418 protein-coding genes, 8 tRNA genes, 1 pseudogene and 1 riboswitch (2 of these 428 running past the window's edge) are annotated in these 453,793 nt (G+C 63.5%); of the genes and pseudogenes, 162 read left to right on the forward strand and 265 right to left on the reverse strand.

What is annotated here, in order from left to right:
* A protein-coding gene (locus N5A92_RS10705; protein WP_260902548.1) for an MFS transporter crosses the window boundary here: on the reverse strand, window positions 1-24 show its start. 1,221 nt of this gene lie to the left of the window's left edge; the window shows 24 of its 1,245 coding nt (coding positions 1-24); it begins with the start codon at window positions 22-24; the stop codon falls past the left edge of the window.
* 197 nt (window positions 25-221) lie between these two features.
* Between N5A92_RS10705 and N5A92_RS10710 the strand changes: the two genes are divergently transcribed.
* The 3 genes from N5A92_RS10710 to N5A92_RS10720 are packed head-to-tail and all read left to right on the forward strand — an operon-like array spanning window position 222 to window position 1,589.
* Window positions 222-536, forward strand: coding sequence for an ArsR/SmtB family transcription factor (locus N5A92_RS10710; protein WP_260902549.1), 315 nt, complete (start codon window positions 222-224; stop codon window positions 534-536).
* Entirely contained in the window at window positions 533-919 is a 387-nt protein-coding gene (locus N5A92_RS10715; RefSeq protein WP_260902551.1) for an SRPBCC family protein, read from the forward strand. The genes N5A92_RS10710 and N5A92_RS10715 overlap by 4 nt, the downstream gene beginning before the upstream one ends.
* Window positions 920-965: 46 nt before the next feature.
* Window positions 966-1,589, forward strand: a complete 624-nt coding sequence (locus tag N5A92_RS10720) for an ATP-dependent Clp protease proteolytic subunit (protein WP_313958403.1) — start codon at window positions 966-968, stop codon at window positions 1,587-1,589.
* A gap of 14 nt (window positions 1,590-1,603) precedes the next feature.
* Here N5A92_RS10720 and N5A92_RS10725 read toward each other — a convergent pair whose 3' ends face one another.
* The 8 genes from N5A92_RS10725 to rpiA all read right to left on the reverse strand — a co-directional run bounded on the left by N5A92_RS10725 (window position 1,604) and on the right by rpiA (window position 9,225).
* The gene (locus N5A92_RS10725; protein WP_260902552.1) at window positions 1,604-2,038 is read right to left on the reverse strand and encodes a GNAT family N-acetyltransferase; all 435 of its coding nucleotides are present in this window, start codon (window positions 2,036-2,038) and stop codon (window positions 1,604-1,606) included.
* 3 nt (window positions 2,039-2,041) lie between these two features.
* Window positions 2,042-3,718, reverse strand: a complete 1,677-nt coding sequence (locus N5A92_RS10730) for an NAD+ synthase (RefSeq protein WP_260902553.1) — start codon at window positions 3,716-3,718, stop codon at window positions 2,042-2,044.
* A 51-nt stretch (window positions 3,719-3,769) separates the two neighbouring features.
* Entirely contained in the window at window positions 3,770-4,357 is a 588-nt protein-coding gene (locus N5A92_RS10735) for a hemerythrin domain-containing protein (protein WP_260902554.1), read from the reverse strand.
* Between the two features lie 6 nt (window positions 4,358-4,363).
* On the reverse strand, window positions 4,364-4,801 hold the full coding sequence (locus tag N5A92_RS10740; protein ID WP_260902555.1) for a GFA family protein: 438 nt from the start codon (window positions 4,799-4,801) through the stop codon (window positions 4,364-4,366).
* Window positions 4,802-4,909: 108 nt separating this feature from the next.
* Entirely contained in the window at window positions 4,910-6,286 is a 1,377-nt protein-coding gene (locus tag N5A92_RS10745) for a class II 3-deoxy-7-phosphoheptulonate synthase (protein WP_260903562.1), read from the reverse strand.
* 157 nt (window positions 6,287-6,443) lie between these two features.
* A complete protein-coding gene (gene gor, locus N5A92_RS10750) occupies window positions 6,444-7,826 on the reverse strand; it encodes a glutathione-disulfide reductase (RefSeq protein ID WP_260902556.1) in 1,383 nt (460 codons plus the stop codon).
* Window positions 7,827-7,949: 123 nt separating this feature from the next.
* Window positions 7,950-8,489: a DUF2059 domain-containing protein gene (locus N5A92_RS10755; protein ID WP_260902557.1), complete on the reverse strand. Its 540-nt coding sequence runs from the start codon at window positions 8,487-8,489 to the stop codon at window positions 7,950-7,952.
* Between the two features lie 31 nt (window positions 8,490-8,520).
* Window positions 8,521-9,225: a ribose-5-phosphate isomerase RpiA gene (gene rpiA / locus N5A92_RS10760; protein WP_260902558.1), complete on the reverse strand. Its 705-nt coding sequence runs from the start codon at window positions 9,223-9,225 to the stop codon at window positions 8,521-8,523.
* A 132-nt stretch (window positions 9,226-9,357) separates the two neighbouring features.
* Here rpiA and N5A92_RS10765 point away from each other — a divergent pair, with 132 nt between their 5' ends.
* The 3 genes from N5A92_RS10765 to N5A92_RS10775 all read left to right on the forward strand — a co-directional run bounded on the left by N5A92_RS10765 (window position 9,358) and on the right by N5A92_RS10775 (window position 11,737).
* Complete coding sequence (locus N5A92_RS10765; RefSeq protein ID WP_260902559.1) at window positions 9,358-10,053, forward strand: HAD family hydrolase; 696 nt, start codon at window positions 9,358-9,360, stop codon at window positions 10,051-10,053.
* Window positions 10,054-10,108: 55 nt separating this feature from the next.
* Window positions 10,109-10,183 (forward strand) — tRNA-Val (locus N5A92_RS10770).
* Between the two features lie 99 nt (window positions 10,184-10,282).
* Complete coding sequence (locus N5A92_RS10775) at window positions 10,283-11,737, forward strand: TrkH family potassium uptake protein (protein WP_260902561.1); 1,455 nt, start codon at window positions 10,283-10,285, stop codon at window positions 11,735-11,737.
* Window position 11,738: 1 nt separating this feature from the next.
* On the opposite strand, the gene N5A92_RS10780 is transcribed toward N5A92_RS10775, so the two are convergent.
* Both N5A92_RS10780 and N5A92_RS10785 read right to left on the reverse strand, forming a co-directional pair.
* Window positions 11,739-13,601, reverse strand: a complete 1,863-nt coding sequence (locus tag N5A92_RS10780) for a L,D-transpeptidase family protein (protein WP_260902563.1) — start codon at window positions 13,599-13,601, stop codon at window positions 11,739-11,741.
* A gap of 195 nt (window positions 13,602-13,796) precedes the next feature.
* The gene (locus tag N5A92_RS10785; protein ID WP_260902564.1) at window positions 13,797-14,741 is read right to left on the reverse strand and encodes an alpha/beta hydrolase; all 945 of its coding nucleotides are present in this window, start codon (window positions 14,739-14,741) and stop codon (window positions 13,797-13,799) included.
* 12 nt (window positions 14,742-14,753) lie between these two features.
* On the opposite strand from N5A92_RS10785, the gene N5A92_RS10790 reads away from it, so the two are divergent.
* A complete protein-coding gene (locus N5A92_RS10790) occupies window positions 14,754-15,206 on the forward strand; it encodes a MarR family winged helix-turn-helix transcriptional regulator (RefSeq protein WP_260902565.1) in 453 nt (150 codons plus the stop codon).
* Between the two features lie 49 nt (window positions 15,207-15,255).
* On the opposite strand, the gene N5A92_RS10795 is transcribed toward N5A92_RS10790, so the two are convergent.
* From N5A92_RS10795 to N5A92_RS10810, 4 genes are all read right to left on the reverse strand, one after another.
* Window positions 15,256-15,897 carry a bleomycin resistance protein gene (locus tag N5A92_RS10795; protein WP_260902566.1) on the reverse strand — a complete coding sequence of 214 codons (642 nt, stop codon included), beginning with the start codon at window positions 15,895-15,897 and terminating at the stop codon, window positions 15,256-15,258.
* Between the two features lie 192 nt (window positions 15,898-16,089).
* Window positions 16,090-16,707, reverse strand: a complete 618-nt coding sequence (locus N5A92_RS10800) for a pyridoxamine 5'-phosphate oxidase family protein (protein ID WP_260903564.1) — start codon at window positions 16,705-16,707, stop codon at window positions 16,090-16,092.
* 4 nt (window positions 16,708-16,711) lie between these two features.
* On the reverse strand, window positions 16,712-17,065 hold the full coding sequence (locus tag N5A92_RS10805; RefSeq protein WP_260902567.1) for a gamma-butyrobetaine hydroxylase family protein: 354 nt from the start codon (window positions 17,063-17,065) through the stop codon (window positions 16,712-16,714).
* 154 nt (window positions 17,066-17,219) lie between these two features.
* Window positions 17,220-18,245 (reverse strand): hypothetical protein, encoded by a 1,026-nt coding sequence (locus tag N5A92_RS10810; protein WP_260902568.1) that lies wholly within the window; start codon window positions 18,243-18,245, stop codon window positions 17,220-17,222.
* Window positions 18,246-18,439: 194 nt separating this feature from the next.
* Between N5A92_RS10810 and moaA the strand changes: the two genes are divergently transcribed.
* From moaA to N5A92_RS10855, 9 genes are all read left to right on the forward strand, one after another.
* Complete coding sequence (gene moaA / locus N5A92_RS10815; protein ID WP_260902569.1) at window positions 18,440-19,447, forward strand: GTP 3',8-cyclase MoaA; 1,008 nt, start codon at window positions 18,440-18,442, stop codon at window positions 19,445-19,447.
* An 85-nt stretch (window positions 19,448-19,532) separates the two neighbouring features.
* A complete protein-coding gene (locus N5A92_RS10820) occupies window positions 19,533-20,453 on the forward strand; it encodes a DMT family transporter (protein WP_260902570.1) in 921 nt (306 codons plus the stop codon).
* 68 nt (window positions 20,454-20,521) lie between these two features.
* A complete protein-coding gene (locus N5A92_RS10825) occupies window positions 20,522-21,730 on the forward strand; it encodes a multidrug effflux MFS transporter (RefSeq protein ID WP_260902571.1) in 1,209 nt (402 codons plus the stop codon).
* 15 nt (window positions 21,731-21,745) lie between these two features.
* Complete coding sequence (gene mobB / locus N5A92_RS10830) at window positions 21,746-22,252, forward strand: molybdopterin-guanine dinucleotide biosynthesis protein B (RefSeq protein ID WP_260902572.1); 507 nt, start codon at window positions 21,746-21,748, stop codon at window positions 22,250-22,252.
* 128 nt (window positions 22,253-22,380) lie between these two features.
* Entirely contained in the window at window positions 22,381-23,139 is a 759-nt protein-coding gene (locus tag N5A92_RS10835) for an ABC transporter substrate-binding protein (protein WP_260902573.1), read from the forward strand.
* A gap of 99 nt (window positions 23,140-23,238) precedes the next feature.
* Entirely contained in the window at window positions 23,239-23,949 is a 711-nt protein-coding gene (locus N5A92_RS10840) for an ABC transporter permease (RefSeq protein ID WP_260902574.1), read from the forward strand.
* On the forward strand, window positions 23,946-24,806 hold the full coding sequence (locus N5A92_RS10845; RefSeq protein WP_260902575.1) for an ABC transporter permease: 861 nt from the start codon (window positions 23,946-23,948) through the stop codon (window positions 24,804-24,806). The genes N5A92_RS10840 and N5A92_RS10845 overlap by 4 nt, the downstream gene beginning before the upstream one ends.
* A 50-nt stretch (window positions 24,807-24,856) precedes the next feature.
* Window positions 24,857-25,726: an NAD(P)-dependent oxidoreductase gene (locus N5A92_RS10850; protein WP_260902576.1), complete on the forward strand. Its 870-nt coding sequence runs from the start codon at window positions 24,857-24,859 to the stop codon at window positions 25,724-25,726.
* An 847-nt stretch (window positions 25,727-26,573) separates the two neighbouring features.
* Window positions 26,574-27,128: a DUF3299 domain-containing protein gene (locus N5A92_RS10855; RefSeq protein ID WP_260902577.1), complete on the forward strand. Its 555-nt coding sequence runs from the start codon at window positions 26,574-26,576 to the stop codon at window positions 27,126-27,128.
* Window positions 27,129-27,136: 8 nt separating this feature from the next.
* Here the strand turns inward: N5A92_RS10855 and N5A92_RS10860 are convergent, their stop codons facing one another.
* From N5A92_RS10860 to N5A92_RS10875, 4 genes are all read right to left on the reverse strand, one after another.
* Complete coding sequence (locus tag N5A92_RS10860; protein WP_159587918.1) at window positions 27,137-27,628, reverse strand: Lrp/AsnC family transcriptional regulator; 492 nt, start codon at window positions 27,626-27,628, stop codon at window positions 27,137-27,139.
* A gap of 111 nt (window positions 27,629-27,739) precedes the next feature.
* The gene (locus N5A92_RS10865; protein ID WP_260902579.1) at window positions 27,740-28,354 is read right to left on the reverse strand and encodes a uracil-DNA glycosylase family protein; all 615 of its coding nucleotides are present in this window, start codon (window positions 28,352-28,354) and stop codon (window positions 27,740-27,742) included.
* A gap of 35 nt (window positions 28,355-28,389) precedes the next feature.
* The gene (locus tag N5A92_RS10870) at window positions 28,390-29,001 is read right to left on the reverse strand and encodes a glutathione S-transferase (protein ID WP_260902580.1); all 612 of its coding nucleotides are present in this window, start codon (window positions 28,999-29,001) and stop codon (window positions 28,390-28,392) included.
* A 24-nt stretch (window positions 29,002-29,025) separates the two neighbouring features.
* The gene (locus N5A92_RS10875) at window positions 29,026-29,640 is read right to left on the reverse strand and encodes a thermonuclease family protein (protein WP_260902581.1); all 615 of its coding nucleotides are present in this window, start codon (window positions 29,638-29,640) and stop codon (window positions 29,026-29,028) included.
* 67 nt (window positions 29,641-29,707) lie between these two features.
* Here N5A92_RS10875 and N5A92_RS10880 point away from each other — a divergent pair, with 67 nt between their 5' ends.
* The gene (locus tag N5A92_RS10880) at window positions 29,708-31,234 is read left to right on the forward strand and encodes a sensor histidine kinase (RefSeq protein ID WP_260902582.1); all 1,527 of its coding nucleotides are present in this window, start codon (window positions 29,708-29,710) and stop codon (window positions 31,232-31,234) included.
* Window positions 31,235-31,240: 6 nt separating this feature from the next.
* On the opposite strand, the gene N5A92_RS10885 is transcribed toward N5A92_RS10880, so the two are convergent.
* The gene (locus N5A92_RS10885) at window positions 31,241-32,218 is read right to left on the reverse strand and encodes a nicotinate-nucleotide--dimethylbenzimidazole phosphoribosyltransferase (RefSeq protein ID WP_260902583.1); all 978 of its coding nucleotides are present in this window, start codon (window positions 32,216-32,218) and stop codon (window positions 31,241-31,243) included.
* 134 nt (window positions 32,219-32,352) lie between these two features.
* Between N5A92_RS10885 and N5A92_RS10890 the strand changes: the two genes are divergently transcribed.
* Both N5A92_RS10890 and N5A92_RS10895 read left to right on the forward strand, forming a co-directional pair.
* On the forward strand, window positions 32,353-32,580 hold the full coding sequence (locus N5A92_RS10890; protein ID WP_260903567.1) for a DUF1289 domain-containing protein: 228 nt from the start codon (window positions 32,353-32,355) through the stop codon (window positions 32,578-32,580).
* 5 nt (window positions 32,581-32,585) lie between these two features.
* The gene (locus N5A92_RS10895; protein WP_260902584.1) at window positions 32,586-33,284 is read left to right on the forward strand and encodes a TIGR02281 family clan AA aspartic protease; all 699 of its coding nucleotides are present in this window, start codon (window positions 32,586-32,588) and stop codon (window positions 33,282-33,284) included.
* Window positions 33,285-33,376: 92 nt separating this feature from the next.
* Here the strand turns inward: N5A92_RS10895 and N5A92_RS10900 are convergent, their stop codons facing one another.
* Both N5A92_RS10900 and dusA read right to left on the reverse strand, forming a co-directional pair.
* Window positions 33,377-34,198, reverse strand: coding sequence for a sulfite exporter TauE/SafE family protein (locus tag N5A92_RS10900; RefSeq protein WP_260902585.1), 822 nt, complete (start codon window positions 34,196-34,198; stop codon window positions 33,377-33,379).
* 93 nt (window positions 34,199-34,291) lie between these two features.
* Window positions 34,292-35,296 carry a tRNA dihydrouridine(20/20a) synthase DusA gene (gene dusA / locus N5A92_RS10905; protein WP_260902586.1) on the reverse strand — a complete coding sequence of 335 codons (1,005 nt, stop codon included), beginning with the start codon at window positions 35,294-35,296 and terminating at the stop codon, window positions 34,292-34,294.
* 495 nt (window positions 35,297-35,791) lie between these two features.
* On the opposite strand from dusA, the gene N5A92_RS10910 reads away from it, so the two are divergent.
* Window positions 35,792-36,325 carry a hypothetical protein gene (locus tag N5A92_RS10910; protein ID WP_260902587.1) on the forward strand — a complete coding sequence of 178 codons (534 nt, stop codon included), beginning with the start codon at window positions 35,792-35,794 and terminating at the stop codon, window positions 36,323-36,325.
* A gap of 183 nt (window positions 36,326-36,508) precedes the next feature.
* Here N5A92_RS10910 and N5A92_RS10915 read toward each other — a convergent pair whose 3' ends face one another.
* From N5A92_RS10915 to N5A92_RS10925, 3 genes are read right to left on the reverse strand one after another with little or no spacing between them, the layout of a single operon-like run.
* Window positions 36,509-36,763 (reverse strand): hypothetical protein, encoded by a 255-nt coding sequence (locus N5A92_RS10915; RefSeq protein WP_260902589.1) that lies wholly within the window; start codon window positions 36,761-36,763, stop codon window positions 36,509-36,511.
* Between the two features lie 57 nt (window positions 36,764-36,820).
* The gene (gene nhaA / locus N5A92_RS10920; RefSeq protein WP_260902590.1) at window positions 36,821-38,140 is read right to left on the reverse strand and encodes a Na+/H+ antiporter NhaA; all 1,320 of its coding nucleotides are present in this window, start codon (window positions 38,138-38,140) and stop codon (window positions 36,821-36,823) included.
* Window positions 38,137-38,679, reverse strand: coding sequence for a putative zinc-binding metallopeptidase (locus N5A92_RS10925; RefSeq protein WP_260902591.1), 543 nt, complete (start codon window positions 38,677-38,679; stop codon window positions 38,137-38,139). Before N5A92_RS10925 ends, nhaA begins: the two co-directional genes overlap by 4 nt.
* 261 nt (window positions 38,680-38,940) lie before the next feature.
* On the opposite strand from N5A92_RS10925, the gene N5A92_RS10930 reads away from it, so the two are divergent.
* Window positions 38,941-40,800: an SLC13 family permease gene (locus tag N5A92_RS10930; protein WP_260902592.1), complete on the forward strand. Its 1,860-nt coding sequence runs from the start codon at window positions 38,941-38,943 to the stop codon at window positions 40,798-40,800.
* A gap of 176 nt (window positions 40,801-40,976) precedes the next feature.
* Here N5A92_RS10930 and N5A92_RS10935 read toward each other — a convergent pair whose 3' ends face one another.
* The 3 genes from N5A92_RS10935 to N5A92_RS10945 form a co-directional block, all read right to left on the reverse strand.
* Window positions 40,977-42,005 (reverse strand): fatty acid desaturase, encoded by a 1,029-nt coding sequence (locus tag N5A92_RS10935; protein WP_260902593.1) that lies wholly within the window; start codon window positions 42,003-42,005, stop codon window positions 40,977-40,979.
* Complete coding sequence (locus N5A92_RS10940; protein ID WP_260902594.1) at window positions 42,002-42,247, reverse strand: hypothetical protein; 246 nt, start codon at window positions 42,245-42,247, stop codon at window positions 42,002-42,004. The genes N5A92_RS10935 and N5A92_RS10940 overlap by 4 nt, the downstream gene beginning before the upstream one ends.
* Before the next feature lie 118 nt (window positions 42,248-42,365).
* Window positions 42,366-42,575 carry a cold-shock protein gene (locus N5A92_RS10945; protein ID WP_260902595.1) on the reverse strand — a complete coding sequence of 70 codons (210 nt, stop codon included), beginning with the start codon at window positions 42,573-42,575 and terminating at the stop codon, window positions 42,366-42,368.
* A 325-nt stretch (window positions 42,576-42,900) separates the two neighbouring features.
* On the opposite strand from N5A92_RS10945, the gene N5A92_RS10950 reads away from it, so the two are divergent.
* The 11 genes from N5A92_RS10950 to N5A92_RS11000 all read left to right on the forward strand — a co-directional run bounded on the left by N5A92_RS10950 (window position 42,901) and on the right by N5A92_RS11000 (window position 55,051).
* Window positions 42,901-43,203 carry a hypothetical protein gene (locus N5A92_RS10950; RefSeq protein ID WP_260902596.1) on the forward strand — a complete coding sequence of 101 codons (303 nt, stop codon included), beginning with the start codon at window positions 42,901-42,903 and terminating at the stop codon, window positions 43,201-43,203.
* Window positions 43,204-43,232: 29 nt separating this feature from the next.
* On the forward strand, window positions 43,233-43,625 hold the full coding sequence (locus tag N5A92_RS10955; protein ID WP_260902597.1) for a hypothetical protein: 393 nt from the start codon (window positions 43,233-43,235) through the stop codon (window positions 43,623-43,625).
* A gap of 130 nt (window positions 43,626-43,755) precedes the next feature.
* Window positions 43,756-43,959: a hypothetical protein gene (locus N5A92_RS10960; RefSeq protein WP_313958405.1), complete on the forward strand. Its 204-nt coding sequence runs from the start codon at window positions 43,756-43,758 to the stop codon at window positions 43,957-43,959.
* 2 nt (window positions 43,960-43,961) lie between these two features.
* Window positions 43,962-44,108: a hypothetical protein gene (locus N5A92_RS10965; protein ID WP_260902598.1), complete on the forward strand. Its 147-nt coding sequence runs from the start codon at window positions 43,962-43,964 to the stop codon at window positions 44,106-44,108.
* A gap of 32 nt (window positions 44,109-44,140) precedes the next feature.
* Window positions 44,141-44,518 (forward strand): hypothetical protein, encoded by a 378-nt coding sequence (locus N5A92_RS10970; RefSeq protein WP_260902600.1) that lies wholly within the window; start codon window positions 44,141-44,143, stop codon window positions 44,516-44,518.
* Window positions 44,496-44,750 (forward strand): DUF1488 family protein, encoded by a 255-nt coding sequence (locus tag N5A92_RS10975; protein ID WP_260902601.1) that lies wholly within the window; start codon window positions 44,496-44,498, stop codon window positions 44,748-44,750. The genes N5A92_RS10970 and N5A92_RS10975 overlap by 23 nt, the downstream gene beginning before the upstream one ends.
* 51 nt (window positions 44,751-44,801) lie before the next feature.
* Window positions 44,802-45,080 (forward strand): hypothetical protein, encoded by a 279-nt coding sequence (locus tag N5A92_RS10980; protein ID WP_260902602.1) that lies wholly within the window; start codon window positions 44,802-44,804, stop codon window positions 45,078-45,080.
* A 6-nt stretch (window positions 45,081-45,086) separates the two neighbouring features.
* The gene (locus N5A92_RS10985) at window positions 45,087-45,392 is read left to right on the forward strand and encodes a hypothetical protein (protein WP_260902603.1); all 306 of its coding nucleotides are present in this window, start codon (window positions 45,087-45,089) and stop codon (window positions 45,390-45,392) included.
* Window positions 45,393-45,536: 144 nt separating this feature from the next.
* Complete coding sequence (locus N5A92_RS10990) at window positions 45,537-54,038, forward strand: GH36-type glycosyl hydrolase domain-containing protein (RefSeq protein WP_260902604.1); 8,502 nt, start codon at window positions 45,537-45,539, stop codon at window positions 54,036-54,038.
* A gap of 117 nt (window positions 54,039-54,155) precedes the next feature.
* On the forward strand, window positions 54,156-54,548 hold the full coding sequence (locus N5A92_RS10995) for a hypothetical protein (protein ID WP_260902605.1): 393 nt from the start codon (window positions 54,156-54,158) through the stop codon (window positions 54,546-54,548).
* Between the two features lie 308 nt (window positions 54,549-54,856).
* Window positions 54,857-55,051, forward strand: coding sequence for a hypothetical protein (locus tag N5A92_RS11000; protein WP_260902606.1), 195 nt, complete (start codon window positions 54,857-54,859; stop codon window positions 55,049-55,051).
* Window positions 55,052-55,186: 135 nt separating this feature from the next.
* Here N5A92_RS11000 and N5A92_RS11005 read toward each other — a convergent pair whose 3' ends face one another.
* From N5A92_RS11005 to N5A92_RS11015, 3 genes are all read right to left on the reverse strand, one after another.
* Window positions 55,187-57,376: a type I secretion system permease/ATPase gene (locus N5A92_RS11005; RefSeq protein WP_260902607.1), complete on the reverse strand. Its 2,190-nt coding sequence runs from the start codon at window positions 57,374-57,376 to the stop codon at window positions 55,187-55,189.
* Window positions 57,377-58,678: an HlyD family type I secretion periplasmic adaptor subunit gene (locus tag N5A92_RS11010; protein ID WP_260902608.1), complete on the reverse strand. Its 1,302-nt coding sequence runs from the start codon at window positions 58,676-58,678 to the stop codon at window positions 57,377-57,379. It abuts the gene before it with no gap.
* Between the two features lie 89 nt (window positions 58,679-58,767).
* Window positions 58,768-60,957 carry a type I secretion system permease/ATPase gene (locus N5A92_RS11015; RefSeq protein ID WP_260902609.1) on the reverse strand — a complete coding sequence of 730 codons (2,190 nt, stop codon included), beginning with the start codon at window positions 60,955-60,957 and terminating at the stop codon, window positions 58,768-58,770.
* Window positions 60,958-61,900: 943 nt separating this feature from the next.
* Between N5A92_RS11015 and N5A92_RS11020 the strand changes: the two genes are divergently transcribed.
* Window positions 61,901-62,578: a Crp/Fnr family transcriptional regulator gene (locus N5A92_RS11020; protein ID WP_260902610.1), complete on the forward strand. Its 678-nt coding sequence runs from the start codon at window positions 61,901-61,903 to the stop codon at window positions 62,576-62,578.
* Between the two features lie 28 nt (window positions 62,579-62,606).
* Here N5A92_RS11020 and N5A92_RS11025 read toward each other — a convergent pair whose 3' ends face one another.
* Together N5A92_RS11025 and N5A92_RS11030 are read right to left on the reverse strand one after the other, a co-directional pair.
* The gene (locus tag N5A92_RS11025; RefSeq protein WP_260902612.1) at window positions 62,607-66,764 is read right to left on the reverse strand and encodes a cytochrome P450; all 4,158 of its coding nucleotides are present in this window, start codon (window positions 66,762-66,764) and stop codon (window positions 62,607-62,609) included.
* An 80-nt stretch (window positions 66,765-66,844) separates the two neighbouring features.
* Window positions 66,845-68,596 (reverse strand): adenylate/guanylate cyclase domain-containing protein, encoded by a 1,752-nt coding sequence (locus N5A92_RS11030; protein WP_260902613.1) that lies wholly within the window; start codon window positions 68,594-68,596, stop codon window positions 66,845-66,847.
* A gap of 265 nt (window positions 68,597-68,861) precedes the next feature.
* Between N5A92_RS11030 and N5A92_RS11035 the strand changes: the two genes are divergently transcribed.
* Complete coding sequence (locus N5A92_RS11035) at window positions 68,862-69,656, forward strand: LuxR C-terminal-related transcriptional regulator (RefSeq protein ID WP_260902614.1); 795 nt, start codon at window positions 68,862-68,864, stop codon at window positions 69,654-69,656.
* A gap of 129 nt (window positions 69,657-69,785) precedes the next feature.
* Here the strand turns inward: N5A92_RS11035 and N5A92_RS11040 are convergent, their stop codons facing one another.
* The 4 genes from N5A92_RS11040 to N5A92_RS11055 all read right to left on the reverse strand — a co-directional run bounded on the left by N5A92_RS11040 (window position 69,786) and on the right by N5A92_RS11055 (window position 74,483).
* Window positions 69,786-70,481, reverse strand: a complete 696-nt coding sequence (locus N5A92_RS11040; protein WP_260902615.1) for a response regulator transcription factor — start codon at window positions 70,479-70,481, stop codon at window positions 69,786-69,788.
* A 392-nt stretch (window positions 70,482-70,873) separates the two neighbouring features.
* On the reverse strand, window positions 70,874-71,608 hold the full coding sequence (locus N5A92_RS11045) for a Crp/Fnr family transcriptional regulator (protein WP_260902616.1): 735 nt from the start codon (window positions 71,606-71,608) through the stop codon (window positions 70,874-70,876).
* A 95-nt stretch (window positions 71,609-71,703) separates the two neighbouring features.
* Window positions 71,704-73,029, reverse strand: coding sequence for a polysaccharide pyruvyl transferase family protein (locus N5A92_RS11050; RefSeq protein WP_260902617.1), 1,326 nt, complete (start codon window positions 73,027-73,029; stop codon window positions 71,704-71,706).
* Window positions 73,026-74,483, reverse strand: coding sequence for a hypothetical protein (locus N5A92_RS11055; protein WP_260902618.1), 1,458 nt, complete (start codon window positions 74,481-74,483; stop codon window positions 73,026-73,028). Before N5A92_RS11055 ends, N5A92_RS11050 begins: the two co-directional genes overlap by 4 nt.
* Window positions 74,484-74,656: 173 nt before the next feature.
* On the opposite strand from N5A92_RS11055, the gene N5A92_RS11060 reads away from it, so the two are divergent.
* From N5A92_RS11060 to N5A92_RS11080, 5 genes are all read left to right on the forward strand, one after another.
* Window positions 74,657-75,496, forward strand: coding sequence for a glycoside hydrolase family 16 protein (locus N5A92_RS11060; protein WP_260902620.1), 840 nt, complete (start codon window positions 74,657-74,659; stop codon window positions 75,494-75,496).
* Between the two features lie 287 nt (window positions 75,497-75,783).
* Window positions 75,784-77,727 carry a non-ribosomal peptide synthetase gene (locus N5A92_RS11065; protein ID WP_260902622.1) on the forward strand — a complete coding sequence of 648 codons (1,944 nt, stop codon included), beginning with the start codon at window positions 75,784-75,786 and terminating at the stop codon, window positions 77,725-77,727.
* Window positions 77,724-85,733, forward strand: a complete 8,010-nt coding sequence (locus N5A92_RS11070) for a non-ribosomal peptide synthetase/type I polyketide synthase (protein ID WP_260902623.1) — start codon at window positions 77,724-77,726, stop codon at window positions 85,731-85,733. The genes N5A92_RS11065 and N5A92_RS11070 overlap by 4 nt, the downstream gene beginning before the upstream one ends.
* Window positions 85,730-88,519: a condensation domain-containing protein gene (locus tag N5A92_RS11075; protein WP_260902624.1), complete on the forward strand. Its 2,790-nt coding sequence runs from the start codon at window positions 85,730-85,732 to the stop codon at window positions 88,517-88,519. Before N5A92_RS11070 ends, N5A92_RS11075 begins: the two co-directional genes overlap by 4 nt.
* A 1-nt stretch (window position 88,520) precedes the next feature.
* Window positions 88,521-90,167 carry a glucosamine inositolphosphorylceramide transferase family protein gene (locus N5A92_RS11080; RefSeq protein WP_260902625.1) on the forward strand — a complete coding sequence of 549 codons (1,647 nt, stop codon included), beginning with the start codon at window positions 88,521-88,523 and terminating at the stop codon, window positions 90,165-90,167.
* Here the strand turns inward: N5A92_RS11080 and N5A92_RS11085 are convergent.
* Both N5A92_RS11085 and N5A92_RS11090 read right to left on the reverse strand, forming a co-directional pair.
* Window positions 90,137-90,943, reverse strand: a complete 807-nt coding sequence (locus tag N5A92_RS11085; protein WP_260902626.1) for a 4'-phosphopantetheinyl transferase family protein — start codon at window positions 90,941-90,943, stop codon at window positions 90,137-90,139. The genes N5A92_RS11080 and N5A92_RS11085 overlap by 31 nt on opposite strands.
* Window positions 90,933-92,111, reverse strand: coding sequence for a DegT/DnrJ/EryC1/StrS family aminotransferase (locus N5A92_RS11090; protein ID WP_260902627.1), 1,179 nt, complete (start codon window positions 92,109-92,111; stop codon window positions 90,933-90,935). The genes N5A92_RS11085 and N5A92_RS11090 overlap by 11 nt, the downstream gene beginning before the upstream one ends.
* 286 nt (window positions 92,112-92,397) lie before the next feature.
* Between N5A92_RS11090 and N5A92_RS11095 the strand changes: the two genes are divergently transcribed.
* Window positions 92,398-94,083 (forward strand): GMC oxidoreductase, encoded by a 1,686-nt coding sequence (locus N5A92_RS11095; protein WP_260902628.1) that lies wholly within the window; start codon window positions 92,398-92,400, stop codon window positions 94,081-94,083.
* Here the strand turns inward: N5A92_RS11095 and N5A92_RS11100 are convergent.
* The 8 genes from N5A92_RS11100 to N5A92_RS11135 form a co-directional block, all read right to left on the reverse strand.
* Complete coding sequence (locus N5A92_RS11100; RefSeq protein ID WP_313958406.1) at window positions 94,070-94,888, reverse strand: methyltransferase, TIGR04325 family; 819 nt, start codon at window positions 94,886-94,888, stop codon at window positions 94,070-94,072. The genes N5A92_RS11095 and N5A92_RS11100 overlap by 14 nt on opposite strands.
* 56 nt (window positions 94,889-94,944) lie before the next feature.
* A complete protein-coding gene (locus N5A92_RS11105) occupies window positions 94,945-95,760 on the reverse strand; it encodes a methyltransferase, TIGR04325 family (protein WP_260902629.1) in 816 nt (271 codons plus the stop codon).
* Window positions 95,757-97,337 (reverse strand): oligosaccharide flippase family protein, encoded by a 1,581-nt coding sequence (locus N5A92_RS11110; protein WP_260902630.1) that lies wholly within the window; start codon window positions 97,335-97,337, stop codon window positions 95,757-95,759. The genes N5A92_RS11105 and N5A92_RS11110 overlap by 4 nt, the downstream gene beginning before the upstream one ends.
* A 389-nt stretch (window positions 97,338-97,726) precedes the next feature.
* Window positions 97,727-98,440 carry a sugar transferase gene (locus tag N5A92_RS11115; protein ID WP_260902632.1) on the reverse strand — a complete coding sequence of 238 codons (714 nt, stop codon included), beginning with the start codon at window positions 98,438-98,440 and terminating at the stop codon, window positions 97,727-97,729.
* 183 nt (window positions 98,441-98,623) lie between these two features.
* Window positions 98,624-99,916, reverse strand: a complete 1,293-nt coding sequence (locus N5A92_RS11120; RefSeq protein ID WP_260902633.1) for a glycosyltransferase family 4 protein — start codon at window positions 99,914-99,916, stop codon at window positions 98,624-98,626.
* Between the two features lie 2 nt (window positions 99,917-99,918).
* A complete protein-coding gene (locus N5A92_RS11125; protein ID WP_260902634.1) occupies window positions 99,919-100,824 on the reverse strand; it encodes a glycosyltransferase family 2 protein in 906 nt (301 codons plus the stop codon).
* On the reverse strand, window positions 100,811-103,180 hold the full coding sequence (locus N5A92_RS11130) for a GumC family protein (RefSeq protein ID WP_260902635.1): 2,370 nt from the start codon (window positions 103,178-103,180) through the stop codon (window positions 100,811-100,813). Before N5A92_RS11130 ends, N5A92_RS11125 begins: the two co-directional genes overlap by 14 nt.
* 36 nt (window positions 103,181-103,216) lie before the next feature.
* A complete protein-coding gene (locus N5A92_RS11135) occupies window positions 103,217-104,563 on the reverse strand; it encodes a polysaccharide biosynthesis/export family protein (RefSeq protein ID WP_260902636.1) in 1,347 nt (448 codons plus the stop codon).
* A gap of 329 nt (window positions 104,564-104,892) precedes the next feature.
* Here N5A92_RS11135 and N5A92_RS11140 point away from each other — a divergent pair, with 329 nt between their 5' ends.
* From N5A92_RS11140 to N5A92_RS11165, 6 genes are all read left to right on the forward strand, one after another.
* Complete coding sequence (locus N5A92_RS11140; RefSeq protein ID WP_260903571.1) at window positions 104,893-106,023, forward strand: glycosyltransferase; 1,131 nt, start codon at window positions 104,893-104,895, stop codon at window positions 106,021-106,023.
* 31 nt (window positions 106,024-106,054) lie between these two features.
* Window positions 106,055-106,393: a hypothetical protein gene (locus N5A92_RS11145; protein ID WP_260902637.1), complete on the forward strand. Its 339-nt coding sequence runs from the start codon at window positions 106,055-106,057 to the stop codon at window positions 106,391-106,393.
* Between the two features lie 385 nt (window positions 106,394-106,778).
* The gene (locus tag N5A92_RS11150; protein WP_260902638.1) at window positions 106,779-107,771 is read left to right on the forward strand and encodes a hypothetical protein; all 993 of its coding nucleotides are present in this window, start codon (window positions 106,779-106,781) and stop codon (window positions 107,769-107,771) included.
* Between the two features lie 63 nt (window positions 107,772-107,834).
* A complete protein-coding gene (locus N5A92_RS11155; RefSeq protein WP_260902639.1) occupies window positions 107,835-108,233 on the forward strand; it encodes a hypothetical protein in 399 nt (132 codons plus the stop codon).
* A 104-nt stretch (window positions 108,234-108,337) separates the two neighbouring features.
* Window positions 108,338-109,798 (forward strand): multicopper oxidase family protein, encoded by a 1,461-nt coding sequence (locus N5A92_RS11160; protein WP_260902640.1) that lies wholly within the window; start codon window positions 108,338-108,340, stop codon window positions 109,796-109,798.
* A gap of 45 nt (window positions 109,799-109,843) precedes the next feature.
* Complete coding sequence (locus N5A92_RS11165) at window positions 109,844-110,296, forward strand: DUF411 domain-containing protein (protein ID WP_260902641.1); 453 nt, start codon at window positions 109,844-109,846, stop codon at window positions 110,294-110,296.
* Window positions 110,297-110,318: 22 nt separating this feature from the next.
* Here the strand turns inward: N5A92_RS11165 and N5A92_RS11170 are convergent, their stop codons facing one another.
* The 5 genes from N5A92_RS11170 to dksA all read right to left on the reverse strand — a co-directional run bounded on the left by N5A92_RS11170 (window position 110,319) and on the right by dksA (window position 116,008).
* The gene (locus N5A92_RS11170; RefSeq protein WP_260902643.1) at window positions 110,319-112,430 is read right to left on the reverse strand and encodes a DUF294 nucleotidyltransferase-like domain-containing protein; all 2,112 of its coding nucleotides are present in this window, start codon (window positions 112,428-112,430) and stop codon (window positions 110,319-110,321) included.
* A gap of 71 nt (window positions 112,431-112,501) precedes the next feature.
* Complete coding sequence (locus N5A92_RS11175; protein ID WP_260902644.1) at window positions 112,502-113,299, reverse strand: ABC transporter ATP-binding protein; 798 nt, start codon at window positions 113,297-113,299, stop codon at window positions 112,502-112,504.
* Entirely contained in the window at window positions 113,296-114,180 is an 885-nt protein-coding gene (locus N5A92_RS11180; RefSeq protein WP_260902645.1) for an ABC transporter permease, read from the reverse strand. The genes N5A92_RS11175 and N5A92_RS11180 overlap by 4 nt, the downstream gene beginning before the upstream one ends.
* A 198-nt stretch (window positions 114,181-114,378) precedes the next feature.
* A complete protein-coding gene (locus tag N5A92_RS11185; protein ID WP_260902646.1) occupies window positions 114,379-115,332 on the reverse strand; it encodes an ABC transporter substrate-binding protein in 954 nt (317 codons plus the stop codon).
* A 259-nt stretch (window positions 115,333-115,591) separates the two neighbouring features.
* On the reverse strand, window positions 115,592-116,008 hold the full coding sequence (dksA, locus tag N5A92_RS11190) for an RNA polymerase-binding protein DksA (RefSeq protein ID WP_260902647.1): 417 nt from the start codon (window positions 116,006-116,008) through the stop codon (window positions 115,592-115,594).
* A 228-nt stretch (window positions 116,009-116,236) separates the two neighbouring features.
* Here dksA and N5A92_RS11195 point away from each other — a divergent pair, with 228 nt between their 5' ends.
* The 3 genes from N5A92_RS11195 to N5A92_RS11205 all read left to right on the forward strand — a co-directional run bounded on the left by N5A92_RS11195 (window position 116,237) and on the right by N5A92_RS11205 (window position 119,476).
* The gene (locus N5A92_RS11195; protein WP_260902648.1) at window positions 116,237-117,709 is read left to right on the forward strand and encodes a YcjX family GTP-binding protein; all 1,473 of its coding nucleotides are present in this window, start codon (window positions 116,237-116,239) and stop codon (window positions 117,707-117,709) included.
* Window positions 117,706-118,776, forward strand: a complete 1,071-nt coding sequence (locus N5A92_RS11200; protein WP_260902649.1) for a YcjF family protein — start codon at window positions 117,706-117,708, stop codon at window positions 118,774-118,776. Before N5A92_RS11195 ends, N5A92_RS11200 begins: the two co-directional genes overlap by 4 nt.
* Before the next feature lie 154 nt (window positions 118,777-118,930).
* Window positions 118,931-119,476 carry a hypothetical protein gene (locus N5A92_RS11205; RefSeq protein WP_260902650.1) on the forward strand — a complete coding sequence of 182 codons (546 nt, stop codon included), beginning with the start codon at window positions 118,931-118,933 and terminating at the stop codon, window positions 119,474-119,476.
* Here the strand turns inward: N5A92_RS11205 and folK are convergent.
* The 3 genes from folK to folP are packed head-to-tail and all read right to left on the reverse strand — an operon-like array spanning window position 119,473 to window position 121,187.
* Entirely contained in the window at window positions 119,473-119,994 is a 522-nt protein-coding gene (gene folK / locus N5A92_RS11210) for a 2-amino-4-hydroxy-6-hydroxymethyldihydropteridine diphosphokinase (RefSeq protein WP_260902651.1), read from the reverse strand. The genes N5A92_RS11205 and folK overlap by 4 nt on opposite strands.
* Window positions 119,978-120,337: a dihydroneopterin aldolase gene (gene folB, locus N5A92_RS11215; protein WP_260902652.1), complete on the reverse strand. Its 360-nt coding sequence runs from the start codon at window positions 120,335-120,337 to the stop codon at window positions 119,978-119,980. The genes folK and folB overlap by 17 nt, the downstream gene beginning before the upstream one ends.
* A 13-nt stretch (window positions 120,338-120,350) precedes the next feature.
* Entirely contained in the window at window positions 120,351-121,187 is an 837-nt protein-coding gene (gene folP, locus N5A92_RS11220) for a dihydropteroate synthase (RefSeq protein ID WP_425248566.1), read from the reverse strand.
* Between the two features lie 164 nt (window positions 121,188-121,351).
* Here folP and N5A92_RS11225 point away from each other — a divergent pair, with 164 nt between their 5' ends.
* Window positions 121,352-121,966 carry a DUF922 domain-containing Zn-dependent protease gene (locus N5A92_RS11225; protein WP_260902653.1) on the forward strand — a complete coding sequence of 205 codons (615 nt, stop codon included), beginning with the start codon at window positions 121,352-121,354 and terminating at the stop codon, window positions 121,964-121,966.
* 53 nt (window positions 121,967-122,019) lie between these two features.
* Here N5A92_RS11225 and N5A92_RS11230 read toward each other — a convergent pair whose 3' ends face one another.
* From N5A92_RS11230 to N5A92_RS11240, 3 genes are all read right to left on the reverse strand, one after another.
* Window positions 122,020-123,048 carry an NAD(P)/FAD-dependent oxidoreductase gene (locus tag N5A92_RS11230; RefSeq protein WP_260902655.1) on the reverse strand — a complete coding sequence of 343 codons (1,029 nt, stop codon included), beginning with the start codon at window positions 123,046-123,048 and terminating at the stop codon, window positions 122,020-122,022.
* A 60-nt stretch (window positions 123,049-123,108) separates the two neighbouring features.
* Window positions 123,109-123,429 carry a (2Fe-2S)-binding protein gene (locus N5A92_RS11235; RefSeq protein ID WP_260902656.1) on the reverse strand — a complete coding sequence of 107 codons (321 nt, stop codon included), beginning with the start codon at window positions 123,427-123,429 and terminating at the stop codon, window positions 123,109-123,111.
* A 110-nt stretch (window positions 123,430-123,539) separates the two neighbouring features.
* The gene (locus N5A92_RS11240; protein ID WP_260902658.1) at window positions 123,540-123,875 is read right to left on the reverse strand and encodes an Hpt domain-containing protein; all 336 of its coding nucleotides are present in this window, start codon (window positions 123,873-123,875) and stop codon (window positions 123,540-123,542) included.
* 283 nt (window positions 123,876-124,158) lie between these two features.
* Between N5A92_RS11240 and N5A92_RS11245 the strand changes: the two genes are divergently transcribed.
* Both N5A92_RS11245 and N5A92_RS11250 read left to right on the forward strand, forming a co-directional pair.
* On the forward strand, window positions 124,159-129,129 hold the full coding sequence (locus tag N5A92_RS11245; RefSeq protein WP_260902660.1) for an apolipoprotein A-IV repeat region-like domain-containing protein: 4,971 nt from the start codon (window positions 124,159-124,161) through the stop codon (window positions 129,127-129,129).
* A 242-nt stretch (window positions 129,130-129,371) separates the two neighbouring features.
* Complete coding sequence (locus tag N5A92_RS11250; protein WP_260903577.1) at window positions 129,372-130,028, forward strand: helix-turn-helix transcriptional regulator; 657 nt, start codon at window positions 129,372-129,374, stop codon at window positions 130,026-130,028.
* On the opposite strand, the gene glpK is transcribed toward N5A92_RS11250, so the two are convergent.
* The 19 genes and pseudogenes from glpK to N5A92_RS11345 form a co-directional block, all read right to left on the reverse strand.
* Window positions 130,018-131,520 carry a glycerol kinase GlpK gene (gene glpK, locus N5A92_RS11255; protein WP_260902661.1) on the reverse strand — a complete coding sequence of 501 codons (1,503 nt, stop codon included), beginning with the start codon at window positions 131,518-131,520 and terminating at the stop codon, window positions 130,018-130,020. The genes N5A92_RS11250 and glpK overlap by 11 nt on opposite strands.
* A gap of 80 nt (window positions 131,521-131,600) precedes the next feature.
* A pseudogene (locus N5A92_RS11260) lies at window positions 131,601-133,327 on the reverse strand (ABC transporter substrate-binding protein).
* Between the two features lie 75 nt (window positions 133,328-133,402).
* Window positions 133,403-133,684, reverse strand: coding sequence for a DUF2160 domain-containing protein (locus N5A92_RS11265; RefSeq protein ID WP_260902663.1), 282 nt, complete (start codon window positions 133,682-133,684; stop codon window positions 133,403-133,405).
* A 15-nt stretch (window positions 133,685-133,699) separates the two neighbouring features.
* Window positions 133,700-134,518 (reverse strand): carbohydrate ABC transporter permease, encoded by an 819-nt coding sequence (locus tag N5A92_RS11270; RefSeq protein ID WP_260903578.1) that lies wholly within the window; start codon window positions 134,516-134,518, stop codon window positions 133,700-133,702.
* A gap of 110 nt (window positions 134,519-134,628) precedes the next feature.
* On the reverse strand, window positions 134,629-135,498 hold the full coding sequence (locus N5A92_RS11275) for a carbohydrate ABC transporter permease (protein ID WP_260902665.1): 870 nt from the start codon (window positions 135,496-135,498) through the stop codon (window positions 134,629-134,631).
* A complete protein-coding gene (locus N5A92_RS11280) occupies window positions 135,495-136,571 on the reverse strand; it encodes an ABC transporter ATP-binding protein (protein ID WP_260902667.1) in 1,077 nt (358 codons plus the stop codon). The genes N5A92_RS11275 and N5A92_RS11280 overlap by 4 nt, the downstream gene beginning before the upstream one ends.
* An 11-nt stretch (window positions 136,572-136,582) precedes the next feature.
* Window positions 136,583-137,665: an ABC transporter ATP-binding protein gene (locus tag N5A92_RS11285; RefSeq protein WP_260902668.1), complete on the reverse strand. Its 1,083-nt coding sequence runs from the start codon at window positions 137,663-137,665 to the stop codon at window positions 136,583-136,585.
* Window positions 137,649-139,211 carry a glycerol-3-phosphate dehydrogenase gene (gene glpD / locus N5A92_RS11290; protein WP_260902669.1) on the reverse strand — a complete coding sequence of 521 codons (1,563 nt, stop codon included), beginning with the start codon at window positions 139,209-139,211 and terminating at the stop codon, window positions 137,649-137,651. The genes N5A92_RS11285 and glpD overlap by 17 nt, the downstream gene beginning before the upstream one ends.
* Window positions 139,212-139,309: 98 nt before the next feature.
* Window positions 139,310-140,074 carry a DeoR/GlpR family DNA-binding transcription regulator gene (locus N5A92_RS11295; protein ID WP_260902670.1) on the reverse strand — a complete coding sequence of 255 codons (765 nt, stop codon included), beginning with the start codon at window positions 140,072-140,074 and terminating at the stop codon, window positions 139,310-139,312.
* Window positions 140,075-140,274: 200 nt separating this feature from the next.
* Entirely contained in the window at window positions 140,275-141,003 is a 729-nt protein-coding gene (locus N5A92_RS11300; protein ID WP_260902671.1) for a proteasome-type protease, read from the reverse strand.
* 36 nt (window positions 141,004-141,039) lie between these two features.
* Entirely contained in the window at window positions 141,040-141,834 is a 795-nt protein-coding gene (locus N5A92_RS11305; protein ID WP_260902672.1) for a transglutaminase family protein, read from the reverse strand.
* 24 nt (window positions 141,835-141,858) lie between these two features.
* Window positions 141,859-142,797 (reverse strand): alpha-E domain-containing protein, encoded by a 939-nt coding sequence (locus N5A92_RS11310; protein WP_260902673.1) that lies wholly within the window; start codon window positions 142,795-142,797, stop codon window positions 141,859-141,861.
* Window positions 142,798-143,004: 207 nt separating this feature from the next.
* Entirely contained in the window at window positions 143,005-144,414 is a 1,410-nt protein-coding gene (locus N5A92_RS11315; protein WP_425248567.1) for a circularly permuted type 2 ATP-grasp protein, read from the reverse strand.
* 180 nt (window positions 144,415-144,594) lie between these two features.
* Window positions 144,595-145,725, reverse strand: coding sequence for a tRNA guanosine(34) transglycosylase Tgt (tgt, locus tag N5A92_RS11320; protein WP_260902674.1), 1,131 nt, complete (start codon window positions 145,723-145,725; stop codon window positions 144,595-144,597).
* Entirely contained in the window at window positions 145,722-146,792 is a 1,071-nt protein-coding gene (queA, locus tag N5A92_RS11325) for a tRNA preQ1(34) S-adenosylmethionine ribosyltransferase-isomerase QueA (RefSeq protein WP_260902675.1), read from the reverse strand. Before queA ends, tgt begins: the two co-directional genes overlap by 4 nt.
* 64 nt (window positions 146,793-146,856) lie before the next feature.
* Window positions 146,857-147,336, reverse strand: coding sequence for a peptidylprolyl isomerase (locus N5A92_RS11330; protein WP_260902676.1), 480 nt, complete (start codon window positions 147,334-147,336; stop codon window positions 146,857-146,859).
* Between the two features lie 20 nt (window positions 147,337-147,356).
* Window positions 147,357-147,938, reverse strand: coding sequence for a peptidylprolyl isomerase (locus N5A92_RS11335; protein WP_260902678.1), 582 nt, complete (start codon window positions 147,936-147,938; stop codon window positions 147,357-147,359).
* 26 nt (window positions 147,939-147,964) lie between these two features.
* Entirely contained in the window at window positions 147,965-148,465 is a 501-nt protein-coding gene (coaD, locus tag N5A92_RS11340) for a pantetheine-phosphate adenylyltransferase (RefSeq protein WP_260902680.1), read from the reverse strand.
* Between the two features lie 51 nt (window positions 148,466-148,516).
* Window positions 148,517-149,131, reverse strand: a complete 615-nt coding sequence (locus N5A92_RS11345; RefSeq protein ID WP_260902681.1) for a LysE family translocator — start codon at window positions 149,129-149,131, stop codon at window positions 148,517-148,519.
* Window positions 149,132-149,370: 239 nt separating this feature from the next.
* Between N5A92_RS11345 and N5A92_RS11350 the strand changes: the two genes are divergently transcribed.
* Complete coding sequence (locus N5A92_RS11350; protein ID WP_260902682.1) at window positions 149,371-149,505, forward strand: hypothetical protein; 135 nt, start codon at window positions 149,371-149,373, stop codon at window positions 149,503-149,505.
* Window positions 149,506-149,660: 155 nt separating this feature from the next.
* Here N5A92_RS11350 and gyrA read toward each other — a convergent pair whose 3' ends face one another.
* Window positions 149,661-152,456: a DNA gyrase subunit A gene (gyrA, locus tag N5A92_RS11355; protein ID WP_260902683.1), complete on the reverse strand. Its 2,796-nt coding sequence runs from the start codon at window positions 152,454-152,456 to the stop codon at window positions 149,661-149,663.
* A gap of 310 nt (window positions 152,457-152,766) precedes the next feature.
* Here gyrA and N5A92_RS11360 point away from each other — a divergent pair, with 310 nt between their 5' ends.
* Window positions 152,767-153,399 (forward strand): MarC family protein, encoded by a 633-nt coding sequence (locus tag N5A92_RS11360; RefSeq protein ID WP_260902684.1) that lies wholly within the window; start codon window positions 152,767-152,769, stop codon window positions 153,397-153,399.
* Window positions 153,400-153,449: 50 nt separating this feature from the next.
* Here the strand turns inward: N5A92_RS11360 and N5A92_RS11365 are convergent, their stop codons facing one another.
* From N5A92_RS11365 to N5A92_RS11380, 4 genes are all read right to left on the reverse strand, one after another.
* Window positions 153,450-153,845: a DUF4168 domain-containing protein gene (locus N5A92_RS11365; protein ID WP_260902685.1), complete on the reverse strand. Its 396-nt coding sequence runs from the start codon at window positions 153,843-153,845 to the stop codon at window positions 153,450-153,452.
* A 305-nt stretch (window positions 153,846-154,150) separates the two neighbouring features.
* The gene (locus N5A92_RS11370) at window positions 154,151-154,645 is read right to left on the reverse strand and encodes a GyrI-like domain-containing protein (protein WP_260902686.1); all 495 of its coding nucleotides are present in this window, start codon (window positions 154,643-154,645) and stop codon (window positions 154,151-154,153) included.
* A gap of 49 nt (window positions 154,646-154,694) precedes the next feature.
* On the reverse strand, window positions 154,695-155,090 hold the full coding sequence (locus N5A92_RS11375) for a hypothetical protein (RefSeq protein ID WP_260902687.1): 396 nt from the start codon (window positions 155,088-155,090) through the stop codon (window positions 154,695-154,697).
* A gap of 71 nt (window positions 155,091-155,161) precedes the next feature.
* Entirely contained in the window at window positions 155,162-155,647 is a 486-nt protein-coding gene (locus N5A92_RS11380) for a single-stranded DNA-binding protein (RefSeq protein WP_260902688.1), read from the reverse strand.
* Window positions 155,648-156,605: 958 nt separating this feature from the next.
* Here N5A92_RS11380 and uvrA point away from each other — a divergent pair.
* Window positions 156,606-159,527 (forward strand): excinuclease ABC subunit UvrA, encoded by a 2,922-nt coding sequence (gene uvrA / locus N5A92_RS11385; protein ID WP_260902689.1) that lies wholly within the window; start codon window positions 156,606-156,608, stop codon window positions 159,525-159,527.
* Window positions 159,528-159,592: 65 nt separating this feature from the next.
* Window positions 159,593-160,393, forward strand: coding sequence for a DUF72 domain-containing protein (locus N5A92_RS11390; RefSeq protein ID WP_260902690.1), 801 nt, complete (start codon window positions 159,593-159,595; stop codon window positions 160,391-160,393).
* Here the strand turns inward: N5A92_RS11390 and N5A92_RS11395 are convergent.
* The 15 genes from N5A92_RS11395 to N5A92_RS11465 form a co-directional block, all read right to left on the reverse strand.
* Entirely contained in the window at window positions 160,377-161,249 is an 873-nt protein-coding gene (locus N5A92_RS11395) for a glycosyltransferase family 32 protein (RefSeq protein WP_260902692.1), read from the reverse strand. The two genes, N5A92_RS11390 and N5A92_RS11395, sit on opposite strands and share 17 nt — an antisense overlap.
* 3 nt (window positions 161,250-161,252) lie before the next feature.
* A complete protein-coding gene (locus tag N5A92_RS11400) occupies window positions 161,253-162,434 on the reverse strand; it encodes a lipid-A-disaccharide synthase (protein WP_260902693.1) in 1,182 nt (393 codons plus the stop codon).
* On the reverse strand, window positions 162,431-163,327 hold the full coding sequence (locus N5A92_RS11405; RefSeq protein ID WP_260902694.1) for an LpxI family protein: 897 nt from the start codon (window positions 163,325-163,327) through the stop codon (window positions 162,431-162,433). The genes N5A92_RS11400 and N5A92_RS11405 overlap by 4 nt, the downstream gene beginning before the upstream one ends.
* Window positions 163,308-164,141: an acyl-ACP--UDP-N-acetylglucosamine O-acyltransferase gene (gene lpxA / locus N5A92_RS11410; protein ID WP_260902695.1), complete on the reverse strand. Its 834-nt coding sequence runs from the start codon at window positions 164,139-164,141 to the stop codon at window positions 163,308-163,310. The genes N5A92_RS11405 and lpxA overlap by 20 nt, the downstream gene beginning before the upstream one ends.
* A gap of 8 nt (window positions 164,142-164,149) precedes the next feature.
* The gene (fabZ, locus tag N5A92_RS11415; RefSeq protein ID WP_260902696.1) at window positions 164,150-164,620 is read right to left on the reverse strand and encodes a 3-hydroxyacyl-ACP dehydratase FabZ; all 471 of its coding nucleotides are present in this window, start codon (window positions 164,618-164,620) and stop codon (window positions 164,150-164,152) included.
* Complete coding sequence (gene lpxD, locus N5A92_RS11420) at window positions 164,613-165,671, reverse strand: UDP-3-O-(3-hydroxymyristoyl)glucosamine N-acyltransferase (RefSeq protein WP_260902697.1); 1,059 nt, start codon at window positions 165,669-165,671, stop codon at window positions 164,613-164,615. The genes fabZ and lpxD overlap by 8 nt, the downstream gene beginning before the upstream one ends.
* A 55-nt stretch (window positions 165,672-165,726) precedes the next feature.
* Window positions 165,727-168,096 carry an outer membrane protein assembly factor BamA gene (bamA, locus tag N5A92_RS11425; protein ID WP_260902698.1) on the reverse strand — a complete coding sequence of 790 codons (2,370 nt, stop codon included), beginning with the start codon at window positions 168,094-168,096 and terminating at the stop codon, window positions 165,727-165,729.
* Window positions 168,097-168,338: 242 nt separating this feature from the next.
* Window positions 168,339-169,478, reverse strand: a complete 1,140-nt coding sequence (rseP, locus tag N5A92_RS11430) for an RIP metalloprotease RseP (protein ID WP_260902699.1) — start codon at window positions 169,476-169,478, stop codon at window positions 168,339-168,341.
* 94 nt (window positions 169,479-169,572) lie between these two features.
* Window positions 169,573-170,424, reverse strand: coding sequence for a phosphatidate cytidylyltransferase (locus N5A92_RS11435; RefSeq protein ID WP_260902700.1), 852 nt, complete (start codon window positions 170,422-170,424; stop codon window positions 169,573-169,575).
* Window positions 170,421-171,110, reverse strand: coding sequence for an isoprenyl transferase (locus N5A92_RS11440; RefSeq protein WP_425248574.1), 690 nt, complete (start codon window positions 171,108-171,110; stop codon window positions 170,421-170,423). Before N5A92_RS11440 ends, N5A92_RS11435 begins: the two co-directional genes overlap by 4 nt.
* A 71-nt stretch (window positions 171,111-171,181) precedes the next feature.
* Complete coding sequence (gene frr / locus N5A92_RS11445; protein WP_260902702.1) at window positions 171,182-171,742, reverse strand: ribosome recycling factor; 561 nt, start codon at window positions 171,740-171,742, stop codon at window positions 171,182-171,184.
* Between the two features lie 11 nt (window positions 171,743-171,753).
* Window positions 171,754-172,503, reverse strand: coding sequence for a UMP kinase (gene pyrH, locus N5A92_RS11450; RefSeq protein WP_260902704.1), 750 nt, complete (start codon window positions 172,501-172,503; stop codon window positions 171,754-171,756).
* 117 nt (window positions 172,504-172,620) lie between these two features.
* Entirely contained in the window at window positions 172,621-173,541 is a 921-nt protein-coding gene (gene tsf, locus N5A92_RS11455; RefSeq protein WP_260902705.1) for a translation elongation factor Ts, read from the reverse strand.
* A gap of 121 nt (window positions 173,542-173,662) precedes the next feature.
* Window positions 173,663-174,547 (reverse strand): 30S ribosomal protein S2, encoded by an 885-nt coding sequence (gene rpsB / locus N5A92_RS11460; RefSeq protein ID WP_260902707.1) that lies wholly within the window; start codon window positions 174,545-174,547, stop codon window positions 173,663-173,665.
* 1,029 nt (window positions 174,548-175,576) lie between these two features.
* Window positions 175,577-176,410 (reverse strand): cell envelope integrity EipB family protein, encoded by an 834-nt coding sequence (locus N5A92_RS11465; protein WP_260902709.1) that lies wholly within the window; start codon window positions 176,408-176,410, stop codon window positions 175,577-175,579.
* Window positions 176,411-176,526: 116 nt separating this feature from the next.
* Between N5A92_RS11465 and N5A92_RS11470 the strand changes: the two genes are divergently transcribed.
* The 5 genes from N5A92_RS11470 (at window position 176,527) to N5A92_RS11490 (ending at window position 180,836) form a co-directional block, all read left to right on the forward strand.
* Entirely contained in the window at window positions 176,527-176,991 is a 465-nt protein-coding gene (locus N5A92_RS11470) for a RidA family protein (protein ID WP_260902711.1), read from the forward strand.
* Between the two features lie 11 nt (window positions 176,992-177,002).
* Window positions 177,003-177,713, forward strand: coding sequence for a glycerophosphodiester phosphodiesterase (locus N5A92_RS11475; RefSeq protein ID WP_260902714.1), 711 nt, complete (start codon window positions 177,003-177,005; stop codon window positions 177,711-177,713).
* 41 nt (window positions 177,714-177,754) lie between these two features.
* A complete protein-coding gene (locus N5A92_RS11480; protein ID WP_260902716.1) occupies window positions 177,755-178,939 on the forward strand; it encodes a GNAT family N-acetyltransferase in 1,185 nt (394 codons plus the stop codon).
* A 74-nt stretch (window positions 178,940-179,013) separates the two neighbouring features.
* Window positions 179,014-179,454 carry an HIT family protein gene (locus tag N5A92_RS11485; RefSeq protein ID WP_260902717.1) on the forward strand — a complete coding sequence of 147 codons (441 nt, stop codon included), beginning with the start codon at window positions 179,014-179,016 and terminating at the stop codon, window positions 179,452-179,454.
* The gene (locus tag N5A92_RS11490; RefSeq protein WP_260902718.1) at window positions 179,451-180,836 is read left to right on the forward strand and encodes an O-antigen ligase family protein; all 1,386 of its coding nucleotides are present in this window, start codon (window positions 179,451-179,453) and stop codon (window positions 180,834-180,836) included. Before N5A92_RS11485 ends, N5A92_RS11490 begins: the two co-directional genes overlap by 4 nt.
* Here the strand turns inward: N5A92_RS11490 and N5A92_RS11495 are convergent.
* From N5A92_RS11495 to clpS, 4 genes are all read right to left on the reverse strand, one after another.
* Entirely contained in the window at window positions 180,752-181,102 is a 351-nt protein-coding gene (locus tag N5A92_RS11495; protein ID WP_260902719.1) for an AzlD domain-containing protein, read from the reverse strand. The genes N5A92_RS11490 and N5A92_RS11495 overlap by 85 nt on opposite strands.
* Complete coding sequence (locus N5A92_RS11500) at window positions 181,099-181,845, reverse strand: AzlC family ABC transporter permease (RefSeq protein ID WP_260902720.1); 747 nt, start codon at window positions 181,843-181,845, stop codon at window positions 181,099-181,101. Before N5A92_RS11500 ends, N5A92_RS11495 begins: the two co-directional genes overlap by 4 nt.
* 152 nt (window positions 181,846-181,997) lie before the next feature.
* The gene (gene clpA, locus N5A92_RS11505; protein ID WP_260902721.1) at window positions 181,998-184,439 is read right to left on the reverse strand and encodes an ATP-dependent Clp protease ATP-binding subunit ClpA; all 2,442 of its coding nucleotides are present in this window, start codon (window positions 184,437-184,439) and stop codon (window positions 181,998-182,000) included.
* A gap of 8 nt (window positions 184,440-184,447) precedes the next feature.
* Complete coding sequence (gene clpS, locus N5A92_RS11510; RefSeq protein ID WP_159586472.1) at window positions 184,448-184,792, reverse strand: ATP-dependent Clp protease adapter ClpS; 345 nt, start codon at window positions 184,790-184,792, stop codon at window positions 184,448-184,450.
* Window positions 184,793-185,134: 342 nt separating this feature from the next.
* On the opposite strand from clpS, the gene N5A92_RS11515 reads away from it, so the two are divergent.
* The gene (locus N5A92_RS11515) at window positions 185,135-186,463 is read left to right on the forward strand and encodes a D-alanyl-D-alanine carboxypeptidase (protein ID WP_260902722.1); all 1,329 of its coding nucleotides are present in this window, start codon (window positions 185,135-185,137) and stop codon (window positions 186,461-186,463) included.
* A 35-nt stretch (window positions 186,464-186,498) separates the two neighbouring features.
* Here the strand turns inward: N5A92_RS11515 and N5A92_RS11520 are convergent, their stop codons facing one another.
* From N5A92_RS11520 to N5A92_RS11570, 11 genes are all read right to left on the reverse strand, one after another.
* Entirely contained in the window at window positions 186,499-187,194 is a 696-nt protein-coding gene (locus N5A92_RS11520) for a DnaJ domain-containing protein (RefSeq protein ID WP_260902723.1), read from the reverse strand.
* Window positions 187,191-187,922, reverse strand: coding sequence for a VWA domain-containing protein (locus N5A92_RS11525; protein ID WP_260902724.1), 732 nt, complete (start codon window positions 187,920-187,922; stop codon window positions 187,191-187,193). Before N5A92_RS11525 ends, N5A92_RS11520 begins: the two co-directional genes overlap by 4 nt.
* A gap of 48 nt (window positions 187,923-187,970) precedes the next feature.
* Window positions 187,971-188,405, reverse strand: a complete 435-nt coding sequence (locus tag N5A92_RS11530) for a DUF1489 family protein (RefSeq protein ID WP_260902725.1) — start codon at window positions 188,403-188,405, stop codon at window positions 187,971-187,973.
* A 73-nt stretch (window positions 188,406-188,478) separates the two neighbouring features.
* Window positions 188,479-189,048 carry a GFA family protein gene (locus N5A92_RS11535; protein WP_313958407.1) on the reverse strand — a complete coding sequence of 190 codons (570 nt, stop codon included), beginning with the start codon at window positions 189,046-189,048 and terminating at the stop codon, window positions 188,479-188,481.
* The gene (locus N5A92_RS11540) at window positions 189,032-190,432 is read right to left on the reverse strand and encodes an L-serine ammonia-lyase (protein WP_260902728.1); all 1,401 of its coding nucleotides are present in this window, start codon (window positions 190,430-190,432) and stop codon (window positions 189,032-189,034) included. Before N5A92_RS11540 ends, N5A92_RS11535 begins: the two co-directional genes overlap by 17 nt.
* Window positions 190,433-190,586: 154 nt before the next feature.
* Entirely contained in the window at window positions 190,587-190,715 is a 129-nt protein-coding gene (locus N5A92_RS11545; protein WP_260902729.1) for a hypothetical protein, read from the reverse strand.
* Between the two features lie 251 nt (window positions 190,716-190,966).
* Complete coding sequence (locus tag N5A92_RS11550; RefSeq protein ID WP_260902730.1) at window positions 190,967-191,764, reverse strand: YdcF family protein; 798 nt, start codon at window positions 191,762-191,764, stop codon at window positions 190,967-190,969.
* A 44-nt stretch (window positions 191,765-191,808) separates the two neighbouring features.
* Entirely contained in the window at window positions 191,809-193,296 is a 1,488-nt protein-coding gene (gatA, locus tag N5A92_RS11555; protein WP_260902731.1) for an Asp-tRNA(Asn)/Glu-tRNA(Gln) amidotransferase subunit GatA, read from the reverse strand.
* Window positions 193,296-193,778 carry a GNAT family N-acetyltransferase gene (locus N5A92_RS11560; protein WP_260902732.1) on the reverse strand — a complete coding sequence of 161 codons (483 nt, stop codon included), beginning with the start codon at window positions 193,776-193,778 and terminating at the stop codon, window positions 193,296-193,298. The genes gatA and N5A92_RS11560 overlap by 1 nt, the downstream gene beginning before the upstream one ends.
* A 5-nt stretch (window positions 193,779-193,783) precedes the next feature.
* The gene (gene gatC / locus N5A92_RS11565) at window positions 193,784-194,071 is read right to left on the reverse strand and encodes an Asp-tRNA(Asn)/Glu-tRNA(Gln) amidotransferase subunit GatC (protein ID WP_260902733.1); all 288 of its coding nucleotides are present in this window, start codon (window positions 194,069-194,071) and stop codon (window positions 193,784-193,786) included.
* Window positions 194,072-194,173: 102 nt separating this feature from the next.
* The gene (locus N5A92_RS11570; protein ID WP_260902734.1) at window positions 194,174-194,881 is read right to left on the reverse strand and encodes a metal-dependent hydrolase; all 708 of its coding nucleotides are present in this window, start codon (window positions 194,879-194,881) and stop codon (window positions 194,174-194,176) included.
* 73 nt (window positions 194,882-194,954) lie between these two features.
* On the opposite strand from N5A92_RS11570, the gene ruvX reads away from it, so the two are divergent.
* A complete protein-coding gene (gene ruvX / locus N5A92_RS11575) occupies window positions 194,955-195,440 on the forward strand; it encodes a Holliday junction resolvase RuvX (protein WP_260902735.1) in 486 nt (161 codons plus the stop codon).
* Here the strand turns inward: ruvX and N5A92_RS11580 are convergent.
* Both N5A92_RS11580 and N5A92_RS11585 read right to left on the reverse strand, forming a co-directional pair.
* Window positions 195,379-195,723 (reverse strand): DUF6105 family protein, encoded by a 345-nt coding sequence (locus N5A92_RS11580; protein WP_260902737.1) that lies wholly within the window; start codon window positions 195,721-195,723, stop codon window positions 195,379-195,381. The genes ruvX and N5A92_RS11580 overlap by 62 nt on opposite strands.
* Window positions 195,724-195,843: 120 nt before the next feature.
* On the reverse strand, window positions 195,844-197,472 hold the full coding sequence (locus N5A92_RS11585) for an acyl-CoA dehydrogenase family protein (protein ID WP_260902738.1): 1,629 nt from the start codon (window positions 197,470-197,472) through the stop codon (window positions 195,844-195,846).
* Window positions 197,473-197,633: 161 nt separating this feature from the next.
* On the opposite strand from N5A92_RS11585, the gene N5A92_RS11590 reads away from it, so the two are divergent.
* From N5A92_RS11590 to dprA, 4 genes are read left to right on the forward strand one after another with little or no spacing between them, the layout of a single operon-like run.
* A complete protein-coding gene (locus tag N5A92_RS11590) occupies window positions 197,634-198,596 on the forward strand; it encodes an aspartate carbamoyltransferase catalytic subunit (protein WP_260902740.1) in 963 nt (320 codons plus the stop codon).
* Window positions 198,593-199,879, forward strand: a complete 1,287-nt coding sequence (locus tag N5A92_RS11595) for a dihydroorotase (protein ID WP_260902741.1) — start codon at window positions 198,593-198,595, stop codon at window positions 199,877-199,879. The genes N5A92_RS11590 and N5A92_RS11595 overlap by 4 nt, the downstream gene beginning before the upstream one ends.
* A 21-nt stretch (window positions 199,880-199,900) precedes the next feature.
* A complete protein-coding gene (gene plsY / locus N5A92_RS11600; protein ID WP_260902743.1) occupies window positions 199,901-200,515 on the forward strand; it encodes a glycerol-3-phosphate 1-O-acyltransferase PlsY in 615 nt (204 codons plus the stop codon).
* Complete coding sequence (dprA, locus tag N5A92_RS11605; RefSeq protein ID WP_260902745.1) at window positions 200,512-201,636, forward strand: DNA-processing protein DprA; 1,125 nt, start codon at window positions 200,512-200,514, stop codon at window positions 201,634-201,636. The genes plsY and dprA overlap by 4 nt, the downstream gene beginning before the upstream one ends.
* Here dprA and N5A92_RS11610 read toward each other — a convergent pair.
* Entirely contained in the window at window positions 201,598-201,828 is a 231-nt protein-coding gene (locus N5A92_RS11610; protein ID WP_260902747.1) for a hypothetical protein, read from the reverse strand. The genes dprA and N5A92_RS11610 overlap by 39 nt on opposite strands.
* Window positions 201,829-202,132: 304 nt before the next feature.
* Between N5A92_RS11610 and topA the strand changes: the two genes are divergently transcribed.
* From topA to rpmG, 5 genes are all read left to right on the forward strand, one after another.
* Window positions 202,133-204,679, forward strand: coding sequence for a type I DNA topoisomerase (gene topA / locus N5A92_RS11615; protein ID WP_260902749.1), 2,547 nt, complete (start codon window positions 202,133-202,135; stop codon window positions 204,677-204,679).
* Window positions 204,680-204,683: 4 nt separating this feature from the next.
* Window positions 204,684-206,990 (forward strand): ribonuclease R, encoded by a 2,307-nt coding sequence (gene rnr, locus N5A92_RS11620; RefSeq protein WP_260902750.1) that lies wholly within the window; start codon window positions 204,684-204,686, stop codon window positions 206,988-206,990.
* Window positions 206,990-207,421 carry a DUF983 domain-containing protein gene (locus N5A92_RS11625; protein WP_260902752.1) on the forward strand — a complete coding sequence of 144 codons (432 nt, stop codon included), beginning with the start codon at window positions 206,990-206,992 and terminating at the stop codon, window positions 207,419-207,421. Before rnr ends, N5A92_RS11625 begins: the two co-directional genes overlap by 1 nt.
* 22 nt (window positions 207,422-207,443) lie before the next feature.
* Window positions 207,444-208,184: an NUDIX hydrolase gene (locus tag N5A92_RS11630; protein WP_260903584.1), complete on the forward strand. Its 741-nt coding sequence runs from the start codon at window positions 207,444-207,446 to the stop codon at window positions 208,182-208,184.
* A gap of 131 nt (window positions 208,185-208,315) precedes the next feature.
* On the forward strand, window positions 208,316-208,483 hold the full coding sequence (rpmG, locus tag N5A92_RS11635; protein WP_159586426.1) for a 50S ribosomal protein L33: 168 nt from the start codon (window positions 208,316-208,318) through the stop codon (window positions 208,481-208,483).
* Between the two features lie 388 nt (window positions 208,484-208,871).
* Here rpmG and N5A92_RS11640 read toward each other — a convergent pair whose 3' ends face one another.
* A complete protein-coding gene (locus N5A92_RS11640) occupies window positions 208,872-210,245 on the reverse strand; it encodes a PleD family two-component system response regulator (protein ID WP_260902756.1) in 1,374 nt (457 codons plus the stop codon).
* A gap of 34 nt (window positions 210,246-210,279) precedes the next feature.
* On the reverse strand, window positions 210,280-210,651 hold the full coding sequence (locus tag N5A92_RS11645) for a response regulator (RefSeq protein WP_260902760.1): 372 nt from the start codon (window positions 210,649-210,651) through the stop codon (window positions 210,280-210,282).
* Window positions 210,652-210,877: 226 nt separating this feature from the next.
* Here N5A92_RS11645 and N5A92_RS11650 point away from each other — a divergent pair, with 226 nt between their 5' ends.
* A complete protein-coding gene (locus tag N5A92_RS11650) occupies window positions 210,878-211,162 on the forward strand; it encodes a DUF3572 domain-containing protein (protein ID WP_260902762.1) in 285 nt (94 codons plus the stop codon).
* A 25-nt stretch (window positions 211,163-211,187) separates the two neighbouring features.
* Here N5A92_RS11650 and N5A92_RS11655 read toward each other — a convergent pair whose 3' ends face one another.
* Window positions 211,188-211,763 carry a GNAT family N-acetyltransferase gene (locus tag N5A92_RS11655; RefSeq protein WP_260902765.1) on the reverse strand — a complete coding sequence of 192 codons (576 nt, stop codon included), beginning with the start codon at window positions 211,761-211,763 and terminating at the stop codon, window positions 211,188-211,190.
* Window positions 211,764-211,838: 75 nt separating this feature from the next.
* Between N5A92_RS11655 and N5A92_RS11660 the strand changes: the two genes are divergently transcribed.
* The gene (locus tag N5A92_RS11660) at window positions 211,839-213,146 is read left to right on the forward strand and encodes a DNA polymerase IV (protein ID WP_260902773.1); all 1,308 of its coding nucleotides are present in this window, start codon (window positions 211,839-211,841) and stop codon (window positions 213,144-213,146) included.
* A gap of 502 nt (window positions 213,147-213,648) precedes the next feature.
* Here N5A92_RS11660 and N5A92_RS11665 read toward each other — a convergent pair.
* The 5 genes from N5A92_RS11665 to N5A92_RS11685 all read right to left on the reverse strand — a co-directional run bounded on the left by N5A92_RS11665 (window position 213,649) and on the right by N5A92_RS11685 (window position 221,366).
* On the reverse strand, window positions 213,649-214,032 hold the full coding sequence (locus N5A92_RS11665) for a VOC family protein (RefSeq protein WP_260902775.1): 384 nt from the start codon (window positions 214,030-214,032) through the stop codon (window positions 213,649-213,651).
* Between the two features lie 103 nt (window positions 214,033-214,135).
* Window positions 214,136-214,981, reverse strand: coding sequence for an AraC family transcriptional regulator (locus tag N5A92_RS11670; protein WP_260902776.1), 846 nt, complete (start codon window positions 214,979-214,981; stop codon window positions 214,136-214,138).
* Window positions 214,982-215,057: 76 nt separating this feature from the next.
* Window positions 215,058-218,576, reverse strand: a complete 3,519-nt coding sequence (gene dnaE / locus N5A92_RS11675) for a DNA polymerase III subunit alpha (protein ID WP_260902785.1) — start codon at window positions 218,574-218,576, stop codon at window positions 215,058-215,060.
* Between the two features lie 89 nt (window positions 218,577-218,665).
* The gene (locus tag N5A92_RS11680; RefSeq protein WP_260902788.1) at window positions 218,666-219,349 is read right to left on the reverse strand and encodes an HAD hydrolase-like protein; all 684 of its coding nucleotides are present in this window, start codon (window positions 219,347-219,349) and stop codon (window positions 218,666-218,668) included.
* Between the two features lies 1 nt (window position 219,350).
* Window positions 219,351-221,366: an acetyl-CoA carboxylase biotin carboxylase subunit gene (locus tag N5A92_RS11685; protein ID WP_260902793.1), complete on the reverse strand. Its 2,016-nt coding sequence runs from the start codon at window positions 221,364-221,366 to the stop codon at window positions 219,351-219,353.
* A 159-nt stretch (window positions 221,367-221,525) separates the two neighbouring features.
* On the opposite strand from N5A92_RS11685, the gene N5A92_RS11690 reads away from it, so the two are divergent.
* The 6 genes from N5A92_RS11690 to gcvP all read left to right on the forward strand — a co-directional run bounded on the left by N5A92_RS11690 (window position 221,526) and on the right by gcvP (window position 228,702).
* Window positions 221,526-221,975, forward strand: a complete 450-nt coding sequence (locus N5A92_RS11690; RefSeq protein WP_260902794.1) for a YaiI/YqxD family protein — start codon at window positions 221,526-221,528, stop codon at window positions 221,973-221,975.
* Window positions 221,976-222,166: 191 nt separating this feature from the next.
* The gene (locus N5A92_RS11695) at window positions 222,167-222,547 is read left to right on the forward strand and encodes a helix-turn-helix domain-containing protein (protein WP_260902796.1); all 381 of its coding nucleotides are present in this window, start codon (window positions 222,167-222,169) and stop codon (window positions 222,545-222,547) included.
* A 94-nt stretch (window positions 222,548-222,641) separates the two neighbouring features.
* Entirely contained in the window at window positions 222,642-224,072 is a 1,431-nt protein-coding gene (locus tag N5A92_RS11700) for an alginate lyase family protein (protein WP_260902803.1), read from the forward strand.
* A 107-nt stretch (window positions 224,073-224,179) separates the two neighbouring features.
* Window positions 224,180-224,266, forward strand: a riboswitch (glycine riboswitch).
* Between the two features lie 146 nt (window positions 224,267-224,412).
* Window positions 224,413-225,516, forward strand: coding sequence for a glycine cleavage system aminomethyltransferase GcvT (gene gcvT / locus N5A92_RS11705; RefSeq protein ID WP_260902804.1), 1,104 nt, complete (start codon window positions 224,413-224,415; stop codon window positions 225,514-225,516).
* 6 nt (window positions 225,517-225,522) lie between these two features.
* On the forward strand, window positions 225,523-225,891 hold the full coding sequence (gene gcvH, locus N5A92_RS11710) for a glycine cleavage system protein GcvH (RefSeq protein WP_260902807.1): 369 nt from the start codon (window positions 225,523-225,525) through the stop codon (window positions 225,889-225,891).
* A gap of 9 nt (window positions 225,892-225,900) precedes the next feature.
* Window positions 225,901-228,702: an aminomethyl-transferring glycine dehydrogenase gene (gcvP, locus tag N5A92_RS11715; protein ID WP_260902808.1), complete on the forward strand. Its 2,802-nt coding sequence runs from the start codon at window positions 225,901-225,903 to the stop codon at window positions 228,700-228,702.
* A 198-nt stretch (window positions 228,703-228,900) separates the two neighbouring features.
* On the opposite strand, the gene N5A92_RS11720 is transcribed toward gcvP, so the two are convergent.
* Complete coding sequence (locus N5A92_RS11720; RefSeq protein ID WP_260902809.1) at window positions 228,901-229,281, reverse strand: winged helix-turn-helix transcriptional regulator; 381 nt, start codon at window positions 229,279-229,281, stop codon at window positions 228,901-228,903.
* 102 nt (window positions 229,282-229,383) lie between these two features.
* Between N5A92_RS11720 and N5A92_RS11725 the strand changes: the two genes are divergently transcribed.
* The 4 genes from N5A92_RS11725 (at window position 229,384) to parE (ending at window position 233,087) form a co-directional block, all read left to right on the forward strand.
* Window positions 229,384-229,863 carry a GFA family protein gene (locus tag N5A92_RS11725; RefSeq protein WP_260902810.1) on the forward strand — a complete coding sequence of 160 codons (480 nt, stop codon included), beginning with the start codon at window positions 229,384-229,386 and terminating at the stop codon, window positions 229,861-229,863.
* Window positions 229,853-230,194: a TfoX/Sxy family protein gene (locus tag N5A92_RS11730; RefSeq protein ID WP_260902813.1), complete on the forward strand. Its 342-nt coding sequence runs from the start codon at window positions 229,853-229,855 to the stop codon at window positions 230,192-230,194. Before N5A92_RS11725 ends, N5A92_RS11730 begins: the two co-directional genes overlap by 11 nt.
* Before the next feature lie 6 nt (window positions 230,195-230,200).
* Window positions 230,201-230,866, forward strand: a complete 666-nt coding sequence (locus N5A92_RS11735) for a DUF2461 domain-containing protein (RefSeq protein WP_260902814.1) — start codon at window positions 230,201-230,203, stop codon at window positions 230,864-230,866.
* A 172-nt stretch (window positions 230,867-231,038) separates the two neighbouring features.
* Window positions 231,039-233,087 (forward strand): DNA topoisomerase IV subunit B, encoded by a 2,049-nt coding sequence (parE, locus tag N5A92_RS11740; RefSeq protein ID WP_260902816.1) that lies wholly within the window; start codon window positions 231,039-231,041, stop codon window positions 233,085-233,087.
* A 322-nt stretch (window positions 233,088-233,409) separates the two neighbouring features.
* Here the strand turns inward: parE and N5A92_RS11745 are convergent, their stop codons facing one another.
* A complete protein-coding gene (locus N5A92_RS11745) occupies window positions 233,410-234,549 on the reverse strand; it encodes a DUF2336 domain-containing protein (RefSeq protein WP_260902819.1) in 1,140 nt (379 codons plus the stop codon).
* A gap of 126 nt (window positions 234,550-234,675) precedes the next feature.
* Between N5A92_RS11745 and N5A92_RS11750 the strand changes: the two genes are divergently transcribed.
* The 3 genes from N5A92_RS11750 to N5A92_RS11760 all read left to right on the forward strand — a co-directional run bounded on the left by N5A92_RS11750 (window position 234,676) and on the right by N5A92_RS11760 (window position 237,221).
* Window positions 234,676-235,128 carry a MaoC family dehydratase gene (locus tag N5A92_RS11750; RefSeq protein WP_260902821.1) on the forward strand — a complete coding sequence of 151 codons (453 nt, stop codon included), beginning with the start codon at window positions 234,676-234,678 and terminating at the stop codon, window positions 235,126-235,128.
* Window positions 235,128-236,003 carry an HpcH/HpaI aldolase/citrate lyase family protein gene (locus N5A92_RS11755; RefSeq protein WP_260902826.1) on the forward strand — a complete coding sequence of 292 codons (876 nt, stop codon included), beginning with the start codon at window positions 235,128-235,130 and terminating at the stop codon, window positions 236,001-236,003. Before N5A92_RS11750 ends, N5A92_RS11755 begins: the two co-directional genes overlap by 1 nt.
* Window positions 236,004-236,159: 156 nt before the next feature.
* Window positions 236,160-237,221 carry an endonuclease/exonuclease/phosphatase family protein gene (locus N5A92_RS11760; protein WP_260902827.1) on the forward strand — a complete coding sequence of 354 codons (1,062 nt, stop codon included), beginning with the start codon at window positions 236,160-236,162 and terminating at the stop codon, window positions 237,219-237,221.
* A 112-nt stretch (window positions 237,222-237,333) separates the two neighbouring features.
* Here N5A92_RS11760 and N5A92_RS11765 read toward each other — a convergent pair whose 3' ends face one another.
* Entirely contained in the window at window positions 237,334-237,942 is a 609-nt protein-coding gene (locus N5A92_RS11765) for a flavin reductase family protein (RefSeq protein ID WP_260903585.1), read from the reverse strand.
* Window positions 237,943-237,947: 5 nt separating this feature from the next.
* Window positions 237,948-238,532, reverse strand: coding sequence for a nitroreductase family protein (locus N5A92_RS11770; RefSeq protein ID WP_260902831.1), 585 nt, complete (start codon window positions 238,530-238,532; stop codon window positions 237,948-237,950).
* A gap of 100 nt (window positions 238,533-238,632) precedes the next feature.
* On the opposite strand from N5A92_RS11770, the gene N5A92_RS11775 reads away from it, so the two are divergent.
* The gene (locus tag N5A92_RS11775) at window positions 238,633-239,592 is read left to right on the forward strand and encodes a hypothetical protein (RefSeq protein ID WP_425248568.1); all 960 of its coding nucleotides are present in this window, start codon (window positions 238,633-238,635) and stop codon (window positions 239,590-239,592) included.
* A 33-nt stretch (window positions 239,593-239,625) separates the two neighbouring features.
* Here the strand turns inward: N5A92_RS11775 and thrS are convergent, their stop codons facing one another.
* The 4 genes from thrS to N5A92_RS11795 all read right to left on the reverse strand — a co-directional run bounded on the left by thrS (window position 239,626) and on the right by N5A92_RS11795 (window position 242,851).
* Window positions 239,626-241,596 carry a threonine--tRNA ligase gene (thrS, locus tag N5A92_RS11780; RefSeq protein WP_260902833.1) on the reverse strand — a complete coding sequence of 657 codons (1,971 nt, stop codon included), beginning with the start codon at window positions 241,594-241,596 and terminating at the stop codon, window positions 239,626-239,628.
* 191 nt (window positions 241,597-241,787) lie between these two features.
* A complete protein-coding gene (locus N5A92_RS11785; RefSeq protein WP_260902835.1) occupies window positions 241,788-241,964 on the reverse strand; it encodes a YegP family protein in 177 nt (58 codons plus the stop codon).
* A gap of 93 nt (window positions 241,965-242,057) precedes the next feature.
* Window positions 242,058-242,402: a membrane protein insertion efficiency factor YidD gene (yidD, locus tag N5A92_RS11790; protein ID WP_260902838.1), complete on the reverse strand. Its 345-nt coding sequence runs from the start codon at window positions 242,400-242,402 to the stop codon at window positions 242,058-242,060.
* A 2-nt stretch (window positions 242,403-242,404) separates the two neighbouring features.
* A complete protein-coding gene (locus N5A92_RS11795) occupies window positions 242,405-242,851 on the reverse strand; it encodes an iron-sulfur cluster assembly scaffold protein (RefSeq protein WP_260902840.1) in 447 nt (148 codons plus the stop codon).
* A gap of 241 nt (window positions 242,852-243,092) precedes the next feature.
* On the opposite strand from N5A92_RS11795, the gene folE reads away from it, so the two are divergent.
* The 3 genes from folE (at window position 243,093) to N5A92_RS11810 (ending at window position 245,265) form a co-directional block, all read left to right on the forward strand.
* Window positions 243,093-243,758 (forward strand): GTP cyclohydrolase I FolE, encoded by a 666-nt coding sequence (folE, locus tag N5A92_RS11800; protein WP_260902842.1) that lies wholly within the window; start codon window positions 243,093-243,095, stop codon window positions 243,756-243,758.
* A gap of 3 nt (window positions 243,759-243,761) precedes the next feature.
* On the forward strand, window positions 243,762-244,175 hold the full coding sequence (hisI, locus tag N5A92_RS11805; protein WP_260902844.1) for a phosphoribosyl-AMP cyclohydrolase: 414 nt from the start codon (window positions 243,762-243,764) through the stop codon (window positions 244,173-244,175).
* Window positions 244,176-244,281: 106 nt separating this feature from the next.
* A complete protein-coding gene (locus tag N5A92_RS11810; RefSeq protein WP_260902845.1) occupies window positions 244,282-245,265 on the forward strand; it encodes a patatin-like phospholipase family protein in 984 nt (327 codons plus the stop codon).
* Between the two features lie 2 nt (window positions 245,266-245,267).
* Here the strand turns inward: N5A92_RS11810 and recJ are convergent, their stop codons facing one another.
* The 5 genes from recJ to N5A92_RS11835 all read right to left on the reverse strand — a co-directional run bounded on the left by recJ (window position 245,268) and on the right by N5A92_RS11835 (window position 251,337).
* Window positions 245,268-247,049 (reverse strand): single-stranded-DNA-specific exonuclease RecJ, encoded by a 1,782-nt coding sequence (gene recJ / locus N5A92_RS11815; protein WP_260902846.1) that lies wholly within the window; start codon window positions 247,047-247,049, stop codon window positions 245,268-245,270.
* A gap of 59 nt (window positions 247,050-247,108) precedes the next feature.
* Entirely contained in the window at window positions 247,109-248,086 is a 978-nt protein-coding gene (gene glpX / locus N5A92_RS11820; RefSeq protein WP_425248575.1) for a class II fructose-bisphosphatase, read from the reverse strand.
* Window positions 248,087-248,267: 181 nt separating this feature from the next.
* A complete protein-coding gene (locus N5A92_RS11825) occupies window positions 248,268-249,578 on the reverse strand; it encodes a homoserine dehydrogenase (RefSeq protein ID WP_260902850.1) in 1,311 nt (436 codons plus the stop codon).
* A 45-nt stretch (window positions 249,579-249,623) separates the two neighbouring features.
* The gene (locus tag N5A92_RS11830; protein ID WP_260902852.1) at window positions 249,624-250,841 is read right to left on the reverse strand and encodes an LL-diaminopimelate aminotransferase; all 1,218 of its coding nucleotides are present in this window, start codon (window positions 250,839-250,841) and stop codon (window positions 249,624-249,626) included.
* A gap of 103 nt (window positions 250,842-250,944) precedes the next feature.
* Window positions 250,945-251,337 (reverse strand): hypothetical protein, encoded by a 393-nt coding sequence (locus tag N5A92_RS11835; RefSeq protein ID WP_260902853.1) that lies wholly within the window; start codon window positions 251,335-251,337, stop codon window positions 250,945-250,947.
* A gap of 75 nt (window positions 251,338-251,412) precedes the next feature.
* On the opposite strand from N5A92_RS11835, the gene N5A92_RS11840 reads away from it, so the two are divergent.
* From N5A92_RS11840 to N5A92_RS11850, 3 genes are all read left to right on the forward strand, one after another.
* Window positions 251,413-253,245, forward strand: a complete 1,833-nt coding sequence (locus N5A92_RS11840) for a PHA/PHB synthase family protein (RefSeq protein WP_260902856.1) — start codon at window positions 251,413-251,415, stop codon at window positions 253,243-253,245.
* Window positions 253,246-253,594: 349 nt separating this feature from the next.
* Window positions 253,595-254,572, forward strand: coding sequence for a YcbK family protein (locus N5A92_RS11845; RefSeq protein WP_260902857.1), 978 nt, complete (start codon window positions 253,595-253,597; stop codon window positions 254,570-254,572).
* Window positions 254,573-254,667: 95 nt separating this feature from the next.
* A tRNA-Glu gene (locus N5A92_RS11850) sits at window positions 254,668-254,743 on the forward strand.
* Between the two features lie 499 nt (window positions 254,744-255,242).
* On the opposite strand, the gene N5A92_RS11855 is transcribed toward N5A92_RS11850, so the two are convergent.
* The 16 genes from N5A92_RS11855 to N5A92_RS11930 form a co-directional block, all read right to left on the reverse strand.
* Window positions 255,243-255,578: a hypothetical protein gene (locus tag N5A92_RS11855; protein WP_260902858.1), complete on the reverse strand. Its 336-nt coding sequence runs from the start codon at window positions 255,576-255,578 to the stop codon at window positions 255,243-255,245.
* Window positions 255,575-255,829 carry a hypothetical protein gene (locus tag N5A92_RS11860; RefSeq protein ID WP_260902859.1) on the reverse strand — a complete coding sequence of 85 codons (255 nt, stop codon included), beginning with the start codon at window positions 255,827-255,829 and terminating at the stop codon, window positions 255,575-255,577. The genes N5A92_RS11855 and N5A92_RS11860 overlap by 4 nt, the downstream gene beginning before the upstream one ends.
* Before the next feature lie 594 nt (window positions 255,830-256,423).
* A complete protein-coding gene (locus N5A92_RS11865) occupies window positions 256,424-258,010 on the reverse strand; it encodes an alginate lyase family protein (protein WP_260902860.1) in 1,587 nt (528 codons plus the stop codon).
* A 44-nt stretch (window positions 258,011-258,054) separates the two neighbouring features.
* Complete coding sequence (locus tag N5A92_RS11870) at window positions 258,055-259,611, reverse strand: hypothetical protein (protein ID WP_260902862.1); 1,557 nt, start codon at window positions 259,609-259,611, stop codon at window positions 258,055-258,057.
* 321 nt (window positions 259,612-259,932) lie between these two features.
* Window positions 259,933-260,361, reverse strand: a complete 429-nt coding sequence (locus N5A92_RS11875) for a hypothetical protein (RefSeq protein WP_260902863.1) — start codon at window positions 260,359-260,361, stop codon at window positions 259,933-259,935.
* Window positions 260,361-260,960 carry a hypothetical protein gene (locus tag N5A92_RS11880; protein WP_260902864.1) on the reverse strand — a complete coding sequence of 200 codons (600 nt, stop codon included), beginning with the start codon at window positions 260,958-260,960 and terminating at the stop codon, window positions 260,361-260,363. Before N5A92_RS11880 ends, N5A92_RS11875 begins: the two co-directional genes overlap by 1 nt.
* A complete protein-coding gene (locus tag N5A92_RS11885; RefSeq protein ID WP_260902866.1) occupies window positions 260,957-261,607 on the reverse strand; it encodes a hypothetical protein in 651 nt (216 codons plus the stop codon). Before N5A92_RS11885 ends, N5A92_RS11880 begins: the two co-directional genes overlap by 4 nt.
* Window positions 261,604-262,068 (reverse strand): hypothetical protein, encoded by a 465-nt coding sequence (locus N5A92_RS11890; protein WP_260902867.1) that lies wholly within the window; start codon window positions 262,066-262,068, stop codon window positions 261,604-261,606. The genes N5A92_RS11885 and N5A92_RS11890 overlap by 4 nt, the downstream gene beginning before the upstream one ends.
* Before the next feature lie 183 nt (window positions 262,069-262,251).
* Window positions 262,252-263,832 (reverse strand): terminase, encoded by a 1,581-nt coding sequence (locus N5A92_RS11895; protein ID WP_260902868.1) that lies wholly within the window; start codon window positions 263,830-263,832, stop codon window positions 262,252-262,254.
* Complete coding sequence (locus N5A92_RS11900) at window positions 263,829-264,236, reverse strand: hypothetical protein (protein WP_260902869.1); 408 nt, start codon at window positions 264,234-264,236, stop codon at window positions 263,829-263,831. Before N5A92_RS11900 ends, N5A92_RS11895 begins: the two co-directional genes overlap by 4 nt.
* A 282-nt stretch (window positions 264,237-264,518) precedes the next feature.
* On the reverse strand, window positions 264,519-265,511 hold the full coding sequence (locus N5A92_RS11905) for a phage/plasmid primase, P4 family (RefSeq protein WP_260903587.1): 993 nt from the start codon (window positions 265,509-265,511) through the stop codon (window positions 264,519-264,521).
* Between the two features lie 2 nt (window positions 265,512-265,513).
* Entirely contained in the window at window positions 265,514-265,891 is a 378-nt protein-coding gene (locus tag N5A92_RS11910) for a hypothetical protein (protein ID WP_260902870.1), read from the reverse strand.
* On the reverse strand, window positions 265,888-266,196 hold the full coding sequence (locus N5A92_RS11915; RefSeq protein ID WP_260902872.1) for a hypothetical protein: 309 nt from the start codon (window positions 266,194-266,196) through the stop codon (window positions 265,888-265,890). Before N5A92_RS11915 ends, N5A92_RS11910 begins: the two co-directional genes overlap by 4 nt.
* Entirely contained in the window at window positions 266,193-266,393 is a 201-nt protein-coding gene (locus tag N5A92_RS11920; protein WP_260902873.1) for a hypothetical protein, read from the reverse strand. The genes N5A92_RS11915 and N5A92_RS11920 overlap by 4 nt, the downstream gene beginning before the upstream one ends.
* Window positions 266,377-266,571, reverse strand: a complete 195-nt coding sequence (locus N5A92_RS11925) for a hypothetical protein (protein ID WP_260902876.1) — start codon at window positions 266,569-266,571, stop codon at window positions 266,377-266,379. Before N5A92_RS11925 ends, N5A92_RS11920 begins: the two co-directional genes overlap by 17 nt.
* A 768-nt stretch (window positions 266,572-267,339) precedes the next feature.
* Window positions 267,340-268,632 carry a tyrosine-type recombinase/integrase gene (locus tag N5A92_RS11930; protein WP_260902877.1) on the reverse strand — a complete coding sequence of 431 codons (1,293 nt, stop codon included), beginning with the start codon at window positions 268,630-268,632 and terminating at the stop codon, window positions 267,340-267,342.
* Window positions 268,633-269,682: 1,050 nt separating this feature from the next.
* Here N5A92_RS11930 and sfsA point away from each other — a divergent pair.
* Window positions 269,683-270,399 carry a DNA/RNA nuclease SfsA gene (sfsA, locus tag N5A92_RS11935; RefSeq protein WP_260902878.1) on the forward strand — a complete coding sequence of 239 codons (717 nt, stop codon included), beginning with the start codon at window positions 269,683-269,685 and terminating at the stop codon, window positions 270,397-270,399.
* Window positions 270,400-270,409: 10 nt separating this feature from the next.
* Here the strand turns inward: sfsA and N5A92_RS11940 are convergent, their stop codons facing one another.
* Window positions 270,410-271,300, reverse strand: coding sequence for a lipid kinase (locus tag N5A92_RS11940; protein WP_260902879.1), 891 nt, complete (start codon window positions 271,298-271,300; stop codon window positions 270,410-270,412).
* A 217-nt stretch (window positions 271,301-271,517) separates the two neighbouring features.
* Between N5A92_RS11940 and map the strand changes: the two genes are divergently transcribed.
* Window positions 271,518-272,345 carry a type I methionyl aminopeptidase gene (gene map, locus N5A92_RS11945; RefSeq protein ID WP_260902881.1) on the forward strand — a complete coding sequence of 276 codons (828 nt, stop codon included), beginning with the start codon at window positions 271,518-271,520 and terminating at the stop codon, window positions 272,343-272,345.
* A 37-nt stretch (window positions 272,346-272,382) separates the two neighbouring features.
* Window positions 272,383-273,138 carry a RadC family protein gene (gene radC / locus N5A92_RS11950; protein ID WP_260902882.1) on the forward strand — a complete coding sequence of 252 codons (756 nt, stop codon included), beginning with the start codon at window positions 272,383-272,385 and terminating at the stop codon, window positions 273,136-273,138.
* A 73-nt stretch (window positions 273,139-273,211) separates the two neighbouring features.
* On the opposite strand, the gene N5A92_RS11955 is transcribed toward radC, so the two are convergent.
* The 11 genes from N5A92_RS11955 to N5A92_RS12005 all read right to left on the reverse strand — a co-directional run bounded on the left by N5A92_RS11955 (window position 273,212) and on the right by N5A92_RS12005 (window position 289,267).
* Window positions 273,212-276,064, reverse strand: coding sequence for a nitrate reductase (locus tag N5A92_RS11955; RefSeq protein WP_260902883.1), 2,853 nt, complete (start codon window positions 276,062-276,064; stop codon window positions 273,212-273,214).
* Between the two features lie 9 nt (window positions 276,065-276,073).
* Complete coding sequence (locus N5A92_RS11960; protein WP_260902885.1) at window positions 276,074-276,919, reverse strand: formate/nitrite transporter family protein; 846 nt, start codon at window positions 276,917-276,919, stop codon at window positions 276,074-276,076.
* 46 nt (window positions 276,920-276,965) lie between these two features.
* On the reverse strand, window positions 276,966-277,301 hold the full coding sequence (gene nirD, locus N5A92_RS11965; RefSeq protein WP_260902886.1) for a nitrite reductase small subunit NirD: 336 nt from the start codon (window positions 277,299-277,301) through the stop codon (window positions 276,966-276,968).
* A 4-nt stretch (window positions 277,302-277,305) separates the two neighbouring features.
* Window positions 277,306-279,753 carry a nitrite reductase large subunit NirB gene (nirB, locus tag N5A92_RS11970; RefSeq protein WP_260902887.1) on the reverse strand — a complete coding sequence of 816 codons (2,448 nt, stop codon included), beginning with the start codon at window positions 279,751-279,753 and terminating at the stop codon, window positions 277,306-277,308.
* Window positions 279,754-279,781: 28 nt separating this feature from the next.
* Entirely contained in the window at window positions 279,782-281,059 is a 1,278-nt protein-coding gene (locus N5A92_RS11975; protein ID WP_260902888.1) for an MFS transporter, read from the reverse strand.
* 540 nt (window positions 281,060-281,599) lie between these two features.
* On the reverse strand, window positions 281,600-282,832 hold the full coding sequence (locus N5A92_RS11980) for a CmpA/NrtA family ABC transporter substrate-binding protein (RefSeq protein WP_260902889.1): 1,233 nt from the start codon (window positions 282,830-282,832) through the stop codon (window positions 281,600-281,602).
* Window positions 282,833-282,840: 8 nt separating this feature from the next.
* The gene (locus N5A92_RS11985) at window positions 282,841-283,431 is read right to left on the reverse strand and encodes an ANTAR domain-containing response regulator (RefSeq protein ID WP_260902890.1); all 591 of its coding nucleotides are present in this window, start codon (window positions 283,429-283,431) and stop codon (window positions 282,841-282,843) included.
* 208 nt (window positions 283,432-283,639) lie between these two features.
* A complete protein-coding gene (locus N5A92_RS11990; protein WP_260902892.1) occupies window positions 283,640-286,111 on the reverse strand; it encodes a heavy metal translocating P-type ATPase in 2,472 nt (823 codons plus the stop codon).
* A gap of 67 nt (window positions 286,112-286,178) precedes the next feature.
* The gene (locus tag N5A92_RS11995; RefSeq protein ID WP_260902894.1) at window positions 286,179-286,910 is read right to left on the reverse strand and encodes a GntR family transcriptional regulator; all 732 of its coding nucleotides are present in this window, start codon (window positions 286,908-286,910) and stop codon (window positions 286,179-286,181) included.
* A 7-nt stretch (window positions 286,911-286,917) separates the two neighbouring features.
* Window positions 286,918-288,075, reverse strand: a complete 1,158-nt coding sequence (argE, locus tag N5A92_RS12000; protein ID WP_260902897.1) for an acetylornithine deacetylase — start codon at window positions 288,073-288,075, stop codon at window positions 286,918-286,920.
* 7 nt (window positions 288,076-288,082) lie between these two features.
* Window positions 288,083-289,267 carry a M24 family metallopeptidase gene (locus N5A92_RS12005; protein ID WP_260902902.1) on the reverse strand — a complete coding sequence of 395 codons (1,185 nt, stop codon included), beginning with the start codon at window positions 289,265-289,267 and terminating at the stop codon, window positions 288,083-288,085.
* Window positions 289,268-289,492: 225 nt separating this feature from the next.
* Between N5A92_RS12005 and ehuB the strand changes: the two genes are divergently transcribed.
* The 10 genes from ehuB (at window position 289,493) to N5A92_RS12055 (ending at window position 299,432) form a co-directional block, all read left to right on the forward strand.
* Entirely contained in the window at window positions 289,493-290,350 is an 858-nt protein-coding gene (gene ehuB / locus N5A92_RS12010; protein WP_260902904.1) for an ectoine/hydroxyectoine ABC transporter substrate-binding protein EhuB, read from the forward strand.
* 149 nt (window positions 290,351-290,499) lie between these two features.
* Complete coding sequence (ehuC, locus tag N5A92_RS12015; protein WP_260902914.1) at window positions 290,500-291,222, forward strand: ectoine/hydroxyectoine ABC transporter permease subunit EhuC; 723 nt, start codon at window positions 290,500-290,502, stop codon at window positions 291,220-291,222.
* 3 nt (window positions 291,223-291,225) lie between these two features.
* Window positions 291,226-291,903, forward strand: coding sequence for an ectoine/hydroxyectoine ABC transporter permease subunit EhuD (ehuD, locus tag N5A92_RS12020; RefSeq protein ID WP_260902924.1), 678 nt, complete (start codon window positions 291,226-291,228; stop codon window positions 291,901-291,903).
* Window positions 291,900-292,676 carry an ectoine/hydroxyectoine ABC transporter ATP-binding protein EhuA gene (gene ehuA / locus N5A92_RS12025; RefSeq protein WP_313958410.1) on the forward strand — a complete coding sequence of 259 codons (777 nt, stop codon included), beginning with the start codon at window positions 291,900-291,902 and terminating at the stop codon, window positions 292,674-292,676. The genes ehuD and ehuA overlap by 4 nt, the downstream gene beginning before the upstream one ends.
* On the forward strand, window positions 292,676-293,692 hold the full coding sequence (gene eutB / locus N5A92_RS12030) for a hydroxyectoine utilization dehydratase EutB (RefSeq protein ID WP_260902927.1): 1,017 nt from the start codon (window positions 292,676-292,678) through the stop codon (window positions 293,690-293,692). Before ehuA ends, eutB begins: the two co-directional genes overlap by 1 nt.
* Entirely contained in the window at window positions 293,682-294,671 is a 990-nt protein-coding gene (locus tag N5A92_RS12035) for a cyclodeaminase (RefSeq protein WP_260902929.1), read from the forward strand. The genes eutB and N5A92_RS12035 overlap by 11 nt, the downstream gene beginning before the upstream one ends.
* Window positions 294,672-294,721: 50 nt before the next feature.
* Window positions 294,722-295,222, forward strand: coding sequence for an Lrp/AsnC family transcriptional regulator (locus N5A92_RS12040; protein WP_260902934.1), 501 nt, complete (start codon window positions 294,722-294,724; stop codon window positions 295,220-295,222).
* A 118-nt stretch (window positions 295,223-295,340) separates the two neighbouring features.
* Entirely contained in the window at window positions 295,341-296,825 is a 1,485-nt protein-coding gene (locus N5A92_RS12045; RefSeq protein ID WP_260902937.1) for an NAD-dependent succinate-semialdehyde dehydrogenase, read from the forward strand.
* Window positions 296,826-296,837: 12 nt separating this feature from the next.
* Entirely contained in the window at window positions 296,838-298,052 is a 1,215-nt protein-coding gene (locus tag N5A92_RS12050) for a M24 family metallopeptidase (protein ID WP_260902939.1), read from the forward strand.
* 12 nt (window positions 298,053-298,064) lie between these two features.
* Window positions 298,065-299,432, forward strand: a complete 1,368-nt coding sequence (locus tag N5A92_RS12055) for an aspartate aminotransferase family protein (RefSeq protein ID WP_260903589.1) — start codon at window positions 298,065-298,067, stop codon at window positions 299,430-299,432.
* A 187-nt stretch (window positions 299,433-299,619) separates the two neighbouring features.
* Here N5A92_RS12055 and N5A92_RS12060 read toward each other — a convergent pair whose 3' ends face one another.
* Entirely contained in the window at window positions 299,620-300,180 is a 561-nt protein-coding gene (locus N5A92_RS12060; protein WP_260902941.1) for a GNAT family N-acetyltransferase, read from the reverse strand.
* A 233-nt stretch (window positions 300,181-300,413) separates the two neighbouring features.
* Here N5A92_RS12060 and rirA point away from each other — a divergent pair, with 233 nt between their 5' ends.
* Entirely contained in the window at window positions 300,414-300,875 is a 462-nt protein-coding gene (gene rirA, locus N5A92_RS12065) for an iron-responsive transcriptional regulator RirA (protein WP_260902960.1), read from the forward strand.
* Window positions 300,876-300,902: 27 nt separating this feature from the next.
* On the opposite strand, the gene N5A92_RS12070 is transcribed toward rirA, so the two are convergent.
* The 3 genes from N5A92_RS12070 to ade are packed head-to-tail and all read right to left on the reverse strand — an operon-like array spanning window position 300,903 to window position 304,553.
* Entirely contained in the window at window positions 300,903-301,445 is a 543-nt protein-coding gene (locus N5A92_RS12070; RefSeq protein ID WP_260902963.1) for a DUF1697 domain-containing protein, read from the reverse strand.
* Window positions 301,442-302,695, reverse strand: coding sequence for a threonine ammonia-lyase IlvA (gene ilvA, locus N5A92_RS12075; RefSeq protein ID WP_260902965.1), 1,254 nt, complete (start codon window positions 302,693-302,695; stop codon window positions 301,442-301,444). Before ilvA ends, N5A92_RS12070 begins: the two co-directional genes overlap by 4 nt.
* 37 nt (window positions 302,696-302,732) lie before the next feature.
* Window positions 302,733-304,553 carry an adenine deaminase gene (gene ade, locus N5A92_RS12080; RefSeq protein ID WP_260902967.1) on the reverse strand — a complete coding sequence of 607 codons (1,821 nt, stop codon included), beginning with the start codon at window positions 304,551-304,553 and terminating at the stop codon, window positions 302,733-302,735.
* Window positions 304,554-304,734: 181 nt separating this feature from the next.
* Between ade and N5A92_RS12085 the strand changes: the two genes are divergently transcribed.
* Window positions 304,735-305,550 carry an arylamine N-acetyltransferase family protein gene (locus N5A92_RS12085; RefSeq protein WP_260902973.1) on the forward strand — a complete coding sequence of 272 codons (816 nt, stop codon included), beginning with the start codon at window positions 304,735-304,737 and terminating at the stop codon, window positions 305,548-305,550.
* 31 nt (window positions 305,551-305,581) lie between these two features.
* Here N5A92_RS12085 and N5A92_RS12090 read toward each other — a convergent pair whose 3' ends face one another.
* Entirely contained in the window at window positions 305,582-306,412 is an 831-nt protein-coding gene (locus tag N5A92_RS12090; protein ID WP_260902975.1) for an aldo/keto reductase, read from the reverse strand.
* Window positions 306,413-306,540: 128 nt separating this feature from the next.
* Here N5A92_RS12090 and N5A92_RS12095 point away from each other — a divergent pair, with 128 nt between their 5' ends.
* A complete protein-coding gene (locus tag N5A92_RS12095) occupies window positions 306,541-307,497 on the forward strand; it encodes a heparan-alpha-glucosaminide N-acetyltransferase (RefSeq protein WP_260902977.1) in 957 nt (318 codons plus the stop codon).
* A gap of 56 nt (window positions 307,498-307,553) precedes the next feature.
* Complete coding sequence (locus N5A92_RS12100) at window positions 307,554-308,033, forward strand: methyltransferase family protein (RefSeq protein WP_260902986.1); 480 nt, start codon at window positions 307,554-307,556, stop codon at window positions 308,031-308,033.
* 88 nt (window positions 308,034-308,121) lie between these two features.
* Here N5A92_RS12100 and N5A92_RS12105 read toward each other — a convergent pair whose 3' ends face one another.
* Window positions 308,122-308,508, reverse strand: a complete 387-nt coding sequence (locus N5A92_RS12105; protein ID WP_260902988.1) for a MerR family transcriptional regulator — start codon at window positions 308,506-308,508, stop codon at window positions 308,122-308,124.
* A 170-nt stretch (window positions 308,509-308,678) separates the two neighbouring features.
* On the opposite strand from N5A92_RS12105, the gene N5A92_RS12110 reads away from it, so the two are divergent.
* Window positions 308,679-309,920, forward strand: coding sequence for an MFS transporter (locus tag N5A92_RS12110; protein ID WP_260902989.1), 1,242 nt, complete (start codon window positions 308,679-308,681; stop codon window positions 309,918-309,920).
* A gap of 1 nt (window position 309,921) precedes the next feature.
* Here N5A92_RS12110 and N5A92_RS12115 read toward each other — a convergent pair whose 3' ends face one another.
* The 4 genes from N5A92_RS12115 to N5A92_RS12130 all read right to left on the reverse strand — a co-directional run bounded on the left by N5A92_RS12115 (window position 309,922) and on the right by N5A92_RS12130 (window position 312,749).
* Window positions 309,922-310,371, reverse strand: a complete 450-nt coding sequence (locus N5A92_RS12115) for an FAD-dependent oxidoreductase (protein WP_313958415.1) — start codon at window positions 310,369-310,371, stop codon at window positions 309,922-309,924.
* Window positions 310,372-310,386: 15 nt separating this feature from the next.
* Window positions 310,387-311,805 (reverse strand): magnesium transporter, encoded by a 1,419-nt coding sequence (gene mgtE / locus N5A92_RS12120; protein ID WP_260902997.1) that lies wholly within the window; start codon window positions 311,803-311,805, stop codon window positions 310,387-310,389.
* 272 nt (window positions 311,806-312,077) lie between these two features.
* Entirely contained in the window at window positions 312,078-312,308 is a 231-nt protein-coding gene (locus N5A92_RS12125) for a hypothetical protein (RefSeq protein ID WP_260902999.1), read from the reverse strand.
* Window positions 312,309-312,664: 356 nt separating this feature from the next.
* Window positions 312,665-312,749: transfer RNA gene (locus N5A92_RS12130), tRNA-Leu, on the reverse strand.
* A 167-nt stretch (window positions 312,750-312,916) separates the two neighbouring features.
* Here N5A92_RS12130 and lipB point away from each other — a divergent pair.
* Both lipB and ggt read left to right on the forward strand, forming a co-directional pair.
* Entirely contained in the window at window positions 312,917-313,666 is a 750-nt protein-coding gene (gene lipB, locus N5A92_RS12135; protein ID WP_425248569.1) for a lipoyl(octanoyl) transferase LipB, read from the forward strand.
* Between the two features lies 1 nt (window position 313,667).
* A complete protein-coding gene (ggt, locus tag N5A92_RS12140) occupies window positions 313,668-315,431 on the forward strand; it encodes a gamma-glutamyltransferase (RefSeq protein ID WP_260903005.1) in 1,764 nt (587 codons plus the stop codon).
* Window positions 315,432-315,495: 64 nt separating this feature from the next.
* Here the strand turns inward: ggt and N5A92_RS12145 are convergent, their stop codons facing one another.
* Entirely contained in the window at window positions 315,496-315,654 is a 159-nt protein-coding gene (locus N5A92_RS12145; protein ID WP_260903007.1) for a hypothetical protein, read from the reverse strand.
* A gap of 162 nt (window positions 315,655-315,816) precedes the next feature.
* On the opposite strand from N5A92_RS12145, the gene N5A92_RS12150 reads away from it, so the two are divergent.
* Window positions 315,817-316,167, forward strand: a complete 351-nt coding sequence (locus tag N5A92_RS12150; protein WP_260903009.1) for a VOC family protein — start codon at window positions 315,817-315,819, stop codon at window positions 316,165-316,167.
* Window positions 316,168-316,298: 131 nt separating this feature from the next.
* Here N5A92_RS12150 and N5A92_RS12155 read toward each other — a convergent pair whose 3' ends face one another.
* From N5A92_RS12155 to N5A92_RS12265, 23 genes are all read right to left on the reverse strand, one after another.
* Complete coding sequence (locus tag N5A92_RS12155) at window positions 316,299-316,985, reverse strand: ABC transporter ATP-binding protein (protein WP_260903011.1); 687 nt, start codon at window positions 316,983-316,985, stop codon at window positions 316,299-316,301.
* A 16-nt stretch (window positions 316,986-317,001) separates the two neighbouring features.
* Window positions 317,002-318,285 carry a lipoprotein-releasing ABC transporter permease subunit gene (locus N5A92_RS12160; protein ID WP_260903012.1) on the reverse strand — a complete coding sequence of 428 codons (1,284 nt, stop codon included), beginning with the start codon at window positions 318,283-318,285 and terminating at the stop codon, window positions 317,002-317,004.
* Window positions 318,282-319,610 carry a proline--tRNA ligase gene (gene proS / locus N5A92_RS12165; RefSeq protein WP_260903593.1) on the reverse strand — a complete coding sequence of 443 codons (1,329 nt, stop codon included), beginning with the start codon at window positions 319,608-319,610 and terminating at the stop codon, window positions 318,282-318,284. Before proS ends, N5A92_RS12160 begins: the two co-directional genes overlap by 4 nt.
* A 398-nt stretch (window positions 319,611-320,008) precedes the next feature.
* Entirely contained in the window at window positions 320,009-320,275 is a 267-nt protein-coding gene (locus N5A92_RS12170) for a DUF1467 family protein (protein WP_260903013.1), read from the reverse strand.
* Between the two features lie 120 nt (window positions 320,276-320,395).
* Window positions 320,396-320,800, reverse strand: coding sequence for a methylmalonyl-CoA epimerase (gene mce / locus N5A92_RS12175; protein WP_260903014.1), 405 nt, complete (start codon window positions 320,798-320,800; stop codon window positions 320,396-320,398).
* Window positions 320,801-320,812: 12 nt separating this feature from the next.
* Window positions 320,813-322,420, reverse strand: a complete 1,608-nt coding sequence (locus N5A92_RS12180; protein ID WP_260903596.1) for a ribonuclease J — start codon at window positions 322,418-322,420, stop codon at window positions 320,813-320,815.
* A gap of 81 nt (window positions 322,421-322,501) precedes the next feature.
* The gene (locus tag N5A92_RS12185; protein WP_260903015.1) at window positions 322,502-323,320 is read right to left on the reverse strand and encodes a biotin--[acetyl-CoA-carboxylase] ligase; all 819 of its coding nucleotides are present in this window, start codon (window positions 323,318-323,320) and stop codon (window positions 322,502-322,504) included.
* 3 nt (window positions 323,321-323,323) lie between these two features.
* A complete protein-coding gene (gene nuoN, locus N5A92_RS12190) occupies window positions 323,324-324,760 on the reverse strand; it encodes an NADH-quinone oxidoreductase subunit NuoN (protein WP_260903016.1) in 1,437 nt (478 codons plus the stop codon).
* Between the two features lie 15 nt (window positions 324,761-324,775).
* Window positions 324,776-326,284 (reverse strand): NADH-quinone oxidoreductase subunit M, encoded by a 1,509-nt coding sequence (locus N5A92_RS12195; RefSeq protein WP_260903017.1) that lies wholly within the window; start codon window positions 326,282-326,284, stop codon window positions 324,776-324,778.
* On the reverse strand, window positions 326,285-328,267 hold the full coding sequence (gene nuoL, locus N5A92_RS12200; protein WP_260903020.1) for an NADH-quinone oxidoreductase subunit L: 1,983 nt from the start codon (window positions 328,265-328,267) through the stop codon (window positions 326,285-326,287). It lies immediately after the preceding gene.
* Window positions 328,268-328,280: 13 nt separating this feature from the next.
* Window positions 328,281-328,589 (reverse strand): NADH-quinone oxidoreductase subunit NuoK, encoded by a 309-nt coding sequence (gene nuoK / locus N5A92_RS12205; protein ID WP_159586338.1) that lies wholly within the window; start codon window positions 328,587-328,589, stop codon window positions 328,281-328,283.
* Window positions 328,590-328,591: 2 nt separating this feature from the next.
* Window positions 328,592-329,212 carry an NADH-quinone oxidoreductase subunit J gene (locus N5A92_RS12210; RefSeq protein WP_260903021.1) on the reverse strand — a complete coding sequence of 207 codons (621 nt, stop codon included), beginning with the start codon at window positions 329,210-329,212 and terminating at the stop codon, window positions 328,592-328,594.
* A 221-nt stretch (window positions 329,213-329,433) separates the two neighbouring features.
* Window positions 329,434-329,925 (reverse strand): NADH-quinone oxidoreductase subunit NuoI, encoded by a 492-nt coding sequence (gene nuoI, locus N5A92_RS12215; protein WP_260903022.1) that lies wholly within the window; start codon window positions 329,923-329,925, stop codon window positions 329,434-329,436.
* A 43-nt stretch (window positions 329,926-329,968) separates the two neighbouring features.
* A complete protein-coding gene (gene nuoH / locus N5A92_RS12220) occupies window positions 329,969-331,012 on the reverse strand; it encodes an NADH-quinone oxidoreductase subunit NuoH (RefSeq protein ID WP_260903024.1) in 1,044 nt (347 codons plus the stop codon).
* A 10-nt stretch (window positions 331,013-331,022) separates the two neighbouring features.
* Window positions 331,023-333,104: an NADH-quinone oxidoreductase subunit NuoG gene (nuoG, locus tag N5A92_RS12225; protein WP_260903025.1), complete on the reverse strand. Its 2,082-nt coding sequence runs from the start codon at window positions 333,102-333,104 to the stop codon at window positions 331,023-331,025.
* The gene (locus N5A92_RS12230; protein ID WP_260903027.1) at window positions 333,104-333,415 is read right to left on the reverse strand and encodes a pentapeptide repeat-containing protein; all 312 of its coding nucleotides are present in this window, start codon (window positions 333,413-333,415) and stop codon (window positions 333,104-333,106) included. The genes nuoG and N5A92_RS12230 overlap by 1 nt, the downstream gene beginning before the upstream one ends.
* An 8-nt stretch (window positions 333,416-333,423) precedes the next feature.
* Entirely contained in the window at window positions 333,424-334,728 is a 1,305-nt protein-coding gene (gene nuoF, locus N5A92_RS12235) for an NADH-quinone oxidoreductase subunit NuoF (RefSeq protein ID WP_260903029.1), read from the reverse strand.
* Between the two features lie 10 nt (window positions 334,729-334,738).
* Window positions 334,739-336,007: an NADH-quinone oxidoreductase subunit E gene (locus N5A92_RS12240; RefSeq protein ID WP_260903030.1), complete on the reverse strand. Its 1,269-nt coding sequence runs from the start codon at window positions 336,005-336,007 to the stop codon at window positions 334,739-334,741.
* Window positions 336,007-337,197 carry an NADH-quinone oxidoreductase subunit D gene (locus N5A92_RS12245; protein WP_260903032.1) on the reverse strand — a complete coding sequence of 397 codons (1,191 nt, stop codon included), beginning with the start codon at window positions 337,195-337,197 and terminating at the stop codon, window positions 336,007-336,009. The genes N5A92_RS12240 and N5A92_RS12245 overlap by 1 nt, the downstream gene beginning before the upstream one ends.
* 3 nt (window positions 337,198-337,200) lie before the next feature.
* Window positions 337,201-337,395, reverse strand: coding sequence for a hypothetical protein (locus tag N5A92_RS12250; protein WP_260903033.1), 195 nt, complete (start codon window positions 337,393-337,395; stop codon window positions 337,201-337,203).
* A gap of 10 nt (window positions 337,396-337,405) precedes the next feature.
* Window positions 337,406-338,008 (reverse strand): NADH-quinone oxidoreductase subunit C, encoded by a 603-nt coding sequence (locus N5A92_RS12255; protein WP_260903034.1) that lies wholly within the window; start codon window positions 338,006-338,008, stop codon window positions 337,406-337,408.
* A 9-nt stretch (window positions 338,009-338,017) separates the two neighbouring features.
* Complete coding sequence (locus tag N5A92_RS12260) at window positions 338,018-338,590, reverse strand: NuoB/complex I 20 kDa subunit family protein (protein ID WP_260903036.1); 573 nt, start codon at window positions 338,588-338,590, stop codon at window positions 338,018-338,020.
* Entirely contained in the window at window positions 338,581-338,946 is a 366-nt protein-coding gene (locus N5A92_RS12265; protein ID WP_260903037.1) for an NADH-quinone oxidoreductase subunit A, read from the reverse strand. The genes N5A92_RS12260 and N5A92_RS12265 overlap by 10 nt, the downstream gene beginning before the upstream one ends.
* Window positions 338,947-339,328: 382 nt before the next feature.
* Between N5A92_RS12265 and N5A92_RS12270 the strand changes: the two genes are divergently transcribed.
* Window positions 339,329-340,534, forward strand: a complete 1,206-nt coding sequence (locus N5A92_RS12270) for a winged helix-turn-helix domain-containing protein (RefSeq protein ID WP_260903039.1) — start codon at window positions 339,329-339,331, stop codon at window positions 340,532-340,534.
* A gap of 24 nt (window positions 340,535-340,558) precedes the next feature.
* Here N5A92_RS12270 and N5A92_RS12275 read toward each other — a convergent pair whose 3' ends face one another.
* Complete coding sequence (locus tag N5A92_RS12275; RefSeq protein ID WP_260903040.1) at window positions 340,559-341,536, reverse strand: OmpA family protein; 978 nt, start codon at window positions 341,534-341,536, stop codon at window positions 340,559-340,561.
* A 178-nt stretch (window positions 341,537-341,714) separates the two neighbouring features.
* Here N5A92_RS12275 and N5A92_RS12280 point away from each other — a divergent pair, with 178 nt between their 5' ends.
* Window positions 341,715-342,092 carry a hypothetical protein gene (locus N5A92_RS12280; RefSeq protein WP_260903041.1) on the forward strand — a complete coding sequence of 126 codons (378 nt, stop codon included), beginning with the start codon at window positions 341,715-341,717 and terminating at the stop codon, window positions 342,090-342,092.
* Between the two features lie 107 nt (window positions 342,093-342,199).
* Here N5A92_RS12280 and N5A92_RS12285 read toward each other — a convergent pair.
* Window positions 342,200-342,276 (reverse strand) — tRNA-Asp (locus N5A92_RS12285).
* 211 nt (window positions 342,277-342,487) lie between these two features.
* Here N5A92_RS12285 and N5A92_RS12290 point away from each other — a divergent pair.
* A tRNA-Val gene (locus N5A92_RS12290) sits at window positions 342,488-342,563 on the forward strand.
* A 146-nt stretch (window positions 342,564-342,709) separates the two neighbouring features.
* On the opposite strand, the gene N5A92_RS12295 is transcribed toward N5A92_RS12290, so the two are convergent.
* The 8 genes from N5A92_RS12295 to clpP all read right to left on the reverse strand — a co-directional run bounded on the left by N5A92_RS12295 (window position 342,710) and on the right by clpP (window position 353,049).
* Window positions 342,710-343,849, reverse strand: a complete 1,140-nt coding sequence (locus N5A92_RS12295) for a helix-turn-helix transcriptional regulator (RefSeq protein WP_260903042.1) — start codon at window positions 343,847-343,849, stop codon at window positions 342,710-342,712.
* A 33-nt stretch (window positions 343,850-343,882) separates the two neighbouring features.
* Window positions 343,883-344,875 carry a helix-turn-helix transcriptional regulator gene (locus N5A92_RS12300; RefSeq protein WP_260903044.1) on the reverse strand — a complete coding sequence of 331 codons (993 nt, stop codon included), beginning with the start codon at window positions 344,873-344,875 and terminating at the stop codon, window positions 343,883-343,885.
* Between the two features lie 252 nt (window positions 344,876-345,127).
* The gene (locus N5A92_RS12305) at window positions 345,128-346,441 is read right to left on the reverse strand and encodes a surface lipoprotein assembly modifier (RefSeq protein WP_260903046.1); all 1,314 of its coding nucleotides are present in this window, start codon (window positions 346,439-346,441) and stop codon (window positions 345,128-345,130) included.
* 65 nt (window positions 346,442-346,506) lie between these two features.
* Window positions 346,507-347,424, reverse strand: coding sequence for a transferrin-binding protein-like solute binding protein (locus N5A92_RS12310; protein WP_260903050.1), 918 nt, complete (start codon window positions 347,422-347,424; stop codon window positions 346,507-346,509).
* A gap of 275 nt (window positions 347,425-347,699) precedes the next feature.
* The gene (gene hupB, locus N5A92_RS12315; protein WP_159586325.1) at window positions 347,700-347,972 is read right to left on the reverse strand and encodes a DNA-binding protein HupB; all 273 of its coding nucleotides are present in this window, start codon (window positions 347,970-347,972) and stop codon (window positions 347,700-347,702) included.
* Between the two features lie 204 nt (window positions 347,973-348,176).
* On the reverse strand, window positions 348,177-350,609 hold the full coding sequence (gene lon / locus N5A92_RS12320) for an endopeptidase La (RefSeq protein WP_260903051.1): 2,433 nt from the start codon (window positions 350,607-350,609) through the stop codon (window positions 348,177-348,179).
* A 254-nt stretch (window positions 350,610-350,863) separates the two neighbouring features.
* Window positions 350,864-352,144: an ATP-dependent Clp protease ATP-binding subunit ClpX gene (gene clpX / locus N5A92_RS12325; RefSeq protein WP_260903052.1), complete on the reverse strand. Its 1,281-nt coding sequence runs from the start codon at window positions 352,142-352,144 to the stop codon at window positions 350,864-350,866.
* A 272-nt stretch (window positions 352,145-352,416) separates the two neighbouring features.
* The gene (gene clpP, locus N5A92_RS12330; RefSeq protein ID WP_260903054.1) at window positions 352,417-353,049 is read right to left on the reverse strand and encodes an ATP-dependent Clp endopeptidase proteolytic subunit ClpP; all 633 of its coding nucleotides are present in this window, start codon (window positions 353,047-353,049) and stop codon (window positions 352,417-352,419) included.
* 176 nt (window positions 353,050-353,225) lie between these two features.
* Here clpP and N5A92_RS12335 point away from each other — a divergent pair, with 176 nt between their 5' ends.
* A complete protein-coding gene (locus N5A92_RS12335; RefSeq protein ID WP_260903055.1) occupies window positions 353,226-354,461 on the forward strand; it encodes a cytochrome P450 in 1,236 nt (411 codons plus the stop codon).
* 595 nt (window positions 354,462-355,056) lie between these two features.
* Here N5A92_RS12335 and N5A92_RS12340 read toward each other — a convergent pair.
* From N5A92_RS12340 to N5A92_RS12355, 4 genes are all read right to left on the reverse strand, one after another.
* Window positions 355,057-356,340: an O-acetylhomoserine aminocarboxypropyltransferase gene (locus tag N5A92_RS12340; protein ID WP_260903057.1), complete on the reverse strand. Its 1,284-nt coding sequence runs from the start codon at window positions 356,338-356,340 to the stop codon at window positions 355,057-355,059.
* Between the two features lie 96 nt (window positions 356,341-356,436).
* Window positions 356,437-356,958, reverse strand: coding sequence for a CoA-binding protein (locus tag N5A92_RS12345; protein WP_260903058.1), 522 nt, complete (start codon window positions 356,956-356,958; stop codon window positions 356,437-356,439).
* Window positions 356,955-357,380 (reverse strand): VOC family protein, encoded by a 426-nt coding sequence (locus N5A92_RS12350; protein ID WP_260903060.1) that lies wholly within the window; start codon window positions 357,378-357,380, stop codon window positions 356,955-356,957. Before N5A92_RS12350 ends, N5A92_RS12345 begins: the two co-directional genes overlap by 4 nt.
* The gene (locus N5A92_RS12355) at window positions 357,380-358,201 is read right to left on the reverse strand and encodes an enoyl-CoA hydratase (protein ID WP_260903061.1); all 822 of its coding nucleotides are present in this window, start codon (window positions 358,199-358,201) and stop codon (window positions 357,380-357,382) included. Before N5A92_RS12355 ends, N5A92_RS12350 begins: the two co-directional genes overlap by 1 nt.
* 118 nt (window positions 358,202-358,319) lie before the next feature.
* Here N5A92_RS12355 and N5A92_RS12360 point away from each other — a divergent pair, with 118 nt between their 5' ends.
* The 7 genes from N5A92_RS12360 (at window position 358,320) to N5A92_RS12390 (ending at window position 363,346) form a co-directional block, all read left to right on the forward strand.
* Window positions 358,320-358,784, forward strand: coding sequence for a PaaI family thioesterase (locus tag N5A92_RS12360; RefSeq protein WP_260903062.1), 465 nt, complete (start codon window positions 358,320-358,322; stop codon window positions 358,782-358,784).
* A 206-nt stretch (window positions 358,785-358,990) separates the two neighbouring features.
* Window positions 358,991-359,464: a 50S ribosomal protein L13 gene (gene rplM / locus N5A92_RS12365; protein WP_260903063.1), complete on the forward strand. Its 474-nt coding sequence runs from the start codon at window positions 358,991-358,993 to the stop codon at window positions 359,462-359,464.
* Window positions 359,457-359,939: a 30S ribosomal protein S9 gene (gene rpsI, locus N5A92_RS12370; protein WP_260903065.1), complete on the forward strand. Its 483-nt coding sequence runs from the start codon at window positions 359,457-359,459 to the stop codon at window positions 359,937-359,939. The genes rplM and rpsI overlap by 8 nt, the downstream gene beginning before the upstream one ends.
* Window positions 359,940-360,047: 108 nt before the next feature.
* Window positions 360,048-360,998, forward strand: a complete 951-nt coding sequence (gene speB, locus N5A92_RS12375; protein ID WP_260903066.1) for an agmatinase — start codon at window positions 360,048-360,050, stop codon at window positions 360,996-360,998.
* Window positions 360,999-361,087: 89 nt separating this feature from the next.
* Window positions 361,088-362,020: an N-acetyl-gamma-glutamyl-phosphate reductase gene (gene argC / locus N5A92_RS12380; RefSeq protein ID WP_260903067.1), complete on the forward strand. Its 933-nt coding sequence runs from the start codon at window positions 361,088-361,090 to the stop codon at window positions 362,018-362,020.
* The gene (locus tag N5A92_RS12385; RefSeq protein ID WP_313958413.1) at window positions 362,020-362,871 is read left to right on the forward strand and encodes an aminoglycoside phosphotransferase family protein; all 852 of its coding nucleotides are present in this window, start codon (window positions 362,020-362,022) and stop codon (window positions 362,869-362,871) included. The genes argC and N5A92_RS12385 overlap by 1 nt, the downstream gene beginning before the upstream one ends.
* 55 nt (window positions 362,872-362,926) lie before the next feature.
* Window positions 362,927-363,346, forward strand: coding sequence for a GNAT family N-acetyltransferase (locus tag N5A92_RS12390; protein ID WP_260903070.1), 420 nt, complete (start codon window positions 362,927-362,929; stop codon window positions 363,344-363,346).
* Between the two features lie 39 nt (window positions 363,347-363,385).
* On the opposite strand, the gene N5A92_RS12395 is transcribed toward N5A92_RS12390, so the two are convergent.
* Window positions 363,386-364,480, reverse strand: a complete 1,095-nt coding sequence (locus N5A92_RS12395) for a COX15/CtaA family protein (RefSeq protein WP_260903072.1) — start codon at window positions 364,478-364,480, stop codon at window positions 363,386-363,388.
* 153 nt (window positions 364,481-364,633) lie between these two features.
* On the opposite strand from N5A92_RS12395, the gene N5A92_RS12400 reads away from it, so the two are divergent.
* A complete protein-coding gene (locus tag N5A92_RS12400) occupies window positions 364,634-364,852 on the forward strand; it encodes a DUF2842 domain-containing protein (protein ID WP_260903073.1) in 219 nt (72 codons plus the stop codon).
* Between the two features lie 73 nt (window positions 364,853-364,925).
* Window positions 364,926-366,116, forward strand: a complete 1,191-nt coding sequence (locus tag N5A92_RS12405; RefSeq protein WP_260903074.1) for a GNAT family N-acetyltransferase — start codon at window positions 364,926-364,928, stop codon at window positions 366,114-366,116.
* 41 nt (window positions 366,117-366,157) lie between these two features.
* Here N5A92_RS12405 and N5A92_RS12410 read toward each other — a convergent pair whose 3' ends face one another.
* Both N5A92_RS12410 and N5A92_RS12415 read right to left on the reverse strand, forming a co-directional pair.
* Entirely contained in the window at window positions 366,158-366,469 is a 312-nt protein-coding gene (locus N5A92_RS12410) for a putative quinol monooxygenase (protein ID WP_260903075.1), read from the reverse strand.
* A gap of 79 nt (window positions 366,470-366,548) precedes the next feature.
* Window positions 366,549-368,624: a GumC family protein gene (locus N5A92_RS12415; RefSeq protein ID WP_260903076.1), complete on the reverse strand. Its 2,076-nt coding sequence runs from the start codon at window positions 368,622-368,624 to the stop codon at window positions 366,549-366,551.
* A gap of 191 nt (window positions 368,625-368,815) precedes the next feature.
* Between N5A92_RS12415 and N5A92_RS12420 the strand changes: the two genes are divergently transcribed.
* The 4 genes from N5A92_RS12420 (at window position 368,816) to N5A92_RS12435 (ending at window position 373,452) form a co-directional block, all read left to right on the forward strand.
* A complete protein-coding gene (locus N5A92_RS12420) occupies window positions 368,816-369,379 on the forward strand; it encodes a polysaccharide biosynthesis/export family protein (RefSeq protein WP_260903077.1) in 564 nt (187 codons plus the stop codon).
* A gap of 22 nt (window positions 369,380-369,401) precedes the next feature.
* A complete protein-coding gene (locus N5A92_RS12425) occupies window positions 369,402-370,532 on the forward strand; it encodes a glycosyltransferase family 4 protein (RefSeq protein ID WP_260903078.1) in 1,131 nt (376 codons plus the stop codon).
* 116 nt (window positions 370,533-370,648) lie between these two features.
* Window positions 370,649-372,181, forward strand: coding sequence for an undecaprenyl-phosphate glucose phosphotransferase (locus N5A92_RS12430; RefSeq protein WP_260903079.1), 1,533 nt, complete (start codon window positions 370,649-370,651; stop codon window positions 372,179-372,181).
* A complete protein-coding gene (locus N5A92_RS12435) occupies window positions 372,178-373,452 on the forward strand; it encodes an O-antigen ligase family protein (protein ID WP_260903080.1) in 1,275 nt (424 codons plus the stop codon). The genes N5A92_RS12430 and N5A92_RS12435 overlap by 4 nt, the downstream gene beginning before the upstream one ends.
* Here N5A92_RS12435 and N5A92_RS12440 read toward each other — a convergent pair.
* Together N5A92_RS12440 and N5A92_RS12445 are read right to left on the reverse strand one after the other, a co-directional pair.
* Window positions 373,427-374,158, reverse strand: a complete 732-nt coding sequence (locus tag N5A92_RS12440) for a class I SAM-dependent methyltransferase (RefSeq protein ID WP_260903081.1) — start codon at window positions 374,156-374,158, stop codon at window positions 373,427-373,429. The genes N5A92_RS12435 and N5A92_RS12440 overlap by 26 nt on opposite strands.
* A gap of 119 nt (window positions 374,159-374,277) precedes the next feature.
* A tRNA-Pro gene (locus tag N5A92_RS12445) sits at window positions 374,278-374,354 on the reverse strand.
* Between the two features lie 519 nt (window positions 374,355-374,873).
* Between N5A92_RS12445 and N5A92_RS12450 the strand changes: the two genes are divergently transcribed.
* Window positions 374,874-375,023: a hypothetical protein gene (locus N5A92_RS12450; protein ID WP_260903084.1), complete on the forward strand. Its 150-nt coding sequence runs from the start codon at window positions 374,874-374,876 to the stop codon at window positions 375,021-375,023.
* Window positions 375,024-375,121: 98 nt separating this feature from the next.
* Here the strand turns inward: N5A92_RS12450 and N5A92_RS12455 are convergent, their stop codons facing one another.
* The 7 genes from N5A92_RS12455 to N5A92_RS12485 form a co-directional block, all read right to left on the reverse strand.
* Window positions 375,122-375,640: a MerR family transcriptional regulator gene (locus N5A92_RS12455; protein ID WP_260903087.1), complete on the reverse strand. Its 519-nt coding sequence runs from the start codon at window positions 375,638-375,640 to the stop codon at window positions 375,122-375,124.
* Window positions 375,641-375,734: 94 nt separating this feature from the next.
* Entirely contained in the window at window positions 375,735-376,085 is a 351-nt protein-coding gene (locus tag N5A92_RS12460) for a VOC family protein (protein WP_260903089.1), read from the reverse strand.
* A gap of 90 nt (window positions 376,086-376,175) precedes the next feature.
* Window positions 376,176-376,499 (reverse strand): integration host factor subunit alpha, encoded by a 324-nt coding sequence (locus N5A92_RS12465; protein WP_260903091.1) that lies wholly within the window; start codon window positions 376,497-376,499, stop codon window positions 376,176-376,178.
* A gap of 112 nt (window positions 376,500-376,611) precedes the next feature.
* Entirely contained in the window at window positions 376,612-377,583 is a 972-nt protein-coding gene (locus tag N5A92_RS12470; RefSeq protein ID WP_260903093.1) for a beta-ketoacyl-ACP synthase III, read from the reverse strand.
* Between the two features lie 9 nt (window positions 377,584-377,592).
* Window positions 377,593-378,648, reverse strand: a complete 1,056-nt coding sequence (gene plsX / locus N5A92_RS12475; RefSeq protein ID WP_260903095.1) for a phosphate acyltransferase PlsX — start codon at window positions 378,646-378,648, stop codon at window positions 377,593-377,595.
* A gap of 107 nt (window positions 378,649-378,755) precedes the next feature.
* Entirely contained in the window at window positions 378,756-379,313 is a 558-nt protein-coding gene (locus N5A92_RS12480; RefSeq protein WP_260903098.1) for a YceD family protein, read from the reverse strand.
* Window positions 379,306-379,863 (reverse strand): ubiquinol-cytochrome C chaperone family protein, encoded by a 558-nt coding sequence (locus N5A92_RS12485; RefSeq protein ID WP_260903101.1) that lies wholly within the window; start codon window positions 379,861-379,863, stop codon window positions 379,306-379,308. The genes N5A92_RS12480 and N5A92_RS12485 overlap by 8 nt, the downstream gene beginning before the upstream one ends.
* 152 nt (window positions 379,864-380,015) lie before the next feature.
* On the opposite strand from N5A92_RS12485, the gene N5A92_RS12490 reads away from it, so the two are divergent.
* Window positions 380,016-380,528 (forward strand): outer membrane protein assembly factor BamE, encoded by a 513-nt coding sequence (locus N5A92_RS12490; protein WP_260903104.1) that lies wholly within the window; start codon window positions 380,016-380,018, stop codon window positions 380,526-380,528.
* 88 nt (window positions 380,529-380,616) lie between these two features.
* Here N5A92_RS12490 and N5A92_RS12495 read toward each other — a convergent pair whose 3' ends face one another.
* The 12 genes from N5A92_RS12495 to N5A92_RS12550 form a co-directional block, all read right to left on the reverse strand.
* A complete protein-coding gene (locus N5A92_RS12495) occupies window positions 380,617-382,752 on the reverse strand; it encodes a sodium-translocating pyrophosphatase (protein ID WP_260903107.1) in 2,136 nt (711 codons plus the stop codon).
* Between the two features lie 169 nt (window positions 382,753-382,921).
* Window positions 382,922-384,136 (reverse strand): MFS transporter, encoded by a 1,215-nt coding sequence (locus N5A92_RS12500; protein ID WP_260903109.1) that lies wholly within the window; start codon window positions 384,134-384,136, stop codon window positions 382,922-382,924.
* Window positions 384,133-384,636, reverse strand: a complete 504-nt coding sequence (gene nusB, locus N5A92_RS12505) for a transcription antitermination factor NusB (RefSeq protein WP_260903111.1) — start codon at window positions 384,634-384,636, stop codon at window positions 384,133-384,135. The genes N5A92_RS12500 and nusB overlap by 4 nt, the downstream gene beginning before the upstream one ends.
* Before the next feature lies 1 nt (window position 384,637).
* Window positions 384,638-385,105, reverse strand: a complete 468-nt coding sequence (gene ribH / locus N5A92_RS12510; RefSeq protein WP_260903112.1) for a 6,7-dimethyl-8-ribityllumazine synthase — start codon at window positions 385,103-385,105, stop codon at window positions 384,638-384,640.
* 36 nt (window positions 385,106-385,141) lie between these two features.
* The gene (locus N5A92_RS12515) at window positions 385,142-385,756 is read right to left on the reverse strand and encodes a riboflavin synthase (RefSeq protein WP_260903114.1); all 615 of its coding nucleotides are present in this window, start codon (window positions 385,754-385,756) and stop codon (window positions 385,142-385,144) included.
* Window positions 385,756-386,880 carry a bifunctional diaminohydroxyphosphoribosylaminopyrimidine deaminase/5-amino-6-(5-phosphoribosylamino)uracil reductase RibD gene (gene ribD / locus N5A92_RS12520; RefSeq protein WP_260903115.1) on the reverse strand — a complete coding sequence of 375 codons (1,125 nt, stop codon included), beginning with the start codon at window positions 386,878-386,880 and terminating at the stop codon, window positions 385,756-385,758. The genes N5A92_RS12515 and ribD overlap by 1 nt, the downstream gene beginning before the upstream one ends.
* A gap of 3 nt (window positions 386,881-386,883) precedes the next feature.
* Complete coding sequence (gene nrdR / locus N5A92_RS12525) at window positions 386,884-387,348, reverse strand: transcriptional regulator NrdR (RefSeq protein ID WP_260903116.1); 465 nt, start codon at window positions 387,346-387,348, stop codon at window positions 386,884-386,886.
* Between the two features lie 39 nt (window positions 387,349-387,387).
* On the reverse strand, window positions 387,388-388,698 hold the full coding sequence (glyA, locus tag N5A92_RS12530; protein ID WP_260903117.1) for a serine hydroxymethyltransferase: 1,311 nt from the start codon (window positions 388,696-388,698) through the stop codon (window positions 387,388-387,390).
* Between the two features lie 207 nt (window positions 388,699-388,905).
* Window positions 388,906-390,165, reverse strand: a complete 1,260-nt coding sequence (locus tag N5A92_RS12535; protein ID WP_260903118.1) for a L,D-transpeptidase family protein — start codon at window positions 390,163-390,165, stop codon at window positions 388,906-388,908.
* A 299-nt stretch (window positions 390,166-390,464) separates the two neighbouring features.
* The gene (ldtR, locus tag N5A92_RS12540) at window positions 390,465-390,980 is read right to left on the reverse strand and encodes a transcriptional regulator LdtR (RefSeq protein ID WP_260903121.1); all 516 of its coding nucleotides are present in this window, start codon (window positions 390,978-390,980) and stop codon (window positions 390,465-390,467) included.
* A 154-nt stretch (window positions 390,981-391,134) separates the two neighbouring features.
* A complete protein-coding gene (locus tag N5A92_RS12545; RefSeq protein WP_425248576.1) occupies window positions 391,135-391,533 on the reverse strand; it encodes a DUF6163 family protein in 399 nt (132 codons plus the stop codon).
* A gap of 20 nt (window positions 391,534-391,553) precedes the next feature.
* Window positions 391,554-392,606, reverse strand: coding sequence for an enoyl-CoA hydratase/isomerase family protein (locus N5A92_RS12550; RefSeq protein ID WP_260903126.1), 1,053 nt, complete (start codon window positions 392,604-392,606; stop codon window positions 391,554-391,556).
* Window positions 392,607-392,785: 179 nt separating this feature from the next.
* Here N5A92_RS12550 and hemB point away from each other — a divergent pair, with 179 nt between their 5' ends.
* Window positions 392,786-393,820: a porphobilinogen synthase gene (hemB, locus tag N5A92_RS12555; RefSeq protein ID WP_260903129.1), complete on the forward strand. Its 1,035-nt coding sequence runs from the start codon at window positions 392,786-392,788 to the stop codon at window positions 393,818-393,820.
* A 147-nt stretch (window positions 393,821-393,967) separates the two neighbouring features.
* Here hemB and N5A92_RS12560 read toward each other — a convergent pair whose 3' ends face one another.
* Both N5A92_RS12560 and N5A92_RS12565 read right to left on the reverse strand, forming a co-directional pair.
* Window positions 393,968-394,462 (reverse strand): hypothetical protein, encoded by a 495-nt coding sequence (locus tag N5A92_RS12560; RefSeq protein WP_425248570.1) that lies wholly within the window; start codon window positions 394,460-394,462, stop codon window positions 393,968-393,970.
* A 71-nt stretch (window positions 394,463-394,533) separates the two neighbouring features.
* Window positions 394,534-394,902, reverse strand: coding sequence for an antibiotic biosynthesis monooxygenase family protein (locus tag N5A92_RS12565; RefSeq protein WP_260903131.1), 369 nt, complete (start codon window positions 394,900-394,902; stop codon window positions 394,534-394,536).
* Window positions 394,903-394,999: 97 nt separating this feature from the next.
* Here N5A92_RS12565 and N5A92_RS12570 point away from each other — a divergent pair, with 97 nt between their 5' ends.
* The 5 genes from N5A92_RS12570 to N5A92_RS12590 all read left to right on the forward strand — a co-directional run bounded on the left by N5A92_RS12570 (window position 395,000) and on the right by N5A92_RS12590 (window position 399,770).
* Entirely contained in the window at window positions 395,000-395,476 is a 477-nt protein-coding gene (locus tag N5A92_RS12570) for a MarR family winged helix-turn-helix transcriptional regulator (RefSeq protein WP_260903132.1), read from the forward strand.
* Between the two features lie 103 nt (window positions 395,477-395,579).
* Window positions 395,580-396,062: an RDD family protein gene (locus N5A92_RS12575; RefSeq protein ID WP_260903133.1), complete on the forward strand. Its 483-nt coding sequence runs from the start codon at window positions 395,580-395,582 to the stop codon at window positions 396,060-396,062.
* 159 nt (window positions 396,063-396,221) lie between these two features.
* Window positions 396,222-398,054, forward strand: a complete 1,833-nt coding sequence (locus N5A92_RS12580) for an SLC13 family permease (RefSeq protein ID WP_260903134.1) — start codon at window positions 396,222-396,224, stop codon at window positions 398,052-398,054.
* 23 nt (window positions 398,055-398,077) lie between these two features.
* Window positions 398,078-398,824: an arginyltransferase gene (locus tag N5A92_RS12585; RefSeq protein ID WP_260903135.1), complete on the forward strand. Its 747-nt coding sequence runs from the start codon at window positions 398,078-398,080 to the stop codon at window positions 398,822-398,824.
* 43 nt (window positions 398,825-398,867) lie between these two features.
* A complete protein-coding gene (locus N5A92_RS12590; RefSeq protein ID WP_482155901.1) occupies window positions 398,868-399,770 on the forward strand; it encodes a DMT family transporter in 903 nt (300 codons plus the stop codon).
* A 9-nt stretch (window positions 399,771-399,779) separates the two neighbouring features.
* Here N5A92_RS12590 and N5A92_RS12595 read toward each other — a convergent pair whose 3' ends face one another.
* From N5A92_RS12595 to N5A92_RS12610, 4 genes are all read right to left on the reverse strand, one after another.
* A complete protein-coding gene (locus N5A92_RS12595; RefSeq protein ID WP_260903136.1) occupies window positions 399,780-400,262 on the reverse strand; it encodes an SRPBCC family protein in 483 nt (160 codons plus the stop codon).
* A 98-nt stretch (window positions 400,263-400,360) separates the two neighbouring features.
* Window positions 400,361-402,616: a DNA topoisomerase IV subunit A gene (gene parC / locus N5A92_RS12600; RefSeq protein WP_260903137.1), complete on the reverse strand. Its 2,256-nt coding sequence runs from the start codon at window positions 402,614-402,616 to the stop codon at window positions 400,361-400,363.
* 69 nt (window positions 402,617-402,685) lie between these two features.
* Window positions 402,686-402,976, reverse strand: a complete 291-nt coding sequence (locus N5A92_RS12605; protein WP_260903138.1) for a hypothetical protein — start codon at window positions 402,974-402,976, stop codon at window positions 402,686-402,688.
* Window positions 402,977-403,661: 685 nt separating this feature from the next.
* Window positions 403,662-404,546, reverse strand: coding sequence for an alpha/beta hydrolase (locus N5A92_RS12610; RefSeq protein WP_260903139.1), 885 nt, complete (start codon window positions 404,544-404,546; stop codon window positions 403,662-403,664).
* 139 nt (window positions 404,547-404,685) lie between these two features.
* On the opposite strand from N5A92_RS12610, the gene N5A92_RS12615 reads away from it, so the two are divergent.
* Complete coding sequence (locus N5A92_RS12615) at window positions 404,686-405,882, forward strand: hypothetical protein (RefSeq protein ID WP_260903146.1); 1,197 nt, start codon at window positions 404,686-404,688, stop codon at window positions 405,880-405,882.
* Between the two features lie 10 nt (window positions 405,883-405,892).
* Here N5A92_RS12615 and aspS read toward each other — a convergent pair whose 3' ends face one another.
* Window positions 405,893-407,680, reverse strand: a complete 1,788-nt coding sequence (gene aspS / locus N5A92_RS12620; protein ID WP_260903148.1) for an aspartate--tRNA ligase — start codon at window positions 407,678-407,680, stop codon at window positions 405,893-405,895.
* Window positions 407,681-407,850: 170 nt separating this feature from the next.
* Between aspS and rnd the strand changes: the two genes are divergently transcribed.
* Window positions 407,851-409,029, forward strand: a complete 1,179-nt coding sequence (gene rnd, locus N5A92_RS12625) for a ribonuclease D (protein ID WP_260903150.1) — start codon at window positions 407,851-407,853, stop codon at window positions 409,027-409,029.
* A 45-nt stretch (window positions 409,030-409,074) separates the two neighbouring features.
* Here rnd and N5A92_RS12630 read toward each other — a convergent pair whose 3' ends face one another.
* The 3 genes from N5A92_RS12630 to N5A92_RS12640 all read right to left on the reverse strand — a co-directional run bounded on the left by N5A92_RS12630 (window position 409,075) and on the right by N5A92_RS12640 (window position 413,257).
* Window positions 409,075-409,464, reverse strand: a complete 390-nt coding sequence (locus N5A92_RS12630) for a cupin domain-containing protein (RefSeq protein WP_260903151.1) — start codon at window positions 409,462-409,464, stop codon at window positions 409,075-409,077.
* A gap of 68 nt (window positions 409,465-409,532) precedes the next feature.
* Window positions 409,533-411,050: an exopolyphosphatase gene (gene ppx, locus N5A92_RS12635; protein ID WP_260903154.1), complete on the reverse strand. Its 1,518-nt coding sequence runs from the start codon at window positions 411,048-411,050 to the stop codon at window positions 409,533-409,535.
* A 5-nt stretch (window positions 411,051-411,055) separates the two neighbouring features.
* Complete coding sequence (locus N5A92_RS12640) at window positions 411,056-413,257, reverse strand: RNA degradosome polyphosphate kinase (protein WP_260903155.1); 2,202 nt, start codon at window positions 413,255-413,257, stop codon at window positions 411,056-411,058.
* A gap of 154 nt (window positions 413,258-413,411) precedes the next feature.
* On the opposite strand from N5A92_RS12640, the gene N5A92_RS12645 reads away from it, so the two are divergent.
* Window positions 413,412-413,657 (forward strand): zinc-finger domain-containing protein, encoded by a 246-nt coding sequence (locus N5A92_RS12645; protein ID WP_260903156.1) that lies wholly within the window; start codon window positions 413,412-413,414, stop codon window positions 413,655-413,657.
* 83 nt (window positions 413,658-413,740) lie between these two features.
* A complete protein-coding gene (locus tag N5A92_RS12650) occupies window positions 413,741-414,940 on the forward strand; it encodes an FAD-dependent monooxygenase (protein WP_260903157.1) in 1,200 nt (399 codons plus the stop codon).
* Between the two features lie 18 nt (window positions 414,941-414,958).
* Here N5A92_RS12650 and N5A92_RS12655 read toward each other — a convergent pair whose 3' ends face one another.
* The 4 genes from N5A92_RS12655 to N5A92_RS12670 form a co-directional block, all read right to left on the reverse strand.
* Complete coding sequence (locus N5A92_RS12655; protein WP_425248577.1) at window positions 414,959-415,666, reverse strand: amino acid ABC transporter ATP-binding protein; 708 nt, start codon at window positions 415,664-415,666, stop codon at window positions 414,959-414,961.
* 134 nt (window positions 415,667-415,800) lie between these two features.
* The gene (locus N5A92_RS12660; RefSeq protein WP_260903161.1) at window positions 415,801-417,297 is read right to left on the reverse strand and encodes an amino acid ABC transporter permease; all 1,497 of its coding nucleotides are present in this window, start codon (window positions 417,295-417,297) and stop codon (window positions 415,801-415,803) included.
* Between the two features lie 8 nt (window positions 417,298-417,305).
* Window positions 417,306-418,490, reverse strand: coding sequence for an amino acid ABC transporter permease (locus N5A92_RS12665; protein ID WP_260903162.1), 1,185 nt, complete (start codon window positions 418,488-418,490; stop codon window positions 417,306-417,308).
* A gap of 108 nt (window positions 418,491-418,598) precedes the next feature.
* Entirely contained in the window at window positions 418,599-419,618 is a 1,020-nt protein-coding gene (locus tag N5A92_RS12670) for an amino acid ABC transporter substrate-binding protein (RefSeq protein WP_260903163.1), read from the reverse strand.
* Window positions 419,619-419,883: 265 nt separating this feature from the next.
* On the opposite strand from N5A92_RS12670, the gene N5A92_RS12675 reads away from it, so the two are divergent.
* On the forward strand, window positions 419,884-421,053 hold the full coding sequence (locus N5A92_RS12675) for a cystathionine beta-lyase (protein WP_260903165.1): 1,170 nt from the start codon (window positions 419,884-419,886) through the stop codon (window positions 421,051-421,053).
* Window positions 421,054-421,098: 45 nt separating this feature from the next.
* On the opposite strand, the gene N5A92_RS12680 is transcribed toward N5A92_RS12675, so the two are convergent.
* From N5A92_RS12680 to N5A92_RS12695, 4 genes are all read right to left on the reverse strand, one after another.
* Window positions 421,099-421,175, reverse strand: a tRNA-Arg gene (locus N5A92_RS12680).
* A 20-nt stretch (window positions 421,176-421,195) separates the two neighbouring features.
* Window positions 421,196-421,501, reverse strand: coding sequence for an ETC complex I subunit (locus N5A92_RS12685; RefSeq protein ID WP_260903602.1), 306 nt, complete (start codon window positions 421,499-421,501; stop codon window positions 421,196-421,198).
* 60 nt (window positions 421,502-421,561) lie between these two features.
* Window positions 421,562-421,638 (reverse strand) — tRNA-Pro (locus N5A92_RS12690).
* A gap of 480 nt (window positions 421,639-422,118) precedes the next feature.
* The gene (locus N5A92_RS12695) at window positions 422,119-422,376 is read right to left on the reverse strand and encodes a helix-turn-helix transcriptional regulator (protein ID WP_313958414.1); all 258 of its coding nucleotides are present in this window, start codon (window positions 422,374-422,376) and stop codon (window positions 422,119-422,121) included.
* 229 nt (window positions 422,377-422,605) lie between these two features.
* Between N5A92_RS12695 and N5A92_RS12700 the strand changes: the two genes are divergently transcribed.
* From N5A92_RS12700 to N5A92_RS12710, 3 genes are all read left to right on the forward strand, one after another.
* The gene (locus N5A92_RS12700; protein ID WP_260903166.1) at window positions 422,606-422,965 is read left to right on the forward strand and encodes a DUF6634 family protein; all 360 of its coding nucleotides are present in this window, start codon (window positions 422,606-422,608) and stop codon (window positions 422,963-422,965) included.
* Window positions 422,966-423,239: 274 nt separating this feature from the next.
* Window positions 423,240-425,699, forward strand: coding sequence for an AAA family ATPase (locus N5A92_RS12705; RefSeq protein ID WP_260903169.1), 2,460 nt, complete (start codon window positions 423,240-423,242; stop codon window positions 425,697-425,699).
* Between the two features lie 162 nt (window positions 425,700-425,861).
* Complete coding sequence (locus N5A92_RS12710) at window positions 425,862-426,296, forward strand: antitoxin Xre/MbcA/ParS toxin-binding domain-containing protein (protein ID WP_260903170.1); 435 nt, start codon at window positions 425,862-425,864, stop codon at window positions 426,294-426,296.
* A 233-nt stretch (window positions 426,297-426,529) separates the two neighbouring features.
* Here N5A92_RS12710 and N5A92_RS12715 read toward each other — a convergent pair whose 3' ends face one another.
* Entirely contained in the window at window positions 426,530-431,725 is a 5,196-nt protein-coding gene (locus N5A92_RS12715; protein ID WP_260903171.1) for a phosphorylase family protein, read from the reverse strand.
* A gap of 265 nt (window positions 431,726-431,990) precedes the next feature.
* Window positions 431,991-432,467, reverse strand: coding sequence for a P-loop NTPase family protein (locus N5A92_RS12720; protein ID WP_260903605.1), 477 nt, complete (start codon window positions 432,465-432,467; stop codon window positions 431,991-431,993).
* A 977-nt stretch (window positions 432,468-433,444) separates the two neighbouring features.
* On the opposite strand from N5A92_RS12720, the gene N5A92_RS12725 reads away from it, so the two are divergent.
* Complete coding sequence (locus tag N5A92_RS12725; RefSeq protein WP_252409641.1) at window positions 433,445-433,642, forward strand: hypothetical protein; 198 nt, start codon at window positions 433,445-433,447, stop codon at window positions 433,640-433,642.
* Window positions 433,643-433,795: 153 nt separating this feature from the next.
* Here the strand turns inward: N5A92_RS12725 and N5A92_RS12730 are convergent, their stop codons facing one another.
* Window positions 433,796-435,385, reverse strand: a complete 1,590-nt coding sequence (locus N5A92_RS12730) for an RNA-directed DNA polymerase (RefSeq protein WP_260903175.1) — start codon at window positions 435,383-435,385, stop codon at window positions 433,796-433,798.
* A gap of 349 nt (window positions 435,386-435,734) precedes the next feature.
* Here N5A92_RS12730 and N5A92_RS12735 point away from each other — a divergent pair, with 349 nt between their 5' ends.
* The 5 genes from N5A92_RS12735 to N5A92_RS12755 all read left to right on the forward strand — a co-directional run bounded on the left by N5A92_RS12735 (window position 435,735) and on the right by N5A92_RS12755 (window position 439,393).
* Window positions 435,735-436,256: a hypothetical protein gene (locus N5A92_RS12735; RefSeq protein ID WP_260903180.1), complete on the forward strand. Its 522-nt coding sequence runs from the start codon at window positions 435,735-435,737 to the stop codon at window positions 436,254-436,256.
* Entirely contained in the window at window positions 436,253-436,849 is a 597-nt protein-coding gene (locus N5A92_RS12740; protein WP_260903182.1) for a hypothetical protein, read from the forward strand. The genes N5A92_RS12735 and N5A92_RS12740 overlap by 4 nt, the downstream gene beginning before the upstream one ends.
* Window positions 436,850-436,930: 81 nt before the next feature.
* Window positions 436,931-437,206 (forward strand): PIN domain-containing protein, encoded by a 276-nt coding sequence (locus N5A92_RS12745; RefSeq protein WP_260903184.1) that lies wholly within the window; start codon window positions 436,931-436,933, stop codon window positions 437,204-437,206.
* Window positions 437,207-437,958: 752 nt separating this feature from the next.
* The gene (locus N5A92_RS12750; RefSeq protein ID WP_260903188.1) at window positions 437,959-438,447 is read left to right on the forward strand and encodes a helix-turn-helix domain-containing protein; all 489 of its coding nucleotides are present in this window, start codon (window positions 437,959-437,961) and stop codon (window positions 438,445-438,447) included.
* A gap of 85 nt (window positions 438,448-438,532) precedes the next feature.
* The gene (locus N5A92_RS12755; RefSeq protein ID WP_260903191.1) at window positions 438,533-439,393 is read left to right on the forward strand and encodes a tyrosine-type recombinase/integrase; all 861 of its coding nucleotides are present in this window, start codon (window positions 438,533-438,535) and stop codon (window positions 439,391-439,393) included.
* A 71-nt stretch (window positions 439,394-439,464) separates the two neighbouring features.
* On the opposite strand, the gene N5A92_RS12760 is transcribed toward N5A92_RS12755, so the two are convergent.
* From N5A92_RS12760 to N5A92_RS12775, 4 genes are all read right to left on the reverse strand, one after another.
* A complete protein-coding gene (locus tag N5A92_RS12760; RefSeq protein WP_260903193.1) occupies window positions 439,465-439,998 on the reverse strand; it encodes a hypothetical protein in 534 nt (177 codons plus the stop codon).
* Window positions 439,999-440,184: 186 nt separating this feature from the next.
* Window positions 440,185-440,871 (reverse strand): DnaA regulatory inactivator HdaA, encoded by a 687-nt coding sequence (gene hdaA, locus N5A92_RS12765; protein WP_260903195.1) that lies wholly within the window; start codon window positions 440,869-440,871, stop codon window positions 440,185-440,187.
* Window positions 440,868-442,013 carry an AI-2E family transporter gene (locus N5A92_RS12770; RefSeq protein WP_260903198.1) on the reverse strand — a complete coding sequence of 382 codons (1,146 nt, stop codon included), beginning with the start codon at window positions 442,011-442,013 and terminating at the stop codon, window positions 440,868-440,870. The genes hdaA and N5A92_RS12770 overlap by 4 nt, the downstream gene beginning before the upstream one ends.
* The gene (locus N5A92_RS12775) at window positions 441,979-442,542 is read right to left on the reverse strand and encodes a CDP-alcohol phosphatidyltransferase family protein (RefSeq protein WP_260903204.1); all 564 of its coding nucleotides are present in this window, start codon (window positions 442,540-442,542) and stop codon (window positions 441,979-441,981) included. Before N5A92_RS12775 ends, N5A92_RS12770 begins: the two co-directional genes overlap by 35 nt.
* Before the next feature lie 208 nt (window positions 442,543-442,750).
* Between N5A92_RS12775 and purM the strand changes: the two genes are divergently transcribed.
* The 3 genes from purM to N5A92_RS12790 are packed head-to-tail and all read left to right on the forward strand — an operon-like array spanning window position 442,751 to window position 445,051.
* On the forward strand, window positions 442,751-443,815 hold the full coding sequence (gene purM / locus N5A92_RS12780) for a phosphoribosylformylglycinamidine cyclo-ligase (protein WP_260903206.1): 1,065 nt from the start codon (window positions 442,751-442,753) through the stop codon (window positions 443,813-443,815).
* A complete protein-coding gene (gene purN, locus N5A92_RS12785) occupies window positions 443,812-444,519 on the forward strand; it encodes a phosphoribosylglycinamide formyltransferase (protein ID WP_260903210.1) in 708 nt (235 codons plus the stop codon). The genes purM and purN overlap by 4 nt, the downstream gene beginning before the upstream one ends.
* A 28-nt stretch (window positions 444,520-444,547) precedes the next feature.
* Window positions 444,548-445,051 carry a DUF1801 domain-containing protein gene (locus tag N5A92_RS12790; protein ID WP_260903212.1) on the forward strand — a complete coding sequence of 168 codons (504 nt, stop codon included), beginning with the start codon at window positions 444,548-444,550 and terminating at the stop codon, window positions 445,049-445,051.
* A gap of 63 nt (window positions 445,052-445,114) precedes the next feature.
* On the opposite strand, the gene N5A92_RS12795 is transcribed toward N5A92_RS12790, so the two are convergent.
* Entirely contained in the window at window positions 445,115-445,378 is a 264-nt protein-coding gene (locus N5A92_RS12795; RefSeq protein ID WP_260903214.1) for a hypothetical protein, read from the reverse strand.
* A gap of 192 nt (window positions 445,379-445,570) precedes the next feature.
* On the opposite strand from N5A92_RS12795, the gene N5A92_RS12800 reads away from it, so the two are divergent.
* A complete protein-coding gene (locus N5A92_RS12800; protein WP_260903215.1) occupies window positions 445,571-446,641 on the forward strand; it encodes a LacI family DNA-binding transcriptional regulator in 1,071 nt (356 codons plus the stop codon).
* Window positions 446,642-446,673: 32 nt separating this feature from the next.
* Here N5A92_RS12800 and N5A92_RS12805 read toward each other — a convergent pair whose 3' ends face one another.
* A complete protein-coding gene (locus tag N5A92_RS12805) occupies window positions 446,674-448,782 on the reverse strand; it encodes a molybdopterin-containing oxidoreductase family protein (RefSeq protein WP_260903217.1) in 2,109 nt (702 codons plus the stop codon).
* Between the two features lie 187 nt (window positions 448,783-448,969).
* On the opposite strand from N5A92_RS12805, the gene N5A92_RS12810 reads away from it, so the two are divergent.
* Window positions 448,970-449,407, forward strand: a complete 438-nt coding sequence (locus tag N5A92_RS12810) for a hypothetical protein (RefSeq protein WP_260903218.1) — start codon at window positions 448,970-448,972, stop codon at window positions 449,405-449,407.
* Between the two features lie 16 nt (window positions 449,408-449,423).
* Complete coding sequence (locus N5A92_RS12815; protein WP_260903219.1) at window positions 449,424-450,086, forward strand: ribonuclease T2 family protein; 663 nt, start codon at window positions 449,424-449,426, stop codon at window positions 450,084-450,086.
* A 61-nt stretch (window positions 450,087-450,147) separates the two neighbouring features.
* Here N5A92_RS12815 and N5A92_RS12820 read toward each other — a convergent pair whose 3' ends face one another.
* Complete coding sequence (locus tag N5A92_RS12820) at window positions 450,148-450,816, reverse strand: outer membrane protein (protein ID WP_260903220.1); 669 nt, start codon at window positions 450,814-450,816, stop codon at window positions 450,148-450,150.
* A 279-nt stretch (window positions 450,817-451,095) separates the two neighbouring features.
* Window positions 451,096-451,758 (reverse strand): outer membrane protein, encoded by a 663-nt coding sequence (locus N5A92_RS12825; RefSeq protein WP_260903221.1) that lies wholly within the window; start codon window positions 451,756-451,758, stop codon window positions 451,096-451,098.
* Window positions 451,759-451,998: 240 nt separating this feature from the next.
* Here N5A92_RS12825 and N5A92_RS12830 point away from each other — a divergent pair, with 240 nt between their 5' ends.
* Both N5A92_RS12830 and uvrC read left to right on the forward strand, forming a co-directional pair.
* A complete protein-coding gene (locus N5A92_RS12830) occupies window positions 451,999-452,763 on the forward strand; it encodes an SDR family oxidoreductase (protein ID WP_260903223.1) in 765 nt (254 codons plus the stop codon).
* A protein-coding gene (uvrC, locus tag N5A92_RS12835; RefSeq protein ID WP_260903226.1) for an excinuclease ABC subunit UvrC crosses the window boundary here: on the forward strand, window positions 452,760-453,793 show its 5' portion. The gene runs 928 nt beyond the window's last position; 1,034 of the gene's 1,962 nt are visible here — the first part of the coding sequence; it begins with the start codon at window positions 452,760-452,762; its stop codon lies off the right edge, out of view. Before N5A92_RS12830 ends, uvrC begins: the two co-directional genes overlap by 4 nt.

Genomic DNA, 453,793 nt, shown 5'->3' on the forward strand with positions numbered 1-453,793 from the left:
GCGGAGAAAAAGCAAAAAGGACATCAGAATCTCTGCTGAGGGCGCGCCGCGCTCCAACCCGCTTCGCGCATTGCCGGATTCGGCAGGAATGGACCCATCGTAAAAGCTTGTGCCTGCGATGCAAGTCTCAGCCGCCCCTGCCACATCGGCTTTTGGCCGCTGGTGCAACAAAATCTCGGCATGGTCTTGCTCCACAGATAAGTATCTGCTTATCTATAACCATGAACGAGTCGGATGTCTTTCGTGCCCTGGCCGATCCGAACCGGCGCGCCGTGCTGGAGCGCCTTTTGGACGGCGAGAAGAATGCGACCGAACTGCGCGAGCGCTTGCGCATTTCGCAGCCGGCGGTGTCTCAGCATGTGGCGGTGCTGCGTGGCGCTGGGCTGATCGCAGAGAAGAAAGAGGGTCGCCACGTGCGCTACAGCCTGGCGCCGGAAGGGCTGACGCCGGTGCTCGACTGGCTGACCCGCTACCGTGCCTTCTGGCCCGCACGGGTCGAGCGGCTGAAGGCGCTTTTGAAGGAGATGGACCAATGACACCCACCGACGAGGCTGAAACGAAGCCAGAGGAAGTCGTCGTGGAATGCGAGATGGAGGCTTCGCCCCAAACGCTCTGGCGCGCCCTGACGGAGGAAGAGCTTCTCGCCGATTGGCTTGGCGCCCGCCCGGCCGCAGCGGAGGGAGAAGATGCCGTGGAAGGACCGAGTTATCGCATCGTCGAAGCTGAGCCCTACGATCGGCTCCGCTATGCCTGGCACGACCCCTCCTGCCCCGATGCGCCACCCATGGTGACCGTTGAGCTTGAGCCGATTAGTGGCGGGCGCACGTGGTTCCGCCTGACCCATGGGCAGGTGGTGGCGAACGCACCGGCCATTCGCGCCGCCAATTCGAACTGCCCGCCGCTGGCGCGGGCCGCCTGACAGACACACGCGAACTCCAAGACCGGGCAATACAGGAGGTTGCGCCATGCGCGACACAATGAATCTCGTCCCTATGGTGGTTGAACAGTCGGCGCGCGGCGAGCGTTCGTTCGACATCTTCTCGCGGCTCCTGCGCGAGCGCATCGTCTTCCTCAACGGCCAGGTGGACGACAATTCAGCGGCCTTGATCTGCGCCCAGATGCTGCATCTGGAGGCGGAGAACCCGAACAAGGAGATTTCCTTCTACATCAACTCGCCGGGCGGCGTGGTCTCCAGCGGCTTCGCCATCTACGACACCATGCAGTTCATCAAATGCCCGGTCGCCACGCTGTGCTTTGGCACCGCGGCCTCTATGGGTTCGTTCCTCCTGATGGCAGGCGCCAAGGGACGTCGCGTCGCGCTCCCCAATGCGCGGATCATCCTGCACCAGCCCTTAGGCGGGTTTCAGGGACAGGCCTCGGACATAGAGCGGCACGCCGCGGACATCCTGAAACTGAAGCGGCACATGATCAAGCTCTACGCCGAGCATTGCGGGCGCCCCAAGGACGAAGTGGAACGCACACTCGACCGCGACTTCTTCATGACAGCCGAGGAGGCGCGAGAGTGGGGGCTGGTGGACCATGTCTACCACCGGCGGGAAATGCTGGAGGGGCCGGCCTTTTCGCCATGACGGCCGGTTATGTCCTATCCCCGAACCTGTTGGTGATCGTGCAGTACTGGTCGATCGAGTCGCATCTCGTTGCCATCGGTCGCTGGCTTGAAACCGAAATGTGCGTAGAAACTATGCGCATCAGACGTGTTCAGCATCCACGTCGACACCGAAGCCAGCTCCGGATGATCAAGCAGCGCCTGCACCAGTGCCTTGCCGACGCCCTGGCCGCGGTGCTCTGGCCAGACGATTACGTCGGAGATGCGCGCGAACACGGCGCGGTCGCCGGAGGCGCGGGCGAAGCCTACCTGCCGTCCGTCGATAAGTGCGATGGCGCAAACTGAATTCTCGAAGGCGCGTCGGTGGATTTCGTCTGTACGAAGGCCGCCCCAATAGGACTGCCGGATCAGCGCAGACGTTCCTTCGAAGTCGATGCGCGAAAGATCAAAGCTGATTTCAAGCCAAGCCACGCTTCAGCTCCGATCGCGGAACTTGTTCGTGATCGGATAACGCCGGTCGCGGCCAAAGTTCTTCTTGGTGATCTTCACGCCCGGTGCCGCCTGCCGGCGCTTGTACTCAGCAATATAGAGCAGGTGCTCGATACGGTGGACGGTTTCGCGGCTGTGGCCGCGCGCGACGATGTCGTCGACGGCCATGTCATTTTCCACCAGGCATTCGAGGATGTCGTCGAGGACGGGATAGGGCGGCAGGGAATCCTGATCCGTCTGGTTCTCGCGCAATTCCGCCGAGGGTGCCTTGTCGATGATCGACGCCGGGATCACCTCGCCGGAAGGACCCAGCGCACCGGGTGGCACGTGGTCGTTGCGCCAGCGGCAGAGCGCGTAGACCTGCAGCTTGTAGAGGTCCTTGATCGGATTGAAGCCGCCGTTCATGTCTCCGTAGAGAGTGGCGTAGCCGACGGACATCTCGGACTTGTTGCCGGTGGTGACCACCATTGAGCCGAACTTATTGGAAATCGCCATAAGGAGCGTACCGCGGGTGCGGCTTTGCAGGTTTTCCTCCGTCACCCCCTCCTGCGTGCCCTCGAAAAGCTGGGTGAGCGCATGGTTGAAACCTTCGACGGGCTCGAAGATCGGCACGATGTCGTAGCGGCAGCCGAGTGCGCGGGCGCAGTCTTCGGCATCCTTCAGCGATTCCGGCGATGTGTAGCGGTAGGGCATCATGACCGCCCTCACCCGCTCCTCGCCGAGCGCGTCAACGGCAAGTGCCGCGCAAAGGGCTGAGTCGACACCGCCGGAGAGGCCGAGGACGACGTTCTTGAAGCCGTTCTTGTTCACATAATCGCGCAGGCCCAGCATGCAGGCGCGATAGTCGGCCTCCTCCATCTCGGGGATAAGGGACATGGGCCCATCCGCGCAGACCCAGCCGTCAGCCTCGCGCCGCCAGGTGGTGACGGCGACAGCCTCCTCGAACTGGCTCATCTGGAACGCCAGCGACTTGTCGGCCTGGATGGCGAAGGAGGCGCCGTCGAAGACGAGCTCGTCCTGGCCGCCCAGCATGTTGGCGTATAGAAGCGGCAGATCGCTGTCGATGACCTGGACGATCGCCACCTGCTGTCGCACCTCCACCTTGCCGCGATAGTAGGGCGAGCCGTTGGGGACCAGCAGGATCTCGGCGCCCGATTCGGCCAGGCTCTCGCACACGTCGAGCTTGCCCCAAATGTCCTCGCAAATGGGAATGCCGAGCCGCACGCCGCGGAAATTGACGGGGCCGGGCATGCTCGGGCCCGGCTGAAAGACGCGCTTTTCGTCGAACTCGCCGTAGTTCGGTAGGTCGAGCTTGTGACGCTCGGCGACCGGCGTGCCGCCGTCGAGCACCATCACGGAATTATGGACGCCGCTTTCACGCGCAAGCGGCGTACCCATGATGACGCCCGGACCGCCGTCAGCCGTATCTCCGGCAAGTTCGGCAACCGCCTTTTCGCACGCCTCCACGAAAGCCGGTTTCATCACCAGGTCCTCCGGCGGATAGCCGGCGATGAAGAGCTCGGTAAAGAGCACGAGGTCGGCGCCCTGGCGGGCGGCGTCGGCGCGCGCCTCGCGCGCCTTGGCAAGGTTGCCGGCGATGTCGCCCACAGTTGGATTGAGCTGGGCGACGGCGATGCGGAGGATGTCGGGAGCAGCGTTCATGGGCAGTCCTCTAGCCTGCGGCCCGAAGGCTTGCAACAAGTGGGAGGCCGATCAGCCGGTGAAGCTGCCCTCGCCACGGTCCAGCATGAGCGGGATGATCAGGTCTTCCTCGTCGTGGAGGTGGCGGGTGAGCATACCGATCAGGCGCTCGTTTTCATCGGCATAGGCGTCTGCGGCGAAAAGCTGACGGTCGGCATTCTCCTGCAGGGCCAGAAGGAGCTCTCGCGCCTTCTCGCCATTGCGTTCCAGCGCGTCGTGGATGATGTGGTGGTCGCTGTCGAGGATGTCGAAGCCGCGTTGAAGCTGCCGCTCGGCCCTGGCGAAAGCGGGAAAGTAGTGCAGGTCCTCCACCTGGTGGTGGCCATGAAGCTGCTGCAGGAAGAAGCGCAGGCGCGGAGCAAAAAATTGCGCGAAGGCGGCAGGCGGGAGGTGGCCTTCGCGATAGTCAGTGACGCTCTTCTGCAGCATGCCGCCCAGTTCGCGGAACATGTCGTGCCGCTGCAGCCAGAACTGCGCCATCTCGCCCAGATTGGCGTGACCGGCCCAAGTCTCGCGCGGGTATTTTTCCACGAGGAACCGCAGGTCCTCGGGCAGTTCCTTGCGGTTCTCGATGCGCAGGCCGCTCGGCAGGTCGGTCATGTACGGCTATTTCCGCGCTTTTTGCGGCTCGTCGGCCACCAGGATCGAGTCGCTTGAACGCGCGTATTGCGGCAGGCCGTCGGCGATTTCGTAGTAATCGCCCTTGTCGGCAACGAAGATATGCGCTTCCGCCTTCAGCCCGCTCGGCTGCTCGAAACTGCCGGCCATGATCGACGTCACGTCAGCCCCATTGCGCTTCCAGAAAAGAACCGAGCCGCAGGTGCGGCAGAAACCGCGCCTGGCGAAATCGGAAGCAGCGTACCAGGTGAGGTTGTCGCCGCCCGATATTTCGAGGCGGGCGTCGTCCACATCGGTTGCGGCGTAGACGTGCCCACTCTGCTTGCGGCATTGCGAGCAGTGGCAATAGACGACGCCGCGCATGCTGCCGTGTGTGCGAAAGCGGACGGCGCCGCACAAGCACGCGCCTTCTCTTGTCTGCGACATGAATTACCTCCAACGAAAACCCCCGCCACTATGCCATGGCGAGGGTGTCGGCTGTATCGCAAAGCGTTGAACGCTGTGGTCAATGGAAGCGCACCGTGGTGCGCCTCTTCACAGCGCCGCGACCTTCTTCTGCGGATGCGCGGCCGCGTCCTTCTTGAGCAGTTCGGCCACCAGAAAAGCAAGCTCCAGCGCCTGGTCGGCATTGAGGCGCGGGTCGCAGTGAGTGTGGTAGCGGTCGTGCAGATCGTCGGCCGAGATAGCGCGAGCGCCGCCCGTGCATTCGGTGACGTTCTTGCCTGTCATCTCGATATGAATGCCGCCGGGATGCGTGCCTTCCGCGCGATGCACCGCGAAGAAGCCCTCCACCTCCTGCAAGATGCGGTCGAAGGGGCGCGTCTTGTAGCCGTTGAGCGAGATGGTGTTGCCGTGCATGGGGTCGCACGACCAGACCACTTTGCGGCCTTCCTTCTCGACGGCGCGGATCAGCTTCGGCAGGTTGTCCTCCACCATGTCGGCGCCGAAACGGGCGATCAGCGTCAGCCGGCCTGCCTCGTTCTCAGGGTTGAGCGCATCGATCAACCGGAGGAGCCCATCGGGCTCCAGCGAGGGCCCGCATTTAAGGCCGAGCGGGTTCTTCACGCCGCGGCAGTATTCCACATGCGCATGGTCGGGCTGGCGCGTGCGGTCGCCGATCCAGATCATATGGCCGGAGGTGGCGTACCACTCGCCGGACGTGGAATCGACGCGCGTCAGCGCCTCCTCGTAGCCGAGAAGCAGCGCCTCGTGGCTGGTGTAGAAGTCGGTCTCGCGGAGCGAGGGGTGGCTCTCCGCATTGATACCGATGGCACGCATGAAATCCATCGTCTCGGAGATGCGGTCGGCTAGGGCCTGATAGCGCTCGCCCTGCGGGCTGTCGGCGATGAAGCCGACCATCCACTTGTGCACGTTCTCCAGATTGGCGAAGCCGCCCTGTGCGAAGGCGCGCAGCAGGTTCAGCGTCGCCGCCGACTGGCGGTAGGCCATGTCCTGGCGCGCCGGATCCGGCGTGCGCGAGCCTTCCGTGAAGTCGATGCCGTTGATGATGTCGCCGCGGTAGGAGGGCAGCGACACCTCGCCCTTCGCCTCGATGTCGGAGGAGCGCGGCTTGGCGAACTGGCCGGCGATGCGGCCGACCTTCACCACCGGCTGGGCGCCGCCGAATGTCAGCACCACCGCCATCTGCAGGAAGACGCGGAAGAAATCGCGGATATTGTCGGCGCCGTGCTCGGCGAAGCTTTCGGCGCAATCGCCACCCTGCAGGAGAAAGCCTTCGCCGTCGGCGACGGTCGCCAGCTGTCTCTTCAGCTTGCGCGCCTCACCTGCAAAAACCAGCGGTGGATAGGTCGCCATCCGCGCTTCGACCTCGGCCAGCGCGGCCTGGTCCGGATAGGCCGGAACCTGCTCGATTGGCTTGTTTCTCCACGAATTCGGCGACCATTTCGTCATGTCTACACCCATAGGCTCTACCTCCGGCCGGCGTCTGCCAGCCGGAAAGCGGCTATTTAGCGGAAGCTTTAACCGGATACTACCCCGCATTTGCCCGCAACGCGACGCAAAAGAGCCCTGCGAATGTCATCCGGAACGTGAGAAGATGCGACAGTGCCTAAACCCGCTCTCCGTTCCGCACCCGGTAAGTCGGCTGATACATCGTCACCAGCTCTTCCGCCGCCGTGGGATGGACGGCCATCGTGCGGTCGAAGGCGTCCTTCGTCAGCCCCGCCTTGATGGGAATGGCCAGCAACTGCGCCATCTCGCCGGCGTCCGGTCCCAGGATGTGAGCACCGACGACGCGGCACGAGCCAGCGTCGACGACCAGTTTCATAATCATCTTTTCCTGGCGCCCTGAAAGCGTGTGACGCATGGGCCGGAAGCTGGCGCGGTAGATTTCCAGCGTATCGTAGCGCCTGGCCGCGGCCTCCTCGCTCAGGCCGACGGTGCCGATCTCCGGCTGCGAGAAAACGGCGGTGGCGATGTCCTCGTGGTCGACCTGCGTTGGATTGTCCTTGAAGACGGTCTCGATGAAGCACATGGCCTCGTGGATGGCGACGGGGGTGAGCTGCACGCGATCGGTAACGTCGCCGATCGCCCAGATGTTGTCGACGTTGGTGCGCGAATAGTCGTCGACCAGTATCTCGCCCTTAACACCCGTTTCCACGCCGGCTGCATCCAGGCCAAGGCCTTCGGTGTTGGGAAGGCGGCCGATGGCCAGCATCACCATGTCGAAGGTCATCTTGCCGCCCGACTTCATCTGCGTGTCGAGCCGACCGTCGGCGCGCTTCTCGACCGCCTCAAAGATATCCTGGCACAGGATGCGGATCCCCTTGGCCTCCATGGCCTCATGTAAGCCGCGGCGGACGTCGCTGTCGAACCGGCCGAGAATCTCCTTGCCGCGGTAGATGAGTGTCGTCTCGACGCCCAGCCCATGAAAGATATTGGCGAATTCCACCGCGATATAGCCGCCGCCCTCGATGGCAATGGAACGCGGCAGCTTTTCGAGGTGGAACGCTTCGTTGGAGAAGATGCAGTGCTCATGGCCGGGCAGCGCCTCATGCGGGTTCGGGCGGCCGCCGGTGGCGATGAGGATATTCTCCGCAGTCAGCGTCTCGCTTCCAACGCGCACCGTGTGCCGGTCGAGGAGGACTGCTCTTTCATCGAAGATGCGCGCATCAGCGTTTTCAAGGCCTTTTCGGTAGAGCCTCTCGAGCCGGGCGATCTCGCGATCCTTGTTAGCGACGAGCGTCGGCCAGTCAAAGCGGGCTTCGCCCAGCGTCCAGCCGTAGCCGACCGAATCCGCGAAATGCTCTGGAAACTGCGATGCATAGACGAACAGCTTCTTCGGCACGCAGCCGCGGATGACGCAGGTGCCGCCGAAACGGTATTCCTCGGCTATGGCGACGCGCTTTCCCATGGCTGCGGCCAGACGCCCTGCCCTGACACCGCCCGAGCCGCCGCCGATAACAAAAAGGTCGAGATCGAAGTCCGCCATATGCTGCCTGTGTCCTATGCTCGCGCTTTCGTGCCTTCTTCAGCTATGCTGCGGGCGCTGAAAATAAAAGCCCGGCGTTAAAGCCGGGCTTTGAATTCTATTCACTAATCCGTTTTCAGGTGTTTATTGGCCGCTCTCGGCCTCGTTCCCGGAGGGCGCCTGGGCATTGGTGGCAGCCTCGAGCTGTTCGGTCACGCTGTTGGACAGGTCGCGCTCGATGCCGCGGCGCCAGACACTGGCGGCCCTGAGCACCTCGCGGGTGACGATCGGGCCGTCGGCCAGAAGCTTCTGCCCCGTGGGCGAGTTGTAGAACTCGGTGATGTTGTTGAGGTCCTCCTCGCTGAACACGCGCGCATAGGCATGCGCCGCCTCGTTTTCCAGGTCAGCGCGGCGGCTCGCCAGGTCCAGCGCCTTCTCGTCTACGGTGGCATTGATGAGGTCCACCATGTTCGGGCTCTGCTGGATGAGTTCGGCCTTCAGCGTCTGCGCTGCCAGCGGTAGATAATTGTCGAAATCGTCGGTGGCGGCGATCGCATCGATCGCGGCGCGCGCTGCCTTCAGGTGCGACTCCGAGATCTCCTGGGCGCTGGCCGGCAGCGAAAACGCTGCAAAGGTCATAGCGGCGGTGAGCGCAAAAAGGCGGGCGCGTTTAGCCAATGTCATTTTCAGTCCTACTCCGTTTCTGGGGTCCGTATCAGCTGTGCGCATCGATCGTTCTAATGCCGTTCTTGCCGGCAAGTATCGCCAGGCTGGCAAGGCCGATGAACAAGCCATGCTCCACGACACCGGGTATCGCGTTCAACTCGTCAGCAAATGCTCTTGTCGCGGGAATACGGCCAAATGATGCATCAACGATAACATGGCCGCCGTCGGTGAGGAAAGGCCTGGCTTCCGTCCCGCGTATGGCGATTTCCCCCGTCAGGCCGAAGCGCCGGCCGGCCGCTCCGATGGCGAGCATCGTTGCGCGCAGTCCGAAAGTATTCACTTCGATGGGCAGGGGAAAGCGGCCGAGGGTTTCGACCAGCTTGCTCTCGTCGGCGATGACGATCATGCGCTCCGACGCTGCGGCAACAATCTTCTCGCGCAACAGCGCGCCGCCCCCGCCCTTGATGAGGGCGAGGCCGGGGCCGACTTCATCGGCGCCGTCCACGGTGAGGTCGAGCTCGGGCGTCTCGTCCAGGGTTGTAAGCGGCACCGAGAGTTCCCGACACAGCGCCTCCGTGCGCTCTGACGTCGGCACGCCCACGACATCGAGCCCTTCCGCCACCCCTGCGGCAAGCAGCCGCACGAACTCCTCGGCGGTCGAGCCCGTGCCGATGCCGAGTTTCATACCGCTCTCGACGTGCCCAAGTGCCGCCCGCGCGGCCTCTTTTTTCAATGTCTTGGCGTCCGCTGCCATTTCACCCCCAAACAGTTTGGGATGCTTCCTAACTTTTTTCGCCACGCCCGGCAAATACCTTCGTACTGCGTCGACTTCCTTGCAGACCGCACCATGGCGCGGTATCCGCCCTTGGTACGAAGGGGAATATCAATGACCAAGCCTATCATCGTATTCGACTTGGACGGAACGCTCGTCGACACCGCGCCGGACCTGCTCGACAGCCTCAACCACTGCCTGCGCGGCGTCGGCCTGCCTCCGGTCGACGAAGTGCAGATCCGCCGTTTCATAGGAGCCGGCAGCCGCACCATGATCGAGCGCGCTTTCGCCGCCGATGGACGGCGGCTTGCGAACGGCCAGCTCGACGCGCTGCAGGACCTTTTCATTGAGCACTATACGGCGGGAATGCCTGGCCGCTCGCAGCCCTTCCCGGGCGCACTTGATGCCGTGGCGCGCTTTCGGCAGGCGGGCTTCGTCACCGCCGTCTGCACCAACAAGCTCGAACACCTGTCGCGGCATCTTTTGGAGGCTCTGGAGATCGCCGGACTGTTCGAAGCAATCTGCGGCGGCGATAGCTTCAGCCACAAAAAGCCTGACCCGCGCCACCTGTTCGATACGATTGCGCGTGCCGGCGGCGATCCGGAGCGCGCCGTCATGATCGGTGATTCGCGTACTGATATCGATACCGCCAAGGCGGCAGACATCCCGGTGGTGGCCGTCGATTTCGGCTATACGGACCAGCCGGTGCATATGTTCGAGCCCAGTCGCGTCATCTCACATTTCGATGCGTTGACGTTGGAACTCGCCGAAAAGCTCATGGCCGCCGCTGCCGATCAGCCGGCGTCTTGACTTCACAGCCGGCCACCCCTTATATCCCCGCGCGCTCGGCATTGACCGGTCGGGCGGGCGCGTAGCTCAGCGGGAGAGCACACCCTTCACACGGGTGGGGTCGTAGGTTCAATCCCTACCGCGCCCACCATCCCGATAGAAAGGAGCGCAGCGGACGAGCCTTTGTTCCACGGGTCCAAGCTGCTGTTTCGCGAGCCATTGTCGATGCAATCCTGAGAGCGATCCCAACGTGCACGCTTCCATCGTCAGGGCGGCCGCCTTCGTGGCTTCCATCTTTGCGCTCTACATCGCCGCAGCGATGCTCGTGCCGGCGGCGGTCGATCTGTATTACGGTCACAGGGACTGGCAGGTCTTCGCCATCTGCGCCTTCACGACCGCCGCGGTGGCGCTGACGGTTGCTGCTGCCACGCGAGACCACGCGCCCATCCGCTCGACGCGGCTTGCGTTCTTCATCGTCATGGTGCTGTGGCTGACGGTCGGCCTCATCGGCGCATTTCCACTCTATACGGCTTCGCTGAAACTCGATTTCGCCAGCGCCGTATTCGAATCAGTCTCGGCGGTCACCACCACCGGCTCCACCGTCATTTCGGGGCTCGACGGCCTGCCGCCCGGCATCCTCCTGTGGCGTTCGCTTCTGCAGTGGATCGGCGGCCTCGGCGTCATTGCGCTCGGCCTGTTCTTCCTACCGCTTCTGAACGTCGGCGGCTTTTCCTATTTCCGCATCGAATCGTCGGATATCGAGGATCGGCCCTTCGAGCGCCTGTCCAGCTTCCTTCAAGCTCTCGTCGGCATCTATGTGGTGCTCACGGCGCTCTGCGCCATCTCCTACGCTGCGGTCGGGATGACCACCTTCGATGCGGTCAACCATGCCATGACGACGCTCGCCACCGGCGGCTTCTCCACCCACGACGCCTCCTTCGGCTATTTCGAGAGCACCGCGGTGTTGTGGGTCAGCACGGTCTTCATGATTCTCGGCGCCCTGCCCTTCTCGATCCTCATCCTGCTTGTCGTACGCGGCCGGCTGGACGCTTTGCGAGACCCGCAGATCCGGCTTTTCCTGGCCTACGTGGTCAGCATCGTCCTGGCGCTCGCCATCCATAGGCGCATCGTCAGCGATACGACCTTTGGCGAAGCCTTGACGAGTTCGACCTTCAACCTCGTCTCGATCATCACCACGACAGGCTATGCGAGCGAGGACTACTCGTTATGGAGCCCGTTCGCCGTTACGGTGTTCTTCTTCGCCACCTTTCTCGGCGGCTGTTCGGGCTCGACGTCCGGTGGCGTGAAATCCTACCGGTTCCTCATCCTCGCGCGCATGCTGCAGAACGGCTTGCGCACCCTGGTCTATGGACGCTCGGTGCAGCCGCTGCGCTACGGCAACCGCACCGTGGACGAGGAGATGCAGCGCTCCATAACGCTTTTCGTGGTCGGCTTCATCGTCGTGTGGGTGAGCGGGACGCTGGCGCTCTCAGCGGGCAACGTCGACCTCGTCACCTCGATGACGGCCACACTGACCGCGGTGACGAATGTCGGCCCGGGCCTCGGGCCGATTGTCGGTCCGGCAGGCAATTTCGCTTCGCTCAGCGACTATGCGAAGTGGATATTGGCCGCGACCATGCTGCTCGGTCGCCTGGAAATCCTGGCCGTCCTCGTGATCCTGACACCGACCTTCTGGCGAGCCTGATTCAGCTGCCCGGCGCGCGGGTTTCCTCCACTTTGGCCAGTGCCTTCCTCAGGTTGTCGTCGCGGCCATAAATGTCGGCGTGATAGGTGACCTCGCCCGCCGCCTCCGGCCAGGCGGTGAAGTAGCCGACATAGACCGGGATCTTCTGCGGGGCGTCGCGCCTTGCGTTGCGCCCCTTGCCGACCTCCCGGCCGATCTCGTCCACCGATGTGCCAAGCACTGCGGCGGCCATGGCGCGCGGGTCCTGCAGGCGCACACAGCCATGGCTGTAGGCGCGGGTATCGCGGCTGAACAGGTCCTTCGCCGGGGTATCGTGCATGTAGATGCTATGCTTGTTGGGAAACATGATCTTCAGTTCGCCCAGCGCGTTCTTCGGTCCGGGCGGTTGGCGCACGCTGAAAGGAATGTTGGTGCCGTAGCGGTTCCAATTGACGGAGGCGGAGGAGACACGCCGGCCGCGCGAATCCGTCACCTCATAGCCGGCCCGATCAAGATAGCCCGGATCGCGCCTCAGCTTCGGCAGCTTCTCGTTGACGAGAATGGAACGCGGCACGCCCCAATAGGGGTTGAATTCCACATACTCGATCTCGTCGTGGAAAAAGCTCGTCTGGTTGGACGGCTTGCCCACCACGACGCGCATGGAAAGCGTTTCCCTGTCGCCCTCCAGATATGTAGCGGTGAAGGAGGCGGCGTTGATCATCACCCGCCTGCTGCCGAGATGGGAGGGATGCCAGCGCAGGCGCTCGAGCGCCAGAAGCACCTTCTCAATGCGGGCCTGCTTCGATTCACCGGCCAATGCGCCCACCGTGCGGCGGCCGATGATGCCGTCGGGGTTGAGGTCGTGCAGCTTCTGGGCCGCCTTGACGACCGGCACCAGCTCCTGCGCATAGGTTTCGCTGCCGGCATGGGCGACCAGCACCTCGCCGTGCTCGGCACGGAAGGCCGGGTTGGCGTCACGCTCGATAATCTGCAGGATCTTGGGGAATTCCGGATGGCTGGAACCGGGCCGGACAAAGGTGTCGGTGTCGACGACGATCTCCTTCTCCGCGCTCGCCCTCAGCGCTTTCAATTCTTTGCGAAGGGCGGCGTAGAGCGTGTTCTGCGGGTGCAGCGATTCGAGGTAGTCCGCAGGCTTCTTCGCACCCGCCAGCACCTCGAGCACGGCCGCCTCCACCAGCGGCTTCTTCGGAAAATCGTGGTAGCCCGACAGCTTGTTGGGGTCGACGCGGCCCAGGCGGGCGTCGCGTGCATAGCGCAGCGCGCGCGCCGAAAGCGCCATCTCCAAGCGGATGAGCGCCTGCCGCCGCCCCGCGGGCGTATCGAGGACGGCTGACGCGGCGAGCGGCACGTTGACAGCGTAGTCTGTCTCCGAAAGCCCAAAAGCGGCGGCATCATTGAGGACGCGCAGCACCGCATCGGCCTTGCCGTTCGGCCCCGTCCCTTCGACCCAGATGAAAGCGGGGTTGCGCTCGTAATGCGTGACAAGCGCCTCGGCGATTTCCTTCTCCGCGAGCAACTCGAACCCGGCAAGGCCGTCAAGCGCCTCGACGAAAGGCGACGACGCGGCGCGCTTTTCCCCGTCCTCCTGTTCCAAGGCGACCGTGAGAGCCGCGAAATCCACCTTTACAGGCGCCTCCGGCCGGTAGTTGTAGAAGGAGGGTGCGGAGATCTTCGGCGCTGCCACCCGCGGCGCGGGTGCGGTGGCCTGGCGGGGTGGCTCCTGGACGCGCTGCCTGGTGGCGCGATTGCCGAACAGTATGTCGAACAGGTTTTGCTCGGCGCTGGCCGACGACGCTGTCCCGGTGAGCGCGACCGCAAGCGCCAGGATTGAAAGGCCGCCGCGTTTCGCAAGCTTCATCGTCATCAAATCACCCCGCAATTATCCTGCGTCTTTTTTACAACGCTTTTCAGCAACGGATCGTTCGCCACCCGGCTCCACAAGCCGACTGAAAGAGAATCTCTTCGACCGCGAAACTTATAGCCGTTTGGTGAACCAAGCGTAACCGCAGCCATCTCGACCCCGGATTCGCGCATCTTCACGAGATCGTGACCGAACGTCCTACTGCGCGGCGGCGAGGAAGAAAGGCCGCGCCATGAATTCGCCCACCTGCATGACGGCACGCCGGTCGGACAGGATGCGCCGGTGCCCGGCACCCTCCACCCAGATGCGCTCCACATGCGGGCCAGCACGGCAAAGCGCTTCCGCATCCGCCGCCGACACCTCGCGATCATCCGGCGCGTGCAGGACGAGCACCGGCACGGACAGGCGCGTCAGTTGCGCTGCGCCTTCGAAGGCGCGAAGCGGTCGCCCCGTAACACGCTCGACCTCAGCATAGAAGGCGTCGCGCGTGCTACGCCCGAGGCCGCAATGACGCGCAAAGCTGTCGAACACATTCTGCATCGCATTGGGCGCGGAGATCGTTACCAGCCGTTGCGCGGCAACGGGCGCGATGCCTTCGATCGAGCCGACGGCTGCGTTGACGACCACCGCCCCACCGAGTGAATGGCCGACCATGATGGAGAATGGACCGAGCCAAAGCTCCGCCGTCTTCACCGCCGCGACGGCCATCGCCATGTTCAGCCGCCGCCCCGTGGAGGCGCCGTGGCCAGGCAGGTCCAGCGCCACCACACGCATCCCCTTCCCGCGCAGTTCCTCGATGATGGCGCGCATGTGCTCGCCGCGCGAGCCCCATCCATGCACCACGAGCGCAGTCGCCCACCCCCTGCCGCCGGCCGGCGGGCGGAACTCGTGGCACACGAAATGCCCGTAGTCGCTAGTCAGCCAGTGCCGGCGCGCCTCCATCATGAAGGGCTCCGCTGCCCGCAATGCCTCCCGCGCCCTCGGCGAGACACGCCGCGGGTTCGGCGTGCGGCAGAAGAGAGCGAACGCTGCGCGGCCGGCCAGACGTGGCGCCGCGTGCTCGGCTATGGCAAAAAGGCTGCGAACGAGCTGCAACGGGAAGGAAACCATCTTGCGCGCCTTATTCTGTTCAATCCTGAACATTATAGTTCAATCATGAACAAGCGGCAACCGCTCCCCTGGGACAATCCCCGCTTTCGCAACTGGATCGCCGTGGTGCGGGCGGAGAAGGCCGTGGTGCGTGCCCTGTCCCAGGCGCTCGCTCCCCTCGGCCTGAAGATCGCCCAGCTCGACGTCCTGATGAACCTCTACCGCCATCCCGGCACGTCCCAGCACGAGCTGGCGCGCCGCCTGCTCGTCGGCCGCTCGAACATCACCATGCTTCTGCCGCAGCTCGAACAGCAGAACCTCCTGCGCCGCGAAGGCGACCCCAGGGACAAGCGCATCATGCGCCTCTACCTCACCGACGAGGGCGAGGCACTGCTGATGAAGGCGCTGGAGGTCTACACGGCTCTCATCGACCGCGTCATGGCACAGTCGAGCCCGGAACTCTGCGACGCCATGGGCGACCAGATGCGCCGGATCGCCGAGGAGTTGGAGGGAGAGTAGAGGCAGACTGAAGTCGGGCGGGGGCGTCTGGGTCGGGTGGAAAGGCGACCTACGTCGCATCTCCTGCGAAGCAAAGCAGGTTCCCATCTGGGTCTTGCACTATGAAGGTGCGAGACCCCCAAGGCTCCGTCTTCAAAGGCTGATGGAACGTGACGCCCGCTTGCTGAAACTCCAGGAACAGCGGCTTGACATGATCAATGGTGAGCGTTGCAGAAAGGGCATCTCGTTCCCTCATCCGAAAGCCGCTATCGAACACTGGGCCACTGACCTTTCGCAGGTTTAAGCGACCGCCGTCGCGAACGACCTGAGCATAGAATGGCGGTTTTCCGTAGGAGAAGTCGATCTTGAAGCCGAGCTGGTTCACGTAGAACTGGCAGGAGGCCTCAATGTCGAAGACGAAAAGCTGCGGCTCCGCAGCGATGATCAGAGGTGCGCCGATGCTGGATGCTGTTGATGCTGTCATCGTTTCGATGCCTTTGATTAGCGCCGACCAACTCTCAAAACCATGTTTTCTGGCGACAAGCTCCTGTGCATCGCTGAGCCTGAAGTCTGTGTCCAAGACTTCCCTGTCGGGCAAGTCTCGGAATCGCGCTAGCAAGCATCTGATCTGCGCTGCGACGGGGAAATATCGTTCACGGTGCCATCGCACGTATAGCTTGGCTTGTTTTCGGAGGTTTTCGATATTCGGCATGGGCGCGCATTGTTGTGGACCTTGTTGTAGGCGGGCAATGCCCCTCCGGCTCGAAAGCCGACGCGCCCTACAGCAGCACCCTCAAATTATGCCGACGGAGTATTTGCGTCAAGGAAGGGCGTTCAGGACGTCGGCTTCAGGTCGAAACCAGCACCCTTCTTCACCGCCGCGGCTCCCGAACCGGCGGCTCTCCTACCACATCGTCTTCGCCGCGCGCCCCGGCCATTCGGCATCGTAACTCTTCCCATCGATGTCGCCCTGGCTCAGTTCACCCAGAATATCGCCCGGCGTCGGCAGCGAACCCGCACCCACCTGCGCCTCCTTCTCCCACAGCTTCGACCGACGGATCGCCCGTGCGCACTGGAAGTAGACACTTTCGACGCGGATGACGATAACCGAGCGCGGCGCCTTTTCCTCAACGGCGAAGGAGGCGCAAAGCTCGGGATCGGCGGAGAGATGCGCCCGGCCGTTGACGCGCAATGTGGTGCCGGAACCGGGCACCAGGAACAGGAGGCCGACGCGGCCGTCGCGGACGATGTTTTTCAGGGAATCGATGCGATTGTTGCCGCGCCGGTCCGGCATCATCAGGGTGCGCGGGTCGTGGATACGCACGAAGCCGGGGCGGTCGCCGCGTGGCGAGCAGTCGAGCCCCTCCGGGCCGGCGGTGGCCAGTGCTACGAAGGGCGAGGCTTGAATGAAGGCGGCATAGGCGGGAATGATGCGGTCGATCTCCTTGACCAGCGAAGCCTGGCCGGGCTTCCCGTAAAGCGTCTCCAGTTCCTCGACCGTCTCGATCGCCCCCGCCTCCATCGTCTCAGTGCTCACGGCTCAGCCCCTTTTCTTCCAGTTCATTGAGATAGTCCTGCCAGCGCTGCTCACGCTCGCTGCCGAGCGTAGCGAGATAGCTCCAGCTGTATAGCCCGGTGTCGTGGCCGTCGTCGAAGATGATGCGCACGGCGTAGTTGCCCACCGGCTCCACGCGCGAGATTGCCACGTCCTTCTTGCCGCCGACCGTCACCCGCTGCTCCGGGGAATGGCCCTGCACCTCGGCCGAAGGCGAGAGAACCCGCAGCATCTCGGCGCTGAGCGACATCGGCTCTGTGTCCGGAAAGCTCACGGTCAGGAGCTTCCGGTCCTTCGAGACGCATAGTTCTTTCGGTGGTTTCATCGCCAGCCTCCTGCCTTCATCCGCTTATACACTGTTGGGATGGAAGGCACCGGCGATGCAAGGGCCAATTTTGCCGCCCCTTTCCCCGAAAAGGGGCCGGAAGAAACGCACTGCTCCCTCCGGCCCCGAGAGGCTAAAATTGATAGAGCTTCACTCAGGCGAGGAAGGGAAGGCCTTCGTCGAGATCTAACGGATCGAGATCGCTTGGGCTCAGTACGTCAAACTCGAACCCGGGCGCGAAATCGGTATCCTCCACCGTGTCGGAAAACAGATCGTCATGAGTGATCTCCTCGGAGAGCTCCGGCGCCTGTTCAGAAGAATCCGGTACCTGATCGGCATCGGCATTCGAGGGCTGGCTTTCCCGGATGGCTTCGAGCGCCTGCCACTGTTCCTCAATGAGTTCGCTGACTTTCTCGGGAGATTGCGTCAGTTCCTGCATGGCTTCGTCGCCCATCAGGATCGATATCTTTTCGCCATCGAGCTCGAAGTCGATCTGGTAGAAGTAGTCCGGCTGCTCGGACAACCACCACTTGTTGGGATGCTCCTGCACGGTAACGTCGCTCAGATCGGTGACGGTCTCCGGCTCTAAAAACTCCAGGTCCGCATCCGGGCCGTATTTCACACCGAGCGAGACCCGGAATTCGGTCACCTCGGGTGCGGGAGACTGGTCCGCATCCGGGCCGTACGGGACCCGGACCTGGGGAGCATACGGGGGGCAGACCGCGACTTGGGGTGGGAGAGGAATGTCGGCATTGTCGGCAGCGCCCAGCGCTTCCTCTCCGACGACCGTCGCGTGACCGCTCACTGAGGAGGTACCGTCGTTGGTCGTTTCAGCATTGACGCCCGACATCTCGGACCCCAACGGCGTCAGTTCACCGAGATTGGAAGAAACGTTCCAGTCAAGCGAGCCTTCCGAAGAAGTCGTAGCGCTCACCTGCAGGCCAAGCCTATCCTCCTCGGAGCCAGTCGTACCGTTTGAATCAGGCGTAGAGACAGCGAAATCAATATTCACATCTCCGCGCTTTGCACCATTCAGCCCCGACGAATACCCTTCGTCGCTCTTTTCGGTGTCATTTGAGTTTCCCCCAACACCTCCCGCAGCTTCAACGGCAGAATTCCCAAATTCAACGGGATCGAAAATTGTAGTATTCTTGACAGAAACGGAATTATTATTCGCCATAACAATATAGCCCTACTTAAATATACTCCATACACCCATTACTACACGACGTTGGGCCTGTCTAGAGTACATGGCTTTCTTACAAAACACCCGCATTGCCGGAAACCGACGCGGGATGCTAGGTTAATCGGGATGGCTTGAAACTGCTGCTATCGTGGCCACATCAGAGACAGGCAAACAGGCGACAAAACCGCATGAACCATGCTGGCGACATGATCGACCCCTTCGGCCGCGCGATCACCTATCTGCGCGTATCGGTGACGGACCGCTGCGACTTTCGTTGTGTCTACTGCATGGCCGAGGACATGCATTTCCTGCCCAAAAGGGACCTTCTGAGCCTCGAAGAGCTGGAGCGGTTGTGCGCCGTCTTCATCGAAAAGGGCGTGCGCCGCCTGCGGCTTACCGGCGGCGAGCCGCTGGTGCGCAAGAACATCATGTACCTGGTGCGCCAGCTTTCGCGGCACCTGGAAACGGGCGCGCTGGACGAACTGACGCTGACCACCAACGGCTCTCAGCTTGCCCGCTTCGCCACCGAGCTTGCCGATTGTGGCGTCAAGCGCATCAACGTCTCGCTCGACACGCTCGACCCTGAAAAGTTCCGCGCCATCACCCGCTGGGGCGTGTTCGACAAGGTGATGCACGGCATCGAGGCGGCGCAAACTGCGGGGCTGAAGATCAAGATCAACACCGTCGCGCTCAAGGGCTTCAACGAGGACGAGATCCCGGAAATGCTGCGCTGGGCGCACGGCCGCGGCATGGATATGACCGTGATCGAGACCATGCCCATGGGCGAGATCGACGCCGACCGCACGGACCAGTATCTGCCCCTGTCGGAATTGCGCGCGCGGCTTGAGCAGCGGTTCACACTGACCGACATTCCCTACAAGACCGGCGGCCCCGCCCGCTATGTCGAGGTGACGGAGACCGGCGGCCGGCTCGGCTTCATCACACCGCTGACGCACAATTTCTGCGAAAGCTGCAACCGCGTACGGCTCACCTGCACGGGCACGCTCTATATGTGTCTCGGTCAGGAGGATGCAGCCGACCTGCGTGCGCCGCTGCGCTCTTCGGAAGGCAATGAACTCGTCTCCAACGCCATCGACGAGGCGATCGGCCGCAAGCCCAAGGGCCACGATTTCGTCATCGACCGCACGACGAAACGCCCCGCCGTCTCCCGCCATATGAGCGTCACCGGCGGCTGACATCATCTTTTCCGAAGCTGGCCCGATTGCGTTGCCGACGCCGGGATCGTAAGGCAAGCTTACGAAATCCAACTTTGGAGCCGAGGTGGCCTTTTCCCCCATTTTGCGTGGTCCGCTTTTCATGTCGATCGCCATGGCCGGCTTCACGATCAACGATGCGCTGGTGAAACTCGTATCCGTATCCATGAATATGGGCCAAGCGATGCTTTTGCGCGGCATTTTCGCCACCGCGCTTCTCGTTCTTCTGATGTTCCGCAACGGCACGTTCGGACAGCCCGCCCTGCTTAAGCAGAAAAGCGTGGTGATCCGTGTCGTGTGCGAGGTCGGCGCCACGATCACTTTTCTCCTGGCGCTCTTCAACCTGCCGATCGCCAATGTGCACGCCGTCCTCCAGGCGCTGCCGCTCGGCGTGACGATGGGTGCTGCGCTGGTCTTCTCCGAGCCCGTCGGCTGGCGCCGCTGGAGCGCGATCTTCGCCGGCTTCCTCGGCGTGCTCATTATCGTGCGCCCCGGCTTCGCGGGCTTCAGTATGTGGTCGCTCCTGGCGGTTGCGACAGTGGGCTTCTGCATCGTGCGTGATCTGGCGACGCGGCGCATTCCGGCCAACACGCCGACGGCGCTCGTCTCCGCCGCCACCTCTTTCGCCGTCATGGCCTGCGGCGGCATTCTCGTCCTGCCGCTCGGCGGCTGGGCGCCGCTCACCCTATCGTCCACGGCGAGCCTCTTTGCTGCCGCCGTCGCGCTCGTCGTTGCCTACCAGTTCATCATCACGGCCTTGCGCACGGGCGACATCTCTTTCCTGGCGCCGTTCCGCTATACAGGGCTTTTGTGGGCGATTGCGCTCGGCTTCTTCGTCTTCGGCGACGTGCCCGACGGCATGATGCTTCTGGGTGCTGCAATCGTGGTGGCGTCGGGCCTCTACGCGCTCTACCGCGAGCAGGTCGTGGGTCGGAGGAAGCTGATCGCCGAGAGCACCGGGCCCGGCATGGCACCCGAGGGAACATGAGGTGAAGAAGGAGCGCTGGGCGGCGACCGCCGGCGCGCAGTGACATTGCCGAAGAAGTGATTGCAGAGATGACAACCGTGCGACCGTTCGACAGCACCACACCGCCCCATATCCTGACGCTCGTCACGGCGGCGGGCACGGCAGCGATCGCGATGAACCTCTTCCTGCCATCGCTGCCCGGCATGGCCACCTATTTCCAGGCGGACTACGGCATCGTCCAGCTTGCCGTATCGCTCTACCTGGCAGCCACCGCTATCTTGCAATTGGGCATCGGCCCGGCCTCGGACCGTTTCGGCCGCCGCCCGGTGATGCTGTTCTCCTTCGCCGTTTTCATCCTCAGCACGTTCGCGGCCATATATGCGCCCACCATCGAATTGTTGCTGCTGTGCCGCCTCTTCCAGGCCTTCGCCGCCGCCGGCATGGTGCTGGCGCGCGCCATCGTGCGCGATACGGTCGGCACCGACGAGGCGGCCAGCCGCATCGGCTACATCACCATGGGCATGACGGTGGCGCCGATGGTCGGGCCGGTCATCGGTGGCATCCTCGATGAGCTTTACGGCTGGCAAGCCACCTTCCAGCTCATGCTCGCCTGCGGCATCGTGGCCTTCATCGTCGTCTATCTCGACCTCGGTGAGACCAACACCCACCGCTCCGCCAGCATGACGGGTCAGATCAGGACCTATCCCGAGCTCTTCCGCTCGCGCCGCTTCTGGGGCTATTCGTCCGCCGCCGCCTTCACCTCCGGCGCCTTCTTCGCCTTTCTCGGCGGCGGGCCCTTCGTGGCGACAAGGCTTCTCGGCCTGTCGCCCTCCTCCTACGGCCTGTATTTCGCCGTCATCACAGTCGGCTATGCGCTCGGCAACTTCCTGTCCGGGCGCTATTCGCGCGCCATCGGCGTCAACCGCATGATGCTCACCGGAAATCTCATCGCCGTCGCCGGCACGGCTCTTTCCATCCTTCTCTTCTGGCTCGGCTATTTTCATCCGCTATCGCTCTTCGGCCCCACCTTCTTCGTCGGCATGGGCAACGGCATCTCGCTGCCCAGCGCCAATGCCGGCGTCGTCAGCGTGCGGCCACATCTGGCGGGTTCGGCCTCGGGGCTCGGCGGAGCCTTACAGATCGGCGGCGGGGCGGCTCTCTCCGTGTTGGCCGGCGCTTTCCTGACGATGCAGTCCGGCCCCTACCCGCTGCTCTTCGTCATGTTCCTTTCTTCCCTTTGCGCGGTCGTCTCCACTTTCTATGTCATCTATGTCGCCCGCCAGGCCGGCGAATTGTGACATAATGTGTGCGATATGACAGAGCGCGTCTTCGGCATCACCGGCTGGAAGAATTCCGGCAAGACGACACTGACCGTGCGGCTTACCGCCGCCTTGGCCGAACGCGGGCTGAAGGTCGCCACGGTGAAGCACGCGCATCACAGCTTCGAGGTCGACCAGCCAGGCACCGATTCCTTCCGCCACCGCGAGGCCGGCGCGACGGAAACCGCCATCGTCTCCGGCCGTCGCTGGGCGCTCATGCATGAGTTGCGCGGCGAGGACGAACCGTCGCTCACTGACATCCTCGACCGGCTTTCGCCCTCCGACGTGGTGTTGGTCGAGGGTTACAAGCGCGAACCGCATCCGAAGATAGAGTGCCGCCGCCTTGATGCCCTTGACCGGACGCCGCTTGCCGGCGCGGTGCCGGGGGTCGTCGCCGTCGCCAGCGACAGCCCAGAAGAGGGAGTAAGCCTACCGCTTTTCGCCCTCGACGACATCGAAGGAATCGCCGACTTCATCGTCCGGCATCTCGGCATTATCTAGGAATGAATCCCTGCCGATTACACGGTTTTGTCGCTTGCAATTTTATTGCAAAGGATGGGAGTATCGGCCCAAGCCCTGTTCTTTACAAAGGAAAATACGGGGCAAGAACGCGACAGAGAGGAACACTTATGCGTATCACAAGGCATATTGCACTTGGTCTTTCGGCAGCCGCACTGGCGCTGACGATCGGCGGAGCCACGGCACAGGAGAAGCTCCGGATCGGCACCGAAGGCGCCTATCCGCCCTTCAATAATCTCACCGCCAGCGGCGAGCTCGAAGGCTTCGACATCGACATCGCGCGTGCGCTGTGCGAGGAGATGGGTGCCGAGTGCGAGTTCGTCACCCAGGATTGGGACGGCATCATCCCGGCGCTGCAGGCCGGCAAGTTCGACGCCATCATTGCCTCGATGTCGATCACGCCGGAGCGCGACGAGCAGGTCGATTTCACCAAGCCCTACTACACGAACTCGCTGGTGTTCGTGGCGCCGAAGGAGGCCGAGTTCGACCCGAGCAACGTCGAGGGCAAGGCTGTCGGCGTACAGTCCGGCACCATCGCCGCCGAATTTGTCGAAGAGAACTATCCGAATGCCGAGCTCAGGGCCTATCCCTCGCAGATCGAGGCCTGGGCGGATCTGAGCAATGGGCGTGTCGAGGCCGTGCTCGCCGATTTCGGCGTCCAGTACGAATGGGTCAACAGCGAGGACGGTTCCTGCTGCGAATTCAAGGGCGAGACGGTCAGCAGTGATGACGTGATCGGCATCGCCGTCCGCGAGGGCGAGACGGAGCTCGTCGAGAGGTTCAACGCGGCGATCGACGCCATCCGCAAGAACGGGACCTACGCGGAAATCAACGAGAAGTACTTCCCGTTCGACATCTACGGCGAGTAAGCGCGCCGGCTGGATGCGGGACCGTCTCCCGCATCCAGCTTCGCACCGCAGCGCCGTTCCGGCCTCTATTGAGCCGCCGTCCGGACGCAGGTTGAGGTCGTGGACTATACCGCGCTACTCAGTTTCGGCCCTGAAGGCTGGGGAGACGACATCGCTTCCGGCGTTGCGGTGACGGTGAGCCTTGCGCTGGCAACCCTGCCGCTCGGCCTTGCGCTGGGCTTCGTCGTGGCGCTCGGAAAACGCTCCGCCGAGCCGACATTGCGCCTGTCGGCCAACATTTTCACCACGATCTTTCGCGGCCTGCCCGAGCTTCTGACGCTGTTCCTGGTCTATTACGGCGCACAGATCGCCATTCAGCAGGTCGTAAAGGCGGCAGGTGGGGAGACCTATATCGAGATCAACGCCTTCGCGGCCGGCATGGTGGCCCTCGGCGCGGTGTTCTCCGCCTATGCCAGCGAGGTATTCGCGGCGGCCTTCAACGCCATTCCGCACGGCCAGTACGAGGGCGCCCATGCGCTCGGCCTGTCGCGCCGGCGCACCATGCGGCTCGTGATCCTGCCGCAGCTCATCCGCATCGCCCTGCCCGGCCTTTCCAATCTTTGGCTGATCCTCCTCAAGGAAACCGCGCTCGTCTCCATCATCGGCCTTTCCGACATTCTGCGCCAGACCGGCATCGCCTCCCGCACCACGGGCGAAGCCTTTCTCTTCTATGGGACGGCATGCCTGCTCTACCTCGTTCTCGCGCTCATCTCTTCGGTGGCGCTTTCGGCCGTGGAACGGCGGGTTTCCGCTAGCGGGGCTGCGCGATGAGCGAGCCTCCTTCCGCCATCGGCGCTCCTGGCCTGCCGGCGCGCGGCGGAGCCGAGGTGCTGCCGCCTCCCCCGCCTGCAAGAGGCCTGACCCGGGCACGCGTGACGGGCATCGTCCTGCTCGGGGTGTGGGCGCTCGTCGGCATCGGCACCGTGCTCTTCCTTCTCGCTTCCTGGAATGTCGAGCTCTTCACCCGCTATGCTCCGCGCTATCTGTCCGGTCTGCTGGTGACGGTCGAGCTCGTCGCCATCTCGGTGCTGGCGGGCGCGGTGCTGTCCGTGCCCATCGCCCTCGGCCGCCGCTCGAAAAGCCGCATCATCGGGGTCCTCGCCTATACCTACGTCTATTTCTTCCGCGGCACGCCGCTGCTCGCGCAAACCTTCCTCGTCTATTACGGCCTCGGCTCCCTCCGGCCGGAGTTGGAGTCGGTCGGCCTGTGGTGGTTCTTCCGCGAGGCCTGGTACTGCGCCATCTTCACCTTCTCGCTCAACACCGCCGCCTATCAGGCGGAAATCCTGCGCGGCGCCATCGAAAGCGTCGGCCGCGGCCAATGGGAGGCGGCGTCAGCACTCGGCCTCTCGCGCCTGCAGACCGTCTACAAGATCATCATTCCCCAGGCCGCCCTCGTGGCGCTGCGCCCCTACGGCAACGAGATCATCCTGATGATCAAGGGCTCGGCCATCGTCGCCATCATCACCGTCTACGATCTGATGGGCGAGACGCGGCGGGCCTATTCACGCACCTTCGACTTCCAGACCTATATCTGGGCAGCACTGATCTATCTGGGCATAGTGGAAATGCTGCGCATGACGATCGACCGCATCGAGCGGCGGTTGACACGGCATCTTCGCCGGTAAACCCTGAGACTATCCAATACCACCCCGGAACAAGCGGAGGAACGAGCCGAATGGCGAATGTTGCATTCATCGGACTTGGTGTGATGGGCTATCCCATGGCCGCGCATCTGAAGGAGCGCGGAGGCCACGAGGTGACCGTCTACAACCGCACGATTGCCAAGGCGGAGAAATGGGTGGCCGAACATGGCGGGGCTATGGCCCAGACGCCGGCCGAGGCCGCCCGCGACAAGGACTTTGTCTTCTCCTGCGTCGGCAACGACGACGACCTGCGCGCCGTCGCGCTGGGCGGGGACGGCGCCTTCCAGGCCATGAAGGCAGGCGCCATCTTCATCGACAACACGACGGCCTCGGCTCTCGTTGCGCGCGAGCTGGCGGCGGAAGCGGAAAGCCGCGGTTTCGGCTTCATCGACGCGCCGGTCTCCGGCGGCCAGGCCGGCGCGGAAAACGGCGTTCTGACGGTGATGTGCGGCGGCGAGCAAGGCACCTTCGACAAGGCCAAGCCGGTGATCGACGCCTATGCGCGCATGGTCGGGCTGATGGGGCCCGCGGGTGCCGGGCAGCTCACCAAGATGGTCAACCAGATCTGCATCGCCGGCCTCGTGCAGGGGCTGTCTGAAGGCATTCACTTCGGCAAGAAGGCCGGCCTCGACATCGAGAAGGTGATCGAGGTGATCTCCAAGGGGGCGGCCGGCTCCTGGCAGATGGAGAACCGCTACAAGACCATGAACGCCGGCGAATACGGCTTCGGCTTCGCCGTCGATTGGATGCGCAAGGACCTGGGCATCTGTCTTGCCGAGGCCAACGACAACGGCGCCAAGCTGCCGGTGACGGCGCTGGTCGACCAGTTCTACAAGGAAGTGCAGGAGATGGGCGGCAAACGCTGGGATACCTCCTCGCTGCTGGCGCGGCTGGAGAAGTAGGCATTGGGAGGGTTCGCGCTTTGCTCCCTTGGCCGGGATGACGCATGTTTGGAGGAACTCCACAGCCCTTCCGGCCAAAGGCGCGGCTACTGGACAAGCGGGGGATAAATTTCGACCCGATTACCCGCCAACCCATTGATCTCCTAGAATCTGCAAACTTTTTTCGCACGAAAATACGCCCCCTGCCCAGGCCGCCCCTATCATGGTCCCGTCCCTCCCGCGGGAACGCGGATCGCGACGGCGGTCTCGTGGGGAGGGGTCGGCGCCTCCGGCGGGCCGCTAACGTGGCGGCCGGCCCGGGGAGGCTCCGCCCAAGGGTTCCCCTGCCGCCACTACGGGCGGCGCGTGCCGGACGGTGCACTTTAAAGGGGAGCGGAGGAATGACGGGCAACGTGGCAGCCCCGAGCGGGTCGAAGGGCCACCCCCGTCGCGGAAGGCAAAAACCTTCCACAATCCACTCCCTGGAAGCGGAACGGGCGGAGACGGAAATCGCCGGACGGGCGGCCGAGAGGTCGCTGAAAAAAATTTAGACTGGCGACATTTTGGCCGCCCGTCTTCCCACCACCTCAAGGGAGCCTTCCCGAAGGTGGGTTCTTTGAAATGGCCAGACGCGAGCAGCGGGCGTGGCAATGATGGCGCACGCCTGTCCTCACCCTGAGCTTGTCGAAGGGGGAGCCTGTCGAAGGATCGAAGGATGAGCTTGCCGAAGCATCGAAGAACCGAAGGAAAAGCCCCGATCACCACAGATCCGCGCCAGCGCCCAACCATCTTCAGAACGGCCTTGCCTTGACCAGTCGAAGCGCCCAGAGTTTATTTTCTCGGTGGCTCACTGAAAGCGGCGGTGACAATGCGGGTCGGGGTTCTTTTCACGGTTGCGGTGGGCAGTCTTCTCCTGCCCGCAACCACTGCTGCGGAAAGCCTGAAGATCGGCTGGCGGGACCTGCTCCCCGAGGGCCATGCGCCTCTCGCCCCGCAAAAAATCCGCCCCACGCCCTCCGCAAAGCCCCGGGAGATCGCCCTTTCCACCGCACTCGACGGCAAGACGGTGGAGCTTTCCGGCTATCTCCTTCCCGCCGACCGGGAGGGCGAGCTGGTCTACGCCTTCATGCTGGTGCAACGGAGCGGCGCCTGCAGCCATATGGTCCAGCCGCCGCCGTCCCAGGTGGTTCGTGTCGTGCCCGAGGAGCCGTACCGGCTCAGCATGAACTACGAGCCTGTCTCGGTGACCGGCACTCTGACGGCGGGCCTGGAGAAGACCCAGCTTTTCATCCTCGACGGCGTGGCCGTGATCGAATCCGGCTACCGTATGAGCATGGCTCAGGTGGCCAATGCGGACTTCGTAGAGGAATCCCGCCCGCCGACCCCGTGGAGCTTTCTTGGGAACCGCGAGCAGGGCAAATAAGCAGGCGCTCACGCCGCCGCGTGCGCAGCCTCCTTATCGAGCACCAGATAATCGAGCGGCAGCTCGGTCGTGTACTTGATCTGCTCCATGGCGAAGGAGGAGGAGACGTCGCGGATCTCGATCTTGGAGATGAGCTTTTTGTAGAAGGCGTCATAGGCGGCGATATCGGGCACCACGACGCGCAGGAGATAATCGACCTCGCCGCTCATGCGGTAGAACTCGACCACCTCCGGAAACTCCTTGATGACCTCGGCAAAGCGGCGCAGCCACTCGTGGCTGTGGGCGTTGGTGCGGATCGACACGAAGACCGTGACGCGGGCGTTGACCTTGACCGGGTCGAGGATGGCCACCCGGCGGCGGATGACGCCCTCTTCCTCCAGCTTCTGGATGCGCCGCCAGCACGGCGTCGTCGACAGGCCCACCTTCTTGGCGATGTCGGCCACGGCAAGGGTGGAGTTCTCCTGCAGGAGGCGCAGGATCTTGCGGTCGAGACGGTCCATGATGGAATCTCCAAGTGGAAATTTTTTCCAATCGTGGGGGAATCTGCGGGCGGATTCAAGAAAAATTTTCTCAACCTTGATTGCAATCCCCTTCACAAAGAAGGGATACGGTCACGTCTTCGCCTTCACTTCCTCCTTAAGAACAGGCAGCAACTCCTGCTCAAACCACGGATTTTTCTTCAGCCAAGCGGTATTGCGCCAGGACGGATGTGGCAGCGGCAGGAGGCGTGGATGCTCCCAAGCGGCGAAAATCGTCTTCCAATCGCCCACCGTCTCCGTCACGCCCTTGCGGTGTAGGTCGCCCAGATGCCACGCCTGTGCATACTGGCCGATGGCCAGGACCAATTCGATCTGCGGCATGGTGGCCATCAGGCGGGCGCGCCAGGCCGGCGCGCATTCGCGGCGCGGCGACAGGTCGCTGCCTTTCGCGTCGTAGCCGGGAAAGCAGAAGCCCATGGGTGCAATGGCGAAGCGCTGCGGGTCGTAGAACTCTTCCCGGTTCACACCCAGCCAGTCGCGCAGGCGGTCGCCGGAGCGGTCGTCGAAGGGCAGGCCGGAGGCATGCACGCGCGTCCCCGGCGCCTGGCCGGCGATCAGAATGCGGGCGGTGCGCGAGCCGGTCACTACCGGGCGTGGCTCGTGGGGCAACGGCGTGCCGTGGGGGCTCTCCCGGCACAGCCGGCAGGCGCGAATCTCCTGCAACAGGGCTTGCAGCGTATCGGTCATGAGGATGCCGTTCCGAGGCCGCCCTTAGGCGGCCGCTATGCCGCCGCGCTGGGCCTCGCGGCGACGTCGTCGTACCAGCGTCTCAGGTGGTGGAGGTCCGCCGGCATTTCAATGCGGGCCGGCTTCATGAACTGGATGGCGACGAGGCCGGTGATGTCGGCGACAGAGAACTCGTCGCCGGCAATAAAAGGACGGGTCGCCAACTCGCCGTCGAGGAAACGCATGAACTCGACCGCCTTGGGTTTGTTCGCTTCACCCCATTCGGGCACCTGCGGAACCTCCCACTCTTTCATCGCCGGATGCAGGTGGCGGAAAGCCGCAGCGACGCTCATGAAAAGACCAAGCTCGACGCGGCGCTGCCACATCTCTACCAGAGCCCGGCCGAGCGCATCTTTTCCGAAAAGTGCCGGCTCGGGATGCAACTCCTCGAAGTAGCGGCAGATGGCGACGGATTCGGTCAGCACCGTACCGTCGTCGAGCTCGAGCACGGGCAGGCGCCTCAGCGGGTTGAGGCGGGCAACGGTCTCGTCACGATGCTCCATGGCGCCCATGTCCACCGGCACCAGCGGCACCTCGATGCTCTTCTCGGCCAGGAATATCCGCACCCGCCGCGGGTTGGGCGCCCTGCCCCCGTCGAAAAGCCTCATCGCTGCTTCCTCCTTCACACAGATTCACGCGACATCCTGCCCCCAGAGGAGCTGCCGCAGAAAGTTCAGGGCCTGGCCGATCCAGTCGTGCGGCACCTCGTCGATGCTCCGCCGGTCGGCACGCCAGTCGTGCGGCGTCCGAAAGGTGCCGGCCCACAAGCCCCGGCCGGCGCCGCGCGCCTCCGCCTCGGCTCCGCGATAGTCACCGTAGGAGATCGCCCAGCCCAATTCCACCATCGCCTGGCCGAGATCGCGTCCGCCTGCCGCGCAGCGCGCCAGAAGTCGGCCGTAGCGGTCGCGCTCCCAGCCTTCGCAGCTGACGGCCAGACCGTCGGTCAGCTCCGCCAGCGCCTGCCGCGCGCGCCGCCCGCAGGGATAGGCACGGCCGTCGCGGCTGCATTCCTGGGACAGTTCCGGCGCATCGATACCGCGCAAGCGGACAGGCTCGCCGGCGAGCCACAGGCTATCGCCGTCGGAAAGCGTCACGGCACCGGCCACCTGCCGTGTCGCCACCCGGTCGAGCCGTGCTGCCGTGAGCGTTAGGAGAGCCAGGACCGCCAGCGCGAGCGCCCAATCCCCATAGCGGCGCGCACGGCTTGTCCGCCCCCAGCCGCGTCTACGGCGTCGCCATACACTCATGCGTTGAAGGGTCTCTTAATCATTCGGACATAGGTTTGGTTCGTAAACGGCGGGAACGAAGCACGCGATGGCGCGCGACAGAAGCTATACGGTGGACAAGTTCATTGTCGACCGCAGAAAGCCACACCGCAACAGCGATGTGGCTCGCGCTGTACGTCGCACGCGCGAGCGCCTGTCGCAAACGGTAGGCAATCCCGCCTTCGACCGCGAAATGCTGAAAATTCACGCAGCGGCGATCATCAGCTGCACGCCGGCGGTGCTTCTTCTCGTCTTCGTCGTCGGGCTGATGGGTTTTGCCGCGGGCATGGAGCGCGAGATATTCATTTGGATTCTCGTCACGGCCGCCGGCTATGCCGCGCTTTATCTTTTTGCACGGCGGGTGGACGCGCTGCCCCTGGCCGAGATGGACGAGAAGGCCCTTGCCCGGCAGTTCCTGCTTCTACACTTCGCAAGCGGTATAAGCTGGGCTTATTTCGTTTCCCTCGAGTGCGCGGCGTGCGGGCTCGACCACATCCCCGTCGTCATGGCCATCATTCTCCTGATGACGATCGCCGCCACCGCCCTCGTCGCCGCCTCCCTACGCGGTGCTCTGCTTTCGACCTTTGCCCTGCCCGTGGCGTTCTACGCGGTGCTCTATGTACGAATGCCGCTTGATGTAGAGCCGATCATGGCGGCGCTTCTGATCCTCTCCCTGCCCTTCTTTTCCTACGTCGCCCATCTGCGGAACCGGGCCTCGGTGCAGCTCTTGTCCTTCCGCAGCGAGAAGGATGCGCTGATTGCCGAACTGGAGACCGCCAAGGCCATGTCAGACGAGGCGCGCCGGCGCGCCGAAGAAGCCAACTTGGCAAAGTCCCGCTTCCTCGCCTCCATGAGCCACGAACTGCGCACGCCGCTCAACGCCATTCTCGGTTTCTCGGAGGTGATGGCCAAGGAAGTGTTGGGGCGGATCGAAAACGACACCTACCGCGAATATGCAAAGGACGTGCACGAATCAGGCCAGCACCTACTCGATCTCATCAACGAAATTCTCGATCTTTCGCGCATCGAGGCAGGTCGCTATCAGTTGAACGAGGAGCCGCTGGAGCTCGTAGATGTGGTGCAGGAATGCTGCCGCATGATGGAGCTGAGAGCGCGCGCCAAGGACATTCGAATTGAACAGCAGGCCGAGCCGACATTGCCGCTGCTTCTGGCGGATGAGCGCGCAGTGCGCCAGATCACCCTTAATCTCCTGTCCAATGCCGTCAAGTTCACCCCTTCTGGCGGCGAAATCCGTGTGCGGGTCGGCTGGACGGCGGGCGGCGGGCAGTATGTGGCCGTGCGGGACAACGGACCGGGCATTCCCGAGGACGAACTGCCGGTGGTGCTGGCAGCCTTCGGCCAAGGTTCCATCGCCATCAAGAGCGCCGAGCAAGGCACCGGCCTTGGCCTGCCCATCGTGCAGGGCCTGGCGAAGCTGCATGGCGGCATGCTGGAATTGAAGTCAACGCTGCGCAAGGGAACGGAGGCGATCGTTGCCTTCCCGCCGGGACGCGTGATGGAGGAATTGCCGGCCATCCCCACACTGCAGGCGATGCGCAAGCGCGCGAGCGCCTGATACACGTCATCCCGTGCGCGCCTTTACCTCCGCCATGCCGGCGCCGAGTTCCCCCGCCGCCTTCACCAGCCCCGCGGCGAGCACGGCACCGATGCCGTCATGCCCATTGGTGCCGAGGTCCAGGAGCGGCCGCAGGCCGCTTCTTTCCGCCGCCTTGCGGTGCTGCTCGCTTCGCGTGTCTGCAAGCAGGCAATGGTCGAGCGCAGTCGGATTGAGCGTATGGAGCACGGCCGCTGCGGCCGTTGCCGCAAGCCCATCGAGGATGACCGCCACCTTCTGCGTGCGCGCCGCCAGGATGGCACCGGCAAGCGCGGCGATCTCGCGCCCACCGAGCCGGCGCACCACCTCTAGTGGATCTCCGAGATGCCCCTCATGGGTGCGCAGCGCCTTGCCAAGTAGCACCGCAGCCTCCTCCCCCGCCTCCGTCCATTCCTCCGCTCCGCCCTTCTGAAGCGCGCTCAGTACGGCCATGGCCGAAAGATCGGCAGCGCCGCCCACCGCACCCAGGCATAGGAGATCGGCGCCGAGGGCCACCGCCTCCATTCCGAAAGCCATAGTGGCGGCTGCCGCGCGCTCGTCGAGCGCGGGCGCCTCGGTGATATCGCCCACCGGCAGGTCGAGCGCGAGATCGAAGACGTTGAGACCGAGATCCCCGGCCGCGCAGAGGTGGCTGACGGGAGCAGCACCAGAGGCGATGGCCTCCACCCTGCCCCGCGCCTCCGCCACCGGGTCGCCGGTGCCCAGATGGCGCGCGATACCGTGAGAGGCAGCGAAGAGCGCAACTGCTGGCCTCGCCACCCGTGCCGGCGCACGGCCCGTCACCGCGGCCAACCACGCCGCCAGCGTCTCCAGCCGGCCGAGCGCGCGCTCCCCGCCCTCTCCCGACAAATGCCCGCGCACATACCCTGCCGCCGCCTCGTTCAGGCCGGGCAATTGGCTGGCAAGGTTGCGGATGTCGTCGAAGGGAAGTCCGCTTGTCGTCATAGTCGCTTTCTCCTGCAGTCGGCCGTGGCATAGAGCGCAGGGCGGTCGCTGGCAATGGCGGTCCGGGACAGGCTTGCGTTCGCCGCCGGACACCCCCATGTGGAACCAACGACAGGAAGGCGGTGATGGACGCAATCGAATCCCCCTGTATTCTCGTCTGCTCGGTCGACGAGGCGACCGGCTATTGCTTCGGCTGCGGGCGGACGCGCGCCGAGATCGGCGCTTGGCTTTCCATGACGCCGGCCGAGCGGCGCGCGGTCATGCAGGCATTGCCGGCGCGGCTGGACACTATTGAGCGTAAGCCTCGGCGCGAGACGCGGCGGGCACGGTTGGCGCGTGAGCGCGCCGGAAAGGCGGGATAGGTCGTATGCGGCTCTTCTGGATCATCATCGCCGTCATGGCCGCAGGCCTCGTTCTGCTTATCGCCAACCACGAGAACGGCCAGGTCTTCGGCATCGAAAACAACGCCTTTGCCTCGGTGCTCTATCTCGGGCTTTGGGTGGCCGTCCTCACCGTCGGCATCGTCGGCTCTGGGATGCGCTTTTCCGCCGTGGCGCGCGATCTCGCCTACTGGCTTCTTATTCTTTTGGTCCTGACGACGGGTTACCAGTACCGCTACGAGCTGCAGGACGTGGCAAGCCGACTGACAGCAGGCCTCGTCCCCGGCAGCCCGATGACGGTCGCCGGTTCCGAAGGGCATGCAGTGATGCTGGACAAGTCTTCCAACGGCCATTTCGAGGTGCGCATGCAGGTGAACGGCACCACCGTTCGGGCGCTGGTCGATACCGGCGCCTCGGCAACGGTGCTGACGGCGGCGGACGCCGAGCGGGTCGGCATCGCGGCGGAAGATCTTCATTTCACCACTCCCGTCATGACGGCCAATGGCCGCGCACTTGCCGCAAGCGCCAGCCTGGATGAGCTACGCATCGGCCCCATCGAACGCTCGAACATGCCGGTTCTGGTGGCTGAGCCAGGCCGGCTGGAACAGAGCCTGCTCGGCATGCAGTTTCTGAGCAGCCTGTCTGGCTTCGAAATGCGCGGCGACCGCCTGATCCTGCGCGACTAGATCGGATCATCGTTCCGATCTAACCCATTGTTTTGTCGCAGTCGCAATTCCGGACGGAAAACCGGTTTCCACTTTTCCTGGAATTGCTCCAGCTAAAGAAGGCTCCAGGCGAAGCGGGCCGACACGAACAGTGCGAAGAGACCGAACGCGATCTCGAGGTGCCGCTTGTTGAGGGCGTGGGCAATGCGCACGCCGAGCGGGGCAACGAGGAGCGTGACGGGGATGACGAGTATAACGGCGATCCAGTTGACATAGCCGGTCGAGGCAACAGGCAATTGCGGCAGGCCCCAACCGGCCCAGATGTAACCCAGGAAGCCGGGAACAGAGATCAGAACACCGACGCCTGAGGAGGTGGCCACCGCCTGGTGTATGGGCCGGCCGAAGAGCGTCATGAACGTGTTGTTGAGAATGCCGCCGCCAATGCCCATCAACGTCGACAGATAGCCGATGAAAAAGCCGACGAGCGAGCGTACGGGATTGCCGGGAATGGTATCGCCGATACGCCAGCCCCGTCGGTTGAACAGGAGCTTGAGGCCGACCAGGAACAGGATCACGGCAAAGACGGCGCGCAAGCCCGCGCTGGAGATGAAGGCGGCTGTCAGCGAGGCGGCAACAACGCCAGCCGGCACAGCAACGACAAAGCTGCGCAACAGCTTCATGTCCACCGCACCGCGCAGGACATGAGCGCGGCAGGAGCGCAGCGACGTGGGCACGATGATGGCGAGCGAGGAGCCGACGGAGAGGTGCATGCGCACAAGGTCGTCGACGCCTAAGAGCCCGAACACCTGATAGAAGACAGGCACGAGGATGGCGCCGCCGCCAATGCCGAAAATGCCGGCCATAAGTCCCGCCACCGCGCCGGAAGCCGTAACGGCCAGCGCAAAGGCCGCAACTTCACCAGCCGGCAATTCCATCCCGCCCTCGCTCCTGTTGCCTGCGCCGGACCGTTGTGGAGGCACTGGCTAGCCCGTGCGACGGGGGAAAGTAAATTGCCGAGGACGGCGCCTTTACGCCGCCTCGGCGGGTGCGGAGCAGTCGACTGCGGCGAAGGCTTTCAGAAGCACCTCGGGACCGGCATCGGCCTTAGTGGCGTCGGTGGAAAGGATCTGCCGATAACGCCGAGCCCCCGGCAGCCCGTGGAACAGGCCCACCATGTGGCGCGTGACGTGGGCCAGACGGCCGCCTGTGGCGATGTGGCGCGCGGCATGGGCCGCCATCGCCTCGACGACTGACGCAAGGTCGACCGGTTCTTCCGCCTCGCCATAAATACGGCCATCGACGGCGGCGAGGATGGCAGGCGTATGATAGGCGGCGCGACCAACCATCGCCCCGTCGGCCCGCTCCATGTGCGCCACCGCTTCATCAAGTGACTGAATACCACCGTTCACACCGATGAATTCCTTCAGATATTTTTCCTTCAGCCGATAGACGCGGTCATAATCGAGCGGCGGGATATCGCGGTTCTCGCGCGGGCTCAGGCCTTCGAGCCAGGCCTTGCGCGCATGCACCCAAAGCGCGTCGGCGCCGGCCGCGAAAACATGCTCCGCCAGCCGGTCGAGCGCTTCTTCCGGATCCTGATCGTCGACGCCTATGCGGCACTTTACAGTGATCGGCACGGATACCCTGCCCTTCATCGCCGCCACGCATTCGCCCACCAATTCCGGCACCTTCATGAGGCAGGCGCCGAAGGTGCCCGATTGCACCCGGTCTGACGGGCAACCGACATTGAGATTGATTTCGTCGTAGCCGAAATCGGCGCCGATGAGCGCCGCCTCCGCCAGCTTCCCCGGCTCGCTGCCGCCAAGCTGCAAGGCTACTGGATGTTCCGCGGCGTCAAAGCCGATCAGCCGGTCGCGATCGCCATGGATCACCGCGTCGGCGACAACCATCTCGGTATAAAGCAGCGCCCGCCGCGTAAGCTGGCGGTGGAAGAAACGGCAATGACGATCCGTCCAGTCCATCATCGGCGCGATGGCCAATCGCGGCCCCGAGCAACTCACTTCCGCGCGCATATCGTCCTTATCTCACTTCTTCCCGGGTGCAGGGTTCAGGTGACCATGCTAGAAATAGCAGTCACCCCCCTCCCCCGCCAGTCTGTTGATACCAACGTGATCCAAGCGAACAAGAAGCTTATCAGAACCGGTCCGGCTATCGCCCCGAAGCGGCAGTACGGACGCCTTCTTTCAGGACCGCTTTGCGCCATATCTACCAGGAAGTGCGGACCACATTCGTCTTTGCGCTCAAGGCCGACGGTAGGCTGCCTGGCTCGCCGGCGCTTTGCGCCTCATGCACGATCCCGCTTCGCGGGATGGTAACCGCGCGTGTATCCCCACCGGCCTGGCCGGGTTTGAAGCCGCCCGTGCGAGTGGACGCAACCCGGACGTGAGCCTGAATCACTTTGCAGTGAATGCAGAAAGAGCGTACGGTGAAGAGTTGGCGGCTTCTTACACGGGCGCCGTCGATTGAGGGTGGCCGTCGCGCCCTGGCCCTGACCAAAGGAGGACATCATGTCTTCCACCCATCTTACTTCCGACGACCTGATGATGATTGAATGCCTGCTCGCCGAGGTCCGGGCAGCCGGGCCTGAAGGCAGGTTCGACATCGAGACCGCACAAGCACGTCTACTCATCTATGCATTTGCGGACGGAATCTCGGTCGAGGCTGACTTGCGCAGCCTTTTGGCCAAGCACACTGCATTAAATAGCAGTCTTGACTGTTCGTCTCGCCGGTGGAGGGCTGAAGGAGTCGCACCCAATCACAGGCAAGAGCACATGCTCCCGTCGCCCGAAGAGGAATTCAACGCGGCCAAGACCATCCATCCGATGACCGCCGCACCTCATGATGGCAAGCCACTGGTTGGCCGAAACGCCGCTGGCGAGACTGCAATGATCTCCTGGATGCCTGACCGCGGCGCGGCAAACAGCGGGTGTTGGGTGCGTCTGGATGACGGCAAGCATTTCGAGGCAGTCCACTGGGTGCAAACGACATGGACTGCGATCGAGGTGCTGGAACATTCGAGCGTGTCGGGATCCTCAAGATGATCCCGATTCACCTCGACGAGCGCGCGCTCGAGGCTGGACTGGCAGCCTACCGACAGCCGTGGGTTCCTACGCTCCGCACAGATTAGACTTGCGCATCGCAAATTCCGAACAATTGGCCGACGGAGTGCGGGGTTTGCATAAGGGCATATCTCGCCACCTTCCGACGGCCACCTGATCGACCAGCTAAGACGACATGCCGACGCGGAAATCCACAACCCACTCCGCTATGTCGTCGGTACCGATCATCTCATGCGCCGGGCGGCTGATCGGATTTCGATGCTTGAGGCGGAACTTGCTGATATGAGCGCGACCGCTGGCGGTCGCCCGCTTGACCCGGATGATATCGAAGAACGCGAAATCCGCAAAAGGATTGAAAAACTCGCCCGCCGCCGAACGCTCGGTAAAGCTGGCTTCGCAAAGAGCCGTAGTCAGCCCCACTGATGACTACGTGCAGGAGGGGCGGTCACGAGCGGATGCTTACGCGAACTGGCCGCATCAGGTCGCTCGTTCCCGCGAGGTCAACCAGACCAGCATCGCAACGCCCGCCACGGCTGAAAAGACGGAACCGGCAAGAATACCAAGCTTAGCGGCATCGAGTATTGTTGGGGCAAATGCAAGGCCGGCGATGAACAGCGACATGGTGAAGCCGATACCGGTCAGGAAGGCGCCGGCTGCCAGGAAGGACCAGCTTAGACCGGATGCGCGGGCAGCTAGGCCGAAACGCACGGCGAGCCAGCTGAAACCGAAGACGCCAATCGGCTTACCCAGAACCAGACCTGCAAAAATCGCCAGAGAGACCGGTTGGCTGATATCCGCGACAGTGATTGCCACTCCAGCATTGGCCAGGGCGAAAATCGGCATGACCGCAAACCCAACCCAAGGGTGTAGCATCGTTTCCAGCCGCTCCACCGGGGAAAGCGATTCCGTGACCGCCCTGCTCGCCTGTCGGAGGTCGCGGCGGTTCGCGGTGTCGCCGCTCCAACGCTCGCCTCCCCGATAGGCGAGTACACGCCCGAGGATCGCACGCAGACGCTGGTCGCTTACCCATACGCGCGTCGGCGTCATCAAGCCGAGAACAACACCGGCGATCGTCGCATGGACGCCGGATGCGTCGAAGCACAGCCATATTATGCCTCCCAGCAGAAAATAGACAGGAACGCTTCTGACCCCGAGACCGGCAACAGCTGCGACTGCGCCAAGCCCAAGCATGCCGAGGCCGAGCGCGAGCCAATTCAACGCTTCACCGTAGCCGACAGCCACCACCAGTATCGCCCCGACATCGTCGAAAATCGCCAGAGACAACAGAAACAGGCGCAGAGCTGGCGGGATACGGGAGCCGAACAGCGCGAGACAACCGATCACGAACGCCGTGTCGGTGGCCATGACGGTCCCCCATCCGTGCATTCCCGGTTGGCCGCCCATCAACGCTAAATAGACGGCCACCGGAACGATCATGCCACCCAGGGCGGCTGCGAAAGGAAGCGCTGCCGTTCGTAGATTCCGCAATTCACCGAGGACAATCTCTCGCTTGAGCTCCAGGGAAATCACGAAGAAGAAGAACGTCATCAGCCCGTCGTTGATCCAGTGCCGCAATGAACGGCTGAAATCCAGCGAACCAAAATGAAGGCCGATCGGCGTTTCCCACAACGCGAGGAACTGCGCTGACCATGGTGAGTTTGCCAGGAGCAACGCGATAAGCACTGCAAGGAGCAGCAGTCCTCCTGCTGCCGCCTCGATCTTCAGAAATCGCGCGAACGGCTTGGTAACGCGGTCGGCTATCGCATGCGGCAGGTCCGTGCTGCTTCGATCGGTCATGACAGTTCTTCACTCGCCCCGTTCCCGGGGATCAACCCATGGACGAAGCGCAGCTTTCCCATAACCGCCGGCGTCAGCACGAAGGGGTAGAGGTCGGGCTGTCCCATGCTGTGGTTGAGACTGTTGACCGCATAGGTCAAAGGTAACCATGCCGCTATCAGCGCGTTGACGGCACACTGCTCACAGGGGTCGAAGTCGACATCCATGTCGGTTGCGGGATGCCGACTCACTGGAGGATGGACGCGGAGGCCGAATGCAGCCGCGGTCTCCAAAGTATCCACAATGTGCAGATAATGCGCCCAGGTCTCGGCGAAGTCCTCCCAGGGATGGGACCCGGCATAGCTGCTGACGTAACGTTCCTTCCAATCGGGCAGCGGGCCGTTCGCATAGTGCGCGGCCAAGGCCGCGGAATAGTCGCGGCGCTCATCGCCGAACATCTCCCGGAAGGCTTCGTGCCAAACCCCGTTCCGGACAAGGCGCTCCCACCAGGTGCCGATCACCTCGGGAAGAGGTGGTGCCGATTTCTGAGACAGGGGCATAAGGTGGATCGCATTTCTCGGGTTTCCATGTCCTGCTCTTCGTTAGCCTGATCTTGGCTCCCGCCAGGACCACATTGGCGTTCGGTCAAGCATAACAGCCAACCACATGTCGGTCAGTCCTTATCGCCTTGGGCGACAAGTTCTGTAGAGGGGTAGCAGGCGCTCGAAAGACGTCCGATATAACGAGTTTGATCGACCGCACCTCGCAACAGAAGATGGTGTCGACTAGACGCCTATCGACGCAATCAGACAGGGCGGAGCATGACCGAAGCGCTTGGAGGTACATTTCACATATGGGCGACGTATGTGCTGGTGGTGGTCGCGATTGCGGGCTTCGCGTGGGAGCGTATCCAAGTGGAAGTCGTTTCCCTCTTGGTGTTGGTGGCACTGCTCCTGCTGTTCGAGCTTTTCCCCCTCGCCGATGCCGATGGGGAAAACCCTCTGGACTCGCGTCGCCTTTTGGCCGGTTTCGCGAATCCGGCCCTGATCGCGGTGCTGGCGCTCCTTGTCCTGGGCAATGGTTTGTGGCGCTCCGGCGCCCTGGACTGGGCGCTCAGGCGGTTTCTCCAGCGCGTCGGCAAACGTCGCCATCTCGCGTTCGGCATCTGCTTCGCCACGGTGTTCGTCGCCAGCCCCTTTGTCAATAATACGCCCGTAGTGGTGATCTTCATTCCTATCCTCGAAACTATCGTGAGAAACTTCTCGATGCCCCCGAGCAGGGTGATGATTCCGCTGTCGTTCACGGCCATCCTCGCCGGCATGACGACACTGATCGGGTCATCGACCAACCTGCTGGTATCCGGAGCCCTGAGCCAGTTGGGTGAAGAGCCGCTAGGTTTCTTCGATTTCACCGTTCCCGGCCTCGTGCTGGCGAGCGTCGGTTTGACCTACGTTGTGCTTGTCGTACCGCGCCTGCTACGCCCGCGACATTCTCCGATGCAACGTCACCTTACGGGCAAGAATCGCCGCTTCATCACTCAATTAACTGTGGGGAAAGAATCGAAGCTGATCGGAAAGATTGCGCGTTTTGACCTCCTTGGCATCCGAGGATCCCGTCTCCTCCTCGTGCAGCGCGGCGAGTATGGCCATGTGTCCCCGTTCGGGAACCTGAAGCTGCGCGAGGATGACGTTCTGGTTGTCATGGCGACGTATGACGCGCTAGCCGAAGCCCAGACCAAATTTCCGCGTCTCATGTTCAGCGCCTCGGGAACACAGGATCTCCCGGCGAACGAAGGGGAACGCGAAGCCAGGCTCTCGCGCGGCCAAATAGTTGCCGAAGTGATGATCACGCCAGGGTCCCGCCTTGCCGGCTACTCACTGGATGAAGTTGGTTTTCGAGCCCACTACAATTGTTTGGTACTCGGTGTCGAGCGACAGTCCCGGGTGATCCGGCGCCGTCTCACCGACACCGTGCTGCGAGAGGGTGACGTACTGGTGATACAGGGCGACCAAGAAGCGCTGGACCGGATGCGTGAGCATCGGGGCGTCGTCGTGCTCGACGGCACCACACAGCCACTGCCCGCCGCGAGAACCGCGAAGAAAGCCGGTGCCATCTTCGCCGGGACCGTGCTTGTCGCTGCGGTCGGCATCCTGCCAATTGCGGCGGCCGCGGTTGCTGGTGTCGCACTGATGTTGACTACCGGCGTTTTGACCCTGAACCAGGCAACATCCGCGCTGGACCGGAGGATTTTTCTAATGGTAGGCGCCTCGCTCGCGCTCGGCGCGGCCATGTTGGAAACGGGCGCCGCCGCGTATCTCGCGCAGGGCGTGATCGGGCTGGCCGGAGGCGCGGGTTCGGCGGTTGTTCTCTCGGCACTGTTCCTGCTGGTAGCCCTGCTGACCAACGTCTTGTCCAACAATGCCACAGCGATACTGTTCACGCCGATCGCGCTCGGCCTGGCAAGTGGGCTGGACAGCGACCCCATGCCGTTCGCGCTGGCTGTTCTGTTCGGCGCCAACTGTTCATTTGCAACGCCCGTCGCGTACCAGACCAATCTGCTCGTGATGGGCCCCGGCTACTATCGCTTCACGGATTTCCTTCGGACCGGCGGACCGCTGGTCGCATTGCTGTGGATCGCCTTCAGCCTGTTCGTACCCTGGTACTACGGTCTGCTGAATTAGCGACTGTCATCTTCTGTATCATTCTGAACAGTTGACGACATGTGAAATCGTCCAGGCGTGATCATAGTCCGCGCGACAAACGGAGCGGACTGTGGAACCGATGCGCCGATTAGAATACGGACCACGGTGGTTCGTCGCGCCGCCAGGAGACGTCCCTTCGCGCCGGACGCTGGAGATCAGGTGGCCACCTGAGCCTCTCGAAACGATACGAGACGCTTCGCTTTTTCGTCCCACAACACGAGTTTGGGGCAGCTGAGGCTCTGAAGAAGCGTGATGCGGCCGACGTGGTGCAGATCGGGGTGATCCCGCAGCACCTCGGGCAGACGGTAGAACGGCACCTTCGCAGCCAGATGGTGGACATGGTGGATTCCAATATTCCCCGTAATCCAGCGCAGCGGGAACGGAAGATCATAGTGCGAGCTACCGTGCAGCGCGGCATCCTGGAACTTCCAGTCCTCGCCGTCCGACCAATGCGTCTGCTCGAACTGGTGCTGGATGTAGAAAAGCCACACACCCGTGGTTGCAGCCATCAAGGTGATCGGCAACTGCACCATGAGAAAGGGGCCGATCCCCATCAGCCACATCAGACCGGCCACCGGAAGCGCCGCGCCGATGTTGGTGGCGATCGTCGACGTCCAGGGCTGGATACCGGCACGCATGAGGCCGAGCGGCAATCTGTACTGGCAGATGAACAGCCAGGCCGGACCGAGACCGAACATCACCGCAGGGTGGCGATAGAGCCGATAGCGAACGCGTCCCCACCGGGACAGCGCGCGATATTCCCTAACCGTAAGCGTATTGACGTCTCCGATCCCGCGCTTGTCTAGATTGCCCGCCGTGGCGTGATGGACCGCATGGGTGCGGCGCCAGTAGTCGTAAGGGGTGAGCGTGAAGACGCCGATCACGCGGCCCGTCCAATCGTTGACGCCGCGACTTGCGAAGAGGGCGCCGTGGCCGCAATCGTGCTGCAGGATGAAGAGGCGGACCAGAAAGCCGGCCGCAGGGACCGTCAGCAGGAGGCCCCACCAATAGCCATTCGCAACAGCCACCGCCGTCAACGTCCACAACGCGACAAAGGGAAACGCTGTTGTGGCTATCTCGACCGTACTGCGGATCGCGCTGGGTTTACGATACTGCGCGAGAACCGCAGTCCAGGAGCTGCCCTTCGGTTCCACGGCCGCACCGCCGTCAAGGTTGCTTTTCACGAGATTTCCAGGTTGCGTATGCGTCCGGCCGCCTTTTTGCCGCGACCTTTGGCCGGTGCAGGCTTCGGTTGCCGCGCTTCCATTTGCAGGCGGGCCTGCCGCAGCCTTTGGGTTTTGGCTTCGCGGCTGTCGGCTTCCGCCTGGATAATTGCGCGCGCTGTGCTGTCTGTCAGCTCCGCCTTGCTCCGCGGCGTCGTTGGAGCAGGCCGAAACAGATTGTCTTTGGTGATGGCTTCAGCCATGTCGTCGGTCTCCTTCCGACCGGGTTGAAAGCAAAAAGGCCGGGCAGAAGCCCGACCTCTCCTCTCGTCTCGACGATCCGTGCCAGTACATCCGTGGTCACGTTTCGAAGACGAACGCTTATGCAGCGTGCAGGTTGTCCGCGGCACTCTTGCCCGAACGGCTGTCCTTGACAACCTCGAAGTTCAGCTTCTGGCCTTCCACGATGGTGCGCATGCCGGCGCGTTCGACGGCGGAGATATGGACAAAAACATCCGAAGCGCCATCGTCAGGTTGGATGAAGCCGAAGCCTTTGGTCGCGTTGAAGAATTTTACGGTTCCGATGGTCATGACGATTTCCTTTCAATCGGCCGTTGTGAATGTGCTGGCCGCGCATGACGCGGCAAACGGTTAAGGTCGAATCTGAGAGGGAAGATCGTCAGAGCGCCTCTGGCGCATAACAAAGTTCATCAAACAAGATCGATCCATTTTTATATAGGCATGTCCGGCGTCCGAACAAGGCCGCAGCCAAGAAACTTGGTCTCCGATATCGCTGGACCGTCATAAGAAGAGCCTCGTTCTTGAACGAATAGTTTTTGGCACTCCTGTTATTCGATTGCCAAAGAGCCTATATAAAAGTGTGGCCCCATACACCCGGCCGCAGAAAGAACACCCTATGAAAATCCGGCCCCTTCACGACCGCGTCGTCATTCGACGCGTCGAAGGCAATGGCACATCCAAGGCCGTAGAAGGCTCAATCGTCGTCGGCCGGCTGATGGACGCGAAGGATTCCGATACGGGCTTCAACGCGCAGACCGGGCGCCATGTCGACATGATCGAGGTCGTCCGCGCCCCGCAGGATGCCGGTTCGCCGATATTCCGCATGAGGGATGCGCCAGCCATGGCCGGCGCAAACGGCATGGGCGGAATGAATACTAAGCAGTGCCTGAAGGGCCTTGTCGGAGACGACCGGGCATAGCCGGAACAACAATCGAAAAGGAGGGTTCCATGGCAACGCAGAACAACGGCAAGACATCCATCGCCCAGCGTTGGAACAACTATGAGCCATCGAAATCGACGCTCGTTTGGGCATGCGCCATGACGGCCGTTGCCACGATGGTCGTCGGGTTCAGTTGGGGCGGTTGGGTCACGGGCGGCACGTCGCGCACGCTCGCATCGACCGCCGGAGATGTCTCACGTGGAGAACTGGCCGCGCTCATATGCGTGGAGAGGTTCAACGCCGCAGCCGATTCGAGGGCTCGCCTCGTCGAGCTCAAGGCGCTTGACGGCACCTACAGGCAGCGACAGTTCATCGAGGCCGGCGGTTGGGCGACGATGCCCGGCGACACGTCCGCCACTCGCCGTGCGGCCGAGGGCTGCGCGGTCGCGCTTGCAGCCTGACCGACGTGCCGCGACCCGCAAAAGCTGTGCTGCACACAACCGTGCATCACGGCCAGGCGGCTAAAGGAGCAGAGCAGAACAGATGAAGAACATGCCATCCCCCCGTTTCGCTATTGGACAAGCCGTCCGCATGAACAACAGGTTCGGCCTTTCGCCCTCGACGGCGGAGACCTACCGCATTACAGCGATCCTGCCAGCCAGAGAGGATAATTCACCTCAGTACCGCATCCGCAACGACGATGAACGTCACGAGCGCGTGACGACGGAAGACAGCCTCGAAGAGCTAACAGCGCCGTCCGCCCCGGGCGATGCTGCACCCGAAGAAGGAGCCTGACAATGGCTAAAGGGCAGAAGCGCAGCAATCGCGAAACAAGAAAGCCGAAGCAAGAAAAGGCGCCTGCGAAAGTGGAGGCGCCACTCGGCTCTCAGGTCAAGCAGGCCACCAACAGCATTACGCGCGGCAAGGCAAAGAACCGAATGTAGGCGCGGATTGCATTTTGCCAGCAGGTGTCTGGATGAAAGTTGTCATTGAGTTCAACAGGATCCGCGCAAGCGACGGCGCACACGCAACGGTTGGCCGTGTCACCCGCGACGTGATCGGCGCCGAAGCGGCGGTCGAGTTAGCCGCATCACTGTTGTGCTCGCTCGCCATGCCGCAGGAGCCTGACGTCGTCAGGATTTTGGACGATCGGGGTAACCCGTTCTATTGCGCAGCAGTCGGGTCCGACCATGACACCAGGGCGGATGATGACGCTCCCGAGATCAGTCTTTGGGAGAACGAGGGCGGCGCCGTAGCATCGCGCCATGTACAGAGCCGAGCCCGTGACGAGAACTTCTCATCCTTTTCCAACAGCAATGAGGTATCCGATCATGACACTCAGTTTTCCCAATAGAAGCCGCAGCTATGACGAAGCCGGGCAGCGCGTCCGTTTCACCGGTCATGACGGCATGTTCGAGGTGCCGTTCTTCGTCGAGACCAATGCGCTCCGCCCGGCAGCGGCCAGCGAAGCGCATTATCTGGCCGCGTTCGATGCAGCGCGCGCCACGATCCACGATGTCGCACGTGAAATCTACGGGAACACCCGCAGGTCCGTGTACGTGTTGACGGCGGCTGATTTCCGGTAAGCCGGGTGGTTCGCCGGACCGCCCTCGATGGGAATATGAAGAAGAACCGCCATGACCATTCGCACCACCGATACGGAGATCACGTTCAGGCGACCGTTCATGCTGAGCGCCCTCGAGGCCCGGCAGCCTGCAGGAACCTATCGCCTGGTTGTCGACGAGGAGGAGATATTCGGTCTTTCCTTTCTTGCCTACCGGCGCACGGCCACGATGCTGCACATTCCGGCGGTGTCTGTCCAAACCGGCCGGCATCAGGTGGTTGAAGTCGACCCGGAGGAACTGGGGGCAGCTCTGGACGCGGATGCGCGCGCAAGCCGGTCTAACGAGGACTAGTCATTCATGCAGCACCTTGGTCGAATTCACGGGACTGGCGTCCTGAAATGTGCCGGCAAGACACTTTTCCGCATAGACTACGATTTTGACGGTTTCCTGAGGAAGCCGGCGGAAGTGACCGGCAGCGGCGAGATCCGGATGTCTCCCGACACGCTGCGGCAGGTATTCGGTCGCGAGGATCTTCATCTCCTGACGGACGACGGACGACTTCTGAGCCTTCGCTTCTCAGAGAGACATTTACCGGAGGCCAGCGACGCCGCTCACGTCGACGTTGCCGGGGACCTGCCGTCACGGTTGGAGTGGCGTCACTGACGGTGCAAATCTCGGCTGCCCTGATCCTCCGTCGACTCACATAGAGACGCGGGTTCCGCTCCCCGCCCGAAACCCCACGGGAGCCACGGCTTCAACAAATCGGCCCATTCGGCGCCACTCACGCTCGGGCTGGAAAGGCACTCATTGAAATCCATCCTTCGCCTCCTGGGGCTTCGCTCCTCGTCACCGCCATGGAATGATGGGGCGCCGGTGAGGGAGGAGCTCTTCAGCGTCGAGCGGCTGGAGCAGCACGCGGAAAGCCTTGCTGCCGCACAGCCGGTAACCGACCGGCCTCCCGCCGTCCTGCCCCTGCACACGAGGCTCAACGACAATGCCGCCGTTTTGCTTGCCGCTTATCGGGCGAGTGCCGCGGAATTGGAAAGCGGCAGGGGCGTGGTCCCCGCCGCGGAATGGCTGCTGGACAATTATCACCTGGTCGAGGAGCAGATCCGCGAGATCAGGGACGATCTGCCTCCCGGCTATTATCGCCAATTGCCGAAACTGAGCGAAGGACCGTTTGCGGGCTACCCGAGGGTACTCGGGGTTGCCTGGGCGTTCGTTGCGCATACCGACAGCCTCTTCGACCGCGAGAAGCTGCGGCGGTTTCTCGTGGCCTATCAGCGGGTTCAGCCCCTGACGATCGGCGAGCTGTGGGCAGTGGCGATCACCCTGCGCATTGTCCTCATCGAGAACCTCCGCCGGCTGGCCGATCAGATGACTGTGGGCCGCGCGGCGCGCGCGGATGCGGCGGCACTGGCCGAGCGGCTTCTTGCATCCGACTGCGGCAGGACCGCGCTTGAAACGGATATCGCCTCCCGCTCACCGGAACCGTTGTCGGAAGACTTCGCCGCGCAATTGGCCAAACTGTTGAGGAACCAGGACCCCGAAACGACGCCCGCGCTCGGATGGCTGGAGGAGCGTCTTGCGCTGCAAGACGTGTCTGTGGACGCTGTGGTGCAGCATGCCCAGCAAAGGCAGGGCGCATCCAATGTCACCGTGCGCAACATCGTCACCAGCATGCGGCTGATCTCCGATATCGACTGGGCCGAGCTGTTCGAAAGCGTAAGCCTGGTTGACGAGCGGTTGCGGGCGGGAAGCGCCTTTGCCGGCATGGATTTCCCAACCCGCGACCTTTACAGGAACGCGATCGAGCAATTGGCCCGCGGCTCGTCGTTCTCGGAACTCGAGATTGTGGACCGCGTGCTCGAAGCTGCACGGGGAGCGGCGGCTGAAGCGGACGGTACAGCCGGCGCGAAGCGCGCCGGGGATCCCGGCTACCATCTGATCGCCCAGGGCCGCGCGGCACTTGAGCGGGCGATCCGGTTCCGGCCACCCCCACGGCTGCGGATCAGCCGCTTCAACACGCGCCTCGGCATTGGCGGCTATATCGGGTCGATCCTGCTTGTCACGGTGATGTTGCTGGCCATCGCGCTGTGGGCGCTTTCGCGTCCCGGCCTCGACACCGGCTGGCTCGTGCTGTTCGCTTTGATCTCATTTTTCCCCGCGACCGAGGTTGCGACCGCTCTCGTCAACCGTGCGATGACCTGGAGTTTCGGCGCGACGATCCTGCCCGGTCTCGCGCTCAAGCAAGGCGTTCCGGAATCCATGCGGACGCTCGTTGCGGTGCCGACGCTTCTTACCAGTGAAGCCGACCTTCTGGAGCAGGTGGAACGACTTGAGGTTCATCACCTTTCCGGCGTCGGCGGAGACCTCGTCTTCGCTCTTCTTACGGACGGGACTGATGCCGATCAGGAGTTCACGGAGGAGGATGCTCGGCTGCTCAACATAGCCGCCGAGGCGATCGCGCGATTGAACCGGCGCCACAAACCAGTCGCCGGCGGAAGCCGCTTCCTCCTCTTGCATCGGCGCCGGATCTTCAACGCGGGCGAAGGCAAATGGATGGGGTGGGAACGAAAGCGCGGAAAACTGCACGAACTCAACCGGCTTCTGCGCGGCGTCGAGGACACCACCTTCATGCCCATAGGCGGGAGGCCGCCGCAGGTGCCGGCCGATGTGCGCTACGTCATCACGCTGGATGCTGACACGCGGCTGCCACGCGATGCCGCGCACCGTCTGATCGGCAAGATGGCGCATCCGCTCAATCGACCGCGCTTCAGCGCTGCCGAGCAGCGTGTCGTCGACGGCTACGGCATTCTCCAGCCGCGCGTCACGCCCTCGCTTCCGGTCGGCCGCGAAGGATCCTTTTACCAGCGCGTTTTCTCCGCCCCCGGCGGCATCGATCCCTATGCGGCTGCCGCCTCGGACGTATATCAGGACCTCTTCGGCGAAGGCACCTATACCGGCAAGGGCATCTACGATGTGGACGCCTTCGAGGCGTCTCTGGCTGGCCGCGTGCCCGAGAACACCATGCTCAGCCACGATCTCTTCGAAGGAGTGTTCGCCCGCGCCGGCCTCGCGTCCGATGTCGAGGTGATCGAGGAATTTCCGTCCCGATACGACGTCTCTGCCAAGCGTCAGCATCGCTGGACGCGTGGCGACTGGCAGCTCCTTCCCTGGGTTACCGGACTACGCAGCGGACACCTTGCGGTTCCCTCCATCGGCCGCGGAAAGATGCTGGACAATCTGAGGCGCTCTCTGTTGGCGCCGTTCACGCTCCTCGCTCTGGGGCTCACATGGCTGATGCCGCTTCCGGCCGCGATAACGGGAACCGCGCTTCTTCTTGCCGCCGTCGCGATCCCGGCATTCCTGCCGATTTTGTTCACCCTGGTGCCGCACCGCGCCGGCATTCGCTTGCGCAATCATGTCGCCACGCTTGCCGCAGACCTGCGCCTTGCAGCCGTCCAGAGCGTCCTTTCCATCGTTTTCCTGCCCGACCAAGCGTGGCGAATGGGCGACGCGATCCTCAGGACGCTGGTGCGGCTCTTCGGGTCCCGCCGCCATCTGCTGGAATGGACCACGGCCGCGCAATCGAAGGGAAGCCCGCGTCTGAACTTCGCCGGTTTCTATCGCCGCATGGCTTCCGGCACGCTGCTTGGGCTTGTCATGGCCGTGGGCGCCGTTGCGCTGTCGCCTTCCTCCTGGCCGCTCGTTCTGCCCTTCGCACTGTTGTGGCTGACCGCGCCGGCGCTCGCCTTGTGGGCAAGCCGGTCGCCGAAGGCCGGACCGCGCCTTGCGGTTTCCGATCCGGATGCGACCGAACTGCGCCTCATCGCACGTCGTACGTGGTGCTTCTTCGAAACCTTCGTGACGCCCGAAGACAACATGCTGCCCCCGGACAATTTCCAGGAGGATCCGAAGCCTGTCGTCGCGCACAGGACGTCGCCCACGAATATCGGGCTCTATCTCATCTCCACGGTTGCCGCCCGCGACTTCGGCTGGGCCGGTACGGTCCAAACGGTGGAGCGGCTGGAAGCCACGTTGCAGACCATGCGTGGGCTCGCACGGCACGAAGGCCACTTCTTCAACTGGTATGCGACGCAGGACCTGCGTGTTCTCGAACCCGCCTACATCTCGTCGGTCGACAGCGGCAACCTTGCCGGGCATCTGATCGTGCTCGCCAATGCGTGCGAGGCGTGGATCAACGATGGCATTGCGCCAAGTGCCCGGCTCGGCATGACGGACAGCATCCAACTTGCACGTCAAGCGCTCGATGCCGTGTCCGGGAACCACCGCGAAGCCCAACTCTCCCTGATGCTTGACGACATCGAATCCCTGTTGAACGGTCCGCAGACGCTCGACGCGTTGTCCCCCGTGCTGACGCGCCTGGCTGACAAGGCTGCCGCCACAGCGCGCGATCTAGTTCCGACGGATATCGAAGACAGCGCCCCGGATCTCGTCTTCTGGATCGAGTCCCTCAAGAAGACCGTGGCCGAACATGCACGTGACCGATCCGGGAACCCCGTTCTGAAAAACCGACTGCAGGCGCTTGCCGCGGATGCGCGCGAGATGGCGCTGGCGATGGACTTCGCCTTCCTTCTCGATCCCGAACGCAAGCTGTTGTCGATCGGCTATTCCCTCGCAGACGATAGCCTCGACCCAAGCTGTTACGATCTGCTCGCTTCGGAAGCCCGGCTTGCAAGCCTCTTCGCCATCGCCAAGGGTGATGTCGAGACACGGCACTGGTTCCGCCTGGGACGCGCCGCGACACCTCTGGGGAGCGGGTCGGCGCTGATCTCCTGGTCCGGCTCGATGTTCGAATATCTGATGCCGTCGCTCGTCATGCGCGCTCCCGCCGGCAGTCTGCTCGAACAGACCAATCGGCTGGTGGTCGAGCGCCAGCAGGCTTACGCACGGTCGCTCGGCATTCCCTGGGGGATCTCCGAGTCCGCCTACAACGCCCGCGATATGGAGCTGACCTATCAGTACTCCAACTTCGGCGTTCCAGGTCTCGGTCTGAAGCGCGGTCTCTCCGAAAACGCGGTTGTCGCACCCTACGCGACGGGGCTTGCGGCCATGATAGACCCGCACGGCGCGTGTGAGAACTACGCTCGCCTCGCACAAATGGGCGCTGGGGGCCGCTGTGGCTTCTTCGAAGCGCTGGATTTCACACGATCGCGCCTTCCTGAAAAGGAGAATTTCGCCGTCGTCCGCACGTCTATGGCTCATCATCAGGGAATGACCATCGTCGCCATCGCCAACACGCTGCACGATGGCGAGATGCGTGCCCGTTTCCATCGTGAGCCGATGATCCAGGCGTGCGAACTCCTGTTGCAGGAACGCATGCCCCGCAATGTCGTGACCGGCCATCCGAAGGCCGAAGAGGTGAAGGTTTCCCCGGCGACGGCGGATGCGGGAATCCCGACTTCACGCCGCCTTACCGCCACCACGGCGGGGCCGCCGGTCACCCAGTTGCTGTCGAACGGCCGCTACGCGGTGATGCTCACTGCCGCAGGTGCAGGCTACAGCCGCTGGCGCGACATCGCCGTCACACGCTGGCGCGAGGACGCCACCCGCGACGACTGGGGCTCCTTCATCTTCCTGCGCGATACCCAAAGCGGAGACGTCTGGTCCGCCGGCGCCCAGCCGCTCGGCATCGAAGGAGAGCATCGCGAAGTCATCTTCGATGAGGATCGCGCCCAGTTCATCCGCCGCGATGGCAATCTGACGACCACAATGGATGTTCTGGTCTCCGGCGAAGACGACTGCGAGGTGCGCCGCGTGTCCTTGAGCAATGGAGGGCGGCGGCCGCGCGAGATCGAGATCACATCCTACGCCGAAATCGTTCTGGCTCCGCCGGCCGCCGACATGGCGCATCCGGCGTTCTCCAAGATGTTCGTCCAGACCGAGCATGCCGCCGAATTCGGCGCGCTCGTTGCAACGCGCCGCCTGCGCTCGCACGCTGAACCGCAGGTATGGGCTGCCCATCTCGCCGTCGTCGAAGGCGAGATCGTCTCCGATCCGCAGTACGAGACCGATCGGGCCCGGTTTGTCGGGCGCGGCCGCTCGATGGGCACCGCAGCAGCAGTGGCGGAAGATGGGCCGCTCTCGAATACCGTTGGGACGGTACTCGATCCCATTTTCTCGCTGCGCCAGCGCGTGAGGATCGCGCCCGGAAAGGTCGCGCGTATCGCCTACTGGACCGTCGTCGCATCGTCGCGCGCCGAGCTCATGGACATGATCGACAAACACCACGACCGCAGCGCATTCGAACGCGCCAGGACGCTAGCGTGGACCCAAGGGCAGGTCCAGCTTCGCCATCTTGATGTCGATGCCGGAGAGGCGGCGGACTTTCAGCGCCTGGCCGCCCCCATCCTCTACGCCGACCCTCGCTACAGGGCGCCGTCCGAGGAGATTGTCCGCGGTGCCGGTTCGCAATCCGGCCTCTGGCATCTCGCCATTTCCGGCGACCTGCCGATCGTCTTCTTGGGTATAGACGATCCCGAAGACATGGCCCAGGTCCGCCAGCTGCTGCGCGCTCACGAATATTGGCGCATGAAAAGCCTCGCCGTTGACCTGGTGATCGTCAACGAGCGCGCATCCTCCTATACGCAGGACCTGCAAGTCGCCATCGAGACCGCCGTGCGCAGTAGTCAATCGCGGCCGCGCTTCGGGGCGGAACTCGCGCAAGGCTCTGTCTACGCGCTTCGCGCGGATCTAATGAGCGCGGAGGCGCGCGACCGGCTCCGTTCGATTGCCCGTGTCATATGCTCGGCACGCCTTGGATCGATAGCCGAACAACTCGATCGTTTGCCAACTCCATCCGTCGATGACCCCACGATCTCCCTCCTGCAAGAGCCCGTGCGGCAGAACTCCGAGCCGCCTGCGCCGCACGCGCCGCCGCTCGAGTTCTTCAACGGGCTTGGTGGTTTCGACAAGGACGGACGGGAATATGTGACGATCCTCGACCGCGGCGCCGTCACGCCCGCGCCATGGATCAATGTGATCGCCAACCCCGATTTCGGCTTTCAGGTCTCGGCGGAGGGAAGCGGCTACACCTGGGCAGAAAACAGCCGGGAGAACCAGCTTACGCCATGGTCGAATGATCCAGTGGTCGATCCGAGCGGCGAGATGATTTACATCCGCGACGAAGAGACTCTCGATCTGTGGAGCCCGTCCGCGCAGCCGATCCGCGGCAGCGGCACCTATGTTTCGCGCCACGGTTTCGGCTACAGTCGCTTCGAGCACGAGGCGAACGGCATCGCGCTCGATCTCCTGCAATACGTCCCTCTCGGCGACCCCATCAAGATCTCGCGCCTGACCCTTCGAAACGTTTCCGGTCGTCCCCGCCGCGTGTCGGTCACGAGCTATGCTGAATTGGTGCTCGGCACCTCGCGCAGCGCCACGGCGCCCTTCCTGGTGACGCAGATCGACGAGGCGACCGGCGCGATGCTGGCGCGTAATCCCTGGAGCATCAATTCCTCCGGCCGCTTCGCCTTTGCCGATCTTGGCGGGCGGCAGACCGCATGGACAGCCGACCGGGCCGAATTCCTTGGCCGCTACGGCAACCCGTCGGCACCTGGCGCGCTCAACGGCCATCGACCGCTGTCGGGGACCACCGGCGCCGGCCTCGATCCTTGCACGGCCCTGCAGCAGACCATCGAAATCGGCGCGGGCGAGACAGTAGAGATTGTCTCGTTTCTCGGGCAGTGCGGCTCGCAGGATGAGGTCCAGGCGCTGCTCGCGCGTTATCGCGCGGCGGATCTCGATGCGGTTCTCCAGGAGGTGACGGATCACTGGACCAGCCTTTTGCAGACGGTCCAGGTCAAGACACCGGACCGTGCGATGGACATCATGCTCAATGGCTGGCTCCTCTACCAGACGCTCGCCTGCCGCATCTGGGCGCGCTCGGCTTTCTATCAGGCGAGCGGCGCCTACGGTTTCCGCGACCAGCTTCAGGACGGAATGGCCCTGACGCTGACAAGGCCCGAAGAGACGCGGCGCCATCTCCTGCGCGCGGCCGGCAGGCAGTTCGTCGAAGGCGATGTCCAGCATTGGTGGCTGCCTCAGTCGGGGCAAGGCGTCCGCACGCGGATTTCGGACGACCGCGTCTGGCTCGCATTCGCCGCGTCGACCTACGTGAATGCTTCGGGTGATGCCGCGGTTTTGGATGAGACCGTCCCTTTTCTCGACGGTCCGCCGCTTGCCCCCGGCGAGCACGACGCGTTCTTTCATCCAACGGGGGCGGCCGGATCCGCCTCGCTCTTCGAGCACTGCGCCCGCGGTCTCGACCAGTGCCTGGAACTGACCGGCAAGCTCGGCCTGCCCCTTATGGGTACGGGCGACTGGAACGACGGCATGAACCGCGTCGGCGAAGGCGGCAAGGGCGAGAGCGTCTGGCTCGGCTGGCTGCTTCTGCGCACCATTGAGCTGTTCGCGCCTCTGGCGGAAGGCCGCGACCCGAGCCGCGCCGAACGCTGGCGCGCTCACGCAGCCTCCGTGCGCGAGGCGCTCGAAAAGCACGCATGGGACGGTGAATGGTATCGCCGCGCGACCTTCGACGACGGCACCTGGCTCGGCTCGAAGGACAGTGAGGAATGCCGGATCGACTCCATCGCCCAGTCCTGGGCCGTCCTGTCGGGCGCCGCCGACCCGGCGCGGGCGGCAACGGCAATGGCGTCGCTGGAAAAGCATCTCGTCCGCCGTGAAGACGGCATGGCACTGTTGTTCACGCCGCCCTTCGACAAGACGCCGCGCGACCCCGGCTACATCAAAGGCTATCCGCCGGGCCTGCGCGAGAATGGCGGCCAGTACAGCCATGCGGCCATGTGGGCGATCCTGGCCCTTGCAAAATCGGGGGCGGGCGACAAGGCACACGATCTGTTCGCGCTGCTCAACCCGATCAACCACGCGCTTACGCCCGAGGAAATCGAACGCTACAAGGTCGAACCCTATGTGGTTGCCGCCGACGTCTATTCCGTCGCGCCGCATGTCGGCCGGGGCGGATGGACCTGGTACACCGGCTCCGCCGCCTGGATGTACCGTTCCGGCATCGAGGGCATTCTGGGCATTCGGCGCGAGGGGGCGTTTCTCATCATCAACCCGTGTATCCCATCGGCCTGGCCGGGGTTTGAAGCCACCGTGCGGATGGATGAAACCCACTACGACATCCGCGTGGACAACTCGATGCAACGCGATACCGGTGCCTGGTCGGCTGTCATGGACGGCGAACCTCTTCAGTGCTCCAGAACATGCGTGCGCGTTCCGCTGGACGGACGCACACATAATTTAGCTCTCGGTTTCGAGTGAGGGTCGATGCACATTACTCGCCGTCGTCCTCGCCGGCTGGTGGTGCGCGTTATCAAGTGACAGCGGGAGGTGCCGTGTGCAACAATTGACGAGGGTCCCTGTCGACAAGGAATTGCGATGAAATCGAGTGCTATCTGGCTCATCGCGTTGATCGCATTCGGAAGCTGGGCGGTGGCCGCAGCAGAAGGCGACCTAGCCGCTCGCGAAATGAGTGTCCACGAAATCATAGCCGCGCTTGGGGTCAACGATCTGAGCGCGAACGAGGTCCGTGCGATCGATTCCTATGTTCGTCTTGATGTCGTGGACCTGAGCGCCTTCGAGTCAAGCGACGAATATCAAGCGCTGGAGACGGCCCTCGGCAACACCGATGACGGTTGGGCGATGATGCAAACCGCGATCATAGGCAATGACTTAATCGAACAGGAACTCAAACGCCGTTCGGTCGAGATAGGACGCGTCGTCGCCGCGACCATGGACGACAAGGGAGTCGTCACGATTTACATTCGCTGATGCCGAAATCGAAAAGCTGTCGAACCACCAGATGGGCGATCGCGGACCGACGCGCTGGATGGCTTGTGTGGGAGCCATATCTGCGCCCGTACCCAAGCACGTCAAAAACTATGCGCTGCAACGAAGTGCATATCGCGGCGAGATGCAGTGTGGGGAAAGGCGGCAGCGCTCCTCCGACTCGAACGTCGATGACCCAGAACTCCGGTGGCGACATGCAAGGGCAGCGTGTGAATGCCGCGACCCTCAAATTATGACCCAGGACGAGCCCCTACCCCGACGGTTCTGAATCGCCGTTCGCGAGATCACGATTGGACCGGACGACGCTCAAGGTGCACGCCGGCGCGGCTGACTTTCGCCCCCTCACCGCACTGAATTTGCACGGGGTGTTCCCGTATCCAGCTGCAATCCATGAACTTTCTGCACAGTCCATCATCGGAGCGATGGTGAAGACTTTTTGTTTTTCAATTGCGTGCGGTACATTGCATCCAGATCATCCGGGCTAAGGAAGGCTATGGGCGGGTAGAAGTCAGATGTAATGTAAAGAGTACATCGTGCCGATGTTCGCCTGAAGACGCGGACCAAAGAATGGGGGGAAATCGAGCGGTAGATGATCTCGGCGGGGAGCCCGTTCGATTTCGTTAAAGATCCTCGTTTTGCTGCCACCAGAGATCTGCATAGTGCCCTCCATGCTTCAATAAGTCCGCATGGGAGCCTTCCTCGACAATTTCGCCATGCTCGAGAACGACGATACGATCACATAGGCGCATGGCGTTCAGGCGATGGGTGATGATGATCGCTGTGCGGTTCTCCAGGACATCCGGAAGACGTTCTATGATCGCCGCTTCCGAATCGTAGTCGAGCGCACTGGTCGCCTCGTCGAAGATAAAGATTGGCGGCTGTGCTGCCAGAGCGCGTGCGATGGCGATGCGCTGCCGCTGCCCGCCCGAAAGCAAGCCACCACGCTCACCTACTTGGGTGTCATACCCGTTTGGCAGGTCGTTTATGACGAATTCATGGGCGCCGGCGAGCCGGGCTGCCTCTACCAACTCTTCCGTCGTCGCCAGAGGATTACCGAGTCGGAGGTTTTCAAGGATGGTTCCATCGAACAGGAAGCTTTCCTGCAGGACAATACCCATGTTCTTGCGCAGTGTGGCGGTATCGGCCATGGCAAGGTCTACGCCATCGACGAGCACCTGGCCGCTTTGTGGCACGTCAAGCCGCTTGATCAACCTGGTGATTGTGCTCTTCCCCGAGCCGCTGCGCCCGGTCACCCCTAGTTTTTCGCCGGCGGCGACTTTCAAACTCAGTCGCCGTACCGCCTCCGGTGCGGCCTCGCTATAGCGGAAGGTGACGTTTCGCAGCTCGATCTCGCCGCGGACCTTATGGAGAGGGGTGCGGCTTTCCACCGACCCGGTCTCCGTCTTCTCGTTGAGTATATCGCCGATACGCTTGAGGGAAACGCCCGTGTGCTGGACGTCGTGCCAGATCTGGGCGAGACGCAGGACCGGCATGGTGACGTGGCCGGCCAGCATGTTAAAGGCGACCAGCTGGCCCACCGACAGATCGCCGGCGAGCACATGGTGCACGCCGAACCAAAGGAGAATGGCGCTGGTAACCTTGTGAACGAGACTGATACCGCCGCCGGCCCATTCGCTGAGCATCGTAGCCTTGAAGGAAGTTCTGAGAAGGGAGGCCAGCCGATCTTCCCAGTCGCGGGAAAAACGCTCCTCTATCGCTAGGCACTTCACCGTCTCGATTCCCGTGATCGCTTCGGTTAGGTAGGCGGTGTTGTCGGCATGCCGCTCCAATTCACGCTTCATGCAGCGCCGCAGAAATGGGGCGACGATTATCCAGAAGACTAGGTAGACGACGAACGAACCCAGGACGATCGAAGCAAGATCGACCGCATAGCTGTACATGAAGGCGACGAAGACGCCTACAAAGACAAGATCCAGCAACAGGATCAGGGCGGATCCGATCAGGAACCTGCGTATGTGATCGAGCTCCCGCACACGCGCGATGATTTCGCCGACCTGCCGTTTGGTAAAGAAGCCGAGCGGCAGATGCACCAAGTGGCGGAACAGCTTTGTCGAGAACTCTGCATTCACGCAGCTTGCCAGATGCGCGTAGACGAGGCCGCGCAAATATTCCATGAGCGGATTGAAGAGGGCTATACCCAGCATTCCGATTGCCAGCACTTCGAGGCTTTGCAGCCCACGGCTGACGAGCACGCGGTCGATGACGAGCTCCGACAGCTTGGGAGAGGCCAGTGCGAATAGTTGAAGCACGAAGGCAGCCGCGATGACCATGCGGAAGCTCGCCGCGTGCTTCAGGATTGACGGCAGAAACCACCCCAGATCGAAGGACTTCCCCTCTTCCTCCGCAGCCGGTGCACCTGCCCCCACAAGTATGATGCGCGTAGAAAAGCGCTGCCGGACGTCGGCGTGGGAGAGACGCAGCCGCCGGCCATCTGTTGGCGAGAGCAGTTGCACCTCTGAGTCCGTGACTGCTTGCAGAACGCAGTATTGCCCGTGGTCGCGTTCGCGGAGAAGCGCAGGCAAAGGTAGGAAACGCAATCTCTCGAACCGGATTTCGGCAGCGCGGACCCGCAAGCCAAGCCGCTTGACCGCCCGCAGGATGTCCATCTCCTGGAAAATACCTTCCGTAGGACTCTCGATATGCCAGACCTGCCAGGCATCAGCAGCTTTGCCGAGGCTGCGGGCAGCGGCTATCAGCGCCTGCAGACCGCTGTCCTGTGCGAGACTGGCCTTCACATCCCCAGCGCCGCTCCTGCGCGCTTGCGCAACGGCTTCAACTACCGCGTCCATCTATCGCTCGCGCATTGCATTGTGCTGATGATCCATGAGCGGGCTCAGCAGGTAGTCGATGACGCGGCGGCTGTCGGTTTTGATTTCGGCGGTGACCTGCATGCCAGTGGCCAGGAGCACGTCCTTGCCATCGACGGCGATCGCGCGCGCCGACAGACGTATGTGTGCAGGATAGATCAGCCCGAGTTGCTCGTCGGTAACAGAGTCGCGTGAAACATGCAGGATCTTCCCCTTAACGGTTCCATAGCGCGTGTAGGGAAAGCTTTCTATCTTCAGCTCCACCGGCTGGCCCGGAAGCAGGAAGCCGATGTCCTTGTTCAGTACCTTCACCTCGGCCTCCAAGGCTGCTTCGTCAGGCACGACCATCATCAGTTCTTGTCCCGCCGTCACGATGCCGCCGATCGTATGGACTGCCAGCTGCTGGACCACACCGTCGACGGGGGCGCGAATGGTCAAGTGCCGCGCCCTTTCTTTGGCCTTGATGTGCTCTTGCCTCAGGTCCACAAGCTTTCGGCGCTCTTGGTCGAGCTGCTCCATAAGGGTTCTACGCCGCTCAGTTCTTTGCTGCTGCCTTTGACTTTCGAGCGTCTTGACATCGGTCTTCAGCACTTCGAGTTCGGACCTTTTCGCTAGCAGCTCCCTTTCGCGGCTGAGCAACTGCTCCTTAAGCTCCAGAAGCTTCAGGCGCGGGAAATGGCCTTTTTTAAAGAGCTCCTCTCTGCCCTCATAGCGCTCGCGCATATTGGAAAGCAGCATCTCCAATTCTACTATGTCGCGCTGGGCGGCCTCCTGTTGGACCGTGTTGTGCGCAAGTTGGGCGGTGAAGGTTTCTTCTTCCGCCTGCTGTTCCTGATATGCACTCATCAGCCGCTCCCGCACACGCGCCACTTTGGCGGGGGCGATACCCTTGGGCGGATCGAAGCTCCCGGGATCATCCGTAAGTAGCGCTTCCAGTCGCGTAATTTCCAGAATGGAAAATTCGACCTGGGCGTCGAGACGCTCGGCCTCTGCTTCGGCGCTGATGGGGACCAGCTCGACCAGAATGTCCCCGCGGGTTACGGACTGGCCATCGCTTGCATGAATGCTGCTGATCTCGCCTAGTTCCGGCGCCTGTACGACCTTGGAATATTGGCTGGCGATGATCCTTCCAGGGGCCGAGGCGATGACGTCGATCTTGCCGAAAATCGACCATAGCAGGGCAAGTGTGCAAAGGACCATTATTGCCAAAGCGACCAGGCGCCCCACCCGCGAGGGCGATCGTTCCAGTATCTCCAGATGGCCTGGCAGGAACTCAAGTTCCAAATCCTGCCTCCTCGGCGGCTTCTCCGTCTTGCGCTGGCTCCTCAGCGTTTGCCGGACGATGCGGAGATGATGTCGGACTCCCTGAAACATTATACCTGTTCCCCCTCCTGTGGCATGGCAGCAGCCCTTCCCGGAAGGAGCTCCGCGCTCGCCCCGATTTCATCGACATGTGCACCAGGAGCGCCATGTGACCGGCCAGACTGCGCATGCCAGAGACGGGCATACGTCCCCTCTTGGGCGATCAAGGTTTTATGATCGCCGGTTTCGACAACGGCTCCCTTGTCAATGACGAAGATCCGGTCGCAAGCACGCACCGTCGACAGCCGATGGGCGATGATGAGTACGGTTCGGCCAATACGGATATCCCGTAGATTGCGCTGAATGATCGCCTGCGAGTGCTCGTCGAGGGCGCTGGTGGCCTCGTCGAAGATCAGTATCGCAGGATCGGCAAGCAGGGCACGCGCAATTGCGATGCGCTGTCTTTGCCCGCCGGACAGCGATGCCCCGCCTTCTGCGAGAATCGTGCCATAGCCTTCCGGCAGCTCCAGGATGAACTCGTGTGCACCAGCCATTTCCGCCGCTCGGATAACCTTTTCCAGCGGAACCGCAGGGTCGGTGAGCGCGATGTTTTCTCTGATGGACCGGTTGAAGAGAAAATTTTCCTGCAGGACCACGCCCATGTGCCGGCGTACAGAGGCTGCATCCAGGCGCGCAAGGTCCATGTTATCGAGGAGGATGCGCCCTGCGTCCGGATGGTAGAGCTTCTGGATCAGGCGGGCGATAGTGCTCTTGCCAGAGCCGGATGGGCCCACCAGCGCAACCATGGCCCTTGATGGTATCTCTAGACTGAGGTTCTGCAGGATGGGTGGTGCATCGGGGGCATAGCGGAAGCTGACGCCTTCAAAACGGATGTCACCCTTCGGCCGCAGGCTCAGCGTCCCTTGTTGCGCTTCGCTTTCGGCCGGCGTGTTCAGCACGTCTCCCAGCCGATCGATGGCAACCCTGGCCTGAACATATTTGCGCCAAAGCTCCGCAAGGCGCACGACAGGCTGGCTGACGTGGTTGGCCATCATATTGAAGGCGATGAGTTGCCCGATGGACAGTTCCAGGCCGATAACCATCCGCGCGCCAAACCACGTCACCAGAACCATCTCGATCTTCTGGATCGTCTGGACCAAATTGCTCGACAACTGCATGAAACGCTGCGCCTCGAAATTCGAGGCGACAAATGATCGTGTCTGCCCCTCCCAGCGCCGGGTGAGTTGCGGCTCCAAGGCAAGGGACTTTACGGTCTCGATGCCGGTAAGCGTTTCGTTGAGGAAGGCGTTATTGACCGCGCTGTCGCGGTAAAGCGACTCGATGCGCCGCTGCAGCGGTGGCGTAACCAGATAGCCTACGACAAAGTAGCAGGGGATAGAGGCGGCAACGATCGCCGTCAGAAAAGGAGAATAGAAATACATCACCGTGAAGAAGATGCCTGTAAAGGCAAGATCAATCACCAGAGTGTTGATCGCGCCGGTCAGGAATTCGCGCAGGGTATCCAGCTGGCGGACGCGCGTGACGGTAACGCCGACGCTGCGCGCCTTGAAATAGGACAGCGGGAGTGCCATCAGATGGCTGAACAGATTGGAACCCAGACGCGCATCGATGCGAAGTGCCGTCTGCGAAGCCACGTATTGGCGCAAACACCTCAACACCACTTCCAGCACCGAGACGACAACGAGGACCGTGGCAAGCACATTCAGCGTAGCGGTGGCGTGGTGCACGAGGACCTTGTCCATGACCACCTGGAAGAAAAGCGGCGAAAGGAGCGCCAGCAGCTCCATGAAGGCGGACGCGGCTAGGACTTCCCAAGCGAGATTACGGTAGCGCAGCAACTCGGGAATGAACCAGGTCACATCAAAGGTGGGGGTGCCGTGTCCGTTCTTTCCGCCGCGGACTTCGACGATTTCGCCGCTCCAGATGGCTTCGAGCTCATCAAGGGAAAGACGCAACGGCTCGATATGCTCCTTGCGCTGAATGACTGCGCACTGGTCGTCCTTCATGGTCAGGATCGCCCAGTCGCCATCAGTTGCTTTCCAGGCGATCGGCAGGCTGGAATCTCCCAGCTTCCGTAAGGCCCTGCGACGCCACCGGACCCGCAAACCGGCTTGCTTGCATAGATGTCGCAATGCCGTTTTCGGCGGCAGATCAACCAAGGCGGAAGCAGCACTTTCGGCCTGGACCCGGTCTTCAACAACTTCCAACACGATGCCGACGGTTAACACGCATGCCAGCAACGATGCCGTTTGCTGAGACTCAGGAATAGTATTCGATATAACCATATACTATGAAGATACTTCACTGTCTATATATGTTGAAGTCGTAGTAGATAATTGCAGTGTGCGGCTGCGGCTTCCGGAAAAGCCTTGATAATCAAGAATCTGGAAGCACTCTTAGCCGTCCTCGCTCCCTGGACGACGCGCAGGAATGTATATTGCGTACTGGCTAGGCATATAAATAATGTATACGAGATTGGCAAGTTCACGCATCTTCCCTTGCGGGCGAGCGGGAGGTCCGGCGCCAGCCGTCTGCCCGGTCCTTGTCAGCTCATGCTGCCTCCTGGCGATTTACTTCCTGCAGCGGATAGCACGCAGATTAGCTCTGCAATCGGTGGTGGCTTGAATGCCGAGCCGAGCGGGAAACCCGCCGCGGCGGAGGCGCGTGCAGGCCAATGCGCCCGACGGGGTGAGATCGCGCTCAGAAAGATTTTGGGCCGGCGAGACAGCAGAACGCGGAGACCAGAAGGGAATCAAAGGCAGCGGGCGGGCGGTTGATGTCAAACGGCATTGAATCGGGCCCTGTCGACGTCCAAAAGGGCCAAACCGCGACTGACGCCGGGGACCAGACCGACGACCATACTTGTCGACGCCTGAGGCTTGATCTGGTCTTTGCGCATCCCCGTCGGGACTATCTCACTCGGTTGTCCGATGAAGCCCTTAATTCTGCGAAAGAGACCGGGCGTCCCCGCTTGCCCCGGGTCTCCCCTCCCCCCTCTCTGTGAACGGCTGCCGTGCGAGCTGGCCAAGCCGATATCCAGCCCATTTGCCACGCCCCGCAGAGGCGCAAAGGCGAGAGTTCAAGTCCGGCGAATTGACGTCGGGGCCCTTGCAGCCCACTATGTGCCCAAGCCTGATCAAGCAGGTTGTATAGATGACGGCGGAGCAGCCTGGAATCCGGGAAATGAGTGCCCCGTGGAGCGGTGACCTCGCTCCACGCCTGGCAAGGTTGCGCCCCGATCTGTTCGACCTTCTGTTCGGCGAATGCCGGCCGGAACGATACAGCGCCGGCGAGCACCTCTTCATGCAGGAGGACGTGGCCGATCGCATTTACGGCGTCCTGTCGGGCACGGTGGAGATTTCGATCTACTCTCCGGGCGGGCGCAAGCTCGTTGCCAATATCGAATTGTCGCGCAGTCTTGTCGGCGAGATCGGGGTGCTTGACGGAGGCGCCCGCACGGCGAGCGCCCTCTGCCTGACTGATTGCACGCTGGTTTCCCTCAACAGAGCGCAGCTTTTTGACAAGCTGGAGAAAAACGCCGCCCTCGCGCTGGCGATGATAGGGCTTTTGTGCGCACGCTTACGCTGGGTGAGCGGCGAGCGAAACGATCAGGCTTTGCTCAAGATCGAAGCCCGCCTCGCCAAACGGCTGTTGTTCCTCTCCGGGATTTTGGCTGACAAGGATGGCTGGATTGCAATTTCACAAGCTGAACTCGCCGCATTTCTGGGGGCGACCCGCGAATCAGTCAACAAGATGCTGAACGAATGGCGTAGCCGTTCGCTGATCATGATAAAGCGCAGCGCAATCCGCGTGACGAATGCGGATGGCTTGCAGGAGATCGTCGACCTGGGGGACGCGTGATCGGTTCGGCGGCGTTCCCGGGGACGCTTTAAAGCTGCGAGAGCAAATAGCGCAGGCTCGACCGGCTCGGCATGAAGAAATAGCCGCCGCCGCGCGTGGTGACGAATTCGGGCAGGCCGGTCAGCACCAGTGAGCCGTCGCTGGAAGGGATTGTGAAGCGCCCCTCCCCGCCACTGGCTCCGATCGTCGGGTCCTTCTCTGCCAGAAGCCCGTGAAAGGTGGCGGCCGAGACCCAGCTTTGCTGCATGAACTCGTATTGGCGCTCAATATCGGCGTTGAAGCACATGAAGAGCAGCCCCTTTTCGCTTCCCCTCTCATAGGAGCGCCCGCAGCGCAGGATGCGGTGGCGATTGTTGAGCTTGATCTGTGTCTCCTTGTCGTTGCCCAGAGAGTCGCGCGGATTGGAACGGCGCACATGCGAGCCGAACGGGCAGCGTAGCCCCTGCGGGTCCTCCGTCGCGTAGGAGAAATCGTTGTCCGGCTTGCGTGCCTTGCGGCCGTTGGGGTTGCGGACGAGCGACGTTCCGTCAGGCCAGCGGCCAACCATTTTCGCGGAGATCCAGCGCGCATTGATGGCGGAATTGCCGGTCTGCGACCGCGCCGTCCTTGCGGCCTTCTTGCAGTACGCATGGAACGTCTCGACGTGCTGTTCGATCTGGCGCACCACGACAAAGGAGCCGTTCCTGCCGAAGTCCCGCAACTGTGCTGTTGCCCCGAAGAGCGGTTGATGCTCGCTCTCCACTGCCGGCAGTACGCCGCAGCGGTCGCGTGAGGAAGGAACTGTCGGGGTCAGCGGATAAAAACCACTCTCGTCCTTGTAACCCAGGAGGAACTCGCCGGGGGCCACCAGGTGCATGGAGGGGACCGGCGCATTGGCGCGCCGGGTGCCCAGAACAACCGGCTGCGAAATTCCATCTGCGAATCCGAAATGTTCGACCGCCTGCTTCCCCTGCCTGTTTATCACGAGCGGCAGTTGGGTGACGATCGTCATCCCCGCCTCTTCCGTGCACGCGTGGAATTCCCGGACATCCTCCGTGAGCGTCTCCTCATCGGCCGCGTAGCATATGACCACTGCATCCACCGGCTTTTCCGCCGATCCCCACTCCCAGCACGCCGGCGCACTGCGGCCGACGTCGTCGAGTATGCGGCTTCTCGGCTCTGTGGCCATTCCCTGGCGGAATACCGCTGGGAAGGTCTCAAGCCCGCTCTCGCGCGTATGATCGTCGAGGCCGAGGCGCGCCAGCCCGTTCGGCCCGAACATGACTGTCATCGCCCGCTTCACGGGAAGCCCGTTGCCGAAGCTGGTCCTCTCTTCCACGAAGCGCAACCATGCCTTGCGCTTCCCTCGTGCAAGGCCCTCGGGAATGCTAACCGCCGTCATGTGCGCATGCTGGAGGGGGCCGAGGGGGCCGAAGAAAACCGTCTGTATCTCTTCCGTTTCCAGCGCGTCGTGCGGGCGCGGCTGGGAACCGAAAAGCCGAAGCCAGTCGCGCGCCTCGCTCTCGGTCTCGGCCTTCGCAATGCCGCTTCTTATGAGCGCGTTGATACGAATGCGGTTTGTGTTGAGGCCGGGATAGGCCGAATACCAGAAAAGGGTGGGTATCTGCTGTGCCCGCGCCCACCGCTTGAAGCGGGCGCCGTCTCTCGCGCCCTCGAAGAAAAGAGAACGGGTCCTCGGAAAGCCCTGCGTGTTGCTCCAGACCCCGGTCAAACCGGCGCGCGCCTTGGCGATGAAGTCTTCGAGATAGCTTTCCCAACTGCCTCCGTAGTTGCTGAAGAACACCAGCCTGTCCGTGCCAGGCAGCAACACCCAGCGCGCAAAATGGATTGTGTTAATGTCGGCGAGGAAACCGGGTCGGAAGACATTCCGGGCCGTGATGGAGATGAGATAGAAGGAAAGACGCAGCGTCAGCCGCCGCAGCATGCCGGGCTTCATGACCGAGACGGCGGTTAGGTTGTTCTGCGGGAAGTGGTTTTCCCGCCTGACGATCTCGGCCAGTGTTTCCGGATCTGGCTGAGTGTCGCTGGGCACGTCCCGTTTCTCAAGCCGCCGGAGCGCGATATGAAGGAGCAGGCCGACGAAGGCCAGAGACATGCTGACGCCGACAAGAGCAAGCACGAGCGAGGTCCCGGCCACCAGAAGATTGCGGAAGACGCCGGGCACGTATCCGAAGACAAGGCTGTAGGTAATCCCCCAGCACATAAGAAGCACGATTGCAGCGGTCACCAGCAGCCTCGGCGACCGGATCGTCCTCTTGAACGCAGCCCACGCACTTCCCTTCGGCATTTCCAGAAGGCTTTGCGCCGGCTCCAATGCCCATCGATAGCAGTCACCCTGCGTCAGCTTTTCCCGCACTTCGGCAAGCACGGCGCCGGCACCATCGCCCTGCGCATTTGCCACGATCCCGCGCACCGCACTCTCCAACTCCGCCTCTGCACGAATACGAGCGACCGAATGGCCGGGCGTTCCGGAAAATACTAGGCCTACGTTGCTGCCGAATGTCGGAGAGATCCTGATCATTCGCGCGCGCATGAAATCTTCGAGCGGCTCTTCCGCATCCAGCCCGCATCGGTCCTCCAACAAGCCGCGAACCAGAGAACCGGCATGTTCGGCAAAAGCCTGCACCACGGCTTCATCCGCGCCGTCGCCCGAAAGTTCGAGCACGAGATGTGTCCGTTCACCGTTCGCGGGGGCGCTCGGCGCACAGACGACCGCAAGACTCGCAAAATGGATGATGCCGCTTGCGTCCAGCGCCACCGCTGCCGGCTCGTTCGCCGGGTTGCCAAGCTTGCCGACCTCCTCGCGCAACTTTTCGGCTTCCGTGCCGTCGTCGCACGCGAACACTACAGAGACCATGGAGTGCTCTACCGTTTTCGAAAGCGGCGAAGGTTCGAAGACGATCCTCAGGCTCTCCGGATAAGCGCCGAGCCGCGAAAGACGGCCGGCCCTGCCCTTCGCCCGCCGCACGCCCGGCTTTGAGAAGATTGCTCGGAAGCATTCGGCGATCTGGACGCGGGCGATTGCCGCGCCGATGCATTGGTGAATGCCGTGACCGAAGACGAGATAGTCGCGCGCCGGCCGTTCGATGTCGAACACATTCGGATTGGCCACGGCGTCCGGATCGAACATTGCCGACAGCATCGCCGGCATGACGGCGGTTCCCGCCTTGACCGCACGTTCCCGCCGCGTCCCCTTGGCGATCACGGCGTCGCGTGCGGTGTAGCGAAACGGTCCGATCCAGATCGGCTTGAACCGCATCGCCTCCAGGATCACCCGCTCGAGACGTGTATCGTCCTTCGCGGCGACGGCCTCCTCGATTGCCTTGCGGGCCTCGTTGCGCGAAAGGACGACGTCAAGGCAGTTACTGCCGGCCAGCAGGTTGGTCGGCGCAAAGCCCGCGATCATGCCCATCATGATGGAATGGACATCGCCGATGCCGAGGTCGGAACTGGTGTCGTCGAGCAGGTCGACAAGCCTGCCAAGTGGCGTCAACCGGCTTGTCGTGCCGCCCCGAACCGCCTCTATGGACAGGTCAATCGTTCTTTTCATCCTGTCGGCGGCGACGACGGCAAGCTCACGCGCGATCGGATTGGCGAAGGGGTCGGCAAAGAACAGGCCGCTCAGCGCATTCGCCCAGTCGGAGAACTGCTTCTCGTCGTCGATCCTCATGCCGAAATAGTCACGGCAGATGCGCACCGGCACCACCTTCAAGAGCTTATCCACCACGTCGAAATCGGGAGACGCCCGACGCATGATCTCCTCAGCATGCCGGGCCGCCAGCGGCCTCACCACCTGCTCCACCTCGTCTATGGGAAAGGCGCTCAGGATGGTGGATTTCATGTGCCGATATTGCGGCCCGTCATGCATTCCGAGGATGAAGTTTTGCCCGCCCGCGATTTCCGTCATCTCCGGGCCGTACGGCGTCTGGAACACATCCTGCCGTTCGAGGACCTCACGGACGTCCGCATTTCTGGTCACCAGAAGAAACTTGCCGAAACGCGGCATCGGCCAAAAACGCCTAAGTAGCGCAAGCGCCCAGCGCGGGTCTTCCAGAAGTCGCTCCGCGAGACGCGCCCACACGCCTCGCGTGCGCAGGCGCTCCATGTCGAACGGGGGTAGCTCAGTCGGCGGCCGCTGCTCCTTCTGACCTTTAAGAACCCCCTCGTAGTATTTGACAGCCACCATCGCTCTCCCTCCGGGATTCAACAGTTGCTCCTACGTCGTTGAGCGCCCCGCGTATGTGAAACAGATCACGTAGCCTGTAGTCATCCCGCCAATTCGAAATTGCTTATAAGAGCGGCCTTCGCGGATGCATCGGCGAATGGAATCCATTCGATGCGCGCGTTCGTGAAGTCGGGGTGCCGTGTCCGGAAAATGGAAAGCTCCCGCCGAGCCTCATCAAGACGGCCGCTGCGTGCAAGCGCTCCGATCTTCAGGAAGCGTGCATAGAAATAGCCGGGGGAAAGACTGAGTGAGCGGTCCGCGGTCTTGATTGCCTCGTACCACTGGGAGGTAAGGCAATAGGCAGCGGCCAGCTCACCAAGATTGTGGAAGGCATAGATGTCGAAAGGGCTCAGCCGCGATGCCGCCTGAAAAAGCGGGATCGCCTCCTCCGCCTGTCCGAGAAGAAGGTGCGCGCTCCCCATGGCCGAGTGGGCAAAGGCGAAGCTGGGATTTATCTCGAGCGCCTCGCTCAGATGTTCGAGAGCCGCCTTCGGCTGACCGCGCATAATCGCGACAATGCCAAGATAGGCGTGCGGGCGTGCATCCTGGCTGTCCATCAGCAGCGCCTTGCGCGAATACTCCACTACCTTGTCCAGATCGTCGCTGTCGCCCGAGCGCAGCCATGCACGCCAGAAATACCACCACGCGAATTCGTTGAGCACCGCACTTGAATTGGCATCTTTCGTCTGCGCCAACTTAAAGCACTCGAACGCCAGGGCTGTATCCTCGCGGCTGCGGCGCTGCATATGCCAACGGCCGCGCCTGACGAGTTGCCATGTCTCCAGGCTCTCCCACGGAACCTGGAAGGTACGCACCTGCTCGGCCCGCTCAACCTCCTTTTCCAGCATCGAGACGATCATGCCGCCGATCTCGTCGTGAAGCATTGCCACCTCGTCAGCCCGTCGCTTGAACTCTCGCGACCAGATCAGCCTTCCATTTGCCGCATCCGTGAGCGTGACCTTCAGGGCGAAATATGTATTCGCCCGGGCGAGCTTGCCGTCGACGATATAACGCGCGCCCAGCGCACTGCCGATCATCCGCGTACCGAGCGATTTGCCGCGAAACTGAAAGCTGGAGCTCTTGGCGATGACGGGCAGCCATCGGGTGTTGGAAAGGCCCTGGATGACATCCTCCGCAATGCCGTCCGCAACGTAGTCGAGTTCGCGGTCCCCGATCTCGTTGTGAAAAGGTAGAACGGCGACGGCCGGTGGCATGGCCGCAGAGGACTCTTGCTGACGAGGGAGGAGCACATCAGCGCCGTCGCTGCCGTCGTGAGTTGCCGTGAATATGCGCACGGGCAGCGCTATGTTCTTCAGGACCCGCTCGCCTAGATCCGTGAAACGGGCGGCCGTCTTATCCTTCACGTGATGCCAGGTGGTCTCGGAGATCGCCAGCCCGTCATAGGGTGCAAGCTCCTGGATACGGGCGGCAATGTTGACGTCGTCGCCGTACAAGCTCTCGTCGCGGACGATCACGCTCCCGGTATTGATGCCCACGCGGAAAGGCATGCGCATCTCGTCGGAAACGGAGGCGTTCAGCGCCGCGATCTTCTCCTGAAAGTCGAACGCCGCCCTCATGGCATCGATCGGCGCTCCGAATTCGGCCATGAGACTATCGCCTGCCGCACCGAACATCCGTCCGCCGCCAGCATCGCAACTTTCTACAATGATCGCCCGCCGCGCCTCGAAAGCCGTTACAGCAAATTCGTCATTGATGCCCATCAGGCGTGAAAAGCCAGCGGCATCAATAGAAACGATGGTTGCGACATGACGGGTATATAGCCGTCCAGTCATCTTCGATCCGGCTAGCCGCCCCTCGCCTTCAAGCGGAAAAGAATATCTCTGCAGCAGGTTTCCGACAACCGCGAGCAACTTGAATATTCACGGCCACCCCACGCGGTCCTTTTGCATTCGTGTCGTCTGCAGTCGGTACATACGATTGCACGAATAGAAGAAGCATGTGTAGCAAATTTCACAGACGAAGGGGACAGGCACCCCTTAGTTTGCAAGCCTTCAAGAAAACCAGTTCCAATTATCAACGCACAAGGGGGTGCTCGACATGATGCTTTCTACGCATACAGGCCTTGGTCTCGAAAGGCAGGGTATGTTCCGTAGTACGGAACGCATTTCCAAAGAAGAGACGGACAATTTTGACGACGAAATGCAGTCTGATGGGAATGGTCCCGTCGAAGTCAGCGAAGGACTGCAATCGGTTGCTCTGATCGACAATCGTACGCTCCGCAGGGAGTGCTTGCGGCGCAGTCTGGTGTCACAACGCATTTCGTGGGTCGTGGCTGGCTATGGTTCAGTTGAAGAGTGGAGCACGTCGGAGGATCTTCATCCTCCCCTGGCGGCGATTGTCTTCCACCTGGGTGCGCAGAAAGCCACCGATGCGGCCGATCAGATCAAGAAGATCGTTTCCAGTGCCGGCGCGCTGCCTGTTATAGTTCTCGCCGACTCTGACGACATCGTTCAGATCGTCAGTGCACTGGACTACGGGGTTCGCGGCTATATCCCGTCCTCGGTGAGCATAGAAGTCTGTGTCGAAGCGATCAATTTGGCACTTGCTGGGGGTGTGTACGTACCGGCAAGCAGCGTTTTTGCAATTCGCCAGTCCATCACATCCGACACGTCGCGAAACAGCCGCCTGGTAGAACTTTTCACACCGCGTCAGATAAAGGTCGCAGACGCCATCAGGCAGGGCAAACCGAACAAGATCATCGCCTATGAGCTCAACATGTGCGAAAGCACCGTGAAGGTTCACATCCGCAATATCATGCAGAAGCTGAAGGCAACGAACCGCACCGAGATCGCTTATAAAATAAGGGATCTATTCCCCAGCGATACGGCTTGACCGGACCCGCACCAGCGGGTCCGGTCAAGCCAGCCGCCGCGACCGCTCTCGCGGCGACTGTCGAATTGCAGGGGCAAGAGAAGCCCCGCAGCGGCGCTGATAGCGCCGTAATCACTTTCACACCCCCGGTCAGGGCAGCATCTCTCTTATCTTGTAGGCCACCTCCGTGCGATTGGTGGCGTTGAGCTTTTTCATGATGTTGCGGATATGGACCTTGACCGTGCTTTCACAAAGCTGCAGTTCGTAGGCGATTATCTTGTTCGCCTTTCCACGCCGCAATGCTTCCGCGACTTCCGCCTCACGCGACGTGAACAGATTGCCGAGACCGGCAACGCGGTTGGTCGTCGAGTTGATGACGTCGCGCATGGCGAGCACACCGCTGGCGGGTACGAACACACCTCCCGCGCGTGCCAGCAGTATTGCCTCCGCGGCCACGCCGACACCAACGTTGCTGGGGATATAGCCCCTCGCCCCAGAGTCGAGCGCCTTCAGGATCTGCCCGAGATCGTCTGTATCGGCGACGACAACGACGGGGCTTCCCTCGAATTTCCTCGCCAGATCCTGGATTTCACCGCACACGGCCGGTTCGGCTATCTTCCTGCTGCCGACGATGAACAGCACCGCGGACGGTTCACGTGCTTCATGATGTCCGCGCCATTCGCTGGCGGAGCCGACCGCCACGATATCCATGGCGGGGTTTTGCTCGCTCAGGCTCCGTGCCAGGCACTCCCGGTCGAGCGCTCGCGGATCGATCAGCAGAACAAGATCGTGGTGCTTCTCATCACCCGGATCTCCCCCTGCGTCATACTCTCCTATTTTCTCCAAAGTCCCTGGTATGTTTGGTACCCGTTTAAGGCCAGGTACCTGTGTAATCGCGTTCGCATATTCCACGACACAACTCCCCTGACAATTGCTTGTCTTGCACAGGCCCCGACCCCAAAGGCGGCGAACCTGCGTGTTTCCTTCTCCAGTCCCCAGTTGCCATTCCCCAAACCCTTGCGGAACAACCGTCCGCCCCCGTTTTCGAGAGGCATCCCGATTGGTCAACTTGGACCATAAGTATCTGCATACTTGTGGATAAGACGCACTAACTTGGATTAATGCCTTGCCAAATATTCATCATCCGTTAATCAAATACCCTAACAACTTTTTGGTAATATAATGCACAGAAGTACAACCAATGGTGACTCCATAAGGCCACATCGGTCGAAAAGGGGCTATACTGTTCTCAATTCGAGGTACGACGGATCGAAACTGGCGAGTTTCACCAGGCCTTGCTGATCGTAAATCTCGACAACTCCTCCCCTGAACGACACGAAGCCGCCTTCGCGCAACTCTTTCAACACGCGGTTTACATGCACTGCAGAGATGCCAAGCGCATCCCCTAAGTCGGCTTGCGTCAACGGACAGGCAAAGCCTATGGCACCGTCCTTTTCGCGCGCGTTTATGCGATATGCGAGTTCCAGGAGCAGATGCGCCGTGCGCTCGACCGCTCCCCGCCTGCCGATATTCACGACATGCTCGGCCAGTCTAGCATAGCGCCTCGCCAACCCCTTGAGAATGATTTCCGATATCGGTTGGGGATAGGACAGCAGGCCTTCGAAAGTCGGCCCCGGCAACTCCACCACCACTGCAGGAGAAAGAGCCGTGGCGGCTTCCCGTGTCCACCCCGTCATGATGACGTCACCAGCAAGAGAAAAGTCGAGGACGGTTCGCATGCCGTTGTTCAGCATCTTGCAGGAAGCCACCCAGCCGGACATCACCAGCAGGATTGCAGGCTTCTTCTCGTCCCCATCCGAAATGGTCGTTCCTGCTTTGTAGGTCTGCCGCCTGATGGCTGATCGCGGGGTGCTCTTTGGCCAAGAGTCGTTCGACACCGCAGCTTTAGCCGGAGCCTCCGCCTCAAGAGACCTAATAATATCTCTGAAATGCCCCGTCACGTTGGAAAGCACACCCCCACCTCTTACTGGTATGCTACTTATTCTTGGACTTCGCTATTTATAACACGTGCAAATTTCGCTAGGCATCTCTCCTAAGGTGGTAGCGACTACATTTCTCGGTCACTCTCAGGTTCTATCGCTATTCGCTTCAAGGCAAACTGCGCGTTGCCCCCGTCGATCACATCTTGGTGATCGGGTGCCTTCCAAGCCTTCGGCCGAGCGTTCGTGGGGTCGGCGGCGTCCGTCTGGCAGACCGTTTTCCGCATCTGCTGCACAAGCAGCGCCACCGCCTGTCTAGCGTGCCCAAGATGCCTGCCGTGCGTTTCCACGTCGATGCCCTCGTCCATAGCCTTCAAGACAAGCCCGCCGATCTGCTGCGGTGTGACATCTCCCTGAAGAAAGAAGCCTTCGCGGCCGACGGATCTGAAAAAGCTCTCCACCTTGCGGTCCCATCCGAGGCCTATTTGTGGCGTACCCAGGGAATAGGAAACGATGCAGGCATGCAGCCGATGTGCGACAATAGCGGCAGGCCTCCGCAAGGTCCCGATGAGATCGGCCGGTGTGTGGGAAGGAGCAGCCGCGACAAGCAATCCCGTCGCCACGTGCGCGGCGCAGGCACGGTTTTGCATGATGCGGTCGAGAAACCGCTGGTCCTCGTTGGCGCCATTGGTGAAAAGCAGAACCCTGCAGCCGGCATTGATCAGCCACTCCGCCAGTTGCCGGTATTCGTCCACCGTCAGAAGTGGAATCTGCGCGTCAGCGATCGCTGCATGCCGTCGTAGAACGATTGGATGGGTGACGCACACACCGATGAGCGGGCGGTCGAGCGCAGGTGCTGCTTCTCCGACCTGCGGCAGGTCGCACGCCAACAGGCCGGGATCGGGGCAGACTTCCACATCGTGTCGGTGGCCGAAGTGGGCGATCCAGTTGTCCCGCGCGGCGCGGTCGCGAACCGATATGTGAACGATCCGGCAGTCGCGCAGCCAGCCGAAAAGCTTTGCCGCACGGTCCGACCAGTGGGCCGTGACGCCGACGGCAAAGACGGCGAGGGGTCGCTCGGCGCGACATGCGCATTCCAGCACTGCCGCAATCTTAAGAGGGAAGTTGAGATCGTCGTCCTGAAAGAGATTACCGCCGCCGACGACTACCGCGTCCGCCGCCTCGACCCTAGCCTGCCATCCACCGCGCAAGCGCCGCAACTTGCGCCCGAGCACAAACGCAACTGCCGTCCTACGCAGGCGCGGCGGCAACAACCTGAGTATGGCGAGCGCGCCCATGCGGCCGCCTCCTGCGTCCCCATAGGCGCGGCGGCCGGCGAGATCGATCGTTTCGACTTCACAGCCGCTCCGCCGCAACGTGCTCTCGAGGCACTCGGCCAGAACGCCGTCGCCAAGGTTGGGGCTGTATTTGACGTTGAAGACCAGTACCTTCAATGGCTTGCCCTCTCGGAAGGCATGGCTGCCGCGTCGCGCGTGCGCGACGCTTCCGGCGCCAACGCTCTCGCCACGCCAGAGACCGGCATGTGCATCGCAGCTACCGCACCGGCCAACAGGTAGAACATCAACCCAAGGTCATAAACGGTACCGGAAACCAGGGCCTCGGCAAGACCAGCGACCAATCCGGCTTTTGCGGCCCGGGCGATCTTGTCGTCGATGTCTTGGCCAGCACCGCCCGGCCCTGCCTTTGAAAACAGGATAGAGCCGAAGAAGATGAAGAAAATGATCGTGCCCAGCAGGCCGACATTGGAAAGAAGCACGAGAAGATAGCTCGACGCGCGCGCGCTCCCCAGCCCCGCGCCAAGCCCCCACGTATCCAGGAAAGCCTGGTAGGCGACGGCATTCCACATGAAGCGTTCCCGCCCGGATTGACTGTCAAGCTTGGAAAACAGGATCTCGTCCAGAAATTCCATGATCCGCTCCACCATCTCGGGCATGAGGATGATGGTAAGTAGAATAAGGAGCGGAAGCCCCAACACCGCCCCGGCCAGAAAGACAGGCCGACCCACCGGCTTTCTGCCAACCGATCCGTGTGCCGATCTCAGGCCGAGGAACAGGATGACCGCCACCAGCGCGAGGAGCCCGGTGGTGGACGTCGCCAGGAGCAGCACAACGAGGAGCAGGCCCGCCAGCACACCACTGGTCCAGGAGCGCACCCGGTCGAGCCAAAGGCTGGCAATGAAGGCGAACAGCACCGCCGTGTAGCCGGCAAAGGCCGAGGCTTCGGGAAACGTGCCGGAAATGCGCTTGAAGCCGGCTTTCTCCGCGCCGGTCAGCAAAGCGTAGTTGGCTGTGCGGATGTAGTCGAACAGATAGGCGGCCCCCGAATAGTAGGTGACCACGTCGAGCAGAGCGAAAGCCAGGTTCGCCGCCCCCAGCACAAGGATAAGGCTGGCAAGACGGGCGAGCGATCCGACGCGTCGAAGATAGGCGAATGTGAAGGCAAAGCAGATCAGCCCGCCCAACGCATAGACAGCCTGTGTTATGTTGTTGGTCGACGGTGCCAACGGAACCATGGAGATGGAGCTGCGTCCCGCCGCTATCCGTTGTACGGTCATCGTCTCCGCCATTCCCTCCAGAAGCCGCGGAAAGAACACCGCTGTGGCGAGCGCATAGACGGTCAAAAGCAGAAGCCAGAATCCAGCACGCGGTGCAGCCACGGCAGCCAGCACCGGCCCCTCGCCGAACGCCATGAACAGGCGCAGACCGTAGAAGACCAGGAACAGGCTCGGCACGAGCACCGAGGCCCCTCCCAGCCCCGACAGGCTGAACGCCGCCGCTGCACCGAAAAGCGTGGACAGAACCATGATCGAGAAGGCCCGGTGGATCGGGGCAAACAGAACGGCCACCCCGAGAACCATCGTCACAAAGCCGAGCAACTCGATATTCATGCGGTGATCCTTGCCCCTTGCCCGGGCCCCTTGTCCGGAAGGAGCATAAATTATCACCGTTCCCCCGCGCCGTCGTTCCACCCCAGGTACCGCTTATGATGTATGGCGCGCCTCATTCGCCCGGCTGGTTACGGCCTTCGCCCGTGGAGTATGTTGGTCGGGGAGGTACCAATATGAGCTCCACGAAACGAACCCTTTTCAAAACACGAAGTGCGCATGGTGGCGGAGGTAATCTTCTTGCCGCGGCGACCCTTGCGGCAGCGATCTTCGCCGCCTCTCCAGGCTTCGCCGGCTCGGTTGAGGACCAGCTCGATTTGGAGGAGATGAGCATCTCCTTCGAAGAGAACTTCGATACCCTCAGCGTCTCCGCCTGGGGGCCAGGCACGCGTTGGATCGCACACACGCCGTGGTCAGGAGACTTCGGCGGCGCCCGCTTCGCCAATCCGGAAGAAAAGCCCTTCACCGTCGACGACGGCATCCTGCGCATAAAGGCGAGCAGGGATGCCGAGGGCGAATGGCGTTCCGGTTTGCTGGCATCCGTCGATACGAAAGGAAACGGCTTTGCGCAGCAGTACGGTTATTTCGAAATGCGCGCGCGTCTGCCAACCGGCCCGGGCGTGTGGCCAGCCTTCTGGCTGATCGGCAAGGACCGCTCCCGCTTCACCGCTGAGATAGACGTGATCGAGTTCTACGGCGACAAGCCGGACGGCTACTCATCCGTCGTCCATGTATGGCATCGCGACGGCCGGCACTATTCGCGCTACACGCGCAACGAGGTTTTTGGCGATGCCGATCCCGGCGACTTCCATACCTACGGTGTCAAGATCGACCAAGATTGGATCCGCTTCTATTTCGACGGCGAGTTCATGTGGAAGACCGAGACCCAGGAAGAGCACAGGCAGCCGCTCTACATCCTGGTCAACCTCGCCCTGGTCGACGGGCCGACGAAAAATCAGACCCCCGATCCATCCTTCATGGATGTGGACTACGTTCGCGCCTATCGCGCCGACTGACGCCGGGAGTTCGACACCCGCGAACGGGTCTTAACGCTTTTGGAACAGTGCCGCCTCGGTGTGTGAAAAATGCCCCCGCCGAATGAGCAAAAATACCATTCGACGTACAGCTTCCGGTCAGGAAGCCCTCATCCGGATGAATATCTGTTCCTTTTCTCCCACGCATGAAATCCTTGCACCAGAGAACGTGAGAAACCATTGATTTTCTTGCATTCTATCTGAAACACCAAGGTTCTCAGGGGCAATCGCCACAGTCGGCGCAGATCACCTTGAAGGTGGGTGCTGGAATGAACAGCAATGAAGGGCGGGCGGAATATCTTAATGGACGCGTGACAGCGGCGCGCCCTAATTTTCAGGCACGAAACAGCTATGATAGCCAGCGCAGCATTCATTCTCTGGTGAGTGAGCAGGCAGCGCTGCGGCCGTATGCGATAGCCGTTCAATTTGGCAGCACCGGCCTCACCTACACCGAGCTCGACCGTCTGTCCTCCGCGCTTGCCGGTGAGCTGATGCGGCTGGGTGTGACGAAGGGTGATGTCATCGGCCTCTTCTTGCCGCGAGCACTGAACACGATAGTCGCCAAGCTGGCGATCCTCAAAGCTGGCGCAGCCTATGCCCCCTTCGACCCCTCCTATCCCGCCAATCACCTCGGCTATATGATCGGCGACTGCAATCCCAAGCTTATTCTGGTCGACAAGGAGAGCATTGGTGCGATCCGCGCGATCCCGACCGTCAGCGCCGTGACCGACCTCGGTTATCTCCTGGAAAGCGCGGAAAAAGGCCTGCCTCACGACTTGCCCGATGTCTCAGGAGGCGACGCCGCCTATGTCATGTATACCTCCGGCTCGACCGGCCGGCCGAAAGGGGTCGTTATCCCCCACCGCGGCATAGCCCGCCTCGTACGTGACCAGAACTACATTCGTTTCGAGCCCGACGATGTCGTCCTGCACACGGCGACGATCTCCTTCGACGCGGCGACCTTCGAGATCTGGGGCGCGCTTCTCAACGGCTCCACCCTGCTCGGAATAGGTGATCGCAAGCTGTCGCTGCCACGCGTCGCGCAGACCATCGATGACAATCGTGTCACCGTCATGCTGCTGACGACGGGTCTTTTCCATTTGCTGGTTGATCACAGGAGTAGCCGCCTTGCCTCTTTGAGGCATGTGCTCTTCGGCGGCGAGGTTGCCTCGTCGGATCACGCCAAGCGCTTCCTGCGAGGCAACCCTGATTGCATCCTCACCAATGCGTACGGTCCTACGGAAGTGACCGTCATGGCATCTGCCTACACCATACCGCCGGATTTCGAAGGCGATGAGATTCCCATCGGATGCAGCATCGCCCATAGCCGCGTCCATATCCTCGACGAGGACCTCCGTGAGCTTCCGCCGGGTTCGGAGGGGCAGCTGGCGGTATCGGGCGATGGCCTGGCGATCGGCTATCTCAACCGGCCCGACCTGACGCGCGAGCGTTTCGTCACCATCCATACCGCCGAAGGAAACTCTCTGCGCTGCTACCTCACCGGCGATCTCGCCATGATGGACAGCGACGGGATACTGCACTTCAGGGGACGCCTGGATCGGCAGATCAAGATCGACGGGAAGCGCATAGAACTTGACGAGATCGAGGCTGCTCTGCGCCGGGACGCACGCCTGGCCGATGCCGTGGCTGACTGTCACAAGAACAGCGCCGGCACCAAACAGATCGTCGCCTATCTGCGGCCTCACCCCCCGATGACGATGAGTGAGGCCGATTTCACGGCGGCGATCCTCTCGACATTGAAGACGGTGCTGCCTTCGCACATGATCCCGAGCCGGGCGATGGTGCTCGACCGGTTCCCCATGAACCAGGCCGGCAAGATCGACCGCTCCCAGCTCCCGCCTCCCCCGCCGGAAGCAGCCGTGCCGACCGCACCGCTGCCAGCGGGTGGCGATACCGAAGTGCTGCTCACGAGACTCTGGGAGCAGGTGCTTGGCAGGACCGGCGTAGGCCTGGATCAGAACTTCTTCGATCTCGGCGGCACGTCCATGCAGCTCATCCGCGTACATGCCGCGCTCGAGGAATCCCTCGGACGTTCGATCGACGTCGTGGCGGTCTTCCAGCATCCCAACATCCGCAGCCTGGCACGCCATCTCGACAGCGGCAACCCAAGCGCGGCGCCCGCTACCTCTGTCCACGCACGGGCGGATCTCAGGAAAAGGATGATGTCTCAATTCCGCCGGAGCACCTCATGAACGATACGTCACCTCAGGCGGAAGCCCTTGCCGACGAGGGCATAGGCAGCGTCGCGATCATCGGCATGTCCGGCCGCTTCCCCGGCGCACACTCCGTCGATGCACTTTGGGATCTCATCGCGCAGGGCAGACACGCATTCGCGCATTTCCCGCCCGAAGAGATCGAGGACGCCTTCGGCGAGGACGTTCGTGCCGCCAAGGACTACGTGCCGGCGAGGCCCCATCTCGATGATGTGGAGCTGTTCGATGCCGAGTTCTTCGGCATGTATCCGCGCGAGGCCGCCCTCCTCGACCCACAGTTTCGCATCTTCATGGAAATCTGCTGGGAGTCTATCGAAGGCGCCGGCTACGACCCCTATGCCTGCCCTGGCCAAGTCGGGGTCTTCGCAGGCTCGGCGCTTGCCACCTATCTCATCAACAATGTCCTGTCGGACCGCGAAAAGGCCGAGGCCTTCACCTCGAATTATCAGATCGGCATGTTTTCCGAGCTGATCGGCTCGATCAACGACACGCTCGCCACACGCGTCGCCTACAAGCTCAATCTGCGCGGCCCCGCCTTCACCATCCAATCCGCCTGCTCGACCTCGCTCCTGGCGGTGGCCCAGGCTTGCCAGAACCTTTTGACCTACAGCTGCGATATGGCACTGGCCGGCGGCGTATCGATCACCTTCCCTCAGAAGCGCGGCTATATCTACCAGGAAGGCGGCATGGCCTCCCCGGATGGCTTCTGCCGCCCCTTCGATGCCGATGCGGCCGGCACTGTCTTCGGCAGCGGCGCGGGCGTTGTGCTCTTGAAGCGCCTCGATGACGCGCTGCGCGATGGAGACCACATCCACGCGGTCATCCGCGGCTACGGCGTCAACAACGACGGGTCTGGCAAGGTCGGCTACACCGCGCCGAGCGTGGAAGGCCAGGCCGAGGCTATCACTACCGCCTATGCAAGTGCCGGCGTCGATCCTGCCACCATCGGCTATGTCGAGTGCCACGGCACGGCAACGCCGCTGGGCGATCCTATCGAGTTCGCCGGCCTGAGGAAGGCCTTCGGCGATGTCTCTCAGAGATCGACCTGCGCTCTCGGCTCGGTGAAGGGCAATTTCGGCCATCTGGACGCGGCCGCCGGCGTGGCGGGGCTCATCAAGGCGGCATTGGTGCTGCGCAACGCCAAGATCCCGCCCATGGCGAATTTCTCCGAACCCAATCCGCATATCGATTTGGACGACAGTCCCTTCTACATCCCGCGGGCGCTGTGTGAGTGGCCGGCAGATGCCCCGCGGCGGCGGGCGGGCGTCAGTTCCTTCGGCGTAGGCGGCACGAATGTGCACCTCGTCCTGGAAGCGGCTCCGCCCGCTCCTTCTCTCGTAGAAGAATACAAAAAAGCAAATCACATTATTCCCTTATCGGCGCTGAATGAAGTATCTCTTGCAGGCATGCGTCGGAATCTGGCTGAGGCGCTCCGCCGCCGTCCGGACATCCCGCTTCCCGCCGTCGCCTTCACGCTTCAGAACGGCCGGCACCATTTCGCGCATCGCACGGCGGCAATCGGCGCAAATGTGGAAGAAGCTGTCGCCGGCCTCGAGAACGAGCGTCCGCTCGCCGGCAAGGCGGAGGAAACGCCGCCGCCAGTCATTTTCATGTTTCCTGGCCAGGGCGCCCAATATGTTGGCATGGGCGGCGCGCTCTATGACAGCGAGCCCGAATTCGCCCGCTGGATCGATCACGGCGCCGGCCTTCTCGAAGCGAAGACTGGCATCGACCTGCGCCAATTCATCCGTCATGCGGGCGACCCCACCGAGGAAATGTCGGCCGCCCTGCGCGATACGAAGTTCGCCCAGCCCGCGCTCTATCTCATCGAATACGCGACGGCGCGCCTGTGGATGAGCCGCGGGCTCGTGCCTGCCGCCATGATCGGCCACAGCGTCGGCGAATTCGTCGCCGCTACGCTCGCCAACGTCATGTCTTTCGATGACGGGCTGCTTCTGGTGGCCAATCGTGGCCGGCTCATGCAGAAACAGCCCAAGGGTGCGATGGTCTCCGTTCGCGCCGGGGCCGAAACCGTGCGTGCTCATCTCGACGAGGGCGTGGAGATCGCCGCCGTCAACGCACCCAAGCTCTGCGTCATCTCAGGAACATTCGAGGCCGTGGATGCCGCCTGCGCGCGGCTGCAGGAGGCCGACATCGCCTTTAGCCGCCTGCACACCTCCCATGCCTTCCATTCGGCCATGATGGATAAGGCGGCAGCCGCCCTGCGCAAGGAGACCGGCAAGCTCGCCTACGGCACGGCTACAATTCCCTACGTTTCCTGCACGACCGGCGACTGGCAGACCGATGCTCTCGGCACCTCGCCCGACTATTGGGCACAGCACTGCCGCGATGCCGTCCGCTTCGCCGAGGGCCTTGCCACTGCATGCCGCGAAAAAAGGCCGGTCCTGCTGGAGGTTGGCCCCGGCCGAACTCTTTCCGTCTTCGCCGCGCAGACCATCAATCGCGGCGACCTGGCGGCGATCGTCCAGTCACTGCCCGAGCATGACCGGGCTTCCGCCGCGGCCACCACCTTCGCCGAGGCTCATGCGCGGCTGTGGATTTCCGGCTGCGATCTGGACTGGCCACAACTGCCCATATCCGCTCAGCGGCGCCTTTCCCTGCCGACCTATGCCTTTCAGCGCCAGAAGCACTGGATAGAGGCGCCACGGCCGAGCCGGCAGTCCGTGGCAAACCCGCAAACACCCATCGTCGTCGAGGCCAGCGCGCCTCAGGCAAGCATGCCTCAACCGGCACACGCATACGGAACCGATACCATGAATGCTGTCACGCAAGCTCCCTCCGAAAACAGGATCAAAAGGCTGGAAACGGCACTGCTTGCCCTTCTAGCCGAGATGTCGGGCGAGGAACTGGCGGCGGACGCTGCCGAGGCAACGTTCCTCGAACTCGGCTTCGATTCCCTCTTCATCGGCCAGTTCGCGCAGAAGCTCGAGAAGCAGTACAAGGTGAAGCTCTCCTTCCGCGAGCTTCTGAGCAGCATCCCGACCGTCGACGCCCTCGCCCGGCATCTGGACGCCGAGCTGCCGCCTGACGCGCTGCAGCCGGCTCCCGGCTCGGCGGTGCAAGCCCCCGTTCCTGCGACCCAGGCCCCGATGGTGCCCACAGCAACACCTTCCACGCCGGCGGCCACCGGGCTGGAGGGACTGTTCCAGTCGCAGCTTCAGATGATGCAGCAGCTTTTCGCCCGGCAATTGCAGGCGGCACAGACGCTGGGTATCGCGACACCGCCGCCAATACCACAGCAGACGAGCCCACAGTCGACCGTCTTCGGCAATGCCCCCGCACCCGAAGGGGCCAAGCCCGCCGAAGCGGAAAACAGTTCCGGACGCCCGCGCCTCTATAAGCCCGGCATGCGCCTCGGCGACGGAGAGTTGACGCCGCAAAAGCGCGCGTTCATCGCCGAACTGTCGGAACGCTACTCCGCGAAGAACGCCAAATCCAGGGCCTTCACCGAGGCCAACCGCCACCGCCTGGCGGACCCGCGTGCAGCCTCCGGCTTCCGCGCCGAGTGGAAGGAGATTGTCTTTCCTGTCGTCTCCGACCGCTCCAAGGGCTCGCGCATCTGGGACATCGACGGCAACGAATATATCGACCTCGTCAACGGCATGGGCCAGACAGCCTTCGGTCATGCGCCCGATTTCGTCGTCAAGGCAATGATCGACCAGGTGAACAGCGGCTTCGCCATCGGTCCGCAGACGCCGCTTGCCGGAGAGGTCGCCGAACTGATTGGCGAGATGACCGGCCATGAGCGTGTGACTTTCTGCAACACGGGTTCGGAGGCGGTGATGGCCGCCATGCGGGTCGCCAGAACCGTCACCGGCCGCGAAAAGGTGGTCGTCTTCGGCAATGATTACCACGGCCAGTTCGACGAAGTTCTGGTGAAGGGCCGTGGCCGCTCAGGCGCGCCCGCAGCGCTGCCGATCGCCGCCGGCATCCCGCCCACATCGCTTTCCAACATGACGGTGCTTAGCTACGGCGCACCCGAAAGCCTTGAGTGGATCCGGGCCAACGCCGAAGACATCGCGGCCGTCATCATCGAGCCCGTGCAAAGCCGCCATCCGGAGCTGCGCCCGGTCGAGTTCGTGCGGGAGTTGCGCCGGATCGCCACCGAAGGCGAATTTGCGCTGGTCTTCGACGAGGTCGTCACCGGCTTCCGCGTCCATCCGGGCGGCATGCAGTCCGTCTGGGGCATCAAGGGCGACATGGCAACCTACGGCAAGGTGCTGGGCGGCGGCATGCCCATCGGCGTCCTTGCCGGTGACAGCCGCTTCATGGATGCCCTCGACGGCGGCCACTGGAACTATGGGGACGACTCCGTCCCGATGGTGGCGCCCACCTTCTTCGCCGGCACCTTCGTACGCCATCCGGTCACGCTGGCGGCGGCCAAGGCGGTGCTGCAGCATATCAAGGGCGAGGGCCAGGCCCTCTACAGCCAAGTCGCCGACCGCACGCAACTGCTCGTGGAAGAGCTGAACGCCGATCTCAGCCGTCGCGGTATCGCCGGCAAGATCAATGGCTATGCAAGTTGGTTCGTAACGGACTTCGGCAGTCTCGATCCCCTCGGCGCGCTGTTCTACCCGCACGTACGCATGCAGGGCATTCATGTGCAGGACGGCTACCCTTGCTTCCTCACCACCGTCCATACGGAGGAGGATTTCCAGCATATAGCCGACGTCTTCCGCAACAGTCTCGATGCTCTCCAGACCGCCGGCATTCTGGCGCCTTCCGAGGAGAAATCGCTGGCCGCGGCACCCATGCCCGTAGCAGGAGAGACCGTGAGCTCGGCCGAGCTCACAGAAGCGCAGAAGGAAATCTGGCTTGCCGCTCAAGCTGGCGACGAGGCCTCCTGCTCCTTCAATGAATCCTTCAACCTCACCCTTGAAGGCTTTCTGAACAAAGAGGCTTTTCGCCGCGCATTGGACTTGGTTATTGGACGTCACGATGCCCTTCACATCCGTTTCTCGCGCTCAGGCGAGCGGTTGGAGATCATCCCCGACTTCCGGATCAACATGGAGTTCCACGATCTCGCCGGAGATCCGGATCCCGAGGCCGCGCTTGAAGAGCTCGTCGCGGAGGAAGCCCGCACGCCCTTCGATCTTGTGACCGGCCCCCTTGCCCGCACTCGGCTCGTGCGCCTCGCCGCCAACCGGCACGTGCTCATCTTCACCGCACACCATATCGTCTGCGACGGCTGGTCGACCAACGTGATCGTCGAAGAATTGGCCGCGGCCTATTCCGCGTTCGTATCGAACCGCGAGCCCAACCTTCCGCCCGCGCTCTCCTTCGCCGTCTATGCAGGCAATCTCGCCAAGGCGGAGACGAACCCGACGACTGAGGACTATTGGCTGAAGCAGTTCGAGACGGTGCCGGAACTGGCGGACCTGCCGACCGACCGGCCACGCCCGGAGCGCCGGACATTCGCAGGTGGCACCTGCACCAGGCACATCGAAAAGGAGACCTATAAGCGCCTCAAGAAGGCCGGTGCGAAGAGCGGCGCCACCATGTTCTCGACACTGCTCGCCGCGCTCCAGGTCATGATAGCACGCCTTTCCGACAGCACGGACATCGTCATCGCCGTGCCGTCGGCGGGCCAAAGCCTGCTCGGCGACCAGACCCTGGTCGGCCATTGCGTCAACCTCCTGCCCTTGCGCCAGGGGGTCGATACCGGCGCCTCGTTCGAAAAGCACCTGCGCGCGACGCAGCAAGGCGTTCTGCAAGCCTTCGAACATCAGGACTACACATACGGTACTCTGGTCCGCAAACTCGGCATCAGACGCGACCCGAGCCGCCTGCCGCTCACGGAAATCCAGTTCAACCTCGAGCGCATGTCCAGGAACGCAGGATTTGAAGGACTGTCGGCAAAGATCACGCCGAACCCCAAGGCCTTCTCCAACTTCGACATGTTCCTCAACATGATCGAAAGCGAGGACGGCATTCGCATCGACGTCGATTACAATGGCGACGTTTTCGATCGGACGACCATCGAGCGCTGGTTGGGTCACTTCAACACCCTCGTCTCCGCTATTGCCGACGATATCGGTCGCAAGGTCGTGGATCTTCCCCTGCTTTCCCACGATCAGGAGAATTGGCTCGTCAACGAGATCAATCAGACGGCGACCGAGTATGAGCGTGACCGCTTCGTCTTCGAGCTATTCGCCCGCAAAGTCAGCGAACGGCCCGATGCGATCGCCGCCGAGCACGATGGCGCGTCCATCACCTACGGCGCGCTCGAAACCAGAAGCAACCAGCTCGCCCGGCACATTCAGGCCAGGCTCTTCATACCGGGCCAACGTGTCGCCCTGGCGCTCGATCGGTCTATAGACATGCTTGTCGCCCTACTGGCGATAATGAAAGCGGGCCACGCCTATGTGCCGCTCGACCCCAACCACCCGGAAGCGCGCCTGCGGCAGACGATGGAGGCCGCGGACATCTCGGCTCTCGTCTGCGGCAACGACACGATCGCAAGGCTAGCCGCCAAGAACACCTGCGTGATCCGCATGGATACCGAGCGGACGAAGATCGACGCGCAGGATGCGGCCCCGCTGGAACTGCAGTTGGCAGACGCCGGCTCGGCCGCCTACATCATCTTCACCTCGGGCTCCACGGGTACGCCCAAGGGCGTCGAGGTGTCGCACCGCTCCCTGGTCAACTTTTTGACCTCCATGGCCAGGAAGCCCGGTTTCACGCCGCAAGACACGTTGCTTGCGGTAACGACCATCTCCTTCGATATCGCAGGCCTCGAGCTCTACCTGCCGCTGATCGTCGGGGGCAAGGTGGTCATCGCCGACCGTGCGCAGGTGCAGGATGGCTTCGCGCTTGTCGAACTCCTTAAGGCGTGCGGTGCAACAGTCCTGCAGGCAACCCCGACGCTGTGGCAGATACTTGTCGAGGCGGGCCTTTCGGATCAGCCGAGCCTGAAGATGCTGTCCGGCGGCGAGCCCTTGCCGAAGGAGCTTGCCCGTGGGCTTTTGAAGATCGGCGGCGAGCTATGGAACATGTACGGCCCGACCGAGACCACCATCTGGTCGTCGCTCGCCCGCGTCGAAGATGACGACAACCAGATCCACATCGGCCATCCCATCGCCAATACGCAGCTCTACATCCTCGACAGCAACGACCGCATCGCCCCGGTGGGCGTCGTTGGTGAGCTCTGTATCGGCGGTGACGGATTGGCGAATGGCTACTTCAACCGCCTGGACCTGACAGAGGCCGCTTTCCGGCCGGTGAGGATAGGCAGCAAGGTGCCCCGCCGGCTCTATAAGACCGGGGACGTCGGCAGGCGCCTTGCAGACGGAACGCTGCAGCTACTCGGCCGGCGTGACAACCAGATCAAGCTGCGCGGCTTCCGCATCGAGCTCGGTGAGATCGAAGCAGTGATCGGCAAGAAGGACGGCATCCGGCAATGCGCCGTCGTCGCTGCCAAAAACAGGAACGGCGATCGCCAGCTCGTCTGCCATTTCGTACCGGCGGACGGACGTGAACCCTCAGCGGAAGAGCTCACCTCCCACGCCAAAGACCATCTGCCAGGGCACATGGTGCCCAGTTTCTGGATCGCTACGACCGAGCTTCCACACACGGCGAACGGCAAGCTCAACCGCAAGGCGCTCGAGAGGTTGGGCGTTCCGCAGCGCGAGGCCGCCCCCATCCGCACCAAGCCGCGCACGCCGATGGAGGAGAGACTGTCGCACATCTGGAAGGAGGTGCTGGAGATCGCAGAGATCGGCGTCGACGAAAACCTCTACGCCCTGGGTGCGGATTCCTTGAGTATCTTCCGCATCGCCGCACGCATGATGGATGCCGGCCTGCCGCTCGAAGCCAAGCATCTCCTGCGCCACCCGACCATCTCTGAGCTGGCAAGCTACGCCGAAGAGCAGGACGAAGCGCCGATCAACGGGACGGCGCCGCACATTCCCTCGCTGAGGGAGTTCCGAAACGGCGCACGGCGCGGAATGGAGAGGCCCTCATGAACAAAATGGACCCTGCCGCGACATTCTCCGACGAGCGTCATGCCGTCGTCGCCGAGTTCCCTTGCACGCAGACACAGCTGCGCTGCTGGTTTCTCGACCAACTCAGCCCCGGCAACCCGGCGCTCAACGTCGCCGTGCGTTGGGAAATCCGCGGCACCTTCAAGATCGCCAGCATAGAGGCCGCCTTCCGGCAAATCATCGACCGGCACGAAATCCTGCGCACCCGCTTCATGGACGTCTCCGGCCGGCCGATCCAGCAGGTGGTCGATAAAGTCGATTTTAAGATGTCGGTGATCGACCTCAGGAATGTGCCTGCGGACCAGCGCGACGAGCGCATCCAATCCATCAGCCGTGAGACGGCGTGTGCGCCGTTCGATCTGCGCGTGCCAGGGCTTTTCCGCGTCACCTTCCTGATGGTGGAAAATGAACGCGGCTTCATCCTCATCACCGCCCACCAGACCTGCTTCGATGGCTGGTCGATCCGCGTGCTCGGCCGCGAGGTGGGTGAGGTCGCTTCGGCAATCGACGCCAACCGGAACCCCAGCCTTCCGGAGCTGCCCTTGCAATATGGCGACTTCGCCCTGTGGCAGGACGAATACCGCCGCAGCTACGGCTTCGAAGCCGAAAAGACCTACTGGCGCAGGCAACTGGCGGATGCTCCCTATTTCGAAGTCCCTCCCGACCGGCCACGCGGGCACACCAAGACCAGCCGGGGCGAGATCCTATCGGCGGCGATGCCGCTTGAATTCGGCGAGCGCATCGACCAAGCCGCCCGCGCGCATCAGGTTTCCCTCTTCAGCTACGGCGCCGCTGTCATCAGTGCCGCATTGGGCCGGCTCACCGGCGAGAGGCAAATCCTGTTCGGAACGCAGATCGCCGGGCGCGACGAAGTGGATCTGGAAAATCTCATCGGCGTCTTCATCAACAACCTCGTCCTGCGCTTCGATGTAGCGGACGACCTGTCCTTTGCCGAGCATATCCGCCGCGCCAGCGATACGGTCGCCGCTGCTCTCAATCACCAGAAAATGCCGTTCAACAATCTGGTCGAGCTCATAAACCCGGCGCGGGATGCATCGCGGAATCCGCTGATCTCGATCAACTTCAATCAGCAGAAGGCTTTTTTGGAGAATGCGCGCTACGGCGAGTTCGAGCTTATCAGCGCTCCTTCCCAATCGCCGGGCGTTGTCTACGACCTCAACTTCATCATGATCGGCCGGCCGAACGGTTGGCGCATGTCGGTCGAGTACAACACCGACCTCTTCGATGCGGGCACTGCACAAGAGCTGCTGCGTCTCTGGCAGGATACCTACGAGCACGCCCTGACGGATCCGACCGCCAAACTCGGCTTGCCGAGTGTGCCCACCCGTCGGCGGGTTTCCAACGAGCTCACTTCGGGCCCCACACAGCTTGAGAAAATTCTGGCAGAGCATCCCTGGGTCGCCGAGGCCGTTGCAATAGGTGCCGACACATCGGCAACTGGCCGCCCATACGGGTTCGTCGTGCCTTCGCCGACACTCGCCCATCCCGTCGAGGTGCTTCCCGAGCGCCTGATGGAGTTTTTGTCCACCCGCATTGAGGCCAAGGACATGCCGGATGGCATCAGCGTTCTGCTCGCACTGCCGCGCACGGCCGCGGGCGGTATAGACCGGCAAGTGCTGAAGGTCCCTTCGTCCTTGCAGGCCAAGGAACGCCCTGTGGTCGCGCCGACACCGGCAGGCAAGCGCCCCGCGACCGACAAGGAGCGCCAGCTAGCAGAGATATGGGCGGATGTACTCGGCGTGGACAAGGTGGAGGGATCCGACGATTTCTTCGCCCTTGGTGGCCACTCGCTGCTCGCCCTGCGCATGTTATCGGCGATGAGGGAGGCGTTCGGCGTAACTCCGGATCTCGCCCTCCTCTTCAGAGCACCCACCCTCACCGCCTTCTCCCGCGAAGCCTTCGGCGAGGAATTGCCTGCACCGGCAAGCCCCGAGCCAGCGCCCATGAAGCGATCCGCCTATTGGGAGACCTCGCTCTACAGGGAAGGCAACAGTGCGTACACCCTCTATACGCTCAATCACCCGTTCCTCTACTACCGCATGGCCAACGAGCTTGCCGAGGGAACGTCTGTGGTGAACCTCCACATGTTCGGCGCCGAGATCGACGACGAGCTTCGCGATCTACCGATGGAGCAGATCGTGGCCGATGCGATCGCCGCCATGGACCTTCGTCCCGATTCCGGTCCGGTCGCCGTCGTCGGGCTGTGCGTGAACGGCATCCTGGCGATCGAGCTGGCGCGACAGCTCCGCCGCCTCGGCCACCGCATCCAGTTCGTGGGCGTCATCGATAGCTGGGCGCCCGGCTATTTCCGCTCGCTCCCCCGCTTGAGACAGCTCCGCTGGACCATGGAAAAGCGCGCCAAGCGGCTCGCCTATTTCACCGGCAAGCTCATCGGCGGCAGGATGTCGCTGATCGATTACCTGAAGGAGTTCAACGCCACGCTGAAGCTCCTTGGTGCAAAAGGGACACCGAGCGAGGAGGAGCGGCAGAATGAGCTCGTCACCGACCTCCTGGTCGAGGCCTCACGCCGCTACCGTCCGCGGCCGATCACAGGCGAGGACGTCCTGCTGTTCCGCAGCCAGGCAAACCACAAGCGCGCGAAAAAGCTCCTGTTCGGATGGCGCGGCTTCATCCGCGACGACACGCCGGTTTTTGATCTTAATGGATGGCACGAAGATTCGCTCAGCAGTGCCGGTATCAGCAAGCTGTCTTCGATCCTGTCGAGACGGCTGAACGTAGGGGGCTGACTTGCGCTTCAATGGCAAGGTTTATGTTCAGCCGGTCCTGGAGTGGACGGGCAAAAGCAACCGGCCTCCCCTTCGCATCGGCATCCTCGTCGGTAGCGAAAGTTTCGAGAACTGGGAGCTGCAGCTTTTCGACCGGCTGTTTGCCGATCCGCGCTTTGATCTCAAGGCCGTGCTGATACACCCGGGCGGCTATGGCCAACGCTCCACGACGCCGCTTCTTGGCCTCGTCGCAAAGGTCGACCGCCTGCTGTTCGCCCGTCAGCCTGCCTATCGTCCGAGCTATTTCGACGATATCCGTCAACGGACGGAGTTCATCCGTCTTGATGAAGCTGATCGCGCCTACACGAACGGGTCACCGGCTTTGGAAAGGCTGCGCCTCGACCTTGTCCTGCGCACGATCCCTCGCGGGCTCCCGGATGCCTTCGTCGCCACGCTCCCGTTCGGCGAGTGGGCGTTGACGTTCGCCGATCTCAGATCCCGCACCGCAGACTGGTGTGGCTTTGCCGAGGTCGTCGCGGGCTCGCCGACGATGCAAATAGGGCTCAACGTCAATCATGGCGGAGGAAAACCCTTCGGGCAGATCGCTTCGGCCGCGTTCAACCCAAAGTTCAGCGCCGCCAGAAATTCGGCTTTTCTCAAAGAAAAGGCGGTGATCCTGCTCATGAGGGAGCTGCGGCGCCTGGCGGATACCGGAAGCCTCACACTTGGGCACGGCACGGCTTCAACCGATCCTGCCGGCCCGCCGGACACGGCAGAGGTCGCACGCTATGTCGTCGGACTGGCGCGCGCGGCTACCTCACGCGCCACGAGGGAGCTACGGAGAAAGGCTGGCATCGAAACGGCGGTCTGGACGCTTTTTAGCGGCGCCGGCTCCGTCGAGCGCTTTGATCCGCATCTCGCCGTCGAACTTCCGCCCGCAAAAGACTCGATCAAGGCCGATCCCTTTCTCTTCAGACACGGCGGCGACTGCTATGTCTTCTACGAGAATTATGCGGTCGGTGACCACAAAGCCCATATCGCTGTCGGCAGGCTGAAGGGTGATGGCATCGAGCCGCTCGGCCCGGCGATAGAGAGCACCAGCCATCTCTCCTTTCCGTTCGTATTCCGCAACGGCAAGGGCATTTTCATGATGCCGGAAACACATCAGGAAAAGCGCATAGAGATTTGGCGCTGCACCGACTTTCCCTTGAAATGGGAACTCTATGCGACTGCGCTCGACGGCTACTCGGCCGCCGACAGCACTCTTTTCCGGCGCAAAGGCAAGTGGTGGCTTTTGTCCAATCTGTCAGACCACCACGCGTACGAGGATCATTGCAGCGAGCTCCACGCATTCGAGGTCGACGGGCCCAGGCTGTCGCGCATCGTCCCGCATGCGCGTAATCCGGTAGTCATCGGCAGCACCGTCGCCCGCAATGCCGGCCGGGTCTTCGCCAGCCATGGCCGCCTGTTCCGGCCATCGCAGAACAACGCCTACGGCATTTATGGCTATGGTCTCAACATCATGGAGATCCAGGAGCTGAGCCGCGAGGTCTATCGCGAGACCTGCATCAGGACGATCATTCCCGACTTCAAGCCCGGCCTCGCCGGCTGCCACCACTTCGATGCCGCCGGCGGCCGCTACATCCTCGATGCGCGGTTGAGCAGCTGATTGTCGGGCGAGGCTCGTAGAACACGGGCCGCAAGCGGCATTTCCTCCCGCACACTTTCTGCCGTTTCGTCCGTCCGGTAATGCAACGAGACATCGTTGTCGGCCGTCAAAGCCGCCATCGCACCCACGAAGCCTGCCGGCAGGGCCAGGTTGAGAAGCCGCCATTGCGCCGGCGCTTGTGCATCGCCCTCAAGCCGCAGCAGCCTTGGTTCGCCAACCGAATCGATCGACACGTCGAAGGCTTCGAGCGGCAGGGAAAGCCCCGCCCCGTGCGCCTTGACGAAGGCCTCCTTGCGTGTCCAGCACCGGTAGAAGGCTTCGAGATAATTGCCCCGCCGGACGCCGCGGAGCGCCAGGCGTTCGCTGGGTGAGAAAAAGTGACCCGCCACGTCTTCCTTGAGCGGCACGATCTTCTCGATATCGATGCCGACATGATACCTGTCCGACACCGCCAGTACCGCCATGCCGGCGGCATGGCTGAGATTGAAATGCAGCGGCGGTCGCGAGACCGCCAGACGCGGCTTCCCGAACACGTTGTAGGCGAAAGAAAGCCGCCTGGCGGGCACGCCCAGATAGCGGCCGATGATCTCGCGCAGCTTGCCCCGCCCGACGATGAAGCGCAGGCGATCGCGCTCATGCACAAAGCGTGAGGCGCGTGCGAACTCCCCATCGCTGAGCGCCGTGACGTAGCGCGGCAGGTCGTCCATGCCAACGTCGAGTGGCCAACGCCAGATATCGACGATGTCCGGGCCGATGGTGAGGGGTCTATACCGCATAGGAAAGCCTCCTCGCCGGATTGGCCCCGCTCGCCATCCGCCGCGCAATAAAGGCCACCAGGGGCGATGGATAGTTCTCGCCTAGGCTGATGCGGCAAGTGCGCCGCAGGATATCGAGCGTGCGTGCGCACATGTCTGGCGTGTACTCGATCCTGGGCGACGCCCAGGCGAAGGGGTTCATCTTGGGATGGGCGGCACGCTGTTCGAGAATGGGCACCCAGTTGGTGTAAACGTGACGGCTCGAATCGTAGAGCCTGTAGACCCCACGCCGGTTGCGCCCGGCAAAGTGCTCCGCTTCCTCCGGACTCTCGAAGATCAGGTGCAGCCCTACCGCATTCTCCACATCGTTGTGCGGGCCGACCCGTATGGCAGGTGAGGAAGCCAGGATGCGCGACATGAGCCGATAGTGCTTGCGCATGCGGCGGATCATCGGGTCGAGCTTCGCGAGCTGGACGTTGAGCATCGCGCCCTGGATCTGGCTTGCCTTCAGGTTCACGCCGAAGAAATGCGGCTCGTTGTCATTGTCGAGATGACCGCGGAAGATCGCGCCCACGTCATGATACATCCGTGCGCGGGCGAAATAGCGGTCGCTGTTGGTAACAACTGCTCCGCCCTCGCCGATGTTGATGTTCTTGAACTGGTTGAAACTGAAGGCGCCGATATCACCGATCGTGCCGACGCGTCTTCCCTTGTAGGTGACGCCGACGGCCTGACAGGCGTCCTCGATGACGAGGAGCCCGTGCTCTCGGGCGATCTTCATGATCCGGTCCATGTCGCAGACCATGTTGGCCATATGCACCGGCAGGATGGCACGCGTGCGCGGCGTGATCTTGCGCACGATATCGGCCGGATCCATCGTCAGCGTCTGATCGATGTCGACAAGAACGGGAACAGCCCCGACAGCAAGGGGTGCTGCGGCGGTGGCGATCCAGGTATAGGCTGGCACCAGCACCTCGTCCCCCGGCCCCACGCCGGCCGCAGCGAGCGCACAGGTCAGCGCGCCTGTCCCGCTGCTTACCGCGAGCGTATGCTTGACCCCGAATTTCTCCGAATAATCGGCCTCGAACCGCGTCAACGGCCCCTCGCCTCCGCCGCCGTAGCGGGCGAGACGCCCCGACATCATGACCCGCCCGACGGCGAACCACTCCCGCAACCCGACCCTTGCCATTGCTTGCTTCCCCGAAATGCCCGATGGCGCTGCGGCGGCGGCGCCTGTCGATATCACCGTCGCCTGCAGGATAACTCCCACGCCATCGAACCGCCCTTTAGTTCTTCAAACCTATTTCGTGGAAGCGAGTTATTCAAATAAGCCTATGATATCTTTCAACTTACCGAGGGCCTTATCCCTTGGTAGCCAAAACTATTAGCAAGACATTTATTATAGGCAATTTGGCTGAGTACGAGCGTGGAGCATTGTTTGCTAGCGTAGGGATTTCCAGTATGGCGGGGTCAATTTGAAAATCCTCGACTTGCAATCCATGCAGGCAGGGACGACGCTGAGGGTGGATTTGGCGATCGTCGGTGCCGGCCCGGCCGGCCTAACCATAGCGCGTGAACTCGCCAATACGAAGATCCGGGTCCTGGTCCTGGAAAGCGGCGGCGCCGACTTTGAACCCCGAGCGCAGGCCCTTAATGAGGTCGATAGTATCGGCGAGCCGGTCAAGCGCGCCACTGCGGCGCCAAGCCGCGGCTATACGGACGAGCTTTCATGGCTCAACGACATCCCCGCCTTCGAACTGCGCAACCGGATTGTCGGCGGAAGCACGCATACCTGGATCGGGAAATGCGCCGCCTTTGACGAGGTCGACTTCGCCGAGCGCCACTGGGTTCCAGGCTCTGGATGGCCGATCGCCCGCGAGAGCCTTGCAGGCGCGCTCGACCGTGCTGCCGTCATGCTCAACTTGGGGCCGAACGTCTATGACGAGGGGCTCTACAGCCTCCTCTCCTCTCCGCCTGCCGATCTCCGGATAAACCGCGAGCTGCTCCGCCCGTTCTTCTGGCAGTTCAGCCATTCGCACGAGCGAGCCGGACCGCTGCGTTTCGGAGACGAGATCGGAAAGCTCGACGCCCCCAATATCGAGATCCTCACCAATGCCACGGTGACGCATCTCAACACGGACGAGACAGGCCACCGGGTCGTCTCGCTCGGTCTCCGCTCCCTCGACGGCGCCCATGCATCGGTGCGGGCGGATATGGTTGTGCTCGGCGCCGGCGGCATCGAGAACCCACGCCTGCTGCTCGCCTCCGGCGGCATCGGTAACCGCCATGGCATCGTCGGCCGCTATCTCGCCGATCACCCCCGCGCAGTCATCACCCGCTTCGGCAAAGAACAGGCAGCGGCCATTGCCCGGCACTTCGGCTTTTATGGCCTTGCTCTCGGCTCCCGGACGCAGTTCTACCTTCACGGCCTCTCTCTCAGCCCGCAACTGCAGGAGCGGGAAGGCTTGCTCAATTGTGCGGCCTATCCGGTGCAGGAACTCGCCGAGGATGACCCCTGGCTGGCGTTGAAGCACCTCAGCCGCCGGCGGGGCGGGAATCGGATGCGGCACGCATGGAGGGCACTTTCCTCCCCCGGGCTCCTTGCCGCCGGCCTTCACCGCCGTCTGGTTCTGAAGCGCGGGCTGCCGCGCAGGCTTGAGGGCATCCGTTTCGACACCATGGTCGAGCAGCGTCCGAACGCAGAAAGCCGCGTCACTCTCTCTGATCGCCTGGACCGGCTGGGGATGCCCCTGGCAAGCGTCGACTGGAGGATTTCGCCCCAGGAAGTCGCTAGCGTCGCACGGCTTGCCGAACTGATGTCGGCGGAGTTCGAGCGCGTCGGCCTGCCTGAGCCCAGGCTGGCGGACTGGATTCTCCGCAACGACCCCGCCGGCGCCGCCTTCAGCGACATGGCCCACCCCGCCTGCACCACGCGCATGGGGCGCGACCCGGCGACCAGCGTCGTCGACGAGAACGCCCGTGTCCACGGCATGGAAGGGCTCTATATCGCCGGAAGCTCGGTCTTTCCCACCGCGGGCCACGCCAACCCCACCCTGATGATCGTGGCGCTCGCCATCCGCCTTGCCGATCATCTAAAGGACCAGTTCGACAAGGGATCCCACCTCCGGCCCAAGCGGGAGCGGCTTGTCAGGGCAGCTTGAAATAGAATCCCGCGCTTTCGCTTGCCCCCAGTTCGGGATGCGTGTCGATCACATGCGACAGCGAGGGGATCGACCAGCGGTCGACGAGGCTGTAGCCGAGGCTTTGCACGTCTTTCAGGAAAGTTTCCTCGTTACGCATCTGGTAGGGCACCCTCGCCTTGCCGATCCGCTCCAGCGTGACGACGGTGGGCCCCTCGCGCAACGCAACCTTGTTGAGAAGCAGGTGACGCGGTGTCCACGGCAACCGGCGGAGGAGGTTCGGCAGGGGCACATCGAGATATTGCAGGAGCCCCGAGCCGAGGAAGACGTCGGTTGCCCCGGCGTCCTCCAGCCGTTCCACGAAACGCAGGTTCGTCAGGCCATCCGCCTCGGCACGCCGCCGTCCCGCTCGGACGATGGCCGGAAGGTCGTAGACCACCCAATGCAAGTCGTCCGTTATCGGCAACAGGTCGCGGAAGGCTCGGTACTTCGTGCCCATATGGCCACCGGCGTCGATCAGGAATCCGACCTCACCGGACAGCCGGCGCAGCCAGAAAAGCACCGGATAATCCCACAGCGCAACATGGCACATCTTCTCGAAGGCCACTTCGGCGACCTCGTCATGATCGTAGCCCGCAAGCCCCATGCCGGCGGCCGCGGCAAGTGCTTCGGTATAGGTGGCATAAGCGCCGGAGAAGCGGCAGGGGAACGGCGACAGGAAACGCAACCTCCCCCGCGCCGCACGCAAAGGCGTCAGCGACGAGTGCACGGTCCGGGCCGCGCGCGAGATCGCCCGGCGGGCGCCTTGCTTGGAGATCATATTCATCGTCGTGGTCCTGCCCTTGCTCGATGAACACCTTTCTGACCGGTTGCCTGCTGTGCCTAATCGAGGCGGAAATAGAAGCCGGCGCTTTCGCTGGACCCGAGTTCGGGATGGGTTCGGATCACGTGCGACAGCGACGGGTTCGTCCACCGGTCGACGAGGCGATAGCCGAGGCCTTCCACTTCACGCATGAACCCGTCCTCATTACGGATCTGATAGGGCGTCCGTAGCTTCTCGTAGTGCTGGAGGGTGACGACCGTGGGGCCCGTGCGTAGCGCCACCTTGTTCAACAGCAAATGACGCGGCGGCGATTCCAGGCGGCCAAGGAGCTGCGCGAAACCGACATCGAGGTATTGAAGCAGGCCCGAGCCGAGGAAAAGGTCGGGCGCTCCGGCGTCCTCGAGCCGCTCGACGAACTGCAGCCGATCCAGGCCGTCCGCCGCCGCACGGCGCCTGCCGGCACGGACAACCGCCGGCACGTCGTAGACAACCCACCGGAGCTCCTCGTCGAGCGGCAGCAGTTTCCTGAAAGCGCGATATTTGGTGCCCATATGCCCGCCCGCGTCAACGAGCAGGTCGACCTCGCCGACGAGCTGCCCCAACCAGAACAGGACCGGGTAATCCCACGAAAGGACCGGACACATCCGGTCGAAGCCTATTTCGGCCACGTCGTCATGGTCATATCCTGCCTGTCCCATGCGGGCCGCGGCGGCAAACGCTTCTTCATAAGAGGCATAGGCGCCCGAAAATTGCGGCGGGCGCGGCAGCATCAGCCGCAGCCGGCCCCAGGCGACACGAAACGGCATCAGCGGGTCGCGTATCGCGGCGGCGTTTCGTGAATCTGGCTGGTTGTTCGTCATCGATTGTACGCTCATCGACTTGCCTCTGCCCGCAGTGGACCCGGGGTCGCATCCTGATCGCCCACTGCCTGGGACGTGGAGGGGGGATGTTCCGCCGTTAGGGCGGGAAACATGCCTATTGCGAATTTCTTCAAAAGGAGCAGGACGAGCAGGTAACCAGCGGCACCGGCCGCCGCCTGAAGCCCGAGCGTCGCCAAGGCGGGCAACGTCGAGAGATCGAGCGCCTGGCCCAACGCAAAAACAGCGACCAGCATGCCGGCGACGGCGAGCGCGACAAAACCGCTGCCGCGTACGACGCCGAGCCAGTCGAGGCCGCCATAGCGCCCTTGCAGCCAGACCATGGTCCCGAACGCCACCACGGCGGCGAGGACCTGCCCGGCTGCCACCGGCAGCAAGCCGAAAGGCGCGAGGATGACGACGAGACCGACGGAAACGGTCGCATTCGCCAAGCCGACCGGGGCGAGCTTGCGGATGTTGCCTTTGATGGAAAGCAACGGCTCGGTCATGCTGCCGGTGATCAGCAGCAATTGCTTTATCGAAAGGATGCTCACCACCACGGCCGCCGGTGCCCATATCTCGCCAAGCACCAGACTTATGAAACCGTCGGATACCAGCGCCAGTCCCAGAAAGACCGGGGCGGCGACAGCCAGAAGGGTTGGGAACAACATGTTTGCCGCCCGCCTGACCGCATCTTCCTTGCCCGCCTCCGTATTCTCACGATCGCGCGCGCGGCGGAAAACGATCCATGCAAGTGTCCGCGCCGGTTCCCCCACGAGCTCATAGAACGCCGCCACGATGCGCTCGGCGGCCCGATAATAGCCTGCCTCGGCCAGACCGAGAAAACCGCCCACGGCGAGCGTTCCCGAATAAGAGCGGGAGAAGACGATCAGCCTGTTGGCTATGACATGCTTCGAAAATTGCAGCACTTCGCGAATGACGGACCGAGTCGGACCCGCAGGCCGCACCCAGCCAACGGCGAGGATCGAGCCGCACAGGATCACAAGCTGCATCGCCAGCCGCCCGGCGACGAGCGCGAAGACGTTCCACCCCATCAACAGCCCGAAGACGGTCAAGGCGAGCCCCGCAGCCTCGGCGGCGATCCGGATGATCGCCTGGCGGTGCAGTTGCCCGCGATGGACAAGCACCCCGTCATAGACAGTCGTCATCGCCGAAGGCAGTATCCAGCAACAGAATAGCGCCAGAAGCGAAGCCTCCCATACCTTGTCGAAGACGCCGTAGAGAATGCCAGCGGCGCTCAACCCCGAGACGGTGAACAGAAGGCCGCTTGCGAGCGAAATGGTCGTCACCTGGTCGAGATGCCCTTCCCCGTCGGCCGATTTCATGACGAACTCGGCCCATCCCCCCTCGGCCAGCACCACCAGAAAGACGGCAACGGCGGAGCTGAAGGCGAAGAAGCCGAACTCCGTCGGCGTCAGGATACGCGCGGCTATGACGAACGCGGAAAGCTGCGCTATCTGTGAGACGAGCTTGGCCGAGAGCGCCCAGAGGCCGCCACCTACGATAGCGGGGATGCTCAGGCGGAACGCCCGTTTCGGCTCCGCTCCGGAGCTCACCGCGTTTGTCTCAGCCACTATCCTTGCCCCTTGATCTGCCCTGCCGACGGTGTGGAAACCGTTCTTCTTCTCCCCGGTATTCACGGCTGCCCTTTCATCGGGTAGTTTTCGTCGCGCGTTGGTGTTGATTCACCGCCTTCGGCATCGGAAACACTTCGAGTGCAGCCATATGGGACATTCTCGTTTGAACGATGGTGCATGCCGGCCCGGCAGCCGGACCGACCGCGACGTTGACGGATACTGAGCGGATGGCGCGGAACGCGGGAAGGGAGACATATCTGGGTCGAATATTCCTGGCCCGGCCGCTGAGATTGCTGAGCACCAGGGCAGTAGCCCGCTGGCTCGTGATTGCCCTCTGTCTCGTTTTCTGGATCGCCATCCTCGCCGCCTTCATCCTGTGAGCCGTCTCAGCAGCCGTTTCGCTCGAACAGCAGCACGCCGACCGTCCGCCACATGATCCTCAAGTCGAGGCCGAGCGAGTGTGTGCGGTGATATTCGGCATCGAGATCGACGCGATAATCGTATGAGGTGTCGCTTCGTCCCGAGACCTGCCAAAGGCCGGTGATGCCTGGCGTCATTGACAAGTAGCAGTGTATCCGGTCGCCATAGCGGGGAATTTCGTCCTCCACGATCGGCCGCGGCCCGACGATGCTCATCTCCCCGCGCAGGACATTGATGAACTGGGGAATTTCATCGAGGCTGGCCATCCGGAGGAAGCGGCCAAGCCGATGGATCCGCGGGTCCTGCCGCAGCTTTTGCTGCGTGTTCCACTCGCACCGCGCCGCCTCGCTCGTGCTCAGCAGGTCATTGAGCACCATTTCGGCGTCGCGGCGCATGGTGCGGAATTTAAGGCAATCGAAGATCTTCCCGTCGCGGCCCACCCGCTTGTGCCGATAGATCAGCGGCCGACCGTCATGCACCAGCAGAAGGATGCAGATGACGGCAATGACCGGAAACAGGAACAGGAGCGATAAAAAAGCGATGGAGACGTCGAGAGAACGTTTTACAGATTCTCTGGTTCCCCGTCTGTGCGAGGCATGAGAATGAACAGATTCACGGGCGGCGCTATCCAGCATAGACAGCATAAAAACTCCCTTGGAGAGAATATACTTGACCGGCATCACTGCCAGATACAGGAACAGATTATAGTGCGACTAACCAATCAGATATAATTCTATTGGTGTAAATTATACAGATATTTTGATGGCGGGAATTAAGCCCATTGCTCCTATTTCATGCATCAGCTCTCTCATATGGCTTCACCTTGAATCTCTTACCCGCAACTCCTCCGAAAGTCTTAGAGACTACGAGCGCGGATACACCCTTGCGATGGTATTTCCCCTACCGGGCGTGGCCGTTTCCAGCGGCGGCCGTGCATGTTCCAGCACGTCCGCATAAAGCTCCATCAACGCCTCACCCCAGGAGTGAAGTGTGTTGGCCATGCGCGGGGCCTCCTGAAAGCCGTTCCGGCCCATGCGGCGCACTCCGAGGTCGTCACGTGCCATCGCCCGCATGGTGTCGGCGAGCGAGTTGACGTCGCCGGTCGTGAAGCCTAACCCGCAGTCCGCTTCGACAATTTCCCGGCACACGAGCGCCTGCGACGGCACGATGACGGGAATGCCACTGCCGATTGCTTCCAGCGCCGCCAAACCAAAAGGCTCGGGCACACGCGAGGAGACGACGACGGCGCGCGCCTTCCGCACAAGCTGCGCTATCTCTTCCCGTTTCTTCCAGCCATGCAGAACAACCTCCGGATACGAACGCTCCAGCAGCGCCCGCCCCGCCCCATCCCCGACCACGTGAAGCCGCACACCGGCAATCCGCGCCGCCTTCGCAGCATCCTCAAATCCTTTCTCCGGCTCCAACCGAGCGATGAAGAAAAAGTCCTGGGATTTCCAAGGCTCCGCGCGGGTCTGCAGGAATGGCTCTACCGGATTGCGAATGGTGACGAAGCGGCGGTCCGCTAAGCCGGCGCGCTCGAAATAACGCTGCATTTCCCCATGCACGAGAACGATATTCGCCGGCTGGCGCCGGACGTCGTACAGGCTTTGGCGCAACGCATGCCGCGCCGAACGCCACAGCTTCTGGTGCGCGCCACGCTTGTCGCATTGCGTTAGAAGGCAGCGTGCCGACATAGGCGTAAGAGAACAGACAGAGGCTTTCCGATAGTTGACGAAGCCGCCGTTGGGGCATGCGAGAAAATAGTCGTGCGCGTGCAGGACGACACGTTCGCGCACCGTGTTCAAAGCTCGAAAGATCGCCGGCGAAAGGATCTTCGACCACCCATGCACGTGATAGATGGTCGCCGGTGTGTCCGAGGTATCGATGAGCCGGCGAAGAGCGGCAAATGCCGAGGCATTGTAAAGACCGCCGACAAATGCCGACAGGCGACCCTGTTCCAACAGCGGCGCGCCGTTCAGGTTAACCGCATCGGTCTCACTTGCCGCCGCATCCGCTCGGTCGCCTGCAAAGAAGGTCACCGGAATGCCCCTCTCGCGCAATAGACGCGCAGAAAGGCGTGAGAGATTGGATGCACCGCCCACATCGGCCGAGCGATCGTTGATGATGACAACGCGGTCTGGCCTCGGCTGGGTCATGGCTATTCGAGTGCCGCGACGTTTTGCGGCGCCAGCCGGCCGCGAAGGAGGTCCGCCAGCGCCCGGATGTTGCCCTTGAAGCGCCCCTTGCGGTCCACCCACGGCTCGGGCGTGAAGAGCTTGATCGTGTTGGCAAGGAGGTTCCGCGCGATCTGTACCGATGCATGCCGCAAGCTCATGGTTTTCTTGCGCACGAGATAGATCGGGTTGGCGATCTGCGAATAGCCGAAGCGGACACCGGAGGTGCGGCCGGACTTCGTGCCGAGGTGGACCCCGCGCAGCCGCCGCGAAATCACGATCTTTCCGTGGCGAGCCATCTGGCGGCTGAAATCGACATCCTCCAGCCATCCATAAAGCGGCAGGTTTTCGTCGAAGGCCAATCCCTCGGTCCGCACCGTTGCCATGCGCACGGCCATGTTGCAGCCATAGGCGTTGTAAATCGTCTGCGGATCGTCCGAGGCGTCAGCAGGATCGTGCCGCCCGCGATCAATGATCGCCAGCGCCTCCGAGATATCTATGCCGGGACCGGTGATCCCGTCTGCATCCACCGTTCCCGTGCACATGATTACGCTCGGTTCCGACACAAATATCCGCTCCGTTTCATCGACATAGGACGGCGCCATGAGGAAATCGTCGTCCAGGAACAACAGGATGTCGGCGGCGGGGACGTTGCGCAGGATATGATTGCGTTGCCGGCACAGGCCGCGCTCGGAAACGAGCACGCGGATATCCAGCCCAATTGCGTCCAGCGCCTCCATGTCGACATCGTCCTCACGCGCGGCGCAGATGACCACCTCGTCCGGCCGCCGGACCTGCCGTGCCAGGTGCGGCAGCAGCGTTTTGAGGATTTCGCGCCTTCCGCTGGTGGCGATGCCGATGGCAAAGCGGGTGCCGCTAGCTTGTGCCATGGCCGCCGCCGTAAAATTGTGAAGCGGGAAGAGCGCCGGGGGGCCGCCGGCGGCGCGTGCTCCGATTGAAGATCACGCCGAGGATGCTCACGCGCGATTTACCGAAGGTCGCCAGAGCCTCTGCCAGCCGCTCGACCGTCATCTTCCGATGATTGCCCAAGACGAGCAGGATGCCGTCGAGATAGGAACTGGCGACACGGGCATCGACCGAGCTTTCGAACGCCGACAGGTCGACAATGACGACGGTGTAGCGGTCGCGAAGCATGTCGACCTGCGCCTTCAAAGCCGGTAGGTGGCCATAGCGATGGGAGGGGTGCGCCGAACGCTTGATCTGATCCACCGTCAGCACGGGCACCATCGCCAGCTCGCCGAGCTTCTCCGGCAGCAACGGCTGGCCGCCCTCCTTCTCCTTCAGCTCCATCTCCGCGAAACGCGACTTGGTCTTGCGCTCGCTGTAGCGCGGAAGAGGCCGCTCAACCTTCTCGGGTTCGATAGATGGCGATGGTGGGCTACCAAGCTGCGCCATGGTCAGACCCAGGTCCTCGCCCTGCCCTGCCGCAAGATGGCTGATATGCGGGTACGGGAAATTGGCGTCGACGAGGATAACGGACACGCCCTCGTTCAGGTAAAGTTGCGCCAGATTGGTGGCGATGGTCGTCTTGCCTTCGCCGGCATCCACCGAGGTGATACCGAGGACGATCGATCCGTTCGCCGGAAAGGTTGCGTCGATGGAGTTCTTGACGCTGCGCAGCGCTTCCGAAAAGTTCGAATATGGCGCGTCCAGCACGTAGCGTAAGCTCCCGGTCTCGCTGCCGGACGAGATATTCCAGGTCGAGCGGAAGCGTGTCGCGGGCACGTGGCCGAGCATGGGCAGCCCCAACTCACGGCCCAGACGCTCACCTGAACCGATGCGGCGGTCGAAGACTTCGCGCGCGCCGGCAAGGCCGATGCCGGCGGCAAAACCCAGCATCATCGAGAAGGGCAGGACCAGCGTCGTCTTCGGCCAGATCTTGGACAGCGGCGGTGTGGCCGCAGTAACGAAGCGCGCATCGCCTATCGGAAACGACTGCTTCTGCAGGGCGCCGAGGAGCTGCTGCAGCAGGTTCTCATACATGCGCCGGTAGGTCGCCGCCCGGCTTTCCAGCTCGCCGAGCTCGACGCGGGCAAGGTTCGTGCCGGCGGTGGTTTGCTTCAGGCCGTCGAGCTGCTCGCTCAACAGCTTCTCGCGCGTGATCGCGGTCTCCAGGTTCGTCTTGTAGACGCCCTGTATGCGCACCAGTTCGCGGCGGATCTCGCCTTCGAGCTGCGCAATCTCCTCCTCCGCCGCGCGCACGGGCGCGCCGCCCGCTCCATATCGGCTCTGCAGTGTTTCCAGTTTGACAGCCGCCGCCTGAAGGTCCTCGCGCAGCTTGTAGATCTGCGTGTTGTTCAGCGCCTCACCTACGTACCCATCCATGATATCGCCGGCGAGCAGGCGGTTGATGGTCGCAAGCTTGGCCGATTCCGTGGCCCGGTTGGCCTGCGCCACCAGGAGCTGCGTGCTGATTTCCGAAAGCTGCTGGTGGTCGAGCGACGCCGCCGCGCCGACCTGCGTGATGCCGTTCTTGTTGCGGTATTCCTCCACGGCGAGCGCGGCTTCGCGCGCCTGCTGGGCGACGTCTATCAGCCGATCTTCCAGCCACGCCGCGCCGCGCGTCAGCGCTTCGGCCTTGGCGTTTAGGCTCGCCTGCATATAGGCCCTGGCAATGGCGTTCGCGGCGTTCGCTGCTTTCACCGGATCGGTCGAGGTGTATCCAATCTCCAGCACGTAGGACTGCCCGACACGGCGAACGGACACCCGGGATAGGAAACCGGCCATTGTCCGGCGCATGGTCTCTTCTTCGGTCTGCGCCCCCGCGGCATCCTCCCCGCTGGCCTCCGGCTCTCCCTGGAAAAGCGTGAAGAGCGACACGATTCCCGAGCGTATGGTCGACCTCCAGGACCGGCTCTCCAGGATTTCCGGATCCTCGAGGAGATTGAGCTCCTTGATCACCGCCCTGGCAATCGCCTCGGACTTGACGATCTCGACCTCGCTGGCGATCTCCGCCGCCTCGATGATGATCGTTCCCGTCGAGGCGTCCTGGGAGGCTATGCGCGCCTGCTCGTGGTCGATCACCAGACGGGCGATGGCCGAATAGGTCGGCTCGGTCTTGGCGATGTAGAGCCCTCCAAGCGCGATGCCGACCATGGTCATCAGGATGATGAGCAGGATATGACGGCGTAGGAAAGACCAGATGTCGCGAAAGGTGATGTATTCCTTGCTCGCCGCCGGCGCGCCGCGTTCGCCGCTGAGCTTGCGTATCTCCTGGATCACCATGCCCCTGTTCACCCATCCATGTTCGGTTGCGCCGCACTACCGGGAAAGCATCGTTTCACTGATGTCCGCGGCGGCGGCGGACGCTGCCTCACCCGCTGCTTCCGTCAAATCGAGCCGCACCTCGAGGACATCGCCGGGCTCCAGCATGGTGCCGGCCGAAGCCTCGAACGTGTCGCCATTCTCGCCGCCACGGATGATGGTGAAGCGCAGCGGATTCTCCTCAATGGCCACCCGCGCATCGCGTCTGGCGATCGAGGCGCCTGTCGCCTGAAGCAGCCTTTCGTTGATTTGCCGCCGCAGCTTCAGTTCCTCGATTTCCGCAATGGTCGTCTGCAGGTCGCGGCTGATCTCGGTCTTGCGCTGCCCCTTGAGGCTCAGCGCATCGCGGTTCGTCTCGCTCAACCTCTGCTTGGCGCGCATGGAGGCTATGGCAAGGTCCAGCCGCTCGCTCTGCAGATCAGCGACGACGCGTTCCAATCCGGTCTCGCGCGACCGGGTGGCCGTGCCGCTGCTGACGAGCTTGGAGATGTCCTTGAGCTCGGCCTCGGCGATGCTGACCTGACGGTCTTGCGCAACCATCTTCTCGTCGAGGACCGCGATCTCCTTGCTGAACAGCGCACTCAACTCATCCAGGGATTCGAGCTGACGCTCGAATGCCTCGGTCCGCGCCTTGAAGATCACTTCCTCCTCGCGCAGGACTTGCGCGGCGGCGACGGAGAGGCCGGTACCGCCGGTCTCCGCCGGGAATTCGATCGTCGGCTTTTCGTCGAGTTCGGCTTTCAGCCGCGCCCGCCGCGCCATCAGCCGCTGCAACTCCAGATCGATGCGTCCGACTTCGCCCACGTAGCGGATCTGCTCCAGCTCCGAATATCCACCCTGCGGGTCGCTCTTACGTGCCCGTCCACCCGCCATCGCCAGTGCCTGCAGGACGGTGAGGCCCGGCCGGTACTCGAACTCGCCGGGCCGGTCGACGCTGCCCGTCACATAAAGCGACGGATACCGCACCACCTCGACCGTCGTGACCGGCGGGGTAACGAGCCCCGTCTGCCGTTTCAGTTCCTTAGCAATTTCGGATGCAAGGGCACTGGCAGTCCGCCCTGCGGCAGGAATTTCGCCGACCAGCGGTATCGAGATCGAGCCCGACTGCGCCACAGTGTATTCGCCATTCAAGGGAGTCCATTCCCGGTATTCGCCCAGGCTGGGCACCCATTCCACCACCGTCACCTTTACCCGCGTGTGCGGCCGGAGCTGGAACAATTCATCCGCCCGCCCCGGTAGGGCTGCAAGACAAACGGCGCAGATGACGATCGCCGTCAGCACCATAGAAGCCACTTGCCGCCGCAGGCCGGAAGTTTCATCGATTTCTGTGCGGTTCTCTGCCATGATCTGCCCTGCGGGCTGTGCGAAAGCACCCCGGTGGAAAGGGCGCGCGAAAAGCCCGCCCAGTCCTGCCGATCATCAATCGAATTCCCGCAAGGTAAATACCGAAGGCCCTAGTCCCTTTCGGCTAGACGCGGCTAAGCGTCTGCCATCTTCGAAGCAGGAGGAACGCTGCGTGAGGATGATTCCAGCCCGAACGGATGAAGACCTAGTCCCTTTGCGCCGCCGGACTGACCGTACAGATAGGGGATTGGCCTGATGTACGGCGTGTTCCCGGATGCCCTTTCGCTCCACCATCCCGACAATTGGCTTCGTTCGGGGGAGGAATGGTTTTGCGCGTCGCGATCGTCCATTACTGGCTGGTGTCGATGCGGGGTGGGGAGAAGGTCGTGGAAGCTCTCTGCGACATGTATCCCGGCGCCGATATCTTCACCCTCGTCTATGACGAAGAACGGGTTTCGGCAAAGATACGGCGCCACAAGGTCACGCCGTCCTTCCTGCAGAAGATTCCCGGCGCACGCAGATACTACCAGTCCCTGTTGCCGCTGATGCCCTTCGCGCTCGAAAGCTTCGACCTGTCGGGCTACGACCTGATCCTCTCCAGCGAATCGGGTCCGGCCAAGGGCATCGTCCCCGGACCGCAGGCGACCCATATCTGCTACTGCCACTCACCCATGCGTTATCTATGGGATCACTACCATTTTTACCGGGCCGGCTCCGGGCTTCTCACCCGTGCAGCGCTGCCGGTCCTTGCTCCGGCGCTGAGGGCCTGGGACGTATCGACCAGCGCGCGGGTCGACAAATTCGTCGCCAACTCGCACCACGTCGCCGCCCGCGTCGAGAAGTACTACCGGCGCGACGCCACCGTGCTCAATCCGCCGGTTACGGTTCAGGATTTCTCGCCCCTTGCCGAGATCGGCGATTTCTATCTCTGCGCCGGTCAGCTCGTCGGCTACAAACGCATCGAGCTGGCGGTGGAAGCCTTTTCGAAAATGGCGGAGAATCTCGTCGTTATCGGCGAAGGAAAGGAGATGGCACGGCTCAAGCGCATAGCCGGTCCGACAATCACCTTCCTTGGCCGGACGACCTTCCCCGTACTGAAAGACATGCTTGCTCGCTGCCGCGCCCTGGTCTTCCCCGGCGAAGAGGACTTCGGGATCGTTCCGGTCGAAGCCATGGCGAGCGGCCGGCCGGTCATCGCCTTCGGCGGTGGCGGCGCACTGGACAGCATCGTTCCCGACCGCACAGGCATCCTGTTCCAGGAACAGTCCGTGCAAGGGCTGATCGAGGCTGTAAGGCGTTTTCAGTCGATGGAATCGACATTCCGCCCGGACCTGATCCGCAATCATGCTCTCCAGTTCAGCGAAGCAAACTTCAAGGCGAAGATGCAGCAAATCATCGACGCGGAGCTGATGCAGCGGAATGGCGCGGGGTCTCGCCTTCCCGAACGCGCCGCCGCTTAGCTCAGGAACAAAGGGGCAAGGTGCCACGGTGTTGGGATTTCGCATACGCAGCGAGGAACGCGACCGCTACGCGGACTGTGAGCGGATCGCCATGCTTGACAGGGTTCTCGACGAGATCGAGATGGAGCTTTTGGCCGAAAAAGCAGGCTTCCAGAAGCGCTACGAGTCCGCCGCCGTCACTGCAGCCTTCGCCCAGCAACACTACGAAGACGAGGTGCATGACATCCGGACGTTGGCGAAGGTGGACGATCTTACGCGCTCGCTGAAGGCGTTCGACGCACGCATTGCGGCGCTAGACAACCAGATCGATCTTGTCACGGCGCTGCGAAGAACCGTTCGCTCCTTCGCCGCCGAGTACGGCATTGATTAGCTCCTCCCAACAGTCATGCGTCGTTCGCGGTTGTGCAGCCTGCACCTCCCAAATTGATTAGTCCGAAAGGTCAGATACCCTGATAGATAGAGAATGCTAACACCTATGCGTTGGGAATTCTGCACAAATATCTTAGCTGCATCAAACAGATACGGCTCTATGATTGGCTCTACTGACACGCAAATCGGGCCGTGTGGACGGGCATGGACGATGCGGATTTCGAGGCTGTAAGATTCCTCAATTCCTTCATCAAATTGCCGCACAAACAAGAAGCCTTGTGTTCGACAGCGGAGCAGAACGCGACCAACTCAACTGTCGGCAAACTGGGCATGTATGGGTGATGTGGCACGCTAGCAGTTCCCAAAGAGCGATTGCGCGGACCGACATGCCGAGGGTGCTGTCGCTCATCCAGAAGAATGTCGGCGATTTTACGCTGGACCTCTCGGGCCTGCACGTGGTGGTTCCGGCAGCTGCGGGATACCGCGCGGCGACAGCGACGCTCGCGCTGATGGCCGGCGCGGCCAGCGCGACAGCCATCACGCGCCCCTCCAACCGCTATTACTCCGCCCAGGAAGCGGCGGACGTAACGTCGTCGCTGGCAGCGCTGGCGGGGGTCCGTGGCCGCCTCAGGATCAGCGAGCGCATCGACCATCAGACCTGCAGCAACACGAACATACTCGTCAACAGCGACCCCATTCCGCCCATCACGCGATCGATCATCGAGCGGCTACCCAGGCGCTCGGTCATTGCGATGATGAGCGAGCCATGGATGCTGTTGAGGGGAGAGATCGACATCAGGGCATGCCAGGAACATCGGGTTCCCATCTCCGCCGTAAACGAATCCCATCCCGCAATCGGCGGAGAGGACTACCACGCCGCGTTGTGCCTCAAGCTTTTCCAAGAGGCGGGGATACCGCTCGACAAGGCCGCGGTCGCGCTCATTTGCGGCAATCCGCTGGCCCGCGACCTCAAGCGGGGCATGCGGGCGGCGGGAGCACAGGTCGAGGTGTTTCCCAATCCGGATATGGTGTTCACGCACTCCTGGAATGCCGTCGTCCTGGCGCAAAGGCCGACAGATCGACCGAGCCTCGGCATCCACGATCTCGGGCGCATTGCCAAGGTCGCTCCAAATGCAGTGATCCTCCAGTACTGGGGAGATATCGACCGCAAGGCAGCCCGCTATTTCGGGCTCAAGGTCTGGCCGCCGCGCACCCCTGGCAAGAGCCAGATGGGCATGCCGCTGGAGGCCCTGGGGCCTGAACCGATGGTGCGCCTCATCGCCGGCACACTCAAAGCCGCCGAGCTTGTCCTGGCAGGTGGGACCCCCGGTCCCGGCGGAGTGGCGCAGTTCTTCAATGCCTCCGACTGGTCCCTCTAATCGGCTAGAAAACCGGTGCTACCTTGCACCGGCGCGTCGGAACGTCTCATATGACGAGATAGCTTGCCTTTTGGCAGCTTTGAGATCATCGTGCCAGACGCTATGAAGCTTCGTTCGGCGCGCCAGGTCGCTACCTTTCTACTCGCGGTGTTTATGACCGTGGGTTTGAACCTGTCTGCGGTCCAGGCCAGCGACATGACGGTTCAAATGGCCATGACGGCGGAGATGACAGCCTACGACGGCGGCAACTGCCAGGATTGCACGAACACCGGCGAGGGCCACGGCACACAGGCCCTTTGTCCGACGACCGCCTGTGCCGCGCCCATCCTTGCCGTGCTTCCGCATGTGCCAGCGACGGCGATCGCTACCGCACCGGCCCCTTCGCTGCGACCATCGGCCCAAATGACCGGATGGGCCTTTCTGCCCGATCCATACCCTCCCAGAGGCGACACCCTCATGTGACGTGGGTGTTGTCGGCCGCTTCACGTGGCCGATCTCAGCGCCCCGAGATGTGTCCGTAGCCATCGACGGCGCGGTCACTACCTACTGTCCACAGGATGCAGGGTATGAGTAATCGTTTCAGCAATACCATCTCGCGCCGGCGGCTCTTGCAGGCCGGGGCCGGGTTCGCCGCGATGGCGTTTCCCACGTTTCGCCCCGGGCAAGCTACCGCCGGCAGCGAATATCGGATCACAGCGAAGCCGGCACGTGTGCCGCTGATCGGCGGCGGCTATCCGGAAACGGCGGTGTGGAGCTACGACGGCGCGGTGCCCGGGCCGGAAATCCGGGTCCGTCAGGGTGAACGGCTGCGGGTCGCCGTCGAGAACCGGCTCGACGAGGAGACCACCGTCCACTGGCACGGCTTGCGCGTGCCGAATGCCATGGACGGCGTGCCGCATCTCACCCAGGCGCCGATAGCGCCGGGAGAGACCTTCGTCTACGCCTTCGACTGCCCGGATGCCGGCACCTTCTGGTATCACCCGCACCAGCGCGGTTCCGAGCAGGTGGACCGCGGCCTTTACGGTCCGCTAATCGTAGAGGAGCCTGAGCCGATCGTCGTCGACCGTGACGTCACATGGGTGCTTGACGATTGGCGGCTGCTGCCGGACGGGCAGATCAGCGATGACTTCGGCAACATGATGGACGCCGGCATGGCCGGACGGATCGGCAACACGGCCACTGTCAATGGCCGCCTGGCCGAAACCTTCGCCGTCAGTGGCGGCGAGCGCGTTCGCCTGCGGCTGATCAACGCCGCGAACGCGCGCATCTTCGCCCTGACGTTCGAGGGCCACCACCCGCGCATCGTCGCACTCGACGGGCAGCCGGTCGAGCCGCACGCACCGGACAACGGCCGGGTCGTCCTGGGGCCGGCCATGCGCGCCGACCTCGTCATCGACATGACCGGTGCACCCGGCGCGCGTTTCCGGGTGATCGACACCTTCTATCGGAACCTGGAGTACCGCCTGCTAGACCTCGTCTATGCCGACCGCCCCTTGCGTGAGGCCCCGCCCGACAGGCCCATCCGGCTATCCGACAATCCGTTGGCCGAGCCCGACATCGCCACCGCCGAAACCCATGAGGTCACTTTCGGCGGCGGTATGATGAGTGGAATGATGGGCGGCGGCATGACGGAGCGAGGCATGTCCGGCCAAGGCATGATGGGAATGATGGGCCGCATGATGGAAGGAATGCGTCACGGCGGCGTTTGGACGGTCAACGGCATCGCCGCCGAAGGTCACGTGATGGACCCGATGCTCACGCTCGCGCGCAGTCGCTCCTATATCCTTGCCCTCCATAACGATACCGCCTGGCATCATCCTATCCACCTGCACGGTCATTCCTTCCGCGTGCTTGGCCGCGAAGGCGCGCCGACGCGCCACCGTGAGTGGCAGGACACCGTGCTGATGGCACCGCGCGAGCGCGTCGAGATTGCGTTTGTCGCCGACAATCCAGGCGATTGGATGTTCCACTGTCACATCCTCGAACATCAGTCGGCCGGTATGATGGGCGTGATCAGGGTTACTTGAGACTGCGTAGACAATGCAAAGAATGCGAAGGAAGGAGCTTAGCTCATGAAACGGACTCTTCCGATACCGACGATCGTCGCGGCAACCATCGCCGCCGCAGTGGCAAGCGGCGTGCCGGCAGCAGCAGCCGAGGCGAAAGCCGCGACCCTCTACAAGAACCCCCAATGCGGATGCTGCGAGGAATATGCGGAATACCTGCGCGATAACGGTTTCACGGTCTCGGTCAAACCCACGCACGACCTCGCCCTCATGAGCCGCGAGGCCGGCATCCCGGACGACTACCAGGGCTGCCACCTAGCTCGCATCGACGGCTACGTCGTCAGCGGCCATGTACCGGTGGGCGTCGTCGAGCGCCTCTTGAGCGAGCGTCCCGACATCAAGGGCATCACCCTGCCCGGCATGCCGATGGGTTCGCCCGGCATGGGTGGCGAGAAGTCGGAGCCGTTCACCGTCTACGGGATCGCCGACGGCGCACCCGAGGTTTACGCCGTCGAGTAGGTAAAGCGGCCGCCAGCCCACCTCACATCAAGTCGCGCACCAGCTCCGGGATGATCTGCAAGTCCCGGAGCGCTATCCGGAGGGCGGCCTGCTGCGGGCGCGAGAGCGCGGCGATCTCGACCTTGTTGGAGACCGGGATGCCCTGGTGCCGGTCGCGGCTCTGCTGGGCGAGCGTAAGCGAAAGCACGAGATTGTGGGCGGACCGTACGCGGTGGAGCGACACTTCGCTGCCGATCTCCCGCTCAAGCAGCCCTTCGAGGCGTGCGCGGGTAGAGCGTGCTCGGATGTCGTGGCGGATCGACAGCGTGCGCGCCGCCGATACGATAGGGAAAAGGGCAAAGCGCTTGAGATCCAACCGCCCCTCTTCGGTGCGAAACCGCCCGAAAAGGGTGAACGGCGAGGCCAGGTTCGCAAGCTGCTCGCCAAGCAGCAGCGGAAACGGCGCCTCGGCATGCCCGCGCCGATAAGCCTCCTCGAAGAGCGCCTCGCCAAGCCGTCGATCGCCGTGCACGGGGCTCAGGTCGAAGAAGATATCGACGTTGAGAAGATCCTGAGGGCGGGAGCGCGTCACCCATTGGCCGACGCGCTCCTTCCAAAGCGCCAGCGAGCCGCGCCACTCGGCATTCTTCGCCATCACACCGCCGTCGCAATAGGAGATGCCGGCGGTGTCGAGCATGGCGGCGATACGTTCGCCCAGCCCGGCAAACCAGCAGTCCTCCGGTCCGTCCGGCTCTCCGCTTTCGTAGACGATGGCGTTGTCCTGGTCGGCGGCGAGCAGGCTTTCGCCCCGTCCGGCCGAGCCGAGCACGAGCAGGGCATAAGGCGAAGGTGGTCCGCCGAGGCCGGCATCCCGCATCTCCTGTTCGGCGAGTATCGCTGCCCGGCGCGTCATGGCCCGCAGTTCCTCGCTGACGATCTCGGCGATGATGCGCGGATCCACCTCCTCGACGACCAATGCATTGGCCACGGTGGGAAGGCTGGCCCAGGCGACGGCCATCTCGGCGGTGGAGGCCGCGGCATCGATCGTGTCGTCGAGCTGGATCGCCACGCTGGCACGCAGCCGCAGGAGATCGCGCGCCGAGATCACACCGGCAAGCACTCCCTTTTCGTCGCGCACGCCAAGGTGGCGGATGCCGAGCCGCTCCATGCGGCCGATGGCGCGGTAGGCGAAGGCCTGGGCGCGGATGCTGACGAGCGGCCGGCTGGCAAGCGCGCCTGACCGCTGCTCAAAGCTCGTCTCCCCCTGCGCTGCCACCAGCTGCAGCACATCGCGCTCCGTGATAATGCCGTAATCCTCGATCAGCCCACCCGGCTCGCCGCTCTTGCTCACGAGTATCGAGCCGGTCTTCCTTTCCACCATTAAGGCCATTGCAGTGCGCAGCGGGGTCTCTTCGCGCACGAGAACTGGCTGGCGGCTCATGAGATCGCCGACGTGATGGCGGTAGGCGAAGGGATCGACGGCGGCGAAGGATGGCAGTGTCTCCGGGCTGGAGGCCGGCTCGTCCCAACCGGCCCTGTGCTGCCGTTCCCGCTCCTCGGCAAGCCGCAACAAGGCGCGCTCGGCCTCGGCCAGTGTACGAATGCCGGCCGCATGCAGCCGGGGGAGAAGTGCCGTGAAGATTTTCGCCGCGGAGATGGCGTCCCCCAGCGCCTGGTGGCGCCCCGTCACCTCGACGCCTAGCCAGGCGGCGATCGCCTCCAGCGACGGGTCCCGGAGTTCCGGATTGACGAGATGGCTCAGCGTGCGCACGCACAGGGTGCGCGGCCGCTTCCATTCGAGGCCGGCGCGCTGGGCCTCCTGCTTGGCGACCGCCGTATCGAAGCCGACGGCATAACCTACCAAAAGCCGCCCTGCGCGAAACTTTTCAAAGCGCCTCCAGGCCGTGGCGAAGCCGGGCGCCTGGCGCACCATCGCGTTGGTGATGCCGTGGATGCGCATGGCTTCGGGCGGAATGGGCACCGCGGGATCCACCAGGGTCTCGAAGGTGCGGTCCGGACACATCGCTCCGTCGGCGATGGCGACGGCGCCAAGCTGCACAATGCGCGCCTTGCGCGGATCAAGGCCGGTGGTCTCCGTATCGAGCGCCACCGCATCGAGCGCGATCAGCGGAACTGCTCCGACAACCGCCTGCATAGAGCCTCCCCTTGCCCGCCCTGCCGCGTGAACGGCTTATAGCGCGCCTCCGTACCCTACGCCATCAGGCCCTACCCGATGCGCAGCGAGTCGTCGTCGAGTTCCTCGCCGCCCCGCACGCGACGGAACATGGCGACGAGGTCGTCCACGTCCATATTCTTGCGGCGCTCGCCGGCGATGTCGAGTACGATCCGGCCTTCGTGCAGCATGATCGTGCGGCTGCCGAGATCGAGCGCCTGGCGCATGGAGTGGGTGACCATCAGCGTGGTCAATCCGTGCTCGGCGACCAGACGGCGGGTAAGGTCGACGACGAACTCGGCCATGCCGGGGTCGAGGGCGGCCGTATGCTCGTCGAGGAGCAGCACCTCGGCACCAGCAAGCGTCGCCATGACGAGGGCGAGCGCCTGGCGCTGACCGCCCGAAAGCAGGCCCATGCGGTCGCCCATCCGGTCTTCCAGATCGAGGCCGAGTTCGGCCACCCGCTCGCGCAAGTGCTTCCGCCGGTCGGCGTGAAGGGCGGACCTGAGGCCGCGCCGGGCGCCGCGCATGGCGGCAAGCGCCAGGTTCTCCTCGATGGAAAGGTCAGCGCAGGAGCCGGCAAGCGGATCCTGGAAAACCCGGGCCACGCGGCCGGCACGCTTGGCCGGGGCCTCCCGCGTGACGTCGCGGCCGCCGATCTTGATCCTGCCCTGCTGAGGCGGCGCGTCACCGGCGATCGCCGCCAGAAGCGTCGACTTGCCGGCCCCGTTGGAGCCGATGACGGTGGCGAATTCGCCCTCCGCCAGCGTCAAGTCAATGCCGTTGACGGCACGACGCTCGATCGGCGTGCCGGGATTGAAGGTGACGTGGAGCGCCTCGACGGAGATCATTGGACGGCCCTCCTGCGGGCTCGCAGCTTCGGCAGGATCAGCGCCAGCGTGACGAGGACGGCGGTCACGAGATTGAGGTCAGATGCCTTGAGGAAGAGAAAATCAGCCGAAAGGGCCATCTGCACGGCGACACGGTAGACGACCGAGCCAACGACCACGGAGAAAAGCGCCACCAGCATGGTGCGGCTGCGGAACAGCGTCTCGCCGACGATGACGGCGGCGAGCCCCACCACGATGGTGCCGACGCCCGAGGTGACATCGGCGAAGCCGGCGATCTGCGCAAATAGCGCGCCGCCCAGCCCCGTCAGCGCGTTCGACAGCCCCATGCCGAAATAGATCTGCCGACCGACATCGACACCGTTGGCCCGCGCCATGCGCGGGTTGGCGCCGGCCGCGCGCGTCGCAAGGCCGAAATCGCTGCCGAGAAAGCGCGCCAGCAGCAGCACGGTCGCCAGCACCAGGACAGCCAGCACTGCCGGCCGCACCAGATGGTCGGCAAGGCCGAGATCGTAGAACGGCGTGATCACCGTTTCCTGATTGAGGACGGCCATATTGGGCCTGCCCATGATGCGCAGGTTGACCGAGAAGAGCGCGATCATGGTGAGGATCGAGGCGAGCAGGTTCAGGATGCCGAAGCGGACATTGAGGAACGCCGTCACCAGTCCGCACAGGGCGCCGCCAAAAGCGGCGAGCACACAGGCAAACCAGGGGTCCCAGCCGCCGGTGATCGCCACGGCGGCCACGGCCGCCCCCAACGGGAAGGAGCCGTCGACGGTGAGGTCCGGAAAGTCGAGCACGCGGAAGGCCAGAAAGACCCCGAGCGCGACGAAACCGTAGATGAGGCCGAGCTCGACGGCGCCCCAAAAAGCGATTGCAGACATTGGACCGAGGTGCTCCGCAGCGAATATCCCAAATTTGCGCCTTCCGGTGGCCTGAACCGGCGGTCAGTGCAAGGAAAAAATTCGCGGTGCGACTTTAGGGGCTGCCGGGGGCGAAGGCTCTCGCCGGCGCGCGCCCGCGCGCCGACCTCAGTTTCACCGAACGAAGCCCCACTCTCCAGGAAATGGTGCCTTGTTGACCTATTCGATAACCTTCGAGGCCCGCTGCACCATCTCATCCGGCAGCGTCACGTCCATGGCCTCCGCCGCCTTGCGGTTGATCACCAGGTCGGTGCCGGAGGCAAAGGTCACCGGGATGGTGCCCGGATCCTCACCCTCGAGCACGCGCACCACCACTTCGGCGGTCTGCTTGCCGAGCTGGTAGTAGTCGAAGCCGATGGAGGCCAGCGTGCCGCGCTCCACCGAATCCGTGTCGCCGGAGATCAGTGGCAGGTCATTCTGCTCCGCCACCGCAATCAACGCCTCGAGCGCGGAGACCACGGTGTTGTCGGTGGGCACGTATATGGCATCCGCCTTGCCGACCAGGCTACGCGCCGCCGCCTGTACGTCGGCCGACTTGTTGGCGGCCGCCTCGACCACCGAAAGCCCTTCCTCCTCGGCTGCGTTGCGGAAGTGCTCGAGCAGCGCCACAGAATTTGCCTCGCCGGGATTATAGACAAAGCCGATGCTTTCCACCGACGGCACCAGTTCCCTGATGAGCGCAACGTGCTCGGCGATGGGCGTCAGGTCGGACACGCCGGTGACGTTTCCGCCCGGCGCCTCGTTGGATTCGACCAGGCCGGCGGCCAGCGGGTCAGTGACCGCCGAAAAAACCACCGGGATGTCGCGGGTAGCCGCGGCCGCTGCCTGAGCGGAAGGGGTGGAGATCGGTACGATCACGTCCGGCGCGTCGCCCACGAACTCGCGCGCGATCTGGGCGGCCGTGGCGGGGTTTCCCTGCGCGGACTCGTAGGCGAACTCGAGGTTCTCGCCCTCGCGGTAGCCGGCCTCCTCCAGCCCGTCGCGTACGCCGTCACGCACGGCGTCGAGCGCCGGGTGCTCGACGATGGCCGTCACCGACACCTTGGCGGTCTGGGCTGAAGCTGCCGTCGCCAGGGCGAGGCTCGCTGCGGCGATAAGAAGAAGTTTTCGCATGGGTGTCTCCCTAGTCGATGTTGCCTGATGTTCTTATCGGGCGGACGGGCTGTTGGCCACGATCCGCCGCTACCGCATCGGCGCAGCCCCGAAAACCGCCAACTGCAATGCAGCCGCCAACTGTTGGCGACTTGCCCGGAGATGTCAATCTGGAGTGGATTTAAGCTGGTGCGGTTTGGGCTGGTTCAGCTTCGAGAGTGAGGCGACGCAGTTCGGCCGGGTGGACCCTCTTTGCGCCGCGGGACTGCGTGCGGCCCGCTCAGTCGTCGCGGTAGACCTTCTCCCGCCGCTCATGGCGTTCCTGCGCCTCGATGGAGAGCGTGGCGATCGGGCGGGCGTCGAGGCGCTTCAGCGAGATCGGCTCTCCCGTTTCCTCGCAATAGCCATAGGTGCCCTCGTCGAGGCGTTGCAACGCGGCATCGATCTTCGCGATCAGCTTGCGTTGGCGGTCGCGCGCCCTCAACTCGATGGCCCGGTCGGTCTCCGAGGAGGCACGGTCAGCGAGATCGGGGTGGTTGGCGTTCTCCTGTTGGAGCGCGTCTAGCGTCTCGCGCGCTTCTCGCAGAATCTCGCTTTTCCAGTTGATCAGCTTACCGCGGAAATAGGCACGCTGGCGCTCATTCATGAAGGGTTCATCCTCAGATGGGACATATTTGGCATCGACGGTATCACTCATCGCTCACCCCACTGCTTACCAGCGGCGCCTATATATTCGGGCACGGCGGCGGCGACAAGCGTAAACCGTGCTGCAATAACACAATTGTCAGATTCGCCGATATTTTAAGGTGAAAGCTGTAAATCGCTCGACGGCGCGCAATTTTCGTTCCGCGGGCAGGCCTGCGCCAGCCATTTCATCGTCGCGCCCCATCGCCTATATCCGGAAGGCCTTGAACGAATCGGGGGAATGCCCTTGCCTTCGCTGACCAGTCTGGCCGACGAGGCCCGCATTGCCCTCGATACCGTCGCGGACCGCGCCACTGGCCTCTGGTCGCCGTCGGTCAGGCTCGGCGTCACCGGCCTTTCACGCGCCGGCAAGACCGTGTTCATCTCCGCACTCGTCCACAATCTCATCCATGGCGGCCGCCTGCCGCTGTTCGAGGCACAGGCCTCAGGCCGGATCGCCAAGGCTTATCTGGAGCACCAGCCTGACGACGCCGTGCCACGGTTCCAGTACGAGGATCACATCGCCGATCTTGTGGACAAGCGCATCTGGCCGGCCTCCACCCGCGCCATTTCGGAACTTAGGCTGACTGTGGAATACGAATCGGTGTCGGCTTGGGGGCGCATGTTCTCGCGCGGGCGGTTGTCGCTCGACATCGTCGACTATCCCGGCGAATGGCTGCTCGACCTGCCACTCCTCGGCAAGAGTTTCGAGGCCTTCAGCCGCGAGGCCATGGAATTGGCCGAGCTTCCCGTGCGCGAAGAGGTTTCCAGGTCCTGGCGCCAGCTCGCCGCCAGCGTCGATCCCGACGCCGCCGCCGACGAGATGCTGGCGCGGCGCCTGTTCGAGAGTTTCTCGGCCTATCTGAGCGCCTGCAAGGAGGACGCCCGCGCCCTCTCCACCCTGCCGCCAGGCCGCTTCCTGATGCCGGGCGATCTCGAGGGCTCGCCGGCGCTCACCTTCGCGCCGCTCACCAATCTGCGTGAAGGCAAGGCGCGGCCCGGCTCCATGCGGGCGATGATGGAGCGGCGCTACGAGGCCTACAAGACCCACGTCATAAAACCCTTCTTCCGCGAGCACATCGCCCGGCTCGACCGGCAGATCGTGCTGGTCGATGCCATGCAGGCTATCAATGCCGGCGCGCCGGCGGTAGCCGATCTGGAGCGCGCCCTGACGGAAATCCTCGCCTGCTTCCGCCCCGGCCGTGGCAGCCTTTTGACCGGCCTCGTTTCGCGCCGCATCGACCGCATCCTGATCGCCGCCACCAAGGCTGATCACATCCACCACGAAAGCCACGACCGGCTGCAGGCCATCGTGCGGCGGCTCGCCGACCGCGCCATCGCGCGGGCCGACTTTTCCGGCGCCGCCGTTGACGTGGTGGCAATGGCCGCCGTACGCGCCACCCGCGAGGGCACGGCGACGCGCGGCCGTGAAATGCTTCCCGTCATCATCGGCAGTCCGCTTACCGGCGAGACCATCGGCGAAGACACCTTCGACGGCGAGGCGGAGACAGCGATCTTCCCCGGCGATCTGCCGGAAAGCCCTGCCGCATTCTTCCGCAAGGATGCCGCACCTACATCCGGCGATCCAGCGATCCGCTTCGTGCGCTTCCGCCCACCGAAGCTGGAACGCACGGCCGAAGGCGTGACGCTTTCCCTTCCCCATATCCGCCTCGACCGCGTCCTTCAGTTCCTTCTGGGAGACCAGCTCGCATGAGCCGCCGCCCCGCCGCCTTCCGCATCGAACCGTCTGAGACGCAGAAGAAGCCCGAACGCCGGGAGAACGGCCGTGAGCCACGGGCGGTGAAGGTGGACGAAGCGGTCACCGTCACGCCGGCGGAGATCGACGTCTTCGAGGCGCTGGAGCCGGCCGCCGCCCCGCCCGCGCCGGCCACCGGCGCACGGCGGCGCTCGCGGCTCGGCAAGATCTTCTTTGCCGCCTTCGGCCTCCTCGTCTCGCTCGCCGTTGGTCTTTGGACAGACCGGCTCATCCGCGATCTCTTCTCGCGCGCCGATTGGCTCGGCTGGCTGGCAGTGGCGCTCGCCGCCATCGCCGCGCTCGCCCTTGTCGCCATCCTCGCCCGCGAGTTCATCGCCCTCGCCCGCCTCGCCTCGGTGGACAGGATGCGCGGGCGCGCCGAAAAGGCTTATGAGAGCGACGACGCACGTGCTGCGCGCGCGGTGGTGTTCGACCTGACCACGCTTCTGGCCAGCCACCCGGATACGGCGGCGGGACGGCAGGCGCTCAAGGGCCTGGAGGGCGAGATCATCGATGGCCGTGACCTCCTGCGCATCGCCGAGAAGGAGTTGCTCGCGCCCCTCGATGTCCGCGCGCAAAAACTGGTGCTGGACGCTGCCAAGCGTGTCTCCGTCGTGACGGCCGTCAGCCCGCGGGCTCTGCTCGACGTCGGCTATGTGCTGTTCGAGGCTGCGCGCCTGCTCCGCCGTCTGTCGGAGCTTTACTGCGGTCGGCCAGGTTTCCTGGGTTTCCTGCGGCTGTCGCGCAGCGTTGTCGCCCATCTCGCCGTCACCGGCTCGATGGCCGTGGGCGAGACATTCGTGCAGCAGATCGTCGGCCACGGCATCGCTGCCCGGCTGTCGGCAAAGCTCGGCGAAGGCGTCGTCAACGGCATGCTGACGGCGCGAATCGGCATTGCGGCGATGTCGGCCATCCGCCCCCTCGCCTTCCACGCGGTCAAGCGGCCCGGCATGGGCGACTTCCTGAAGGCCGTGACGCAATTCGCCTCAAAGGCGCAGGGAACACCTGCGGACAAGCGTAAATGACCGCGTAATAAGGCTTGTCTAACCCGGCCGCCTCCTCCACTCTCGGCAAACCGCCATCCGGTCGGCAAGAAGAGCGGCCGACGGTGACAAAGCGTTAACCAAAACTCTTCATGCTTGCCGTGCCTGTTCTCGCCAGCTGTCCATCCAGGTGCCCATGTCTTCGACCCTGCGCAATTTCGCCCTTCTGCCTCTTGCCGCGGCACTTGCCACCGGCACTGCCTTTTCCGCCCACGCCTCGGAGCGCGACAAGCGGTTTTTCGAGCAGGTAGAAGGCAACTGGTCCGGTCCCGGCGAGATCGTCGCCGGCAAGTACAAAGGCACCAAGTTCATCTGCAACTTCGCCGGCACGACGCCGGGCGGAAAAATCGGCATGGCGCTCGACGGAGGCTGCCGGGTCGGTGTCTTCAACCAGGAAATGTCGGCCAAGGTGGAACGCCTGGACTCCGGCTACCGCGGCACCTTCCTTGATGGGGCCGCTGGCAAGGGGCTCGACGTGGTGAGTGGCACGGTGAAGGACGGCCACGCCGTCTTCGCCATTCACCGCAACGAACTGACCGGCGCCATGCGCGCCCAGATCGCCGACGAGGATACGATGAACGTCACCATCTCCGTCCACGTCGAGGAGGAGTTGGTGCCCGTTATTGGCATAACACTCAAGCGTCTCGATGCGCGATCTGTCGGGGCGGTGGTGGCTGACTAAACCCCTTCCCGCCACCAGTCGCCGTCAGCGCTGACCTGATCGATACCGGAAACATCCAACGCCTCGAGATGTTCGGCGACACGCCGTCCCTCCACCACCAGATCCGGCGCAATCTCCGCCAACGGCAAGAGCACGAAAGCGCGCTCCAGCATGCGCGGGTGCGGGATCACCAGCCCTCCCTCCGACACCCGCTGCCGTCCGAACACCAGGATATCGATGTCGATCAGGCGCGGCCCCCAGCGCTCGCGGCGCTCGCGTTTCAGGGCCCGCTCGGTATCGAGGCACAGCTGGAGGAGCCGGCGCGGCGGCAAGCCGGTGCGGATCTCGGCGACGGCGTTCAGGAAATCCGGCTGATCCTCTATGCCCCAGGGGGGCGTGCGGTAGAGCGAGGAGACCTTTTCGACCTGCACGTCTGCGTCGGCATTCAGCGCGCGAAGCGCTGCCGCCATCGCCTTCGCGGGCTCGCCGATATTGCCGCCGAGGCCGAGGAAGACGCGTGTTTCATTGCGGCCAGTCAATCGTCACCTCGACATAATCAAGCACGCCCGGCACCGGCGCATTCGGCTTTCTGATGGTGATGGAGGCGCGCTTGATCTGAGGAAAGCGCTTGGTGAGCGCCTTACCTACCTCCAGCGCCAGAGCCTCGATCAGGAAGCGCCGCTTGCCGTTAACGATCTTCTCGATTACGGAGAAGGCGACGCCGTAATCGACCGTCTCCTCGATGGAATCCTCCTCCAGCGCGCGGCCGGGCTCAACGGCAAGCTCGGCATCGACATAGAAGCGCTGGCCAAGCGTCTCCTCCTCGTCACGCACTCCATGGCGCGCGAAGAAGGCACAGTTCTTCATCCGGATGACATACATGGGCGCGATCCCGCTATTTCTCAGCCGCCAGCATAGCATCGGCCATACGAAGCGCATCCCTGTTCTCGGCAACGTCGTGCACGCGGAAGATGGCCGCGCCTTTGACCCGCAAAAGCGCGCTGGTCGCCGCCGTGCCGACGGCACGCTCCTCGACGTCGCGGCCGGTGAAATGGCCGATGAAGCGTTTGCGCGACGTGCCGACGGCGAACGGAAAGCCCAACCCTGCCAGCTCGCCGAAGCGCGCCATGATCTCGGCATTCTCCTCGGGGTCCTTGGCAAAGCCGAAGCCCGGATCAAGGATGATCTGCTCGTCGGCCACGCCGGCCTTTCGGGCAATTTCTATCGCGCGCCTCAGGAAAGCGAACTGGTCGGCGATCACGTCGGAGAGCTTCTCCCGCTCCCGTCCGGTGTGCATCAGCATCAGCCCTGCTCCGGTCTTCGCCGCGACCTCGGCGATGGCGCTCTCCTTGTGCAGGCCCCACACATCGTTGACGATGTGCGCGCCGGCATCGATGGCAAGCCGTGCCGTCTCGGCACGGTAGGTGTCGATGGACAGAATGATATCCGCCCCCTTTGCCAAGGCCTCGATCACCGGCAGTACGCGCTCCTGCTCCTCGGCGGCGGCGATGGGCGCGGCGCCCGGCCGGGTGGATTCCCCGCCGATATCGATGATCGCCGCCCCCTCGGCCAGCATGGCTTGCGCGCGCGCCACGGCGTTTTCGACAGCCGCGTAACGGCCGCCATCGGAGAAACTGTCGGGCGTGACGTTGAGCACGCTCATGATATACGCCTCCGCCCCCAATTCGAGGATGCGCCCATGGGCGAGTTTCCAGTGCCGCGTCTCGATCATCCCTTCAGGTCCATCCGCCTGCCTGCTCCGTCTTGTGGGATGCCTGCAGGACAAAATCAATCGGCATTCGCACCACCGGGTTGATTGCCACCGAAGGACGGCCGCCTATAGCTTTTCGTTGCGCCGGTCTCGCCATTGCCGCAATGTGCCTCCTGGAGGTTTTCATGCAACGCGTACTCCTCGCCTTGTTTCTGCTGGCCGCGACCGTGCCGCCGCTCGGTGCCGTAACGCTGTCGAAGACCTATAGCTATTTTCCCATCGGTGGCCTGACATTGCCGGAGATCGAACGGCAGCTGCAGACACAGGGCCCGAGGTTGGAAAGCACCGGCCAAAGGCACCCCGGCGCCACCAATTTGGCGTTCAACACGCGCGTAGACTATGCCGATACCGGCAGATACTGCCGTATCGCCGACGCGCGCGTGTCGGTGAAGGCCAACGTCATCCTGCCGAGATGGCGCCATCGCCGCCGTGCGGAAAATGAAGTACGGCTGATCTGGGACACGCTTGCCCGCGACATCAAACGTCACGAGGACAGTCATCTCAGCATCGCCAAGAACCACGCACGCCTTCTAGAGGACACGCTGAAAGGCCTGTCGCGGCAGAGGAACTGCGACGTGCTTGCCAAAAAGGTGGAAAAGGCGACGGCGGACGTCCTGGCCAAGCACGATGCCGCCCAGCAGCGTTTCGACTACATCGAATCCGTCAATTTCGAAAGCCGCCTCCTGCGCCTCCTGCGCTATCGGCTGGAGCAGATCGAAGCGGGCCGGCTGCCTCGGTGAGAGGTGCCACTTCGACGGCTGACCGGCCGCTGACGCGCTGATATTCCGTCAGGTCAGCCCACCACGCCCAGCTTCTTCTGCAGGCTGGTCGAGGAGGTCGTATACTGGAAGACGACCTTCTCGTTCGGGTGCACGATGCGTTTGGCCGCTTGCGCCATCAGGGCGGCCTCGTGGAAGCCGGACAGGATGAGCTTCAGCTTGCCCGGATAGTGGTTGATGTCGCCGATGGCGAAGATGCCGGGCTCGGAGGTCTCGAACTTCTCCGTGTCGACGGGGATCAGGTTCTCATTGAGATTGATGCCCCACTCGGCAACCGGCCCCAGCTTCATCGTCAATCCGAAGAAAGGCAGGAGCCGCGTGCAGGCGATCTCCACCTCATCATCTGGCCCCTTCACCATCGCGCTTTTCAACATGCCGTTCTCGCCGGAAAGCGCCCTCACCTGGCCAACCTGAAAGTCGATCTTTCCGGCCTCCTTCAGCGCCAGCATCTTGTTGACGCTGTCCGGCGCGGCGCGAAACTCGGGGCGGCGGTGGACCAGGGTCAGCCGCCGGGCCACCGGTTGCAGGTTGAGCGTCCAGTCGAGCGCCGAATCGCCGCCGCCGACGATCAGGAGGTTCTCGCCACGGAACTCCTCCATGCGCCGCACGGCGTAGAAGACGCTTTTGCCCTCATAGGCCTCGATGCCGGGAATGGGGGGCCTCTTGGGTTGGAAAGAGCCGCCCCCGGCGGCGATCACCACCACTTTGGCCTCGAATGCCTCGCCCTCGTCGGTCGTCACCCTGAAACCGCCGTCCGGCAGGCGTTCGAGGCCCGCGACGATGCGGTTGAACGTGAATTGCGGGTCGAACGGGCTGATCTGCTCCATCAGGCGGTCGACCAGTCCCTGGCCGGAGATCACCGGCCAGGCCGGGATGTCGTAGATAGGCTTTTCGGGATAAAGCTCGGCGCACTGCCCGCCCGGGCGGTCAAGGATGTCGATCAGATGGCATTTCAGGTCGAGAAGGCCGAGCTCGAAAACCGCGAAGAGCCCAACGGGACCCGCTCCGACAATCAGCACATCTGTCTTGGTCGCCTGGGTCATAACCCTGTCCTCTAAAGAGATATAAGACTAGTCATATAGGATAGGACTACGCATATAAGGCTACGCTTGGCGCTCCGGCACCCGCACCACCAGCCCGTCCAGTTCGTCGCGCACCCTGATCTGGCAAGACAGGCGCGAGTTGGGCTGCACCTCGTAGGCAAAATCGAGCATGTCCTCTTCCATGGCCTCCGGCTGACCGACGACGTCCGTCCATTCCTCGTCCACGTAGACGTGGCAAGTGGCGCAGGCACAGGCGCCGCCGCATTCAGCCTCGATGCCGGGAACGCCATTGCGGATGGCATTTTCCATCACCGTGGAACCGTTCTCGGCCTCCACCTCGAAGGTGGCGCCGTCGAAGGCGATGAATGTCAGCTTGGTCATTCGGCGATCCTGAAGGGATTGTGCCGCATGAACGGCACCGGGAAACGATTGCTCACGCCGAGATAATCGCTGCGCGCGGCGTGTCAACCGAGCGAAACGGCGCAGCGCACTTATGAGGCAAGCAATTCGCTAGCGAAAGCCTGCACTTCCTCAATCAGGGACACCAGCCGATCTACCAGCGCCCCCGAGTGCGGGGCCGCCTCCAGTTCAGCCGCGCCGTCGGCCAGTGCGAAGGCGCCGACGGCACGCGCCGAACCGACGAGGCAATGTGCCAGATGGCGGCGCGCCTTGGCATCGGCATTCGCCAACTCCCCGCGGGCAGAGGCAGCCTGTGCCAGGAACAATTGGAGCACCTCGCGCTGTAGCCCGGCGTCGCCCTGTGTTTGGCGCGCCAGGTGCGTCCGGTCGATCGGCCGATCCGCTGGATGCCGCTGTTGGTCAAGCATACCATTCCCCGTCTTGGACCAACCTGCGATGGTCCGCTCCCATCATCAAATGTCGCGCGAAGCCGGATGGCCGCGCGTGCACAAGATGTTAATCTCGGCGGCAGAATGCTTACAATCCTACCAGCCTAGCGTTAACCTTATATTTAAACTTGTAGGCATCGTCCGTAAAACGTGTTTCCATCACAATTCCGTGCCACTACGGTACGGTCGGCGCGATGTGGGGCGCATGCGGGTTACGAGGATCCGGGTTCGGAACGGCCCAAAAGAGTACAGGTGACGGCGTATGGCGCGGAACACGACAAAGAAGAAAGCGGAGCAGGACGACTTCGCAAAGGAGCTTGAGGAAGCCCTCGAGCTGGAGACGGATCAGTTCGAAGCCGCTGCCGGAGACTTGGACCGGGGCGACTTGGACCCAGGCGACTCGGACCCGGGCGACTTGGACCCGGGCGACTTGGACATTGCGGCGTCCATGGAGGACCTGGAGGCGCAGATCTCTCTGGCGGCGGAAGAGCTCGCCCGTGAAGGACGCGAGGACGACACTGACGATGATATCGAAGCGGCGAACGCCGCCGATTCCATCACCTGGGAGAACGAGCCTGCCATGGCGGCCGAAGAGGCAGCCGCCGCCCCGGCGGATAATGCTCATCAACCCGTGGAGCGGCTGCGCCCGGCGGATCCCGCCCCTTCATCGAGCTCGGTGACGTTCGTGCCGGCCAACGACGACCAGCAGCACGAGTACACCCAGATCGCGCACAGGCGCGACCTTCCGGCCTCGCGCACGGTCTATTGGCTTGTCGCCGCCCTCTCGGTCGCCTGGATTGCCGGTGCTGCCGCTCTCGGCAACGTCCTCTACGGCTCGACACTTTGGCAGATCGATTCGCTCGAAGGCCTGCTCACCTCACCGCAAGCGATCGGCCTTGCCATCGGTGCGCTCGTGCCGGTGCTCTTGTTCTGGGGCTTTGCAGTGATGGTCCGCCGCGCCCAGGAGATGCGGATTGCCGCCCAGCAGATGGCGGATGCCGCTGCGCGCCTGCTCGAGCCGGAGAACCTCGCCCAGGACCGCGTCATGATGGTGGGCCAGGCCGTGCGCCGCGAGGTGCAGGCCATGGGCGATGGCATCGAACGCACTCTGGCGCGCGCCGTCGAGCTGGAAACCCTGGTGCATACGGAAGTAAACGAATTAGAGCGCGCTTATTCGGAGAACGAAACGCGCATTCGCCTGCTTGTCGACAGCCTGGGCAGCGAGCGCGAGGGCATTGTCAGCCATGCCGAGCGCGTGCGTGCTTCCATCACCGGCGCCCACGAGATCCTGAAGGAGGAGTTGGATTCGGCCGGCAAGCAGATTCGCCTCAGCGTCGATGGCGCCTCGCAGCGACTGACGGATTCACTTGGTCAGGCGGGCGACGGCCTGGTCGAGCGTATCAACTCGACGGGCGAGTCCATCTACCTGGCAATGGACGAGCGCGCCGACACGCTGTCGCGGTACATCAGCACCTCCGGCGACAACCTCGCCAACGTGCTCGATAAGCGGATCGAGGCACTCAGTTCGTCGGCGGACAGCTTCATCCAGCGCATGGACGCTTCGAGCGGAGCGATCAGCCACGCACTCGACCAGCGTTCGGAAGACCTGACGCAGCGCATCACCGCCGCGGGCGACAATCTATCCGGCCTGCTCGACACGCGGATCGAAGCGCTCAGCACATCCGCTGAAAGCTTCATCCAGCGCATGGATGCTTCGAGTGGAGCAATCAGCCATACCCTCGACCAGCGTTCTGAAAGTCTGGCGCAGCGCATCACAGCCGCAGGCGACAATCTCTCCAGCCTGCTCGATACACGGATCGAAGCGCTCAGCACGTCAGCGGACAATTTCGTCCAGCGCGTGGATGCCTCGACGACGACGGTCAGCCATTCGCTCGACCAGCGTTCCGAAGAGCTGTCGCACCGCATCACCCGTGCGGGTGAAAACCTCGCCAATCTGCTCGACACGCGCAGCGGCGCGCTCGACACCATGTTCAAGGACCGCCTGTCCGGCTTGGTCAACGCACTTGGCGAAGCCTCCGAGAAGGTCAACACCGAGTTCGATACGCGGCTGAGCCAGATCGACAGCACCTTGTCGGAGCGCGGCAGCGCGCTCATCAGTGAGTTCTCCACACGCGCCGAGGCCCTCGGCACGGGCATGCAGAGGCTCGACGCGGCGCTGGAAGCGCGCGCACGCGCCATCAACGAACAGCTTGTGGAGCGCACACGCGAGATCGCCGATACCTTCGCCCATGGGCGCGAAGACGTCTCCTCGGCGATCGAGGCAGGCAAGGCCGCCATCGACAACGATCTATCCGGTCTCGTCGCCTCCACCTCCATCATGCTGGAAAACAAGGGCGAGGAGTTCGCCCGGCTGGTGGAGGAAGGTCAGTCGCGGCTCAACGCGCGGCTCGACGACAGCTTTGGCCGGTTCGATGCCGTGAAGACGCGCATGGACGAGACCGTCGATCGCCAGATCGAGGCCTTCACCCAGAGCGAGAACCGACTGAAGGAACTGCTCGAGGCCGATCTCAGGAAGCTCGAGGAGACCCACGGCAGCTTTGCCGCCGCACTCGAGGCCGACATCGCCAAGATCGGCGAGCGCCGCGAGGAGCTGACGGCCGCCATCCGTGCCGACATCGACAACGTCAATGCCGTCTTCACCTCCCAGGTGAGCGTTATCGACGAGCGCACCAGCACCATGCAGAAGGCGCTGACTGTCGGCGTTGACAATGTCCGCCAGACGCTGGAGAACAGCGCCACCGTGTTGGCCGGCGCCTTGCGCGAGAAGGTGATCGAAGCCACTTCGACGCTCGGCGACGAGTCCGCCAAGATATTGGACGACGTCGATGAACGCATCGTCGGCATGGACAGCCGCATCGCCGCCCGCACGAAGGAAACGGCCGAAACGCTGGCAACCCGCGCGGAGGCTCTGGTGCAGACCTTTGATGCGGCCGACCACCGCATCGCCGCCCGCACGAAGGAAACGGCCGAGACGCTGGCAAGCCGCGCGGAGACGCTGGTGCAAACCTTTGATGCGGCCGACTACCGCATCGCCGCCCGCACGAAGGAAACGGCCGAGACGCTGGCAAGCCGCGCGGAGACGCTGGTACAGACCTTCGAGGAGGCCGACCACCGCATCATCGCCCGCACGCACCAGACATCCGCCGAGCTCGACGCGCGCGCCACGGCGATCACCGAGCGCCTTGGCGAGGTCGAAAGCCGGCTGAAGTCGACCGCCGGTTCGGCAGCGTCCGCTGTCACCAGCGGTATGTTGGAAGTCGAGAAGCGGCTCGGCGACAGCGTGGGTCGTACCCGGGCCGTACTGACCGAGGGTATCGGCGATGCCGAGGAGCGCCTGAAGCAGAGCGCCGAGCAAGCAGCCGGCCTTGTCAGTCAGCAGTTGGCGAATACGCGGACCTTGTTGCAGGAGGGCGTCGGCGATGCCGAGGAGCGCCTGAAGCAGAGCGCCGAGCAGGCGGCAAGCCATGTGAGCCAGCAACTGGCGCGGACCCAGGCCGACCTGGTGTCGACGGCCGACACGATCGGCCAGACCTTCGCCCAGGTCAACGAGCACATCTCCAAGCGCACCGGCGAAGCGGCGCGCACGCTGGAAGAGCGCACACGCGAGTTCAACGCCATGCTGGCCGGGCGCAGCTCCGAGATGAGCCGCATCCTCGATGAGACGGCGCGCCCGCTCGTGGAACGCTTCGAGGCCAGCGGCGGTGAGTTGCAGCAGGGTATTGAGGCCATCACCAACCGCACCACCGAGCGGCTGCAGCAGGAGAACGCTGCCCTCGTCAACGCGCTGGCCAGCCGCACGGCAGAGGCGCTCGACGCCGTCGAGCGCGCCCGCAACGGCCTTGCCGGCAATGTCGACGAGCTCCTGCAACAGCTGAACGCTTCTGGCGAGAGGCTGGGCCAACTCGTCGACTCTGCGGCGCAGAACCTTTCGCAGGTGGACGAGAAGCTCACCAACACGACGCGCGAATTCGCCGCGAATACCGGCAAGGCGGCGGAGACGTTCGCCAACTCGGCAAGCCTCATCAACGCCAATTCCGGCCGGCTCACGGACTTCTCCGAGCGGACGCTCCGCGAGATCTCGAGCATCGCCAGCCGCTTCGAGGACCACAGCCGTGTGCTGGAAAGCGCCTCGAACCTTCTAGAGAAGGCGCAGTCCGGCCTCAGTTCCTCCCTGGAGGACCGCCAGAGCGCGCTTGAGGCATTGGCGAACGGTCTCGTCGAGAAGTCACAGCAGATCGAGACTGCCATGAAGTCTTTCGAGGGGCTTCTCGACGGCATGTTCGACACGGCGGAGGGGCGCACGCGCCAGTCCGCCGAGGCGATCCGCGAAGCGATCAACCAGGTTCTGGAAGGCGCTACCCAACGCTTTACCGGAGCGACGGACGATATCCGCCGCACCGCGGCCGAAATCCGTGCCGAGTTGGAAGAGACACGCGCCGACATGAAGCGTGGCATCGTCGAACTGCCGGAGGAAGCCAGGCAGTCGACCTCGGCCATGCGCCTGGCCATCACGGAACAGGTCAATGCGTTGAAGGAACTGTCGGATATCGTTGCGAAATCCGGTCGCTTGCACGACATTGGCACGAATGAGGCCACGCCTCGTCCGGCCCCTGTGCCGCCCGCGCCCAACGGCGCGCCGGCCTCGGGCAACTCGCGTGTCTTGGAGAAGCCACGTGCCGAGCCGGCGTCGCAGCCGGCCCGTCCCGCCGCCCCTGCCCGCTCGGCGCAGGCGGCACCCGAGACGGCCCAGGCGGCGCCCAACACCGGCGGTGGCTGGATCCGCGATCTCCTGCGCAGCGCCTCGCGCGACGAGGAGGGCGAAGGGCGCGCGGAGCAGGCTGCCAACAATGGCGGCCGATCGGCCCTGCACGTGGTCGAATCGCTCAACTCGCTGTCCGTCGACATTGCACGCGCGATCGACCATGAGGCTTCCATCGACCTGTGGGAGCGGTATCGCCGCGGTGAACGCAATGTCTTCACACGCCGGCTCTACACGCTGAAGGGCCAGCAGACCTTCGACGAGATCCAGCGCAAGTACCGGGCGGACGCGGAGTTCCGCAAGGCGGTCGACCAGTATTGCCGCGATTTCGAGAAGCTTCTGGCCGACGTTTCGCGCTCCGACCGCGACAACATGATGAGCCAGACCTACCTGACCTCCGACACCGGCAAGGTCTACACCATGCTGGCCCATGCCAGCGGCAGGCTGCGGTAGACGCGGCTTTCTGGAGGCCGTTTTTCCGATCCTTGAAAACCCCGGCAGCCAGCCGGGGTTTTTCTTTGAAAGTCTCTTGGGTCAAAGTCCCCCTGCATGATTCCCTGACACTCTTGCATTCCCCTGCGTTGCCGCGCATTCTCGATTTGGGACGGAAAGGGGGACGTATGTATGGTGGCCGAGAGCTAACACTTCGGTCCGGACTGTCATATGCCATCGATGTGGTGGCAGACGTGGCGAGCATGGAGGACGCCGTCTTTCTGGTGCGAGACCGGCTCGGCCTCGACCACGTCACCTATATGGCCGCGGCATATGCCCGTCCGGTCGACAGTCCCTTTATCTGCACCACCTACCCGCCGCAGTGGGTTGCGCGCTATGTGCTGCGTCGGTACCTGAACGTCGATCCGGTGGTCCGCGCCGGATTCGGCTCGACCAGGCCGTTCGCCTGGCATGAGCTGGAGTGGGGAGAGCGTGAACAGGAGTTCATGGCCGACGCGCTGGATCACGGCCTGGGCGACAAGGGCTATTGCATTCCCGTGGTCGACCGGGCCTTCCGCCGCTCGCTTCTGTCGCTCAATACCAGCATGGAGGCCGATGTCTGGTCCTCTTTCATCGCTGCGAGCGCACCCGGCCTCGAGAAGATCGCCCGCATCATCCACGATAAGGCGATGCACGAGCTTTCCGCCGACAGCCCCGCCGAGCCGCCCTTGGCGCCGCGCCAGGTGGAGTGCCTGTTGTGGACGGCGCGCGGCAAGGAGGCCAAGGCAATCGCCGCCATTCTGGACCTTTCGGAATTCACCGTGCGCAGCTATCTGCGCACAGCGCGGCAGAAGCTGGAATGCAGAACACTTTCCCAGGCCGTTGCGAAGGCGATCCAGCGCGGCATCATCAATCCGTGACGGCGGATGTCAGAGTGCGGCGTACGGCATCGCGCCAGCCCTTCAGCCGGCGCGCCCGCTCCTCTTCGCCCATTCTCGGCGTGAACTGGCGCTCAAGCGCCCAGCTCTGTGCGAATTCGTCTGCTCCCGGCCACACGCAGGCGCGCGAGCCGGCGAGCCAGGCGGCCCCCAGCGCAGTGGTCTCCAGCACCGTCGGCCGATCCACCGGCGCGTCGAGGATGTCGGCCAGACACTGCATAGTCCAGTCGCTCGCCACCATGCCTCCGTCGACACGCAGAACCTTGGTCTCCGCCCCATCCGGCCAGTCCCGGCGCATGGCCTCGAGCAGGTCGCGCGTCTGGAAGGCGACGGATTCCAGCGTTGCACGCGCAAACTCGGCGGGGCCGGTGTTGCGGGTCAGGCCGAAGATGGCGCCACGCGCGCCAGCGTCCCAATAGGGTGCGCCGAGGCCGACGAAGGCCGGCACCAGATAGACGTCCTGCGCAGCGTCCGCCTTTTCCGCAAGAACGCCCGAATCAGCCGCTTTGCCGATGATCTGCAGCCCATCGCGCAGCCATTGCACGGCCGCACCTGCGACGAAGATGGAGCCTTCGAGCGCGTAGGTCGTCTTGCCGTCGAGGCGGTAGGCGATGGTGGACAGCAGCCGGTTCTTCGAGCGCACCAGCGTCTCACCGGTGTTCAAAACTGCGAAGCATCCCGTGCCGTAGGTGGATTTCAGCATGCCGGGCGCGAAACAGGCCTGACCGATCGTTGCCGCCTGCTGATCGCCGGCAACACCCAGGATGGGGATTTCCGCGCCGAACAGCGCCTTTTCGGTGACGCCGAAATCGTCCGCCGTGTCCTTGACCTCGGCCAGGAGGGCGCGGGGGACGCCGAGGATCGAAAGTAGTTCCTCGTCCCATGCGTTCTTTTCGATATTGAAAAGCAGCGTGCGCGAGGCGTTGGTGGCGTCGGTGACGTGGGTGCGGCCGCCGGTCAGCCGCCAGATCAAAAAGCTGTCGATGGTGCCGGCAAGCAGCTGGCCCTGCTCCGCCCGCTCGCGCACGCCTTCCACGTTGTCGAGAAGCCAGGAAAATTTGGTGCCGGAGAAATAAGGGTCGAGCAGGAGGCCAGTCTTCTCGGTGAAGGTCTCCTCCAGCCCCTCTCCCTTGAGCTTCTCGCAAAGGGCGGCGGTGCGCCGATCCTGCCAGACGATGGCATTGTGCACCGCCCTGCCCGTCTCGCGATCCCACATCACCACCGTCTCGCGCTGGTTGGTGATGCCGATGGCGGCGATGTCCTTGGCTTCCAGGCCGGCATCGCCAAGCGCTGCCTTGACCGTGGCAACGACGCTCGTCCAGATGTCCTCCGGATCGTGCTCAACCCAGCCGGAGGCGGGGTAGTGCTGCGGGAACTCCTGCTGGCCGGTGCCGACGGCACGCATCTTTCCGTCAAACACGATCGCCCGGGTCGATGTCGTACCCTGGTCGATGGACAAGACGAAGCCGCTCATGTTCCCTCCCGCATGACCGATAAAAATCCGGGAGAGGCGACCAAGCCGCCTCCCCCAATCTCAAAGACTGGCGAACCAGCTTACGAGTCGTTCCAGCTCTTCACCAGTTCGTCGTAGTTGATGGTGATGGGCTCTTCCTTCTCGTTCTCGATCTTGAGCTGCGGCGCAAGGTTACCCTTCTCCACGGCATCCTTATTCCAGTATTCAAGATCGTGCTCCTCGGCGAGCTTGGGGCCGATGTCGCCCTGGATGCCGGCCCGCTCGAGACGCGACAGCACCTGCTCCTGCTCGGCGCACAGCGAGTCCATCGCCTCCTGCGCGGTCTTGGCTCCGGAAGACGCATCGCCGATCGCCTGCCACCACAACTGCGCCAGCTTCGGGTAATCGGGTACGTTGGTGCCGGTCGGCGTCCACTGCACACGGGCCGGTGAACGGTAGAACTCGACCAGGCCGCCCAGCTCGGGGGCACGCTCGGTGAAGCTGTCGTGCTGGATGGTGCTCTCACGGATCAGGGTGAGCCCCACATGGCTCTTCTTCACGTCCACCTCTTGGAGGTGACGAACTGGGCGTAGAGCCATGCAGCCTTCGCCCGGTCCTCGGGCGTCGACTTCATCAGCGTCCAGGAACCAGCGTCCTGATAGCCGAGCTTCATGCCGTCCTTCCAGTAGACGCCGTGCGGGCTCGGCGCCATACGCCATTTCGGCGTACCGTCCTCGTTGACCACCGGCAGGCCTTCCTTGACCATGTCGGCGGTAAAGGCGGTGTACCAGAAGATCTGCTGGGCAATGGCACCCTGCGCCGGCACCGGGCCGGACTCGGAGAAGGTCATGCCCTGCGCCTCCGGCGGTGCATAGGCATTCAGCCACTCCAGATACTTCTCGATGGAGTAGACAGCAGCCGGGCCGTTGGTGTCGCCGCCGCGCGCGACGCAGGAGCCGACGGGGCGGGAATTCTCGTCGACCTTGATGCCCCATTCATCGACCGGCAAGCCGTTCGGAATGCCCTTGTCGCCATTGCCGGCCATGGAAAGCCATGCATCGGTGAAGCGCCAGCCCAGCGAGGGGTCCTTCTTGCCGTAGTCCATGTGACCGTAGACCTTGCGGCCGTCGATCTCCTTGCCGGTGAAGAACTCGGCGATGTCCTCATAGGCCGACCAGTTGACCGGCACGCCCAGCTCGTAGCCGTACTTCTCCTGGAACTCCGCCTTGATGTCCGGATCGTTGAACCAGTCGTAGCGGAACCAGTAGAGGTTGGCGAACTGCTGGTCGGGAAGCTGGTAGAGCTTGCCGTCGGGTGCGGTGGTGAAGGACTTGCCGATGAAGTCATCCACGTCGAGGTTGGGGTTGGTGACGTCCGCGCCCTCGTTCGCCATCCAGTCGGTCAGGTTGCGCACCTGCTGATAGCGCCAGTGGGTGCCGATCAGGTCCGAGTCGTTGATGTAGGCGTCGTAGATGTTCTCGCCCGACTGCATCTGCGTCTGCAGCTTCTCAACAACGTCGCCTTCGCCGATCAGGTCGTGGGTGACGCGGATGCCGGTGATGGCCGTGAAGGCCGGCGCCAGCACCTTGGACTCGTATTCATGGGTGGTGATCGTCTCCGAGACCACCCGGATGTCCATGCCCTGGAAAGGCTCGGCAGCATCGACAAACCATTGCATCTCCGCTTCCTGCTCCTCGCGGGAAAGCGTCGACAGATCGCCGATCTCCTCATCGAGGAATTCCGTCGCTTCTTCCATGCCCGCCATTACGCCGCCTGAACTCATGAGAAGCATGAGCGCGGATGTCGTCAGTAACAGATGTCGTTTCATGGTTTCCTCCCTAGTAGATGTTGCACCAGTATTCGGAGAGGCCGCCCGAATGCGGCCGCCCCATCCTCTTCTCCGCTAGACCCACCGGAAAACGCCCACGGCGTAGACGATGGATAGAGCGAGAGCCCACCACAGGTTGGGGCCAACGAGCCCCAGCCATGCAAGATTGATGAAGGCGCTTCCCAGAAGCGAGACGAACAGCCGGTCGCCGCGCGTGGTCTCGAAGCGCAACAGGCCGACGCGGGGATGGCCGCCGGGCGAAAAGTACTCCCACACGCCCATGCTGACGAGCAGAAGCGCGATGGTGATGAAGAAGGTTGCCGTCGGCCAGGTCCAGGCCATCCATGACAGGTCCATCGTCATACCCTCCCCTTACACGCGCCCGAGGGCAAAGCCCTTGGCGATGTAGTTGCGCACGAACCAGATCACGAGCGCGCCCGGAATGATGGTGAGGACGCCGGCCGCCGCCAGTACACCCCAGTCGAGGCCGGAGGCAGACACGGTGCGTGTCATGGTGGCGGCGATCGGTTTTGCCGCCGTCGTCGTCAACGTGCGGGCAAGCAGAAGCTCCACCCACGAGAACATGAAGCAGAAGAAGGCGGCGACCCCGACGCCGCTGGCGATCAGCGGCATGAAGATCTTCACGAAGAAGCGCGGGAAGGAATAGCCGTCGATATAGGCCGTCTCGTCGATCTCCTTCGGCACGCCCGACATGAAGCCTTCGAGGATCCAAACTGCCAGCGGCACGTTGAACAGGCAGTGCGCCAGCGCCACGGCAATATGCGTGTCGATCAGCCCGAAGGCCGAGTAGAGCTGGAAGAAGGGCAGTGCGAAGACCGCCGGCGGCGCCATACGGTTTGTAAGCAACCAGAAGAACAGGTGCTTGTCGCCGAGGAACCGGTAGCGTGAGAAGGCATAGGCCGCGGGAAGAGCCACGGAGACCGAAATCACCGTGTTCATAACCACATAGATGATGGAGTTGATGTAACCCGAATACCAGGATGGATCGGTGAAGATGACCCCGTAATTGCGTAGTGTCGGGTTCTGCGGCCATAGCGAGAAGGTGCTGAGAATCTCGGTGTTGGTCTTGAAGCTCATGTTGATGAGCCAATAGATCGGCAGCATCAGGAAGAGAATGTAGATGGTCGGCACCAGCCACCAGAAACGCGACTGGGTGCCTCGCCGCAGCATCGTCTGGCCGAGTTCGGCCTCCGTCTTGCCGGCTGCAGCGGCCGCGGCATCCGTCCGCTGCATCGTGATCCCGTCGGCCGCCGCAGTGGCGCTGTTCTTGCCCGCCGCCATCACCGCTTCTCCGTCCCGTAGTTGGTCATGACCGTGTAGAATACCCACGACATGAGAAGAATGATCAGGAAGTAGACGATCGACATGGCCGCCGCCTCGCCGAGGTTGAATTCGCCGATGGCGAGCTTCACCAGGTCGATGGACATGAAGGTGGTCGTGTTTCCCGGACCGCCGCCGGTGAGCACGAAGGGCTCCGTGTAGATCATGAAGGAGTCCATGAAGCGCAGGAGGATGGCGATCAGCAGCACCCGGTGCATCTTCGGAAGCTGGATATAGCGGAACACGGCCCAGCGCGACGCGCCGTCGATCTTCGCCGCCTGGTAATAGGCATCGGGGATGGAAACCAGCCCGGCATAGCAAAGCAGCACAACCAGGCTCGTCCAGTGCCACACATCCATGAGGATGATGGTGATCCAGGCATGCACGGGGTTGTTGACGTAGTTGTAAGCGATCCCGAGCTCGGCCAGCGTGCGGCCGAGCAGGCCGATATCGATACGCCCGAAGACCTGCCAGATCGTGCCCACCACATTGAATGGGATCAGCAGCGGCAGAGCCATCAGCACCAGGCACACCGGCACGCCCCAGCCCTTGCGCGGCATGTTGAGTGCGATGAAGATGCCAAGCGACACCTCGATGCACAAAATTATGGCCGAGAAGGCGAGGTTGCGGCCCATCGCGGCCCAGAAGCGATTGGAGTGCAGGATCTCCTGGAACCACTCCGTGCCGGCCCAGAAGAAGACGTTGTTTCCGAAGGTGTCCTGCATCGAGTAGTTGACTACCGTCATCAGCGGGATGACGGCGGAGAAAGCCACCAGCGCCAGCACCGGCAGCACCATGAACCAGGCCTTGTTGTTCGGTGTCTTGTTCATGGCCTGCCCTCCGGCTCGACGCGCCAGGAATCGGCATAAAGGTTGAGGTGCGCCGGATCGAAGGCGACGCATGGCTCCGCCGGCACCTCCGAATCCTCGTCTATAACCACGGCGATCGTCTCGCCCTCGAGATCGGCATGCACGATCTTCTTGCGGCCGACATCCTCGACCTTGGCGATGGATACAGGCATGCCCTCGCGGCCGAGCCGCACGAATTCCGGCCGAATGCCAAGTTCGATGCGCTTTGCCGAAAGCCGCTGCGGCATCCCGGGCAGCGCGAAGGACTGGCCACCGATGCGCACTATGCCTCCGTCCATGGCGGCGGGAAGCAGGTTCATGCCCGGCGAGCCGATGAAATAGCCGACGAAGGTGTGGCGCGGGCGCTCGAACAGCTCCTCGGGCGTGCCGATCTGCACGATCTCGCCCTCATACATCACCACAACCGTATCGGCGAAGGTAAGCGCCTCCGTCTGGTCATGCGTGACATAGACCATGGTGTGGCCGAAGCGACGGTGCAGTTCCTTGAGCTGCGTGCGCAGCGCCCATTTCATATGCGGGTCGATGACCGTCAGCGGCTCGTCGAACAGGATGGCGTTGACGTCGGCACGCGCCAGTCCGCGGCCGAGCGAGATCTTCTGCTTCTCGTCCGCCGTCAGGCCCTGCGCCTTGCGCCTTGCCCGGTCCTCAAGTCCGATCATGCCGATGATCTCGCGCACGCGCCGGTCCACCACGTCCTCGGCCACGCCGCGGTTGCGCAGCGGGAAGGCGAGATTGTCGTAGACCGTCATCGTGTCGTAGACGACCGGGAACTGGAACACCTGGGCGATGTTGCGAGCCTCGGTCGGCAGGTCCGTCACATCCACCGTGCCGAAATGGATCGCACCCTCGCTGGGGCGCAGGAGGCCGGAGATGATGTTCAGCAGCGTTGTCTTCCCGCAGCCCGACGGCCCGAGAAGCGCGTAAGCGCCGCCGTCCTCGAACACATGGTCCACCCGCTTCAGCGCGTAGTCGTCGTCCGAAGTGGGGTTGTCCATATAGGCGTGGCGGATGTCTTTCAGGTTGATGCGTGCCATCGCTCCCTCCCCTACGCCGCTTCCGCGCGGTCCGCGACCACGCTGCGCCCCGCCTCATCGAAGACGAGCAGATGGCGCGTGTCGATGAAGACGCGTAGCGTCTCGTCGACGTTGAGCCGGTGCACACCCTCTTCGAGCATTACCCATTGATTGCCCGCATAGTCGAGGTGCACGAAGCTTTCCGAGCCGGTGATCTCCGTCACCGTCACCCGAGCATCGACGGACACGGCATCCGCCTCGCGCCCCTTGAACGAGAGGTGGTGCGGTTGGAAGCCGAGCGTGTAGACGCCGTCGGCAAGGCCAGCGAGCCGCACCGGCACGGGCAGCCCGTCCGAACCGTCCAGCATGAAGCGATTTTTATCCTTGCGCACCTCGATGGTGTTGAGCGGCGGATCGGAGAAGGTCTGCGCCGTCAGAAGGTCGGCCGGATTGCGGAAGACCTCGATGGTAGTCCCGAATTGGGTGACGCGGCCTTCGCTGAGCGTTGCCGTCTTGCCGCCCAAAAGCAGCGCCTCGCTGGGCTCGGTGGTGGCGTAAACGAAGATGGCGCCGGATTCGGCAAAGATGCGCGGCAGCTCGGCGCGCAGTTCCTCGCGCAGCTTGTAGTCGAGATTGGCGAGCGGCTCGTCGAGCAACACTAGGCGGGCATCCTTCACCATGGCGCGGGCAAGGGCCGTGCGTTGCTGCTGGCCGCCGGAAAGCTCCAGCGGCAGGCGCTCCAGATAAGGCGTCAGCCGCAGAAGGTCCGCCGCCTGGCGCACCTTGCGGTCCAACGTCGCCTTGTCGACGCCGGCCACGCGCAGCGGCGAAGCGATATTCTCATAGACGCTCATCGCCGGGTAGTTGATGAACTGCTGGTAGACCATGGCAACGCTGCGCTTTCGCACCGGTACGCCGGTGACATCCGCATCGTCCATATGGACTGTGCCCGAGGTCGGCTGGTCGAGCCCGGCCATCAGCCGCATGAGCGTCGTCTTGCCGGCCAGCGTCGGCCCCAAAAGCACATTGAGCGAACCCGCCTCGAGCCGCAGCGAAACATTGCTGATATGTGTCTCGCCCGAGACGATCTTGGAGACGTCACGCAGCTCCAGCACGGCCACGTCCTCCTTCCGTTGGTGCTTCCGCGCGTGCCACCTCGCGCAACCTCAGTTCGCGCATGAACACATCCACCGCCCGCGCCTCCTCCTTCGTCAACCGCAGGCCGCGCTTGGTGCGCCGCCAGAGCACGTCGTCGCCGCTGCGCGCCCATTCGTGCGCCGCCAGATAGCGCAGCTCGGCTTCATAGAGGTCGGCGCCGAAGCATTGGCCGAGATCCTTTGCGCTTGCCGCCTCGCCCAGCAGTGCCCGCGCCTGCGTCCCGTAAAGACGGATGAGGCGCCGCGCAAGGGTGCCTTCGAGAAAGGGGTAGTCGCGCCTGAGCGCCTCCACCGTGGCATCGAACGCGTGCGGGCCAAATCCGCCGCCGGGCAGCGGGGCCTCCGCCGTCCACGGGCTTCCGCGCCCGCCAACCCGCTTGCCGATTTCGCCCAGAACGGCCTCGGCCAGCCGGCGGAAAGTGGTGATCTTGCCGCCGAAGACATGGATGACCGAGGCGCCGGCGGCATCCTCCACCTTCAGCACGTAGTCGCGCGTTGCCTCCTGGGCCTTGCTTGCGCCGTCGTCGAAGAGCGGCCGCACGCCGGAGAAGCTCCACACCACGTCTTCAGGCCGCACCGGCTCGACGAAATATTCGCTGGCCGCGGCGCACAGATAGGAGATCTCCTCCCCGCTGATCTCGACGGCCGCCGGATCGCCATCGAAATCCTGGTCCGTGGTGCCGATGAGGGTGAAATCCTCCTCGTAAGGGATAGAGAAGATGATGCGTCCGTCGGCGTTCTGGAAGAAATAGGCGCGCGGATCGTCGAACTTCTTCCTGATGACGATGTGGCTGCCCTTGACCAGGCGCACATTGTGAGCGGCGTTGCGGCCGAGCGCGCCGGCGATCACCTCGTCCACCCAGGGGCCGGCCGCATTGACCACCAGCCGCGCGCGCGCCTCCTCGATGGTACCGGTTTCGAGATCGCGCAGGGAAAGCCGCCAAATGCCCTCTTCAACGCGCGCGCCCACCACCTTGGTGCGGGTGCGAATGTCGGCGCCCTTCTCAGTGGCGCTCAGTGCATTCAGCACCACCAGCCGCGCGTCGTTGACCCAGCAGTCGGAATATTCGAAGGCGCGCCGATAGGCGGCCTTGAGCGGCTTGCCGGCGGGGTCGCTGCGCATGTCGAGCGTGCGCGTCGGCGGCAACAGCTTGCGCCCGCCGATATGATCGTAGAGGAAGAGGCCGAGGCGGATGAGCCAGCTGGGCCGCAGGCCCTTATGGAGCGGCAGGACGAAGCGCATCGGCCAGATGATGTGCGGGGCACTCTTCCACAGCACCTCGCGCTCCATCAGCGCCTCGCGCACGAGACGGAACTCATAATATTCGAGATAGCGCAGGCCACCGTGGATAAGCTTGGTGGAGGCGGACGAGGTGCCGCTGCCCAGATCGTTCATCTCGGCGAGCATGACGGAATAGCCCCGGCCGGCTGCGTCGCGCGCGATGCCGCATCCGTTGATGCCGCCGCCGATGACGAACAGATCGTGAATGGGACCGTCGCCCAATCGCTCCTCCCGTGGCAATGTGGAAAGCATCTCTCCCTGGAAATGAAACTAAAACGAAAACATTGTGAATGTCAAATGAAGACGGCGGACGATCGCAACTACCTGCACGCTTCCACAAGGCGCACGTCCGCTTCCTCGCAAACAGCGCGGAATGCGGCACTCGGGCAGCGGTCGGTGATGAAGGTGTCCATCTGCGAGACATGGCCGATCCGCACGGGTGCGCTGCGGTCGAACTTCGAAGAATCAGAAACAAGGATGACGTGGCGCGCATTGGCGATGATCGCCTGCGCAACCTTCACCTCGCGATAATCGAAATCGAAAAGCGCACCCTCTTCATCAATGGCGGAGACGCCGATGACCGCATAGTCCACCTTGAACTGGCGGATAAAATCGACCGCCGCCTCACCGACGATGCCCCCGTCGGAGCCGCGCACGACACCACTGGCGATGATGACCTCGAACGCCGGGTATACCCGCATCCTATTGGCAACATTGATGTTATTGGTGATGACCATGAGATCGCGGTGATCCAGAAGCGCATCGCTCACGGCCTCTGTGGTGGTGCCGATATTGATGAAGAGCGAGGCCTTGTCGGGGATAAGCTCCGCCGCTGCGCGGCCGATGGCGCTTTTCTCCTCCGCCTTGAGCTCGCGCCGGGCCTCGTATTCCATGTTCTCGATGCCCGACGGCAGCAGCGCTCCGCCATGGATGCGCGTCAACAGCCGCTGGTCGCACAAATCGTTGAGATCCTTGCGGATCGTCTGCGGCGTCACGTGAAAGCGCGCGGCCAGCCCGTCGACCGTGACACGGCCCTGGTCCTTGGCGATCTGAAGGATCTCCTCATGGCGCGGCGCAAGAAACACGACCCCTATCCCCACTTTCGTTTTGCCTGCGTTATAGCAGAAACGAAAATTTCTGAAAGAGCCAACCTTCGCACGCCATCCGGCCAAGGGAGCGAAACTCCCGCGCGCCGGCACCTATTCCGTGATCTTTCCATGCTCCGGAACGGATGTCGGACACCCTCCACTGCGCTCCGGCTTCCAGTATGGCGCAGAACAAACAATCAGGGTTTGAAGTCGGGCAGGCTCTTGAACGCCGATTTCAAGGCGTTCGACCAGCCCTCGGTAACCGTTCGGAAATAGCCGTCGTCCTGCCTGATCCGCTTCTCGAAGCCAATGCGATAGCTGTCGCGCGGGTAATAGAGCAGGTCGAGCGGCAGGCCGACCGAGAGATTTGACCTCAGGGTCGAATCGAAAGAAACGAGCAAAAGCTTCACCGTCTCCTCGAAACTCATCTTCGGGTCGTGCGAGCGTACCAGGATCGGCTTTCCGTATTTTGTCTCGCCAATCTGGAAGAAATGCGTGTCGGGGCCGGCTTCGATGAAATTGCCTTCCGGATAGACGAGGAAGAGACGCGGTTCGGTGCCGCGAATCTGCCCGCCGAGGATGAAGGAGGCACCGAAGGCATCGGCATTCTGGCCGGCGGGCGCGGCGTCATGGATGACCTCCTTCAGCGCGTCGCCGACAAGCTTGGCCGTCTGATACATGGACGATGTCTTCATCACCGAGGGCGCCCGCTCCTTCGGAGCCTTGGTGCGCTCGTCGAGAAGGCTGATGACGGCCTGGGTGGTGGCAAGGTTGCCTGCTGACAGGAGAACGAGCACTCGTTCGTCCGGCTTCGACCAGCGGTGCATCTTGCTGAAGGTGGAGACGTTGTCGACGCCGGCGTTCGTCCGCGTATCGGACATGAACACCAGCCCGCTATCTATCTTGAGCCCGACACAGTAGGTCATGTACGCGAACGTCCCGTTGCGAATCTCTGTGCCAGATTACTGCTCGACACTGATCTGGACCGCAAGCTGTTCCTCGGCCTGGCCCAGACGAATCCCCATGACCGGCATGGCGTCGCGATAGTCGCGGCCTGTCGCCACACGCACATAGCGTTCGTCGGGCGAAATACCATTGGAGCAGTCGAAGCCGATCCAGCCGACTCCTTCCACATGCGCCTCGGCCCAGGCGTGGCTCGCTGTCTGCTCGTCGATATCGTCAAGGCGCAGATAGCCGCTCACATAGCGGGCGGGAAAGCCCATGGAGCGTGCGGCCGAGAGGAAGATGTGTGCGTGGTCTTGGCACACCCCCTGCCCTTGCGCCAGTGCCTCTTCCGCCGTCGTCACGGCGCTGGTCGCGCCCGTCACATAGGAGACACCCTCGCGCACCAGCCCCATCAAGGCGTGCAGCCGCTCGACGGCTTCGTCGCCGCGGACCGTCTCGACGAGCGCCGCAACGCCTGGCCCCGGCGCTGTCAGCGGCGTTTCCTGACAGAACAGCCAAAGCGGCGCGAGACCCGTATGCCTGCCGGAAACGCCGCTCGTATCCTTCGTCTCGACCACGCCGGATGCGGCTATGGCGATGGTGTGCGGCGTCCCGTCGATGCTCAGGAGACGCGTGTCGTTGCCGAAGCTGTCGTCGTAGCGCACCTCCTCACGCGCCCCTTCGATGGAAAGCGCCCACTCGACGACATCTTGAGCGGGGTCGCTCTTCGGGAACAGCCGCAGGCGCTGCAGGGCGTAGGACAGCGGCGCGTCATACTGATATTCGGTGCGGTGCGAGATTTTTAGGCGCATGTGCGTCGGCCGGAAGGATCCTGTTCAGTAGAAACGATAGTCCGCGGCAATCTGATCCCCCAGCGCGCCATTGTCACGAATGAAATCTTTCAGGAACTCGTGCAGGCCTTCTTCGAAGATGTCGGAGACGGAAGCGGAGCGCAGCTTTTCCCGCTTCGCGGCGGCCATATCGTGGCTTTGGTGCCGGGCGCCATATTCCTCGGCCAGGAATTCCAGAGCATCGCAGATGCCGCGATAGCAGAAGGCGAGCGAGCGCGGCATGCGGCGGTTGAGGATGAGATAGTCGGCGATGCTGGTTGGCTCGTAGCCTTCGTAGATCCAGCGGTAGGAGCGCAGGGCGGAGACCGAGCGCAGGATGGTCTGCCACTGGTGATTGTCGAGCGGCGATCCGACCCAGGCGACCGACGGCAAGAGCACGTAATATTTGACGTCGAGGATGCGCGCGGTGTTGTCGGCGCGTTCGATCAGCGTGCCGAGCTGGGCGAAATCGAAGATCTCGTTGCGCAGCATGGTGCCGTGGAAGGCGCCGCGGATGAGCGCTGTCTCGCGCTTGATGGCGTCGAGGACGGCCGGCAGGTCGCGCTCGTCGACCGGGCGCATGAGCATGCGCCGCAGCGCCATCCAGGCTTCGTTGATGCTCTCCCAGGTCTCCCGCGTCAGCGCCGTGCGCACCATGCGCGCATTGGTGCGGGCGGTCTCCATGGAGGACATCACGCTGGACGGGTTCGAGAGGTCGCGCAGAAGGAAATCCGTCACGCTCGCCGTGTCGTGGGGCCGCTCCTCTTGTTCGAAAGCCTCGCGCGCGCCGGCGCTGGTGAGGACCGATATCCATTCGTCCGACGCCGTGCCCGTCTGCGTCAAGGCAAGGCGATGGCCGGTATCGACGAGACGGGCCATATTCTCCGCCCGCTCGATATAGCGGTGCATCCAGTAAAGGCCGTTGGCCGCGCGCCCCAGAAGCATTCTACATGGCTCCACTCAGTGAGCAGTGAATAGTAAATAGTAAATAGTAAATAGTAAATGGTGAATAGTGAATAGTGAATAGTGAATAGTGAATAGTGAATAGTGAATAGTGAATAGTGAATAGTGAATAGATAGTGGGGAGTGACAGCCACTATATCGTTTCCGTTGCAATCCACTACTTACTATTTACTATTTACCATTCACCCCTCAATCATCCAGCACCCACGTATCCTTCGTCCCCCCGCCCTGCGAGGAGTTCACAACCAGCGAGCCTTCCTTCAGCGCCACCCGCGTCAGCCCGCCCGGCACCGTGCGGATGCGGTCGGAGACCAGAACGAAGGGGCGCAGGTCCACGTGGCGCGGTGCCAGCCCTTTTTCGGTGAGCACCGGACAGGTGGAAAGCGACAGTGTCGGCTGGGCGATATAGTTGGCGGGCCTGGCCCTGAGCTTGGCGGCGAAGGCCTCGCGCTCCTTGGCGGAAGCCGCCGGCCCGACCAGCATGCCGTAGCCGCCGGAGCCGTGCACCTCCTTCACCACTAGTTCATGCAGATTGTCGAGGACGTGCGAGAGGCTCGCCGGCTCCGAACACCGCCAGGTCGGCACGTTGCGCAGGATCGCCTTGCGGCCGGTGTAGAACTCGACGATCTCCGGCATGTAGGAGTAGATCGCCTTGTCATCGGCGATCCCCGTGCCCGGCGCGTTGGCAATCGCAATATTGCCGGCGCGGTAGACGTCCATGATGCCGGGAACGCCGAGAATCGAATCGGGATTGAAGGTCAGCGGATCGAGGAAGTCATCGTCGACGCGACGATAGAGCACGTCGATGCTCTTGTAGCCCTGAGTGGTGCGCATGGCCACGCGCCCGTCGACCACGCGCAGATCCTGCCCCTCCACCAGTTCCGCGCCCATCTGGTCGGCCAGGAAGGCATGCTCGAAATAGGCTGAGTTGAAGCTTCCCGGCGTCAGCACGGCGATGGAAGGCGAGCCGTCGCAGTTGGCCGGACGGACGGCGGCGAGCGAGTCGCGCAGGAGCTGCGGATAGTTCTCCACCGGCAGCACCTTCACCTTCTGGAACAGCTCCGGAAAGAGCTGCATCATCGTCTCGCGGTTCTCCAGCATGTAGGAGACGCCCGACGGCGTGCGGGCATTGTCCTCCAGCACGTAGAACTCGTCCTCGGCGGTGCGCACGATGTCTACGCCGATGATATGCGTATAGACGCCGCCGGGCGGGCGCACGCCGATCATCTCCGGCAGGAAAGCCTCGTTGCAGGCGATGATCTCCTTGGGAATGCGGCCGGCCCGCAGGATCTCCTGCCGGTGATAGATATCGTAGAGAAAGGCATTCAGCGCCTGCACGCGCTGCTCGATGCCCTGGACCAGGCGCCGCCACTCCTTGCCCGACAGAATGCGCGGCACGATGTCGAAGGGGATGAGACGCTCCGCGGCCTCCGCCTCGCCGTAGACGGCAAAGGTGATACCGGTTCGGCGGAATACCTTTTCGGCATCCTGCGACTTCTCGTTCAGCCTTGCCGGGTCCTGGCTATGGAACCAGTTCTCGTAGGCCTCGTAGGGTTGTCTTGCCCGATCTCCCAGGCGCATCTCATCGAACATGGCCAAGAAATGCTCCTTCCTGAAAGCATTTTCAGCCAGCCTGCACCTGAAACGCAAGCTATTTCTAATAGTTACATAAGAATGCCCGTTCGGCGACCATTCTGCCTGCGATTTCTACAGGCGATCGTGCGGTTCTGCCTGCGAAATAGGCAGAGGAAAGGCCGGCAGTGCGTCGGGTGAGATGTATTACAGAGCCGGCAAATCACCGCGCGCCCATTCCTCCCGCATCTCGTCTGCCCGTTCGCCCAGCCGTCCTGCCTCGACGGCGGTGCGGATGTCGGCCATCAGGCCCTGGTAGTAGGCGAGGTTGTTCCAGGTGAGCAGCATGGCGCCCAGCGCCTCACCCGACTTCACCAGATGATGCAGATACGCGCGGGAATAGCCGCGCGCGGCGGGGCAGTCGCTCTCCTCGTCCAGCGGACGCGGATCCTCTGCGTGGCGGGCGTTCTTCAGGTTGATCTTGCCGCGCCTCGTATAGGCAAGGCCGTGGCGACCGGCCCTGGTCGGCATCACGCAGTCGAACATGTCGATGCCGCGCGCGACGGACTTCAGGATGTCGTTCGGCGTGCCCACCCCCATAAGGTAGCGCGGCTTTTCCGCCGGCAGCGCCGGGCACGTCGCCTCCAGCACCTCGAGCATCACCTGCTGCGGCTCGCCGACGGCAAGGCCGCCAACGGCATAGCCCTTCAGCTCCATCGCCGAGAGGGCGGCCGCCGAGCGCGCGCGAAGATCGGCATCGACGCCGCCCTGAACGATGCCGAACATGGCCTTGTCCGGCTGATCGCCGAACGCCGTCTTGCAGCGCTCCGCCCAGCGCAACGACAACTCCATCGCCCGCTCGACATCCTCCCGCGGCGCCGGCAGGCGCACGCACTCGTCGAGTTGCATCTGGATGTCGGCATCGAGCAGGCCCTGGATTTCGATGGAGCGCTCCGGCGACATCTCGTAGACCTGCCCGTCCACATGGGAGCGGAACGTCACGCCCTCCTCCCTGATCTTCCTGAGCGCCGCCAGCGACATGACCTGGAAGCCGCCCGAATCCGTGAGGATCGGATGCGGCCAGCGGGCGAACTCATGGAGGCCCCCAAGGCGCGCCACCCGCTCCGCACCAGGCCTGAGCATCAGATGATAGGTGTTGCCGAGGATGATATCGGTGCCAAGCGCGCGTACCTGATCCAGGTACATGGCCTTGACCGTGCCCGCGGTACCGACAGGCATGAAGGCCGGCGTGCGCACGGTGCCGCGCGGCATGGAAATCTCGCCGCGCCGGGCCTGGCCGTCAGTGGCAAGCACGCGGAATGTGAAGGTGTCGCTCAACGGTCTTTCCTGAAAAGCAGGCACGCATCGCCATAGGAGTAGAAACGATAGCCGCGTTCAATGGCGTGGCGGTAGGCTTCTTTCATCGTCTCAAGCCCGCTGAAGGCCGAGACCAGCATGAAGAGCGTCGAGCGCGGCAGGTGGAAATTGGTCATCAGCACGTCGACCACCCGGAACCGGTAGCCGGGCACAATGAAGATGTCGGTCTCGCCGGACCAGGCGGCAAGCTCACCGCTCTCCGCTGCCGCGCTTTCAAGAAGCCTGAGCGACGTCGTGCCGACGCAGACGATACGGCCGCCCCGCGCACGCACGGCATTGAGGGCCTTCGCGGTCCCGGCGTCCACCTCGCCCCATTCGGCGTGCATCCTGTGCGCCCCGGTGTCCTCCGCCTTGACGGGCAGGAACGTGCCGGCGCCCACATGCAGCGTCACGAAATGGCGCTCGATGCCGGCCGCGTCCAGCGCAGCAAAAAGCTCCGGCGTGAAATGAAGCCCGGCGGTGGGTGCCGCCACGGCCCCCTCCTCCCGGGCATAGATGGTCTGATAGTCCTTCTGGTCGCGCTCGTCGTCCGGCCGTTTCGAAGCGATGTAGGGCGGCAGCGGCATATGGCCGGCAGCGGCAATCGTCTCGTCGAGCACGGGGCCGGACATGTCGAAGACGAGCAACACCTCGCCGCCCTCGCCTTTCTCGGCGACTGTCGCTTCGAGCGTTCCCAGAAAACAGCTCTCGCCGTCATGGCCGAACTGAATGCGCTCGCCCACCGCCACCCGCTTGGCCGGCTTGAGGAACGCCTTCCAGCGATCGGAGCCGGCACGCATATGCAACGTCGCCTCCACATGCGCCACTGCCTCGCCGCGCCTGCGGATACCTGAGAGCCTGGCCGGGATGACCTTCGTATCGTTGAAAACCACCGCGTCGCCTGGCCGCAAAACCTGCGGCAGGTCGCGCACGACGCGGTCTTCCAACCCACCCCCGACCACAAGCAGACGCGCGGAATCGCGCGGGCTCACGGGCCTCAGCGCGATTCGCTCTTCCGGCAGTTCGAAGTCGAATTGGTCAACACGCATGGATCAGCGAGTGGCGAACAGTGAGCAGCATAAATCCACCACTCACTATCTCACTACTCTCTACTCACTCCGCAACATCTGCCGCCACCTTCATCGAAACGATCGAATCCGGCTCGCGCACCGGCTCGCCCCGCTTCAGACCGTCGATGCTCTCCATGCCCTCGATCACCTGGCCCCAGGCCGAGTATTGCCGGTCGAGCCACGGCGCCCGGTCGAAGCAGATGAAGAACTGCGAATTGGCCGAGTTCGGGTTCTGCGACCGCGCCATGGAACAGGTGCCGCGCTCATGCGCCGTGTTGGAGAACTCGGCCTTCAGGTCCGGCTTTTCGGAGCCGCCCATGCCGGTGCCCGTCGGGTCACCCGTCTGCGCCATGAAGCCGTCAATGACGCGGTGGAAGACAATGCCGTCGTAAAAGCCCTCGCGCGTCAGTTCCTTGATACGCTCCACATGGGCCGGCGCCACCTCAGGCAGGAGCTCAATCACCACCCTGCCCTTGGTGGTTTCCATGACGATCGTGTTTTCCGGGTCTTTGCTCTCGGCCATCGGAGAAATTCCTTCCTTTTCTATTCGTCGGCGGCGATGGTGACGCGCACCATGCGGTCGGGGTCGACGACAGAGCCATTGGCGGCCTGATCGCCCTTCTTGATTTGGTCGATATGTTCCATGCCGGATTCCACCTGGCCGACGACGGTGTAGCTGCCGTTCAGGTGCGGCGCCGGCGCGAACATGATGAAGAACTGGGAGTTGGCCGAGTTCGGGTTCTGCGACCGCGCCATCCCCACCGTGCCGCGCTCGAAGGGCGCGTCGGAGAATTCGGCCGGCAAATCGGGCAGCTCCGAACCGCCGGTGCCGGCGCGCTGCGGATCAAAACCGTCCTCCATGTCGCCGAACTCCACATCGCCAGTCTGCGCCATGAAGCCGTCGATCACCCGGTGGAAGGCGACGTTGTCATAGGCGCCTTCGCGCGCCAGCGTCTTGATGCGCTCGACGTGCTGAGGGGCAAGGTCCGGGCGCAGTGCTATCTCCACCGTGCCGCTGTCGAGCTCGATGACGAGCGTATCTTCCGGCTCCGCCGCCAAAGCGGGGCCGGCGAAGGCAAGGCCGGCGGCGAGGCAAAGAGGTGCTGCGAAGGAAAGAAGGCGCATGACGATAATCTCCTGGATTTTCCCGCTCAGGCGGCGAACTTGGCTTTCAGCGCGCGAGCGACGACGGCCGGCACGAAAGGCGTGATGTCGCCACCCATCGATGCGATCTGGCGCACGAGTGTGGCGGTAATGGTGCGCACGGACGGGCTTGCCGGCAGGAACACCGTTTGCAGGTCCGGGGCCATGGTCTCGTTCATGCCGGCCATCTGCATCTCGTAGTCGAGATCGGTACCGTCGCGCAGGCCCCGGATCATGATGGAGGCGCCGTGGGCGCGCGCGGCGTCGACGACGAGATTGTCGAAAGCGACCACCTCGATGCGCCCCCCGTTCCCGTCAAGTTCATCCTCCGCAGCACGCTTGATGAGCGTGGCGCGCTCCTCATAGGAAAAGAGCGGAGTCTTGCCCGGATGCAGGCCGATGCCGAGGACGACCGTATCGGCCACCGTGAGCGCACCCTTGAGGACGTCCAGATGGCCGTTGGTCAGCGGATCGAAGGAGCCAGCATAGAAGGCGGTGCGTGTGGTCATGAGCGAGCTTCTAACCCGCCTTTCCGGCAATGGCAATTCGCCCCAGTGCCCTCACCGCCGCGACAGCGCCAGCCACAGCCCACCACCGATGAGGCAGGTGCCGGAGATGCGCTCGACAAGCTTCACGCGCGCCCTCGTCAGTCGCGCGCCCGCCCCGCTGGCAGCCAAGGCGTAAAGCGAATCACACACCGTCGCCACCGCCATAAAGACTGTGCCGAGAACCACGGTCTGCCACACCGGGTTGCCCGCCGGATTGACGAATTGCGGGATGAAGGCGCCGAAGAAGAGCAGCGCCTTGGGGTTCGACCAGATGACGACGAAGCCTTGCAGAACAAAGGAACGACCTGCCGCCGGCACCTGCTCCGCTGCCCCGAGCGAGCCGTCCGAGCGCCACATGCGGATGCCGAGCCAAATGAGATAAGCCGCGCCGATCAGACGCAGGACCTCAAAGATGTTGCCCATGGCACCGACGACCGCCGCCAGACCGAAGGCCAGCACGGCGATCATGAGCACGAGGCCAATCTGCGTGCCGAGCACGTTGAGCAACCCGGCGCGTGCACCATGGCGCAATGAGTTGGCGATGATGACCGTCACCGAAGGCCCCGGCACGATCACGATGACGAAGCAGGCGACGAAATAGGAGATGAGAGCTGCGTAGTCCGGCATGGGGTAATCCTCGCTATGTGTGAACGAAGCCACAGACGGACAGCGAAGGCAAGGTGCAGTTTAGGCCCCTCGGGACCCGGCATCTCCACGGGTAATTCTCGCCACCCCTAGATGAACGGAACCTAAATGGAACATTCAGCACCCGTTCCCGCCGCGTCTGCGACTATGGCTGCAGTTGGGGCGGTCGTGGCGGAACCGAAACGAGCCATCGCCCGTTACAGTGCCAAGGAGGCAGACCGATGCTGATCTTTACGCTCGCAGCCGCAATGACCCTTGCCATGCTGATCGCCACCGCGTTCGCTCTTCATCAGGAAGCACAGCGCGTAAGGCTGGAGAACAGGACGCGCAACGAGCGCTTCCCCTACCGCCGCTAGCCTCGCTACGCCCGGTCAGAGATTGGGCGTTATCCCGGAAGCCGAAAGCCCGTAGGCAAAGACTGTCCGGGATCCATTCCGGAGCATCGACGTCGCGGAATGGATCCCGGCCCTCTCTTCGTTCGGCCGGGATGACGGCAGTTGGAGCGCCCGCTCTAAGCGTCCCCGCCGTCCTCGCTACCTTCCTGCTGAGGTGGCGCCTCATCCGTCGCGACGCCCTCTCCCGTCGTCTCTTCCTCACCCTGCGGCTCGGAAATCCGTTCGACCGAGACCACCCGTTCGCCATCCGCCGTATTGAAGATGGTCACACCCTTGGTGGCGCGGCTGGCGATGCGGATGCCGTCGACCGGGACGCGGATCACCTGACCGGCATTGGAGACCAGCATGATCTGGTCCTCCGGCGCCACCGGGAAGGCGGCAATCAGAGAGCCGATTTCGTCCCGCTTGGAGACGTCGGTGGCGCGGATGCCCTTGCCACCGCGGCCGATGACACGGAAATCGTACGAAGACGAGCGCTTGCCGTAGCCATATTCGCTGACGGTGAGCACGAACTGCTCGCGGCGTTTGAGTTCTTCGTAGCGCTCTGTCGACAGGTCAGTCTCCTCGCCCACCTCCTCATTGGTGAGCGCGATCTCCTCTTCCTCGCCGCCATTGGCTAGCCGCCGCTCGGCGGCCGCTTGCTTCAGATAGGCCGAGCGCTCGGCCGCCGTGGCCTCCACATGGCCGAGGATGGCCATGGAGATGACGCGGTCGCCGTCGGCCAGGTTGATGCCGCGCACACCGACCGAGTTGCGGCCGGCAAAGACGCGAACGCCGGTGGCGGAAAAGCGGATGCACTGGCCGGAAGCCGCCGTCAGAAGCACGTCGTCATCCTCGGTGCAAGTATAGACGCCGAGAATCTCGTCGCCCTCCTCGTCGAGCTTCATGGCAATCTTGCCGTTGCGGTTCACCTGGGTGAAGTCCGATAGCTTGTTGCGCCTGACCGTGCCGCGCGTGGTGGCGAACATTACGTGAAGGGCGTCCCAGCTCTCCTCGTCCTCCGGCAGCGGCATGATGGAGGTGATGCGCTCGCCCTCCTGCAGCGGCAGCATATTGCGCAGGAACTTTCCGACCGACTGGGGCGTCCCCTGCGGCAGGCGCCAGACCTTTTCCTTGTAGACGATGCCACGCGAGGAGAAGAACAGGATCGGCGTGTGCGTGTTGGCCACGAACAGCCTTGTCACGAAATCCTCGTCCTTGGTCGACATGCCCGAGCGGCCCTTGCCGCCGCGCGCCTGGGCCCGGTAGATCGAGAGCGGCACGCGCTTGATGTAGCCCTTGTGGGTGACGGTGACGACCATATCCTCGCGCTGGATAAGGTCTTCGTCTTCCATATCCGCGCCGCCCTCGGTGATCACCGTGCGGCGGGGCGTACCGAACTCGTCGCGCACGGCAATCAGCTCGTCCTTGACGATCTGCTGGATGCGAGCACGCGAGGACAGGATTGTCAGGAATTCCTCGATCTCCCCGCCGATCTTGTTCAATTCGTCGGCGATCTCGTCACGGCCGAGCGCGGTCAGCCGCTGCAGGCGCAGGTCGAGGATGGCGCGGGCCTGTTCCTCGGAAAGATTGTAAGTGCCGTCCTCGTTCACCTTGTGACGCGGATCGGCGATGAGCGTGATCAGCGCTTCCACCTCTTGCGCCGGCCAGCGCCGTTCCATCAATTGCTCGCGCGCCGTCTGCGGGTCGGGCGCGTGGCGGATGAGCTTGATGACTTCGTCGATGTTCGCCACGGCGATCGCCAGGCCCACCAGCACATGCGCGCGGTCTCGCACCTTGCGCAGCAGGTACTTGGTCCTGCGGCTCACCACCTCCTCGCGGAAGGAGACGAAGGCCTTGAGCATGTCGAGGAGCGTCATCACTTCCGGCTTGCCGCCGTTGAGCGCCACCATGTTGCAGCCGAAAGAAGTCTGCAGCGGCGTGAAGCGATAGAGCTGGTTGAGGATGACCTCGGCGTTGGCGTCGCGCTTCAGCTCGACCACCACGCGGTAGCCCTGGCGGTCGCTCTCGTCGCGGATGTCGGAGATGCCCTCGATGCGCTTCTCGCGCACCAAATCGGCCATCTTCTCAATCATCATCGCCTTGTTCACCTGGTAGGGAACCTCGGTGACGATGATGGCCTCGCGCTCGTTGCGGATCTGCTCGATCTCTACCTTGCCGCGCATGACGACGGAGCCGCGGCCCGTGGAATAGGCGCTGTGAATGCCGGAGCGGCCGAGGATGATGCCGCCGGTCGGGAAATCCGGCCCCGGAATGATTTCCATCAGGCGCGACAACTCTATGGCCGGGTCGTCGATGAGCGCGATGCTGCCGTCGACCACCTCGGTCAGGTTATGCGGCGGGATGTTGGTCGCCATGCCGACGGCGATGCCGCCGGAGCCGTTGACCAGGAGGTTGGGAAAGCGCGCGGGAAGGACGCGCGGCTCGTGCGCGGCGCCGTCATAGGTGTCCTGGAAGTCGACCGTCTCCTTGTCGATGTCCTCCAGAAGCTCATGCGCGACCTTGGTCAGCCGCGATTCCGTGTAACGCATGGCCGCCGGCGGATCACCGTCGATGGAGCCGAAATTGCCCTGCCCGTCGATCAGTTGCAGGCGCATGGACCACGGCTGCGCCATGCGCACCAGCGCATCGTAGATCGCCGCGTCGCCATGCGGGTGATATTTACCCATCACGTCGGCGACCGGGCGGGCCGACTTCACATATTTGCGGTTCCAGTGATAGCCGCTCTCGTGCGAGGCATAGAGGATGCGCCGGTGCACGGGCTTCAAACCGTCGCGCACATCCGGCAGCGCCCGGCTCACGATCACGCTCATGGCGTAATCGAGATAGGAGCGCTGCATTTCCTCGATGATGGAGATGGGCTCGATGTCGTCGGGCTCGCCCGGCCCGCGCGGCGTCGTCTGGTCGGTCAAATCAGGTCACATTCAGCTATGAGAATCATTCTTTCCTTATATAGGAAGCAGCGTCGATTCTCCAACGGGAACAGGCGATATTCACGGGGGAAATGGCGCGAAATTTCAAGAAGATAGCGCTTTCGTTCGCAGGTGCGGCATGAGCGGTCCCGGAACGGCCACATTTGGCGGCGCCGGGGGTGAAGAGAACCCGGACGGAGATGCAGGCGTCCCTTGGGCCCTCTCTCTCCTGTCACCAACAAGGATTCCGGCGCGCGATGTGCCACTATTCGGAGCCGATTCGGCCAGTGCCGGCCACAAGGGGAACGCCATGCCGCCTTTCGACGCGCTGCTGAACGCCTTCATCACACTCTTGGTGACGGTGGACCCGGCCGGCCTGGCACCCCTCTTCCTGGCCGTGACAGCGGGCATGAATCGCTCCGAGCGCAACCAGGTTGCCGTGCGCGCCAGCCTCATTGCGCTCGGCACTCTCATGCTTTTCGCCGTCGCCGGCAGCGTCATCCTGACGGCGCTCGGCATCACGCTGCCGGCATTCCGCGTCGCCGGCGGCTTGCTCTTGTTCTACATCGCCTTCGAAATGATCTTCGAGCGCCGCCACGAGCGGCACGAGAAAAGCGCACAACGGGCCATCACGCGCGACATGATCCACAACATCGCCGCCTTTCCGCTGGCGATCCCGCTGATAGCCGGGCCGGGCGCCATCTCGGCGTCGGTGCTTCTGTCGGGCAGCTTCGCCGGCCCGCTGGGACAGGCGGCGCTGGCGGTCATCCTCATCTTGGTGATCGCCATCACCTACGCCGTCTTCGTACTCGCCGAGCGCATCGACGGCTTTCTGGGCGAGACCGGCCGCTCGATCCTCACCCGCCTGCTCGGCGTGCTCCTGGCGGCACTGGCCGTGCAGTTCGTCTCCGACGGCGCAAAGGCGCTCTTCGCCGCCGGCTAGGATTGTCAGCCGAGAGCGGCGGACCGGCTAGGCCCGCCGCCTTACGGCTTTTACTGGCTTGCCTGGCCGATCGCGTCGGTCAGCCGCTGCGCCAGATCGGGGTCGGCTTGCGCCGACTGGATGATCTGGTTGTACTCGTCGACCGAGATGCCGTCGGTCTCCTCAACGGCCTGCAAGATCTTCTCACCAGCCTCGCTCTGAATCTGCTGCTGCCGCTCGGCATCGTCGCCGGCTTCCTGCAGTTGCTGCGTGTATTGCTGCTTGAGGTTCTCGACCTCGAGAAAGGCAACGGCGAAGGACTGCAGCTTCTCCTCGGTGACTGCGGGCGCCTCCATCGTCGGTTCGGAGGGCTGGTTGGCCTCCTGGGCCAACGCGTGGGGTGCGAAGGCAACACCAGCCGACAGGCATGCCGCCATGAGCAATTTTTTCGAACCGTTTGAGATCATCGATTCTTGATCCTTTTCGACTTCTTCTTCCGGCGGACTGAGCGTATCCCAAACCGCACGCCGTCAGCCCGGCGGTCTCGCCAGTCTACGGCATGACCCAACATGGCGTAGCGATGTGGCGGAAGAAACGCCGCTCGCCCGCACATCGCATCATTTCCGCTTAATCCGGGAAAGAAATCCTGACCGCAGGCGGGGTTGCCATGCCCGATTACAGACATGATTGCCGGCCAGGAAGCGCGTCGGCCAATCCCGGCCGGGGGTGCAAAAATGCCCTAAAGGCATCGGCCTCAAGTCTTGGAGCGCCCTTATGTGCCCGAACTCGCTGCGCTCAAGGATGCCAACGGTGTCATGAGACGCAGGCGCGGCGGGGAGTCCAGATCGAGCCCGGCGGGGTATTCCTCGCGATGGTGCAGAATATCTGTGACGCGCCGAAACTCGTTCTCCTCGATCCAGGCGAACATGCGCTCATAGTGGGCGAAAACGTCGCCGTCTGTAGCCTCATGCCAGGCAGTGGCAAAGCGCATCTCAGGGAAAGAGAACGCCTGCAGCCCTTCGGCCTCCCCCTGCCCGGAAAGTTCCGGCGGCAGGGCCACCAGGTAGCGGAAGCCGCCCGGTATGTTGTTCCAGGAGATGCCGACAAGGCCGGCGGCATCGCTGCGCCCGGCCGCAAGGCGGTTGCGCCGACGCTCCATGTCGGCGACGACCGTCTTCACATGCCCGGCGGCGGCCCCCTCGAAGCTGCCTTCCCAGACCTTACCGAACAGCGTCTGCGCCTCACGCGTCTTCACCTCAAATGCCATTGAGCGCCCTCCTCCCTTCGGTCCGCATAACGTGGTGCATTCGCCACCGTCACCTGTCCGGCAGCGCCAGCCTTACCTCATTCCCGCCATGGCCATGGACGGAATCGCGGGCGCGGACGACGACATGCGTCACACCGGCGGGCACGGTAATGCCGCCAAGGCTGCGGGTAAAAGGCTGCTCGTCCACGTGCGGATGCGCAAGGACGCGGGTGGCGAGCACGGTCCCGTCCTCGCTCAACACCTCCCAACGGTCGGCATAATGGTCCCAACCCTCGTCCGCATGGGCAACGGTGACGTCGAAGCGGTAAGTGCCGTCCGCCTCCCGGCTGACATCCACGGCCTCCACATCGACCTCGCCGGCCAGCGACATTGCGGCGGAAAGAGACAGAATAGCGGCGCAAGCAACCGCCCGCGCCAAAGCCCGTCCACGCGGCGTAACCGCCATCGCCCCCCGGCTTCCGTCCGCGAGGCCTTGGCTTCCCGGCCCGTCGAAGGGAATGAAAGAGGCCATCGGTCCTAGAATGGAATCTCGTCGTCCAGGTCGCGCGAATAGCCACCGCCGCCGCCGGTATTCTCGGCCGGTCCCGACTGGCCGAAGTCGGAGCCGCGCCCGCCGCCGCTATAGCCCACCTGCCCTTCGCCGCCCTGCCCGCGCGAATCCAGCATCTGCAGTTCGCCGCGGAACTTTTGCAGCACGACCTCAGTCGTATACCGGTCCTGGCCACTCTGATCGGTCCATTTGCGCGTCTGAAGCTGGCCCTCGATATAGACCTTCATGCCCTTCTTCAGATACTGCTCGGCCACCTTGGCGAGGTTGTCGTTAAAGATGACGACGTTATGCCACTCGGTGCGCTCGCGCCGCTCGCCCGAGCCGCGGTCGCGCCATGACTCGGAGGTGGCAATCCGCATATTGACCACCGGATCTCCGGAATTGAGCCGCCGGATCTCCGGATCGGCTCCCAGATTGCCCACCAAAATGACCTTGTTCACGCTGCCCGCCATGGCATCACTCCACTCGTCCGAAATTACGCGTCCCGAAAGGCCCGCCGCCTGCTGCGCTGCAGGTAAAGCCGGCAACTCCCGTCAGAGCCATCGCGACCTTATCCGATCCGCCGCACACATGCTCGCCCCAATCGGCGGGGCGTCCATCCGTCCACAACACAGTTTTGTTCTCTTTTTGTTCATAACGCGAGTTTCACGTCGCCGCAAGGTGTTTCGACGTTTTCCCGGCGATCCGCCGCATCGCAAAAGGGGACCAAACAGGGAAAGGCCCCGCCGCCACTCATCTCGGGCGCGCAGGGGCCGCTTCCATTCATTCGTGCCGGGAGTGTTTTACCGGCGTTGGTAAGGACGCGCGACATCACTCGCGTTCGTCCAGCATATGATGATTATCGATGTCATGTCAGCAGCCGTCTGGGGATCTGCCGCGTGCGCCGTCGGGCGCAGGCTACGGCTTCCGTTCAACGCCGTTCCGAACGCTTTCCGCCTCCGGAGCCGGGCGTGGCAAGCCTCTCAGCCCAAGGTCGGCTGTGGCTCCACGCTTTCGGTGGAGCCCGTTGGACAGTCGGGTGGAGTCATGCCTCCCTCCTGGTTTCGTTGCTCCTGATCTCACCGTCCATACGCCAGCGCCAGGTTTGCCCCGACACCCCGTCTTGGCCAGCGGATAAAGACGACTTTGCGCCCACATAAGCCAGCCGTCAAGGCTTGCCGCCGCCGCGGCGTGAATTGTGATCGGCGCAACGCCCCCACAGCCGACAGGAAGATGTCAGGATACCGTTCGTTCTTTGTTCTTTTTGCTTGCCCTCAAGGGGAAAAGCTGGAAAAGATGCCGGAGTTATCCATGATTAGCCTGGTGGCAGAATGCGGCCGCGCCTTTTGTGGTGCGCTTCGCATTCCTACATGAAGCCCGGCCGGCACCTGCCGGCCGTTCCATATAGTCGAGACAAGGCAGCGACGGGGCATGCCCGACCACAAGCTGATTTCCATTCGCGGCGCGCGCGAGCACAATCTGAAGAACGTCGATCTCGATCTCCCGCGCGAGAAATTGATCGTCATGACCGGCCTGTCTGGCTCGGGAAAATCATCGCTCGCCTTCGACACCATCTACGCCGAGGGCCAGCGGCGCTATGTGGAGAGCCTGTCGGCCTATGCCCGGCAGTTCCTGGAGATGATGCAGAAGCCGGATGTCGACCAGATCGACGGGCTGTCGCCGGCCATCTCCATCGAGCAGAAGACCACGTCTAAGAACCCGCGCTCCACGGTCGGCACGGTCACCGAGATCTACGACTATATGCGCCTGCTCTTCGCCCGCGTCGGCGTGCCCTATTCGCCGGCCACGGGCCTGCCGATCGAGAGCCAGACGGTGAGCCAGATGGTCGACCGCGTGCTGGCGCTCGAGGAAGGCACCAGGCTCTATATCCTCGCCCCCATCGTGCGCGGGCGGAAGGGCGAATACCGCAAGGAACTGGCCGAGCTTCAGAAGAAGGGTTTTCAGCGCGTCAAGGTCGACGGCGAATTCTACGAAATCGCCGACGTGCCGGCGCTCGACAAGAAATACAAGCACGACATCGACGTGGTGGTGGATCGGGTCGTGGTGCGCCCGGATCTGGCGACAAGGCTTGCGGATTCGTTGGAGACCTGCCTAAAGCTGTCCGAAGGGCTGGCGGTGGCCGAATATGCCGACCGTCCCCTGCCCGACGCGCAGACGGCGGAGGGTGGCGGCGCCAACAAGTCGAAGAACGAAACGCACGAGCGCCTCATCTTTTCGGAAAAGTTCGCCTGCCCCGTCTCCGGCTTCACCATTTCCGAGATCGAGCCGCGGCTGTTCTCCTTCAACAACCCCACCGGCGCCTGCCCCTCCTGCGACGGGCTCGGCAGCCAACGTGCTATCGATCCCGATCTCGTCGTGCCCGACGAAAACGCGATCCTGCGCGAGGGCGCCATTGCGCCATGGGCGAAATCCACATCGCCCTACTACCTCCAGACGTTGGAGGCGCTGGGCCGGGAATTCGGCTTCAAGGTCGGCAACCGCTGGAAGGAGCTGTCGGACGAGGCGAAAGAAGTAGTCCTGCATGGCACGGGCGAGCGCAAGATCGTCATCGACTATGACGACGGCCTGCGCAACTACCGCACCACAAAGCCGTTCGAGGGCGTGGTCAACAACCTGCAACGGCGCTGGAAGGAAACGGAATCGGCCTGGATGCGCGAGGAAATCGAGCGCTACATGTCGGCCTACCCCTGCCCCGCCTGCGGCGGCCACCGCCTCAGGCCGGAGGCGCTTGCGGTCAAGATCGCCGGCCTGCACATCGGCGAAGTCACGGAAATGTCGATCCGCAAGTCGGGCAACTGGTTCAACACCCTGCCGGAAAAGCTCAACGTCAAGCAGAACGAGATTGCGGCGCGCATCCTCAAGGAGATTCGCGAGCGCCTCACCTTCTTGAACGACGTCGGCCTCGACTATCTGACCCTGTCGCGCAATTCGGGCTCGCTGTCGGGCGGCGAGAGCCAGCGCATCCGCCTCGCCTCGCAGATCGGTTCGGGGCTGACGGGCGTGCTCTACGTGCTCGACGAACCTTCCATCGGCCTGCACCAGCGCGACAACGACCGCCTGCTCGCCACGCTCCGCCACCTGCGCGACCTCGGCAACACGGTCATCGTCGTCGAGCATGACGAGGACGCGATCCTGACGGCAGATTACGTGGTGGACATGGGCCCGGCCGCCGGCATCCACGGCGGGCGCATCATCGCCGAAGGCACACCGCACGACATCATGGCCAACCCAGCCTCCATCACCGGCAAGTATCTCACCGGCGATCTCGCCATCCCCATGCCCGAAAACCGCCGCGAAATCCCGAAGAAGCGTCGCATCCGTGTGGTCGGCGCGCGCGCCAACAACCTGAAGAACGTCACCGCCGACATCCCGCTCGGCACCTTTGCCTGCGTCACCGGCGTCTCGGGCGGCGGCAAGTCCACGCTCCTGATCGAAACGCTCTACAAAGCCGCCTCGCGCCGCATCATGGGCTCGCGCGAGCACCCGGCCGAGCACGACCGCGTCGAGGGGCTGGAGTTTTTGGACAAAGTCATCGACATCGACCAGTCGCCCATCGGCCGCACCCCGCGCTCGAACCCGGCCACCTACACCGGCGCCTTCACGCCCATCCGCGACTGGTTCGCGGGCCTGCCCGAATCCAAGGCGCGCGGCTATCAGCCCGGCCGCTTCTCCTTCAACGTCAAGGGCGGGCGCTGCGAGGCGTGCCAGGGCGACGGCGTCATCAAGATCGAGATGCACTTCCTGCCCGACGTCTACGTCACCTGCGACGTCTGCCACGGCAAGCGCTACAACCGCGAAACCCTGGACGTCACCTTCAAGGGCAAGTCCATCTCCGACGTCTTGGAGATGACGGTTGACGAAGGTGTGGAATTCTTCTCGGCAGTCCCCGCCGTGCGCGACAAGCTCACCACCCTCGCCCGCGTCGGCCTCGGCTATATCCACATCGGCCAGCAGGCCACCACCCTGTCAGGCGGCGAGGCACAGCGCATCAAGCTCGCCAAGGAATTGTCGAAGCGCGCCACCGGCCGCACGCTCTACATCCTCGACGAACCGACCACGGGCCTGCACTTCCACGACGTGGCGAAGCTTCTTGAAGTGCTGCACGAGCTGGTCGACCAGGGCAACACGGTGGTCGTCATCGAACACAATCTGGAGGTCATCAAGACGGCCGACTGGATCCTCGACCTGGGCCCGGAAGGCGGCGACGGCGGCGGCGAACTGGTGGTGGCCGGCTCGATCGAAGACGTGATGGCGGAGAAGCGGAGCTACACGGGGCAGTTCCTGAAGGAGCTGCTGGAGAGGCGACCGGCGCGGCGGCAGGCGGCGGAATAGTGACCTCGATGACATCGCTCATCCATTGTCGTTGACTCTAATCATTTCCGTGGGAGGTACTAAGAATGACAAGTTCCGGCACCATCCGCGCCGGCATCGGCGGCTGGACCTTCGAGCCCTGGGAAGGCACCTTCTACCCGGGCGACCTGCCGAAGAAGCGGCAGCTAGAATATGCCAGCCGGCAACTTCCCACCATCGAGGTGAATGGCACCTACTACTCGGCCTTCAAGCCGGCCACCTTCGCCAAGTGGGCGAGCGAGACGCCGGAAGGCTTTGTCTTCTCGTTAAAGGCGATCCGCTTCGCAACCAACCGCCGGGTACTCGCCGAGGCCGGCGAATCGGTGACGCGCTTTCTTGAGTCGGGTGTTGCCGAACTCGGCGACAAGCTCGGCCCCATCCTGTGGCAGTTCGCGCCGACCAAGAAGTTCGACCCGGAGGATTTCGAGGGTTTTCTAAAGCTTCTGCCAGAAAAGCAAGATGGCGTCCGTCTGCGCCACGTGCTCGAAGTGCGCCATGCCTCCTTCGTCGTGCCGGAATTCGCCGCCCTTGCCCGCAAATACGGCGCCGCCATCTGCTATGCCCACCACTTCACCTATCCCGAAATAGCGGATGTGACGGCGGATTTCGTCTACGCGCGGTTGCAGCGCGGCGAGGATTCCATCCCCACCGCCTATACGCCCAGCGATCTCGACCAATGGGCGAGCCGCGCCACGACCTGGGCCGAAGGTGGCATGCCGGGCGACCTGCCGCTTGCCGATGAGACAGTGAAGATCGAGCCGCGCCCGCGCGACGTCTTCGTCTATTTCATCCACGAGGGAAAGATCCGCGCCCCGCAGGCGGCTCGGGCGCTCATGGAGCGGGTGTGATAGGTTTTGGCGATGTGGCCTGAGCATCGGTTTGACCGGGGCGGCCACCGCCGGATATGCCGAACCCGTGATCGAGCACCCTCTTTTGCGCCCAGTGGTAGAAGCTGCCTTCCTCGGGCGGCGAGGTCGTCGGCCCCTTCTGGTGGATGTGGAAGCCGATGAATTCAGGGTGGTGAAGCGGTTCCAGGCCATATTTGGCCGAGAATATCTTCAGCGATTCCTTCCCGTTCCAATAATAGAAGCTCTCCTTGGGCGCCGCATCGGCGAATATTCCGTAGCGCTTCGCCATGCGCGAAATGCCGTCATTGGCAAAGATCGTGATGCCGAGGGCAGCCGGCGTGACCTCCTTTCCCTTCAGCCTCAAGAGCATCGGTCTGAGCACGCGCCGCCTTACCCCGAGCCAGCGCGGCGCAATATCGTCGCTGGCGATATACCGTTCGAACTCCTCGATGATCGGGCTGTTCTCCGGCAGGTAGAGCGCCGAGACGCCGAGACGGCTACGGTTCTCGCGCGCCAGATAGTGCCGGTCCGGATCAGGTTCGAACCTCTTCACCAGATAGATGTCGGTATCGAGCCACACGCCCTGCTTGTGCTTCATGAGCGTGACGCGGAACAGATCGCTGAAATGGGGAATAGTGCGGGACGATTTGAGATCGGGATAGCCGGGATCGAGCCGCTTGAAGGTCTCCCGCGGCAATATCGCCTCCGCGTCGCAACACTCCACCCCCGTGGGAACGTTCAGGACCGGCTCGTAGCTGAACAGTTTGACCCGCTGGCCCGTCATGACCATCGAGGCCAGGCAAAGCTGGTCGACCTCGCGAAGATGCGTTCCGTGCCAGAAGGTGCAGATATCCATGGATCACCGCGTGCTGTTGCGTTCGATCTGCCCGATCACGATCTCCGCCGCCATATCCCCCGACGGGCGCGGCGTGGCAAGCGCCTCCGCCACTTCGGCAAAGCCCTCGCGTTGGGCGCGGCGGGTCGGGGTATCGCGCCAGAGCTGGTCCAGTTGGCGCGCCAGATAGCCGGGGCGGACAAACTCGTTGAAATGCTCCGGCACCACGGGCCAGCCGGCGATCAGGTTGGGGAGCGACGCGGACCAGACGGTCAGCAGAAACGGCGCCAGCCGCGAGGCGACGGCATCCGTCTTATAGCAGCTTATGAAAGGCACGCGGGAAAGCGCAAGCTCCAGCGCCACCGTGCCCGAGCAGGCGAGCGCGGCGTCGGCTTCGGCGAAGGCCGCCCATTTGCGCGCCTGGTCCAGGATAATCTCCGGCCGCACCGGCCAGCCTGCCGCTGCCGTCTTCACCAGTTCCGCGACGTGCGGCACCGTGGGAAGCGCCACGTCGAATGTGTGTCCCGCCGCCGTCAGCTCCGCCACCGTCTCCCCGAAGGGACCGAGAAGCCGCCGCACCTCGCCTTTTCGGGAGCCCGGCAGAAGAAGGAGCTTCTTCCGCGCCCCCTGCCCCTTCCCGCCCTTCCCGTCCTGCGCCCGCGCCGCTGCCTGGATATTCTCGTCATTGCTCAGGCGATGACCGACGAACGTGCCGGGCGGTCCGCCGAGACGGCGAAGCTCGTCCGGCTCAAAGGGTAGAAGACACAGCACGTGGTCGACATGTGGCCGCATCGCCGCCGCCCGGCCGGGCCGCCACGCCCATACGCTCGGGCACACATAGTGAACGATGGGGATCGAAGGATCGGCCGCCCTCACCCTCTTCGCCACGCGCAGGCCGAAATCGGGGCTGTCGATGGTGATCAGGCAATCGGGCTTCACTGCGGTAATCGCGCTCGCCGCCTGGCCGATACGCCGCATGAGGCGCGGCAGGTCGCGCAGGACGGCCGAGATACCCATGAGCGCAATGTCGTCGGCGTTGAAAAGGGACTTGAGCCCCAAACCTTCGAGATTGCGCCCGCCGACACCGGTCAGCTCGACCGTTCGGCCCGTCTGCCGCCCGATCGCCGCCACAAGGTCGGCGCCCAGAATATCCCCCGACTCCTCGCCGGCAACGACGGCGATGCGAAGCGGACGCTCTCGGCTCATTGCTCCCGCCCCCGCGCAAAACCGAGAAGGAAAAGGCCGTGCCGGTCGGCCAGGCTCACGGTCTCCGCTGAGGCGAGGATGAAGCTCAGTCCGGCCTCGACGGCTATACCGGCCAGCCCCGCCCCATGGGCGGCCGTCACGGTCTGCGGGCCGATCGTCGGCAGGTCGGCGCGCGCCTCCTGGCCTGGCTTGGCGCATTTCACCAGAACGCCGCGCCCCTTCCCGGCAAGCCGCCCGTGCGAACGCAGCTCCTTGGTGCGGGCAAGCAGCCCGTCCGTCCCCTCGATACCCTCGAGCGCGACGGCCCGCCCGCCGATGGCGATCGCTGCCTGCCCGATGTCCAGCCGGCCGATGGCGCGGGCGGCGGCAAGGGCTGCGACGATGTCCTTCTCGTCACCGCGCGTCGGCTTCGCCTTGCTCAAAAGCCCCTCCGGCGCCAGCAGTTCCGGCACCAACTCATGGGCGCCGACGACGCGTATCCCGTTCGCCTCGACATAGCCGACGAGCATGCGCAGCAGCGCGTCGTCGCCACGCGCATAAGCCGTGACGAGCCGCGGCAGGTGCAGGAGAAAAGCCGGATGGAAGCGCAGGCTGCCGAGCGGCGGGCGCACTGAGACGCCGCCGGACAGCACCAGATGGGTCACGCCGTGGCGCTTGAGCGTCGGCATGAGAAGCCCCAGCCGCTGCGCCGGCACGTGCAGGAGTTCGTAACGATCCGGCGCTTCCGCAAAAGCCGCCTCACCCTCAATGCCGACGACGAGCGGGCGGTGGCCGGCGCCGACGAGCGCCTCCACGACATCTTCCGGCAGCCGGCCGCTGCCGGCGATGATGGCTATGCGGTCGCCCGCGCCGATTGCCGGGCGGCGCGGCTCATCATTCCATGCCGTCGTCATCGTCCTCATCCACGGCCCCGCTCGGCGGCACGGTGAAGTGACGCTTTTCCCGACCGGCAACGAAGCTGAGGACATCCGCCACCGCTTGCGAACCGGAAAACTCGCGCTGCACGAGCGCCAGGTTCTCCGACAGCGGCCGCTCCGGCGAAAACAGAAGCTTGTAGGCCCGCCGAAGCTGCATCAGCTCGGAACGCTCCATGCCGGCGCGCTTCATGCCGATTACGTTGAGCCCGCGCAGCTTGGCCCGATCGCCCACCGCCATGCCGTAGGGAATGACGTCGCCGACGACGGCGGCAAAGCCACCCAGAAACGCATGATGGCCGATGCGGACGAACTGGTGCACCGCCGCATAGCCGGACATGATGACGTGATCGCCGATCTCCGAATGCCCACCGAGACCGGCGTAATTGGCCATCGTCACGTTGTTGCCGATATCAGAATCGTGGGCGACGTGGCTGTAGGCCATGAAAAGACAATTGTCGCCGATGGTGGTCTCGCCGCGGCTGGTATCGGTTCCGCGGTGCAATGTCACGCCCTCGCGGATCACGCAGCCGCGGCCCACGGTCAGCGTCGTGCGGCCGCCCTTGTGCTTGAAATTCTGCGGCGGGCCGCCCAGCACGGCGTTGGGGAAGACCTGGCAGCCCGCCCCGAGCGTTGTCGCGCCCATGATCGACACATGGCTGATCAGCTCCACGTCGTCGCCGAGCACGGCGTCGGCGGAAATGTGGCAGAAGGGGCCGACGCGGACGCCGCTGCCAAGCTCGGCGCCCTTCTCGACGACGGCCGAAGGGTGGATAAAAGTCTGTGCTGTCATGCCACCCGTCAATCCGGCTCGTTTGGCGACATCAAGGCGGAAATCACCGCCTCCGCCACCTTGCCGCCGTCGACCATGGCTTCGCACGAAAACTTCCAGATATTGCCGCGCTGCTTCAGCTTATTGACGTGGATCTCCAGCCGGTCGCCCGGCACAACCGGCTTACGGAACTTGGCGTTGTCGATGGTCATGAAATAGACCACCGAGGGCTGGCTGTCGCTGGCATTGTGGATGCAGATGGCGCCCGCCGTCTGTGCCATCGCCTCGATGATCAGCACGCCCGGCATCACGGGCTGGCCAGGGAAATGCCCCATGAAATGCGGTTCGTTGACCGTCACGTTCTTGATGCCAATGGCGGAATTGTCCGCGTCCACATCGATGATCCGGTCGACCAGCAGAAAGGGATAGCGGTGCGGCAGGAGCCGCAAAAGGTTCTGTATGTCGAGGCTTTCCAGTGTGATCGACGCGCTCTTATCCATCGCTCTTGTTCCCCTTCCGCTTTCCTTCCGCCAGGCTGCGCAGGGCGGCAATCTCCCGAAACGCCTGTCGCATGGGCTGGGCGGGAGAGCCGGCCCAGCGCTCGCCGGCTGGAATATCGGTCATGACGCCGCTCGACGCGGCAAGCTGGGCGCGGTCACCAATGGCAATGTGGTCGGCGATGCCGACACGCCCGCCAAGCATCACATGGTCGCCCAGCGTTACCGAGCCCGACAACCCGCAGTGGCCGGCGATAACGCAGCCCCGCCCGATGCGCACATTGTGTGCCACCTGTACCAGATTGTCGATCTTGGTGCCCTCGCCGATCACCGTATCGGACAGCGCGCCGCGGTCCACGGTGGTGTTGGAGCCGATCTCGACATCGTTCTGAATGATGACACGGCCGATCTGTGGGTTCTTCTCCAGGCCCGTCGCGCCCGGCAGAAAGCCGAAACCGTCCTGGCCGATCTGTGCGCCCGGGTGAACGATGACACGATCGCCGAGGACGGCGTATTGCACGGTCGCATTGGGACCGATGTAGGAGTCGCGGCCCACGCTGCAACCGGCGCCGATCACTGCATGCGGGGCAATCACCGCGCCGCGTCCGATCGCCGCTCCGGCGCCGATCACCGCGCCGGCCTCCACCACCGCACCCTCCTCCAGCACCGCATCGGGCGCGATGACGGCGTGGGCCGAGATGCCGGTCTCGCCGGTCACCGGCTGCGGGCGGATCGCCGCCGGGAAAAGCAACCTTGCCACCTCGGCAAAGGCCTGCTGGGGCTTGGACGTCACCAGAATGGCAATGCCGGGCGGCACCTGGCTGGCGGCCTCTTCCGAACACAGCACAGCCGATGCTCGAAGTACACCGAGCATCGCCGTGTTGCGCTTGCCGTCGATGAAGACGAGCGTGTTCTCACCACCCTCGGAAGCCGGCGCGAGACGGGCGACCGCAACGTCCGAATGCGCCGAATCGACCAGCCGCGCGCCGGTCAGCGTGGCAATTTCGCTCACCTGAAAGCGGCGCGCGGGAGCGAAAAATTCCGGTTCCTTCATTGAATGCCTTTTGGTCCGGGCCGCCGGCCGCCGCCCGGACAGCATGCTTTTGTTCCTAGAACCGGGTCGAGATACCGAAGTTCCAGTGCTGGATCCGGTCCGTCGATTCCTTCACGACCGGTTCGGCATAGTCGACCCTGAGCGGCCCGAAGGGCGAAGCCCAGATCAGGCTCGCGCCGACGGAAGCGCGCCACTCCATGCCGGTGCCTTCCGCCCCGGAAACGTCGCTTCCATAAAGGGTTGCGGCATCCGCAAACACCGCACCACGGATGCCGAAGCTTTCGGGAACAACCGGCAGCGGAAACTGCGCTTCGGCGGTGGCATGGAAATAGGTCGTGCCGCCGAGATAGTCGCGATTGCTGTCCGGATCGGTCGGATCGACAAGTTGGTACGGACCTATGCCGTTGTACTTGAAGCCACGAATGATCCGATCACTGCTGTTGAAGTGGTCGAAGACGCGCAGATCGTCTTCGAAACCGACGATATGTCCCCCGCCCACCGTCAGCAGGCCAACAAGGTCGAGCTCCTCGGAGAGCATCTGGTACATGTTGGCGCGCGCGGTGAATTTTGCCCATTTGGCATCGCCGCCGAGACCCGCGATCTCCGTCGTCAAAGTGGCATGGATGCCCTCGCGCGGATTCTGCATATCATCAATCGTATTGTAGATAAGCGAGCCGCTGACGGAAGACTTCCGCCATGTTCCTTGATCGAGAGCGTCCTGAATTGCCTGCGAGAGATCACTGTTTTCAACATCGCTATCGCGATCATACTCTTCCTGGGTGTAGTTGTAGGCAAACTGCGCCGTCAGCGCCTCGTTGATCGGCAGGCCGAAGCGGACCGTTCCGCCGGTCGCCTCTCTGTCGTAGATTTTATCGCCCGCCGAATTGCTGAAGGTGCGCGTGTTGCGGAAGATGTCGAAGCCCGCGGAAATCCGCCGGCCGAGGAAATAGGGCTCGGTGAAGGAGAAGGTGTAGTCGCGCGAATCCTCGCCGCCGGCAGCGGCAACACGGATGAATTGGCCGCGTCCCAGGAAGTTGCGCTCCGTGATCGAGCCCTCGACCGAGAAGCCGCCGCCGGAGGAGCTGGAGGCGCCCGTGGTGTAGCCGGCGCCGATGGAAAACTCGCCGGTCGACTTCTCGACCACGTCCACCACCAGCACCACCTGGTCTGGCTCGGAGCCGGGCACCGTGGTGATATTCACCGTCTGAAAGAAGTTCAGCCTGTCGAGCCGGCGCTTCGCCCGCTGGACGAGGACCTGGTTGAAGGCATCACCCTCGCTGATGTCGAACTCGCGGCGGATGACATAGTCGCGCGTGCGGTTGTTGCCGCGGATTTCGATGCGCTCGATATAGGCGCGCGGTCCCTCGTCAATGGCATAGACGACGGAGATCGTGCGGTTTGCGAAATCGCGGTTGCCGCGCGGCGTGACCTGCGCAAAGGCATAGCCGAGGCCGGCGACGCTCTCCGTCAGGCCGACGATCGTGTCTTCGACATCCTCGGCGCTGTAGACGGAGCCGCTGCGGGTCCTGAGCTCGGACCGCAGGGCATCGGTGTTGACGCCGGGAATCGTTGATTCGATGGCGACATCGCCGAACCTGTAACGTTCACCCTCATCGATTGTGAAGGTGACCGTGTATTCGTTGTCAGTGAGGTCCGCGGTGGACGAGATGACACGGAAGTCAGCATATCCGCGATTGAAGTAAAAGCGGCGCAGTGCTTCCTCGTCGGCGCGCAGCCGGTTTTCGTCGTAAATGTCGTTGCGCAGCAGGAACGAGAAGATGTTCGACTGCTTGGTCGATATCACATCCCGCAGGCGCCGGTCCCCGAAGGCGTTGTTGCCGACGAAATTGATGGTGGCGATCTTGGTGCGGTCGCCTTCCTGGACCTCGTAGATGACGTTGACGCGGCCGTCGTCCAGCTCCTGCACGCGCGCGGTGACCGTCGCGTCGTCGCGGCCGATGCGGCGATAGGCCTCGCGGATCGCCTCGGCGTCGGCCTCCATGAGCTGGTTGGAGAAGGCGCGGCGCGGCTGCAGTTGGATCGACTGCACCAGGCTCTGGTCCTTGATCTTCTTGTTGCCCTGGAAGAGCACCTGGTTGACGATCGCATATTCGTCGACCGTCACGATGAGCGCGCCGCCGGACTGGGTAATGGACACGTCAGCAAAAAGGCCGGTGGCGAAAAGGCGCTTCACGGCCTCGTCGAGATCGGCATTGCTGAAGGACTCTCCCGGGCTGATGCCAACCTGGGTGCGGATCGTGTCAGCATCGACGCGGCGGTTTCCCCGCACCTCGATCCGGCTTACCGTCGCCGCCTCGGCCGAGGCGACCGCCGCGAGTTGAACGGCAACCGCTCCGGCCGTCGCAAAACCGGCCGACAGCGCTACCGCCGAAACGGCGGACATCAATCTCGAAGCTGCCTTCATTTAGCTAAAATACCTTCTGTTCTCGTTGTCCCCACTGCGAGAAAACCGGACGCGCAGGCAATTTGGCCTACCGTAATAGCCGGAATTTCCCTACACGCAAGGCTTCTGGTTAATTTGCGTTTACGAAACAGGCATTAGTGGCTTTCGCGCCACGCCAATCGTTCGCCGTGGTAAACGCCGCCTCAACAACCCCCGGTGGATGTCTCTCCCCTATCCTTCCCTGCGCTGAATCGCCCCTTCGATCAGCATCCAAACAGATCGTTCCAGAAAACGAAAGCCATGAACACCAGCACCACCAACATTCCCGCCCGATAAACCACCTCGACAACCTGCGAGGGGACGGGCCGGCGCAGCACCGCCTCAAGGGCGTAGAACGCCAGATGCCCACCATCAAGTGGGGGAATGGGCAGAAGGTTGAGAATGCCGATGCCCACCGACAAGAGCGCCACCAGCTGCACCAGCCATTCGAAACCGAGACCTGCCGCCTTGCCGGCCATGTCGGCGATCTTCACCGGCCCGCCGAGCTGGCAGCGGTCCTCGCGGCCGGCCACCAGGCGCTTGAGGAATTGCCCCGTCCGGGCAATGACGCTGCCGGTCTCCTCAATACCAGCCCCCACAGCCTCCAACGGGCTGTACTCGACCATGCGCCGCTGGCCCAGCTCCTCGTTGTTGACGACGCCGATGAGGCCGATCTTGATCGTGTTGCCGAGCGCGTCCGTCTGCTCGGTCGCCTCCGGCGTGGCAACCGCCTCGACCTGACGGCCGTCGCGCTCCAGGACAAAGGTGAGCGGATCTCCGGCGCGGCCGGAAACCAGCCGCTGCACGTCAGTGAACGTCTCCACGCGCACGCCATTGACGGAGACGAAGCGGTCACCGGGCTCGATGCCTGCCTGCGCCGCCGGGCTGTCCGGCCGCACCTCGGCCACTATCGGCTCGGATACGTAGCGGCCGAACATCGCGAACATGACGGCGAAGACGACGATGGTCAGTAGGAAATTGAACAGAGGCCCGGCGAAAACGGTGGCCGCCCGTTTCCACACCGGCTGCGTGTGGAAGGCCACGTTCCGCTCCTCGTCGGAAAGCTCGTCCAGGCCCTCCGCATCGGGCTGGCTGGCCGCCCCGACATCGCCGACGAACTTCACATAGCCGCCCAACGGGATCGCCGAAAGCCGCCAGCGCGTGCCGCGGCGGTCGGTGAAGCCGAGTAGCTCGGGCCCGAATCCGATGGAGAAGGCCCTGACGCCGATACCGCACCAGCGGCCGACGAGATAGTGCCCCATCTCGTGCACGAACACGACGACGGTGAGCACGAACAGAAACGGCACGATGGTTCCGATAAGGAAGTTGCCGAGACCGAGGAAGGGAACAGCAATATCGGTCACGTCAATTCCTTGTGCTTTCGATGCCGGATAGTTTGCCTCACGAACGTTAATGTCTGCTCAAAACCGGCAAATCCATGACGGGATGTAACATTTCTCAATGGGAGAAGAAACTGGCAGCCGGCGTGTCGACACCAGAATATAGGGCGCCCAGCACATAAAAGATAACCGCCGCCACCACCAGCCCGTCGACCCGGTCCATCACCCCGCCATGGCCGGGGATGAGCGCGCTCGAATCCTTGACGCCATGGCGCCGTTTCACGGCCGATTCGAACAGGTCCCCCACCTGTGAGACGACCGACAGGACGAGCGCCACAAGCCCTGCCCACAAGGGCGAAAGCGCGGTTGCGGCAAGCCAGACGACGGCCAACCCCGCCACAACGCCACCGAGAGCCCCGCCCGCCGCGCCGCTCCAGGTCTTGCCGGGGGAGATCGCCGGCGCGAGCTTGGGTCCGCCGAGGGCGCGGCCGGTAAAATAAGCGAGAATGTCGGTGGCCCAAACGACGGCGAAGAGGAAGAGCACGGCGATCAGCCCCGCCTCGTCCACCCCACGCAAGAAAGAAAGCGCCACGGCCGGCACGCCGGCATAGGCAATACCCGCCCCGCTCCACACGCCGCCGCCCGAGAAGGCGGAATGCGCCAGCGCCAGCAGGCAGCCGGCGGCCAGCGCGGCGAAGACCAGCGGCGCCGACAGCCCGGCGAGCAGAACCAGAAGGGCAGCAATCAGAAGAACCCAGGCGACGACTTCGTGCGACCGGCTGACCGCAGGCCGCATGGTCATCCACTCGTAGAAGATCAGTCCTGCCGTCACGACGGCGAACAGCCGGAAGGCAACGCCGCCGATTACCGTGACGCCGAGCACCACCGCACCCAGCACCAGCGCCGAGACGACACGCATTCGAAGATTGCTGTGCTTGCCCGCGCCGCCCCCCGGCGCCCCTTCGCTCATGATACCGCTTCTTGCGGCGCCACGCTGCCGAAACGGCGGTCCCTCTCCTCGAAGGCGGCGATCGCCGTGGCCAGTTCATCGCGACCGAAATCCGGCCAGTTGCACGGCAGGAAGACGAATTCGGCATAGGCTGCCTGCCACAAGAGGAAGTTCGAAAGGCGCTGCTCGCCGCTGGTGCGCACGATCAGGTCGGGATCGGGAATGCCGGCAGTATCGAGATTCGCCTCGAAATCGTCTTCAGTGACGTCCTTGGGGTCGAGCCGGCCGGCCTTCACCTCCTCTGTCAAAGCGCGGGCGGCACGCAGGATCTCGTCGCGTGCTCCGTAGTTGAAGGCGACGACGAGGTTCATATTGGTGTTGCCGGCGGTCAGGCTCTCGGCCTCGGTCAGAAGGGCGGCGATATCCGGCTCCAGCCCTTCGCGGCTGCCGACGATGCGCACGCGCACCCCGTTCTGATGCAGTTCGGCAAGGTCGCGGCGGATAAAAAGCTTCAGGAGGCCCATCAGGTCGGAGATCTCCGACTTCGGGCGCGACCAGTTTTCGGAGGAGAAGGCATAGACAGTGAGCCAGCCGATGCCCATCTCGCCGGCGGCGCGCACAGTGCGGCGCAGCGCTTCGACGCCGGCGCGGTGGCCGGCCGTGCGCGGCAGGCCGCGGGCGTGCGCCCAGCGGCCGTTGCCGTCCATGATGATCGCGATATGCGCGGGCTTCACCCTTCTTCCCCCTTTGGCTCCGACGACCGCGCTTTGGCAGATCGTCAGACCTGCATGATCTCGGCTTCCTTCTCGGCGAGCAGCTTGTCGATCGTGACGATCGTCTCGTCCGTCATCTTCTGCACGCGGTCGGATTGCTGGTGGTGCTCGTCCTGGCTGATCTCGCCGTCCTTTTCGGCTTTTTTGAGATGCTCCATGCCGTCGCGGCGCACGTGACGCGCAGCCACGCGCGCGTTCTCCGCATATTGATGGGCAATCTTTACCAGTTCCTTGCGCCGCTCCTCATTGAGCTCGGGCAAGGGAATGCGCAGGGTGGTGCCCTCGACGATGGGATTGAAGCCGAGGTTGGATTCGCGGATCGCCTTGTCCACCGCCTGCACCATCCCCTGGTCCCACACCGAGACCGAAATCATGCGCGGCTCGGGCACAGAGACCGTGGCCACCTGGTTGATGGGCATCGTGGTGCCATAGGCCTCGACCTGGATCGGGTCCAGGAGATTGGCCGAGGCACGGCCGGTCCTGAGCGACGCGATATCGTGCTTGAAGGCGCTCACCGCGCCGTCCATCCGCCTGTGGAGATCCTTGAAATCAACACCCTCGGGCATAGTTGCCTCCCTTACGCTTTTACCGCGTCGAGGCCTGCCGGGTCGTTGTCGACGATCGTGCAGTGCCCCGCGCCCTTCAGAATGGCCGCGAACCCGCCCTCTTCGTGAATCGAGAAGACGATTATCGGTATGTTGTTCTCCCGTGCAAGGGCAATCGCAGCCGTGTCCATAATGCCGAGCCCTTCACGCATGACCCGCTCATGGCTGAGGCGCTCGTAGCGCACGGCGTCCTTGTTCTTGTGCGGATCGGCGGAGTAGACCCCGTCGACCTGGGTGCCCTTGAAAAGCGCGTCGGCGCCGATCTCCGCTGCCCTGAGTGCCGCCGCCGAATCCGTGGTGAAGAAGGGGTTTCCCGTGCCGCCGGCGAAGATCACCACCTTGCCGGCGTTCATGTAACTGGTGGCCTGGCGCTGCGAGAAGCTCTCGCACAGTTCCGGCATGGCGATGGCCGACAAGACCACCGCGTCGACGCCAATCTTGTTGAGCGAGGTCCTAAGCGCCAGCGAATTGATGACGGTGGCGAGCATGCCCATGTGGTCGCCGGTCACCCGGTCGCCGCCCTTGGAAGCTACCGCCACGCCGCGGAAGATATTGCCGCCGCCGATCACGACGCCGACCTCGACACCGAGCGCGCGGGCTGCGGCGATGTCGGCGGCGATGCGGTCGACGACGGAGACGTCTATGCCGAAGCCCTGCTCTCCCATCAGGGCCTCGCCCGAAGCCTTCAGCACCACGCGGCGGTATAAGGGGTTCAAGCTCATCGTCTCCTCTTTACCATCCGTGCCCGTCATCACCATCCAAGTCGTGCCTGTCGCCCTACACGAAGGGCACCGCGTTGTCACGCGGTGCCCCTATAGTCCAATGCCCGAAAGGCTGGGTTATTTCTTGACCGCGGCCGCCACTTCGGCTGCAAAGTCCGAGGTCTCTCGCTCGACGCCCTCGCCCAGCGCGAAGCGCAGGAAGGCGGTGATCTTGGCGGGCGCCCCGATCTCCTTCTCCGCCTCTTTCAGCGCCTGCTCGACCGTCAGGTCGGGGTTGATGACGAAGGCTTGCTTCAGGAGGACGACCTCCTCGAAAAATTTGCGCAGCCGGCCTTCCACCATCTTCTCGATAATGTTCTCCGGCTTGCCCGACTGCCGCGCCTGGTCGGAGAAGATCTCCTTCTCGCGCGCCACCAGGGCCGGATCGACCTCACCTTCCGTCAGCGCCGCCGGGTTGGTCGCCGCCACGTGCATGGCCACCTGCCGGCCGAAGTTGCGCGCGGCCTCGGCGTTGCCCTCGGTCTCGATCGCCACGAGAACGCCGATCTTGCCGAGCCCGTCGGCCACCGCATTGTGGACATAGGTCGCCACGGCGCCCTTGCCGACCGTGAGCTTGGCCGAGCGGCGCAGCGCCATGTTCTCGCCGATCGTGGCGATGGCGTCCCTGATTGTCTCCTCGACGGACTTGCCGCCCGGATAGACCGCCGCCGCAACCGCTTCGACGCTGCCGTCGGTCCCAAGCGCCACTTTGGCAACGTTGCGCACGAGGTCCTGGAAGGCATCGTTGCGGGCCACGAAGTCCGTCTCGGAATTGACCTCGACCGCCACCGCGCTCGCGGCGTCGGAAGCGATGCCGATCAGCCCTTCGGCCGCGGTGCGGCCGGACTTCTTGTCAGCCTTGGAGATACCCTTCTTGCGCAGCCAGTCTACCGCCGCCTCGATGTCGCCGCCGGTTTCCGAGAGCGCGGTCTTACAGTCCATCATGCCCGCGCCGGTCATCTCGCGCAATTGCTTGACCTGTGCTGCCGAAATGCTCATCGTTGCCTCTTCATGTCCGAATTATCTGCGCGGCCGCCTTCGCAAAAGGCGCCGCGCCCGCTGTCATCGTCGGGGCCGACCGGCCCCAGGAAAGGAGGAGAAGGGGCAAAAGCCCCTTCCCTCAGGATTTGTCGGCGTCCTCGGCGGGAGCCTCTGTCGGTGCTTCGCTGGCGGTAGCCTCTTCCGCGGGTGCCTCGCTTGCCGGAGCCTCTTCCGCCGGAATTTCGGCGGCTGCCTCGGGCTCAGCCGGCACTTCTTCCAGCACCCGCTCGGCCGGCGCTTCCGCCGCTTCGCCGACATCCATGCCGAGCGCACCCTGCTGGCGCTCGATGCCGTCGATGGCCGCCCTGGCGATCAGGTCGCAGTAAAGGGCGATGGCGCGCGAGGCGTCGTCATTGCCGGGGATCGGATAATCCACCACGTCCGGGTCGCAGTTGGAATCGCTGATGGCGATCACCGGGATGCCGAGCCGGCGGGCTTCCTGTACGGCGATGGCTTCCTTGTTGGTGTCGATGACGAACATCATGTCCGGCGTCGAGCCCATATCGCGGATGCCGCCCAGCGCACGCTCCAGCTTGTCGCGCTCGCGCTCGAGGTTCAGCCGCTCCTTCTTGGTGAAGCCCTCGGCCTCGCCGGCCAGAAGCTCGTCGAGCCGGCGCAGGCGCTGGATCGAGTGGGAGATCGTCTTCCAGTTGGTCAGCATACCGCCGAGCCAGCGCGCGTTCACATAGTACTGCGCGCAGCGCTTGGCAGAGTCGGCGACAATGTCAGAGGCCTGGCGCTTGGTGCCGACGAACAGCACGCGGCCGCCCTTGGCCACCGTGTCGGAGACGGTCTTCAGCGCCTGATGCAGAAGCGGCACCGTCTGGCTGAGGTCGATGATGTGAATATTATTGCGGGCGCCGAAGATATAGGGGCCCATTTTCGGGTTCCAGCGGTGAGTCTGGTGTCCGAAGTGCACACCAGCTTCGAGAAGCTGGCGCATGCTGAAATCTGGCAGAGCCATTGTCGTTTTCCTTTCCGGTTGAACCTCCGCGGGCCCGCAGGCGGCAAGGCCGCCACCGGAGGTGTCAGCCGGATGTCTCCCGGACAGATACCCAATGGCCCGCGTGTGGAATGGGCGCGCATATAGAGGCATATGGAGACGAATGCAAGCGCCGGCACGCGTGGCTGCTCCTAACCGCGCATCATCCCGGCTAAGGGAGCATAAGCTCCCGCCGAGCCGGGATCCATTCCGGAACATGGAAGGGCCACGAATGGGTCACGGATAGCCTCCGCTTCGCTCCGGCTTCCGGGATGACGCACGGTTGGAAGAGCTGCGTAGCCTTGTGGGGGCGAGGAGTGATGCTTGTCATTGCGGCCGGCAACTCCTCTCCCCTGCTTTGCGGGGGGAGAGGTGGTCCGCGAAGCGGGTCAGTGAGGGGGTCTTCGGCGCCAGCCTCCAAAGCGGGGATATATTTCGACCCAATTTCCCGCCAACCGATTGATCCCAAACAACCCGCAACCTTTTTTCGCAGGAAAATGCGCCCCCCTGCCCAGCCCGCCCTTATCATGCCCCCATCGCTCTTACGGGAACCGGATGCGCACCGGGTGTTCGGGAGAGCGGCGGAGACCTCCCCCTGTGGTGCACCGGTGCCTGCAGGCCTGAGGGCCCGCGACAGGCCGGCGGTGCCGGGAGCGCTGGGTGAAAGACAGCGTTGCCGGCATTGCGGAGAAGCCGCGAGGGCTTTTGTTCGGCCCGGCTAAGACCACCCCCCTCATTGGGTGCAGCCGAGAAGGAGTAAGGCCCAAGTGACCGGCCGACGGCGGGACAGACTCCGGCGGGGCGCGCTGGACGCGCCTTAGAAATAAATTGAGTGGCTCGGACAACGCGCCCCGCTTCCCGGCTCTTTGACATAGCCCGGCTTCGGATGAAGCGCGGCAACGAATAAGCATGCCCTTCGCCAGGGAAGGCGCGGCGCTCGCGACTCCCCTCCCCCCTTCGACAAAGCTCAGGATGGGGAGGGAGTCACCATCGCCGCGCCCGCTTGGCGCCTCAATTGCCGCTTTCGCGAGCACATCCCTCACCCGGTTCGAACAGCGCCAGATCGGCCAGCTTCGCTGTCATCGAATAATCGGCATAACGGATCATCATGTCACGCTGGATGCCGCTCTCATGCAGCTTGAAGCTGACATTGTATTCGCTGACTTCCTCGCCGTCCGCCGCCTCGCCATCGAAATAGGCGGCCGTTACCGGCAAAAACGTGTCCCCGGCGAGCCGACCCAACGCCTCGCGCTCGGCATCGTCCTCGTCCACCGGTTTCGGCCGGCCGACCACCACCGACACCGTCACCGCATCGTCGGTGAACTCCGTCCCATCGAAAATGGCGCTCTCATAGAAGCGTTCGCCTGCCTCCGCCTTCTCCAGAAGCTCGCGCAGCTGACCCGTGGGAAAGAGCACTGGCGCGAACGACCGCTCGGTCTTTTCCGGCTGCTCGTATTCGACAACCGTGCCCGAACCCTCCCGCCTGGCGGTGCCCTTCACCTCACTGTCGAGTTCCTGGTCGATAAGGGACTTGGTGACGAAGCGGAAAGTCTCGCCCGCCGCGTCCTCGAAGCTGGTCACACGCTGGTCAACCAATCTCGACCCTTCCGTCATCTCAAAGCGCATGACAATACGGGACTTCAGGGTATAGCCTTCGCATGCCGATCCGGAGAATTCGAAGACCCAACGGCCGGAAAGCGCCTCGATCTGCGCCTCCTCGTCCGCCTCGGCAAGCGCGAGATCGTAGACGGCGCGATGCGGCAGAAGGGACTGCGCGGCGGCCGCGCCGGCACAAATGCACAGGAACGATGTGAGGAGCAGCACGGAAGCACGCGGTACGCGCATGTGGAAATCTCCGTCATGGAACGGTTTTATGGTATCGCGCTTCTCAGCCACGGATGAACGCCTGTCGTGGCGAAAGAGAGGCGATTTTGCAAGGGCGCAGAGCGAGGAAAACATTCATGGCCACCACTATCGAGAAGCGGCTCCTGGAACTGGGCGTCGAGCTACCGGCACCGGCGACGCCGGCCGCCAACTATGTGCCGTCCGTACAAACGGGCAATCTGCTCGTGACTTCCGGTCAGCTTCCCATGAAAGACGGCAAGCTGATGGCCATGGGCCTTCTGGGCCGCGAGCTCGGTACGGAGGCCGGCAAATTGGCCGCCAAGTGGTGCGCCGTCAACGTGCTGGCTCAGGCGCGCGCCGCCCTGGGTGAGCTGGAGCAGATCAAGCGCATCGTCAAGATCACCGTCTTCGTTGCCTCGACGCCGGACTTCACCGAGCAGCACCTGGTCGCCAACGGCGCTTCCGACTTTCTCGTCGCCGCCCTTGGCGATGCCGGCCGCCACGCCCGCGCCGCCGTCGGCATGGCATCCTTGCCGATGAATGCGCCGGTGGAAATCGAAGCCATTATCGAAATCGCTTGAGGCTCACCCGCATGTCCGACATCTCCTGGCTGACGGCACGGCCGATCGCCCACCGCGGCTTTCATGACATGAACGACGAGCGATGGGAGAACACGCTTGCCGCCTTCGCGGCGGCGGCGGAGCGTGATTACGTGATCGAGTGCGACGTGCACCTGGCTGCCGACGGCGTACCGGTCGTCTTCCATGACGAGGAGCTGAAGCGGCTCACCGGGCAGGAAGGCAAGATTTGGCAGCATACGGCGGCGGAGCTTGCCGCCCTGAATATCGGCGGCACCAAGGAGCGGGTTCCAACGCTGGCGAAGGCGCTCGAGGCGATCGGCGGGCGCGTGCCCGTCCTCATCGAGCTCAAGGGCGTCGCCGGGCATGACGAAGGTCTGGCGGAGAGCGTTCTCGACTGCCTTTCCACCTACTCCGGTCAAGCCGCCCTCATGTCCTTCAACCATTGGATCATCCGCGATCTCGGCCGAAACCCCGGGCAGTTCCCCGTCGGCCTCACCGCTTGCGGGCGGAGCATGGCCGACATGGAGGCACATTTCTCCATGCTGGCGCACGGCATCTCGTTCGCCTCCTACAGCGTGGATGATCTGCCCAACCCCTTCATCTCCTTCCTGCGCGAGCGCCTTTCCCTGCCCGTCATCTCCTGGACGGTACGCAACGAGGCGGGAGCGGAAAGGACCCACCGCTACGCCGATCAAATGACCTTCGAGGGATTTGCACCGTAGGTCCCGGTATCTATCTTGTGTGCAGTGGCACGGGACACGACATGCACAACACCACCCCGGCAGCGACCCTGACAGTAGCGCCCAGCCTCGATGCCTTCACGGCCGAGGAATGGGCCGGCCTTTCCGGCACTGCGCGGACGGACGGGGGCGCGCCCTATAATCCGTTCGTCTCCCACGCCTTCCTCAAATCACTAGAGGAAAGCGGCTGCACCACCCGCGAGACGGGTTGGCTCGGTCAGCACCTCAGGCTGGAAGACGTGAGCGGCGCGCTTATCGGGGCCGTGCCCTGCTATCTGAAATCCCACAGCCAGGGAGAATACGTCTTCGATCACGGCTGGGCCGACGCCTTCGAGCGGGCCGGCGGGCGATACTATCCGAAGCTGCAGGTCTCCGTGCCCTTCACGCCCGCCACGGGGCCGCGCCTTCTGGTCGGTCGAAAAGCCAATCTGCATGTTGCGCGCCAGGCGCTGGCCGAGGGCCTCAAGACACTCACCGACCGGCTGGGCGTCTCCTCGCTCCATGTCACCTTCGCACCGGAGGAAGACGTCACCGCACTGGAAGCGGCCGGCTTCCTGATGCGTACCGACCAGCAGTTTCACTTTTTCAACAAGGGCTACACGTCCTACGACGACTTTCTGGGCAGCCTCGCCTCGCGCAAGCGCAAGGCGCTGAGGAAGGAGCGACGGTCAGCCTGTGAGGCAGGCATCGAGATCGACTGGCTGACGGGCAGCGATCTGACGGAGGCCGTGTGGGACGACTTCTTCTCATTCTACATGGATACCGGCAGCCGCAAATGGGGGCGCCCCTATCTCAACCGGCGCTTCTTCTCCATGATCGGCGAGCGGATGGCCGATGACATCCTCCTCATCATGGCCAGACGCGGAGGGCGCTACGTAGCCGGCGCCATCAACTTTATTGGCGGGGATGCGCTTTATGGCCGCAACTGGGGCTGCATCGAGCATCATCCCTCCCTGCATTTCGAGGTCTGCTATCATCAGGCGATCCAGTTCGCCATCGAGACGGGCCTGAAGCGCGTGGAAGCCGGTGCGCAGGGCGAGCACAAGCTGGCACGAGGTTATTTGCCGGTCGTCACCCGTTCCGCCCATTACATCGCCCACCCCGGCCTGCGCCGCGCCATCGCTGACTATCTGGCGCACGAGCGGGAGGATGTAGAGACGATGGGCGAGATTCTTGCCGAGCATTCTCCATACAGAAAGGAAGCGTGAACATCAGGACTTGACCGGCGCACGCCCACGTCACAGAACGTCGCGGCGGCAGCTTTATGAATGCGAGGAGCGCAATGACGACGATGGCTTACGATGAGGCCAACCCCTTCGCCAAGATCCTGCGCGGCGAGTTGCCCGCGCACAAGATCTACGAGGACGACGAGACTTTTGCCTTCATGGACATCATGCCACGCGGCGACGGCCATTGCCTGGCGATCCCCAAGCGCCCTGTCCGCAACATCCTCGACGTCGACCCCGACAGCCTCGCGGTCCTCATGCGCACCGTGCAGAAGGTCGCCCGCGCCGTCGTCGAAGCGCTCGGCGCTGACGGGGTGACGGTCCAGCAGTTCAACGAGCAGGCCGGTGGACAGGAGGTGTTCCACCTGCATGTCCACATCATCCCCCGTTTCGATGGAGTAGCGTTGCGTCCGCATACGGGCGAGATGGCAGACGAGGCGGTACTGGCCGAACAGGCGCGCAAGATCCGCGCCGCGCTGGAGGCTAGCCGGGCGTGAAGCTTTCCCGCGAGGCGATGGGGGCCGCGTGGGCTGGAATGCGGTACCCGGTCGTCAACAGACTTTTCACATTCGCCTGTTTCTCGACCCCACCGCCGCTGGGCTCGGTGGTCAGCTTCATCTGGCACGGCGGCGCGCTTTGGTGCACGTTCGAGATCGTATCCGGCCGCCGCAGGTTCAGCACCGACCGCTATATGCTGTTGTCGGCGATCCTGCTCTACACCTATGTCGCGGCAGGCCTCCTCTCCTTCCTTCTCAACGATCCCCGCTGGGAATCTGCGCATACGCTGATCCCGCTAGCGACGCTCTTCTTCTTCCCCTTCTCCTACTCGATTTGGAGCATCTCGCATAAGGACGACCTGACCTCCGCCGCCGCTCTTGCAAGCATGACGGCCAGCTACGGCGCCCTGGCGTTGGCGCTTGTCCAGCACTTCATTCTTGGCATGCGGGTGGAAGGCGGAGCCGGCAATGCACTGGTTTTCGCCACAGTCACCTGCATGATCGGCTCCGTCAGCTTGGCGGGTGCGCTCATGTTGACGACGCGTTGGCAAATCCCCATGGCGGGAGGGTATCTGGCAGCCGTCCTGGCGGTGCTCCTGTCCGGCTCTCGCTCCGTATGGCTGGTCATGGCGGTCGTCTCGCTCGCTATCCTGCTCGTCGGCTACCGCCAACTGCGGACGCTCTTGAAAGGCCGTCTCATCAAGACTGTCGCCGCAATAGCCGTGATCGCGACCCTCTCCTCCGGCGTTCTGTTGAGCCGCGTCGAAAGTTTGTCCGCCAATTGGGCCGAAATGGCGGAGAACGGGGAATACGATTCCTCCCTGGGCCTTCGCCTGGCTCTGTGGAAAGTGGGCGCGGATCGATTCTTGGAACGCCCCTTGCTGGGCAACGGGCCACACCACACCCGTCAGCTCATCGAAAACGGACTTGCCGACGATTTCGACCTGAGTGCAAGGTTCACCCACTTCCACAACGGCTTTCTGACGCTGCTGGTCGAAACCGGGCTCATCGGTGGAGGCGCGGTAATTATGCTTTTCCTTTTGGTCGCATGGGTGGCGATACGCACGCTTGCCACCAGCCGTGAGGAAACTGCCCGCTTCGGGGCGATCGTCCTGCTCATCTTTTTCCTGAACTACACCCTCGGCGGCAGCTTCAACCTGATCCTAGGGCACGACATCATCGATACTATGTTCATGATCTTCCTGATTGCCGGCCTGTTCCTGGCACGTGGAACGTCGATGCTCGAAGGCAAGATCGCAGAAGTAGAAACAGAGGATCAGGCGCAAAAGCGCGACGTTCATGGGAATGCCAGCAAACCTATACCAAGGGTAGCCTCGCCCACCAATATTCCAACGATGACGCGTTTGCCGGCGGCGAGATAGGCTAGAAATCCGACTACGCCGGCACCGATACGGAGAAGAAGCGGCGTGCCGGCGAGTGCGCCGCTGGGGAAGATCACAAGATTGGCGATGACAGCGGCCACCAGCGCAGTGGCGATGCAGCGGACCAGCACGATAAGTTCCGACTCCTCGGAAATCCGCCCGCCGAGATAGACTCCCAGAAAGCGCCAGAAGTCTGTTGCCAGCCATCCGGCGACGAGGATGAAAACATAGGGCCACCACCAGGCGTCGATTGCGGTGAATGTCACGCCTGGTGCCTCCTCTTCCCGACAAGGTGAATGCCGAAGGCAGCAAGCCCCGCCACCAATCCTGCAGCGACGAGGTCGAAATCCGGCGTCAACAGGTGGAAAACAGGACCGACCGCGAGACCGAGAATCATCGCCACCTGCCCCGCTCGCTCCCGCGCCGAGCCCCATAGCGAAGTTAGGAAGTACATGGGCGTCAGGAAGAAGAGTGCGGCCGAGACGGCGGGCGGCAGCCGCCCGGCGATCAGGAAGACGACCGCCACCACCACCATGTTGCCGAGCACCAGCGTAGAACCCAGCCCCGCATAGAAGGAAGTGCGCATGGGCCGCGGCACATGCCGGAACCGGTCCATTGCCAGTACCCACGAGGTGACGGCGACGAAATGAGAAAGCACGTAAAGCACCCAGGTCGGCGTCTTGGCCGTGCGCATTTCAGGCGTCAGCGCCACCACCATGGGCGCCAAGCGCACCGATGACAGGGCTACGGCGAAGGCGGCTGCCGGCAAGCCGTTGCCGGCCAGAATTGCGCCTACCAGCACCACCTTGCCCGGCAGCGCCCAGACGACGCCGGTCATGAAGACCGTCTGTGCCACCGTCAATCCTGCGTCGCGCGCCAACCCAGCGAAGCCGACGAAAGCGCTTGCCAGGATGAGGCCGGGAATGGAGAAAGCGGCGCGGGCACCGCGCATGAACCAGGCGGCACGCACTTCATGACCGCCGGATCGGGCAATTTCGAAATCGTGCATGGAACCCGCCGATTAGCACAGCCGCCGGCATCATGCGACAAGCCTGACGCACTTCTCTTGGCTCACGTGCGGTTCTCGGCTTGCGCCAGTCGGGCAAACAAAAGGCGCGGGTCCAGCAGACCCGCACCCGTCGTCTAGCAAGTCGACTGGCCTCAATCCTTGCGCGGCAACTGCGGTACCAGACTGCGCTTCGGCGGTTCCTTGCGCGCCGGCGGACGCTTCGCCTTGGGCTTGGCTTTCTTCGCCGCGCCTTGCTTCCGCTTCTTCGCCGGCGCCGTCTCGCGCTTCGGCTTCACAGGTGTATCGTCCGGTATCGCGTCGAGCTTCAAACCGGCCTTGTCCTCATCCAGCGTCACGCGCACAGTGCCGCCGCGCTTCAACTTGCCGAACAGAACTTCCTCGGCAAGCGGCTTCTTGATGTGCTCCTGGATGACGCGGCCAAGAGGCCGGGCGCCCATGCGCTCGTCGTAGCCCTTCTCGGCAAGCCAGGCGATGGCATCGTCGGACAGGTCGAAGGTGACGCGCCGTTCGGCGAGTTGCGCCTCGAGCTGCATGACGAACTTCTGAACCACCTGATGCACCACCGGTACAGGCAGCGAACCGAACGGAATGATGGAGTCGAGCCGGTTGCGGAACTCCGGCGAGAATAGCCGGTTGATCGCCTCCATGTCGTCGCCCTCGCGCTTCGAGGAGCCGAAACCGATGGCGGGCCTCGCCATATCTGCCGCTCCCGCGTTGGTAGTCATGATCAGGATGACATTGCGGAAGTCGATGCGCTTGCCGTTGTGATCGGTCAGCTTGCCGTGGTCCATGACCTGCAACAGAATGTTGAACAGGTCCGGATGCGCCTTTTCGACCTCGTCGAGCAAGAGCACGCAGTGCGGATGCTGGTCGACACCGTCGGTAAGGAGACCGCCCTGGTCGAATCCGACATACCCCGGAGGCGCGCCGATCAGTCGCGAGACGGTGTGACGTTCCATGTATTCGGACATGTCGAAGCGCAGCAGCTCCACGCCAAGCGAAGCGGCGAGCTGGCGGGCGACCTCTGTCTTGCCGACGCCGGTGGGACCCGAGAAGAGGTAGGAGCCGATCGGCTTTTCCGGCTCGCGCAGGCCGGCGCGGGCGAGCTTGATCGAGGAGGCGAGCGCCTCGATCGCCTTGTCCTGGCCGTAGACCACACGCTTCAACTCGGTCTCGAGGCCCGAAAGCACCTTCTCGTCGTCGGCCGAAACAGTCTTCGGCGGGATGCGCGCCATGGTGGCGATGGTGCTCTCTATCTCCTTGACGCTGATCGTCTTGCGCCGCTTGGATTCGGGCAGAAGCTTCTGCGAAGCGCCGGTCTCGTCGATGACGTCAATGGCCTTGTCAGGCAGCTTACGGTCGTTGATGTAGCGAGCCGAAAGCTCCACCGCCGCCTTGACGGCATCGTTGGTGTATTTGACCCGGTGGAAGTCCTCGAAATAGGGCTTCAGGCCCTTCATGATCTCGATGGCATCGTCGACCGTCGGCTCATTGACGTCGATCTTCTGGAAGCGGCGCACGAGCGCCCTGTCCTTCTCGAAGAACTGGCGGAACTCCTTGTAAGTTGTCGAGCCAATGCAGCGGATGGCGCCCGCCGACAGCGCCGGCTTCAACAGATTGGACGCATCCATAGCGCCGCCGGAGGTAGCACCGGCGCCGATCACCGTATGAATCTCGTCGATGAACAGAATGGCGCCTGGGAAATCCTCCAGCTCCTTGACGACCTGCTTCAGCCGCTCCTCGAAATCGCCGCGATAGCGCGTGCCGGCGAGCAGCGTGCCCATGTCGAGCGCAAAGATGGTGGAATCGAGCAGCACCTCCGGCACATCGCCCTCGACGATGCGCTTCGCGAGCCCCTCGGCGATCGCCGTCTTGCCGACGCCGGGATCGCCCACATAGAGCGGGTTGTTCTTGGAGCGGCGGCACAGGATCTGGATCGTGCGGCTGATCTCCGGCTCGCGGCCGATCAGCGGATCGATGCGGCCTGCCCGCGCCTTGGCATTGAGGTTGATGCAGTAGGCCGACAGCGCGTCCTGCTGCTGCTTTTTCTTTGCGCCCTCTTCTGTCTCAGCGCCGGGCGCTCCAGCCTGATCCTCGTCGGCACCGCGTGGCGTGCGGGTTTCCGAGGCGCCAGGACGCTTGGCAATGCCATGGCTGATGTAGTTCACCGCGTCATAGCGGGTCATCTGCTGTTCCTGGAGGAAGTAGGCGGCATGGCTCTCGCGCTCGGCGAAGATGGCGACGAGCACGTTGGCACCCGACACCTCTTCCCTGCCGGACGACTGCACATGGATGACGGCGCGCTGGATGACGCGCTGGAAACCGGCGGTCGGCTTTGAATCCTCATCATAGCCGGTGACGAGGTTGTCCAGCTCACCGTCGATGTAGTCGAGCACCGTGCGCCGCAACTCGTCGAGATCGACGCTGCAGGCCCGCATGACAGCGGCTGCGTCGCCATCATCGATCAATGCCAGCAGAAGATGCTCAAGCGTGGCATATTCGTGATGGCGTTCGTTGGCATAGGTCAGCGCCTGATGCAGCGCGCGTTCCAGGCCTTGCGAGAAAGCCGGCATTCAATACCTCATTTCTTCTCCATCACGCATTGCAGCGGATGCTGATGCTGACGGGCAAAATCCATGACCTGAGCTACTTTGGTCTCGGCCACTTCGAATGTATAGACGCCGCATTCTCCGACGCCGTGGTTATGGACGTGCAGCATGATCGTGGTGGCCGCTTCCCGGTCCTTCTGAAAGAAGCGCTCCAGAACATGGATGACGAACTCCATTGGCGTATAATCGTCATTCAAGAGCAGCACGCGATAGAGACTCGGCTTCTTGGTCTTCGTCCGCGTCCGGGTAATGACTGCCGTGCCGCGCCCGGTGCCGTTGCCGTCCTCACGGGCCATCCGCAAAGCGTCGCCTGGCATCTTGCTCTCGCCGATCGTCACTGGTCCCATGCTTTCCGCCGCGCCTCCCGTGAGGAGCGACATGTAAGTACTCAATTGATGATTTTAAGCCCTTCTGCCGTGCTGACAATACGGATTGCGCGCCCGTCGCCGCAATTTTTCGAAACACTGCGCTTGCGGCCGCCTGTAAGGGGTGCCAATACCTGTCTTTGAATCTGGGCTCGTTCAAATCCATTTCAAATACGCTTCGAATTGGAAAATTTTGTGCAGGATTTAAGACACCATAAACGAATTGGTAACGGCCCCACCCTACCGTCAACTGAAATGGGTCGATCGGTTGAGACCCTCAACGAAGATCATACAATGGGTGCGGTCGTGCGTCAGGCGCTTGCAGGTTTCGCGGGGGTTTTTCGGCTTTCTTCCGGTTTCGCCTTGGCGGCGATCACCGCCGCGGCATTGATGCTTGCGGCAGCCCCGCCTGCCTCGGCGAATTCGAAATACGCAGGCATCGTCCTCGACGCCAAAACGGGCAAGGTGCTCTACGAGGATAGTGCCGATGCTCCGCGCTACCCCGCCTCGCTCACCAAGATGATGACACTCTACCTCGTCTTCGAGGCGCTGGAGAGCGGCAGGATCTCCAAAAACTCACGCATCACCTTCTCGCGCAACGCAGCCGCAGAGCCACCGACCAAGCTCGGCGTCCCGGCCGGTCAGAGCATTGTTGTGGAGCAGGCCATTCACGCGCTCGTCACCCGATCCGCCAACGACGTCTCCACGGCCGTTGCCGAATTCATCGGCGGCTCGGAAGCGAAATTCGCCGCGATGATGACGAACAAGGCGCGCCAGTTGGGCATGTCCTCCACCACCTTCAAGAATGCCCACGGTCTGCCCAACAGCGCACAGAAGACGACGGCGCGCGACATGGCTCGGCTCGGCATCGCACTGCGTGAGCACTTCCCGCAATATTACAGCTATTTCTCCACCCGCTCGTTCACCTATGGCGGCCGCCGCATCAACACACACAACAACTTGCTCGGCCGCGTGACCGGTGTCGATGGCATCAAGACCGGCTATATCCGCGCCTCCGGCTTCAACCTCGTTTCCTCCGTATCGACCGGCGGAAAGAGCATCGTCGCCGTGGTGATGGGCGGCAGGACCGCGCGTTCGCGTGACGCTCATATGGTCAATCTCATCCAGCGCACCCTGCCGAAGGCTTCGACCGGCGGTGATAAAATCCTGATCGCCAGGGGCGCTGCCACACAGACCGTTGCCGCAGCGATGCTGCCGCGCAGTGCGCCTGTGCCGGCGGACCGCCCCGAGGAAGTTCCCGTCACCGCCTATGCCGAAGAACAGGGTTCGGCAGCCGGCGCTACAGCCTTCGCAGAGGCCGCCGCCCCCAGGCCGCAGGCTGAGCTCGATCCTGTGTCAACTGCTTCGACTGCCATGGAAGGATGGGTGATCCAGGTCGCCTCGATGCCTAGCGAAGACGAGGCCAAGCGCCGCCTTGCCGAGACGAGCCAGCATGCGCCGACCGTCCTGGCGAACGTCACTCCATTTACCGAGGTCTTCCAGATGGATGGCAGGACCTATTACCGGGCTCGCTTCGGCGGTTTCCAGGGCAAGTCGGATGCGTGGCGCGCTTGCGAAACGCTCAAGAAGAAGAACGTCGCCTGTTACGCGGTGGAAAACTGATCGCTCTGCTTGGTGGGTATTTGCGTCCAGGGAGTTTACTCGTGATCGGACAGGAGAACGTCTCGCGCTTCGTTGATGCGCGCAGCAAGAAAGGACGAACCGCCCATATCGGGATGCAGACGCTGCATCAGGCGGCGATGAGCCTTGCGGATTTCCGCCGCGGGCGCTCCAGCCTTAAGACCAAGGACCTCGTAGGCCTCCTCCTTGGTCATGCGGCCCGCACTGCGCGCGCCTCGATGCCGCCCGCTCTCGTGCGCATCCGCGCTTTCGCGCCAGACGGGAAAGCGGCTGTCAAGATACGTTTCCAGTAGCTGCAGGCTTTCGCCGTCGCCGTCGAGCTCGGCCCTGAGGGCCAAAAGCTCTTCCAAGCTCATATCGGCGAGACGCCTTCCTTCGTAGCGTCCGACAAGCACCGCTCCCTCCAGGGCGCCCGTGTCGTGATCGAGCTCCATTTCGAGCGCGGCTGAACGCACGGTCGAGCGCTGTCCGCCCGCTCGTTTGGTGTTGCCGCGCAACTGGTTGGAACCGAGCCACGCAGCCGCCCCCGAAAGAAGCATACCGCCTAGCCCCGCCCTGCCGGTGAACAGCATCACCAGGCCTGCAAGACCAAGCACGACAGGCCCGGCGAGCCGCAGCGCGTTTGCAATGCCGGCGGGGCTTGCGCGCGTGAAGACGAGCGCAGCCAGCAGCAGCACCAGCAAAAGCGCAAACGCAACAAAGGGAACGGTCATCGCCTCCCGCCGCTCAGATGCTCGATCATGAGCCGGTCCTCCGCGCTGCCACGTGCCTCGAGCGCAGCAAGGCCGCCGGTGGCGAAAACAGCTACGGAAGAGAGCAGCCTGGCCAATGTGTCGGCAGCGCTGCGGTCGAAGCGGAACCAAGCTCCCTTGGATAGCCGGGCAATCTCGCGGAAAGCGTTGGTCGCCGCCGGATCGGATCCTTCCTGGAACAGGAAGACGGGGACGCCCTTGAGCCCCAACTGGCCCGCCCGCTCGGCCAACTCATCGACATTCTCCTCCATCGCATCGCCGATGAAGACCAGCGCGTTCACCTTGCCGCGTTCATGCTCCTTCAAGGCGTGCGACAGCACCTTGCCGATCTGCGTGCGGCCGCCGCGGCAGTCGATCCGCGTCATCAGCTTCTTCAGCGCCGCCGTATCGGTGACGAAACGCGAGGCCGCGCACTCGCCGAAGCCGCGGTAATAGACGAGCTGAACGTTAAGCGCACCCGCCTTGCCCACGGCGTCGAACATCTTCGCCTGTATCTCGCAGGCAAGGTCCCAGGTGGGTTGGCGGCTCATGGTGGCATCGAGCGCGAGGATGAGGCGCCCTGTCCCCTTGCCGGGCACGGCGAGCGCCCTTGCCTGGCGTACAAAGGCCTCCACCGCGCTTGTATCCGAACGCGGTTTTGAGACATCCGCCCTACGGCCGGTTTCGACCGGCGTCTTCTTATCGCTCATGGAAACAAGATGTGGTGAGCGAGCGTCGCTGGCAAGTCCTTCACCGCCTTACAGGAGGCCAAGCTCGGTCAGTTCGCGGCGCAGGTGGTCCGGCATCTCGTCAGCGCCCTCTCCGGAGCGCACGTCCGCCGGTGCATCCTCGTGTTTGAAATAGCGCCAGCCCTGGAAGGGCCGCTTCGGCTGCCACTCCGTGCGCACGACCGCCGGCTCCAGCACGAGGCGGCAGCGCGAAATCCCCTCACCGTCCGTGAAGGGGCGGATGTCAAGAAGCCGCTGCCGGCACTGCACCATGCCCTTGATCACCCAATAGAGAGATCCGCCGTCGGTAAGCTCTGCCAGGCGCTTGGGTATCATCCGCGTGGTGTGGAAATGCTCGACCGGCTCACCACGCCGCTTCTTCTCCTCGAGGCGCATGGCAACCCACGCCTCCAGATCCTCGGGGCTTTCGCAGCCGACACAGAGTTTTATGAGATGAAGCGCCATGGGAGGGGTTTTTAGGACGGCAGATTGACGGAAGAAAGGCTTTGCGGCGCGCGTTCCACAGCTCGCGCCCGGATCAGCCGACACTATCCCTTACCCACGGATGCCCGCACTCGGCATATACGGCTTGTGTCGGCGCAGGGAAGGCCGGATCAGCGAACGAACCGACAGCCACGGCGATCATCGCCGGCTTGCGCTGGGGCTCCCACCAGACCGTCGAACCGCAGTCGGGACAAAAGTGGAAGTCCACCGGAAAGCCGCTGTCGGAGGGGCGCGTGTAGCACCGAGCCGGCCCCTCCACCCGAACATCTTCCCTTCGGAAGAAGGCAGCAATACCGAATGTGCTGCCCGTCCGTCTTTGGCAGGCGAAACAATGACACAGCGATACTTTTTCAGGTTCTCCGACGCAGGTTGCCCGGAGACTTCCGCAAGTGCAGGTCGCAATTCTCGCCATGCCGATTTCCCCCGCTTTGCGTCCTGCGCCTAGCCCTCCCCTTCGACAAGCTCGGGATGAGGGTTCACGTTGCGCCGGCCCGCTGTGATCGAAGCTCGCAATGCGGTTGCCATGCCTTCCCTCATGGTGAGCCTGTCGAACGACGAGTGTGAAGGCATACGCAGTCGCTCCGTCGCTAGCACTCCACCACATTCACCGCCAGTCCACCAAGGCTGGTCTCCTTGTAGCGCTCGTTCATGTCGAGCCCGGTCTGGCGCATGGTCTCCACGGCCGCATCGAGAGAGACGAAATGCTTGCCGTCGCCTTTTACGGCGAGGGAGGCGGCGGTGACGGCCTTTACCGCACCCAGCGCATTGCGCTCGATGCACGGTACTTGCACGAGGCCGGCCACCGGATCGCAGGTCATGCCCAGATGGTGCTCCAGAGCGATCTCTGCGGCGTTCTCCACTTGCTCGGGCGTACCGCCCAGAACCTCGGCCAGTCCAGCGGCGGCCATGGCGGAGGCCGAGCCCACCTCGCCCTGGCAGCCTACCTCGGCGCCAGAGATGGAAGCGTTGTGCTTGACGATGCCGCCTACGGCCGCTGCCGTCAGCAGGAAATCGCGGACGCCGTTCTGGTCGGCATCGACGTGGAAGCGCAGCCAGTAGCGCAGTACCGCCGGCACGACCCCGGCAGCACCATTGGTGGGTGCGGTCACGACGCGCCCGCCGGCGGCATTCTCCTCGTTCACCGCCATGGCGTAGACGGACAGCCAATCGTTGGCTGCGAGCGGATTGGGCTTGTTCTGCCGCCACTCCTCCTCCAGCTTCTCGTGAAGCTGGCGCGCGCGGCGGCGCACCTTCAGCCCGCCCGGCATGACACCGTCCTGGGACAGTCCGCGCTCGATGCAGCCGTGCATGGCTTGCCATATGCGGTCGAGGCCGGCGTCCAGCTCCGCACCCTCCATGCGCGTTTCCTCGTTGGCGCGCTTCATCTCGGCTATGGAAAGCCCGCTCTTTGCGGCCATCTCCAGCATCTCGCGCGCGTTTGCGAAGGGATAGGGCACATTGCGGTCGACCGCGGGCTTCTTCTCGGCCTTCAGCGCCTGCAGTTCCTCTTCGGAGACCACAAAGCCGCCGCCCACCGAGTAATAGATGCGCCGCAGGAGCAGCCGGTCATCAGCGTCGAAGGCATTGAAGGCCATGCCGTTGGCGTGGCCGGGCAGCGGCGTTTTCCTGTCGAAGGCAAGATCGCTTTCAGGATCGAAGCGGTACTCCGGATGGCCCGGCGGGCACAGGCGCCGCGTCTTCCTGATCCTGTCGAGAACCTCGTCCGCCTTGTCCGGATCCACCGTCAGCGGCGTCAGGCCTTCAAGCCCGAGTATCACCGCCCTGTCGGTGGCATGCCCGATGCCGGTGAAGGCAAGCGAGCCGTGCAGGCTGACCGCCAGCCGTGCCACCTGCGCGCCCGCCGGCCGCGGCCACTCCCCTTCGCCGATCTCGCGCAGGAAACGCTCCGCCGCCACCATCGGCCCCATCGTGTGGGAACTCGATGGGCCGATGCCGATCTTGAAGAGATCGAACACGGAAAGGAACATGCTTTAACTCCGGCCGCACAAAAACGCCCGCGCATCCCTGCGCGAATCGGCACGCATATGAGTGTCAGGAAACGACATCGCAAGTGGCGAAAACAACAAGGGCGCAGCCGAATGGCTGCGCCCTGTTATTCGAAATGAAGCGGTTTTTCTGTTTTCAGCTCGCCGCGATCACGGCGAGAGATTCGCTTCCGGCGAAGAGCCAGGCCAACAGGATGATGCCGGCAAGCCCGATCACTGCCTTGGCGGTGACGCCCCAGCAGGATTTCTGAACGGTTTCGTCCATTGAATTCCCGTTTAGTCGTTGTTTTTGCGCCGGCCCAAACGCCCCCGTGGCCGATCACTTCAGCCGGGAGATACTCCCCTCCATGCCGCGATGCAACAGGAAAAGCGGCAAGATGTGGGCCAGGGACCATCACCTGCCGCTGCAGTGGGTCTATCAATACAGTTATTTCAACAACTTATTCGGAAGGTGGCGTTGGTAAATTTTCAACGAATACGGCGAAATGCGGGCGCTATCCACAGCCCCGGGCAGCCTCAGTCCGGCACAGGCAGGAGGCGGTCGGTCCGTCCTGCCAGCCAATAGGCCAAGAGTCCCAGCCATTCGCGCATTGCCGTTGTCGTGTTGCGCAGCGAATCGAGCACGTTGTCGGCGGCGAGGCCGAAACGCTCCGTGCCCGATGTCTTGTAATCCACCGGCCAGGGGACGACGGGGAAATCCGCCTGCCGGAAAGCACCCACGGCGCGCGGCATGTGGAAAGCCGAGGTCACGAGCAGCCAGGTCTCGCCGGGCTGTGGAGCGACGAGCCGTTTCGAGAACTGTGCGTTCTCGTAGGTGTCGCGCGAGCGATTTTCCATCTCGATCCGCCCTGGCGCCACGCCGAGTGCGGTGAGAAGCCGCGGCGCCGTATCGGCATCGCCCTCGCCCGCCAGGAAGACCGAACCGGAGCCGCCGGAGATGACGAGGCGCGCCCCCGGGTAGCGGCGGGCGAGCACCGCCGCCTCGACAAAGCGGTCACCGCTGGCGTTCAATTCGTAGCCACCGCGCACCAGGTTGATCGCGCCCTCGAAGCCGCCGCCAAGGACGATGATCCCATCAACCTCGCCAAGCGGCCCAGCCGGTTGCTGAAAGCGGTTCTCCAAAGGATGTAGGAAGAGTGCCCCGAGCGTCGTCCAGCCCGACAGGCCAAGCACCAACAACCCCAGCAAACTGAGAGAAACCGACAGCCGCCGCCAGCGCAGCAAAGCTGCCGTCAGCGACGCCGCAACCAGCAGCCCCGTCAAATTTACCGGCTGGATCAGGGTCCAGAAGACGGCCGAAGCGAGATGGAACATGGCGTCGGCCTCGCTGCCATCAGACGCGGCGGCGGGCGGTCAACCTACCACCAGCGCTTCGGCGCGAACTTGCCGGCCGCCTGCTCAAGGACGTAGCCGGTGCGGAACAGCGTCTCTTCATCGAAGGGCCGGCCGATGAGTTGCAAGCCGAGCGGCAGCCCCTTGCCGTCGAGCCCCGCCGGCACAGCGATGCCCGGCAGGCCGGCCATGTTCACCGTGACGGTGAAGATGTCGTTGAGATACATCTTCACCGGGTCGGCATCCATGTCCTGCTCGGCGATGCCGAAGGCGGCCGACGGTGTGGCCGGCGTCAGAATGGCCTCGACCCCGGCCGCGAACGCCTCCTCGAAATCCCGCTTGATGAGCGTGCGCACCTTCTGCGCCCTGAGATAATAGGCGTCGTAGTAGCCTGCCGACAGCACATAGGTGCCGATCATGACCCGCCGCTTCACCTCGCGGCCGAAGCCGGCGGCGCGCGTCTTCTCGTACATGTCGCTCACGTCACTGCCGGGCACGCGCAGGCCGTAGCGCACGCCGTCATAACGCGCGAGGTTGGACGAAGCCTCCGCCGGCGCGACGATGTAATAGGCCGGCAGCGCATATTTCGTATGCGGCAGGGAGATGTCGACGATCTCGGCGCCGGCGTCGCGCATCCATTCGATGCCTTTCCGCCACAGCGCCTCGATCTCTTCGGGCATGCCGTCGATGCGATATTCCTTGGGAATGCCTATCTTCAGCCCCTTGACCGACTGGCCGACTGCCGCCTCGTAGTCCGGCACCGGCCGGTCGACGGAGGTGGTGTCCCTGGGATCGACCGAGGCCATCGACTTCAAGAGGATCGCTGCGTCGCGCACGTCGCGCGCGATCGGCCCGGCCTGGTCGAGCGAGGAGGCAAAGGCGACAATGCCCCAGCGCGAGCAGCGCCCGTAGGTGGGCTTGATGCCGACGGTGGCGGTGAAGGCGGCAGGCTGGCGAATGGAGCCGCCCGTATCGGTCGCCGTGGCGCCCGCGCACAACCATGCGGCGACCGCGGCCGCCGAGCCGCCGGACGAGCCGCCAGGCACCAGCGCCTTGTTGTCGCCCTCGGCCCGCCAGGGATTGACCACCGGGCCGTAGTAGGAGGTCTCGTTGGACGAGCCCATGGCGAACTCGTCCATGTTGAGCTTGCCGAGCATCACCGCGCCGTCCGCCCACAGATTGGCGGTGACGGTGGATTCGTAGCGCGGCTCGAAATGGTCGAGGATGTGGCTGGCGGCCTGCGTATGGACGCCCTCGGTCGCAAAAAGATCCTTGATACCGAGCGGAATACCTTCCAGCGCGCCGGCCTCACCCTTGGCGATGCGGGCGTCGGAAGCCTTGGCCATCTCGCGCGCCTTGTCCGGCGTCACCGCTACATAAGCGTTGAGCGCGCCGTTCGCCGCCTCGATGGCGGCCAGGTAGGATTCGGTCAGCTCGAGCGCGGAGATGTCGCGCGCCGCGAGTTTCTCGCGGGCTTGGGCGATGGTCAGTTGGGTCAGGCTGGAATCGGTCATCAGGCCGCTTTTTCTTCGATAAGGAGTTTCTCGTAGAATCGGGAATATTCCGTGTCCGGGTAGTCCAGGAACGCGCTGCAGCGGCGGAAACCGCCCGCTTCGTAGAACCGCCAGGTGGCTGTGAAGCCGTCTGTCCCGCCGGTTTCCAGCGCCAAGCGATGGATGCCCTTCTCGCGCGCTAGGGCTTCTACTGCCTGCAGCAACAACCGGCCGACGCCGCCGCCGCGCCAGGCAGGCCGCGTCCACATGCGCTTCACCTCGGCCAGCCGCGCGTCGTGCACCTTCAGGGAGCCCATGCCCGTGGCGACGCCCTCCCTGCTGCGCGCGACGAAGACGGTGGTATGCGGCTCCGCCATCTGCTCGGCCGTCATCTGGAACTGGAATTCGGGCGGTGAGAGCGGATTCAGATGAGCGTTCAATTCTTCCACCATCGCCCGCACATCGTCCTGCAACGGCGTCTCGACGGTGATCACAATTGCCATCGCCGCTACTCCACCACCTTCGGCACGACGAAGAAATTGTCGTCGCCCGCCGGCGCGTTGGCGACGATGTCCTTGGCCTTGCTGCCGTCGGTCACCTCGTCCTGGCGCATCTTTATTGCCGTGGGGATCACCGAGGTCATCGGCTCCACGTCGGTGACGTCCACCTCGCCCAACTGCTCAACGAAGCCGAGAATGGCGTTGAGCTCGCCGGTCATGCGGCCCGCCTCCTCGTCGTCGACGGCAATTCTGGCCAGCTTCGCGACGCGCTTCACGGTCTCGATATCGACGGACATGCTGCTCTTCCTTGCCAGGGAAACAATGGCACAGGGCTATAGTCGCGCCCGGCGCGGGGCGCAACAACCATCACAGAAAAAGCCGCCGTCTAAAGCTCCTGCCTAAAGCTCCACCGGCTTGCCGCGCTCCGGCGTCAGCACCTTGGTGTCGGTCCCCTTCATGCCCTCGATAAATTTCTCTGCTGACTGGTCGACGATGGGGAAGGAGGCGTAGTGGCACGGGATGACCGTCTCGAACTGGAAGAAGCGCCGGCAGGCGAGCGCGGCCACCGCACCGCCCATGGTGAAGCGGTCGCCGATGGGCACGATGCCGATATCCGGCTGGTGCAGTTCCTGGATCAGCGCCATGTCGCCGAAGATGTCCGTGTCGCCCATGTGGTAGAGCGTCTTGTCCTGCGGGAAATGCAGCACCAGCCCGGCGGGATTGCCGAGATAGACGTTGTTTCCGTCATCCAGCGGGAAGGAGGAGGAATGAAGCGCCTGCACGAAGGTGGTGGTGAAGCCGCCGCAATCCACCGTGCCGCCGAGATTGGTGGGATTGATCCTCTCCTGACTGACGCCCTGCCCGACGAGATACATGCATATCTCGAAATTGGCGACCAGCATGGCGCCCGTCTTCTCCAGGACGGCAAGCGAATCGCCCAGATGGTCGCTGTGCCCGTGGGTGAGCAGCACATGGGTGATGCCCTTCGCCGGATCCTCCCAGCCGCCGTCCCACGACGGATTGTCGCTCAGGAAGGGGTCGATGAGGATGTTCGCACCGCTTGCCTCGATCCTGAAGGCTGAGTGGCCGTACCAGGTGATTTTCATTCCACGCTCCTCGCTTGTTGAGGTTTTGGAGGATAGAACGAGCCGTCACCGAGTCAAAGAAAAGGCCGTGGTCATGGGTGTGCTTTCCATTGAAGAACTCGCCGAGACCTTGCCCGCAGGCCACCCGTTAGCGGGCATCGATCTCGGCACCAAGACCATCGGCCTCGCCATCTCCGATCTCGGTCTGTCGCTCGCCTCGCCGCGGCCGATGATCGCGCGGAAAAAATTCACCCAGGATGCGAAAACCCTGCTCGATCAGCTCGCCCGCGAGAAGGCTGCCGCGGTGGTCGTCGGTCTACCGGTCAACATGGACGGCAGCGAAGGCCCGCGCGCCCAGTCCACCCGCGCCTTCGTGCGCAACCTGTCTGCGATGAGCGACCTGCCCTTCGTTTTCTGGGACGAGCGGCTTTCGACGGTAGCCGCCGAGCGGGTGCTGATCGAGATGGACGTCTCGCGGGCGAAGCGCGCCGGCCGCATCGATTCGGCGGCCGCCGCCTTCATCCTGCAAGGGGCGCTCGACCGGCTTCAGGCGCTGCGGACGGCATCCTCGCGCGAGTAGTTCGACCGCCCCGCCGCTCGGCGATCCACGCGCGGATGGCGCGGCGGCGGCGGAAAGCGAGAATCGCCAGCAGAATGAACGTATCGACCACACAAGCCCGCACAAGCAGCGGCGGCAGAGCCGATGGCTCAATTCCCAGAATCTGGCCGTAGATCTCGAAGACGAGATCGTGCATCTGCCGGGTGAGCATCACGAAGCCGAAATTGATGTCGTTGAAGGACAGGAAATACCAGCCCCAGATAAGGCTCATCGGCAGCGCCCAGAAAATCAGGATGTAGCGCATAGAGCCCCTCCATTGCCGCATTCCGGCGTGGAATCGACACTGGCTTCCCGGCACGCCGAGCGCAACGCTTACCATTCGTTAGGGTTAATACCGGCAGCACCGAGGCTCTACCGGGGGGCTCTACCCCGCATCCGGATACAGCATCTCCACGATCGCCGCTGCATCATGGCGCGCGTCGAGCATGCCGTAGGTGCCGCGCCATTGGCCAGCGAGGCGCGTTTCGATGAAAGCGTCGGCCACCCGCCCCGCCCCCAGCCGCCTCAACTCCGCAGCGGCGGCGGCAAGGGCAAGCTGCTCGGTCAGGATGCGTGCGGAGCCCTCGTCCGACTGGCATACCCGGATCGCTGCCTTGAGCACCTCCACAGTGCCGCGACCGGGTTCGCCAAGGTCGCTGTGGATGCTCGCCAGCACCTCGTCGAAGAGACCGGCATTGCGCGAAAGCACGCGCAGCACGTCGAGCGCCATGACGTTGCCGGAGCCCTCCCAGATGGCGTTGACCGGCGCCTCGCGATAATGGCGGGCGAGCGGCGCTTCCTCGACATAGCCGTTGCCGCCGAGGCACTCCATCGCCTCATAGGTGACGGCGGGCGCGATCTTGCAGACCCAATATTTCACCACCGGTGTCATCACCCGAGCAAAAGCAGCGTCGGCGCGATTTGCCGCCGCCTCGTCAAACGAGCGGGCAAGGCGGAAGGAAAGCGCAGTGGCTGCCGCCACGTCGAGCGCGAGATCGGCCAGCACACGCTGCATCAGCGGCTGCTCGACCAGCGTCTTACCGAAGACCTGCCGATGGCGCGCGTGGTGCACCGCCTCGGCCAGGGAAGCACGCATCAGCCCGGCCGAACCCATTGCACAGTCTAGCCGCGTCAATGTTACCATATCCATGATGGTGCGGATGCCATGCCCCAATTCGCCGACGGGAAAGCCCAGCGCACCTTCGAACTCGACCTCCGAGGAGGCATTGGAGCGGTTGCCGAGCTTGTCCTTCAGCCGTTGGAAGCGGAAGCCATTGGCCGATCCGTCTTCGCTGACACGCGGCAGGAGGAAACAGGAAAGCCCCTCCCTCGCCTGCGCCAGCACCAGGAAACCGTCGCTCATGGGCGCGGACATGAACCATTTGTGCCCGGTGATTCGGAAAAGCCCATCGCCGGCAGGCTCGGCGACGGTCGTGTTGGCGCGCACATCGGTGCCGCCCTGCTTCTCCGTCATGCCCATGCCGAGCGTCACACCCTGCTTCTGGGCTGCGGGGCGGTTGGAATGGTCGTACTTGCGGGCGATCACGCGCGGCGCCCAGATGCGGAAGATATCCGGGTTGGCCATCAGCGCTGCCAGCGAAGCGTTGGTCATGGTGAGCGGGCAGAGGTGGCCGAGCTCAAGCTGTGCGGTGAGATAGAAGCGTGCCGCCCGTGCCTGGTGGCGCCGCCCCTTCTCCGGCTCGTTCTCCTCCCAGATGGAAGAATGGATGCCGGCGCCCACGGAACGGCGCATCAGCGCATGATAAGCCGGGTGGTACTCGACGATATCCGCACGGTGTCCATAGCGGTCATGGGTTTTGAGCGTCGGCACTTCCGTATTTGCCAGCCGTGCCAGGTCTTGCGCATCCTGGTTACGCACGAAACGGCCCAGCGTCTCCAGCTCCTTGCGCACCGGCTCGGAAAAATTCTCGCTAAGTTGGACAAGAAGCGGGTCGGACCGCCAAGCGTTCGTTCCGCTGATGGGGGGCGGCTGGTTTGTTACCTCGTGGTTCACGCAAAATTTCCTTTGCCGTTCCGGCTTTACGGTAAGTTCCGCTTTTTGTGATATGAGCCTAACCCCTTTCCATTTCCATTGAAAATTGTCGGGAGAAACGCCCCACAGGCTTTTCTCCAGCTTGCGAGAAGAACTGCACGCGCCTATAGCAACCCCTTGAGATGACAGACACGCTGGCCTTTCCGCTCTTCCCGCACCGCCACCTGCTTGGCATCAAAAGCCTGTCGCCCGCAGACATAGAAATGCTGCTCGACAGGGCCGACGCCGCGGTCGCCGTTTCGCGCCAGCCGGAGAAGAAGCTCGCTACCCTGCGAGGGCGCACGCAGATCAATCTCTTCTACGAAGCCTCTACGCGCACCCAGTCCTCCTTCGAGCTGGCGGGCAAGCGGATGGGCGCCGACGTCATGAATATGTCGGTGGCGAGTTCGTCGACCAAGAAGGGCGAAACCCTGCTCGACACCGCGGCCACGCTCAATGCCATGCGCCCCGACATCCTCGTCATCCGCCATTCGGCTGCGGGGGCAGCTGCACTCCTGGCACAGAAGGTTGGCTGCTCTGTCGTCAATGCCGGCGACGGGGCGCACGAGCATCCCACCCAGGCGCTTCTCGATGCCCTCACCATACGCCGCGCCAAAGGCCGGCTCGCTGGCCTTACGGTCGCCATCTGCGGTGACATCCTGCACTCGCGCGTTGCCCGCTCCAACATCATTCTGCTCAATGCCTTGGGCGCGCGGGTGCGCGTCGTCGCTCCCTCCACGCTACTGCCGGCGGGCGTCGAGCAGATGGGCGTCGAACCCTTCACCACTATGGAGGATGGGCTGAAGGGCGCCGACGTGGTGATGATGCTGAGGCTGCAGCGCGAGCGCATGGCCGGCAGCTTCGTGCCCTCGGTGCGCGAATATTTCCGCTTCTTCGGTCTCGACTCACAGAAGCTGAAAGCTGCGAAGAAGGACGCACTGGTCATGCATCCAGGCCCCATGAACCGCGGCGTCGAGATTGCATCGGAAGTGGCCGACGGCCCACAGAGTGTGATCCAGGAGCAGGTGGAGATGGGGGTCGCCGTGCGCATGGCGGTGATGGAAGCGCTGCTCGACCCGCGCCGCAACGCGGGGGGCGTGGCATGAGCGCCACCGTCTTCGCCAACGCCCGCATCGTCGACCCCTCGCGCGGGCTCGACGAGACCGGCACCGTCGTCGTCGAAGGCGGTGTCATCCGCGCTGCCGGTGCCGGGGCGTTGAACCAGGGCGCGCCCGAAGGCGCCAGGGCAGTCGACTGCGCCGGCAAGGCGATCCTTCCCGGCCTCATCGACGCACGCGTTTTCGTCGGCGAACCGGGAGCCGAGCACCGCGAGACCATCGCCTCGGCCAGCCAGGCGGCCGCTGCCGGCGGCGTCACTTCCTTCATCATGATGCCGGACACAGCTCCGGTCATCGACGACGTGGCACTGGTCGAATTCGTCCTGCGCACAGCGCGCGAGACGGCGCTGGTCAACGTCTTCCCCGCCGCCGCCATCACCAAGGGCCTTGCCGGCAGCGACCTGAGCGAATTCGGTCTTCTGCACGAGGCCGGCGCGGTTGCGCTCACCGAGGGGCGCCGGACGGTCGACAGCGCGCTCGTCATGCGCCGGGCTCTCACCTATGCGCGGGACATGGGCATCGTCATCTCCCATTCCACGCAAGATCCCGGCCTCGCCTCCTCCGGCGTTATGAACGAGGGCCTTCTGGCAAGTTGGCTGGGCCTGCCAGGCATCCCCCGCGAGGCCGAATCTATCCCGCTTACGCGCGACCTGATGCTGGCGGGCCTGACGGGTGGACGCTACCACGCGGCGGAGATCTCCACCGCCATGTCCGCCGCCGCCATCCGCCGCGCCAAGAACGACGGCCTATCCGTCACGGCAGGTATCAGCATCAACAACCTCTGTCTCAACGAGAACGACATCGGCGAATACCGCACCTTCTTCCGTCTCTCGCCGCCACTGCGCGGCGAGGACGACCGGCTGGCGATGGTCGAGGCGCTGAAGGAGGGAACCATAGACATCATCGTTTCCTCGCACGACCCGCAGGACGTCGATACCAAGCGCCTGCCCTTTGCCGAGGCCGAAGCCGGCGCCATCGGCCTGGAAACCCTCCTTGCGGCTGCCCTTCGGCCTTATCATTCAGGTGACGTGCCCCTCCTGCGCCTCGTCGAGGCGCTGTCGACGGCGCCGGCGCGGCTCTTTGGCCTGCCTGGCGGCACCTTAAAACCCGGCGCGCCGGCGGACCTCGTGCTGGTCGACCTGGACGCTCCGTGGCTGGTACGGGAGGCGGATATCCGCTCGCTCTCGAAAAACACCGCCTTCGAGGGTGCGCGCATGCAGGGCCGAGTCTTGCAAACCATGGTTGCGGGCGCCACAGTGTTTTCAGCTTAAGGGGAGCGGGAGGGGACAGAGATGCCGGATCCGACAGATTGGCAGACGGCCCTGCCCTACCTGCTCGCCGCGCTTGGCGTCGGCTATCTCCTTGGTTCCATCCCCTTCGGCCTTCTCATCACGCGCATGGCGGGGCTGGGTGACGTGCGCAACATCGGCTCCGGCAACATCGGTGCGACGAACGTGCTGCGCACGGGACACAAGGGGCTGGCGGCACTAACTCTGGTTCTCGACGCGTTGAAAGGCACTGTGGCCGTGCTTCTGGCCCGCATCTACGGCCTGGACTATGCGCTCGTCGCCGGCTTCGGCGCGTTCCTCGGCCATCTTTTTCCTGTCTGGCTCGGCTTCAAGGGCGGCAAGGGGGTGGCGACATATCTCGGCGTTCTTACCGCCTTGGCATGGCAGGGTGCGGTGGTATTCGCCGTCGCTTGGCTCGCGGTTGCGTTCATCACACGCTATTCCTCGCTCGCCGCCCTCGTGGCTGCAGTGAGCGTTCCCGTCGCGCTTTATCTCCTCGGACTTGTCCAGCCGGCGCAGCTTTTCGTCGTCCTCAGCCTGTTGGTCTTCCTCAAGCACCGGACCAACATCATCCGGCTCGTTCAAGGTCGTGAGACACGCATCGGGGCAAAGGGTTGAGCACCGGCGCCGAACGCCGGCTCAATGACCGACAGCGCCGCGCCTGGTTGCGCCTCATCCGTACAGAAAACGTCGGTCCCGCCACCTTCCGCGATCTCATAAACCGCTTCGGCTCGGCGGAAGCCGCCCTTGCGGCGCTTCCAGAGCTGGCTCACAAGGGCGGCGCTCAGCGGATCAGAATTCCTTCCGAGGCGGAAGTCGACGCGGAACTGGACCTAGCGCACCGCATGGGCGCCTGTTTCGTCGCCATCGGAGAGGCGCATTATCCACCGCTTTTGGCGCGCGCCGACCATCCGCCGCCGCTGATCGCCGCAAAAGGGCGGCTTGACCTCCTGCGTGAACCGACCATCGCCATCGTCGGCGCGCGCAACGCCTCGCTCGCCGGTATCAAGCTGGCGCAGCGCATCGCCGTGGAGCTCGGGCGTCAGGGTTACCTCGTCGCCTCCGGTTTGGCGCGCGGCATCGACGCCGCCGCCCACAGAGGCAGCATCGAAACCGGCACGGCGGCGGCGATGGCAGGTGGGCTCGACCGGCCCTATCCACCGGAAAACGACGTGCTGTTCGCCGAGATCGCCGAGCGCGGCGCGGTGCTTACGGAAATGCCCTTCGGCTGGACGCCGCGCGCCAGGGACTTTCCACGCCGCAACCGCATCGTCGCCGGCATGGCGTACGGACTCGTGGTGGTCGAGGCAGCCAGTCGCTCCGGTTCGCTCATCAGCGCCCGGCTGGCCAACGAGATGGGACGGCTCGTCTTCGCCGTGCCCGGCTCACCGCTCGACCCGCGCGCGGCGGGTACCAACAAGCTGCTCAAGGATGGTGCCATCCTGACAACCGGCGCGGAGGACGTTCTCGATGCCATCGCTCCTCTCGTCGGCCAGCCGCCGCCGGAGCGCGAGATGGAGGAGCCGTCGGATTCTCTGGCCGCCCCACCGCCCGGCGACGACGAGCGCGCCCGCGTGTTGGAAGCGCTCGGCCCCACGCCCGTCGGCATCGACGAGATCATCCGTCATACGGGGCTTCACCCAGCACAGGTATCCCTGATTCTGCTCGAGCTCGACCTTGCCGGCCGGCTGGAGCGGCACTCAGGAGGGAGCGTTTCGCTGCTCATGGGTGGGCGGTGAGGATTCCTTCGACTGTACCTGAGGCGGATACTGACCGCGCAGGATATCGCTGACCTCCACATAGGCCATCTCGATCAGGTAGGTGAGCATGTCACAGCGCTCGCCCCTGGCCATCACCGAAAGCTGGCCAAGCATTGCCTGCACGTAATCCAAGGTCTCATTGCGTTGCCGTCCATAGGATATCCGGACCATCCGGCCATACTCCCCTCGCCTCTTGCCCCTGGTCTCGCCCTCCTGTCCGCCCCTTTTCCCCACTTTGTATAGGTACCCTTCGCTTCCCCGGGGCCTCTTTGTCCGCTTGAAGAAATATATATACAAATAAGTGCAAAATCGATGTGCCGCACCCAAGGATTGCACACCCTGCCAACAGCGTGAAATGCGATTGGGGCCTTGACCGCGGCGGAAAGCACAGCCATGTCACGTGCTGGCCGGGCCCGTGAGGCTTGGAAACGCAATAACGGCACCGCCTTGGTGCCGAACAAGGTAATACCCGTCTATGGATGTCGTCATCGTCGAGTCGCCGGCCAAGGCGAAAACAATCAATAAATACTTGGGTAAGGATTTCAAGGTCCTAGCCTCCTTCGGCCATGTGCGCGACCTGCCCGCCAAGGACGGCTCGGTGCGTCCGGATGAGGACTTCGCCATGTCCTGGGCCGTCGACAGCCCGTCTGCCAAGCGCCTCTCCGACATCGCCAAGGCGATGAAGGATGCCGATGGCCTGGTGCTCGCCACCGACCCCGACCGCGAGGGCGAGGCGATCTCCTGGCACGTTCTGGAGGTGCTGCGCCAGAAGCGGGCACTCAAGGACAAGCCGGTGCGCCGCGTCGTCTTCAACGCCATCACCAAGAAGGCGGTGCTCGATGCCATGGCCGAGCCGCGCGAGGTGGATGCCTCGCTTGTGGATGCCTATCTCGCGCGCCGCGCGCTCGACTACCTCGTCGGCTTCACGCTATCGCCCGTCTTGTGGCGCAAGCTGCCCGGCGCCCGCTCGGCCGGCCGCGTCCAATCCGTCGCGCTCAGGCTCGTCTGCGACCGCGAGGCCGAGATCGAGCGCTTCATCCGCGAAGACTACTGGCAGATCGCTGCTGCTCTCGACACGCCGCGCAAGGACACCTTTGAGGCGCGGCTGACGGTCCTCGACGGCAAGAAACTGCAGAAACTCGACATCAAGAGCCAGGAGGAAGCCGACGGCATAAAGGCCATGCTGGACGGCGCTTCCTACAAGGTACTCTCCGTCGAGGCCAAACCGACACGTCGCAATCCTGGCCCGCCTTTCACCACCTCGACCCTACAGCAGGCCGCTTCCTCGCGCCTCGGCTTTTCCGCCTCGCGCACCATGCAGGTGGCCCAGCGCCTCTACGAGGGCGTCGATATCGGCGGCGAGACCACCGGCCTCATCACCTATATGCGAACCGACGGCGTGCAGATGGCACCGGAGGCGCTGGACCAGGCGCGTGCCGCCGTCGGCAAGACGTTCGGCGACCGCTACCTGCCGGAGAAGCCGCGGTTCTACTCCGTAAAGGCCAAGAACGCGCAGGAAGCGCACGAGGCCATCCGCCCCACCGACTTCTCGCGCACGCCGGACCAGGTCCGCAAATATGTCGATGCCGACCAGGCGCGCCTCTATGAGATGGTCTGGAAGCGCGCTATCGCCAGCCAGATGCAGGCAGCCGAAATCGAGCGCACGACCGTGGAGATCGAGGCGAAAGGCGCCGGCCGCACGGCCGGCCTGCGCGCCGTCGGCTCCGTTATCCGCTTCGACGGCTTCCTTGCCGCCTATTCCGAGATCAAGGAAGACGACAAGGAGGATGAGGAGAACCGCCGCCTGCCGGAGATCAACTCCGGCGAGACGCTTGAGCGCAACAAGATTGACGTTACCAAGCACACGACCGAACCGCCGCCGCGCTATTCGGAAGCGTCCCTCATCAAGAAGATGGAGGAGCTCGGCATCGGTCGCCCTTCGACCTACGCCGCCACGCTCAAGACCCTGGAAGATCGCGACTATGTGACGATCGACAAGCGCCGACTCGTGCCGCAGGCCAAGGGTCGCATCGTCACCGCCTTTCTGGAGAACTTTTTCCGGCGCTACGTCGAATACGACTTCACAGCCGACCTCGAAGAAAAACTCGACGAGATTTCCGATGGCAGGCTTTCCTGGAAGGAGGTGCTGCGCGACTTCTGGCAGGAGTTCTCCCGTGCCGTCGGCGACATCAAGGAACTGCGCGTGTCGGACGTGCTCGACGCGCTCAACGAGGAGCTGGCACCGCTGGTCTTCCCGCCGCGCGAGCACGACGGCGATCCTCGCCTTTGCCCCAAATGCGGCGCCGGAAAGCTGTCCCTGAAGCTCGGCCGCTATGGCGCCTTCGTCGGCTGCTCCAACTATCCCGAGTGCGACTACACGCGCCAGCTCGGCGAGAATGGCGAGAACGGCGGCGCGGAAGCCGGCGTGGACGGCAACAAGGTGCTGGGCGCCGACCCCTACACGGGCGAGGAGATCACGCTTCGCTCCGGCCGCTTCGGGCCTTACGTGCAGCGCGGCGAGGGCAAGGAGGCCAAGCGTGCAAGCCTGCCCAAGGGCTGGACGCCGGAAAGCCTCGACCACGAGCGCGCCCTGGCGCTGCTTTCGCTGCCGCGCGACGTCGGCCCGCACCCCGAGACAGGCAAGATGATCTCGGCCGGCATCGGCCGCTACGGCCCCTTCCTGCTGCATGACGGCACCTACGCCAATCTGGAGTCGGTCGAAGAGGTTTTCTCCGTCGGCCTCAACCGTGCCGTCTCGCTCCTCGCGGAGAAGAGGGCGAAAGGTAACGGGCGCGCCAAGCCGGCAGCCCTCAAGGAACTCGGGGAACATCCCGACGGCGGCGGAGTCATCACCGTGCGCGATGGCCGCTACGGGCCCTATGTGAATTTCGGCAAGGTCAACGCAACCCTGCCGAAGGGGAAGGATCCCATGTCTGTCACCAAGGAAGAGGCGCTGGAGCTGATTGCCGCCAAGGCCGCCAAGGGCGGCAAGAAACCGGCACGCGGCAAGAGCCGGAGCTGATCGGTTGGCGCGCGGGACCACACGGCGAGGCAGGCCGGCGGCCAAGGCCGAGAGCGGCAATGCCCACCTGCCTTCGCGCGATGAAGTCCTGCGCTTCATCACTGAAAATCCCGACCGCTCGGGAAAACGCGAGATCGCCAAGGCCTTCAACATCAAGAGCGGCGACCGTATCTGGCTGAAGGACATGCTGCGCGGGCTGCAGGACGAGGGCCTTGTGAAAAAGCGGCGCAAGAAGATCCTGCGTCCCGGCGCCCTGCCCCACGTGGTCGTGCTCGACATCTTCTCACGCGATGCCGAAGGCGGCCTGCTCGCCCGCCCCGCCGAGCTCGACGAGGAGCATGAAGGGCCTGCGCCCATCGTCGCCATCCGCGCCCAGAAGGGCGGCAGGACGGCGGCAGCCGGCATCGGTGACCGGGTGCTTGCCCGCGTTTTCCCTGCCGAGGACGAGACGGGACCGGCCTATACCGGCCGTGTCATGAAGGTGTTCGAAAAGCGTCGGCGCGCCGTGCTCGGCGTCTTCCGCGAACTCCCCGACGGTTCCCTGCGCATAGAGCCGGTAGAGCGGCGCCAGCCGGAACTTGTGGTCGACGAGGACTTTCGCAAGGGCGCAAAACACGGCGATCTCGTCGAGGTGGAGCCGGTCACCCGCGCGCGCTACGGTTTGCCGAAGGCCAAGGTTCTCGAGGTTGTGGGCTCGATCGCCACCGAAAAGGCTGTCTCGCTCATCGCCATCCATGCCCACGAAATTCCGCACATCTTCCCCGACGGCGTACTGGAAGAGGCGGAGGCCGCCGAACCCGCCACGACCAAGGGCCGCGAGGACTGGCGCAAGCTGCCGCTTATCACCATCGATCCGGCCGACGCCAAAGACCATGACGATGCCGTCTTCGCCAAACCCGACCCGGACGAGAAGAATCGCGGCGGCGTGATCGTCACCGTCGCCATCGCTGACGTGGCGCACTACGTGCGGTCAGGCTCCGCCCTCGACCGCGAGGCACTGAGGCGGGGCAATTCGGTCTATTTCCCCGATCGCGTCGTGCCCATGCTGCCCGAGCGCATCTCCAACGAGCTGTGCTCGCTGCGCGAAGGCGAAGCGCGGCCGGCACTCGCTGTGCGTATGCGCTTCGCGTCCGACGGCCGCAAGATCGGCCACAGCTTCCACCGCATTATGATGCGCTCCGCCGCCCGTCTCTCTTATCAGCAGACCCAAGCGGCGATCGACGGCCAGCCGGACGACAAGACCGGGCCCCTTCTCGACCCGGTTCTGCGCCCGCTGTGGGATGCCTACGCCATCCTGAAGCGCGGGCGCTCGGCGCGAGAGCCGCTGGAGCTCGACCTGCCGGAACGCAAGATTCTGCTCAAGCCCGACGGCACCGTCGACCGCGTCATAGTGCCGCCGCGCCTCGATGCACACAAGCTCATCGAGGAGTTCATGATCCAAGCCAACGTGGCCGCCGCCGAGACGCTCGAGGCGGCCCGTCAGTCGCTCGTCTACCGCGTGCACGACCAGCCCTCGCTCGCCAAGCAGGAATCCTTGCGCGAGTTCCTCGCCTCGCTCGGCACGTCGCTGGCGCGCGGCGCGGCGTTGCGGCCCGCTCAATTCAACAACATCCTTGCCCGCGTGGCGGGCACGGAGCAGGAGCAGCTGGTCAACGAGGTGGTTCTGCGTAGCCAGAGTCAGGCCATCTACACACCGGAAAACATTGGCCATTTCGGCCTGAATCTGCGCCGCTACGCACATTTCACCTCGCCCATCCGTCGCTATGCGGACCTGATCGTTCACCGGGCGCTGATCGCAGCCAGGGGCTTCGGCCCGGATGGTCTGCGACCGGAAGACGAGGAGCGCCTGGAGGAAATTTCGGCCCTCATCTCGGCCACCGAGCGACGCGCCATGGCGGCCGAGCGCGAGACGGTGGACCGGCTGGTGGCCGAGCATCTGGCCCATCGCATCGACGAAGAATTCTCCGCCCGCATCTCCGGCGTGACCAAGGCCGGCATCTTCGTGCTCCTGCCCCAATACGGCGCCGATGGCTTCATTCCGGTCTCGTCTCTCGGTGATGACTACTATATCTATGACGAGCCCCGCCACGCGCTGGTCGGCCAGAAAAGCGGACGCGGGTACCAGCTCGGCGATGGCGTCGATGTCCGCCTTGTTGAGGTGGCGCCCTTGGCGGGCTCCATGCGCTTCGAGATGATCAGCGAGCCTGAGCGCCTTCCCGGCTCGTCGAAATCGCTGCACAAGGCGAAGCGGGGCACAACAAGGACTGCCAGGCGTGCGGCTCAGCGTCCGCCGAAGGCCAGGAGACGATGATGGACGAACGGGTATTCGGCGCCAAGGAAGCAGAAGAGCCGGCGCGGCCGGTCTACGAGGCGATGCGGCGCGGCTTCTTCGGCAAGTGCCCCCATTGCGGCCGCGGCCGGCTCTTCCGCGCCTTCCTGAAGACTGTTGACGAGTGCCAGGCCTGCGGCGAGGAGATCAGCCATCACCGCGCCGACGACCTGCCCGCCTATCTGGTAATCGTCATCGTCGGCCATGTGGTGATCGGTGCCTTCATGGGCGTCCAGGCGATGACGGACTGGCCGACCTGGCTGCACATGGCCCTCTGGACTCCGCTGACGCTGTTGATGTCGCTCGCCCTCATCGGCCCCGTGAAGGGCGCCGTCGTGGGCCTGCAATGGGCGCTGCGCATGCACGGATTCGGCGGCGAGGAAGATATCGTCGAAACGTGTCCCGAGCGCTGACATGGCCGCGGGAGAGGCGCGCATGGAGGGGATGACGCGAGCTGAGCTCGACGTGGCCGAATCGCGCGACTTCGCACTTGGCGGCCGGCCAATGCGCCCGCGCGATGCCGCCACGCTCATCGTTATCGAGCGGCGCGCGGGCGCGCCCTTCGTCTTGATGGGCCGCAGGCACCGTCGCCATGCCTTCATGCCCGGCCGCTTCGTCTTCCCCGGCGGTCGCACGGACCCGACTGACAGCCGCATTCCCGTCGTCCGTCCGTTGCATCCGGACGAGGAGGCCAAGCTGATCGGCTCCGGAGCCCGCGCCTCCTCCGCGCGGGCCCGTGCCATCGCGCTCTCGGCCCTCCGCGAGACGTATGAGGAAGCGGGCCTGCTCATCGGGCGCAAGGACGCCTTCTCGACGAAAAGCCGGCACTGGCAGGGTTTCGCCGAGCACGGCATCAGGCCCTCGCTCGACGGGTTGCGCTATATCGCCCGCGCCATCACCCCGCCCGGCCGAGTGCGCCGCTTCGACACGCGATTCCTTGCCGCCTGGCGCGATCAGGTTGCGGTGGAGCTTGCGGAGGGCGGGCCGACGGATGAATTGGAGGAGATCGTCTGGCTGCCGATCGGCGAGGCCATAGAGGCCGAAGTCCCTGTCATCACCCGCACCGTGCTTGACGATCTGGACAAGCGTCTCGCCACCGATCCCGAGCTTTCACCGGGCGGCCCGGTGCCCTTCTATTTCATGCGCGCGAACAGATTCATGCGGGTGGTTCTATAGGAGCCGCAGCACTCCCTTCGCTGCATACTTGACATTCCGGGCATTGTCTTTATGTGTCCGGCGAGTTTTCCGCGCGCCCTGCCGCAATCGTGACGGGCCGCCATCTTCATCACCAGAAACGGACGAATGCCATGGCCAAGGCCACGACCATCAAGATCAAGCTCCAGTCGACGGCCGACACGGGCTACTTCTACGTCGCCAAGAAGAACAGCCGGACGATGACGGAGAAGATGACCAAGCGCAAATACGATCCGGTGGCGCGCAAGCACGTCGAGTTCAAGGAAGCCAAGATCAAGTAGCTTCGGCTGCTTTCCTCGCATGTAGGCGGCGCCCACTGGGGCGCCGTTTTTTATTGTGCATATCCTACATGAGAGCCGCGGCCGTGCGCGCCGGCTGCCGAGCGATTACCCGTATCCGTTGCAGTGAGAAGGGGGCCGGTCGGCAATCTGGCAGCGGTACGAGGAGGCCACTTACGCCAGCGCCGGCCGGCCAACCCCACGGACCCAGGAGATGCGGCGGACCTGAGCATCATGGGGTATCTGTAAGACGTAACCGCCAGTCCCCTCGAGCGGTTCGTCCACCTTCGGTTGCGACACTCGCGCAAGTACTCAAGAAAATCAACACTTACTTAACCATCGTGATGAAATGGTTCATGTTAGGGTAAACGCGTAACCATACTCGAGGCGTTCAAGCCGCCGGCGCGACGACGCGGTTGCGTCCCCGCGTCTTGGCTTCATAGAGCGCGAGATCGGCCCGCTTCATCAGTGCCTCCACCGTGTCCCCCGGCATCCTCGCGGAAGCAACGCCGAGGCTTGCGGTGACGTCAACGGCTTGATCGCCCTGGCCGGTCAGGAATGGCCCGCTGGCAATCTCGGCACGAATGCGTTCGGCCACCTTCTCCGCCACGTCGAGTTCCGTGTCCGGCATGACGACGACGAACTCCTCGCCGCCGTAACGGCAGACGAGGTCGATGCCGCGCAGGTTCTTGCGCAGCCGCTTGGCAAACGTCTTGAGGATGGCGTCGCCGGCGTCATGCCCCCAGGTGTCGTTGATGGATTTGAAGCGGTCGATGTCGGCGATCATGATGGAAAGCGGCCGCTTGCGCGCCGTCGAACGGTCGAACAGGCTCTGCAGGTGGCTGTCGAGATAGCGCCGGTTGTGCAGGCCCGTCAGCGGATCGGTGACCGCCATTTCCACCGTCTGCGCGACGCTGGAGCGCAGGCTGTCGTTGTAGCGCTTGCGACGGATCTGGGTGCGCAGGCGGGCGATCAGTTCCTGGCGCTCGACCGGGCGCAGCACGAAGTCGTTCACCGCGAGCTCCAGCCCGCGGATGATGCGCTCCTCATCGCCCTCGCCCGCCAGAAGAATAATGGGTACCAGGCGCGTCGATTCGAGCGCCCGGAGCTGCGAGCAAAGCCGCAGCGGGTCATAGTCGGCAAAGCCTGTAGACACCATGATGCACTCATAAGCGCCCTCGACCGCCTGGCGGAGCCCGGCCTGCGGCTCCTCCGCCACGTCGAGGTCAAAAGTGCCGCTCAGAAGCCTCCTGATGCGCCGCCCGGTGGCAGCGTCGTCGTCCAACAGGAGCACGCTCGGCGTCTCTTCCACATCTCCGCTCTTCTTCTCGAGGAGTTGCTCGATGCCGATGTTGCGCGTCGTGGCGGCGCGCAGGCGCAATTCGTCCGTCAGCGCCTTCAGCCGGACCAGGCTTTTCACCCTTGTGAGAAGCTGCAGGTCGTTGGCCGGTTTGGTGAGGAAATCGTCGGCGCCGGCCTCGAGCCCGCGTACGCGGTCGGCCGGCTGGCCGAGGGCGGTAACCATGATGATGGGAATATGCGTGGTTGCAGGATCGGACTTCAGTCGGCGGCAGACCTCGAAGCCATCCATGCCCGGCATCATGACGTCGAGCAGCACCACGTCGACCTTGCTGCACTCGCAGATTTCGATGGCATCCTGACCGGAACGCGCCGTCACCACTTCATAGTACTCGGCCATAAGCCGCGCTTCGAGCAGCCTCAGATTTGCGGCGATGTCATCGACGACGAGGATGCGGGCTGTCATGACCAACTCCGGGTATACTTTTCCGCCGCACTCATCACGCGTCACCGAGATAGGATCTGATGGTCTCAATGAAACTGGTCACCGAGATCGGCTTAGAGATATAGGCCTCACAGCCGCCCTGGCGGATGCGCTCCTCATCTCCCTTCATGGCAAAGGCGGTGACGGCGATGACGGGGATGGAATGTAGTTCGTCGTCCTCCTTCAGCCACTTTGTGACTTCCAGGCCGGAGACTTCGGGGAGCTGAATGTCCATGAGAATGAGGTCGGGGCGGTGGTCGCGTGCCAGATCCAACGCCTGCAGGCCATTGCGCGTGCGCACGGTCTCGTAGCCGCTGGCCTCGATGAGGTCGCGGAAGAGCTTCATGTTGAGCTCGTTGTCCTCGACGATCATGACCTTTTTTGGCATTGGACCCCCATACCGCTGGCACACCCCTTCCCGCCAACGCAGGTACGGGCGCTCTTGCCGGTGTCCCCAACTGCTTTATGGCATGATTTGCTTTACGAAAAGAAAAAGTATCCTCTCTGAATTGATTGGTTCAAGCTGGAGCGCCTGCTTTTGTCGCCGCTTGCGCCGGTCCGTCTTTGCCTTTATCGCACCGGCGAACCCGCAGAATCCTGAGGATGCGCCGCCCATGCAACAAGAACAGGCCGAAGCGATCGCCATTCAGGCGCTCTCCTTCATCGCCTCCGATCCGGAGCTTCTGCCTCGCTTCCTGGCGCTGACGGGCATCGAGGCGGGGCAGATCCGGCAGGCCGCGAACGAGCCGGGCTTCCTCGCCGGCGTGCTACAGTTCGTGCTTGCGCACGCGCCCACCCTTCTGAGCTTCAGCGAGCAAAGCGGCGTGCCGCCGCAGGACGTGTCGACCGCGCACAGGCACCTCCCCCTCGGCGACGGAGACTGGGATATCCAACCCTGACCGCGCTTCGGCGACGGCCGTGTGCTCATAGCGCCAGCCGCATCAGGGGTCGGCCTATCTTGCGCTCGACCACTTCGCTGAAACCAGCCTTGTCGAAAACACGGCGCGAACCGACGAAAAGCCCGATGGAGCGCGCGTCCTTGGACTGCGTCATCGGGCACGCTTCGAGAACACGTGCCCCTTCCGCGCGGGCGAAATCGATGCCGGCACGCACCAGCGCATGGGTGTGGCCGCGTCCGCGGGCGCTCGTGCGGATAAAGAAGCAGGAAATGGCCCATACGGCCGGGTCGTCCGCTGGCGCGTCGTCCAAAGGCGCGGAGACGCGGCCGCGATTGTTCCACTCCGGCACGTCGAGACGGGGGCCGATCTGCATCCAGCCGTCGGCCCTTTCGCCCTCGAACAGCAAAAGCCCCGGCGGCGGCCCCGCCTCCACCCGCGTCCGGATATGGTCCTTGTTGCGCTGCCGGTCGTTTTCCCGCCGCACCGCGGGCGGCAGGCGGAAATGCGTGCACCAGCAGCCGTAGCAGGCGCCCTGCTTGCCGAACAGATCCTCGAAAGCCGGCCAGAGCTCCGGTCTCAACGGGACGATTGAAACCGTCACGCTCCCTCTCCTCTGCTTGTGCTGGCGTGCGCGTTGCTCTATTATCCTGTTCCCTTTATGTTCTCATAAGCTGCCATGGCTGTCAACGCTCCCGTGCACGGCATTTGCCGCGACTGCCTCTCCCGTGCGAGCCCGGGCGAGCGCCGTTGCAAGGCATGCGGCAGTCCGCGCGTGCTGCGCCACGAGGAGCTCGGCGCGCTGTCCATCGCCCATATCGACTGCGATGCCTTCTATGCGGCTGTGGAAAAGCGCGACGACCCGAGCCTGCGCGACAAGCCGGTGATCATCGGCGGCGGCAAGCGCGGCGTCGTCTCCACCTGCTGTTACATTGCCCGCATCAACGGCGTGCGCTCGGCGATGCCCATGTTCAAGGCGCTGGAGGCCTGTCCCGAGGCTGTCGTCATCAAGCCGGACATGGAGAAATACGTGCGTGTCGGCCGACAGGTGCGGGAGATGATGCTGGCGCTGACGCCGCTGGTTGAGCCGCTGTCGATCGACGAGGCGTTTCTGGATCTTTCCGGTACGGAGCGGCTGCACGGGGCGGAGCCGGCCTTCGTGCTCGCCCGCTTCGCCAGGCAGGTCGAGGACGAGATCGGGATTACCGTTTCGGTCGGCCTTTCCTACTGCAAATTCCTCGCCAAGGTGGCTTCCGACTTCAACAAGCCGCGCGGCTTCTCCGTCATCGGCCGCGACGAGGCGCTTTCCTTCCTGGCCCAGCAGCCGGTGACGATCATCTGGGGCGTCGGCAAGGCCTTTTCGGCGACGCTGGCGAATGACGGCATCCGCACCATCGACCAGTTGCAGCGCTTGGAGCGCGCCGACCTCATGCGCCGCTACGGCACGATGGGCGACCGGCTCCACCGGCTGTCGCGCGGCATGGACACACGCACGGTGGAGCCGCGCGGCGAAGCGAAGAGCGTGTCGTCGGAGACCACCTTCGACAAGGACATCGCCGCCTTCGAAGAGCTGGTGCCGGTGCTGAGGGCCTTGTCGGAGCGCGTTTCGGCACGGCTGAAGAAGGCGGAGATTGCCGGGCGCACGGTGGTGTTGAAGTTGAAGACCGCCGACTTCCGCATCCGCACGCGCAACCGGCAACTGGGCGACCCGACGCGGCTTGCCGACCGCATCTTCCACACCGGCCTTGACATGCTGAAGCGCGAGACCGACGGCACCCGCTTCCGCCTCCTTGGCATCGGCGTGAGCGACCTGACCGATGTGGCCAAGGCCGACCCGCCGGACCTCGTCGACCGCCTGTCGCACAAGCGGGCGCTTGCCGAGGGGGCGATCGACAGCCTGCGGGAGAAATACGGACGCGAGGCGGTGGAGACGGGCTATACGTTCGGCCGGGCGAAAAAGGCGCGGCCGCAGCGGGAGGATGATTAGCCGTTCCTCCCCTGAGGGGGTAGCCGCGAAGCCGCCAGGTGGGCTCGTTGCAGTTCGTGCTCGAGATCGATGTTTCTTTTCCGCTCCACGGTATTCGATTCAGGTCGGGCGCGCGGCGGAGACGACCCACCTTCTGCCGAAGCCGGGCTATGTCAAAGAACATGGGAAGCAGGGGCGGCTTGGGCAGGGGGAGCGAATTTTCCTGCAAGAAAAGTTTGCAGGTTGTGGGGGATCCATGGGTTAGCGGGAACGAGCGGTAAAATCTATCCCCGCTTGGATCACGTTGGGCCAGTTGGTGTCCATGGTCAGTGTTCTGGCATGGGTCCTCGGGTCAAGCCCGAGGATGACGAATAGCGGACAAGTGGCGGCAAGACGCCAACGTTGGTGACTAGCGCAGCCATCTCCCCCTTCGTCATCCTCGGGCTTGACCCGAGGATCCATGCCGTGCCTCGTCCACATTCCGGAATGGGGGCCGGCTTGTCCTATGGCGGAGGACCGGACGTCATTTACGCGCTGGCTGGAACAGCTCGACGAAATTTCCGGAAGGATCGACCAGCAGGGTCTGCGAGCCTCCCGGCCCCGTGACGATCTCATTACGGAACTGGACGCCGCCGCCACGCAGCCGTGCTACCTCGGCGGACAGATCGTCGACGATCAGGTGAATGCGGTTCCAGCCGCCGGGCCGGGGCTGCTCGCCGTCAGGCATCGGCCGGCCCGCCGAGCTCGTCGGCCCGCTGAGCAAGAGCCGCAACGCTCCGCGCTGCACATCCGCGAAGGCAGGTGCATAGCTCGATAGAAGCGAGAAGCCGAGGTGGCGCGTATACCACGCGATTGCGGCCTCGACATCATCGACCATGTAACGGACATTGACGGTCGTCTCGGACATCTCTTTCTCCCATTGCCGGAAAGGCGCGGCCAGCCTCGACCGCCGACGCGCGTTCGCTTCCCTGTATCAGCCGAAGCGCGGCGCGGATTGGATAAAATGGAAGTCAGTCTGCGGACGGGAGATGATGGCGCTTCACGTGCATGCCTGATCGGTCGAACGTATTCAGGCGTTCGTGGAATTGGGCCGGGGTCAGCCCCGAGAACTCGACAAACTCGCGAATGAGATGAGACTGGTCGAAATAGCCGCATTCGACGGCAAGCTTAGCCCAGTCGGTTCTTGCCGCGCTTCGCGACGATGCGGCGGCATGCTGGAACCGGCGCACGCGGCCGAAAAGCTTCGGCGTCAGGCCGACTTCGGCGGTGAACACCTCGATGAAGCGTCGCGGACTCAAATCCACGGCTTTCGCGATGTCGCGGACCCGTTCCCGGCCATGGGTGCGCATCAGGACGTCCAACCCGACACCGACGGCGCCATGACGGGCCGGAGGCTCGTAAAGCTTTCCCAAAAGTACTTGTTCGAGAAGCTGGAATCGCGCGAGCGGCCGGGTCATCACGCACAGGCGTTCCCGGAGCATGGTAGCGGCAGGTCCCCAGATCGTCCGCAGATCGACATGCAGATTGGTGAACGCGGCGGCTGGCAGACCGAGGATGGCGAAGGCGCCGCCCGGCTTGAAGTGGACCCCTAAAAGTGCCGCTTCCTCCGCCGTGTCGCTCACGAATGCGCCGGCATAGGGGCCGGAAACCGCCGCTCCGGCAAAGCGCCGGCATTCACGCGGATCGGAGGCGCTATAGATGCGCAGCTCGTCCTCGCGCAGGTTGAACACCATCTCGAACGTTCCACTTGGCAGAATCCGTTCCCAGGAATGCGCACCCGTATAATCTTCGTAGAGCCAGAAATCGTCTACGAATTCCGAGAGCGGAGCACGCGGAACATAGGATCGAAACAGCATCGAAACGGCCCGAACCTGGTCGAAGGGCATCTCTATTCGGTATGGAGCCTACAAAATCAGGCCGGACGATTGAAGCTTATACCAGCTCCACGTCCACCACGCCTGGCACGGCGCGCATGGCAGCGGCGATCTGGGGGGAGATGCGATAGCGGTCGGGCAGGCCGATCTCGATCTCGCCTTGGCCGCCCTCCTTGATGACGATGAGGCTTACCTGTCCCTCGCCGCGGCCCTTGAGCTGGGAGGAGATGGCGTCGAGGGGGGCGGCGTTGCGCAGGTAGACGCGCAGCGCCTTCTGCATGCGGCTTGCCTCATCCTCCAGGGACTGGACGGTCTGGATGCGCAGGTTCACGCCCTCCGGGCGGTCCTCGGCCGAGACCATGATGACGACCGAACTGCCCGGCTCCAGGAGGTCGCGGTACTGGTGGAGCGTCTCCGAGAAGAGGACGGCCTCGTACTGGCCGGTGGCGTCGGAGAACTGGACGATGCCCATCTTGTTTCCGGTGCGGGTCTTGCGCTCCTGCCTGGCCGTGACCGTGCCGGCGAGCCGGCCGGCGGTGGCGCCGTGCTTGACGGCGGCCTGGAAGGCGGCCCAGCTCTGCACGCGCATCTTTTCCAGCGTCGGCAGATAGTCATCGAGGGGGTGGGCGGACAGGTAGCAGCCGACCATTTGGAACTCGCGGTGCAACTTTTCGGCCGGCAGCCAGGGATCGGCGGCTGGCAGGTGCAGCTTCTGCGGCTCCAAGGCGGCGAGGCCGAAGATATCGCCCTGCCCCATCGCCGCGTCCTCCGCGGCGCGCGCGGCCATACCCATCAGGCGGTCGACGCCGGCGAAGAGCGCGGCGCGGTCGTGGCCGAAGCAATCGAAGGCACCGGCGCAGATGAGGCTTTCCAGGACCCGCTTGCCGACGATGCGGGGCTCGACGCGGGCGCAGAAGTCCTCAAGGCTTTCGAAGGGCTTTTCGTTGCGCTTCTCAACGATGTGCTCCACCGCGGCATCGCCGACGCCCTTGATGGCGGCGAGCGAATAGTAGATGCGGTTCTCGCCCACCTCGAAATCGCGGTAGCTGGTGAGCACGGAGGGCAGCACGACCTCGATGCCGAGACGCATGGCGTCGCGCCGGAAATCGTTGAGTTTGTCGGAATTGGCCATGTCGTAGGTCATGGACGCAGCCAGGAATTCGACAGGATAGTGCGCCTTCAGATAGGCCGTCTGGTAGGAGACGATGGCGTAGGCGGCGGCGTGGGACTTGTTGAAGCCGTAGTCGGCGAATTTGGCCAGGAGATCGAAGATGAAGTCGGCTTGCGGCTTTTCCAGCCCGCGCTCGACGGCGCCTTCCACGAAACGCACGCGCTGCTTGTCCATCTCGGCGCGGATCTTCTTGCCCATGGCGCGGCGCAGGAGGTCCGCTTCGCCGAGGGAGTAGCCTGAGAGCTCCTGCGCGATCTGCATCACCTGCTCTTGGTAGACGATGACGCCCTGCGTCTCCTTCACCAGGTGGTCGATCTTCGGGTGGATCGAGGAAAGCTCCTCCTCGCCGTGCTTGCGCGCGTTGTAGGTGGGAATGTTCTCCATCGGGCCGGGGCGGTAGAGCGCCACCAGCGCGATGATGTCCTCGATGCGGTCGGGCTTCATGCCGATCAGCGCCTTGCGCATGCCCGCACTTTCCACCTGGAAGATGCCGACCGTTTCGCCGCGCGACAGCATGGCGTAGGTCTCTGGATCGTCGAGCGGGATCTTCGACAGGTCGATCTCGATGCCGCGACGGCGGATGAGCTTGACCGCCGTGTCGAGGACCGTAAGCGTCTTCAGGCCGAGGAAGTCGAACTTGACGAGGCCCGCATCCTCAACCTTCTTCATGTTGAACTGCGTGACCGGCATGTCGGAGCGCGGGTCGCGGTACATGGGCACCAGTTCCCACAGGGGCCGGTCGCCGATGACGATGCCGGCGGCGTGGGTGGAGGCGTGACGGTAGAGGCCTTCGAGCTTCTGGGCGATCTCCAGCAGCGTGCCGACGATGGGTTCCTTTTCCACCTCCTCGGCGAAGCGCGGCTCGTCCTCGATCGCTTTGCCGAGCGGCGTCGGGTTGGCCGGGTTGGAGGGAACCATCTTGCACAGCCGGTCCACCTGGCCGTAAGGCATTTGCAATACGCGGCCGACGTCACGGAGCACGGCGCGGGCCTGCAGCGTTCCGAAGGTGATGATCTGGGCCACCTGGTCGCGGCCGTACTTCTCCTGCACGTAGCGGATCACCTCGTCGCGCCGGTCCTGGCAGAAGTCGATGTCGAAGTCGGGCATCGACACGCGATCGGGGTTCAGGAAGCGCTCGAAGAGGAGGGAGAAGCGCAAGGGGTCGACGTCGGTGATGGTGAGCGCGTAGGCGACCAGCGAGCCGGCGCCCGAGCCGCGGCCGGGGCCGACGGGGATGCCTCTCGCCTTGGCCCATTTGATGAAGTCGGCGACGATAAGAAAGTAGCCGGGATACTTCATGCGCTCGATGATGCCGAGCTCGTGTTCCAGGCGCTCGGAGTAGTTTTCCGGCGTATAGCCTTCGGCAAGGCCCTGGTCGGCCAGCCGCCTTTCCAGACCCTCGCGCGCCTGGCGGCGCAACTCGTCGGCCTCCGCCTTCAGCGCGGCTTCGGCATCCTCGGCATCACCGCCGGCGAAGCGCGGCAGGATCGGATCACGGTTCTTCGGATAATAGGAGCAGCGCAGCGCGATTTCGACCGTGTTGTCGACGGCTTCCGGCAGGTCGGCGAAGAGCCGGGCCATCTCCGCCTGGCTCTTCAGATGGTTGTCCGGGGTCAGGCGGCGGCGGTCGTCCATGGCAATGACGGCGCCCTCAGCGATGGCGATCAGTGCGTCGTGGGCCTCGAAATCGTCGCGGGCGGGGAAGAAGGCCTCGTTAGTAGCGACCAATGGCAGGTCGTGGCGGTAGGCGAGACCGACCGTCGCGGCTTCCAGCGCCCGGTCGTAGCCTTCCAGGCGCTCCAGCTCCACGTAGAGCCGGTCGCCATAGGTCTCCTTCAGGAAGGAAAGCCGCGCCTCGGCCACCTCCGGCCGCTCGGCCCTGAACGCGGCGCCCAGCGGGCCGCGCGGGCCGCCGGTGAGGCAGATGATGCCGTCGCTGTGCTCGGCAAGCCACTCGGCGGCCACGTGGACGGCGGCGCCCGCCTCGTTGTCGAGATAGGCGCGGCTGACGAGCCGGACGAGGTTCGTGTAGCCAATCTCGTTCGCCGCGATCAGCACCAGCGGGTCGTACTCGGCCACGGCCTTGCGGCCGTTCGCCCGCCGCGCCTCACTGAGCGCATCCTCGAAGGCGACGGCGAGCTGGCAGCCGATGATGGGCTGCACGCCCTCCTTCACCGCCTTCTGGGCAAACTCCAGGGCGCCGAAGAGGTTGTTGGTGTCGGTGACGGCGATGGCTGGCGCCTCGTCCTTGACGGCATGGCCGATAATCTTGCCGAGCGGCAGGGCGCCTTCGAGCAGCGAATAGGCCGAATGCACGCGCAGATGGATGAACGGCCGCTCCGGCCGCCTCTTCTCGCGCTCTGCTTCCAGCAGGATCGGGTCGCGCTGTCGCCTGTCACTCGCCATTGTTCACCGCATCCACGTTGAGGATTCGTGCCCATTGTTCAGCAACGCGCCCAGCCGGTAAAGGGCGCCGGTGCTCTGCGCACGGGTTTTCAGGCTGGCAACGGTGTCAGGGTCTCGGCAATTGCACGGGGAAGTTTCTCCGGGCGGGCGACGATTTCGGCGGCGCCGGCTTCGGCCAGTTCGGCGCGGGCGCCGAAGCCCCACAGGACGCCGATCGCCGGCAGCGCATTGGCCTTTGCGCCGATGATGTCGTGCGAGCGGTCGCCGACCATGACGGTGCGGGCGGGGTCCACGGGCTCGCTTGCGAGGATGTGTCGGATCAGGTCGGCCTTGTTGGAATTGGTGCCGTCGAGGGCGGAGCCGTGTACGGCGTCGAAGAAGCGGCTGAGGCCGAAGTGATCGAGGATGTCGCCCGTGTAGGTTTCCACCTTGGAGGTGGCGACGGACAGGAAGAAACCGGCGTCCTCGCAGTGCGCCAGCGCCTCGGGAATGCCGGGAATGACCTTGTTCTCGAACTTGCCGATCTCGCCGTAGCGCTGCCGGTAGTGACCGACGGCTTCCCATATGAGAGCCTCGTCGGAACTTTCGAGCAGCCTTGCGAAGGTGTCCTGGATCGGCGGGCCGATGCACACGCGCAGGTCCTCGGCGGCGGGCGCCGTGCGGCCCATCTTCTGCAGGACGTGGCGGATGCCGTTGGTGATGCCGAAGAACGGGTCCGTCAGCGTCCCGTCGAGGTCGAACAGAATCGCTGGGCGCTTCTCTTGGGATTCCATGTCAGGCGAACTCCATGATGACGGCATCGACGGCGAGGCTGTCGCCGGGGGCGGCTTTGATCGAGGTGACGGTGCAGTCGCGCTCGGCGCGCAGGACGTTTTCCATCTTCATCGCCTCGACCACAGCCAGGATCTCGCCTGCCTTCACCTCCTGGCCCTCGCTGACGGCGATGGAGACGACGAGCCCGGGCATCGGGCAAAGAAGCATTTTCGAGGTGTCGGGCGCCGCGCATACGGGCATCAGACGGTCGAGCTCGGCGATGCGCGGCGGCATGACATGCGCCGTCGCCGCAACGCCCTGCCAGGAAAGCCTGACGCCGTTGAGCACCGAACGCACCTGGACGGCCACCGCGCGCCCGCCCACGCTGCCGTGCCATACGGGCTCGCCGGGCCGCCAGGACGAGACGACATCGAGTGCAGTGCCCTCCCCCACTTTCACCTTCAGCCTGGTCGGAACGGCTATGGCACATTCCGAGACCGCAATGGGCACATAGTCATCCGCGCCAAGCCGCACCATCCAATCGCGCCTGATCTTGCCGGAGTGCGGGGCGAGACGGCCGGGCAGCCGGTCGAGCCGGTCGCGGCGCAGGAGTTCGACCGCCAGGGCCACGGCGCACAGGATCGCGCGCTCGTTCTTTGAAGGCGGGGGCGGCGCGAAGCCTTGCGGATATTCCTCTGCGATGAAGCCCGTGGAAAGCCGCCCCTCGCGCCAGCGCGGATGGCGCATGATGGCTGCGAGAAAGGGGATATTATGCTCGATCCCGTCGATCACGAAGCGGTCGAGCGCATCGGACATGGCGTCGATGGCGGCAAGGCGGTCCGGCGCCCATGTGACGAGCTTGGCGATCATCGGGTCGTAGAACATGGAGATTTCCAGGCCTTCGGCCACACCCGTGTCATTGCGGACGACGACGTCGCCCCGCTGCTCCTCCTCAGGCGGGCGGTAGCGCGCGAGGCGTCCGATGGAAGGCAGGAAGTTGCGTACCGGATCTTCCGCATAGAGCCGGCTTTCGACGGCCCAGCCCTTCAGCTTCACCGCGTCCTGGGCGATCCGCAGCTTTTCACCGGCGGCGATGCGAATCATCTCCTCCACCAGGTCGATGCCGGTGACGAGCTCGGTCACCGGGTGCTCGACCTGGAGGCGCGTATTCATCTCCAGGAAGTAGAAGTTGCGGTCCCTGTCGACGATGAATTCCACGGTGCCGGCGCTCTGATAGTCGACGGCCTTCGCCAGCGCCACGGCTTCCGCGCCCATCGCCGCACGCGTCTCCGCGTCGAGAAAGGGCGACGGCGCCTCCTCGATGATCTTCTGGTTGCGCCGCTGGATAGAGCACTCGCGCTCACCGAGGTGGATGCAGTGGCCGAAGGCGTCGCCCAGCACCTGGATCTCGATGTGGCGCGGCTCCTCGATGAATTTTTCGATAAAGATGCGGTCGTCGCCGAAGGAGCTAGCAGCTTCCGACTTCGCCCGTGCGAAGCCGTCGCGCGCTTCCTGCTCGTTCCAGGCGATGCGCATCCCCTTGCCGCCGCCGCCGGCCGAAGCCTTGAGCATCACCGGATAGCCGATTTCCGTGGCGATCTCTGCAGCGTGTTCGGCATCCTCGATCAGACCCATGAAGCCGGGGACGGTGGAGACACCGGCGTCGGCGGCGATCTTCTTCGACGTGATCTTGTCGCCCATGGCGCGGATCGCCTTGGGCTTGGGACCGATGAAGACGATTCCCGCCGCCTCCAGCTTCTCGCAGAAATCCGCGTTCTCCGAGAGGAAGCCGTAACCTGGATGCACGGCTTCGGCGCCTGTTTCCTTGCAGGCGGCGAGAATGCGCTCGGTGGAGAGATAACTTTGGCTTGCCGCCGCAGGACCGATCGCCACCGCCTCGTCCGCCATCTCCACATGCACCGCGTCGGCGTCGGCTTCCGAATAGACGGCGACGGTGGCGATGCCCATCCGTTGGGCCGTCTTGATCACACGGCAGGCTATCTCCCCCCGGTTGGCAATCAATATCGTCTTGAACATGCGGACATTTCCCCGGCAACCTTCTCCTTGTATGAGGTTGCGCGGGAGGGCTCAAGACATGCCCTGCTGAAGCTTGTGGGCCGTATGGGCGGACTTGCACGGCAGTGTGTTTCCTGAAAAACGTTCGACCGAGCGTGGTGAACTACTGAGGTGGAGCCGTTGCCGGCGATCTATGTCGATGCCGATGCCTGCCCGGTGAAGGCGGAGGTGACGCGGGTTGCCGAGCGGCATGGCGTTCCGGTTGTCTTCGTCTCCAATGGCGGCCTGCGCCCCTCGCGCGATCCGATGATCCGCCACGTGGTGGTGCCGGGGAAAGCAGACGCGGCGGACGACTGGATCGCCGAGGACGCTGCCGCCGGCGATATCGCGATCACCGCCGATGTGCCGCTGGCCGCCCGGCTGGTGGAGAAAGGCCTCCACGTGCTCGGCCCGACCGGCCGCGCCTTCACGCGGCAGACCATCGGCATGGATGTCGCCATGCGCAACCTGAAGCAAGATTTGCGCGAGGCAGGCGAGATCAAGGGCTATAACGCCGGCTTTACCGCCAGGGACCGCTCAGCCTTCCTGCAGGCGCTGGACCTGGCCGTGCGGCGAGCGCTGAAGGCGTAGGCGCCGGCGCGGCTATTGTGCACAGGACTTCAAGATCGTTGTGCAACATTCTGATGTGGCCCGCCTTTTTTGGCATATGGATAACAATTTTCCGCCCTGGCTTGTTATCGTGGGCCGGGTCCTTCATGCTTTAAGCCTCCTCGCCGCACCCCCTGCGGCATGATCCAGTTCAGATAAGGAGGAACGCCCCGGTGCCTGACACCGTAGATATTTATTCCGATACCCGCGACCTCGACACGATGGGCGGACGCCTGTCGCGCGCCCGCGATGCGGCCGGCCTCACGGTGGCCGAACTCGCCCGCCGCCTCGGCGTGAAGACGTCGACCATACAGGCGTGGGAGACCGACCGTTCGCAACCGCGCGCCAACCGGCTGGCCATGCTGGCGGGCGTCCTCAACGTCAGCCTCTCCTGGCTCCTGCACGGCGTCGGCACCTCGCCGGCGGACGAGAGCCGCTCGGAGCTGGTGCAGGCGGTTTCGGCGAACCTCAAGCGCCTGCGCCGCCTGCATAGCGAATCGGCTCGCGTCATCGCACAGATCGAAGAGGATCTGGCACGCGCCGGACAGGGATAAGAGGTCCCGCAGACGCGCGAAGCGTTGTTCTCTCTGGCCCAAGGACGCCGTTCATGCGATCATACGATGATGCGTCAGGCTTGGGGGGAAGGACATGCGGCTGCGCGCGATCGTGGGGGGAATATTCGCACTGTCGGCCGCGGTCGGACTAGCGTCCGCAAACGACGATATCGCATGCGTTCAGCAGCGCTTGGCCGAGTTCGGCTACGATCCAGGGCCGGCGGATGGAATTCCCGGCCGGCGCACGCAGGCGGCCGCACACGTCTTCGCCGAGCAGATGGCCGGCAAATCCGACATTCTCGCCGGTCTTGACGCGTTGAAGGAGGATAACGCGGGCGTCTGGTGCCAGGCCCTGACGAATGCAGCTGCCACGCCCATTCTCAAAACGCTCTCTTCGCCGGCTCGATACCTGCTGCCGACGGACGTGCTTTCGGCCCTGGCGAACGCTCCCAAGAAATCCGGCGCTCTTTGCCAGCCGGCAGCGGGCCAAGAATGGGCACTCGCAAACGTTCCGGTCAAGAAGATCAGCGGCCTCAATTCCCGTCAGGACAACGTGCGCTCCGTCGACGGAGCATGGGAGGTGGAGAAGTTCGCGGGCGCTTTCAGCGGTGAGGCGGTCTACGCACTTGCCTCCGGCGACGAGGAGCGGAAGCGAAAGCTGATCACCGTGCTGGCACGCTGGGCCCGAGAAGGTGCCCTCCTGGAAACCATAAGCTGCGTGGACCGAGGCGGAAACCTCAACACCAGCGGCAAGTGCTCGGAATGGCGCGATCCGGAGGGGCGCGACCCTTCGGGGATGAAGGACGCCACGTTCGCTACGTTCATCGGTGCGGGGCTTGTCCGCGCATACTACGTCGCCCTGGCGGATACGGCGACGGAGGAATTGAGGAGCGAGCACGCGGCGATCCAGCAATGGATCGGTCAGTGGTCGCGGCGGCTCAAGCGTCCGACGCAGGTCTATTTCGGCCTGAATATGGGCTGGTACTGGCCCACGGTCGTCAACGATCTCGCGGCGGGACGAAAGAACCAGGCCGTTCGCCGCCTGAAGGATCTGGAAGCGGGAATGCTTCGCCTGATCAACGCAGACGGATCGATCGTCGACCGGACCACGCGCGGCGACAGGGCGCTCTGGTATCACTACACCAGCATCGGCGAGATCGTCGTCTCCATGGAACTGATGCGGGCGGCGGGAATCGCGCCATCAGGGCGGCTGGAAGAGCGGTTGCACAAGGCCGTGGCGCTGTTCCTTGCTGCCATCGACGACGAAAGCATCCTCGACAAATGGGCGCGGCAACGCCGGAACAGCCGCTATGCGGGAAAGCAGGACTGGAATTTCCAATCCTGGCCGAACAGCGACTTCGCAGGAAGCTGGCTACACATCTATCCCTACCGGTACGGCGGCCTCGAAACGGGAAGGAAGCTGCGGACGCTTGTTCCCGTGAAAGCCCAGTCCGCCGTGACCGACATCGATCTCGGGATGGGTCTGGGCTGCATCTACAACGTGGCCGCGACCGGGAGCGGCTAGGATCCGCGGCTGCCGCCATACGGCGATTGCTGTGCACGGACCTGTCGGCGCCACGTGACAAGCCTGCCCGCCTGCGCTAAGTAAAAGACCGTCGAGGGCGAAAGCCCTGCCTGTCCGTGGGAGAGAGCAGCCGAAGCTGCCGCCGAAGGGGAAATCGCCCGAAATCTCTCAGGCAAAAGGACCGCTGACGGGTCAGACACTCTGGAAAGTCGGGGCGAAAGCCCCGCGCCGAAGGTGTAAGCGTTGCCGACAGAGTTCCGGCCGCGCGAGTCTCTCAGGCTTCCGACAGAGGGGCACGGATATGCCGCACAGGCGGCATGCGTGCAGCTTTGGAGGAACGATGAGCGTCGGCAACACCCTAAAACACCTACCGCTTGAAGCGATGCATGAAGAAGCCGGCGCGCGCTTTGGCGCTTTTGCCGGCTGGCACATGCCGCTTACCTATCCCGCCGGCGTGATGAAGGAGCACCTTCACACGCGGGAAAAAGCGGGACTGTTCGACATCTCCCACATGCAGCTCTTCGCGGTCGAGGGCGCCCAGGCGGCCACCTTCCTGTCGCGCGCTTGTCCTCTGGATACGGCGGGGCTTGGGGAGGCAAAGTCGAAATATACGGTGCTCCTCAATGAGGAGGCCGGCATCATAGACGACCTTATCGTCACCCGGCTTGGCGACGAGCGCTTCATGGTGGTGGCGAATGCCGGCAATGCGGTGAAGGACGAGGCACATCTCAACGCTATTGCCGATGGTTTTGAGGTGACGGTGAGGCCGCTCAAGCGCGTGTTCCTGGCGCTGCAGGGGCCGGAGGCAGAGGGTGTTCTTATCGGTGCGGGGCTGGATCTGAGCGACCTCACCTTCATGACCGCTGCCGAACCACGCCAGAACTGGTTTGCCACGCGTTCGGGCTATACGGGCGAGGATGGATTCGAGATCGCGCTACCGCCCGAGGAGGCGCCTGCCTTCGCCGAGAAGATACTGGCCGACGAGCGGGCCCAGTGGATCGGCCTTGCGGCGCGCGACAGCCTGCGGCTGGAAGCCGGGCTTTGCCTGCATGGGCAGGACATTAACGAGACGACAGACCCGGCGAGCGCGGCGCTCCTGTGGGCCATCCCGAAACGCCTGCGCGAGGAAGGCGGCTTCATCGGCGCCGAGGCGCTGCGCCGCATCGTCTCCGAGGGTGCTGAGGAAAAGCGCGTCGGGCTGAAGCCGGAAGGGCGCCAGCCGGTGCGCTCCGGTGCACCGCTGATGAACCAGAACAGGGAGACCGTCGGTCGTGTGACCTCCGGCGGCTTCGGCCCCTCGGCTGGGCATCCCGTCGCCATGGGCTATGTCGCCAAGGCGCTCGCCGAGGCTGGGACGCCGCTTATCGCCGAAGTGCGCGGAAACAGCGTGCCCGTTCACGTCCATCCCCTGCCCTTCACGCCGCATCGCTACCACAAAGGATAAACAGGCATGAGCAAGACCTATTTCACCGAAGATCACGAATGGATCCGCGTCGAGGGTGGCACGGCCACCGTCGGCATCACCGACTATGCACAGGAGCAGCTTGGCGACCTCGTGTTCGTGGAGTTGCCGGAGACGGGCAAGGCCCTTGCCAAGGGCGAGACGGCGGTGGTGGTCGAATCGGTGAAGGCCGCTTCGGACGTCTATGCGCCCGCCGACGGCGAGGTGGCGGAGGTCAACGAGGCACTCGCCAGCGATCCCTCCCTCGTCAACACCGCACCCATGGGCGACGGCTGGCTGTGGAAGATGAAGCTTTCCGACGAAAGCCAGCTCGACGGCCTGATGGACGAAGACGCTTACAAGAAAAGCGTGGCTTAGGAACACTATATGTCTGAGATGACACAACCCTTCTTCGCCCGCCACATCGGCCCGCGCGAGGACGAGACGAAGACCATGCTGGCTGCCCTCGGCGTTCCCTCCGTGGAGACGCTGATAAGCCAGGCGGTGCCGAAATCAATTCGCCTCGACCGGCCGCTCGCCCTGCCGGAGCCCGCGAGCGAGGCCGAGGCGCTGGCCGAGATGCAGGCGCATATGCGGGAGAACACGGTGCTGAAGAGCTTCATCGGCACCGGCTATCATGGCTGCCACCTGCCGCCCGTCATCCAGCGCAACATGTTCGAGAACCCCGCCTGGTATACGGCCTACACGCCCTACCAGTCCGAGATCAGCCAGGGGCGGCTGGAGATGCTGTTCCACTTCCAGACGCTGGTCACGGAGCTGACGGGCCTGCCGGTCGCCTCCGCCTCGCTGCTCGATGAGGCTTCGGCCGTGGCCGAGGCCGTCGGCATCGCCTGGCGCCACCACCGGGGCAAGCGCAACAAGGTCTCGATTGTCGGAGCGCTCAACCCGCAGACCCGCGACGTGGTGGAGACGCGCGCCGAGCCGCTCGGCCTTGAGATCGGCAACGGCACAGTGGACGACGATACCTGCGCGCTGGTGGTTCCCTGGGCGGATACTTACGGGGTCTATGAAGATCATTCGGCCATCATCGCCGAAGCCAAAGTGAGGGACGTGATCGTCGTCTTCGTCGCCGATCCGCTGGGCCTTGTCATGAGCGACACGCCGGCGGCACTGGGTGCCGAGATCGCCGTCGGTTCGATGCAGCGCTTCGGCGTGCCGATGGGTTTCGGCGGGCCGCATGCGGCCTATTGCGCCGTCTCCGACCGGCTGACGCGGCTGATGCCGGGCCGGCTGGTCGGCCAGTCGACGGATGCTCACGGCCGCCCCGGCTACCGCCTGGCGCTGCAGACGCGCGAGCAGCACATCCGCCGCGACAAGGCGACCTCCAACATCTGCACGGCGCAGGCGCTGCTTGCCAACATGGCGGCGGCCTATGCCATCTGGCACGGGCCGGAGGGGCTGAAGGCGGTGGCGGGGCATGTGCATGGCTTAGCTTCCCGGCTTCATGCAGCGTTCAAGAAATCAGGCGTAACAGTCTCCGGCGAAATGATTTTCGATACGGTGACGGTTACCGTAAAGGGCAAGGCCGAGGCGATCGCAGCAGAGGCGGAGAAGAGCGGGCGGCTCCTGCGGGTGATCGACAGGGACCGGCTGGGGATCACCTTCGACGAGACCTCGACCGAGGCCGATCTCGAGGCGATTGCGGCACTCTTCGGTGCGTCCGTGACCGACGGGGCGGAGGCCATTGCGCCCGCCGCGCCGCGCGGCAAGACATTCCTGACGCAGCCGGTTTTCCACGAGAACCGCTCGGAAACGCAGATGATGCGCTTCCTGCGGCGGCTGGCGGACAAGGATCTGGCGCTCGACCGAGCGATGATCCCGCTCGGCTCCTGTACCATGAAGCTGAACGCGGCCGCCGAGATGATGCCGGTGAGTTGGCCGGAGGTGGCGGGGCTGCATCCCTTCGCGCCTGAGGGCCACACAATGGGCTACCGCCGCATGATCGGAGAGCTGGAAGAGTGGCTTGGTGAGATCACCGGGTTCGACGCCGTCTCGCTGCAGCCCAATGCCGGCAGCCAGGGCGAATATGCCGGGCTTCTGGCGATCCGCCGCTACCATGCCGAACGCGGCGAAGGGGAGCGCGACGTCTGCCTCATCCCCTCCTCCGCTCACGGCACCAACCCGGCTTCCGCCTCGATGGCCGGCATGCGGGTCGTCGTCGTGCGCTGCACGGAGAATGGCGATATCGACGGGGAGGACCTGCAGGCCAAGGCGGCGGAGCATGCCGAACGGCTGGCGGCGCTGATGATCACCTACCCATCCACCCACGGCGTGTTCGAGGAAGGCGTGCGCGACATGTGCGCTGTGATCCATGAGCATGGCGGGCAGGTCTATCTCGACGGGGCCAACCTCAATGCGTTGGTGGGGCTTGCGAGGCCGGGGGATCTGGGCGCCGACGTCTGCCACATGAACCTGCACAAGACCTTCTGCATCCCGCATGGCGGTGGCGGCCCGGGTATCGGCCCGATCGGCGTGAAGGCGCATCTGAAGCCTTTCCTGCCGGGGCATGCGGCGCTGGGGACCCGAAATGCGGTGACGGCCGCACCCTTCGGCAGCGCCTCGATCCTGCCGATCACCTGGATGTATATCCGCATGATGGGTGCCGACGGGCTGAAGCGGGCGACGGAGATCGCCATCCTCAATGCCAACTATGTCGCCGAGCGGCTGAAGGCGCACTATCCGGTGCTCTACAAGGGCCGCAACCGGCGCGTGGCGCATGAATGCATTCTCGACACGCGGGTGTTGAAGGATCGTGCCGGCGTCACCGTCGAGGACATTGCAAAACGCCTTATCGACTACGGCTTCCACGCGCCCACCATGAGTTGGCCGGTGGCCGGCACGCTGATGGTGGAGCCGACGGAGTCGGAGCCCAAGGAAGAGCTCGACCGCTTCTGCGAGGCGATGATCGCAATCGCCAAGGAAGCCGCCCGCGTGGAAAAGGGCGAATGGCCGAAGGAGGACAACCCACTCGTCAACGCCCCGCATACGGCGGCCGAACTGATGGCGGATCGCTGGACGCATCCCTACGGGCGCGCGGAAGCCGCCTTTCCGTCGGGCAGCATGGACGCAGCGTCCAAGTACTGGCCGCCCGTCTCGCGCGTCGACAACGTTGCCGGCGACCGCAACCTGGTGTGCGCCTGCCCGCCAATGGAGGCGCTGGCGAGTTGAGGTAGTAGGAGTGCGCGTGGGTCAACTTCACCGCCCGTCATCCCGGAGCTGGAGCGATAGCTGAGGCTGTCGGGGACCCAGTCCGGAGCGTGGAAAAGTCGCGGAATGGTTTCCGGACAAGCCTTCGGCTTTCCGGGATGACGGGCAGTGAACTGCACATTCGGCTCCGGACTTCGCTGCCCAGCGGCTTCCTTCTAGCTAAGATGACGCGTCACCCCCGCCTGTCCGCTTCCGCATGAAGTGGTCAGGCGGCGTCCATGTGTCGGGCATGTAGCGATTGGCCCAGCGGCAGATGTCCTGCAGCACCGGCAGAAGCGCCTCGCCCTTCTCGGTGAGAACGTATTCGTAGCGCTTCGGGCGCTCCTGATAGGAGCGCCGGATCACGAGACCGTCTTCCTCCATCGCCGCCAGGCGGTCGGTGAGCACGTTGGTGGTGATGCGCTCGGGTGAGGCAAGGAATTGCGAAAAACGCTTCTTGCCGCAAATCAGGTCGCGCATGATCACCATCGTCCAGCGGTCGCCGACCATGTCGAGCGTTGTGGCGATGGGGCAAGCGGAGCGCGGTTCGCGTCTTGTCATGAGATGTCAGTGCTATCTAGCTTGTTACTTGCAAGTTACAAGCTATGTGAGATGATGCGCCTAATCAACATGCAATATCGTCAGCCGAATGGGAGGCACGACATGTCGAAGGCTTCGTCATCTCAGGGTTTTTCGGGCGGTTGCCTGTGCAGCGCCGTGCGCTACCGCAGCAAGGAGGCGCCGATGATCGTCGGCCATTGCCACTGCGTGGACTGCCGCAAGTCGAGCGGCACCGGGCACTGCACCCATATCGTTGTGCCCGCGCAGGGTTTCTCGGTTACCGGCGAGGTGAAGTTTTATAGCCGTCCGGCCGACAGCGGCAATGTCGTCAATCGCGGCTTCTGCCCCAATTGCGGCTCGGCCGTCTACTCGACCAATGAGGGCATGCCCGACCTCGCCTTTCTGCGCGCCTCCAGCCTCGACGATCCGGAGATGGTCACGCCCGCGATGGTCGTCTATGCGAGCCGGGCGCCCTCCTGGGATTATGTGGAAGCGGGATTGCCCTCCTTCGCCACACATCCCGAAGGCGGCCCTGGACGCGCTATCGCAGCGCAAGCCGGAGGCTCGGCACATGGCCTATGACGAGCAGCTTACAGCCCGCATGCGCGGCGGGCTGGAAGGCCTGCAAGGCATCTCGGAAAAGCGCATGATGGGCGGCGTGTGCTTTCTGCTCGACGGCAACATGCTTTCCGGCGCCGACCGCACGAAGACGGGCGAAGGCCGCTTCATGTTCCGTGTCGGCAAGGAAAACCAGACGGAGGCGCTCGCCCGCCCTGGCGCGCAAGCGATGGAAATGGGCGGGCGGCGCATGAATGGCTTCGTCTTCGTCGACGCGGAGGCTTGCGACGGTGAAGCGCTGAAGGGGTGGATTTCACTGGCGCTTGGGTTCGTCGGGGGCCTTCCGCCGAAGTGAGGAAGCATGAAAGCGGATGGATTTTCCCATTTCCCGGCCGAGACGCTGGAATTTCTCGTCGCCCTCCGCGCGAACAACGACCGTGACTGGTTCGCGCAGAACAAGGCCGCCTATGAGCGCGCCGTTAAGCGGCCCGCCGAAGACTTCTGCCGCGCCATAACGGCGCGCCTGGACGAGCTGAGTGGCCTGCCGCACCGGCCAAAGATATTCCGCATCCACCGGGATATCCGCTTTTCCCGCGACAAGACGCCGTACAACACGCATCTGCACATCTCCTTCACGCCAGACACGGACGCGGGGCATCGCCCCGGCTGGTATTTCGGCCTCGAGCCGGAGCTGCTGACGGTCGGCACCGGCGTTTTCGAGTTCAAGAACGCCGACCTCGACGCCTTCCGCGCCCGCGTGGCGGGCGAGGACGGAGAAAGGCTTGCAACTCTGATCGAAGATTTCCCGGTCGGCATTCGGCTGAGCAAGCCGGAACTGAAGCGTGTGCCGCAACCCTACCCGGCTGATCACCCCCGCGCCGAGCTTCTGCGCAGGAAGTCGCTGGCCGGCTGGGTCGACTTCGCAGACCCGAGCAAGGCCTGCGAGAGCGGTTTCGCCGACCGCTGCTTCGATGCGTTCGTCCGGCTGAAGCCACTGTTCGACTGGTTGAATGCCGAGTCGCATTGAAGGCGGCGGCGTCTTCCCCTATGACGCGATCCACATTCGAATTCGGCACTTATGCCGGCGCAACCTGATTAACGCCCGTCTTAACCGAACGGAACCGGAACGGCCTTAGCTTTGCCATGGAAAGCATGGCAAGATCGCGGTGATTCGCGGGTACGGGGAAGAACACGACTTGATGGACGATACCAACGATCTTTTTGCCGGGCTCACTTCCAATACGGAACGGGTGAAGCAGCCGGAAGCACCGGCGGCGCCGCAGCGCAAGACGCCGCGTGCGGCCGCGACGCGGGACACCGGCGAGGGCTACAGCGCGGCCGATATCGAGGTGCTGGAGGGGCTGGAGCCGGTGCGCAGGCGGCCCGGCATGTATATCGGCGGCACAGACAACAAGGCGCTGCACCACCTCTTCGCCGAGGTCATCGACAACTCGATGGACGAGGCGGTGGCGGGGCATGCGTCTTTCATCGAGGTGGAGCTCGGCGCCGACGGCTTCCTCACCGTCACCGACAACGGCCGCGGCATCCCGGTCGACCCGCATCCGAAGTTTAAGGACAAGTCAGCGCTCGAAGTCATCATGACGACGCTGCATGCCGGCGGCAAGTTCGATTCCAAGGTCTACGAGACCTCGGGCGGCCTGCACGGCGTGGGTGTGTCGGTGGTCAACGCGCTTTCCGAGGTGCTTGAGGTGGAGGTGGCGCGTGGCCGAAAGCTCTACCGCCAGCGCTTTTCGCGCGGTGCGCCGCAGGGCAAGCTGGAGGCGCTTGGCGATGCGCCCAACCGGCGTGGCACGCGTGTGCGCTTCAAGCCGGACGAGGAGATTTTCGGGGCCGGCGCGAAATTCCAGCCCGCCCGCCTCTACCGCATGGCCCGCTCCAAGGCCTATCTCTTCGGCGGCGTGGAAATCCGCTGGACCTGCGCCCCTTCCCTTCTCGGCGAGAAAGACGAGACGCCGGAAAAGGCCACCTTCCACTTCCCCGGCGGGCTCAAGGACTTTTTGGCCGCCTCGCTCGACGGCGAGTTTCAGGTAACGCGCGAGGCCTTTTCCGGGCGCAGCGAGAAGCGCGGTGGACATGGGGCGGTGGAGTGGGCCGTCACCTGGTATGGCGGCGACGCCTTCCTGAACTCCTACTGCAACACCATTCCGACGCCCGAGGGCGGCACGCATGAGCTTGGCTTCCGCTCGGCGCTTCTTAAGGGCCTTCGCGGCTATGCGGAGTTGACCGGCAACAAACGCGCCTCGATTATCGCCGCCGAGGACGTGATGATCTCGGCCGCCGGCATGCTGTCGGTCTTCGTGCGCGAGCCGGAATTCGTCGGCCAGACCAAGGACAAGCTGGCCACCGCCGCGGCCATGCGTATGGTCGAGAACGCGGTGCGCGATCCGTTCGACCATTGGCTGGCCGACAATCCGCAAGAGGCCTCGAAGCTGCTCGACTGGGTGATCGCGCGGGCCGACGAGCGACTCAAGCGTCGCCAGGAGCGCGAGGTGAGCCGGAAGAGTGCCGTGCGCAAGCTGCGCCTGCCGGGCAAGCTCGCCGATTGCACGGTGGGCGCGGCGGCGGGCGCGGAGATCTTCATCGTCGAGGGCGATTCGGCCGGTGGCTCGGCCAAGCAGGCGCGCAACCGCGCCACCCAGGCCGTGCTGCCGCTGCGCGGCAAGATCCTCAATGTCGCCAGCGCCGGCCACGGCAAGCTCGCCGCCAACCAGCAGATTTCCGACCTGGTGCAGGCGCTTGGCTGCGGCACGCGCTCGAAATACCGCGAGGACGACCTGCGCTACGAGCGCGTTATCATCATGACCGACGCCGACGTGGACGGCGCCCACATCGCCTCGCTGCTCATCACCTTCTTCTATCAGGAGATGCCGCAGTTGATCGAGGGCGGGCACCTGTTCCTCGCGGTGCCGCCGCTCTACAAGATCACCCAGGGCGGCAAGACCATGTATGCGCGCGACGACGCGCACAAGGAAGAGCTTTTACGCGAGGAGTTCACCGGCCGCGGCAAGGTGGAGATCGGCCGCTTCAAGGGGCTCGGCGAGATGCTGCCGAAGCAGCTCAAGGACACGACGATGGACCCCGCCCAGCGCATGTTGCTGCGCATCGACGTGCTGGACAGCGTGGAGGCGACGAAGATGGCCGTCGACGCATTGATGGGAACGAAACCCGAGGCACGCTTCCGCTTTATCCAGGATAATGCGGAGTTCGTGGAGGAATTGGATATTTAGGCATTACCTGAATATGCAGTAGACAGGCGCAAACCGCGCCGAGACGTTGAATTGCACCAGGCTCACCGGCAGCCAAGGGAAATGGTCTAAATCGCCGGTCGCTCCATGGCAGCGCTCGGCCTGCTGTTTGCTCCCGCCGTGAACCTGGTCCTATTCGTACCGGGCGGAATGCTCGTAGGCTACTTGCTCTCTGGGATCGGCCGAGAAGAACGGTAGCTGACGAAAGGCCAGACGTGTGCGTCCGCAGGAAGTGCAGGTGCGTTCTGCGCTGTCCGCCCATCTAATATGCGGTGTATGCCACGACGGGAACGCACCCAGCACATCAGGCTGCAGCGAGCGTCAAAGCCTGAAGCCGAGCATTCTCGCGCAGGGCATCCAGATGGATGCGCTTTAAGAGAGTTGCCAGGGCGACGCGGTCGGCTTCCGTGCCGGCGGATGAGGCGTCGAGTGCTTTCAGCATGTGCCAGGAGACTTCCTGCGGGCCTGCCGTGCGCTTGCCGTTGGCCACTTCGCGCCAGATCGCCAATGCCGTGAGGATGGGGGCGTGGGCGGCGGGCTTCAGTCCGGCGCTGGAAAGGAGGGCGCTAAGGGCGGTGCTGCGGGCGCGGGACAGGAGGGTCTGGACGCGAGGCTCGCTCTGACCTGTCAGGGCGACCAGCGCGGCGCCGAAGAAATCCACCTTGCCGTGCGCCACACTGCGCACGAGAAAGCCTGAGGTGAGGTCGCCGCGCAGGCGCAGATGCTCCACCAGGGCGGCGTGCTCGCGGGGTTCGGTGCGGTCTATGAGGGTGATGGAGGCGCGGATGCAGGCTTCATGTGCCAGCTTCTCGGCGCGCGCGGCACCCATCAGCGCCTGTACGAGGGGGGCGGCCGAGAGCGCCTCCCCTACCCGCACGACGAGCATGTGCCGGCAATCGGGCGGCAGGCGGCGGTCCGTGGCAAGGGCGGCGCGCAGGACCGCACTGCCGCCGTGGCGCTCGATCATGCGGCGGAAGCTGACGGCGGCGATCTCCGCGCCTTCGTTGTGGATGAGCGCCGTACAGGCCTCGACGGTACCGACCTCGGCGAGTGCGGCCGAAAGCGCCATGGAGACCTGCGGCCGCGAGGCCAGGAGAAGCTGGATCTCGGGCTCGCCCGTCGCCGCGCGGTCGACCAGGTCGCTGTCGGAAAGAAGCGGCGAGCGCACGAGGATGGGGGCGGCGACCTCCGGCTGGTCGTCGGCAAGGGCGGCGACCACCTGGGCGGGCGCGCGGCGGCTCAGCGAAAGTGTTTCTGACAGCGCCAGCCGCACCTTGGCCGACGGGTCGTCCAGAAGCAGCGTGAGAGCGGCCTCGGCCGCCATTCGGTCGTCGAAGGAAAGGTCGCTCCGGATATAGGCGCGCGCCAGCGCAGCAGCCGCCTCCGCCCGCTCGGAGACCTTCGCCGTCTCGATCCATTTCAGGAAATGCCGGATCACGTTCAATTATATGCCCCCACCTGGAATCCAAGCTAGCGGCAATTCGTATAGGAATGGTTTACCATAATGCGCGCCTTGCGGGCCGGCCTGCCGGCGCCTATCAAAAGCGGGTCGGAAGCCGGGAGAAGAGAGATGGCGGGACTTTATCTGGAGGATTTCGAGCCCGGGCACGTCTTCAGGCACACGCTGCGCAAGACGATCACCGAGAGCGACAACGTGCTTTTCTCCGTCATGACGCTGAACCCGCAGCCGCTGCACATCGACTTCGATTTCGCGGAGAAGACCGAGTGGGGAAAACCGCTCGTCAACTCGCTCTTCACGCTTGGGCTGATGATCGGCATTTCCGTGCACGACACCACGCTCGGCACAACGATCGCCAATCTGGGGATGACGGAGACGACCTTCCCACACCCCCTCTTCCACGGCGATACCGTGCGCGTGGAGACGGAGGTGAAGAGCGTGCGCGAATCGAAGTCGAAGCCGGATCGCGGCATCGTTGAGTTCGAGCACCGCGCCTATAACCAGAACGACGTGCTGGTGGCCCGCTGCCTGCGCCAGGCGATGATCGTCAAGAGGCCGGCCTGATGCGCTCGCTGTTGTTCGTTCCCGGCGATTCTGAAAGGAAGCTGGAGAAGGCGCTTCTGACGAGCGCGGACGTGCTTATCCTCGACCTGGAGGATTCGGTGGCGCCGGGGCGCAAGGAGGCGGCGCGGCGGACCACCGCTGACTTCCTGTCGGTAAACAGCAACGGCCCTACCCTTTTCTATGTGCGCGTAAATGCCTTGTCGACAGGGCTCATGGACGGTGACCTTGCCGCCGTCATGCCGGCGCGGCCGGCCGGCATCATGCTGCCCAAGGCCGAGGGCGGGCAGGACGTCACGCAGCTTTCAGTGAAGCTGCGTGTTCACGAGGCAGAGAGCGGCATCGAGGACGGGGTGACGGCCATCCTGCCCATCATTACCGAGACCGCGAAGGCGGTCTTTTCGGCTGGCACCTACGCACAGGCGAGCAAACGGCTTTCCGGGCTCACCTGGGGCGCGGAGGATCTTTCTGCGGAGATCGGGGCTCGTACGGCACGTGACGATGACGGGCGCTATACCGGCGTCTTCGCGCTTGCCCGCGCCACGACGCTGCTTTCGGCAAGTGCGGCGGACGTGCCGGCCGTCGATACGGTCTTCCCCAATTTCCGCGACGAGACGGGGTTTGCCAGAGAATGCCTGGAGGCCGAGCGCGACGGGTTCACTGCCAAGATGGCGATCCACCCGGCGCAGGTGCCGGTCATCAACGCAGCATTCACACCGTCGGAGGAAGCGGTGGCGCAGGCGAGCCGCATCGTCGCCGCATTCGAGGAAGCGGGCGAGACGGGGGTGGCGAGCGTCGACGGCGAGATGGTGGACCGGCCGCATCTCCTCCGCGCCGAGCGCATCCTGGAACGGGCGCGGCTCGCCGGACGTGGCTAGATGTGGAGCATCGCGCTTTCCGAAAGATCGATTCCAATTTTCGGGCCGATTCTGTAGCGGCCAAGGGTAGCACGAACCCCTGCCTGTCTTGTCATCTCCGTATCGTGCGACTTCTGCTATCCTGCCGCCGCGCCGGCGAGACGGCAGGAGGGTGACATGAACCTGAAACGGTTGAGCATCGGTACCTTCAATCTCTACAACCTCAACGAACCGGCCCTGCCCGTCTACACGGACGCCGATGGCTGGTCGGAGGAGCAATATACGCGCAAGATTGACTGGACACAGCGCACGATCCGGCAGCTGCGGCCGGATGTCCTGGGATTCCAGGAGCTTTGGCACGCGGATTCGATCACCCGGGCACTGGAGGCCTCGGGACTGGCCGAGGACTACGATCTGCTGGCTCCCGAAAACGCCAACGGCACCCGCATCGTCTGCGCGGCGATCGTCCGCAAGGGTCTTTTAGCGGGGGAAGCGGAGTGGATCGAGGCGTTCCCGGAAAAGCTCGTTCTAAAAAGTTCCGGCGACGATCCACAGACGCCGGAGATCGGCGTGAATATCGACAGCTTCTCACGGCCAGTTCTTGCATTTCGGATCAGCCCGCGTGAGGATCACGAGCCCGTTCACGTGTATGTCTGCCACTTGAAATCGAAAGCGCCGGCGAAGGTCTACCGCGAGGACTGGTTCAGGGCTAACGAGGAGATCTACAAGAAGCACCAGACAAACCTGGGGGCAGCCATCTCCACGATCCGCCGTACGGCGGAAGCGGCAGCGTTGCGCTTCATGCTGACGGAGGTGATGAAGGGCACGCGCTCGCCGGTGATCGTTCTGGGCGACATCAATGACGGGCAGCAGAGCAACACGGCGAACATCCTGACCGAGCAGCCGCGTTATCTCGTCGGCGCTTCCAGGGGCGGCGGCGACGTGAGCCTTTACACCGCACAGACGCTTCAAGAATACCGCAGCACGCGCGACGTCTACTACACGCACATCCACCAGGACATGATGGAATCGCTCGACCACATCCTGGTGAGCGAGGAATTTTACGACAACAGCAGGCGGCGCCTGTGGATGTTCGACGGGATGACGGTCAGCAATGACCACCTCCATTTCGACGACCACAAGGAGAGCGGCACCAACGATCACGGCGTCGTCTGTGCAACGTTCAAGCACGGGCCGATCAAGACCGAGGCGCGGGAGATCGCGGAGGATGTCGGCTGAGGCGTGCCGGTTTCAGCGGGCGGGATCAATGGAAAGGATGGCGTCCTTTCAGCCCCCTCTGTCCTGCCGGATAGGGGGGCGAAGAGGCGCTGACTGTTTCCCAGAGAACGCCCTACCTATCCTTCCAGCGCGGGCGGCGCATGGCGAAGGTTTCAGTCACCGCCGTGTAGTCCATGTAGCCGAGGCGGGCGAGATTCTGTGCCTTGGTGGTGTCGAAGAGACCGTCAGTCAGCATCGCCTCGTCGATGTGCACGCCCACCACCTCGCCGGTGACCACGAAGACACCGGCGTGGTTTCCCTTAAGATCGCGCGGCTCCAGCACCTCCGTCACCTTGCATTCGAGCGTGGCGGCAGCCTCGGCGACGCGCGGACAGGCGATATGCCTGCAGGGAGCGGGCGTCAGCCCGGCGAGCTCGAATTCGCTGATGCCGGGCGGCGCGTCGATGGCGGTCTGGTTCATCTTCTCGGCAAGCGCGAGACTTACCAGGTTGACAGCGAACTCGCCCGTGTCACGAGCGATCGAGGCGCTGTCTTTCTCGCCTTCTGAGGAGAACCACACGAGATGCGGGTTCGATGAGAAGGCGTTGAAGTAGGAATATGGCGCCAGGTTGAGCTCGCCCCCCGGCCGACGGGTGGAAATCCAGCCGATGGGCCTCGGCGCAACAATGGCCTTGAAGGGATCGTGCGGGAGGCCGTGGCCGTTGCGCGGCTCATAGAACATGGTCATCAGCCCTCCCAGGGGCCGGCATAGTCGCTGACAAGACCGCCGATACCCGGGCGCGGCCTGTCGGGCGTGCCGCCGGGATGCCGGCCGACATGCACGAAGCCCACCACGCGCTCGCGGGGGCGAAGGCCGAGAATGCGGCGACCTTCCTCGACGTCCGAATACCAGTTGGTGACCATGTTGGCGTGATAGCCGAGCGCGCCCGCCGCATGGATGAGGTTCATGGCCGCCATGCCGCCTGACAAGAACATCTCCCACTCGGGAATCTTGGGGCTCTCCTTGGGGCTCGAGATGACACCGATCACCAGCGGCGCGCGCGAAAAGCGCGTCAGCTCCTGCGTGCGCCGTGCCTCGTTCAGCGGTCCCTCGCGTGCCTCGGCCAGATTTACCAGCATCTGCCCCACCTTCTCGCGCGCCTCGCCGCGATAAAGGATGAAGCGCCACGGCGTGAGCATCCCGTGGTCGGGAACGCGCGTGGCGACCTTGAGCATTTTCTCCACCTCGCCGTCGGAGGGTGCCGGGCCGGCAAGCTCGTGAATGGGCGCGGAACGGCGGGCGAGCATGAAGTCGATAACCTGCTGGTTCAAAAGTGGAGCTCCTATTTCGGGTGGGGACGCGGTGGAAGCCGCGGGTATGTTGGCATCAGCAGCCTTGAAATTGCCACCCCGTTAGGCTTCAAAGCAAGCCATGAGGTGTTTTGCCGGGCGATTCATTACGATTATTGCAGCAGCTCTTGCCGCGACGGCTGTCGACGCCGCCGCCCAGGACGAAGCATTTCCGGTGGAGGATATGCGCGTGCCGGGCCTGAGCGAATATGCGGCACCGCAACGAACAGAACCGCTGGCGCTGGCAGAGACCGGAGAAGTGACCCTTTCGGCGCAGTTGACCGAGGAGACCGAGGACATTCCGCGCGGCCTCGTCTGGCGCGTGTTCTCGCCGGAGCCGGGACAGGACGGCACGCTGCCGCTGGTGGCTACCGCCCAGGGAGGGACGAGCACCTTCATGCTGCCGCCTGGCGGCTATCTCGTACACGCCGCTTACGGCCGCGCCGGCGCGACGAAGCGCATCACCGTCGGCGATAAGCCGAAGAGCGAGCGCCTGGTGCTCGACGCGGGCGGACTGAAGCTCGACGCGGTGCTTTCCGGCGGTGTGCGCATTCCGCCCAAAAAGCTGCGCTTCTCCGTCTATGACCACGAGCCGGACGCGACAGGCGAGCGCTCGCTCATCGTGCCCAATGTGCGGCCCAACGCCGTGGTGCGGCTCAACGCCGGCACCTACCACATCATCTCCAACTACGGCGCCATCAACGCCGTCATCCGCGCCGACATCCGCGTGGAGGCGGGCGAATTGACGGAGGCGACGGTGGAGCACCGCGCAGCACAACTCACCATGAAGCTGGTGCGCGAGCCGGGTGGCGAGGCGATCGCCGACACGGCCTGGTCCATCCTCTCGGAGACGGGTGAAATCGTCGCCGAGACCGTCAGCGCCTTCGCCTCGATGGTGCTGGCGGAAGGGGAATACACGATCGTGGCGAAAAACCGTGACCGCCTCTACCAGCGCGATTTCACCGTGACCCCCGGCCGCAACCAGGATGTAGAGCTTCTGCCCGACGACCTGGTGGAGCGGGTAAGCGAAGTTACGGAATAGGCCGCCCGCGCTGCAGCGGGGGCGGCCATCGGTTCAGCTCTTCGCGCGGCGGATATCTGGCGGCGTCGCCTCCTCGGCGAGGCTGGCGACAGCTTCGCCGAGCGACAGTGAGGTTTGGTCGCGGCTGCCCAATCGACGGATATTCACCGTCCCCTCCTCCGCCTCGCGCTTGCCGCAGACGAGGATAACCGGCACTTTGGCAAGCGAGTGCTCACGCACCTTGTAGTTGATCTTCTCGTTGCGCAGGTCGGTCTCGACCTGCAGCCCCGCCGCCTTCAACCGGCGCGCCACGTCTTCTGCATAGCCGTCGGCATCCGAAGTGATGGTAGCCACCACCACCTGCAGCGGCGCGAACCACAGTGGGAAGTGGCCGGCGAAATCCTCGATGAGGATGCCGAGGAAGCGCTCCATGGAGCCGCAGATGGCGCGGTGGATCATCACCGGCTGCTTCTTTTCCGATTCCTTATCGATATAGAAGGCGCCGAAGCGCTCCGGCAGGTTGAAATCCACCTGTGTCGTGCCGCACTGCCACTCGCGGCCGATGGCGTCCTTCAGCGTGTACTCGAACTTGGGACCGTAGAAGGTGCCCTCGCCCTCGTTGATGCCGGCCTCTATTCGGCCGCCCGACTCGGCCTCCATCTTGATGAGCGCTCGCTTCAGGATGTCTTCGGCGTGATCCCACATGGCGTCGGTGCCCACGCGCTTTTCGGGCCGGGTCGCGAGCTTGACCACCACCTTCTCGAAGCCGAAGTCCTCGTAGACCGACATCATGAGATCATTGATCTTCAGGATTTCCGCCTCAAGCTGCTCCTCCGTGCAGAAGACGTGCGCGTCGTCTTGCGTGAAGCCGCGCACACGCATCAGTCCGTGCAGCGCGCCGGATGGCTCGTAGCGGTGGACGGCGCCGAACTCGGCAAGCCGGATCGGCAGATCGCGGTAAGACTTCAGACCGTGCTTGAATATCTGCACGTGGCCGGGGCAGTTCATAGGCTTCAATGCGAAGACGCGCTGGTCCTCCGCCTCCTCGTCGGCGCAGCGGACCGCGAACATGTTCTCCTTGTACCAGCCCCAGTGGCCTGAAGTCTGCCAAAGCGAGGAATCAAGCACTTGCGGCGCGTTGACCTCCTCATACTCGCCGTCGAGCCGGCGGCGCATGTAGGAGACGAGGTTCTGGAACATGCGCCAGCCCTTCGAATGCCAGAAGACGACGCCCGGCCCCTCTTCCTGGAAGTGGAACAGGTCCATCTCGCGGCCAAGCCGGCGATGATCGCGCTTTTCCGCCTCCTCCAGCATGTGGAGATACTGGTCAAGCTGCTCCTGGTTTGCCCAGGCGGTGCCGTAGATGCGGGTGAGCATGGCGTTGTCGGAATCGCCGCGCCAATAAGCGCCGGCCACCTTCATCAGCTTGAAGGCGTTGCCGATCTGCCCCGTGGAGGCCATGTGCGGACCGCGGCACAGGTCGAACCATTCGCCCTGCGCGTAGATTTTCACGTCGTCGCCCTCGGGGATCGCGTCAATCAACTCGACCTTGTACATCTCGCCCTTGTCGCGGAAGACCTCTTTTGCCTTCTTCCGCGCCCAAACCTCCTTGGTGAAGGGCTTGTTGCGGGCGATGATCTCGCGCATCTTCTTCTCAATCACCGGCAGATCATCCGGCGTGAAGGGCTCGTTGCGGGCGAAATCGTAATAGAAACCGTTCTCGATCACCGGGCCGATGGTGACCTGCGTGCCGGGATAAAGCTCCTGCACGGCCTCGGCCATCACATGCGCGGCGTCGTGGCGGATCAGCTCCAGCGTGCGCGGGTCTTCGCGAGTGAGGATCTCGATCCCGCCCTGGCGGCCGACCGGGTCGGCCAGATCGCGCAGTTCCCCATCGAGCGCGTAGGCGACCGCCTTCTTGGCCAGCGATTTGGAGATCGATTCGGCAAGCTCGGCGCCGGTGATGGCGGCGGGGTAATCCCGCGATGAACCGTCGGGAAACGTAAGGGAAATGGCGTCAGCCATGCTCATGTCCTTTCTATCCAGTCCCGCATACGAGCGCGGGTGGTGTGGTCTATGGTCGGCGATGGCACGCGGGCATGCCGCGGCACGCGCGCTACATAATAGCAGAGCCGGCGCGCGTAAAGGCTACGCTGCGCCGGCTCCTGGTGTCCTGGGATTCAGGGCGAAAACCTAAAGGCTTCCGCCTATCGAACTTAGCTGATGTCCTCGGTCGGTGCTTCCGGCCCGTTTTTCTTGATCGAGTCAATCGCGTTCTGCGCGCTCGCCTTGGCGGTGTATCCTTCCGTCGCGAAGATCACCTCGCTGTTGTATTTGAAGCGCACGCGATATTCGCCAGCCTTGTCCTTATAAATTTCGAACTTATGAGCCATATCGGTCAATCCCTCCTAAGCTGCTGACCTTAACGATTCTTAATCTGCCAGCAGCGGGCGGGCGGAACAAGAAGAAGATGCTTGTTTCGAGCTTTAATCGCTCCGGCGCCTTGCCGATACGCGCCAGAAGCGCCACGGCGTGTACCAGTGCAACTCCGATTCCAGTGCCTCGGGCACCGGATCGATCCCGTGGGTGCCGCCGGGCCCGCAGCGCATGAAGCGAAAAAGCCCCAGCCAGCCGCCGGACCAGAGCCCGTGGCGGGCAATCGCCTCGTAGGCGTATTCCGAGCAGGTAGGAAAATGGCGGCAGGAATTGCCCACAAAACCCGACAAGGTGAGTTGGTAGAAGCGTACGAAAGCCGTACCGAACACGCGTCCCGGCGTCTTTGGCCAGGGGCCCTGCCAGTTGCGGGACAGTCTTGCAGGTGGTGCAGTCAACGCTAAGCGGCCTTCTCCGCGCGCTTCTTCTCGATCTGGTCTATGCAGTCGACCACCGCGTCGAAGGTCAGCATGGTGGAGGCGTGGCGGGCCTTGTAGTCGCGCACGGGCTCCAGATATTTGAGGTCGGCGAAGCGACCGTCGGGCGGTGCGCCGTTCTCCTTCAGCATGCGCCGCATGGCCTCGCGCACGGCTCTCAGTTCCTCGGCGCTGGCGCCGACGACGTTCTGCGCCATAATGGAGGAGGAGGCTTGACCGAGCGCGCAGGCGCGTACCTCGTGCGCAAAGTCGCTCACCACGCCGTCGGCCATCTTCAGGTCGACCGTCACGGTGGAGCCGCACAGCTTGGAATGGGCGGTGGCACTTGCATCCGGCTTCGCCAAACGGCCGATACGGCCGATATTGCCCGCAAAGCCAAGAATTTTCGTGTTATAGACGTCGTCGATCATCAATTTCCGCCTGACGGCGCAGACCAAGCATGGCTTGTCGCGCATATGTCTTTCATTTGCGCCCGAACAAACTATATAATGATCGTATCCGGTTGAGGGCAAGAAGGGGTGAACATACCTGCCCTACCGGTTCCGCGAGCCGCTTTCGGGCGGGACTGTGTACAGTTCCCAGAAAACCCGCGAAGGCTGTGAACCGTTTAACTCGTCCCTGCGCGACAGGGACTACGGGAGACGCCTCCTCATGGACGCAATTGTCAAAAGCTTCCCGCCCCGTCCCGAAGCGGACGCAGAGCAGGCCACTAAACACTATCTGGATAAGCCCGTCACCGACCGGCCGAGCCGCGAGGAGGCGGAGGCCGCCGTGCGCACACTTCTGCGCTGGGCGGGTGACGATCCTGAGCGCGAGGGGCTGAAGGAGACGCCCGAGCGCGTGGTGAAGTCTTACCAGGAGCTGTTCTCCGGCTATGACCGGTCTCCCGTCGAGGAGCTCGGCCGTACCTTCGAGGAGGTCGCGGGCTACGACGACATGGTGCTCGTGAAGGATATCTCCTTCCATTCCCATTGCGAGCACCACATGGTGCCGATCATCGGCAAGGCCCACGTCGCCTACTTGCCGAAGGGCAAGGTGGTCGGCCTGTCGAAGATCGCCCGCGCGGTCGACATCTACGCCCGCCGCCTGCAGACGCAGGAGGCCATGACGGCGCAGATCGCCACGGCGATCCAGGATGTGCTGAAGCCTCGCGGCGTGGCCGTGATGATCGAGGCGGAGCACATGTGCATGTCCATGCGCGGCATCCAGAAGCAGGGTTCGACGACGCTCACCTCCACCTTCACCGGCGTCTTCAAGGAAAAGCCGGAAGAGCAGGTGCGGTTCGTCACGATGGTCCGCGACAGCCGGAACGGCTGATCCATGCCGGAAATCGCTTTTTCCCAACCCTCATCCGATAAGCATGAGCTTGAAGAAGGCGCGGCGTTTACGCCGCGCTTCGACGCGAATGGGCTTATAACAGCCGTCGTCACCGATGCCGGGGACGGCGCACTGCTCATGGTCGCCCATATGAACGCCGAGGCACTCTCCAAAACGCTCGAGACCGGCATCGCCCACTACTGGTCGCGCTCGCGCGGCACCTTGTGGAAGAAGGGTGAGACGTCGGGCAACGTACAGTACGTCGAAAGTGTAAGTACCGATTGCGATCAAGATGCCGTGCATCTGACCGTGCGAGTCGAAGGCGACGGTGCAACCTGCCACACCGGAAGACGTTCCTGCTTCTACAGGAATGTGAGTCTTGATCGCGATCGTCCCGTCCTCGTAGCAAAAAGTTGATGCTACTCATCCTACTGGCGGGGTAGCTTCGAATCGCCGCCGTGCTCATATTCATAAATTGGATACCATCCCGCGCCAGAATAGAGGCCGGGACGAGGAGAGGACGATGCTCGATCGAATACAGCATCGCGCGAAGGAGGAAGGCCTGGAGCCGGCCGCGCCTCCACCGCTTGCTTCGGCGCCTTTTCCGCAGGAAGAGAAGCTGCCGTCGATAGCGCTTGCGTTGGGCGGCGGTGCTGCGCGTGGCTGGGCCCATATCGGCGTCTTGAGGGCGCTGGATGAGGCGGGCATCCCCATCGGCATGATCGCCGGCACCTCCATCGGCGCGCTCGTCGGCGGCTGCTATCTGGCCGGCAAGCTGGACGAGCTGGAGGATTTTGCCCGCTCTTTGACGCGCCGGCGCATCTTCGGCCTGCTCGACCTTAGTTTCGGCGGCAGCGGCTTGTTCGGCGGCATGAAGCTGACCAGCCGCATGGAGGAGCACCTGAAAGGCGTCACTTTCGCCGAATTGTCGAAACCTTTCGTGTGTGTAGCGGCAGAAATCCGCACCGGCCACGAGGTGTGGCTGTCCAGCGGCACGTTGATCACCGCCATGCGCGCTTCCTATGCACTGCCCGGCGTGTTTGAGCCGGTGGTCTGCAACGGCCGCGTTCTGGTCGACGGTGCGCTGGTGAACCCGGTACCGGTGTCCGTGTGCCGTGCGTATGAGCAGCCGCTGGTGGTAGCGGTCAACCTGCACTACGACCTTTTCGGCCGCGCCGCGGTCATCAAGCATTCGGCCGACCTGCCGGATATGGAAGAAAAGCAGCCGAACGGCAGGAAGACGCCGCTGGTGGTGGACAAGGGACCGCGCCAGCGCGAGTCGCGCCTGGGGATCACCGGCGTCATGGTCGAGGCGTTCAACATCATCCAGGATCGCATCTCGCGGGCCCGCATGGCCGGCGACCCGCCCGACATGTCGCTGCAGCCGAAGCTCGGCCATATCGGGCTTACCGAGTTCTACCGCGCGGACGAGGCCATCAAGCTGGGCTACGACGCAACGAAATCTCAGCTGCCGGAACTGCAGCGAGTCCTAAGCGTACTTGCCTGAAATCAATCGCCCGCCGCATCGGTGATGCGGAATTGCACGGAGCGCGAGCCGTTCCAGTGATTGGCGGCTAGTGTGCCGGCGAGATGGATTGTCGCGCCGCGACGCGAAAGCAGGAATTCCCCCAGCTCGCTTTCGGCGGCACGGAAAGCGATGGCCTGCAGCCGTACGCCTGAGTGGGTGCGCAGATCGGCCCGCACATGGCCGTTGCCGACAATGCGGGCGTCGGCAAGGCGGTGGCGCGGCAGCGCCAGCATCGGCGCGGGATGGCCGGAGCCGTAGGGTCCGGCGGCCTCCAGCGTGTCGAGAAGCTCGAAGGTCGCCCCCTCGGCGGACAGTGCCGCGTCGATGCGCAGGCTCTCCGCGGCGCGGAGCGTCGTGACGGCGGCGGCCGCCCTCTCCTCGAAGAACGCACGCAGGCGCCCGAGGTTCTTGCGCTCCACTGTGATGCCGGCCGCCATGGCATGCCCGCCGCCCTTGACCAAAAGCCCTTCCGAGACAGCCTCGCGCACCAGCTTGCCCAGATCGAAGCCGGGAATCGAGCGGCCGGAGCCGGTGCCCATGCCGTTGCCGTCGAAGGCGATGGCGAAGGTGGGCCGGCGGGCGTGATCCTTCAGCCGTGAGGCGATCAGACCGACGATGCCGGCATGCCAGCCTTCGCTCGCCGTCACCAGCACGGCCGGCCCGTCGCCGGCTGCCAGTTCCGCGTCGGCCTCGGCACGCGCCTCGGCCAGCATGGCCACCTCCATCGCCTGGCGCTCCTGGTTCAGCCGGTCGAGCGTGGCGGCGATCGTCTCCGCCTCGCTCGGGTCCGATGTCGCCAGAAGATTGCTGCCGAGGGCGGCATTGCCGATGCGCCCGCCGGCGTTGATGCGCGGGCCGACGAGGAAGCCGAAATGGTAGGGGTTGAGCGGCTCGCCGATGCGCGCCAGGCGAGCGAGCGCGGCAAGTCCCGGCGTCTGCATCTGCCTTGCCGCTGCAAGGCCCTTGACGACGAAGGCACGGTTGACGCCGACGAGCGGCACCACGTCGCAGATGGTGGCGAGCGCCACGAGATCGAGCAGCATGAGCAGGTCGAAGGGGGGCGTGGCCGGCAGCTTCTCCCGCAGGAAGCGGCTCGTACGCACCAGCGTCAGGAAGACCACGCCCGCCGCGCAGAGATGCCCCTGACCGGAAAGGTCGTCCTCGCGGTTGGGATTGACGATGGCAACCGCCTCGGGGAGCACCCCGCCCACCTGGTGGTGGTCGAGCACCACGACATCGGCCCCTACCTCTCCTGCCGCGGCGATGGCTTCGGCGCTGTTGGTGCCGCAGTCGACGGTGACGATCAGCGTGGCGCGCGCGGCAAGCTCGCGCATGGCGGCAGGGTTGGGACCATATCCTTCGAAGATGCGGTCGGGGATGTAGATCTCGGCTTCGGCGCCGTAATGGGCGAGGAAGCGTTTCATCATGGCCGAGGAGGCCGCGCCGTCGACGTCGTAGTCGCCGAAAATCGCCACGCGCTCGCGCCGCCGTGCCGCCTCGGCAATGCGTTCTGCCGCCTTGTCCATATCCGTCAGGGATGCCGGGTCGGGCAGGAGATCACGGATCGAGGGGGCGAGAAAGGATACCGCCTGTTCCAGCCCCACGCCGCGCCCGGCCAGAACGCGGGCGACGATCTCCAGCATTCCATGGCTTTGCGCCATGCCGAGCGCCAGGTTCTCGCCGCGCGCATCCAGCCGATGCTCCCACGAGACCCCGCGCGCCGACTTCCTGACGTCGAGAAAATACCGCCTTTCGCCGCTCAACCCTTATCTCCCGTCCTTTGAAGGACGATAGACGGTCGGCGGCGCGAATTGAAAGGGATTCAGAACTTATCCAAATCCTGATGTTGCGCCTTGATCTCACGCACCGTGCGTGAGGAGGAGCGCATGACGATGGTGTGGGTCTCGATCGCCCCGCGGCCGAACTTCACGCCGGCAAGCATGTTGCCGTCCGTCACCCCGGTGGCGGCGAAGAGCACGTCGCCGCTCGCCATCTCGTCCATGCGGTAGACCTTATTGGGATCGGAGATGCCCATCTTGGCGGCGCGCGCCAGCTTCTCCTCCGTATTGAGCTGCAGGCGCCCCTGCATCTGGCCGCCGATGCAGCGCAAGGCGGCAGCGGCCAGAACGCCCTCGGGAGCGCCACCAATGCCCATGTAGATGTCGATGCCGGTCTCCTCCGGATCGGTGGTGTGGATGACGCCGGCGACGTCGCCGTCGCCGATCAGGCGGATCGCCGCGCCCGTCGCCCGCACGGCCTCGACGAGGCGCGCATGGCGCGGGCGGTCGAGGATGCAGGCGGTGATCTCGGAAACGGGCACGCCCTTGGCCTTGGCCAGGTTCTCGATGTTCTCCGTCGCCGGCGCATCGAGATCGACGATGCCTTCGGGATAGCCGGGCCCGACGGCGATCTTCTCCATGTAGACGTCTGGCGCGTAGAGCAGGCTGCCGCGCTCGGCGATGGCGATCACGGCGAGCGCGTTGGGCAGGTTCTTTGCGCAGATGGTGGTGCCTTCGAGCGGGTCGAGCGCGATGTCCACCTCGGGCCCCTCGCCCACGCCCACCTCCTCGCCGATATAGAGCATCGGCGCCTCGTCGCGCTCGCCCTCGCCGATGACCACCGTGCCGGAGATCGGCAGGCGGTTCAGCTCCGTGCGCATGGCATCGACAGCCGCCTGGTCGGCGGCTTTCTCGTCGCCGCGCCCGCGCAGCCTTGCCGCGGCCACCGCCGCGCGCTCGGTGACGCGGACAAGCTCGAGCGTGAGGATCCGGTCGAGGCCGGTCTGCGGGTTCTTTGGCATGAAGGTCATTCCTGTACTCCGGAAAGGGCGCGGCAGGCGCGCGGGTCGCGGATGTTCATCCAACCCTTGTGGCAAAGAGAGGGATGGACGGCAAGAGCCGTGCTGCCCTTCCTACTAACTTGAATCGATTGAATAAATATGACGTGATCTTCCCTCCCCTTTATGAGGGGGAAGAGGCGGCTCAGGCCGCCCGTTCGATGCGGATGACCTGCGGCTTGGTCGTCAGATGGCCGTCCCTGGTGATGCCGTCGACCGCCTTGCGCACCGAGGCTTCCATGGTCTCGTGGGTGACGAGGATCACGGTCTTGTGCGCCTCTTCGCTCGCATCGCCATGCTGGACGATGGATTCGAGCGAGATGTCGTTGTCGGCCATGCGCTTGGCGATGGCCGCGAAGACGCCCGTGCGGTCATGGACCGTCAGGCGGATGAAATAGCCGCCGGCGTGAGCGCGCATGCGGGCGCGCTTGTAGGGGGCGAGTTCCCTGGCGGGCCAGCCGAAAACGGGGCCGTGCTGGAAGCCGGGGCGGCTCTTGGCGATGTCGGCGACGTCGCCGATGACGGCGGACGCCGTGGCATCGCCGCCGGCACCGGGACCGGTAAGCAGAAGCTCGCCCAGCATGTCGGTCTCGACGGCCACCGCGTTTGTGACGCCGTGCACCTGGGCGATGACGGAGCTTACCGGCACCATGGTCGGGTGCACGCGCTGCTCTATGCCGCTTTCGGTCTTTTGGGCCACGCCCAGAAGCTTGATGCGGTAGCCGAGTTCGCTTGCTGCGCGGATGTCGGCCTGGGTGATGTTGGAGATGCCTTCCATGTAGATATCGTCGGCAGAGATGCGGCAGCCGAAGGCGAGGCTCGTCAGGATGGAGAGCTTGTGAGCGGTGTCGTGGCCTTCGATGTCGAAGGTGGGGTCGGCCTCGGCATAGCCAAGCTTCTGCGCGTCCTTGAGGCAGTCTTCGAAGCTCAGGCCGTCGGCTTCCATCCGGGTGAGGATGTAGTTGCAGGTGCCGTTCATGATGCCGAAGACGCGGTTGACATGGTTGCCTGCCAGCGCCTCGCGCATGGTCTTGATGACGGGGATGCCGCCGGCGACCGCCGCCTCATAGTTGAGCAGGACGCCCCTCTTCTCGGCGATCGCGGCGAGCTGGACGCCGTGCTTGGACAGAAGCGCCTTGTTGGCCGTCACCACGTGGCGGCCGGCCTCGAGGGCGGCGCGCACCGAGGCGAGTGCCACGCCATCCTCGCCGCCGATCAGCTCAACGAACACCTCGATCTCGGAGCTTTGCGCCAGCGTCACCGGATCGTCGAACCACTGCGCATTGCCAAGATCGATGCCGCGGTCGCGGGTGCGGTCGCGCGCCGACACGGCGACTGGCGCGATCTGGCGGCCGCACTGCCGCGTGAGCTCCGACGCCTTGTTCTGGAGCATGCGAACGACACTGGCACCCACGGTGCCCAGACCGGCAATTCCTACGCGCAAGGCTTCGGCCATATCGGGCGAGTTCCTCCGATTGTCTTTTCAGGTGATGGATAGAGATTAGCGCCTTGCGGCCAGCGGAATGACGTTGTCGAGCGTCTCTCCGGCGGTCGCGAGGAAGCGCTTGATAGAGCGCGCGGCCTGGCGGATGCGGTGCTCGTTCTCCACCAGGGCGATGCGCACATAATCGTCGCCATGCTCGCCGAAGCCGACGCCGGGGGCGACGGCGACCTCCGCCTTCTCGACCAGGAGCTTTGAGAACTCCAGCGAGCCGAGCGGCCGGAAGGGTTCGGGGATCGGCGCCCAGGCGAACATGGTGGCAGGCGGCGGCGGCACGTGCCAGCCGGCGCGGCCGAAGGCCTCCACCAGTACGTCGCGACGGCGATGATAGACCGAGCGCACCTCCTCGATCTCCGCGCCGTCCGAATTGAGCGCGGCGGCGGCGGCCACCTGGATCGGCGTGAAGGCACCGTAGTCGAGATAGGATTTGACGCGCGCGAGGGCTGCCACCAGCCGCTCGTTGCCGACGGCGAAGCCCATGCGCCAGCCGGGCATGGAGAAGGTCTTCGACATGGAGGTGAACTCGACCGCCACGTCCATCGCGCCCGGCACCTGAAGCACGGAGGGCGGCGGGTTGCCGTCGAAATAGATCTCCGCATAGGCAAGGTCGGACAGGATGATGATGTCGTTCTTGCGCGCGAATGCGACGACGTCCTTGTAGAAGTCGAGGGAAGCCACGCAAGCGGTTGGGTTGGAAGGATAATTCAGGATAAGCGCCAGGGGCTTGGGGATCGAATGGCGCACCGCCCGCTCAAGGGCGGGAATGAAGCCGTCGTCGGGCTCGGCCTGCATGGAGCGGATAACGCCGCCGGACATGATGAAGCCGAAGGCGTGGATCGGATAGGTCGGGTTGGGGCACATCACCACGTCGCCCGGCGCGGTGATGGCCTGCGCCATGTTGGCGAAACCTTCCTTGGAGCCGAGCGTGGCGACGACCTGCGTCTCCGGATTGAGCTTCACGCCGAAGCGGCGCGCGTAATAGGCGGCTTGCGCCCGGCGCAGACCGGGGATGCCGCGCGAGGCCGAGTAGCGGTGCGTGCGCGGATCGCGCACCACGTCGCACAATTTGTCGACGATCGCCTGCGGAGTGGGAAGGTCCGGATTGCCCATGCCAAGGTCGACGATGTCGGCGCCGCTCGAGCGGGCGCTGGCCTTGAGCCGGTTGACCTGCTCGAACACGTAAGGCGGCAGCCTGCGGACCTTGTGAAACTCTTCCATGGTACCTTTTCCGGTGAAGATGTACCCCGCGCCTATACACCCGTTCGCCGGGGCGGTCGATAGTTTGTGCGGCGCAAGGAAGGCGGGAGTGTGGTCTTAAAGCCTATTGCGGGGCTTCGATCCCTTCCAGCGCGCGTTCGCCGTGGGAGCGTCCGAGGAGGCGCAGCCGCTCGGCCTCCGAGAGGGCCCGCGTCGAATCCTCTCCCGTCGCATGCTTTTCGCGCAGGTCGGTCAATTCCTCGACGAGTTGCCGCCGTTCGTCCGCCTCGAACTGCGGCGACGCCCTCTCGACCGGAACGTTCAAGTTGGGGTAGCCGTCGGGCTGGGTCGGGCGCGGCGGTGGGGCATCGGCCTGAGCGGTGACGGCGGGTTGCGATGCCGGGAGCGGCGCCACTTCCTCAAGGGCGAGCGAGGAGCAGGATGCCGGCACGGCCAGAAATGGCAGCACAACGAGGCTCATGCGCAGAAAAGAGGAATGCGGGCTGCCAACTTTCATATTGTTTTTCCGATCATCCGCTACGCTAAGTGCTAATGTGGCAATATGGCGTCTAGAGGAGGTTAAGCCTGAAGAATGGTGCAGTCCGGCAATCAGAACAAGCGAGAAACGGACGGCGGCACATCGCTTGAGTCCTACACGGTGAGAGATCCGGAGCGTTTCGCTCTCAACCTTGCCCGCGCGCTGGAGGAGGCCGGCAAGGCGGCGGCCGCCTGGTCGCGCCCGCGCGAGGCCGGCGAAAAGCCCGATACCATGGCCGAGCCGCTGGCCGACATGGTCAAGACCTTCTCCAAGCTGACCGAGTACTGGATGTCGGACCCCGCCCGCGCGCTGGAGGCACAGACGCGGCTGTTCTCCAGCTATATGGGCATATGGGCGAACTCCATCCGGCGCATGAGCGGCGAGCCGGCGGAGGGCGAGCCGGTCGAGCCGGAGGCCGGGGATAAGCGCTTTCAGGACCCGGACTGGGCGACGCACGCCTTCTTCGACTTTCTCAAGCAGGCCTATCTGGTGACCAGCCGCTGGGCGTCGGACCTGGTGGAGAACGCCGAGGGGCTGGACGAGCAGTCGCGCCACAAGGCGCGCTTCTATGTGCGGCAGGTGAGCGAGGCACTGTCGCCGACGAACTTCATCATGACCAACCCGCAGCTTTTGCGCGAGACGTTCGAATCGGACGGCGAGAACCTGGTGCGCGGCATGCGCATGCTGGCCGAGGACATTGCCGCCGGAAAGGGCGAACTCAGGCTGCGCCAGTCGGACTATTCCAAGTTCGAGCTCGGCCGCAACCTAGCGACGACGCCCGGCAAGGTGGTGGCGCGCAGCGACCTGGCCGAGATCATCCAGTACGCGCCGGCGAGCCAGACTGTGCTGCGGCGACCGCTGTTGATCGTGCCGCCGTGGATCAACAAGTTCTACGTGCTCGACCTTAATCCTGAACGCTCCTTCATCCGCTGGGCGGTGGAACAGGGGCATACCGTCTTCGTCGTCTCCTGGGTGAACCCCGACGAACGGCACGGCAACAAGGGGTGGGACGAATATTTCCGCGAGGGGATCGAATTTGGTCTCGACACAATCGCCGAGCGGACCGGGGAACGGCAGGTCAACGTCCTCGGCTATTGCGTCGGCGGGACGCTCCTTGCGGCAAGCCTCGCCCTGATGGCGCAGGAGACGGACGACCGCATCGCCTCAGCGACGCTGCTGACCACTCAGGTCGACTTCACCCATGCCGGCGATCTCAAGGTCTTCGCCGACGAAGAGCAGGTGGAAGCCATAGACCGGGCCATGAAAGAGAAGGGGTATCTGGAAGGCAGCCGCATGGCCACCGCCTTCAACATGCTCAGGGCGCGGGATCTCATCTGGCCCTATGTGGTCAACAACTACCTGCGCGGGCGTGATCCCCTGCCCTTCGACCTACTCTATTGGAACGCCGATTCGACGCGCATGGCCGCCGCCAATCATTCCTATTACCTGCGCAACTGCTATTTGGAGAACAATCTAGCTAAGGGCCGGGCAACGCTCTGCGGTAAGAGGCTTTCGCTCGCCGAGGTCAAGGTGCCGGTCTACAATCTCGCCACCATCGAGGATCATATCGCGCCGGCGAAATCAGTGTTCACCGGCAGCCGGCTGTTCGGTGGGCCGGTCGAGTTCGTGCTGGCCGGGTCTGGCCACATCGCCGGGGTCGTCAACCCACCGGGCCTCAACAAATACCAGCACTGGATCGGTGGCGCGCTCGGTGAAAGCCTGGAAGGATGGCTGGAGACGGCGCAGGCCGCCGCCGGCTCCTGGTGGCCTCACTGGCAGGCCTGGATCGAAAAACTCGACGACACGCGTGTGCCGGCGCGCAAGCTCGACCGGCGCAAGAAGATGCTGGGCGAGGCGCCGGGCGAGTATGTGCGGGCGCGGGTGTAAGGGTGCGGGCAGGTATCCAGTACACCGGCTTCGACCGTCATTAAGCATAACATGTTGCAAAAGGAGCACTATTTCGCTACCACTCGCATATTGTTCGGGTGCGTCGGGGGGACTTTAAGCGACGCATGCGGCTCCTGATCCGCAGAGCGCGTGCCGGAGAGGAAGGCTTTTGTTTGCCAGTGATCCGGCTTCGGCTGGAAAAAACAAATTTGGCGATTCGGTAAGGTGGCGCGCTCTGGGGGTGGTGTTTGCCTGCGCGCTTGCGGCTTCGTGCTCGGCATCACCCGATGGGGGCGCCTCGTTCGGCCTTGCCCCCGGCTCCTACGAGACATCGTCCGATGAAGACGGCGTGAGCCCGCTGCAGGCAGCCATGGAGGCGAGCGCCGCGGCTGCACGCCCCTCGCCTCGACCTGGAACGGAGGCTGCGACCGAGGACGGAGCGGAAATGGCCGTGACGGCTGAAGCGGAAGCTCAGCCCGAAGAACAGCAGGCGGCAGCAGACGGGACGGGCGAGCAGCCGGAGGTGACCGCAGCCGAGGAAACGTCTGGCGAACAGCCGCAGGAAGAACAGGTGGCCGAAGCCGACCCGCCGGCGGCGACCGAGGAGGATACGGCAGCCAAGAGGCGCGGCTTCCTCTCTGCCTTCTTCTCGTCCGCCGAGGCGGCTCCGGCCAAGGAAAGCCCCATCGCCGCGGCGATGGCACAGGGCGACGAGCAAACCACCGCCGAGACGGCCGAGACCGGCCAGCAGGACGCGAAGGAAGAAAAAAAACCGATCATCGCCCTTGCCTCCAATACCGAGGCTACCCCGATGCAAGCCTCCTTCAGCATGGACGCGCTGCCCGGCGTGCGCGATGGGGAAGAGCTTTTCGAGATCGTTCGCAAGTCCAATATCGACGACACCAGCGACCTCGATCTCTACGAACAGGTCGGCACCTACGAGGTGGCCTCGGCGGCGGGGCTTGCCCGCCTTGCGCCGAACGGGCTTCTGAAGCAGCGCGAGAGCGTCGACGTTTCGTGCTTCAAGCCGGAGCTGATGCGCATGCTGAAGACCATCGAGCGCCATTACGGCCGGCGCGTCCTCGTCACCTCAGGCTACCGCAGCCGGGAATACAACAGACGCGTGCGCGGCGCGCGCAACTCCATGCACATGTATTGCGCCGCCGCCGATATCCAGGTCGAGGGTGTCAGCAAGTGGGAGCTGGCACGCTTCACCCGCGCACTGCCGGGCCGCGGCGGTGTCGGCACCTATTGCCACACCAAATCGGTTCACGTGGACGTCGGGCCGGAGCGTGACTGGAACTGGAACTGCCGGGGCAAGAACTAGGCGAAAAGGCCGCCGGAGCGAAAAAGTCCGCGAACGCCCAAGAACACGACTTGCCGGAGCGAGCGAAGCTCTCTATAAGGCGCCTCGTCTTGCCTGCGCCCATCGTCTAGCGGTCTAGGACGCCGCCCTTTCACGGCGGAAACACGGGTTCGAGTCCCGTTGGGCGTGCCAAAGATTTCAAGGACTTAGCTAATTCACCATCCTATCTGTCCAACTCCTGGCCAATAAGCAGGGTGGGACATGGGCGGATGGAGACTGTTTCCTGCCACTATCGGCAGGCTTGGGCGACATGGAGGGGTAATGATTGATTGGCATAAAATTCGCGCAAATCGATACGCATCAGACGATCCGCCCCATGACTGGCCCGTTGGGGTGAAGCCGATCAGCATTAATGGAGTCTCGCTGATTGGGGTGCACCCGGCAAACAACCGAATCTATTGGGACGGTCAGGAACTCGTCACTGAAAAGCACCTCGCGAGGTATGAGCGAATCCTAGCCACGCTAGCAACCGGCGCAGCAGTCGTAGTTGCGGCTGTAGAACTCGGACGGGTACTCGTCTGGCTGCTCACGTAAGCTGAGCGCGCTCGAGACGCGACCGCCAACGAAAAGCCCGCCACCGTGAGGCAGCGGGCCATCTGATAACGGTTATCAGATACGGGCAGCGAAACTCCTATTCCTCCTCCATCTCAAGCGAGCTTCCAGCGCAAATGATTCGTGCTTGCGCTGCCCCAATCACCGTCAGTGCATTCTTCATGTCTTTTTCGACCGACAAGAACTCGTTCATCAACTCATATCCTACGGCTTCGTCCAGGTTCCTAAGCATTTCGATTAGCTCGGGCTTAGATTTGAACATCACCTCCGACGCAATCCGAAGAATGGTAAAGGCTCTTGGCGAGAACTCTTTCCAAACCTCCCTCGTTGGCGGCTGCCAGCCTTCGCCCTCGCGCGACCATGGTGTGAAATCGAGAGCGGCCGCTTGCTCAACGGTACATTTCTCGGTGCTCACGATGCGTCCTCCTCTGCGGCACGGACCCGTTCCATGGCCTCCTGAAGTCTCTTCCCGCCTGGGTCATGGATGGCGTAGAGCTGCCCCTTCGCGTCAGCAAGCCGTTGCAGGGCCACATGGAGTACATGGGACATGGCGTTGCGGGAGGTGCTGTCTAGCGCCTCCGTGGCCATGAAGGCGGTTTCAAACAGACCCTCGGCTTCCGCCAGGGTGTCGATTGCATTGATAAGGGACGATTTGGCAGCGGGCATAGCTTCGCCCGCTATAGAAGCTGTTTTTTTCATGATACTTGTCTCGCTGGTTTGGCTTCTCACAGCCCTTCCGGGATCGGCCCGGAGCCGGGGGGTGAGAACCTGCCAGCGAGACAGGTCGAACGATTTTAAGGGTTTCCCCTCTGGACATAGCGCTCGCCCCCGGCCATATTGGCCGAGTTGGAACGCCCGCCAAGGCGTTACCGCGCGCACAGGAGCCCGCCAAGGCCCCTAGCGCCTCAGCAGCACCTACGACGCCAATCGAGGTTCTGCTTTATCGCTGGTCCGGGTTCTCACACCCAGCGAACATACTGTTCCTATTCTGCTATGTCGTCAAGCGCGCCCTTCTGGGCAGCGCTGCGTCCATGGTGGGGTGTCCTTGATTTTTGGGGCGGCGTGGAAAGCAGACACGCAGCGGACAGGCACCGTGGAGTGTGAGCCGGTTCGAATCCGGGGTTGCCTATGGTCTTTCCTCTCGGATTTGGGCTTAAATCAACTCAGGAATCGCGTAGGATCGCCGCGCCCTTGGGCACGATGCGGTCCATTGGTGTGATGTTTCTGGCGCGGGGCTTGGCGTTTGGGGTCTAGGGACGGCTAAAGGTCTATATCCCAGCGGATAGTTCTATCCTGGCCAGGGCAGATGGCGCGCACAACTGTCGCGGGCTTCATTTTCAAATAGGACACTGTTGCCCATCCCAGTGGTGAAGGCTCAGATTCCCCTCTGATAGCTTCGATCTTGCAATCGTGCTCGGCCAGCGTTGCCGTTACCCTCTGCCCATCAATATCGACTTCGAAGCCGTCCTCGGTGAACGCGGGCTCAAGATCAGGGGCCAAATGCAGGCTGCTGACGTATTCTCTCGGCACTTCCGACGAAAGACGATCCTCGATCACCAGCCTTTCACCGGGGCTGTATTCGATCCGCCGATTCTGCCGAAACAGATCGAGCCGCTCCGCCTCGCCAGAGATCACGAAGCGGCCACCTTCGATTTGCGTCTCTGCCAGAAGGGAACCGGTCAATCGAATACTGCGCCTACCGATTCTATCATCTTCAAGCGCAACAGTGTTGTGCGCCGCTGCGCTGCGGACGTAATCGCGCATCGCGTCTTGCGCATAGCCATACTTTCCGCTGTCGATGAAGATCCGACGGCCATGTTCAAACAGTTCAAAGCTCAACTCGTCGGCCTGCTTGTGCTTCCAGGATTGCGCCATCCCTGTGACAAACAGCATGGACGGCCCCTGTGGGTCTTCGGAACGGACGATTGCGTAGCCGGACTTCTCGAAATCTGCCACTGCAAAGCAGCCACCATCCGGCAAGCACTCTCGCTGTCCACCTTCAAGCCGCTCCGGCAGTTCTGTCCTGGCGCGACCATCGCTGTCACCCACGCTTGGCCACCTACCGTCCGGCATAATCAGCCAAGGCTCAACGGTGTCGGCTTTGCGTAAAAGGGCTTCTATTCCTGCATCGGCGAACCTTTCGGGACCTCCGAGACGGCGGATAACACGCATGGCAAACTGATGATACGCAGGCGAATTCTCCTTATGGACGCCCTGCTCCGTGAACTGGTGAGAGAAAATCCATCGGAACTTCTCGGCCGCAAACTCCTTGCCATTCGAACATTCCTGAATGTCTGTCGCGGAACATAGGAGATTTAGGCCGAACACCTGAAAGAGCCCATGGTTGCCAGAGCTTACAAACTCGTCAACCTGCAGGCGTTTCGCATGCTCGCGCGCCAACTCCACAAGGTCATCGCGATATATGGCACTCAGCGTGCCTTCGCGGATTAGGTCCAGAAACAGCGCTATTTTCAAGGCACGGATGCCTGTCGGCATATCGTGCCAGGAATACGTAGCTTCATTCGATTGGTGCCAGCGGTGCCAATCGACAGCGATCCGAGCCGCGTATTCAATGGCGCCGTCCTCGCCGCTAAAATACCGAGCGATGAGCGGGTCCATGATCCGCCACATATGAAGCTGCGATTGCCAGTTCGGGTCATTGAAGGGGTCAGCCGCCCAATCGATCGGCAGAGAGTACTCCCACGCTGGCACATCGGATCGGGGCCGATACGTCGATTCATCGCCCTTGACCTGCGACAGATATATATCGTCTGGCCCAATCGAATTGGCGAGAGCGGATGCAGATGACAGAATGAGCGCAAGCAGGAGCGTGAAGATATTGGTCATGCCCTAGGGCAATAAACCAACCGGCCCCAACTTGTCATGCCTTCTTACGCCCCGCCCCACAAAATACCCCGCGCCGCAAGGGTTGCGTTCGCCAATCCGGTGACATCAGCCGCCGGTATGCCGGAGCCGTGGAGGCGGATAAGCGATCCGTCGAGACAGTTGACGGCGGCATTCGGATAGCTGTGCGTGCCTCCAATGATACTAAGAGAGCTGCCGTTATCCACCACCGCCATCGATGTTTCAGTGCTGCTTGCGGTCAGATTGGTGCCGGTACATAGGACTTCCGAATTATCCAGAATGTTTATCAGCCGGTCGCCATCGCCGCCCGACACCGATCCCCCTCGGATCACTATCTTGGCGCCATAGACAGCCGACAGTGCCCGCGCCCCTGTGTTGGTGATGGTTGGGTTTTCGAGCGCGACCACGCTTCCATCGTCGGCGCGCACGCTACCACTCGTAGACACGGCGTTGGTCGCTTTGATGCGGCTATTGCCCAGCGCAACAAAGGCGGAGGTGACCGCATCGCATGTCACGCTATCGGCGGTGATCACCGAGTTATTTTCCGCCTGGTAGGCGTTGCCCAGGGAGCCCGTCGCCGTAGAGTCGGTCGCATGGATAATGCCGCTGTCAAAGGCCCTAAATCCAGTGACGCCACAGTTATCGGATGACGCCCCGCGAGCATTGACTAAGGCGCAGTTAGTGGCCCTGACCCCGTGACGAGCCGCGCCATCGGCTATGCCGTTGCGGAAATGGAGTGTTCCTGAAGCGGCGGCCTGTGCACCGTAATAGAGCGAACCACTGACATCTGCACCCAGTGCTGAAATGCGCGATGCCCAAGCCAGTATCCCGGAATAAGCCGGCGCCGCCTGTGATGCCTCTTTGAAAAGGCTGTTGTCTGCGAAAATAGTGGAGCCGGCGTTTGCATAGCATGCCTGCTGAGCGGCACGATAGATGCCGCAACTCGCATGAACGAAGCCGATGGACCCCTGATCTGCAAAATAGCCATTAGTGCCAAGCCCATTTGCATCGATGAGGCAATTGAGCTGGGGCATGCGGGCATTCACACCCTTGATGATGTCCACGGCGGGGAAGGCCGCATCAAGGCTCACAGTGGCGTCAACCGCGCTGATGACGAAGTGGCCAAAATCCCCATTCTCAACCAACACACCTGCCGTCAGGGCGTGCCCCGTCTCGATCATTAGAATAATCGTTGCGCCCTGCTTAACCGGCCTCATGCTCAAAGCATCAATGGCGTCTTGAAGTGTCGGATAATCAGTCGGGATGTTGACGGTGAGATCGACCGTCTCACCCAAGGCCGCAAGGGCGGTTTCCTTGGTTGCAGATTCGAAGACGGAAATACCCGTGGCGGAGCCGCCAAGTGTTGCCTGAGCATCGGCCTTTGTCTCATCTTCCAGTAGTGCAAGGCCGGTGGCGCCAAGGGTGGTGGTGCCGGAGGAAAGGGTGTCTAGGTTGGAGTCTGCGTCCTGCTTCGCGGACGGATCGGCCCAATCCTTGTTTTCTAGGCCCTTCCCGTTAGAACGCCAGCCAAGAACCTTGCCGGCGACATTTCGGGGATACTGCCACTGTTCACGGTCGCCCATAATAGGCTCCTTCTAAGGGACGGGCGCGTCATCACGACGGGCCAAAGACCTTGCCTAAGGGTCGTTTCGGCTAGGCGGGTTTCCCCGCCAAAATCATCTATGCCTCGCCTAAGCGTTTCTTTGTTCCCTGCACCCCGCCGAGTGTCCGTTGCCGCGCCGCTGCCGCCGCTTCATCGTCAGACAGGCGCGTGAGGATGTTGGCCGCCGCACCCTGGCGCTGCTGTGCCTGACGACGCTGCTCTTCGGCTGCCGCGAGGGAAGCGTCAGACTTCTGCGGTGGGGCTGGCGCGGGCTTGGGCGTGGGCGGTCTTGCGATGCACATCATCGCCTCCCTGGTTTTTGCTCGCCCATGGCCTGCGAGAAGAATATCCAGCTCAGGATTCCGGCCTCGTCGTCCCGCTCGCTGTGCATGTGCGGGCGCGACTGCCGAGGGGCTGGCCTGTCCTTTTCCGCCTCAGCACGCTCCCGGATCATCGCGCGATCCTGCTCTGCCGCCCGTTCCATCGACGCCTCAAAGCCGAACGCGTTGGGGTATCTTTGGAAAAACAGGTCGCGCAACCCGCTCTCGACCGCAGTCATAGCTATCTCGACCGCATTGTAGCGGTCCCACCAATAGTATTTGTGCCGAGGCGTTGTAACATTCTCTGACGGCTTCTGTTGCGCTATCAGCCGGTCACGGAACGAGCGCCCGGACGGCTCTTCCAGATAATCAACAACGCTCAGCTCCTTGCGGCGCGGGAATTTGGGCATCACGCGGCGTCCTTCTTCTGGACACGTCCGGGAAACAGGCGCTCAAGCGGGGGCATCTTGCTAGCGACGGAGCCAGCGGGCGTTCCAGAGACCAGCACCCTGTCCATCGTCATGCGCATGCCGCGCGAAGTGTCGGTCTTCATGCGCTGCAATATTTGGCCGTTCCATGAACCCATTTGCAGGATAGTACGGCAGCCGCCGTTCATGCCTAACGAGCCATATTCAGCGATAAGGGAGCGACCTTGGCTTTCTGCGCGCTGCATCAGCGTGGCCAGTTTCTCCAAGGTCCTGTCGATTGCCTCGCCGGTAGCGCGAAGGTCATGAACCGCATGTTCCGCCGCAGACCATTTGGCCTCAATGTCAGCCTGGCGCACGGCCTCAGATGCATCTCGTTCGGCCTGTTCTGCACGAACGGTGGCCGCCTGAATGACCTTTGCGGCAAGCTGGGCGTCTTCCAGCGCGGCTTCTGCCTTCTGGACCTTTGCCTTTAGAGCAGCGCTGGCCTTGCCGTCAGCAAGAGCCTCGCCATATTCAGCTTGAAGGCGCTCAAGTTCCTCTTGCGCCGCCAGGACTGCGGCATGTGCTTCCTGAGGTGTCATGCGAAATATCCTTTTCGTTTCGCAACAGTGATTAGCTTGTCGATAACCTGAGGATTCGCAGCGAAAGCCGGGTTTTGGTCCAGAAACTCCCGCAAGCCGAATGTCTCGTCCGCTACTCGTAGCGCTGCCGTGGCAGTCGCGCCCATGTCCGGGCCGTATTTCCTGCGCATGTGCTCTTGAGCGATGATCTCGGCACGTTCCAGCGCCACCGGGTCGGCTTGGGTTTCCAGGGCTGCGGCGTATTGCAGGGAAAGGCCCTCGACTTCGACAGCGTTCAACTCGCCGGCAACCGCCCATTCTCGGGCGACGGCTTCAAGCTGCTCGTCAGATTCAGCGCCGGGAATGTCCTTTGCCTTGAGGCTGCTGAAATCCACCTCCGACGCCTGCGAGATCGGCTTATCTAGGCTTTGCGCCGGCTCATCGCCGCCCACCACGTCAAGTTCGCGCTCAGGGGCTGCTGCCGGTTCGGTCGACGTGGTGTCACCGGAATACTTCTTTTCGAACAACGCGCTCAGCTGCGCCGACCGTACGCTGTGCTCGGGATGCGCGCGAGAGTTCAAAGCCTCGTCGTATTGCGCCCGGAAGTCGGTGATTTCGGTGTCTATCGCCGGTGGTGGCGCAGGCACATCAATGATGGTGTCCGTCATGGGATCATCTCCTCTACTGTCGGTACGGCCTTCCGCGCATCGCGGATTTGCTCATATCGAGGCACCCAGGCCGACAGGCGGCGGGAACGGCCCTCAGCAGACAGGCGATCACTGATGACTGGCGCCCATAGGCTTTTGTGTAGCGGTGAAACGTCCATATGGTCCGCCAGCTCAGCCGCCACCGAACGAGCCGCGTCGTCAAAATCGGCCATGTGCGCAAGCAGCTTGTCCATTGCCGCATCTACACCGGAAGCTTTAGCAACGAGGTTCCTTAGACCGTGCTCGGCGGCGCGATGGCGTGCCCGCGCTCGCTTCAAGGCGCGTTTGACGGTCTTGAACGCCTCTTCCGAATCCATCCCCGTGCGAACGGCAGCTGCTTCAAGCGCATGTACGGCAGTGAACGTGTCCTGCCCGCGTTCCTCCGCAACGATGATCTGACCGGCTTCCGATTCCAGTGTCATTTGCGTTTTCCTTCTATCAGTTCAAACAACGTGGCCGCCTCGTCGCCACGAAGCCGAAACCGGTCCATCAGCAATCTGTGCGATGTCATCCCGGCGCATGGACCCTGGCGATAGGCGTACGAGAGAAAGTGGCGCGCCTGGTCAATGAGTGCGGGCTCAAGAATGGTCGTGTGGCTTTCCATCTCACACGCCCCCAAAAGGATTGAAATCATCGACACCGGCAGTCGCCGGCTGACGCCGCCAGTCACCGTTGCCGCCTCCAGACACGTCCTGAATGCCCTGGCGACCCGTCATCCTCCGATGCGAGCCTTCGGTATCGAGAATGTCGTAGTCACCGTCCGCGACCGACTGATGATGCGTGGCGTGCCATGAAGGCGTAGCGCTCCCGGACATTGCCAGGACCAGCGCACCCATCGCGCTATTGGCCAGATCGTCCGCGCCGCCACGTTGATGATCGATGGCATCACGCCCGCCACGTGTCACACGCCGCTCAAGCTGCGAAACCTGGGCTACAAGGCGGGTATCATCCAGCAATATGCATGTCCCAGCCATCAACAGTGGCAAGGCGTCCAGGTAGATTTCACTGCGTGAACGCTCAGACGGGCTGTAGCGAATGCCACGCTGTGTGAAGGCTTCCTGGACCCATTGGCCGCCAAAGCGATCCCCGGTGACCGTCCCGACCCCGTAAGCCTTCAGGAGCCGCGAGAACTCGTCACAGACGTCAGCAGGCGCAAACGGTGGCTTCACCTCCCTGGTGCAGTCCAGTACCACCCGCTCGCCTTCTCGGTGGCCGATAGCCAACGTCATCGAGTCGTGTGCGCCGCCAGAAGGGTCGCAGAAGCCAAGGTAGCGGTAACGCCGGTCAAACGGACGTTCGTGCACCCCCGCCTCGACACAGCGCTCAACAACAGCACGCTCCACGAAGGTGGACAGATCAGACCGAAATTCAGCGTCCCATTCACTCGCAGCAGCTTCGGGATCGTCATCCTTGGCCCGTGCGATCACCTGGGCGTCAATCGTCGGATTAAACACCACAGTTGGCGCTTTCAGAACCAGGACGCCACTGTCCCCCTTGCCGAATGAGCTGGTGAACTTCTGGTGCAATAGGCCGCGTTGTGCGTAGGGCGAGCTAATACCCACCAGCATGCCCTGCGTCGTCGCCAGGGAGGGCAGGACCGCGCGATACGTCTCGATATCGGGCATGGTGGACGCCTCGTCGCGCCAGAAGGCGGCCTCATCGAAGATGCAGGCAACCAGCGTGCGACCGCGAACGGATCGGTAGTTGTTGCTGTGGACGGAAATGCTGATGTTGCCCTTGAGGCGGATTTCTTCCGCGCCGACGCTCTCGACCATCTGCTTCAGGATCGGTGAGGCATCGAAGAACCCTTCGACGTACTGGAACACCGCCTGTGCCTGCATCTTGCTGGCCGCGAGAACCAGGACGTGCCCGCGCTCGCCACGGCTCAGCTTGTCGCTGTAATCCACGAAGGCAGCGAGATAGGAGGCGATCAGCGCAGCCATGCGAGACTTGCCCGAACGGCGCCCGAGAATGGCCCATAATTCACGGACACGAGAGCCGGGAACATCGCGCCCGCCAGCGATATCCTTGAACGTGGCAAGCTCACCGGCATCGAGTGTCACGCCAAACGCAGCCTTGAGCGCAACCCGCCACGTGGCCCACGGTGCGACATCGCCCAGCGCGGCCCCGAGCAGGTGCGGATCGGCAAGCGCTTCGTCTATCGTCGTGGAAGCAAGCCCCGTCACGATGCGGCCTCTGTGGTCTTCTGAGCGGCCTTCTGAGCTAGATACGTGCGCAAGTCGGGCGTCACATCACGGGCGCGGCGCTCCAAGCCGATGTCCTGAAGAATGCGGCGCAGGCTATTGGCGGCAGTCGTCAGCGGCCCGATCTCGATATCCTCACCATTGGCAAGCCGCACTTCCTGAGCCTCACACCATGTCGACAGAGAGGCAGCGCGGCGGATGAGCTGCTTCTGGCTCTCGCTGGGATCGCCGCCGATGTCTGTTGTGAACGACGCCACAAGGTCACGATAACGGCGCGCAAGGGCGCTGCGACCGTCCAGGCCCTCAACAAACAGCCGCGAGCCATTGGCGACGGCAGAGCGAGCCGTGGGCGGTGGCGTGGTGACGGTGACGCTATCGGCAGACAAGTTTTGCACCTCTTATTGGCTTCTCGTTGGACATAATAGACGAGGAACCGCTAAGGCGCATTGTTTTTATTGGTTTATTCCAGTCCAGGAGCGTTTAGTTTCCGCTCTGTCGAGGCGGTAAGCTGTAATTTCAGGTGGGGTTTCGCCGCAAAATGCGACCGGGGAGAAAAGGCCGAAATGGGTAGTGTGAAGGATGTGAACCATTCTCTGCTTATAGGCGTCCCGCGCGCGCGCATGAGACGGTGATAAAGGGAAAACCCTTCACATCCTTCACAGCAGCCATTACCCGTGCCAATCTGCTGTCTGCTGGACAACTCTCAGGCCGAAGAAGACCCTTCCTGTCCTCTGGTGCTGCTGTTGATATCCTTTGTCCAGAAGCGCTTGGCTGAAGACTTTCTGCGATCCCGCGCCACCTACACGCCCAGTGCGCTCTGCCCAGCTCTTCCATGACGCATAGAGTTCAGAGCTTCCGGCTTGTGCGGTGGGCTCTTCCATGCAGCATTCGCCAAGCCATGACTGAATATCGTCCTCGGCTTCGAGATATTCCGCCGTGGCTTTGGTGACGGATTCGGGCGGGTTGAGGCCGTTCCGGCGCCATTCGATTGTCCCGTCGATTGCCCATTGCAGGATGGCGGGCCATTCCGCTTTCAGTTTTTCCGGCAAGTCCGGGTCGCGTTCCTCGGGCGGGATGGTGACAGTGAAAGGGATCAGGTGAAGCCGACGTCGCATGGCTTCGTCTACGTTGCGCAGGGCGGGCTTGTGGTTGCCGCTGATCATCAGCTTGAACGTCGGCGTGAACTCGAAGAAGTCGCCGCGCATGAAACGGGCCTGAATGCGATCACCACCGGTAAGAGCCTTGATGCGTGCCTCGTTCCAATGCCTGCCGGCTTGAGTTTCAGAAGCGGCCACAAGGCGCGCGCCGCGCAGCATGGCAAGTTCTGTCGGGTGACGGTCGTGCTTGCTTTCAATGAATGTGTCCATTGGCGCCGTCATGGCGTAATCGCCCATCATTCCGACGAGCGTATTGACGAACACAGACTTGCCGTTGGCTCCTAGGCCGTACAGGAAGAAGATCGCATGTTCGGAGGTGTGCCCGGTGAGGCAGTAGCCCGCCACCCGCTGAAGGTAGCCTTGCAATTCGATATCGCCGTCCGTTACTCGGGCCAGGAAGGTGCGCCACAACGGACAGTTGCCACCATCCGGCTCGACGGCGGCACATTTCGTGCAATAGTCCTGCGGATTAGGAGCATATTGCTCTCCGGTAATCAGGCTCACAGTCAAGGGTTTGTCCTTTTCGTGTTGAAGGTGTCGGGCTCGGCGTCCCATTGATCTAGGGATGCGGCAAGTTGGCGATCAGCCTTGGCGAGCCGTTCCACCGCCGCCACGGTCTTGGCGCTGGCAAGTACGGTCGCCACCCTCTCATTGTTGCAGTCAGCCGCCATCTCACGGCAGACGCTTCGCACAAGGTCGAAAGCGAGCAAGGTGTCATCGATCCGCCAATGCGTTCCGGTCCAGTGAAACCACCGCGACTGAGCCGCGACATAGCGGAGATTGTCGACATGGCGATCCGCAAAGAGCAGCGCCACCGCCTCATCAGTGAAGGCAGGCGGGATGGCTTCGTGTTCCTCGATAGGGATCGCCTGCACGTTGTTCATGCTGACGTCCTCCTGCCGCCATCGCGGCGGCCACGGGTGCGCCGGTATTCGCGCGCAGCATCGGCAACGTAGGCCGGCACCAGCCCCGACGATGGGTCACACGGGTTCCACAAGCGGCGCACGTCTGGTGGGACAGGCCTCAGCCTACCCTGCCAATCGCAGATGAGGCCGGCTGCATCGGCGTGCAGATCGTCAAGCGCCGGGCAACGGAAGCCCCGGTAATCGAGCCGGAATTGCGCGTCAGCCAAGAAGTGGCGGGCGAGCTTGACGGCATGAAGCACGTTGTCGGGAACGGGCACAGTCATGCCGTACCTCCCGCCGAATAGGCGAGATCCGCGATAGTGCGGGCGAGCGGCCACGACACGCCGAAGCGCTGGCGGACACGAATTGCTTGCAATAGTGGGGCTGCTTCGGTAATCTCTGGATTGTTCAGCCTTGACTTATTTTCCAGAAAGCCGGTCTGTGGCAAGACCGGCTTTCGCTTGTCAGGAGGCGCGTCCATTGGCGCCTCCCCTGGCTAGATCGCTGGCCTCGCGCAACACCTGCACGGCCTCCAAGGCGCTCAGCTCGGGAAACCTCTTGCGCAGGTTTGCAATGAGCGGCCGGGGGAAATTCCACCAGTGCACCGTCAGATGTACCAGCGCCTCGTCGCCGGCACTGCTCAGTTGAGGGGAGGCCATCAGGCGGCCTCCCCATCAGTGATGGAAGCCTCCGCTTCGCAGCGACGACGCCACTCAGCAGCGGATTCCCTGGAGATTAGCACCCGATCCCGAACCCGCATGAGGCGCGGGGCGGTTCCGTCTTTCAGAAGATTGTAAAAGGTCGAGCGGCTGATTCCGTGGGCGCGGCAGAAATCGGGGATGTTGTAAGCTTCGTTAGTCATCTCGCATCCTTTCTTGCCCAAAGTTCAAATGGGCTGCTGTGGATGCAGGAAGACTTACCGGCCTTGGATGAGGTCAGCACCGAAGCATAACGGAGTTTCCGTTATTCTCCGTAGGTCTCCTTATAACGACCGACCAGGCGCCTGATCTTGCTTTCGGGTGTTCCGGCCCCGGCAGCGCCTGAACCGTCACCCACGATTTGTTTTGCGGCAGCGGTTGGGGATGGAAGATGTGAGTTGGAAATTAGGTCGCGCATCTGGCCAACGATCTCAGCGTCTGCCGCTTCGAGACTACGTCCTGCCGGACGATGTGGCTTTGTCGGCTTCTCGTCTGGTTCGCCCGACAATTCGCTGATCCAGCGATTTAGGTCGGGAACACTGACAGACCGACCATCTGTCGCATGTATCCCACGGTAAAAGTTCAAGCCGCCTGGGACAGTAAGCAACGTCCCATCGCACTTAACTTGGCCGCGCTCTATAGCATCGGCAAGCAGTGCCTCAGCATTGGTAAGCTTAGTGCGCATTGCTACGCGCGCGACGGCTTCGTGAAAGCCAATCCAGTCGGCCATCATACTCTACCCTCAAGCTGCGCCACATTGGTTTCCGGCACCGTCCCAAACCGTGGAGCCCCGGCGCGGATTGCATCGGCCACATAGGAGGGCGACAGGTGGCCGTAATGCTTCTCCACCATGCGCGTGTCCGAATGGCCTAGATTCTTGGCCACCACCATGAGCGGCACGCCGTTCATCACTGCATGGCTCGCCCATGTGTGCCTGAGGCCATGGAAGCCAATTGGTGGGGTGATTTTGGCATTCTTGCACGCCTCGGTCATTGGGCGCGTCTGATGCGATTTCAGCCATTGGCCTCCCGAGGGTGTGGCCAATATCAAAGCCCCGTGCTGCTTGCCGGCAACGAGCTGTGCGAACAGTTCCTTGCCTTCGTCCGTCAGCACGACATGACGAGCCTTGCCGGACTTGCTTTCTCGGATTGTGAGTGTTCCGACATCGGCATTGAAGTCCTCGACGCGGAGCCGTGCAAGCTCACTGTAGCGGGCGCCTGTCTGCAACGCAGCCTGGATGAGATGGCGGAACGCGCCGCTGGAAGCGTTCACAAGCCGCTGCGCTTCGGCAATGGTGAGATAGCGCACGCGGGCTGTTTCAACGTCCTCGTAGGGCTCGACGCGGCGCCATTCCTTATCTGACGCGACCTTCCCCTCTCTCCAGGCATAATTGAGCGCAGCCTTTAGAACGGTTAGGACGCGGTTCGCACTGGCGCGGCGGCGGCGAACTGCTTCCGCGTCGTCTGCCGGTTCCCGGAACTTCTGTTCAGCGCCCTTTTTGGTGCGCAGTCTGGGCGCCGTCTCTGCAATTTTCCGCTGCCAGTGGCGAATATCCTTCGCGGTCAGCTTGGCGATATCCTTGTCGCCTAGATCGGGCAGGATCAGCGCTTCCGCCCGGTAGCGGGCATCCTGAGCCGATTTCCGGTTGCCCTCCATCCAATGGAGATAGTCTTCAATCGCTTCCTTAACAGTATGGACGCCGGCAACCTTGCCGCCTTCCCCTGAAAGCTGCTTGTGAAGCCCCCGCGCCTTCTCCTGCGCCTGCCAGAAATCGAGGATGGTCTTGCCGTTGGCGTCCAGCTTGTCGTCAGCGTCGGCAATGGTCTCGACGCGGTAGCAGTCTTTCCCTCCGTCCTGCTTGCCAAGATAGAGACGGACCACCCACCGGCCACCGGCCTTGCCCTTCCGGTAGCCGACATGAAGGCCGGGGCCTATTGCTTTGTAATAGGGCTTGCCTCGCGCCTTCAGTTTTTCCCTAGCCGCTCGGCTTTCAAGATTGGAATCCCTTACCCGCTTCGCCATGACTTTGCGTCCTCTGTCCAACACTTTGTCCAATATACCAGTCTGGACGATATTGGACAAGCATAAACGCAACAGGGCAGAAAGCCAAGGTTTTCAGGAGATACAATGTTCTCGCGTGGACGAGAGTGGAGGCGTTTGAAGCCCTTTCACGGCGGAAACACGGGTTCGAGTCCCGTTGGGCGTGCCAAGAAAATCGATGACTTAAACCACCCTCCTCCAAAAAACGTCGAACAACGGCCGAATAAACGTTCGTGAATTTCGGCGAACGTGGGCGCCATTGAGTCCCTCCAGATTCCTGCCACCTCGCCTTCTTTGTGATCGACTCCGTGGTGAGGGAGATCCCCGGCATCGGCTGGAGGGTCAGCGCAATGCGGGATTCAAGCTGCTGCGTTGATTGGGATGGGCGCTCAAATCCCACTGCCTGCTAGTGAAGGTTCTGAATACTGGCAGGGCAAAGGAGGCAAAGGAGACACATGAGACACAGGCGCAGCAACGCATCTGTGCAACACTTGTTCGGTGATCGCATTCCATGAGGGTTTGGTGGCCCGCTGTGCGTTGGGGTTCGCACAGCGGGCCGGTTCCCCGTCCCTGGGAATTATCTAGTATGGTGAATTATCGATTAATTGCAATGCAGTCGCCGCGAAGGGGGTATGCCGATCAACTTAGGTTCGTCAGCGGAGATGGAAGAACAGGCTCGGGAGTTGTCCGATGCAGCGCTGACTGAAATTGCGTGGTGCAACGGGACGCGCGGGTCGGACAAGGCGATCATCAGCCCCGGCCCGACAAGAAGGCGTTCTCGCGTCGTCAGGCGTTTGCTTTCTCGTATTTGTGGGTGGCGTGTAAGTGCCGTCGCCGAGAGCCTTCGGTGTCACCAGAAGAGAGCATGCCTGCAGAAGGGTTGCCTCACGGGGATACCGCAGTCTGGACTCAGTCGTTCCGTTAGCTGCAAGCACTCGACGCGGCCGGCATGGACCGGTATGAAACCCGCGTTGTCCGGGGTCCCGATTCCGGCCGTGCATCCACCTAATTCTGCCGGACGGTCGCTGGCTCATGAAATTCCCCTCCCCATTGATCGAAGCGCGTCTGGTGCGGCGTTACAAGCGCTTCCTGGCGGATGTCACGCTCACCGACGGCACGGCGCTTACCGTGGCCGTGCCCAATACCGGCTCCATGCTCGGCCTGACCGATCCCGGCTCGCGCATCCTGCTTTCGAAATCCGACAACCCGAAGCGCAAATACGCGCATACGCTGGAGGTGGTGGAGGCGGACGGCACGCTGGTGGGCATTAATACCGGTCTGCCCAACAGGCTGGCGGCCGAGGCGATTGGCGCCGGGCTCGTCAGTGATCTTGGCACCTATCCCGTCATCCGGCCCGAGCAGCGCTACGGCGAGCGCTCGCGCATCGATTTTCTCCTGGAACACCCTGAGCGCCCGCCGGCCTATGTGGAAGTGAAGAACGTCCACTTCATGCGCGAGGCGGGGCTGGCGGAGTTTCCCGACACGGCGACAGCGCGCGGCACACGCCATCTCGAAGAGTTGGCGGCGATGCGGGCGGCCGGCGCCCGCGCGATCATGGTCTATGTGGTGCAGCGGAGCGACTGCCACCGCTTCCGTCTGTGTGACGACCTCGATCCCGCCTATGCCGCCGCATTCACCAGGGCGCACAGCGCCGGGGTCGAAGCGTTCGTGATCGGATGCCGTGTCAGCGCGGAGGCGATCATGCCCGACCGCGTGATGAAGATGGAAGCCTGCGGCCAGACGTGCTGACGCCGCGCCGTCAGGCCGCGGCGGGGGCGAAGATGGAGATGGCTTTGGGGTGGACCTTGAAACGCGCCGGGGTCGCGGTGACGATCTCGCCGTCGGCATTCACCGGCAGCGGTTTCGTCGTCTCGATGTCGAACTCCACGCAGCGCGCCGTACGCACCTCCTCCCAGGCGCCGTGCCTGCCGGAGCGGAAGGAGTGCAACATCAGCGCCAGCTTCCAGAGGTTGGTCATCTCCAGGCTGTAAAGGTCGAGATGGCCGTCATCGATCTCCGCCGTCTCCTCCACCACGTTGCCGCCGCCATAGTGCCGGCCGTTGCCGACGGCGATCTGGTAGGTTTCGACCTTCGTCACCATGCCCTTCTCGGTGATCCGGGCGCGGAAGCGAGAGGCCTTGGTCAGCACCTTGATCGCCGCCAGCGCATAGCCCAACCGGCCGTAGCGCCGCTTCAGCGCCGGGTCGAGGCCCTGGGCGAGATCCGTGCTGAGCCCGATGCTGGCGACGTTGAAGAAGGCGTGGCCGTTGACCGTGCCGACGTCAATCTGGCGCGTGTGGCCCTTGGCGATGACGTCGGCCGCCTGCGACAGGTCCATGGGGATTTGCAGCGTACGGGCGAGGTCATTTGCCGTGCCCATCGGGATGATGCCCATCGGCAGGCCGCTTTCCATGGCTGCTACCGCCGCCGAAGATACGGAGCCGTCGCCGCCGCAGACGACCACCAGATCGGCCGTAGTGCGCAGGCGCACGATGTCGCGGGCGATCTCGGGCAGTGCTTCGAAAGGCTCGACCGTCACCGCCAGCCCGCCGGCTTTGAGCCGTCCGATGACGGGTTCGATCGATTCCCGCCCGCGCCTCGCCTTGGAATTGGTGAGCATAAGTGCGCGCCGGGCGGTAGTCTCTTCCATCGGGGAACTCTGTGGCAGGGGAGGTCAGATGGTGCAGATAGGGTCCTTAGCCACGGATTGCGACCGCCTCAGGGCGTGGTTGAGCAGGTTCCTCCATTAAATCTTCGTAACATGCCTCCCTCGCCCAAAGCCGGTCCCGGGCTTGAAGCTTTCGTGATAGGGTGCCACATCTGTGCGGACGCGATCGCGCCCGATCGCCTGATCGAGATGGAAGCTGATGGTCACTTATCTTGATGCCGACGCAGCACCCCTGCGCAACACCGGCCAGATTCGCCTCTACAACGAAGAGGGCTTCAAAGGCATGCGCAAGGCCTGCCAGCTCACCGCCCGCTGCCTGGACGCACTTGCCGACATTGTCGAGCCGGGAGTAACGACGGAGGCGCTCGACCGTTTCATCTTCGAATACGGCATGGACCACGGCGCCATTCCCGCCACGCTCAACTACCGCGGCTACACGAAGTCGTCCTGCACCTCGATCAACCATGTGGTCTGCCACGGCATCCCCGACGCCAAGCCGCTGAAGGAAGGCGACATCGTCAATATCGACGTGACCTATGTGCTCGATGGATGGCATGGCGATTCCAGCCGCATGTACCCGGTCGGCCGGATCAAGCGTGCTGCCGAGCGGCTTCTCGAAGCCACCCACGAGTGCCTGATGCGCGGCGTGGCGGCGGTGAAGCCGGGGGCGCGCACCGGCGCCATAGGCGCTGCCATACAGTCCTATGCAGAAAACCAGCGCTGCTCGGTGGTGCGTGACTTCTGCGGCCACGGCGTCGGGCGGCTCTTCCACGACGCGCCCAACATCCTGCACTACGGCAACGCGAACGAGGGAGTAGAGATGCGGCCGGGCATGATCTTCACCATCGAACCGATGATCAATCTCGGCCGGCCGCATGTGAAAGTGCTGTCGGACGGCTGGACGGCGGTCACCCGCGACCGCTCGCTCTCGGCGCAATACGAGCACTCGGTCGGCGTTACGGAAAACGGTTGCGAGATCTTCACCTTGTCACCAGGAGGGCTGGACCGGCCGGGCCTCGCCTCGTAGACTTCTCCCCGAGGGACCCGGGGCATAGGCGGCGATCATGGGGGAAGACGAACAGGGTCTCTTCGGCGAGGGTGCATTTCAGCCCGCGGGAAAAGAGCCGAAGGCGGTCAAGGCCAGCCAGAAAAAGCACTATGAAGGCCATCGCGAGCGCTTGCGTCAGCGCTTTGCCGAAGCCGGCAGCGACGCGCTGTCGGATTACGAGCTTCTGGAGATGATGCTGTTCCGCTCGGTGCCGCGTGCCGACACCAAGGTGCCGGCCAAGGCGCTTCTCGAGCGGTTCGGCTCGATCGGCGAGGTTTTGGGCGCGCCCGAGCACCGGTTGAAGGAAGTCACCGGCATCGGCGATGCAGCGGCGCGCGACCTGAAGCTGGTCGCCGCCCTCACCCAGCGCATGCTTCGCGCCGAGGTGCGCGGCAGGGAGGTTCTGTCCTCCTGGTCGCAGGTGCTCGACTATTGCCGCGCGGCCATGGCCTACGAGGCCCGCGAGGAGTTCCGCATCCTCTTCCTCGACAAGAAGAATCTGCTGATCCGCGACGAGCGGCAGCAGACAGGCACGGTCGACCACACGCCAGTCTATCCGCGCGAGGTGGTGCGCCGGGCGCTGGAACTTTCCGCCAGCGCCATCATTCTCGTGCACAACCACCCCTCCGGCGACCCAACGCCCTCGCGCGCCGACATAGAGATGACACGGATGATCATCGCCACGGCCGAGCCGATGGGGATCACCGTTCATGACCACATAATCATCGGCAAGGAAGGGCATGCCAGTATGAAGGGGCTGCAGTTGATTTGAGTGAATAGTGGATGCCCTCTCACGATGATGCATTCCGCCGCTGCTCTACTGACTACTCACTATTCACTATTCACTATTCAGCCGCAACCACCAAATTCGCCTCAAGAATCCCCCTGATCTCTGCCCGGCAGGAGCCGCAGTTGGTGCCGGCTTGTAAGGTTTCGCCGATGGCCGCCACGCTGGTGCAGCCGCCGCGGGCGGCGGCGGCGATCTGGTTAGCGCCGACGCCGAAGCAGGAGCAGACGATGGCGCCGGGGTCCGGCCGGTCGGCCCCTGCCCTGCCGGCGATGACGCGGTAGCGGGAGCGTGGATCGGGATGCGGCTCGCCGAGCTGCTCGACGGCGAAGCCGCGCGAGGCGGCGACGGGGGCTCTTGAGAGATAGAGGGCGCCGAGGAGCCTGTCGCCATCGAATGCGGCCATACGGTGACTGCCCTGGCGGGCATCGTGATAGGCGATGATTTCCACGCCGTGCGGGGCCAGGATCAGGAGCCGGCGCAGGAGGTTTTCAGGCGTCTCCAACGGCTTGCCGTGGGCAAGCTCGAGGCGCCAGCCGTCGGTGCAGCGTGCCAATGCCCAGTAGTCGAGCCCGTCCATGACGGGCCGCGAGGCGGAGACGGCAAAGCCGTAGTACTCGGCCTCGAAGCGGGTGAGGCGGACGGCGACGTTCTTGGAGGCGGGCTGGCCCGAATGAGGGTCGGTAATGGGGGGCACCAGCGCATCGACGCGGCCCCTGGCGGAGAACTGGTCGGTCCAGTGCATGGGCACGAAGACGGAGCCCTGGCGCTGCCTTGGTGAGACGAGAGCGCGCACGAGGACCGCGCCATGGCTGCTTTCCACCCGCACCAGCTCCGCTTCGCCAATGCCGAAGCGTGCGGCATCGGCTGGATGAAGCTCGGCATAGGGCTCGGCCATGTGGCCGGAAAGGCGCGGGCTTTTGGCCGTGCGGGTCATGGTGTGCCAGTGGTCGCGCACGCGGCCGGTGTTGAGAGTGAAGGGGAAGGCGGCGTCCGTCACGGCGCGGGGGCGCGGCGCCACGGGCAGGAAGCGGGCGCGGCGGTCGGGGGTGTAGAAGTTGCCGGCGGCGAAGAAGCGAATACTGTTCCCCTCCACCCTCCGAAGCTCTGGTCGGGGCATGCCTGTCTCTCGTCCGTCGTCATCCCGGCCAAGGGAGCTTTGCTCCCGCGAGCCGGGGCCCGTTCCGTGACTCCTCCACGTTTCGGAATGGGTCCCCGACAGCCTCCGCTTCGCTGCGGCTTCCGGGATGACAGCTGGGGGGTGGACCCGCGCGTCCCCTGCTGGTGCCGGCCACTGGAATGACGGCAGGGCCGCGTACTCGGGCGCCGTGATGCCGGCATAGGCGCCGATGTCGAAATCTCGCGCGCCGTTGTTCTCATGGGCCGACAGCCCGGCATGCTCGCGGAAGACCTCGACGGGACTCGAATAGGCGAAGGCTTGCGCGAAACCCATCCGCTTCGCCACTTCGACGATCTGCCACCAATCCGGCCGCGCCTCGCCGGGCGCCGGCAGAAAGGCGCGCTGGCGGGAGATGCGGCGCTCGGAATTCGTCACCGTGCCGTCTTTCTCGCCCCAGCCGGTCGACGGCAGCTTCACATGGGCGTGGCGGAGTGTGTCGGTCTCGGACGCTATGTCGGAGACGACGACGAAGGGGCAGGTTTTCAGCGCCGCTTCCACGGCGTCGGCGTCGGGCAGCGAGTCGGCGGGATTGGTGGCCATGATCCACAGCGCCTTGATGCGCCCGTCGGCAACGGCCTCAAACATGTCCACGGCCTTGAGCCCAGGCTTTTCCGCCATGCGCGGGGCGCGCCAGAAGTGCTGCACAAGATTGCGGTGCAAGCCGTTCTCCAGGTCCATGTGGGCGGCCAGCATGTTGGCGAGCCCGCCGACCTCGCGCCCGCCCATGGCGTTGGGCTGACCGGTGACGGAGAACGGGCCCATGCCGGGACGGCCGATGCGGCCGGTCGCCAGATGGCAGTTGAGGATCGCATTCACCTTGTCGGTGCCGGCGGCGGACTGGTTGACGCCTTGGCTGTAGACGGTGACAGTGCGCTCGTGTTCGGCGAAAAGCTGGTAAAAAGTCTCGATCTCGGCTGGTTGCAGCCCTGTGGAAGCGGCCACCTCGTCGACCGTCAGCTGCCCGGCTGCCGCCAATGCCTGGTTGAAGCCGGTTGTGTGCTTTTCGATGTAACCTTCTTGAAGAACTTCCTTTTCCGCGAGGTAGCGCAGCAGGCCGGCGAAGAGTGCCACGTCGCCGTCCGGCGCGATTGCCAGATGCAGGTCGGCGATGTCGGCGGTCATGGTACGGCGCGGGTCGACGAGCACCACCTTCATCTCGGGGCGCTTTTCCTTGGCGGCGGCGAGCCGCTGGTAGAGCACGGGATGGCACCAGGCGAGATTGGAGCCGGTGAGGACCACGAGGTCGGCAAGCTCCAGGTCCTCGTAGGTTCCCGGCACCGTGTCGGAGCCGAAGGCGCGGCGGTGGCCGGCGACGGACGAGGCCATGCACAGGCGGGAGTTGGTGTCGATGTTGGCCGAGCCGATGAAGCCTTTCATCAGCTTGTTGGCGACGTAATAGTCCTCCGTGAGAAGCTGGCCCGAGACATAGAAGGCGACGGAATCGGGGCCGTGCTCGGCGACCGCCGCCGCAAAATTTTGCGCCACCAGATCGAGCACCTCGTCCCAGCCGGCGCGGCGGCCGCCGATCTCCGGGTAAAGCAGCCGCTCCTCGAGGCCGACGGTTTCGGCAAGGGCGGAGCCTTTCGAGCAGAGCCGACCGAAATTGGCCGGGTGCTCGGGGTCACCCTTGATCGATACCGAGCCGTCGGGCTCCAGAGCCGCCAGGACGCCGCAGCCGACCCCGCAATACGGACAGGTTGTTTTCGTGGGGAGGCTGGCCGTCTGCGTCATCGCGCCGTCCTATTCGGCCGGGACGCGGGCGGGGGCGGCCATGTCGCCCGGCTCGCGCTTCGGGCCGGTGCGGTGGTGGGTGGAATAGAGCGTGAGGCCGACAAAGGTCAGGCCGCCCACTAGGTTGCCGACCACGGTGGGGATCTCGTTCCATAGGAGGTAGTCCATGATCGAGAAGTTGCCGCCAAGCATCAGGCCCGAGGGGAACAGGAACATGTTTACGATCGAGTGCTCGAAGCCCATGTAGAAGAACAGCATGATGGGCATCCACATGCCGATGACCTTGCCCGAAACGGAGGTCGACATCATCGCCGCCACGACGCCCGTCGAGACCATCCAGTTGCAAAGCACGCCGCGGATGAAGAGGGTAAGCATTCCGGCAGCGCCATAGGCGGCATAGCCCACCGTGCGGCCCTCGCCGATGGTGCCGATCTTCTGGCCGACCGCGTTCGGCGCCTCACTGAAGCCGTAGGTGAAGGTGATCGCCATCATCAGCGCTACGAGCAGGGCACCGGCGAAATTGCCGACAAAGACAAGCCACCAGTTGCGCATAACCCCGGCCCATGTGACGCCCGGCCGCTTGTCGATGAGAGCCAGCGGCACGAGCGTGAAGACGCCGGTCAGAAGATCGAAGCCCATCAGATAAAGCAGGCAGAAGCCCACGGGGAAGAGTATGGCGCCGGCCAGCGGCTCTCCGGTCTGCACCGTGATGGTGACGGCGAAGGCGGCAGCGAGCGCCAGTATGGCACCGGCCATGAAGGCGCGGATCAGGGTGTCGCGCGTCGACATGAACACCTTCGCCTCGCCGGCGTCGATCATCTTGGTCACGAATTCATTGGGTACAACATAGGCCATGCAATCGCTCTCCTGGGTTGGAAGGAAGAAGATGGCGGCGGGACCCCTACTCCGCCGCCACGGCCAGCATTATCGAGGCGTCCATGAGAATGCGCTCGCCCTCGCGCTTGAGCGCAAAGGTGCGCACAGCGCCTTCGTCGGCGCCCTGGGCATCCCCGGTCTCCAGCGAAAAGACCCAGTTGTGCAGCGGACAGGTGACCTGCGCCCCGTGCACGATGCCCTGGCTCAGGGGGCCGCCCCTGTGTGGGCAGCGGTCCTCGATGGCGTAGACCTCGTCGGTGGCGGTGCGGAAGACGGCGATCCGTCCGATGGGGGTGTTGACGCAGCGCGCACCGCGCTGCGGGATGTCATCGAGCTTGCCGACCTCGATCCAGTCGCTCATCGTTTCACTCCGCTGCCTGGGGGAAGCCCAGTTCGGCCATGGGTTTGAACTCGTGCTTGTCCTTGCCCGAGACGCGCTCGGACCAGGGATCCACCTGGGCGAATTTCTGGGAGAAGACGAAGCGGTCGAAAAAGGCCTTGCGCTTGCCAGTGTCTTCCATGATCTGGCGGCGGATCTCTTCGATGCCGACGCGCTTGGCCCATTTGTAGATGCGTTCCAGATAGCGTGCCTGCTCGCGGTACATCTGGACGAGCGCCACGATCACCTCCAGCGCTTCGTCTTCCGTCTTCACCAGGCCCAGCACCTCGGTGCCCTTGATGTCGAGGCCGGCGGCACCGGCGAAATGAATCTCGAAGCCTGAATCGACACAGACGACGCCGACATCCTTGCAGGTGGCCTCGGCGCAGTTCCTCGGACAGCCGGAGACGGCCATCTTCACCTTGGCCGGCGTCCAGGAGCCCCACATGAACTTTTCGATGCGGATGCCGAGGCCGGTGGAATCCTGCGTGCCGAAGCGGCACCAGTCGGAGCCGACGCAGGTTTTCACGGTTCTGAGGCCCTTGGCATAGGCATGGCCCGAGACGAAGCCGGCCTTGCTGAGATCGGCCCAGACGGCGGGCAGGTCCTCTTTTTGGATGCCCAGCATGTCGATACGCTGGCCGCCGGTGACCTTGACGGTCGGAATATTGAACTTGTCGACCACATCGGCGATGGCACGTAGCTCCTTGGAGCTGGTCACGCCGCCCCACATGCGCGGGACCACCGAGTACGTACCATCCTTCTGGATGTTGGCGTGCACGCGCTCGTTGACGAAGCGCGACTGGTAGTCGTCGGCATATTCGTCCGGCCAGTCGGCCACGAGATAATAGTTGAGCGCGGGGCGGCACTTGGCGCAGCCGCAGGAAGTCTTCCATTCCAGCTCCTGCATGACGGCGGGGATGGTCTTCAGCCCCTTCGCCTTGATGAGGCGGCGCACGTCGTCATGGCCAAGGTCGGTGCAGCCGCACATGGGCTGCACCGCGGCCGGATTGTAGGTGTCACCCAGGGTGAGCCGCATCAGCTGCTCGACGAGCCCGGTGCAGGTGCCGCAGGAATTGGAGGCCTTGGTATGGGCGCGCACGGCGTCGAGCGTCGTCAGGCCCTTTTCGGTGATCGTGCCGACGATCTTTCCCTTGCATACGCCGTTGCAGCCGCAGATCTCCGTATCATCCGGCAAGGCTGCAACGGCCGCCATAGGGTCCAGCTGACCCCCTCCCTGATAGGCTTGGCCGAAAATGAGGGTGTCACGCATCTCGGCGACGTCAGTGCCCTTCTTGAGCATGTTGAAAAACCAGGAGCCGTCGGCCGTCTCTCCATAGAGCACAGCGCCGAGAATACGGTTTTCCTTCAGCACCAGGCGCTTGTAGATGCCGGCCGAGCCATCGCGCAGGACGATCTCCTCGCGGTCGTCGCCCTCGGCGAAATCGCCCGCGGAATAGAGGTTTACGCCGGTCACTTTAAGCTGGGTGGCGGTCTCCACGGGACGGAAGGCGGCGTCCTCTTTGACGAGTGTCTTCGCCGCCACCTTGGCCATGTCGTAGAGCGGGGCGACGAGGCCGTAGCAGATGCTTTCATGCTCGACGCACTCGCCGACGGCCAGGATGTCGGGATCGGAGGAGACCATCTGGTCGTTGACGACGATGCCGCGCTCCACATAAAGGCCGGCGTCGACGGCGATGCGGGTCTCCGGCCGGATGCCGACAGCCATGACGACGATATCGGCGGGATAGATCGTGCCGTCTTCCAGAACCACGGCCTCGGCCCTCTCCTCGCCGAGGACGGCCTTGGTCTGCGCCTTGCAGTGGATCTTTATCCCCCTGCCCTCCAGCTCCTTCTGCAGAAGATAACCTGCGGCCGGGTCGAGCTGGCGCTCCATCAGGTGGCCCATCAGGTGCAGCACCACCACCTCCATGCCGCGCAAGCGCAAGGCGGCAGCCGCCTCGAGGCCCAAAAGGCCGCCGCCGATGACGACCGCCTTGGCATTCGGCTTCCCGGCCGCCGCCGCCATGGCATCGACGTCGTCGAGGTCGCGGAAGGCCATGACGCCGGGCAGGTCCTTGCCGGCGATGGGGATGATGAAGGGTGCGGAGCCGGTGGCGATTACCAGCTTATCGTAAGGTGTCTCGCGCTCGCCGGAGAAAACCACCTTGGCCTTGCGGTCGATCCTGGTAACGGTCTCGCCGAAGCGGCAGTTCACACCGTTTTCGGCATACCAATTCGCGTCGTGGGTGACGATCTCGTCATAGGTCTTTTCGCCGGCCAGCACTGGCGAGAGCATGATGCGGTTGTAGTTGCCGCGCGGCTCGGCACCGAAGAGGGTTACGTCGAAGGCGTCCGGATTGGCCTCGAACAGGTGCTCGAGCATGCGCCCGGAGGCCATTCCGGCACCGACGACGACGAGTTTCTCAGTCATGGATATCCTTTCCCTTTCGCGGGCGGTTTCAAGCCGGCTGCATCTCGGTGCGCCGCTCCATCCGGCGCACGGCGAAATGCATCCAGGCGAGCGAGAAGGCGACGAGGACGAAGAGCGCCATGAAGCAGCTCGTCCACAGGCCGGTAAGGTCGTTGAGGTAGCCGAAGAGCAGCGGCAGGACGAAGCCGCCAAGCCCGCCGATCATGCCCACGAGACCGCCCACCGCGCCGACGTTCTGCGGGTAGTAGACGGGGATGTGCTTGTAGACGGCGGCCTTGCCGAGGCTCATGAAGAAGCCAAGCACGAAGATGAGGACGACGAAGGCCCAGGGGCCGACTTCGAAGTGGAAGGTCTTGGGGCCGTCGATGCCCTGCACCATGTAGTCGGCCGCCGGTATCGACAGAAGAGCTGTGCAGACGGCGGAGACGGCGAAGGTCCAGTACATGACTGTGCGCGCGCCCGCCTTATCCGACAGCGCGCCGCCATAGGCGCGGAAGACAGAGGCGGGGATGGAATAGGCCGCACCGATCATGCCGGCGGTGGCGATGTCGAAGCCGTAAACGCCGATCAGATAGCGCGGCAGCCACAGGGCCAGCGCAACGAAGGCCCCGAAGACGAAGAAGTAGTAGAGCGCGAAACGCCAGACCTGCAGGTTCTTCAGCGGCTCGAACTCGGACGCGAAGCTGCGCCGGCGGAGCTGGCCGGCGCGCTGGGCGCGGATCACCGGATCGTCTCCTGTGGTGAACCAGAAGACCACCGCCATGACGACCAGCACCAGGGCCCACACCTGGGCGACGGCCGCCCAGCCCCAGGCGATCAGCAAGAAGGGGGCGAGGAACTTGGTCACCGCGGCGCCCACGTTGCCGACGCCGAAGATGCCGAGCGCGGTGCCCTGTTTCTCAGCCGGATAGAAGCGCGAGACATAGGCGACGCCGACGGCGAAGGAACCGCCGGCGATGCCGACCCCGAGGGCCGCGATAAGCATCTGAGTATAGGTATGGGCGAAGGAGAGCAGGAAGGTGGCGATCGCCGCCGCCAGCATGGTGGCGGTGTAGACGAGGCGGCCGCCGTAGCGGTCGGTCCAGATGCCGAGCAACATGCGAACGAGCGAGCCGGTGAGGATCGGCGTGCCGACGAGCAGGCCGAACTGGGTCTCGGAAAGCCCCAGATCATCCTTGATGCGCACGCCGATGATGGAAAATATCGTCCACACGGCGAAGCAGACCGTGAATGCGACGGTGGACATTGTGAGCGCGCGCGTGGGCGTGGTGTCTTGCGTTTGTGCGGCTGGCGTTGATGCGGTCATCGGCTGTTCCAATCCAACTGCTCGTGCCTCGTGCGAGGTTTTCGTTGCTGCAAAAAGAAAAGCTGCCGGCCAGAAATCGCTCGCCCGCGGTCAACGGCGGCAATCCCCGATCGGCAGCTTTGCCTCAGCGCCCTTCATTGGACGCTTGTTTTTGGTGTCCCCTCTGGACCCGCTTTTAGCTATGCACGGGGCGTGCCAACTTCAGTTTCGAGAGTGGATTCGTTTGTTTTCAATGGGTTACTTAAAAGAGAATTTGCACCCCTTCACCGGCGCTGCTGATTCTGGTGACTAATGCTGCAGCGCAGCGATCAAACTTTAGGCATGCCCGCAATGTGCCTGCGAATTAGGCAGTGAATTTCTAGGGTCGTTCCGGAATGGATCCTCGGGTCAAGCCCGAGGATGACGAAGGTGGAGGCGTTGCCGCTCGTCTCGACGTTGGAGAATCATGCAGATATTTCACTTCGTCATCCTCGGGCTTGACCCGGGGATCTATGCCAGAACATCGACGCTACGCCGGCGGTCACCAGCTAGGCCGCTCGATCAATCCACCGCACCGGCAGGCTTTTGGCCGACGATGTAGTCGCCCAGTTTCGCCGGGTCGAATATGGCCCCGTCGAAGAAGCCGTCGGGACCGAGGGTCAGCCGGCCGGAGGTCGCGCCCACGGGCGTCGGGGCTGTCAATGCGCCCTCCACCTTCATGCTGGCGGATGGCAGTGCCGCGCCGAGGGGGCCGAGGGCGGCGCGGTAGATGTCGGGGCGGAAGGAGGCCCTTGCCTTCTCTGTGTTCACCTCCGTGTGTGGAACCTGCCCCCAGCGCACCATCTGCGAATAGAACCAAAGCGCATGGCTCTGCCAGGGAAAGGTTGCCGCCTTCTCTACCGGCAGAAAGAAATCGGGGAAGCGGTGGATGCCGTTGCCCGTCTCCAACCGCCCGTCGAGCGCGCCGAGGAGGAGTTTCGCAGGCTGGCCGAGATAGGCTTCGCCGGAGAGGATCGCCGCCAGTTCCTCGTGGTTTTCCGCTTCGCCGCACCAGGCGGCGGCGCGGTAGAGCGCGCGCAGGAGGCGGGCGAGCGTATCACTGTGCGCCTCGGCCCAGTCAGCGCGCACGCCCAGCACCTTTTCCGGGCTCGACCGCCAGATGGCCGCCTTGACCGTGGCGATGCGGGCATGGCCGGCGGCCACCGCCACGCTGTTCCACGGTTCGCCGACGCAGAAGCCGTCGATGCGGCCGGCGGCCATGGCGTCGGCCGTCAATGGCGGCGGCACGATGGTAATGTCGATGTCGCGCTCGGGATCAATGCCGCAGGCAGCGAGCCAGTAGCGCAGCTCGAAATTGTGCCCCGAATGGGGATGGACGACGCCCAAGCGCAGTCTGTCGCCCCCCTGCTCCCGCCGGCCCTCGATCACCTTCCTGAGCGCCGCCCCTGCTGCTGCCGGATCGTCCGGCCCGGTAGCGCCGGCTTCCGCCATCGCCTGCCACAGGGCGTTGCTGACGGTGACGGCGTTGCCGCCGAGGCCGAGCGCCAGCGGCGCAATGAGGTTCAGGCGCATCGGCGTCAGGCCGAGATTGGCGGCGATCGGCATGGGCGCCAGCATGTGCGCCACCTCGAAATGGCCGACAGCGATGCGGTCGCGGATGCTCGCCCAGGAGGTTTCGCGCACCAGCGTCAGATCGACGCCTTCCACCGCCGCAAAACCTTTCTCACGCGCCGCCACCAGGATGGCGCTGTCGAGCAGCGGCAGGAAACCGGCGGTGATGTGGTGGTCGCTCATTGCGCGCCTCACTCGTCGAGCAGCCCGGAGGCCAGGATCAGGCTCTGGGCGATTTCCGAAATCTTGCGGTTCTGGTTCATCGCCGTGCGGCGGAGCAGCGTGTAGGCCTCCTCCTCGGAAATTCCCTTTGAGCGCATGAGGATGCCCTTGGCCCGGTCGACGAGTTTGCGGCCTTCAAGCGCGCTCTTCGCCTCTTCCAGTTCGCGCGCAAGGCGCGAATAGGCGTTGAAGCGGCTGATCGCCATGTCGACGATCGGCTTGACGCGCTCCTGCCTCAGCCCATCGACCACATAGGCCGAAACGCCGGCATCCACCGCCGCCTCGATGGCGCTCTGGTCGGACTGGTCGACGAACATGGCGATCGGCCGCCTGACAGCGCGCGACAGGTTGAACATCGCCTCCAGCATGTCGCGGTTGGGGTTTTCCAGATCGATGACGATGACATCGGGCTGGATCTCGGCGATACGCTGGGCGATGCCGTTGACGTCGTGCACGACGGTGACCTGTTCGTGGCCGGCCTCGCGCAGCCCCGCCTCGATGATGGCGGCGCGCACGGTATTTTCGTCGATGACCAGGACGGAGAGCGAACGAGACGGCATGCCTCTATTTTGCGCATGCACAATGATTGTGCAATGCAAAAATTTGGGCGCACGCGGTTCCAACGGGTCGTCATCCCGGGGAAGTTGAAGGCTTGCCGGGGACCCATTCCGGAACGTCGACGTCACGGAATGGGTCCCGGACAGTCTCCGGTTCGCTCCGACTTCCGGGATGACGCGCGTCTTTGCAGAGCCGCGCCAACACCAGCCGCTAAAGCTGGACGCGCCTCAACCTAAGCGCATTGCCGATGACGGAGACCGACGACAGGCTCATGGCCGCCGCGGCGATCATCGGCGACAGGAGCACGCCGAAGACCGGATAGAGGATACCGGCGGCGATGGGCACGCCGGCGGCGTTGTAGACGAAGGCGAAGAAGAGGTTCTGCTTGATGTTGCGGATCGTCGCGCGGGCGAGCTTACGCGCCCTGACGATGCCCGTCAGATCTCCCTTCACCAGCGTGATGCCGGCGCTTTCCATGGCCACGTCGGCGCCGGTGCCCATGGCGATGCCGACTTCCGCCGCGGCAAGTGCGGGCGCGTCGTTGACGCCGTCGCCGGCCATGGCCACCTTGGCGCCACGTGCATGGAACTCGTCGACCAGCGCCTTCTTGTCCTCCGGCAGGACCTCGGCGCGCACGTCGTCGATACCGAGTTTTTCGGCCACGGCGCGGGCGGTGCGTTCGTTGTCGCCGGTCGCCATGATGATGGTGAGGCCCAGATCGTGGAGGGCGCGGATGGCGCCGGCCGTCGTTTCCTTGATGGGATCGGCGACGGCGACGATGCCGGCCGCCTTGCCGTCGATGGCGACGAACATGGCCGTTTTGCCTTCGGCCTGCAGGCTCTCGGCCTGCCCGGCAAGCGGCCCGGAATCGAAGCCGAACGCCTTCATCATGGCCGCGTTGCCGAGCGCCACGCGCCTGCCAGACACCACGCCCGAGACGCCCTTACCAGTCACGGCCTCGAAGTCGACGGCATTGGAAAGGGTGGCGCCTTCAGCTTCCGCCCCTTCGACGATGGCCTCGGCAAGCGGATGCTCCGAGCCGCGCTCCAGGCTTGCGGCCAGCGACAGAAGCTCGGCGCGCTCGATGCCCTCGGTCGTCACCACGTCAGTCAGTTTCGGCCGTCCTTCGGTGAGCGTGCCGGTCTTGTCGACGATCAGCGTGTCGACGCGGGCAAAACGCTCCAGCGCCTCGGCGTCGCGGATCAGGACGCCGCCTTGAGCGCCGCGGCCGGTGGCTGTCATGATCGACATCGGCGTGGCCAGCCCCAACGCACAGGGACAGGCGATGATAAGCACGGAGACCGCCGAGACGATGGCGAAGATCATGCTCGGCTGCGGTCCGAAGATACCCCAGACGATGAAGGCAAGCACGGCGATCGCCACCACCGTGGGCACGAACCAGGACGCCACCCAGTCGGCCAGCCCCTGGATCGGTGCGCGCGAACGCTGGGCCGAGGCCACCATCTCGACGATCTTCGCCAGCATGGTCTCGCTGCCCACCCGCTCGGCGCGCATGACCAGCGTTCCGTTCTTGTTGAGCGTGCCGCCGGTGAGTTGGTCGCCGGCCTCCTTCTCCACCGGCAGGGGCTCGCCGGAGATCATGGATTCGTCGAGCGAGGAGCGGCCCTCCTCCACCACGCCGTCGACCGGCACGGCGTCGCCCGGCCGCACGCGCAGGAGGTCGCCCACCTGCACCTCCTCGAGCGGCACGTCCGTCTCCTTGCCGTCGGCGCCGATGCGGCGCGCCGTCTTGGGCGATAGGTCGAGCAGCGCACGAATGGCCGAGCCCGTGCGCTCGCGCGCCTTCAGTTCCAGCACCTGACCGACGAAGATGAGCGTCACGATCACCACCGCGGCCTCGAAATAGACCGGGACGGTGCCTCCATGGGTTCGGAAAGAGGCGGGGAATATCTCCGGGAAAAGCGTGGCAACGACGCTGTAGCCATAGGCCGCGCCGACGCCGATGGCGATCAGCGTCCACATGTTGGGACTGCGGTTGACGATCGACTGCCAGCCGCGGTGGAAGAAGGGCGCGGCCGCCCACAACACCACCGGCGTCGCCAGCAGGAGTTCGAGCCAGCCCGCCAACGGCTCGCCGAGCCAATGCCGCACGGGCAAGCCCACCATCGGCCCCATAGCGAGCACCACCAGCGGTATCGCCAGGATGGCGCTAACCCAGAGGCGGCGGGTGAAGTCGATCAATTCCGGATTGGGGCCTTCCTTGCCCGTGGGCACGCCCATCGGCTCCAGCGCCATGCCGCAGATGGGGCAGCTTCCCGGTTCGTCGGTAACGATTTCCGGGTGCATCGGGCAGGTGTACTTTGTGCCCTTCGGCATCGGCTCGGGCTTCGGCTTATCCCCCAGATAGCGCTCGGGGTCGGCGGTGAATTTCTCCGCGCAGCCGGCGGAACAGAAATAGTAACCCTCGCCGTCGTGGCGGTGGAAATGGCGCGCCGTTGCGCGCTCCACGTTCATGCCGCACACCGGGTCCTTTGCCGTCAGAAAAGCCTCCGGGTCGGCGGCAAAGCGCTTGCGGCAGGATTCGCTGCAGAAATGATAGGTGTGTCCGGCATGCTTCAAGCTGGGCTTGTCTTTTGACGGATCGACGGTCATACCGCAAACCGGGTCGCGGACGACCTCCGCCTGATCGGCAAGGGACGTGTGGTGTGCTTTCTGTTCCATTCGGCTCTCCGGAATCATATCGAGCCGTCCAGATAGGGCTTCCAGTTACTGGAAGGTCAAGACGTATTCAGCTCGACCGTGAAACGGCAGGTCGGAGCGAGCGTTCGCCCTCCTCCTGGCGAGCGGGATGCGCCTCGGCGTAAAGCCTGGCGAAGCTCATGGCAACGTGGGAGCGCCTGATATGGCCGACGACCTTGAGATCGCCGATCTCTATGGCCGCGACAGTGTCGGCCATCTCGCGCAGAAAGAAGCGGATCTCGTTCATCAGCATTTCCCGGTACTGGGCAAGCCGCGAGGCCGTCTTCAGCCAGTTGCGCGTCGTCTGATAGTAGAGCCGCTCGGAAATCTCGCGCAGCGGCTCGTTGGCGGTGAGCTCCATCAGGAGGTGGAAGAACTCCATGTTGAGGCGGGCGAATTCGCGCGCGTCGGGCCGGGCGACCAGCGCCTCGCCACGTGCCATGAGCTGGCGGAATTCCTCCAGCGTCCGCCGGTCCGGCGGCACCGGGGACAGCTTGCCGACGAGCTCGGCCAGCTCGACGCGGAGCTGGTAGACCTGCTGCAGGTCGTCGATATGGATGTCGGTGACGATGGTGCCGACGCCGTGGACGGAGCGCAGGAGACCTTCGTCCTCCAGCCGCGCCAGAACGCGGCGTATGGGCGTGCGGCTGGTCTTGAATTCCTCCGCCAGATCCTCCTCGCGCAGGCGGCGGCCGGGGGGATAGTCGAGCAGGCAGATGCGCCGGCGCAGCGTCCGGTAGATGCGCTCGAAACGGGCGCGCGCCTCGCTGCCGTTGCTCATCGCCGCCTCACGTCAGCTTCGGCCTCAGCCGCTCCAGCATGCCGAGGCAGGCGGACAACTGCTCGACGGACACGAACTCGTCCGGCTTGTGCGCCTGCTCGATCGAGCCAGGGCCGCAGATGACGGCGGAGATGCCGGCACTCTGGAACAGCCCGGCCTCCGTGCCGAAGGCCACCACCTCCGCCTCGGTCAAGCCCGTCAGTTCGGAGACGATGCGCCGCGCCTCCGATTGGGCAACCGGCTCCAGCCCCTCCACCTCACCCACCACGTGGGTGACGATGTCGGCATCCTCGGAGACGATCTTCATCGCCGGGCGCAGAACCTGGTCGATATAGGCTTGGATATCGTCCTTCACGAACGCGGCATCCCCCTCCTGCACCGGCCGCATCTCCCACTCCACCGTGCAGTGGCCCGGAATGACGTTGCGTGCCGCGCCGCCCTGCATAAGGCCGACCTGCAGCGTCGTCCAGGGCGGGTGGAAGCGGCTTTCCGCAGGCGCCCGCACCTTCAGCTCCTCGGCCAGCGCCATCAGGCGCGAGACGTAGCGCACCGCATACTCGACCGCGTTGACGCCGCGGCCGGGGTCGGAGCCGTGCCCTTCCAGCCCGCGGAACTCGGTCGTGTATTCGTAGCAGCCTTTGTGCCCCTCGATGATGCGCATCAAGGTCGGCTCGCCGATGATGGCCGCGGCGGGGCGAATTTCGGCCCGCGCCAGCTCATCCATCAGGGCACGGGCGCCGAAGCAGCCCACCTCCTCATCATAGGTGAAGGCGAAGTGCAGCGGTCGTTTCAAAGGCTTTTGGGCGAAGACCGGTGCCATGGCGAGGCAGCAGGCGATGAAGCCCTTCATGTCGCACGTGCCGCGGCCGTAGAGGCGCCCGTCCGCCTCGCGCAAGGCGAACGGGTCGCTCGTCCATTCCTGCCCCTCCACAGGCACCACGTCGGTGTGACCCGACAGCACGATGCCGCCATCACCTTCCGGGCCGAGCGTGGCGAAGAGATTGGCCTTGGTGCCGGCCTCGTCCTGGTGCACGGAAAGCCGAGCGCCGGCATCGCCGAGGATTTCCGCCGCGTAGTCGATCAACTGCAGATTGCTGTCGGCAGAGACGGTGGGAAAGGCCACTAGGTCGGCGAGGATTTGCCGCGTTCGTGCGATGTCGGGCATGGCTGTCCTAATCCTTCACGATCAGCTCGCGCGGCCGCTTGCACAGCGCTTCCGCCGACCCTTCTTCCTTGATCAGGATGCTTTCGGTGATCTCCAGCCCCCAATCGGCCATCCATAGGCCCGGCATGAAGTGGAAGGTCATGCCCGGCTCGAGGATTGTCTCGTCCTCACGGCGGAAGGAGATGGTGCGCTCGCCCCAGTCCGGCGGGTAGGAAATGCCGATGGAGTAGCCGCAACGCCCGTCGCGCCTGATGCCGCCCTTCTCCAATTCGCCGTAGAGCGCCTCGGCAACCTGCCCTGCCCGGTTTCCGGCGCGCGCCATATCGAGACCGGCCTCGATACCGGCGGCCAGCGCTTTCTCCGCATCAAGCATGTATTGCGGTGGCGTGCCGAGGAAGACCGTGCGGCAGAAGGGCGTGTGATAGCGGCGGTAGCAGCCGGCGATCTCGAAGAAGGTGGCGTGCCCCTGCTCGAAGCGCCGACCGTCCCACGTCAGATGCGGGGCAGCGGCGTCGGAGCCGGTAGGCAGGAGCGGCACGATGGCCGGATACTCGCCCCAGTCGTCGTCAACGCCGCGGATGGCGTCGCCGTAGATCTCGGCCACCAGGTCGTTCTTCTTCATGCCCGGCTCGATGCGCTCAACGATTCCGTCGATCATCTTCTCCGAGATGCGCGCGGCGCGGCGCATGAAAACCAGTTCCTCGTCCGACTTCACCGCGCGCTGCCAGTTGACCAGCCCGGTGGCATCGACGAACTTGGCGTCGGGCAGTTCTTCGTGCAGCACGAGATAGGCCTTGGCCGAGAAATAGTAGTTCTCCAGTTCCACGCCGATGCGCTTGTTGGCGTAGCCATGGGCGCGGATGACCTCGGCCAAATGCTGCATGGGATGCAGCGTGTTGGCCTGCACATAGTGATCGGGGTAGCGCAGCACCCGCTCATCGTCCATGTAGCAGGTACGCACGGCGCCGTTGCCGTCCATGGAACGGCCCCACCAGATGGGGTCGTCGTCCTTGAAGACCAAAACTCCCTGGTGGACATAGAAGGACCAGCCGTCGTAGCCGGTGAGCCACGCCATGTTGGAGGGGTCCTCGACGAACAGGATATCGATCCCTTTCGCTTCCATAGCCCGGCGGGTCTTGTCCAGCCGGTTTGCGTATTCCTGGATGCTGAAGGGCAAGTGGGATGCGGGCATGCTACCTCCGGAACTGTGTCATTCCCCCGGCGCCCCTGGAAGCGTCACGCCCGTGACCGCGGCCGAGTTGTGCACAAATGTTGCAGTCTGAAATGTTCGGGAACTCTCGTGAGACCTGAAGCCCGACCGAAGGCCGTTGACAATCCCTCGATCCGCGTGATGATGTATACATCAGGCGCTTCTAGCCAGCAATTTCATTTTTCACGAAAAAAGCAGGGAGAGATCATGAGACGCACGGTTCTGAAGGGAATGGTGGCGCTTGCAGCTGTCGCCGCCGCACTCGGCACCACCGCCATCACGGCGGTTGCGCAGGACGCGCTCGAGCGGGCGCGGGAGGCCGGCTATATCCGCGTCGGTTTCGCCAATGAGGCTCCCTACGGATTTGCCACGCCCGCTGGCGAGCTGACTGGCGAGTCGCCGGAAGTAGCCAAGGCGGTGCTCGAGAGGATCGGCATTTCCGAGGTGGACGGCGTCTTGACCGAGTTCGGCTCGCTCATTCCGGGCCTCAAGGCCGGTCGTTTCGACATCATCGCCGCCGGCATGTTCATCACGCCCGAGCGGTGCCAGCAGGTGCAGTTCTCCGAGCCGTCCTACGGCATCGGCCAGGCCTTCCTGGTGCAGGAGGGCAACCCGCAGGACATCCAGGACTATGCCACCGTTGCCGAGAACAGTGACCTGAAGCTCGCTGTCATGGCCGGCGCGGTCGAAGCCAATTATGCTGAGATGGCGGGCATTCCGCAGGACCAGCTCGTCATCCTGCCGGACCAGTCGAGCCTGGTGAGCGCCGTGAAGGCCGGACGCGCCAACGCGGCGGCGCTGACGGCCCTTTCGATCGAGCGGATGGCCGAGAACAATGAGGGTGTGGAGGCCACGGAGCCGTTCGGCGAGGTCGCCGGGGAGTCCGTGAAGGGCCATGGCGGCTTCGCCTTCCGCCCGGAGGATCAGGCCCTCTACGAAGCTTTCAATGAAGAGCTGAAAAAATTCATCGGCACCGAAGAGCACATCCAGCTGGTCGAACAGTTTGGCTTCGGCGAAGCATATCTGCCGAACAAGACCACCGAGGAACTCTGCGCTGGCGAATGACACGCCTCTGGCCTTGGGGCCGACGCGCCTCCTTATGGGCGGCGCGTCGGCAGGCAAATCCGCATCAGACTCCTGCGGTGGGTGAAACACGGGGTCGGACGGCGGGGGCCATACATGCTTCCGTCAGTGGGGGTTGAGGGGTTCTCGCGATGCAGCTTCGTCCGCTCGCGGTTTGCGCGATCGTCTTCTTCACCGCGGGTTTGGCGGTCTCGAGCTTCGCCGGTTTCCGCGAATTCATTCCCGGCCTTCTGCAAGGCGCCGCGGTCACCATTCAGATCACGGTCGGCGGCTGCATTCTCGCCATGGTCATGGCGCTGATCGCAGCCATGGCTAAGATGTACGGGCCGCTGCCGCTGCGCTGGCTGGCAGTCGCCTATATCGAGGTCTTCCGCGGCACCTCGGCGCTGGTGCAACTCTTCTGGCTGTTTTTCGTCCTGCCGCATTTCGGCATTCTGCTCGATCCGCTGACGGTCGCCATCACCGCGCTCGGCCTCAATGTTGGCGCCTATGGCGCGGAAGTGGTGCGGGGCGCCGTAAATGCGGTGCCGCGCGGCCAGTGGGAGGCTTCCGTTGCGCTCAACATGCCGCGAGCCCTGTCGCTCAGGCGCATCATCCTGCCGCAGGCCTTTGTCGCCATGATCCCGCCGTGGGGAAACCTGTTCATCGAGCTGTTGAAGGCCACGGCGCTAGTCTCGCTGATCACCATCTCAGACCTGACCTTCAAGGCGCAGCAGATGAACCAGACCACCTTCCGCACGGTCGAGATATTCACCATCGTGCTCGTCGTGTATCTGGCCCTTTCGGTGCTGATCACGGTCGGCACGCGCACGCTCGAAACCTTCGCCGCTCGCGGCATCGCACGGGGGAGGTAGGCCATGTTCTGGGACTGGAACTATGTCTGGGAGATCACGCCGACGCTTTTGAGAGCATCGGTCGTCACTATCCAGGCCACTCTGCTGGGCTTCGCGCTCGCGGCCGTGCTCGGACTGGTGCTCGCCATCCTGCGCATGTCGAAGACGGGCTGGATCTCCGTGACGGCCGCCGGCTTCGTCGAATTCATCCGCTCGACGCCGGTTCTCATCCAGATCTTCTTCATCTTCTTCGTCTTCCCGGAGTTCGGCGTCGTGCTCCCGGCGATGACGGCCGGTGTCATCGCTCTCGGTCTGCACTACGGCTCCTACTGCTCGGAGGTCTACCGGGCGGGGCTGGAAAACGTGCCGAGGGGCCAGTGGGAAGCCTCCACGGCGCTCAACCTGAGCCCGTACATCACCTTCCGCGACATCATCATCCCGCAGGCGATCCCGCCCGTAGTGCCGGCACTCGGCAATTATCTGGTGGCGCTGTTCAAGGAAACGCCGCTTCTTTCAGCCATCGCCGTGCTGGAGCTCATGCAGACGGCGAAGATCCTGGGTTCCCAGAGCTTCCGCTACGTCGAGCCCATCACACTGGTCGGCGGCTTCTTCCTGGTCATGAGCCTGATAGCGGCCGCCTTTATCCGCCAGGTGGAAACATATCTTAACAGAACCCTGCGCAACCCCGGAGGCGCGCGATGACCACACCCATGGTCAAATTCGACAATGTGACCAAGAGCTACGGCACGCTGACGGTTCTCGATTCGCTCAATCTGGAGATCGCGCCCAACGAGAAAGTCGCCATCATCGGCCCGTCCGGCTCCGGCAAGACAACAGTGCTGCGCATGCTGATGACGCTGGAGCGCATCAATGACGGCGTCATCTATGTCGACGGCGATCCGCTGACGCATATGCAGAAGAACGGCAAGCTGGTGCCGGCCGACGAGCGCTATCTGCGCAAGGTGCGCGGCAATATCGGCATGGTGTTCCAGCACTTCAACCTATTCCCGCACATGTCGGCGATGAAGAACTGCATGGAAGCGCCGATCCATGTTCTCGGCCTGTCGAAGAAGGAAGCCGCCGAGCGGGCGGCGGAACTGCTCGACATGGTCGGCCTCGGCGACAAGAAGGACCAGTATCCGAGCCAGCTTTCCGGCGGTCAGCAGCAGCGCGTGGCGATCGCCCGGGCGCTTGCCATGCGGCCCAAGGTGATGCTGTTCGACGAGGTGACTTCAGCGCTTGATCCCGAGCTTGTCGGCGAAGTCCTGAACGTAATCCGCAAGCTCGGCACGGAGCACAACCTGACCATGCTCATGGTCACGCACCAGATGGGCTTCGCGCGCGAATTCGCCGACCGCGTGTGCTTCTTCTACGGCGGCAAGATTGCCGAGGCAGGCAAGCCGGACGAGATATTCAACGAACCGAAGGAAGAGCGTACGCGGCAGTTCCTGAGCGCGGTCCTAGAGGCCAACTGATGCAGGATGCGTTGTCACTGGCGGACGTTCTGGCCGCGCGTCAGAGGATGGAGGGTGCCGCCACCCTCGACACGCCGCTCGTCTCCTCCCCGTTCCTGAGCAAGGTTGCCGGCAGCGACGTGCTCCTGAAACTGGAGATCACGCAGGCGACCGGCGCCTTTAAGCTGCGCGGGGCGGCAAGTGCCGTGGCATTGCTGCCGCCGGAGACGGCAGGGGTGACCTGCTGCTCCACCGGCAATCATGGGCGCGGCGTGGCCTATGCCGCGGCAAGGCGGGGCCTGCGCGCCGTCATCTGCATGTCCACTCTGGTGCCGCGGTCCAAGGTCGACGGCATCCGCGACCTCGGTGCCGAGGTGCGCATCGCCGGCAAGAGCCAGGACGAGGCGCAGGCGGAAAGCGAAAGGCTCGTGCGGGAAGAAGGCCTGACGGAGATCGCGCCCTTCGACGCCCTGCCCGTCATCGCGGGCCAAGGCACCATCGGGCTGGAGCTAATGGAGCAGCGGCCGGACCTGGAGACCGTGCTGATCCCGCTATCGGGCGGCGGGCTTGCCGGCGGCATCGGCTTTGCGCTGAAGCGCATGAAGCCGTCGATCCGCGTCGTCGGCATCACCATGGAGCGGGGGGCGGCGATGTACGCGGCGTTGGAGACCGGTCGGCCTGTGGAGGTGACGGAGGTGGAAAGCCTGGCCGATTCGCTGGGCGGCGGCATCGGTACCGACAACCGCTACTCCTTCGAACTGTGCCGCGAATGCCTGGACGATGTTGTGCTCGTTTCCGAGGAAGAGATCTACCGCGCCATGCAGGCGCATTATTTCGAGGACCGCATCGTCTGCGAGGGCGCGAGCGCTGTGGGCGCGGCGGCGCTGATGGCCGGCAAGCTCGGCACGGTGAAAGGCCCCGTCGCCACCATCGTCACGGGCCGCAACGTCGACATGGCGGTCTACACCGACATCATGAACGGTCGCGACATCAAGCTCGGCGACTATCTCATCAAGGGCTCTTCTTATGCCGCGTGACATCTTCATCCTCACCGAAAACGAGCTGCGCAACGCCGTCCGTCTCGACGTGAAGGCCGTCGACGTGGTGGAGGAAGCCTTCGCCGCCCTCGGCACCGGAAAGGTGGTCATGCCGCCGATCCTCTCGATGGCCATCCCCGAGGCCAATGGTGAGGTGGACGTGAAGACGGCCTACATCCCCGGTTTCGACGGCTTCGCCATCAAGGTCAGCCCCGGCTTCTTCGACAATCCGAAACTCGGCCTGCCGAGCCTCAACGGGCTGATGATCCTGTTTTCAGCGAAGACCGGCCTAGTGGAGGCGTTGCTGCTCGACAATGGCTATCTCACCGACGTGCGCACGGCTGCAGCCGGCGCTGTCGCCGCCCGTCATCTGGCACCGCAAGCGGTGGAGACGGCGGGCGTGATGGGCACCGGCGTGCAGGCGCGCCTGCAGATCGAGGCGGCGCATCTCGTGCGGCCCTTCAAGCGGGTGCTGGTGTGGGGCCGTAATGCGGAAAAGGCCGCGGCCTGCGCCAAGGATATCGCCGCCAGCCTCGGCATTGAGGCCCGCGCGGAGAAAGATCCCGCCCGTCTTGTCGCCGAAAGCCAGCTCGTCGTGACGACGACACCGGCGGAGGAGCCGATCTTGAAGGCCGACTGGCTGCACCCTGGGCTCCATATCACCGCCATGGGCTCGGACCAGGAGGGCAAGAACGAGATCGACCCGAGGGCGCTCGTTGCGGTTGACCTCTATGTTGCCGACCGCGCCAGCCAATGCGAGAAGCTGGGGGAACTGCGTTCGGCCATCGCCGCGGGAGTGTGGAAAGGTGGGACGCCGGCAGAGCTGGGAGGGATCCTTCAGGGCCAGCCGGGGCGCGCGAACGAGGACCAGGTGACGATCTGCGACCTCACCGGCACCGGCGCGCAGGATACGGCGATTGCGACGTTTGCACTGGCCGAGGCCAAGGTGGCGGGTGCGGGGAGCGTTATCGAGAGCTGAGAAATGTGGGGGCTGGTTTTTGTCGCCCCTACCCGCAGGATCACGCCAAGATGCTCAAACTCGACGACCGCGACCTGAAAATCCTCTCCATCCTGCAGAAGGAAGGCCGCATCTCAAAGGCGGCGCTTGCCGAGCGCGTCAACCTGACGCCGGCGCCATGCTGGGAGCGGCTGAAGCGGCTGGAGAAGGCTGGTGTCATCACTGGCTACCACGCGGACGTGGCGCTTGCCCGAGTCGCGCCGCACGTCGTCGTCTTCATGGCTGCCGAACTGGAAGGGCACCGGGCGGAAAACTTCCAGCTTTTCGAGCGCTGGGTGCAGAAGGTCGACGAGATCGTCGGCTGCTGGGCCGTCGGCGGCGGCTTCGACTACATCCTGCAGGTCGTCGCCCGCGACATCGACGGCTATCAGCGCCTGGTGGACGGGCTTCTGGAGGCACGCGTCGGGCTTGTGCGCTACTTTACCTATATCGTCACGAAGCCGGTGAAACAGCCCAAAGCCATGCCCCTATCCTCCCTACTTGGGGACCCATCTGGGCGCCAGAAGGATTGATCGGCAAGCGCCCGTAAATTCAGAAGAATCATCGGCGGCAGGCGGCATTTCCCTTGGAAAATTTGCCGCCGAAAACCCCATCTCAAGGGAAGAATAGAACCCGCCAGGGAGTGAGCCGATGTCTGCCCTTGCCGCCCTTGAAAAAACTGCCCTTTCCGCCTTGCGTGACCCGCGCCTCTTCCGCGAGTACGCCTATGTCGGCGGCCGCTGGATCGCCGCGCCCGGCGACGCGGCTATCGACGTCCTGAACCCCTCCGACGGCGCCCGCATCGGCTGTGTGCCGGCACTCACGTCAGCGCAGGCGGACGAGGCAATCGCCGCCGCGCATCAAGCCTTCACCGGCTGGGCCGCGCGCCTGCCGCAGGAGCGCGCGGAGCTTCTGAAGCGCTGGCACGCCCTGATCGTCGAGGCGCGTGAGGATCTGGCGCACCTCATGGTGCTGGAGCAGGGCAAGCCCCTCTCCGAAGCGCGCGGCGAGATCGATTATGCCGCCTCATTCGTAGAGTTCTATGCCGAAGAGGCCAAGCGCCTGAACGTGGAGAGCGTCACCTCGCACCTGACCGATGCGGAGATGCGGATTTCGCGCGAGCCGGCGGGCGTGGCGGGGCTCGTCACGCCGTGGAATTTCCCGTCCGCCATGCTGACGCGAAAGGCCGCGGCGGCACTGGCCGCCGGCTGCACGGTGGTCGCCCACCCCTCCTCCGAAACCCCCTTCTCCGCCCTGGCGCTCGCCGAGCTTTCCGAGCGCGCCGGCCTGCCCGCTGGCGTCTTCAACGTTCTCACTGGTAAGGCTGCGGAAGTCGTTGGCGCGATGACCGCCTCGCGCCATGTCCGCATCGTGTCATTCACCGGCTCGACGGAGATCGGCCGCCTGCTCTATGGCCAGTCCGCACCCACGGTGAAGAAGCTGGTGATGGAGCTTGGCGGACACGCCCCCTTCATAGCCTTCGCCGACTGCGACCTCGAACGGGCGGTGGAAAGCGCGATCACCGCGAAATTCGCCACCTCCGGCCAGGACTGCCTAGCCGCCAACCGCTTCTATATCGAGCGCCCGATCTACGAGGCCTTCGTCGAAGCCTTCGCCGAAAAGGTGCGTACGCTCACCGTCGGTCAGGGCCTCGAGGACCCGGACATCGGTCCGCTCATCAACGCCCGCGCGTTGAAAAAGCAGGAGGAGCACGTGGCCGACGCACTTGAGAAGGGCGCGAGGCTGGTTGCCGGCGGCAAGGAAGCCAATGCCGGCGAGAACTTTTTCCTCCCGACGGTGCTGGCCGACGTGCCGGAGAACGCGCTGATTTTCCATGAGGAGACCTTCGGCCCTGTCGCCGCCTTCGCGCCCTTCGACGCGGAAGACGAGGTGCTTGCCCGCGCCAACGACACCGAGACCGGGCTCGTCGCCTACCTGCACACGCGGGATTCCGGCCGCATCGCCCGGCTGTCGCGCGCGCTCGAATTCGGCATGGTGGCGGTCAACCGCACCAAGATCACCGGCGCGCCCATACCCTTCGGCGGCATCAAGCAGGCGGGGCTTGGCCGGGAAGGCTCGCGAATGGGGATGGAGGAGTTCACCAACGTCAAATATGTCTGCCGCGACATCGGCTGAGGAGCGCTGCACATGTTCGCGAATCCTTTTACCGACGAAGAGCTGGGCCAAAGGCTGGAGGCAGTGCGCAGCGCCATGGAAGCGCGCAGCCTCGACATGGTGCTGCTCTCGACGCCCGAGAACATCTTCTATCTGACTGGCCTCGACCACTGGGGCTATTTCGCGCCGCACCTTCTGATCGTGCCGCCCGAGGGCGACATGGTGCTGGTGACGCGGCAGATGGAGCGCGTCTCCATTGAAAAGCAGGTTCGCAACGCCCTCTTCCACGGCCATGCCGACAACGAGACGGCCGCCGACCTCGCCGTGCGTTTCCTGAAAGATTCCTTCGTAGCGAAGGAGCGCTCGCGCGCGGTGCTGAAGGCGGTTGTGAAGGAGATCGAGGAGCAGGCCGACGGCGCCTTGCGCATCGGCGTGGAGACTTGGTCATCGGGCCATTCCTACGGCTTCGGCCATGCGCTGCGCGAGAGCCTGCCGGACGTCCACTGGGCCGATATCACCGGCCTGGTCGACAATCTGCGGCTTGTCAAATCGCCCCTGGAGCAGGACCTGATGCGCAGGGCCGCCGCCATATCGGACATCGCGGCCGAGGCAGCCATCGCCGCCATCCGCGACGGGGCGAGCGAGCGCGATGTGGTGGCCGAATGCCATGCCACGATGATCCGCGCCGGCGGCGAGGTGCCCGGTTTCGGCCCCTTCATCCGCCCAGGCAAAAGGCTGGGCGAGGAGCACACGACCTGGGGCGACGGCGTCTATCAGGACGGGGAGCCAGTGTTCATCGAGCTGTCGGGCTGCGTCAGCCGCTATCATTCGCCGCTCGGCCGGCTCGTCCATGTCGGCTCCATCCGCGACGAGGACGCCCGCATGGCGGAAGTGTCGCGCCAGGCTTTCGACGCGGTGCTTAGCGCGCTGCGCCCCGGCGTGCTTGCGCGCGACGTCTATGCAGCCTGGCAGGCCATCGTCGACGAGGTGGGGCTTTCCCACTATCGCCGCCACCACTGCGGCTATTGCGTCGGCATCGGCTTCCCGCCGTCATGGACCGGCGGCAACCGCGTCACCGGCTTGCGCCATGATTCGGATCTCGAAATCCGCGAGGGCATGACCTTCCACATCCTCTCTTGGCTGATGGGCACGGGCAAGGGCGACTTCTTCGTCTCCAACGCCGTGTTGCTCGGGCCGGACGGGACGGAAGTCCTCACCAAGACGCCTCTCGGCCCAACCATCAGATAGGAGACATCCATGCTGCTGAAGAACGACCAGCTCGACCAGTGGGACCGGGAGAGTTTCTTCCATCCCTCCACGCACCTCGCCCAGCATGCTCGGGGGGAAAGCCCGAACCGCATCGTCACCGGCGGCAGCGGCGTCTATATCGAGGACCGTGACGGCAAACGCCTGCTCGATGCCTTCGCCGGGCTCTACTGCGTCAACGTCGGCTACGGGCGCACGGAGATCGCCGAGGCCATCGCCGCCCAGGCGAAGGAGCTTGCCTACTATCACGCTTATGTCGGCCACGGCACCGAGGCCTCGATCACGCTGGCGAAGATGATCCTCGATCGGGCGCCCGAGAACATGTCCAAGGTCTATTTCGGCCTTGGCGGGTCAGATGCCAATGAGACCAACATCAAGCTCATCTGGTACTACAACAACATCCTCGGCCGGCCCGAAAAGAAGAAGATCATCTCGCGCTGGCGCGGCTATCACGGCTCCGGCCTGATGACCGGCTCGCTGACGGGGCTGGAGCTGTTCCACAAGAAGTTCGACCTGCCGCTGGCGCAGGTGGTCCATACGGAAGCGCCCTACTACTATCGCCGTGCGGACCTTGCCATGAGCGAGGAGAATTTCACGGCGCATTGCGTGGCCGAGCTCGAAGCGCTCATCGAGCGCGAGGGGGCCGATACCATCGCCGCCTTCATCGGCGAGCCGGTGCTGGGCACGGGCGGCATCGTGCCGCCGCCGGCAGGCTATTGGCAGGCGATCCAGAAGGTCCTGAACAAGCACGACATCCTGTTGATCGCCGATGAGGTGGTCACCGGCTTCGGGCGGCTCGGCTCCATGTTCGGCTCGCACCATTACGGCATCGAGCCGGACCTGATCACCATCGCCAAGGGCCTCACTTCGGCCTATGCGCCGCTGTCGGGCTCCATCGTCGGCAAGAAGATGTGGCAGGTGCTCGAAAAAGGCACGGACGAGAACGGCCCGATCGGCCATGGCTGGACCTATTCCGCCCATCCCATCGGCGCGGCTGCCGGCATCGCCAATCTGAAGCTGGTCGACAGCCTCGGCCTGGTGACGAATGCCGGCGAGACGGGCGCCTATTTTGTCGAGGCCATGAAGAATGCTCTGGGTGCCCATCCCCATGTCGGCGATGTCCGCGGTGAAGGCATGTTGTGCGCCGTCGAGTTCGTGGAAGACCGGGACAGCCGCCGTTTCTTCGACCCGGCGCAAAAGATCGGCCCGCAGGTAGCCGCCGCCGTCCTCGCCGAAGGCGTCATCGGTCGCGCCATGCCGCAGGGCGACATCCTCGGCTTCGCCCCGCCGCTGTGCCTGACGCGGGCCGAGGCGGACAGGGTCGTGGATGCAACGGCGAAGGCTGTGAAGGCGGTGTTTTAGCGCTCTTTCTCCCCTTGGAGGGGGAGGTGTCGAGCGAAGCAAGGCGGAGGGGGGCGGCGGCGACCGCGTGCCGGCGTTTGAAGTTCAGCCTATGCGCTACCTGAATATGAAAGCGCGGCGCCGCGACCACCCGAACCCGCCGGTAACCGGCGGGCCCACCCTCCCCTCAAGGGGGAGGGAGAGGGCGCTACTGCATCGAAAGCGCGCCGGCGGCGAGCGCCGGCAGATAGACGGCCGACAGTTCCGCATCGCTTTGGGAGGCCGGTTCGAGGTCAATGTGCCCCACCGTCTCGCCCTTCTCGAAGCTCAGCCGGGCGTTGAACCTTCGCGCTAACGCCCGCATCGCATCATTGTGCGGGTGGGTGGTCACGCGAAGCTGCGTATAGCCGAGCGCGCGGGCGTGGGCGATGAGGCGCTGGAAAAGCTGGCTGCCGAGCCCGCGATGCTGCAGCGCCTTTTCGACGCTGAAGGCGATCTCGGCCGTGGGCGGGTCGCTTTCCGGGCGTTCGTGCAGCTCCGCCGCCCCGAGAACGTGCCCGTTCTCGACATAGCCGACCACCGTCGCGCCCTGGCTGAAGGAGCGCGCGGCATAGTCTTTGAGAAAGGCGTCGCTGGCGGCGCCGTTGAAGCGGTCGCGCCGGCTCCCGGCGTCGAGGCGCATCAGGTGATCGCGGAAAAGGGTAAACTCGGACGGCCTCAGGCGGCGCACCACGCCGCGCGGTTCTGGTTTTCTTGCCATACGGGCCATAAGTCGCACTCCTCGCGGGTTCCTCCCCGAGCCGTTCGACTCGGCGCGAATATGTGCAGTGCAGCAACGATGCGCAAGAACACCGCGCCGCGCGCATTGCCGCATTGCGTGTGCTGCATGGCTCGCAATCCAGGCATTTTCCTGATAATCTAGGTCATGTTTTTAGCATTCATCTCTGGAATTATTCTAAACTATGAGCCATATTAGAATTTGCACGTGACGAAAGGGAATCCATGCGCCTGACTCGGCAAACCAACTACGCGATCCGCATCCTCATGTATTGCGCTGCCAACGAGGGGCGCCTGAGTCGAATTCCGGATATCGCGCAGGCCTATTCGCTGTCCGATCTCTTCCTGTTCAAGATCCTGCAGCCGCTGGTGGAGAACGGGCTGGTGCAGACCGTGCGCGGGCGCAACGGCGGCGTGCGGCTTGCCAAGCCCGCCGAGGAGATCACGCTGTTTGACGTGGTGCGCGTGACGGAAGAGAACTTCGCCATGGCTGAGTGCTTCGAGAACGACGGGACGGACTGCCCGCTTATCGATGGCTGCGGCCTCAACGAGGCGTTGCGCAAGGCCCTCGGCGCCTTCTTCGAAGTGCTTTCCTCCTACACCATCCACGATCTGGTCGAGGCCCGGCCCAACATGCGCGGCCTGCTCGGTATCGAGGAGCGGCCGGCGCAGGTGGCAGCGGGTTAAGCAGACGGACCGCTTGGCTGTGGCCCCTCAAATCGCAGCCGCCATGTCCCGCAGCGCCAGCACGGAGCGCCAGTTGCGGGCGGACATCGCCACTTTCAATGTCGGCTCGATCTTCGGCGCGAAGAGCGATCTGCCCATGCCGTCGGGCGTGTGCAGGTAAAGGACCCTGCCCCGGATGGCGAAGGTCTCGGTGCTTCTCGGCTTCTCCTGAAGCGCGGCCATCCTTTTGGCCTCCGGCGCACCCTCCATTAGAAAGGCGTGCAGCATCGTCGGCTGTTCGACGGCGTGCGGGAAAGGGTTCTTGGCGATGAGATCTTCCCACTCTTCAAGGCTTGCCACCAGAACGGACTTGCGGAAATCCATCTTCTCGCGCACCAATGCGGCGACCTTTGCGGCCACCTCCTCTCCCGCCATCGGGGAGGAAAGCACAGCGTTGCCGCTGTTGATGTAGGTCGCAACATTGGCGAAGCCGGCGTCCGAAAGCACCGCACGCAGCGTCTCCACCGGAAGCTGCGTGGCACCGCCGACGCCGCGGAACAAGACGATATAGGCCGTCTCTTTATTACTCATATCAGCAGGCCCGCGATGGTGTCGTTGTCGGTAATGTCCTGATAGGCCCAGCCGGCATCGTCGAAGCGCTTGGTCAGGACGGCGAAATTGCGCCGTTCCTTGGTCTCGAGACCAATCAGTACGGAGCCGAAATTGCGCGCCGACTTCTTCAGATACTCGAATCGCGTGATGTCGTCGTCCGGCCCCAGAAGATCGAGAAAGTCGCGCAGCGCGCCCGGCCGCTGGGGAAAGCGGAAGATGAAGTATTTTTTCAGTCCCTCGAAACGCAGCGCCCGCTCCTTGACGTCCGGCAGGCGCTCGAAATCGAAATTGCCGCCGGAGACGACGGCGACCACCGTGCGCCCCTTCAGTTCCTTGCGCGAAAAGTCCTTGAGCGCGTCGATGGCGAGCGCGCCGGCCGGCTCCAGCACCACGCCCTCGATGTTCAGCATCTCGATCATGGTGGCGCAGAGGCGGTTTTCGGGAATGAGGCGAACGGTTTGCGCGGGAAAGCTCTTCAACCGCCTGAAGGGCTCGCGGCCAATCTCGGCCACCGCCGCCCCGTCGACGAAATTATCGACCTGCGCAAGCTTCACCCGCTTGCCTGCGGAAAGGCTCCGCTCCAGGCTCGGCGCGCCGGCGGGCTCGGCGAAGAGGAAGCCGGCGTTGCTGCCCGTATCGTGCAGAAAGCCTGTCACCCCCGCCGCAAGGCCGCCGCCGCCCACGGGCAGGAGCACCAGTGCATCGTCGAGCCTGCCAAGCTGCTCGGCAAGCTCATGCGCCACCGACGCCTGCCCTTCTATGATGTCGGGATGGTCGAAGGGCGGCACCATGAGGGCCGCACTTGCCGCGGCGAAGCCGGCGGCCGCCTGGTAGCACTCGTCGAAATAGTCGCCGACAAGGCGCACCTCGATGAACTCGCCACCAAACAGCTTCGTCTTGTCGATCTTCTGCTGCGGCGTCGTTACCGGCATGAAGACCACGCCCTTGCGGCCGAAATGGCGGCAGACGAAGGCAAAGCCCTGGGCATGGTTGCCGGCGGAGGCGCAGACGAAGCCGTCCGGCCCGACGCCGGCGGCGATGGCTTTGCGCATGAAATTGAAGGCGCCGCGGATCTTGTAGGAGCGTACCGGCGTCAGGTCTTCCCGCTTCAGAAGCACCCGCGCGCCGGTTTTCTTCGACAGATAGTCGTTCTCCTGCAGCGGTGTCTCGGGGAAGAGCGCGCGCAGGGCACTGGCCGCCTGCCCGACCCGCTCGACAAATGCACTCATCTCGTCTCCTTTGCCTGGTTTTTCTGCGGGCGTGCTCTTACGGCAAAAGCAGATCGACCTTGCGGAAGGTCGTGACGTCGATGATGCCGATGTCGGAAATGCGCAATTCGGGAATGACGACCAGAGCGAGCAGCGAGTGCTGCATGTAGGCGTTGTTGAGTGTGCAGCCCATGTCGCGCATGGCGGCGGCGAGCTTCGCCGCCTTCCCGGCCACCACCTCCGCCCGCTCGTCCGACATCAGGCCGGCGATCGGCATCTCCACCAGCGCCAGCTCCTTGCCCTTCGAGATCATCACCACGCCGCCGCCCACCTGGCCCAGCCGGTTTGCCGCCTTGGCCATGTCTTCCTTGTTGGTGCCGACGACGATCATGTGGTGCGAATCGTGCGCCACGGTGGAGGCCATGGCGCAGTCCTGCGTGTAACCGAAACCGGAGACGAAGCCGTTGGTGACGGCTCCCGTGCCGCGATGGCGCTCCACCAGGGCGATCTGGCATACGTCGTTGCGCCGGTCCATGGCCACCACGCCGCCACTGACGGGAAGTTCCGCGGCAAGCGCGCGCGTCGGCGCCTGGTTCTCGATCACGCCGATGACGCGCGCCTTGACGCTGCGCGCGCCCTTGGGCGCCGGGATGTTGAAATCGTCAGCTGTTAGGCGCTTGCCGAGCCGCACTGTCTTTTTGGCTGTCGCCGGATAGGCGTAGGCGGGGATTTTCGCCTCCAGCTTGCCGTCGCGGGCAAGGCGGATGCCGCGCGCATAAACCTCGTCGATAACGAGCGCGGCCAGGTCGGAGACGATGAGAAGGTCGGCGCGCCTACCTGGCGTGATCGAGCCCAGCTCGCGCTCCAGCTTGAAGTGCTCGGCCGTGTTGATGGTCGCCATCTGGATCGCTGTCACCGGCTTCAGCCCTTGCGCGATGGCGTGGCGCACGACGCGGTCCATATGCCCTTCCTCTACGAGGGTGCCGGAGTGGCTATCGTCAGTGCACAGGATGAAGTTGCGCGGGTCGAGCCCCTGCTCCGTCACCGCCTTGATCTGGCTTGCCACGTCATACCAGGCCGAGCCGAGTCTCAGCATCGCCTTCATGCCCTGGCGCACGCGGGCGATTGCGTCCTCCATGCGCGTGCCTTCGTGGTCGTCCTCGGGCCCGCCGGCAACATAGCCGTGGAAGGCGCGGCCGAGGTCCGGCGAGGCGAAGTGCCCGCCCACCGTCTTACCCGCTTCCACAGTGGCAGCGATCTCGCCTGCCATCACCGGATTGTTCGCGGCGACACCGGGAAAATTCATCACCTCGCCGAGGCCGATGATGTTGTCCCAGCCCATCGCCTCGGCCACGTCCTCGGCGCCGAGCTGCGCCCCGGCATTCTCCAGCCCCGGCGCGGACGGCACGCAGGAGGGCATCTGCACATAGACGTTGATCGCCTGCGCCGCCGCCTCGTCATGCATCAGCCGCACGCCTTGAAGCCCCAGCACATTGGCGATCTCGTGCGGGTCAATGAACATCGATGTGGTGCCATGCGGGATGACGGCGCGGCAGAATTCCGTCACCGTCACCATGCCGCTTTCCACATGCATGTGCGCATCGCACAGGCCCGGCACCAGATAACGGCCCCTGGCGTCCACCACCTTGGTTTTGTCGCCGATGGCGTGGCTGGCGTCCGGTCCGCAATAGGCGAAGCGGCCGGCGACGATGGCAAGGTCGGTGCCGGGAATCACCTCGCCCGAGTGAACGTTGACCCAGCGCCCGTTGCGAACCACCAGATCGGCAGGCTTGCGCCCCATGGCGACATCGACGAGCAGCGGCGCGACGGCGCTCCAGGGTTTCGGCTTCTTGGACGAATCTGCGGCTGACGCTGGCATGGCGGTCTCCTTCGGCCGCACTTTCGCAAACCTCCAGGCGCGATGCCACATAATTGATCTATAATTCGGGCGACACCTAATTCAGGTGCCGCATAATTCAGTTGGTTGTCAGTATCCTGCTTGCATCGCGATCGATGCACCCCCACATCAACGGCTTCTTTAGCAATCCGGAGGGACACGGATGAACGTCGCCACGCAGACGATCAACCTCGCGGCCTATCTGCGCCGTGTAAAATATGAGGGCCCGCTGGAGCCGACGCTGGAGACGCTTTCCGCCCTCCACCTTCACCATCCCCTTGCCATCGCCTTCGAAAATCTTGATCCGCTTCTGCGGCGCCCAGTCAATCTCGACCTGGCTTCGCTCCAGGAAAAGCTCATCTTCGGTGGCCGCGGCGGCTATTGCTTCGAGCACAACCTGCTTTTCATGCATGTGCTTTCGACCCTGGGTTTCCAGGTTTCGGGGCTGGCCGCGCGCGTATTGTGGGGCCGCGAGGAAGATGCCGTCACCCCGCGCGGCCACATGCTCCTGCGCGTCGAGCTTCCCGAGGGGACCTATCTCGCCGATGTCGGCTTCGGCGGACTGACGCTGACGGCGCCGCTGCGGCTTGAAGCGGGGCTTGAACAAGAAACGCCGCACGAGAGCTTCCGCCTCGACCGTGACGGCGACACCTGGCGCATGCGCGCCGATGTCGACGGCGAATGGCGCTGCCTCTATCGCTTCAGCCTCGAAGAGCAGTTCCCGGTCGATTACGAAGCCACCAACTATTTCCTGTCGACCAGCCCAGCCTCTCACTTCCGGAATTCTCTGATCGCCGCCCGCCCCACTCCCGAGGGCCGCTATGCGCTCCTCAACAACCGCCTGAACGTCCACGGCGGCAACGGCTCGCGGCGCGAGCTGAAGGAGGCGGAAGAGATCGAGGCGGTGCTGTGGGACATCTTCGGCATCGACGTGCCGGAGGGACTGCCGGAGGCGCTGAAGCGCGAGGCGATCGCGTGACGCGCTGATCGGGAACCGACCGCCGACGGCATTAGACGGCATCCCACTCGGGCGAAAAGCCGTAATCGCAGAGGCGCCGCCCGGCGCTTCTCAGGCGGCTGATCGCCGTCATCTCGCCGGCGTCTAGCGAGAAGTCGAAGATGTCGGCATTCTCGGCCAGGCGCTCCTTGCGGCTGGTGCGGGGGATGACGGCGACATCCTCCTGCTCGATGTGCCAGCGAAGCACGATCTGCGCCGGCGTCTTGCCGTGGCGCGCCGCAGCCTCGGCCACCGCCGGCTCCCCAAGAAGTTGGCCGCCGCGATAGATGGGGCAGTAGGAGACCATGGCCATGCTGTTTTCCCGGCAGGCGGCGTGCACTTTGTCCTGGTTGAGATAGGGATGGTACTCGACCTGATTGGCCACCAGCGGCGCCTCGGACAGAAGTACCGCCTCCGCCAGGAGCTGCGAGGGGAAGTTGGAGACGCCGATGTGACGCGCAAGCCCCTCCTCGCGCACGCGGTTGAGCGCGTCCATGGTCTCGGCCAGCGGAACGGCCGGGTTCGGCCAATGAACGAGCAGGAGGTCGACATGGTCGAGACGCAGGCGTTTCAGGCTCTCGGCCGCCGAGCGCTTCAGGTCGGCGGGCGCCAGATCCGTCCACCAGACCTTGGTGGTGAGGAAGATGTCGTCGCGGGGAACGCCGGAGCGTCGGACGCCCTCGCCGACCGCGCGTTCGTTGCCATAGATCGCCGCCGTATCCACATGGCGGTAGCCGATGCCGAGCGCATGGCTGACGAGATCGGTGCAGGTGCCGCCATCGAGGGTCCAGGTCCCAAGGCCGATCGCCGGCATTTCGGCACCGTTCACAGATAGCTTCTTCATGGGCTTCTCCCTCCTTGCGCTGTTATCCGCTTGCGGCAAAGGCGCTTTGCGCGCCCAAACGCATTGAACGGCGGCCAAGAATATGCGTTCCTGCGCCGGCATTTCATGACGCTGCGGGGACGCTGAAGGTGCAACTGCCGCCGACGGATCATCGACGAATAGAGCTCATCGACATCGCCCGCGGCACCGCCCTGGTCGCCATGGCCATATACCATTTTACATGGGACCTCGATTTTTTCGGCTATATCGAGCCCGGCACGTCGGTGACGGGCGGATGGAAGATCTTTGCCCGCTCCATCGCCAGCTCTTTCCTGTTCCTGGTGGGCGTCAGCCTTTATCTCGCGCATGGGCAGGGAATCCGCTTGCGCTCCTTCGCCAGGAGGCTGGCGATGATCGCCATTGCGGCGGCGGCGATTACGGCGGTGACCTATTTCACCATGCCGGATGCCTTCATCTTCTTCGGCATCTTGCACAACATCACGGTCTCAAGCGTGCTCGGCCTTTTGCTCCTGAGGCTGCCGGTCGTCGCGCTCGTGGCGGTGGCCGCGGCGGTTGTCGCCGCGCCGCATTTCGTGCATGCGCCGTTCCTCGACCAGCCGATCTTCTGGTGGACCGGGCTTTCGCGCAACGTTCCCGGCACCAACGACTATATCCCCATCTTTCCCTGGTTCGGCGCCGTGCTCATGGGTGTCGCGGCCGCCAAAGCGGCGGCGCGCGCGGGCCTCTTCGCCCGCATGGCGGTATTTGCGCCGGCGAAGCGGGTGCCGCTTCTGGGGGCGGCCGGGCGCCACAGCCTGGCCTTCTACCTGCTGCACCAGCCGGTGCTGTTCTCCAGCGTCTGGCTCTTTGCCCAGATCATGCCGCCGCCCGCGCCCGATCAGGGGCAGTTCTTTCTTGAAGCGTGCGATAGCCAGTGTACGGCCGAACACGAGGAAAATTTCTGCCGCGCCTACTGTGCGTGCGTGCTGGAGGAGGCCACGGCCGAGAACCGGCTCGACGAGCTTTACAATCCACAGCGCAGCGAGGCGACGCAGTCCTGGCTGGAGGATGTTGCCTTTCGTTGCAGCGTCGAAAACAATGGATGAGGCCCGCCGATGAGCCGGCCTGAAAGGCAGGCGCCGCGCCTGGAGGAGGAGAGCCTATGAGCGATTCGACCGAGCACGCTCCAAGCCGCATTCCATGGCCGCCGATCCTTTATCTATGCGCCATCGCGGCAAGCGTGGCGCTGGCTTATGCAGTGCCGCTGCCCTGGTTCGGCCCGCCGCTCTCCGACCTGCTTTTCGCTATCGGTTGGCTTCTGCTTGTGGCGGGCGTGGCGATGGAGATTTTTGCCGTCAGGACTCTGCGCCGCGCCAACACCACCATCATGGTGAACAGGAGCGCCGAGCATCTGGTGACGAGCGGGCCCTACGCCTTCAGCCGCAATCCCATCTATCTGGGGAACACGGCGATCATGTTTGCTATCGGCATGATCAGCGGTGTGGTCTGGTTTTTCATCTTCGGCATCGTCGCTGCGATCGCGACGCAGAAGCTTGCCATTGAGCCAGAGGAACGGCATCTGGCGCTGCGCTTCGGCAAACGCTACCGCGACTATCAGAAGAAGGCGCGGCGCTGGTTCTAAGAAGGCCTTTAGGCCACATGGGTATGCCAGCGCCCCTTCGCGCATACCTAGGCCTTCTGATTCGATCTCGCCCTGATACAAGAGCTTCTCAGGTCTTTACGCCGAGCTCCGCCAATCGCTCCACGCAGGCTTCCTCCGCCTGGTCCAGTTCCTGAAGCGTGTCTTCCAGATCGCGGCGCTTCTGGCGCAGGTTCTGCCGCTTCTCTTCGATCTTCTGGATCATCAGGTGCAGTTGCGCCACCTCGCCGGGCGGGGTTCTGTAGACCTCGATGATCTCGCGGATCTCGTTGATGGAGAATCCCAGCCGGCGGCCGCGCAGGATCTGGCGCACCAGGTGCCGGTCGGAAGGGCGATAGAGGCGCGTGCGCCCGCGGCGCACGGGATGGATGAGCCCCTCGTCCTCATAGAATCGCAGCGTGCGTGTCGAGATGCCGAATTCGCGGGTGAGTTCCGTAATCGTGTAATATTCCCGCATGCGCTCGCCAGTTCCGCTTTCCAGAGGGGGCGACACTGCCACCTGATTTACGTAAAAGTCAATTCACACCGCGCGCTTTCCCCCCGGGAACAACCGATACCGCGCCCTGGCCCTACCACCTCCACCGGTAGCAAGGCTACGGCTGGTCGGCGAACACCCGGAGACCTGCCATGCTTCAGCCCTTGCCGACTGCGGAGGAGCGCCGGCCAGACGACGTCCATTCCTGGCTTCGGCTGGCCCTGTGCCTGCTGCTGGGCACAATCGGCAGCGTGGGCATGTGGGCCGTGGTGGTGGTGCTGCCAAGCGTGCAGGCGGACTTTGGAGTCGAACGGGCTGACGCCTCCCTGCCCTATACCACCGCCATGATCGGCTTTGCCGCAGGCAACGTGCTGATCGGGCGCTATGTCGACCGCATGGGCGTGGCACTGCCGGTGGCGCTGGCGGGCGTGGCGCTGGGAAGCGGCTTCATCCTATCCTGCTTCGCGCAGTCGATCTGGCAGTTCGCCCTATTGCAGGCGGTGGTCGGGTTCGGCGCCTCGTCCACCTTCGGGCCGCTGATCGCCGACATCTCGCACTGGTTCGAGCGCCGGCGCGGCATCGCGGTGGCGGCGGCGGCCAGCGGAAACTACCTGGCGGGCGTCGTCTGGCCGACGGTCATCAAGCTCATGCTCGCCGGTACGGGCTGGCGCATCACCTTTCTCTACATCGGCGTCTTTTGCATCGTGGCGATCGTGCCGCTGGCGCTGCTCTTGCGCCCACGTCCGCCCGCCGCCTCTCCGCTCGGCAGCGACGGGATGCCCACGGGCCTCCGCCGGCGGGCCGGGCCCAGCCCCTTCTCTCCGCGCGTTCTGCAGGGGCTTCTAATCATCGCCGGCGTGGCCTGCTGCGTGGCGATGTCCATGCCGCAGGTGCACATCGTCGCCTATTGCGTCGACCTCGGCTTTGGCGTGGCGCGCGGCGCGGAAATGCTGTCCCTGATGCTGGCCGGCGGCATCGTCAGCCGGCTTGCCTCCGGCTTCATCGCCGACTATATCGGCGGCGCGCGCACCGTGCTCATCGGCTCTGTGCTGCAGTGCCTGGCGCTGATGCTCTACATCCCCTTCGACGGGCTCGCTTCGCTCTATGTCGTGTCGCTGGTTTTCGGGCTTTCGCAGGGAGGCATCGTGCCCTCCTACGCCATCATCGTGCGCGAATACCTGCCGGCGCGCGAGGCGGGACAGCGGGTCGGTATCGTCATCATGGCGACCATCGCCGGCATGGCGCTGGGCGGCTGGATGTCGGGGTGGATCTACGACCTCACCGGCTCCTATCAGGCCGCCTTCCTCAACGGCATAGCCTGGAACCTGCTCAACATCAGCGTCATCCTTCTTATCCTCACGCGCCGGCCACGCACGGCGCCGGCGGTAACCTGAACTATTCCTTCAATCCTGCCATGCGTTCGAGCGCGGGGCGCTGCAGGAAAGGCATGGCGCCGAGTGTGCGGAACGCGAGATCGCGCAAGGCGGCTTTGCCGGGGGCTGATGTCTGGGCGACGCTCAGGAGCCTCTCGCTCAGCTCGATCCAGCGCTTTCCTACCGGCCGCCGCTCCTGCGTGTAACCATCGAGCCCGCCCTCCCCATATCGGCTCGCGAAGGCGGCGGCATCCTCGATACCGAGATTCATACCGCGCGCGCCCACTGGCGAGTGCACATGCGCTGCATCGCCGCCGAGAAAGACGCCGTCTTTCTGATAGGTCGGCGCCTGGCGTATCGGGATGTGAAGGGTATCGGTGCGCAGAAGGCGGGTGACGCGGTAGGCGTCGGGGATGCGCGCCCGTATAAGCCGTGGGGTAGCCGGGTGTTCCGGCCGGCGATGTGTCGCGATGGAATCTCTTCCGCCCTAGAGAAGACCAAACCACCAGGTCGCCAGCCCCAGAAAGGCAAAGAAGCCGACGACGTCGGTCACCGTGGTGAGGAAGACGGCGGAGGCGACGGCGGGGTCGGCGCCCAGCCTGTCGAGAAGAAGCGGGATGAGGATGCCGGCAAGGGCGGCGACGAACATGTTTATGATCATGGCCGCGGCAATGATGCCGCCGATGTTGACGTCCTGGAACCATATGCCGGCGACGAGGCCGATCAGCGTCGCGAAGATAACGCCGTTGAGGATGCCCACCGCCATCTCACGGCGGATGATGCGGCCGGCATTGTAGATGTCGAGGTCGCGGGTGGCGAGTGCGCGCACCGTCACCGTCATCGTCTGTGACCCCGCGTTGCCGCCCATGCCGGCGACGATCGGCATGAGGATGGCGAGCGCCACGATCTGCTCGATCGTGCCGTCGAACAGGCTGATGACGGAAGCTGCGAGGAAGGCCGTAACCAGGTTGACCATCAGCCAGGGCACGCGCGAGCGGCCGGCGGCCAGCACGGAGTCCGACAATTCCTCGTCGCCGACGCCGCCCATACGCATCAGATCTTCCTCGGCCTCCTGCGTGATGACGTCGACCACGTCGTCGATGGTCAGCACGCCGACCAGACGCTCGTTCTCATCGACGACGGCGGCCGACAGGAGATCGTACTGCTCGAAGATCTTCGCCGCCTCCTCCTGGTCCATCGTGGCGGGGATGGCATGGCGCGTCTCGCGCATCACGTCCTCGATCTTGACCGCGCGCTTGGTGCGTAGGATGCGGTCGAGATCGACGGCGCCGACGAGCCGGAAGGTCGGGTCGATGACGAATATCTGCGAGAAGGATTCCGGCAGGTTCTGCTCATCCCGCATGTAATCGATGGTCTGGCCGACGGTCCAGAACGGCGGCACGGCGACAAACTCCGTCTGCATGCGTCGGCCGGCTGTCTCCTCGGGATAGCCGAGCGAGCGGCGCAGGCGCACGCGCTCTGTAAACGGGAGCCTCGACAGGATCTCGTCCTGGTCCGCCTGCTCGAGATCCTCAAGGATATAGACGGCATCGTCGGATTCGAGATGCTGAAGCGCCTTGGCGATCTGCGCGTTGGGCAGGCTGCCGACGATATCGAGGCGGATGGCCTCGTCCACCTCGGTAAGCGCGGTGAAGTCGAACTCCTCGCCCATGAGTTGGACCAGTGCCCGGCGCTGCTCGGGGATCAGGGCTTCGAGCAAGTCGCCGACCTCGGAGGTGTGCAGGCTGCCGACATCCTCCTTCAGCGCCAGCGTATCGCGGTCGGCGATGGCGGCACCGATATGCGCGAGAAAGGGAGCGGCGATGACCCCGTCCTCGCCATAGATACCGTGCTCCGGCGCGTCGGCCGGGGTGCCATCAATCCCTTGCGTTTCCGGCTCGCCCAACGGCACTCTCCTCGGTTTTGACCCTGAAGCCGATCCGGCTCACGATGCGGCACCTGTAGCGCGCGCCCGGCGCGAATACAAAGCCTGTCGCAGGCAATGCCGCAATAAGATTCCCAGGGGAAGAGGCATTTGGCTGAAGGAGAGCTATCTGCCGGCATCGGGGGAAGGCAGCTTAGTGACGTTCGCCGCGACGGGCGGCGAACTCCCACTAAGCTGCCGAGACATCAACGAGCGACGCGCCGGGAGAGGGGTTCGCACCTGCTCCGCTGACCTTAACCCGGGGTCTCGATCTCAAGACGGTAGCGGCGTGGCCTGGCCTTCCAGAGGTCAGCGATCGTGCGCCGTATCAATGCGGCACGCTTGACAGCCAGGCGGCGCTCGGCGGTGACGTCGTTATAGGCCAGGCGCAGGACGGAGACCTCAGGCTCGAGCAGGCTGATGATCTCGGACAGCTTCGCCTGCCACCCCGGCCTGAGTTCCAGCGCACCACGAGCGCCGCTCACGGGGCCCTCACTTCCACGTCGAGCGTGCCCGGCTCGAAGGGCGGCGTTGTTGAGGTCGAGGCGTACCACGTGGCCGAGGGCGGCGGAGCGCCGGGAGAGAAGGCGCAGGTCGACAGAAAGGATGCGAAGATCTTCGGTTTGCGCTGGCATCAGCATGGCGGGCAAGGGCGCTGCTCGGACATCAGGCCAACCATTCGCGTCCTGCCAAGACCGGCTCCACGTCAAATGCCCGATAGGACGCGGTAAAGGCCGGAAAAGAGGGCGCGAAACATGCGCTTCGCTTGCGCCCGCCACCAGCGTGACAGGCAGAAGCACCGCGAAGTCAGAATCTTACGAAAATTGAGGGAAAGAAAAAATGGTGCGGTCGAGAAGACTCGAACTTCCACGGGTTGCCCCACAGCGACCTCAACGCTGCGCGTCTACCAATTCCGCCACGACCGCACGCAACGAAAGGCCGGTTGGCACCGGCCACGGCGCATGTAGCAAATCGCCCCCGGCGAAACAAGTCTGTCGTGGATCGAATCCGCCGGAAAAACGATTGCCTGAGCAGGACCTGTCGGAGACCGCTGGTTCTGGACCTTTTCGTGCTTTCAAGGTCATATAGCGGCATGGAGAAAGGACCAGTGAACGAGACGGCTCCCCTCACCTTCTTCCCGCGCGAGGCGGCGGCGGTGGAATGGCGCGTCGAGCCGGGGCTTGTACCTTATGAGGAGGCGCTTGCCTTCATGGAGGCGCGGGCCGACGCGATTCGCGCCGGTGCGGCCGGTGAGATGGTGTGGCTGGTCGAGCACCCTCCCCTTTATACGGCGGGCACGAGCGCTGCGCCCGAGGACCTGCTCGATGCGGCGCGCTTTCCGGTGCACAAGGCCGGGCGCGGCGGCGAATACACTTATCACGGGCCGGGCCAGCGCGTGGCCTATGTGATGCTCGATCTCAAGCAGCGGCGCGAGGACGTGCGCGCCTTCGTCACCGCGCTCGAGGACTGGATCATCGCCAGCCTTGCCCGCTTCAATATCAAGGGGGAGCGGCGGCAAGGCCGGGTCGGCGTGTGGGTGGTGCGGCCGGACAAGCCGCCGCTGCCGGACGGCACGCCGATGGAAGACAAGATCGCCGCCATCGGCATCCGCCTGCGCCGCTGGGTGAGCTTTCACGGCATCGCCGTCAACGTCGAGCCTGACCTTTCGCACTATTCGGGCATCGTGCCCTGCGGCATTCCGGGTTTCGGCGTCACCAGCCTGGTCGATCTCGGGCTGCCGGTGACGCTGACCGATTTCGACGTGGCGCTGAAACAGGCCTTCGAGGAGGTTTTCGGGGCGGCAGAAGCAGGGCGGGACGGGGCATTGGCAAGGAGTGCATGATATGCAGGAGAAGGGATTGACGATCGGTGCGCTGACGCTGGCTGCGGGGCTGGCGCTCGGCCTGCCCGCCGCGGCCCAGCAGGCAGCCGATACGCTGGCGCCGGAGATCGGCAGCGGCAGCGGGGAAAGGACAGTCGTCCCGGCGAAGCGGCAGATGGTGGCGGCGGCCAATCCGCTCGCCGCGGAGGCGGGGACCGAGGTGCTGCGGCAGGGCGGAAGTGCGGCCGATGCGCTGGTGGCCGTGCAGACCGTGCTCGGCCTCGTAGAGCCACAATCCTCCGGCCTCGGCGGCGGCGCCTTTCTCGTCTGGTACGATGGGGAAAGCGGCGAAATCACTACCTTCGACGGTCGCGAGACCGCGCCGATGGCCGCCTCGCCCGACCTTTTCCTCGACGATGAGGGCGAGCCGCTCGCCTTCTTCGACGCCGTTATCGGCGGCCGCTCGGTGGGAACACCGGGCACGGTGCGGCTGATGGAGACGGTGCACGAGCGCTATGGGGCGCTCGACTGGGCGGACCTTCTGGCGCCGGCCATCGAACTGGCCGAGGGCGGCTTCGCCGTTTCGCCGCGGCTTCACACGCTGATCGCCAACGACCGGGGCAAGCTCGACCAGGAGGAAGCGGCGCGCGCCTATTTCTACGACGCGGACGGTGAACCGCTTGCCGAGGGCACGCAGCTCAAGAATCCCGAATACGCCGAAACGCTGCGGGCGATCGCCGAGGGCGGCTCCGAGGCCTTTTATACCGGTGAGATCGCCGAGAAGATCGTCGCCGCCGTGCAGGACCACCCGAGCAACCCGGGCCTCCTGAGCCTCGAGGACCTGGCGGCCTACGAGGTGAAAGAGCGTCCCGCAGTCTGCGCGCCCTATCGTGGCTATGACGTCTGCGGGATGGGACCGCCCTCCTCCGGCGCCCTGACCGTGGGGCAGATTCTCGGCATGGTCTCGCATTTCGACCTTGCCGCACTTGGGCCGGACGATCCGGAGACCTGGCGCATCATCGGTGATGCGACGCGGCTCGCCTTCGCCGACCGCGGGCTCTATATGGCCGACAGCGACTTCGTCTCCATGCCGCAGGGGCTCTTGAACCAGAATTATCTGGAGAGCCGCGCTGCCCTCCTGCGCCGGCCGACGGCGCTTGGCGAGGACGAGGTTGAGGCCGGCTCGCCGCCCTGGGACAAGGCGGAACTGCGCATGCCCGGCCTTGAGCCCGAGCGCCCGTCTACCTCGCATTTCGTCATCGTCGACAAGGACGGCAATATCGCCTCCGTCACCACCACCATCGAGAACGGCTTCGGCTCGCGGCAGATGGCGGCGGGCTTCCTGCTCAACAACGAGCTCACCGACTTCTCCTTCGCGCCGGAAAGCGATGGCGAGGCCGTGGCCAACCGGGTGGAACCGGGTAAGCGCCCGCGTTCCTCAATGTCGCCGACGATCATCCTGGAAGACGGTGAACCCGCCTTTGCGCTCGGATCGCCGGGCGGCTCCAACATCATTCCCTATGTCGCCAACAGCATCATCGCGCTGATCGACTGGGATATGGACATGCAGCAGGCAATCTCCCTGCCGCATCTAACCAACCGCTTCGGCACCTATGCGGTCGAAGCCGGCACGCCCGCCGAAGCGTTCGCCGACGAGCTTGAAGCGCTCGGCTTCGAGGTCGACATCACGGACCTCACTTCCGGCCTCCACGGCGTCGCTTTCACGCCTGAAGGACTGGAGGGCGGCGCCGACCCGCGGCGCGAGGGCGTGGCTATAGGCGACTGAGGACGGCTTGGGGCTCTACCATTTCCGGAGGGGCCGCCTTCGCGCGGCCCCTTCCTTTTCGCTTCTACAGCGCACCGATCCAGGTGGCGACGACGACGATGAAGGAGCTGACGGCAACCAGCGAAGCAACATCCTGAATGAGATCGGTCATGGAACTCTCCTGTGGATAAGCGTCGAATGATCTTGATACGATCCTTATATGTTCTAGTTTTGTTCGTGTCAATTGGGTTGCCTGATACCTGCTGCCACGCTAGCCGGCAGCGTTAACGGCCGGTAAAGGGCAGCGCCATGGCGGGCGACGAAAGCTTGGAATAGAAGGGAATTTCAGAGAAGTACCGGCACCTCAACGGGAGGTGTCGTGCAGCAGAAGCGTGGGAGGCGTGGCGTGAAGGTCAAGCGGATTGTTGCCAACATAAGCACGAAGGACATTGCGGCGGCGCGGCGTTTTTACGAAGACGTGCTGGGTCTCGACCTGCTCATGGATCACGGCTGGATCGCGACTTATGGCACGCACGAAGAAGCACGTGTGCAGATCAGCTTCGCCACTGAGGGCGGCTCGGGGACGCCCGTGCCCGACCTGTCTATCGAGGTGGATGATCTGGAGGCGGCACTGGAGCGTATGAAGCAGGCGGGCTTTGCGGTGGAATACGGGCCGGCGGACGAGCCCTGGGGCGTGCGCCGGTTTTTCGTGCGCGACCCGTTTGGCAAGCTGGTCAACATCCTCGTCCATGCATGAGACGACGCGAACGCTTGCGGAGGTCGGGCGCCTGGAGCGGATCATCGTGTCTCGGGGAATCGATGACCCCGATACTTTGGTTCTGCCGCCATTTCGGACGGGAACCTGTCCCACTTTCTCGCGGAATTGATCTATGCTGGTACGTCCACCACCTTACCTTCCGAGAGCGTCACGCGGCGATCCATGCGGGCGGCGAGGCCTTCATTGTGCGTGGCGATAAGGGCGGCGAGACCGGACTGGCGCACCAGCGCTTCCAGCGCCTCGAACACGTAGCCCGCCGTCCCCGGATCGAGGTTCCCCGTCGGCTCGTCGGCCAGAAGAACAAGCGGCGCGTTGGCGACGGCGCGGGCGATGGCCACGCGCTGCTGCTCGCCGCCAGAGAGCTCGGCTGGCCGGTGCGCCGCGCGCTCGCCGATCTTCATGTAGGCGAGGAGCTGGTCTGCCCGCTCCTTCGCCTCGGCCGGCTCCAGACCGGCAATAAGCTGCGGCATCATCACGTTTTCCAGCGCGGAAAACTCCGGCAGGAGGTGGTGGAACTGATAGACGAAGCCGATCTCGCTGCGGCGGATCGCCGTGCGCCTGTCGTCCGAAAGGCCGGCGCAGGACTGGCCGTTGACGATGACGTCGCCGCCCTCGGGATGCTCCAGCAGCCCGGCGATATGCAGAAGCGTCGACTTTCCGGTGCCCGACGGCGCCACCAGCGCCACCATCTCCCCGGGCGTCAGCGTGAAGTCGGCGCCGCTGAGGATGGTCAGCTCCTTCGGCCCCTGCACATATCGGTGTTCGACTGCTTTCAGTTCCAGCACGCTGTCGGCCATTTATTTGTATCTCGAGTTATTCGTATCTCAGGGCTTCAACAGGATCGAGGCGCGAGGCGCGCCAGGCGGGGAAGAGCGTGGCGAGGAAGGACAGCAGCAGCGCCATCAGCACCACAGAGAGCGTTTCGCCCGTCTCCATCTCGGCCGGCAATTGGCTCAGGAAATAGACTTCCGGATTGAAAATCGTCGTGCCGGAGAGCCAGGAGAAAAACTGACGGATCGATTCCACGTTGAGGCAAAGCAAGGTGCCGAGGATGAACCCGGCGATCGTGCCGGCGACGCCGATCGCCGCCCCCGCCATCAGGAAGATGCGCATGATGGCGCCACTGGTCGCCCCCATCGTGCGCAGGATGGCGATGTCGTGGCCCTTGTCCTTCACCAGCATAATCATGCCGGAAATGATGTTGAGAGCCGCCACCAACACGATCATGGTCAGGATCATGAACATGACGTTGCGCTCCACCTCGAGCGCGGAGAAGAAGGTCTGGTTGCGCTGGCGCCAGTCGCTGATGGAGACCGGACGCTGGGCCGCTTCCTCGACCAGCGGCCGCAGCGCACCCACGTTGTCGGGGTTGTCGACGAAGACCTCGATGACCCGAGCCAGACCCTCCACGTTCAGATAGAGCTGCGCTTCCTCTATGGGCATATAGACGAGGGAGGCGTCGTATTCCGACATGCCGATCTCGAAGATTGCCGTCACCGGATAGGACTTGACGCGCGGCGTCGTGCCGAAGGGTGTGACGTCGCCTTCCGGCGAGACCAGCGTAATGGAATCGCCAAGCGCAAGGCCCAGCGCCTGGGCAAGGCGCGAGCCGACCGCCACCCCCTCGCCTGCAGCAAAATCGATCAGCGAGCCGTGGCGGATGTGCTGTGCCACGAGGTCCATCCTGGTGAGGTCCTCGGCGCGCACGCCGCGGACGAGCGCGCCGGTGCCCTGGCCGCTGCGCCCGCTCGCCAGCACCTGCCCTTCCACCAACGGGACCGCGAGTTCGACGCCCGGCACCTCGGCGATGCGCCCGGCGACGGCTTCGTAGTCGTCGAGCGGCATGTCGACCGGCTGCACGATCAGATGGCCGTTGACGCCGAGAATGCGGGTGAGCAGCTCGGCGCGGAAGCCGTTCATCACTGCCATGACGACGATCAGCGTAGCCACGCCCAGCATGATGCCGATGAAGGAGATGGAGGCGATGACGGAAACCACCGTCTCCTTGCGCCGCGAACGCAGATAGCGCCAGGCGACGAGTCGTTCGAACCGCGAGAAGGGACCCGCCCCTGCACTGGCTTCCGCGGTCGCGCTCATGCGCCGGCGCCGAACCTGTCAGCCACCGACGCAACCGGCATCGCCTCGCGCTCTCCGGTGGCGCGGTTCTTCACTTCCACCTCGCCGGCAGCCACGCCGCGCGGGCCGACGACGATCTGCCAGGGCAGGCCGATGAGGTCCGCGGTGGCGAACTTGGCGCCGGCGCGGCTCTCGGTGTCGTCGTAGAGCACCTCGCGGCCAGCCGCCGTCAGCCCGGCATAGAGTTCTTCGCAAACGCGGTCGCACTCCGCATCGCCCACCTTCATGTTGATGAGCGCGATGTCGAAAGGTGCGATGCTTTCCGGCCAGATGATGCCGTTGTCGTCGTGGCTCGCCTCGATGATGGCGGCGGCCAGACGGCTCGGCCCGATGCCGTAGGAGCCCATAGAGACGAGATGCTCCTGCCCGTCCGGCCCCGTGACGGTGGCCTTCATGGGCTTGGAATATTTGGTGCCGAAGTGGAAGATGTGGCCCACCTCGATACCACGTGCCGAAAGCCGCTTGTCCTCCGGCACGTCTGCCCAGGCCGCCTCGTCGTGCATGTCGTCGGTCGCCGCATAGGGTGCAGTCCACTCCGAGACGATGCCGGCAATCTCGGTATCGTCCGCGAAGTTCACATCCGCCCCGGGCACGGAAAGGCCGAGGAAATCCCTGTGGCAGAATACCTCGCTCTCGCCCGTGGAGGCGAGGATGATGAACTCGTGGCTCAAATCGCCGCCGATGGGCCCGGTCTCCGCGCGCATGGGGATGGCCTGTAGCCCGAGGCGCGTGAAGGTTCTCAAGTAGGCGACGAACATCCGGTTATACGCGGCCTTGGCGCCTTCGAAATCCAGATCGAAGGTGTAGGCGTCCTTCATCAGGAATTCGCGCGAGCGCATGACGCCGAAGCGCGGGCGCACCTCGTCGCGGAACTTCCACTGGATGTGATAGAGGTTCAGCGGCATGTCCTTGTAGGATTTCACATAGGCGCGGAAGATGTCGGTCACCATCTCCTCGTTGGTGGGGCCGTAGAGCATCTTGCGCTCGTGCCGGTCGGTGATGCGCAGCATCTCCTTGCCGTAGTCATCGTAGCGGCCGCTCTCCATCCACAGATCCGCCGACTGGATTGTGGGCATCAGAATCTCGTGAGCGCCGGAGCGATCCTGTTCCTCGCGAACGATCCGGCACACATTGTCGAGGACACGCTTGCCCAAGGGCAGCCAGGAGAAGCTGCCGGCCGCCTGCTGGCGGATCATGCCGGCGCGCAGCATCAGCCGGTGCGAGACGATCTCCGCCTCGCGGGGGTTCTCCTTCAGGATGGGCAGGAAGTAGCGCGACAGTCGCATGAACCGGTCCGTGAGCATGAGGGGGCGGAATCATCCCCGCCAGAGATATCGTCAGGCTTCTTAGCTATTTCATGACGGGTTGAAAACCCGGCGCTTTGCCCGTGTCTCCCGTCCTCTGCGATGCGTGCCGGCGGACGAGAGAAGCAAAGTGGTAACAGGGCTATGGTGACGCAAAATTTTTCGTGACATTGCGTCGGAATTTGGTCTAATGTACCCATCACAAAATAAGAGGGCGGAAGCTTAATCCGCTTCTCATCACGCGGTCAAAGTCTTGGGAGGATACGGTCCTGGCGCGGGCAATCGCAGCCGCCGTTTAACGAAACGGAAACGGATCGGACGCGTTTAGTTGCAAGGCCTGGTGCCTTGCATTTTTTTTGGGCCATAGGTGCCCGCCCTCCTCAGAAATCCGGCACGATGCGCGGGATATCGTCGAAGGAATAGCCCAGCACGCGTGTGACGACGTAGAAGACCGCGACGACGATGGCCGTCAAAAGCGTCGCGCGGACGATTGCCCGCAGCATGTGGGGACCGCGCGGAGCACTCGAGGTGGTGCCGAGAACGACGTCCTTCTCGTCATCCTGGGTGCGCAGACCGACCGGCAGCGAGACGAACAGCATCACCCACCAGACGATGAAGAAAACGGCGGCGAGCGATATCCAGTTCATTCGGGTGTCTCCGTTGCAGGCACGGCGCGGATGCCCGGTGCGCATCCAACCCGTCCTGCCAGCAAACTGAAAATAGCCGTTCGGGCCGCGGTTTTAAAACACCGGCGGCGCGGCGTGCCGTCACACCTCTTCGATCTCGACCAGCGTGCCGAAAAAATCCTTCGGGTGGAGGAACAGCACCGGCTTGCCGTGGGCGCCGGCCTTCGGCTCGCCGTCGCCAAGAACCCGCGCGCCTTCCGCCAATAGCCTGTCGCGGGCGGCGAGGATGTCGTCCACCTCGTAGCAGAGGTGGTGCATGCCGCCGGAAGGATTCTTTTCCAAGAAACCGGCGATGGGGGAACCTTCACCGAGCGGCTCCAAAAGCTCCACCTTGGTGTTGCCGAGGTCGATGAAGACCACCGTCACGCCGTGCTCGGGCAAGGGTTGCGGCGCGGAGACTTGCGCTCCCAGCGTTCCTTCATAGACCGCCGCGGCGGCAGCAAGATCGGGCACTGCAATCGCCACGTGGTTGAGCCTGCCGAGCACTCGTCCCCTCCTCTACTGGGTCACGAAGACCGTCACAATCGGCTTCTTGCCCCAGGCGTCGTTGGCGGCAGCGCGGACGGCACGGCGCACCGATTCGGCCACCAGATCGAGGTCCTTTCGGCGCGGGCGCGGGATGCTGGAGACGGCGCCGACGGCGGCCTCCAGCATGATCTCCTCCAGCGGCTCGCCGCGCCCATCCACATCAGGCACGCCGAGAGCGACCAGATCCGGATCGCCTGCGAGATCGTAGCGGTCGTCGAGGACGACGTTGACGGCAACATGGCCGGCGAAGGAGAGCTTGCGTCTTTCGCGCACGCCCACCTCTTCGTCAGTGCCGATCACCCTGCCCTCCTTGAAGATGCGGCCGAAGGGCACCTGGTCGATGATCTCGGCGGCACCCGGCGCCAGCCGCAGCATGTCACCGTTCCGCACCTGCGCCACCTCGGGAATGCCCGATATGGCACCCAGCGCGCCGTGGGCGACGAGGTGCGCCGCCTCGCCGTGGACCGGCACGAGGATTTGCGGCTTCACCCAATCATACATCTGCTTGAGCTCGCTGCGGCGCGGATGGCCGGAGACGTGGATGAGCGCGTCCTTATCCTCGATCACCTTCACTCCTTGCTCGATGAACAGGTTCTTTAGGGTCAGGATCGCCTTCTCATTGCCGGGAATGGTGCGCGAGGAGAAGACTACCGTGTCGCCCGGCGACAGCGCCACGTTGCGCATCTCGTCGCGCGCCAGCTTGGCCAGTGCGGCGCGCGGCTCGCCCTGGCTTCCCGTGCACAGGATGACGGCGTTCTCGCGCGGAATGTAGCCGAAATCCTCCTCCGAGAGGAACGGCGGCAGGCCTTCGAGATAGCCGAGCTCGTCCGCCACCTCGATGACACGCTGCAGCGAGCGGCCGAGTACGAGCACCTGCCGCCCGGTGTCGCGCGCGGCCTCGGCGACCGAACGGATGCGCCCGACATTGGATGAGAAAGTGGTGACGGCGACACGGCCGCTCGCCCTCTCGATCACTTCCTTGATCCCCTCGCCCACCGCCTCCTCGGACGGGGACTCGCCCTCGCGCATGGCATTGGTGGAATCGCAGATGAGCGCAAGGACGCCGGCCTCGCCGAGCGCACGGAAGCGGGCTTCGTCCGTCTTGGGGCCTAGCGCGGGCGCGGGGTCGAGTTTCCAGTCGCCGGTGTGGATGATGGTGCCCGCGGGACTGGTGATGGCGAGCGACACAGGCTCGGGGATGGAATGGGTGACCTCGACCGCCTCTATTGAGAAGGGGCCGATTGTGAACGTCTCGCCGGCCTTGAAGATGGTCACAGGGATGTCCGGCGCATTCTGCTCGCCGGCGCGCTTGGCCTCCAGTAGACCGGCGGTGAACGGCGTCATCCATACATCGACCTTAAGGCGCGGCCAGAGATCGAGAAGCGCGCCGTAGTGGTCCTCGTGGGCATGAGTGATGACGATGCCGGCGAGGTTTTCCACCTCACTTTCGATGAAGCGGGTGTCGGGCAACACGAGGTCGACGCCAGGCAGATCCGGCCCCGGAAAGGTGACGCCGCAGTCGACGATGATCCACGTACGCTTGTCGCGCGGGCCGTAGCCGTAAAGCGCGAAGTTCATGCCGATCTCGCCAACCCCGCCAAGCGGGCAAAACACCAGTTCTGCTTTTTCCGATGCCACGTCTGCTTCCTTATTCTTTCGCTACGCGTGCGCCGACGCTACTGCGCCGAAATGGACGTCGCCGGCAGCGATCCGCAGGCGCGAACCGTCGTCCTCGCGGATAACGAACCGGCACGCTTCGTCGATCGTTTCAAAGATACCTCGCACGACCCGCCCATCGACACGCACGGAAACCGCGCTGCCGAGGCCCGCGGCACGCTTCAGCCACCGCTCGCGGATAACCGCCAGGCCGCGCCCGCCGTTCCATAGGCGCATATTGTCGACCCAGGCGTCGGAAAGCGCCAGGAACAATTCTCCCGCATCCGCCTTGGCGCCGAGCCTTGAGAGCGATGTCGCGGGATAGGGAACGTCCTCGGGGTGCGAGACCACATTGACGCCGATGCCGATGGCAAGCGCCAGGCGATCGCCTTCCAACATCGAGGATTCCAGGAGGATGCCCGACAGCTTTGCCCCATCGGCCAGGACGTCGTTCGGCCATTTCAGCTCGAAGCGGCTGCGTCCGGCATCGGCGCCGTCGACGCCGAGCGCCACCTTCGCGGTGGGCACGACGGCGGAAAGTGCATCCCCCAGTGCCAGTCCGGCGACGAAACCGAGAGTGGCGGCGGTCGCCGCGTCGGGCGTTTCCTTGATCAGCAGAGTGGCTGCGAGATTTCCCGGTGGCGTCGCCCACGGGCGCCCTCGCCTGCCGCGGCCGCCGGTCTGCTGTGCTGCGACGACCCAGAGCTTGTCCGGCTCGCCCTCGCGCGCCCGCTCGAGGGCCAGAGCGTTGGTGGAGCCGACGCTTTCATGCGCTTCCAGCCGGTAGCCGGCGGCAAGAGCCGAAGGCGCGACCGCGAACATCGATCAGAAAAAGGTCATCGCCGCGGCTTCCGCCAGACGCCCGACGGGGCCGCCGAAAAACACGTAGAACAGCACGAAGGCGCCGGAGAGCCCGAGCACGAAGCGCAGTTCGCCCGCCATCGGCTGGAAGGCGCCGACTGACTCGTCGAACCACATCACTTTGATGATGCGCAGGTAATAGTACGCACCCACCACCGAGGCCAGCACGCCGATGACCGCAAGCCAGTAAAGTTGGGCGTTGATGGCGGCCAGGAACACGTACCACTTGGCCCAGAAGCCGGCGAGCGGCGGGATGCCGGCCAGCGAGAACATGAGGATGGTCATGATGGTGGCCATCATCGGGTTGGTGGCCGAAAGTCCCGCCAGATCGTCGATCTGCTCGACATTCGTCTCGTTGCGGCGCATGGCCAGGATGAAGGCGAAGGTGCCGAGCGTCATCGCCAGATAGATCAGCATGTAGATGACGACGCCGCGCACGCCTTCCGGCGAATTCGCCGAGAGGCCGACCAGCGCGTAGCCCATATGGCTGATCGAGGAATAGGCCATCAGCCGCTTGATGTTGCGCTGGCCGATGGCTGCGAAGGCGCCGAGCAGCATCGAGGCGATGGAGATGAAAACGATGATCTGCTGCCAGTCGAAGGCGATAGGCTCGAAGGCACCCATCACGACGCGCACCAAGAGCGCCATGGCCGCCATCTTGGGAGCGGCGGCGAAGAAGGCTGTGACGGGCGTCGGCGCGCCTTCGTAGACGTCGGGCGTCCACATGTGGAAGGGGACGGCGGAAATCTTGAAGGCGAGACCGGCGAGCACGAAGACGAGGCCGAAGACCAGGCCAAGTTGGCGCTCACCGCCGGAAAGGGCAGCGGCGATGGCCTCGAAGCCCGTGTTGCCCGTGAAGCCGTAGACGAGCGTGATGCCGTAGAGCAGCATGCCGGAGGAGAGCGCGCCGAGGACGAAGTATTTCAGCCCCGCCTCCGTGGCGCGCAGGCTGTCGCGATTGATGGCGGCGACGACATAGAGGGCGAGCGACTGCAGCTCGAGGCCCATATAGAGCGAGAGCATGTCGTTGGCCGAGATCATCAGCATCATGCCGAGGGTGGAGAGCATGATGAGGACCGGGTATTCGAACTTGTCGAACCTCTCGGCCTTGGCGAATCCCACGGACATGATGAGCGTAACCGCCGCGCCCACCAGCGTCAGAAGCTTCATGAAGCGGGCGAAGGGGTCGTTGATGAACGCGCCCCCGAAGGCTTCGCCCTGAGCCGGGAAGACGACGATCCAGACAATCGCCGCCAACAGCACAGCGACGGACAGGCCGGTGACGGTGGTGTTGGCTCGCTCGCCGGAGAACACGCCGACCATCAGCAGCGCCATCGCGCTCAGCGCCAGCGCCAGCTCGGGAACGGAAAGGATCAGGCTCGAGGTCAGATCAAACGTCATGCGAGATGTTCCCGTTCAATTGGATGCCGCGCCGGATTGGGCCATGTCGAAAGACACGCTCACCTGGTTGAGCAGCGCTTCCACCGATGTCGCCGTGACATCGAGCAGCGGCGCTGGATAGACGCCGAAGAAGATGACGAGGGCGACGAGAGGATAGAGGATCGTCTTCTCGCGCAGCGACAGGTCGGCGAGGCCCTTCAGGCTCTCCTTGGTCAGCGCACCGAAGATGACCCGGCGATAAAGCCACAGCGCATAGGCCGCCGACAGGACGACCCCGGTGGTGGCGAAGAAGGCGACCCAGGTGTTGACCTGGAAGGCGGCGAGCAGGGTGAGGAACTCGCCGACGAAGCCGCTGGTGCCGGGCAGCCCCACGTTGGCCATGGTGAAGACCATGAAGGCGACCGCGTATTTCGGCATGTTGTTGACGAGCCCGCCATAGGCGGCGATCTCGCGCGTGTGCATGCGGTCGTAGATGACGCCGACGCATAGGAACAGCGCGCCGGAGACCAGGCCGTGCGAGATCATCTGGAAGATGGCCCCCTGCACGCCCTGCTGGTTGAGGGCGAAGATGCCCATGGTGACGAAGCCCATATGGGCGACGGACGAATAGGCGATCAGCTTCTTCATGTCGGCCTGCATCATCGCCACCAGCGAGGTGTAGATGATGGCGACGATGGAAAGCGCGAACACAAAGGGCGCGAGATCCATCGAGGCGACGGGAAACATGGGCAGGGAGAAGCGCAGGAAGCCGTAGCCGCCCATCTTTAGGAGAATGCCGGCCAGGATAACCGAACCCGCCGTCGGCGCTTCCACGTGGGCATCAGGCAGCCACGTGTGCACCGGCCACATGGGCATTTTCACCGCGAAGGAGGCAAAGAAGGCGCCCCATAGCCAGTATTGCATATGCGTCGGGAAGACGTGGGTGAGCAGCGTCGGGATGTCGGTCGTACCGGACTCCCAGAACATGGCCATGATGGCCAGGAGCATGAGCACCGAACCCAGGAGCGTATAGAGGAAGAACTTGAAGCTCGCATAGACGCGCCTTTTCCCCCCCCATACGCCGATGATGATGAACATCGGGATGAGGCCACCCTCGAAGAAGACGTAGAACAACACGATGTCGAGGGCGCAGAAGACGCCGATCATCAGCGTTTCCAGGATCAGAAACGCGATCATGTATTCCTTGACGCGGGTATCGATCGCTTCCCAACTCGCCAGGATGCAGAACGGCATCAGGAAGGTCGTCAGGATGACGAAGAGCAACGAGATGCCGTCGACGCCCATGTGGTAGGAGATGCCGGCATCCAGCCACTCCCGCTTCTCCACCATCTGGAAGCCCGGCACCGAGGCATCGAAACCGATCCACACGAACAGCGACAGGATAAAGGTGAAGACGGTCGTCAGAAGCGCAACGTTGCGGATATTGCGGCGCGCGCTCGCCCCATCATCCCGGATCATGAGGATGAGGAAGGCGCCGACGAGCGGCAGGAAGGTGACCGTGGAAAGAATAGGCCAGTCGGTCATTTAGAAGGAACTCCCGAGCATCATCCAGGTCACGAGGGCGGCGATGCCGATCAGCATCGCGAAGGCGTAGTGGTAGAGGTACCCGGTCTGCATCTTGACCACGCGGTTGGTGACGTCGATGACGCGGGCGGAGATGCCGTCGGGGCCGAAGCCGTCGATAAGCCAGCCGTCGCCCTTCTTCCACAAGAAGGTGCCCAGGCGCTTCGCCGGATTGACGAAGAGGAAGTCGTAAATCTCGTCGAAGTACCACTTGTTGAGCAGGAAGGCGTAGAGCACGCGCTGCCTTCTGGCGAGCTCCTTGGGGCTTTCCGGCGAGCGGATGTAGAACTGCCAGGCGACGAGCAGGCCAAGCAGCATGGCCACGAACGGCGACAGCTTCACCCACAGCGGTACGTGGTGGAACTCTTCCACAATCTCGTTGCCGGGCAGCGTGAAGAGCGCGCCCTTCCAGAAGTGGTCGTACTCGTGGCCGACGAAGTAGCCCTCGAAGATAATTCCGGCGAAGACCGCGCCGGCCGCCAGCAGGAATAGCGGCACCAGCATGACCATGGGCGATTCATGCACGTGGTGCATGACGTCGGCTGAAGCCCGCGGTTTGCCGTGGAAAGTCAGAAAGATGAGGCGCCAGGAGTAGAAGCTGGTGAAGATGGCGGCGACAACCAGCAGCGTGAAGGCGATCGGCGCCACCGCGTTGTGGGCAACGAAAGAGCCCTCGATGATAGCGTCCTTGGAGAAGAAGCCGGCGGTGCCGATGATGGTTCCGGGAATGCCGACGCCCGTCAGCGCCAGCGTGCCGATGATCATCATCCAGTAGGTCTGCGGGATCAGCCTGCGCAGCCCACCCATCTTGCGCATGTCCTGCTCGTCGGAGACCGCGTGGATGACGGAGCCGGCGCCTAGGAACAGAAGCGCCTTGAAGAAGGCATGGGTGAACAGGTGGAAGATGGCGGCGCTGTAGAAGCCGGTCCCCAGCGCCACGAACATGTAGCCGAGCTGCGAGCAGGTCGAATAGGCGATGACGCGCTTGATGTCATTCTGCACGAGACCGACCGTGGCAGCGAAGAAGGCGGTGAAGGCGCCGACGGCCGTTACCACCACGAGCGCCGTCGAGGACAGCTCGAAGATGGGCGAAAGCCTGGCCACCATGAAGACGCCAGCCGTCACCATTGTCGCGGCATGGATCAGGGCCGAGACCGGTGTCGGGCCCTCCATGGCGTCAGGCAGCCATGTGTGTAGCGGCACCTGCGCGGACTTGCCCATGGCGCCGAGGAACAGAAGCAGGCAGACGACGGTCAGCGCGGCCTGATTGGTAAGCGCGTAGCCGAGGAAGTTGAGCACCGGCTCGCCCGCCCCGCCATCGGCGGGAAGGAAGGTGGCGGCATTGGCGAAGATGGTGTCGAAATTGATCGAGCCGAACAGTACGAAGACGCCGAAGATGCCGAGCGCGAAGCCGAAGTCGCCGACGCGGTTGACGATAAAGGCCTTGATAGCAGCGGCGTTGGCCGAGGGCTTCTTGTACCAGAAGCCGATCAGCAGATAGGAGGCGAGGCCGACGCCCTCCCAGCCGAAAAACATCTGCACCAGGTTGTCTGCCGTCACCAGGGCCAGCATGGCGAAGGTAAAAAGCGACAGATAGGCGAAGAAGCGCGGCCGGTGCGGGTCGTGGTGCATGTAGCCGATGGAGTAAATGTGCACCAGCGAGGAGACCGTGTTGACGACGACCAGCATCACCACCGTCAGCGTGTCGATCCTCAGCGCCCAGTCGACGTCGAGCGCACCCGAGGAGATGAAGCGCAGCAGCGGAACGGTGAAGGCCTCACCGTCGCCCAGGGCGAAGGTGAAGAAGGCGATCCACGAAAGGATAGCGGCGATCACCAGAAGTCCGGAGGTGATGTATTCCGCCCCCTTGGCGCCGATCGAGCGGCCGAAAAGCCCAGCAATCAGGAAGCCCGCAAGCGGAAGGAAAACGATCGCTTGATACATGAAGGTCCCCTCTTCAGCCCTTCATCATGTTGATGTCTTCCACAGCGATCGAGCCGCGGTTGCGGAAGAAGACCACCAGGATGGCAAGGCCGATCGCGGCCTCGGCCGCGGCAACGGTAAGCACGAAAAGCGCGAAGACCTGGCCGACCAGATCCCCCAGCACCGCCGAGAAGGCGATGAAGTTGAGGTTCACGGCAAGCAGGATGAGCTCGACGGACATCAGGATGATGATGACGTTCTTGCGGTTCAGGAAGATGCCGAACACGCCGAGCGTGAACAGGATGGCCGAAACCGTCAGATAATGCGCGATGCCGACTTCCATCGTCAGATCCCCTCGCCCGTTTCCACGTTGCGGATTTCGATGGCCGTAGCCGGATCCCGCGCCACCTGGGCGGGAACGCTCTGGCGCTTCACATTCTCCTTGTGGCGCAGCGTCAGCACGATGGCGCCGATCATGGCCACAAGCAGCACGAGGCCCGCAATCTGGAAGAAGAAGATGTAATCCGTGTAGAGAATGTCGCCCAGAGCCGCTGTATTTTGCCGCTCGGCGATAGCTGGAGTGGGCTTGGCGACCTCGGCCGCGATCTCCGGCGAAAAAGCGTAGCCGCCCAGCACCACCACCAGTTCGACAGCGAGGATGATCCCCACCGTGGCGCCGATCGGCGCGTATTGCAGGGCACCCTGCTTCAATTCCGCGAAATCGACGTCGAGCATCATGACGACGAACAAGAAAAGAACGGCGACCGCGCCGACATAGACGATGAGCATGATCATCGCCAGGAACTCGGCGCCCGTCAGCAGAAAGAGTGCGGCCGCGTTGAAGAAGGTGACGATCAGGTAGAGAACCGAATGAACGGGGTTGCGCGCGGAAATGACCATGAAGGCCGCCGCGACCGCGATGAAGGCGAACAGATAGAAGAATATCGCCCCGAGTCCTGTCAGCATCGATTCCCTCGACATTTGCCTTGGCCGAAACTGCCGCCCCGGCCCGTTTTTGCCCGCCGGTTGCCGACAAGCCGTTTGCTCTTAGACGAGCGCCCTGCCCTCGTCCACTCCTAGAGCGGATCATCGTTTCACGGAATCGACGATCCGATCTAACCCTTTGCTTTGTCGCAATTCCGGACGGAAAACCGGTTTCCACTTTTCCTGGAATTGCTCTGGAAGCCTCACCGATACGGCGAGTCCAACGCGATGTTGCGCTCCAGTTCGCGCTCCCACCGGTCGCCGTTGGCCAGGAGCTTCTCCTTGTCGTAGTAGAGTTCCTCGCGCGTCTCCGTCGCGAATTCGAAATTCGGTCCCTCGACGATGGCGTCGACGGGGCAGGCTTCCTGGCAGAAGCCGCAATAGATGCACTTCACCATGTCGATATCGTAGCGCACCGTGCGGCGCGTGCCGTCGTTGCGGCGCGGGCCGGCCTCGATGGTGATCGCCTGCGCCGGACAGATCGCCTCGCACAGCTTGCAGGCGATGCAGCGCTCCTCGCCGTTGGGATAGCGCCTAAGCGCGTGCTCGCCACGGAAGCGCGGGCTGATCGGCCCCTTCTCGTGCGGGTAGTTGACCGTGTATTTCGGCGCAAAGAACTGACGCATCGACAGGATGACCGCGCCGACGAACTCCTTCAGCAGGAGGCTTTTTGCGGCTTGTGCGAGAACTGACATCGTCATTCTCCGGAAAGGGTGGGCTGGACCGCCGTCATGAAGCTCATGCCAGCCCCGTGAATTTCAGGAACGCCGCGGTGGCCGCCACCATGAAGAGCGAGAGCGGCAGGAACACCTTCCAGCCGAGCCGCATGAGCTGGTCGTAGCGGTAACGCGGCACGAATGATTTTACGAGGGCGAACATGAAGAAGACCAGCGCCACCTTGAGCACGAACCAGAAGACGCCCGGCACCCAGGTAAACGGCGCGAAGTCGAAGGGCGGCAGCCATCCGCCGAGGAACAGGATGGTGGTGAGCGCGCACATCAGGACGATGGCGACATATTCGCCGAGGAAGAAGAGCAAGAACGGCGTCGAGGAGTACTCGATCATATGGCCGGCGACCAGCTCGGATTCGGCCTCCACGAGATCGAAAGGCGGGCGGTTGGTCTCGGCCAGCGCGGAGATGAAGAAGACGATGAACATCGGGAACAGCGCCAGCCAGTGCCAGTCCAGGAAGGTGTTCGGAAGGCCCACCATGGTGCCGATTCCGTCGCGCTGCGACAGGACGATGTCCGTCAAGTTGAGCGAGCCGACCGCCAGAAGCACCGTGATGATGACGAAGCCGATGGAGACCTCGTAGGAGACCATCTGCGCGGCCGAGCGGAGCGCACCCAGGAACGGGTATTTCGAGTTCGAGGCCCAGCCGCCCATGATAACGCCGTAGACCTCCAGTGAGGCGATGGCGAAGACGAAGAGGATGCCGACATTGATGTCGGCGATCACCCAGCCCTCGTTGATCGGGATCACCGCCCAGGCGGCAATCGCCAGAACGGCAGCTACCACCGGCGCCAGGAGGAAGATGCCCTTGTTGGCGCCGGACGGGATGACCGGTTCCTTGAAGACGAACTTGAGCAGATCCGCGAAGGCCTGGAAGAGGCCCCAGGGACCGACCACGTTCGGCCCGCGGCGAAGCTGCACTGCGGCCCACACCTTGCGGTCGGCGTAGAGGATATAGGCGACGAAGATCAGCAGCGCGACGATCAGAACGACCGACTGCAGAAGGATCACGAGGCCCGGAAGCACATAGATTGTGAAGAAGGATCCCATGGTCTCGTCTCTACTCGGCCGCCTGTTTCAGTTCGCCACGCGCGAGTGCCGAGCACTCGGCCATGATGGCCGAAGCGCGCGCGATCGGGTTGGTCAGGTAGAAGTCCTTCACCGGCGAGGCGAAAGGTGCCTTCTTACGCCGACCACCCAGCTTGGCAAGGGCGGCGACCTCGGCCGGCCTGCCGGCCTCGATACCGTCGATTGCCGCCATATGCGGATGCTCCTCATAAAGCCTGGCGCGCAGCGCGGCCAGCGAATCGAAGGGGAGCTTGTGGCCGAGCACGTCCGACAGCGCCCGCAGGATGGCCCAATCCTCCTTCGCATCGCCCGGCGCGAAGCCGGCGCGGTTGGTCATTTGCACGCGGCCTTCCGTGTTCACGTAGGTGGCCGACTTCTCCGCATAGGTGGCGCCCGGCAGGATGACGTCGGCGCGGTGCGCGCCGGCGTCGCCGTGGGTGCCGATATATACGGTGAAGGCGTCGCCGATCTGTCCCATGTCGATCTCGTCGGCACCGAGCAGGAAGAGCATGTCCATTGAGCCCATCATGCCAGCGACATCCTTGCCGCCCTCGCTCGGCACGAAGCCGATGTCGAGCCCGCCGACGCGGGCAGCCGCCGTGTGCAGCACGGCAAAGCCGTTCCAGTCAGCCTTGACGGCGCCCACGGCCTCGGCGAGCTTCGCCGCCTGACCGAGCACGGCGCGACCATCCGAGCGGGCGAGCGCGCCCTGGCCGACGATGATCATCGGCCGCTTGGCCTTTTTGAGCACGGAGAGGAACTTGCCCTTGCCGCCGGCAAGCTCGGCCAGCGTCTCCGGTCCGGCGCCCAGGTGCTCGTAGCCGTAGCGCAGGTCGCCGCCTTCGCCGATCACGCCGATCGGGAAGGCGCCCATGCGCCAGCGCTTGCGGATACGGGCGTTCAAGACCGCCGCCTCGAAGCGCGGGTTGGCGCCGACGACCAGAAGCGCATCGGCTTCCTCGATGCCCTCAATGGTCGGATTGAAGATGTAGCTGGCGCGGCCCAGCGCGGGATCGAGCACGGTGCCGTCCTGGCGGCAGTCGTAGTTGGACGAGCCCAGCGACTGCACGAGCTTCTTCAGCGCGTACATCTCCTCGACGCTCGCCAGGTCGCCGGCGATGGCGCCGATCTTCTCCGGCGCGGCCTTGCCGACCGCCTTGGCAACGGCCTCGAAGGCCTCGCTCCAGGTGGCGGGCTCGAGGCGCTTGCCCCTGCGCACATAGGGCCGGTCCAGGCGCTGCGTGCGCAAGCCATCCCAGACGAAGCGGGTCTTGTCGGAGATCCACTCCTCGTTCACCGCCTCGTTGACGAGCGGCAGGATGCGCATCACCTCGCGGCCGCGCGCGTCGACGCGGATAGCCGAACCGACGGCGTCCATCACGTCGATGGACTGGGTCTTGGAAAGCTCCCAGGGCCGCGCCTGGAAGGCGTAGGGCTTCGACGTCAGCGCGCCGACCGGGCAAAGGTCGATCACGTTGCCCTGAAGCTCCGACGTCATCGCCTCTTCCAGATAGGTGGTGATCTCCATGTCCTCGCCGCGGCCGGTGGCGCCGAGTTCGGAGATGCCGGCGACTTCCGTGGTGAAGCGGACACAGCGCGTGCAGTGGATGCAGCGCGTCATGATCGTCTTGACCAGTGGGCCAATATATTTGTCTTCCACCGCGCGCTTGTTCTCGTGATAGCGCGAGGAATCCACACCGAAGGCCATCGCCTGGTCCTGCAAATCGCATTCGCCGCCCTGGTCGCAGATCGGACAGTCGAGCGGATGGTTGATGAGCAGGAACTCCATCACCCCCTCACGCGCCTTCTTCACCATCGGCGTGTTGGTGAAAATCTCCGGCGCCTCGCCATTGGGGCCCGGGCGCAGGTCGCGCACGCCCATGGCGCAGGAGGCGGCTGGCTTCGGCGGGCCGCCCTTCACCTCGATCAGGCACATGCGGCAGTTGCCGGCGACCGACAGCCGCTCATGGAAGCAGAAGCGCGGAATCTCGGCGCCGGCCTCCTCAGCGGCCTGCAGCAGCGTGTAGTGATCGGGAACCTCGATCTCCGTGCCGTCGACTTTCAACTTCGCCATCACTTGTCCCCTTTGAGGCGCGCCGCCTCGTAGGCCTGAAACAGGTCGCTGACCGCCACGCCGTTGATCATCATGCCGGCGATCTGCGCCTTCTCGATCCTGACATCGCTCAGGTTCACATCTGCAAGGAGCGTATTTGACAGGTTGGCGCCTTCCACCTTCGCATTGCTCATATTCACCTGGGTCAGGACGCTGGCCGACAAGTTCACGTTGTGAAAGCTGCTGTTGGACAGATTCACATCATCAAACCTCGAATTGGCGACGATCGCATCGCGCACATCGAGACTGTCTCTGGTCTCGTGAACCTTCACCATTGCCTTTACTCCGCCGCCACCAGCGCGGGCTCCGCGCGGTGGGCGTTGCGGGTGAATTCGTCTATGCGCCGCTCGATCTCCGGGCGGAAATGACGGATCAGGCCCTGGATCGGCCAAGCGGCCGCGTCGCCCAGGGCGCAGATCGTGTGGCCTTCCACCTGCTTGGTGACGTCGAGCAGCATGTCGATCTCGTGCTTCCTCGCCTCGCCGCGCACCAGCCGCTCCATCACGCGCCACATCCAGCCCGTGCCCTCGCGGCACGGCGTGCACTGGCCGCAGCTCTCGTGCTTGTAGAAATAGGAGAGCCGGGCGATGGCCTTCACGATGTCGGTGGACTTGTCCATGACGATGACGGCCGCCGTGCCCAAGCCCGACTTCAGGTCGCGCAGCGAATCGAAGTCCATCGGCGCGTCGATGATCTGGTTGGCCGGCACCAGCGGCACCGAGGAGCCGCCGGGGATGACCGCCAGCAGGTTGTCCCAGCCGCCGCGCACGCCGCCGCAGTGGCGCTCGATCAGCTCACGGAAGGGGATCGACATTTCCTCTTCCACCGTGCACGGGTTTTCGACGTGCCCGGAGATGCAGAAGAGCTTCGTGCCCTTGTTGTTGTCGCGTCCGAAGGAGGAGAACCACGCCGCCCCGCGGCGCAGGATGGTCGGTGCCACGGCGATGGATTCGACGTTGTTGACGGTGGTCGGGCAGCCGTAGAGGCCGACATTGGCCGGGAAAGGCGGCTTCAGCCTCGGCTGACCCTTCTTGCCCTCCAGGCTCTCCAGAAGCGCCGTCTCCTCACCGCAGATATAGGCGCCAGCGCCGTGGTGGACGATGACGTCGAAGTCCCAGCCGTTCTTGTTGTTCTTGCCGAGCAGGCCCGCCTCATAGCACTCGTCGATGGCTGCCTGCAGGGCCTCGCGCTCGCGGATGAACTCGCCGCGCACGTAGATATAGGCCGTGTGCGCGCCCATGGCGAAGCCGGCGACAAGACACCCTTCGACCAGCGTGTGCGGGTCGTGGCGCATGATGTCGCGGTCCTTGCAAGTGCCCGGCTCGGATTCGTCGGCGTTGACGACGAGATAATGCGGCCGGCCATCGCTCTCCTTCGGCATGAAAGACCACTTGAGCCCCGTCGGGAAGCCGGCGCCGCCGCGCCCGCGCAGGCCGGAGGCCTTCATCTCGTTGACGATCCAGTCGCGCCCCTTGTCCAGGAGCGCCTTCGTGCCGTCCCAGTGGCCGCGCGCCTGGGCGCCCTTCAGCGAGCGGTCGAAGCGGCCATAGATATTGGTGAAGATGCGGTCCTTGTCCTGAAGCATCACACTCTCCTCACCGCGGCTTCTTGCCGAAGACGCGCTCATATTCGGCAGCACCGCCCTTTGCCAGCGCCTTGGCCTGCTTCACCCAGTCCTCGCGCTCAATGCGGCCGTGGAATTTCAGGTAGCCGTCCACCCACTCGCGCTCGGCCTTCTTCCATTTGGCCACCTGTTCATAGGTGTAGATGCCGAGATCGTTGAGGATACCTTCGATCTTCGGCCCCACGCCGGAGATCATCTTCAGGTCGTCGGGCTTCGCGGGGCGGCGGATGCCTTGCGGTCTGTTCTTCTCATCAGCGGTGCGCTTCCGCGGCGCCTCGGGACCGGGCTCACTCCGGCCCAAGGACCGCGCCTTTCTCAACTCCGGCGAGCGAAGCGCCGGCTCTTCCGACTTGCGATGCTCACTGTGGCCGCGGGTGCGCGAGGTAAGTTCCACCTCCTCGGACACATGGTTGGCCTGCTTCGCATCGGTCTCCGGCGCCTTGACGCTCGTTGCCTTCTCATTTCTACCCCGCACATTCACGGGCGACGGTGATTTGACGGCGGCGGATGTCTCCAAGGCCTCGGTCTGCGGCTTGGCTGCCCGCGACGGCGGCACGTGCGCGGGCTCCGCACCGGCGCCCGCCCGCTTTGCACCGCGTTTTTCGCGCTGCGGGAACTTGATGATCGCGCTCTCGTCGGTGAGGCTTGTGGAACCAGAAGCCGGCGCCGAGGTAAAGCGGTCGATCTGCGGTCCCGGCTGGATGGTATCTCCCTTGCCCGCCTCGAAGGCGTCGATGATCTCCTCCAGCCGCTCCGGCGTCAGGTCCTCATAGGTGTCCTTGAAGATCATGATCATGGGCGCATTCACGCAGGCGCCCTGGCACTCCACCTCTTCCCAGGAAAGCGTGCCCGCCTCGTTGGTGTGGAAAGGCTCTGGGTGGATCTTCTTCTTGCAGGTCTCGATAAGGTCGCCCGCCCCCCGCAGCATGCAGGGCGTGGTGCCGCAAACCTGCACATGCGCCCGCGTCCCGACCGGGGCAAGTTGGAACTGGGTGTAGAAGGTCGCCACCTCAAGCACGCGGATAAGCGGCATGTCGAGCATCTCGGCGACATATTCGACCGCCGTGCGGGTGACCCAGCCTTCCTGCTCCTGGGCGCGCATCAGAAGCGGGATCACCGCCGAGTGCTCGCGCCCCTTCGGATACTTCTTGATCGTCTGCTTCGCCCAGGCCTCGTTCGCCCGGGTGAAGGCGAAGCCCTTCGGTTGGACGGCTTCGTCTGCAAGACGGCGCACTGACATTATCTGTCTACCTCACCAAACACGATGTCGATGGAACCGAGCACGGCGGCGATATCGGCGAGAAGGTGCCCGCGGCACATGAAGTCCATGGCCTGAAGGTGGGCGAAGCCGGGCGCCCTCAGCTTGCAGCGATAGGGCATGTTGGTGCCGTCGGAGACCAGATAGACGCCGAACTCGCCCTTCGGGGCCTCCACCGCCGCATACACCTCGCCGGCCGGCACGTGATAGCCTTCCGTGTAGAGCTTGAAGTGATGGATGAGCGCTTCCATGGAGCGCTTCATGGCGCCGCGCTTGGGCGGCACGACCTTGCCGTCCTGGTTTGACACCGGCCCGACGCGCTCGGGGCCCAGAAGCCGCTCCACGCATTGCCGCATGATGCGGGCGGACTGGCGCATCTCTTCCATGCGCAGGAGATAGCGGTCGTAATTATCGCCGTTCTTGCCGACCGGGATGTCGAACTCCATCTCCGGATAGCACTCGTAGGGCTGGCTCTTGCGCAGGTCCCAGGCAGCACCCGAGCCGCGCACCATGACGCCGGAGAAGCCCCATGCCCACGCATCCTCGAGGCTGACGACGCCGATATCGACGTTGCGCTGCTTGAAGATGCGGTTGTTCGTCAGAAGCTCGTCGAGGTCGGCGACGGTCTTCAGGAACGGGTCGATCCACTTGCCGATATCCTCGACCAGCTTCTCCGGCAGGTCCTGGTGCACACCGCCGGGACGGAAATAGGCTGCGTGCATGCGCGAGCCCGAGGCGCGCTCGTAGAAGACCATCAGCTTCTCGCGCTCCTCAAAGCCCCAGAGAGGCGGCGTGAGCGCGCCGACGTCCATAGCCTGCGTAGTGACGTTCAGGAGATGGTTCAGGATGCGGCTGATCTCGGAATAAAGCACGCGGATCAACTGCCCGCGGATCGGCACGTCGATGCCGAGCAGGCGCTCCACGGCCAGCGCAAAGGCGTGCTCCTGGTTCATCGGTGCCACATAGTCGAGCCGGTCGAAATAAGGCACGGCCTGCAGATAGGTCTTGTGCTCGATCAGCTTCTCCGTGCCGCGGTGCAGAAGCCCGATATGCGGATCGACGCGCTCGACCACCTCGCCGTCCAGCTCCAGCACGAGGCGCAAAACGCCGTGCGCGGCCGGATGTTGCGGGCCGAAGTTGATGTTGAAGTTGCGGACGGAAGTCTCAGGCATGGATCACGCGTCTCCCGGCCAGCGCTTGAAGGCCAAAGCCCAAAGGATGAGGATGTTGAGGAGCGGCACGACCATCAGCAGGCTTACCGCCGGATGCCAGCCGGCGCGCGGAAAGATTTGCCAGAACGGCACGATAATGATCGCCGCATAGACCAGGAAGCCAAGCCAATGCCACGAGGAAAACCCATCCATCATCATCGCTCTGCCCTCACTTCTGCGCCTTCTCGTCGCCCGGCAGGACGTAGTCCGTCCCTTCCCACGGCGAGAGAAAGTCGAAGTTCCTGAATTCCTGGCGCAGATCCACCGGCTCGTAGATCACCCGCCGGGCGTCGCCGTCGTAGCGCACCTGAACGAAGCCGGTGAGTGGAAAATCCTTGCGCAAAGGATGCCCCTCGAAGCCGTAGTCCGTCAGGATGCGGCGCAGGTCGGGGTGATCAGTGAAGAGAACCCCATAAAGGTCGTAGATCTCGCGTTCGTACCAGTCGGCGGCCGGGAATACCTCGACCGCGGACGGCACCGGCGTATCCTCGTCCGTCGACACCTTCACGCGGATGCGCTGGTTCTGGCGCGGCGACAGCAGATGGTAGACGACCTCGAAACGCTTCTCGCGCGCCGGGTAGTCGACGCCGGAGATGTCGATGAAGGCGAAGAACTGGCACTGGACGTCCGTCTTCAGGAAATTCAGGACATCGATGATGTCGCCCGCCTCCACGAACAGCGTGAGCTCGCCATAGGCGATCATGGCGTCCTGGATCTGCGCGTCGAGCTTTTCGGTAATGTAGGCCGCTAGGTCCTTCAGGGCTTCGCTCATTGTGCCCTCCTACCGCTCGATGGTGCCGGTGCGGCGAATCTTCTTCTGCAGAAGAAGGATGCCGTAGAGCAGCGCTTCGGCGGTCGGCGGGCAGCCCGGCACGTAGATATCGACCGGCACGATGCGGTCGCAGCCGCGCACCACCGAATAGGAATAGTGATAGTAGCCTCCGCCATTGGCGCAGGAGCCCATGGAGATGACGTAGCGCGGCTCCGGCATCTGGTCGTAGACCTTCCTCAGCGCCGGCGCCATCTTGTTGGTCAACGTGCCGGCGACGATCATCACATCCGACTGGCGCGGCGAGGCGCGCGGGGCGATGCCGAATCGCTCGGCGTCGTAGCGCGGCATGGAGACGTGCATCATCTCCACCGCACAGCAGGCAAGCCCGAAGGTCATCCACATGAGCGAGCCGGTGCGCGCCCAGGTGACCAGCGCTTCCGACGAGGTGACCAGAAAGCCCTTGTCGGAAAGCTCCTCGTTGATCGAGCCGTAGAACGGATCATTCTCGCCTACCGGATTCCCGGTGTTGGGGTCGATGATGCCGCGCGGCTTGGGCGCGACGAGCGTGTCGTTCAATCCCATTCCAGCGCTCCCTTCTTCCACTCATAGATGAAGCCGATGGTCAGCACGCCCAGGAACACCATCATTGACCAGAAACCGAGCCAGCCGATGGCGGCGAAGGAGACCGCCCAGGGAAACAGGAACGCCACTTCCAGATCGAAGATGATGAAAAGGATGGCGACCAGATAGAAGCGCACGTCGAACTTCATGCGTGCGTCATCGAAGGCGTTGAAGCCGCACTCATAAGCCGACAGCTTCTCCGGATCCGGGTTGCGGTAGGCGACCACGAAGGGCGCGATGATCAGCGCCGCACAGACACCCAGCGCCACGGCCAGGAAGATGACGATGGGTAGATATGAACTCAAGAGACCGTTCATTGTCCGACTTTCCGTTGCCCGCGTGATGCGAGGCTCCGTACTGGGGCGTGTTGCACAGCCGCCGGTATGACCGACCCGCAGCGCGGCAAAGCCCATGTTGCAACGCGGCGAGGGTTAGCGCAGGCGTTCAGGGGACGCAAGTCAAACCTTGGCGAGAATGGGGCGTCTGGTGCCCTTCCGCGGCAAAGCCCCAAGCCGCCTGCCCGCCCTGCAATGCCAGCGACCCAGACGGATTTAGGTCTATTCGAGCCCCACTTGAACCGTTGCCGCGCAAAATGCAGCACTTTTTGTCAGGAGCTTTTGCCGCGACGCGGCAAAATGTGTGGCCTGCCACGCCGCAAGCCATTAGCTTTGCACGAAAATCGCTGGGGATGGGAAACGCATGGCGGCAAGGGAAAAGCTGACGCAAAAACAGGTGCGGCGAATTGCCCTTGCGGCACAGGGCTTCACCGACCGGCAACCGAACGGGGCGGTTGAGCGGCGGCACGTGACGCGCGTCCTCGGGCGCACCGGCCTGTTCCAGATCGACTCGGTTAACGTCGTGGCGCGCGCCCATTATATGCCGCTCTTCTCGCGACTCGGGCCCTACCCTACCGGTCTTCTCGAGCGCGCCGCCTCGCGCCGGCCGCGCGCCTTGTTCGAATACTGGGCGCACGAGGCCTCGCTGCTACCTGTGGAAACGCAGCCACTCCTGCGCTGGCGCATGGCGCGGGCGGAAGAGGGCAAGGGCATCTACGGCAGGCTCGCCAGATTCGGGCGCGAACGGCGCGATTTCATCGACCAGGTGCTGGCCGAGGTGACGGCGCGCGGGCCGATTACCGCCTCCGACATCGACGGACACACGGGTTCCAGCGGCTGGTGGGGGTGGAGCGATGTCAAGCACGCCCTGGAATGGCTGTTCTGGGCCGGCCGCATCACCACCCACTCGCGCAAGCCCAGCTTTGAGCGGCTTTACGATCTGCCCGAGCGGGTTCTGCCTGCGGCAGTCCTGGCCGCGCCGACCCCTGCCCCGGAGGATGCGCAGCGCGCCCTCATCGAGATCGCCGCCCGCGCCCTCGGCGTGGCCACGGCAAGCGACCTGCGCGACTACTTCCGCCTGCCGCCGGCGGATTGCTACCCGCGCATCGAGGAGCTGGTGGAAGCGGAAACGCTGATCCCCGTCGACGTCAAGGGTTGGACGCGGCAGGCCTATATGCACCGCGAGGCGCACCTGCCCCGCAAGGTGCGGGCGCGGGCCCTGCTCGCTCCTTTCGATCCGCTCGTCTGGGAGCGGGCGCGAACCGAGCGCCTGTTCGATTTCCGCTACCGGATCGAAATCTATACGCCGGCGGAAAAGCGGATCTACGGCTACTATGTCTTCCCCTTCCTAATGGGCGAGGAAATCGTCGCCCGCGTCGACCTCAAGGCCGACCGCCAGCAAGGGGTCCTGCGGGTGCAGGCGGCCCACGGCGAGCCGAACGCGCCACCGGACACGGCCCGCGAACTATGGCAGGCGCTTGAAGAAATGGCCTCGTGGCTGGAGCTGGGCGAGGTAGAGATATGTCCGGCCGGCGATCTTGCGCCGGCGCTTGGCGAGGCACGGAAGTAGTCTTCGCCGTGCTGGGAGGGTGCCCTACCCGCCCGTATAGCGCTCGACGATCTCCACGCGCCGGTTCTTGGCGCGGCCGTTCTCGGTCCTGTTCGAGGCGACGGGCGAGAGCATGCCGGCGCCGGCTGGTGTCAGGCGCTCCGGCGCGATCCCGTGGTCCGCCACGAGCGCATCGGCCACGGCCTGCGCCCGGCGCTGCGAAAGAGACAGGTTATAGTCGAACGCCCCCTGCCCGTCGGTATGGCCGACAATGATCGCCTGCAGTTCCGGGTTGGTCTTCAAAAGCTCCCCGAGCTGGTCGATCTGCGGCTGGGATTCGGGCTTGATGTCCGCCTTGTCGAAATCGAAATAGATGCCGTAGATGGCGATCTTGCCGTCCTGGGCGAGCGCCTCTTCCATGGTGCTTGCCTCGACCAGAGTGATCCGGTCGGTCTCCATCGGCTCGCTTTCCACCACAGTGACTGCGACGTGCGGCGTCAACGGTATGTCGCCGCGGGCCTGCGTCTCGACGCCGAGCATGCCGACCGTCACCACGCCCTCCGCGTCGTCGCGCTCGGCCAGGAGGTAGATGGTCGTGTCCCATGTCGTCGGCATGCCGATGCCGCCGCGGGCGGCGTCCCAGAATGTCGAGACGGATTGCTTGGGCGAACACTCGTCCCGGCCGCGGCAGAAGAAGACGATCTCGAAGCCGTTCGCCTTCAGAGCCGTCTCGTAGTTGCGCATGACCTCGAGAATGGAGCGGTCGCCGGGGCCTTTGTAACGGATCGAGGTGAGGTTTCCGGCAAGCTCCCTCTGCCATTCGCCACTTTCCAGCGCCTTGAAGGGCAGACGCAGTTCCTCATAGGCCTTGGTCTCGTAGAAATCGATGACGGAGCCTTCGTAGCGGCCAACGAGGGCATGATCGGACGAGCCGGGAAGATCGGCCTGCTGCGCGGATGCAGACAGGGTGGCCGCGGAGGAGAAAAGCAGACCCGCCGCGACGAGAACGAACAGCTTAAGCATGGTTACCCCCAACCAGTGACGCTGCCATTATAAAGGCGCCCCGCCGCCCCGCAACTGGCGCGGCTTGCAGGAAATGGTGACCGGCAGGACGTGGAAACCAATTGATCACCTATATCGCCTAGACTAGACGCTTCCACCTGTGGGGGCACGATTGTCGATCAGTAAGGAGTAACAATCGATGCTCTCCTTGGCGCTATCCATCCTCCTTCTCACAACATCGAGCGCGGCAGCGCGGCCGTTCGGCTGCAGCGACATCATAGGAACCGTCTTCGACGACCAGAACGGCAACGGCTACCAGGATGCGGGCGAGCAGGGACTGCCCGGCGTGCGCCTTGCCACCGTCAGGGGCTGGCTCATCACGACCGACGCCCGCGGCCGCTTCCACGTTGCCTGCGCAAACGAGGCTGCCGGACGCTTCGGCTCGGCCTTCATCCTGAAGCTCGACGTGCGCACGCTGCCCTCCGGCTACCGCCTGACGACGGAAAATCCCCGCGTGGTTCGGCTCACCGCGGCCAAAATGAGCAAGCTCAACTTCGGCGCCTCGATCGGCCGCTAAAGCGGAATGCGCTCGCTTCTATCGGTTTTTTCTTGCCGCATTTACGCAATCCCAAGTGATCTCACTTGGCTGCAAAATGCTCTAAGTATATGACGATGTTCGGAGAATGGCGCGAGTGACGGGGCTCGAACCCGCGACCTCCGGCGTGACAGGCCGGCACTCTAACCAGCTGAGCTACACCCGCGCTTGCGACGTCGCTGTGCGCGGCGTCGTGGCGGTCACTTAGGCGGTTCGCGGGTGCCTGTCAAGCAGGCTCGATACCCTTTGCTGCGTGAATTTTCATGCCTGGGGCAAACACCGGTCGGGCAGGCGATTTCTTCTTGCGATCAGGCGGCGAACCGCCTAAACGGACGGGCTTGAACGCGCGCCGTCCCAACGATGGCGATGCACGTGCGGGGCGGTTAGCTCAGCTGGTAGAGCGCTTCGTTTACACCGAAGATGTCGGGAGTTCGAGTCTCTCACCGCCCACCACCCTTCGCACTTCGAACTTCGGGTCGCAGGCCAGCTGAAGATCGTTGGACGACGGTATCCTCCTATAAGCCTATAGGACGACGGATTGGAGGTTGCCTCGCTTACCTTCACCATCCAAACTCTTTTCATACTGCTGAATGGACCGCTCAAAGCGGCTTTCGCGTCGCTACGGCCGAAAGCAGCGAAATCAGCTCGGATTGCCTGACGGTGTCTGTCTTTCGAAAGACGTCCTTTAGACGCTGGCGCACGGTGCCTTGGGTGATCCGCAAGCGGTCGCTTGCCTGGGCGAGAGTCAAGCCTGAGCAAAGCAGGACCGACAGCGCGGCTTCAGCCGGCGTCATCCTGAACAGGCGTATCAGTATTCCCTCCTTCGGCACCGGCCGGTCTTCCAGATCGATCAGCACAAGGAGAGCCTTTCCGAACAGAAACGGCGCCCCGGCTGCGGCCGGGACCGGCAACACGTCGATCAGGACCGGCCGGCGCATCGGCCGACGCACCATGACGGCGCCTTCCCTTTGCGGCCCGTCGCGCAGGGTGGCGGTGATCAGCTTTTGCAGGGCTCGGTCGCTGTCAGCATGGCGGGCGACGACGCGGTTGCCGACGATGGAAATCGCCTCGCCCACCATCTTCTCCGCACGCCGGTTCATCGCGACGATGCGGGCACGCGCGTCGACGAGAATGCCCCCACGATCCATCGCGTCGAGGGCGTCGAGACCGCCCTTCCCTGCCACGGTCACCATGTGCTCGGCCATGGTGAAGACCCGCGACAGGTAGCCGCGCATGCACCAGAAGAGGCGCCGGTCGTGTTCCGAGAAGGGCTCGTCGCCGATCCGCCGCGACAGCGAGACGACATATTGCTTGTCGAGCGACCTGAAGGTAATGCCGGCCCACCACAACATGCCGAAGCGCATGTAAAAATCCTGATAGAGCGGCTCCCGCCGGTGGTCTTCCGGTGTGACTATATCATGCTCCAAAAGCACCGCGCGGCCCGCGTCGACGAGCGGCCAGCCGCGATCAGCCCGCAAGTCGCGCTTGTGCCATTCATCCCGCACAAAGACCTGGACGAGTTCCTCGAGTTCCGGCGTGCACGGCAAAAGTTGCGTGTGTTCTGCAGCAACTCTCGGCACGGTGCAGGCTCCATACGCCCCCAAGGTGCGGCAGAGGCCGGTCATCCCTTCGCGCCACGTCGCTGGCTCGAAGCCGGCATGATAGAGGTTGTCCAACGCCGCCGCCACCGGAGTAGGCAAGGCATCGTCCGTATGCGTTAACAGGCTCCCATTCGGCATCGTTCTCCCCCACCAGCCTCGTGACGCAGCGGGTCAGTTCCTCCGCGCTGGCGGCAGCCGTGACAACAGTGAAATCAGTTCGGACTGTCTGTTCGTTTCCGTTTTTTGGAAAATGCCCTTCAGGCGCTGGCGCGCTGTTCCCGACGTGATCTGCAGGTGGTCGCCAGCTTCGGCGAGCGTCATTCCCGAGCACATGAGGACGCACAGGTCCGCTTCGGCGGGTGTCAGCTTCAAGACAGTTCGAAGATGCTCGGTTGCGGGCGTTTCCCGTTCGTCGAGATCGGTGATGAGCAGGATCGAGTGCGCGGGTGCGGACGCGGGGGAAATGAGACCGTCGAGCGACACCGCCTCGACCAGCAGCGGGCGGTGATCGGACCGGTCTATGCGGATGGGGGCTACCTCCTTGCGCCGCCGATCGCGGAAGTTGCGGGTCCGCAGGGTCGCGTACAGGGCCTGGAGGCGGCTTTCGCTCTCCGGATGCGTTGCGTGAAGATGCCCGCCGCCATTGAGGAACAAGGCGTTCCCCACCCTGGCCAGAAGCGCCTGCGCTTTCGCATTGAACCCTTTTACCCGCCCTTGCCAGTCGATCAGCACGGCGGCCCGGTCAATCCGATCGAGCGCCTCCAGTCCTCCATGCCCGTGCCTCTGGGAGAACTGCTCGGACAAGAACATCATTCTGCGGAAATGCGGCGCGAACCGCGCCAGCCGTGCGCCTTCCTCGTGGGTGAAGAAACCGTTCTTCCTTCCACGGAGCATCGGCAGGCACCAGGCACGCCCGTCGAGAACGAACGGAATTGCGATGAACCCTGGATAGCCCCAGCGAAGATATAATTCATTGTAGTGAGGCAGTTTCCTTCGCTCTTCTTCGGTCGAAAGGTCCTGCTCAAGGACATAGCGCCGCGTGCGCAGCAGGGGCCAGCCGCGCTCGGCCCGGTAGTGGTTATCGTACCACCCGCCCTGAACGTAATCCTCGAGCAGCTCCGCATAGGACCGCGACGCCGGCACGCGAGCGGCATCCTCGTTCACATCCTTTGGGTAGAACATTGCGCAATCGGCGCCTGCGGTTTCCGCCAGCCTTTGAAGCGCATCGGACCACTTCTCGGGCTCGACAACCGCGTCATAACAAGCATCGATCGCGCCCGCGATCCTGTCTTCGTCCATTATCATTCCCCCAAACCGGCCTAAGGCCGGCCCCCGGTCTCCGAAATTATTATGCGCAAGGCGATCGAAATGAGCAACATTTCTTCGCACACGGCGAGGAAGTGGGGATGCGTTAGGTCAGAACTTCCTGGTCAAGTTCAGCCCGAGATCATGGCTTTCATAGTCATAGAAACTGATGTTCGATCGCTGTTTGGAATACTGATAGGTGATCTGAGGCGCAAAGCCGCCGATGGAGAAACGACGATGGGAAAAGCTGGTGCCGATGGAGAACTTGTCGTCCTGCCGGCGGTGATCGGTTCCGGGAAACGCCCCGAGATAGTGGTGGTTTTCGTATGAACCGAAGAGCGATGTCATCAGGCCGCCGCGCCATTCCTTGTCCACCTGCAGGCGCAGGACAAGGTCGTTGTGGTCCAGATGGCGCCTCTGTGTCCGCTCGGCGTCGACCCCCACTTTGGCGCTGACGCTGACCGACGGCGAAAGGAGCCTGCGCCAAATCAAGCTTCCGGCGAACCTGCTGCCGTCCCGGTAGTCGAGGTCCACATAGTCCTGGGCGAGCGCGGTGAAGGAGAGCCCGACCGTATTGCGCTGGCCGACCTGCGCTTTCGCTCCGACGGTTGCGCCGTAGCGCACCAGATAGGGATCCCAGCCCGCCCAGCGGTATTCGAATGTCGGGCCGATGGCCGCGGTGACCCGGCCCATTCTGCGCGAAAGAGCCAGGTTGGCGCCAAGGGCCAGCTCGTCGTAGCGGGTGGTGTTCTGGTATTTCTTGAGATCTGCGGTACCGCTGGCGGTGAGCGCAATGTCCTTGCGGAGCCGGAACGTCTTGAAGGCGGCACCGCCGGTCGCCGCCCCCACGCCGCTTGCCTGGCGCGACTCCTCATCGATGGTGAAAACGAGGCCGCCCGCCTCGAATGTGCGGTTACCGGTGCCCTTGTTGACGTTGGTGGAGGGCAGAGCCGACAGATAAAAGGAAAAGCCGTGCGTGCGGGCGCTGTCGATGTTTTCCAGATAGCGCGTGGCGAAGCGCTGCAGGGCCGGATCGCCGCTGCCGCGCGCGATCGCCTCGAAATGGTAGGTGGAGGCTTCAGCGTCGCCCGCCCGAAGGAGGGTGCGCGCGAGCTCGACCCGGGACGGCAGGAAGTTCGGCTCGGCCGCCAGAATGGCGCGGAATATTTTCGTGGCGCTGGCAAGATCCCCTTCGCGGGCCTTTATGACGCCCTCGAGATGGGCGATGTGGAGGGCGGCGTCCGGCTTACCGGCAACCTGCCGGCGCAGTTCACGCCGTGCCTCCGCATACCTCCCCTCCGTGACGAGCCGCACCAGAACCGACGCGGAATCAGCGCCTGCCGTCAATTGCTGGGAGAAGGCCGGTTGTGCGAGCGCGAGAACGAGCGCAATCACAGCAGCCGCCGAGATGACTGGAGTGGTCATGTATTATTTTGTCCGCAAAAGGATCGCGGCCGGGGCTAACCCGGCCGCGTTCCCAAACGACTGCTTCAGTCGTCCTTCCCCGCCGAGAACATGCCGGCACCAATAAGTTCACCGTCCTCGGCGTCACTGCCGAACGACAGAACCCCACCGACCTCCTCGCCGCCGGGGCCGTAGAACTTACCCGCATAGTTGCCTTCGAAGTCGCCGACCACACCCGCAAGCGCAGCATCGGGTGTAAGGGAGCCGGAGAAAGCGTTGCCGTCGATATCGGTCTCGTTCATCGATACGGAGCCGGCGATGGTGTCGTCGGTGACCCGATCTTGAAGGCTGCTTATGCTTCCGGAAATCTTGCCCTCGTCAAAGCGAGCCGTCATGTCGAGGGCGCCACGAACGCGTTCGCGGTCAAAGCTGTCACTGCCCTTCGTATAGAGATCCGCGTGAGCATAGCCGCTGTAAGTCGCGGTGGCTTCGCTCGTCAGAGCGCTTGCCTTGGTTTCCGTACCGATGACCGCGAGGCCATTAAGCGCCCCTTCACCTGTGCTCCAGAAATATGACCACACCTGGTGGTGGTCATACGCCGCTTTGCCGGCCAAGGCATCCTCGGCGCTGTCAGCGCTTCTGGTATAAAGGCCAAAATCACCTTGCTGCCAACCATATCCATCATCGCTCAAGTCAGACGCAGAATAGCTTACTTCTATGCCATCCACAGAGACGTCGACACCACCCTCGTCGTTCTTCTTGATCGTGAGGTTTGGCGCAGTTACGTCCGACCACACGCCGTCCTGCATGCGGACACCTTTCGACATGTTGCCATTGTAGGCCTTCAAGGTCTTTCCCGTATCCAGCGCCTCCGCGGTCGTGCCGACATCCTCGGCATAAAGCGCATCGACAATTGCGCTCGTCGAACCGCCACCTCCGCAGCCGGCGAGGCCAATCCCTGCGACGCCCATAGCTCCGGCCAAAATTATCTTCTTCGTTTTCATAGCCCTACCCCTGCTTGTGCTTACGCAACGTCTTCCGGAACAGAATTCATTGCTTACAGCTATAGATCAGCGAGGGCGGCGGCTTCACAACTCCCATTTGGGAGGTGACGCCGCGGAAGCGGTGGCCGGTTCTTGCGGATGGCTGGGCGCGCCTTACAATGCCAGGGCGTGGCTCTGGGGCGCTGCAAGGGGCCTTTTCCGCCCCTTCTGAAATAGAAAAGGCCGGGCGAGCCCGGCCTTTGCCATTTGACAGAGAGCAGCCTGATTGGCAGCGATCAGTTGATCGCGTCCTTCAGGCCCTTGCCTGCAGAGAATTTCGGAACGTTGCGGGCCGGAATCTGGACGGGGGCGCCCGTCTGCGGGTTGCGGCCCGTGGAGGCCTCGCGCCGCGAAACGCCGAAATTGCCAAAACCCACAAGCCGAACGTCGCCGCCCTTCTTCAGCTCGCTCGTGATGACGGAGAAAACCGCATCGACTGCCGACTGGGCATCACCTTTGGAGATACCGGCCTGATCGGCAACGGCGGAAACCAGTTCGTTCTTGTTCATAAACAACAAACCCCTTCTTCATAATGGCCGGAGAGCGACTCAACCGGCAAGGTCGGCAGTTTATGAAGAAGTGAGGAACCGACCAAGCGGGAAATGAGCCGGAGAAGCGAAAAATCCCCGGTTTTCCGCGCTTTTTCAGCAAAAAGCCGGCCCTGTTGGGCCGGCTTTCGTGTCTTGAGGGGCTTGTGACCCAGTTCAGGCGGCTCAATGGGCGACCGTTTGGCTCCCTGCCTTGTCGGCCACGTCCACATTCTGGGCGGCAGCGACCGGCTCCACCCACTCGATCGGTTCGGGCTTCCTCACCAGCGCGTGCTCCAGCACTTCGCCGACGCGGCTGACCGGCACGATCTCCAGGCCGCTCTTCACGTTCTCCGGAATCTCCGCCAGATCCTTGGCGTTCTCTTCCGGTATCAGCACCTTCTTCAGGCCGCCGCGGAGAGCCGCGAGCAGCTTCTCCTTCAGGCCGCCGATCGGCAGCACCCGGCCGCGCAGGGTGATCTCGCCCGTCATGGCGATATCCTTGCGCACGGGGATGCCCGTCATGACGGAGACGATCGCCGTCACCATGGCGATGCCCGCCGAGGGACCGTCCTTGGGCGTCGCGCCTTCCGGCACGTGCACGTGGATGTCCTTCTTGTCGAAGAGCGGCGGCTCGATGCCGAAATCGATGGCCCTTGAGCGGACATAGGATGCCGCGGCAGAGATCGATTCCTTCATCACGTCGCGCAGGTTGCCGGTCACCGTCATCTTGCCCTTGCCGGGCATCATGACGCCTTCGATCGTGAGCAGCTCTCCACCGACCTCGGTCCAGGCGAGGCCCGTCACGACACCGACCTGATCCTCGCCCTCGGCCTGGCCGAAGCGGAAGCGCGGCACGCCGAGGTAATCGGCAAGGTTCTTCTCCGTCACCTCGACGGTCTCCTTGCCGGACTTGAGGATCTCGGTCACCGCCTTGCGCGCCAGCTTCATCAGCTCGCGCTCCAGGTTACGCACGCCAGCCTCCCGCGTGTAGGTGCGGATGATGGCCTGCAGCGCGTCATCGGAGACGGAGAACTCCTTCTCCTTCAGCGCATGCTCGCGCACGGCCTTGGGCAGCAGGTGCCGCTTGGCGATCTCGACCTTCTCGTCCTCGGTGTAGCCGGCGATACGGATGATCTCCATCCGGTCCATCAGCGCCGGAGGGATGTTCAGCGTATTCGCCGTCGTCACGAACATCACGCTAGACAGGTCGTATTCGACCTCGAGGTAGTGGTCCATGAAGGTCGAGTTCTGCTCCGGATCGAGAACCTCGAGCAGTGCCGAAGACGGGTCGCCGCGGAAGTCCATGCCCATCTTGTCGATCTCGTCGAGCAGGAAGAGCGGGTTGGACTTCTTGGCCTTCCTCATCGACTGGATGACCTTGCCTGGCATCGAGCCGATATAGGTGCGCCGGTGACCGCGGATCTCGGCCTCGTCGCGCACACCGCCCAGCGCCATGCGCACGAACTCACGGCCCGTGGCACGCGCGATCGACTTGCCGAGCGAGGTCTTGCCGACGCCGGGAGGGCCGACGAGGCACAGGATCGGCCCCTTCAGCTTCCGCTGACGGCTCTGCACGGCCAGATACTCGACGATGCGCTCCTTGACCTTCTCCAGGCCGAAATGGTCGGCGTCGAGCACCTCTTCGGCGTAGCCCAGGTCGTTGCGGACCTTGGTGTTCTTCTTCCACGGAATGGAAAGAAGCCAGTCGAGATAGTTGCGCACGACCGTCGCCTCGGCAGACATGGGCGACATGGTCTGCAGCTTCTTGAACTCGGCCTCGGCCTTCTCGCGCGCTTCCTTGGAGAGCTTCGTCTTCTTGATGCGCTCCTCGAGCTCGGCCACCTCGTTGCGGCCGTCCTCGCCCTCGCCGAGCTCCTTCTGGATCGCCTTCATCTGCTCGTTGAGGTAGTACTCGCGCTGCGTCTTCTCCATCTGCCGCTTCACGCGGCTGCGGATGCGCTTTTCCACCTGCAGGACGGAGATCTCGGCCTCCATGAAGCCCATGGCCTTCTCAAGCCGCTCGCGCACGGAGAGCGTTGCGAGCATCTCCTGCTTCTCGGGGATCTTGATCGCCAGGTGCGAGGCGACAGTGTCGGCCAGCTTGGCGTAGTCCTCGATCTGGCTCGCCGCGCCCACGACCTCGGGCGAGATCTTCTTGTTGAGCTTCACGTAGTTCTCGAAGTCGGCGACGACGGAACGGGCCAGCGCCTCGATCTCGACCTCGTCCTCCTCCGGCGTTTGCAGAAGCTCCGCACGCGCCTCGTGGAAATCCTCGCGCTCCGTGAAACCGGAAATGCGCGCACGCGTAGCGCCCTCGACCAGCACCTTGACCGTGCCGTCGGGCAGTTTCAGGAGTTGCAGAACATTGGCGAGGGTGCCGATGTCGTAGATACCGCTCGGATCGGGATCGTCGTCAGCGGCATTCATCTGGGTCGCCAGCAGAACCTGCTTCTCGGCACCCATCACCTCTTCCAGTGCCTTGATCGACTTCTCGCGCCCCACGAAAAGCGGCACGATCATGTGCGGGAACACCACGATGTCGCGCAGGGGCAGCACCGGGAAGAGCGTTTCACCGGAAGTCTTGGGGGTGCCAGGAGTCTTGGGGGTGTTTGTCATCTTTCAGCCTTTTTCAGCCACGACCGCTCTCAAGAGCCAGCCGCGGGCTTTGCTTTCGAAGGATACCGTCCGCCCACGGGGCTTGCCACACGCAACACCACCCGGGGAACGAAACCCGCCGCCGTATGCCCAATAAGTGGAGGCGCGTGGCACTAAGATCAAGGGCGTTGCGCCGGCCATCGGGACCGCGGGGCGAAAGGGGGTACCGGCCCTTCGGCCATTTCCCGCACCCCTGTCCCGACGGTCCGTTTTCCTCACGCGCTGACGCTGCCTTTTTCCTTCTCGCGCTCGGCGTAGATATAGAGGGGACGTGCATTGCCGTTGACCACCTCGTCGGAGATCACGACTTCCTGGACGCCCTCCAGCGCCGGCAATTCGAACATGGTGTCGAGCAGGATCGATTCCATGATGGAGCGCAGACCGCGCGCGCCCGTTTTGCGCTCGATCGCCCGTTTGGCGATCGCCAACAGAGCGTTCTCGTGGAAGGTCAATTCCACGTTCTCCATCTCGAACAGGCGCTGATACTGCTTCACCAGCGCATTCTTCGGCTCGCTGAGGATCTGCACCAGCGCTTCCTCGTCGAGGTCCTCAAGCGTCGCCAGCACCGGCACGCGGCCCACGAACTCCGGAATGAGGCCGAACTTCAACAGATCCTCCGGCTCCACCTGGCGCAGGAGCTCACCGGCGCGGCGGTCCTCGGGCGAGGAGACGTTGGCGGCGAAGCCGATGGAGGTCTTGCGGCCGCGGTCGGAGATGATCCTTTCGAGCCCGGCAAAGGCGCCGCCGCAGATGAACAGGATCGAAGAGGTGTCGACCTGCAGGAACTCCTGCTGCGGATGCTTGCGCCCGCCCTGGGGCGGCACCGAGGCGACCGTGCCTTCCATGATCTTCAGAAGCGCCTGCTGCACGCCCTCGCCCGACACGTCGCGGGTGATCGACGGGTTGTCGGACTTGCGCGAGATCTTGTCGATCTCGTCGATATAGACGATGCCGCGCTGGGCGCGCTCGACATTATAGTCGGCCGACTGCAGGAGCTTCAGGATGATGTTCTCCACATCCTCGCCCACGTAGCCGGCCTCCGTCAGCGTCGTCGCGTCGGCCATGGTGAAGGGCACGTCGATGATGCGCGCCAGCGTCTGGGCCAGTAGCGTCTTGCCGCAGCCGGTGGGGCCGATCAGAAGGATGTTGGACTTCGCCAGCTCGACGTCCGGGTTCTTGCCGGCATGGGCAAGCCGCTTGTAGTGGTTGTGCACGGCCACCGAGAGCACGCGCTTGGCGTAGCCCTGGCCGATCACGTAGTCGTCGAGAACCTTCAGGATCTCTTGCGGGGTCGGCACGCCTTCACGCGACTTCACCATCGAGGATTTGTTCTCCTCGCGGATGATGTCCATGCACAGCTCGACGCATTCATCGCAGATGAAGACGGTCGGCCCGGCGATCAGCTTGCGCACCTCGTGCTGGCTCTTGCCGCAGAACGAGCAGTACAGCGTGTTCTTGGAATCACCACCACCGCCGCTGTTGCTGATCTTGCTCATCTTCACGTCCTTTCAGTACCACCGGCGCCCCTTCACGAGGTCGTCTGCCGGAGGGCGAAGAAAGGGTGTGACCCCCGCTGCTTCGCCCCATTGTCGTTTTCCGAACGAACCACAAATCGGAAAGCGCGGCAACAATCCCCAGCAAAGACTAGGGTATCGAACTTCAACATAGCCTTAACGTAGGCGGTTGCCAGCGCTGAGGGAACAGGAAATTGTGACGGAATTGACGCAGCACCCAGCTATTTTCGCCGCTCATTCCCATCCAGGCCCTCTTACGAGACCTGCGGGCCCTCGATCAGTTCGCGATTCGTGATCACCTTGTCGATGAGACCGAACTCCTTGGCCTCGTCCGAGCTCATGAAGTGGTCGCGGTCCAGTGTCTTCTCAATGGTTTCGTAGTCCTGGCCCGTGTGCGTGACATAGACCTCGTTGAGCCGCCGCTTCAACTTGATGATGTCCTGGGCATGGCGCTCGATATCGGACGCCTGGCCCTGGAAGCCGCCGGAAGGCTGGTGCACCATAATGCGCGCGTTCGGCGTTGCAAAGCGCATTCCCTTGGCGCCGGCGCACAGAAGCAGCGACCCCATGGAGGCGGCCTGACCGACACACAGGGTAGAGACCGACGGCTGGATGAACTGCATCGTATCGTAGATGGCCATGCCGCTCGTCACCACGCCGCCCGGCGAATTGATGTAGAGCGCAATCTCCTTCTTCGAGTTCTCCGCCTCGAGGAAGAGGAGCTGCGCACATACCAGCGCAGCCACGGTGTCCTCGATCGGCCCCGTGATGAAGATGATGCGTTCCTTCAAGAGACGCGAGAAGATGTCATAGGCGCGTTCGCCGCGGTTCGTCTGCTCGACGACCATCGGCACAAGGTTCATCGCGGTCTCGATGGGATTTGGCATGGAGGGATACCTTATTCCTTGGGAAGCGCCGGCCTGCTGGCGCGAGGCAGATTCGTTCTCTTTACGCCGATATAGGATGCCCGCTCCCGCCTGTGCAAGGCCGCGATTGAATTGCTGAACCTCAACGTCCCCGCGCACCGGTTGCGCCGCGGCGAAAGAGGACTAAGACAGAACCCATGGACACAGTCGAATCCCCTCCCCTCTCCCTCGATCTGCAAGGCCGCCGTCTGCGGCTCGACCCGCACATGCCGGCCTTCGTGCAAAACCCCTACGCGGTCTACGCGCACCTTCACCACAACGCCCGCGCCTTCTTCTGGGAGGATTACGGCATGTGGTGCCTGGCGGGCTATGAGGAGGTGAACAGCGCGCTGCGCAACCGCCGGCTCGGTCGGCAGGTGCCGGCAGGCACGGTGCTTTACGGGGCGCAGCATCTGAAGGACTTCGCAGCGGTAGAGGCGCATTCCATGCTGGAACTGGAGCCGCCGGTGCACACGCGGCTCAGAACCCTTGTCAACCGCGCCTTCGTCTCGCGCCAGGTGGAGCGGCTGCGCCCGCGCGTCGAGGCGCTGTGCCACCACCTCATCGACGGCTTTACGGCGGACGGCGAGGCGGATCTGATCCCCGCATACGCGACACCGGTGCCGATCACCATTATTGCCGAGATGCTGGGCGTGCCGGTGGAAATGGACGACCGGCTCCTCGACTGGTCGCACCGCATGGTCGCCATGTATATGCACGGCCGGAGCCAGGCCGTGGAGGAGAGCGCCAACGAGGCGGCGCGCGAATTCGGCGACTTCATCCGCTCCTATGCGGCCAAGCGGCGCAAGGAGCCCGGCGACGACCTCCTCTCCCTCCTCATTTCGGCGCATGAGAGCGGCGACAGGCTGTCGGAGGACGAATTCGTCGCCTCGACAATCCTGCTTCTCAACGCCGGCCACGAGGCGACGGTGCACCAGCTCGGCAACGCCGTCGCCACGATCCTCGCCCAGGGCGGCGACCCTCGCCGCTTCTTCGCCTCGGCGGAGGGAACGGCGGCCACCGTCGAGGAGTGCCTGCGCTACGATCCGCCGCTGCACATGTTCACCCGTTACGCGTACGAGCCGGTGGAGATCGCAGACGGTATCCGGCTTGAGCCCGGCGAGCAGGTCGGCCTGATGCTGGGCGCGGCCAATTGCGACGCGCACGCTTTCGAGCGCCCGCGCGCCTTCCTGCCGGGCCGCGCCGACCAGAAGAACGTCTCCTTCGGCGCCGGCATCCATTTCTGCATCGGTGCGCCGCTCGCTAGGCTGGAGTTGCAGGTGGCGCTGAAAGTGCTGTTCGAACGGCTCCCGGAGATCGCGCTGGCCGGGCCACCACGCTACCGCGACAGCTATCACTTCCACGGGCTGGAGCGGCTTGTCTGCCGGTGGTGAGAGGGAACAGGCAAACGGAGCGCTTGGCGTAATCTGGCGGCATGGATGGAATGCCCAAACGCAAGGAAAGCACTGAGATCGCTCCCAGTGCCTCCCTGTCCAATTCAGGTGCCTGATACGACCATCCAAAAGGCGGTTGCGTTCCAGACCCTGATTGACGGTTCCCGGTGGTACATTGCTCGCGCTTGCGCGCTCGCGTCCGCCCTGCCGGGCCACCCCTCTTCCGCCCGCGAAGGCTTTCAAGCGGTGCACCATCGAAGGACTAACCGGCCTTCATGGCAGCATCGGTCTGCCGTTTGCGTTCCGGAACCGCTTGCGACAGCTCCGCTGGACCCCTGGCACCGGATCCGAGCTTCGGATCGAAACCCATCGCCCGACCGGGCCAGCACGGCCTCAGAAGATCCCTTCAGTTGGTTCCGCTGTCCGGGCGGACTGTCGAGCTCCTGAGTTGGTTTGAGCTTACGTGGGGCAAGGGTGCGGCGCAATGGCGCACCCCCTGTGAACAACGAGGATTGCGGGGACAGCACCTATGAATCTGCAAGCTGCCGACCATCCGCAGCCCGCGAAGATCACCCATACGCGCATACCGACGGGCCTATACCTTCGCCAGCGCCTGCTCAAGGTCGGCGATGATGTCGTCCACATCCTCGATGCCGATGGAAAGGCGGATGACGTCGGGGCCCGCACCCGCGGCCACTTTCTGCTCGTCGCTGAGCTGACGGTGCGTGGTGGAGGCCGGATGAATGATGAGGGACTTGGTGTCGCCGATATTGGCCAGATGCGAGAAAAGCTCCACGCCCTCCACCACTTTCACGCCGGCGTCGAAGCCGCCTTTCAATCCGAAGGTAAAGACGGCGCCGGCGCCCTTGGGTGAATATTTGCGCATGAGCTCGTGGTTCGCGTCACCCGGCAGGCCCGGATAGGACACCCAAGCCACCTGCGGCTGCTCCCCGAGCCACGTCGCCACCTTGAGCGCATTGTCGGAATGGCGCTGCATCCTGAGCGGCAGCGTCTCGATACCGGTTAGGATCAGGAAGGCGTTGAAGGGCGAGATCGCCGGGCCGAAGTCGCGCAGGCCCAACACGCGCGCCGCAATGGCGAAGGCGAAGTTGCCGAAGGTCTCGTGTAGCACCATGCCGCCATATTCGGGCCTGGGCTCCGAGAGCATCGGATAGTTGCCGGATTTCGACCAGTCGAAGGTGCCGCAGTCGACCAGCGCGCCGCCCACCGAATTGCCGTGCCCGCCCATGAACTTGGTTAGCGAATGGACGACGATATCGGCGCCGTACTCGATGGGGCGCAGGAGATAGGGCGAGGCCATGGTGTTGTCGACGATAAAGGGCAGGCCGTGCCGGCGCGCCACCTCGGCTATCTTTTCCAGATCGACGAAGGTGCCGCCCGGATTGGCGAGGCTTTCGACGAAGATGGCACGGGTGTTCTCGTCGATCTGGTTTTCGAAGGCGGAGATGTCGTCCGGATCCGCCCAGCGCACTTCCCAGTTGAAGTTCTTGAAGGCATGGCCGAACTGGTTGATGGAACCGCCATAGAGCTTCCTGGCGGCGATGAAATTGGCGCCAGGCTGCATCAGCGTGTGGAAGACGAGAAGCTGCGCACCGTGGCCCGAGGCGGTCGCCAACGCCGCCGTTCCCCCTTCGAGCGCAGCTATCCGCTCCTCCAGAACCGCCTGGGTCGGGTTCATGATGCGGGTATAGATGTTGCCGAAGGCCTTCAGCCCGAACAGCGAGGCGGCATGGTCGACATCGTCGAAGACATAGGACGTCGTCTGGTAGATCGGCGTGGCGCGCGCGCCGGTTGCAGGGTCGGGCTGGGCGCCCGCGTGGATGGCAAGCGTGTTGAAACCGGGCGTGCGCTCATTCATTGGGGTTTCCTCCGTTCACGTTCACGCCATCCATACTAAGCGGGCGGAGGAAGGGCAAAGAAGATTCAGCCCCGCACGCTTCCAGGAAGAGGAAATTCACCGCTGGCGGATGCCGAAGCTCTGGAAACCCTGCCGCATCATCGGCTTCTTCGACGAGATCAAGCGGCTGTTGACGCCGTTCCAGCCGATTTCGCCCGACAGGCGGCCATATTCGATCTTCGGGCAGCGGTTCATGACGACCTTGATGCCCTTTTCTTCCAGCCGCGCGGCGGAAGCGTCATCGCGCACGGTGAGTTGCATCCACACCACCTTGGGCAGCGGGTCCATGGCGAGGATCTGGTCCGTGAGGCCCGGCACAGCGCTGGAAGAGCGGAAGATATCCACCATGTCGACCGGCCCGGGAAGATCGGCAAGCGAGGCGAAGGTCATGGTGCCGGCGATCTCCTTGCCGGCCTGGCCGGGATTGATCGGGTGCACCTGGTAGCCCTTGTCGATCAGATACTTCGTGACGAAGAAGCTCGGCCGCACATCGTTGGCCGAGGCGCCGACGATGGCGACCGACTTCACGCTGTTGAGAATCCCGGCGATATAGGAATTGTCGTAGGTATCGTGGTTCATTCGGGAAGCGATATACGGCCTTCCTCGTCGATTGGAAAGTCCGGGTTGTGGGCGACCTCCCATAGATTGCCCTCGGTGTCCGCAAAATACCCCTGCATGCCGCCCCAGAAGGCACGCTGCGCAGTCTTGACGACGCTGCCTCCGGCCCTCTCCGCCCGTTCCAGGATGAGCCCCACCTCGGCTTCCGAGCGCGTGTTATAGGCGAGGGCGACACCGGAGAAGCCCCGCGTTCTCTCCTTGATGCCGGCATCCTCGGCAAGCTCCTCGCGCGGCCACAGCGCCAGAATCAAGCCGCCCATCTGAAAGAAGGCGACACCTTCGGTTATGCGCCCGTTACGCTCCAGGCCCATGTCCTCGTAGAAGCGGGCCGCGCGGTCGAGATCGTCGACGCCGAGCGTGATGACGGAGATGCGCGGTTCCATTATTCGCCCCTCCACTCCGGCTCGCGCTTGTCGATGAAGGCGCCGATGCCCTCCTCCGCGTCGCGCGCCATCATGTTCTCCACCATGACGCGGGCGGTATATTCATAGGCCTCGGCCAATCCCATCTCGGCCTGCCGGTAGAAGGCCTCCTTGCCGATCTTCAGCGTCAAAGGTGATTTGGATGCAACGGTTTCGGCCAATTGCATCACACCGCGATTCAATTCCTCCGGCGCCACCACCCGGTTGACGAGGCCGTAGGAGAGCGCGGTGCCGGCATCGATCATCTCGCCCGTCAGAAGCATCTCCATGGCCTGCTTGCGCGGTATGTTGCGCGACAGCGCCACCATGGGCGTTGAGCAGAACAGGCCGATATTGACGCCGGGCGTGGCGAAGCGGGCGTTCGCTGTCGCCACCGCCAGGTCGCACGAGGCGACGAGCTGGCAACCGGCCGCCGTCGCCACGCCGTCGACAGCGGCGATCACCGGCTTGGGATGGCGGACCACCGTTTGCATGAGGGAGGCGCAAAGCGCCATGGTCTCGGCGAAGAAGGCCCTGCCCCGGTCGGCGTCCTTACGGTGCGCCGTCATCTCTTTCAGGTCATGGCCGGCGGAGAACACCTTGCCCCCGTGCGCCAGTACGATCACCCGCACGCCGGCGTCGTCCCGCGCCTCCTCGAGCGCGGCCTTCAGCGCCTCCATCAAGGCGATGGAGAGCGCGTTCGCCGGCGGGTTGTCGAGCGTCAGCGTCAGGATGCCGCCGGTGCGCTCGCTGCACACGAGGCTCCGCGTCTCGCTCCGGGCGGGCGCAACTGCCTCAGCCATGGCTCGTCTCCTCTCGCATGCCCACCCCTAGCACAGCCCGGCTTGCAGATCAGCCGGGAAAAGGCCATCGTCTTCTTCCGTTGACGCAAAGGTCAAGCGTCGCAGTAGAGGAGCCGACATGGACGCAAGCGCCCCGGCGGACCTGACGCCAGTGATGAGTGTCGAAGAGGTCAACGCCTATCTGGCAGAGGTCTATCCGCAACTCAACGAGGACCACACCGAATACCGCGCCATCGCCGTCCGCCCCGGCGGCTGCACCGTGCGGCTGACGGCCGGCGAGCGACACCTGAGGCCGGGCAACACGGTCTCCGGCCCGGCGCTTTTCACGCTCGCCGACATCGGCGGCTACGTCTGCGCGCTGTCGCATATCGGCCGCGAGGCGCTGGCGGTCACCACAAACCTCAACATCAATTTCATGCGCAAGGCCGAGGCAGGCAACATCGACGGGGAATGCCGCATCCTCAAACTCGGCAGGACGCTGATGGTGTTCGAAGCGGCGATCATCGCCGGGCCTGACGGAGCCCTCGTCGCCCACGCCACCGGCACCTATTCCTTGCCTCCCCGGGGCCAAAATGTGGGGTAATATAATACCTTTTCCTTATCTCATTGTTTTCTATGCATTTTTATCCTCGCGTCCGCCCTAATTGCGCTTGACTTGCTCCCGCGCCACTCCTATAAGCTCGCCGATCGTGGCATTTGCCGCGGACTGTCGAGGGCCCATTATCGGCCATCGGTTCAAGCAACAAGAAATGCCCTACTCGGTAGGGTTTGGAGATACGGACAAAAACCATGAAAACCTTTTCGCAGAAGCCTGCGGAGGTGGAGAAGAAGTGGGTACTGATCGACGCCGAAGGGCTTGTCGTCGGTCGCCTCGCCACCATCGTAGCCAACCGCCTGCGCGGCAAGCACAAACCCACCTTCACTCCGCATGTCGATGACGGCGACAACGTCATCATCATCAATGCCGACAAGGTGGTCTTCACCGGCAGGAAGTATCAGAACAAGAAATACTACTGGCACACCGGCCATCCGGGCGGCATCAAGGAGCGCACGGCGCGCGACATCCTCGAGGGCCGTTTCCCCGAGCGCGTGGTCGAAAAGGCTGTCGAGCGCATGATCCCGCGCGGACCGCTCGGACGCCGCCAGATGAAGAACCTGCGTGTCTACGCGGGAACCGAACATCCTCATACCGCCCAGCAGCCGGAAAAGCTCGACGTCGCGGCGCTGAACAAGAAGAACGTAAGGGTCCAGGCATATGGCTGAAATCAATTCCCTCCAGGAGCTGGGCGAGGCGACGCAGGCGGTGACGCCTGAGGCCGAGGCTCCCGTGCACGTGCAGAAGCTCGACGCCCAGGGCCGTGCCTACGCCACCGGCAAGCGCAAGAACGCGATCGCCCGCGTGTGGGTGAAGCCGGGTTCCGGCAAGATCACGGTCAACGACAAGGAGTTCAACGCCTATTTCGCGCGGCCCGTCCTGCAGATGATCCTGCAGCAGCCGATCGTGGCGGCCAACCGCAACGGCCAGTACGACGTCGTCGCGACGGTCGTCGGCGGCGGCCTTTCGGGCCAGGCGGGCGCGGTGCGCCACGGCATCTCCAAGGCGCTCACCTATTACGAGCCGGAGCTGCGCGCGGTCCTCAAGAAGGGCGGTTTCCTCACCCGCGACAGCCGTGTGGTGGAGCGCAAAAAGTACGGCCGCGCCAAGGCCCGCCGCTCGTTCCAGTTCTCCAAGCGCTAAAGGCTGGGGTTTTCGGATCGGAAAAGCGGGCCTTCGGGCCCGCTTTTTTTGTTGCGCGAACGTCATGGCACCCGTAGCCACGGGCCGACTGTCGAGGGGATACATCGCATGCCATCCAAATCCATCGACCACGCCTTCACCGCGCGCCAAAACCTCGGCGCCGCCGGCGATCCCACCTATGCCGGGGCGCTGTCCTTCATGCGCCGGCGCTTTACCAAGACCGTGAAGGGCGCGGATGCGGTGGTGTGGGGGCTGCCGTTCGACGCCGCGGTTTCCAACCGGCCGGGCGCGCGCTTCGGGCCGCAGGCGATCCGCCGCGCCTCGGCAATCCTCGATAATGATCCGCAATACCCCTTCGGCCTCGACCTGTTCGAGGCGCTCGCCGTCGTCGACTACGGCGACTGCCGGTTTGAGTATGGCTATCCACAGAAGGCGCCCGCCATCATCGAGCGAGAGGCCGCAAAGATCCTGCGCGCCGGCGCCTTCCTCGTCTCGCTTGGCGGTGATCATTCCGTCACCTGGCCGCTTCTGAAGGCCCATGCGGCAAGGCACGGCGCGCCGCTGGCCCTCGTCCAGTTCGATGCGCATCAGGACACCTGGCCGGACGACGGAAAGCGCATCGATCACGGCTCCTTCATCGGCCGCGCCGTGCATGAGGACATCGTCGACCCCGTCCGCTCAATCCAGATCGGCATCCGCACCCATGCACCGGAGGACTGTGGCATCCGCATCCTGCACGGCTACGAGGTTGAGGAGATGCGGGCGAAGGAGATCGCCGAGACGATCGCCGCGCATGTCGGCGATGCGCCGGCCTATATCACCTTTGACATCGACTGCCTCGACCCGGCCTTTGCCCCGGGCACCGGCACGCCGGTTGCCGGCGGCCCCTCCTCTGCAAAGATGCTCTCGGTTCTGCGCCAGCTCGGGCCGCTCGATATCGTCGGTGCCGACATCGTCGAGGTAGCGCCCGCCTACGATCATGCCGACATCACGGCCATTGCCGGGGCGGCTGTCGCCATGCACTATCTGGGACTTCTGGCAGAGAAAAAGCGACGATAGTGCTTGAAGCAGCAGATCTGGCACTTTCCGGATTGATTCCGGAACACGCTTCAACCATTTGAAACCAGATTCTTTTTCGGACTCGTGACATGACGGCAAAAATCTTCATCGACGGCGAACACGGCACCACCGGCCTGCAAATCCGCACGCGGCTTGCCGAGCGCAAAGACATCGAACTGATCTCCGTGCCCGTGGAGCGGCGCAAGGACAAGGCGGCGCGCGCGGAGTATCTGAATTCCGCCGACATCGCCATTCTCTGCCTGCCGGACGACGCGGCGCGCGAGAGCGTCTCGCTCATCGAGAACGAGACGACGCGGGTAATCGACGCCTCCACCGCCCACCGTGTGGCCGACGGCTGGGCTTACGGATTCCCGGAGCTGGATCGCGGCCAAGCGAAGGCAATCGCCGAGGCCAGGCGCGTCGCCAATCCGGGCTGCTGGCCGCAGGGGCCAATCGCGCTCCTGCGCCCGCTCGTCTCTGCCGGCCTTCTGCCCGCCGACTTTCCCGTCACCGTCAACGGCATCTCCGGCTATTCGGGCGGTGGGCGTCAGATGATCGAGGATTACGAGGCCAAGGGCGAGGACGCGCCGGAGTTCCTGCCCTACGCGCTCGGCCTCAACCACAAGCACCTGCCGGAACTGCGCGCCTATGCGAAGCTTTCGCGCGATCCGCTGATGCAGCCGGCGGTCGGCAATTTCGCGCAGGGCATGGTCGCCGCCGTGCCCCTGCAACTCGGCCATCTCGACCGCGTACCGAAGGGCGAGGAGCTCCATGCGGCAATTGCCGACCACTACGCCAGCCTCGAGGAGAGCGTCGTCGAAGTCGCCCCTCCGGCCGCCATCGAGCGTTCCGCCGATATCGAGCCCGAACATCTCAACGGCACCAACACCATGCGGCTTCACGTCTTTACCAACGACGCCCGCGCCCAGACGCTGCTTCTGGCCATCTACGACAATCTCGGCAAAGGCGCTTCAGGGGCGGCGGTGCAGAACCTGGATCTGATGCTGCGCGACATCGTCTGATGGCGGAAATGCGGCCTCCCCCGCCGCCCTTTCGGGAAAACTGGAGCATCGCTTCGGCCGAACTCCTGGCCGATACCGCCACAAGCCGTGTCTGGCAGGTCCTGCTGCGCGGTGGCGAACATGCCATCGTCAAGGATTTGAAGCCGGTGGGTCTCGAAGACGAGCTCACCGGCATCCTCTTCCTTGAATGGCGCAACGGCGAAGGCGCTGTTCGCGTGCTCGCCCGAGACGGCCAGCGCATCCTCATGGAGCACGCCGGCCGTCATTCGCTGCTGACGCAGCTGGAAATTGACGGAGACGACGCGGCAAGCGAGATCGCAGCGCAAACGATCAACCGCCTGCACCGCAATCTGCATCGTGCCGCGCCCGAGGGCCTACAATCTCTGCACCGGCGGTTCGCGAGCCTCTTCGCCATCGCCGAAACGGACCGCAAGCACGGTCGGCAGAGCCTTTTCGTCGAAGCGGCATCCCTTGCCGAGCATCTTTTAGCGAACCAGACGCAGGTCCGCCCCCTGCACGGCGACCTCCACCACGAAAACATCCTGCTTGGCGAGCGCGGCTGGCTTGCCATCGACGCCAAAGGCCTTCTGGGCGAACCTGCCTACGACGCGGCAAACCTCTTCAACAACCCCTTGGAGCGGATGGATCTGCGCGAAAATCCCGCACGCGCAGCCGCGCTCGCACGGATATTGGCGCGGGCACTCGAACACGACGCGACGACCCTTCTGCAATACGGCTTCGCCCACGCCTGCCTCTCGGCCGCCTGGTATACGGAGGGCGGCAACCGGCAGGAAGCGGGACGCAGCTTGGCAACGGCCGCTGCCGTTCGCCGGGCTATCAGGGGGAACTAGGGTCCCCCTGAACGGCACGTTTTACCCGATCCCCCGACCGTGATACGTGGCTGGAATGGCCATCGAGGTTATTGCGGCAAGCGACGAAAATATCCCCTGGCTGATTGCCAGCGACCGGCACGTGTCCGAGGCGTGGGTCCGTCGTTGCGTGTCGTTGGGCGAGTATCTGATTGCCAGGCAGGATTCGTCCCCCATCGGATTTCTTCGCTTTAGCTGGTTTTGGGGCACAATCCCCTACATGGACCTGATCTACGTGCTCCCCGACAACCAACGGCGCGGTGCCGGCACCGCGCTGCTGCAGGTCTGGGAGGAAGCCATGCGTGAACGCGGCGCCCGGCTTTTGATGACCTCAAGCATGAGCGACGAGCCGGAGCCCCAGGCTTGGCATCGGCGAAACGGCTTCAAAGTGTCCGGTAAGCTGACATTCGGCAACTTGCAGCCGGTGCCGGAGGTTTTCTTCATAAAACCCCTTTAGGTGCTGACCATGCACCCGGTAACAGACGGCGTGTCCCGGCTATCGCACTCCCGCCATCTCGCTCGGCAGAGGATAGGCGCCCTTGGCGGCGCGCCAGTGCGCCGTTGCAAATCCCAGCACGATAAGGGCCACACCCTGGTGGGCGAGCGCCCATCCGAGGGGTACGACCATAAGCAGCGTGGCGATGCCGATCGCCGCCTGGACGAGGACGATGAGGACGAGGACGATGGCCCGCCGGGCATGCGTCGAGCCGGGGTCGGCGCGCCAGGCGGCGATTGCGTGCCAGACGGCGAGCGCCAGCAGCGTGTAGGCGCCGAGGCGGTGGAGGAACTGCACGGTCTTCGGGTTCTCGAACAGATTGATCCAGGCCGGCGTCTGGACGAAGAGCCCGCCGGGCACCAGCGCACCGTCCATCAGCGGCCAGGTGTTGTAGGTCATGCCGGCATTGAGCCCGGCGACCAGCCCACCGATATAGATCTGCGCCAGCACGGCGACCACCAGCCACCCGGCGAAGCGCCGCGTTCCCTCATAGGCCGGCCCGGCGCTGTGCGGCGCCAGTCCGCGCGCCACTGCCATGGTGGCGACGAAGATGATGCAGGCGATGGTAAGGTGCGTGGCGAGCCGGTATTGGCTGACATCGGTTCGTTCGACCAGGCCGGATGCCACCATCCACCAGCCGATGGCACCCTGCAGGCCGCCGAGCGCCAGGATGCCGAGGAGCTTCGGCTTCAGGTGGCTCTCCAGCCGCCCCGTCAGCCAGAAGAAGGCAAGCGGCAAGGCGAAGACGAAACCGACACCGCGCGCCAGCAACCGGTGCGCCCACTCCCACCAGAAGATCACCTTGAATTCGTGGAGGCTCATGCCCCGGTTGATTTGTTCGTACTGGGGAATCCGCTGGTATTTCGCAAATTCTTCCGCCCACTCGGCTTCGCCGAGCGGCGGGATGACGCCGTGGATGGGTTTCCATTCGGTGATCGACAGGCCGGACTCGGTCAACCGCGTCGCCCCGCCAACCAGCACCAGCGCGAACAGCGTCACGACCACGGCATAAAGCCACACGCGCACCCAGAGCCTGTTGCGGCGTTCGCTGACGGCGCTTACGGCAGGAGCGCCCAGATCCGTGGTGGCTGCCATCTCGTTGTCCAATCGGAAATCAAGCGTGTAGGTGCCGCAAAGCCGCCTGGCTTGCAAGCCTGCCCGCGGCGACATGCGGTCGCGCCGATGCGGCATTATTGGCCTGTCGGGCGACCGCCGTTTGCGCTATGCAGCGCCCAAGAGGATTTCATAATGCCTGTACGCCTGAGAAAATTCGTCGGCATGGTGGCCTTGGTGGCGCTGGTCATTGTCTATGCCATCGTCTCCACGGCGGTCGCCGTGGCGCAGCTTGCCGACAAGAGCGCGCTGGTGCACCTGATCTATTATCTGGTGACAGGGCTTCTATGGATTCTACCGGCCATGCTTCTGGTCAAATGGATGGAAGGAAAGCCGCGGCACCCGGTGGATTGACGTTCCTCCCGTCGAGCTTTGATTCACCTTTTGCCGGTAAGGTGCGGGAAAATACGCAAAATCAGGCTTCGTCATGGTGGACGCCGCATCCTTTTCCAAGCAGGAAACGCCGCACGCCGAAAGTTCGGCCGCGACTGCCCGTTCGGCCTTCTCGGCGCGCATATTGCCTGCAGACGGAGCGGCGCTCGAAGCCTATTCCGCCTTCTGCGCAGATACCGTCCATTCGCCCACCCAGAGCCCGCTGTGGACGGCCGCGTGGCTTGAGGACACCGGTGAGGACGGGCTGATCGCCCTCCTCCAGCAGAACGGCCGTCCGGCAATGGCGCTGGCCCTGGAAATCCAGCGCAAAGGTCCCTTCCGCATGGCACGTTTCGCCGGCGGTTCGCATGCCAATGGCAACTTCCCGGCGCTCGGTCCCGCCTTCGATGCCGCGGATGCGGGAATGATGGCGCTGGTGGCGGCAATCCGCGAGGCCCGGCCGGATATCGACATGCTGTCGCTCGAGCGGCAGCGGAAGACCTTCGAAGGCCGAGCGAACCCCACGCTTGCCCTTCCCCACACCACGAGCCCCAACATCGCGCTCGCCGCCGATCTTTCAGGCGGGTTCGACCAGGTGCTCGAGAACAGCGGCAAACGAAAGCGTAAGAAGCACCGCGCCCAGGCGCGCAAGTTCGAGGCAGCGGGAGGCTACCGCCGAGTCGAAGCGCGCAGTGTGGAGGAGGTGGACGCCCTTCTCGACAGGTTCTTCACGCTGAAACGCGCGCGCTTTGCCGAAATGGGAATAGCCGATGTCTTCGCCGCGCCGGAAGTGCGGGCCCGCTGGCGGACCCTTTTCCTGGCGGCCCTAGGCCAGGCGGTGCCGCCTTTCGTGCTGCACGGGCTGGAGGTGGGCGGAATCCCGCGCGCCATTACCGGCTCCAGTCGTACTCGCGACAGCATCATCTGCGAGTTCAACGCCTTCGCACGGGATGAGCTCGTCGCCTTCAGCCCCGGCGAATTCCTCTTCTACGAGAACATCCAAGCCGCTTGTGCGGAAGGTCTCGCCGTCTACGACCTCAGTGTCGGCGACGAGCCCTACAAGCGGCTGTGGTGCGGCATGGAAACCAGCCATGCAGACGTCTTCGCCGGCCTCACACTTAAGGGTAAGCTGCTCGCGGCAGGCTACCGCGCACTCGTGCGGCTGAAACGCGCTGTCAAGAACGACCCCGCCGCGGCAAAACTGGCCCAGCAACTGCGCAGGATCGCGCGAGGGCGGTCCGACTGACGAAAGTTTTGCCGGAGCAATTCCGCAAACGATGATCCGATCTAAGCAGATCGATCCCACACGACAGTCGTCGGCGTGTAGTGGCGCATCTCCGCGATCTCGCCGATGAACGGGCGGATGAGCGCCAGAAAAGGCGGAAAATTGGGGCCGGTCCGAAAGCCCTTCATATGCGCTTCCACCGATGTCCAGAGGATGCGGAGCGTGACGTTCGAGGCCTCTTCGTCGCACTGGGCAAGCTCGTAGCCGAGGCATTCCGGCGCGGCGCGCAAATGGGCTCCCGCCTCCTCATAGGCCTTGCGCAGTTCCTCGGGCGAGTGGTCCTTCAAGACATAACGAATGTATTCGACGATCATGCCTTCACTCCTCGAAGCGGTGAATTGGGCCCGAGGGTAGCCGACGAGACGACCGCCCGCTATGGGGCAGCTCTGTTCCTCAGGCCACGTCGCGGCCGGGAGGGGCGGACGGGGAAATGTAGCCTGTTGGCGTCACCAGAAGTGGCGTGCCGAAGCCCTCTTCCTGCAAATCCGATGCGGTGGCGACGATGCTCTCTTCCTTCGGGTCGAGAACGCTCACAAGCACCTGAGTGTCCTCGTCCATAAGGCGCTCGATCGCCGGTGCATCGGCGGCACCGCACTCGGCGATCACCAGGTCGTAGGCGGTGGTCAGCGAGTTCATGATGATGGGAAGACGGTCGATGCCGCGCATGGCGCGGTCGGGCGCGGCCGTGCCGATGGGAATGACGTGGCACGCCGAATAGAGGTCGGCATGGATAACGTCGGCGAACTGCGCCTCGGCCGCCAGCAGGTTGGTGATGCCGGGATAGACCTTGCTTTCCAGCGTCGGCCATGAAACGGCACCGGAAGCCGTCAGGTCCAGGAGCAGAACGCGCAGCCCCGCGTCAGCGACCTCGCGCGCGACGAGAACGGCCGTCGCGGCGGCCTCATCGCCCTCGGGCGAAACGAAGATGGCGCGCGCCACGCCGGTTGAGATCAGCGCTTCGGCGGCGGCCTCGACATTCACCTCACCGAGGCTGCCGATGGCTGGTGCGGGCGGCTCTTCTTCCGCCGTGACCGGCATCTGCACCTGAGGCACTGGCTCGATGTCGCCTGTGGCCGGTCGCAGGGCGCGGCCGCTGAAGAGCTCCTGCAGCAAGACCACGATGCCCATCAGGAGGAGAGATCCGGCGAAGGCGGCAAGCGTGATGGGCAGGATCTTCGGGAAATAAGGTTCGGACGGCGTAATGGCGCGCGAGAAGATGCGCGCATCCACCGGCAGATAGTTGCGATCGCCACGGGCGGCCGCCTCACGGTAGCGTGTGAGATAGGATTCCAGAAGCTGGCGCTGGGCGGTGGCCTCGCGCTCCAGCGCACGCAGTTCCACCTGCTCCTCGTCGGCGCGCGCCGATTCGGCCTTCAGCGTGTTGAGATCGGCGGTCAGTTCGCGCTCGCGCAGGCGTGCCATTTCAGCCTCCTGCTCCAGCCCTTCCAGCACCTTGCGCGCCTCGATGCGGATCTGCGAGTCGAGATCGGCAAGCTGGGACTGCAGCGCCTTAATGCGCGGGTGGTTGTCCAGAAGCGTCGTCGACAGGTCGGCGATCTGCGCCCTGAGCTCCACCTGCCGCTCGCGCAGCCGCTGTATGAGGTTCGAGGCCAGCACCTCCGGGACGGACTCCAGCGCCGCACCCTGCTCTATGGCGGCGCGCACCGTCTGGCCCCTGGCTTCGGCCGCCGAGCGGTTGGCGCGCACCCGCGACAGTTCGCTCGACAGTTCGGACAGTTGCTGCGTGGCGAGCACGGTGTTGTTCTGGCCGATCAAAAGGTCCGAGCGGGCGCGGAACTCGGCAACCCGCGCCTCCGCCTCCTTCACGCGGTCGCGCAGGTCGGCGATCTCCGGCTCCAGCCATTCCGTGGCGTTCTCGTTGGACTCCGCTTTCGCCGCGCGCTGGCTCGCCACATAGGCGTCGGCGATAGCATTGGGCACGCGCGCCGCCAGCTCCGGATCCTCCGAGGAAAAGCGGATGACGATGACGCGGGAATTTTCGACGCGGTAGACCTCGAGCTTCTCACGGAAGGTGTCGAGCACCCGCTCCTCCGGCGGAATGGCGCCGACGTCTCTTTTGAGACCGACGATCACAAGCACCCGGTCGAGGAGCGACTGCTCGTTCGCCTCGAACTCCTCGCGGCTGGCAAGATCGAGTTCCCGCGCCACCTGCGTCAGGATCTGCGTGGACGATATAACCTCGACCTGGCTGGCTACGCTCTCACCGTCCAATGACTCCCGCTCGCCGGCATCGGCGGACTGCGGGCGCGTGTAGATCGATTCGCGAACCTCAATGAGCACCCTCGTCTCGGCGCGATAGCGCGGCGTGGCCATCACCGCGAGCATGAAGGCGATCGCAGTTATCGCAAGCGCGAAAAAGGCGATGCGCCGCCATTTGTGCCTGAGGCTCGCGAACAAATGGCCGAGGTCGACGTCCACGTCGTTCGCCATTTTCTCACCGCTGGTCATTGCGCCCACTCCAGACTCTTCCCGCGCGAAGGTAAACGCACATGGTAACCAGGGGGTTAATCGCGCACGGTCGCCGTATAAGCCCATAACCGGGCGCTTAACCCTGCATTAACCCTGATGGGCCAATAACCGGGCGAGTTTATGAAGCTCTGGCGCATCGGGGGCTCCGGCAGAGAAGTGTGTATCCGGCCATGAAACATCCGATTCCATTCCTCCTCGGGCTTGCGGCAAGCGTTGCTGTTGCAGGCTGTTCGGGCTACCGCCCTGCCCCGCCGGCCTTTCACGAGGCGCTCTACCAGCCCTATGTGATGGATGCGGGCGACCAGTTGCGCGTCACCGTCTTCGACCAGGCGAACCTCAGCAACACCTACAGCGTCGACCAGGCGGGCTACATCTCCTTTCCGCTGGTCGGCTCGGTGCCCGCGCGCGGCCGTACAGCCAATCAGATCGAACAGCAGCTCGCCCAAAAGCTGCGCCAGGGTTACCTGCGCGATCCCGATGTGACGGTCGAGGTCGACCGATACCGGCCGATCTTCATCATGGGCGAAGTGGGCGCTCCGGGGCAATATTCCTACGTGCCGGGTATGACCATACAGAAGGCGGTCGCGGCAGCCGGGGGCTTCACCCCGCGCGCCAACCAGGCGTTGGTGGACGTCACCCGTCAGATCAATGGCGAGATCCTGACCGGCCGCGTCGTCACGTCCGATCCGCTGCTTCCCGGCGACACGGTCTACGTGCGCGAACGACTGTTCTGATCGTGGCGGCGTCTGGCGTCCGGTGACCCACCACCTGCGCATCGTGCACTGCTTCCGCTCGCCGGTCGGCGGCATCTTCCGCCATGTGCGGGACTTATGCGAGGCGCAGGTCGCCGCCGGCCACGAAGTCGGCATCGTGTGCGATTCCACCACCGGCGGCGCCTTCGAGGATCGGCTCTTCGCCGAGATCCGGGATATCCTGGCGCTCGGCGTGACACGTACGCCGATACAGCGCCACATCGGCCCCGGCGACCTCGGCGCGGCCTTGCGGTCGCTGAGGATCGTCCGCCGCTTGCGGCCGGACATCCTGCATGGGCACGGTGCCAAGGGCGGCGCCTATGCGCGGCTTTTCGGCACCGCAATGCGCCTCAGCCGCCGCCCGGTCGCTCGCCTCTATTCGCCCCATGGCGGCAGTCTGCACTACGACGCGGAGACGCTGGCCGGCCGCTTCTTCTTCGCGCTCGAAGGGCTGATGGAGCGGCTCACAGACCAGATCCTGTTCGTCTCGGATTACGAACGGCGCGCCTATAAACAAAAGATCGGCGTCCCGCGCGCGCCTACAAGCCTCGTCTATAACGGGCTGCGTGCCGAGGAGTTCGCCCCCGTCGCCGATGTGCCGGAAGCAGCAGACTTCGTCTATATCGGCATGATGCGCGACCTCAAGGGGCCCGACCTCTTCATCGATGCCCTCAAGGCGACGGAAGAACAGACCGGGCGGACGCTTTCGGCCGTGATGGTGGGCGACGGCGACGGGCGCGACAGATATGCCGCCCAGGCGGGCGCGCTCGGCTTTTCAAATAGGGTCACCTTCCGCCCGGCGATGCCGGTGCGCCAGGCCTTCGCCCTCGGCCGCACCATGGTGGTGCCGTCTCGGGCAGAGGCCATGCCCTATATCGTCCTGGAGGCGCTTGCGGCCGGAAAACCCCTCGTCGCCACCGCCGTCGGCGGCATCCCGGAGATTTTGGGCAAGGACTCGCCCGCATTATGCGCCCCCGCCACCGCCGCGCTCGCCGCGAAGATGGCAACCGTGCTCGCCGATGAGGCTGCCTACCGGTGCAACATGCCGTCGCGGGAGGAACTGAAGGCCCGCTTCGGCGTCGACGTCATGACCGGCAGGATCGAGGCGATCTACCGCGAGACGCTTGGGGGCTGAGGGGTCAGATCCCCGCCCCCGCAAGCCAATCCGCCAATCCTTCAACAATAGCAAAGCACATCAAGGGAATCTTAGGGCCCTCGGTGTTATTGCCCTATAAACCGGTTGTTATGCCCATGAACAACATCGACCCCATTCACCGCTACAGGAAGGGCGCGCGCGGCCAGGACAAGGAACCTCGCCAGCGGCAGAAGCCGAAGCTCGGCGCCGTGGCGAAGCAGGTTGCGCAGCAATACCGCCGGGACACCTTGTCCCCGGTCATGGTGAGCGGCGTGATGCGCCTGATCGAGTTCGCCGTGCTCCTGCTCGCCGGTCTGCAGCTTTATGCCGGCCATGTGGGGCTGACGACGCATCTGTTCGTGCAGTATCCGCTCATCATTGTCGGCGTAGCGCTTGTGGCCGTCCTGCTCCTGGAGTTGTCCGACTGCTACCAGATGTCGGCGTTGCGTAGCCCGCTTTCCCAGGTTGGGCGCATCTTCACCATCTGGTCGGGCACCTTTGCGCTTCTCACCGTGGCGCTGTTCTTCCTGAAGATCTCGTCGGAGTTCTCGCGCTTCTGGCTCGGCACCTGGTATGTCAGCGGCCTGCTGCTCATCATGGTCCTGCGGCTGGCGGCGGCGCATCTCTTCCGCCGCTGGGCGCGCAACGGGCGCATCGAGCGCCGCGCCGTCATCGTCGGCGGCGGCAAGAACGCCGAATCCCTCATCCGCGCCATCGAGCAGCAGCCTTATAACGACATCCGTATCTGCGGAATCTTCGACGACCGCGACGACACGCGCTCGCCACCCGTCGTCGCCGGCTATCCGAAGCTCGGCACCGTGGCCGAGCTGATCGAGTTCGCCCGCATCGCCCGCATCGACATGATGATCGTGTCGCTACCGATCACGGCGGAAGCGCGCGTTCTGGCTTTGCTGCGCCAGCTGTGGGTGCTGCCCATCGACATTCGTCTGTCGGCGCACTCCAACCACCTGCACTTCCGTCCGCGCGCTTACTCCTACATCGGCTCGGTGCCGATGCTGGACATCTTCGACCGCCCCATCAACGACTGGGACAAGGTCGCCAAGCGCGCCTTCGACATCGTCTTCAGCCTCATCGGCATCGCCGTTTTCTCACCCGTGATGCTGGCCACGGCCATTGCCATCAAGCTCGACAGCAAGGGTCCGGTCCTCTTCAAGCAGAGGCGGCACGGCTTCAACAACGAGGAGATCGAGGTCTACAAGTTCCGCTCCATGTACGCCGACCAGTGCGACCCGACGGCCAGGAAGGCCGTGACGAAGGGCGATCCGCGTGTGACCCGCGTCGGCCGCTTCATCCGCAGGACCTCCATCGACGAGCTGCCGCAGTTCTTCAACGCGCTCTTCGGCAGCCTGTCGCTCGTCGGCCCGCGCCCGCACGCGGTGGCGGCCGAGGCGCACAACCGGCTGTTCGACGAGGTGGTGGACGGTTACTTCGCCCGCCATCGGGTGAAGCCCGGTGTGACGGGTTGGGCGCAGATCAACGGCTGGCGCGGTGAGCTCGACACGGAAGAAAAGATCAGGAAGCGCACCGAGTACGATCTCTACTACATCGAGAACTGGTCGCTTCTGTTCGACCTCAAGATCCTGTTTCTGACGCCGATCCGCCTTCTCGACACGGAAAACGCCTATTGAACGCACTCGTTCACAGCGGTGGCGGCAGCCTTCGCGCGGCGGCGAACGCACGGCTGATCGCGCTCATCCGCGCCGGCGCCGTCGCCCTCGGTGTCTTCCTATCCGGCTTCGTGCTACGCGAGCCGGCGCCTTACGAGCTCTATATGACCGGCCTGATCGCCGTGTGGGCCGTCTTCGGGCTGCGCATCTCGCGCCACGCCGCACCGCTTCTGGTGCTCCTCGTCCTTTTCAACGTCGGCGGCTTCATCTCCATGAGCCAGCTCGCCGATCTGGGCGACATTCCGCTCTATCTCGCCGTCTCGCTATTCCTCGCCTTCACAGCGGTCTTCTTCGCCGCAATCATCGAGGCGCAGCCCAGTCTCCTGTCCGTCATCTTCGGCGCCTGGTTGGCGGCGGCGGTGATAACGGCGACCGCCGGCATCCTCGGCTACTTCCAGGCCTTTCCGGGGGCCGAGATGTTCACGCGCTACGGGCGGGCGGCCGGCGTTTTCCAGGACCCGAACGTCTTCGGCCCGTTTCTTACCCTGCCGGCCATCTATCTGCTTCACCGCATGATGACCGGTCATGCCGGAGTTGCACTCCTTTCCGTCCCGCCCTTCATGATTATCACGCTTGGCCTCTTCCTCTCCTTCTCGCGCGGTGCGTGGGGCCTGTTCCTGTTCTCGGCCGTCATGCTCACCCTGGCCCTCTTCATCCACAACCAGCGCGGGCTCATAAGGCTGAGGATCACCGCCATGTGCATCGCCGCCGCGGCGCTGGCCGTCGTCGGGCTCCTGGTGGCGCTGCAGATACCGGCCGTGGCGGATCTCTTCGCGCAACGCGCCCAGCTGGTCCAGGACTACGACGCCGGCCGCCTCGGCCGTTTTGCCCGCCATGCCATTGGCTTCCTCCTGGCCACCGAGCGCCCGCTCGGCATCGGCCCGCTCGAGTTCGGCAAGCTATACGGCGAGGACACGCACAATATCTGGCTGAAGGCGCTGCTCGATTACTCCTGGCTCGGCTTCGCCGCCTATCTCACCCTCATGGTGTGGACCGTGGCCGCCTGCTTCCGCGTTCTCTTCCGCGCACGGCCGTGGCAGCCTTATCTCCTGTGTACCTACGTCGTCTTCCTCGGCCACATCGCGCTGGGCACCGTGATCGATACAGACCACTGGCGGCATCTCTACCTGATGCTTGGCATGCTGTGGGGCATGATGGCGTTGGAAGGGCGGTGGAGAGGACAGAGCCCCGTTGAACAGCGCAGCTCTAGCCGGCGAGCGGGCGTGCGGTGAACCAGAGAAAAAGCGGCATGCGGGTCCACCGCTCCATATGCTGCCGCCCTTCGCCGAGATCAGGAAGCGGCTCGCGAATGGAGGTGATCGCCAATCCCGCCCCCTCCAGCGCTGCGGCATAGGCTTCGAGAGGCTGCGACCAGCCGGAAAAATGCATTTTCAGCCCGCGCTCCTCGACCGTCTCGTCGAAGCGCTGCCTGCCGAAATAACTACCCTCGACGATGAAGGGAGCGTCGCCCCCGGGGCCTGCGAACCGGCCGTGGTCGAAGAACGGGTGGACGATCGAGACCACCAGCCGCCCCTCCGGCCGCAGTACCCGCCGCATCTCCCTGACCGCCGCCGGAACATCGTCCACGTCCATCAGCACGTTGTATGAGACCACCAGGTCAAAGTGCCCGTCTTCAAGCGGGAGGTGGGTGGCGGCTGCGACAACATACTCATCGGCGGAGTCGAGACCCGCTGCCGCTTCGATAAATGCCTCGACGGGATCGGCGGCGGTGACGTGATAGCCGCAGGCTTTCAGTTCGCGCGAAACCCGCCCTTCGCCGCAGCCGACATCCAGAGCCCGCCCCCCACCCTTTCCCACGAAGGACGCAAACGCTTGGCGATAAGCCCAGAATGCATCGTGGTTAGGGGTGCGCGCCCAAGCAATCCAGTCCGCCGCGATCTTGGCCCAGTGTTCGTGATCCTTCGTCGTGGCGCTCATGGTCGTTCCTCCTCCGCTGTCAGACCGAGGATAGGGGAGTGGAGAAGCGGTTTCTCCAATCCATCCGCCATCAGTCGAATAAGGGAACGCAAGGGCTCAAATAAAGAGTGAGCGAAGAATGGTCGGAGCGGCGGGATTCGAACCCACGACCCCTTGACCCCCAGTCAAGTGCGCTACCGGGCTGCGCTACGCTCCGAACCGCGCAAAGCCCTATATTCTCCGGGCTTCCGACGCAAGGGTAAAATCCGATCGCTGCAACAAAAGCCGGCGGCGGCGGTGTCTGGAAGGCAACCATTCAAACACTCACGTGAATATTGCCCGTGATTTTTATTTTCTGATCTCAAGCACCCCTTGAGAATTGATTATTTCCGTCTGAAACAAATGATTACTTATGAAAAGCGACATGAGCTTTCCCAATCCAAATTCGACTCACTTTCACTTCTACCGTCTTCACGCGGTGTGGGGTGGAAGCGGCAGCTAGTTGTATCGGCCTGCCGTCAACAGGTGGAGGACCATGCTGATGAAACATCTTCTTGCAGCTCCCGCCTCTGTCGATATCGACCAGAGCGGAACGGTTACGTTCAACGGGCTGCAAGGGTGGTTCCGGATGTGACGGAGGAGGCCTCCACCGCCGCCGGCATGGATGGAAGTGGCTACTTCCGGAAGAGGAACGTGCCGCCATCGCCGGCTAGACCAACCAAATGAGGAACAACCAATGCTGAAGATACTGCTTTCCATGGCATCGGCCGCGGCTCTCTTCGCCCTTGCCGCTTGCGACGGCGGCGACACAGCGCCCGAGGGCGACGCGGCTACGGAACAGACGACCACGACCCCGGCGGAAGAGCCGGCCGAGCCGGCGCAGTAAACATTCGCAGGGTAATTGAGAAGGGGCGCTTCGGCGCCCCTTTTTCTTGGGTCGCCGGTGCTTCGACCATGGCAACCCGGGCGGCGTTTCGGAATATCCTAACGCACCTGGTCAAGCAGGCGCTTGCACTCCAGGAGGTCGAACAACGTCTCCTGCAGGAGCGCACGGTTGTCGCGCGAAAGGCGCCCGTCATCAGCGGAAACCGGCCCCTCCTCCTCCATCCCCATGCCAAAGAAACGGCGGCTCGGCTTGGCCTTCGGCTTGCCGACGAGCATTTCGTCGTCGGCGCCCTTCTCCTTCGCCTCGGCGACCTTCTGCTGGGTGATGGCCTCGACGGCGGCCATGTCGCCGCGACCGATGGCGACGACGAACTGGTTGCCATTGTCGCGCAGGAGTTTCTGAACGCCTTTGATGGTGTAGCCCTGATCGTAGAGCATGTGGCGGATCCCCTTGATGAGCTCGACATCCTGCGGCCGGTAATAGCGGCGCCCGCCGCCGCGCTTCATCGGCTTGATCTGGGAAAAGCGCGTCTCCCAGAAGCGCAGCACATGCTGGGGAAGGTCGAGTTCCTCCGCCACCTCGCTGATGGTGCGGAAAGCGTCGGGGCTCTTATCCATCAGTCACCTCCTGCGACTCGACACCCGCCATTTCAACAGCCTGACGCACCGTCTGACAAGGCCTGTAAGAACGGTCAGCATATTGCGGCATATGTTACCGCAATGCCGGCGGCGCTCCGGGACCGATGATTTCGGCAATCGTGCCGTCCGGACAATGAAAATGCTGCCAGCTTTCGCCGTCGGCGTGCTGAACATCGCCGATGAAACCAATGCCGGCTGCGATCATCGCCCGGCGCGTTGCATCGAAATCATCGACGCGGAAGCCGACAACCGGCCCGGTCTTGAAGAAGGCGTGAAAGGCGTCACCGGGGCCGTAGAGCTCCAACACGGTTCCGTCGGCGAGCCTGAAACCCACGAGGTCGTCAGCTTGCCGCGTGACTGGGACGCCAATCACGTCGCGGAACAGCCGCACCGTCTCATCGAGCCGGCCGCTTCGTATGCCCACAAACCCGATCCCGCGCACTGCCATGACGCCCCCGAGAGAAATGAGTTCGATAAAGACGAACCTGACAAGCGCAATACCGCATGGCCTGCCCTAGCCGGCCTTGCGCTCCTTGCGCGCCTGATGCGCGCGCAGGATGCGGTTCTTGAGCACGTTGGATGCCTTGAAGGTCATCACCCGGCGCGGCAGAATCGGCACCTCCTCGCCCGTCTTGGGGTTGCGGCCGACGCGCTCGTTCTTCTTGCGCACCTGGAAGGTGGCAAAGGAGGAGAGCTTCACCGTCTCCCCACGCACCACCGCGTCGCAGACCTCCTGCAGGACCATCTCGACGATCTGAGCCGATTCTGTGCGCGACAACCCCACCTTTCGGTATACGGCTTCCGCGAGGTCGGCGCGTGTGATTGTCTTTCCCCCCATCGGCCAACCAACCCTTCGAAACTATTGAAAATACAAAGCGACGTCACGAACGTTACAAAAATTGGCGTGCCAAGGTCAAGAACTGGAGAGGTAGTAATAGGGCTTAGAACGCTCACCAGCGCAAAAGCACCGCACCCCAGGTGAAGCCGCCGCCCATCGCCTCCAGAAGCACTAGGTCGCCGCGCTTGATCTTGCCTTCCGCCACGCCGTGGGCGAGCGCCAGGGGAACGGAGGCGGCCGACGTGTTGCCATGCAGGTGGACCGTGATGACGACCTTCTCTTCGGGGATGTCGAGCTTTCTCGCCGAAGCGTCGATAATACGCTTGTTGGCCTGGTGCGGCACAAACCAGTCGAGATCGTCCGCCGTCACGCCGGCCTTGGCGAAAACATCCTCGATCACGTCGGTGATCATGCCGACAGCATGTTTGAACACTTCGCGGCCCTGCATGCGCAGGTGGCCCACCGTGCCGGTGGTCGACGGGCCGCCGTCGACATAGAGCTTTTCCTTCTGCGCCCCGTCGGAACGTAGCGAAGAGGCGAGAACGCCACGGTCGGCGATGGTCCCCTCGCCTTCCGCCGCTTCCAGCACCACCGCGCCCGCACCGTCGCCGAACAACACGCAAGTGGTGCGGTCGCTCCAGTCCAGGATGCGCGAAAAGGTCTCCGAGCCGATGACCAGCACGCGCTTGGCAAGCCCGCCGCGGATATAGAGGTCAGCGGTCGTGATGGCGTAGACGAAGCCGCTGCACACCGCCTGCATGTCGAATGCATAGCCGTGATGGATGCCGAGCCTGTTCTGGATCTCGACCGCGGTGGCGGGGAAGGTGTTGTTGGGCGTCGAGGTCGCCAGGATGATGAGGTCGATATCAGTCGGGTCCAGTCCCGCGTTTTCCAGGGCGTGGCGGGCGGCCGCCTCGCCAAGCGAGGCAGTGGTCTCGTCGTCGGAGGCGACGTGGCGCTGGCGGATGCCCGTCCTCTGGACGATCCACTCGTCCGAGGTGTCCACCAACTCCTCGAACTCCTTGTTGGTCATGATGCGGCGCGGCAACGCTGAGCCGATGCCGCGCACGGCGGACCTGATCATCATCCTATCCTACGCGTTGGAAGCCATCTGGCCTGCCATTCCGGCGGGCTTGCGGGCATGGAAAAGGTCTAGGGTGGTGCGCGTCTTGTCGAAGACGCCGCTCTTCACCATCTCGTAGCCGAGTTCCACGGCGGCGGCAAAGCCTTCCTCGTCGGCGCCACCGTGGCTTTTGACGACGATGCCCTTCAGCCCAAGGAACACCCCGCCGTTGGTCTTGCGCACATCCATCTTCTCACGCAGGCGCTCGAAGGCGCCACGTGCCAATATATAGCCCATCCGTGCCATAAGGGTGCGACTCATGGCCTCGCGCAGATATTCGCCGATCTGGCGTGCCGTGCCCTCGGCCGATTTCAGCGCGATATTGCCTGAAAAGCCTTCGGTGACCACCACGTCAACCGTGCCCTTGCCGATATCGTCGCCCTCTACAAAGCCTTGGTAGTGCATTGTGTCGAGCGCCGCCTCCCGCAGCATGCGGCCGGCTTCCCTGACCTCTTCCTGGCCCTTGATCTCTTCCACACCGACATTGAGCAGCCCCACCGTCGGCCGCTCGATGTCGAACAGCGCATTGGCCATCGCCGCGCCCAGGATGGAGAAATCGACGAGTTGCTGTGCGTCCGCGCCGATGGTGGCGCCGACATCAAGGACGATGCTCTCGCCGCGGATCGTCGGCCAGATGGCGGCGATGGCCGGACGCTCGATGTCGGCCATGGTGCGCAGACAGAATTTCGACATGGCCATCAGGGCGCCGGTATTGCCGGCCGAGATGCAGGCGTCGGCGTCGCCTGTCTTCACCGCCTCGATTGCCTTCCACATGGAGGATTTCCAGCGCCCCTGGCGCAGGGCCTGGCTCGGCTTGTCGTCCATGCGCACGGCCACGTCGCAATGGGTGAATTCGCTGATGTCCTTGAGCCGCGGCAAACCGTCGAGCACCGGGCGGACGGCATCCTCACGCCCGAAGATCACAAACCGCGCATCCGGCCGGCGCTCGGCGACCCGGAGGAGGCTTGGAAGTGTGACCTCGGGGCCGTGGTCTCCGCCCATGGCGTCAATCGAAATGCGTATCACGCGTTATATGCCTCGGTTGTTGAGCGGATGGGCCCTACGCAAAGTGCGGCGAAAATAGCGTTTTTGCACGGCTGCACAACCTCGATTCCAAACGTTTTCGTGCAAATTCAACCCTTTTCACGCAGCTTCTTGAGCCCTTCGTGGAGGGGACCGGACCCCTCCTCCTTTCCTTCCTCCTCGGCCGGAAGGTCGAGCGCGGCGGTGCTCTTCCTGGGGTAAGGGTCGATGCCGAGGGCGAAAAACTCCTCCGCGAGCGCGCCGAGATCGATCCTGTCGCCGGTGAAGGCTTCGGGCAGATCCTCGCCCTCCGCTTCGACGACGATTTCGCCGCTTTCATAGTCGGCGCGTGCAAGCCGCGAGCCCTCGGGCACGAAAAGCGCCGAGACCTCCTCGTCGATTCGCGCCACGAGCGGCTCCAGCGTCACCACGCAAGCCTGCGTGATATCGGCCTCGACACGGCCCGTCACACGCACGCCGTCGCCTTTCCAGGGCCGCACCGCGAGCTCGGCATAGAAGCGCTGGACCGAAAGCAGATCGTGCGCATCGGCAAGAGCGGCGCGCTGCGCCGCATCGGCCTCGATCGCCACCGTCGTTCCCTTCTGCGGGAGGCGGTTGACCTGAAGCTGATAGGAGACAGGGCTTTGTGTGCGAACCGGATCAGCCATCGTCCATCCCTTCCTCCGGCAGGGGCGCGAAGCGCAGCCTGCCGGCCTGCAGATCCTCATCCGAAAGCGCCTGAAGCGCTTCGTGGGCATCCAGCGTATAGGCGGCAAGGGCGGCCGCCTCAATCCATACCGTCCTGTCGGGCGCAATGTTCCGCTTCAGGGCGCTAGCAAGCGCCGTCTCGTCGCCGGCATCCACGGCGGCGCCATAGACCGAGAGGCGACCGTAGAACATGCGGGCAAGCTTCTTTATCCGCTTCGGCACGCCGAGATCACCGACGCCCAGCTCGCGCAGCGAATGGTCCACTTCCAGGAAGAAATGATCCGTCAGTTCCTGCGCAATCTCTTTCAGCGCACCTTCCTTGCCGCGCAAGCGATGCAGAAGCAGGAAGAAATGCAGGGACATCATCTCGAAACGTCCGAGCGGCGTGTCCGGCACCTGCCAGTCGGAATAAAGCTGCGGCCGCCGTGCCGCTGCCACGATTTCCCCGTAGAGAGCGTCCACGACGCGGCGGCGGCTGCGCCGGCGCGCGCCGGAAAGCCACTGGAACATGGGGATCGCCCTCCTTCAGGCTGGTTCGGATCGCATATCGCACCGGAGCCCGCGGCGGGCTCTGGTTGCATCGGCGCGCAAGCTGGTTTACCGGTTTTGCCGTCGCGTGCAAGGTGACGGCCGGTCCAGTCCGGTGCAATCGTGTAAAGGAGATGTCGTTGCAGGTGCGGAAAATCAAGACCAACCATGCCTGTCGGTACGTCCTCGCCGCCGCCCTCGGCGGCAGTGCGCTGGCGCTTTCGGGATGCAACACCGCCTCGACGCTGAACACACGCGAGACGTTCACCCAGGGCTACGTCATTGACGAGCAGGCGCTGGAGCTGGTGCCGGTGGGCTCCAGCCGCGAGCAGGTGCTCCTGGCGCTCGGCACGCCATCCACCACGGCGACCTTCGACAGCGAGGTCTTCTATTACATTTCGCAGAAGCGCGTGCGAAACGCCGCCTTCATGAAGCCGAAACTTGTCGACCAGCAGGTGCTGGCGGTGTATTTCGGCGACGACCAGCGCGTCACGCAAGTCGCTCACTATGGCATGCAGGACGGCAAGCTGTTCGATTTCGTCACGCGCACCACGCCGACCGGCGGCAAAGACCAGAACTTCCTCACCCAGATGATCGCCGGCGTTGCCCGCGGCGGCCCGCCCTCGAACCCGCTGGGAGCGCGGTAGGCGCATCGTCGTCGAGAAGACGGCTCTAGTTCATAAGAAAGGCCCGCGGAGTCGCCTCCGCGGGCCTTTTTCCGTTGGCCGGTCTGCCTCAGTGCGCCAGCACCGCCAGCAGCAACAGCGCGATGATGTTGGTAATCTTGATCATCGGGTTCACCGCTGGGCCGGCGGTGTCCTTGTAGGGATCACCCACCGTATCGCCGGTGACGGAAGCCTTGTGCGCCTCGGAGCCCTTCTCGTGCTTGACGCCGTCCTTGTCGACAAAGCCGTCCTCGAAGGACTTTTTGGCGTTGTCCCAAGCGCCGCCGCCGGCCGTCATTGAGATGGCGACGAAGAGCCCCGTTACGATAACGCCCAAAAGCATGGCGCCGACGGAGGCGAAGGCCTCGTTCTTGCCGCCGATCAGGTAGATGACAGCGAAGACGACGAGCGGCGAGAGCACCGGCAGGAGCGACGGCATGATCATCTCCTTGATCGCCGCCTTGGTCAGAAGGTCCACGGCACGGCTATAGTCCGGCTTCTCCTTGCCCTGCATGATGCCCGGCTTCTCGCGGAACTGCCGGCGCACCTCCTCGACGATAGCGCCACCGGCGCGGCCGACGGCCGTCATCGACAGACCGCCGAACAGAAACGGCAGAAGACCGCCGAACAGGAGGCCGACGACCACATAGGGGTTGGACAGCGCGAAATCGACCGTCACGCCCTCGAAGAAGGACCCCGGCTCCGCATTGGCGGCGAAGAACCGCAGGTCCTCCGTATAGGCCGCGAACAGCACCAGCGCGCCGAGGCCGGCCGAACCGATGGCGTAGCCCTTGGTCACAGCCTTGGTGGTGTTGCCGACGGCATCCAGCGCATCCGTCGTCCGGCGCACCTCGGCCGGCAGATCCGCCATCTCGGCGATGCCGCCGGCGTTGTCCGTGACCGGGCCGAAGGCGTCGAGCGCCACCACCATGCCGGCCAGCGCCAGCATCGTGGTGACGGCGATGGCGATGCCGAAGAGGCCGGCGAGCATATAGCTCAACAGGATACCGGCGATGATGACCAGCGCCGGCAGCGCCGTCGCTTCCAGCGACACGGCTAGGCCCTGGATGACGTTGGTGCCGTGGCCGGTGACCGAGGCCTGGGCGATGGAGCGCACGGGGCGGAAGCCGACGCCCGTATAGTATTCGGTAATCCAGATGATAAGCCCGGTCACCGCCAGGCCGACGACGCCGCAGAAAAACAGCTGCGCTCCCGTGAAGGCACCGCCGCCATTGTTGGGCGAGAACTCGGTCGAGCCGCCGAGCCACAGCCAGACGATCAGCGCCAGCGCGACGATGGAAAGCACTGCCGTGGCCCAGAAACCCTTGTAGAGCGCGCCCATGATGGAATTGTTGGAGCCGAGCTTGACGAAGAAGGTGCCGGCGATCGAGGTCACCACGCAGGCCGCGCCGATGACCAGCGGGAACAGCATCAGCGTCACCGCCGTCGCCCCCGTGAAGAAGATGGAGGCGAGCACCATGGTGGCCACGACGGTCACCACATAGGTTTCAAAGAGGTCGGCCGCCATGCCGGCGCAGTCGCCGACATTGTCGCCCACATTGTCGGCGATCGTCGCGGGATTGCGCGGGTCGTCCTCGGGAATGCCCGCCTCCACCTTGCCCACGAGATCGCCGCCGACATCCGCACCCTTGGTGAAGATGCCGCCGCCCAGACGCGCGAAGATGGAGATCAGCGAGGCGCCGAAGCCGAGCGCGACAAGCGCATCGATGACCGTGCGGTCCGTCGGCCCATAGCCCATCGGTCCCGTCAGCACCCAAAAATAGACCGACAAGCCGAGCAGCGCCAGGCCGGCGACCAGAAGGCCGGTGATGGCACCGGACTTGAAGGCGATGTCGAGGCCCGCGGCGAGGCTGTTGGAAGCCGCCTGCGCGGTGCGTACATTGGCACGCACGGAAACGTGCATGCCGATGAAGCCCGCAGCACCCGAAAGAACCGCCCCGATCAGAAAGCCGACGGCCGCGGCGGCGGTCAGAAGCCACCAGGCGATCACAAAGACGACGACGCCAACGATGGCGATGGTCGTGTACTGACGCGTAAGATAGGCCTGTGCACCCTCCCGAATGGCACCGGCGATTTCCTGCATGCGCGCATTGCCCTGATCGGCCGCAAGGACCGATTGCGTCGCCCAGATGGCGTAAAGGACAGAAAGCAGGCCGCAGGCGATGACGACGTAAAGCATGGTCATTGCCAATTAATCCCTTTGATTTCGGCCCGCTGGAACCCCTCCCGGGCCTAGAGAAAGGCCGCGACGAAAAGCGCCGCGACCCAGGGCGCGACTTTGTGAAAGACACCGCGCGGCGTCAAGCACTTAGTGGGAGTTATGTTGATGGGAGCGCGCCTCACCAATACGCGCGTCAAACCACACGCGCCCTGCGCGCCCGCCGCAGCGCCAGGAAAGCCAGCGTTGCCAGACAGGCGCCGGCCACGGGGAAGATCACCCAGTTCAGCATATCCCAGCCGAAGGCGTTGTAGACGCGGCCGGACATGAGCGAGGCGAAGGCGACGGTGGAGAAAAGCAAGAGGTCGTGCACGCCCTGCACCTTGTTCTTCTCCGAGAGATGATAGCAGTCGGCCACCATGGCCGTGGCGCCGATGAAGCCGAAGTTCCACCCGACGCCGAGAAGAATCAGCGCCAGCCAGAACTGCCAAAGCTCAATGCCCGACAGCGCCACCAGTCCGCAGCCGATGAGAAGCGCGAGCCCCGTCGCAACAATCCGCTCCTTGCCGAATCGCGCGATGAGATGGCCGGTGAAGAAGCTCGGCGCGAACATCGCCATCACGTGCCAGGAAATGCCGAGGGTCGCCTCGTCAGGCGAAAAACCGCAGCCCACCATGGCCAGCGGCGCACCCGTCATCACGAAACTCATCAGCGCGAAGGAACTGACGCCGCACAGGAGCGCGACGAGGAAACGCGGCTGCGCCATGATCTCGGTGAGCGGCCGTGCCGGCTGATGGTCGTCGAGTGCCGCCGACGGCGCGTCCTTGGGCAGGCGAAGCAGCGACAGGATCAGGGCGCCGATGGCGGCAAAGCCGATGATCCCCACGAAGGCCCCGGCGAACATGACGGGCGCGAACAGTTCACGCATGTGGATGGCCGTCTGCGGCCCGATGACGGCGGCGAAGATGCCGCCGCCCAACACCCAGGCGATGGCGCGCGGCTTGAAGTCGGCCGGCGCGTTGTCGACGGCAGCGAAGCGGTACTGCTGCGTGAAGGCCGTACCGGTGCCGACCAGGAGCAGGCCGAACGCGAACAGCCAGAAATCGGCCTGGAACAGGGCAAAGGCGGCCACGGCACCGCCCAGCGCATTGGCGCCGGTCCCGGCGATCAGCCCATAGCGTCGGCCGACCACCCGCATCAGCATCGCCGCCGGCAGCGCGGCGAGCGCCACGCCGACATTGAAGCCGGTGACGGGTGCGGTGGCGAGTGACTTGTCCGTGCCGAGGAGGTAGCTTCCGGCGAGGCCGCCCATGGAGATGGCGATAGGCGCGGAGGCACCGACGACGGCCTGCGCAGCGGCCAGAATCAGTGCCGTGCGCTTGGCCTCGCGGTAGAGAGCCTCATCGCTCACGACACGTCTTTCCCCCTGCCCTCTTTACGGCTGGCGCGCGCCACGCGGTCGAGCACGGCGTTGACCACCTTCGGCTCGTCTTCGTCGTAGAACGCCTTGGCGATGTCGACATATTCGGAGATGATGACGGCGACCGGCACATCCGCCCGCATGGTCAGTTCGTAGACGCCGGCGCGCAGGATGGCGCGCAGCGTCGAATCAAGGCGCGAGAGCGGCCAGTCCTCCAGCAGCGAGCGGCGGATCACCGGATCGATCGCCTTCTGGTTCTCGACCACGCCGGCAAGGATGGCGCGAAACCATTGCGGGTCCGCCTCGCGGTAAAGATCGCCGTCTACCTCCTTGCCGAGGCGGAAGGATTCGTACTCCGCCGTCGTCTCCAGAAGGCCGGTGCCGCCGATGTCCATCTGATAAAGCGCCTGCACAGCGGCCAGCCTTGCGGCACCCCGCTTGTTGGCCGGACGGAAGTTGACCGGCTCGCCGGCTCCAGCAGGATGCGCCACTTCAGGCCCCCAATCGCTCTTTCAGTTCAATCATGCGCAGTGCCGCTTGCGCTGCGTCATATCCCTTGCCGCCGCCGGCGTTCGTGCCCTCGCTCTTCTCGACACGGGCCAGCGCCTGCGCCTCGTTCTCCACCGTCAGGATGCCGTTGCCGACCGCCAGCGAGTGCTTCACTGCAAGGTCCATCAGCGCCCGGCTCGATTCGTTGGCGACGATATCGAAATGATAGGTCTCGCCGCGGATCACGCAACCCAGCGCCACGAAACCGTCATATGGCTCGGCCCCGTTTGCGGCGGCCGAGACCGCGTAGGCAACCGCCGGAGGAACTTCCAGTGCGCCCGGCACTGTGACGACGTCATAGCTGGCGCCGGCCGCCTCAAGCGCCGCCTTGGCGCCGGCGAGAAGACCGTCAGCCAGATGGTCGTAGAAGCGCGCTTCGACGATCAGGATTCTTGGATTGCTCGTTGCCATTCTTGTCTCCGCCGACGATGATGGGGAAGCGGTGCATTAGGCCTCTTTGCCCGCCTCCGCAAGGCGTGCGGCATAGCGGGCCATCGTGTCCACTTCGATATTCACCCGATCCCCCACCTGCCGCTCGCCCCAGGTGGTCACGGCAAGCGAGTGATGGATGAGAAGCACGTCGAAGCGCTTCCCGTCGACGCGGTTGACCGTCAGCGACGTGCCGTCGAGCGCCACCGAGCCCTTCGGCGCAATGAACTTCGCCAGCTCCGCCGGCGCCTCGAGCACGAAGCGCACCGCCTCGCCCTCCTCTTCCCGCCCGACGATCTCCGCCATGCCGTCCACATGGCCGGAAACGATGTGGCCGCCCAGTTCGTCGCCGACCTTCAGCGGCCGCTCCAGATTGACCCGCGTGCCCTCGCTCCATTTCGCGGCCGTCGTCAGCCGGAGCGCCTCCTCCCACGCCTCCACTTCGAACCAGCGCCGGTTGGAGCCCGCCTCCGGCAGCGCGACCACCGTCAGGCATACGCCGGCGCAGGCGATAGAGGCGCCGATATCGATGGTCGCCGGATCGTAACTGGTCTCGATGCGCAGCCGCGCGCCCTTCTGCAGGGGCCGGACCGCCTGCACCGTTCCCACATCCGTGACGATCCCCGTAAACATCAGTCCGCCCTCGCATATTCGAAATAGCCGTCGTCGCCGAAGCGAGCTTCGCGGAGCTTGGTGAAGCCTTGAGGGATATGGTCGGGGCCGACAGGCGATGCAATGCCGCGTGGGCCGATTTCGCCGGGGCCGACGAACAGGCAGAGCCGGTCGACCAATCCTTCGGCCAGAAAGGCTTCGGCCGTATAGGCACCGCCCTCGACAATCAGGCTGGAGATACCGCGCGCGGCAAGGTCGTCCATGAGCTCCGGCAGGGCGATGTGGCCGTCGACCGTCTCGACGGCAAAAAACTCCGCGCCTGCATCGGCAAGCGCTGCGCGGCGCGCGGGTTCGGCATCGCTTGCGGCGGTGAGGAGGAGCGGCACCTCGCGGGCGCTTTGAACCAGCTTCGATCCAAGCGGCAGGCGCAGGCGGCGGTCTAGCACGATGCGCGCCGGCGAGCGCGCTTCCAGCCCCGGTAGACGGCAGGTGAGCGCCGGGTCGTCGGCCAGCGCCGTGCCGATGCCGACAAGAATGGCGTCGGCCTCGGCGCGCATCATGTGCACCTGCCGGCGGGCGGTGTCGGCGGTGATCGGAACCTGCCCCTCCCCCTCGACGCCGATCTTGCCGTCGGCGGAAAGGGCAAGCTTGAGAATCACTTCCGGCCGCCTCTTCAACGACCGTATGAGATATCCCTTCATCAGGTCGGCAGCCTCGTCGGCCAGCACGCCCTCCACGACCTCGATGCCGGCGTCGCGCAGAATGGCGTAGCCCTTGCCGCTGACGCGTGGATCCGGGTCGCTCGCAGCACCCACCACGCGCTTCACGCCGGCGGTCACCAGCGCCTCCGCGCAAGGCGGTGTGCGCCCGTGATGGGCGCAGGGTTCCAGCGTCACATAGGCGGTCGCACCGAGAGCCAACGCCCCCGCCTCCTCGAGCGCCTGCGTCTCGGCATGCGGTCGGCCGCCGACAGCCGTCACCGCGCGCCCGACGACATGGCCGTCACGAACGATGAGTGTGGCAACGGAAGGATTGGTGACCGTCCGCCCGAGATGGCGGCGCGAAAGGCGGATGGCGGCAGCCATGAAGCGCCAGTCGGTCTCCTCAAGACCCGCGGGCGGGGTGGGAGCGCCCTTGTCCGGCATCGCTCACTCCAGGTCTGGCTCGCCCTTGAGCTCGCCCAGCACGTCTTGAAAATCCTTCGCTTCCCGGAAATTCCGGTAGACGGAAGCGAAGCGGACATAGGCGACGTCGTCGAGCGACTTCAGCGCCTCCATGACCACGAGGCCGATCTGGTCGGAGGGAATCTCGCTCTCGCCCGAGTTCTCGAGCTGGCGCACGATCCCGGTCACCGCCCGCTCGACGCGATCAGGCTCCACGTTACGCTTCCTCAGCGCGATGTCGAAGGAGCGCATCAGCTTGTCGCGGTCGAACGGCACCTTGCGGCCGGAGCGCTTGACCACCACGAGATCGCGCAGTTGCACGCGCTCGAAGGTGGTGAAGCGTCCGCCGCAATCTGGGCAGGCGCGGCGGCGTCGGATGGCGGCGCCGTCCTCGGCGGGCCGCGAATCCTTCACCTGGGTGTCCTCGGACTGGCAGTATGGGCAGCGCATGTCAGCCTTCGCTTGGCAGAATCGCCTTTGCCGCCAGCCTTACCCCAGATAGGGGTAGAGCGGAAAGCGGTCGAGGAGACCTTGGACCTTGTTCTTGACCGCTTCCTCGACGGTCAGGTTGCCCTCGTCGGAATTAGCCGCTTTCAGCCCGTCCAGCACCTCGGCGATCAAATGCCCCACCTGAGAGAACTCGGCGACGCCGAAACCGCGAGTCGTGCCGGCGGGGGTGCCCAGGCGAATGCCGGAGGTAACGAAGGGCTTTTCCGGGTCGAAGGGAATGCCGTTCTTATTGCAGGTGATGTTGGCCCGCCCAAGGGCTGCCTCAGCGCGCTTGCCCGTGGCATTCTTGGGGCGCAGGTCGACCAGCATCAGATGGTTATCCGTGCCGCCGGAAACGATATCAAGGCCCGTTTTCTGCAAGCTCGCGGCAAGCGCCCGGGCGTTCGCCACCACCTGGTGGGCGTAGGCCTTGAACTCCGGCTGCAACGCCTCGCCCAGCGCCACCGCCTTGGCGGCGATGACATGCATCAGCGGCCCGCCCTGCAGGCCGGGGAAGACGGCGGAGTTAAGCTTCTTGGCGATGGCCTCGTCATTGGCCAGGATCATGCCACCGCGCGGGCCGCGAAGCGACTTGTGCGTGGTGGTCGTCACCACATGGGCATGCGGCAAGGGCGATGGATGCGCGTCGCCCGCCACGAGGCCGGCGATATGCGCCATGTCGACCATCAGATAGGCGCCGACACTGTCGGCGATCTCGCGAAAACGCTTCCAATCCCAGATACGCGAATAAGCGGTTCCACCGGCCAGGATCAGCTTTGGCTTCTTCTCGTGCGCCAGCCGCTCCACCTCGTCCATGTCGAGGAGGTGGTCGTCCTGGCGCACGCCGTAGGAAACGACGTTGAACCATTTGCCGGACATGTTGACGGGCGAGCCGTGGGTGAGGTGGCCGCCGGAGTTCAGGTCGAGCCCCATGAAGGTGTCGCCCGGCTGCAGCAGCGCCAGGAACACCGCCTGGTTCATCTGGCTGCCGGAGTTGGGCTGCACATTGGCGAAGTTGCAGCCGAAGAGCTCCTTTGCGCGGGCAATCGCCAGCTCCTCCACCACGTCGACGAACTCGCAGCCGCCATAATAGCGCTTGCCGGGATAACCCTCGGCATATTTGTTGGTGAGCACCGTGCCCTGCGCTTCCATCACCGCGCGGGAGACGATGTTTTCCGAGGCGATAAGCTGGATCTCGTCGCGCTGGCGGCCGAGTTCGTTGCGGATCGCGTTGAAGATGTCGCGGTCGGTCTCCTCGAGCGGCCGGGAGAAGAAGGTCTCCGTCTCGATGGCGGCGGACGCATGTGCCATGGCGATGTCACCCCTTGCGCTGGAAGCTCATGATGCGTGGCGGAACCCGCGCGGCCTTAGCATTTTTCCGGGACCGTCACCACGTCTTGTGCCGATTTTTTGGGCGGGTGCGACATAGTGGGCGACATGCGGCGGCGCGGATAGGCCGGGAATGCGAAAGGCCGCCCCGAAGGAGCGGCCTGAGAAGAGAAATCTCCGGCAGCGTTTTTAGAGCGCTGTGGAAATCTGCAGCTCCTGCTGGCCGTCGCGGCCGTAGATGTCGTCGCGCAGGTGCACCACACCGTCGCCCGTCGACCAGGCGGAGATATAAGTGAAATAGACCGGCACCGGATCGGCGACGGGAATGCGCTTGTCTTCCTCGGTCTGGATTGTCGTCTCGATCGTGCGGCGATCCCAGCCGGGCGTGCCGCGCAGGATCCACGTCACCAGGTCACGCACGTTCTGCACGCGCACGCAGCCGGAGGAGTGGAAGCGCTCCTGGTCGCGGAAGAGCTGCTGCTGCGGCGTGTCGTGCATGTAGACCGCATGCTCGTTGGGGAAGTTGATCTTCACCGTCGCCATGGCATTGATGCGGCCGGGATCCTGGCGAAAGCGGTACTTCGCCGCGTCGTCCGTCGACCAGTCGACGTTCATCGGGTTGACCTCGGTGCCGTCGGGCGCGATCAGGCGGATATTGTTATCCGTCAGGTAGCTGGGGTCCTCGCGCATCTTCGGAATGATGTCCTTCTTCACAATGGACACCGGCGCGTTCCAGTACGGGTTGAGGATGATCTCGTTGATATTGGAGCTGAGCACCGGGGTTTGCCGGTCGATCTTGCCGACGACGGCTGTGTGGCGCAGGAAGACGCGGTTGTTCTCCACCGCCTCGATGGAGGCAGCCGGGATATTGACGTTCACGAAGCGGGCGCCGAGAGGGTTTGACGTCAGCTCGCGCAAGCGCCCGAGATTCGTCTGCAACTGGCCGAGACGGATCGGTGCTGAGACGTTGAGCGCGGAATAGGTGTAGTGGCCGGTAACACCGTCGGCAGGCAGGCCGTGGCGGGCCTGGAAGCGTTTCAGCGCCGCATCGACATAAGAATCGAAGGCAGGCGACATGCCGGCCTGCGTGGACAGGTCCCCCGAGATCATCAGTCGGCGGCGCAGGATCTCCACATCCGGGTCGATGACGCCGAGCTGCAGCTTCTTCGCGGCCGGCACCACCGGCCAGCCGCCGCGCCCGACGATGTCTGAATACTGGGCGATGGCGCGCTCCACACTGCTCGCCGTCTCCGGGCTCAGAATGGGTTGGGTGGATGAGATTTTGCCGCCTTCCGTCGCCCGCGCATCGAACTGGTCACCCCAGCTGCCCCGTCGCGGGGAATTGATGATGGCGTCGATAGCATTCTGTGCCCTGGCGGAGCCTGCAAGGGCCGCGGCGGCCGCGGCGGCACCGGCTCCGGTAAGGAAAAGGCGGCGGTTGGATTTCATGTTTACCGAACCCTCGACGTAAAACCCGGATTGTCTGGTTTTCGAACGTGCACGAAACAGCGTTAATTTTTCGCCAAAGCGCCGCTCGAAGCGTTACCGACTTGCCCTCTCCGGCCGGAATGCGGCCTTGGCAGCGGCGATGTCCCGTCCTCCAATCCACCGCAATTATGTTATTAACGTGGCGCTTATGCATACGACAGGACGGCCATCACAATACGGTAATGGCCGGCACCCCGTCAGGGATACCAGCCATTCCGGTCGGCCTGCGCCGGCCGCCCCAGCAGTCAAAACGGCACTGCTCACATGCGATAGGCGATGGTGTCGTTCCAGAAACGGTCGAGCCGCTGCAGGGCGCGGTTCATCTGGCGAAATTCGTCCGCCTTGATGCCGCCGACCTGCTCGATGGAGCCGATGTGACGGTCGTAGAGCTTGGAGACGACCTTGGCGATCTCCTGGCCCTTCGGTGTCAGGCTGATGCGGACCGAGCGGCGGTCGATGCGCGAGCGCTGGTGGTGGACGAAGCCCTGGTCAACCAGCTTCTTGAGATTGTATGAGACGTTGGAGCCCAGATAGTAGCCGCGCGTGCGCAGCTCGCCCGCCGTCAACTCGGCATCGCCGATGTTGAACAGAAGCAGCGCCTGGATCGCGTTGATGTCGTTGCGCCCCTGGCGCTCGAACTCGTCCTTGATAACGTCGAGCAGGCGGCGGTGCAGCCGCTCGACGAGCTGCAGGGATTCGAGATAGAGGGAGCGCAGGCCGTTCTCGCCCTCTTCATGGGTAGACGTCTTCTGCGTCGCGGATCGCGTGTTGATCATGACTGGTGCCTTTCGTTTTGACGCCGGTGAGTTTTTTGTTTTCACCTTGGAGGCAACCCTATCGAATGCACCTAAAATTCGACTTAAACGCCAGGCTTAACAACACCTTACAGAGGAAACCCTGCATTTAGGGCTAAAAAGGCGTTAACTTCGGTTAATGCTCGGCGCGGCGCCGGGCGAGATGAAGCAGGACCCGCAGCCCGGTATAGATGGCGGCAACCGCGCCGTGCAGAGCGATGAGCCAGAGCCAGGTGCCGAAGAGTTCAGGAAAGATGCCATACATGACAATTTCCGCGGCCGCGCACAGAAACCAGACCACCGGTCCCCAGGAGGCCAGCATCCAGAGTCCGACCGCGGCAAAGGGAAAAAGGACGGCGAGCGGGGCGGCCGTCGCCTGCCAATAGAACGGCATCAGGTCGAAGCGCCACTCCGGCCCCTCGAAGAAGCCCAGAAGCCTGACCCAATAGCCGATGCCCTGGACGAGGCAGAAAAGTGCCACGGCGCGCTGCAGCATCTCCAAGGCATATTCGAGGGGGGACTGATGCATCGGCATCTGCGTGACCGCGTCGTTCGTCACAATTCGAGCTCCCCATCGGGAAGCGGCGCAAAGAAGGCCTCGATCGCCGCCGGGTCCACCGCGTCGAGCGATGCTGGCTGCCACGCCGGCGCCTTCGTCTTGTCGACGATCGCCGCGCGAATGCCCTCGTAGAAATCGCCATTGCCCAGCATGCGGTTGACGATCCGGAACTCCATGCGCATGCATTCGTCCATCGACAACGCGGCGCCAAGGCGCAGTTGGCGGAAAGCGACGTGCAGGCTGGTCGGCGAGCGCTTGGCGATTGTCTCGAGCGTCGCGGCCGCAAACTCGTCCCCCTCTTCCGCGCCCTGCGAAAGGCTGGCGACGCACTCTTCCAGCGTCGAAGGGGAGAAATAGCGGGCGATGGCCTCAAGGCGGGCCCCGTCCTTTTCCCGGGGAACGTCGCGGGCACGGGCGGCAAGGGCGGCGTCCACGTCGCCCGTCTCTGCGATCTCGTCGGCAAGCTCCGCAAGTGCTGTCGAATCGACGGCGTGGGTGGCAAGCCCCGCCCCTAGCGCCTCGCCCTGGCCGATGCGCTCGCCGGTCAGTACCAGGTACATGCCGTAGTGACCCGGAAGGCGTGACAGGAGATGGCTGCCGCCAACGTCGGGAAAGAAGCCGATGCCGACCTCCGGCATGGCGAAAAGCGTCTTCTCCGTCATCACCCGGTGCGAGCCGTGCGCCGACACCCCCACGCCGCCACCCATCACCACTCCGTCAATCAGCGCCACATAAGGCTTCGAGAAGCGCGCGATGGCGGCATTGAGGCGGTACTCGTCGGCGAAGAAGCCGACCGGCGGTCGCCCGGCGCGGCCGGCTTCATAGATGGCCAGAATGTCGCCGCCGGCGCAGAAGGCTCTGCCCTCCCCTTTGATGAGGACGACACGCACTTCATCGTCCGCCTGCCAGGCGGTCAATGCGCGGCCAATGGCCTTGACCATGGAATGTGTGAGCGAGTTGAGCGCGGCCGGCCGGTCGAGCACGATGACCCCCGCACAACCCTGCCGCACAAAACGGATGTCGCCGCCACCGCCGAAATCGCCTTCCAATCGAGCCTCCCCTCGCGAAACGCTCAGTTGGTGATTATGTGCGGCATGGCGCCGCGTCAATGGCGGCACTCCCGCCTTTTCCGTCGCAACGGGCCCGCACGAGGGCGATGCGCCCGCGCTCCGTGTTGTTCAGGCGCGTCGGCGCGTGATAAATATCGGGGCATATTGGAGAAAAGCCCGTGAACAAGCTGACCCGCGCCAAGCCCGAAGCCATTCGCAGCGTTGACGAGATCACCGCTGGCCGGCGATTGCGACGCATGCGCAAGGCCGACTGGTCGCGCCGGCTGGTACAGGAGAGCCACCTGCGCGTCGACGATCTTATCTGGCCGATCTTCCTCATCGAGGGCAAAAAGCGGCAGGAGGAGATCGCCGCCATGCCGGGCGTCTTCCGCTATTCCGTGGACCTCGCGGTGCTCCAGGCCGAACGCGCGGCGAAGCTCGGCATCCCCGCCCTTGCCACCTTCCCCAACATCGATATGAGCCGGCGCGATGCGCGCGGCTCGGCCATTCTCGATCCCGATAACCTCATCAATCAGGCAACCCGCGCCATCAAGGAGGCGGTGCCCGGGATCGGCGTCATCACCGATGTCGCCCTCGACCCCTTCACCAACCACGGCCATGACGGCATCCTGAGCGAGGGCGTCATCGTCAACGACGAGACGGTGGCGCAGATCGCCGAGGCAGCGGTGCTGCAGGCGGCCGCCGGCTCCGACGTCATCGCCCCGTCCGACATGATGGACGGGCGCATCGGCGCCATCCGCGACGCGCTCGACGGAAACGGCTTCCAGGACGTCGCCATCATGTCCTACGCCACCAAGTTCGCCTCCGCCTTCTACGGCCCCTACCGCGAGGCGATCGGCACCGGCGGCCTTCTGAAGGGCGACAAGAAGACCTATTACATCGACCCCGCCAATACGGACGAAGCGCTGCGCGAGACCGAGCAGGATCTCGCCGAGGGCGCCGACATGGTGATGGTCAAGCCAGGCCTTCCCTATCTCGACATCGTGCGGCGGCTGAAGGACAGCTTCGCCGTGCCCACCTTCGCCTATCAGGTGTCGGGCGAATACGCGATGATCAAGGCAGCAGCCGCCAATGGCTGGCTCGACGGCGACCGGGCCATGATGGAAAGCCTGCTCGCCTTCAAACGCGCCGGCTGCGACGGCATTCTCACCTATTTCGCGCTCGAGGCGGCGGAGATTTTAGCAGTCCGCTAGGGGATGGCGGTGCCTCGGCACCATGCCTCCTCTTTCCCTACAGACCACGAGCCGTAAGCCTTGAGCCGGGAGCGGTGCTTGTAGAGGCGAACCGGGTCCTCACAAGAGGATGTGCCAAGGACATTACGGCTTTCAGTCCCAGCCGTATCATGCTGCCCGCCGGCGGAACCGACCCTTCATCTTGAGGCCGTCGCGCATGTTAAGGCCAAGCAGCGTTATATTCGTCGCGCCGGCGACGAGCTCGAGCGCCTGCACCGCATAGAAGACGATGTCGAACTCCGCGGCGCGCGCCTTGGATGCAAGGAACAGCGCGGCCGGAATGAGGATCAGGATACCATTGGCGGCGATCCAAGGCATGCGCCTGAGCTTTGCGGCGACGAGCCCGGCACGGCGGCCCTTCGCCAACGCAAAGCCGGAGCCTCCGGCCGCCGCCAATGCCGGAATCAGCAACAGGAAACCCCAAGGTATGGCCGTCTTGACAGCAATAACGATGGCTTTGGGCGCAAACAGCTCGCTGAGAGCCGTCGACAGCCAGAAGGTTGCAATCGTGAAGAGCGCGAGCGTGCCGGCCACCGGATGGACCAGTTTGAGCAAGCAACGGTCGTCCGCCTTATCTCGCGTGATGTTCGTGATGTCGGCCATGATGAGCCTCCTTCAATTTCAACCTTGTCGCACCCAATCACGCGACTGGTCTTGACCCGGCTCAAGCCGACCTATGCGACGCAAATGCCCGGCACCGCGACCTTCTGGAAGAGGTGCGGCATGGCGACAGCCGAGGAGGGATAGGTCGAGAGTTTCGCCCTGAACTCCGGATGCGTGAAGGCTGCGCGGAAGTCGGCGGTCGATCCCCAGACTGCATAGTTGAGGTAGGTCGGGTTCTCGCCGATCGCCCGGTGAAGCTGCGTCGAGATGAAGCCCGGCCGCCGCTTCATGAATTCCGCATCAGCCTCCCAGGCTTGGAGGAAGGTCTGCTCGTCGGCCTTGTCGAGCGTGAAGACGTTCACCAGCACGACGGGAGAGGCTTCGACAGCAAGTTGGTGTTCGATCGGGAAGGTAGGGTCCATTGGGCGCAGGAGCGACATGACAGATTCCCTTCAATTGGTTATATGATGTCAATCTGGTGTGATGGATACATACTAATTTGACATTATGATGTCAATTAAATTATATGGTGACAAAATGCATGCGAGCAACCGAACCCCGGCCGCTGATGCCTTGACCGACCTCATTCTCGACCTGTTCAGGGTGAACAACCTGACCCTGACCTGGGGCGACCGGCTCGTCGCGCCCCTCGGACTGACCAGCGCCCGCTGGCAGATACTGGGAGCCATCGTCGCGGCGGACCGTCCGCAACCGGTCGCCTGGCTGGCGCGCGATCTCGGTGCCAACCGCCAGAACGTGCAGCGCATCGTCAACGACCTGGCGAAGGAGGGGCTCGTCACCTTCGAGCCCAACCCGCATCACCGCCGCGCGCACCTCGTTGTGCTGACCGACAAGGGACAGCAGACATATGACGCGGCCATCAGCTTGTATGACCCACGGGTCAATGCGCTGGTGGAGGGGTTCCCCATCGAAGACGTCAAAACAGCCGGCCGCGTCATGAAGGCGCTGCGGAAGAAACTTGAAGGAGAAGAAAATACCGAGGAGCGGAGCTGACCGCTATGGTTCGACAACGCTTCACAAAGCCGAAAAATCTTGAAACCCCGCCGGCCATCCCCATCTGCTAAGGACTTGCGTTTCTCGTAGAGGCAGGAGCCCAATGGCACACACCGACGCACATTCAAGGACGCTCGATGGCGAGGTCATCACCGCGCGACTCGACGACTGGCGCACCCTCCAGGGCGTGCGCACGCGGCGCGTTATTGCCTTTCTCATCGACTATCTCCTGATCGGCCTGCTTCTCATCCCCGTTGGATTTCTGGTATTCCTGTTCGGCCTCCTGACCATTGGCCTCGGCTGGCTGCTCTTCGGCATTCTCGGGCCGGTGACCGCCCTTCTCTACATCGCCGCCACACTCGGCGGACGGCATCAGTCGACATTTGGCATGCGCATGATGGGCATTCGCCTCGAAAGGCTCGATGGCGGGCGCGTCGATCCGCTTCTGGCGATTGTCCACACGGTTCTGTTCTGGGCCGGCAACGCCATTCTCACGCCCCTTATCCTTCTCGCCACCCTTGTCCTTCGCTACAAGCGTGCCTTGCACGACCTGCTTCTGGGCACGGTGGTGGTGCGCGCCGACTGACGGAACGGCGTGCCACGCCGAAGCGAAGGCGTGGTGCAAAGTTGCGCATGAGAAGGGAGTGCGGGCAAATCCATGCTTGCGGCGGCAGGCGCCGTGCTTATGCTCTGGCGTACCTGCGGGCAGCGACTTCGGCCCGCGTGCAGTCGAATGCGGGACGCGATGGCCGATTTCCACCTCTGGATGACCTATGCGATCATCCTCGTAACCGTCATCGCCTACACGAGCGAGCGCTTCGCGCTGGAGCAGGTGGCGCTGAGCAGTTTAGCTGCCTTCCTCTTCCTCTTCGCCGTCTTCCCTTACGAGAACGAGACCTATGGCAGCCTGCACCCGGAAGAGCTCTTGACCGGCTTCGCCAACCCGGCGCTCGCCACGGTGCTGGCGCTTCTCATCGTCGGCCAGGGGCTGTTCGCCACCGACGCCATGGACAAGCCGGCGCGCATGATCTCGCGCCTGGGCGGCCGCTCCAGTACCCGCGCAATCATCATAACGCTGTTGGCCGCCGCCTGCCTGAGCGCCATTTTGAACAACACGCCGGTGGTGGTGATCTTCATTCCCGTGCTCACGGTGATGGCCGCGCATCGCGGCTTCGCCGCTTCAAAGGCGCTGATGCCCCTTTCCTTCCTCACCATCCTGGGCGGCATGACGACCCTTATCGGCTCCTCCACCAACCTTCTGGTGGCCGGCGTGGCGGCCAAGTCGGGCATCGGCATCGGCTTTTTCGATATAACCGTCCCGGGCATGCTGCTTGCCGCCGTCGGCGCGGTCTACGTGCTCGGCGTCATGCCGCGCATCCTGCGCAAGGCGAGCAGCGAGACAAGCTATCAGCAGACGGTTTCCGGCACCCAGTTCATCGGTGAGCTCAGGCTGACGGCGGGACACCCCTTTATCGGTGTCGAATCGCGTGCCGGCCTGTTTCCCGGCCTCGGCGAACTGACGCCGCGCCTCATTGTGCGGCGCGGCATGAATTTCTATCCGCCTTTCGAGAACGTCACCCTGTCGGAGGGCGACCGGCTGGTGGTGACGGCGACGCGGCGGGCCTTCCTGAACGCACTTTCGCGCGGCGGCGCCAGCATCGTCTCCAACGGCGCCGGGGAGCACTTCGCAGGCACCGGCGATCCCTCGCAGCCGCTGGGCCCCGACTATCACCTCGCCGAGGCGGTCATCGCGCCGGCTTCGCGGCATGCCGGGCGCACCATCCGCAACGCCGGTATCGACACGACCCACGGCATCCACATGCTCGGCGTGCAGCGCAAGCACCGGATGGGCCGCACCCCGATGTCGGAAATCCGCCTGGAGCCTGGAGACACGATCCTCATCGGCGGCACCGACAGGGCTTTCGAGGAGTTGCGCGAGGGCCACGATCTCCTGGTGCTGGAATGGTCGGCCGAGCCGGTGCCGCAGCGCCGCAAGACCGGCATCGCCATCGCCATATTCGCCTTCATCGTGATCACGGCGGCACTCGACCTGCTTCCGATCGTGGCGACCTCTATCATCGGTGCCGTCGCCATGATCGCTATGGGCTGCCTCACCTTGCCGCAGGCCGGCCGCGCCTTCGACCGACAGATCTTCGTGCTCGTCGGCGCCTCCATCGCCGCCGCGACGGCGCTGGAGCGCACCGGCGGCGCACAACTCATCGCCGACGGGGCGGTGGCGCTGATGGACGGCCAGGGCCCGGCGGTTATGTTGTCGGGCTTCTTCTTCGTGGTGGCGGTGTTGACGAATTTCCTGTCCAACAACGCCACCGCCGTCCTGTTCACCCCGATCGCCGTCGGCATCGCCGAGGCCATTGGCGCGCCGCCGATGGCCTTCGTCGCCGCCACCATCTTCGCCGCCAACGCCTCCTTCGCCACCCCCATCGGCTATCAGACCAATCTCCTGGTGATGGGCCCCGGCCACTACTCCTTCCGCGATTTTATCAGGGCCGGCGCGCCGCTGGTGGCAATAATGTGGTTGACGTTTTCCCTCGTCGGTCCATGGTATTATGGGCTCTGACCAAGGAGTGACGCCCACGAAAGATGACGCAGCATCCGACACAATCACCGCAGTTCTTCCTAACCGCGCCCTCGCCGTGCCCCTATCTGGAGGGGCAGTTCGAGCGCAAGGTCTTCACGCACCTGGTGGGCGACAAGGCGCCTGAACTCAACGACCTTTTGACCCAGGGCGGCTTCCGCCGCTCTCAGAACATCGCTTACCGGCCGGCCTGCGAGACCTGCCGCGCCTGCGTGTCGGTGCGCATCCTGGCGCAGGAGTTCGGCCCGACGAAGAACATGAAGCGCATCATGAAGCGCAATGCCGACCTGATCGGCACCGCCCATGACGCCGAACCCTCGACGGAGCAATACGCCCTCTTCCGCTCCTATCTCGATGCCCGCCACAGGCGCGGCGGCATGTCGGACATGACGGTGCTCGACTATGCGATGATGGTGGAGGACACCCACGTCGACACCAAGGTGATCGAATACCGCCGGCGCGGCCCCGATTCTTTCATCACCGGGCGCGGCGAAGGCCCGCTCATGGCCGTCGCGCTCACCGACCAGATGGCCGACGGGCTCTCCATGGTCTATTCCTTCTACGATCCTGCTTTCGAGGACCGCTCGCTCGGCACCTTCATGATCCTCGACCACATCCGCCGCGCCGTCGCGGCCGGCCTGCCCCACGTCTATCTCGGCTACTGGGTCAACGGCGCCCGCAAGATGGCCTATAAGGTGCGCTTCAAGCCGCAGGAGCATCTGGGTCCGAACGGCTGGGACCGGTACGACTGAGCACCCGCTCCTGCCCGCATTGCCACTGGAGTGCGTGCGCACCTTGCCGGATGACCACAGCAACCATGCCAAGGGACTGCTCCTGACTGCCGTCGGCGGCATGGCGCTGACCGTCGACATCCCGCTCATCCGGCTCGCCGATGGTGACCACTGGCCGATCCTCATGGTGCGCAGCGGGCTCACCGTCGCCGCCGCGCTCGCCGTGTGGCTCCTCTGGCGCAGCTTCTCGCGCAACGCCCCGCCGCTCGTCCCCGGCAAGCCGGGCTTGGCGGTCGCCGGCCTCTACGGCATTTCGGCCGTCGCCTTCATGGCCGCCGTCTACAACACCTCGACGGCAAACCTTGTCTTCATCCTTGCCTTCAATTCGATGTTCGCCGCGCTGCTTTCCTGGATATTCCTGAAGGAGCGCCCGCGGCCGGCAACGCTCATCGCCATGGCCGTCATGCTCGTCGGTGTCCTCATCATCGTCGGCGACGGGATCGGCACCGGCAATTTCTTCGGCGACATGATGGCGCTTGCCTCCGCCTTCTCCATCGCACTTGCCATCACCATCACGCGGGCGAGCGGGCGCGACATGGGCTTCGCTGCGCTGGTGGCCGTCGCCCTGCCCTTCGCGATCGCCGCCGTCATGACAACAAAGACCGGCTACCGCATCGAGGCGCCGTGGTGGATCGTGCTGAACGGCGGGCTTGTCATCCCGCTCGCCTTCTTCTGCCTCGCCAACGGGCCGAAATATCTCCCCGGCCCCGAGGTCGCCATGTTCTATCTGCTGGAGACGGTGCTCGCGCCGGTCTGGGTATGGCTGATCTTCTCCGAGGTGCCGACCACGGCGAGCCTGATCGGCGGCACGATCCTCATCGCCACCCTTGCCGCACACTCGCTCTGGCAGCTCCACACCGGGCGCCGGCGCCGCCGCGCGGCGGGCACCATCCGCCACCCGGTGTAGCGCGGCCGCTCATATCTTAATCAGCAGCTCCGCGAGTTGGTCGGCGCACTGCCCCCAGCCCTCATGGAAGCCCATCTCCTCGTGGGCCTTGCGGTCTTCCACCGTCCAGTGCCGCGCCCGCGCGGTATAGCGCGTCTTGCCGCCCTCGTCCTCGAAAGTGAGGATGGCCGTGAAGAAGGGCTTCTCCGAGGGCTGCCAGGCCTCGGTGTAGGCATCGGTCATAACCAGCTTCTCGTTCTCCACCACCTCAAGATAGACGCCCTGGTTGGGATACTCGTTGCCATCGGGATCGCGCATGGTGAAGCGGTTGGTGCCGCCCGACCGCACGTCGAGCTCGGCCGAGGTGATCGTCCACGGCCTCGGCACGAACCACTGCTTAAAAATCTCGGGATCGGTGAAGGCGCGGAAGACCTTCTCGCGCGGCGCGTCGTAAAGGCGCGTCAGCACCAGCTCGCGATCGTGAGCGGGGGTGGGATTGTCCTGGTTGGTCATGATGTCCTCCTTCTGAGATCGGTTCCTTGCCGAGGACGATAGCACGAGGAGGAATCCGACACGCCCCTTCCCTCCCCCTGGCGGGGAGGGAAACGCGCTCACCCAAACTTCCCGGTCCGTGGAAAGCCCTTCGGCGCCATGCGCCCCGCCGCCGCGCGGTTGCCGAGCCACTCGGTGAGTTCCTCGCGCGAGCGGGTAAAGGTGCGGTCGGCCGAATCCTGCCAGGAAAGCCCCGCTTCCATGGCAAAGGTCTTGAGATCCGACACACCCCCGTCGCGGTAGCGCTGCAGGCGCACGCCCTTGCCGCGCGCCATCTCCGGCACTTCCGCCAAGGGGAAGACGAGAAGCTTCCTGTTCAGGCCGACGATGGCCACGTGGTCGCCCGTGACGGGAATGCACAGCTTCGCCTCGTCCGGCGCCTTGACGTTCATCACCTGCCGGCCCTTGCGGGTGTTGGCGACAACGTCCTTCTCCGCCACGATGAAGCCGTTGCCGGCATGCGAGGCCAGAAGCAGCCGCCGCTCCGGATCATGCGCGAAGGCCGTGACGATGGCCTGATCGTTCTCCATGTCGACCATGATGCGCACCGGCTCGCCATGGCCGCGGCCGCCGGGCAGCCGGTCGGCACCCAGCGTGTAAAATTTGCCGCCGGTGGTGAACAGCAGGATCTTATCCGTCGTCTGGGCGTGGAAGGCGAGCTTGAGCGCGTCCCCCTCCTTGAAGGTGAGCGAGGAAAGGTCCGAAAGGTGCCCCTTCATGGCGCGCAGCCAGCCCTTCTCCGACAGGACGATGGTGACCGGCTCGCGCTCGATCATCGCCTGCTGCACGTCCTCCAGGTCGTGCGCGGGCGCTTCGCCGAAGGTGGTGCGGCGGCGGCCCAGCGCCGGGTTCTTCTCCGGATCGAAGGTCTCGCGCACCTTCGCCACCTCCCAGCGCACCGTCTTCCACTGCTTGGCGGTGGAGGCGAGCAGCCCCTCGATCTGCGTCTTCTCCTCGGAAAGCTTGTCGAACTCCTTGCGGATCTCGAATTCCTCGAGCTTGCGCAGGGCGCGCAGCCGCATGTTGAGGATGGCTTCAGCCTGGGTGTCCGTCAGCTCGAAGCGGGCGATCATGACGGGCTTCGGCTCGTCCTCCTCGCGGATGATGCGGATTACCTCGTCGATGTTGAGATAGGCGACGAGATAGCCGGCGAGGATCTCCAGCCGCCGCTCGATCTCGGCCAGCCGATGGCGCGAACGGCGCAAGAGCACGTCGCGCCGGTGGTCGAGCCATTCGCGCAGAACCTGCTTCAGCGACAATACGCCCGGCACCTTGCCGCGCGAAAGTACATTCATGTTCAAGGGAAAGCGTGTTTCCAGGTCGGTGAGCCGGAAGAGCGATTCCATCAACAACTCGGGCTCAACGGTGCGGCTCTTCGGCACCAGCACGACGCGGATATCCTCGGCGCTCTCGTCGCGCACATCTTCCAGAAGCGGCAGCTTGCGGGCGATGATGAGCTCCGCGATCTTCTCGATCAGCCGCGATTTCTGGATACCGTAGGGAATCTCGGTGACGACGGCGTTCCACGTGCCGCGGCCCTGGTCCTCCTTCTCCCAGCGCGCGCGCACGCGAAAGCCGCCGCGGCCGGTCTCATAGGCCTCGCGGATGGCGGCCGCACTCTCGACCATGATCCCGCCGGTCGGAAAATCCGGCCCCTTGACGAAGTCGAGCAGGCGCGAGACCGGGGTCTCCGGATCATCGATCAATGCAAGGGCCGCGTCGCACACCTCGGCCGCATTATGCGGCGGGATGGAGGTGGCCATGCCGACGGCAATGCCGGACGAGCCATTGCATAGAAGGTTCGGGAAAGCACCGGGAAGGACGATCGGCTCCTCGTCCTCCTCGTTGTAGGTTGTGCGGAAGTCGACGGCGTCCTCGGTGATGCCCGTCAGAAGCTCCGCCGCCACCTCGGTCATGCGCGCTTCGGTGTAGCGCATGGCGGCGGCGTTATCGCCATCGATATTGCCGAAATTGCCCTGCCCGTCCACCAGCGGGTAGCGCATGGCGAAAGGCTGCGCCAGCCGCACCAGCGCATCGTAGATGGACTGGTCGCCGTGCGGGTGGAACTTGCCCATTACATCGCCCACGATGCGGGCGCATTTGGCGAAACCCTGGTCGGGGCTAAGCCGCAGCAGCCGCATCGTGTGCATGATGCGCCGGTGCACCGGCTTCAACCCATCACGCACGTCGGGCAACGCCCGGTGCATGATGGTCGACAGCGCGTACGCCAGGTAGCGCTCCTCGAGCGCCTTTCTCAGGTCGACGGGAGCCGCCGAATCATCGCCCCCGCCGGGCGGAAGAAGCTCTTTTCCCATGGCTTCCGGTTAGACCAGCAGGCGATTCGCGGCAAGTGGGCAAGCCCACTGTTCAAGGCTGTTTGCCGCCTATTGGCCACCTTCCTGACCGCCCTCTGGGGCGGCACCCTCGGCGGGAGGCGCCTCCACGTCCGGCGCTTCAATAGTCACGTCCGGGGCGGTATCTGGGACACCTGAGGTCAGTTCGCTGTCAATGTCGCCGCCAAAATATCCCCCGCTGACCAGGAAGAGAATGACGACAACGACTGCGGCAGCCAGAACTATACCTGCAATGAGACCGGTTCCCATTCCCCCGCCGCCGGTCTTGACCACGGTGGTTCTTTCTTCTGGAGCCTTGTTCCTTTCATCTGGGTCAGGCATGATCTTCTCCAACTTATGTTGCTTCGCCGGGGAAACGTCCTACAATTCCTAATGGTTCCGGGCCGGCCGTTTGGCCTGAATATCGCCCGCCTGAAGATTCGTGTGTCGGTAGGGGAAATCGCGCGAACCTCTTGGCGGGGATAAAATTTCCGAGCAGGTCCCGCTAACCCATTGATCCCCCACAAGCTGCAAACTTTTCTCGCAGCAAAATTCGCCCGCCACCCCAAAGCCGCCCCTATCATGGTCCCCATCGCTCTCGCGGGAACCGGGTCCGGACCGGAGATCAGGGAGGGCGGCGGCAGCCTCCCCCTCCGGGTCGGTTCCGGAGGCATGTGAGGGCCCGCGAACAGGCCGGAGTCCGGCAGGTCCATCACAGATGGGCGGTGCCGGATGCGGAAAAGCCGCGGGGTTCGGCAAAGGCGCTTCACTGCGTGTGTCCGTCCGGAGCCAGAAAGAGCCCTTAGACCGGTCGAATGTCGGGACAGCGGCCGGCGGGGCGCGTTGCTCGCGCCTTAAAATGAATAGAGTGGCTCGGACAACGCGCCCCGCTTCCCAGCCAATCACAAAGGCCAGACGCTTCGGCGGGCGTGGTGACGATGACCTGCGCCCTTACGTCTTCCAACGCGCAGAGAGGATCACTGTCGTGACATCGCATGTACAGCCCTCGCCGACGCTCCAGGCCGCCTCAGCGCGTCACCCTTTCCAGGAAGCGTTCGATGGCGGCGGTCGCCGCGTCGCCGGGCCGACCAAGCCGGTTGGCGATGGAGCCGTGGGTGTAGCGGCTGCCGTCGAAGACTTCGACGCGGGCGCCGCGGCTTCTCAACAGGTTGGCGTAGCCCTTGGTGAGCGCTCGGCGACGTGCGCCGTCGGAGCCGGAATGCAGGAAGAGGTGTGGCGGAAAGCCGGAACCCTGCCGGGCATAGGTGACAGGCGACCAGCGCACCCAATTGTCCGGGTCGGAGCCGAAGGCGTCGAGATAGGGATAGCCTAGCGAACCGCGCATGCCGGCATAGGCGACCATGTCGTAAGCCTGGACGTCGTTGGGTATGACGCCGCGCACTTGGCCGACCATGCCGCGCGCCGCCGTCAGCGCCACAAGATGGGCGCCAGCCGAGTGGCCCATCAGAACGATGCGGTTGGGATCGCCGCCATAGCGGCGGATATTCGTGCGCACCCAGGAAACGGCGTCGGCAAGATCGCGCGCCTGACCGTCGATGGTGGTGGTCGGCACCTTGCGGTAGTCGATGGCGACGAGAAGATAGCCCTTGGAGTTCAGCCATTTGGGCAGGGAATAGACCCTCTTGCGGTCGCCCTTCACCCAGCCGCCGCCATGGGCGTAGATGACGACCGGCTTCAGTCCGCCGCCAGACGAGCTGAAGAGGTTCAGTTGCAGAATGCTAGCGCGAACGGGCTCTTCGGCGGGCGTGTGGATGTCAAGCTGCAGCCTGCCGCTATAGACCACGCCGTCGTGGAGCATGGCGCCGCTGGCCGGCATCACCAGCGCGAGGAGTGCCAGAAAACCCATCACGGCCAGCTTCAGCACCAGCCGTCGATTGATCGCGTATGGCATAGTCCCTCTTTAAATCAATCGGCATTCATTATGATTTGCGTCCGCAAATTGACACAGGAAAAGCCGCCAGTCATCTTTCCGGCGGAATATTACGTGACATGAACAGAAGTTACCGTAACCGCTACGTGGGGAACGTCGCATGGAACGCCACAGCCTCTGCCTTAAACCCGCAATCCTCGCCGGCGCTCTGGCGGCGTGGGGCATTCCCGCCGCTTTTGCCATCGAGGCGGAGGATGTCGGCGAGCGCCTGAAGGCCATCACGGCCAAGCAGCACATCGAGATCACATATGAGGACGCGCGCATGAATGGCGCCGACGTGACGCTGGAGGCCGTAACGGTGAGCGGCCCCGACGGCGACGTTGCCGTGCCGGTCGGCGACGTGACGCTGCGGGATGTTACCGAGGACGGGGACGGAGCCTACCGGGTGGACAGCGTCGCCGTCGATGACTTCCAATATGAGGGCCGAAGCGGGACCTACTCCTTCGCCGGCTTCACCATGAGGGGTCTTGTGCTGCCTGCGGATGCCGAATCCGACACCTTCGATGGCACGATGCGCTACGACCAGACCGGGCTTGCGCGGGTGAATTTCGAGGGCAAGGACGGGCTTTTGGTCTCCGCCGAGGATATCAATGCCGAGATCACGGTTTCGGACGACGATACGATGATGCTCGACAGCGCAGTCGGCTCCTTCCTGTTCGATCTGCGGTCGGTGGAGGGCAACGCGAATGCCGTGAATGTGCTGAAAGAGATGGGCTACGACCAGATCAACGGCCGTGCGCGCATGGAGGGAAGCTGGCGCCCTTCCGACGGAAGGACGACCGTGTCGCGCTACGAAGTGACCGTCGAGGACGCGGGAACGCTGCACCTGATGGCTGATTTCGATGGCTACACGCCGGACTTCATTCAGGCGATGGACGAAATGAGTAAGCAGTCGGAGGAGAACGCCGGCGGCGGGCGGAACAACACGGCGCAAGGCATGGCCATGCTCGGCATGATGCAGCGGCTCACCTTCCACGGCATGACGCTGCGCTTCACCGACGATTCTTTGACCGGCAAGGCGCTCGACTATGCGGCGAAACAGCAGGGCAGCAAGCCGGAAGATATCGTTGCCCAGGCGAAGGCGATCATCCCGATGCAGCTCGGCCCCTATCTCGGCGCAGAGCTGACCCAGAACCTAACCCAGGCCGTCGGCACTTTCCTCGAGAATCCGGATAATCTGGAGATCAGCGCCAAGCCGGACACCCCGGTTCCCTTCGCCATGCTGATGGGCGCGGCCATGGGCGCGCCCGAAATGCTCGTCAAGCAGATCGGGCTCACGGTCACGGCGAACCAGTAAGCGCAGCGCCTCAGCCCTGCTTGGGCGGCGCCAGCCGCAGATGCAGCTCGCGAAGCTGCTGCGGCGAGGCTTCCGAGGGCGCGCCCATCAAGAGGTCCTGCGCCTGCTGATTCATGGGGAACATGGTCACCTCGCGCAGGTTCTTCGCTCCCACGAGCAGCATGACGATGCGGTCGATGCCGGCCGCCATGCCGCCATGCGGCGGCGCGCCGTACTGGAAGGCGCGGTAGAGCCCGCCGAAGCGCTCCTCCACCACCTCGGGCGGAAAACCGACGATGCCGAAGGCCTTCACCATCACCTCCGGCAGATGGTTGCGGATGCCGCCGGAGGCGATCTCGAAGCCGTTGCAGACGAGGTCGTACTGGAAGGCCTTGATTGCGAGCGGCTCCTCGTTTTCCAGCGCACCCAGTCCGCCCTGCGGCATGGTGAAGGGGTTGTGGCCGAAATCAATGCGCTTCTCGTCCTCGTTCCACTCGTAGAAGGGGAAGTCGACGATCCAGGCAAGCTCGAAGCGGTCGCGGTCGACAAGATCCAGGTCTTCGCCCACGCGCGTGCGGGCGCCCCCGGCAAAGGCGGAGAATTTCTTCGGATCACCGGCGGCGAAGAAGCAGGCATCGCCCGGCTTCAGCCCGAGCTGAAGGCGGATCGCCTCGGTGGGTTCCTCGCCAATGTTCTTGGCGATCGGGCCCGCGCCTTCGACCTTGCCGCCCTCCTCGCGCCAGAAGATGTAGCCGAGGCCCGGCTGGCCCTCGCCTTGCGCCCAGGAGTTCATGCGGTCGCAGAAGGCTCTGGAGCCGCCGCCCGTCGCAGGTATGGCCCAGACGGCGCCGTTCGGGTCGCTCTCCAGGATGTTGGCGAAGACGCGGAAGCCGGAGCTGCGGAAATGCTCCGAGACGTCCTGCATGATGATGGGGTTGCGCAAGTCCGGCTTGTCGGTGCCGTATTTCAGGATCGCCTCGTCGTAGGGGATGCGCCGGAACTCCGGCGTGACGGGCTTGCCATTGGCAAAGGCCTCGAACACGCCGCGCATGATAGGTTCCATGGTGGAGAACACCTCGTCCTGCTCGACAAAGCTCATCTCTAGGTCGAGCTGGTAGAACTCGCCGGGCAGCCGGTCGGCGCGCGGGTCCTCGTCGCGGAAGCAGGGCGCGATCTGAAAATAGCGGTCGAAGCCCGACACCATGATGAGCTGCTTGTAAATCTGCGGCGCCTGCGGCAGGGCGTAGAACTTGCCCTCGTGCAGCCTGGAGGGCACCAGGAAGTCGCGCGCGCCCTCGGGCGAGGATGCAGTCAAGATCGGCGTCGAGAACTCGGTGAAGCCGGCCTCGCCCATGCGCTTGCGCATGTCGGCGATGATATTGGTGCGGGCGACGATGTTTCTGTGCAGTGTCTCGCGGCGCAAGTCGAGGAAGCGGTATTTGAGCCGGATGTCCTCCGGATAGTCCGGTTCGCCGAAGACCGGCAGCGGCAGCTCCTTGGCCTGAGACAAGACCTCGATCTCGCGTGCGAAGATCTCCACCTCGCCCGTCGGCAGGTTCGGGTTCACCGTTTCGTCCGTACGTGCCTTCACCGCACCATCGACGCGGATCACCCACTCGCCACGCACCGTCTCGGCCGTGCCGAAAGAGGGCGAATCCGGATCGGCGACGATCTGCGTGATGCCGTAATGGTCGCGCAGATCGATGAAAAGCAGGCCGCCATGATCGCGCACGCGGTGGACCCAGCCGGAAAGCCGGACGGTCTCGCCCACGTCGGATTTTCTCAATTCTGCGCAGGTATGGCTGCGGTAGCGGTGCATTATCTCTGGTCCGTGTCTGAAGGTCACTGCGAACGGGCGCTGGTCGGCCTCGTCAAATCGGCGCGAAAAGCGCATGCGCGTCCCATTTTGTCAAGGCAGGGCCACCACACGGCGAAAGTCGGGCGATACAATTTCTTCACATTTCGGGCGTCAACGCCTAAAGAGAAGGCATGGAACTCATCAAAACCCGCAAAGAGCTGGAAAAGGCTGTCGCCGCGCTCGAAAAGTCCGACTTCATTACCATCGACACCGAATTCATTCGCGAGACCACTTTCTGGCCGGAGCTATGCCTCATCCAGATGGCGGCGCCCGGTGTCACCGCGATGGTCGATCCGCTGGCCCCGGAGATGGACCTGGAGCCTTTCTTCCGCCTGATGGCGAACGAGAAAGTCACCAAGGTCTTCCATGCAGCCAGGCAGGACATCGAGATCATCTACAATCTCGGCAACCTCATCCCGCATCCGATCTTCGACACGCAGGTAGCGGCCATGGTATGCGGCTTCGGCGACAGCGTCTCCTACGACCAGCTCGTCTACCGCACCACCGGCGAACGCCTCGACAAGGCCTCGCGCTTCACGGACTGGCGCCATCGCCCGCTGTCGCAGAAGCAGCTCGACTATGCACTGGCCGACGTCACCCACCTCATCCCCGTCTACGAGTACCTCGAGCAGGAGCTGGAGCGCGAGGGCCGCGCCCATTGGCTGACGGAGGAGATGGGCGTTCTGACGGCGCCGGAAACCTACGATCCGCATCCCGACGACGCCTGGAAGCGGCTGAAGCTGCGCGTACGCAAACCGATCGAATTCGCCGTCCTGCAGCAGGTGGCAGCCTGGCGCGAGCGCGAGGCGCGCGAGCGCAACGTGCCGCGCGGCCGCGTCCTCAAGGACGACGCCATCTACGAGATCGCCCAGCAGCAGCCGGAGGATGTGGCCGCCCTCGGTCGGCTGAGAAGCATACCCAGGGGCTGGGAGCGCTCGAGCCCCGCGGCGGGTCTGCTCAAGGCAGTCAACGCCGCCCTCGCCCTGACCAAGGAGGAACTGCCGAGGCTGCCCAAGCCCCAGCACGCACCGGAAGGGGCGGCTGCCGCGGCCGAACTCATCAAGGTGCTGCTCAAGCTGGTGGCCGAGAAGGAAGGCGTGGCCACCAAGATGCTCGCCTCCAGCGACGACATCGACCGTCTTGCAGCCGACGGCGAAAAGGCACAGGTGCCTGCCCTTTCGGGCTGGCGGCGCGAGGTATTCGGCGAGGAAGTGCTAAAACTCCTGCGCGGCGAGATCGCCCTCAGATTCGCCAACCGGCGCATCGAGACGTTCTCGCCCGGCGAACAGGTGGCGCGGGCGGCGGAGTAGTCGACGACGCCGCCCGCGCGCTGAAATCGGCACAGCCGAACCGCTTCAACCGTTTTGCGCGAACCAGTCAACAATGGCCGGCATGTGCCGCTCGAAGCCGCCTGGAATGAAGACGTTCAGCAAACCTGCCCTGTGACCGCTGGTGTTACGGAAATCATGGGTGACACCGGCAGGGATGCGAATGAAAGTTCCCGCGGTGGCGTCGAGCCATTCGTCGGCGGCCAACAGGCTGACAGTCCCCTCCAGAACATAGAATAACTCGTCGTTCTCCTCGTGCGAATGCGCGCCCGGCCCGTTACACCCCGGCTCAAGCCACCACTCAGACACGGAATAGCGTTGCGACGTCTCATCTTCATCGGCCTTGAACACCGCTTGCATTTTTCCCATGTCATAGGACCTGCCGGATCCCTTCGGCAGCACAAGAACCTTTTTCATTCGCTCCTCCATCAACCGTGTCAGAACATCATCTCGCGCTGCAGGACCGGATAAGAAATAGGCTTGGCCTACTCCCCCACATCCAGCACTAAATTCAACCCCGTGACCCGGGCCAGATGCGCCATGCGTCCGTGCGGGCGCTCGCCCATCAGGGCCGCGTGCGAACGCGGGACCAGTAGCGCCAGCGCACCGTCTTCGCGCTTTTCCCATTTCAGCCGCGGGATGATGCCTGGCATCGACGCCGTCAGCAGATAGACAACACGCAAAAGCCCGCCCAGGAGCCGCGCCCGCTCCACATAACGCGGTGTGGCGAGGTTGCGCATCTCCGGCGAAAGGGCATCGTCGAACAGACCCTCGTGGCGGAACAGGTTGGCAAGCGCGATGAAGGCCCGGCCGGGATGGTCGACGCCGATGAAGGAGCCGTGGGAGATGATGTTGAGCGACTGCGTGCCGCGATATTCGGGATGGGCGCGCCAGCCAATATCGGCCAGAAGACAGGCCGCGCGCCGGTAGCGCGCCTCGTCCTCCGTCTCCTCGATACCAAAGGCGGCGAAGGCCGTACCGGACCACTCGGCAAGCTCGCGCGCATGGGTGACGGAACGTGAGCGCAGGAGGGCCAGTTCCTCGGCGGCCGAGATGAGCGGGTCCGCCCGCCGCTCCTCCTCACCGAGCAGCGAATGGACAAACCCCTCGCGCACACCGTTTGCCGAGACGACGATCTTCGCCGGCTTGGCCGTGCGGATCACCTCCAGAAGCACGGCGGCACCGTAGGGCAACAGCGCGCGGCGATTCTTCGACACCCGCTCGATACCCGTCATCTTGTCAATGTCACCCTTGGCGACTCGTTTCAGGAAAGCGGCGTCCTTCTCGGGGTCGAGTTCATAGTGGTGCATCACCGGAAGCGGATAGCGGGTGACGTTCATATGGAGGCGGGCAAGGTTCCGCCATGTGCCGCCAACGCAGTAGAAGGTGCGCCCGGCCCCCTTCTCCAGCCATTCGGCGCGCGCCAGCTCGTCGCGGGCGATACGGGCGGCCTCGCTCATCGAGCCGCCCGTCATCTCACGCAGTTTCAGGCCGCCCAGTGGAGTGGTGATCCCCTCCCCCATCGTCTCGCCATGAACGTCGACGAGCTCGAGGCTGCCGCCGCCGAGATCGCCCATGATGCCGTCGGCGTCATGGAAGGCGGCGATAACGCCGAGGGCGGCGTAGCTTGCCTCCTCCCGCCCAGAGAGCACGCGGATCTCGGTGCCCAAAATCCGTTCGGCGCGTTGGATGAAGTCCGGTCCGTTGGTCGCCTCGCGCGCGGCGGCGGTAGCCAATACGTGAAGCGACTGAGCGCCCGCCTGCTCGGAAAGCGCGCGAAAACGACGAAACTCCTCGACGGCACGCGTCACGCCATCGGGGTCGAGTTCGCCGGTCGTGACGATGCTGCGGCCAAGGCCGGCCAGCATCTTTTCATTGAACAGCACTGTCGGCGAACGGGCGACGCCCTCGTAGATCACCAGACGGATCGAGTTCGAGCCGATATCGATGACCGCAATGGGACGCCGGTTCGGTAACCGCCCCTGGGAAACGGCTGTACTCACGACCGCTAACCGGCGGCGGCCTTCTTGGACCGTTTGAAAGCGGCGATCCGCTTGGGCGCATGCGACTTCAGCGCGACGCCACGGCCGGACAGGCTGGGATTGGTCATGAAATATTCCTGCGCGTTGAAGGCTTCCTCTCCGTCCTCCGGCACGACGCGCCGCGAGGTCCCGTCAGGCAATACTTCGAAACTCTGCTGATTGTCCATGATGTTTCCCAGCATGATCTGGCCCAACACCTGCTCATGCACGGTCGGATTGGTGATGGGGACCATGGTCTCGACCCGGCGGTCGAGATTGCGCGGCATGATATCGGCCGAAGAGATGTAGACGATAGCCTCGTCGGACGGCAGGCCGCGGCCGTTGCCGAAGCAGTAGATGCGGCTGTGCTCAAGGAACCGGCCGACGATGGACTTCACCCGAATATTCTCCGAAAGGCCCGGCACCTGCGGGCGCAGACAGCAGATGCCGCGCACCACCAAATCGATCTCAACGCCGGCGCGACCGGCCTCGTAAAGGGCGTCGATCACCTGCGGGTCGACGAGTGAATTCATCTTCATCCAGATCTGCGCCGGCCGGCCCGCCTTGGCATGGGCGATCTCCTCGCGGACGTGCTCGAGGATGCGGGTCCTCAAGCTGAATGGCGAGACTGCCAGCTTCATGTCCACATCCGGCTCGGCATAGCCGGTGATGAAGTTGAAGACCTTGGCCACGTCGTGTGCGATCGCAGGATCGACGGTGAAATAGGAAAGGTCGGTATAGATGCGCGCGGTGATCGGATGGTAGTTGCCGGTGCCCAGATGCACGTAGTTGCGCAGGCGCCTGCCCTCGCGGCGCACCACCAGCGACATCTTGGCGTGCGTCTTCAACTCTATGAAGCCAAAGACCACCTGCACGCCCGCACGCTCCAGGTCACGTGCCCAGCGGATATTCGCCTCCTCGTCGAAGCGGGCTTTCAGTTCCACGAGCGCGGTCACGGACTTTCCGGCCTCGGCCGCGTCGATAAGCGCGCGCACGATGGGGCTGTCGTTGGAGGTACGGTAGAGCGTCTGCTTGATGGCCACCACCTCCGGGTCCTGCGCGGCCTGGCGCAGAAACTGCACCACCACGTCGAAGCTCTCGTAGGGATGATGGACGACGATATCCTTCTCGCGGATGGCCGCGAAACAGTCGCCGCCGTGATCGCGGATGCGTTCGGGGAAGCGCGGGTTGTAGGGTGGGAACCTTAGGTCGTCGCGCGGCAGCGTGACGATTTCGGAAATCTGGCTGATGGCAAGCGGCCCGTCGAGCACGCTGATGCGCGAGGACTGCACACCGAGCTCGCTTGCTACAAAATCACGCAAGTCCTCGGGCATCGAGCTTTCGAACTCGATGCGGATCACCGAACCGCGGCGCCGGCGCTTGAGTGCGCTCTCGAACAGGCGCACCAGATCTTCCGCCTCCTCCTCCACCTCGATATCGCTGTCGCGGATGATGCGGAAGGTGCCGGAGCCGTTGACCTTGTAGCCGGGGAAGAGCTTGCCGATGAACATCTCGACGATGTCCTCCAGCGCGATGAAGCGCACCGTCTTGGGCCGCTCGGGCAGGGCGACGAAGCGCTGCAGCGTGACCGGCAGGCGCAAAAGCGCCGTCATCCTTCCCTTGTTGCCCAGATGCTGCAGGTCGAGGGCGATCGAGAAGCCGAGATTGGGGATGAAGGGGAAGGGATGGGCCGGATCGATGGAAAGCGGTGTAAGCACCGGATAAATGGCTTCCAGGAAGTGCTCCTCGACCCATTTCCTGTCGTCGCGCGTCAGCGCCTCGGGACGCACGATTTCGATGCCTTCCTTCTTCATGAGCTCCAGAAGAAGGGCGAGGCTTTCGTGCTGATCCACCTGCAGGCGGCTCACCTCGCGCAGCACGTGCTCGAGCTGCTCTTCCGGCGTGCGCCCGTCGGCGCTCCTGGTGGCGATCCCCTCGCGCACCTGGCCGGCGAGACCCGCAACGCGCACCATGAAGAATTCGTCCAGATTGTCGGCAGAGATCGACAGGAAGCGCATGCGTTCCAAAAGCGGGTGGTTGACGTTCTGGGACTCCTCGAGCACCCGCCGGTTGAACTGCAGCCACGAGAACTCCCGGTTGACGAAGCGATCGGGGCTCGACCGCGCGATCTCGTCCACCGTCCCCGGCTGGGTCGGGAATTCAGTCTTGATCGGCTTCAGTTCGTTCATGGCCTGCTCGCTTCGATTGTCCTACCTCCGGGCGACCGATCCGCCCATATTATGTCGTGACAGGCTTTTGCGACAGTTTCATATCACGGACTTGCAAAGAAGGTATTTATGCTTCAAACGCACCTCGACAGGTGTTGACAGCGGGAGAAAAGGAATGGCGGGCCATCAAACACCCCATTTCCATAACACGGACGGCTACCGGTCGATCGAAATCGGCGTCAAGGAGTTCATGTGCGTGGGCGCCAACCCGCCGAACGACCATCCGCATGTCTTCCTCGATATGGGCGACGACGAAGAGCGAATCTGCCCCTACTGCTCGACGCTCTACCGCTATAACGCCAAGCTGAAGGTGCACGAAACGATGCCGGAGGGCTGCCTCTTCCACCAGGAAGCGGTTTAGGCGCAGCAAGGCTGCGATATGGCCGGGCTTGGCGCAAGCCGCTCATCCGATGAATTTCCGCAGAACCTAGCCGGCGGGCTGCAGTGACCGGCCGCCCCATCGCCATCGCCGGCGCGGGTATCGCTGGGCTGACGGCAGCGCTCTGCTTCGCGGCGAAGGGGTTTTCCGTCACCGTTTTCGAGCGCGCAGAAGCGCTTCAGGAAGTGGGCGCGGGTCTGCAGCTCTCGCCCAACGCCACCCGCATCCTCGCGCGCCTCGGCGTGCTGGAGAGCCTCGGCAAGGATGCGGTCCGGCCCCGTGCCATCCTGCTCAAGGATGCCGTAAGACTTTCCACACTGGCTGGCGTGCCTCTCGGCCAGAGAGCGGAGCGGCGCTGGCAGGCGCCCTATCTGGTCGCCCACCGCGCCGACCTGCAGCAGGCGCTGCTGCAGCAGGTGCGTGCCAACACGGCGATTCGTCTGGAACTGGGCACGGAGGTTCTGGGCGTCACCGCGCAGGATGCCGGCCTCGTCGTCACAGTGGAGAAGGCCGGCGAGCTTCGTGAGATAGCCAGCAGCCTCCTCATTGGCGCCGACGGCGTGTGGTCGAAGCTACGGGCGCGCATTGGCGGCCGGCAAAGCCGCTTCACCGGCTTTGCCGCCTTCCGGGCCATCCTTCGCGGCGGTGTGGCGAGCGAGGAGGCCGTGGCCACGGTCGCCCGCGATGCCGTCACCGCCTTCCTGGCACCCGACTTCCACCTGGTCGCCTACCCGCTCAGCGGTGGGGCGAACCTCAATCTGGTCCTGGTGACGCATAGCGCGGAGATAGAGCGCGGCTGGGCGAACGCCGCCGACGTAGGCCATCTCCTGACGGCAACCCGGCGAGCGGCCCCTTCCCTATCGAACATTATCCGGCTGCCCGGCGCCTGGACGGCCTGGCCCATTCACGAGGTGCGGGCGGGCGGGCCCTGGACCGATGCGCGCGGGCTGGTGCTGATTGGCGATGCCGCGCATGCGCTCAGCCCCTATGCCGCCCAAGGCGCGGCCATGGCTATCGAGGACGCTGCGCTTCTGGCGGAGCTGGTCGCCCGCGACGATGACATGCCGGGAGCGCTCGCTACCTACGAGCGCCTGCGCAAGCCGCGTCTTGCCCGCGTGGCCCGGCGCGGCGCCTTCAACCGCTTCGTCTGGCATGCTGCCGGGCCGGCCGCGCTTGCCCGCGACATGGTGCTCCGGCTGAAGAGCGAGGAGAGCCTGGCGGCAGATCTCGACTGGCTCTACAGCTACGACGTGGAAGGGCTTTAAGCCACCGCGGCCGGCGCCCTAATGCAGGATCTGCGACAGGAACAGCTTGGTGCGCTCGTGCTGCGGATTGTCGAAGAATTCGGCCGGCGTGTTCTGCTCGACGATCTGGCCCTGGTCCATGAAGATCACGCGGTTGGCCACCTGTCGGGCGAAACCCATCTCGTGGGACACGCAGATCATCGTCATGCCCTCCTGCGCCAGGTCTACCATGGTGTCGAGCACCTCCTTGATCATCTCCGGATCGAGCGCGGAGGTCGGCTCGTCGAACAGCATGATGCGCGGGTTCATGCATAGCGCGCGGGCGATCGCCACGCGCTGCTGCTGACCGCCGGAGAGCTGGCCGGGATATTTGTTCGCCTGCTCCGGTATCTTGACGCGTTCCAGATAGTGCATCGCAATCTGTTCCGCCTCGCGCTTCGGCGTCTTGCGCACCCAGATGGGGGCCAGCGAGCAGTTCTCCAAGATGGTGAGATGCGGGAACAGGTTGAAGTGCTGGAACACCATGCCGACCTCGCGCCGCACCTCGTCGATCTTCTTCAGATCGTTGGTGAGCTCGATACCGTCGACGACAATCTTGCCCTTCTGGTGCTCCTCCAGCCGGTTGATGCAGCGGATCATGGTGGACTTGCCGGAGCCCGACGGACCGCACACGACAATGCGCTCGCCGCGCATCACCTTCAGATTGATGTCGCGCAGCACGTGGAAATCGCCATACCACTTGTGCATGTCGACGATCTCGATCGCTACGTCGGTGTCGGAGATGTGGAGTTTTTGCGGATCGACCTTGATCTCCTGCGGATCGATCACATTCGCCTTCTGCGTTGCCATCGCCTTTTTCCTTGAAGGGCCTTCAAGGCCGGTTATCGGTTGTGGCCGGTGTGTAGCCGGCGCTCGGTATAGATAGAATAGCGCGACATGCTGAAGCAGAAGAGCCAATAGACGAATGCCGCGAAGACGAGGCCGGTGGCCGCCGTCGTCGGCGTGATCCAGTTGGGATCGGAAAAGCCGCGCCGCACGGTACCCAGCAGATCGGCCAGGCCGATGATGTAGACCAGGCTCGTATCTTTGAAGAGGCCGATAAAGGTGTTGACGATGCCGGGGATCACCAGCTTGATCGCCTGCGGCATGACCACCAGGCGCATCATCTGCCAATAGCCGAGGCCTAGCGCCTGAGCGCCTTCGTACTGCCCCTTGGGAATGGCCTGCAGGCCGCCGCGCACCACCTCGGCCATGTAGGCGGCGGAAAACAGCGCTACGCCGATGAGCGCTCGCAGGAGCTGGTTGAAGGTGACACCGGACGGCAGCAGCAGCGGGATCATAAAAGCCGACATGAAAAGCACGGTGATCAGCGGCACGCCGCGCCAGAACTCGATGAAGATGACGGAGAAAAGGCGCACCGCCGGCAGATGCGAGCGCCGTCCGAGCGCCAGGAGGATACCGAGCGGAAGCGATGCGGCGATGCCGGTGAGCGCGACCACCAGGGTCAACATGAGCCCACCCCAGCGGTTGGTCCCCACGGGACGCAAGCCGAAATCCCCGGCGAGCACTATGATCACTCCAACGACGAAGAGCGACGGCACGAGGATACGAAACGGCGAGACCTGCCGCTCCTCGCCGGCGCGCATCGCGGCGACAACGCTCGCCACGATGGAGGCCAAAGCGACCAGGAAAGAAAGCAGCGACAGCCCCGAGAAGTGGAAGGTAAGCAGGGTCAACCGGCCGCTCGGCACAATGTTGGCAAGGATGAGGACGAGGAGCGCAAATCCCGCCAACCATGTTGCGCCTTTGAGCAGCGCCGGCGGAGCGGCGACGTTGCCGGAGCCAAGGGTGGCGGAAACAAAGGCTGCCAGGATGAACAGGAAAGCGATGAAGGCGCCGCTGAGATCGAACTGGCCGCCTGTCAAGAGCACCAGCGAAACGAACGGAAAGACGGCCACGAGGAGCAGCGCGTTCAGCCGTTTGTAGGGCACCGGTGGGATCGCCAGGGGCAGAAGAAGGGCCGCCAGCAGGAACAGTGTCAGATCGACGCGCCAGCGCTCAGCCAAAGGATAGAGCCCGTAGATGAACTGGCCGAACTTGGCGCCGACGAACGCCCAGCAGGCGCCCACGACCCCACCTTCCCCAGCCAAGCACGCCTCCCGATTGGCACCGGTGAAGACCGCATTGAGCAATCCCCACTGGATGATCTGCCATGCGGCCCAGAGGGAAAAGAGGCCGAGAATGATCGTGAGAATCGAATCGGCCGGCGTGGCGAACAGGTTCTTGCGCAGGATTGCCACCGGGCCGTATTCACTCGGCGGCGGCGGCAGCGGCTCTTGCTGCTCGCGAGCGACATAGGCGGTGAGTTGCTCTTCCATGGCTCTTCCTATCGCTCGACCAGCGCCATTCGGGCATTGAACCAGTTCATGAAGGCCGACGTGACGAGGCTGAGCCCCAGGTAGACCACCATCCAGATCGCCACCACCTCGACCGACTGCCCTGTCTGGTTAAGCACCGTCGAGCCGACGGCGACCAGTTCGGGATAACCGACGGCCAGTCCCAGGGAGGTGTTCTTGGTCAGGTTGAGGTACTGGCTCGTCAGCGGCGGGATGATGACGCGAAACGCCTGCGGCACGATGACCAGGCGCAACGCCAGGTTACGCCGCAGGCCCAGCGCGTAGGCAGCCTCCGTCTGGCCCCAGGAAACCGCCAGGATCCCGGCCCGCACGATCTCGGCGATAAAGGAGGCCGTGTAGAAGGAAAGCGCAAGGAACAGCGCCAGGAATTCCGGCTGCACGCTCCAGCCACCGACGAGGTTGAAGCGCGTCGCCTCCGGCACCTGGAAGGTAACCGGGAAGCCCGAAAGGGCAAATACCACCAGAGGCAGCCCGACAATGAGGCCGAGGCTAGGCCAAAGGATCGCCCGTCGCTCGCCGGTCCTCATCTGCCGCCGTTTGTTCACCCGTGCGAGCACCACAGCGCTAACAACGCCGATGGCGAAGGTAATCAGCGTAAGCATGGCCACCGGGTCGAACAGCGCGGCCGGCATCTGCAGACCGCGGTTGGAAAGATAGGACCCGAACGGCAGCTCGAACGCTTGGCGCGGGTGCGGCAGCACAGCGAGCACGCCAAAATACCAGAACAGGATCACCAGAAGCGGAGGGACATTGCGGAAAATTTCCACATAGATCGTGCTCAACCCCCGCACGAGATAGTTGTGGGACAGGCGGCCAACGCCGATGATGAAACCAACGATCGTCGCCAGGGTGATGCCGGCGCCTGCGACGATGAGTGTGTTGGTGATGCCGACAAGCAGCGCCCGGCCGTAGCTGGAATTGCTGGTGTAGTCGATCGGCACCTGACCTATGTCGAAACCAGCTCGCGTCGACAGGAAGCCGAAGCCGGCGGCGATGTTGGCCTGTGCGAGGTTGCGCGCCGTGTTGTTGATGAGCCACGCGGCAAAGGCAAGGATGGCGATGATCATCACGATCTGGATGATCATGCCGCGCGTCCTGGGATCGCGCATAAGCGCAACCCGCGCCTCGGGAACGCTTTGGGTATCAGCTGTCATCTGATCCGCCCCGTGCAGCGGCATGGGCCAAGCCGTGGCGGCCGGCCCTGCGGCAGCCTGTCAAGTCAAGCGAGCCGCGCTCCGAAGAACGCGGCTCTCCCTGTCCGATCAGCGGATCGGGGGCGCGTACTGAATGCCGCCCTTGGTCCACAGCTCGTTCATGCCGCGCTGGATCCGGAGCGGCGTGTCGGGTCCAACATTGCGTTCGAAGATCTCGCCGTAGTTGCCGACGGCCCTGATGACATGAACCATCCAGTCGTTGGTGAGGCCGATGTCCTGTCCGAACGAGCCTTCGGCCCCGACGAGGCGACGGATATTCGGATTGTCGGAATCGAGCATCTCGTCGATGTTGTCCTGGGTGACGCCGAGCTCTTCAGCGTTCAACAGGCCGAAATGCACCCACTTGACGATGTCGAACCACTGCTCGTCGCCCTGGCGCACCACCGGGCCCAAGGGCTCCTTGGAGATGATCTCCGGCAGAATGACGTGCTCCTCCGGATTGGCGAGTTCGAGGCGCGTGGCATAAAGGCCGGATGCATCCGTGGTGAGAACGTCGCAGCGGCCCTGCTCGTAGGCGGCGTTCACGTCCGACTGGGACTCGATGACGACCGGGTTGAACTCCATGTTGTTGGCACGGAAGTAGTCGGTCAGGTTCAGTTCCGTCGTCGTGCCGCTCTGCACGCAAACAGTGGCGCCCGAGAGCTGCAGCGCCGAGGTCACATTGAGATCCTCGCGCACCATGAAGCCCTGACCGTCATAGTAGTTGACGCCGGCGAAGTTGAGACCAAGTGCGGTGTCGCGGTTCATCGTCCAGGTCGTGTTGCGAGCCAGGAGATCAACCTCGTTGTTCTGCAGGGCTGGGAAGCGCTGGACCGCGGACAGAGGCGAATACTCGACCTTGCTGGCGTCACCTTCGAAGACAGCGGCGGCCACCGCCTTGCAGTAGTCCACGTCGAGGCCCTGCCACTCACCCTGGTCGTTCTGAGACGCAAAGCCCGGCAAGCCGGTATTGACGCCGCAGCGCAGGGCATCCCTGCTCTTCACGTCGTCAAACGTAGCGCCGGAGGCCGGAACCGCTAGCAGCGCGATCACGGCCGAGCCGAGCAGTGCCTTGATGGAATTGTTCATGATTATCGACCCTTTTTTTGGTACAGGGTTCATCCCCTACTGATTGTTGTGCGGAAGCCGGCGCAGGCCATCTGTCGAGACGACATCGGACGCACGCTTCCTTCTCCCAAGCACGTTGCCCATCGAATGCCATAAATCAGCGCGGGTCAAGAGCCAATGCCGCACATGCGAGATGCAGGTATCGTATTGGCAGTCTTGAGAAACAGGCGCGAAGCTTCTATGCCGAACCGATGCCCGCCGGGGCACGACGAGCGAGGGTTATCGTATGGCACGAGACGGGCACAAGAGCGGTATCAACACCAGGCTGGCCCATATGGGCAACGATCCGGGCGATTTTTTCGGCTTCGTCAATCCGCCGGTGGTGCACGCCTCGACCGTGCTTTTCCCCGACGCGGCAACCATGGCCTCGCGCAAGCAGAAATACACCTACGGCACGCGCGGCACGCCGACCACCGATGCGCTGGCCAAAGCGATGGACGAGCTGGAAGGCTCAGCAGGCACCATCGTCGTGCCTTCCGGGTTGGCCGCCGTTTGCGTGCCGCTCCTGGCGTTCCTTTCGGCGGGCGACCATGCGCTCATCGTCGATTCGGTCTATCACCCCACCCGGCGCTTCGCTGATACGATGCTGAAGCGGCTGGGCGTGGAGGTCGAATATTACGATCCACTCGTCGGGGCCGAAATAGCACGGCTCATCAAGCCCAACACGAAGGTCGTCTTCACCGAATCGCCCGGCTCCAACACTTTCGAGATGCAGGACATTCCGGCCATCGCCAAGGCGGCCCGCGAAGGCGGCGCCGTGGTGATGATGGACAACACCTGGGCCACGCCCCTCTTCTTCCGCCCGCTCGATCACGGCGTCGACATCTCCATCCACGCGGCGACGAAATATCCGGCCGGCCATTCCGACATCCTGCTCGGCACCGTCTCGGCCAACGAAGCCTGCTTCGAAAAGCTCTACGACACGTTCCTCACCCTCGGCACCTGTGCCGGTCCGGACGATGTCTACCAGGTGCTGCGGGGCCTGCGCACCATGGGCGTGCGGCTTGCCCGCCATCAGGAAAGCGCGCTTCAGATCGCCCGCTGGCTGGAGGCGCAGGAGGGCGTGGCGCAAGTACTCCACCCGGCCCTTGAATCGCACCCCGGCCACGCGATCTGGAAGCGCGACTTCTCCGGTGCCAGCGGCATCTTCTCTTTCGTGCTTGATGGCGGTGGGGAACGCGAAGCTCACGCGTTCCTCGACGCTCTCGACATCTTCGGACTCGGCTATTCCTGGGGCGGCTTCGAAAGCCTCGCCGTCCACGTCTTCCTCGGCGACCGCACGGTAGCCAGGGACGCCTATGCCGGCCCCGTCATCCGCCTGCAGATTGGGCTGGAGGATGTGGAGGACTTGAAAAGGGATATCGAGAAGGGGCTGCGGGCGGCCCTGCCCGGCTGAAACTCCGCAGCACTTGTCCCGCGAAGCGCCAGCGCGAAATCAAGATGGCGACCCCGGCAGGGCTCGAACCTGCGACATTCGGTTTAGAAGACCGATGCTCTATCCAGCTGAGCTACGGGGCCTCGGGCGCTGAGGAAGCGGTTCAGTGCGTCCACGGGATTTTGCGGTCATAGCGGAAATTCTCCGCATAGGAAACCTGACGCCGCTTCGGCGGCTTCGCCTCCTCGAGCCTGAACGGGATGCCGTGTTTCTGCGCGTAGGCCACGGCTTCCTCTTTGGTGGCGAAGGTCAGGTGCACCTGGCTTTTGGCGTCGCTGGTGCTGGTGTAGCCCATCAGCGGATCGATCCGGCGCGGGGATTCGGGCTCGAACTCCAGCACCCAATGGCCGGTCTTGGCAGTGCCGGACTGCATGGCGGTTCTGGAAGGACTATAGATGCGCGCGGACACTTTTGTGACCCTCACTCTCGGTTCTCTTCGTTCCATCCCGGCCTTCGCGGCCGGAAGCCATGGTCGGAGCGGCAGGATTCGAACCTGCGACCCTCTGCTCCCAAAGCAGATGCGCTACCAGGCTGCGCTACGCTCCGTGGCCCTGTTCCTCTAGGGATAGCAGAGGTTTTGTGCAAGAGGCGAAGAGAACAAAAAGGGCGCAAAGGGCATCGTATGGTAGGTTGCGGGACAAAAGTCCCACGGATTCTCCCACGGTGTTCCGCAGATGTTCATGAGAGGGTAGAAGGATTCAACTGAGGCGACAAATCACGGCTGCCTCAATGCCATATTATTTCTGACGCGAGTTTGAGATGCAGGAAGCTGAGTCAGACAATCTGCGAAAACTCGCGTGGTAGCGATGCGGACCACCATACGGGTTGTTCGAGGCTGTCCGGCGAGCACCCTGCGTTCCTTCTTCCTTTACTTCCGCTGCCAAATCAGATCTGCGGACCTTTTTGGCGGCTGGCTCTCTGGGACACGAACGCCATGATCGTCGCTGTCCGTCGCAGGCAGAAAACGTGCCCCTGCTTTTCAAGCGGTTTCGGAGAGGCGGGCGGAGAGATTTGGAAGCCGCTTGCTCAATTTTCGATTTTCTTTCGTCGCAAGGCGATCCCCGGTCCGTGTTCTGCGGTTGAAGGCAAGAAAACCACACCTGCCTTTTCGAGCGCTCCTCGAACCTTATCCACTACATCGAAGGCAACTCCCTTTCCGCCGGCTTCGATGCGGATAACCGTCTGTCGGCCGACCCCAGCGCGCTTGGCCAGGTCTTCCTGGCTCAACTCGAGCGCTACCCGCGCAACCCGCATCATTCGGATCGTGTCAGAAAAGGATTCCATACCTCAGCAAGGAGAGCGAAGATCGACTGCTGTCAACAAGTGGGACATTTCGTACCAAATGATAGACATAAAGTTTCTAATCAGGTACACAGTGAGCATGCCCAAGGACTCGTAAGACACCAGTTCAGGAAACCGCCGAATCGAATCTCAGAAGGCGAAGTTGGCCCAGAGTCTCAGCTTTGCCACCTGTTTGACCGCAGCATGAAATCCAACTCCAAGGGAACCAATCATGCATCGATTTGGAATTCGCACCCCCGACTCCGTCCACCGTGCAATCTATGGCGAGATTGAGCGGCTGGAGAAACTCGCCGCCGACCTGACGGTGATGAACACCGCGCCCTTCCCAACCAACCAACTCGTGGACAAGGCGTGCATGGACGCTCCGATCCTTGAGGATTGGCGATATGCCATGCGGCCTGTGCCCTGCCTCGTCGGGATATCATCGGGGCATCCGGTCCTGGCTGGCGATGCGCGGTCGATCGTGACATCCGAGGTCTGGCTGATCTCCGAAGAGCTCTGCTGCGCAAGGTCATATTCACGCTGGTACCGGCTCGGGCGGCGCTCTGACGATCAATCGAGCGACAGTTGAAGAGATGACGGACCTTGCGGACGGCACAATGCCGACAGCTGACGGGCGTCTGGCCCGGCATTTATTGCGAAGGCTTCGGCGCGATGCAGAGGCGGTCGCCATCGACACCGCGGTTGCTGCGGGAATCCTTGAACGGAAATGTCGTCAGTCCCACGGACGCGTGATCAGCGTCCTTGGCCCCGGAGTCGTCGCAAAGAACTCATCCGCGGCGGAAATCAGGCGAATCCTTCAATGCTCTCGGCACCATAATCGAGCATCGAACGGGAGATTTGCCGTGGATGACGGTGAGATCACTCTGGTCGCAACGGACGCCGGTGATGAGCGGCAGCCTGACACCCGGGTCGGACCGGATCCCGGCCTCAACGAGGCGCGTTCGTCGGCGACCGAGACCGACGTCCTATCGTCGACAGCGTCTGTACCGATGGCATCGCTGCTCGAGGCCGTGCGGAAATCCGCCGAGTCCTTTCGCGCCCCGGAAGTCGCGTCGATGCTGCTCCTGGCGCATTCCGTCACAAACAGCGGGCTCCCCCTCCGGGAGGTGCTTGCCAACCTCTGTTTCGAACGGCCGATCGTGACGGTCAGGTGTGATGTGCCAGGATTCGAACGGATCTTCCTCGATCTTCTGGAGCGCGGGCACATACTGCCGGGCGAAATCTCTTTCTCGAATGGGTACGAAATCCACGGGCAAACGCGAGCCATTCGTTTTTCAGGTGCTCAGGATTCGCGGTGGCAGGTGGTGTGCTTCGCGGGCAAAGACAACGACAACGACTTCATGGATGACTGGCGCATCGGCCAGTCCGCGCAGACCGCGTATCCGATCCTGGGCGTAGCAGAGGCGGAAAGCCAGCTGCCCGAGCGGCTGGCAATAGCCGCGCAGCTTAACTTGGACTGCGGATCGCTCACTGCGGAAATCGTGAACAGGACAATCGAGACCGTACTCGGCAAAAACACCAACGAGCGCCTGCAGCCCGGTCACTACTCGGTACTTGATCTTGCCGATCTTGCGATCGCGGTCCGGCCAGGCGTCTCGCCCACCCGTGCAATCGCCATTCTCCATTCAATTGCCGAGGCGAGATGGAAGGCTGCCTCCGACGAGGACGAAGAGCACGAGAACGATGCCGTTCGGAAGTTGGCCCATGGCGGAAACTCACGAACTTCCCCCAGGAGCGAGCGCAAATCGAGGCAGGATTCCAGCATCGACATTATCCAGCCGGAGGTACCGTCAGGAGACGACGACAAGGACAGATACGTCAGGCGTGTCGAGACGCTGTCGGGCTATGGCGACGCGCGCGACTGGGCAATGGCCGTCAAGGATGATTTGGAGCTGTGGCGCTCGGGCGAGATCGTCTGGGGCGAGATGGTTGCCAAGGTGCTGCTCACCGGTCCGCCCGGAACGGGCAAGACAACCTTCGCCAGGGCGCTCTGCAACACGCTTGGAATCCCCTTGATCGCCACATCGGTGGCGCGATGGCTGGAGGGTGGCCATCTCGGCGATGTCCTGAAGCGCATGGCCAGGACGTTCGCGGAGGCCGAAAGGCACCGTCCTGCCATCCTGTTCGTCGACGAGATCGACGGCATCGGCATGCGTGGCCGGGCCTCCCGGAACTACGATGACTATTGGACGACGGTGGTGAACAAGGCCCTGGAACTGCTCGACGGCACGATGAAAACCGAAGGCGTGATCGTCATCGGGGCCGCCAACAATCCGGCGGCTATCGACCAGGCGCTGCTGCGCTCCGGGCGGCTCGAGACCCATATAGAGATCGGGAAACCGGATACCGCCGCGATCGTGGGCATACTGCGTCATCATCTCAAGGACGACGTCGATGCGATCGTCGCCAGCGCCCCGGAAGAGCTGACGCGTGGCCTGGGAAAAATGGACCAGAACCATGGGTACCGGATTTTCCCGATGACATCTTCGGTAACCAACCCGGCCATAGAAAGGGCCACCGAGCACGTCCTACGCCGCCTCGCACAAATGGCCAAAGGCATGACCGGAGCCGACATCGAGCGGGTGGTCCGGCAGGCACGCCAGAAAGCCCGCCGGGAGAAGCGCGCCGTCGCGTGGTCCGACGTCGAAGCTATGATGACGGGGTCGAGCCGGGAAATCCCGGACGACATTCGTCTCAGACTCGCAATCCACGAAGCCGCACATGCGGTGGCACAGATTCGCCTGGAGCTAAGCGAAATCAAGCTGATCACCATCGAGGGCCCGGGAGGCGGCTATGTCTCGGGTACATCGCACCATTATCTGCAAACGGAAGAACTCATGACGGGTTGGCTCGTGGCCATGCTGTCGGGTCGCGCCGCCGAAGAAGAGGTATTCGGGTCCGTCACGGCGAATTCCGGTGGTCCTGACAGGAGTGACCTCGCTCAGGCGACGCAATTGGCCTTCGACATGGAGACGAAATACGGTTTCGGTCAGCGGGAACCCTTGCTCTATCGCGCGGTGGATGACAGGTCCAAAGTCCTCCACCTGAACCACGAACTGGCCGCGCGCGTCAGCGCGAGGCTGAAGAATGCCTACGCGGCCGCCCGCAAGCTTGTTGCCGCGCGAATGGATGCGGTCAAGGTTGTGTCAGGAGGCCTGATGGTCCATGGCACCCTCGAGGGCCCGGACCTGGATGCGGTCATCGCACGTGTGAGAGAAATGGTGGCGGATGCTCTCGAGGAGCGGCAGTCGCCATCGACAGAGGTCGCCGATCATGCCCAGAGCCGCCAGCGGGAGCCGTAACTTCCGTATCTTTGAGGAGGTCTGGAGGAATGGCACAGTGGGGATTCTTCCTGTGATCACCTGGGGCCGCCTCCAATCTTGCGGGTGCGCATGCCCCTGGTCGAACTTGGGGTACCGCGAATCCTCATTTCTGCAATGGCATCACCAGGAAGCATCCGAACAATGACCTACTCCGGACGCCCAGCGCCTGATACCGATGCGGCCCAGCTTCTGTTGGATAACAACGCCAAAGCAAGGGCTCTGTTTTTTGCCGAGTGGCCATGCCTCACGAGCATGCAGATCTCCGAAGCCGCTGTCCATGGCTCCAAGAACCCGAGCATGGCAACGTCACGGTGGAAAAGCGGCGGAAAGATCTTCTCCGTCGAACACAAGGGCATGGAGTTTTTCCCGGCGTTCCAGTTCCAGGACGGGCAACCGCATGAAACAATCGGTCGCGTGCTCTCCGTTCTGGGCAAGCGGAAGACCGGATGGCAGATGGCGTTCTGGCTCACATCGCCCAACGGCTGGCTGGACGGGAAGAGACCCGCGGAATGCCTGAATGACGTCGACGCCGTGGTTGGCGCTGCCGCAGAGGAAGCGCAAACCATCGTGGGATAATCGCGAGTACCCTGCATCCAATCTCGGCAGCTACCGACGAACCACCATCGGCCTCAGCCATTCTGCGACAAGATCGTTCTTGTTGAGTCTCCATAACGCACTTTCGATCGGCGCGACGAGACTTCTGGATTTCGCAGTGGCGTTTGCGGTGGGGCCGGAGTTAACCCCCGCCTAGCATCCCTGAGCTACGCACCTCCGAAAGCCAACCTCGGACGCAACCAATGACTAGAATTTCAACGGCCTGTTCGCAGCCGAGGAGGACGACGGTTTCGCCGTTGGAGGCGGCGGCGTTGCGATGGCGCTGCGCCACGGAACCGATTGTCGATCTGATCAAGCGTTTCCCGAGCGGTGTATGCGTTCACCTCAAGAAGATCTTCGAACAAGGATGTGCCGAGGTCGCGCGTCGCTGATCCCAACCGATGCAACGTGATCGCGATGTCGACGAGGTCCGTTGCAGAAGAAGCGGTGGCGGTTCTTAAATCTCCCAGTTCGCTCTTCCAGGTTGCCACGAGCGACGTCGCTATGCGCGCCACAAGTGTGCCTGCATCCGGAAGCAGCGTTTGAAGACGGTCAACGATAAAGGCCGAAGGCAGTCCGGTGCGCTTCTCCATTGACGAAGCGATATCTTCTAGAAGCTCAATCCACTCAGGGATCGGCGTAATGTCGTCCGTGATGCGGAAGACATCGATGATCGCCGACCACGCGCGATCATCGGCGACCGGGATAGTCCTTTTCAGAACTGTCAGGGCGGCCGGTCGCCTAGTCTCGTCGGGCCACAAATTGACAGCGGCGTAAGCCACGCCGGTCACGGCATCGGGCGGCCCCTTCTTGAGGATCGTCTCAACCATGGCGTTTGGCCAACCGAGTTCTGGCCGCACGATCGAAATGAGTGACGCGAGTTCGCCCCTTGCCTGCTGAACCAGGGCAGCGGAGTGTGTGCTCCAGCGATCGATGACATCGCGGACAAGTTCAGGAATTTGCCACTGCAAGTGCGCCAGAAGAACCGCAACTTCTCGGGTTGTCTCGAGACCGGGATAGCGGTTGAACAGGTCCTTGAGGAAGGCTTGGAAGTCGCTGGGATCGTCGGGGCGGATGTACTGCATGAAACGCAGCAGCGCCGTCCACACTTTGACGTCGTCGCCTGACTGCAAATGAGCCCGGAGGAGATCGATGAGAGCGTCCGGGTCCTTCCGCTGGAGGTAGACTCGCGAAAGGACCTCGAGCACGGAATAGTTGCCGTGCGGAAGAACGCTGAAGCCGCCCATGCCCCACAAGATGGACTCTTCCCTTGAGACATTCTTGTTGGCATCGCTGCCAGTGTCTAGCAGGCTTTCCTCGTCGTCATCGTCGATCTGGATATCTTCAGGCACGTTGCCTGCAGGGCTCAGCCAGCTCTTGAGGAGTTCCACGATCGAATCGCTCAGACGCAGGTCGCGGATCAGAAGCCTTTCAAGGCCGCGCGCCACACTGTTCCTGTATTCCTCGCCTTCGAACTCGCGGGCCTCGAGATCAACAACTGCTTGTTCGAAAGGAACTGAATCAACAACCTCTCCCAAGGCTTCTAGAGCATATCCGGCCGCCCTCGTGCCGAAAGCGGGCTCAAACTTGGCGATGATCTTGAACGCTCGGTCCGGATGGAGTTTGGCGAAGCTCGCAAATTCTCGAGATAGCTGTATATTCCCGCCCTGCATCCAGTCCTTGGGATTGTCCCAGCCTGTCGCATCAGGCAGCTTCCTGAACGCATTGATGATTTCCTCATCCTTTGCCTTGTTCATCGAGTCGGCGGACATCGGGGAGCCAATCCAGCGAGGTCCTTCGATACCCGACGGTCCGCGTTTCTCTCCAAATCGACGAACACCCTCGGCGACGCGTTGCGACGTCTCGCCGGGAAGTCGTTGTTGCGGCAAAGCCTGCAAGATTTCCAGCTTAAGACGCTCAACCGCCCGAAGGAACCTTTGCCGCTGCTTCGGCTCGCGCTCGCCGCTCGCCGGTAACTCGTAGTTGTGAATGTATTGGGAGAACTGTTTGATCTGTTCATCCGACCAGTGCTCCGCGGCCGCCCGAACCAGCCTCTTGGTGGTGCCCGAACCGTCCGCAACGTCGCCCAGGTGTAGACGCCGCGTGTCAGACATCAAATACGCCAGTGAAAGGTCGGCATACGGCGCGGCGTGCGTTGCGAGCGTGTGAGCGAGCAGTCGCTGCACCGGGACGAAATCGTCCTTCTCATGCTGCGCAAGCCAGATCTCGAACGCGCGAGGATCGTCCGTTGCGAGCGCATCGAGCGCCGTGATGTAAGCGGCTAGGAGCGCATGATCCCCAAGACGGCCGCCTTCCTCTTCCTCGAAGCGCGGATCGACGCCATAGGGGATAGCGTATCCGATATTGTCGTGCTCACCCTTGAGGTCGCGCAATGCGGTTAGCGCACGATCGAGCCATGGCCACAGGATCTCGAGGAACAGCTTCGGTGCCTGACGCGCGATCTCGTCGAGCATCTCGTAGCCATCGCTTTTCTCAATCAATCTGTGGAAAGGTTCTGAGGGCGAGGCATGGAGATAATACGACAATGACTCATCGTCCTCAGCGCGCTTCGTGGCAACCCGCTTCGACGACTCCGCGATAGTGTCAGCGAGCTGATTATCCAAGCGCTCTAGGCTTAGCTTGAGTGCGATATCGGGCTGATCAACACCGATAGTCGACACGCCATACTCAAAGGCAAAATCCGCTATTTCGGTTCGCCTGATGATCGTCCGTGCGAGATCGAGATGACCTTCCGTCCAACGGGGCGACTCCTGGAGTACAGCCCACATGCTTCCGTCGTGTTCGGGCTTCGGAAGCCACACCTCACTGAGGAGACGAAAGACGCCATCGCTATCAAATTGCTGAGCGCGAATGAGGGACATCGTTGCGATGCCTTCCTCTTCTGCGGTGGTCATGGCCGTCCGGATCGCTGTATTCTTGAAACGCGCGAACCACCCCGCGCTGCCTTGAATTGCCTGAAGCGCTACACGCCGCGTCGCAGAAGAGAGCGCAGACTCCATGAGGTGCACCTCTTCCTCAAGAGGGACAGCCTGACTTCCCAAGAACTCGACGAGAAGAAAGCGCAGATGCCTGCGCAGGTCCTTGCGTGACCAGATTGCCTCCAGTTCCGATGCATACGTTTGGGGATCGACCTCGCGCAGGTACGATAAACCTGCCCACATCTTGGGGCGAATGAACAATGAGGCCTGACGTCCGAGCACGTAAGCCGACAATCGTCCGTCCTTCTCGGCAAAGGAACGAGCGAGGGCATGCTCAAAGAGTGTTTGATGCGTGAACCCGATCTTGCCGTCTGTGCCGAAATCGGTGAGCACTCCAGCGGCCATCAACCTTGAAACTCGGGCGGCCTTCGCCGCGTACCTCGCGCTCGGAACCCAAAGGTTCTCATGGCTGGCCATGTCCTCGGCGATCTCCGACACCAGGGCCGCGAGCGCGCCACCCTCCGGCGCTGCCAGAATTCTTTCTTTCCAGAGGCGATCGAGGAGCTTTTGATAATTTGTGAAGACGTCCCTGCCGCCTTCTTTGAGCAGGCTCAGGAACGTCTTAAGCGTTTGCAGCGAGCGCATCAGCCGCTGCGCATCTTGCGGCCATCCGTCGGCCTTGACGCCGTTACGCTCGAGGATTTCAAGAACGGTGCTCCAAGGAGGCAGATCGAGCAGCAGGCTCTCTGCACGAACCGTCTTCAGCCTCGTGTCATGCTCATACTCGAAGGTGCGCGAGGATAGCACAATGTGAATGTTGTCCCGTGCGCCCAAACGCCGAACGATATTGAGAAGGACATTTAGACGTCCTGTCTTCAGGTCGATGTATGTCGCAAGGGCATCCAGCTGATCGACGATGAGCACGACTGGCTGCAGAAGCGAAAGTTTCGAGAGAAGATCTGACACTGATGCGTCGAGACCCAGCGCGTTTGTGAGGGCTTCCTCGTCGGAAACGGACGGGTCGATCAGGTCCGCCTTCACAGCAAGGAATGGCGTTCCTCTGTCACGAAGTGCCAGCGCGAACCTAGAAAGCAAGGCGGACTTACCCGAGCCGGGATCACCGAGCACCGCGATTGTGGTCCCTTCCTTCTTGTCGACATTCTCAAGAAGTGTTGCGAGCTCTGGGCGCGGTATCTCCGTTCCGTCCGGAAGTGAGTTGGTCCAGTCCAGCAGTTCGCGCGAAGCTCTTTCGAGAGAGTCATGCGACCGGCGCGCTTCATCGAAAATGCGCTCGTCGAGAATGCTCTCTAGCGGGAAACCGGACCTCGAACGCAAAAGGTCGGCCAATCCCGGTTCGTGTACTCGCGCGACATCGCTCTTACGCAGAGAGAACACCATGTGGAACGAACCGCTTTCGGTGCGTTCGAGCGTGATCGACGGGTCACCCAGATATTCTCGAAGTGACTTTGCAATCTCCTCGCAGCGTTCGGGCGAAAAATCGTCGAGGGTACCGGCGAACGAGAACGCCACGTTCGTTCGCTCTCCTTGGTCGCTTTCCGGTGACGGGAGCCGCTCAGGCGGCGGAGCGATGACCGGGAATGGCACCTGTCCAGTGCCCAGAGTGGAACCGGGATATCGCTCCATGCGCAGCGCAATCAGCTCGAACGCGAAGGCCGCTGCATGCGCTGCGGCGATCGGCTGATAGAGTGCATCCCTGATTGGGTCCTTGTCCTCGCCGGCCATATCCGAAATGCCGCGAATAATTATCGCGGGAATGTTCTCGGCTTCCGCTGCGGTGAGGACGCCATTGCCTTCCATCTCGACAGCATAGGCGTCGCCGTAATGCTTCTTAATGATCAGCTCGAGCTGCCCCTCCTTGTCCGCTGAAACCGCCTCTACCGATGCGATCGCAGCAACGAACGCATTTGGTGGATACGGCTTTGGATAGTCCTTCTCCTCAGGAAACGTCGCGCGACGGGCCGGGCGTATTCTGTCTTGCCACCGACCATCTCGCTCGGTCTTCGTTGCCAAGCTGATCAGCGCACGATCCGCCGGAAGCAGCGTCGGTCGGGGAAAGAACTCACCCTTCTCCCACTTCCCTGAGTAAGGATTGTAAATTTTCTTGGACGCGACAACGGAACCAATGGGAACATCTACCTTGCGCGATCCCGCTATACCAACGAACAGGATCATATCAAACGGGCCGCACCCACTGACGGCACTGGTCACCATGGCTTGAGCGTCGGCGTTGCCCGCACCGCTTTCCGCGACGACGACCAAGCAATCGTCGCCATTGTACGAGAACAGCCCTATTTCGACAATCTTGTCATTTTTGAGCGTCTTGTCGCCGAGGTCTTCGAGATGGGTTCGGACTGCGCGCATCTCGAGCGGGATGGCGGTGACAATAAGGACGCGCCGTAGTCCCCGCCGGTTCGCCTCAGCGAATATTTCGTCCGCAGCCTGGATGTTCAACGCGCGCCTCAAAACTTCTCAAAATAGCAATGTCTTCGATATAGCGGATCCGATGGCTCACGAGCAACAAGCCCTCCTCTGCGATCCCCATAGCCAACCACACAGTGGCCGAAGCGCAGCGGAGGTCGTTCACGCTCGCTTCTTCGTACGATCGGGCGACGTGGCCGAGCATGGAACCCGGGCAATGCGTACCGACGCTCTGCTCGAGACGCCGGAGTTCATTTTGACCGCTGTGCTCTAAGCGGTTCGCTTTAGGCGCAACGTTTCACTTCGGCCAAGGACATTCACCAGCACTGCCACCTGATGCATCTTTGGCCGCAACCGAAGCCTCAACAACGTGCTCGACAAATGCGGCGATTTCATTCCGACTGGACAATTGCCATCTGCGCCCAGGAAACGCCGCAAACAGTTTGGAATGGCTTTCGAAGGAGTTCCAGTTCTTTGCCCTGGTCCTGTATCCTGCCACCCAGTCGAGAAGGTCTTGAAACTGTTCCTGGCTTTCGCCGTATTGGGTGCCTCTCTGCATGATGTTCGCGATGCACTCTGCTTCCGGCAGATCAATCCAGACAAGAGCGGTGATCCGACTGAAGACCAAGTTCACCAGCTGTCCGTACACGCCCTCCATGATCCAGGTGTCAGCGTGTGCCGCCGCTTGCACATCGGCGTCCCGGAGCGCCCTGTCGCGGGAGACGCCGCAACGGCCCGGCTCCCAATGCAGGTCGTCCAAGTGGATGACTGGAATGCCGACTGCATGCCCAAGCCGACGGGCGAGCTAGGTCTTTCCGCACCCGCCGTTGCCCATAATCAATGTTCGATCAAAGACCGCAGCCTCATTCCCCAATATAATTCTCCCGGTACGCTATGCCTCGCAACCTTTTCTCGTGAGGTAATTCATGGGAAGTCTGCAACGGGCGTAGACTCCAGTAGTAGTGCGAACGACGGTACTGGAGACGCGCCACGCATGTCCGCAACTTGCGCGTCCGCTGGTTCAAAAGTCTGAGCCGCAGAACACCAGAAATGAGCGTCGAAGGGCTGGCTGGGGTAGAATTTTTCCCTTCGTGTCACCTACCGGATTGGCTTGGTCTCGCCATCCACCTGCCGCCGCGCAATTTATTAGCACGACGCCAGCGCCCCGTCGAAAGCCGCGCTGCCACCCACGCGGCGGCGAATGAGAAACTAACCGCCTTCGCATAAGACGACGGATGCCCAGCGCGTTGCTCGCTAGCTAGATTACGGTCGTGGCCGCAGTGATCTCGATGATTCGGCTCAGGTGATTTAGTCAGGGTTGACTTTCGAGCCAGCCAATGGCCCATTCAATATTGTTCAACTGCACAGAATTATTGGGGGATCTGCCGTGCGTACCGTAAGCACACAACTGGCTAAGGTTTTGGAAGAATCCGGCATCGCGAATTGCTTAGATTCCGTGGTTTTCCCTCATGGATTCAAGATCACATCTATTGACGGTAGAAGCTATCTCCAACCCTTGTCCGTCGAAGAATACAGACGTGTTGTCGAGAGGAGGCTGGGGCGACCTGTAACCGATGACGAGGCTCTACAGCCAAGCTGCTTCACTGGAGCGGCCGGTACATGTGTGTCGAACGGATGCAAGGCCGCAGGGGGAAAATGCGAGCTAGTACCTGACGGAAGCTATTACGTCTGTATGTGCAATTACTAATACGCGAGAGATCAGTTTGAGAGCAGGCATCCTTGGAGACAAAAATGCCATACACACCCGACTTTCAGGGACTTTTGGCTGCGCTTGTGCACTTCCGAAGGGACTTGGCCGAGCGAATAGACGACCTGCATCAAACGACGGGCAGCGTTGATACTGACGACATGAAGCCTTTCATCGAAGAGATAGCCATGTACCAGATCGCTATTGAGGCGGTGAAGCAGACCATTTCGGAGGCCGATTAGGGTAGCCCATCCGAAATGTATTGCAGCCGCTTGAGCCGCTGGGAGGGGCGGTGGCGTTCCGGGGCTGTGAGGGGCGTGCCTCTGAAGTAGGCAGAGCCTGAACAGCACAGTGCTAAAAGCCTTCATACAACGTACAACGCACACATACACTGTTCAAATGGCCTTGGCGATCAGCGTGTTGATTGCGCCGTGTCCTCCCCAAGCCCGCTTGCACGTCTTGCGCTCGACAGTGCTCAGGTACTTGGACGCATACAGTATCGCGCTGCGCACGTAGTCCGATTGCTCACCCTCGTAGGACGTCCGGACGGCCCTCTTTTGCACGGCTACTCCATGCTTGGCCGCGAAGACCGCCGCCATAGCCCGCGTCTCCTTTGCGACCTGAGGGTTCTGAAGCCACTGTATCGCGGTGTTTACCGTCGCCCTTTCGACAGTTCGGGCCCTGAGCAAAGCCGCCAATAGGAACATCCTCTGGTAGTCCGACACCGTGTTGTCCGATGTCAGTTTTTCCAGCGCGTCTGCCACATCTTGGTTTGAACGAACGAACGTGGAGACGTAGGAGAAATACAGTCGCGTCTGATGTGGTTTCTCTTTCAGGTTTTCGAGCACGTGCTCTACGGCGATGTCCGACGCAGCGGAACGCAAGATCGGAAGGCAGAACTTCTCGATCTGGACCTCATGGTTCGGGTAGTCGCCGATGTTCTCCATCAAGTGCTCGACGGCAGCATTCTCGAGGTCATGCACGTCGTCTTCGTCCTCGTCATCTTCATCCTCTTCGTCCTCCTCCCACTCCACCTCGAAGCCATAGGGGCTGGCACGCTCATAGGACTCGTCATCCTCCACTTCTTCACGTATCTCGTCGAAAAGACGGTCGATGGCGGTCTCCTCTCTGATCACCTCGTCCGCCGGCATGATCTTCGACTTGTACTCGTTCAGGTGCAGGCCATCCTTTCGCAGGGTCTCAATCAAGCCGGCGAGCCCCTGGCGTGCTTCAGCTTCGGAAGGGAAACCCATGTAGATGTCGTCGACATAGCGGGCTGAGAGGATGTCGGCGAGCTCGCAGTACGCGTCAAAATCGGACAGGAAGAAGTTGCCTAGCGCGTCCGATGGATACACGCCCTGGATTATCCCGAAGGAGTTTCGTTCCCTGAACGCGAGCATCATCTCTTCAAGCAGGCTGACCACCTCCTGCGCACATCCCGCAGCCGTCATCAGGTTTACGAGGTGGTGCTGAGGCAGGCGTTCAAAATAGTGCGAGATGTCCGCCTTGAGGATGAACTCGCTCCGTTCGCAAATCTCTGCGACGCGGGCTTGGAAACGCTCCCACGACTCGTGGTTCGGTTCGAATATCTGCCCAGTCTCCTCCGACGGTAAGTGGCTGAAGGATCGCCCGCGGTCCAGGCTACCTTCTAGCTCGCCCATGATGTTATCGACCAATGCCTGGTACAGGAACCTATCGGCGGGCCTCAGGATGCTGCCGGGGCGCGTGAAGAAGCGCTCTTTCGGGACGCTCATAGTGATCGGTAGGTCGGGCTGGTAAGTTCCCGCACTCAGCTGCTGCTTGAGCTGTTCCCAAAGATCATCGCCTGATCGGTTAAAGATCGCGTTGTAGTGGGGCGCGAGGATGAAGTCGCTACGAATGTCGGCCTTCACGTGAGCGATGATGCTCTCGTTGTCGATCCGCCTGATTATTCTCCTGTCTAATCCCGGCATTCCCATGCCTATGGCCGTGGCAATTTCCCTCAATTGATTCTGCATCAATGATAGGCAGGCAATGGTTGCCAGGAAATTCTTTGATTGCTTCCCGGATTAGGTGAGCTTCTGCTGATCCATCCTCAAGCTCCTGAGAACTCGACTAGGAAGTCCCAGCCCGTCTCATCCTCCGACACGTTATGGCAATTCAAACCGGCGCGGGGGCAAAGCCCCTCGCGCCATGAACACCCCTCGTCCGCCCAAAGCTTATCACAAGTGTATACCTCGTCAGCATCGCCATAGGGCAATCCACTCGCCCGTAGGATACCCTACCATGCGGATAGATTTCATCGCGTAACGGTATGTGATATATTCGGTTGGGGTCGCAGGTGGCGAGGGTGACATGCAATGGCTGACGGAATTCGCGTGCATGGCTGCCGCTTGGCTCGGCCAGAACTTCTCAACGGTCATCGATACGATTGCCGCCCTCATTGCCGCAGGGGCGTTGGTCTTTGCCGCCTACCAGATCAAACTGGCGGCGCAGATGTATCGAGCATCGACCGTTAGTCATGTCACTGCCCGCAGCGAGGAGCTGCAATGGCGAATTCTCGAGAACGAAGATCTGCGGCCTCTGCTGATGGGAACTACGGGCCTGACGCCACAAGTGCAGCAGGAGATGGTGGCGGGCATGGTCATCAATCACTTTGCGACAATGTATGACCTGTATTCGCTCGGAGGCATCTCGACCAATGCTTGGGAGGCGTTCAAGGCGGACATGAAGGTTACGCTTTCTCTGCCCGTCTTCCGTCGCCGATGGTCCAAGCTCAAGCAATTTCACGCGGCTGAATTTAGAACGTTTATTGCCGAGGAGCTTGGGGTGAAGGACGAGAAAGAGAAACCAAGAAAGGAGGGGCGAAAATCATGAGCACGGTTGTGACGACGGGAGCAGTGGTGACGCTGCTTTGCGCGGCCATTTCATTTCCCGCCTCCGCGCTTGCGCGCGGATTCTGCAATATTGATCACGTTGGAGACGAGGAACAACAGCAATTGGTGGTGGAGGCAGCCTCGGCCTTCTATGAAGGCGGCGAACACCTCATGGCAATGTTGAGAGCCTTCGAATCATCAGATTTAGACGGCGTGCAGACGGAAGCCGAAGCGGCGGCAGTATTCTTCGACACTTCCGCTGACACATATCTAAAGGCCGCGAACGCCTTCGAAAGCGAGGACGTGCTTACAGACATCGACCCGAGCCAGATTCTTGTAATGGCGGGGAGGCAGAACGCCGATGCGCTCACGACGGTTACGGGGCTTGCCGAAATGAGTACCTATGCAGTTCTTGAGCGTTGCGCGTTGGGTGCGGGTGCGCTGAGAGAGGTGAGCATGGCATTTCCGGAAGTTGTTGAGGAAGACCCGAAAACCTCTCATTTCAGCGAGTTGCTCAACAAGTTCACAGACGCTCTGAGCTTCGGCACGGTGGTCTCCGCTACGTTCGCAAACGCCGGCGGCGAGACGGAGTAGCACACCCGAGTCCGGCAAATACCCGTCGTGGAGGAAAGCAAGCGTAGCCTCGCGTCCTATTTTAAGCGCGTGAGGGAAGCGGTGACGCAGTATGGCGATGACGCGAAGAAAGCCGAGACGCTCGGCCAGCTCGATGAGACAGACCATAAGATCGCGATGACGGGAGAGGTGTCGAAACGGTCGCTGGAGGCCATCGAGAAGGTCATGGCGACGAGCCCGGCGATCACCACGAGCGACGCTGCTAAGATCAATGCCACCGAGCGAGCGCTGGCTAATGTCGCCCCCTTTCACCTGGCCAAGATTGTGAAGGTCGAAGCGCCCAAGGAGACGAAGGCGGCAAGAGACGTGCCGGATTAGGGGGAGACGATGAGGGCATTGCATCAAGTGCGTGGCGACGAGTTGGAGAGCACGGCAAGGCTCTTGTACGAATTCGAGGCTGGCAAGCGTTGGTCCGAAGCGGAAGCGGATGTCAAGAAAACCTGGCTGGAGGCAGCCCGGCAGCTGCATGACATAATTGGAGCACCGCAGCTGCCCAATTCCAGGTACGGCGCTGTTCACTGACGTCTGCAGCTGTGCAGGCATCAATCCCAACATCTTGCGATTGATCTCCATTCGCGATGACCCTGCGAATGGAGGGGTGATCACTATGCCGCTACCGACCCGCACACTTGCCGAGGAGGCCGTGCTTGCGATCGTGCGTAGCCGGATGATGTGGCTCGACGACGCGCTTGCCCCGCCGCCCTAGGCGACCGCAATAAGCGAAATTTTCAACCAGCGCGTGCTGAGGTTTCGAAGGTCTCATCTGAATATGAGGCTGCCACCGGATTCGGGGACTGGACTTGAGTCGCAGGATTCGGTCGCCCCAGAGGAAGGATTGCGAGGAACAAAAACGAAGTGAATCCTTTGTCCATTTTTTAGTAACAAGGATTCGTTGCTCGAGATGATCTTAGTTAATCGCCAAAGATTTCCCTTTTAGATGAGTAATTCGGCTTATGACGCTGTTCAATTATTAGTTGAACTTGAGTAATAGACTCGACTCATAGACTAAATCGGCGCTATTGTCTTGCTGTCATGAGGGAGGGTTTCCGAGGCGGCGTCGGAGGAAAGTCATGCGCGTGAAGCGCTGCTTGCTGGCCCGGCCAAGGAGCAACGATGATGAGGGTCCGGAACAGAGCGGGTTGAACATCATGAAACCGAACGTAGCAGTATACGAGCGCACCGCCACGAAATCTCAGACCAAACTTCAGCCAGTTCTCGCTAACGTCGTGCGGCTAGAGCGTCTTCTCACGCCATCGCAGGCAGCGCGCGAACTGTGCGTTTCGGATAAGCAATTGCGCGCCCTCACTCGCGCTGGGCATATCCGCTACATCAACGTCGGCTTGGGAGAGAAGCGCGAGACGCGGCGCTATGATCTCGCAGACCTGCAAGCGTTTCTGGAGGAGAGAGCGCACAGATGTCAGTTTATCGGAGATCGGGCCAGGCGGTCTATAGCTACGACTTTCAATATCGTGGGATCGATTTTCGGGCTCGACGGATTGCACGACAAAGCGCGAAGCAGAAGCCTTCGAAAAGGCGCTCCGGCAAGAGCTGAAAACTAAGGTTGCACCGCGCAACGCGCCGATGACATTCATGGTCGCTTCGACGCTTTACTGGGAAGAGAAGGCGCAGCACTTCGCCAACCGCGTGGATGCCGAGCGCTACTTAGAATGGCTTCAGGAGAATATCGGCAAGCACACGCTCTTGTCGAAAATTGATGACGCCGAGGTCGCCAGACTGGTAGCCAAGAGGCGCGGTGAACGAAAGTACTCCAGCGCCACAATCAACAGGAGCGTGTGTGAGCCCCTACGCGCCATACTCAACCGCGCACGCAAGACGTGGAAGCAGGATGTTCAGGACATCGAGTGGAAGCAGCATCTCCTAAAGGAACCGCAGGAGCGGATTCGGGAGGCGACCGAAGAGGAAGAGGCGAAGCTGACAAGCGCGCTCCGTGGCGACTATGCGCCGGCCTTCTGGTTCGCCATTCTGTCGGGATGCCGGCGCGCTGAGATAGTCGGCTTGACGTGGAACAACATCAATTTCTTCAACCGCAATATTACCGTCCTTGGGAAGGGCAACAGGCTTCGCACGATCCCGATGACGAAGGCGCTCTACGCACTCCTGAAAGCCGAGCACGGCAAGCACGTGGAACACGTCTTCACCTACGTGGCCAAGATGCCGAGGAAAGACGCCGGGACCGTCCGTCCCATTACGATGGAGGGGTTCAAGACGGAGTGGCGCAGGGCGCGCAGGAGGTCGGGCGTTGTGAATTTCCGCTTCCATGATAGCCGCCCTACCGCAGCGACCAGGCTTGTCAGAAGAACCGGCAATCTGAAGCTGGCTCAGAAGCTTTTAGGCCACTCCGACCTGAAGACAACATCGCGCTATGCGCACGTGACCGACGATGACCTGCGTGCAGGAATGGAAGCAGCCACTCCCACGGAAAATCCCGTGAAACAGGGTGATGAGGCAGATAAAAATAAGAAAAACAAGGGGAATTCGGTCTGAACACACATGGTCCCAAAGCAGATGCGCTACCAGGCTGCACTACGCTCCGTGGCGCAGAATTCCCTATAGTCTCACGATGTGCGGAGCAAGTCCCCGGTGCGGCTTTCTTTGAACTGGAACACCCGCACACGCGCCTGTCCGGTAAAAAGCCACAGGGCAGCCGCCAGTTCCGCAAGCTCCTCGACGAGCATCGAATGGCCGCCGATCCAGCGGCTCAGTGCGCCCCCGTGCCCTTCGGCAACCGTCGCGACCGCGACGCATATAACCGCCAGCAGCGTCTCAAGCCACGGTGCAGCGCCCGCGCGGATCACTTCGTCAACCTTCTTCACGAGGCGATGACGCAGGACGATATAGACGACCGCCACGCCGAGCAGGGCAACAATCGGATAGACCGCCGGCTTGTACCAGAGATGGTCAGAAGAGAAGATCGGCCCGTCACCGGTCATTTGGGTGGGCGGATAGAATACCGCGCCCCAGCTCAGTTCGCGCGCCAACAGGATGAACCAGAGCGGCGCCGCGGCGCGCCAGAACCATTTCCACGCCCGCTCATCCGACCGGTGCTGATAAACGAGCGCTGCCACCATGCCGACCAGAAGGACGAGCAAGCCAGCGTGTTCTATAGCCTGGTCCTCCCAGGCCATCCAGCCCGGCAAGATTTGCGCAAGGGGGTATACCGCCACCGTTGCCAAAACGGCGACGGCGAAGGACAGCCTGAGACAAAACATGGCTTCATCTAATCGACGCCCGCGGCCCGTTCAAGCGCGCGGCAGGGAAATCACCCGTGAATCGCATCACCCTGTCTCCATGGCGCCGACGACATCTGCGGCCAGCGCCCGTGTGATGCGCGTCTTGCGCTCGAGCGCGGCGCGGTCGAGGCGTTCCACGACCTGTTGTGCTGTCGACAGCGAGCGCTCGATGCGGCGCACCAGGAACTGTACCACATGCGGCTCCACCGCCACCTGACGGTCGGCGAAGAGTTTTACGATGACGCCGGCCAGAAGCACATCGTCCGGCTCGTCGATCTCCACCAGCGCCGCCGCCTTGAGGCGCGACAGAAGGTCGGGCAGGCGCACGCCCCAGCCGGTGGGGAAACGCCGCGCGGTGAGAAGCAGATGAGTGTCAGCACCCCTCACGGTGTTGATGAGATGGAAGAGGGCGGTCTCGTCGCGCGCAGCGCTGTCGGCGTCATCGACAAGCACCGGCCCGTGCTCAGCCGCGGCAAGGGTCGCGCCGTCGATCCTGTCGGCGGCCACCTGCCGGGCGCCCGAATGAGCACGCCAGATCGCGGCCAGATGCGACTTGCCCGCCCCCGCCGGCCCCGCCAGCACGGTGACGGAGGACGGCCAGTCGGGCCAGCTTTCCACCAGCGCCACGGCGCGCGCGTTGGCCGGCGTGACCACCAGGTCGTCGCGCGTGCGCGCTTCTTCATGCGCAAGGTCGAGCGGCAATTGCCGCGGCGGAGGCCCACTTGGTGTCATTTTCCGCCGTTCTTCGCATCCGCTTCGGTCGGCTTATCGCCGCTATAGAGGGGAGAGGCCATGTAGCGCGCCAGCGCGAAGCGCACCAGAACGGCGATCGCCGCAGCGGTCGGCACGGCGATCAGAAGGCCGGCGAAGCCGAACAGATAGCTGAACGCAAAGAGCGAGAACATCAGCCACACCGGATGGAGTCCCACGCTGCGCCCCATCAGCCAGGGATGGAGGAGGTTGCCCTCGATGAACTGTCCCGCGAAAAAGATCGCCGCCACTGCCGCCACCCAATACCACTCCGGCCAGAACTGGACGATTGCCACCCCCACCGACAGGGCCAGCCCCACCAGCGAGCCGACGAAGGGAATGAAGCTGATAAGGCCGGCGAAAAGCCCTATCAGCAGGCCGAAATTGAGGCCCACCGCCGTCAGTCCCACCGCATAGAAGACGCCGAGGATGAGGCACAGCGTGCCCTGTCCGCGCACGAAGCCGGCTGTGGCAGTGTTGATGTCGCGGGCGATCTGGCGCACCGTCTCCAGATGCTCGCGCGGCACCCAATTGTCCACCTTCTCGATCATGCGGTCCCAGTCGAGGAGCATGTAGAAGGCGACCACCGGCGTGACGACGAAGAGGCTCGCCAGGTTGACCAGCGCCAGACCGGAGCTCCAGATCGACCCGAACAATGCGGCGAGGAAACCGGTGCCTTGCGCCAGCAGCGAAGTCAGCCCCTCCTGCAGGGTTTGCGGATTTACCCCTACCGTCTCCTCGAACCACCCGGGATCGAGGGTCGTGATCAGGGCCTGAAGGCGGGAAAGGTAGTCCGGCAAGTGCTCGGCGAACTCGATCAGCTGGTTGCTCAGCACGGGAATGACCACCATCAGCGCCAGCGCCAGCGCGACGACGAAGGCGATCAGAATAACGATGGTCGCGGCCAGCCGCGACAGGCCGATCCGCTGCAGCTTGTCGGCCACCGGGTCGAGGAAATAGGCCAGCACCATGCCGGCCAGGAATGGCAGCAGGATGGAGCTGAAGACATAGAGGAAGAGGACAAGAACGCTTGCCGCGATGAGCCAGAAGACGGCCTGCCGCGCAAGCCCGCCCCGCCCCGGCGTCCTGTCAGCCTCGTCCTTGTGGGGTGCCGGTGTCGACATAGCCGCCCATGTGCTTGATCCAGGACACGAGATAGGCCGCGCCGGAAGCTACGGTCAAGAGCCCGCAAAGATAGACAAGGCCATCATAGAAGATACCCAGCGTGAAGGAGAGCGACAGGCTGGCCAAAACCAGTGCAGCAAGCAGGAACTGCGCCAGCGTGTTGGCCTTCGACACGAAGAGCGGCTTCATGGCCACCGGATTGCCCATGACGGTCGCCAGCACCACCCCGCCGATAATCAGCGCATCGCGCGAAACGGCGGCCACCACCAGCCACAGCGGCAGGTGGCCCATATAGCCGAGCACCACGAAGACGCTGACGAGCAGCAGCTTGTCGGCGATGGGGTCGAGATAGGCGCCGAGCTCGCTACGCTGATCGAACTGGCGGGCGATGAAGCCGTCGACGCCGTCGGAGACGGCCGCGGCGAGGAAACCGGCGAAGGCCCAATCCACCTCCTCCGTCAAAAGCGCGAAGACGACCGCCGGCACGAGCAGGAACCGGACAAGCGTGATGATGTTGGGGATGGTCAAGCCTTTGTCTCCACCGTCGTCCCGGTCCCGCCATTCCTCAAGTCTTTAGCGGCATAGATGGCCGGCCGTTCCCGCCGCTTCAAGAGAAAAGTATTGATCCATAGGCTGGTAAGCGGGGTATATCTTGCCTGTGCGCCGAACGCCACGCTCCTTGCGGTCACATGCTGCTTCGTGCCAATAGCCGGGAGAAGTGCCAATGGGGCAATCGATGAGCGACAAGAAGAACGGGCTCAGCTACGCCGATGCCGGCGTGGACATCGACGCGGGCAACGCCCTCGTGGAGAAAATCAAGCCGCTGGTGCGCACCACGCGCCGGCCGGGAGCGGACGGCGAAATCGGCGGCTTCGGCGGCCTGTTCGATCTCAAGGCCGCCGGCTTCTCAGACCCGGTTCTGGTGGCCGCCAACGACGGCGTGGGCACCAAGCTGAAGGTCGCCATCGAAGCGAACAAACATGACACGGTTGGCATCGACCTCGTCGCCATGTGCGTCAACGACCTCGTCGTGCAGGGTGCGGAGCCGCTCTTCTTCCTCGACTATTTTGCCACCGGCAAGCTCGATCCGGACCAGGGGGAAGCGATTGTCTCCGGCATTGCCGAGGGGTGCCGCAAGGCCGGCTGCGCGCTGATCGGCGGTGAGACGGCAGAAATGCCGGGCATGTATCGAGACGGCGACTACGACCTTGCCGGCTTCGCCGTGGGCGCTGCCGAGCGCGGCAGGCTTCTGCCTACCGACGATGTCGTGGAAGGCGACGTCATCCTCGGCATCGCCTCCTCGGGGCTGCACTCCAACGGCTTCTCGCTGGTGCGCAAGATCGTCGCGCAAAGCGGCCTCGCATGGGATGCGCCCGCCCCCTTCGACGCGGACCGGACGCTCGCCGAAGCCCTTCTGGAGCCGACGCGCATCTACGTGAAGCCCTTGCTCAATGCGATCTCCGGCACACACGGCATCAAGGCGCTGGCGCACATCACCGGTGGCGGCTTTCCCGAAAACCTGCCGCGCGTCCTGCCGCAGGTCTACGCGGCGGAAATCGACCTTTCAGCCATCGAGGTGCCACCAGTCTTCTCGTGGCTCGCCGGCGAAGGCGGCGTGCAGCCGGAGGAGATGCTGCGCACGTTCAACTGCGGCATCGGCATGATAGCCGTGGTGGCGGCGGGCCAGGCGGCACAGGTGGCCGCCGTGCTGCAGCAGGCGGGCGAGCATGTGGAAACGCTCGGCAGCGTCGTGGCGCGGCGTGAGAAAGGCGTGATCTACCGGAGAGAGCTCGACCTATGACGAAGAAAAAGACGGCGGTCCTCATTTCCGGCCGCGGCACCAATATGAGCGCCCTCATCCGTGCCGCCGCCGAGACCGATTATCCGGCCGAGATCACCGGTGTCGTCAGCGACCAGGCGGACGCGCCGGGGCTGGCCGCGGCCGAGGCTGCCGGAATCGGTGCGGTGGCGGTGCCGCGCACCGAACACGCCGATAGAGCCGCACACGAGGCGGCATTGGAAGAGGCACTTGCCGCCCAGGGAGCGGAGATCATCTGCCTGGCCGGTTTCATGCGGCTTTTGAGCCCCGACTTCGTCGCCCGCTGGCAGGGCAGGATGATCAACATCCATCCCTCGCTCCTGCCACTCTTCAAGGGCCTGTCGAGCCACGCTCGGGCGCTGCAAGCAGGCATGCGCATCCACGGCTGCACGGTACACTTCGTCACGGCGGAGACGGATGGCGGCCCGATCATCGCCCAGGCAGCGGTGCCGGTGCTTCCCGGTGATACGGAAGAGCACCTCGCCGAGCGTGTTCTGAAGGCGGAGCATCGGCTCTACCCCCTCGCCCTCGCACTGGTCGCAACCGGCAAGGCGCGCATGGAAGGCGGCAAGACGGTATTCTCCACAGAGAGCGATATCGGCTGGGGCGAACACGCCAGCCTGCTGGTGCCGTCTTCAATGGAAGAAGCGATGAACCTGGAGGACCTGGCGCGGCGCACGCCCTAGGCGGTGATAGGTACGACCCTGCAGGCGATTGACGGCCGATGGCGGTAATGATCTGCTTCATCCCATTCCAGATCCAGAACAGAACATAGGATCGGCAATGGCGCGCAAGCATGAATTCGCGGACAAGCGTGTGGAGCAGGCTTTCCGTGCATTTGGCGAGCCTGCGAGAGAGCATCTCATGCGCATTCGCGATCTTATCTTCGCCACCGCTGCTTCGACATCCGGCGTCGGCCCGTTGGAAGAGACGTTGAAATGGGGGCAGCCCGCCTATCTGACCTCGAAAACGAAGTCGGGCAGCACCATCCGCCTCGGCATTCCCAAGTCACCCGCTCATGACTGCGCCGTGTTCGTTCACTGCCAATCGAGCCTGGTGGAACAGTTCGAAGCCCAGTATCCTGCACTATTCTCCTTCGAAGGCACGCGAGCGCTCTTGTTCAAAGCTAGCGACCCGCTTCCGGTCGATGCCCTAACCCATTGCATTGCAATGGCTTTGACCTACCACCAGAAGAAGCGGCCGGCGCGTATTTCGTAGCTGCCAATGTGCGGCCAGTTCCACAGTTAGCCGAGAATCGGATGCGCCATCGCCGGCCGCATCTCAAATGCGCGCCTTCATCGGCAAGTAAAGCCGGAAGTTGGCGGGATCGACCTCGTCCCAGCTGCCGTCCAGTGCCTCGTAAATCCGCTCCGGATCGAAGCCCATGTCGCTGATGAGGCGCGGGTCCAGACGAGAGATTGCGACTATCGCCCGGCGCTCGCGACGATGAAGCCGCATGGCGCGCCAACCTGCCAGCAGCGTGCCGAGAAAGTCGTACCTGACGCGTCCTTTGCGGAATTCTCCGAAAATAGCTGTCGTGGACATTTTGTCACTCCTTCCCAGGCAATTGCACACCTTCCTGTACAATCGCATATATTGGACCGGTTCAAACCGTGGGTAAATCGGCTTTTGGACCGGTTCAAATGATACATGCTCCAAAGCATTCGTCAAGCAATTTTGAACCGGTTCAAGATTCGTGCTAAATCAAGAGCTTAGAAATCGGCTGAAAGAGGAAGCATGGCGAAGATCGATTTTGGAAAGTCACCCACGCTGCACGATGTGGCCAAGGCGGCGGGCGTTTCCAAGGGTACGGCCTCCAACGTCTTCAACAGGCCCAACATCGTGCGGGAGGAAGTTCGCGAGCGGGTCCTCGAGGTGGCAAAATCGATCGGCTATCGCGGCCCGGACCCGAAGGGGCGGATGCTCAGCGCCGGAAAGGTGAACGCCATCGGCGTCGCGACGGTGGAGCCGCTCGCCTACTTCTTCGAAGATCCGTACGCGCGGCTCCTGATGGCCGGCATCACCGAAGCGTGCGATGCCAGCGGTATCGGCATTTCGCTGGTTTCGGCGGCAAACGAGGAAGAGCTCGCCTGGAACGTACGCAGCGCGGTTGTGGACGGCTTCATCCTCTTCTGCCTCAAGGGTGCGGAACGGCTGATTGCCCTGTCGCGTGAGCGGCAGCTGCCGTTCGTGGCGCTGGATTTCCACGATGGCAACGATACCATGTCGGTGGTCAGCATCGACAATATTGAAGGAGCACGGCGGGCCGCCCGACATGTGGCAGAACTCGGCCACCGCCGGTTTGCCATCCTCTCCATGGAATTCATCGAGGACAGCTCCGGCAGGGCAACCATGGAGCGGGTGAACGCGGCAAGCTACACGACCTCGCGCGACCGCGTGAAGGGTTACTTCGAGGCGCTGGAGGCGTTCGGCATCGACACGAGAGACGTGCCGATCTTCGAGACGCTGAGTGACAGGGAAACTGTTCACTCGGCTCTGGAGGAGATTTTTGCTTCGCCCTCCCCGCCGACGGCGATCCTCGCCCAATCGGATCGAATCGCCTTCTTCGCGCTCGACTGGCTCAAGGCGAAAGGGCTCTCCGTGCCCGCAGACGTTTCCATCGTCGGCTTCGACGACGTGCCTGAAAGCGCCACCTCGACCCCTCCCCTCACCACGGTCCATCAGCCGATCGCCGAGATCGGCCGCCGGGCCGTGCAGGTGATCGTGGATCACACCGGCGAGATTTGGCGGGAGAAGATCGATACGGAGCTCGTCGTCCGCGCGTCCACGGCGCCGCCGCGGGCATAAGAGGGAGCGCCACGGCGGGCGTTCCCATTCTCCTATACCAGAGCCGCCCTCACCCACACCTTCGTGTCATGGAACGCGGCGCCTCCGTGCGGCGCGATGGCGTCGGCGCCTGTCAGCACGTTGATGCCCTCGCCGCGCTCGTGGGCGCCGTTGGGCCAGATGCCTTCGGCGATGACGACGCCGCGGCGCATGCCGTCGGTGAGCTTTGCGTGCAGCACCACCTCGCCCCGCTCGTTTCCGACCTCCACGCGGTCGCCCGCGGCGATGCCCAGGCCCGCCGCGTCATCGGGATGCAGCATCAGCTCCGGCCGTCCCTCACGCTTCTTCGAACCCGGCGTCTCGGTGAAGCTCGAATTCAGGAAAGTGCGCGCCGGCGAGGTGGCGAGCCGGAAGGGATGTTCCTGGTCGGCGGCCTCGATGAAATCCACATGGTCGGGGAATTCCGGCAGGCGCCCGTACGGGCCCTGGAGGCCCATCGATTCCGGCGGACGAGTCGAGCCCGCCGTTCCCTCCCAGTCGGGGCGGAAGCGGAACTTGCCGCCCGGATGGGCGAAGCCGTCGATGAAGTGTGCCGTATCGAAATCCGGCTGCACGTCGGCCCAGCGGTCGTGGCGGAAGCTGTCAAAGGTGCCGAGGCCACGCCGGCCGAGCATCCAGTCGAGATGCTCGCGCGCGGACAGGCCGAAGCCAGGCTTGTCCGCAACGCCCAGGCGTTTGGCGAGCTCCTCGATGACGAAGAGGTTCGGCCGCGCCTCGCCCGGTGCGTCGATCAGCTTCGGCCCGAGCAGGATGTGCTGGTGGCCGCCGCCGCGATAGATGTCGTCATGCTCAAGGAACATGGTGGCCGGCAGCACGACATCGGCGAGCTTGGCCGTGTCGGTCAAGAACTGCTCATGCACGCACACGAAAAGGTCGTCGCGCAGGAAGCCCCGCTTCACGAGCCGCTGCTCCGGCGCCACATTGGCCGGGTTGGTGTTCTGGATAAGCATGGCGGTGACGGGCGGGCCGCCATGGAGCGCCGCCTCGTCGCCGGTCAGAACACGGCCGATCTGCGACTGGTCGAGTGCGCGCACGGAAGGGTCGCGCAAGGCGTGCCCCTCGATCAGCGACTTGTCGAGGCCGAAGATCGAGGAGTTGGAGTGAAAGGCGCCGCCGCCCTCGTGTTTCCAACAGCCAGTGACGGCTGCAATGGACAGGGCGGCGTGCATGTTAACGGCGCCGTTGCGGTTGCGCGTGAAGCCGTAGCCGAGGCGGAAATAGGTTCGCTTTGTCTCGCCCACGAGCCGGGCAAAAGCCTCGATCTCGGCCGCCGGCACACCGGTGATGGCTTCGGCCCATTGCGGCGTGCGGGTGGACAGATGCGCTTCAAGTCCCTTGGGATCGTCGGTGTACTTTTCCAGATACTCCCAGTCGGCAAGATTGTCCCGGAACAGAACGTGCATCACCGCGCAGGCAAGCGCCCCGTCGGTGCCCGGGTTCACAACCAGGCCGAGATCGGCCTGCTTCATGGTGGCGTTGTCGTAGACGTCGATGACGACGATCTTGGCCCCGCGTTCTTTGCGCGCCCGTACCGCGTGAGTCATCACGTTGACCTGGGTGGCCACCGCGTTGGTGCCCCAGATGACGACGCAGTCGGCCTTGGCCATCTCGCGCGGGTCCGGCCCTCGCAGGTCGCCGGTGCCCATGACGTAGCCGGCCCAGGCGGGATTGATGCAGATGGTGCTGAAGAAGTCGGAATAGCGCTTGGCGTGGCGCAGGCGGTGGATCGAATCGCGCTGTACGAGGCCCATCGTGCCGGCATACTGATAGGGCCAGACCGTCTCGCTACCGAACCTTTCCTCCGCCTTCAGGAATTCCTCTGCCACGCGGTCGAGCGCGGCTTCCCAGCTTGCCTCGCGCCATTCCCCCTCCCCTTTGGCGCCGGCGCGCACCAGCGGCTTGAGAAGACGATCGGGATGGTGCACGCGCTCCGCGTAGCGCGCCACCTTGGCGCAGATGACGCCGGCGGTGTAGCTGTTGTCCTTGGACCCGTGCACACGGCCGATGCGTCCATCGACGATCTCGACGTCGAGGGCGCAGGTCGAAGGGCAGTCGTGCGGACAGGCAGAATGGCCGATATGGATGTTTGCATGTGTGTTCATGGGCGCGAGAGTAGCCGTTTTAGACGCTGGCGCGTAGGCCCAGTTTGCTCAAAAGTGTTTGCGCCACTCATTCATATCGCTGATGAGGGATCCCTGACAGGTATCGAGGTGGCATCTTGACCGCTGTGGACGGGTAGCAGAGACTGCCGCCGGCGTTTACAGACTCACCATCGGGAGAGATTCGCTCATGGCACGCGTACCGGCCTTCCTCGCAGGTCTTGCCGCTTCGATCGCGGCCACCATCCCGCCGCTTTCCGTACAGGCCGCCGACATTGTCGGCATCTATGCCGTGGAAGACACGGTCTGCGCTCACCAGAGCGTGCGCTCGGTCATCACGCACCGTTTCCGCCATCAGGTGACCCACGTGCCGCATCTGCCCAATGTCGGCATCGCAGAGTTCTACGGCGCACGGCTGACGCGCTATCAGCCGGCAACGCCGAACAGCCCCATCGAGCGGCGCTACTGCGCAGCAACGGTGCGGCTGACGGATGGCCGGGACCGGCCCATCTGGTACCTGATCGAATACGGCCAGGGCTTTGCCTCCATGGGCGACAATGTCGAGTTCTGCATCGCCGGCTTCGACCGCTGGAACGTTTACAACGCCACATGCAGCGTGCTGCGCTAAGGCTTTGCATCCACGCATGCGCTTCCTCCGCAGGATAGCCGCGGCAGCCCTTCTCGCCGCCGCGCCCTGCATCGCCCTTTCTGGCGAGCGTGATGCCGAGCCGGGTGCCTTCGACTTCTACGTCCTGTCGCTTTCCTGGTCGCCCAGCTATTGCATGGCGGAAGGTGCCGAGGCGAACGAGCAGCAATGCGGCGGCGCGCGGCCCTATGCCTTCGTCGTGCACGGGCTGTGGCCGCAATATGAGCGCGGCTATCCCGAATTCTGCCGCAGCCGCCAGGCCGATCGCGTGCCGGACCGGTTGGTGCAAGACTATCTCGACATCGCGCCGTCTGCAGGCCTGATCGGTCATCAGTGGCGCAAGCATGGCTCCTGCTCCGGCCTCGGACAGTCGGACTATTTCGCGCTCATGCGCGAGGCGCGCCAACGGATCGTCGTGCCGTCGGAGTTTTCGCAGCTGACAGCGCCGCATATGATGGCGCCCGATGAGGTGGAGAAGCTGTTCGTCTCCGCCAATCCGGGGCTCGAATCAGAGGGCATCGCGGTTGTCTGCGACCGGCGCTATATGCGCGAGGTGCGGATCTGCTTGACGCGGGACCTGGAGTTCCGCACCTGCCAGGAGGTCGACCGCAAGGCCTGCCGGCTGAAGAAGGCGCTTATGCCGCCGACGCGGGGCGGATAAGCTCCAAAAGAAAAAGCCGGACCCAGGGGCCCGGCTTTCCTGTTCATGGGCTTGCTTACGCCTAGAACTGCATACCGATACCGACAAGGACCTTGTGGCTGTTCGCGTCGACATCGTAGCTGGTGGCACCGAGGTCGAAGGTCTCGCTGCCGAGATCCGTGTAGCGGTACTCGAGCCGCCCGAAAGCCTGCTCGGTCAGCTTCACGTCGGCACCGGCACCAGCCGTCCAGCCCCACATGGTCTGTTTGTCGGAGGAGGCGCCGTCGGACAGCTCGTGACGGCCACCGGCACCGCCGGCAGTGGCGTAGAGCAGAATGTTGTCCGTGGCCGCGACACCGAGGCGGGCGCGCAACGTGCCGTCGACACCGCCTTCCGTCTCGAGACCGGCATCGCTGCCGTCCATACCGTTGTAGCCGACGTCACCCTCGATACCGTAGACGAAGGTGCCGGACTGCCAGTTCCAGCCGGCAAATGCGTTGCCTACGAAGCCGTCGGTGTCGATGTCGGTGGTCACGCCACCGGTCTCGGCCTCCGTGCTGCCGCCGAAGCCGTAGCCTGCCGCGACACCCGCATAGGGGCCAGCCCAAGTGGCTACCGGCGCTACTTCCATGGGAGCAGCGGGCGGTGCCGGAGGCTGCTCCAGAACCGCGTCAGCGGCAAAGGCCGGAACGGCCACCGCTGCAAACAGGCCGGCCGCAGCCGTGCCTAGCATAAAACTCTTGACTCTCATCGTGTGAACTCCTTGCCACATCTGCAGTTCGGGGAGGCGCAGTCTGCCGGGAGGCCAGCAAAACGCCCCGATATGCCCCAACCGCCGGCCTACAAACATTTATTCGGCCACGCGGTTCCGCCTTGGTGACGGAGAAAGACGCCAAAGATGGCCGCATGATGGCTATTCGGCCAGAACTGCCCCTTGCGGTCTTTACCTGTTGCTGAAAGGACACACGAATAGGCCGAGCCCGATCTTTCTGAAAGGACTCGGCCGTTCAATATGCGTTGGCAGGATATCCTAGAAGGAGATGCCGATGCCGATCAGCACCTTTTGCTGCTTGGTCTCGTCGGTGTAGGATGTCCCGTCGATATTGAACTTCTCTTTCCCGAAGTCCGTATACCGGTATTCCAGCTTCGCGAAGGTGCGCTCCGTGAGCTTCACATCGGCGCCAGCGCCAGCCGTCCAACCCAGCATCGTCTTCGAATCAGACTTGCCGGTGCCGTCATAGTAGCTCATCGGCTTCACCGCCCCGCCCGCAGTACCGTAAAGCAGGATCTTGTCGGTGATGGCATAGCCGAGGCGCGGGCGCAAAGTGGCGGTGTCGATGCCCCACTTTTCCTTTCCACCGTCGATGTTCTCGTTCCGCTTGCCGACGCTGAGGTCGCCCTCTACGCCATAGACGAAGCTGCCGGATTGCCAATTGTAGCCGGCGAAAACACCGCCGAGGAAACCTTTTCCGTCACGCTCCCAGGAATCCGTGCCATCCGTTAATTTCGAGTCGCTGGAGAAGGCATAGCCCACAGTGGCACCGGCATACCCGCCGTTCCAATCCGACGGCGCGGACACGGCGAGCGGCGCCGGGGCTTCGGGCGGGGGCATGGTAATCGCGTCCGCCGCGTTGGCAGCGGTTGCAAAAGCGAGGAGTGCTGCGCAAGGAAGCAGCGTACGTACGGTCTTCATCAAATTCACCTATCGATAAGAGCATTCAATAACGATCGAACTCCACCAAAAAAGCTCAGCGGTGAAGCACGGCGCAATAACGGCGGCGAATACGGCAGAAGTTCGACCCTTTGCTATTGACGAAAACTGTCATGGCATCACCATCCACCCCTTCCCTCCGTGACGGCAGTAGCTGTCTGGAAGGTGCTATAAATACGCGGTGCGAGGCCATATATAAGCCGCGAGGAACGGGGTGAACGGATGCCGCAGACAGGAAAGTGCGCTCTCGTGACAGGCGGGGCAAAAAGGATCGGCAGAGCCATCGCGCTGGATCTGGCCGCACACGGCTTCAGGATCGCAATTCATTGCGGCACGTCGCGCGAGGAAGCAGACCAGCTGGCGGCCGCAATTACGGCCGAGGGCGGCGAGGCATACGTGCTGCAGGCCGACCTCACCGACACCAAGCAGGTCGAGATGCTGGTGGACGAGGCGACGATAGCGTTGGGATCGGTCAGGCTCGTGGTCAACAATGCCTCCATCTTCGAGGAGGATTCGCCGACCGACTTTACAGAAGAGGTCTGGGACCGGCACTTCGCCATCCACGTGAAGGCCCCCGCCGTCATCGCCAGGAGTTTCGCGCGGGCACTGCCGCAGGAAGAAGAGGGGTTGATCGTCAACATGATCGACCAGCGTGTATGGAAGCCGACCCCGCGCTTCTTCAGCTATACGCTCTCGAAGTCGGCGCTGTGGATGGCAACCCGTACCATGGCACAGGCGCTGGCCCCGCGTATCCGCGTCAACGCCATCGGCCCCGGCCCGGCCCTGCCCAACGACCGCCAGGGCGAGGCGGACTTCCAGCGCCAGACCAAGGCGCTCATTCTTGAGCGGGGCCCGGAACTGCCGGAATTCGGCGCCACGATCCGCTATCTGTGGGAAACGCCGTCGGTAACGGGACAGATGATCGCGCTCGACGGCGGGCAGCATCTGGCCTGGCAGACGCCGGATACCGCCGGAGTGGCAGAATGAGCACATCCGATCTTTCCCCTGAAGCAACTCCCCTGCCCGGGAAGACCGTCGAGTGGGATAGCGCGGGTACGGACAGTGCCGCCGTCGGCGCGGAGGTGATCCAGGCGGTCGTCAAGCGCCTGCCCAACGCGCCGGGGGTCTACCGCATGATGAACGCCGAGGGCGACGTGCTCTATGTCGGCAAAGCGCGCAGTCTGAAGAAACGGGTGACGAACTACGCCCAGGGACGCGGCCATACGAACCGCATCACGCGCATGATTCGCGAGACGGCATCGATGGAGTTCGTCGTCACGCGCACCGAGACAGAGGCGCTGCTTCTCGAAGCCAATCTCATCAAGCGCCTGCGCCCGCGCTTCAACGTTCTCCTGCGCGACGATAAGTCGTTTCCCTACATCCTTCTGACCGGCGACCATCCTGCCCCTGGCATCTTCAAGCATCGCGGCGCGCGCTCGAGGAAGGGTGACTATTTCGGCCCCTTCGCCTCGGCCGGCGCCGTGGGGCGAACCATCAATTCACTGCAGCGGGCCTTTCTCATCCGTACCTGCAGCGATTCGGTCTTCGAAAGCCGTACGCGGCCCTGCCTGCTCTACCAGATCAAGCGCTGCTCCGGCCCCTGCACGGGCGAAATCAGCGAAGAGGACTATGCGGCGCTGGTGGCGGAGACGAAGGCGTTTCTTTCCGGGCGCTCCAGCAGGGTGAAGGCTGACATCGCGACAGCCATGCAAGAGGCCTCCGAGGCGCTCCATTTCGAGCGAGCGGCGGTCTACCGCGACCGGCTTTCCGCACTCAGCCATGTGCAGAGCCACCAGGGCATCAACCCGCAAGGCATCGAAGAGGCAGACGTCTTCGCCATCCATCAGGAAGGCGGGCAGAATTGCATCCAGGTCTTCTTCTTCCGGACGGGGCAGAACTGGGGCAACCGTGCCTATTTCCCCAAGGCGGATCCCGCACTTGGGCCAGGCGAGGTGCTCGGCTCCTTCCTTGCCCAGTTCTACGACGACAAGCCCTGCCCCCGCGCGATCCTCCTTTC

The sequence above is a fragment of the Chelativorans salis genome (assembly GCF_025336525.1).
Taxonomy (GTDB): domain Bacteria; phylum Pseudomonadota; class Alphaproteobacteria; order Rhizobiales; family Rhizobiaceae; genus Chelativorans; species Chelativorans salis.

What these genes read in the sequence shown, in the direction of transcription:
- uvrA (WP_260902689.1), top strand. Translation starts at nt 156,606, where the DNA reads ATGCCCGACCACAAGCTGATTTCCATTCGCGGCGCGCGCGAGCACAAT.
- nuoI (WP_260903022.1), bottom strand. Translation starts at nt 329,925, where the DNA reads ATGTCAGTTCTCGCACAAGCCGCAAAAAGCCTCCTGCTGAAGGAGTTC.
- N5A92_RS12660 (WP_260903161.1), bottom strand. Translation starts at nt 417,297, where the DNA reads ATGGAAGAGCAACTCACCGCCTATGTCGCTCGCGAGCAGCAAGAGCCG.
- N5A92_RS11485 (WP_260902717.1), top strand. Translation starts at nt 179,014, where the DNA reads ATGACGACGATGGCTTACGATGAGGCCAACCCCTTCGCCAAGATCCTG.
- N5A92_RS10745 (WP_260903562.1), bottom strand. Translation starts at nt 6,286, where the DNA reads ATGACGAAATGGTCGCCGAATTCGTGGAGAAACAAGCCAATCGAGCAG.
- N5A92_RS11175 (WP_260902644.1), bottom strand. Translation starts at nt 113,299, where the DNA reads ATGATCTCCGTCGAGGCGCTCCACGTCACCTTCAATCCCGGCACGCCG.
- N5A92_RS11650 (WP_260902762.1), top strand. Translation starts at nt 210,878, where the DNA reads ATGCAACAAGAACAGGCCGAAGCGATCGCCATTCAGGCGCTCTCCTTC.
- N5A92_RS12100 (WP_260902986.1), top strand. Translation starts at nt 307,554, where the DNA reads ATGAGCGATTCGACCGAGCACGCTCCAAGCCGCATTCCATGGCCGCCG.
- N5A92_RS11560 (WP_260902732.1), bottom strand. Translation starts at nt 193,778, where the DNA reads ATGGCAATTGTGATCACCGTCGAGACGCCGTTGCAGGACGATGTGCGG.
- N5A92_RS12005 (WP_260902902.1), bottom strand. Translation starts at nt 289,267, where the DNA reads ATGCCCGCATCCCACTTGCCCTTCAGCATCCAGGAATACGCAAACCGG.
- N5A92_RS12480 (WP_260903098.1), bottom strand. Translation starts at nt 379,313, where the DNA reads ATGGCTGATCCGGTTCGCACACAAAGCCCTGTCTCCTATCAGCTTCAG.
- N5A92_RS11465 (WP_260902709.1), bottom strand. Translation starts at nt 176,410, where the DNA reads ATGCGCGTACCGCGTGCTTCCGTGCTGCTCCTCACATCGTTCCTGTGC.
- N5A92_RS11955 (WP_260902883.1), bottom strand. Translation starts at nt 276,064, where the DNA reads ATGACGCAGACGGCCAGCCTCCCCACGAAAACAACCTGTCCGTATTGC.
- rplM (WP_260903063.1), top strand. Translation starts at nt 358,991, where the DNA reads ATGAAAACCTTTTCGCAGAAGCCTGCGGAGGTGGAGAAGAAGTGGGTA.
- N5A92_RS11400 (WP_260902693.1), bottom strand. Translation starts at nt 162,434, where the DNA reads ATGAGCCGAGAGCGTCCGCTTCGCATCGCCGTCGTTGCCGGCGAGGAG.
- N5A92_RS11535 (WP_313958407.1), bottom strand. Translation starts at nt 189,048, where the DNA reads ATGTGGTGGAGTGCTAGCGACGGAGCGACTGCGTATGCCTTCACACTC.
- N5A92_RS11250 (WP_260903577.1), top strand. Translation starts at nt 129,372, where the DNA reads ATGGAGGACGCCGTCTTTCTGGTGCGAGACCGGCTCGGCCTCGACCAC.
- radC (WP_260902882.1), top strand. Translation starts at nt 272,383, where the DNA reads ATGGGGGAAGACGAACAGGGTCTCTTCGGCGAGGGTGCATTTCAGCCC.
- bamA (WP_260902698.1), bottom strand. Translation starts at nt 168,096, where the DNA reads ATGAAGGCAGCTTCGAGATTGATGTCCGCCGTTTCGGCGGTAGCGCTG.
- N5A92_RS12450 (WP_260903084.1), top strand. Translation starts at nt 374,874, where the DNA reads ATGCTGAAGATACTGCTTTCCATGGCATCGGCCGCGGCTCTCTTCGCC.
- N5A92_RS12605 (WP_260903138.1), bottom strand. Translation starts at nt 402,976, where the DNA reads ATGCCTGACCCAGATGAAAGGAACAAGGCTCCAGAAGAAAGAACCACC.
- N5A92_RS10740 (WP_260902555.1), bottom strand. Translation starts at nt 4,801, where the DNA reads ATGTCGCAGACAAGAGAAGGCGCGTGCTTGTGCGGCGCCGTCCGCTTT.
- N5A92_RS12105 (WP_260902988.1), bottom strand. Translation starts at nt 308,508, where the DNA reads ATGCGGGAATATTACACGATTACGGAACTCACCCGCGAATTCGGCATC.
- N5A92_RS11645 (WP_260902760.1), bottom strand. Translation starts at nt 210,651, where the DNA reads ATGCCAAAAAAGGTCATGATCGTCGAGGACAACGAGCTCAACATGAAG.
- glyA (WP_260903117.1), bottom strand. Translation starts at nt 388,698, where the DNA reads ATGGCACATGCGTCCGCCGCCATCGAGACGGAGACCTTCTTCTCCCGG.
- N5A92_RS12280 (WP_260903041.1), top strand. Translation starts at nt 341,715, where the DNA reads ATGCTCTCCTTGGCGCTATCCATCCTCCTTCTCACAACATCGAGCGCG.
- N5A92_RS11890 (WP_260902867.1), bottom strand. Translation starts at nt 262,068, where the DNA reads ATGACACTGGAATCGGAAGCCGGTCAGATCATCGTTGCGGAGGAACGC.
- topA (WP_260902749.1), top strand. Translation starts at nt 202,133, where the DNA reads ATGGATGTCGTCATCGTCGAGTCGCCGGCCAAGGCGAAAACAATCAAT.
- lpxA (WP_260902695.1), bottom strand. Translation starts at nt 164,141, where the DNA reads ATGACAGCACAGACTTTTATCCACCCTTCGGCCGTCGTCGAGAAGGGC.
- N5A92_RS10965 (WP_260902598.1), top strand. Translation starts at nt 43,962, where the DNA reads ATGGCTAAAGGGCAGAAGCGCAGCAATCGCGAAACAAGAAAGCCGAAG.
- N5A92_RS10710 (WP_260902549.1), top strand. Translation starts at nt 222, where the DNA reads ATGAACGAGTCGGATGTCTTTCGTGCCCTGGCCGATCCGAACCGGCGC.
- N5A92_RS12390 (WP_260903070.1), top strand. Translation starts at nt 362,927, where the DNA reads ATGGCCATCGAGGTTATTGCGGCAAGCGACGAAAATATCCCCTGGCTG.
- N5A92_RS10900 (WP_260902585.1), bottom strand. Translation starts at nt 34,198, where the DNA reads ATGGAATTGCCGGCTGGTGAAGTTGCGGCCTTTGCGCTGGCCGTTACG.
- N5A92_RS11245 (WP_260902660.1), top strand. Translation starts at nt 124,159, where the DNA reads ATGGCGCGGAACACGACAAAGAAGAAAGCGGAGCAGGACGACTTCGCA.
- N5A92_RS12250 (WP_260903033.1), bottom strand. Translation starts at nt 337,395, where the DNA reads ATGATGATGGATGGGTTTTCCTCGTGGCATTGGCTTGGCTTCCTGGTC.
- N5A92_RS12665 (WP_260903162.1), bottom strand. Translation starts at nt 418,490, where the DNA reads ATGACAGCTGATACCCAAAGCGTTCCCGAGGCGCGGGTTGCGCTTATG.
- nuoG (WP_260903025.1), bottom strand. Translation starts at nt 333,104, where the DNA reads ATGGCGAAGTTGAAAGTCGACGGCACGGAGATCGAGGTTCCCGATCAC.
- N5A92_RS11980 (WP_260902889.1), bottom strand. Translation starts at nt 282,832, where the DNA reads ATGAGCGACCACCACATCACCGCCGGTTTCCTGCCGCTGCTCGACAGC.
- N5A92_RS12060 (WP_260902941.1), bottom strand. Translation starts at nt 300,180, where the DNA reads ATGGCCCGTATGGCAAGAAAACCAGAACCGCGCGGCGTGGTGCGCCGC.
- N5A92_RS11755 (WP_260902826.1), top strand. Translation starts at nt 235,128, where the DNA reads ATGCGCTCGCTGTTGTTCGTTCCCGGCGATTCTGAAAGGAAGCTGGAG.
- N5A92_RS11390 (WP_260902690.1), top strand. Translation starts at nt 159,593, where the DNA reads ATGACAAGTTCCGGCACCATCCGCGCCGGCATCGGCGGCTGGACCTTC.
- N5A92_RS12090 (WP_260902975.1), bottom strand. Translation starts at nt 306,412, where the DNA reads ATGAAGAAGCTATCTGTGAACGGTGCCGAAATGCCGGCGATCGGCCTT.
- N5A92_RS12455 (WP_260903087.1), bottom strand. Translation starts at nt 375,640, where the DNA reads ATGGATAAGAGCCCCGACGCTTTCCGCACCATCAGCGAGGTGGCGGAG.
- N5A92_RS12210 (WP_260903021.1), bottom strand. Translation starts at nt 329,212, where the DNA reads ATGCTGACAGGACTCGGGGCGATATTCTTCTATCTGTTCGCCTTCATC.
- nirD (WP_260902886.1), bottom strand. Translation starts at nt 277,301, where the DNA reads ATGAGCGACTGGATCGAGGTCGGCAAGCTCGATGACATCCCGCAGCGC.
- N5A92_RS12440 (WP_260903081.1), bottom strand. Translation starts at nt 374,158, where the DNA reads ATGAGCGCCACGACGAAGGATCACGAACACTGGGCCAAGATCGCGGCG.
- N5A92_RS12630 (WP_260903151.1), bottom strand. Translation starts at nt 409,464, where the DNA reads ATGAAAAAGGTTCTTGTGCTGCCGAAGGGATCCGGCAGGTCCTATGAC.
- N5A92_RS12040 (WP_260902934.1), top strand. Translation starts at nt 294,722, where the DNA reads ATGCTCAAACTCGACGACCGCGACCTGAAAATCCTCTCCATCCTGCAG.
- N5A92_RS11530 (WP_260902725.1), bottom strand. Translation starts at nt 188,405, where the DNA reads ATGGCGCTTCATCTCATAAAACTCTGTGTCGGCTGCGAAAGCCCCGAG.
- glpX (WP_425248575.1), bottom strand. Translation starts at nt 248,086, where the DNA reads ATGCCAAAGAACCCGCAGACCGGCCTCGACCGGATCCTCACGCTCGAG.
- frr (WP_260902702.1), bottom strand. Translation starts at nt 171,742, where the DNA reads ATGCCCGAGGGTGTTGATTTCAAGGATCTCCACAGGCGGATGGACGGC.
- N5A92_RS11035 (WP_260902614.1), top strand. Translation starts at nt 68,862, where the DNA reads ATGATGCTTTCTACGCATACAGGCCTTGGTCTCGAAAGGCAGGGTATG.
- N5A92_RS11270 (WP_260903578.1), bottom strand. Translation starts at nt 134,518, where the DNA reads ATGCTGCGGCGAGGCACCCAGTCGCGTTTCTGGTGGCTGGTGCCGACC.
- N5A92_RS10805 (WP_260902567.1), bottom strand. Translation starts at nt 17,065, where the DNA reads ATGAAACCACCGAAAGAACTATGCGTCTCGAAGGACCGGAAGCTCCTG.
- hisI (WP_260902844.1), top strand. Translation starts at nt 243,762, where the DNA reads ATGCCGGAAATCGCTTTTTCCCAACCCTCATCCGATAAGCATGAGCTT.
- N5A92_RS12820 (WP_260903220.1), bottom strand. Translation starts at nt 450,816, where the DNA reads ATGAGAGTCAAGAGTTTTATGCTAGGCACGGCTGCGGCCGGCCTGTTT.
- N5A92_RS11830 (WP_260902852.1), bottom strand. Translation starts at nt 250,841, where the DNA reads ATGGAAGAGTTTCACAAGGTCCGCAGGCTGCCGCCTTACGTGTTCGAG.
- N5A92_RS11280 (WP_260902667.1), bottom strand. Translation starts at nt 136,571, where the DNA reads ATGGCACGCATCAACCTGAAAGACATCCGCCACGCCTATATGGACAAC.
- N5A92_RS12580 (WP_260903134.1), top strand. Translation starts at nt 396,222, where the DNA reads ATGGCCGATTTCCACCTCTGGATGACCTATGCGATCATCCTCGTAACC.
- N5A92_RS11335 (WP_260902678.1), bottom strand. Translation starts at nt 147,938, where the DNA reads ATGCGCCTTCTTTCCTTCGCAGCACCTCTTTGCCTCGCCGCCGGCCTT.
- N5A92_RS11115 (WP_260902632.1), bottom strand. Translation starts at nt 98,440, where the DNA reads ATGCCGGTCAAGTATATTCTCTCCAAGGGAGTTTTTATGCTGTCTATG.
- ehuB (WP_260902904.1), top strand. Translation starts at nt 289,493, where the DNA reads ATGAGACGCACGGTTCTGAAGGGAATGGTGGCGCTTGCAGCTGTCGCC.
- N5A92_RS12595 (WP_260903136.1), bottom strand. Translation starts at nt 400,262, where the DNA reads ATGACCAACCAGGACAATCCCACCCCCGCTCACGATCGCGAGCTGGTG.
- map (WP_260902881.1), top strand. Translation starts at nt 271,518, where the DNA reads ATGGTCACTTATCTTGATGCCGACGCAGCACCCCTGCGCAACACCGGC.
- N5A92_RS11105 (WP_260902629.1), bottom strand. Translation starts at nt 95,760, where the DNA reads ATGAGCGTACAATCGATGACGAACAACCAGCCAGATTCACGAAACGCC.
- N5A92_RS11365 (WP_260902685.1), bottom strand. Translation starts at nt 153,845, where the DNA reads ATGATCTCAAACGGTTCGAAAAAATTGCTCATGGCGGCATGCCTGTCG.
- N5A92_RS11885 (WP_260902866.1), bottom strand. Translation starts at nt 261,607, where the DNA reads ATGACGGACACCATCATTGATGTGCCTGCGCCACCACCGGCGATAGAC.
- nirB (WP_260902887.1), bottom strand. Translation starts at nt 279,753, where the DNA reads ATGACTGAGAAACTCGTCGTCGTCGGTGCCGGAATGGCCTCCGGGCGC.
- N5A92_RS10835 (WP_260902573.1), top strand. Translation starts at nt 22,381, where the DNA reads ATGCGTATCACAAGGCATATTGCACTTGGTCTTTCGGCAGCCGCACTG.
- N5A92_RS11200 (WP_260902649.1), top strand. Translation starts at nt 117,706, where the DNA reads ATGAGCCGCCGCCCCGCCGCCTTCCGCATCGAACCGTCTGAGACGCAG.
- lipB (WP_425248569.1), top strand. Translation starts at nt 312,917, where the DNA reads ATGGAGAAAGGACCAGTGAACGAGACGGCTCCCCTCACCTTCTTCCCG.
- N5A92_RS12110 (WP_260902989.1), top strand. Translation starts at nt 308,679, where the DNA reads ATGCTTCAGCCCTTGCCGACTGCGGAGGAGCGCCGGCCAGACGACGTC.
- argC (WP_260903067.1), top strand. Translation starts at nt 361,088, where the DNA reads ATGACGGCAAAAATCTTCATCGACGGCGAACACGGCACCACCGGCCTG.
- N5A92_RS11680 (WP_260902788.1), bottom strand. Translation starts at nt 219,349, where the DNA reads ATGGAATCCCAAGAGAAGCGCCCAGCGATTCTGTTCGACCTCGACGGG.
- N5A92_RS11160 (WP_260902640.1), top strand. Translation starts at nt 108,338, where the DNA reads ATGAGTAATCGTTTCAGCAATACCATCTCGCGCCGGCGGCTCTTGCAG.
- N5A92_RS11380 (WP_260902688.1), bottom strand. Translation starts at nt 155,647, where the DNA reads ATGGCGGGCAGCGTGAACAAGGTCATTTTGGTGGGCAATCTGGGAGCC.
- N5A92_RS11880 (WP_260902864.1), bottom strand. Translation starts at nt 260,960, where the DNA reads ATGACACCTCAGGAAGCACATGCCGCAGTCCTGGCGGCGCAAGAGGAA.
- N5A92_RS11060 (WP_260902620.1), top strand. Translation starts at nt 74,657, where the DNA reads ATGAGCTCCACGAAACGAACCCTTTTCAAAACACGAAGTGCGCATGGT.
- N5A92_RS12735 (WP_260903180.1), top strand. Translation starts at nt 435,735, where the DNA reads ATGCAATGGCTGACGGAATTCGCGTGCATGGCTGCCGCTTGGCTCGGC.
- N5A92_RS10785 (WP_260902564.1), bottom strand. Translation starts at nt 14,741, where the DNA reads ATGTTCAGGATTGAACAGAATAAGGCGCGCAAGATGGTTTCCTTCCCG.
- N5A92_RS12645 (WP_260903156.1), top strand. Translation starts at nt 413,412, where the DNA reads ATGGCGGGCCATCAAACACCCCATTTCCATAACACGGACGGCTACCGG.
- N5A92_RS12400 (WP_260903073.1), top strand. Translation starts at nt 364,634, where the DNA reads ATGCCTGTACGCCTGAGAAAATTCGTCGGCATGGTGGCCTTGGTGGCG.
- clpX (WP_260903052.1), bottom strand. Translation starts at nt 352,144, where the DNA reads ATGAGCAAGATCAGCAACAGCGGCGGTGGTGGTGATTCCAAGAACACG.
- N5A92_RS12360 (WP_260903062.1), top strand. Translation starts at nt 358,320, where the DNA reads ATGGACGCAAGCGCCCCGGCGGACCTGACGCCAGTGATGAGTGTCGAA.
- N5A92_RS12310 (WP_260903050.1), bottom strand. Translation starts at nt 347,424, where the DNA reads ATGAAAACGAAGAAGATAATTTTGGCCGGAGCTATGGGCGTCGCAGGG.
- N5A92_RS11640 (WP_260902756.1), bottom strand. Translation starts at nt 210,245, where the DNA reads ATGACAGCCCGCATCCTCGTCGTCGATGACATCGCCGCAAATCTGAGG.
- N5A92_RS11165 (WP_260902641.1), top strand. Translation starts at nt 109,844, where the DNA reads ATGAAACGGACTCTTCCGATACCGACGATCGTCGCGGCAACCATCGCC.
- N5A92_RS12305 (WP_260903046.1), bottom strand. Translation starts at nt 346,441, where the DNA reads ATGACCACTCCAGTCATCTCGGCGGCTGCTGTGATTGCGCTCGTTCTC.
- N5A92_RS11195 (WP_260902648.1), top strand. Translation starts at nt 116,237, where the DNA reads ATGCCCTTGCCTTCGCTGACCAGTCTGGCCGACGAGGCCCGCATTGCC.
- N5A92_RS10885 (WP_260902583.1), bottom strand. Translation starts at nt 32,218, where the DNA reads ATGACGACAAGCGGACTTCCCTTCGACGACATCCGCAACCTTGCCAGC.
- N5A92_RS10950 (WP_260902596.1), top strand. Translation starts at nt 42,901, where the DNA reads ATGAAAATCCGGCCCCTTCACGACCGCGTCGTCATTCGACGCGTCGAA.
- gatC (WP_260902733.1), bottom strand. Translation starts at nt 194,071, where the DNA reads ATGTCCGTCGATATCGAGACCGTGAAGCGCGTCGCGAAGCTGGCCAGA.
- N5A92_RS10875 (WP_260902581.1), bottom strand. Translation starts at nt 29,640, where the DNA reads ATGAGTGTATGGCGACGCCGTAGACGCGGCTGGGGGCGGACAAGCCGT.
- ehuA (WP_313958410.1), top strand. Translation starts at nt 291,900, where the DNA reads ATGACCACACCCATGGTCAAATTCGACAATGTGACCAAGAGCTACGGC.
- N5A92_RS11595 (WP_260902741.1), top strand. Translation starts at nt 198,593, where the DNA reads ATGAGCGCCACCGTCTTCGCCAACGCCCGCATCGTCGACCCCTCGCGC.
- N5A92_RS12800 (WP_260903215.1), top strand. Translation starts at nt 445,571, where the DNA reads ATGGCGAAGATCGATTTTGGAAAGTCACCCACGCTGCACGATGTGGCC.
- clpP (WP_260903054.1), bottom strand. Translation starts at nt 353,049, where the DNA reads ATGCCAAATCCCATCGAGACCGCGATGAACCTTGTGCCGATGGTCGTC.
- folP (WP_425248566.1), bottom strand. Translation starts at nt 121,187, where the DNA reads ATGATCGAGACGCGGCACTGGAAACTCGCCCATGGGCGCATCCTCGAA.
- nhaA (WP_260902590.1), bottom strand. Translation starts at nt 38,140, where the DNA reads ATGACCGATCGAAGCAGCACGGACCTGCCGCATGCGATAGCCGACCGC.
- N5A92_RS10940 (WP_260902594.1), bottom strand. Translation starts at nt 42,247, where the DNA reads ATGGCTGAAGCCATCACCAAAGACAATCTGTTTCGGCCTGCTCCAACG.
- N5A92_RS12725 (WP_252409641.1), top strand. Translation starts at nt 433,445, where the DNA reads ATGCCATACACACCCGACTTTCAGGGACTTTTGGCTGCGCTTGTGCAC.
- N5A92_RS11525 (WP_260902724.1), bottom strand. Translation starts at nt 187,922, where the DNA reads ATGAGCGATAAGAAGACGCCGGTCGAAACCGGCCGTAGGGCGGATGTC.
- N5A92_RS12805 (WP_260903217.1), bottom strand. Translation starts at nt 448,782, where the DNA reads ATGAACACACATGCAAACATCCATATCGGCCATTCTGCCTGTCCGCAC.
- N5A92_RS12570 (WP_260903132.1), top strand. Translation starts at nt 395,000, where the DNA reads ATGCATGCGAGCAACCGAACCCCGGCCGCTGATGCCTTGACCGACCTC.
- N5A92_RS10970 (WP_260902600.1), top strand. Translation starts at nt 44,141, where the DNA reads ATGAAAGTTGTCATTGAGTTCAACAGGATCCGCGCAAGCGACGGCGCA.
- N5A92_RS11920 (WP_260902873.1), bottom strand. Translation starts at nt 266,393, where the DNA reads ATGGACGCGCCTCCTGACAAGCGAAAGCCGGTCTTGCCACAGACCGGC.
- N5A92_RS11735 (WP_260902814.1), top strand. Translation starts at nt 230,201, where the DNA reads ATGAAAGCGGATGGATTTTCCCATTTCCCGGCCGAGACGCTGGAATTT.
- N5A92_RS10720 (WP_313958403.1), top strand. Translation starts at nt 966, where the DNA reads ATGCGCGACACAATGAATCTCGTCCCTATGGTGGTTGAACAGTCGGCG.
- N5A92_RS12195 (WP_260903017.1), bottom strand. Translation starts at nt 326,284, where the DNA reads ATGACCGACTGGCCTATTCTTTCCACGGTCACCTTCCTGCCGCTCGTC.
- nrdR (WP_260903116.1), bottom strand. Translation starts at nt 387,348, where the DNA reads ATGCGCTGCCCATACTGCCAGTCCGAGGACACCCAGGTGAAGGATTCG.
- N5A92_RS11660 (WP_260902773.1), top strand. Translation starts at nt 211,839, where the DNA reads ATGGCTGTCAACGCTCCCGTGCACGGCATTTGCCGCGACTGCCTCTCC.
- ilvA (WP_260902965.1), bottom strand. Translation starts at nt 302,695, where the DNA reads ATGAGTGCATTTGTCGAGCGGGTCGGGCAGGCGGCCAGTGCCCTGCGC.
- N5A92_RS10735 (WP_260902554.1), bottom strand. Translation starts at nt 4,357, where the DNA reads ATGACCGACCTGCCGAGCGGCCTGCGCATCGAGAACCGCAAGGAACTG.
- N5A92_RS12470 (WP_260903093.1), bottom strand. Translation starts at nt 377,583, where the DNA reads ATGATCAGGTCCGCCGTGCGCGGCATCGGCTCAGCGTTGCCGCGCCGC.
- clpS (WP_159586472.1), bottom strand. Translation starts at nt 184,792, where the DNA reads ATGCCAGGCGACGCTTTGCGGATGGCCCGTGAGGACGGCAACGGCACC.
- N5A92_RS11170 (WP_260902643.1), bottom strand. Translation starts at nt 112,430, where the DNA reads ATGCAGGCGGTTGTCGGAGCAGTTCCGCTGATCGCGCTCGATGCGGTG.
- N5A92_RS12345 (WP_260903058.1), bottom strand. Translation starts at nt 356,958, where the DNA reads ATGAACCACGATACCTACGACAATTCCTATATCGCCGGGATTCTCAAC.
- N5A92_RS11630 (WP_260903584.1), top strand. Translation starts at nt 207,444, where the DNA reads ATGGAGGGGATGACGCGAGCTGAGCTCGACGTGGCCGAATCGCGCGAC.
- N5A92_RS11030 (WP_260902613.1), bottom strand. Translation starts at nt 68,596, where the DNA reads ATGACTGGACGGCTATATACCCGTCATGTCGCAACCATCGTTTCTATT.
- N5A92_RS11230 (WP_260902655.1), bottom strand. Translation starts at nt 123,048, where the DNA reads ATGACCCAGGCGACCAAGACAGATGTGCTGATTGTCGGAGCGGGTCCC.
- N5A92_RS12255 (WP_260903034.1), bottom strand. Translation starts at nt 338,008, where the DNA reads ATGAGCGAAGCCCTGAAGGACCTAGCGGCCTACATTACCGAAAAGCTC.
- nuoK (WP_159586338.1), bottom strand. Translation starts at nt 328,589, where the DNA reads ATGGAAGTCGGCATCGCGCATTATCTGACGGTTTCGGCCATCCTGTTC.
- N5A92_RS12340 (WP_260903057.1), bottom strand. Translation starts at nt 356,340, where the DNA reads ATGAATGAGCGCACGCCCGGTTTCAACACGCTTGCCATCCACGCGGGC.
- N5A92_RS10910 (WP_260902587.1), top strand. Translation starts at nt 35,792, where the DNA reads ATGTCTTCCACCCATCTTACTTCCGACGACCTGATGATGATTGAATGC.
- nuoF (WP_260903029.1), bottom strand. Translation starts at nt 334,728, where the DNA reads ATGCTTCAGGACAAGGACCGCATCTTCACCAATATCTATGGCCGCTTC.
- N5A92_RS12035 (WP_260902929.1), top strand. Translation starts at nt 293,682, where the DNA reads ATGCCGCGTGACATCTTCATCCTCACCGAAAACGAGCTGCGCAACGCC.
- N5A92_RS10845 (WP_260902575.1), top strand. Translation starts at nt 23,946, where the DNA reads ATGAGCGAGCCTCCTTCCGCCATCGGCGCTCCTGGCCTGCCGGCGCGC.
- ehuD (WP_260902924.1), top strand. Translation starts at nt 291,226, where the DNA reads ATGTTCTGGGACTGGAACTATGTCTGGGAGATCACGCCGACGCTTTTG.
- N5A92_RS12410 (WP_260903075.1), bottom strand. Translation starts at nt 366,469, where the DNA reads ATGATCGTCGAATACATTCGTTATGTCTTGAAGGACCACTCGCCCGAG.
- N5A92_RS11205 (WP_260902650.1), top strand. Translation starts at nt 118,931, where the DNA reads ATGTCTTCGACCCTGCGCAATTTCGCCCTTCTGCCTCTTGCCGCGGCA.
- N5A92_RS12610 (WP_260903139.1), bottom strand. Translation starts at nt 404,546, where the DNA reads ATGCCATACGCGATCAATCGACGGCTGGTGCTGAAGCTGGCCGTGATG.
- N5A92_RS11930 (WP_260902877.1), bottom strand. Translation starts at nt 268,632, where the DNA reads ATGGCGAAGCGGGTAAGGGATTCCAATCTTGAAAGCCGAGCGGCTAGG.
- N5A92_RS10800 (WP_260903564.1), bottom strand. Translation starts at nt 16,707, where the DNA reads ATGGAGGCGGGGGCGATCGAGACGGTCGAGGAACTGGAGACGCTTTAC.
- N5A92_RS11020 (WP_260902610.1), top strand. Translation starts at nt 61,901, where the DNA reads ATGAGTGCCCCGTGGAGCGGTGACCTCGCTCCACGCCTGGCAAGGTTG.
- glpK (WP_260902661.1), bottom strand. Translation starts at nt 131,520, where the DNA reads ATGAGCGGCTTCGTCTTGTCCATCGACCAGGGTACGACATCGACCCGG.
- N5A92_RS12185 (WP_260903015.1), bottom strand. Translation starts at nt 323,320, where the DNA reads ATGTTCGCGGTCGCGCCTTCGGCTCTTGCCGCCGGCTACCGGCTGGAA.
- hdaA (WP_260903195.1), bottom strand. Translation starts at nt 440,871, where the DNA reads ATGACACCAAGTGGGCCTCCGCCGCGGCAATTGCCGCTCGACCTTGCG.
- dksA (WP_260902647.1), bottom strand. Translation starts at nt 116,008, where the DNA reads ATGAGTGATACCGTCGATGCCAAATATGTCCCATCTGAGGATGAACCC.
- N5A92_RS11500 (WP_260902720.1), bottom strand. Translation starts at nt 181,845, where the DNA reads ATGCACGATTTCGAAATTGCCCGATCCGGCGGTCATGAAGTGCGTGCC.
- N5A92_RS11350 (WP_260902682.1), top strand. Translation starts at nt 149,371, where the DNA reads ATGCTGATCTTTACGCTCGCAGCCGCAATGACCCTTGCCATGCTGATC.
- N5A92_RS12740 (WP_260903182.1), top strand. Translation starts at nt 436,253, where the DNA reads ATGAGCACGGTTGTGACGACGGGAGCAGTGGTGACGCTGCTTTGCGCG.
- N5A92_RS11345 (WP_260902681.1), bottom strand. Translation starts at nt 149,131, where the DNA reads ATGCCGGACTACGCAGCTCTCATCTCCTATTTCGTCGCCTGCTTCGTC.
- N5A92_RS10810 (WP_260902568.1), bottom strand. Translation starts at nt 18,245, where the DNA reads ATGGCGAATAATAATTCCGTTTCTGTCAAGAATACTACAATTTTCGAT.
- N5A92_RS11235 (WP_260902656.1), bottom strand. Translation starts at nt 123,429, where the DNA reads ATGACCAAGCTGACATTCATCGCCTTCGACGGCGCCACCTTCGAGGTG.
- N5A92_RS10930 (WP_260902592.1), top strand. Translation starts at nt 38,941, where the DNA reads ATGACCGAAGCGCTTGGAGGTACATTTCACATATGGGCGACGTATGTG.
- N5A92_RS12295 (WP_260903042.1), bottom strand. Translation starts at nt 343,849, where the DNA reads ATGCCGAATGGGAGCCTGTTAACGCATACGGACGATGCCTTGCCTACT.
- N5A92_RS12770 (WP_260903198.1), bottom strand. Translation starts at nt 442,013, where the DNA reads ATGTCGACACCGGCACCCCACAAGGACGAGGCTGACAGGACGCCGGGG.
- N5A92_RS12675 (WP_260903165.1), top strand. Translation starts at nt 419,884, where the DNA reads ATGGCACGAGACGGGCACAAGAGCGGTATCAACACCAGGCTGGCCCAT.
- N5A92_RS11995 (WP_260902894.1), bottom strand. Translation starts at nt 286,910, where the DNA reads ATGAGCAACGGCAGCGAGGCGCGCGCCCGTTTCGAGCGCATCTACCGG.
- N5A92_RS11775 (WP_425248568.1), top strand. Translation starts at nt 238,633, where the DNA reads ATGAGGTGTTTTGCCGGGCGATTCATTACGATTATTGCAGCAGCTCTT.
- N5A92_RS12405 (WP_260903074.1), top strand. Translation starts at nt 364,926, where the DNA reads ATGGTGGACGCCGCATCCTTTTCCAAGCAGGAAACGCCGCACGCCGAA.
- N5A92_RS10870 (WP_260902580.1), bottom strand. Translation starts at nt 29,001, where the DNA reads ATGAGGCTTTTCGACGGGGGCAGGGCGCCCAACCCGCGGCGGGTGCGG.
- rirA (WP_260902960.1), top strand. Translation starts at nt 300,414, where the DNA reads ATGCGCCTGACTCGGCAAACCAACTACGCGATCCGCATCCTCATGTAT.
- N5A92_RS11665 (WP_260902775.1), bottom strand. Translation starts at nt 214,032, where the DNA reads ATGTCCGAGACGACCGTCAATGTCCGTTACATGGTCGATGATGTCGAG.
- N5A92_RS10975 (WP_260902601.1), top strand. Translation starts at nt 44,496, where the DNA reads ATGACACTCAGTTTTCCCAATAGAAGCCGCAGCTATGACGAAGCCGGG.
- N5A92_RS11090 (WP_260902627.1), bottom strand. Translation starts at nt 92,111, where the DNA reads ATGGCAAGGGTCGGGTTGCGGGAGTGGTTCGCCGTCGGGCGGGTCATG.
- N5A92_RS12795 (WP_260903214.1), bottom strand. Translation starts at nt 445,378, where the DNA reads ATGTCCACGACAGCTATTTTCGGAGAATTCCGCAAAGGACGCGTCAGG.
- N5A92_RS12565 (WP_260903131.1), bottom strand. Translation starts at nt 394,902, where the DNA reads ATGTCGCTCCTGCGCCCAATGGACCCTACCTTCCCGATCGAACACCAA.
- ruvX (WP_260902735.1), top strand. Translation starts at nt 194,955, where the DNA reads ATGGGTGTGCTTTCCATTGAAGAACTCGCCGAGACCTTGCCCGCAGGC.
- N5A92_RS11125 (WP_260902634.1), bottom strand. Translation starts at nt 100,824, where the DNA reads ATGGCACAAGCTAGCGGCACCCGCTTTGCCATCGGCATCGCCACCAGC.
- N5A92_RS12045 (WP_260902937.1), top strand. Translation starts at nt 295,341, where the DNA reads ATGTCTGCCCTTGCCGCCCTTGAAAAAACTGCCCTTTCCGCCTTGCGT.
- N5A92_RS11915 (WP_260902872.1), bottom strand. Translation starts at nt 266,196, where the DNA reads ATGACTGTGCCCGTTCCCGACAACGTGCTTCATGCCGTCAAGCTCGCC.
- N5A92_RS12485 (WP_260903101.1), bottom strand. Translation starts at nt 379,863, where the DNA reads ATGTTCCAGTGGCTTTCCGGCGCGCGCCGGCGCAGCCGCCGCCGCGTC.
- N5A92_RS11305 (WP_260902672.1), bottom strand. Translation starts at nt 141,834, where the DNA reads ATGCGCCTAAAAATCTCGCACCGCACCGAATATCAGTATGACGCGCCG.
- nuoN (WP_260903016.1), bottom strand. Translation starts at nt 324,760, where the DNA reads ATGACGTTTGATCTGACCTCGAGCCTGATCCTTTCCGTTCCCGAGCTG.
- N5A92_RS10790 (WP_260902565.1), top strand. Translation starts at nt 14,754, where the DNA reads ATGAACAAGCGGCAACCGCTCCCCTGGGACAATCCCCGCTTTCGCAAC.
- N5A92_RS11985 (WP_260902890.1), bottom strand. Translation starts at nt 283,431, where the DNA reads ATGCCGTCTCGTTCGCTCTCCGTCCTGGTCATCGACGAAAATACCGTG.
- pyrH (WP_260902704.1), bottom strand. Translation starts at nt 172,503, where the DNA reads ATGAGCTTGAACCCCTTATACCGCCGCGTGGTGCTGAAGGCTTCGGGC.
- N5A92_RS12585 (WP_260903135.1), top strand. Translation starts at nt 398,078, where the DNA reads ATGACGCAGCATCCGACACAATCACCGCAGTTCTTCCTAACCGCGCCC.
- N5A92_RS11590 (WP_260902740.1), top strand. Translation starts at nt 197,634, where the DNA reads ATGACAGACACGCTGGCCTTTCCGCTCTTCCCGCACCGCCACCTGCTT.
- N5A92_RS10985 (WP_260902603.1), top strand. Translation starts at nt 45,087, where the DNA reads ATGCAGCACCTTGGTCGAATTCACGGGACTGGCGTCCTGAAATGTGCC.
- N5A92_RS11515 (WP_260902722.1), top strand. Translation starts at nt 185,135, where the DNA reads ATGGGTGCGGTCGTGCGTCAGGCGCTTGCAGGTTTCGCGGGGGTTTTT.
- ribH (WP_260903112.1), bottom strand. Translation starts at nt 385,105, where the DNA reads ATGGCAACGAGCAATCCAAGAATCCTGATCGTCGAAGCGCGCTTCTAC.
- N5A92_RS12155 (WP_260903011.1), bottom strand. Translation starts at nt 316,985, where the DNA reads ATGGCCGACAGCGTGCTGGAACTGAAAGCAGTCGAACACCGATATGTG.
- N5A92_RS11795 (WP_260902840.1), bottom strand. Translation starts at nt 242,851, where the DNA reads ATGATCGACGACGTCTATAACACGAAAATTCTTGGCTTTGCGGGCAAT.
- gatA (WP_260902731.1), bottom strand. Translation starts at nt 193,296, where the DNA reads ATGACCGATTCCAGCCTGACCCAACTGACCATCGCCCAAGCCCGCGAG.
- N5A92_RS11625 (WP_260902752.1), top strand. Translation starts at nt 206,990, where the DNA reads ATGGACGAACGGGTATTCGGCGCCAAGGAAGCAGAAGAGCCGGCGCGG.
- purN (WP_260903210.1), top strand. Translation starts at nt 443,812, where the DNA reads ATGACGAAGAAAAAGACGGCGGTCCTCATTTCCGGCCGCGGCACCAAT.
- N5A92_RS12070 (WP_260902963.1), bottom strand. Translation starts at nt 301,445, where the DNA reads ATGAGTAATAAAGAGACGGCCTATATCGTCTTGTTCCGCGGCGTCGGC.
- N5A92_RS11875 (WP_260902863.1), bottom strand. Translation starts at nt 260,361, where the DNA reads ATGCCCAAATTCCCGCGCCGCAAGGAGCTGAGCGTTGTTGATTATCTG.
- N5A92_RS11730 (WP_260902813.1), top strand. Translation starts at nt 229,853, where the DNA reads ATGGCCTATGACGAGCAGCTTACAGCCCGCATGCGCGGCGGGCTGGAA.
- dnaE (WP_260902785.1), bottom strand. Translation starts at nt 218,576, where the DNA reads ATGGCGAGTGACAGGCGACAGCGCGACCCGATCCTGCTGGAAGCAGAG.
- N5A92_RS12170 (WP_260903013.1), bottom strand. Translation starts at nt 320,275, where the DNA reads ATGAACTGGATATCGCTCGCCGCCGTTTTCTTCATCGTCTGGTGGGTG.
- N5A92_RS11130 (WP_260902635.1), bottom strand. Translation starts at nt 103,180, where the DNA reads ATGGTGATCCAGGAGATACGCAAGCTCAGCGGCGAACGCGGCGCGCCG.
- N5A92_RS10945 (WP_260902595.1), bottom strand. Translation starts at nt 42,575, where the DNA reads ATGACCATCGGAACCGTAAAATTCTTCAACGCGACCAAAGGCTTCGGC.
- N5A92_RS11100 (WP_313958406.1), bottom strand. Translation starts at nt 94,888, where the DNA reads ATGAATATGATCTCCAAGCAAGGCGCCCGCCGGGCGATCTCGCGCGCG.
- nuoL (WP_260903020.1), bottom strand. Translation starts at nt 328,267, where the DNA reads ATGTATCAAGCGATCGTTTTCCTTCCGCTTGCGGGCTTCCTGATTGCT.
- N5A92_RS11370 (WP_260902686.1), bottom strand. Translation starts at nt 154,645, where the DNA reads ATGGCATTTGAGGTGAAGACGCGTGAGGCGCAGACGCTGTTCGGTAAG.
- N5A92_RS11700 (WP_260902803.1), top strand. Translation starts at nt 222,642, where the DNA reads ATGCGGCTGCGCGCGATCGTGGGGGGAATATTCGCACTGTCGGCCGCG.
- N5A92_RS10715 (WP_260902551.1), top strand. Translation starts at nt 533, where the DNA reads ATGACACCCACCGACGAGGCTGAAACGAAGCCAGAGGAAGTCGTCGTG.
- N5A92_RS11025 (WP_260902612.1), bottom strand. Translation starts at nt 66,764, where the DNA reads ATGGTGGCTGTCAAATACTACGAGGGGGTTCTTAAAGGTCAGAAGGAG.
- N5A92_RS10765 (WP_260902559.1), top strand. Translation starts at nt 9,358, where the DNA reads ATGACCAAGCCTATCATCGTATTCGACTTGGACGGAACGCTCGTCGAC.
- argE (WP_260902897.1), bottom strand. Translation starts at nt 288,075, where the DNA reads ATGCCCGACATCGCACGAACGCGGCAAATCCTCGCCGACCTAGTGGCC.
- N5A92_RS11545 (WP_260902729.1), bottom strand. Translation starts at nt 190,715, where the DNA reads ATGGACGAAACCGTTCAGAAATCCTGCTGGGGCGTCACCGCCAAGGCA.
- N5A92_RS11150 (WP_260902638.1), top strand. Translation starts at nt 106,779, where the DNA reads ATGCCGAGGGTGCTGTCGCTCATCCAGAAGAATGTCGGCGATTTTACG.
- proS (WP_260903593.1), bottom strand. Translation starts at nt 319,610, where the DNA reads ATGCGACTGTCGCGCTACTTCCTGCCCATCCTGAAGGAGAACCCCCGC.
- N5A92_RS11990 (WP_260902892.1), bottom strand. Translation starts at nt 286,111, where the DNA reads ATGGAACAGAAAGCACACCACACGTCCCTTGCCGATCAGGCGGAGGTC.
- rpsB (WP_260902707.1), bottom strand. Translation starts at nt 174,547, where the DNA reads ATGGCTCTGCCAGATTTCAGCATGCGCCAGCTTCTCGAAGCTGGTGTG.
- gcvP (WP_260902808.1), top strand. Translation starts at nt 225,901, where the DNA reads ATGTCTGAGATGACACAACCCTTCTTCGCCCGCCACATCGGCCCGCGC.
- N5A92_RS12825 (WP_260903221.1), bottom strand. Translation starts at nt 451,758, where the DNA reads ATGAAGACCGTACGTACGCTGCTTCCTTGCGCAGCACTCCTCGCTTTT.
- N5A92_RS12180 (WP_260903596.1), bottom strand. Translation starts at nt 322,420, where the DNA reads ATGAACTTCGCGCTTTACGGCTACGGCCCGCGCGACAAGCGTACGTGG.
- N5A92_RS10780 (WP_260902563.1), bottom strand. Translation starts at nt 13,601, where the DNA reads ATGACGATGAAGCTTGCGAAACGCGGCGGCCTTTCAATCCTGGCGCTT.
- folE (WP_260902842.1), top strand. Translation starts at nt 243,093, where the DNA reads ATGGACGCAATTGTCAAAAGCTTCCCGCCCCGTCCCGAAGCGGACGCA.
- gor (WP_260902556.1), bottom strand. Translation starts at nt 7,826, where the DNA reads ATGGCGGACTTCGATCTCGACCTTTTTGTTATCGGCGGCGGCTCGGGC.
- N5A92_RS11540 (WP_260902728.1), bottom strand. Translation starts at nt 190,432, where the DNA reads ATGTTCCTTTCCGTGTTCGATCTCTTCAAGATCGGCATCGGCCCATCG.
- lon (WP_260903051.1), bottom strand. Translation starts at nt 350,609, where the DNA reads ATGACAAACACCCCCAAGACTCCTGGCACCCCCAAGACTTCCGGTGAA.
- N5A92_RS12245 (WP_260903032.1), bottom strand. Translation starts at nt 337,197, where the DNA reads ATGCCTGAGACTTCCGTCCGCAACTTCAACATCAACTTCGGCCCGCAA.
- N5A92_RS11520 (WP_260902723.1), bottom strand. Translation starts at nt 187,194, where the DNA reads ATGACCGTTCCCTTTGTTGCGTTTGCGCTTTTGCTGGTGCTGCTGCTG.
- N5A92_RS12275 (WP_260903040.1), bottom strand. Translation starts at nt 341,536, where the DNA reads ATGCTTAAGCTGTTCGTTCTCGTCGCGGCGGGTCTGCTTTTCTCCTCC.
- N5A92_RS11120 (WP_260902633.1), bottom strand. Translation starts at nt 99,916, where the DNA reads ATGACCCAGCCGAGGCCAGACCGCGTTGTCATCATCAACGATCGCTCG.
- coaD (WP_260902680.1), bottom strand. Translation starts at nt 148,465, where the DNA reads ATGACCACACGCACCGCCTTCTATGCTGGCTCCTTCGATCCGCTGACC.
- N5A92_RS12515 (WP_260903114.1), bottom strand. Translation starts at nt 385,756, where the DNA reads ATGTTTACGGGGATCGTCACGGATGTGGGAACGGTGCAGGCGGTCCGG.
- N5A92_RS12710 (WP_260903170.1), top strand. Translation starts at nt 425,862, where the DNA reads ATGACCTACTCCGGACGCCCAGCGCCTGATACCGATGCGGCCCAGCTT.
- N5A92_RS11750 (WP_260902821.1), top strand. Translation starts at nt 234,676, where the DNA reads ATGGCGGGACTTTATCTGGAGGATTTCGAGCCCGGGCACGTCTTCAGG.
- N5A92_RS12545 (WP_425248576.1), bottom strand. Translation starts at nt 391,533, where the DNA reads ATGCCGATGCATCAGTCCCCCCTCGAATATGCCTTGGAGATGCTGCAG.
- rnd (WP_260903150.1), top strand. Translation starts at nt 407,851, where the DNA reads ATGGAACTCATCAAAACCCGCAAAGAGCTGGAAAAGGCTGTCGCCGCG.
- speB (WP_260903066.1), top strand. Translation starts at nt 360,048, where the DNA reads ATGCCATCCAAATCCATCGACCACGCCTTCACCGCGCGCCAAAACCTC.
- N5A92_RS10755 (WP_260902557.1), bottom strand. Translation starts at nt 8,489, where the DNA reads ATGACATTGGCTAAACGCGCCCGCCTTTTTGCGCTCACCGCCGCTATG.
- N5A92_RS11840 (WP_260902856.1), top strand. Translation starts at nt 251,413, where the DNA reads ATGGTGCAGTCCGGCAATCAGAACAAGCGAGAAACGGACGGCGGCACA.
- N5A92_RS11070 (WP_260902623.1), top strand. Translation starts at nt 77,724, where the DNA reads ATGAACGATACGTCACCTCAGGCGGAAGCCCTTGCCGACGAGGGCATA.
- N5A92_RS12385 (WP_313958413.1), top strand. Translation starts at nt 362,020, where the DNA reads ATGGCGGAAATGCGGCCTCCCCCGCCGCCCTTTCGGGAAAACTGGAGC.
- N5A92_RS10865 (WP_260902579.1), bottom strand. Translation starts at nt 28,354, where the DNA reads ATGACCGATACGCTGCAAGCCCTGTTGCAGGAGATTCGCGCCTGCCGG.
- N5A92_RS11075 (WP_260902624.1), top strand. Translation starts at nt 85,730, where the DNA reads ATGAACAAAATGGACCCTGCCGCGACATTCTCCGACGAGCGTCATGCC.
- N5A92_RS11470 (WP_260902711.1), top strand. Translation starts at nt 176,527, where the DNA reads ATGGCCACCACTATCGAGAAGCGGCTCCTGGAACTGGGCGTCGAGCTA.
- N5A92_RS10955 (WP_260902597.1), top strand. Translation starts at nt 43,233, where the DNA reads ATGGCAACGCAGAACAACGGCAAGACATCCATCGCCCAGCGTTGGAAC.
- N5A92_RS11925 (WP_260902876.1), bottom strand. Translation starts at nt 266,571, where the DNA reads ATGGCCTCCCCTCAACTGAGCAGTGCCGGCGACGAGGCGCTGGTACAT.
- ade (WP_260902967.1), bottom strand. Translation starts at nt 304,553, where the DNA reads ATGCCAGCGTCAGCCGCAGATTCGTCCAAGAAGCCGAAACCCTGGAGC.
- ldtR (WP_260903121.1), bottom strand. Translation starts at nt 390,980, where the DNA reads ATGATCAACACGCGATCCGCGACGCAGAAGACGTCTACCCATGAAGAG.
- N5A92_RS11135 (WP_260902636.1), bottom strand. Translation starts at nt 104,563, where the DNA reads ATGGCAGAGAACCGCACAGAAATCGATGAAACTTCCGGCCTGCGGCGG.
- N5A92_RS11310 (WP_260902673.1), bottom strand. Translation starts at nt 142,797, where the DNA reads ATGCTTCTGGGGCGCGCGGCCAACGGCCTTTACTGGATGCACCGCTAT.
- N5A92_RS12335 (WP_260903055.1), top strand. Translation starts at nt 353,226, where the DNA reads ATGGACACAGTCGAATCCCCTCCCCTCTCCCTCGATCTGCAAGGCCGC.
- N5A92_RS11065 (WP_260902622.1), top strand. Translation starts at nt 75,784, where the DNA reads ATGAACAGCAATGAAGGGCGGGCGGAATATCTTAATGGACGCGTGACA.
- N5A92_RS11005 (WP_260902607.1), bottom strand. Translation starts at nt 57,376, where the DNA reads ATGGACGCGGTAGTTGAAGCCGTTGCGCAAGCGCGCAGGAGCGGCGCT.
- N5A92_RS11865 (WP_260902860.1), bottom strand. Translation starts at nt 258,010, where the DNA reads ATGACCAATATCTTCACGCTCCTGCTTGCGCTCATTCTGTCATCTGCA.
- N5A92_RS10860 (WP_159587918.1), bottom strand. Translation starts at nt 27,628, where the DNA reads ATGGACCGTCTCGACCGCAAGATCCTGCGCCTCCTGCAGGAGAACTCC.
- N5A92_RS12670 (WP_260903163.1), bottom strand. Translation starts at nt 419,618, where the DNA reads ATGAACAATTCCATCAAGGCACTGCTCGGCTCGGCCGTGATCGCGCTG.
- N5A92_RS10980 (WP_260902602.1), top strand. Translation starts at nt 44,802, where the DNA reads ATGACCATTCGCACCACCGATACGGAGATCACGTTCAGGCGACCGTTC.
- plsY (WP_260902743.1), top strand. Translation starts at nt 199,901, where the DNA reads ATGCCGGATCCGACAGATTGGCAGACGGCCCTGCCCTACCTGCTCGCC.
- N5A92_RS11685 (WP_260902793.1), bottom strand. Translation starts at nt 221,366, where the DNA reads ATGTTCAAGACGATATTGATTGCCAACCGGGGGGAGATAGCCTGCCGT.
- N5A92_RS10960 (WP_313958405.1), top strand. Translation starts at nt 43,756, where the DNA reads ATGAACAACAGGTTCGGCCTTTCGCCCTCGACGGCGGAGACCTACCGC.
- gcvT (WP_260902804.1), top strand. Translation starts at nt 224,413, where the DNA reads ATGAGCGTCGGCAACACCCTAAAACACCTACCGCTTGAAGCGATGCAT.
- N5A92_RS10825 (WP_260902571.1), top strand. Translation starts at nt 20,522, where the DNA reads ATGACAACCGTGCGACCGTTCGACAGCACCACACCGCCCCATATCCTG.
- N5A92_RS12355 (WP_260903061.1), bottom strand. Translation starts at nt 358,201, where the DNA reads ATGGCTGAGGCAGTTGCGCCCGCCCGGAGCGAGACGCGGAGCCTCGTG.
- N5A92_RS12160 (WP_260903012.1), bottom strand. Translation starts at nt 318,285, where the DNA reads ATGAGCGCGACCGCGGAAGCCAGTGCAGGGGCGGGTCCCTTCTCGCGG.
- N5A92_RS11440 (WP_425248574.1), bottom strand. Translation starts at nt 171,110, where the DNA reads ATGGACGGCAACGGCCGCTGGGCGCACGCCCGCGGCCTGCCGCGCACG.
- gcvH (WP_260902807.1), top strand. Translation starts at nt 225,523, where the DNA reads ATGAGCAAGACCTATTTCACCGAAGATCACGAATGGATCCGCGTCGAG.
- ggt (WP_260903005.1), top strand. Translation starts at nt 313,668, where the DNA reads ATGCAGGAGAAGGGATTGACGATCGGTGCGCTGACGCTGGCTGCGGGG.
- N5A92_RS11330 (WP_260902676.1), bottom strand. Translation starts at nt 147,336, where the DNA reads ATGGCCGAGAGCAAAGACCCGGAAAACACGATCGTCATGGAAACCACC.
- mobB (WP_260902572.1), top strand. Translation starts at nt 21,746, where the DNA reads ATGACAGAGCGCGTCTTCGGCATCACCGGCTGGAAGAATTCCGGCAAG.
- N5A92_RS12430 (WP_260903079.1), top strand. Translation starts at nt 370,649, where the DNA reads ATGAACAACATCGACCCCATTCACCGCTACAGGAAGGGCGCGCGCGGC.
- clpA (WP_260902721.1), bottom strand. Translation starts at nt 184,439, where the DNA reads ATGCCGGCTTTCTCGCAAGGCCTGGAACGCGCGCTGCATCAGGCGCTG.
- N5A92_RS12810 (WP_260903218.1), top strand. Translation starts at nt 448,970, where the DNA reads ATGGCACGCGTACCGGCCTTCCTCGCAGGTCTTGCCGCTTCGATCGCG.
- N5A92_RS11670 (WP_260902776.1), bottom strand. Translation starts at nt 214,981, where the DNA reads ATGCTGTTTCGATCCTATGTTCCGCGTGCTCCGCTCTCGGAATTCGTA.
- N5A92_RS11550 (WP_260902730.1), bottom strand. Translation starts at nt 191,764, where the DNA reads ATGTTCCATCTCGCTTCGGCCGTCTTCTGGACCCTGATCCAGCCGGTA.
- nuoH (WP_260903024.1), bottom strand. Translation starts at nt 331,012, where the DNA reads ATGGGATCCTTCTTCACAATCTATGTGCTTCCGGGCCTCGTGATCCTT.
- N5A92_RS12420 (WP_260903077.1), top strand. Translation starts at nt 368,816, where the DNA reads ATGAAACATCCGATTCCATTCCTCCTCGGGCTTGCGGCAAGCGTTGCT.
- purM (WP_260903206.1), top strand. Translation starts at nt 442,751, where the DNA reads ATGAGCGACAAGAAGAACGGGCTCAGCTACGCCGATGCCGGCGTGGAC.
- N5A92_RS11405 (WP_260902694.1), bottom strand. Translation starts at nt 163,327, where the DNA reads ATGACGACGGCATGGAATGATGAGCCGCGCCGCCCGGCAATCGGCGCG.
- N5A92_RS11480 (WP_260902716.1), top strand. Translation starts at nt 177,755, where the DNA reads ATGCACAACACCACCCCGGCAGCGACCCTGACAGTAGCGCCCAGCCTC.
- N5A92_RS11860 (WP_260902859.1), bottom strand. Translation starts at nt 255,829, where the DNA reads ATGCCCGCTGCCAAATCGTCCCTTATCAATGCAATCGACACCCTGGCG.
- N5A92_RS12700 (WP_260903166.1), top strand. Translation starts at nt 422,606, where the DNA reads ATGCATCGATTTGGAATTCGCACCCCCGACTCCGTCCACCGTGCAATC.
- N5A92_RS12750 (WP_260903188.1), top strand. Translation starts at nt 437,959, where the DNA reads ATGCGCGTGAAGCGCTGCTTGCTGGCCCGGCCAAGGAGCAACGATGAT.
- N5A92_RS12270 (WP_260903039.1), top strand. Translation starts at nt 339,329, where the DNA reads ATGGCGGCAAGGGAAAAGCTGACGCAAAAACAGGTGCGGCGAATTGCC.
- N5A92_RS10995 (WP_260902605.1), top strand. Translation starts at nt 54,156, where the DNA reads ATGAAATCGAGTGCTATCTGGCTCATCGCGTTGATCGCATTCGGAAGC.
- N5A92_RS11185 (WP_260902646.1), bottom strand. Translation starts at nt 115,332, where the DNA reads ATGCGAAAACTTCTTCTTATCGCCGCAGCGAGCCTCGCCCTGGCGACG.
- N5A92_RS11760 (WP_260902827.1), top strand. Translation starts at nt 236,160, where the DNA reads ATGAACCTGAAACGGTTGAGCATCGGTACCTTCAATCTCTACAACCTC.
- N5A92_RS12350 (WP_260903060.1), bottom strand. Translation starts at nt 357,380, where the DNA reads ATGGAACCGCGCATCTCCGTCATCACGCTCGGCGTCGACGATCTCGAC.
- aspS (WP_260903148.1), bottom strand. Translation starts at nt 407,680, where the DNA reads ATGCACCGCTACCGCAGCCATACCTGCGCAGAATTGAGAAAATCCGAC.
- N5A92_RS10795 (WP_260902566.1), bottom strand. Translation starts at nt 15,897, where the DNA reads ATGCCGAATATCGAAAACCTCCGAAAACAAGCCAAGCTATACGTGCGA.
- N5A92_RS11810 (WP_260902845.1), top strand. Translation starts at nt 244,282, where the DNA reads ATGCTCGATCGAATACAGCATCGCGCGAAGGAGGAAGGCCTGGAGCCG.
- N5A92_RS10855 (WP_260902577.1), top strand. Translation starts at nt 26,574, where the DNA reads ATGCGGGTCGGGGTTCTTTTCACGGTTGCGGTGGGCAGTCTTCTCCTG.
- N5A92_RS12655 (WP_425248577.1), bottom strand. Translation starts at nt 415,666, where the DNA reads ATGCACAAGTGGTATGGCGATTTCCACGTGCTGCGCGACATCAATCTG.
- parE (WP_260902816.1), top strand. Translation starts at nt 231,039, where the DNA reads ATGGACGATACCAACGATCTTTTTGCCGGGCTCACTTCCAATACGGAA.
- N5A92_RS10895 (WP_260902584.1), top strand. Translation starts at nt 32,586, where the DNA reads ATGCGGCTCTTCTGGATCATCATCGCCGTCATGGCCGCAGGCCTCGTT.
- N5A92_RS12465 (WP_260903091.1), bottom strand. Translation starts at nt 376,499, where the DNA reads ATGGGGGGAAAGACAATCACACGCGCCGACCTCGCGGAAGCCGTATAC.
- N5A92_RS10925 (WP_260902591.1), bottom strand. Translation starts at nt 38,679, where the DNA reads ATGCCCCTGTCTCAGAAATCGGCACCACCTCTTCCCGAGGTGATCGGC.
- N5A92_RS12260 (WP_260903036.1), bottom strand. Translation starts at nt 338,590, where the DNA reads ATGGGATTGAACGACACGCTCGTCGCGCCCAAGCCGCGCGGCATCATC.
- N5A92_RS12575 (WP_260903133.1), top strand. Translation starts at nt 395,580, where the DNA reads ATGGCACACACCGACGCACATTCAAGGACGCTCGATGGCGAGGTCATC.
- N5A92_RS12265 (WP_260903037.1), bottom strand. Translation starts at nt 338,946, where the DNA reads ATGAACGGTCTCTTGAGTTCATATCTACCCATCGTCATCTTCCTGGCC.
- N5A92_RS11765 (WP_260903585.1), bottom strand. Translation starts at nt 237,942, where the DNA reads ATGTTCTATGAGCCGCGCAACGGCCACGGCCTCCCGCACGATCCCTTC.
- N5A92_RS11825 (WP_260902850.1), bottom strand. Translation starts at nt 249,578, where the DNA reads ATGGCCGAAGCCTTGCGCGTAGGAATTGCCGGTCTGGGCACCGTGGGT.
- N5A92_RS11960 (WP_260902885.1), bottom strand. Translation starts at nt 276,919, where the DNA reads ATGGCCTATGTTGTACCCAATGAATTCGTGACCAAGATGATCGACGCC.
- N5A92_RS11725 (WP_260902810.1), top strand. Translation starts at nt 229,384, where the DNA reads ATGTCGAAGGCTTCGTCATCTCAGGGTTTTTCGGGCGGTTGCCTGTGC.
- N5A92_RS11055 (WP_260902618.1), bottom strand. Translation starts at nt 74,483, where the DNA reads ATGAATATCGAGTTGCTCGGCTTTGTGACGATGGTTCTCGGGGTGGCC.
- parC (WP_260903137.1), bottom strand. Translation starts at nt 402,616, where the DNA reads ATGGGAAAAGAGCTTCTTCCGCCCGGCGGGGGCGATGATTCGGCGGCT.
- N5A92_RS10850 (WP_260902576.1), top strand. Translation starts at nt 24,857, where the DNA reads ATGGCGAATGTTGCATTCATCGGACTTGGTGTGATGGGCTATCCCATG.
- N5A92_RS12535 (WP_260903118.1), bottom strand. Translation starts at nt 390,165, where the DNA reads ATGAAATCCAACCGCCGCCTTTTCCTTACCGGAGCCGGTGCCGCCGCG.
- dusA (WP_260902586.1), bottom strand. Translation starts at nt 35,296, where the DNA reads ATGCGCGCGGAAGTGAGTTGCTCGGGGCCGCGATTGGCCATCGCGCCG.
- N5A92_RS11375 (WP_260902687.1), bottom strand. Translation starts at nt 155,090, where the DNA reads ATGGCGGTTACGCCGCGTGGACGGGCTTTGGCGCGGGCGGTTGCTTGC.
- N5A92_RS11580 (WP_260902737.1), bottom strand. Translation starts at nt 195,723, where the DNA reads ATGCGCTACATCCTGATTTTCTGGGCGCTGCCGATGAGCCTTATCTGG.
- N5A92_RS10730 (WP_260902553.1), bottom strand. Translation starts at nt 3,718, where the DNA reads ATGAACGCTGCTCCCGACATCCTCCGCATCGCCGTCGCCCAGCTCAAT.
- N5A92_RS11910 (WP_260902870.1), bottom strand. Translation starts at nt 265,891, where the DNA reads ATGAACAACGTGCAGGCGATCCCTATCGAGGAACACGAAGCCATCCCG.
- N5A92_RS11435 (WP_260902700.1), bottom strand. Translation starts at nt 170,424, where the DNA reads ATGAGCGAAGGGGCGCCGGGGGGCGGCGCGGGCAAGCACAGCAATCTT.
- N5A92_RS12490 (WP_260903104.1), top strand. Translation starts at nt 380,016, where the DNA reads ATGTCGTTGCAGGTGCGGAAAATCAAGACCAACCATGCCTGTCGGTAC.
- queA (WP_260902675.1), bottom strand. Translation starts at nt 146,792, where the DNA reads ATGCGTGTTGACCAATTCGACTTCGAACTGCCGGAAGAGCGAATCGCG.
- N5A92_RS11085 (WP_260902626.1), bottom strand. Translation starts at nt 90,943, where the DNA reads ATGCGGTATAGACCCCTCACCATCGGCCCGGACATCGTCGATATCTGG.
- N5A92_RS11940 (WP_260902879.1), bottom strand. Translation starts at nt 271,300, where the DNA reads ATGGAAGAGACTACCGCCCGGCGCGCACTTATGCTCACCAATTCCAAG.
- hupB (WP_159586325.1), bottom strand. Translation starts at nt 347,972, where the DNA reads ATGAACAAGAACGAACTGGTTTCCGCCGTTGCCGATCAGGCCGGTATC.
- eutB (WP_260902927.1), top strand. Translation starts at nt 292,676, where the DNA reads ATGCAGGATGCGTTGTCACTGGCGGACGTTCTGGCCGCGCGTCAGAGG.
- N5A92_RS11180 (WP_260902645.1), bottom strand. Translation starts at nt 114,180, where the DNA reads ATGTCTGCAATCGCTTTTTGGGGCGCCGTCGAGCTCGGCCTCATCTAC.
- N5A92_RS11360 (WP_260902684.1), top strand. Translation starts at nt 152,767, where the DNA reads ATGCCGCCTTTCGACGCGCTGCTGAACGCCTTCATCACACTCTTGGTG.
- tsf (WP_260902705.1), bottom strand. Translation starts at nt 173,541, where the DNA reads ATGAGCATTTCGGCAGCACAGGTCAAGCAATTGCGCGAGATGACCGGC.
- N5A92_RS12830 (WP_260903223.1), top strand. Translation starts at nt 451,999, where the DNA reads ATGCCGCAGACAGGAAAGTGCGCTCTCGTGACAGGCGGGGCAAAAAGG.
- N5A92_RS11975 (WP_260902888.1), bottom strand. Translation starts at nt 281,059, where the DNA reads ATGACCGCATCAACGCCAGCCGCACAAACGCAAGACACCACGCCCACG.
- N5A92_RS11225 (WP_260902653.1), top strand. Translation starts at nt 121,352, where the DNA reads ATGCAACGCGTACTCCTCGCCTTGTTTCTGCTGGCCGCGACCGTGCCG.
- N5A92_RS11300 (WP_260902671.1), bottom strand. Translation starts at nt 141,003, where the DNA reads ATGACCTACTGTGTCGGGCTCAAGATAGATAGCGGGCTGGTGTTCATG.
- N5A92_RS11570 (WP_260902734.1), bottom strand. Translation starts at nt 194,881, where the DNA reads ATGAAAATCACCTGGTACGGCCACTCAGCCTTCAGGATCGAGGCAAGC.
- ribD (WP_260903115.1), bottom strand. Translation starts at nt 386,880, where the DNA reads ATGCCGGACAAGGGCGCTCCCACCCCGCCCGCGGGTCTTGAGGAGACC.
- N5A92_RS12495 (WP_260903107.1), bottom strand. Translation starts at nt 382,752, where the DNA reads ATGACCATGCTTTACGTCGTCATCGCCTGCGGCCTGCTTTCTGTCCTT.
- N5A92_RS11835 (WP_260902853.1), bottom strand. Translation starts at nt 251,337, where the DNA reads ATGAAAGTTGGCAGCCCGCATTCCTCTTTTCTGCGCATGAGCCTCGTT.
- N5A92_RS11475 (WP_260902714.1), top strand. Translation starts at nt 177,003, where the DNA reads ATGTCCGACATCTCCTGGCTGACGGCACGGCCGATCGCCCACCGCGGC.
- rpmG (WP_159586426.1), top strand. Translation starts at nt 208,316, where the DNA reads ATGGCCAAGGCCACGACCATCAAGATCAAGCTCCAGTCGACGGCCGAC.
- N5A92_RS11275 (WP_260902665.1), bottom strand. Translation starts at nt 135,498, where the DNA reads ATGAACAAGACACCGAACAACAAGGCCTGGTTCATGGTGCTGCCGGTG.
- N5A92_RS12085 (WP_260902973.1), top strand. Translation starts at nt 304,735, where the DNA reads ATGAACGTCGCCACGCAGACGATCAACCTCGCGGCCTATCTGCGCCGT.
- N5A92_RS12640 (WP_260903155.1), bottom strand. Translation starts at nt 413,257, where the DNA reads ATGAACGAACTGAAGCCGATCAAGACTGAATTCCCGACCCAGCCGGGG.
- ehuC (WP_260902914.1), top strand. Translation starts at nt 290,500, where the DNA reads ATGCAGCTTCGTCCGCTCGCGGTTTGCGCGATCGTCTTCTTCACCGCG.
- N5A92_RS11265 (WP_260902663.1), bottom strand. Translation starts at nt 133,684, where the DNA reads ATGGACCTGTCATGGATGGCCTGGACCTGGCCGACGGCAACCTTCTTC.
- N5A92_RS12395 (WP_260903072.1), bottom strand. Translation starts at nt 364,480, where the DNA reads ATGGCAGCCACCACGGATCTGGGCGCTCCTGCCGTAAGCGCCGTCAGC.
- N5A92_RS11870 (WP_260902862.1), bottom strand. Translation starts at nt 259,611, where the DNA reads ATGGGCGACCGTGAACAGTGGCAGTATCCCCGAAATGTCGCCGGCAAG.
- N5A92_RS11395 (WP_260902692.1), bottom strand. Translation starts at nt 161,249, where the DNA reads ATGGATATCTGCACCTTCTGGCACGGAACGCATCTTCGCGAGGTCGAC.
- N5A92_RS11785 (WP_260902835.1), bottom strand. Translation starts at nt 241,964, where the DNA reads ATGGCTCATAAGTTCGAAATTTATAAGGACAAGGCTGGCGAATATCGC.
- N5A92_RS12240 (WP_260903030.1), bottom strand. Translation starts at nt 336,007, where the DNA reads ATGTCAGTGCGCCGTCTTGCAGACGAAGCCGTCCAACCGAAGGGCTTC.
- N5A92_RS11240 (WP_260902658.1), bottom strand. Translation starts at nt 123,875, where the DNA reads ATGCTTGACCAACAGCGGCATCCAGCGGATCGGCCGATCGACCGGACG.
- N5A92_RS12815 (WP_260903219.1), top strand. Translation starts at nt 449,424, where the DNA reads ATGCGCTTCCTCCGCAGGATAGCCGCGGCAGCCCTTCTCGCCGCCGCG.
- moaA (WP_260902569.1), top strand. Translation starts at nt 18,440, where the DNA reads ATGAACCATGCTGGCGACATGATCGACCCCTTCGGCCGCGCGATCACC.
- N5A92_RS10880 (WP_260902582.1), top strand. Translation starts at nt 29,708, where the DNA reads ATGGCGCGCGACAGAAGCTATACGGTGGACAAGTTCATTGTCGACCGC.
- rpsI (WP_260903065.1), top strand. Translation starts at nt 359,457, where the DNA reads ATGGCTGAAATCAATTCCCTCCAGGAGCTGGGCGAGGCGACGCAGGCG.
- N5A92_RS11610 (WP_260902747.1), bottom strand. Translation starts at nt 201,828, where the DNA reads ATGGTCCGGATATCCTATGGACGGCAACGCAATGAGACCTTGGATTAC.
- N5A92_RS12615 (WP_260903146.1), top strand. Translation starts at nt 404,686, where the DNA reads ATGGAACGCCACAGCCTCTGCCTTAAACCCGCAATCCTCGCCGGCGCT.
- fabZ (WP_260902696.1), bottom strand. Translation starts at nt 164,620, where the DNA reads ATGGATAAGAGCGCGTCGATCACACTGGAAAGCCTCGACATACAGAAC.
- N5A92_RS12415 (WP_260903076.1), bottom strand. Translation starts at nt 368,624, where the DNA reads ATGACCAGCGGTGAGAAAATGGCGAACGACGTGGACGTCGACCTCGGC.
- N5A92_RS12695 (WP_313958414.1), bottom strand. Translation starts at nt 422,376, where the DNA reads ATGGAATCCTTTTCTGACACGATCCGAATGATGCGGGTTGCGCGGGTA.
- folB (WP_260902652.1), bottom strand. Translation starts at nt 120,337, where the DNA reads ATGTATGTCATCCGGATGAAGAACTGTGCCTTCTTCGCGCGCCATGGA.
- thrS (WP_260902833.1), bottom strand. Translation starts at nt 241,596, where the DNA reads ATGGCTGACGCCATTTCCCTTACGTTTCCCGACGGTTCATCGCGGGAT.
- N5A92_RS12050 (WP_260902939.1), top strand. Translation starts at nt 296,838, where the DNA reads ATGTTCGCGAATCCTTTTACCGACGAAGAGCTGGGCCAAAGGCTGGAG.
- sfsA (WP_260902878.1), top strand. Translation starts at nt 269,683, where the DNA reads ATGAAATTCCCCTCCCCATTGATCGAAGCGCGTCTGGTGCGGCGTTAC.
- N5A92_RS11720 (WP_260902809.1), bottom strand. Translation starts at nt 229,281, where the DNA reads ATGACAAGACGCGAACCGCGCTCCGCTTGCCCCATCGCCACAACGCTC.
- rpiA (WP_260902558.1), bottom strand. Translation starts at nt 9,225, where the DNA reads ATGGCAGCGGACGCCAAGACATTGAAAAAAGAGGCCGCGCGGGCGGCA.
- N5A92_RS12560 (WP_425248570.1), bottom strand. Translation starts at nt 394,462, where the DNA reads ATGGCCGACATCACGAACATCACGCGAGATAAGGCGGACGACCGTTGC.
- lpxD (WP_260902697.1), bottom strand. Translation starts at nt 165,671, where the DNA reads ATGAAGGAACCGGAATTTTTCGCTCCCGCGCGCCGCTTTCAGGTGAGC.